Here is a 329527-nt window from a genome sequence, read left to right as displayed (position 1 = left end):
GCACTAACCCCGGGTCGATTCTTCTTACTGATGAATAACTGACAATAACTGTTATTCTATCCTTTTCACCGAGAGTTATCCACAACCTCGCCTGTGCCAGCTATACAGATAAATCAACAAAAAGCCAGAAAAGGTTTGCAAGCAAAAGCCCCTGCAACTATAATTTCGCGTCTGATTTTTACATACATCGTGGATACTTGCCACGCACGCACCACACAACGTAAGCAGGACTGGGCAATGAAAAGAACATTTCAACCAAGCGTACTGAAACGCGCTCGTACGCACGGCTTCCGTGCACGCATGGCAACCAAAAACGGTAGTCAGGTACTGAACCGTCGTCGTGCCAAAGGTCGCAAAAGACTCGCTCTTTAAGCAGTCTTAGCCGCTACTAACTGAATGGCCGAATTCGGATACCCCCGGGCTTCAAGACTTTTGACGCCCGGGGACTTCAAACGTGTATTCGACAGAGCCAGTTTTAAAGTCTCTGACCCCTCTCTGTTGATTCTCGCTCGAACAAACGAACTTGGTCACCCCCGACTCGGTTTTGTTATTTCCAAAAAAAATGTCCGTCGGGCTGTCAAACGTAGCCACATTCGACGTATCATTCGCGAATCTTTTCGTTTACGTCAGCACCAACTGCCGAGCGTTGATATTATTATTCTCGCTCGCAAGGGTCTCGATACCCTTGACAGCAGTCAACTGCGCACTCTGATTGAGCGTAGCTGGACACGGCTGGAACGAAAATCTTCTAACGCCCAAAAAGACAACTGATGGTTTATCCCGATGGATGTACAGCGAGTCATATTACTTTCCGCACTGGCCCTGATTACCTATCTGGGCTTTTTACAGTGGAATCAGGACTATAATCAACCGGCCTCTGCGCCTCAGGAGGTTACAGCACCGGCTGTAATTAATGGCAGCACAACCTCTGCTGACCTTCCTGAAAGCGCCTCAACTGAAAGCTCTTCATCTAGCGGCGATATTCCCGCTGCAACTGATGTCAGTGACAGCGTGCCAGTCACCAGCACTCAGGAAGCGGCTGCCTCTACTAGCAACCAGATTCGCGTACAGACTGATGTACTCGATCTCGTCATAGACAGCCGCGGTGGTGATATTGTCTACGCCGCTTTGTTGGAGCACAAAGACCGAATCACCGCCTATGATCCCTTCGTGCTTCTGGAGCAGAATGCCAACCGCACCTATGTAGCCCAAAGCGGACTCGTAGGGCGTGATGGCCCCGATGCCAGCGCAGATGGGCGACCGGTATTTCAATCGTCTTCCACTAGCTATTCGCTGGATGACAGTGAATCACTAAACGTTGACCTGAAATACACCACGGATACAGGTGTCAGCATTACCAAGCGTTACACCTTTGATCGTGGCAGCTACCGAATTGGGCTGAGTTACCTGATCGATAACCAAAGTGATGCACCGTTCCGTTCAACGCTATTTGGACAGTTAAAGCGTGATCAGAGTGCAGACCCGACCAGTGGCACATCCATGGGTATGAAGTCTTATCTGGGCGCAGTTTTCTCTACCGATGAAAACAACTACCAGAAAGTAACATTCAAGGACATGAGTAAAGCTAACTTCAACCAAACCAGCCAGGGTGGCTGGGTGGCATTCAGTCAGCATTACTTCGTCAGTGCCTGGGTGCCGCAGCCTGATGAAACGCATACTTACCAGACCCGTGAGGTAAATGACCAATTTATTGCCGGGTTCCTGTCTCCAGCAGTTGAAGTTATGCCAGGTAGCAGCAGTGAAGTCAGCGCCAAGCTCTATGTTGGTCCCAAGGATCAGGAACAACTGGAAGCCACAGCACCTAACCTGAAACTCACGGTAGATTATGGCTGGCTCTGGTGGATTGCTTATCCACTTTACTGGCTGTTGACTACGATTCAGAGTTTTGTCGGTAACTGGGGTCTGGCCATCATCGGCATCACCGTTGTCGTCAAAGCGGCCTTGTTCAAGCTGAACGCTAAAGCCTTCCGCTCCATGGCAAAAATGCGCAAGTTTGGCCCGGAAATGATGCGCATGAAAGAGCTCTACGGCGACGACCGCCAGAAGATGTCTCAGGAGATGATGAAGCTCTACAAAAAAGAGAAAATCAATCCTCTGGGTGGCTGTTTGCCTATCGTGGCGCAGATGCCAGTGTTCATTTCACTTTACTGGGTATTGATGGAATCGGTTGAGTTGCGTCATGCACCGTTCTTCCTCTACATTCAGGACTTGTCGGTGATGGACCCTTATTTCATCCTGCCGATTCTGATGGGCATCACCATGTTCCTGCAGCAGAAGCTCAATCCGACACCGCCCGATCCGATGCAGGCGAAAATCATGAAAATGCTACCCATCATTTTCACCTTTTTCTTCTTGTGGTTCCCGGCAGGTCTGGTACTTTACTGGCTGGTCAACAACATTCTGTCTATTGCGCAACAGTGGTACATCACGCGCCAGATTGAAAAAGAAGACGGCTGATAGCTCACTTGTTGTAGATAATAAAGACTCCGGAAGGAGTCTTTTTTCGTTATAGTGACGCACAAACCACCCAGGACCATGAGGAACACAGATGAGCCAACACCAAGACACTATCGCGGCACAAGCCACGGCACCCGGTCGCGGCGGTGTTGGTATTATCCGCGTATCAGGCCCGTTGGCTCTGGCAATTGGCAGAGAGGTGTTGCAGCGAAAACCAACACCACGCCATGCTCACTACGGTAACTTTTATGCCGCTGATGGTCAGAGCATAGATCAAGGCATTGGCCTGTATTTTCCCGGCCCGAACTCCTTCACCGGTGAAGATGTATTGGAATTACAGGCGCATGGTGGACCGGTAGTGATGGACTTCATACTGCAACGTGTCATCAGCCTGGGCGCACGACCAGCACGACCCGGAGAATTTTCCGAACGCGCCTTTTTGAATGACAAGTTAGACCTGGCGCAGGCCGAAGCCATAGCCGACCTGATCAACAGCACCTCTGAACAAGCTGCACGCTGCGCACTGCGTTCACTACAGGGTGCTTTTTCAGCACGTATCCATGCCCTGGTAGAACGACTCATCCAGTTGCGGATCTATGTAGAAGCCGCCATAGACTTCCCGGAAGAAGAGATCGATTTTCTCGCTGATGGCAAAGTACAGCAGGATTTGCTCGCCATCATTGCCGACCTTGAAGCGGTACAGCGCGAAGCGCATCAGGGCAGCTTAATGCGCGAAGGTATGCATGTCGTCATTGCTGGCAAGCCCAATGCCGGTAAATCCAGCCTGTTGAATGCACTGGCAGGGCGTGAAACTGCCATCGTCACCGATATTGCTGGCACCACACGTGACGTGCTCAGAGAACATATTCATATCGATGGTATGCCCTTGCATATTATCGACACGGCCGGCTTACGTGACGCTCCAGACCAGGTTGAAAAAATCGGCATCGACCGTGCCTGGCAGGAAATACACAAGGCGGATCGGATACTCATGGTCGTTGACAGCAGCGAAACCAACGCCGCAACGCCTGAACAGATCTGGCCTGAATTTGTTGCCCAACTGGCCGATGCCAGCAAAATTACCGTTATCCGCAACAAGATAGATCTACGAGCTGAAGAACCCCAACTTATTCAAGGAAGTAATTACTCACTTATCTCCTTGTCCGCCAAACAAGGGCAGGGGATAGAAATACTACGTGACCACCTGAAGGCCTGCATTGGCTTCAGCAACACCACTGAAGGCGGTTTTATGGCACGTCGCCGCCATCTGGATGCGCTGGAACACTGCCATCAACAACTCGATAATGGACTGAAGCAACTTCAGGGTTACAGCGCAGGTGAACTGCTAGCGGAAGATCTGCGCATGGCCCAGCAAAGTCTGGGGGAGATCACCGGTGAATTCACTCCGGATGATCTGCTAGGGCGGATCTTTTCGAGCTTTTGTATCGGGAAGTAAAATAGTAAAACGCATCAAATCAAATCAACATTATGATTTTATTTTATTGGGTGGGAATCAGTTTGGGAAAGATGCCCTAAACTTGCCTAATCGGCCAAGAAAGAACGAATATTGTTCCTCCACGGCCCGAGGGTTGGCAAACCACATGACCGCCGTGAGCTTCAACAACAGCTTTAACGACGGCGAGACCTAGCCCACTGCCACCACTGGTTCGAGAGCGAGACGGATCGACTCGACGAAATGCCTCAAATACGTAGCTTGCAGCTTCAGCAGGGATACCAGGGCCTTCATCTTCCACACTTAGATAACAACTTGTGCCAGAACTATAGAGGCGTACAGTCAAAGCTCCGGGATCGGCATGCTGGCGAGCATTTTCCAGCAGCGCCATCAGCGCTTGACGTATTCGTATAGCATCACAGTAGACTTGAAGTGTTGTATCGAGCTCCTGTTTCAGCATGATTCCTCTCGCATTTAACGCCGTAGCGAAAGTCTCAATCACCGCACGGATTTCCTCGGCTAAACAGACCTCAACCCGCTGTAACTCTAAGTGGCCGCTGTCATTGAGGCTCAGCACACGTAAGTCTTCGATCAGACGATTAAGTCCTTCGACCTGCCGTAGCAGTCCCTCGAAGAGCTCACTGCTGGGACTAAAAACACCTTCAGCCAAGCCCTGCAAACGACCCCGCAGAATGGTTACCGGGGTACGGAGTTCGTGAGCGATTGCGGCGTTCCAAAACTCCCGCTCGCGGGTCATATACTCTAGACGCTCGGCCATAGCATTAAAGTCAGACACCAGTTGTGCCGTCTCCCCCATCGCATGCGGGTCCATTCGCGCGCGAGCATTGAGCTTACCCTGGGCGACTTCGCGCAGGCTATACGCCACAGAGTTCAGAGGTGTAAGAATTCGCCGTGACAGACGAATGGCGACAAATAACGCCATCCCCAGTGCGGCTATGATAGTGCAAAAAATCCAGATCATCTCCACCCGTGAGGGTATCCAGGTTTCGGATATACTGTCTGGCAGGTAGGCCACCGCGACGGCATAGAATACATAGGAGCCGAACACCGACAAGAAAATAATACCTAAAGCCATTACCGCTACGGACTGGACGATTTGTCTGCGTATACCCGGTGCTTGCCTCATATCTTACCACCAAAGCGATAGCCTACCCCCCAGACACTGAGAGGCACTCCTTGAATATCAAGGGATTCAAGTTTTTTACGCAGCTTACTGATATGACTGTCAACGGTACGTTCCTGAGTATCACCCTCAGGCAAGCAATTAATTAACAGCTCCTCACGACTGAAAGCACGTTTAGGCGCACGCATCAGGCAGGCGAGCAGTTTAAACTCAGTCAGAGTCAGATCTAGTATCTGCTGCTGACCGTTACAGATTACGCTGGCCTCGTGGTTGTCTAAGTCGATTTGGAACTGGCTGACGCGCAACATTTGGGTAGTGGTGGGCGTGGTAGTCCGGGCGCGTCGCAGTACCGCCTGTACCCTGGCCACCACTTCGGCCGGGTTGAATGGTTTAACCACGTAGTCGTCTGCACCGAGGCGTAACCCCATTAATTTATCGATATCCTGATCAAGCGCGGTGAGCATTATCACTGGCGTGTCACCACGGGAGCGAATTTCATTCAGTACATTCCAGCCATCTAGATTCGGCATCTGTACATCGAGTAGCAGTAGATCTGGCTTAAATGTTTGATGCATGGCTAACGCTTGGAGACCATCCGTAGCATGTTGGGTTCGCAGCCCGCTGCGCTGCAAATAGGCAATGAGGATCTCGGCAATCTCGGCTTCATCCTCGGCAATCAATACGAGTGCCGCAGTCATAGGGCTTACGGGTGTATTGAAATTGGACATGAATCGCTCCAACGCTAAAATTGTTGAACATTATCACTCCCTCCATACATTCTCCACAAAGCCTCGAATAATTCGCAATAGCGACTGGTTAGAATTCAGTCTTGGTTCTCTGACGCTTGATAAAACGCCATTAGGGACAGCACGGTACATTGAGGAGTATAGGTTATGTTCATCAAACAGCGGCACTTAAGCTTTGTGTTAGTGTTAGGAATTGCCGTGTTAGGGTTGGTAGGTTGTGATTCAGCGGAGCAGGATGAAGATACATCTGCTCCGGTTCATGTGTCGGTGATGACACTAGAAAACGAAGAATTACTGGTTACTGAAGACCTTGTCGGTCGCGTAGCTGCTGTTCGCAGCGCTGAGATCCGCGCGCAAATTAGCGGCATAGTTCAAAATCGTCTATTCGAACAGGGCACCGATATAAAATCTGGCACAGTACTGTTCCAAATAAATCCTGCGCCATTTAAAGCTGATGTTGATATTGCTGCGGCAGCTTTACAGCGTGCCGAAGCGGTATTGTTTCGGGCTCGTCAAGAGGCTGAACGTTTGTCCTCTTTGATACAAACCAAGGCTGTCAGCATACAGATGTATGACGATGCTATTTCCCTGCGTGATCAAGCTGCCGCAGATGTAGCCCAAACCAAAGCGGTGCTGGCGCGGCGTCAGCTGGATCTACAGTTCGCCAGCGTCGATGCACCGATCTCAGGACGTATAGATCAGGCCTTAGTGAGCGAAGGTGCATTGGTTTCACCGACCGATACCACACCCATGGCGAGGATCCAACAAGTCGACCAAGTGTACGTCGATGTACGCCTGCCAGCATCAATGTTGGAGGCGATGCGTCAGCAGGCAAGTTCCGGAGTCCCGGAGTTAGCAGTTGAGATCCTAAGCAGTGATGGCAAGCCTCTTGACATGCAGGGGCATATCTTATTTTCCGGGATTGAGGTAGATGCAGGTACCGGCGATGTGCTGCTGCGCGTACTGGTCGATAACCCGCAGCATCGTCTGTTACCAGGTCTTTTCGTAAAGGCCCGGATCCCTCAAGCTTACTATCCCTCCACGCTGAGTGTGCCTCAGCAGGCCGTCACCCGCAAGGCAGGACAAGCCAACGTCTGGGTGCTGGATGCCCAAGGCCTGGCACAACAAGTGGCAGTTAAGGTCGATGAGCTAGTGGCACGCCGCTACCGCGTAGTGTCCGGGCTAAGCGCCAGCCAGCAGGTAGTCATTGAAGGTATCGAGCGCCTGAGCCCAGGTACACAAGTCATCGCTCAAACCTGGCAACCCGCCGTACCCCCTCAGCAACTTAGTGCCGACGTGCGCTGAATTTGGAGAAGTTGCCATGCCCCAGTTTTTTATCAACCGCCCAGTATTTGCCTGGGTGATCGCCTTGTTCATCGTGCTGATTGGTGTCATCGCCATTCCTCAATTGCCGATCTCTCGCTACCCTTCAGTGGCACCCGTGTCGGTAACTATTTACGCTTCTTATCCGGGAGCCACTCCACAGACACTCAACGATTCTGTGGTAAGCCTAGTCGAGCGCGAACTGTCGGGAGTCAAGAACCTACTGTACTTCGAGTCATCTGTAGACAGCTCGGGCAGTGCACAAATCATAGCTACCTTCAAACCGGGCACAGATGCGGAGATGGCTCAAGTCGACGTGCAAAACCGCATTAAGGCTGTCGAACCACGCTTGCCTCAGGTCGTGCGACAGAGCGGCCTTCAGGTTGAGTCAGCCGCCTCAAGCTTTCTGATGATGGTCAGCATGACCTCGCCTAATGGCCAGTTCGACGAAATCGCGCTAAACGACTATTTGGCGCGCAATATTGTCGAGGAGTTGCGCCGAATCGACGGTGTCGGACGTGTACAATTGTTTGGCGCCGAACAGGCCATGCGCGTCTGGGTCGACCCGCACAAACTCACCGCCTACGGCCTGACAATGAACGACCTTGCTCTGGCTATCGAGCAGCAGAACGCACAGATAGCTCCTGGACGGATAGGCGACGAACCAGCACTACAGGGCCAGCGCCTGACCGTGCCACTGACAGTGCAGGGACAATTGACAACCCCCGAGGAGTTTGCAGCTATCGTCCTGCGCGCTGGTGCCGATGGCGCCAAGTTGGTACTCAGTGACGTAGCGCGGGTCGAGCTGGGTGCTCAGTCCTACGGTTTTTCTAACCGTGAGAATGGTGTAGCGGCTACCAGTGCAGCTATCCAGCTCTCGCCTGGTGCCAATGCTGTACGCACCGCTTCGGCAGTACGTGAGCGTTTGGCCGAACTGGTGCCAAGCATGCCCACGGGCATGAGCTACTCGGTACCATTCGATACCGCGCCCTTCGTCAAGGTGTCTATCGAGAAGGTGATCTATACTCTGTTTGAAGCTATGGCACTGGTTTTTCTGGTGATGTTCCTGTTCCTACAGAACCTGCGCTATACACTGATCCCGGCTATCGTCGCACCCATAGCGCTACTCGGTACCTTCGCGGTAATGTTGCTGGCTGGCTTCTCGATAAACACGCTGACCATGTTCGGCATGGTACTGGCGATTGGCATTATTGTTGACGACGCTATTGTGGTGGTGGAAAACGTCGAACGGCTAATGGCCACCCAGGGGTTATCGCCGAAGGAGGCGACCGCACGGGCAATGAAGGAAATTACCGGCGCGGTGATCGGTATAACCCTGGTGCTGACTGCGGTGTTCATCCCTATGGCCTTCGGTAGCGGCTCGGTGGGGGTAATCTACCAGCAATTTACTTTGTCAATGGCGGTGTCGATCCTTTTCTCGGCCTTCCTGGCCCTGACATTGACTCCAGCCCTATGCGCCACACTGTTGCGTCCGGTCAGTGCGGATCATCACCACAAAGGTGGTTTCTTCGGTGCTTTCAACCGTGGTTTTGAATACCTAACAGCGGGCTACAGCGCACGCGTGGCACGCCTGGCAGGGCGCAGTGGGCAGATGATGGCGGCATTCGCCGTGCTCTGCGCGGTGCTGGTTATTGCTGCCGGACAATTACCGTCGTCTTTCCTGCCCGAAGAAGACCAAGGCTACTTCATGACCTCCATCCAATTACCAACAGGTGCTACTAGCGAGCGCACACTGGATGTGGTCAAAGCCTACGAATCGCACGTCGCCTCGCGCCCGGCGTTGGAAACCAACATGGTAGTACTGGGCTTCAGCTTTGCGGGCTCGGGGTCCAATGCCGCCATGGCCTTCACCATGCTCAAGGACTGGGATCAGCGCAATGGCGCCACGACTGCCGAAGAAGCGGCACTGGCACAACAAGCTATGGCAGATAACGTTGAAGGCACAGTGATGAGCCTGATGCCGCCAGCCATTGACGAACTGGGTACTTCCTCCGGTTTCACTCTGTTCCTGCAGGATCGGGGCATCCGGAGCGAAGCAGCGTTATTGGCAGCACAGACACATTTGCTGGCACTGGCCGCACAGAGCGAGGTGGTCAGCGATGTCTACCAGGATGGTCTGCCGCCCGGTGAGAGCATTAGCCTGGAGATCGATCGGCCAAAAGCCGAGGCTATGGGGCTGTCCTTCGCGGCGATAAGCAGCACACTTTCGGCGGCCATGGGCTCACTGTATGTCAATGACTTCCCTAATGCCGGACGCATGCAGCAAGTCATTCTGCAAGCCGAGGCGGCTGCGCGCATGCAACTAGACGACGTGCTCGGCCTGCGCGTGCGCAATGCCAGCGGTGGCATGGTGCCACTACGCGAAGTGGTGACGCTGAAATGGAGTGAATCGCCGCAACAAATGATGCGCTACCAGGGCTTTCCGGCGGTGCGTATTTCCGGGGGCGCCGCTCCTGGCGTTTCCAGCGGCGCAGCGATGGCCGAGATGGAACGCCTGGTGACGCAGTTGCCGCAAGGCTTTGCGGTAGCCTGGACTGGAGCATCATTGCAGGAACGTCAGTCTGCAGCACAGGCGCCGCTGCTGATGTTGCTGTCCGCGCTAGTAGTATTCTTGGTGCTCGCGGCGCTGTACGAGAGCTGGTCGATTCCGCTGTCGGTGATGCTGGTGGTGCCGCTAGGCCTACTCGGCGCGGTGGCGGCGGTCATGCTGCGTGGTATGCCCAATGACGTGTTCTTCAAGGTGGGGATGATCACCATCATTGGTCTATCGGCAAAAAACGCCATCCTCATTGTCGAGTTCGCCCGTCAGTTGCACGCCGAGGGCCATACGCTGATTGATGCCGCAGTGACCGCTGCACGCTTGCGCCTGCGTCCAATCCTGATGACATCACTTGCCTTCACCCTCGGCGTGGTGCCGCTGATGCTCGCCAGCGGTGCCAGCGCGGAAACTCAACATGCCATAGGTACTGGCGTATTCGGTGGCATGCTCAGCGGCACCTTGCTAGCAATATTCTTCGTCCCAGCCTTTTTCGTTTTTGTCATTGGCACGCAGGAGCGCTTGAATAGAAACGTCCATGACAAAACCTGACGAAGGGCTGCACTCCACATGTGCGCCGACAGCCTTCTAACGCGCTAAGTGGTTTTACATTTTTGTTTCTGTATCCGAAAGTGATCAGGGCTTAAGTAAAACCTTTCCTTTGCGACCCGGCTGGAGCGTGGCACGCACGGCCTCAGCCGCTTCAGCCAGGTCATAGATCGCATCGACAGGCAGCTGTAGTTCTCCACCGCCAATGCGCTGGAAGAGCTCGCCGACCAGCCGCTGCTTGTCTTCCTGGCTCATCTCCTGACTGACCTTACTACCCCAAAACCCCTTAACCGTAGCCTGCTTAAAAATCACGTCGCCGGACCCTATGTTCATCGGCTCGCCCGTCATGGAGCCGAAGGATACCAAGGTGCCTCCTTCGCCCAGAAGTGTCATGAGTTCACCACTGGCCTTGCCACCCACAGAGTCAACCGCCACACTGATCTGTGTATCACCGACAATAGCACGAACCTGGTCCTGCCAATCCGCTTGAGCAGTGGAAACCGCATTGCGAATACCTAACGCAGCCAGTTCGTCCACACCTTCATCACGGCGCACCAGATTGATCGTATGCACGCCACGGGCCGCTGCGAGCATGGCCAGTGTTTTGCCAACCGTGCCATTGGCGGTGTTTTGCAAAACCCATTGCCCAGGCTCTACTTGCAGAAACTCCAGCAGCATCAACGCACTCAGAGGCATGGCAATCAACTGCGCTGCCGTTTCATCGCTAATTGCCTCAGGTACCGGAATGGTCATGCCAGCCGGGGCGGTGAAAAATTCAGCCCAAGTACCGTGCGCACTGGCAACAGCAACGCGCTGACCGATAGAGAAGCCCGTGACGCCTTCGCCAAGCGCATCGATCACACCAACCGCTTCGCTGCCGCCAATGGCAGGCAATTGAGGTTTATAGCCGTATTGGCCACGAATGGTCCAAAGGTCGTGGTGATGAATGGCTGCCAGCAGCGTTTTAACTCGTACCTCGCCGGGGCCAGGCTCAGGGGTAGGGCTGTCGCCCAGAGAAAGCACCTCGGCAGGTTCGCCAAAGCGGGTATGGATAGCACTACGCATAATACATTCCTTAAAGTTTGTAAGTTAACCGTGACTGATTACACCAGCAACTTGAGCAGCGCTTCAGCAGCAACCTCAGAACTGGCTGGATTCTGGCCAGTTACAAGATAACCATCAGTTACAGCCAAAGGATGCCAATCGGCACCTTTTTCATACAATCCACCCAAACGTTTGAACTCATCTTCGATCAGGAAGGGCACCACTGCGGTCAGGCCAACAGCATCCTCTTCACTGTTAGAGAAACCGGTAACTTTGCGACCAGCAATCAACGGCTGACCCGTAGCATCACACGCCTTGATCAGTGCACCAGGGGCATGACAGACCAGTCCAAGCGGTTTATCGGCACGAGCGAAAGCCTCAATCAACGCAATGGAGGTCTCGTCATTGGCAAGATCCCACAAGGGGCCGTGGCCTCCGGGATAGAACACCGCATCAAAATTAGCGGCGTCAATTTGAGTCAGCGGCAGGGTAGTGGCCAGTTGTTCCTTAGCGTCAGCATCCTGGTAGAAGCGTTCAGTAGCGGCGGTCTGGGCTGAAGGTTCGTCACTCTTTGGGTCAAGTGGTGGCTGGCCACCAGCGGGTGAAGCCAGGGTGATTTTTGCGCCAGCATCTTTAAATACATAGTAAGGCGCAGCGAACTCTTCCAGCCAAAAGCCGGTTTTATTACCTGTGTCGCCGAGGCGGTCGTGTGAGGTCAAAATCATCAAAATATTCATTGATCACTCCGTTTATTCGCGTTTCTGAATTGAAATTAAGTCACTGTATTGAAGCGACCTTGAAAATAGTCTAGTAAAGATTAGACCGGTCGTCTAGTAAAGTCGTAAATTTTTAATCAGGCGATCCGCCTGGATTCAGCTTAGGTGCACTGAAGCAAGGGTGCAAATGTTTGTGGCAGGTGATATCAGGTAGTGCAGAAGTATGCTGGCTTGAACTGAACCTCGTTCCAGCCTCAGTCTGTCAAACCCAGCATACGTCTGGTAGCAACCAGAGCTGACTCGAGGGGTTTACGGTCACGAGTGATCTTGGCACGCAAGCTCGCCCCCATCCACAGCTGATACAGAACAGCTGCCGCTTCACGGCTTTCAGTCCAGGGTTGCAAGGAACCATCGGCAATGCCTTCCTCCAGGGTACGAGCGATACGCGCAATGATACGATCCGTGCCCTGTTCCAGCACTTTGCGCATATCATCAGACAAGTCGCTAACCTCGGCAGCCAGCTTTACTGCCAGGCATTTACCCTTAGGGTTACTATCGGCCTCTATATCGATCCAGTATTGCCAATACCGCATCAACCGCTGCGCAGCGGATTGACCTGGCTGCGTCAAAACGGCTTCAAGCTGAACGGAGTATTCAGCAAAATAGTTTTCCAACAAGGCTTCACCAAAGCCTTCTTTCGACTTGAAATAGTGGTAGAAGGAGCCTTTAGGCACACTGGCGGCGAGCAGAATTTCATTGAGGCCAACAGCAACAAAGCCCTTACCACTGATGATAGGCTTAGCTGTGTCCAGGATGTGTTTACGAACGTCGGTAGTCGTAGCTGTTTTCATGTTCTTATCTTATATTTTTATTAGACCAGTTGTCTATAAACCTGGCAGGGTACATAGCTAACTAGAGTCAACTCAGACACCCAGCCTATGTGCTAGACTTTTTGAGCCAGATGATGATCTTCATGAGCGCCACTTCCCAGCCGAAAGGATGAATACAATGACTGATGCGTCCGACAACAATGCACCCAATCTGTCTAATATCACCACACTGTTTTTTGATGTCAACGAAACGCTATTAGACATTCAGCCGTTGAAAGACGTGATCAGCAAAACCCTGGACAATCGAAAGGAACTGGCCGATCTCTGGTTTGTGTCGCTACTGCACAACTCACTGGTGGATACGGCCAGTGGTGGCTGGCACTCCTTTGCCGAAATCGGCAACGCCGTACTCACTATGCTGGCAGCGCAGCATAATATCCAGCTTAGTGATGATGCGCCATCGCTTGCTGAAGCGCTGTCACAGTTACCACCTCATGCTGATGTTATTGCGGCACTTTCGGTACTCCAGCAGAAGGGCTTCAAGCTGGTTGCATTGACTAATTCATCGCAAGCGCTGGCTGACAAGCAGTTGAATCACGCCGGCATTATTCACTTTTTTGATAGGGTACTGAGCGTCGAGAGCATCAAGACCTATAAGCCTGATTTAAAAGTGTATTGCTGGGCCGCTGAGCAAATGCATGTTTCACGTGAAAACAGCCTGATGATTGCAGCCCACAGCTGGGATGTCGGCGGAGCAAAGCGTGCTGGCATGCACACGGCGTTTATCGCCCGCAAAGGTCAGAGCCTGTCGCCATTAATGCCTGATCCTGATCTTGTTTGCCCGGATCTCAAGGCGCTGGCTGAATCCCTGTTTACTATTGAAAAGCTCTGATTATTTATGATTTACCTCGGCGCTGCTCAGCACTAGTCGGGATGTGCATGATCGCCGCTGGAATCTCATCGAGCGGCAGGGATCGATCCACTGCATCAAGCTTAACGGCCTCCTTGGGCATACCATAGACGACGCAAGTATCCTCATCCTGAGCCAGGGTGCAGGCACCAGCATCACGCATCTCCTTCAGCCCTCGAGCGCCATCATCTCCCATCCCGGTCATGATGATCCCTAGCGCATTGCGACCTGCAAACTTTGCCACTGAGCGGAACAAAACATCTACAGAGGGCCGGTGACGGCTTACCGGTGGGCCATCAACGATATCGACGTGGTACTGCGCACCACTGCGCTTAAGCAGCATATGGCGCCCACCGGGTGCAATCAGCACCCGCCCGGGCATCACCCGATCACCGTTGACAGCTTCGCGCACTTCCATCTGACACAGGCCATTCAGACGTCGGGCAAAAGCTTCGGTAAACTTTTCTGGCATATGTTGGACCACGATAATGCCGGGGCAGACACGGGGTAGGGCGGTCAAAACCACCTCCAACGCCTGGGTGCCCCCGGTCGAGGTGCCTAAAGCAACAACCCGGTCGGTAGTTTGGGCCAAAGTGCCAGTAGCAGCAGAAATAATGGCATCAGCCGATAGCTTAGGCTTGATTTTTGGCAAGGCCGTGGGTTGCGCTAGTCGCCGTGGGTTGGCACGTGCAGCGGCCTTCACGGCGCCAACGAGATCGCAGGACGCATCCTGTAAATATTGCTTCAAGCCAATTTTGGGCTTAGTGACAATACCAACCGCTCCGGCCGACATCGCCAACATGGTGGTTTCAGCACCCTTTTCAGTCAGAGTCGAACAGATCACCACAGGCGTTGGATGTTCCGCCATGATTTTGCGCAAAAAAGTGATACCGTCCATGCGCGGCATTTCCACGTCAAGCACGATAACATCCGGCCAGGCTTTCGCCATCCGCTCAATAGCAAAGAGGGGATCAGACGCTACACCGATTACCTCAATATCAGGATCTTCCGCCAGCGTAGCGGAAAGAACCTGACGCACCACAGCAGAATCATCGACGATAAATACTTTAATGGCAGACAAGAAAGGTCCACTCCTATGCAGATTTTTTTAAGTAGCCCTGCGGTCAACGCAGAGTCGGGGTTTCGATTTCAGCGGCGGCAAACGCCATAAATGCCTGCTCTGGCATAGGTCGTGCGTAAAGATACCCTTGTGCCAACCTGCAACCTATAGCGGTCAAGACTTCAGCCTGTGCTGGTTCCTCGACACCCTCGGCAATCACCTGCATGCCCAGTCGAACTGCCATACTGGCAATAGACTCGACGATTGCTCGACTTCCCTCCGTGGACACAATATCCTGTACGAACGAACGGTCAATTTTCAGATAATCTATGTCGAATTTTTTCAGGTATGACAGTGCCGAATAGCCCGTACCAAAATCGTCCAGTGATATGGCTATGCCGGCGCTACGAAAGGCAGTAAGTTGACGCATCACGTCGGGGCGATCATCCAATAGCAGCCCTTCGGTAATCTCAACACCCAGCACTTCCCCTGGAATCCCTTGGTCGTGTAGATGAGCGAGCCAATCATCACAACCCTCACGGGTAAAGAACTGCCGCGGCGAACGGTTGACACTGATACGGCGCAATACACTGTCTTCCGTCAATTCCTGGTGGTTCCATTGCATCGCCACCCGTGCAGCCTCCCGAAAAACCCAATTACCGATTTCATGAATTGCACCGGTTTCCTCAGCAATAGGAATAAAAACCTCGGGTGACACCTGCCCGAGTTCGGGGTGTTCCCAGCGTAACAACGCCTCGGCCTTTATCACCTGACCACTGAACAGGTCGATGATCGGCTGATAGTGCACAGACAATTGTTCGGCTTTCAGCGCAGTACGCAGGTCACTAGCGAGACGAACACGTAACTGAATCTTTTCACGCATCGCCTCGTCAAAGATACGCAGACAATTACGTCCTGCGGCCTTGGCAGCGAACAATGCCTGATCCGCATTACTAAGCAGCTCATCCATATCCCGTGCCTGCTCAGGATAGAGTGCAATACCGATGCTAACTGATGCCCACACGTTGCTATGACCTATCTCATAGTCGCCAGCCAGTGCCATACGCAGGGCTTCTGCAGTGGACTCGGCATGCGTAACATTCGACAGTATGGCGATAAATTCGTCACCGCTCATACGAGCGACCAGGTCATCCTTGGATACCAATAGGCGTAAGCGACGTGCCACCAGCTCCAGCATTTGGTCGCCTTGATGGTGTCCCAGGGTATCGTTTATCTCTTTGAAATTGTCGATATCTATGTACAAGAGTGCCAATTGCTTGCTCTGACACAACATACCGGCCAGACGTACATTCAACAGTGTACGATTTGGTAGACCGGTCAAGGAATCGTAGTTTGCCTGGTAGCGGATGTGCGCCTCAGTACGACGACGTTCCATCACCAGTCGAGCCATCTGGCATGCCTGATCCATTGTAGCTTGATCCTGCGCGTCGGGTTGGCCTGCACGATCCCGAAAAAAGGCAAAGATACCCAGCAGTTCATCACTACTATCAAGAATAGGGATCACCCAACAGGTGACCAATCCAGAGGCCAGCGCTAACACATGACAGGCAGAACCCAGGTCGTGATCAAGAAGATTAGCCACCGTTTCTGGCATCTTCAAATAAGCTGATCTTCCGAACACATCGGCGGATTCAGAAATAGTGCTCCCCTCAACGGCTTGCAAAAACACTTCCGGCAGACTGGGCGCAATACACGACTCTAAACAGGTGCGCTCGGCATCAGGCAGCAGGATGGCGCTCAACAGGTCTGGGCGCGAAATCTCGGCAAACATCACGACTCTAGCCAGTACCTCATGCAAGTCAACACCAGCCGAGAGCAGATCAAATACTTCGGTACGCACGACTTCCTGGGACTCCCGTCTTAGGCGTTGAGTGATGTCGTGAACGATATAGATCACCCGTTGTACGCGGTCCTGTGCATCGAACAGTGGAATCAAGGTGTTTTCGACCTGTCGACGGCCATCAGGTAACGCCAGGGTGTCACGAAAGCACACCGGAATGCATCAGCCACACAAGCACGCTCGGGTGACTCCGACCCCATCAAGGTTACAGATGGAAGAACATCCTGTTTGCGTCGTCCGATACTTTCCGCCTCGCGCAGGCCGATCAGTCCCTCCGCTCGACGATTATAACCGGCCACAATAAGCTCGCCATCCACGTCCACATCGAATAAAAACAGGCTGTCCAGCAGATTGTCATAGATGGATTTATCACTGCGTTCCAGGCACATTTCCAGTGCCCGCCTCTCCAACCAATCAGCACAAGGCTCCCTTAATTGACGTGTTCGTAAGTCTCGGATACTACTGAGTAGGTAATTACACCCAGGCAAATTGAGTCGATTCAAGGTAACTTCGACAGGGACCTTATCACCCAAGGCGACCAGGTGTTCAGTCTCATAGCAACGTGGTTGACCATCAGCTAAGGCCATGGAAATAGCCAAGTCGGGGTTATGATAGGGGTCCCAGTGCGCAGGTGTCCAAGTCAACAGGGTCTCCAAATCTACGCCGAAGTGCTGGCATGCGGCCTCGTTGGCATATATCACACGCGCCTCGTTGGCCATATCGTGGACCATGATCACCACATCAACCACCGAGTCGATCACAGCACGGCACAAATTCGCGTCCATAGGTCGAGAATACCGAGATAGACTCATCGCTTCCTCCTAGTCGACAGGGTCACAGGATCCCGCTTCGGCAATTCGGCAGCAGGTTCAAGCCCCATATAATCCAATGGCGTAAGCAGTGCCGTGTTCAGCTGGACAGGCTCCCAATTCGCTTTCAGCACCCTGTGCCGTAGCGATACAAAACCACTCCAGATATCAAAAATCAGGTAACGGTGACCGCAACCCTCCACGTGCTCAGATACGCAGGTAAAGCCATAACGTGCAATCAGCTCACGGGCTGTTTGCACGTTTTTAAAGCCGATGTGACTGACATCGGTGCGCATGATGCCGGGAAACATATTACCGCCACCGAATATTTTCAGTTGATACTCGCTTGGCCGAGCACCCATCTTGCCGATATCCAGCAGCAGCAACTCCATCGCCTCGTCAGCATAACGGCCATCCAGCCCCGTCTGCGGTGAACGCACTCTGCCAGGCAGCATGAAATGACACATACCGCCTACACGCAGGTGAGGATGCCAAATTACCAGCGATACACAAGAGCCCAGCAGGGTCCGGATACGCGTATGCTGACCGCCAAAATATAGATCGCCAGGTTGCAGGAATATCTCTATAAAGTGTTCGGGTTCGAGCATCAGGGTTTCCTGTAGATCGAAGGTGACACCAACTTGAGCGCATCACTGACGCCATTCAGACTCTCCGAATGACTGACAAAAAAATAACCACCAGACCGCAGCCGCGGTAACAGGCGGTTCACCACCTGACGCTTGGTATCCACATCGAAATAAATCATCACGTTACGCAGGAAAATTGCATCGAAATCACCCAATTGCGGTAAAGGCTCGACCAGGTTCACCTGATGAAAGCTGACCCTATCTCGTAACTCAGAGCTAACCTTGAAAGTCCCTGTCTGCGTGCCAATGCCCTTCAGACAAAATCGCTTCAGATAGGAACGCGGAATACCGTTGGTTCGTTCCAGTGAGTAGTGTCCTCCACGCGCCTTATCCAGCATACGTGTACTGATATCCGAACCTACTATTTCCCAGGGGCCATCGCCGAGCCTATCGGCCAGTACCATCGTCAATGAATAGGCTTCTTCACCTGACGAACTGGCCGCGCTCCAGAGTCGGAAGGGACGGCCGAGTGGACGTGCCTGCAGCAGTTTCTCGGCTAAAAAGTCCATGTGTTTCGGTTCACGAAAAAAATAGGTTTCATTGGTGGTCAACAAATTGACCGCAATCTGCAATTCATCCTTATCCTGCATCAGGGTTTCAAAATAGCCACTGAAGTTGCTATGCCCATGCTGTCTTACGCGTTTAGACAGCCGTCCCGTCACCAGTGGCTTCTTGGCATCGGACAAGTTAATACCGGCGATGTTGTAGATCAGCTCTCTGAACTGCTTAAATTCATGATCAGTAAGTACGGCCTGGTTCATTCTCCTTACTCACTAAACAGAAAGCTGATAATTACTAACGGCTTGGACATCACAAGGCCGGTAACTGTGCGAGTTCGTCAACAGACAGCACCTTGTCAACATCGAGCATAATAATGAAACGGCCATCCACTTTACCCATGCCCGCTATAAAGTCGGCGCGTATCTTGGCACCGAAGCTTGGCGGGGGTTCTATTTCACTGGGTGATATTTCCAGCACCTCGTTCACCGCATCGACCATGACACCGATGACCTGCTGTTCATTGGCGCTGATCACTTCGATGATGACAATGCAAGTACGCCGAGTCAGTGCCGTCGTTCCCTTATTGAAGCGCGCCGCCAGGTCTACTACCGGTACCACCGCTCCGCGCAGATTAATAACCCCGCGAATGAACGACGGCATATTCGGTACTTCGGTTAACTGACCGTACTCAATAATTTCCTTAATGCCGAGAATACCTATGGCATAGGTTTCACCCGTCAACATAAAGGTGAGGTATTGCTGTATTTCACTTGTATCAACTTGAGAGACGGCTTCTTCGGCTTTAGTCAGAGTATTCATATATCGCTCCTAGAAACTGACAAATTCGTCTTCGGACTTGCCAGTGAGCTTGGATGAAGACTTAACAGCCGAATACCCCATGGCATTCTTAGATTTGCGCACAGAAGTATGAGATTTTTCAGAACCACCCTCATCGACTTTGAAAAACGCCATCAACTGCTGCAACTGTTCGGCCTGGCCGCTCATTTCTTCGGCTGTCGCCGCCAGTTCTTCCGATGAGCTGGCATTCTGCTGGGTGATCTGGTTCAACTGGTCCATTGCGGTATTAATCTGATTCGCACCGACGGACTGCTCCTGCGATGCTGCAGTAATTTCCTGCACCAGGTCAGAAGTGCGGTTGATACCCGGTACAATCTCTTCCAGCAGTTTACCTGCCTTTTCAGCTAGGCCCACTGAGCTCTTCGCTACTTCGCCAATTTCCTGCGCGGCCACTTGGCTGCGCTCAGCCAACTTGCGCACTTCCGCCGCAACCACCGCAAAGCCTTTGCCATGCTCTCCGGCACGCGCCGCTTCAATGGCCGCGTTCAAGGCCAACAGGTTGGTTTGGTAAGCGATGTCATCGATGATGCTGATCTTGTCGGCAATAGTATTCATTGCCATCACTGTTTCTTTAACTGCTTCACCACCCTCATTCGCTTCCTGCGCGGCTTTAGATGCAATACCTTCAGTGACCTTGGCGCTATCAGTGTTCTGATTGATCGAAGCCCCCATCTGCTCCACTGAAGCAGAGGTTTCTTCTACCGAAGCGGCCTGTTCGCTGGATGCCTGTGACATACTCTGCGCCGTTGCACTGACTTCTTCTGAGGCTGATGACAAAGCATCACCTGAGCTACGGACTTCGCCGATAATCTGCGACAACTTACCCACCATCCGCTGCATTGCAGCCAGCAACTGGCCGGTCTCATCCTTGGAATCCACATCAATTTCTACCGTCAGGTCACCCTCAGCTAGTTTTTCGGCTACGCTAACAGCAGAACCAATAGGCCTTGTAATGCTGCGAGTGACCCAGAAAGCAATGCCGATAGAGAATAGTGCTGCTGCGATAGCCAACGTCAGCATCAAGGTAAAGGCAATCTTATAATTCTGCCGCGCGGATTGTTCGAGCTCCGCGTTATACCGCTCATTAATTTGGAGCATAGTGTCCAGCGCCGAGAACCACCCACTCTGCGCGTCCCTAACCTTGATTAAGAGAATCTCTCTGGCCTCATCTTCCCGACCTGCCATAGTCAGTTCAATGACCATATCAAACAACGTATTGGTATTTGTACCTGCTGCTTCTATTTCTGTCATGAACGTTCTGGCATTATCAGTAACAAGAAGACTGACGAGCGTGTTGCTGTACTCTTCATAGTTCTTGCGCGCCTCAAGGATGCGTTGGTACTCCGAGTTCTTATCCTCGGTATTATCTAATATAATCATGTTGCGCACTGAGCGCGCGCTGATGTTTAAGCTGTCGCGCATATTACTAATAGCTTTTATCTTGACATTGTTTTCATTAACGACCACATCAAAGTTATCTTGTACCGCCGACAATCGGGTGATACCAACAAAAGCAATAACCGACAGCAACAGCAGCACTAGGCCAAACCCCAGGCCCAGGCGCGTACCGATTTTCATATTTTTGAACATTTTCACTTTCCCCTTGAAAGAATTCACATCAGCTTTGAATTAATGCGGCTAACGCCACTACCAGTTAAAACCTAAACTAAGCAATCAGTTCGTCGGAATGTCGTCATTCGATTGTCGCCAACTGTCCTGCGCTACGCTCTTCACCGCTCGTCACCTGCCGGATCAGCCCGGCAACATCAAGAATCAGCGCCACTTCACCACTGCCCAGAATTGTGAATCCACCAATGCCACGCACCACGGAAAACACCTTGCCGAGAGGTTTGATCACGGTCTGAAACTCACCCATCAAGCGGTCAACCACCAAGCCCGCTTTATGCCCCGCATAGTTGACAACAACGATGTTCTCGCGCCGGCTGGGTTCGCCATTAATGTCGAACTGATCGCGCAGACGGACATAAGGCAATACCTCACCGCGCAGGTTGATATAATGACCAGAGCGGGTGTCCTGCTGCGCGTGATCAAGTTCGATACACTCAACCACCATGTCCAGTGGCACAACATAGGAAGCGTCACCAACCCCGATCAGAAAACCATCGATAATGGCCAGCGTGAGGGGCAGACGGATGCGCACCTTTGAGCCGTTACCCGGTTCACTATCAAGTTCAACAGAGCCACGCAGGGCCTGAATATTGCGACGCACTACATCCATGCCGACACCACGGCCGGACAGATTGCTGACCTGGTCGACGGTGGAGAAACCTGGTTCAAAGATAAGGTTGTAGATTTCCTTGTCGGAAAGCACAGCATCGGCACTAATCAAACCCTTATCAACGGCCTTGGTGAAGATTCGATCACGATCAAGGCCTGCACCATCGTCAGAGACCTCTATCACAATGCTGCCAGCATCATGACAGGCGTTGAGACGTACCTTACCCTGCGTGGGCTTCCCCTTTGCCAGCCGAACCTCGGCCGACTCGATGCCATGATCCATGGAATTGCGTACCAGGTGCATCAGCGGGTCACCAATTTTTTCTATCAAGGTTTTATCCAGCTCAGTCTCGCCACCGCTAATTTCCAGGCGGATATCCTTACCAAGCTCTTTAGATACATCATGCACCACACGCTGGAAGCGATTGAAAGTGCCACCGATCTGCACCATCCGCAGTGTGAGCGCAGAATCACGAACCTCTTCAACCAGGCGCGTCATGGTCTCGTTGGCTTCATTAAGTTCAGCCATACCGGCCTTTTCGGCGATAAGACTGGCACCGGCACCGGCAATAATGAGCTCACCAATCAGGTTGATCAGTTGGTCAAGCTTGGCCGCGTCGACACGGATAAGACCGGCATCACCGCCGCGTTTTTCCTTCACCTGCTTTTGCTTTTCCAGTGCCGCTTCGACCACGGCTGGCCGCACCAGATGCTCCTCAACCAACACCTCACCAATAGGCCGTAGACTTTGGCCCTTGTCCTTCGCCTGTGTTACAAGGACACTATCCAGCTCAATCTGGGTGAGCGTGCCACAGCGAATCAGAATTTCGCCCAGACGCATCTCCTCCTCAGGCAGGTCGCGGATAAGGCTCTGGTATTTAATAATTTTGCTGTGCGGCGGCAGGATACGTATCTCACAATCATCGCGGACAAAATCAAACACACTCTCAATTTCGGCCTTGTCGGTCTCGCTATTAAAGGCGACCTCAAATCCAAGGTAATTGGTCTCTGGATCCATCGCCGTTGCATCTGGAAGGCGGTCAAGCAGCGTAACAATGCGAACAATGCGGCCGAAGGTACCGAGGTAGCGAATGAACGAGGCTGGGTCCATGCCATTACGAAGCACATCAGCGCCAAATCTCAAAGAGATATGCCAGTTATCAGTCTCAGCCGTGTCATCAACAAAACGGACAAAGGAGTTTGTATTCGAGTCCTCAGCAATTGCCAATGGCACGTGATGCTTTTCATCCTCGCCAGTTTTATCCTGTTCTTTTTCAACAAGATAACTTTGCAATTGTTCGACAAGCTGAGCGCCATGTTGCGCGGTGGCATCATCCATAGATTCGCCAGCTGCAATCAGTTCGATCAGCACACCGATATGATCACAGACTGTCAACATCAGTGCTGATAGGTCATCATTAATAGAGAGTTCACCATCACGTACTCGATCAAGTACACTCTCGGCAACGTGGGTGAAAGCAACGACATGATCCAGCCCAAACAGTCCCGCAGAGCCTTTGATCGTATGCGCTGCACGAAAGATCGCGTTGATGATTTCCGGATCGTCGTTACTCTGCTCCAGAGACAGCAACGAATCTTCCATCTGTTGTAGTAGCTCACGGCTTTCTGCGATGAAAGTCTGCAGCACTTCGTCCATATTCATGGCGGTTTCCTTGGGTCAGGATGTCTTGGATTTGATCAGCACCGGATCACCAAAATAGCCAGTAAGATCATATAGCTGCATGATATCTACCACCGCCGCACTATGTTCAGTTAGGTGCAAGCGCTTGTCAGTACGCAGCGCCTCCTGTTCGACCATCACCAGAAGTTGCAGCCCAGCCGTATCGATCTCGCTCACATCAGCAAGATTCAGCTCCATTTCGGTGCAGAGATTGAGCGCCTCGAGTAGTTTTGCTTTCATATCAGCGGCATGGTAAATGCTGAATTCACCACTCAAAAATGCGAGACAGCGGCCCTGTTCATCTAGTTGAATCTGAATATCCATATTATTCCCTCAGGGCATTATCAGCTTGGAAACCGCTGTCAGCATCTGCGTCGGCTGGAAAGGCTTGACCACCCAGGCCTTAGCACCAGCGGATTGGCCTTCAGCCTTCTTGTCAGCGCCAGCTTCTGTGGTAAGCATAATCACCGGCGTGAACTTATAAGCGGGTAGGATTTTCATCTGTTTCACGAAAGTGATGCCATCCATATTCGGCATGTTCACATCGCTGATAATCAGATGGATTTTGCGGCCATCCAATTTGCTCAGTGCATCTTTACCATCGCAAGCCTCAACCACATCATAGCCTGCGCCTTTAAGGGTAATGGCAACGACCTGTCGGATAGAGGCGGAGTCATCAACGATTAATATGGTTTTTGCCATGAGACATTCCTGTATTCAAAAAAAGGTAATTTCAGCGTCGTCGGAGCAACTCTGTTGCGTGTCATCATGCAGTGCATGTTGCTCCGGGGTGGTATAGGTGCGGCCGAGCTCGATCAACCAGTTATCAACATTCATGGGCTCGGGACGCTCACCAGCGTTCATTTTTTCTCTACGTGCACTGAGTTCAAGCTGAAGCTTGCCCATATCCTGACTGACATGGTTCATGATCTGACTGACACGGTCCTGGAATTGCAGGGAGACAAGCACATGGCCTATCTGCGAACCGACCGCTTTACTCTCAGAGTAAAGCGCATCAGTCGAACTAGCCAATTCATCTGTAACCCGATGGAAACGTTCAAGGATGGAGCCAATCAGGTCTTCGGATTCAGCTAACATTGCACTATCACGTTCAGTTGAAAGCTTGGATATTTTCAGCGTGTTGGCAATGGCATTATTGACAGCCGCTACCGTGTTACCAATGCTCTTACCGGTATTTCCCGATAAGACTGATAGGGAACGCACTTCGTCCGCAACCACAGCAAAACCTCGCCCGGCTTCACCCGCGCGAGCGGCCTCAATAGCGGCGTTAAGTGCGAGCAGATTGGTTTGTCCCGCAATAACAGCAACACTGTCAGCCATTTTTTTCAGTTCATCCGTTTTGCTGGCTAGCTCAGCTATCTCTGTCAGGAGCTTTTCTTTTTCATCCAGTGTCGCACGCAGTGAGCGGATTATTGAATTAAGTTCAACCTGGCTCTCATTGAGTAGCGCAACCAGACCAGTCCTATCGGAAGCCTGGGATGCCGCTGTAGTTTCTTCGATCCGTTGCGAAAGTCCGACGAAACGATTGGCAAGATCTGTAACAGATTCTTCGGTATGGACGCGCGCAATTTCGACCTGCCCCGACCAGACGGGTAGTACACCAATGCACAGCTGGCTTAGGCCGTTCTCACAATTTAATTGGGTCTGCTCACACTCCCGATCAAGCATATGATGAATTTCGCGCCGATAATTGTCGAAGGTCCGGGTGCACTGATGAATAGACCAAGCTGTCATCACCCCACCAATCCCCAGTAAAAATGCAGCATATACTAGTTGCAACAGACCTAAGCCACCGGCCATCAACACAGCTACAGCACCCATTGCTGCTACCGTCAGGGTTGCAACGACTACACACCGGATGATCCGCGCTTGGGCCTTTGTACCACCCGTTATTTTCAAAGCCTGCTCATCAATCATCTCAGCCACATGTTCCTTCACACTTCCACTGCATCAGTCATATGAGGTAGCCATCAGGGGACACTGCTCATTTCATTTAACTATGATCAACGATCAGGATAGATGCCGTGAATCAGAAAAACCTGATTCAGATATAAGGAAATATGATGTACATATAGTTTTATGCTTACATAAGTATTAAGGAATAGTGTAAACACCACGCTACCTGTCCAAAGCGTTTGCATCTAATACTATTCGATAGTAAAAGTTCCAAGCGAAGGTCCCCCTTGTGGAATGATATGCAAATGAATTCAGAACTTTATCGCCCAATAATTTTGGTCGTCGACGATACGCCTACCAAAATTACAGAGGTTATTAATGCCCTCGAATCCCATGGCTATCGAGTAGTGACAACAGCAAATGGGAAAAAAGCCTTGTATCTTGCTCACCAGATATGCCCAGACCTGATCCTGGTCAACCTGATCATCCCCGGTGAAGACAGCATCGAGGTTTGTCGATATTTCAAGTCTGACACACAAACCCGTGATATCCCGATCATATTCATGATCCCTGAAGCAACCATCAACGAATACAAAACAAAGTGTTTTACCGCAGGTTGCATTGACTACATCACTACACCCATATGTCTCGATGAAATCACCTTGCGCCTAACCACACACATAGAACTTACCGCTGCTCGGCGTGAATTGAATAATCGCAATGCCCAACTGAAAGCCTGCAGGCCAGAGCTCAGCAACAGCAAACAGCAGTTACATGCTGAGGCCAGACTTCCCAGCCACGCAGCGGCACAGCTTGCATTAAAAAGATTCGTACTAGAACGAATCCATGAAGCCACTTTTTTGGTTGATGAAGCAGGTCAGATTCACTACATCAATCAAGCAGTCTGTAACCGCCTCGGCTATACGCAAGAGGAGTTACTTAAGATGAATCTGAAAGATATCGACCTGAATTGGCCAGTAGGTCTTCAAGGGAAGGAGTGGATTACATACTGGGATAAGATACGAGAAGAGGGGGAGGTGACTTTTGAGACTCAGCACATTACTCGCTCAGGTGAAATATTTCCGGTAGAAGTCACTGCCTACTATTTTGAGAACAACAGTAGTAATAACATTCTGGGTTTAGTGCGTGATATCAGCAAACGAAAGCAGACTCAGGCTGAACTACACCAGTACCGGGAACATCTGGAAGAACTGGTCACCGAGCGCACAGAATCTCTTAACCGGGCGTTGAAATTTACAGAAGGGGTTATCAACGCTATTCCTGACCTGTTAGTTGAACTAGATCAGTATGGCCGGTACCTGAATATCTGGACCTGTTTTCAGGAGGACCTAGCTGCTCAAAGAGAAGGTCTATTAGGAAAAACTGTTGGTGAAGTGCTATCACCTGAAGCTGCAACTACTGTAATGAGTGCACTAGCCGAAGCAAGTACAGTTTCAACATCTTTTGGTAAGCGAATCTTGATTGATCTACCTACAGGACCAAGTTGGTTCGAACTATCCGTATCCCAATGCCCAGGCAGCACAAATGGTGAGCCCCATTTTTTGGTGTTATCGCGTGATATTAGTGAGCGTATCCGGGCGGAGGAAGAAATTTGTCGAATGAATAGCGAACTGGGACAGCGTGTGCGTGTACGTACCGCACAGTTAGAAGTATTGAACAATGAGCTGCGCACCAGTGAGATCCAATACCGCTCGCTTGTCGAAAATCTGCCCGACAATGTTATCCGTTATAACAGTTTTGGTCAGATCATGTACTGCAATCTTAATTTTTTGCGCTTATTTTCCCTAACTATTGAGGATGTATTAGGAAAAACCCCTTGTGAAATATTTCCTGATCTTGTCAGTATTAAAATTTACCAGGCAGCAATGCTACGGGTGATCACAAGCGGCCAATCCGAGCAAATCGAATCTGAAGTACCCGGCTACAACGGCAAAAGAAGAACTTACCAAGTCAGATTTGTTGCCGAACGGGATGTTAATGGCACGATTACTGGGGCGTTATCTATTGGTCATGACATTACTGAACAGGTTATAACAGAGTGTCAGTTGGCGGAATCTCACGCCAAATTGCGCTCATTGCTGGCTCGACGCGAAGCTGACCTGGATGAAGAACGCCGCCGCATAGCCCGCGAAATGCACGACGAGCTGGGCCAATTGCTGAATGCACTCAAACTCGGAATATCAACACTCAAGATGCAGTTTGGACAAGAATTTCCGGCACTTGAGACGAAAGTGAATGACTTGCTCACACTCGCTGATCAAGCTATCCGTTCGGTGCGCACAGTATCCACCCAGCTTCGCCCACCGGCGCTCGACATGGGGATCATCCCAGCCCTGCAATGGCTAGCCGATGAATTTCAGCAACTGAGTGGTGTAACTTGCCAGCTCAGACTGCCATATTTTTTATATAATATTAATGAATTATGTGCCATGACGCTATTTCGCAGTGTTCAAGAAGCTCTAACGAACGCTGCCCGTCATGCTGATGCCAGCCATGTCCAGATAAATCTTAATAGGCAATCTGATGGTACTTATTTCCTGAAGATATGTGATGATGGTATAGGGTTCGACCCTACCAACATTCCCCCCGGACATTTCGGCCTAATTGGTATGCGTGAGCGCATCAATAGCCTTGGCGGCACACTAGAGATAGATAGCGATCTCGGTACTGGTACTTGCATCCACATCTATCTCCCTGATCAGGGAGGCTCAGAGGTGTGTGAGCTATGACCCGCTTACTAATCATCGATGACCACACACTTATGCGCGAGGGCCTCAAGCAGTTATTTTCACTGGTCGAGGGAATCGACGTGGTCGCTGACGTTACAAACGGCGCACAGGCTCTGGAACACCTTCGTAAAGGCGGCATAGACCTGGTCCTGCTCGATCTGAGTATGCCCGGCATAAGTGGTGAATCGCTGATCAAACGCATACGAATCTATTACCCGGAGTTGCGTATTCTCGTCCTTAGCATGCACAATGAACCTCAAGTGGCTAAACGTGCGATTAAAGCGGGGGCGAACGGCTTTGCATGCAAAGACAGTTCATCCGACGCCCTGTTGGAAGCAATCCACAAGGTAGCAGCAGGCGGACGCTACCTTGAGCCATTACTCGCCGAAAAAATAGCATTTGAAACCGTGGGCATTGATGTACCTGCTGATCATGGAGTCCTATCAGATAGGGAATTCCAAGTGTTACACCTGTTAGCAAAAGGAAAAAGTATCAATACTATCGCTGATGAACTCCATATCAGCAACAAAACAGTAAGTACTCACAAAGCACGGATGATGGATAAGATGGGCTTTACTAACACCGCCGAACTGATTCGTTACGCTATAACCAACGGCCTGGCGTAGTATGCCACCACAGCATTCATCGTGTTGAGCGTATCCTTCGGGTGGGAGACAGCCGCCAGATTTGCAGTGCCATTGCCAGGCTCAAGCGGTGATTGGGATCCTCAAGACTGCCACCCAGCATAGACTCTATACGCTGCAGCCGAGCAGTCATGGTATTGCGATGCACCCCTAACCGGGCAGCAGCCAATACCAGGTTGCCGTTAACCTGAAACCAGGCTTCAAGGGTGGGAATCAATACCGGTTCAGGGCCTTTATCAGCATTCAATACGGCGCCCAGGTTTTCGCTGACAAAGCGATCCAGAATGCTGCGATCACGAATACCCGCCAGTAGCGCCAGCGTGCCCATCTCGTCAAAGCTACACAACCCCAGACGATCAGGAAAGGCCTGTGCGGCAACCAATGCCTGACGGGCCTGGTAAAGCCCGAGCGCCCATTCGGATACATCTTTGCCCGGACTCCCCAATCCCAGGCATAAACGTAGCGGGGCCAAGGTCTGATTATGTTCCGCCAACCACTGCGCCAAGTGCTCGCGGCGTAATTCTGGGTTTTCCTTCGCCTCTGGCAGTAACAGGATCCACTGATCACCTTGCTGTAGCACCGGCAGCACTGGGTCAAGACTGGCTTGCCAGGCGGCCAGTGCCCGGGTCACTTGTGCCTGACTGGACTGCAACTGTCGCTCAGCGGCGGCACTGCCATAACGCTCGATCAGAGCATCGCTGCCATCCAGACGAGCGACCAACACTTGGCGTGGAGAGTCTATTGGTATGCCCAGGCGCTGCGCTCTCAGGCACAGAGTATCCATGGCTACTGGATCACCTTCTAGCAACTGTTCCAGCACCTGCAAGCGTGAGCGCCCACGCATCTGTGCTTCCACCAGCGCAACCCCGACAGCCTGGGTCACCACCACCATTTTTAACTGATAGGGTTGTTCAATCAGAGGTAAGCCTAATTGGTCGGCACGGCGAATCACCCTGTCTGGAATAGCGCGAATGTATTCCTGTCCGGTCAGAATCACTAAGCCAGCGATATGACGCTGATGACCTTGCTCCACCAGTTGCAGTAAATTGGCTTCATCACGCACATGATTGATCCCGGTGACAAAGACTAGCTCACCGCCCATCACCCATTCAGCGATAGACTCATTCTCGGCCACATAGGGCCAGCGCACCTGAGAGTGAACCCCGGCAACGCCTGCGCGCAGTACCATGGAATCCAGCCCGGGTAAATCAAATACATCGGCAATGGTCAAAGCCATAACGGCAACCCCTAATGACGGTCCTGGCGTAAATAGGTTACGCCCAGTGCCGCCGGTTCATCGCGATAACGTGAACGTGCCGCCAGCACCAACACCAGTATGGTCAGCAGATAAGGGAGCATGCCCATCAAATACACCGGCACCGGTAACCCTTGCGCCTGCAACCTCGGCAATAACATGTCGACAGCGCCAAACAGCAACGCACCTATCAATGCTCGACCAGGCCGCCAACGGGCAAATACCACCAGCGCCAGGGCTATCCAGCCTCGTCCGGCAACCATATTGTCAACCCAGACATGGGCACTGGCTACCGAGAGATAGGCACCACCCAGTCCACACAAAGCACCACACAGGATGCCTGCCAACACCTGCATGCCGGGAACAGAGACACCGGCATTATCTGCCGCGGCAGGGTCTTCGCCAACAGCGGTGAAGCGCAGGCCAAAGCGTGTTTTATGCAGCACCCAGGCAATCAGTATCACCAGCAAAATAGACACCCAGGCCAGCAACGGCTGCTTAAACAGTAATCCACCCAACAGAGGAAGCTGCTGTAGTCCAGGCAGATCGGGCGCATTCATGCCCTCAAAAGGCTGATGCACCCAATGACGCCCGATAAAACCCGAGAGGCCCAGCCCGATGGCCATCACCGCCAAGCCACTGAGTATCTGATCGGCTTTAAGCACCGCCACTGAAAGCGCGAACAGCAATCCAAGACCGCCACCGGCCAGCAACCCTGCACCTGCGCCCAACCAGGGCGATCCGGATAGCAGGGTCACCACCGCACCGGTCATGGCCCCGACGGCCATATAACCTTCAGCTCCCAGGTTCACCACGCCAGTCCGTTCAGACAAAATCAGCCCCAGGCAAGCGAGCAACAGCGGTAAGGCAGAGACGGGAATACTGGCCAACCAAAATGCGACAAAACTCATACAGTCACCTCTTTGCGTCGGTCGATGCGAAATGCCGCCATAAACTGACACCACAATAGCGAAAGCAGCACGATGCCTTGCATCAGCAACACCGTAGCTTCGGTCAAACCGTAAAATACCTTGAGAGAGGCTCCGGCGTTATAGACACCCGCCAAAACCACCGCCACAGGTAGCACCCAAAACGGCCGGAAGCGGGCAATAAAGGCAATCACGATTCCAGAAAAGGTCATGTTCCAACCCAGATGCTGCGTCAACCGGTATTCGGTTCCCGCCACCAGCAGACCTCCGGCTAGACCAGCCATAGCGCCTGACAGCAAGACCATCACCACCAGGGTCGTTCCCACAGCGATACCACTGGCTTCGGCAACCCGTCTGTTAGCACCCAAAACACGCGACTGGAAGCCAAAACGACTGCGCTCCATGATCCACATAACCAGTAACACCATGCCGATGGAGACAAATAATCCCGTGTGCAAATTGCCAAAGCCTAGCTTAGTTAAGCGTTCTGATGCGGTAATAGCGGGTGAAATTGGAAAGCTTTGCGTAGGATCTCGCCAGACCCCAAACAGCAGATGCTGCAACAGCTGATAGGCCACGTTGGTTAACAGCAAGGTCACAACCAGTTCACTGGCGTGAAAACGCTCTTTCAACCACAAGGGGATAGCGATCCATACCGCACCGCCCGCCATCGCCGCCAGTAGCATGAGTACCCAGCGATAGCTCTCACCGCCAATCCCGTTGATCGATACCGCCATGGCGGCAATCGCACCTAACCAAAGCTGCCCTTCAATACCGATATTCCAGAACTTTACGCGCAGTGCCAAGGCCGCAGACAAACCAGCCAGAATCAGGGGTATCGACAGGGTTAAGGTCTGAGCCAGTCCATCCGTTTGAAAGAACACCTGCCAGACCAAATCTTCAAACAGCATGTCGGCAGGCACACCTGCCTGAACCAGTAGCGCTACACAGAGCACCCCACCCAACAACAGCCCAGCGGCAAAGGTCAGGGAGCTTCTTAAAAAGGATATGTCTAGCCGACGCTGGAGAGCAAACTGCACAGCCATTCAGTGGCCTCCTATCATCAGCGCACCGATTTCGTTGGCACTGGCCGTACCAGGCAACTCTCCGGTGATGCGTCCAGCATTCATCACCAGAATACGGTCAGATAAGGTCATGATTTCCTCCAGGTCTTCACTAATCAGCAAGACAGCACCGCCACGGGAAGTCAGTTCGCGTAAGGCGGCATGTACCGTGCCACAGGACTTCACATCCAGCCCACGGGTGGGTGAGTGGGCAATGGCTACAACACAATCCTGATCCAGCTCCCGGGCCAGCACCAGTTTTTGTGCATTGCCTCCTGAGAGCAGCCGAGTCACGCCCTGAGGGCTTGCACCGGTAATCCGATGCTCTGTAATGGCTTTTTGCGCATCCTGAGACAGGCCTTTAGGTGAAATCCAAAGTCGTCCTTTGCGCCCTGAGGCCACCTGCGTCAGCGCCAGGTTATCGCTGACCGGCAACTCCAGAGCCAGCGCATTAGCGGCACGGTCGGCGGGTATATAACGCAATCCGTAGCCGCGACGCTGCGAAACTGAACTGTTCGAGATGGAAAAGCCATCCAGCTGTAATGATCCGCTATCGACTGGCAGGAGTCCCATTAATGCCTCGCAGAGCTGTGCCTGACCATGTCCGCCAACACCCGCCACACCGACAATCTCTCCACGACGTAACCTGATAGCCACATCAGAAACAGCCGTGGAGCCATCATTGCGTGAAGCATTCAAGCCAACCGCAACCAATAAATCAGCGCCATGGGGTTGCAGATTGGAGGGTTGCCGCTGCGGCGCAGCCACATCCCCCATCATCAGATGGGCAATTTGTGCCTGGGTGAGAGACCCTGTGGATAAGTTGGAAGCTACCGTTTTCCCCTGGCGCAGGATGGTCACCCGGTCACTGTGACCCACCACTTCCCTGAGCTTATGGGTAATCAGAATGACCCCTTTACCGGTATTAGCCATCCGCTGAATAGCCGCCAACAGGCTTGCTGATTCAGCATCGGTGAGTACAGCGGTAGGTTCATCCAGAATCAGAATACGTGCCCCCAAAGCCAGCACCTTGCAGATTTCCGCACGCTGGCGCTCAGCCACAGAAAGATCAGCAACCCGTGCATAAGGATCAAGGGTTAGCCCTAGCTGCTCAGCCGTTGTCTGCAAGGTTTTGGCCGCTACCGATAAGCGCTGCAGTTCAGGGACGCGATCAGCCGCCAGTATCAGGTTCTCGGCAACACTGAAGCGCTCCACCAGCCGATAATGCTGATGCACCATACCGATTCCATGTGCGGTAGCATCGGCAGGCTTGCGGATCGAGCAAGGCTGTCCATCCAGGACTATCTCGCCTTGATCTGGCACATACACACCGGTGAGCAGATTCATCAGTGTCGATTTACCGGCACCGTTTTCGCCCAGCAGTGCATGCACCTCACCGGAATTGAGTTCAAAGCCAGCATTATCCAACACAGTGCGCTCACCAAAGCGTTTGCACAAACCACGAAGATGCAGTGTCTGAAAATCAGCTTGGCTCATCAGCGTGTTGACCCGACAACACCCTTAACCAGATAATCCATCTCCCACACCGCTCCCGCATCAAGTTCAGCGCCTTCGGCCAGCACTTCAGTGCCATCCTGTTTGAACAGCGGCCCGGTGAAGGGTGAGAATTGACCGCTTATCATTTCGGCTTTGGCTGCTTCAATTTGAGCCAGCGCTTCAGCAGGTACATCAGCATGCAGCGGGGTGATATCCACTACACCCTCGGCCAATCCAGGAAAAGCACCATAGGGATTTGGCTCCCAGCTACCGTCAATGATTTTCTGGATAGTCGGTACCAGGTACTTGTCCCAGTTGAATACCACCGATGTCAGGTGGCCATTAGGGGCCGCACCGCTCATATCCAATTGAAAACCAACGCTGTAATGGTCATTGCGTTCAGCGGCCGAAAAGGGTGCTGAAGAGGAAAGGTTGTTGGCAATGACATCGGCACCCATTTCAATCAGTGACTGCGCGGCTTGTCCTTCACGAACCGGGTCCCACCAGGAATTGGTATAGATGGCATTAACGGTTGTTTGCGGATGGCTGGACTGAACCCCCAATGCAAAGCCATTAATATCCCAGTTCACTACCGACACAGGGAAACCACCGAGCATGCCCAGTTTATTGGTTTCGCTAACCGCCGCCGCCGCCATGCCAGCCAGGTACCAGGCCTCGTAGGTTCTGGCGTAGAAGCTCTCCAGATTCTCTGAGTTGTAAATGCCGGATGCTGAAAGAAAGGCGACATGCGGATACTTTTCCGCCGCCTGCTTGACTCCTTCAGAATAACCATAGGTGGTGGCAACGATAATATTGGCACCACGACGAACAAACAGATCAATTGCATTCACCAGTGCGGAAGCTTCTTCAGGAATGCTTTCAGCCACCATCACCTTCACATCCAGTTGATCTGCAACTTTCTGGCGGGCGTTATCAATAGCCTCATTCCAGCCCCCATCCTTGGCAGGCGAGGCATAGATAAAGGCAACAACAGGATCACCTTCCAACGTAAAAGGCTCAGCCTGGCTGAAACACGCCACGGAAAACAACACTAAGCCAGCAGCAAAACGTGATACAGCAGGAACAGATAAGCGGTGCATAAGTCACCTCATTCAATTTAGAGAGTTGTGGGTTGACGAAGCTGATAGGTTTGATCAAACCGGGAGCGGATATAGTCCCCGGATATGATTGGCGGGTATTGCGCCGGCCAATCTGGATTCTGGCAGGTCGGCAGTACCTCAATCAGGCTTTGGGAATTAGGCCCAAAGAAAAACGGAATAGAAAATCTTTCACGTCCTGAGGCATTAATGACGCGATGCAGGGTGGAGGCAAAATAATTATTGGTCCAACGCGCCATCAAATCACCGACATTGACCACAAAAGCCCCCGGAATCGGTGGTGCTTGTATCCAGTCCCCCTGACTATTCAGAACCTGCAGCGCCGGCACTTCATCAGTACGCAAAATGGTGAAACATTCATAATCGGAATGAGGGCCTATGCCAATCTGCTGTTCATCGACCTGTCCCTCTTGAGAGGGGTAAGAAAGTACCCGCATATGCGCCATCGGCTTGGTAATATAAGGCAGGAAATACTGCTCATCTAACTCCAACGCCAGCGCAAAGGCGCGAAAGATCATGCTGCCCAAATCCAGCATCGCCTGATGGTAAGCCTGCAGCGCTTCACGAAAGCTTGGCAGATTCTCCGGCCACTGATTCGGTCCATAGCCAAACACACCGGCACAGACATCCGCATCATCCAGCGGCACATCCAAAGCGATATCAAACCCTTCGTGCAGATCTCCTTTACCTTCAACATTGGTATTTTCATGCAATAACGGGGTATAGCCCCGCATATTCATTGAGCGATTAATGTCCAGTTTGATTTTTTCACTCAGGGGGAGGGCAAAGAAGCTTTTGGCCGCCGAGAAAGTCGCATCAATAACACTTTGAGGTACCTGATGGCCGGTGACATAAAAAAACCCTACCTGCGTACACGCCGTACGAACTTCTTCGCCCACGCGTAAGCGGGCCTGTTGGTCAGAGCCATACAAGGGTGAAATATCAATTTGGGGTATTTCTGAAAAATCGAGACTTCTGGCGTCCAGGCCAGAGGCGGTAACCGCGCGAGGCCCCAACCCTGTAATAACCGTGTTCATGCAAGCATCTCCCGTTGAAAAGACTGTGCACTGGGCACATAGCAACTTTCTGTATTAGTTGTTAAAGCAAGAGGTGTGCCATGGCATGAAGGGAGGCTTTCTACAAAAAACAGGTCTGATTGCGAAGCATAAATTGTGCATCATGCACAGCTAGGAAGAGGCGCTAAGTAAAACTGCCCTCACATAGGGCGCTGCGCGCCCTATGTGAGGGCAGAAAACATAACCGGGAGTTTGCTACTCGCCTTTGCTCAACTGCATCCGCGCCGCGTCCAGGGTATTCTGCATCAGCATGGCAATGGTCATCGGGCCAACACCACCGGGAACCGGCGTAATCGCGGCCACTTGATCGTAGACATCCTCGTAGTCGACATCACCCACCAGCCGGGTGCCACTGTCTGATGCAATGCGATTAATACCGACATCGATCACTACCGCACCGGACTTGAGCCAGTCGCGCTTGATCATCTTCGGACGACCAACCGCCGCAACCAGAATATCGGCGTCACGACACAGGCGTTCTATATCCCGCGAGCGCGAATGCACCAGGGTCACGCTGCAATTGGCTTGCAGCAGCAGGGCGGCCATAGGTTTACCGACGATATTGGAGCGTCCTACCACCACCGCATGCAAACCAGACAGGTCACCGCAGGTGTCATGCAGCAAGCGCATGCAGCCCGCTGGTGTACAGGGAGTCAGTACCTTGCGTCCCTGGCTCAGCCCACCGACATTGCTACTGTGAAAACCATCCACATCTTTCAATGGGTTGATTGATTCCAACACTCGGGTTTCATCCATACCTTCAGGCAGGGGCAGCTGTACCAGAATGCCATGAATTTGCGGGTCGTTATTCAACGAATCGATCAGCGCCAACAAGTCGGCTTGTGTGGTATCGGCGGCTAGCTTGTGTTCCAGGGAATAGATACCCACCTCGGCAGCACGCAGTACTTTATTGCGCACATACACCTGACTGGCCGGATCTTCGCCAATCAGCACCACCGCCAGACCTGGCTGGGCACCCTGCTGTTGCAGTTGCTTTACCTGTTCAGCCACTTCAGATAGCACCCGAGCCGAGGCGCGTTTACCATCAATGCGCTTAAAGGGCGCATCCTGCAATGCTAGCTGTGTATTCATCGGAAAATCACCGTTTTGTCCTGATTGAGAAATACGCGATGCTCAAGATGGTATTTTACCGCTTTCGACAACGCTACTGTTTCGGTATCACGACCTATATTGACTAGATCTTCGGGTTTGTAGCCATGATCCACCCGCTGCACTTCCTGTTCGATGATCGGGCCCTCATCAAGATCTGAAGTCACATAATGCGCTGTGGCACCAATCAGTTTAACCCCTCGGTCAAACGCCTGGTGGTAAGGCTTTGCGCCTTTAAAGCCGGGCAGGAAAGAGTGGTGGATATTAATCGCCCGACCGGCCAACTGTTTACATAAGTCATCAGACAGAATTTGCATATAGCGCGCCAGCACCACCAGCTCCGTACCCGTTTCCTCGACTAGCTGTATCAGTTGCTGCTCTTGCTGCAGCTTATTTTCCCTGGTTACTGGCAAATACACAAATCGGATACCCTCTCGCTCAGCCATCGGGCGCAAATCCAGATGGTTGGAGACGATAGCGGTAATCTGCATATCCATTTCGCCCTTGTGGTAACGATACAACAGATCGGTCAGACAGTGGTCAAACTTGCTCACCATAAGCAGCACCCGCATCGGACCATCACTGCTGTGCAGCTCCCAGGTCATGTCGAAACGGCCAGCCACTTCAACAAACCCAGCCTGGATCGCCTTGATATCACCTACATGGCCAGCATTGAAACGAAACACCGCGCGCATGAAAAACCGACCGCTGAATTCATCATCGAACTGAGACATTTCGCTGATGTAACAGCTGTTATCAGACAGATAAGACGCCACCGCCGCGACGATGCCCGAGGTAGCCGGGCAGCTGACTTTAAGAATAAAGTGGTGAGTATCGTGTTGCATGTTAAGTCCTCTGTAGTTTGTTACTGGAGTTTTACTGTTGGTAGCTATAAGTAGCCATCAGTGCGGCGCAGGTGAAACAAATATAATGCCCTCAACCCCAAGCACATCGCCATTGTCCGAGAAGATACCGCTGGCGCGTTCATGGACAGTGCGAATAGTGCCCTGAGCCGTAATCAGTCGGTAGTCCAGATAGACCGGGCGACTAGCCTGCAAGCTCTGCTGCACCTCGGTCCAGACTCTGTCCCGATCCTCTGGATGGATCAGGCTGTTGAAGGTGACAACCTGGCTATTAATCAACTGATCCGGCCGATAACCCGTCAGATCAACGCAACCTTGGCTGACATACTCCATGGTCCAGTGGCGGTTATTACGACAGCGGTACACCATCGCGGGCAGGCTATCGAGCAAATTACACAGGCTGCGATGGCTGGCTGCCAGCGCCTGTTGCTCCTGCACCTGCAAAGTGGCATCACCGAGGCTGACGATAAAGCCTCGACTGTAATGCCTGATCCTTACTTCAACCCAGCGCCGTTCGCCGCCAGGCGTCAGAAAACGCAACTGCATCTGCTCCCAGGCACCCAGTGGTGCCTTGGCCAATCGCACCAGCGTCTGCTTCCACAGCGGTTGGTCCTCAGGATGCACAAAGCTGACCTGCGCACGATAAAGACACTCCTGGGCCGAGTAGCCGGTCAGTTCCTCCCAACCTTTGTTCAGTTGCTGGATAGCACCCTGATGATCCAGGCGTGCCAGGGCCAATGGCAGGCTTTCAAACTCCTGGCCCTGCTCGCGACGAAGACCTGCCAACAGGCCGTACCACCAGCTACTCAGAGTTTTCTGAGGTGTCAACAATGACTTCATTCCTGTCTCCTGGATGCCTGCTGCATCCTGTGCAAAAAACCACCCCGGTGCGCCCAGGCCGCCAGCTCCAGCCGCGAATGCAGCTGCAACTTTGTCAGCAGGTGCTTCACATGGATCTTGACTGTTCCATCACTGATACCCAACTCACGAGCAATCAGTTTGTTGCTTAGGCCCTCGGCGATCAGCAACAGGGTTTGTTGTTCCCGATCTGTCAGTTCAACCTGGCTCGAATCAGGTGCCTCAGCCACTGGGGCCTGGTGCAGACCTTGTAGCATCAGCGGGTCCAGCGTCAGGCTACCCTTGTGACAGCCACGCAACTGGGTTATCAACTGTTCCGGCTCGGTATACTTGAGCACATACCCATCGGCCCCTGATGCCAGCGCCTGGCGCAGATCGGCCTGATCATCCGAAGCGGTGAGGATGATCACCAAACTCTGCGGCAAAGCGTGCTTGTAACGCTGCAAGGCTTCACTCCCCTGAATACCGGGCAGGTGCCAGTCCAGCAACACGATATCCGGCGGATCGGCCAATGCCAGTTGTAAGCCTTCATCCGCGCTTGCCGCTGTCCCCAGAATATGGAATTCAGGCACCGCACCGAGCAGCTCCGCCAATCCCTGGCGCAGCAACGCATGGTCATCGACGAGCAGCAGCTTCAATAGGCTCTTCACTTGTCTCTCCAAACCAGACTCACCCGAGTCCCTCTGGGACGACGCGCTGCCACTGTCAAACTGGCGGAAATACTCCGGGCCCGCTCCTGCATCATCTGCAAACCGTAGTGGCCGCTCGGGTCCACCTGCTGGGGAAGCCCGATACCATCATCCTCGACACTGACTTCTACCCCCTGGCCTGGAAGCGCCCGCACACACACCAGTACCTGCTGCGCATGCGAGTGACGGACGACATTAGCCAGCGCTTCACGGACAATGTGCAACACCTGCAACTCGGTTTCGGCACCCATACAGGGCTCAGGCACACGGTTATCCAGCTCAAATACACAACTGCTGCGCCGTGAGAACTCATCCACAGATGCCCTGATCGCTTCATTCAGGCTGCGCCCCTCCATGGTCAGACGTGACAAGGAGATCAGCTCACGCACCTGGCGATGAGCACGTTGCACATTAGTTTTCAAATCCTGCAGCATCAGCGCCGCTTCTCCCGGGTGCTCCGGGTTATCCAGGACCATCGCCATACAGCTAACACGTATTTGCAGATAACTCAGCTCCTGGGCGACTGAATCATGCAGTTCGCGCGACAACACCGCGCGCTCCGCCGCCAGGTCCCGTTGCCGACGCTGGCGCTCATCCAGCACCAGTGCCAGGGTTTCGCTTAATACCTTGGCCACTTCAATCAGTTGTTGCTTCTGGTGTGGGCGGGGCGGTCGGGCGAACTCCAGCATCAAGATGCCCACGCTGCCATGTCCATCATCCACACCACATACCACCCGATGCCGACCCACTCTCAAACACTGAATACAGGTGTTCAAACTACCCAGCGCCGGACAACGATCCGCACAGACAACCCAGGGACAGCTTTCATGCCGGGAACACAGCCCTTCACGACCCACCTTGTGCAATCCCTTTGGGGTATGCAGAATCAAGGTCGCACCACTGGAGAAGAGTTGCTCCTCCAGGCGTCTCAGCCAGTCGCTCAAGGCATCCTCCAGATTGGACTGCCTCAGCAGCACCAACGGCAGTTCAACCAGCCATTGCTGTTGCGCTGGTTCTTCAGCAGGGCGGGACCAACCCACCCATCGCCAGAGCTGAAGGCCCCCTTTTGCAAGCATCTGAAATGGCATTCGAACCTCATCCTGTTAGTCGATCAATAGACTCAACTCAGCAATTTCTGTGCCTTTTCCGCTGTTATTCTCTGCAAGGTCATACTAACAACAATAAAACCTTTAAGAATATATATTTCCCTACAGTAAATTACAATCAGGGCAGCGCCAGGCTTTCAACCAACTGCACCATTTGAATGCACCCTGGTGCCTGACTGCTGCTTGATAGTGCCACAGCCCTAATCCATCCAGGTATATCTCCAATGGGGTACCCACAACAGGAGAGTTTCAGCCAGGGATCACTGCGCTAGCATCGGGTCATCACTGAATTGTCCGATGGATACACGAATAGGGGAGAGACACATGAATACACGTGTAGCAATCATTGGGGCGGGGCCCTGTGGCCTGGCGCAACTGCGTGCCTTCCAGTCAGCGGCAGCCAAGGGTGCTGATATTCCGGAGCTGGTCTGCTTTGAAAAACAGGATGACTGGGGCGGCATGTGGAACTACACCTGGCGCACCAGCATGGATGCACATGGTGAACCAGTACACGGCAGCATGTACCGTTACCTCTGGTCCAATGGACCCAAAGAGTGTCTGGAGTTTGCCGACTACACCTTTGATGAGCACTTCGGCCGCCCAATTGGTTCTTACCCACCCCGCGAAGTGCTGTGGGACTACATTAAAGGCCGAGTCGAGAAAGCCGGAGTGCGTGACTATATCCGCTTCAACACCGCGGTACGTCAGGTCAGCTTCGATGACAACACTGGCCTGTTTACTGTGACGGTGCATGACCATAGGGAAGATCGGGTGTATTCCGAAACCTTTGACTATGTCGTCAATGCCTGCGGCCACTTCTCCACGCCCAACATCCCTTACTTTGACGGGTTTGAGCGTTTTGGCGGCCGGGTATTGCATGCCCACGACTTCCGCGATGCTCTGGAATTCAAAGACAAGGATATTCTGGTGGTCGGCAGCAGCTATTCCGCTGAGGATATTGGCTCACAATGCTACAAATACGGCGCCCGCTCCATCACCAGTTGTTACCGCTCCGCGCCGATGGGCTACCAATGGCCGGATAACTGGGAAGAGAAGCCACTGTTGCAACGGGTTGAAGGCGATACCGCCTGGTTTGCTGACGGCAGCCATAAGCGCATCGATGCCATTATTCTCTGCACTGGCTACCAGCATCACTTTCCCTTCTTGCCTGACGAACTACGCCTGATCACGGGCAACCGCCTCTGGCCACTGCAACTCTACAAGGGCATTTTCTGGGAAGACAATCCCAAATTTATTTATCTGGGCATGCAGGATCAGTGGTACTCCTTCAACATGTTCGATGCCCAGGCCTGGTATGCCCGAGATGTGATACTGGGGCGTCTCCCTCTGCCGGACAAGGCCAGCATGCAGGCCGACAATCAGGCCTGGCGCGATCAGGAGGAAACCCTGCAAACCGCGCAGCAGATGTTTGAGTTTCAGGGCAGTTATATCCAGCACCTGATCGATGCCACGGATTATCCCAGCTTCAATATCCAGTCCGTCAACGAAACCTTCCTGGCCTGGAAGCATGACAAGTACGAAGACATCATGGGCTACCGCAATAAATGCTACCGCTCCCTGATGACCGGCACACTGGCCACGCCACACCATACGCCCTGGCTGGAGGCGCTGGATGACTCTCTGGAAGCCTATCTTCAGGAAATGCCGCAGCTCAAGTCGGCTGTGTGACTTAACCGCGAAGCTTCAGGAGTTTGCTCATGACCAGGATGCCGACAGAGATAGCACCCATAATGCCTAGAGCCTCTGCACCCGCGGAACCGGCGCTGTATGCACGTGACCAGACGCGCCAGCGCTACCGGGTCGCTCCGGGTAGGATACTGACACTGCAACTGGCGGCAGGGGATGAGTTGCAGGTGATCGATACCGAAGGCTGTCAGCCTGCCGAACTCATGGCGCTGGACGCTGAGGGCAAGCCTGCGCTGGCGGCCCTGCAGTTGCAAAGTGATCCAGAAGGGGTGTTTATTGGCCATCAATTGCACTATCCGAGCGATTTCCCCAACGCCGCACGGCTTTGGAGTGGCGCCACCCCGGCGGGCCATAGCCGCCGTCTGAGCTGCCAACAGCCGATCACCCTGTTACTCGCGGCACCCGGCGGTCACACCCCAGTAGATCAACAGCAGCGCGCCAGCGAACTCTGTGTCTGGCATACACCTGCCAAGGCAGTGCAAATGCCCCAACTGCCCAAACCGCTGGCCGAGGTGCAGGAGGAATTCACCCTGCACCCGGGGACGGCCAGGGCCTATAGAGTCAACGCGGGTGAATACATTCAGGTGATCGATGTGCAGGGCCGCCAGTGTTCCGACTTTGTCGCTTTCAGCCAACCAGCGCTGGCTCAGGGGCAGTCTATCGAGCTGGACCCGACAGTTACCCGCACACTTAATGGTCTCGCCTATCCAGGCCCCGGGCTGTTCAGCAAATTTTATGATCAGCAGATGCAGCCGATGCTGGAAGTGGTGCAAGACACAGTCGGGCGGCATGACACCTTTGCGCTGGCCTGTACTGCACGTTACTACGAAAGCCAGGGCTATTTCGGCCACGACAATTGCAGCGACAACATCAGCCGGGCACTGCAACCCTATGGGGTCGCCGCACGCCCAGGCTGGCCAGCGATCAATTTCTTCTTCAATACCGTCATCGATGCCCACCAGCACCTGCAGGTTGAAGAGCCCTGGTCACGCCCTGGGGACTATGTGTTGCTACGTGCCCTGCAAGATCTGGTCTGTGTCAGCACCTCCTGTCCGGATGATATCGACCCGGCCAATGGCTGGCAGCCCACCGACATTCATATCCGCCTCTACTCAGCCAAGGAGCATTTCAGTCACGCCATGACCACACGAATCACTGCCGATGCCGAAGCTGTGCTGACCCGCCAGAGCGGCTTTTATCCGATCTTTTCTCAAATGACACAGCAATTCACCGACTATCGCGGCTGGTGGCTGCCGACACACTTTAATCACACGGGTCACACCCAGGAATACCTGGCCTGCCGTGAAAAAGTGGCGGTGATGGACCTGAGCGCACTGCGTAAGTTCGAGGTGATAGGCCCAGATGCCGAAGCGCTGCTGGACTACTGCCTGACGCGCGATATTCGCAAGCTGGCCGTAGGGCAGGTGGTCTACAGTGCGCTCTGCTATCCGCACGGCGGCATGCTCGATGATGGCACGCTGTTACGCATGGGGCCGGACAACTTCCGCTGGATAGGGGGAGAGGACTACGCCGGTATTTGGCTACGCGAACAAGCCGAGCGCCTGGGCATGAAGGTGTGGATCAAATCCGCCTCCGAGCAGATCCACAATCTGGCGGTACAGGGCCCCTTGAGTCGCGAACTGCTCAAGCAACTCATCTGGACACCCGCGGATCAGCCCAGCCTGGAAACACTCGGCTGGTTTCGCTTTACCCAGGGCCGACTGGATGATTACCAGGGCTGCCCGCTGATGGTGTCCCGCACCGGCTATACCGGTGAGCTGGGCTATGAGATCTGGTGCCATCCGGATGATGCCGCGAAGCTCTGGAAACGCCTGTGGGAAATCGGTCAGCCGATGGGAATGACGCCGCTGGGTCTGGATGCGCTGGATACGCTGCGTATTGAAGCCGGGCTGATTTTTGCCGGCTACGAGTTCTGTGACCAGACCGACCCCTTCACCGCCGGTATCGGCTTTTGCGTCCCGTTAAACACCAAACCGGGTGACTTTATCGGCCGCGAAGCCCTGCTTGAACGCAGCGCTCATCCCCAGCAGAAGCTGGTAGGGCTACAGCTGCAGGGTAACGAGTCAGCACAGCATGGCGATCCGGTCTATCAGGGCAGGGCGCAGGTCGGGGTGATCACCAGTGCCACCCGATCACCGCTGCTAGGACTCTGTATTGCCCTGTGCCGCCTGGATGTCCGTTATGCCGACCCAGGTCAGACAGTGCAGGTTGGCAAACTGGATGGCCAGCAAAAACGCATCGATGCCGAAGTCTGTGCACCGATTTTTTACGATCCGCAAAAGACCCGTGTGCGGGCTTGAATTGAATCAGGAGACGTCATGATGAGTGATCCAATACCCAGCGCACCGCGCTACACAACATCCACAGAGATCCCTCAGGCTAGGCACTATTTGCTGGCGCTACAGCCTGGCCATGAAACAGCCAGCACTGCGTTGCTAAAGGCGTTGCCATCCGCAACACAGCTATGGCAGCCAACCGCTGACAGCCCGGATTTCAGTGCCTTGAACAGCCTGTTGCAGGCCTGCCATCCCGGTACCCATCTGTGCATTAGTGGTGATGAAACCTTTATCTGGCATTGCCGTAATCAGGCCAGAGCCGCCGGACTACTGGATGCCGAGATGACCCTGCTGAAAACAGCTGAAGGACGCCAGGTCTACTGCGTGCATTGTAGTCAATTACAACCGGTATCCAACGACGATGAAGTGACCTGCCAGCACTGTGGTGTCCATCTCACCATACGCGAGCACTTCTCAAAACGCCTGGGCGCTTATATGGGCGTCTGTCTGAATGCCGACCAACCCTACGGAGCGCGCTGAGATGAAATCATCTGCCATTCAGGTCACCGTCAGCCGGATAGCGTCGCTGACCCCAGTGATCAAGGAATTTACCCTGACGCCAACAGGATCACCCACTGGAACACCAACCGGCACAACCTTACCCGGCTTCTCGCCCGGTAGTCATATTCAGATCGAACTGCCAACACCAACCCGGACACTGAAAAACGCCTACTCGCTGTTGAGCGATCCGGCCGACCTGTCGTGCTACCGAATTGCGGTGCGCTTGCAGGAAGGCTCACGGGGTGGTTCGCGCTATCTGCATGAGGCAGTCAAGGTGGGTGATACCTTGCATATCGCACCGCCAGCCAACCTGTTTGCACCCAGTTCAATGGCACAGCACCATATTCTTATCGCCGGAGGTATCGGGATTACCCCCTTTATGGCATACCTTGCTGAAATGCAGCGCCAGGGCATATCCCACGAACTGCACTATGCCTACACCGGAGGCCTGACCCACGCCTATGTAGAACCACTGCTACAGGCTAAAAATGGCCAGGTTACCACCTACGACAGCACCCGCGGTGAGCGTCTCGATATTGAACAAATCCTGAGCGGACAACCCCTGGGGGCCCAGGTGTATATCTGTGGTCCCGAACGCCTGCTCCAGGCCGTACAACAAACAGCCCATGCCCTGGGTTGGAGTGAAGGGCGGGTGCACTGGGAGGCCTTCGCGGCACCAGAACCCGGACAGCCATTTCATATCTATCTCGCCAAACAGGATAAAACCCTGGCCGTGAGTGCCGATGAAAGTCTGCTGGAAGCACTGGAAGCGGCCCAAATCGAACACCCCAACCTGTGTCGCGGGGGAGTCTGTGGACAGTGCGCCGCCCCTTATCTATCCGGACAGGTTGAACACCGCGACAGCTACCTGCCGTCATCCGATCAATCCCACCTGCTGATGCCCTGCGTATCGCGCGGTGCCTGTGACAGCACCCTGGTGCTGGACCTCTAGGAGAAACCCATGCCGACAACACTCAAACCCGTGGAAAGCTACCGCAACGACTTCAGTTTTCGCAACAGCCCGGAAGCGATCAAGCGCTTTCCCTTTCCCTTCCCGGAAGACCAGTATATGTACTCGGTCAATATCGAACCGGCCAGCAAAGGGTCGCCAGGGTCTGTCTATGAACACTGGTTCGATATCGATGAGCACTACCGTTCGGAAGTCGCCGAGCGGGCCCAGGTATTGGCACAAGATCCGGATCGCTGCCTGGTGATGCCCCACATGCAGCAAGCCGCCTGGGATACCCTGGAGATGCTGATGACACAGTTGTCACAGGACTATCCAGAGTGGTTTACCCTGCAACGCAACGGTGACCAATGGCTGTGGATAAACCGAGTGCTGGAGCTGCAGCAAGCCTTCACCTTCGGCGATGCCAGTAGTTTGCCCTACGAACCGCTGGAATATATCACCCGCCAGGTGCAGGGAGACTTTGCCCTGCTGGATCAACGCGAAAATAACCTGTGGATGGATGCCGGGATGGTGACCGGGCCAGCAGACTGGTCGCTGAAATTTGATGCCGGTATGAGCTTTACCGAATGGCATGCGCCGGTTCCCATGGCGCACCAGATGGGGGTGTTTGACCGGGCACTCAAATACCTGATGAACATCCAGGTCGACCGTCCTGTACGACGGCTCAACTGGACCCTGACCATTAACCCCAGACTGGATACCTCGTCAGAAACCTTCCACCTCTGGGGTCACGAACGCAGCAGCGTCACCACCGAAAACCTGGCCCGTCAGGTCCATCTGCGCGTCGAGTTGCAGTTTCTGTCTCGTCTGCCCCGCAGCAATGCACTGATGTTCAGCATTCGTACTTATCTGATCAGCCTGGAAGAACTGGTAACCCAACCCGAATGGGCCTGTCGCCTGCACCGAGTACTGCGCGATCTGCCCGATGAACTGGCCGACTACAAGGGCCTGAGCCAATACCGGCCACTGGTAGTGGAATGGCTGCGTCAGTTTGACCCGCAAGTGACCGCCTGTACGGCATAAAACCCTCACTTATCACCCGAACAACCGGCTCCAAATGGAGCCACAGGAGAATAGACTATGGCAAACTCTTGGCGCCAGAGCGCACTGGCAGAACGTCACCGGGCCCTGGGCTCACATCTGGAAGACTGGAACGGCATGGGTACCGCCTGGACCTATGCCACCGATCTGGCCGATGCCCACGAAGCGATTCGTACCCGTGCCGGACTCATGGATGTGTCGGGGCTGAAAAAAGTCCACTATGTCGGCCCGCATGCCGAATCCCTGCTCGACTACGCCACCTCCCGGGACATCTCCAAGGTCTATCCAGGCAAATCGGTGTATGCCACATTCCTGAATGAAGCCGGCAAGTTTGTCGACGATTGCGTCATTTACCGTACCGGACCCAATGCCTTCATGGTGGTACACGGCGCCGGTAACGGCTATGAAATGCTGGTACGTTCGGCCCAGGGTCGCCAGGTCGCCGTCCTCTTCGATGACGACCTGCACGACCTGTCACTGCAAGGCCCGAAAGCGGTGGATTTTCTGGAAAAGCATGTGCCAGGCATCCGCGAACTGGCCTACTTCCATCACCTGCAAACCAAGCTCTTCGGCTGCCCGGTGATGATCTCCCGCACCGGCTACACTGGCGAGCGCGGTTACGAAATCTTCTGCAAAGCCGCCGATGCACCGCTGATCTGGGACAGCATCCTGGAGCAGGGCGCGGAACTGGGCATCGTGCCCTGTGCCTTCACCACCCTCGACTGGCTCCGAGTGGAAAGCTACCTGTTGTTCTTCCCCTATGACAATTCAGAAAAGTATCCCTTCGACAACGAAGCGGCAGGCGACACCCTGTGGGAACTGGGCCTCGACTTCACCGTATCACCCACCAAGGGCGAGTTCCGTGGCGGTCTGGAACATGTCCGCCTGCAAGGTAAAGAGCGCTTCCGCATCTTCGGCGTATTGGTCGACGCCACGGAAGCCGCAGGCGAGGGCGACAGCCTCTGGGCCGATGGCCGCCAGGTTGGTGTCATCACCTGCGCCATGTACTCACGCCTTACCGGCAAATCCATGGCCATCGCCCGCCTGGAACCCGCTTATGCCAAACAAGGCGCCCCACTAGAGGTGAAAGGCCAGCTCAACACCACCGCCATCGCCCACACCCTGCCGTTTGATGATCCGGAAAAGACCAAACGTACAGCTAAGGGTTAAACCTGGACAGGCCAAGCCTCCCGACATTCAGAAATTGAGTAAGGGAGGCCCAGGTCAACCGCAGAGATACCCAATCCTCAAATTTGCCTGCTATAATCCCAAACACAATTTGAGTCAGTTACAGCTGTGATGGAGCACGGGCCGGGCGGTAGCGTGTCTGGCGGTTAGTTAATCATCTATCCAAAGGGCTTGAAACGTTGCGTTCATATATGCCGATGACATGGGTGTAAATCATCGTTGTACTAATCACGAATGATCAAGCACTGCTGAGAAAAATCAACATCCTGTACACGCAAGCGAACCGACTCCATTACTCGAAGCCCAGAGCCATACATCAAACTGGCGACCAGTTTATGATCACCCTCCATAAAGCCTAATACACGCATGGCTTCATCATGTGAAAAAACAGTCGGTAAGCGCCTGCCTTTATTAGTTCGGGTAAATGCCAACTGGCCAAGATCTTTGTGCAGAAAGTGCTTATAAAGAAACACAATCGCATTCAACGCAGTTTTTTGCGTGTTGATAGCAACGTTACGTTGGTTAGCAAGATAGCTTAACCAGGCATCCACCTCGATAGCTCCCATCTCTTGTGGATGACGTTTCTGATGAAAATAAATGAAATCCTTTACCCAACCACAATAGGTTTTCTCTGTGCGGTAGGCCAAGTGCCGAGTGCGAACACACGCGCGGAACTGATCCATAAAGCGGACGGGGTTTGCAGGTAAGGGAGGCGGTATATCATCCATCAACAGATCCTTGTCATGAACCAAGCTTCAATACTGTTTTTATATACAGTATAAAATATATAGTCAAGACAGAGAACTGGAAAAATGATCGTAGAGGCTAAAATCTGGAAACAAAGTATTACAGCCATACTAATATATTTAAAATCATACACTTGTTACTAAGTTGGAAAATCGTGATAGTGGCCTCAATGATCGTTTTTCTCGCCAGACATGAAGACCGCACATGTCGTAGGAGATTGACCAGTCCTAGGTTTTGGATTAGTTTGAGTTAAATCAATGTGCTGAGATAGAAGTCTTGGCAAAGTGGCCTTTAAGGCTACGATATAAATGTTGGACATAACCGCTACGAGGTAGATCAATAAATTCAAAGACTTAAAGGCATATGGACATGCCGAATAGACTCTTGCAAAATGTGTTTCGGGCTTACAGCTCGGAGCTGGCTCAGCAGCCTCAGCCGCTGAAAAACCGAAAAGCCATCGATGCGATCACCTGCTGTCGCACCCCTGAAATGGGTGTAAGTACCTACCGGTGTGCCCAAGGGCATGGCAGCTGGGAGCATTATCACTCGTGCCGTCATCGAAGTTGTTACTTGTGTGCTGAACACCGGCGGGTAGAGTGGATCGAGAAGCAAAAAACACGCTTGTTGGCCGTACCTCATTTTCATTGTATTTTTACCCTGCCACATGAGTATCTGCCCTTATGGCGTTATAACGAAGCACTGTTTGCACGGGTATTGTTTCGTGCAAGCCAAGAGTCTTTGCTTGATCTTTTGTCGGCTCGGAAGCACGGAGGTATTAAACCAGGCCTGCTAATGACGCTTCATACCTGGGGACGTCGCTTGAACCTGCATCCACACATTCACTGTTTAGTCACAGCCGGTGGCATCCGTCACCGCTTCTCGGGAATGGAAGGCCCTCGGCGACTATTTGCTACCCACCAAAGTGCTTATGCAGGTGTATCGGGGCAAGGTCCAAGCCTTTCTTAAGATGGCCCTGGATCAGGGTGAATTAGTGTTGCCACCGGATTCAGGTAAACACGCCTTTTTAAGTCTGCGCCGTAGCCTGTACAAAAAGTCGTGGAGTGTTCGGATTGAAGAACGCTACGCGCATGGAAAAGGTGTGATGTTGTATTTGGCTCGCTATTGCCGAGGCGGCCCTTTGAACCCCAAGCAGCTCAAACGCTGGTCGGGTCATCACGTTGAAATGAGTTACTTCGATCATCGAAAACAGCGCACGGCTATGCAATGGCTAGCGCATCAACAACTGATAAAACGACTCTTAGAGCATGTACCTGCTGAAGGTGTTCATACCATCCGTCATGCAGGCTTGTATGCTTCAGCTTCGAAGGACTATGAGGCGATATTAGCCCAATTCGGTAACCTGGAAGGACAAAACCTGAAAACTTGTGTTGATAAGGAACATCGGTTAGTTTGCTGTAAATGTTGTGGTGAGCCGGGTTTGCTGATTGGGCAACGGTGGCGCCAGTCCAAAAAAGGAATTTCCTATATAACGGCAGGCGTCAGAGATTGTGCCAGCGGTTATCTCCAACAAAACGATGCACCATACACTGCAAACGTACTACTTAGTGATCTCGCAGCATTACCACCGTGATCATTTTTTTTGGTTCATGCAGCGATGGTGATCTAAGCGTTAGGTTTCATTATGCCAACTGTTCACCTTGATGCTGAGTCTATTGCCGAACGGCAACTATTGGCTGCACTTCAATTGGCGGCCGCTAAAAACTGGATTCCTGCCATTACCTTGGCTGGGGCGGCAGAAGAGATTCTGGGAAAAAGGCTCCGTAAACTTGGACGGCCGCCGTCATTTGATAGTATGAAAGCTGCTGTCTTAGAAATCGCAAAGCAAGCTGGCGGAGACGAGCCCGGCTTAGAAAAGGACATCGCATATCTCATCAACCTAACCAAGAACGAATTAAAGCACTATTCTGGAGATGAACTCATTGAGTTCGACCTTGAGCAAGATGGAGTGGAAATTCTAGAACGGGCCATAGCGAACTACGAAATGCTCACTGGTACAGTACTACCGGAAATGCTTCAGTTCTGGGCTAAACAAAGTGAAACCTAACAAATCGCTCAAGTTCGTTCCGCGCTTCGCGCTCCACCGGACGCGGCAAAGCCGCGCCGCTTAGCTCAAACGTTAGCCATATCTAAAGGTAAGAAAATGCAGGATCCAGCAGGGACTATAGTAATTGGAGTCATTACAGGCCTTCTCACAGCCTCTGTGCTGCTGATCCTTAAAAGTCTTTTTATGAATAGTTTTTTACCATGGTATAGGCAGACCATTTTTCGAGGGCTGGATATAAGTGGGAATTGGTACGCTGTTGGGCGTACCCAGAAAATTGTATTGGAACTCAGACAGTCGTGCGAAAGGCTATCTGGAAAAGCCACAGTCCAATTGCGAGCGGATAGCTTTGATCGAGACCGGACTGACCTCCACATTGATGATATTCGAACCTTTGAGGTTACCGGGCAGCTTTCGGAGCGTTTTGTTTCCTTACAACTCAAACACACAGACCCAAAGAGGCTTGGAGTCGTTACATTCCTTCTTCAAGTTCAGGGTGATGGAACTAAGCTAGAGGGCCAAGGGTCTTGGTATACGCCTCTTTCAGAACGCATCGTTTGTGGCAGTAGGATGTTCTATCGAGACGAAGCTAGGGCTCTGCAGACAGAGCGCCCACAAACTCCACCGATCGAAATCGAAGGGGATGAAGCTGCCGAGGACGACACGATTGCTAACGGAAACAAGATTCCTCCTCAAGCCCCTATGGGCTAACAAATGCAGTCAAGGGACGCTCCTTACGTCGCGCCCCTGCCGCCGGCGTTAAATTTTTAATTGAGTTAAGTGATGAACATTGAGATTGTAGAAAAAGCAGATCACCTTCAGCTATTAGCGATCTGGGAAGCATCGGTCAGAGCCACGCATGATTTTTTGGCGGAAGATGATTTACAGGAGTTAAAACCATTAATTCTTGAGCAGTATTTCGACGCAGTTGATTTAACGTGTGCTAAAAATAGCAATGGTGAAATACTAGGGTTTTGTGGCGTACATGATGGCAATATTGAAATGCTGTTTATCTCACCTGATGTGCGTGGAAAAGGGATAGGTGCTTTGTTAGCGGCCCATGCAATCAAAGATCAGGGAGCAACTAAGGTTGACGTGAATGAACAGAATGAGCAGGCGCTAGGTTTTTACCAACGTATTGGTTTTACGGTAACGGGTCGCTCACCAATAGATGGTCAGGGTAAGCCTTATCCGCTGCTGCATATGGCACTATAAAAATTTAACAAGGCCAGTCAAAGCGACGGCTTTTTCGTTGCGGCTTCGCCTTCACTACAAAGCCGCGCTTGCTGGCGGCGTTATGACGTGCAGGGCCTTGATTTATTGAGAAGAAAGTTATGGCATATGTGATAGCTGATACTGGAACGGAAAAGCAAAAGTTATATGCATTTGACTCTACGTCTAGCGATGGGAACGTTACTTGGGAATTGGTTAGAATTGAAAATACGAAATATGATCATGATGGTGCAATTCTCCTAAATGCTCATATGTTAAGTGAGCTTAAAGCTAAAAATGTAGCAGTATTTGAGTCTAAAAAGTCCGCCAAATCTGCATATCATAAGCTTGGAATATCTACTTGTCGGTATGTTGAACTGGTTTTTGAAATATCCCATGAATATAAATTACGAAAATATCTTGGCTATTCTTCATGGACAAAACTTAATAAAACTAAAGAGTCATAACAAATAATTTTAGTCGCCCGCAAGCGGGCTGGGACCTCCACTGCTACGCAGTTACGGCCCCTAAATTAGGCGTTATGTGTAAGGGAGGCGTCAAGCTATGCAAGAAAAGTTTGTTTACGTATTTTCGGGGGAGTTTGAAAATATTGGAGCAGCTTGCCTCTACTCTCAGTCTCAATGGGAGCCAGAACCAGATGAATCAGTTTCTGATGAAGAGTATGCAGCTTGGGAAGATCGGAATCCATCCCATAAACTACTAAAGAATATCGACTCATATTTAGATGAAGACTTCATCGAAACAGTTGATTTAGATTTTCAATACCTCTCTAGTATAGGAGTTGCGGCCTCCGATATAGCTCATATCAAAGAGAATATTGGTGGGGCGAACGTACTTGTGCTGGTTTATGAGCAGGCTTTAGGTGGCTTCCCTTTAAAAGAAACACCAGTTTCCAATTCATCGTTAACTTATTGTGGCCAGTTCAAGTTCCACTTTAAGCTTTAACACATAACAATTAATTGTAGTCGCCTCAATCAGGCTGGGACCTGTACTGCTACGCAGCTACGGCCCCTAAATTAGGCGTTCAGGCTGTAGAAAAACCTCTTCATCTATGGTCTGATGAGATTTTCAGGAGACGGAGGCTCTGGGATGGCTCGATTCAAACATTACGACTACAACCAGATGTCGATGGTGGTCATCAACTACTTGGAACAGATTCAACCGGGTACTTTTGAATTTGCGCTACACTACCTGATCTCTGAAAAACTCGACCTGTCTGCTTTTCATCAGCCCTATAAAAATGATGCTGAAGGCCGCCCAGCCTATGATCCGGCTATACTGCTCAAGATTATTTTATTTGCTTACTCAAAGGGCATTACCTCCAGCCGTGAAATCCAGTGGTGCTGCGAAACCAATATCATCTTCAAAGCGTTATCCTGCGATACCGTGCCGCACTTCACCACGATTGCTCACTTTATCAGTAGCCGAGGCCAGGCGATTGAAGCCTTATTTGAACAGGTGCTGCTGATCTGTGATCAACAAGGGTTGCTGGGTCATGAACTCTTTGCCATCGATGGCTGTAAGATGCGCTCCAATGCGTCGAAGGAATGGTCTGGTACGTTTAAGGAGTTGGAACAAAAGCGCCAGAAGCTCAAACGCCTGATCCAGCATCACCTCAGTGAGCATCAGGAAAAGGATACCCATGAAAGCGAAGAAGCGCTGGAGCATGATATTCGCAAGGCCAAGACCATCCAGACACTGGATGCGGCGGCCAACAAGATCGGTGATTTTTTAAAGCGCAGCCAGCCAAGGATGGGCAAGGGCAAACGCAGCAAGGAAGTGAAGAGTAATATCACTGATCCTGAATCAGCAAAAATGACCACCAGTAAAGGCACCATTCAAGGTTACAACGGTGTGGCCGCCGTCGATAAAAAGCATCAGATTGTCATTGATGCTCAAGCCTTCGGTGAAGGACAAGAGCACCACACCCTGCAACCAGTATTGGAAAGTATCAAGGCTCGTTATCAACGACTGGGCATTAATGACAACGTATATGCAAGTGGCATCATAGCGACGGCCGATACGGGTTTTGCGAATGAAGCCAATATGGAATATCTTCACCAGAACCAGATCAACGGTTACATTCCTGACAATCAGTTTAGAAGCCGTGATCCCAAATTCGCACACCAGAAAGACAAATACGGCAAGCGCCACCAGACACCCGGTAACCCTAAAGCTAAACACCTTATTCCAGCCAGTGAGTTCCAGTTTGATCCCGTGACGATGACGTGCAGATGTCCAGCGGGTGAGCAAATAAGTCATCGAGGTATCAGAACTAATGAACACGGCCAACTTACAGCCTACTTTGAAGGTCGGTTGCTCCAGTGCCGTCATTGTTCTAAAAAAGCGAGTTGCATGAAAAATCCGACATCAGCTGACCATCGCAAAGGAGCCGGAAGGCAAGTGAGCTTTGCGCTTAATGATCAAAGAGCACCCACCTACACCGACTGGATGAAACACCGAGTGGATAGTCCGAAGGGTAAGCAGATTTATAGTCACCGAATGTCTGTGGTGGAACCGGTATTCGGCAACATTGGGACCAACAAAAGGCTAAACCGCTTTAGCTTGCGCGGCAAAAGCAAGGTTCAGGGCCAGTGGCAGTTGTACTGCTTGGTGCATAATGTTGAAAAACTGGCAAAATACGGACAGTTAAGTAGTTGAAGCAACGAAGGCGTAAGCCCGGCTGAAAGCCTTATCAATCAGGCCACTGTTGACTGATGTGGCAGTAAGACAAAGAAATGCCAGTCCCGAGAGCGCCGAAACAGACATTGAAGGGAGTGGCATTATAAATGAACAAATCGAGCACCGAGGAAAGATTGATGCACTATAAATTGGTTTTTCTACAGGCTCGTTATACCCCTATCGGGAAGTCAGTATGCAACGTAGATTTTCAGAGCGAGTAGCCCCCTACGTCGAGTCGGAGCTCGCGAACGTCGCGCAGGCAAGGTTTGCCGGAGATACGCAGCTAGAATTTGTCCATCTGGAGCGTGCTCATGTGATTGGCCAGGAATCAACTTATTGGCATGTAAAAGTACATGTGTTGATGCTGCACTGGGCCGTTCGCAACCATTCTGTGCGAGAAGCACTCGGCCAGCTCTTTCGGATAGTTGGTGCTGCGACTAAAACAGCCTTTGGGTTGGTGCCACAAGGAAATACAGGTGGAGCCAACGTCAGTCCTTTCAAGAAAATGCCGATAGCACCAGACTTGGCAGCTTTGATTCAAAAGGCAAAGTCCGGTGTATAACCATACGCGTCACTCGGATGCCCTTATCGCCGCTTCACTGCGTCAAGGTCACCGGTGCGCTCTGCGTTATGTGCGCCGGGCATCGTTACAAAGCTTGTTGCAATATCTCAATGGATAAAAAGGAATTCTAATGTACAAAATCCGCCAAGCAGTAAAAGAAGACATTAATCGTATGGCAAAAATAGAAGAAATTTGTTTTTCTGAATCTGAAGCCGCGTCGTTAGAATCTTTTCAAAAACGATTCGCTGTTTTTCCAGAATGTTTCTTTGTAATGGAGTTTAATGGTATTGTAGTTGGTCATATTAACGGCTGTATATTCAATGCACCTGAACTTCCTGATGCACTTTACTCTGATGCAAAACTTCACTGTCCTCAAGGTGGGTACCAAACAGTATTTGGATTGGCTGTTGATCCTCAATACCAAAATAAGGGGTATGCATCAGCACTTACTAAATACTTTATTAAGTTTAGTAAAAACTGTAAACATAAAGGGATGGTGCTTACATGCAAAGATCATTTAGTAAAATTTTACGAAGGCTTTGGGTTTATTCATCAAGGGGTGTCAGCTTCAACTCATGGCGAAGCGCAGTGGAATGATATGTTGCTAACTTTCTAAATTAATCACATAACACCTATGAGCCTTCATCCTGTCAATAGGCATTAGTTTTTTATTGGCCGCGTCAGCGGCCAATACCAAGTTCCTGAGCCAGTGATCCTACTTCATCTGTCATCGTTGGCTGTGAATGACTTACAGCAAAAATACCGCAAGGGTACTTCCTTCGGTCGCCTTGAGGCTCACTTAACGTGGTTGTTAACCACTGCCAGACCAGATTGCTCCTTGCAGTTGGTCTGGGGCACTACGCCTACATGGATGTAGGCGATAGAGCGACGCAGGATGCCAAAGCCGAGACATTCATCGGTTAACCGGCCTCTGTCCTATTCAAACAGCGGGTTACCTTTCAGTCCCAGTTAGTTTCAGGTTCAGCGCCGGTGTAAGCCCACTCGCTCAGAGTATTGATGCACGCCAGCAGGACGGATAATCAAAGCGACGGGCTTCGAGTTGGGTGTAGAAATCGGGTTTCAGGTCTGAACGACCAGTCAGCAGAAGCCCGGTTTCAGCACACTCCGTAATGATCCAGTTAGACATCGATCATCATCCTGCTGCGTGACTAACTCGTTAAAAAGCGTTGTTCATCAAATACCTTTTCGTTCTTTAACATGAAATAGACCGCACGCCCAAGCTTGTGAGCCAATGCAGACAGGGCCTTGGCTTTGCTCATGCGTTTCTGAAAGCGTTGTAACAATTTTTGTGCACCCGGATTGCCCCGCAGGTAAAGCACAGCGGCTTCGGAAAAAGCCCATTTCAGATGGGCGTTACCGATTTTGTTGCCCTGGGTGCCATAGGTTTTACCGGCTGATTCGGCTTTGCACTTGATTAAGCGAGAGTAGGACGCAAACTTCTGGACAGATTCAAAGCGTCGAATATCGCCAACCTCATAGAGGATGGTCAGTGCCAGAATTCGTCCTATGCCGGGGACGGTCTTCAACAGATAGTAATAGGTCGGCTGATGCTTTTTGGCCTGTTTTTCCAGCAGCCACTCCACCTGGCTCAGCTCACGGTGATAGCAGTCAAGTACCGCCATATCCAGATCAATGTTGCGCTGAACAAGCGGATCATCAAAGGTCTTTCCCAGTTGCTCTCTAGCACTGACGTTCTTCAGGTTGACCTTGTTGGGTGGTGGGTTGTATTGACTGGTGGTGTTGACGACATGAGCTTTTAGATCCGCACCATGGCGAACCAATCCAGTACGGCGGCGAAGCAGATCACGCGTAGCGCGCATGCTTTTGGGATACACATAAGCCAGAGGAAAGTTACCACCCCTGATCAATGCCGCTATTTTGTGGGAATCTATCCGGTCATTCTTGGTTTTACCGCCGTGAATTGCCTTCATGTATAAGGCGTGACCGAGAATAAAAGTAATGCCTTGCTCTTCACAGAAGTCAGCTACCCAGTACCAGCAATGCATGCATTCAACACCCACGACCAGATCATCAAGATAGGGTTGGATCAGGCGATGCAGAGCATCAGGACTGGCAGGAATTTCCTTGTGCAACAAGGTTTTACCCTGCTGATTGAGGATACAGACATACAAGCTACGAGCATGCAAATCGACTCCACAATAATGACGATGAGTGCTATTGTAAAAGTTCATTGGGTCTTCTCCTTTTTGGTTTGGTCGCCTTCCAGCTTAGTCAATTTGGCTAGGCTGGGGAGAAGGCTCAATGAGTATCAAGCGCATGTTGCCGGACTGGTTTTCCGCTGGGCTCCAAACCAGCCGCAAATGCGGGCGTTACAACGTCATTTTGGTCGTTTGAGATCGCGGTAGAAGTTTTCGTGTGAGCCTAGGGCCATCAGTTCAAGGACAAGAGCGCCATCATCAAAACTGTAGCCGAGTAGAGTCAGTTGCTTGTTCATCTTGAACTTATGGACTCGTAAAAAGGCCAGGTCCCCTTTCTTTTGTTCTCCGATGTTGGGGTTGGCCATAAGCTCCTTCACGGCCAAATCAAGATCCTCTTTCTGATTAGGCTTGAGCTTTTTTACCGCTTTCTTGAATGTAGGGGTCTGTAATACAGTTGTGGCTTTAACCAAAATCGTAGGCCTCCAGTTTTCCGGCGTCCCGTTCTGCCTGCGCGATGATGGCCTGCCTTACAAACTCGTAGGGTAAATCAGGGTTATCTTCCATTATTTCGCCGATTTTTGCCCAATGTTCTATTTGCTTGGGTGGGGTTCGATTAAGCGCTTTGGCCATAATAGTTGCCTTTTCGATTAGGTTTTGATCTAAGCGAATGCTGTTCGTAGCCATTTGTACCTCCAGAGTTGGATTTCCTCAATTGTAGCAATGCGCCACAATTGAGGCAAGTTGTAACAGACACTGTTGTCGGACTGCTTTTCCGCTGGCGCTACAAAGCAGCCGCAAAGCGCGGCGTTAAGCTCTGTTGTTGCATGATGCGCAACATGCTATCATTGCCTCATGATTAAATCATTCCGTCACAAAGGACTGAAATGGTTCTACTCGACTGGCGCATGACGTTCGAATTCCAGGACGGTAACGCCTACATTCTTGATTATGAGGATTATAACTAATGACTATGCATAATCCGCCGCATCCGGGTGAATTCATTCGCGAGGTGTACCTGGAGCCTTTCGGTATCAGCTCCCGTCAGCTTGCTTCCAGTCTGGGCGTTTCACCTTCTACTTTGTCTCGGCTGCTCAAAGGGGATAGTGGCATTAGCCCTGAAATGTCTTTGCGGCTATCCAAGGTTCTCGGGCGTACTCCTGAGAGCTGGTTGGCGATGCAAGATATGTATGACCTATGGGTGGCTCGCGGCACAGTCAATCTGGATGGTATTCATCGCCTGGACTTCGAAGCAGCTTAACCAATGGCTGTTGTCGGACGCGCCTGCGCTGGCGCTCCGGCACGCAGCAAAGCCAAGCGTTAGCAGCTCCCTCCACCTACCTTGCCAAATGAGTAAAAAAGGGATAATTTATACTCATGAACATTTTCGAGTTTGATGACGAGAAAAGCCAGGCGAATCGCCATAAGCATGGAATCGACTTTCATGATGCTCAAGTGCTATGGGAAGACCAAGACCTACTAGAAGTTCGGGCGAAATCATCTGATGAACCTCGTTACCTGGTTATTGGTCTTATAGGGATGAAGCACTGGTCTGCTGTTATCACTTATCGAGGTGAGAAGATTCGTCTTATTTCGGTACGACGCTCGCGCAAGAGAGAGGTAGAGTTGTATGAAAGCTAAAGATTTTGACACGAAATTTGATGAAGGTGCAGATGACATCATTGATGATCTGGACGTCAAGAGCGCACGGCGGGTAAACCAGGAAGCGAAGCGTATTAACGTAGACTTTCCGGTTTGGGTAGTTGAGTCACTTGATCGCGAAGCTGCTCGAGTTGGTGTTACTCGACAATCAATTATTAAAGTTTGGCTGGTGGAGCGTTTGCGAGCTGAAGCTGCTAACAAGCCGCTCAAAAGTGACACCGTAAGCGGCGCACATTAGCGAGGCGTTGGACATAACCGCTAGGCAGACCATCTCCCGCGTCAGTTACACTTACTATGTAACGGATATCCCTTCCTGGGTTAAAGACAGCGAAGCATTGCAGAAGGCATTCAGCCAGATCGCAAAAGATATTTCATCACTCAGCTGGCAGTGTCAGTGAGAACACAGTGGCTGGTGGTTCCGTTTCGCGGTGGTAATTCAGCTTTCCGTTATGCAATTGCATAATTTCATGAACAAAACTCAGCCCCAGCCCACTGCCTTTGCTGCCATCTGTCCGGGGCAGACAGAAAAAGCGCTGGGTCAGTTTTTCTTCGGCAAAAGGCGGCACCCCGGGCCCGGAATCTTTTACGCTGATGTAAACAGAACCATCGTTTTGTATGGCACCGATCAGTACAGCTGACTCAGGCGGTGAGAACTCTATGGCGTTCCGGATCAGGTTGCTCAGTGCATCCTGCAGCAGGGTACTGTCGCCGGTGATGGACAGGGAAGGGTCACAGCTGTATTCAAGGCTGACTCTGTGCCGGCTGGCATAGTCTTCAAGGCTCCGGCAGACTGCTGTGATCAGCTCTTTCAGTGCGACTTTGTCGTGTCGTTCCAGGCTGCTCTGATATTCAATGGCGGCCAGTTTCAGCAAGCGCTCGATCAGCTCCTGCATCCTTGAACCTTGCTCAATAATATTATTGAGAAACTGATTGCGCCGTGCATCGGACATCGGTTCCTGTAACAGCTCTGCGGCACCACGGATACCGGCGATCGGGGCTTTCAGTTCGTGCGTCAGGCTCTGCACATAATCTGCCACATACGATTTGCCATCCAGTGCGTCTTTCATGCTTTCAAGCGCTTTACCCACACGCCCAACTTCATTATGACCAAGCGCAGGCAGAGCGGGGCGTTCGCCTCTGGAAACCCCTCTGGCATACTGTTCAAGGCGGAGCATAGGCCGTGTAATCCAGAGGGTGATCACAAGACCGGTCAACAGCGTTGCCAGTGCAGCGACCAGTGAAATCCAGAGCAGGTTGGTGCTCAGGTGGCTGATAAAGCGGTTAATGTTGCGGGTGGGCTTTCCGGTGGACACCACACCGATAATATCACCGCGATACAGCACCGGGCTTGCGACATAGAGCCGTTCGGTATCACTACGGCCGGTTACATCGTCGCTGCTGCGGGCACCATATTGACCGCGCAGAGTCAGATAGACATCGCGCCACTGGGAATAATCGCGGCCGGTATCGGTGTAATGGGAATCAAAAATCACGGTGCCACTGGCATCGGTGATATACATTCTCAGATCAACTTCGGTTTTAAGCAGATCATAAATCTGTGCGTTTAGCGGCCTGCCGGCCAGCCCTGCAAAGAGCCGTTCAGCCAGATGTGTGTCGATCACGGTGCCACCGCTTTCGCTGAAGCTGACGCCTTCGTTTGCGATCAGAGTGGCCATTATTTCTGATATATCGACCAGAATCTCCTCCTGAGCTTCTTTATAACGGGGCTCCAGCTCATCGAGTACCCAGTAAACCACACTGCCAAGGCCTGTCAGCACTGAAAACAGAAACACCAGAATCAGGCGTAATCTCAGGCTCATGCGCCCGCCTCAAAGCTGTAGCCAAGACCACGGTGGGTTCTGAGCGGGTCGCTGTTTTCGTTGATGTCGCGGATTTTGCGCCTGAGGGTTTTGATGTGTGTATCGACCGTGCGGTCGAAACTGCGTTCAGGCTCTTCCCACACCTGTTGCATCAACTGTTCACGGGAATAGATTCTGCCGGGATGGCTCATCAGTAACAGTAGCAGGCGGTATTCATAGCGGCTCAGATCCAGCAAGACACCATCCAGCGTGATTCTGGCGCCATCTGCATCGTGACTGAAGCCGGCAGAGGTGATATTCGCAGCTTCCGGAGGCTGGCGCAGGCGGGCACGGATACGGGCCGTGAGCACCCGGGGGCTGAAGGGTTTGGTGATGTAATCATCCGCGCCCAGTTCAAGACCCAGCACCTGGTCGATCTCTTCATGGCGGGAGGTCAGAAACACCACCGGCACAGAGGATGTCTGCCTGATGACCCGGCAGACATCAAATCCGCTCATATCGGGAAGGCCGATATCCAGCAGAACCAGCGCTATATTACCCTCGCTGAGTGCATCCAGAGCCTGCTGCCCGGTGGTGACCCAGATGCTATCCATCCGTTCGGTTTCCAGAGCATAGCGTATGGTGTCAGCAATAGATGGCTCGTCCTCAACAATCAGTACCGCCATGGTGTTCCCTCTGTTAAAACGCCGGTCCATAAGTGGTGCAGATGCTCACATTATCTCTGGCAGATCCGCTACTGTAAAGCCGCTTACATTACTACACATTATGTGTGCCACCTGTGCCTGAGTGTAATCTGGCGTTCTTATTTCACAGAAAAACAGGACTTCACACTCACTTCATATTTTCCTCAAGCAGAAAGCAGATACTTGCCACATCTTAATGAGGAGAAGAGAAATGCATACATTTTCACACAAGGGAATTCGCCCACTGATTCTGGCCTGTCTGATGATGGGGTGTGCACAGAATGCGGTTGCTGATGCCGTTACTCACGGTACCCTGGTATCCCGTGATGAGCAGGGGCAAAAGCAGGATATGCCGCTGGTCAGCACCCGTGTGGCCATGGATATTACAGGCTCTGTGCTGCGCGCTCAGGTGACCCAGGTATTCCATAACCCCACCAATAACTGGACAGAGGCACTGTATCTGTTCCCTCTGCCAGGTGAGGCCGCAGTTGATCACCTGAAAATGCAGATAGGAGACCGCATCATCGAGGGTGATATTCAGGAAAAAGAGCAGGCCCGGGCAACCTATGAGCAGGCAAAATCTCAGGGACAGAACGCCGCGCTCACCGAGCAGGACCGCCCCAACCTGTTTCACACATCCGTTGCCAATATTCCGCCGGGTGGCGAGGTCACCATCAGTATTGAGTACCAGCAGACACTGGTCTGGAAAGATGGCCGGTTCAGCGCCGGTTTCCCGCTGGCGATCACCCCACGTTATAACCCGGTACAGCCCGGAGAAGTGCGCCGTGTGGTTGAAGGACAGGCAACCCTGAACAGCGGCTGGCAGGTACTGCCGGGTGAGCGTAAAACAGTGATGGCCACAATCGGTGATGATGAAACCGCCGTCAGCAATACTCCGGGGCCTGTTGAGATCAGCCTTAATCTGCAACCTGGATTTAGACTCAGCGCTCTGGACAGCCCTTCACATCAGATCAGTCAGGAACAGACAGAAGATGGCCGCTACATCATCAGCCTGCTGGCGGATGAACCGGATGAGTACCGTGATTTTGTTTTGAACTGGACACCGGTGGAAAGCGACGAACCTTCGGCTGCGTTTTTCTCTGAGCAGCATGGGGATGAACACTATGGTCTGCTGATGCTGATGCCACCTCAGGATCTGCACACAGCACGCTTCAGCCGGGAAGTGGTCTTTGTGATTGATACATCAGGTTCCATGGCGGGTACCTCAATTGAAGCCGCGCGCAGAGCGCTGCAGGCCGGTATAGATGGGCTGGCATCTGATGACACGTTTAACGTGATTCAGTTTAACTCTTCAACCGATACGCTCTTTAACCAGCCGGTTATAGCCGATATCCAGCGCCGTCAGCAGGCCGCCAGCTATATCAACTCACTGCAGGCAGGCGGTGGTACCGAAATGGCACCTGCGCTGACTGCTGCACTGACAGGCATTCGCAGCAATGATGACACCCCCAGATTGCGCCAGATCGTGTTTATCACCGATGGTAGTGTGTCCAACGAACAGCAACTGTTTGATCTGATCCGCAGCCGTCTCAATAACACCCGCCTGTTCACCGTGGGTATCGGTAGCGCACCAAACAGTTACTTTATGGAAGAGGCCGCAGTAGCCGGGCGGGGCACCTTTACGTATATTGCGTCTCCGTCTGAATCTGAAAGCACCATGCAAACGCTGTTCAACAAGCTGGAAAAACCAGCAATGACCGATATCCGGATCGAAGGCGAGGGGATTAAAGACCTGATGCCATCGGTAATTCCTGACCTTTACTCCGGTGAGCCGCTGGCTGTTTCGATGAAACTGGCAAACGGCACAGGCGAAGTCCGTATCAGTGGCCGTACCGGTGATGCCGCATGGCAGGAAGCACTGATACTGGCACCGGCGGATAATACCCGGGGTATCATGACAGACTGGGCCCAGCGTGCGGTGCAGGACTGGCGCCGTGGGTATCTCAGAGGTGTCAGCGCAGAACAGATCCGTTCTGAAATCATTGCGCTGGGTCTTAAATATCACTTGGTTACGCCATACACCAGCCTGGTTGCCGTTGATAAAACACCTGTCCGTCCTGAACAGGAAGAGAGCGAAACTCTGGTGGTGCCTGTAGCCAAACCCCACGGCCTTGATCTGGGAATGGCCCAGGGCGCTACCGGGTATCAGCTGACCCTCGCCGGAGGACTTGCCGCACTGCTGGCAGCACTTTCCCTCATGATTGTGGAGCGTCGCAGAAAGTCCGGTTCAAGGTGGTGTGCATGACCCTCAGCATCCGTAACCTCACACTGGCAGCCCTTGTGGCTGCTGGTCTGATCCTCACCTCAACTGCACTGTGGATTCCTGCAAAAGCACGGCTGGCGCAATGGTTGCTGGCCGATGCCTGGGCCGAAAGTCTGGACAGCGGCACAGCAGTAAAACCCTGGCCTTGGGCCGACCACTGGCCGGTTGCGCGTCTGAGCGTGCCTGATATGGGTATTGATCAGATTGTACTGGCCGGAGATGGCGGCAGCTCGCTGGCTTTTGGCCCCGGTGAAAATATGCAGGCACATGCGATGACCCATGCCGCACGGATTATCAGCGGACACAGAGATACCCACTTCAGCTTCTTGAGGAATATACAACCAGGCCAGACTCTGATGCTCAGCGACCATAACGGAAATGTGACATACCAGATTGATCAGATTCAGGTGGTGGATTCGGCCGTTACCCGGCTGATGCCCACTGCCTTTCCAGATGGACTGATACTGGTGACCTGTTATCCCTTTGATGCGCTCACCGCAGGGGGAACCCAGCGGCTGGTTGTGATGGCCTCTGCTGTTGAACCTGAGAAGCCCCTGCATCCTGAGTAAAAGCATCTGGACCTCGTTACCGCTCGTCCTGTGTTGGCGGTGTTAGGCATGTGTATCAATTTTTGGAGAGTCTCCCATAATCTCAAATTTTTCTAGAAATGAGAGTGCAGATAGATTATTTTCATTTGAAAATCCTTTGGATTTGTTAAATTCTATATTTCTGCGTATCGCATCAAACATATTAAATTTTTCGTTCATAATAGGGTCTAACTCGGTTTAATAGTTGTCTGATTGAATGCAAGGTTTAAGCCATACCACCGTTGTATGGGGTATAGCTTAACAATCAGCTGCAGCGGAACAATTTACGCTGCGCTTCAATTGCCCGCTAAGCAAGGCGTTGAGACTGTCGGATAAGTCCTCCAGCTCTTGGCTGGTGGCGCAGTGATCCGCTAAAATCGCTGAATCGAATTTGAGATCAGAGGTAGCAAGGGATGGCGCGGTACAAACACTACGATTACAACCAGACCAAGATGATTCCGCTACGTTTCGCGGATCAGATCCAACCTGGCACCTTTGAGTATACGCTGAACCACGTAGTGGATAATGACCTCGATCTCAGCGTGTTTGAATCCCGCTATCGCAATGACGTCAACGGTGCTCCGGCATACGATCCGGCAATTCTGCTTAAGGTGGTGTTATTCGCTTACTCCCGAGGTATCACCAGTAGCCGCAAGATTGCTCAGGCATGTCGAGAGAACGTGATTTTCATGGCGCTGTCGGCTGACAGCCAACCTCATCACAGCACGATTGCAGATTTTATCTCCCGCATGGAGGAAGTGATCGCGCCGCTGTTTACACATGTTCTGATGGTGTGTGATGGGCTCAATCTGATTGGTCGGGAGATGTTTGCCATTGATGGCTGCAAGCTACCCTCTAATGCAGCCAAAGAGTGGAGTGGTACGCGAGCCGAATTAAACCGTAAACAAGCTAAGATAGACCGTGCGGTTTCACGCATGATGACCGCGCATCAGCAAGGTGACCGTCAGGATCAACCGCCTGAAATCCTCGCCCGTGAACAGGCCCAGATTGAAAAACTTGAAAAGGTCTCTGCCAAGATAAAAAAGCACTTGGCGACCGCGCCTGAACGGCTCGGTCAGCGTGGCACACCGGTAAAAGGAAATATCACTGATCCCGATAGTGCCAAGATGAAGACATCGAAAGGTGTCATTCAGGGCTACAATGGCGTAGCGGCTGTCGATAACAAACACCAGATCATCGTCCATGCTCACGCCTATGGCGCTGGTCAAGAACAGCACACCCTGGAACCCATGCTAATGGGGATTCACCGCCAGTTCCGGCAGATACAACCAGACTCATCGATTCTGCGTGAAGCCAAGATTACGGCTGACAGTGGATTCCACAGTGATGCCAATATGAAGCTGATCTATCGTTTGGGTATCGATGGTTACATTGCCGATAACCAGTTCCGTAAACGCGATCCACGCTTTGCTGAGTCCGTAACCTTCAAGACAGCCAAGGCACAACGGCGTAAAGAACGTGGTGGCCAGGTGGCACAACGCTTCACACCCGCTGACTTTGATTATGATCCGCTGACTGAAACCTGCCGCTGCCCGGCAGGTCAACCGATGTGGAAACGCTTCAAGGGAGTGATAGGTGAACAAGAAACCATCAGCTTCCAGGGTTACCGCCAACACTGTCGAGACTGCTCTCTAAAACATCAGTGCCTGCGCCGAGCTAATCAACAAGATGGACGTCAGGTTAGCTTTGCACTGGGTGAGCGCAAACCCCTGTCCAGTTTTATCGAGAAGATGAAGCAGAAGATCGACAGTCCAATGGGCCGCCATATCTACAGTCAGCGCTTGGGAACAGTCGAGCCAGTGTTCGGTAACCTGGAAAGCAACAAAGGTTTGAATCGGTTTACCCTGAGGGGTAAATCCAAGGTGAACGCACAGTGGTTGATGTACTGCATGGTGCATAACCTTGAGAAGATTGCGACACAGGGGCAATAAAGGCATTGAGTTAAGTCATAATCTACTAAATGGTGACTGTGATAGCCTAAACCAAAGAGTATCGGCTGTTTGAATGAGTGGCAATATTTACCTGATTTGAGCAGGTCACAATTAACAGAATGAGGAAGGGGCTGTCGATGCTCGGGATTTTGATTTCAAAATGTCTAATCCGACAGGCTCGTTAGCACCACAATCCTCGGAGGTGGCAATTTGAGAAAGGTATTAATGAGTGCCTGCCTTTTAGGGAGAAAGGTTAGATACGACGGCGGAAGCCTTTCGGTACATGATCAACTTATCGAGCAGTAGGTATCTGAGGGGCGGGTCGTTTCAGTCTGCCCGGAAGTTGAGGCCGGGATGAGTATCCCCAGGAAACCTGCGGAGATTTTCCAAGGTAACGGGAACATGGTGTTAGATGGTGAAACCGACGTTGTTGAAAAAGGCGGAAATGTGGTCACCGACGATTTCATTGCAGGTGCCTCCATTGCATTGGAACTGTGCAAAAAGCTTGGCATTGAGATAGCGGTACTGGCTGAGTCCAGTCCTTCTTGTGGTAGCTCTTTCATCTACGATGGTAGCTTTTCAGGTAACCGGATTTCGGGTATTGGGGTTACGGTCGCGTTGCTGCGCAGGCATGGTGTTCAAGTGTTTAGCCAACATGAGATAACGAATGCTAACAAGGCCATCCACGCGACGAGTGTGTGATGGCGGGCGTTAACAGTATCTGACTCAGCACCTTGAAAATACTTACATTGTAACTACAATATAATGCATGAGCCATCTCACCTTTGACTGGGATCCTCGTAAGGATGCCGCTAATCGAAAGAAGCATGACGTCTCGTTCGATGAGGCCAAAACCGCCTTTACAGACGAGTTCGGTCGTCTAATAGCGGATCCTGAGCATGCTGCTGACGAGGATCCGAGACGGTGAGACCATTCGAATCATCTCTGCGCGAAAGGCTGATAAGCGAGAGCGAAAGACTTATGAAGGGTATAGGCATGCGTGATCATTACGATTTTTCAGACTCCGTAAAAAATCCTTACGCCAAGAAGCTCAAGAAGCAGGTTACGATTAGGCTGGATGAAGATACCATTGCGTATTTCAAGAATCTGGCCGAAGAAAAAGACCTTCCGTATCAGAGCCTCATTAATCTCTATCTGCGCGACTGCGCGCAGTCACATAAAGACCTCAAAATTCAGTGGCAATAAACTGTTAACAAACAGTTGCTGCCGGACAGGCAAAAGCTCCGGCCAAAAAATGGCCTACTCTTTTTCCTGCCGCAGAGCCGGGCGTTCAGGCTGTAGAAAAACCTCTTCATCTATGGTCTGATGAGATTTTCAGGAGACGGAGGCTCTGGGATGGCTCGATTCAAACATTACGACTACAACCAGATGTCGATGGTGGTCATCAACTACTTGGAACAGATTCAACCGGGTACTTTTGAATTTGCGCTACACTACCTGATCTCTGAAAAACTCGACCTGTCTGCTTTTCATCAGCCCTATAAAAATGATGCTGAAGGCCGCCCAGCCTATGATCCGGCTATACTGCTCAAGATTATTTTATTTGCTTACTCAAAGGGCATTACCTCCAGCCGTGAAATCCAGTGGTGCTGCGAAACCAATATCATCTTCAAAGCGTTATCCTGCGATACCGTGCCGCACTTCACCACGATTGCTCACTTTATCAGTAGCCGAGGCCAGGCGATTGAAGCCTTATTTGAACAGGTGCTGCTGATCTGTGATCAACAAGGGTTGCTGGGTCATGAACTCTTTGCCATCGATGGCTGTAAGATGCGCTCCAATGCGTCGAAGGAATGGTCTGGTACGTTTAAGGAGTTGGAACAAAAGCGCCAGAAGCTCAAACGCCTGATCCAGCATCACCTCAGTGAGCATCAGGAAAAGGATACCCATGAAAGCGAAGAAGCGCTGGAGCGTGATATTCGCAAGGCCAAGACCATCCAGACACTGGATGCGGCGGCCAACAAGATCGGTGATTTTTTAAAGCGCAGCCAGCCAAGGATGGGCAAGGGCAAACGCAGCAAGGAAGTGAAGAGTAATATCACTGATCCTGAATCAGCAAAAATGACCACCAGTAAAGGCACCATTCAAGGTTACAACGGTGTGGCCGCCGTCGATAAAAAGCATCAGATTGTCATTGATGCTCAAGCCTTCGGTGAAGGACAAGAGCACCACACCCTGCAACCAGTATTGGAAAGTATCAAGGCTCGTTATCAACGACTGGGCATTAATGACAACGTATATGCAAGTGGCATCATAGCGACGGCCGATACGGGTTTTGCGAATGAAGCCAATATGGAATATCTTCACCAGAACCAGATCAACGGTTACATTCCTGACAATCAGTTTAGAAGCCGTGATCCCAAATTCGCACACCAGAAAGACAAATACGGCAAGCGCCACCAGACACCCGGTAACCCTAAAGCTAAACACCTTATTCCAGCCAGTGAGTTCCAGTTTGATCCCGTGACGATGACGTGCAGATGTCCAGCGGGTGAGCAAATAAGTCATCGAGGTATCAGAACTAATGAACACGGCCAACTTACAGCCTACTTTGAAGGTCGGTTGCTCCAGTGCCGTCATTGTTCTAAAAAAGCGAGTTGCATGAAAAATCCGACATCAGCTGACCATCGCAAAGGAGCCGGAAGGCAAGTGAGCTTTGCGCTTAATGATCAAAGAGCACCCACCTACACCGACTGGATGAAACACCGAGTGGATAGTCCGAAGGGTAAGCAGATTTATAGTCACCGAATGTCTGTGGTGGAACCGGTATTCGGCAACATTGGGACCAACAAAAGGCTAAACCGCTTTAGCTTGCGCGGCAAAAGCAAGGTTCAGGGCCAGTGGCAGTTGTACTGCTTGGTGCATAATGTTGAAAAACTGGCAAAATACGGACAGTTAAGTAGTTGAAGCAACGAAGGCGTAAGCCCGGCTGAAAGCCTTATCAATCAGGCCACTGTTGACTGATGTGGCAGTAAGACAAAGAAATGCCAGTCCCGAGAGCGCCGAAACAGACATTGAAGGGAGTGGCATTATAAATGAACAAATCGAGCACCGAGGAAAGATTGATGCACTATAAATTGGTTTTTCTACAGGCTCGTTAGGTATACAAATGTCAGAACACTATGTCTGCTTCATTCCTGCCGACCCAAAATTCGTCCCAAGTAAGGGATCGCAGGATGCGGCAGTCGCACTGATTCAACGAGCTTGGCTTCATATATCGGAAATAACACCTGAAACGAACGAGCATATCGTTTTCAGGGACTGTGGTGAGAATTTCGAGTCTATTCATTGCCCAAGTTGCAACACCGAGCTTAGGGTTGATCAATGGCATGAACTCATGGAGCAAGACTACTCGGATGAGGGCGGCTTTCAACTCGACCAACTACCCATGCCCTGTTGCGAAGAGAAATTAACTTTGAACGACCTCTCTTACAAGTGGCCCATGGGCTTTAGTCGATTCGTTCTGCGCGCTGGCGATCCTGGATGCGAAGACTCCGAAAAGCTACTTAATGAACTTGAATCGGCTATTGGCTGCCAGCTGCGCATTATCCACCAAATGTACTGAGTGGCATGAGTAAACTGATTAAAGAATACATCCAAATGGTTCATATTGAGGAGGTGTTATGACGTTCGAAGAGTTACGGTCTGACTAAAACAATTCGCAGCAGTACGTGGTTTGCAGCCGCGCGGATGTCCCTGACGGGCCGTTGCTGTGTCGGCCATGCTTGGTCTGTATACCGATGAACCAGATCCAGGCTGGTGGGTTCTGAATGCACGGCATAACTTGGGCATTGTAAAAAATATCCGGTTGCCAAAGCAGCTTCCCCGGCAACCTGAGTTAGATACTGAAGCTACCGATCTAAATGACCGCGTAGAACGAGTGTCAGAGGATTGTAAGATTGCCAAGTTCATCCGAAGAGATAGATAATAAGGCCAGGTACAGCGACAGCTTTTCGCGGCTTCGCCTTCACTGCAAAGCCGTACGGGTGAACAACGTTAGGCATCAAGGAGAAAACTGTGAAAGAGACCGGGAAAATCAACTATATTGAAATGCCCTCACGAGACCTTGAAGCAACAAAAAGGTTCTTCGCTGATGCTTTTGGATGGTCGTTTATAGACTACGGCCCTGAATATGTAGCCATTAAAAACGCTGGACTGGATGGTGGGTTCTTTAAGTCAGACAGTGTAGCCACTACCAGCAATGGAAGTGTATTGGTTGTTCTTTACAGCGCCGACTTAGAGGCCACTCTCGAACAAGTAAAGTTGTCTGGAGGGGAAATTGTTCAAGATATTTTCACTTTTCCTGGCGGTCGCCGTTTCCACTTCACTGATCCAAATGGTAATGAATATGCCGTCTGGTCAGAGTAAAATGTATAACTATGCTAGTCATTAGTTGATACCCCTGAGGGCATCAATGGGGCCCTGTGTACTTATTGATACGTGACCCACTAATTATATTAATCGCATGGGCATACGACATGTGCTTGGACAGTCATAACAAATCAACGCGTTGGCTGCATTAAAGCGTAGAACTCTCAGATGACAAACGAAGGTGACGAGTTGTATGCCTTTACAAGAGGGCTATTGGTGGAAATGGAGGGTTTCTGTGACGTTGCTGAGTGGCGGAAGTCTCATGTTTCGTCGGTTGGAATTGAATAGCGGTGAATTCTAACTAAGCGTTCGAACACACTCGCGGCGCAAGGCGCTCAACGCGACGTTATGAGTATCTACACGCATAAAGGGAGTCATTTGTGTTTGAAGTAAAAGCCACCCAGCATGTTTTGGCGGTCAAGGATATTGAGAAGACCGAAAGCTACTTTCTCGACAAGCTTGGTTTTTCCGTTCGGTTCCGCGTGGACGGCTGGTCGTTTCTGAGCCTCGGTAGTTTTCACATCATGTTGGGGCACTGTCCAGACGAGCTTCCGGCCCGCGATACACATGAACATTCGTACTTCGCTTATGTAAACTGCGAGGGCATCGACGAGATTTATCATGATTATCAGCAGCGCGGTGCCGAAATTTTTCAGGCAATATCTGATAAGCCTTGGGGCATACGTGAGTTTGGCGTAGCAACACCTGAGGGGCATCGAATCATGTTCGGTGAAGATATTGAGAGATCAGGAAACTCATAACCAAGCAAAGCACTGGGTCACATTTTAGGGGAAGCATGAAGTTCACTATTAGCCTAAGCAAAGATGACTTTAGCCATTTCAATAAGTTCACCATGGCCAGAATCAATCAATCTCCAGGAATGAAGTGGAAAGTTACACTGTTCAGTATCTTCTATTGGTTTTTACTGGCGTTCTTCGCTCTAGAAATGTACTCGGTTTATGACAGTGAATGCTGTTATAGCTACGAACATCTTAATAGAGCATTGGTAGCGTTTGGCATTTGGTTTGTTTTAGTTAATTGTTGGCAACAAATATATATGCGTCTCTACGTGGCAGCGGCAACCGATGAGAAAGGGAGTGTGCTAGGGCAGTGGGAATTAGAAATATCAGATTCAGGAATCACTGAATCCAACCATTTATGCACATCCACCTATACTTGGCAGTGCATACAGTCTGTAGAAAAAGATAAGCATAGCCTCTATCTTTTCACGGACAAGTCAAAAGCGCTCATACTTCCACTTTGCCAAATTAATGAAGAAATAGAGTCTTCTATAAACAAATTAATTAAAAAAGCTACTAATGATAATTAAAAAAATAACAGCGCTATAACTGTTTTGGGAGGTAAGTCTGTGAAAGGGAGCTGTTTGTGTGGAGCCATAGAATACGAGGTTTCTACACTGGATATGCCTATTATCTTTTGTCACTGCAAAACCTGTAAAAAAGCGCACGCTGCACCTTTCACACCTACAGCAGGTGTCATGAGGGAAAATTTCCGATGGGCAAAGGGAGCAGAGAAGCTTTCGAGCTTTGAATCGAGTCCTGGAAAAGTGAGGCATTTTTGCTCGGTTTGCGGCTCACATCTCGTAGCAGAAAGACCCAACCAGCAACATATAATTTTGCGAGTCGCAACTTTGGATGATGATCCCGGTGTACGGCCTGAGGCTCATATTTGACAGATCACGATGTTGAGTGGTTGGAGTATGAAGGTATTCCTACGCACAAAGAATGGCAACCAGGTAGGTAACTATTAGTGCTAACAAACGCAGCTTGCCGCCCAAGTGCGATTAAACCAAGAGGGGAAGAAAAATGGATATCGTGAATCTGCTGACTTTTGTTTTTGTGGCTACCTTGCTAGTGATTTCACCAGGCCCAAATGGTGTGTTGGTGGCTAAAACAGTACCCACATCTGGACGTAAGGCGGGATTTGCTAATGTCTGGGGGTTTGTGGCGGCATTTTATGTCCATGGAACCTTGTCCATATTTGGGATATCGATTCTTCTCGTACAGTCCGCTCAAGCTTTCTTCATCTTCAAACTGTTGGGTGCAGGGTACCTTTGCTGGATAGGTATTAAATCGCTTTTGGCTGTTTGGAGTAACAAGCAAAAAACAGCATTGCTATCCTCTAAAAAGAAGCAAAATATCATATCCACCCGGGGTGCCTTCGTTGAAGGCTTTCTCACTAATATGCTGAATCCTAAAGTATCCATGTTTTATCTGGCGGCATTTCCGCAGTTCTTGTCTATAGGTGAGAGCGCTTACCAAGTATATTTCCTGGTTTCAGCACATGCCTTCATTAATTTAGTTTGGTTTTCTGCCATGGTCTTTTTGCTAGCTCGGTTAAAGGATCTTACAAGCAGTGCTAGCTTTACCAAATGGTTAAAGTCGGTTACTGGCGTCGTCTTTATTGGTTTTGGTGCTAAGTTGGCATTCTTAAATGCCGCAGAATAATGGCTAAAGCTTTACTCACCGGAAAATGACTCGCTGCCGCTCGCAATTTTCCGGTGAGTAAAGCGTTATCGGTCAATAGAGTCGGAGATTCGCTTAAGAACAGACAGTGTTGTCTCAAGTTCTGTCTTGGTGATACCTATTGAGCATTTCATTGCCCATCCCGATTGTTTTTCATCCAACTTCAAAAATACCGTATTCCCAAATTCCGAGAGGCTTATAAGCTTTGCGCGCTTATGTCCTGGATTGTCCTGGAAAAACAGAAGTTTATCCTCACGCATGGCATCAACAAGTCGTTGTACAGCTTGTCGCGTCAGCCCCATGCTTCTGGCTATTTGAGGTACAGTTTGTGGTTCACCCGCTAGGTAAAGAGCACCCAAAACCTTCCATCGAGCACTCGTAATGCCATATTCCGAACCCATATGGTCACCTTCACTTACAAGGAGCCCTCCCAGCTTGAATACTTCAAGAACAATTTCGGTGAACACCGGGCCTTTCTGAGTGTCGTTCATATGCAATCCTTCGGTGATTTGACAACATGTTGACAACGATGGTCGCCATTCACATAATGACAACATGTTACCAACTAGCAATCCCGGAGGAAACCATGACGCTCATACTCCATCGACTTGCAGCATCCGTTGCCGTCTTGTGTATTGCCACGTTTTTCTCGGCAACTATTTTCGTTGAGCTTTTCGGTACAAAGGAATCCATCGCAACCCTGAAAAGTCTCATTGTATGGCCAGGCTTGTTTATCCTTGTTCCTTCCATTGCATTAACTGGCGGTAGTGGTTTCGCCTTAGCAAAATCAAGAAGGGGAAAGCTCGTACTACAAAAGAAGAAGAGAATGCCGTTTATTGGTGCCAATGGAATATTGGTGCTAATTCCATGCGCAGTATTTCTTGATCGTTGGGCATCCGTAGACGCTTTTGATACTAATTTCTACGTAGTGCAAGGCGTCGAATTGCTTGCTGGTGCAATCAATCTCATCTTGATGGGGATGAATATGAGAGATGGTCTTAGAATGAGTGGTAGATTTAGACGGTTTGCGTGAACAAATCGTTAACAATACCTTCCAGCGGACGCAGCTGCTAACGCGCCTGCTCCGCTGAAGGTTGGCGTTAAGCTGTAGGCACAGTTCCTCCGTCAATAACAAACTCTGCACCAGTAATAGACGCCGCGCGTGGAGATGCCAGAAAAGCGATCAGGTTTGCTACTTCAGCAGGCTTTGACGGTCGCCCAAGCGGAATGCCACCAAGTGATGCCATAATGATTTGCTTGCCGCCCTCGTAATCGGTGCCTGCTTGCTGGGCAAGCCGTTCGGCTAAGGCCACTGATGCCTCTGTTTCAACCCATCCCGGCGACACACGGACAACCCTAACGCCCTTTGGTGAGACTTCTTTAGACAAACTTTTGCTATATGTTGACAGTGCAGCTTTAGCGGCAGCATAGGCAGTGGTTGACTCTGGTAAAGGAAGTACATGTTGAATGGACGTAACATGAATAATAACACCTTCCCCTTGCGCCAGCATGGCGGGCAACAATAAGCGGTCTAAACGAACTGCGGGAAAAAGATTGAGATTCAACTCATGTTGCCATACGTCTTCGCTTAGCGCCGCAAAACCACCTGCCGGTGCAAAAGAGCCGCCCAAAACATGGACAATTACGTCTATGCAGCCGAGACGTTTTTTGACGGCATCAATTACAGTATTACACCCTTGTGTTGTTGTAAGATCTGCGGCGACAAATAGTTCTTCGGGAAACGAGGCAGGACGGGTTCGTGCCGCCGCAATTACGTTCGCGCCACTATCTCTAAACAGCGTCACAGCTGCTTTACCTATTCCTTTCGTACCGGCAGTCACCAACACTTTTTTGCCTTTTAGAGCTAAATCCATAACCATTAGGAGATCTCCAGTGATTGAATTTTTCCGTCGTTAAGTACAAAGACATAATTCAGTTGTATTGGGCTGCCTGGGAAATTGCCGCTGACTTCTGCCACCACGATTTCTTGGTGCCCTTTTTTGGCAATACTTATAGGCTTTGAGTTGAATTGGTACTTTTTCCGAGTTTCTTGTAGCCACGATTTAATAGCTGCAAGACCCTGATAAGTGCCACCCTCATCATGCACAGTCGCGCTTTGTGTGAAACAATCATATACTCGGGCAGAGTCTATGCCGTTGCTGATGTCAAAGTATTTGTCGAGGGGAGCAGTTAACTGAATTTTCATTTATGTTTCTCCGGCTTTAATATTGCTTACTAGGAAGTTTCTGCTTGCACTTACAAATAATCAAGAACGCACCTAAAAGTAAGTCACATACCTATGAGAAAGATTTATACGCCTGCTAGTGCAGCGGCTGAAGCGCTTGAAGCAATTAAATTACTAGAAGGGCGCTGGAAGCTCATTATTCTATTCCATTTGTTTGATGGACAAGTGCAACGCTATTCTGATTTCGAGAAGCTCATCCCCGGCATCTCGCAAAAAATGCTGGCTCAGCAGCTACGAAAGATGGAGGCGGACGGGATTGTGCAGCGTACGGTATACCCTCAGGTGCCACCCAAGGTTGAATATAGGTTAACTGAATGGGGGCAGGCACTGTGTCCTGCTTTGGACGCGCTTTTAAATTGGGCGGAGCAGAAAGGAAACCCTAGTAAACAAGCTTAACCCATATGAGCCCTCACGGAGTCAATAGGTAAAACCGCTCTCCTGGCCGCGTTAGCGGCCAGTCTGTTGTCCATCAGCAAGATAGACTGCTTCTATCTGTCATTGTGGTTGCCAGACGATAGAGCAACGCAGGATGCCAAAGCCGAGACATTCATCGGTTAACCTGTGGCTGGCACTATTCAAAGCGTTGGGTTCCAAGCCAGTTAGTTTCAGGCTCAGTACAGATGCAAACCACCTTGCTGATGGTAGTGCGCGGCGACAAAGCGTCTAATTAATTCGCACAGGCTACGGTCTTGTGCCAGAAGATGGGTGGTTCAGCTATGGCTAAGGGTAACCCAATCTTCATTTGAGCATCAGCCAGGGTGTTCCAGTTAGACGTTCAGCTCACCTTGCCCCGCGACTTAACCGGCTAAGAAACGTTTTTCATCGAACACCTTTTGATTTTTCAGCATGTAGTACACACAGCGTCCAATTTTATGCGCCGATGACAGGCTTGATTCCATGATCCAAAAGCGTTTTGGATATCTTCATAATCAAGCTAAGGCCGGAGAGCTTTTTTCATGGCGAAAAACAGCGCTTGGCAGCCTTGCCGAGGTTATCGTTCTTGATCAGTTCTCACGCAATATCTACCGTGATACACCTGATTCATTTGCTTGTGATCCTATGGCTCTTGCTTTAGCGCAATTTGCAATCTCAAAAAATTTAGAAAAACAGCTATCTGATATTCAGTGTTCTTTTTTGTATATGCCATTTATGCACAGTGAGTCAAAATTAATCCACGTGGAAGCAGTAAAATTGTATGAAGCGTTAGGTATTCAAAATAGCTTGGATTTTGAGTACAAGCACAAAGCAATCATCGATAGATTTGGCCGTTACCCCCATAGAAATAAAATTCTGGGGCGTAACTCGACAGAAGAAGAAAAGGCGTTCCTTAAACAGCCAAACTCAGGGTTCTAAGAGTGCAACATAACAAGCTACTTAGACTCTGTATCCAGTAGGGTAACTTCGGTAGCCTCCAGCACACGGCCTGTCTCACGGCTTGCTCGGTAGTGTCCGGTTACCCGGACCCGCTTGCCCACTAAATCTGACACGGCCTCGTCCGGTTCTATGGCAACCCGATTCAGGTCATCGTCTTCGATCCAGTAATGTCGGGGCACATCAAAGGTCCGGACAATGCCAATGGTCGTCAGGGTCTGGCCATTATATTCAGCATGCTGCTCGACCAGCGTCGCCAACGGAATGTCCGTCGTGGTCTTGTTGCAGGCACCCAGCAGCGCCAGCGCGACTAAGGCTGACAACACTAGGCTTGGGTGTCTGCGGAAAGTCTGCGGTTGGTAAGGGTAGCTCATGATTCGGTCGCTCCCAAGACACTGGTTTTCTGGAAATGCCTATTGATCAGCATAGACGCAGCCCACCACCTTGTTCAAGGTACTGGCGGCAGGACACCCACAGCTCTTTTACAATAGTTGTGGATTATTTCGTCTCCACAAGCGTCGGCGGGACAGGAATCACAGCCACTATGAATAATGAAGTTTACCCTATGAGCAACATCCTGAAATACCAGAAAGAGCACGAGCTTGAGTTAATATTCCTCCTGGGAAAGGAGCCAGATTGGAGCTCGTTTTTGAGCGACGATGCAATTGATACCTTCAAGAAATCACTGCTCGAAAGTGAAACCTTTCTGTGCGAAAGTAAAGGCAAGATCTGTGGATACCTCCGAGCCTTGGTTGATGGCTTTGGTATCTATATTAGTGAGTTGTATGTCGCTCCAGAGTTCAGAGGGAACGGCTTTGGCTAATCGGTGGTGCGCTTGCTGTTATATGTTCAAGAGGAATGGGAAAGTTCAATGATTGAAACAGAAAGATTAATACTGACGCCAGTGACACTGAAAGACATTGATATTTATACCAAGCTTTTCACTTCAGTAGAGATAACTCGATATTTACCCGGTGGTAAACCTTATAACCTGGAGTACATAGAGAAGTATGTAGCAGAAAAAGTGAGTCACTGGTCAAAGGGTTTTGGTACTTTCATTGTTTCCTTAAAAGATAACCGAGCAGTAAAAATAGGTTACTCAGGTATAGAGAAAATCCCAAACTCAACATACTCAGACATCAGGTATGGTCTACTCGAAGAGTACCAAGGCAAAGGCTATGCTTTTGAGTCTGCGCAAGCTGTTTTAAATTTCACTTTGGAAACTGGTATGGTTTCAGATGTTTATGGTGTAGCCGTGACAGACAATCTAGCATCAGCGAGCCTGCTTCAAAAACTGGGTATGAAAAGGTCAGAAAAACGCCTTTATGAAAGCGATGATTTGCTTACGTTTTCTACTTAAGCACGCGCTCAGATGAATGTCCAGGCCAATACCCTGGTAGTCTTATTTCCCTGTTTCATCTCTATTTCCCGTATATCAACGGCACCGAGCTTCCGAATCAACTTCTTTGCAGGTTTAACCGTGTCAGCTTTTGAAACCAGGCTGGTAAACCAGCGGCATTGAGTTGCATACACCTGGCTTTCTCTTATCAGCTTTTTCAGAAACAACTGTTCACCCCCCTTACACCACAGCTCGGCTCCCATCCCGCCAAAGTTCAGAGTGGGGGATTTGGTTTTTGCTTTTTGTTCACCGCGACTACGAGCAAGATTATTGAGTTTAAGCTGGCTGCCTTTAAGTGCTTCATCAAGCGAGGCATGGAAGGGTGGGTTGCATACGCTGACGTCAAAGAACTCCCCAGCTTGAATAATCCCTTCAAAAATGTGATTTTTATCCTGCTGTGTGCGCAGCGTGAAACGTTCTTTGAGTGTGGGGTTGTTGGCGATAATCCTGGCGACGTTTTCAAGCGACTGAGTGTTAATGTCACTACCGACACACTGCCAGCCGTATATTTGGCAGGCCAGTAGCGGGTAGATTCCATTGGCTCCGGTCCCTATGTCGAGCAGCTTGATGCTGTGCTGTTCAAGCCCAAGCAAGTCAGCCATGTAATGGATATAGTCGGCTCTACCTGGAATTGGAGGGCAAAGCGCGCCCTCTGGAATATCCCAATCGACAATGTCGTAGTATCTGTTTAATAATGCGGTGTTGAGAATTTTTACGGCTAAAGGGTCTGCGAAGTCGATGGAAAGGTCACCATAAGCGTTCGGTTTCACATGGGGGGCGAGTGCGGGGTGGCTTTTTACCAGGGCGGGGAAGTCATAGCCCTGGTTGTGTAGATTCCTCGGGTGCAGACCTTTGCGAACAGGCCGGACTTGGCTTTTGTCACTTCGATGAAGGGTGCTCACAGTAATAGGCCCGAGGCTTGGAATTCAATAGTAAATAGTAGGGTGGGTCTGACTTAGCCAGTGATTATAATCTTAATATCTGTGATGTGCATACTCGGTGGCTCGAGGGTAGCGAGAGACCTTCGGTCTATACGTGTTTTGCATAGCTAAATGATTTGAGGAAAGTTACGGGTAAGGGAGCACCCTTACAGCTAACGGGAGAGTTAGACGATCTGCGCCTTACCCACAAGCTTGCACGATGATATCTAATACCAGGCACATGGAAGTCTAGGATCTACGCTTGGCGATCAACCGCCAAGCGAGCTGATTGAGCCATGACGTCGCAATATTCCAGTACAGGAGTTCAAATGAGAATATACAAGATCGTAATTTTAGTCACGGCAATAATCTTGGGTGATTGCGCTTCTTATATCTACACATTCGACACGTCATTTCACGCTGGAAAGCAAAAGTTTGCCGCTGTTTACCGCGGTTATTCCTAAAGGCGGTTAAAGTGCGATACAGACTTCCAGCAACCCTACTCATTATTCTGGCTCTAGGGGCTGGCGTCTACTTTGCAGATTCCCGCTGGCCAGCGTTGCTTGCCGCAGATCTTCCGCAGGCAGACGCAGTGTTAGTTCTCAAGGGAGAACGGAAACTTTATCTCTTAAGGGATGGCGAGCCCTACCGCGAATACCGGATTGCACTCGGAGGTGATCCGATCGGGCACAAGCAGGAAGAAGGTGATCAAGCACGTTCGAAGGCGCGTGGTGTCTCAGCTGGGGGTATGATCATGGTCCATGGTCAGATGAGCTCTAATGAGTGGAAAAAGAATGCTAATTCAGGCATAAATGAAATCCGCTCAACCGGTAAAACAGCCCAACGGATAAACGTTGATATTGATGAGTTAATTAGTACAGGTTCGCACACATGCGTAGGGTGTTAGCGATCTGCAAGGAAGCAAACTACAGACATGATATACAAACTCGATAAGAAATTTTTACGGCGTAATAAACTGAAAATAGCGGCCATTGGTTTGGTATTTATCGTTGCTGGATCTGCTTTCGCATATGCAATGATCCTGGAAGAGAGCTGGGAGTTTTTACTTGGTGCTTTCTTCATCTATCTGGGCTTTAATAAAATTAAAGAGCTCAAGTACTGGGAAGCCAATAGCAGCAAAATAACCCTTGAAATCAATCAAGACGCTATATCGGTATCAGACTTCAATGAAACTCGTTCTTTGAAGATCAGCAGCATTACAAACGCGGTTCTTCAACCTATCCACGGTAAAATCAAATCTATCGTCATACACAGCTCTGGCGGTGGTGTTACCAAACTGGAGGGCTTTGAAGCTATGGACAAAATAGCCAGTCAACTTAAGGAAGTTCTTGGTGAGTCTAATGTCAAAACCGCAAAAATGTTCCATCGCTAACAAGACGCTGTTGCCGGACAATTTTTGCACCACTTTGCGTTATGACAAAGAGTCCAAGCGTGCCGAATTTACAAACCTTCTTTGAGCGCCATGGAGAAAGGCTAGCAATATTGGCACCGGACGTGTTGAAGCTGTGCCGGTGCTTTAGGCATTAGGTTTTACAAGGAGTACATAGTGTGTAGATCTTTAACTTCGGATTCCCCCAGTTATTCAGGTGATCTTATTTAGGACACAGGAGTGTCGAAATGTTTGATTACACAATAATTTACTGGGTGACGTTTTTGCGGCGGTGGGCCTTTCAGCCATTCTTGCTACATCGGCCTTGGCTTTCTCTATTGTTAAGTGGTAATGACGCAACATGACCAGCCGCTGTTTTGGCAAGTGCATTTGGGATAAATACTGATTGACAATCAGTTTTCCATATACGACGATCCACTAATGAAAACAAATCTTCAGCAGCAGACAGTGCGAATTATCATCATTCCATAGGAATGGTGGGATTGCTGATGCACTTTTAGTTTTAGTTTATCAAACCCACCCCAAAGAGGTGGGTTTTGTGTTTCTGCCTCACCCGCTCTGTTAGCCTAGTTGTCCAGTTGGCGATTTAGCCAAATTTAATCCCTGAGCGGGTGGAATGAGAGCTTGTATGCCCCGTTATTCCAATGAACGTAAGGCGGCTGTGCTGAAAAAGTTATTGCCACCGATCAATCGCTCTGTGCCGTCTGTTTCTACAGAGGAAGGCATTTCTGATGTGACCCTGTATAGTTGGTTAAAACAGTGCCGACAACAAGGAGTACCTGTGCCAGGCAATCGTAATACCGCTGATGATTGGTCGCCCGAATCCAAGCTGGCTGTCGTGATCGAAACAGCGAGTCTTTCCGAAGCTGAACTGAGTCACTATTGCCGCGAAAAAGGCTTATATGTAGAGCAGGTTCAACGCTGGAAAGTCGCCTGCCTTCAAGGTGCATCACAGCAAAAAGGCCAGGATCAGGCAACTCAAAAGCAGCAGCGCCAGGATAAAAAAACCATCAAACGATTACAGGCGGAAGTACGCCGTAAAGATCGTGTACTGGCTGAAACGACGTCATTACTGGTGCTATCAAAAAAGCTCGAAGCCTTGTATGGAACAGATCCGGACAACGAGGACAGCTAACTCCGTTGCATGATCGTACAAGGCTTTTAGAGTGCTTTGATGAAGCTGTTACCACCGGGGCTTCTCGTTACCAGGCTGCTCAGGTGATGGGTATCAATCAACGCACATTGAAACGCTGGCGTACAGGGGATGGGGCGATCACTCAGGATCGACGCCCTGAGGCGACACCCATCGTTCAGCCCCATCAGTTGACAGCGGATGAAGAGGACCAGATCATGACGACCTGCAATCTACCGGAGTACAAGAGCCTGCCACCGTCTCAGATCGTTCCCTTACTGGCCGATCAGGGTGTTTATCTGGCGTCGGAGTCATCCTTTTACCGTGTACTGAAAAAACATGAACAGCTTAATCATCGTGGGCGCACACAGCCACCCAAAAAAGTGGCTCAACCGACCAGTTATACAGCCACACGTCCTAACGAAGTATGGAGTTGGGATATCAGCTACTGCGCGTCAACAGTGAAAGGACAGCACTGGTATTTGTATTTAGTCATGGACATCTACAGCCGTAAAATCGTGACTTGGGAAGTCCATGAAGCGGAGTCCGGCGAGTTGGCAAAACACCTCATCGAACGGGCTCTCATCCGCGAGGGGTGCTGGCATAACCCACCGGTGCTGCACTCAGATAATGGTGCACCGATGACGTCTTATACCCTGCGTACCCGCTTAGCTGAATTAGGGATGTTGATGTCGCATAGCCGCCCACGGGTGAGTAACGACAACCCTTACTCTGAGTCACTCTTTAAAACGGTCAAATACTGTCCGCAATGGCCATCAACTGGCTTCGCTTCGTTGCAAGCTGTACGCGAATGGATGCTCGCCTTCGAGCGGGCCTACAATGACTGCCACCTGCATAGCGGCATTAACTTCGTGACTCCAAGCAGCCGTCATCAAGGTGATGACTCAGCGCAGCTACGCAAACGCAAAGCGGTGTATGAAGAAGCAAAGAGCAAAAACCCGGCTCGTTGGTCAGGTGAAACCAGAAACTGGACGCCCAAAGGAGCAGTATCATTGAATCCGGCAAAACTGGATGAAATGGTGATCAATAAACTAGCTGCCTAAACGCAGCTTTATGGACAACTGGGTTGAAAACTACCGCTCATGGGAATCATCCATTTTAGGGAGGCAGTATGTATAAAATTGCAGTTTTTGGTAAGCCAGGAAGCGGCAAGTCTACTTTAAGTAAAGCACTAGCGACAGCGACCGGCATACCGCTACACCAACTAGATTCAATCGTGTACCAAAAGAATGGCGAACTGGCCGATCGTAAGACATTCGATGAGGCACACGAAAACATCCTGTCGTCTGAAAGTTGGATAATCGATGGGTTTGGTCCAATCGATTCGTTTAGTCAGCGCCCGCTCTGTTAGCCTAGTTGTCCAGTTGGCGATTTAGCCAAATTTAATCCCTGAGCGGGTGGAATGAGAGCTTGTATGCCCCGTTATTCCAATGAACGTAAGGCGGCTGTGCTGAAAAAGTTATTGCCACCGATCAATCGCTCTGTGCCGTCTGTTTCTACAGAGGAAGGCATTTCTGATGTGACCCTGTATAGTTGGTTAAAACAGTGCCGACAACAAGGAGTACCTGTGCCAGGCAATCGTAATACCGCTGATGATTGGTCGCCCGAATCCAAGCTGGCTGTCGTGATCGAAACAGCGAGTCTTTCCGAAGCTGAACTGAGTCACTATTGCCGCGAAAAAGGCTTATATGTAGAGCAGGTTCAACGCTGGAAAGTCGCCTGCCTTCAAGGTGCATCACAGCAAAAAGGCCAGGATCAGGCAACTCAAAAGCAGCAGCGCCAGGATAAAAAAACCATCAAACGATTACAGGCGGAAGTACGCCGTAAAGATCGTGTACTGGCTGAAACGACGTCATTACTGGTGCTATCAAAAAAGCTCGAAGCCTTGTATGGAACAGATCCGGACAACGAGGACAGCTAACTCCGTTGCATGATCGTACAAGGCTTTTAGAGTGCTTTGATGAAGCTGTTACCACCGGGGCTTCTCGTTACCAGGCTGCTCAGGTGATGGGTATCAATCAACGCACATTGAAACGCTGGCGTACAGGGGATGGGGCGATCACTCAGGATCGACGCCCTGAGGCGACACCCATCGTTCAGCCCCATCAGTTGACAGCGGATGAAGAGGACCAGATCATGACGACCTGCAATCTACCGGAGTACAAGAGCCTGCCACCGTCTCAGATCGTTCCCTTACTGGCCGATCAGGGTGTTTATCTGGCGTCGGAGTCATCCTTTTACCGTGTACTGAAAAAACATGAACAGCTTAATCATCGTGGGCGCACACAGCCACCCAAAAAAGTGGCTCAACCGACCAGTTATACAGCCACACGTCCTAACGAAGTATGGAGTTGGGATATCAGCTACTGCGCGTCAACAGTGAAAGGACAGCACTGGTATTTGTATTTAGTCATGGACATCTACAGCCGTAAAATCGTGACTTGGGAAGTCCATGAAGCGGAGTCCGGCGAGTTGGCAAAACACCTCATCGAACGGGCTCTCATCCGCGAGGGGTGCTGGCATAACCCACCGGTGCTGCACTCAGATAATGGTGCACCGATGACGTCTTATACCCTGCGTACCCGCTTAGCTGAATTAGGGATGTTGATGTCGCATAGCCGCCCACGGGTGAGTAACGACAACCCTTACTCTGAGTCACTCTTTAAAACGGTCAAATACTGTCCGCAATGGCCATCAACTGGCTTCGCTTCGTTGCAAGCTGTACGCGAATGGATGCTCGCCTTCGAGCGGGCCTACAATGACTGCCACCTGCATAGCGGCATTAACTTCGTGACTCCAAGCAGCCGTCATCAAGGTGATGACTCAGCGCAGCTACGCAAACGCAAAGCGGTGTATGAAGAAGCAAAGAGCAAAAACCCGGCTCGTTGGTCAGGTGAAACCAGAAACTGGACGCCCAAAGGAGCAGTATCATTGAATCCGGCAAAACTGGATGAAATGGTGATCAATAAACTAGCTGCCTAAACGCAGCTTTATGGACAACTGGGTTGAAAACTACCGAGCGTCTGGAAGCCGCTGATACGTTGATCTACATTGATCTGCCATACTTCACTAGCTACTGGTTTGTGACCAAACGGCTGCTAAAAGGACTTATTACAAAACCTGAAGGTTGGCCTGATGGCAGCTCAGTACTGAAAGGAACGTTGCAAAGCTATAAAGTATTAAGGCTATGTCCAAAGTTCTGGAACGACGACTTCCTGTGCAGACTGGAAATGATGTCTGCTAATAAATCACTCTGCATAATCAGGTCGCCTTCCGAGCTAAATAATTTTATAGGTCAGAATATTAAATAGATGCTTATAACAAGCTGGCCAAATTTGTTCCCTGCGGTCGCGGGACGCCTATTCCGCGCGCCGTTTATTACGAGCGTCAATGGCTAGGAGCGTGAAGTGTTTGAGGTAGTAAGAGCCGTTTTTCCTGATGACTTGAAGGGTGTTCTTGATCTGTACCACGAGTATATTAGCAGCACCTCGGTCGATCTTTCTTTTCAAGGTAACGATCAAGAATTTAACCAGTTACCTGAAAAATATAGCGCTGAAGAGTCAAAAATTTTTTGCTGGAAAAACAGCGAACTTATAAACTCGAGGCCTCTGAGTATCGCACCTAAATAACCACTCCAGGCACGATAACGTTAGGCGGTTTGCGTTGCCGGGATCAAATACCTAAAGAGACCCCAGATGACACATAGAATGACTGTATCCCATTTTGTTTTACTTTTAAGCATAGCAACTTTTTCCTCTTTGTTGATCGCAGATGAGGATGTTCTTCTTTCCGAACTTAAGCGCATTGAGAGCCACCTTGATGCACGTATCGGGTTTGCTGCGCACGACACGGAAACGGGAATGCGATGGGAATACAACGCTGACCAGCGTTTTCCACTATCCAGTACATTCAAAACGCTGGCATGTGCGGCTCTATTGCAGCGTGTCGATACAGGTAGTGAGCAACTTACAACGAGTGTAAGTGTTTCATCATCTGATCTAGTAACTTATTCACCCGTTTTAGAAGAGTATGCTGACACACGTGACATAACTCTTTTTGAACTCTGTGAAGCTACAATGACAACAAGTGATAACACCGCCGCCAACCTGATTTTACAGAGTTTAGGGGGGCCTGAAAATGTGACCGATTTTGCTAGGCAGCTAGGTGATAAGGTTACTCGTTTAGATCGCTGGGAGACCGACCTTAATCAAGCCGTGCCGGGCGATGAGCGGGATACAACGACACCTAATGCAATGGTTAGCAATCTTGAACTGTTGTTGGGTAACGTGTTATCACTAGAGTCTAAGCGTTATTTGCAGACTTGGTTAGTGAATAACAAGGTAGCCGATGGCTTATTTCGGTCAAGCATGCCTAGTGATTGGATTATTGGTGATAGAACCGGTGCGGGTGGATTTGGCTCTAGATCCATTACGGCGGTTATCTGGCCTGCGGAGCGCGAACCAGTATTTGTGGCCTTCTATATAACAGAAACAACAGCATCATTTGAAGAAAGGAATGCCGCAATAGCTCAACTGGGACGTGTGCTCATAGAGTTAATCGGTGTAAGCAAATAATTGCACAACAATACGCAGCGGCTCTCGGCCTGCGGCCGCCGGACGTCACTAACGGGCAACCGCTGTGCTTCGCGTTATACTGCCTAAGGAGATACTATGTCGATAACATCAGGGATAGCATTATTTTTTGCGATGCTTTTATCCGCAGCTATTCCCGGACCCAGTGTTCTCGCTGTTGTATCGAGATCTCTTTCTTATGGCTGGCTGCAAGGGTTATTAGTTGTAGTTGGAGTGCTATTTGCGGACTACATTTTTATTTCTCTTGCTTTGTCAGGTTTGTCGACTGTGGCAAGCATCCTGGGTGAGTTCACTACAGTAATAAAATACGTCGGAATTACATATCTTTTTTGGCTAGCTTACGTTACTTGGACGTCAGATGTTCTGGACACATCAGAGATCGCCGCTGAAAAAGGTGTAAATGCCTCAAGTTTGGCTGTCGGAATTCTAATGACATTATCCAACCCTAAAGCAATATTGTTTTATATGGGATTTTTCCCTGCATTTATCGATTTACAGTCATTCAAAGCATCAGATGTTATTATAGTTTTTATTATTTCTACATGTGCCGTAGGTGGCATTTTAAGCCTCTATGCATGTTTAGCTTCAAAAGCCAGTTTTGTATTTCAAGGACATAAAGCAAGGAAATTACTTAATAAAATTTCGGGCGGCTTTTTAGCGACTTGTGGAGCATTACTGGCAACAAAGACCTAACAGGATATAGGAGGTATCTCATGAAAATTATTGGCAAAATTCCTAATGCCTACAAACATATGGGATTTGGGTTTGTGGATTCATTTATCATGTATAAGCAGTTGAGAGCGTAACAATTGCAGTCACACGGACGACAAAAAGCTACGCGTCTTCGTTACTTCGAGCTTTTCCGCCGGAGCGGCGAACGTTAAGCAGATTTTGTCTTCAGAGACTTATTTTTACAGCTCGGTTAATTGTCGATGTGAATGCTCAGCCCCGTCATCCCCACAGCGATATGTTCGGCAAGAATGTTTCGCTGATACTCTCCATCATTTTGAGGCCGGAATGGAATAGGCGACTCATTGAAGAGATGTTCAAGACGGAGACGCCAAGCGGCTATTTCCTTCTCTACGATAGCTTTGGACGGTTTGCCGGTCCCATAGACGGCATGGGTCGGCAACACATCCATGCCAGGAAAAAAGAGCATGCCGTGGGTGATGGGAAACAATAACTCTTCCAAAGGGCCATTAATACCACGGGGTGAATAGTCGTCCTCAGGTCCACCTACCATTACCGATAGTAGGGCTCGTTTGCCTTTGAGAGCACCGTCCCCATAACGATAACGATTGCCTTCGCCTTTGTATCCGTAGGCGAATCCGTAGGCATACACCCGGTCTATCCAGCCTTTGAGAATAGCCGGCATACCAAACCACCAAAGGGGAAAATGAAAAATGACGGCATCAGCGGCAAGCAACTTGTGTTGTTCCGTGGTGACATCCTGCGTTTGTTGGTTGGTGGTATAAGCATGTTCCGACTCTTGGATAAAGGCTAGCCGGTCGCTGTTGATACGGCTGGGAAAATCGCTCTCGTCAAAAGTGGCTTTCCAGCCCATGCCATACAGGTCTGACTGCAGCACGGTGTGGCCTTGCTGCTCCAGCGTTTTTACCGACTCGGAAACAAACCGGCGGGTCAATGATGTGGGTTCCGGGTGTGCATACACAATCAATATAGTCTTTGGCATTACATTCAACCTATAGTCAGATTCGCGTGTGGGAATGGATACGGTAGACAGTATGTGTAAGAACAAACTATCAGTGAAATTAGTTTTTTTCTGATCTACTATATAAAATATGGATACAAAACGACTTGATCTCAATTTGTTGGCGACTCTGGAGGCTTTGCTTGAAGAGCAAAATGTCACCAGGGCTGCCGAGCGACTGCATCTTAGTCAGCCCGCCGTCAGCACTCAGCTGAGCCGTCTGCGGGATATGTTCAACGATCCGCTGCTGATTCCGGCCCACCGTGGGATGGTACCAACTGCCAAAGCGCTGGAGTTACGCGCCCCGTTGCGTCTCGCACTGGATCAGGTGCGGGATACGCTGACATCGCATCAGCACTTTGATCCTACGCAAGCGAAGCTGACTGTCACAATTGCTTGTACGGACTACCTGCAAGCTGTCATCGGCTTGTCGATCATAAAAGATCTGAGACGACAAGCACCTGGCATTAGGGTGGCAATACGCAACCTGGAGCCGCCCCGGTTGGAGGCCCAGATGGCGTGTGGCGACGTGGATCTTGCTCTCATGACGCCGGAAGAGGCTCCCCCAGCCTTACGGGCCAGACCACTGTACGATGAAGTCTATGTGCTGATCGGACGCTTAGATCACCCGCATATTAGTGACAGAATGACCATTGAAGACTATGTCCAGCTTGAACATGTGGTTGTTTCACTCCGTGGAGGTGATTTTTCCACACCAGTGGATCAGGTTCTGCGAACACTGGGCTATACACGCAACGTTGTGCTATCGGTCGCTTCATTCCTATTCATCCCCGAGATTGTTGCCGAGTCACACCTTGTGGCACTCGTGCCGCGGCGTTTGGTCGCGGGGCGTACTGACCTCAAACTGGTTGATCCTCCCACTATATCAACGAGATTCACTGTCGGAATGGTGTGGCATGATCGTAATCAGGGACATAGTGCACATCGCTGGGTCCGTGAACAAATAGGGCATTCACTTCCCAATTGAATAAACAAATGAGGTTGCAGCATCTATTATTGGCTCGCACCACGTTACGTCCTGAGCTACCCACCCGGAGGCCAAAATCGTGCACTCATATTTAATCATGTTTAAATCTCTATCTTTTGCAGTCATAGTGCTTCTCTCATTGCCCCCAGCCTTTGCCGCACCACCGCGCATGGACTCGCTGACGATCAGCCAGTCAGAAGCCGGGCTAACGCTAGGCTGTGCGCTGGACAAACTCTGTGTCGAAATCATACCATCGCAAGCCGATTGCGAAGGCCAAGCGTGCCCCAGCATCCTGGTCGATGACGCGGACTGGAGCCTCAGGCTGTCGGGTGGCCAGCATGATCCGGCTCACACGCCCTATGGGTTGTCGGAGCTGTCATCGGCAGACGCAGAACCTTCGTTTCAGCTATGGCCGACGCTCATACGTTTCGAGGGGGGTATCTTGGCAGGCGTGGAAACGCAGCTACGCGCCATGTATTCTGGTGGCGGGGCCAGTTCAACAACCCTACACCTCATCGCCTTCTTGCCCGGCCAACCACCGTTTGAGGTTCTCAGTGTCCCGCAAAGCGCCAACGTGATGATCCGGGCGTGTTTTAGCGAACGTGACATGAAGCATCGTGCCCAAGTCTGTCACGACGAATACAACTTCGACGCCAGCCTCGACTTGACCGAAGTATCCGCCGCAGGAATGCCGGTGCTGCGCTATCGCAGCGAAGCGACATCTTTTCCGGGGCCAGTATCGCGGTTCGAAGACTCCCTGGCGGGGCGGCCTCTTAGTAAGAGCGACATAGTTACCGTAACCAATCCTCTGTGCAGTTATCATAGGCTGTATAGCTTCGATCCAGAAGCTCGCGGTTATATCCCTGATACGCCGCCACCCGACTGCTCGGACTACACGGTACCCTGATTACCGTTGCACCAAACATCGGGGGCAACCCGAACATGCCTTCGGTAGGCGGGTTAACTTTAACGTTACATAGGTGAGGGAAGCTATGAGCGTGATCTTAAGATCAATCGGTGTATTTGGAGTCTTACTATTCGGGCTTCTATTCTCTCTGACGTTTACGTTTCCCGAGGCTGTCGAAAAGTCAGCGAAGGGATTTGTAAAGTACCAAATTGAGAAAGAGGTACGGGCACAACAACAAGCGGTGAGTCAGTCCGCAGTTGCGGAAAAGGCCTAAGGTATCGCAGAGCGGTTAGGGTTTGAGAGAGAAACTATCCTGGCAAGTCTTGACAATAGGTTGCCTGAAGAAATTGCTGGCATCATCATGGGGTTTGGGTATCTGGCTTATTTAGCAGCGATCTTTGGAGTTTTGGTAGACATTGCCTTTAATAAGGCCAGAGTTACCACTGAAATAATCAATGGTATCGCTAATGCAATTGGTTCAGCGTTCTCGGTGGTACCGTGCTAATAGCATTTAACAATTCAAGCAACCGGACGGCTTCGGCAAAGCCCACACGCAGGAGGTGTTACGTGACACAATCCGAAGGCTGCATGAAGCCTGAAATAGAAGCTAAATTTGCCACCTGCCCAGTAGAAGCACAAAAGCAGCTTAAAAATATTCGCCGCCTGGTTTTTTCCGTTGCAGAAGAAAATGGCCTAGGAATGGTTGAAGAAACTCTCAAGTGGGGAGAACCCAGCTATCTTGTGACGGGTGGCAGCACGATTCGAATGGACTGGAAAGCAAACGATCCGGGTGTCATTAAAGTATATTTTCACTGCCAGACTAGCTTGATTGAAACCTTCAAGGAAATATACCGGGATGAATTTGTGTATGAGGGGAAAAGAGCAATTGTTATTCCGTTGAGTGCCTCTAACTGGAGCAGGCCGCTAAGACATTGCCTGCAGATGGCATTACAGTATCATAGCTTAAAACACCTACCCTTACTCGGTGCTTGAGGTACGGGGTGGTTTATCAGGAATGTTTGCTGGCTTTACGTCAGATACGCCATAAGCAGTAAATAGATAAGGAAATTGGGTTTAGCGCAGGTGCTTCGGCTGCATGGAAGGCCGTTGGTTATAGGCACCAAAAATCAGTAGTTCATTTTGCGAGTTGAGCTTGAGTTGACCACACCTATTAACGGATGCTAATAATGGCACCTGTTCTGTTGACTAGGTGACAGCCATGCAAGTGAACTTTTCGGCGGACGCCAAGAAAATGCTGGGCAAGAGGCACAGGGTAAAACCGGGCGTTATATGATTACACAAACAGCCATTGTTATGATTTTTACCCAGCATGGATAACGCCTTTACGCTAGTCGAATTTACTCGAATATATCTGGCTATTTTTTATTCAGGTGTTGCTGCGTTTTATACCCTAAGAATAATTGCGAAGAAGCGATCAGGTTTGCACGAGGTGGTTTTCTCGGGGGAACGATTTAGCTCAACCTGGTTAAATCATATGCTATTTCGCGGTTTTAGAGTCATTATATGGTTGGCATGCTTATTTCGCTGGTTTTTCCCGAGCATTGATGGCTATTTGGGCATCCTTGAGGGTCTTAATATATGGCCGATTGTGCTGGTGGGCGATATTTTACTAGCCGCCGGTTTTTTGCTTGCTGTTGTGGTCCATTTAAACCTCGGTCGCCAATGGAGATCTGGTATTGACCCTCACGAGCCCGGCACATTGAAAACTAATGGTTTTTATAAGTATTCTCGCAACCCGATGTATTTAGGTGTTGCGACTGCACAGGTTGGTTTCTTCCTTGCTTTACCCTCTGTATTTTCTGCTGTCTGTCTATTGGTCGGATTATATGCACTGTATAGCCAAACGCTAGCTGAGGAAGCCCATCTTATAAACAGGTTTCCAAAAGACTACAGACAGTACAAAGACCGTGTTCGAAGATGGTTATAGGCATCAAGATTTTGTCAGCCATGAAAAACATGCGTAGTAAAATTATAATATTAAATAAAAACAGAAAATTACAGTGAAAAATCATACAAAAATCCTATAATGACGACGGTTTTTTGCTCTGGTTCCGACTACACCTTCACTATGCTTGCCAGTTATTGCGTGGGTATTGGTTAACAGGTTTAGGCAAGTGCGTTCCCGGCCTGACATCAATCCACCGGATGCCCAAATCAACAGCGCCGACAAAGTTCCTTGATACGTCGTATCATCGCCCGGATTACCTGTCGCCGAGCCTCGCGCTGATCCAGCCTCACTCGCTCAAGATCAATGCCTCCCCGCTCATCGAGGTATCTAGCTGGGATACCGCCCTTAAGCGGGTCATCGGCACTCGCTTCTGCCAGGTCATCGTTATCCTGGCAGGATAACGATTCATTGCGTTGAAAGTGGCGTTCTTCAGTTGAGCTAATCATGTCGCTGACCTCTATTGTGTCGTCTCTGTCGACGGGACACTTTGGTTATCTCATGGGTTCAGATACATGCTAGTATTATTAAATATTGCAAGCTATTCCAAAAAATCGAGGACTGACTTTGCAAAAACGAACAGGCAACCCGCCCAACCAATCGACCATCACCAGTCAAAAAACACGGAGCCATCTGGCCTGGAATGACTTTGAGCTTGTCCTGGCAATTGCAACTTCAGGCTCTTTGTCAGGCGCTTCACGCGCCCTGGGTGTCAGTCATGCCACTGTTTTCAGGAGGATCGGTGATATCGAGCAGCGCCTGGGCGTTACGCTTTTTGAGCGGAGCCGGACCGGTTACCGGCCAACGCTTGCGGGAGAAGAACTTGCCGAGACGGCCAGGGTAATGGATGAAGCGGCCTTGGCTGCCGAACGTAAAGTGGCCGGACGCGACCTGGAACCCAGTGGAGAAATCTGGGCCACCACAACGGACTCGCTACTGATGGGGTTACTGACACCCCTGTTTATGCAATTCCAGCACAAATATCCAGGCATCCTGCTCGACGTCGCCGTATCCAACCAATTATTCAACCTGACACGCAGAGAAGCGGATGTCGCCATCCGCCCGTCCAACCGCCCACCTGAAAACCTGATCGGCCGACCCTTGACCCCCATCGGTCAGGCAGTCTACGGGCACCGAAGCCTCGGCTTGACCCCGGGAGGGATGATCGAAACTCTTGCTAACCAACCCTGGATTGGCGGTGGGCCGCGATTACAGGACGCGGCTCTGAGTCAGTGGATGGACAATAACGGGCTGAACGAGGCCTGTGTTTATCGTGTTGATACCCTGGTTAGCATACTCAGCGCTGTTCGCTCGGGCATGGGGCTGGCTGTCCTGCCGTGTTACCTGGCCGGCGATGATGCGGATATTGTGCAGCTTACCGACCCCATCCCTGAACTGGAGTACGGCCTGTGGTTTCTGATGCACCCGGACCTGAGAGGGGTAGTGAGGATTCATGCCTTAATGGACTTTCTGACCGAAGCGATCCGCGCACAGAAACAACGCCTGGCCGGGCCATTATTACCCTAGCCTGGTTTTATTTGCTGTAGTAGATAAATTTGGTATAACAGAGCGCTGGTCCAAAGGGTTTTGAGTCACAATGTCGACCTTTGTGGTCCAATGTTTAACGGCACAGTGCCCACGCTATACACAAATAGCAGAGGTTATTAAATTGCGAGTAATTATTACTATGGCGTTGCTTCTCTCACTAGGGGGTTGCGCGAATCAAACTGTTCGGGTTTACGAAAATACGGGCAAAAGACAGTGTGAAGGAGGCGGGGTTACGCTTACGGAGAATGCAGCAAGGAAAGCGGTACCGGCTATGAATTCGAGCAATGTCCAGACGCCTAATAAGCACAGCGTAACACTGGCTGTTGCTTTACTTTTCGCTGCCAGCTCGGTATTTTCCGAGTTGCCAACCCTCTTTGAGGACGAAAAATTCAGATTAGTTGGCTATGATTACTCACAGTTCTCTCGCAGCTCAGACAAGGAGGTAAGCAATGCATCAGATCCGGGCAGAGGCTAAAGGCACTGGTCGATGCCATTCAGCCGCTGGTTTCGTAATATTGTGCATAACAATCGCGTGAAAACAAATCTAGGGACAGAAATATGAAATGGCTTTTCATCTATGTAGTTTCGCTATTCGGGTTATGGCATACGATTGACTTGGAAGCGGATACTCTCTTCTCAAGCAAGATTGCTCCTTTCTTATTCAGCTTCGTTTTTATAGCCTTTCTATTTTGGCTTATCCTGAAAATGAGTAGACGCTCATCTTCATCAACTAGTGATGGGGGTGGCGGTGTCGTAACGACGGGAAGTTTTTTTGATGTCAGTGGCGGAGGCGATTGCAGTGGTGGTGACTGCGGAGGCGGTGGTGGTGGTGGTGATTGATAGCCTTGCTAACAAGCCACTTAAATACGTTTCCATGCACACAGGTAGTTGTTTATGTGGAGCGGTAGTGAAAAGTTTCCGGACTGGGTGTCCATTGCGGTTGCGACCTTAGATACCCCGTTTTATCCACAGAGCATTAAGCAAGTTCACCAAGAATCCAGAGCCTGTTGGCTCGAAGTCAGTTAACAAAGCAGGCCTCGCCGTGCTTCGCATTGGGCTACACGAAGCCGTGCAATTATCTTCATGATTGCGGCTAGTACAAAAGGAACACTGTATTGATACACCAACAGATCACAGTACGGAAATCGGCAGGGTGGCGCGTCTACGCTTGGGTTATTGCTATGCAAGCTGTTGGCGCGCCGATGGCTGCTGTTTATTTCGACGATTTCCGCGTCATGGATATTGTGGACTTTGTCTTCATAGTGATCGGAGTCATTGGGTTGATGGGATACGTGTATGCATTGCGCATTGGCTCAGCAGGATTCTGGAGGCTGTTCCTGCCAGTGTTTGTACTCTGGGATCTATTTTTTCGTTTCATCATAATGAGGCCAGACTCAGAGATCGACATCACCTCCTACTACCTTATCCTTTGCATCCTATTTCTGTTTCTCATCCCACAGTACATCGCGGTCTATCGCTATCAGCGTGAGCTACAGCTGAGTCAGACCTAGGGTGTATGTACATCTCTGCGCAGGTTAATGACCTGAAACAGTGCTCCTATTGCAGCAACCACACCAGCACCAACAGGCAGAACCCATATGGGTAGATTAAGCATGAATGCCAGACCACCTGCTGCGGCGCCAATAGCACTACCCAGATACAATGCAGATTCATTGAGCGCTACAGCAAGATTACCATCACCATGCGATTCTCGAGCATGGATTAGCTGATTATTCTGCGGCACTTGCAGAGCCCAACCAACAGCTCCCCAGATTGCTATTGGCAGCATAGCCAGCCAAGCACTCCAAGCCGCAATTAGCGGTAGTACCAGAAGAGACAGTGACAGAACCAACATGATGAAAAGCGTCATTCTAGGACCACTAATGCGGTCGGTCATAGGTCCCACTAAAAAGCTTCCAGCTACACCACCAACTCCCCACACCCAAAGGTAGGGTATAACTGTTTCCACCCTGCCATAATCTGGAGCCAATAACAGAGGAGCAAGAAAGGTATACATCCCAAGGCTAGCTATGGCGGCCAGCAATGACACCAGAAGAATGATTGTCACTTGGCCATCAACCAGCAATGACAACTTGCGATGTAGTGGAATGAATGCCGTACTCGGTAATGCTGGCAATCGCCACAACAGCCCAAAAAGGGCAATTAACCCAAGGGAGGTTACTAACCAAAGCGCCGATGCCCAACCCCATTGTTCTGCCAGAATAAGACCAATCGGGACGCCCAACACTGTCCCAGCGGCCATACCGCCCATGATGATAGAAATGGCCTTTCCTCGGCCTGTCGTTGACAGTGTCGCCACTATAGCGATGCCCATCGCAAGATAAACTCCGGAACCGATCCCGGCTATCGCCCTAAATACAAGCAACCACGAAAAATCTGTAGAAAGTGCACTGGCAGCGTTTGATAACACAAACAAACCAAGTGCAGCTAACAACCCGGCTCTTTGTCGATTACCCGGTAGCAAAGCCACAATGAGTGGCGACCCTATTCCATAAGCTAGTGTAAAGGCTGTTACTAGCTGTGCAGCAACTCCGACAGAAACACTGAAGGCCTGTTCGATCATAGGAATAAGCCCCGCTGTAACATAAGACGCCATACCGAGTGCAAAGGCACCCAGTGCGATCAGGTAAACAGAAGGAGAGGATGAGGATGTGGTTATAACGGGCGTTACTTCTGTTCGACAAGCTTCATTACTCATATTCATGGATCGTTTCTCCAAGTGCGAAAAACGACCATTCTATGAGTGCAAATAAACTGTTACAATTTAACTGATTATACTATTACTTAAAGTAACAGGGATCTCATGAGTAAACTTGAGCGCACGCGTGCAGAGCTTACGACCTTCCTGCGCACGCGACGTGAACGATTATCTCCCGCTGAAGTCGGCCTGCCCAGCGGCGGTCGTCGGCGCACTCCAGGGCTGCGTCGTGAAGAAGTTGCTGCACTTTCGGGCGTAGGGCTCACTTGGTACACCTGGCTGGAGCAAGGTCGAGACATCAGTGTGTCTCCCTCCTTTTTGGACAACCTTTCTCGAGCACTAAAGCTTGATGCCGCCGAGCGCAGGCACTTATTTTTACTTGCTCATGACAGGCTTCCAGCCGAACCAGGCAAAACCTTTTGCGAGGTGCCGCCATTAGTGTTGAGATTAATGAAGGACCTATCGCCTCATGCGACCTACGTGCTTAATCTTCGCTGGGATGTATTAGCTTTCAACGATCCGGCCGACCAGCTATTTGGTTTCAAGCACCATGCGGCAGGACAACGCAATTTGTTGTGGATGCTGTTTACTGACCCGAGCCTGCGCGAACGTTTGGTTGATTGGGAAGATCAAGCCGTACAAATGCTATCCAGTTTTCGACGCGATTATGCCCATGCGACACAGGAAGCAGAGATCCAGGCACTTGTTGCCAATTTACAAAAGGCATCCCCCGAGTTCAAACAGGGGTGGAGCCGCCATGATGTCCACGCACCCTGCCAGGGTAAACGTGACCTACAGCTTGATGGCAGAATAGTTACTTTCGAACACACGTCAATGACCATCGACGCCGATCGGCACCTTCGATTAGTGGTGTATGCAGAAACATCTTAAATCACGGAAAGGCTTGAAATTTACCCCAAGAAAGCCGATGAGTGGCTGAGCTTTCTTCTGGACTGATATAAAAAGCAGGTAACTATGGATAACTAACCATGTGGATACAAAAAAACCTTCAATTAGACGCCAAACACAGAGGCTTTCACCTCATCACCCGTGATGTGTTGCAAGCTATCCCGGAACTCAAACAGTGCAAGGTCGGTCTGCTGCACCTGTTTATCCAGCATACCTCGGCCTCGCTGACCATCAACGAGAATGCCGATCCGGATGTGCGGGGTGATTTTGAGCGCTTTTTTAATCATGCAGTTCCGGAAAATGCCCCCTTTTATGTGCATCTGGACGAAGGCAGTGATGATATGCCGGCGCATCTGAAAAGCAGTTTGCTGGGCTGTTCACTGAGTTTGCCCGTCAGTAACGGACGCTTAAATTTGGGGACCTGGCAGGGTATCTACCTGTGTGAGCACCGCAATCATGGTGGATCGCGGCGGCTGATTTTAACCCTGCAAGGTGAATAGTGGCGCTAACACCCGTTGTGGTGCCTGAGGTACACTTGGATGATGCATCATCCAAACCTGCAAGAGCCTATTCGCTATGAATTATCCAATCAGTGAAATCCATCATGCCCGACTGGGCAGCAGTATTTATGCACTGTTACGCGATGCGCTGATTACCGGGCGCTTCAAGCCTAATGACCGGCTGCGTATCCGCGAACTGGCTGAGCAGTTATCCACCAGTGTCACACCGGTGCGTGATGCCATCCTGCAACTGGCCAAGGAGCAGGCGCTGGAGATGCGCTCACCACGCGACATTCGCGTTCCGCAGTTAAGTCAGAGCCAATATGATGAAATCCGACTGTTGCGTTTGTCATTGGAAGGTATGGCGGCGGAGCAGGCGGCACAGAAGATCAGCGCCGATGCCTTGCAACAATTACGCGCAAATATCGATCAGAATCATACCGCAATCCTCGCAAACGATCTGTCAGTGGCCTTACGGTTGAATAGCGAATTTCACCTATTACTGGCTGATGCGGCAGGCATGCCCTTGCTACGCAATCTGATTGACATGCTGTGGATGCGTACCGGCCCGCTGATTGCTCAGAGCTACCGTGAGTTTTCCCAGCAGATGGCGATAGGTCACCATGAAGAGCTGTGGCAGGCTCTGGCTAACCGTGATCCGGAAGCGGCCCGCACGGCCATCCAGCAGGACATTCTCGATGGCAATGTGAAAATGCGAGATTACCTGCTTGAGGACAATGTATCAGCTCAGCCGAGTTAATACCTGATCCAGGGTATCACTCAAAAGCTCAACATGCTCAGCCGTAAACACCAGCGGTGGCCGGATTTTCAGTACATTGGCATCGGGGCCGGTCGCACTGATCAGCACGCCCGCCTCACGCATGCCATTGACCACACGACTGGCCAGCGCTGTCGCCGGAGCAAGACTATTGCGATCCTTGACCAGTTCCACTCCGTAAAACAGCCCGGCACCGCGGATATCACCAATGACTTCATGACGCTGGGCTAAATCGTTTAGCTGCCGACCCAGACGCTGCCCCTGAATCCTGGCATTGACCTGTAGGTGTTCCGATTCAATAACATCCAGCACAGCGGCAGCGGCGCAACAAGACACGGGGTTGCCGCCAAAGGTGTTGAAATAACGTTGCCGTTCGCCAAACAGATCCAGAAGATCAGAACGTGCGACTAGCCCCGCTACCGGATGACCATTGCCCATGGGCTTACCCAGTGTTACCAGATCAGGTACTAACTGATAGCGACAAAAACCCCAGAAATCATCACCTGTCCGGGCAAAGCCAGACTGCACCTCATCGGCGATATACACACCACCGGCCTGGCGAACCCAGTTCACGGCCTGCTGAATTTCAGCAGCCGGTGGACTGAAGATCCCATCGCTGGAGAACAAGCCATCCATCATCAATGCGGCTGGACGCAAGCCTTCTGCGGCCATCTGATCCAACACTTGACGCAACTGCTGCAACCACTGACCTGGCGCACGGAAGGTGTCCGGTGCATCGATCAGCCGGACCTGATCACTCACACCGACGCCGAGTGACGGCGACAGCTCGGCGATACTACTGGTCGTGCCGTGATAAGCCCAGCGAGTCACCAAGGCAATACGGTTGCCGGTAACTTCACGGGCAATACGTAAAGCCAGATCATTGGCTTCACTGCCACTGCAGGTCAGAGTGAGGTTATTCAACACATCCGGAAACAGCGCCAGCAGACGCTCAGCATAATCCAGAATGCTGTCGTGCAGATAGCGAGTATGGGTATTCAATTGTGCCGCCTGTTGGCAAATAGCCTCGACCACCCTGGGGTGGCAATGGCCCACCGATACCACATTGTTGTAGGCATCCAGGTAACGTTTGCCATCCGCTTCGTAGAGCCATACGCCTTCACCCTTCACCGGATAGAGCGGCTGTTGATAAAACAGGCGATAGCTGCGCCCCAGCAAGCGTTGCCGCCGTTGAATCAATGCACTATGTTCAGTCATCACAGACTCCCGTATTAACAGGTTTCAGCAGGTCATCCACCCAGACCTCCGGCAGACGGCGTAAACGCATCAAACTACGGACCGCATGGGGCAGGTTACGCAGAATATAGTCACGATTTTCCGGATACAGCTGCGCACGCCAGGAGGAGATAGTCAACGTCAGACACAAACGCGTGGCCACCAGATCGGCTAACAGACTTAACTCGGTATCAGTCAAGGGCTGTTGAGCCAGATAGGCGCTCAAAAAGGGGCCCACCCGGCGTAACGGGTCCGATTCATCCACCAATTGGTAGGACAGGGCGGTTGCCAGATTATTCACCCGTGGAGCATAGAGGGCATCGCCAAAATCGATAATCCCGGTAATATTGGTGCCTAAGGTATCCACCAGTACATTGTGTGGGTTCAGATCATTGTGTATCACCTGCCAGGGAATCTCTGCCTGCTGAGAAACGACACGTTCGGTGTGGCGGTCGATCACCCAGGCGACTTCCTTGCGTAATTGCGCATCATCAATGGTGTGTATTCGATCCAGTAATCGCTGTGGATAAGTAATATCCCAAAGTAACTCACGCTGCGCTCCCGGATGAGAAAAATCAGCCAGGGCATGATCCATTTCGCCAAGAATGCCACCCAGTTGTCGGGCCAGATCGGTAAAGGGTGCTTGTTGATAGAAGGGCATGCCTTCCAGATAGCTGACAACACGCAAAGCACCCGTTTGCCCGGAAAATCGAACTCTGGGTTGGCACTCCCCTGAAAGACTTTTCAGTATAGAAGGTAGTGGCAAGTGCGCCGCCCGCTCCTGTAGATAAATCAACATCTGGGTTTGAAAATCTATTTCTGTATCGGCTTCAGCGGCATTGATAAAGCGCACCATGTAACGCTTGCTGGAAGACACACTCAAACAGAAATTGCTGTCACGCTCACCGGGTAAACGCTCTAATGTTCCCATCAGGCCATAGTGCTCTCGTAAAACAGCCTGAGCCTCAACCGGATCAACAGAGGGAGCAGCCTGTGTCATCAACGAAGTTGTTGCGGTGCTAGAGGTCATTCACTCAATCCTGACTTATGATGTATGATGCATCATAAATTGAATATTGGGTAAAGTCACCCCTCAATGCTATGCTCAAAGTTGGAGTTTTCCTGTAGCTGATCGCAACCTGGAGTCCTGATGACAACCACCCCTCTGTTCTGGCGGGACCCTGCACTGCCTCATGTTGAACTGCGCTATATTGAGGATGGACGGCAAGTACGTTATGCCCCTCACAGTCACCGGCAATGGTCCCTCGGGGCGATCCTGGCGGGTCAGAGTCATTTTCAATATGCCGGGCAACAACAGGTTATTGAGGCAGGTCAATTGCTGCTAATCAATCCTCACCAAGTGCATGCCTGCAACCCTTGTGCTAACATGCCCTGGTCCTACTATATGCTGTATATCGATACCGAGTGGCTGACCCGACTGCGCCAATCTTGTGGAGAACTCGATAGCGATCACTGGGAAGATCTGTCCGTGTCCCGCCTGCGGGATCAGGCGTTATTCAACGGTTTTAGCGACATGGCCACTCAACTGTTTGACCCTCTCGTCAGTCATGCTGAAAAAGATGCCGCACTGTGCCACTATCTACAGCAACTGTTTGCTCAGGTCCGCCGCGAGGCCTCGCCACAAAGTCTGCTACCCACCGAACCACTACATAGAGCCCTTGAGCATCTACATAAACATTACGACTCTAATGTTCCTTTGCAGACGCTGTGTCAGTTAAGTGGATTAAATCAAGGACAGTTGATCCGCCAATTCCGTCAGACCAGCGGCATGACGCCCCATGCTTACCTGACCAATCTGAGAATTCAGATGGCTCAGGTTGCGCTACAAAGTGATCTGCCTCTGGTTGATGTCGCCCTGACCCATGGTTTTGCCGATCAACCGCATTTTCAGCGAACCTTTAAGCGTCTGCTGGCGGCCACACCGGTACAGTATCGCGATGGACCCAAGCGGCTATATCAGCAACAAAACACAACTCATCAGTAACAGCAGCGCCAGTATCCGGTTCAACCAGCGTAAACCCTGTCCGGCTGTGCAGCGTTGCTGCAACCAGGCACCCGCCGCGGCCCAAACCCCCAACGACAACCAGCAGATCGGTAAATACAGTAGCGCAAACAGCAGCACCTGATACATATCACCACCTGCCGTATAGGCGGCGATGCCGGATATACCCGCTAGCCAGGCTTTGGGATTCAACCATTGCATCAATGCCCCGGTCATAAATCCGGGAGGTTGGGTTTGCGATTGAGTTTGGACATCACCACTCGCACGCAACAACTGCACACTCATATACAACAGAAACAGAATGCCTCCCCAGCGCAATGCCGACTCCAGTTCACCCCACTGCAGAAAGATGCTTTTCAAACCTAAACCCAATGAGACAAACAACAGCACAAAACCCAAGGTCGCACCGGTCACAAACACCAGCGTAGTTGCCAAGCCATAGCGTATACCACTACTGAGACAGACCAGATTGACCGGACCGGGAGAAATGGATGCCGCCAGCGCAAAGGCTGACATGGAAAAGATGATAGACCCGCTCACAGATAGACTCCTTTAAAAAGAAGTCATTGTCTGTGGTCGACGGATCCTTGTATTGAATAAAATTTCACCGACTCAATCTATCACTGACATCAACCAACGCGTCAGTTCAGCGGCAGGAATGGCCTGGCAGCCGGTGGTATTTTGACCCGCCCAAAGCGGTGAAAAGTCAGCGATACCGCGTGCTTCAGCAGCGGAGCGCAAGGGCGCGATTGCCGCCGTGGCCAAAGGAAAGGCGGGAGCATCGGCACAGATAGGCCCCAACTCACGCATCACACGGTTGACGATCCCGCGCGCCGGGCGCCCGGAAAACACATTGGTCAGGGCGGTGTGCACCGCCTCGGGAGACTGCAGCGCCTGTCGATGCAAGGCTGACGTGCTGGCTTCAGGACACAACAGATAAGCCGTGCCCACCTGGACTCCCGCCGCACCCAGTGCCAGAGCCGCCTTAACCCCAGCTGGACTGGCAATACCCCCAGCGGCAATCACCGGGGTGTTGAGACGATCCACCAGCTGCGGCAGCAGGGCAAACAAACCCGTTTGTGACGTCAGATCATCACTCAGGAACATGCCGCGATGACCACCGGCCTCAAGTCCCTGAGCAATCACCGCATCAACTCCCCGAGCTTCCAGCCACAAGGCTTCTTCCAGTGTGGTGGCGCTGGAAAGGATCTTGCTCCCCCAGCTGCGCACTTGCTCCAGCAAGGCGTCATCCGGCAAACCAAAATGAAAACTGACCACCGGCGGCTTAAAATCACTTAGCAACGCAGCCGTATCAGCACTGAAGGGGGTACGTCCAGCACCGGACTGAATAGCAGATTGCCCAATTTCTAACTCACGATAGTAGGGTAATAGCACCTGCTCCCAGCGAGCTTGCGTGGATGAATTCGGTGCCGGTGGCGTATGACAGAAAAAATTTACATTGTAAGGTCGTGTGGTTGCCGCGCTGATGCGACTTAACTCGGCCACCAGGCTATCCGGGGTCAGCATGGCGCAGGGCAGGGAGCCCAAACCACCCGCCGCAGAAACGGCCAGGGTCAGATCACTGCCCTGAACACCCGCCATAGGCGCCTGAATAATGGGCCATTGAAGCCCGAACCCTTCAGCAAAATTTAACACCTGTAGCCCCCTCATTCATTAACCAGACAAGTCGGTAAATCCAGCCCTACTATAACAAACTAACCTGACGTTGCCTTTAACCTAACGTCTACGCCAGGCATGATAACGCTCCAACCAGGCCAGTACTCGCTGCGGTGCATGGGCTTTTTTCCAGTTACCCGCCGCAAATTTATTCGCCTCGGTCAGGGTTGGATAAATATGGATGGTACCGAGTAATTTATTCAACCCCAGCCCGTGTTTCATTGCCAGCACAAACTCAGCAATCAAATCACCGGCATGCGGTCCAACCAGAGTTACACCGAGAATTTTGTCCTTACCCGGTGGTGTCAGGACTTTAATAAAACCATAGGCCTGACTGTCGGCAATGGCTCTATCCAGATCGTCCAGACCATAGCGAGTTACCTCGTAGGCGATCCCCTGGGCTTTAGCTTCCTGTTCATTCAGCCCGACCCGCACCACTTCCGGATCAGTAAAGGTGGCCCAGGGAAGGTAGGTGTAATCCACAGGGAAACGCTTCAACGCACCGAACAGCGCATTCACCGTGGCATGCCAGGCTTGATGTGAGGCCGCGTGGGTAAACTGATAGGGTCCGATAAGATCACCACACGCATAGATATTTGGATAGAGTGTTTGCAGGTAGCTGTTGGTATCAATGCCCTGCGCCTGATCCGGGAGTAATCCCAGGGTTTCCAGCCCATAGCCATGCAAACGCGGCTTGCGTCCCACCGCCACCAGCAACCGGTCAAATTCAATCGACTCTTGATCACCTGCCGCATTTTCAACCAGCAGTGAGGGCTGACCTGTTTGCGGATGGATTTCAACACTCAGGGCTTGATGATTGAGTCGCAGGTCGACCCCTTCACCGCATAACTTCAGCATCACCGCTTCACTGGCATCGGCATCCTCACGGGGCATGATCCGGTCACCACGCTCTAGCTGAATAACCTGTGATCCCAGGCGCTGAAAAGCCTGACTCAGCTCACAGCCAATGGGGCCCCCCCCCAGTACCAATAGCCGCTGTGGCAGGCTATCCAGCGACCATAAGTTTTCAGATGTCAGAAAATTTATGTCTGTCAGCCCTGGTAACTCAGGCAGCAGCGGTTCGGCTCCTGTCGCCAGAATAATAGCGCGTGAGGACACACGTTCTACCTTGCCATCCGGGTAATGGATATCAACTTCCCAAGGACTCACCAGCGTGGCGGTACCTTGACGAACATCCACGCCCAAGCCCTGAAAACGTTCAACCGAATCATGCGGCTCAATGGTTTCAATAACCCGATGCACCCGTTGCATTACCGCTTTGAAATCTATGTCGGGGGCCTGGGGGGTAATACCAAAGCGATCAGCTTCTCGCATTTCCTGGGCCAGTCGGGCGGTGCGAATCAAGGCTTTAGACGGTACACAGCCGGTATTCAGACAGTCGCCGCCCATCTGATGTTTCTCTACTAACATCACCTTGGCTTTAACAGCCGCGGCTATATAAGCCGCTACCAGCCCACCACTGCCCGCACCGATGACCAGCAGGTTGGTGTCAAACTGGCGAGGTTTTGTCCAGTGCGCCATAGAGTTTCGATGCTTAATGAAAGTGAGTACTCGCTTAGCCAGTATAGGGAAGAGTCCCAGCAGCACGAAGGCGCCGAGTAATCCGGGTGATAACACATCACCGGGAGAGCTGATCTGCGCCAGTTGTGTACCGGCATTCACATACACCAGGGTCCCAGCGACCATACCCAGTTGGCTGACCCACCAGAAAGTCCGTACTTTCATTTGTGTCAGGCCCATGGCCAGATTCAGTACGAAGAAGGGAACGGCGGGTACCAGACGTAAGGCAAACAGGTAAAAGGCACCTTCCCGTTGGATCCCGCTATCAAGCTTATCCATCTGACGATTGAAGCGTTGCCTTACCCAGTCATGCAACAGAAAACGCGCTACCAACATCGCCAGTGTAGCGCCCAGCGTGGAGGCGAAAGACACCAGTAAAAAGCCCCAGCCCAGTCCAAAAATAGCACCACCGGCTAAGGTCATAATCGCCGCACCCGGTAAGGACAAGGCGGTCACACCCACATAGATGAGAAAATACACAGCGCTAAGCAACACAGGTCTGGCATCACGCAAGGCGATCAACTCATCCTGCTGATGCTTGAGATTGTCAAAGCTCAGCAGCTGCAACCAACCCAGTTGCCAGATCATTACACCCGCTACCAGCAACACAAGCAGTAACCCTGATTTTTTACTCATAACCGGAACCTTATCCTCTGTTGATCTACTGCATAGGTCACCATTTAAGCGAATACCTTACAAAAATACCTCACGAAAGGATCAACAATACCTTACGAAATGATCCCAGCCATAGGTCAATACACTCTATTTGCGAAAAGAGTGAACCCTGGTTTATCTTTGTAGTCATAGAATTGAACCAATTAATCAGGGTAAATCATGCAGCCCACACGGCAACTCTCCATAAAGTACATCGCCGCTTTATTGCTGCTAGTGCTTTTTGTTGCCTGGCTTCCAGCCAACCTTGTTATGGCCAGCCCACTATCATCTCAACAATCTGAGCATCACCAGAAGGCTACATCTCCCTGCGGTGATGAAAAACTCACAACCAGCCGTATTTCTGAACCTAGCCACCCACACGCGAGTGTATTGCATACCGATACGTGTCAGGGTGAAAATTGTCAGCAATGCAGCAGTTGCACCGCTTTGAACCCAACCGTTACCCATTCAGATCAACTGCCACTGAGATGGGAACAGCACTACCTGAGCCATCAAAGTATTGTTGCCTCCAAACGCCTGGAGCGTCCACCCAAAAGCTAATTCAGACCCTGTGAGCAGAAAGCTAACACACCTCTGAAAAGGCTGAATACAATGAAACGTAGAGACTTTATGCGCCTGGGTGCGCTGGGGCTTTTAACCCTGACACCCCTTACTACTTTTGCCATGTCCAAACACCATCAGGGTAGTGCTACTAACCTTAGGGTGCGGCAATTACCTGAACACCTACCGCTAAGACAACTACCGGAAATAGAAAACTTTTCTTCCAGCACTGATTTTAAAACCCGGCTCACCTTGGCACCAACGCCAGTGGAACTGACGGGGCCGGAGCACACTGCGCTCTGGCTGTACAACAACCAGATCACCCCGCTGATCCAGGTAACTGAAGGAGATAGCGTAGAGATCCAGGTGGATAACCACCTGCATCAACCAACCACTGTACACTGGCATGGTCTGAACATTCCAAACTCAGAAGATCGCGGCCCGCATGACCTGATAGCCCCTAACCAAAGCCGGACTTACCGCTTTCAGGTGAAACAGGGTAACGCAGGGCTTCACTGGTTTCATCCCCACCCACATGATTACCTGGCCGACCAAATCGCACACAGCATGGCGGGCGCCTTTCTGGTTAAGCCCTACCAGGACCCCTTACCTGCGGATCTGCCTGCCTATTTGCTGATGGTAACTGACCTGCGACTGGACTCTCAGGGACAGGTTGCCCCACATACCCATGTGGACTGGATGAACGGTCGTGAGGGCGATATCTTGCTGGTGAATGGTCAGCGTAACCCTAAACTGGAACTGGCACCCGGCAGTACCCTACGACTGCGGATGATCAATGCCTGCGCCGGACGCTACCTGCGTCTTATACTAGACAAGCACCCGATACAACTGATCGGTACCGACGGCGGTTATCTGGAGCAGTCGGTAGAGCTGGATGAGCTGTTACTGGTGCCCGGTCAACGTTGTGATCTGTTGATCAAGCTTAGTGATGAGCCCAATCAAACCTTTGCGTTGCAAAAGCTCCCCTATGACCGCAATTGGATGGGGCCTGTACCTGCACATTATCTCATACCAGAAACTTTGATGACTCTGGCAACCAACTCCGATTCTCCGGCCCCTGCAAGGGTACTGCCGCAACGCTTAACTGAGATTAAACCCTTAGCAGAAGCCGAGGTTCGTCGTCAGATAGAGCTGTCAGAAGTTATGTCCAACCATGCCATGGTTTCAATGAGTCAGGAGGGTGACGATCAGCAGAGTGTCGCTAGTCACCAACAAGGTCATGGCAACCACGGCAACAAAGCGCAACATAGACCTGCAAGCATGATGACAGGGCGGCCCCCGGTTGAGTTTTTAATCAATGGCGAGTCTTTTACCCCCGGCCAGATCATGTTTACCGGTAAAGTTGGACAGCTTGAAGAATGGGAAATTTTCAACAACTCACATATGGACCATCCTTTCCATGTTCACGGCACCCATTTTCAGGTAGTTGCTGAACAGGATGCCGCCGGGGTATGGCAAACACCGGATTACCTCGCTTGGCGGGACACAGTGAATGTGCAACCAAACCAGCGCCTGAAACTACGACTGGTATTTGATGAACCCGGGGAGTGGATGTTCCACTGCCATATTATTGAACACGAAGAACTAGGTATGATGGCCAGTATACTGGTGCAATAACCCGTTAAGGAGAAAATGATGAAAACTAAGTTTGCAATAATCACTACAGCTCTCCTCAGCACCCTGTTGCTGATCCTGATCAGTAGTAACAGCGCAGCTGAACCCGCCATGCAGGTTTACAAAAGTGAAACCTGTGGCTGCTGTCACGCCTGGATTGAGCATATCGAAGCGGCAGGTATTACTGTTGAAAGCACCAATTTAAGCAACATTAACAGCAAAAAAATGGAGCTGGGAGTGCCGCCACAGCTGGCATCCTGCCATACCGCGGTAATTGATGGCTATGTGATCGAAGGGCATGTTCCAGCCTCGGATATCCTTCGCCTGCTGCGCGAAAAACCGGCCGTTACCGGCCTCACAGTACCCGGCATGCCGCATGGCTCACCGGGTATGGAAACCGGGCGGGAAGATCCTTATCAGGTGCTGGCATTTGATGCCGAGGACACCAACCTGCAGATCTGGTCAGAGTATAATCAACCCTGATCCCAGCACAAATCATGATCCACGCAACACCGGAGGTGCTTTGTTCGAGAGCACCTCCAGCTTCATCCCCGTCGCAATAAGTCCCGGCTGCAACACCAGCAGATTCTGCCCAAAAATTGCACCTCCCTGTTCCAGCCGTCGATGCGCCAGCAGCGTCCGTAAAGGCTCCTGTGTCTGATCAAACTCGCGACTGCCGGGTGGCAGAGTAATCAACTTACAACGCTCACAGGGTGCATGAGCACGAAGGCGCATATCACCGATGGCAATATCCAGCCAACCATCTTCGGCAAACGGAAGACTACCGGACACCACCAGATTAGCTCTGAACTGCTGCTTATCCACAGGCACAGGGCAACGTGTCTGCAACCAGTCAAGCGATGCCTCGGAGGTTAGCAACAGCGGGTAGCCATCCGCAAAACCCACCTGTGCATCGTCACAATCCTTAACTGGCCGTTGGCTTTGCTGACCAAAATACACCAGTTGGCAGTCGATACCCAGAAAATGGCTGATCCAGGCATTAGCACTGGCACCACAGGACTGGGCGGCAACCGTCTGCTTCCAGACCACAACATCCTGATACACCTCAGGAAAGTCAGCCGGTTGCAGCTGCAGTGCGGGAAAGCCTTCAGCCGCCAGCATCAACCCGGCTCCTACAGGGGTAGCCAGCAGATGAGTTAAAGCCGGATAACGTCGTGCGGTAATAAACTGCCCAGCAGGATCAGTCACCATATAACGCCGGTCAGCATCCAGTCCCTGCGGTCCCACCCAGGCACGGCTCACCCGTAGCGGCGCACAGGATTTCACCGGATAGATAAACAGATCTGTTACAACCACATCAGCCATGCTGTGCCTCCCGTTTCAGAAACTTATCCACATACCAGCAACTGGCTTCAATCTGGTAATCCTGCTCACGTGCCCAGGCCAACCCGGCACGCACCAGCTGTTCAGCTATACCCCGGCCCCGCAGAGATTCCGGTACATAGGTATGGGTAAAATCTATCTGGTTTCCACGAAGAGCATAATCCAGAACCGCATCAACACCGGCTTCAGTCATGACAAAGCGGTGTTGTGAAGGTTGATGTTCAATCACAGGAATTCCTTTATTTGCTTAGGATAACTCAATTCATACTGATCAGATCAGTCATCACCAGCCCCAGTATTACTTACCCTGAAAAGCAACACAACACGCTCCCTCGGCAACAAAATAAAAATGGGTTTAATAATCTATATATTCTATGCGACCACATCTATGCTATTCGGCTATCCAACAATTGACAAAGGCTAACCCCCTATGTGAATATTCAATGGACATACAAAATACATGGATTTTATGTTTTGGCTAGGGATGCGCCTTTTGATATGAAACCTTACCTCGGCTTCTGTCACCTATCCCAGGGTGATAATCTTTTTACACTCATCAGTGCAGCACTCTGCAATCATGCCAATGAGTTTGAGACCTTAATTTCTACAGAAATTGCCAAAAATGGCTATTGGTTACATTGGGTTAACGATGTTCATCCAGCCGACCAGTGGCTTTTAAAACACCCTGACGAATGGGGTGATGTACTGTTATGCAGTTTAAGCGAAGCCTGTCCCATCGTGCTGGGTCCTCTCGAGCCGCTGAACAACACGCCACAGCCAGGGGTCAATATTCTTGACATTGAACACCTGGAGCCAATCGAAGCGTTAGATAGTCAGCTAGGTGTCGATCCCAAAAAATATGTTCCTGATATTCTGCGTGATGCGTTGTTTGATCAGCCAACCCCTACCGATGCGGAACAACTTCATTATCAGCAAGCTGTACCCGTCATGAAAACCTATGCCTTGCTGGATGCTGCAAAAATGCCTTACCTGCTGCCCGATATTTTACAGTCCTCAGGCCTTCACTATGAGTCACTGTTTCAAGGCACTCTACAGGATGAGATTAGCCATCATGCCCCTTACCTGGTCGAGCTGGAGCAAGATCATCGATTGACACGGCAATTATTCACCGGTCCCCAAGGCATTCTTGGGCTATGGGAAAAGTCACTCGGTATCTTCATCCGGACACGCGCCGAGTTTTCAGCGCTACGGCATCATCTGCGCAAGTTTACCCGCTTACAAAATGCACAGGGTAAAGGGTACTTTTTTCGCTTTTGGGAAAAAACCAGCCTTCCGGCGTTAACCCATGGTCAACCCGCCGAGCTGGCCGAAGCGCTCCTTCAGGACACCAGTTATTTAGGGCAGTTTTGGCTTATCCCCCTTCCCGAAGACAACAAGGTTATTACCTGTAAACGGCATCCCGATCGTCATGGGCAGCCAACACGGCCAGCTAAAATAACTGAGGAAATCTTAGCGGCTTTCGATACGCATCTTGAACAGTTTCAAGACCAACTGATGATCGATAATGCGCTAAAACATTTTGCTAATAATGAATTAACGCCACCGGCACCGGATCAAGCGCACTTACTCAACTTGCTAGCATTTTTACGTACAGAAGGGTTTTCTGACAAAGAAAAGCGTCAAGAAGCCCTAGATCGCTATACGCATGCCTATTCACTCGGCCTTGCTGATCAAGCGCTGGCTATATTCAAAGAAAGCGCTCAGGGGCCAGCTATACGTCTTTGGCACGTGAATAACTTGATTAAGGATTCGAGCTCATGACCCTTATCCAACTTAAGCCACGCTTCCTGTGGCTACTCATACTCTTGGGAGCATCTACCATGGCTAACGCTGATGAATTCAAAACCTACTGTATCGGTCGTTTATTGATTGATATACCTGTCAGCTTTGAGCTCGTCAATCAGAGTGGCTGGGCCTATGTGAGTGAATTTGAACGCTTGGGGCCGGGTGGGCATGAAGAGGCTGAGAGGATTTGGCGAGAGCGGGTTAATGCACTGAAAGCCGGATCTTTTATACAAAATGGCACGCCTCAGGTTTATCGCGAATCAGAGTTTTTAAACAATAAGTTTTTTGTATCAAGGCATGGTGATTTTTCGGCTATGGGCGTGGACCTTAGTCATATTTGGGAAGAGGATGTTTATTTTTCTAGTCAAGGTTATGTCTTTCGTGCAAATGATGCTATGAACGAAAGCAATTATTTACAGAGACGCCAAGAACTCCTAATGGTCGCTAACGCCACCCGTCCTCGCGAACCCGACGAAATCCCCAGAGGTGAAGGAAGCTGCGTAGCGGGTGCATTTATTGCACTACCCCCTGAGGGGGAAGTTCAGGGTGCAACCTTTCGGCTTCCGAACGAGGATCCTATAGGTGTTCGGATCAGTTTTAGCCTTCGAAAACCCGGTGAAAGAGAACTCGATCTTGAAGCCGCTGAAAGTAATTTAGGTAGCGGTATCACCATTGCTGGACTGCCTGGCCGGTATGGTAAAGATTACGGACGTGAGATCTTCTATATGGCTTCCGTTGGTCAGCAGACGACAGATCAACAATTTGGGCTATCTCTGGATGTTCGTTATTTTGATCGAAGACGATCCTTTGGGGTTGAACCCTTCACACGAGAAAAAGCCGACCAGATTTGGGACAGATTAGTTGACAGCGCAAGGATTAGAAGGTGATTACTATGAAACACTCTTCGGTTCAATATTGCCCAGTACCCGTTGTGCTTCCCATTGTTTTTGTCCCCGGCCTTATGGGGAGCCGATTGCGAACCAAGCACGATGGACAGATCGTTTGGGATCCTCAAGATAATAAAGTGAATGCAGCAACTATCGCTTTCAAAGGTGCGAAAGCTAAAAGAGATCTCCTCGTCAACGAAGGTGGACTTCCTTACTCCCCCGATTATCTCGAAGTGGATTTCGGAGAGACCCAAAGCAGTCACGCCATGCATCAGGAACAAATCGAACGTGGTTGGGGTGGATTGATGCAGGGATCCTATTTCAATTTTATAACCTGGTTGCAGCTTATCGCCCCGCATCCAGCCAGCGGGCAGTTGCCACCTGGATGCTTTAGTTTGCAGTATGAAGTCTGGGCACACCCTTATAACTGGACCGATGACAATTTCAATGCAGGAAAGACACTGGCCGATACCGTACAAAAAGCCATTGACGGCACACATGAAAAATATCAGGGTAGAAATACCCGTGTACTCAAGCCGATCATTATTACCCATTCCATGGGCGGCTTGGTTTCGCGGGCCTATACTCAGTTGCATGGTGGTGAAGGAGAGGTGCATGGCGTTATTCACGGTGCTCAACCCTGCGATGGTGCACCCGATGCGTACAAGCGCATGCTGGCCGGTTCTGAAGGAATGGCGCGTTTTGTGCTCGGAGCGAATCAGGCGCAAGTCACTGCGACGGCAGGTAACATGCCGGGCGTTCTTCAGTTGTTGCCTAATCAGTGGCACAAAACTGTTGCAGGCGATACCCGGTGGCTCAAGGTCACTGGACCACTAGGAGAAACGCTCTTATCCAAGCCCGATAACAATCCTTACTCAGACGTATATCTAAACCAAACCGACTGGTGGCGTTTGATTTATGCAGAATATTTAAATCCTGAATCAAAAGATTTAGATAAGACTTTTAAGGCATATACTGAAGAACTTCTTAAAGCCGCAACATTCCACGCACAACTCGGCCCAGAGGTATTTCATCCCAACACACGCATGCTTTATGCCGATGATACTGGGCACCCATCATGGGATCATGTGGAGTGGAAACAAATCTATGGCGAAGACGATCACACTGATAGGAATAATTGGTCCAGAGGTACATTTTCAGCAACACTTGGTAGAGGACAGATTGAAATCTCAAAAAGTGTTCAGGACCCATTATACGATGTGCAAGGCTTACACGAACTACTTTCAATATATAAAATCCAGCCCGCCAACGCACCTGGTGACGGTACCGTCCATGCAGGCTCTGGTATCCATGTTTCAGGCCCCATGTCCATTGCCACTCAACGTGGTTTTGAACACCAATCCTGTTTTGATTCATCTGAAGCTCGTCGTATAACAGCGGAGTGGTTGCTGGATATGGTTCAAGAGCAATTGTAGCTCACGATGATCCATAAAATGCTTCTACAACGTTTAGCCTGGTTAATTCTGCTCTTAGGAGCAACCATCACGGCTAACGCTGATGAATTCAAAACCTACTGTATCGGCCGTTTATTGATTGATATACCTGTCAGCTTTGAGCTCGTCAATCAGAGTGGCTGGGCCTATGTGAGTGAATTTGAACGACTGGGGCCGGGTGGGCATGAAGAGGCTGAGCGGATTTGGCGGGAGCGGATTGAAGCCTTGCAAGATAGAGCATTCACGGTTAGTGGTACAACTCAGGTTTACCGAGCATCTGAAATAGTAGGTGGTATCTTTATCGTTTCAAGACATGGTGACTTTTCCGTACTAGGCATAGAGTCTGGGGATGTATGGTTTGAGGACGCCTTTTTTTCATCTCAAGGAGTAGTTTTCCGTGCCGCCATCGTGATGGATGAAACTGATGCCGATACGCAGCGCCAAAAATTACTCAGGGTCGCTAACTCCACCCGTCCTCGCGAACCCGACGAAATCCCCAGAGGTGAAGGAAGCTGCGTAGCGGGTGCGTTTATTGCACTGCCGCCTGAGGGGGAGGTTCAGGGTGCAACCTTTCGACTTCCGAACGAGGATCCTATAGGTGTAGAAATGACGTTTGGCCTTCGCAAGCCTGGTGGAAGAAGGCTTGACCTTGAAGCCGCTGAAAGTAATTTAGGTAGCGGTATCACCATTGCTGGACTGCCTGGACGGTATGGTAAAGATTACGGACGTGAAATCTTCTATATGGCTTCCGTTGGTCAGCAGACGACAGATCAACAATTTGGACTATCTCTGGATGTTCGTTATTTTGATCGAAGACGACCCTTTGGAGCTGAACCCTTTACACGAAAAAAAGCCGACCAGATTTGGGACAGATTAGTCGACAGTGCAAGGATTAGAAGGTAATCACTATGAGACACTCTTCAGTTCAATATTGCCCTGTACCTTGTAAACAAAATATTCAAGCAGAGGCTAAAATTGCACCGCTTTGATTAATAAATGCCTGACCTCTGAGTGCTAAGTTGACATAAATAGTCTGGCCCCCTACAGACTGGACAACACCACTCAATTGCTTAAGAATACCAAGCATCACATTGGTGTTCGGCTGTGGCCTGACCAATGGCATGAACCCACCCCCAACGCAAGGATACCGCGCATGGAACTGTCTACGATTATCTTCATTGTGGTTGTCGCCGTTGTTGTCTTCTATGTCATCAGTATTTTTAACCGCCTGGTGGCATTGAAGAACCGCTTTGAAAATGCCTTTTCACAAATTGAAGTCCAGTTGAAACGTCGCTATGACCTGATTCCTAACCTGGTGGAAACCGCCAAGGGTTATATGCAGCATGAGCGGGAAACACTGGAAGCGGTTACTGCCGCTCGTAATACCGCTATGGCCAGTTTACAAGCCGCGGCATCCAACCCTGGGAATGCGGCCGCTATCGGTGAGTTGATGAGTTCAGAAGGTGCCCTGCAAAGTGCACTGAGTGGGCTCAAGGTGACCATGGAAGCCTATCCGGATCTGAAAGCGTCTGAAAATATGCAGCAGTTATCCGAAGAGCTGATCACTACTGAAAATCGGGTCTCTTTTGCGCGCCAGGCTTTTAATGATGCGGTTATGGCTTACAACACCTACAAGCAGAGTTTTCCACAGCGGGTATTTGCTACCACCTTTGGTCATGCGGAAGATGCGTCATTGTTGGAGTTTGAAGACAGTGCCGAAATTCAGGCGGCACCCAAAGTGTCCTTTTAATCCCAATGAACTTTTTTGAACACCAAGACCGCGCCAGACGCAAAACACTGCAATTGGTCCTATTGTTTATTCTGGGTGTCATCAGCCTGATACTCACCCTGACCCTGGCGGTTGGGATGTTTCTATATTTTCAGCAAGGCTCAGCGGGATCTACAGGGCAAGGGCAATTGCCCTCCGTCAGTCAGGTATTTTCTACAGAGCAGCTTCCATTACTTGGAGGTATCGCTCTGGCCGTTTGTGCCGTGGTGTTACTGGGGTCCTTGTTCCGGCGGATGCAACTGGGCAGTGGTGGTCATACCGTAGCAGAAGCCCTTGGCGGCCGCTTGCTCAATACCGCCACACGCGATGCCAACGAGAAGCGCATACTCAATGTGGTAGAGGAGATGGCGCTGGCCTCAGGCATTGCTGTTCCCCCTGTGTACCTGTTGGATGATGATGGAATCAATGCCTTTGCGGCGGGGTTTAACCCGCAGGATGCGGTTATCGGCATTACCCGTGGTGCTATAGAACTGCTTAGTCGTGATGAATTGCAGGGAGTCATTGCCCATGAGTTCAGTCATATACTCCACGGTGATATGCGCCTGAACATCCGCCTTATTTCCTGGTTGTACGGTATATTACTGCTGGGCCTGATCGGGCGCTTTCTGCTCAGCAGCCTGCGCTTCCGTCGGGTCCGCTCTTCACGTAACGACAAGAGTGCAGCGGTGATGATGCTGCTCGGGGTTGGGTTATTGATTGTCGGGTATGCCGGCTCTTTCTTTGGTAACCTGATTAAAGCGGCGGTGAGCCGACAACGCGAATTTCTTGCCGATGCCTCGGCGGTTCAATACACCCGTAACCCACAGGGCATCGCCGGGGCATTGAAAAAAATCGGTGGCCATTACGCTGGCTCCAGTTTGAATGCACCCGGTGCCAATGAATTCAGCCATATGTATTTCGGCAGTTCCGGCAGCTCCGGCCTGACTTCCTTGCTGGCTACCCACCCGCCGCTGGAGGAACGCATCAAGCGAGTTGATCCTGGCTGGAACGGCGAGCTGCCGCAACCTGAACGCCCTACGCAAGCAGAGATTGCCCAAGAAGAGTCACAACAGCCGACCGGGTCCGGCGATATGCAAGCATCGGCCCTGGCCGCGATGGCCATGACAGCCAGTAGCGTAAATGCCCATCAGGCCGCTCAGCACTCTATGGCAGCCATGGGTGATCCCGATGCCGCGCACCTGGCCTATGCCCGCAATCTGCTGCAAGCTTTGGATGAGCAACTTCTGGCAGCCGCCCACGAGCCCTTTTCAGCCAGGGCGTTGATCTACGGCCTGTTGCTCAGTGACGATGCTCAGATACGCGAGCAGCAACTGATCGAACTTGAGCAGCAGGCCCATCCTGATACCTACGCCATGTTAAAGCAGCATCTGAACGCGCTGATCTCACTGGATGCCCGCCTGCGACTACCTCTGACAGACCTGGCCCTACCTGCATTGAAGCAACTCACAGCTGAGCAATATAAGACCTTCAAGTCCTGTATGGATCTATTAATCCGCGCCGATAACAAGATCAGTCTGTTTGAGTGGTCATTGCGTAAAATTGTTATAGGTCACCTGGAAGGTCGCCGCCAAAGCGCTAAACGCTTCAAGCTGAAAAACTGTCACCCTGAAATGCAACGGCTAATCACCTTGTTCGCCCACGCCGGACACAGTGATCAAGCCACTGCTGCCAAGGCTTACCAGGAAACAGCGGCGCAACTGCAGATTCATGAGGATTTCAGCCAATCTGAGCGCCCAAGTCTTAAGCAGCTGGAGCTGGATCTGAATAAGCTGGCACACCTGCGCCCCCTGCAAAAACCCTCACTGTTGCAGGCACTGGTCACCTGTGCCAGCCATGATGGCCGGATCAGCGTGACGGAAGCGGAGCTGCTGCGGGCGATTGCTGACTGCCTCGATTGCCCCTTACCCCCTCTACTTGCTGAAAAGGACCCCTATGGCGCTTAAAGCCCAGGTTATTAAAGCCCAGTTGCAAATTGCTGATATGGATCGACATCACTATCAGGATTATGCCCTACGACTGGCACAACACCCTTCAGAAACCGATGAGCGCCTGATGATCCGGCTGCTGGCGTTTGCCCTGAATGCGTCAGAGCAGCTGGAGTTTGCCCGCGACCTCAGCGGTGAGGGTGGGGCAGAACTCTGGGCACCCAACCTGCATGGGGGTATCGATCTGTGGATTATTTTCGGGCAGGTAGATGAAAAATGGCTGCGTAAGGCCAGTCAGCAAGCCGGACACGTCAAGGTGTATACCTATGGCGGTCGCAGTGTGCCGATCTGGTGGCAGCAAAATCAGCAGGCCTTGCAGCGCTACGAAAATCTGGAAGTCTGGGAAATCAGCGATGACAGCGTCAAGGCGTTGGGCGCTCTGGCAGACCGTAATCTACAACTGCAGATCAGCATCAATGAAGGGCAGGTATGGATTGCCGATGCCAAAACCAGCGTGGCTTTGGAGCCCAGATTACTGAAAGGCTTTAAGGCCTGATCCCTGAAACGGAATCAGGCCCCTGGCTTTTCTGAACAGCTAACAGATCAGTGTTCAGTTCAGGACGGGAAGGAGAATTGCGCCCCTTCACGTACACCGGATGACGGCCAGCGCTGGGTAATGGTTTTACGGCGGGTGTAGAAACGCACCCCATCCGGACCATAGGCAAACAGATCCCCAAACAGTGAGCGTTTCCAGCCACCGAAGCTGTGATAAGACACAGGCACCGGCAGGGGCACGTTGATACCCACCATACCGACCTGGATGTTATCACTGAAATAGCGCGCTGCTTCACCGTCACGGGTGAACAGACAGGTACCGTTGCCATACTCATGCGCATCAATCAGATCCATTGCCGCCTGCATGGAGTCCACACGCACCACCACCAGTACCGGACCAAAGATTTCCTCTTCGTAGCAGCGCATACCCGCCTTGACCTGATCGATCAAGGTACCACCGACAAAGAAACCATCGGCATCATTCACAGCCGGGTTACGGCCATCCACCACGACTACAGCGCCTTCTTCTTCAGCACTGCGAATATAACCTTCCACCTTGGCTTTATGGGCTGCGGTGATCAATGGACCAAAGTCATTGCTGCTGTCGGAGTAAGCACCCACTTTCAGGCTCTGCATCCGCTGACGCAGCTTGGCTACCAGTGTATCCGCCGCTTCATCACCAACCGCCACAGCCACGGAGATCGCCATGCAGCGCTCGCCAGATGAACCAAAAGCCGCACCGGTCAAGGCTTCTACGGCGTTATCCATATCGGCATCTGGCATAACGATGGCGTGGTTTTTAGCACCGCCCAGCGCCTGACAACGTTTGCCATGCGCAGACGCGGTCTGATAGATATATTCAGCAATCGGTGTAGAGCCGACAAAACTGACCGCAGCGATATCAGCATGTGTCAGCAGGGCGTCCACCGCTTCCTTGTCACCATTGACCACATTCAATACACCGGCAGGCAAACCCGCTTCGTGCAGCAGCTGAGCAATAAACAAGGTGGAAGAGGGATCACGCTCTGACGGTTTAAGGATAAAACAGTTACCCGACACAATCGCCAGAGGATACATCCACAGCGGTACCATGGCCGGGAAGTTGAACGGCGTAATACCGGCCACGACACCCAACGGCTGCATTTCACTCCAGGAATCGATTCCCGGTCCAACATTTTTGCTGTGTTCACCCTTGAGCAGCTCCGGGGCATAGCAGGCATACTCGACATTCTCGATACCGCGCTGCAGTTCGCCCAGGGCATCATGTGAAATTTTGCCATGTTCCAGGCCGATCAGGCGAGCAATCTCATCCGCATTGGCTTCCAGCAGTTCCTTGAAACGAAACATCACCCGGGCGCGTTTGGCCGGTGGAGTGTTACGCCATGCAGGGAAGGCCGCTTTGGCACTGGCTATGGCCTGTTCAACCGTGGCTGTCGAGGCCAGCAGTACGTCGGCATGTGCCGACCCGGCCGAGGGGTTATATACAGGCTGGTGACGCCCTTCCGGGGTAACCAGTTCGCCATTAATCAGGTGTCCAATCGGGTTCATCAGTGTCTCACTTCTTTAATCAGGTTATTCGGTTTCGTTGATCGCATCGCCCAAGGCATTGATCAGTAAGTCTATTTCTTCTTTATCCACTGTAAAGGGCAGGCCGAGCTGAATGGTATCGCCGCCGTAACGGACATAAAAGCCTTTATCCCAACACTTCATCGCTATCTGATAAGGCCGCTTCAGCGGTTCACCCGGAGCCGGAGCAATAGTAAGGGCGCCCGCCAGACCATAGTTGCGAATATCAGTGATATGCTGAGTGCCTTTAAGACTGTGCAGTGCCTGCTCAAACACCGGCGCCATACTGGCCGAGCGCTCTATTAGTTGATCACTTTCCAGCAGATCCAGTGCGGCCAAGCCAGCCGCACAAGCCACCGGATGCGCCGAATAGGTATAACCATGTGGCAGTTCCAGCATATAGTCCAGACCACCCTGTTCCATAAAGGTAGTATAGATCTCTGAACGCACCACCACCGCGCCCATAGGCACAGCACCATTCGTCATCTGTTTGGCAATATTGAGTATATCCGGTTTGACGCCAAAAGCTTCTGCGCCGGTTTTACTGCCACAACGGCCAAACGCAGTGATGACTTCATCAAAGATTAACAGGATATTGTGCTGATCACAGATTTCACGCAGGCGCTGCAGGTAACCCACTGGCGGTGGAATCACACCGGCAGAACCGGCCATGGGTTCAACAATCACCGCCGCTACGTTGGAGGCATCATGCAGGGTAATCAGTTCCAGCAGTTCATTGGCCAGTTCGGCACCGGTTTTTGGCATACCCCGGGTAAAGGCGTTTTCTTTGAGAATCGTATGGGCCAGATGATCGGCTTCCACCGCCTGACCAAACAGCGCGCGGTTAGCACCGATACCGCCGACACTGATTCCGCCGAAATTCACCCCATGATAGCCCTTGATCCGCCCAATCAGACGGGTTTTAGACGGCATACCTTTTTTGCGCCAGTAGGCACGGGCAATTTTTAATGAGGTGTCGGCACTTTCTGAACCGGAACCGGTGAAAAACACATGGTCCAGGCCTTCTGGCATAAACTCCACCACCCGGTTTGCCAGTTGGAAGGCTTTCGGGTGACCAAACTGAAACGCCGGAGAGTAATCCAGCTGCTTCAGCTGCTGACTCACTGCTTCGGCAATTTCCGGACGGTTATGCCCGGCACCACAGCACCACAGGCCCGACAGACCATCGAAGATACGTCGACCTTCGGCATCGATGTAGTATTTGTCATCGGCGCCGACAATCATGCGCGGGTTGTCTTTGAACTGACGGTTGCCGGTATAGGGCATCCAATAGGCTTCTAACTGATCACGGCTCAAACCAGCGGCTTTGTTATCCGACATCTTGGCATCTCCAGGTGCCGGTACAGGTGTCCGACACAGCTACAGTATTGATAAGTGATTCCAGTGTGAGCCCGCCATTAGGTTTTTAAAATATTTATTTAGTTATCTTTACTTAACCTTTTAGTTAACTAAATAGTTGGCTAAACTAAAATCCTTTAACTGTTAAAGCATTAGCATGAAGACATTGAAACCCGCCTTATCTGGACAGATCGCCGACGCCGATATCCGCTTGTTACGGATTTTTCGTAACGTCGTTGAGCGCGGTGGTTTTGCGGCTGCAGAAGCCGACCTGAACATCAGTCGGGCCGCCATCAGTACCGCCATGGCCGATCTGGAGCAGCGCCTGTCATTACGCTTGTGCCAGCGTGGTCGCAGTGGCTTTTCGCTGACCGAGGAGGGCCGGGAGGTGTATGCCTACAGTCTGCAACTGTTGTCGGCATTGGAGGATTTTCGCACCCAGGTCAACAGCCTGCATGCACACTTAAAAGGGGAGTTGAATATCGGTATCACCGATAACCTGGTGACCATGCCGAAAATGTACATCACCGATGCTATCGGTGCTATCAAGGCTCGCGGCCCCGAGGTGATGATCAATATTCGTATGACGCCACCCGCCGAAATTGAGGTTGCAGTGCTGGATGGCCGTTTGCATCTGGGCGTAGTGCCCGTTATCAAGGCCTTGCCAGGGCTGAATTATCTACCGCTTTACAGCGAAACATCACAACTCTATTGCAGTCATTCGAATGCGCTATTCGGTAAAGAGGCTGTCACGGACGCTGAGCTCAGTCACATGGATGTGGTTGCCGCTGCCTACGCACAAACAGAAGAAGCGCTGAAGCATTACCAGTCACTCTATGTCAGCGCCACCGCCACAGATAGGGAAGGGATAGCTTTTCTGATTCTCACTGGCCGTTATCTGGGCTTTCTACCCACCCATTATGCCGAGCGTTGGGTCAAGGAAGGACGGATGCAGGCCATCGCACCCAGCCAACGCCAGTTCACCACAGATTTTGCTGCGATTACTCGCAAGGGCAAGCGCCCCAACCTGATTCTGGAAACCTATTTGGAGTTGTTGCAAAACACCATCCAGGCAAAGGATTGAGTCGGGCCAAAAAACACGCCACAATGATTTTTAGTTAATCAGATGAGGTTCATCAGGGTGTACGATTTCATCATTATCGGCGGCGGTATTCTCGGCATGTCCACAGCGATGCAGTTGCAACAGCGTTATCCGGACAAGCGGATTCTGCTGCTGGAAAAGGAATCCGGCCCAGCTCAGCATCAGACAGGCCACAACAGTGGTGTGATCCATGCCGGTGTTTACTACACACCCGGTAGTCTGAAAGCACGTTTTTGCCTCGAAGGTAATCGACGTATGAAAACCTTCTGTGATGAACACCAGGTGAAATATGACGTTTGTGGCAAACTGCTGGTTGCAACCAATGACCTGGAAATGCAGCGCATGCAGGCACTCTGGGAAAGAACCGAAGCCAATGGACTGGAACGTGAATGGCTATCAGCCGATGCGCTGCATGAGCGAGAGCCCAATATCACCGGTATCGGCGCCATTTTTGTACCCTCCAGCGGTATTGTGAATTATGCTCAGGTGACCCAGGCAATGGCACAGGTGTTTCTGCAGTTGGGTGGTGAAATTCGCTATGGTCACGCCGTTAATGCCCTAAAGGAAAGCCAACAGGAAGTGCTGGTTTCCACAGAGCAGGAAATCTTCACAACGCGTTACCTGATCAGCTGTTCCGGCCTGATGGCCGATCGTGTAGTACGCATGCTGGGGCTTAAGCCTCAGTTCACCATCTGTCCTTTCCGGGGAGAGTACTACCTACTCCCGCAACAGCATAACCAGATCGTAAACCATCTGATCTACCCGATTCCAGATCCATCCATGCCTTTTCTTGGCGTACACCTGACTCGCATGATCGACGGCACCACCACAGTCGGCCCCAATGCGGTACTGGCTCTAAAGCGCGAAGGCTATCGTAAAACCGACATATCACCACGCGACCTGCTGCAGATGTTCACTAATCCAGGCATCCTCAGAGTGTTAGCTAACAACCTGCGTCCTGGGCTGGTGGAAATGAAGAACTCGCTGTTCAAATCGGCTTACCTCCAAGAAGTACGCAAATACTGCCCCAGCATTACCCAGACAGATTTGACCCCCTATCCCGCCGGCGTCCGAGCGCAGGCTGTCAGCCGTGGCGGCAAACTGATCGATGATTTTCTGTTTATCAATACCCGTCGCAGCGTGAATGTCTGCAATGCACCATCACCGGCGGCAACCTCTTCCTTGCCAATTGGTGAGCATATTGTGGCACAGGTTGTGAGCTTGCTTGAGAACTAAAAACGCAATACCGGCAAGGCTTCACGTACCCAGCCAGGAAGCTCATTGGCAGGCATAGGGCGGGCAATGCCATATCCTTGCCCGTAAGTGCAACCCAGCGCCAGCAATTGACGACAATGTGCTGGCGTTTCAACTCCTTCGGCAATAGCGCGCAGATTAAATGCTTTGGCCAGGCTCAATATACCCCGGATAATTGACAGATCATCCGCATCTGCCAACATATCCCTGACAAAACCTTGGTCAATTTTCAAGCAATCAATCGGCAGGCGTTTCAGATAGGTCAGTGAAGAGTAGCCGGTACCAAAGTCATCCAGAGACAAACTGACCCCAAGTTCTCGGCAACGAGATAGAATGCCGGTAACCATTTCCATATCCTCCAATGCACTGGTCTCCAGTATTTCCAGTTCCAGTTGCCGAGCATCCACCTGTGGATAAGCTATTAGCGCGGCTTCCAACTGCTCAGCAAAATCGGAACGCTGTATTTGCTGAGCGGCAATATTGATACTCAGTGGACTGAAAAATCCTTGTAACTGCCAGCGCTGTAGCTGTGCCAGTGCCTCATGCAATACCCATTCACCCAGTTGTAACTCTAGTTCATGCCCTTCGGTGGCGGGTAAAAACGCAGCGGGTGACAGTAACCCTTGCTGTGGGTGACGCCAGCGAATCAATGCCTCTGCACCCTCATAAGTCAACGTTTGCATATTGATCTTAGGTTGGTAATAGAGCTCAAACTCACTGCACTGCAGCCCTTTGGATATAGCTTTCAGCGCTTGTTGTTTATGCCGCATTTGAGTTTCTAACTGAATATCGAACAGCTGATAACGGTCCTTGCCAGCTTGTTTGGCCAGATACATCGCCTGATCGGCATGGCGCATCAACTGATCCGGTTCTGCATCATCCAGCGGATAAATCGTCACCCCAATACTGGCAGAAATCCTGAAATTATGTCCTTCCAGTTGTACTAGTGTGGCAGCAGCATCGAGCAGCCGTTTCAATACAGGTTCACAGTCCTGTAGCTGGGTTAAACCACCCAATACCGCGACAAACTCATCACCCCCAATTCGCGCAAGGGTATCTTCCTCACGCAAAGTTTGATGCATCAATTCAGATAACTGTTGTAATAGCCTATCTCCCATAGCATGGCCATGGCTGTCATTTATCTGCTTGAAACCATCTAAATCCAGGTAAGCTACCGCCACCAGCTCTTCAGTACGACGGCTAATAGTGATCATATGATTGAGTCTGTCTGACAAGAGTATTCGATTGGGCAAGCCGGTCAGCGCATCATAATGGGCCAGTTTTTCTAAATCCTGCTGGGCTTTTTTCAGCGGGGTCAGGTCAACATCAACACAGTAGAGTTCTTTGTCACCTGCCAGGCTGGTATGCATGACGTGGCTGGAGAATACCCGCACACGCGTGCCATCCTTGCGCAACAGGGTCAGTTCATCTGAAGGAATTTCAGTATCCTGAAGTAACCAGCGCTCATGCGCTGCGATGACTACTTCACGGTCTTCCGGTGGAATAATCAGATCTTCCAGCCGACGCCCAAGCGCCTCCTCCTGAGAATAGCCATACAGCAACTCGCTGGCGTGGTTCCATAAAAATACCCGACGATTTACATCATAGCCCTGTACTGCAATGGCCGGAATTTTCTCAAATACATAGCGCAAACGGGCTTCACTGGCCTTAAGCAGGTCCTCGGTTCGTTTGTGTTCCAACGCATGGGTAAACATTTCACCGGTGATGCGTAGCAGATAAATATCATCTTCTGACCAGTCACGTTTAACATTCACCGCATCAATGCCGATAAATCCTACCAAGCGGGTATTAGATACCATGGGGACCGCCAGCATTGATTGAATACCCTGGTTAGCGAGTATTTCACGCTCAATACGACTGGCATCAGGAAGGGCCAACACATCCGCATAGTTGACTACCTGGTGCGCACGAATCAGCTGTACCATAGGATATTCATCTTGCAGTTCAATATGCTGTAATTGCTGTTTTTGTGACGAAATACCGGGTGCACACCACTCATGAGTATTGTCCACATAAGCATCATCCCGGATCAGAAACACATAGCTACGATCTGTACCCGTAAATTCAGCAATCCATTGCAAGCAGCGTTCGATTTCTGTATCCAGTGCAGAATAGGCACACACCACCACGGCTGACGATATTCGGCTGATCAGCCGTTCCAGTTCGAAGCGTTGCGCCAGTTGCGTGTCATTACAACCTGAGTACATCTACAACATACCACCCTTTATCAGTTGATTTATGCAGTATAGACGCTTAGCGTAGTCTGCCAGGTTTTGACACACTTATATTGACCATAGGTATTATTTTCACATGAAGGATCAGAAAAAAGCTGTACTGCTGGCATTAGGTGCAGTTGCCTGCTGGTCAACGGTGGCTACAGCCTTCAAGCTATCGCTGGACTATTTCTCTCCAGCTCAGTTGTTATGGGTTGCTACACTGACATCAGTGACTCTGCTACTAGGCATACTGACTGTCCAAGGTCGTTTGTCACAACTGCTACCTACATTGAGGCGGCATCCCGGTTTTTTTATACTGGCCGGGTTGATGAATCCGACACTTTATTATCTGGTATTATTTCAGGCCTATGATCGTCTGCCAGCGCAGCAGGCACAGACACTCAACTATACCTGGGCAATTACCCTGACCCTGCTGGCTGTGCCTTTTCTGGGACAATCCATCCGCCGTCAGGATTGGATTGCCATCGCGTTGGGCTATGCTGGTGCGATGGTCATCGCTACCCGGGGTAATCTGCTCAGCCTGCAATTCGATGACCCTATCGGGGTGGCACTGGCATTATTTTCGACCTTTATCTGGGCAGGTTACTGGATCCTCAACACGCGTAATCAAGCTGATCCACTGCTTTCTCTGACGCTGAGCTTCATGCTGGCGCTGCCGATGATTACACTGGCTACCATTCTACTGTCGGATTTTCATCTGGTTCACTGGCAAGGCTGGTTAGGCGCTATCTATGTCGGCATCTTTGAAATGGGTATTGCCTTTATTCTGTGGCTGATGGCGATGCGTTATGCCGAAAATACCGCGCGAATATCTAACCTGATTTTTATCTCACCCTTTGTCTCATTGATTTTTCTGCGATTTCTGGTTGGCGAGCAAATTTATCCGGCAACACTAGTCGGGTTGGTAATGATAGTGGTCGCTTTACTGATCCAACAGATAAAAAGTCAACATATTGAATTACATAAATAAATAAAACTTATACAAGATTACCCACCAAGTCTACAGATATTTAATACACTTTATATACAGAGTTATCCACAATTTCTGTAAATCTAAACAGAGCTGAAGCGCGTAACTTGGTATTAGTCCTCAAGCATCGAATACATTATGAAAGAACTACGACTGATTCTGGGTGATCAATTAAATGCGGCTCATAGCTGGTATAAACGCCTCGATGACCGAGTCATCTACCTTATCGCTGAGCTAACTCAGGAAACCAGCTATGTTGTTCACCATGTACAAAAGATCACTGGTTTTTTTATGGCTATGCAGCAGTTTGCCCAGGCATTGCAACAAGCGGGTCATCAGGTTGACTACCTGACTCTGAATGAAACAGCCCAGTTCAAAGATCTGCCCGACCTACTTGCCAACCGTATAGCCCTGCATAACATCACCCAGTTTAGTTACCAGGCACCCGATGAATACCGCCTGGATAAACAACTCAGTCAGTTTGCTGCATCATTAAACATTCCAGTAACTATGGTTGATACCGAACATTTTTTAACCTCGCGTGATGCCTGGAATAGCTTACCACACAGTCGGATGGAGTTTTTTTACCGGCATTTACGTAAAACCCATAATGTTTTGATGGATAGTGAAGGTAAACCCTTGGGAGGACGCTGGAACTTTGACAGTGAAAACCGTAATCGTTTGCCTGATAACATCGGCATACCGGAGCCATTGCTGTTCAGTGAAGATGTTTCTGCAATCTATGCACGACTGCAACACCACCAGGTTAAAACACTGGGAAGCCTGGATCCGCATCACTTTATATGGCCGGTTAACCGCCAACAGGCACGACAATTATTACAGCATTTTTTACATCAGTGTTTACCCCACTTCGGTCAGTACCAGGATGCCATGACAGAACGTGGCTGGAGCCTGTTTCACAGTCGACTGTCATTTTGCCTGAATACGAAAATGCTGCAGCCAATCGAAGTGATTCGTGCGGCTGAAAACCACTGGCAAGCACATCAACAAGACATATCACTGGCACAAATAGAGGGTTTTATTCGTCAGATATTGGGGTGGCGGGAATATGTACGAGCGCTTTATTGGGCACATATGCCTGACTATGCAAACCAAAACTATTTATCTGCCAAACGAGCTTTACCCGATTTTTACTGGACAGGACAAACCCGCATGCAGTGCATGGCTCATGCGATTACCCAATCACTTGAGCAGGCCTATGCGCACCATATTCAACGCTTAATGGTCACTGGAAATTTCGCCTTACTTGCCGGGCTCCATCCCGATGCAGTAGATCACTGGTATCTGGGAATCTATATGGATGCTATAGAGTGGGTTGAAATGCCTAATACTCGAGGCATGAGTTTGTTTGCTGATGGCGGTCTGATCGCCAGCAAACCCTATGCTGCTTCAGGTAACTACCTGAATAAGATGAGTCACTATTGTAAAAAGTGCCACTATGATGTCAAACGTCGCTCAGGTTCGAGCAGTTGTCCCTTCAACAGTCTATATTGGCACTTTATTCATAAACATGCGGATAAATTCAGCACTAATCCGCGTATGACGATGGTGTATCGTAACTGGCAAAAATTTAATGAAGTAGAACAGCAATCTATTCTGAATACCGCCGAAAAAAACTTGAAAAACATACAAAAACTCTAATGAATCCAGTCGTGCGGCCTGAAAATTTGACCTATACTTTCGGCTTGCGTTAATTACTATTTTTTGCCAGTTTTCCTTACTAAAGGTTAATGGTACTCACCCTAATTGTTTCAAGGATGTGTCATGAGCCATGTATTGCATCGCAGTTTGCTTCAGAGTTACCCCACCGCGGTAAAAGGTGATGGAGTGTACATTATTGATGCTGACAATAAGCGTTACCTCGATGCCTGTGGCGGTGCCGCTGTCTCCTGTCTGGGCCACAGTGATACCAGCGTAATAGCGGCAATTAAAAATCAGGTTGACTCTATTGCTTACGCACACAGCTCCTTCTTTACCACAGAGCCAATGGAACAACTGGCTGATTTTCTGGCTGAACGCGCTCCAGGCTCACTCAATTCAGTGTACTTTGTTTCTGGTGGCTCAGAAGCGGTGGAATCAGCACTGAAACTAGCCCGCCAGTTTTTTGTAGAAAAAGGCGAGCCACAGCGTAAACATATCATTGCCCGACGTCAGAGCTACCATGGTAATACCCTCGGTGCTTTGGCAACCGGCGGAAACCTCTGGCGGCGTCAGCAGTTTGAACCCCTGTTAATCAATATTCACCATCTGAGCCCTTGTTATGCCTATCGCGAACAACTGAGTGACGAGACTGACACTGATTTTGTCCAGCGTCTGGGCAATGAGCTGGAAGAGAAGATTGCTGAACTCGGTGGCGAAAATATTATGGCCTTTATTGCCGAACCGGTTGTCGGTGCTACCCTGGGTGCGGTACCAGCGGTTGCTGGTTACTTCAAACGTATGCGCGACATCTGTTCACGTCATGGTATTTTACTAATTGCCGATGAAGTAATGTGTGGCATGGGACGCACCGGGGCTTTATTTGCCAGTGCTCAGGAAGGCATAGAACCTGATCTTATCTGTATAGCCAAAGGCCTGGGTGGCGGTTATCAGCCTATCGGTGCCACACTGGTCAGTGAAGATATTATTGCTACATTACGTAATGGCTCCGGATTTTTTCAGCATGGCCATACCTATATAGGTCATGCCACAGCCTGTGCTGCTGCTTTGGCGGTTCAACAGCGTATAGAGTCTGATCATTTACTCGATAATGTAACCCTGATGGGCGAAAAACTTCAGCAGGCCCTTATTCAGGCACTTGGCGATCATCCGCATGTTGGTGATATTCGCGGACGTGGTTTGTTCCGAGGTATAGAACTGGTCAAAGACCGGGAAAGCAAAGCCCCTTTTGATACATCACTGAAACTGCATGCCAAAATCAAAGCGACTGCCATGCAGCAAGGGCTGATGTGTTACCCCATGGGTGGAACACTTAATGGTAAAGATGGCGACCACATACTGTTGGCACCGCCATATATTATTACCGAAGCACATATCGCTGAAATAATCGATAAGCTAAGCCGGTCTATCGATCTGGTCCTGAACAAGGTTTAAGGAAAAACGATGCAATCACGTTTAACAGAATTAACTTCTGAAAATACCACTCCCGAGCAACAATGTGTGCTAAACAGCATTCTACAGGGCCCCAGAGGCAATCTGGATGGCCCTTTTCTAGCCTGGGTACACAGTCCTGAACTGGCTGATCATGCCCAGAAACTCGGAGCTTACTGCCGTTATCATACCCGTATTCCACTTAGACTCAGTGAGTTGGCTATTCTGACAACCGCCGCCTGCTGGCAATCTCAGGCCGAATGGCAGATACATGAACCTATTGCACATCAGGCCGGTATAAATAGCCAAGTCACTGAAGCAATACGCCTGGGAGAAGAACCTGTATTTGCCGATACAGAAGAAGCTTTGGTCTATCAGATCACCCGGACACTCTATAGCACAAAACGGATTCCAGACTCACTTTATCAGCAAGCAGTGTCCAAGTGGGGAGAAGCGGCATTAGTCGACCTGATCGGTATTCTGGGTTATTACAGCCTGGTGGCGATGACACTGAATGTTTTCGAGGTTAAACGTGACACTGGTCAACCACTACCCTTTTCACAACCCTGATTTAAGCTGATAAACAGCTGAAAATGGCACCCTGAACCTGGTTATTCAGGGTGCCAGTAGACAATCCAAATATGCCAGTTAACGGATCAAGGGATCCGTCATAACCCCTTCATCCAAACCCTCTGAACGTCGTGGTGAAAGTCCTTGTTGCATGGGATCAGTACGCAGATTTTCCAACATACGATCACCACTCACAGCTACTGAACGTACCTGAACCCGAACTGTCTGCGACTCACCCTCATCAAACATCAGATTTATGTTGAAGCGACTACCGGCACGTAAAGGTTCATTAATTCCGTCCAGTAGTAGATATAAACCGGAGTTATCCATATTAATCGGTACACCACTGGGTAGAGCCACAGCACTGATATCAGTGACCTGAGCTACATCTGCAACCGTTTCCATACTTTGAATCAATACCTGATCAGCAACGTCGGTTGATACTGATAACAACTGACGTTGCTTAGCGGATAAGTTAGTGATCGTCATATAAACCGGAGCACTATCCAGCTCAGGAACTGCAAAATAGGGGCTCCAGGCACTGTCCACATAAATTTTTTCAGCCATAGCATGAGCAGAAAAGCACAGACTAACCAGTAATATGGCTCCAAAACGAACAATACTCATCATTTACTCTCCTTATTTGTTAAGGGATTACCCCTACTCAACAACCAGTGTAACTTAGTTTTCCACTGACCCAAAGCTATTTTAATCCCTTGTTTTCAGTGTAATTGTGGATAAAAGCACAGCTTAAACACAGGTTATTACTATTTTTACCACCAACAGGGCCTGAAAAAATACTTATCCACTTTTACTTGTGTGTAATATGTATAATTAACCGGTAACAACCTTGGCATAAAACTGTGCATAACTTCACCTGTGGGTAAGTAGCACTTTTATTCACAGCTGCTCAACATCCGCAACACATCTTCAAGTGCCCTGAAGTAACAGAGTTAACCATAAGCTAACACCATGAAAAATAATAAGTTTACCTGCTTCTACACAGAAAAATAGCTCAGTTACTATAAACACAACAATAAGCTTTTCTTCTTAAAAGACTTTATTTAATTAATATCAAACCTGCTTACACACACTGATCATTTTTTGACCATTCCTTATCGGCGTTCAGAAGGCTATACTTAGCCCCCTTGAAATAACTGCCTGCCAATCAGGCTCAATTGTTAACGGTGATAACGAATGCTGGATTACCCGGATCACTTTGATGTCATTGTCATCGGTGGTGGTCATGCCGGTACCGAAGCGGCACTGGCTTCGGCACGTATGGGTGTAAAAACACTATTGCTGACCCATAACATCGAAACACTCGGACAGATGTCCTGTAACCCCGCTATAGGGGGAATTGGAAAAAGTCATTTGGTTAAAGAGATTGATGCTCTCGATGGTGCGATGGCCCGTGCCACAGACCTGGGTGGTATTCAGTTCCGTACCTTGAATGCGCGCAAAGGACCTGCCGTGCGGGCTACCCGTGCTCAGGCAGACCGTATTCTATACAAAGCAGCGGTTCGTAATATTTTGGAAAATCAGCCACATTTGCAGATTTTTCAACAAGCCGCTGATGATCTGATTATCAAGGGCGAAAAAGTGGCTGGCGTAGTTACCCAGAGTGGCATACGTTTTCAGGCAAAAACCGTGGTACTAACCGCTGGGACATTTCTTGGAGGTGTAATTCATATTGGTCTGGAACATTATCAAGGGGGTCGGGCCGGAGATCCTCCAGCCATTGCACTTGCGCGGCGTTTACGCGAAATGCCATTTCGGGTTGAACGCTTAAAAACCGGCACCCCGCCTCGCATTGATGCCCGTAGTGTCGATTTTTCGGTAATGCAGGCACAGCCTGGCGATACGCCCACGCCCGTTATGTCGTATATGGGCAATGTTACTGATCACCCGCAACAAGTGAGCTGTCATATTACTTACACCAATGCACAGACTCATGAAATTATACGTGGCGGATTGGATCGTTCCCCTATGTACAGTGGGGTAATCGAAGGTATTGGCCCGCGATACTGCCCATCTATCGAAGACAAAATTCATCGTTTTGCCGATAAGGATCAGCATCAGATTTTTGTGGAACCGGAAGGACTGACAACGCATGAACTCTACCCTAACGGCATATCTACCAGCTTGCCCTTTGATGTACAGCTGAATCTGGTTCGTTCGATCAAGGGCTTTGAAAATGCGCATATCACCCGACCGGGCTATGCCATTGAATATGATTATTTCAATCCTCAGGATCTCAAACACACTCTGGAAACCCGTTTTATATCCGGGCTGTATTTTGCCGGACAGATCAATGGCACTACCGGTTATGAAGAAGCCGGTGCCCAAGGGTTGCTGGCCGGAATGAATGCGGCGTTACAGGTTCAGGAAAAAGCCCAGTGGTACCCACGTCGGGATGAAGCCTACCTGGGGGTTTTGGTCGATGATCTTATTACTCATGGTACTTCTGAACCCTATCGCATGTTTACCAGTCGGGCTGAATACCGTCTGGTGTTACGTGAAGATAATGCCGATATGCGCCTGACTGAAAAAGGTCGCGAACTGGGACTGGTATCAGATGAGCGCTGGCAGGCCTTTGATCGAAAACGTGAAGCGGTTGAACAGGAAAAACAGCGTCTAGAAACCACCTATATTCAGCCAAATTCACCCGAATCAGCAAAGTTAGCTGAAAAATTAACTAAACCACTGAGTCGTGAATACAGTCTGGCTGATCTGATCCGTCGTCCTGAGCTGGGCTATGTCGATCTGTGTGAACTCCGCGGTGAAGGGGTTACCGATCCGGCTGTGGCTGAACAGGTTGAGGTAGCGTTTAAATATGCCGGTTATATCGAGCGTCAGCGCGGTGAAATAGAGCAGATGCGCAAACAGGAGAATACCCCGCTGCCTGCCGATCTGGATTATGTACAAGTTGGGGGCTTGTCGAACGAACTGCGCAGTAAACTGGAAGCAGTTAAGCCGGTGAGTATTGCCCAGGCAGCCCGCATTCAGGGGATGACACCGGCGGCAATCTCTTTGCTGCTGGTGCATCTGAAAAAACGTCAGTTGGCCGAAAAACAGGCTCGGACTGCGGCACTATGAGTGATTATCGAAAGCAACTGGATGGACTGCTGACACAGATGGGCATCGATATCAGCGATGCTCAGGCCAATCAGTTAATTGCTTATCTTGAACTGCTGATCAAGTGGAACAAGGCCTACAACCTGACCGCTGTCAGATCGCCTGAGGCGATGATCAGCCGGCATTTGGCCGACAGTCTCAGCGTCCTGGCGCATGTCAGTGGTGAGCGCATCATTGATGTAGGCAGCGGTCCAGGTTTACCCGGAATTCCCCTGGCAATCTGTAAACCTGATTGCGCGGTAACCACGATTGATAGCAACGGCAAGAAAACCCGTTTCCAGCAACAGGTTAAAGCCGAACTGGGACTGAATAATCTGACAGTCGTTCAAGGTCGCGTAGAAGCCTATCAACCAGTGCCATTTGATGTGGTAATTTCCAGGGCTTTCGCGTCGCTGAACGATATGCTCGACTGGACAGCGCATCTTTGTGCAGACAAGGGTATTTTTCTTGCCATGAAAGGACTGTATCCTGAACAGGAAATCAGCACACTTCGTGAAGGGTTTAGTTTGCAGTCTACCCATGTTTTAACTGTTCCGGGGTGCGATGCTGAACGACATCTGCTGATACTAGGGAGAGCCTGAAGGTGGCGAAGATTCTCACGATTACCAACCAAAAAGGTGGTGTCGGTAAAACCACAACCTGTGTAAACCTGGCAGCATCGCTGGCGGCTACCAAAAAACGGGTGTTGCTGATTGACCTGGATCCCCAGGGCAATGCGACCATGGGCAGTGGGGTCGACAAGCATGAACTTGAGGGTTCATCTTATGAGTTATTGATCGGTGACATGACCGCTGAGCAGTGCATCCTATCCGGACTACCCTGTGGTTTCGATATTATTGGTGCTAATGGCGATCTTACCGCAGCTGAAGTGGAACTACTGCAACTGCCACGACGTGAATTTCGCCTGAAAATGGCCCTCATGCCCCTGCATGAACGTTACGATTATATTTTGCTGGATAATCCACCGTCGTTGAATCTATTGACCGTCAATGCCCTGTCAGCCTCGGCTGGCGTATTGATTCCGATGCAATGTGAATATTATGCCCTTGAAGGGATCAGTGCGTTGATCGGCACTATCGACAAAATACACAAACGCCTGAACCCGGAACTCAAGATTGAAGGGATACTGCGAACCATGTTTGACCCGCGCATGAGTCTGACCAAGGATGTCTCTGTGCATCTGGTGGAGTACTTTGGTGACAAGGTCTATCGTACCGTGATTCCACGCAATGTACGTTTGGCTGAAGCGCCCAGTCATGGTTTACCGGTACTGCAATATGATAAAAGTTCCCGTGGAGCCCTGGCGTATTTAGCTCTGGCCGGTGAATTGATCCGACGTACTGAAGCCGAATTAAAACAATCGATAGCGCAACAACCTGACACACAGGAAGCCGAATAATGGTGGTAAAAAAACGCGGTTTGGGAAGAGGCCTGGATGCCTTATTATCCGGGATGTCAGAAGAACAGCAATCACCTCTGCACGAGGCAGCGGAGCCCTTGTCCTCCCGGGGTGAACTGCAACATATGGATCTGAACCGGATTGAACGGGGCCGCTATCAGCCACGTCGGGATATGGAACCTCAGGCCCTGGAAGAACTGGCTGAATCTATTCGCGCGCAAGGGGTAATGCAACCGATCGTGGTGCGCCCTGCTGCCAATGGCAACTATGAAATTATTGCCGGTGAACGTCGCTGGCGCGCTACACAAATGGCTGGGCTGAGTACGATTCCGGTTATTATCCGTGATGTGCCCGATGAAGCCGCTATTGCCATGGCGCTAATTGAGAATATCCAGCGCGAAAATCTTAATCCCATTGAAGAAGCCATTGCGCTGAGCCGTTTACAACGTGAGTTTGAGCTAACACAACAACAAGTAGCTGATGCGGTGGGTAAATCCCGATCTGCCATTGCTAATTTATTACGCTTGATGAATTTGACTGATGAGGTCAAGAAACTACTCGAATATGGCGATCTGGAAATGGGGCATGCACGCGCCCTGTTGGGCCTGGAGGCTGATCTACAGATAGACGCCGCGGGTCAGGTAGTGGCAAAAGCACTTTCTGTCAGAGAAACCGAGTTGCTGGTGAAAAAAATTCAATCGGGTGAAGTTCAGAAAAAGCCAGTTCCTCCTGTGCAGAGTGAATCCTTGAAAGATATATCCAATCAACTATCGCGCTTTTTTTCGGCACCAGTGAAGGTTTCTTCTACTGCGCAAGGAAAAGGAAAAATCAGCATTAGTTTCAACTCACAAGAGCAGCTTGATGCAATTTTGACACAATTGGAAAAACCGGTTGATTAAATATCATACAGATGCAAACTAGTAATACCTTAGTACCAGAGAAGCGTTATATCTGTTGAGTCATAAGGCTTAAACCCCTATAATCCCCCGGACTTAACATCAGGCTGCAATTGGATAGAATGAAATCGGATCAGGAGAAGCGTTTAGAATCTGCTGGTTTAGCAAGTGGTTCAGGCCGGGATAAGCAGCGTCAACGCTTTGCCGCCGTCTACTTCAGAATTTTCATGTTGCAGTTGGCACTCACATGTGTGCTAGCCTTAGTCCTGATGTTTAAAGATTTTGTGACAGCCTATTCGGCCTTTATCGGGGGGCTACTGTATTTACTCCCGGCAGGCTGGTTTTCACTCAGAGTATTGATAAAAAACAAAGCGCAAACGCCACGGGAAATACTGGCCAACGTTTATATGAGTGAAGCCGGAAAGGTTATGTTGGCTGTGGCACTGTTCAGTCTGGTGTTTGTATTGGTTGAACCGCTGAATGCCGCTGCGCTGTTTGTAACTTATATCCTGTTGCAGGTAACCAGTTGGTACCTGCAATTGAAACTGAATCATCGATTTCTGAAACTTTGACTGAGAGAAGCTGAGAATGGCAAGCGAAAACCCTACATCCTCAGAATACATATCCCATCACCTGAGTAATCTGACTTTTGGTAATCACCCCGTGGAAGGCTGGGGATTTGCCGGTGGTCAGAAAGCTGCGGAAATGGGATTCTGGGCGATCCACGTCGATACCATGTTTTTTTCGATTGTAACCGGTGTGTTCTTCATCTGGTTGTTCAAAAAAGTGGCTTCATCTGCTGTAAGCGGTGTGCCGGGAAATCTGCAAAACTTCGTTGAAGTGGTTGTGGAGTTTGTGGATGATAATGTTCAAAGCATTTTCCACCATAAAAATCCCGTCATAGCCCCGTTGGCATTAACTGTATTTGTCTGGATATTCCTGATGAATCTGTTAAAGCTGATTCCAGTTGACTTCATACCTTACATCGCCAGTGAAATGGGTATTTCCTACTGGAAAATTGTTCCTACGGCAGACATTAATGCTACGTTGGGAATGAGTTTCAGTGTGTTTGCTCTGATTATCTACTACAGCATCAAGATGAAAGGTGTCAGTGGATTTATGGCTGAGTTATCTTTCCAGCCATTAGGCAAATATCTACTGCCATTCAACCTGTTTCTGGAAATTGTAGGCCTGCTGGCTAAGCCAGTATCACTTGGTTTACGTTTGTTCGGAAACATGTATGCTGGCGAGATCATTTTTATTCTGATTGCTATGCTTCCTTTCTGGATTCAGTGGGTACTGTCAGTACCTTGGGCAATCTTTCATATTCTGGTTATTGTATTGCAAGCGTTCATATTCATGGTACTGACTGTCGTCTACTTGGCGATGGCGCATGAAGATCATTGATGCAAAACCGGATATAGCGATACTTTTTTTAAACTTAACTTAAACCTTTGAAATGTTGGAGAGAGAAAATGGCTGAACTGCTATTTATTGCTGCTGCACTGATGCTTGGCCTGGGTGCGATTGGTGGTGCAATCGGCGTAGGTCTGCTCGGTGGTAAATTCCTGGAAGGTGCTGCTCGTCAGCCTGAACTGGTTCCTTTACTACGTACACAGTTCTTTATCGTAATGGGTCTGGTTGACGCGATCCCAATGATCAGCGTTGGTATGGCTCTATATACCATGTTCGCAGTTTAATTAAGCGTTCATATGAACTGCTTAGGCAAATCCGAATGGATTGCTAACTTAATTAATAACTGCGGGAGGTAATGGCGTGAATATCAATCTCACCATAATTGGTCAGGCCATTGCATTCTTCATCTTTGTTGTATTTTGCATGAACTATGTGTGGCCACCAATTACGGCTGCACTGGCAGAACGAAAGAAGAAGATTGCCGAAGGTTTGGATGCAGCTGACCGTGCTGAACGTGATCTGAGACTTGCTCAAGAGCGAGCCGCTGACGATCTACGTGAAGGCAAGGAAAAAGCCGCTGCCATCATTGAACAGGCCAACAAACGCGCTACCCTGATGATTGAAGAAGCAAAAGAGCAGGCTCGTGAAGAAGCCAACCGTGTTAAAGCGGCTGCTCAGGCTGAACTGGAACAGGAAGTAAACCGTGCAAGAGAAGTTCTTCGCGCACAGGTTTCTGTTCTGGCGATTGCTGGTGCTGAAAAGATTCTGGAAGCCTCTGTTGACCAAAAAGCACATGCTAAGCTGGTTGAAAAACTAGCCGCTGAGCTTTAAGCGAGGTTTATGATGGCTGAACTCAACACAATCGCTCGGCCTTATACCAAAGCAGCGTTCGACTATGCGCTGGATAAGGGCGACCTCGATCAGTGGTCAGACATATTGGCATTTGCGGCTCTGATCGTGAATGACAGTGAAATGAAGCGAGTTCTTGGAACGCCTTCACTGAGCCCGGAGCAAAAAGCAGAACTGATCGTATCGGTCTGCGATAAGACAATGAACGACGGCGCGAAGAATTTCATCTATCTTCTTGCCGAAAATCAGCGTCTGATTTTGCTTCCCAAGATATCAGCACAGTTTGATCAGTTTAAAGCCGATCTTGAAAAGTCAGTAGATGTTGATCTGACTACAGCGTTTGAACTGGACCAGAAACTGGTTGATAAACTGGCTCAGGCACTGCGCTCCAAACTGGGACGTGAAGTGAAAATGACCTCGACGGTGGATCAGTCCATCATCGGCGGCGTAATCCTTCGCGCAAACGACCTTGTGATCGACGGTTCGGTTCGTGCACGACTGACGAAACTGGCCGAAGCGATGAATTCCTGAGTATGGGGAATAACAATGCAGCAACTGAATCCATCTGAGATCAGCGAGATTCTCAAGAAGCGCATCGAAAAACTCGACGTGTCTTCTGAAGCCCGTAATGAGGGCACAATCGTAAGTGTATCTGATGGTATTATCCTGATTCACGGTCTGGCCGACGTAATGTACGGTGAAATGATCGAGTTTCCAGGTGGTATCTACGGTATGGCTCTTAACCTTGAGCGCGACTCTGTCGGCGCCGTGGTTCTGGGCGATTATCAAAATCTGGTAGAGGGCATGATTGCTCGCTGCACAGGCCGAATCCTGGAAGTACCAGTCGGTCCTGAACTGCTCGGTCGCGTTGTTGACGCACTGGGTAATCCGGTCGATGGCAAGGGTCCAATTGACGCCAAATTAAGCCAGCCGGTCGAAAAAGTGGCACCCGGTGTTATCGAGCGTCAATCGGTAGATCAGCCTGTTCAGACAGGTTTGAAAGCGATCGACGCCATGGTACCTATCGGTCGTGGTCAGCGTGAGTTGATCATCGGTGACCGCCAGATTGGTAAGTCAGCGATCGCAATCGATGCGATCATCAACCAGAAAGGTACCGGCATCAAGTGTATCTACGTAGCGATCGGACAGAAACAGTCCACCATTGCTAACGTGGTGCGTAAGCTTGAAGAGCATGGTGCGATGGATCACACCATCGTCGTAGCTGCTGGTGCAGCTGACCCGGCTTCCATGTTGTTCTTGGCACCTTATTCTGGTTGCTCCATGGGTGAATACTTCCGTGACCGCGGTGAAGATGCGCTGATCATTTATGATGATCTGACCAAGCAGGCCTGGGCTTATCGCCAGATCTCCCTGCTGTTGCGTCGCCCACCAGGCCGTGAAGCCTACCCTGGTGACGTGTTCTATCTTCACTCTCGTCTGCTTGAGCGTGCTGCTCGTGTAAACGTAGATTATGTTGAGAAGTACACCAAGGGTGAAGTTAAAGGTAAAACCGGTTCATTGACAGCGCTGCCTGTAATCGAGACCCAGGGTGGAGACGTTTCGGCGTTCGTTCCAACCAACGTTATCTCGATCACTGATGGTCAGATCTTCCTTGAATCCGACCTGTTCAACTCAGGTATCCGTCCAGCGATCAACGCCGGTCTGTCTGTATCCCGTGTAGGTGGTGCAGCCCAGACTAAAATCATCAAGAAATTGGGTGGTGGTGTGCGTCTGGCTCTGGCGCAGTATCGTGAGCTCGCGGCTTTCGCGCAGTTTGCTTCTGACTTGGATGACACGACACGTGCTCAGCTTGAGCATGGTCAGCGCGTTACCGAGCTGATGAAGCAGGCACAATATTCTCCGATGTCTGTCGCTGAGATGGGTCTGAGTCTATACGCTGCCAACGAAGGCTTCCTGAAAGATGTAGAACTGAACAAAATCGGTGCTTTTGAAACTGCGCTGATCGGCTTCTTCAACAGCGAATTTGCTGACCTGATGAAGTCAATCAATGAATCCGGCGATTATAACGACGAGATTGCAGCGAAGTTGAAAGCCGGCATCGAGAAGTTCAAATCTACCCAGACTTGGTAATTACTCGTCAGAGTAGCGGGGCTGCGGGTGAACTTCACTTAGCAGTCCGGACACTGAGTTAGGAATAGAGGCGGAACTATGGCAGTCGGAAAAGAAATTAAGACACAGATTGCGAGCATTGGTAGCACGCGCAAGATTACCAGCGCCATGGAAATGGTGGCTGCGTCAAAAATGCGTAAAGCTCAGGACCGCATGAAGGCTTCCCGCCCGTACGCTAACGGTATCAGAGGCATTATTCATCATTTGGCCAAGGCCAATCCTGAATACAACCACCTCTACATGCAGGAGCGTGAAGTGAAACGCGTCGGTTTTATCGTCGTGTCCACGGATCGCGGACTGTGTGGTGGCTTGAACGTAAACACGTTCAAGACAGCCGTCAGCGCTATGAAAGAATTCCATTCACAAAATGTCGAGATCGATATTTGTGCACTGGGAAACAAGGCGATTACTTTCTTTAAAAACTATGGTGGTAATGTTGTTGCTGCCAAAGGGCATCTGGGTGATACCCCTGAACTAGCTGATCTGATTGGCGCAGTTAAGGTGATGCTCAGTGCTTTTGAAGAAGGCAGACTGGACAAAATATTCATGGTTTCTAACGAATTCGTGAATACTATGACCCAGAAGCCGACGGTAGAGCAAGTGTTGCCGGCTAAGGCAGACGAAAGCGACACACATGAACAGCTCAACCATACCTGGGATTACCTGTATGAGCCGGATGCGAAGGAGTTGCTAGAAGCACTCTTCATTCGGTACATCGAATCGGTGGTATACCAGGGTGTGATTGAGAATATCGCCTGTGAGCAGGCAGCAAGAATGCTGGCGATGAAAAACGCAACAGATAATGCCGGCGACCTTATTGATGAGCTCCAAATGGTATACAACAAGGCTCGTCAGGCGGCTATTACTCAGGAAATTTCTGAGATCGTCAGTGGTGCTGCTGCTGTATAGTGCAGTGAACAGGTTTAAACGTTGAGAGGATCCGAACATGAGTAGCGGACGTATTGTTCAGATTATCGGTGCGGTTGTAGACGTGGAATTCCCACGTGACTCCATACCGAAGGTTTATGACGCATTACACGTCACAAAAACCGGCCTGACACTGGAAGTTCAGCAGCAGCTGGGCGACGGTGTTGTAAGGGCTATTGCCATGGGTCAGACCGAAGGTGTGAGCCGTGGATTAGAAGTAGAAAACACAGGTGCACCTATTTCTGTGCCTGTAGGTACAGCAACACTGGGACGTATTATGGACGTTCTGGGTAATCCGATCGATGAAGCGGGCCCTATTGGTGAAGAAGAGCGTATGCCTATTCACCGTAAAGCACCGTCTTACGCCGATCAGGCAGCGTCTAACGACCTGTTGGAAACCGGTATCAAGGTTATCGACCTGGTTTGCCCGTTTGCCAAGGGTGGTAAAGTCGGTTTGTTCGGTGGTGCCGGTGTAGGTAAAACCGTAAACATGATGGAGCTTATCCGTAACATCGCGATTGAACACTCAGGTTTCTCTGTGTTCGCCGGTGTCGGTGAGCGTACTCGTGAAGGTAACGACTTCTACTTCGAGATGAAAGAGTCCAACGTACTGGACAAAGTATCTCTGGTATACGGTCAGATGAACGAACCCCCAGGTAACCGTCTGCGTGTCGCGCTGACTGGCCTGACCATGGCAGAGAAATTCCGTGACGAAGGTCGTGACGTACTGTTGTTCGTTGACAACATTTATCGTTACACCCTGGCCGGTACTGAAGTATCAGCCCTGTTGGGTCGTATGCCATCAGCGGTAGGTTATCAGCCAACTCTGGCGGAAGAGATGGGCGTTCTGCAGGAACGTATCACCTCAACCAAAGTCGGTTCTATCACCTCTATCCAGGCGGTATACGTACCGGCGGATGACTTGACTGACCCGTCTCCAGCGACCACCTTCTCGCATCTTGATGCGACTGTGGTACTGTCGCGCCAGATCGCTGAGCTAGGTATTTACCCAGCCGTTGATCCACTGGATTCCACGTCACGTCAGCTGGATCCACTGGTTATCGGTCAGGAACACTATGAAGTCGCACGTAATGTACAGGGTGTTTTGCAGCGCTATAAAGAGCTGAAAGACATCATTGCGATTCTGGGTATGGATGAATTGTCTGATGAAGACAAATCTATCGTATCCCGTGCACGTAAGATTCAGCGTTTCCTGTCTCAACCGTTCTTCGTGGCCGAAGTATTCACCGGATCACCGGGTAAATACGTGCCGCTGAAAGATACCATCAGCAGCTTTAAAGGCATCCTGGCCGGTGAATATGATCACATGCCAGAGCAGGCCTTCTATATGGTTGGTGGCATCGACGAAGCGATTGAGAAAGCCAAGGGCATGAAATAAGTTCTGGCGGAACCTTTTTAAGAGGTAATCAACATGGCTGTAACTGTTCAATGCGAGATCGTCAGTGCTGAGGAAGAAATTTTCTCCGGGCTGGTGGAATTTATCTCGGTGACAGGTGGCCTGGGTGACCTGGGTATTATGCCCGGTCACACTCCGCTGTTAACGGAACTGAAACCAGGCCCGGTCGAACTGCGAAAAGAGGGTGGTGAACAGGACGTATTTTACGTTTCTGGTGGTTTTATCGAGATTCAGCCGTTCAAGGTAACGGTTTTGGCTGACACAGCGTTGCATGCCAAAGATCTGGATGAAGCGGCGGCTCTGGAAGCTCAGAAACATGCTCAGCATGCTATTTCTGACAAATCCGGTGAGTTTCAATACTCACGCGCCGCCACCCAGTTGGCAGAAGCCGCAGCACAACTGCGTACTCTGCAGCAGATCAAGAAAAAACTCGGCAAATAATCCGTCCAGGCGGGTATACCGAAACAAAAAAGCCTCCCTTGGGAGGCTTTTTTATTTACAGGATGTAATGAATACCGCGCGCGCATGGATGCGCAGGAGCGGTGACGTTTCAATTGCGGTCATGGATGTTTATCACCTCTCCGGTGTAAAATACCGGCTAGTAGCAATCAAGGACACAGGAAAACACGGCATGCAAACAGACGTAGTGATACTGGCAGCGGGTCAGGGAAGTCGAATGAAATCCGCATTACCCAAGGTGATGCACTCGCTGGCGGGTAAACCCATGCTGCAGCATGTGATAGACAGAGCCGCCACCCTGCCAGATAGTGACATACATGTGGTAATAGGGCATGGTGCCGATCAGGTTAAACAGCAGTTGCACAATCAACCGGTAACGCTGGCGTTGCAGGCAGAGCAACTGGGCACCGGGCATGCTGTGGCCCAGGCTCTGCCTCAGTGCCGCAACGAATCCATCGTGTTGATCCTCTATGGTGATGTGCCACTGATCCAATCCCAGACCCTTACGCAACTTATCCACATAGCCGCGCGGGATCATCTGGCGTTGCTGACGGTTGAGTTAGATGATCCCACCGGTTATGGCCGCATAGTGCGTAACGCGGCAAAGGATGTGGTTGCCATCGTTGAACACAAGGATGCCAGTGACGCACAACGGGCCATTAATGAGGTGAATACTGGCATTATGGCGCTGAAGCACAGCTATTTGCAGGCCTGGCTACCAAAGCTATCGGCTGAAAATGCCCAGGGCGAGTATTATCTGACCGATATTATTGCCATGGCTGCCGCAGAGGGTGTCAGGATCGGCGCCATTCAGCCCGCCTGTGAGCAAGAAGTGCAGGGGGTTAATAATCGCCTGCAACTGGCCGAACTGGAACGCTGGTATCAGCGTCAACAGGCAGAAGCATTAATGACCAACGGTATCACCCTGATGGATCCGGCCCGTATTGATGTGCGTGGTAAACTTTCAGCATCTCAGGATGTCCTTATCGATGTGAACTGTGTTTTTGAAGGTGAGGTTAGCTTGGGCGAAGGGGTGATTATCGGCCCCAACTGTCTAATCCGTAACAGCCGTATCGCCGCTGGCTGTCGTATTGAAGCCAATTCAATCATCGATGGAGCGCAGGTCGGCGAAGCGGCGGTCATCGGTCCTTTTGCCCGCTTACGCCCTGGTACCGAACTGGCCGAGGGCAGTAAGATCGGCAATTTTGTCGAAACTAAAAAATCTCGCATAGGCAAGGGCAGCAAGGTGAATCATCTGAGCTACATAGGTGATGCCACTATCGGTGAAGAGGCCAATATTGGCGCTGGTACGATTACCTGTAATTATGATGGTGTGAATAAATCCGAAACACACATAGGTGATCGTGCCTTTATCGGCTCCAATACTGCCTTGGTTGCCCCAGTCAAAGTCGGTGCGGATGCGACCATCGCCGCCGGCTCCGTAATTACTAAAGATACCCCAGCCGGACAGCTGTCAGTTGGCCGTGCCAGGCAGCAAACCCTGAGCCACTGGAAACGCCCAAGCAAACGCGATGCATAAGGAATCTGAGTCATGTGTGGAATAGTTGGTGCTGTTGCTACCCGTCCGGTAGCTGAAATTCTTCTGGAAGGCCTAAGACGCCTGGAGTACCGCGGCTATGATTCCGCGGGTATGGCGTTACTGGATGAAGCTGGCCAGGTAGTACGTTTGCGCCGTGCCGGTAAGGTACAGGCGCTGGCCGATCTGTTGGCCGAGCAGCCCCAGACAGGGGAGATCGGCATCGCTCACACCCGCTGGGCTACCCACGGTAAACCTACCGAGTCCAATGCGCATCCGCATATGTCTGGCGAGCGCCTGGCGGTGGTACACAACGGCATTATTGAAAACTATGAGCCTCTGCGTGAAGCACTTAAGGCCGATGGCTATGTGTTCAATTCTGATACCGATACCGAGGTGGTTGCCCATCTGCTGGATCAGACGCTGAAAACCGGACTCTCGCCCACGCAAGCCTTGCGTCAGTGTGTTGCACGTATGGAAGGTGCCTTTGCACTGGGTGTGGTGCATGCCGATTATCCTGACCAACTGCTGGCCGCACGTAAGGGTAGTCCGCTGGTGATTGGCGTGGGTATGGGTGAAAACTTTATTGCCTCAGATCAGCTGGCACTTTTGCCGGTAACTGACCGCTTCATGTTTCTGCAAGAGGGGGATATAGCTACTCTGACCACCCATCAGATCCAGGTTATAGATGCTGCTGGTAATGCAGTAGAACGTCCCGTTAGTATTTTTGAACACGGACAGGCCGCCGCTGAAAAAGGCGCCTTCAAACACTTTATGCTGAAAGAGATATTCGAACAGCCTGAAGTGATGAAACGGGCACTGGAAGGGCGTATCAGTCAGGGACACCTGCTGGAGCAGGCCTGGGGCGTGGGTGCCTCAGCCTACTTCGATCAGGTTAAACAGGTGCAGATAGTCGCCTGTGGCACCAGTTACCATGCCGGGATGATTGCCCGTTACTGGATAGAATCAATCGTCGGCATTCCCTGTAATGTCGAAGTAGCCAGTGAGTTCCGCTACCGTGATGTGGTACTGCCGCAAAACACCCTGTTGATAACCCTGTCACAGTCGGGCGAAACCGCCGATACTTTGGCAGCCCTGCGAGAAGTGAAACAGCGAGTGCTGGCCAGTCTGGCAATTTGTAATGTCCCCGGCAGCTCCCTGGTACGTGAATCCGACCTGGCACTGATGACCAATGCCGGACCTGAAATCGGCGTAGCTTCCACCAAGGCGTTCACCTCACAACTAGTAGCGTTGCTGATGACTACGCTGATACTGGCTCGACGCACGGGACTGAAACCTGAGCAGGAGGCCCAGATCGTAGAGGCCCTGATAGGGTTACCAACGCTTATTCAATCCCTGCTGTCACTCAACGACAGTATCGCCAAAATGGCTGAAGCCTTTGCTGAGAAACACCACGCCCTGTTCCTGGGACGCGGTACGCTCTATCCGGTCGCCATGGAAGGTGCGCTGAAACTTAAAGAGATTTCTTACATCCATGCCGAAGCTTATCCTGCTGGCGAGTTGAAACATGGCCCACTGGCACTGGTCGACAAGGATATGCCTGTAGTCGCCGTAGCACCGAACAACGACATGCTGGATAAACTCAAATCCAACCTGCAGGAAGTGCGTGCCCGCGGCGGTGAACTCTTCGTGTTCACTGGATGCGAGCAGAGCATTCGTGACGAAGAAGGCGTCACCACCCTGACACTTCCCGCGGTTCACCCGCTGCTGGAGCCGCTGGCCTATACCCTGCCGCTACAGCTGCTGTCATATCATGTGGCAGTGCTTAAGGGAACGGATGTGGATCAGCCAAGGAATCTGGCGAAGAGTGTCACGGTGGAGTAACACTCCACCGTGACACCCGTTGGAGCCCGCTCCGCGGGCGAACCCCACGCGTATTGTAGGAGCCCGCTCCGCGGGCGAAGAGCTTCGCTCACAGAGTGAGCTCCTACGCAGAGTGAGCTCCTACAGGATAGAGAATCCCCCCCAGACTGTAGGAGCCCGCTCTGCGGGCGATAAGGTGCTTTGATCGAGCATTCGCCCGCGGAGCGGGCTCCAACAAATGAACTTACCTGGGAGATACGAAGTGTTCAGCTAGCATTGCGCTCATCGGTACGTTGAGGGTTATGCCTTTGCCGGGAAGAGGTTGTTGAAACCAGCGTTGATATAGCAGTGGCATGTCCGTGCTGGTATATATTTGTTCCAGCGCGGTATTCACTTGTTCCGCAAAGGCGTCATCGCCTAGTCTCATCATGAAGCCCAGAGGTTCCATCGGGGAAACGGCTTCATCAGATAGGGCGTATCTTTCAGGATTGTCTGATTCCGCAATCATCGTGCTGAGTAATATATCGTCCATAGCGAAAGCGGCTACGCGCTCATCAGCCACCAGATCAAATGCTTGCTGTAATGTATCTACTGGCACAACCGACAGGTTCAGTTGCTGTTGTCGATTCGCCTGGTTAATCTGACCGACATTGACCGTACCTCTTGCTACACTGACGCTTCGTCCAGCCAAATCTTGCAGCGTTTTAAAGTTGTTCTGCTGCAGAGCTACGTAGCGTACGGAAACAAAGAAATGGCTCAGCGCAAACTGTGCGCTACGCCGACGCTCTGGCGTGTTAGTACTGGCATTACACTCTATATCGATATCGCCACTATTCAGCAACATAATCCGGTTACTCGGCGTGCGTGGCACATAGGTAATATCAAGCGAGGGAAGGTTTAATTGCTTTTGCAGCTGTTCAGCTAAGCGTTGGCAAATATCGATAGAATAGCCAACTACCTTATTGCTCTGACCATCCATATAAGAAAAGGGTGCTGTATCACCATAACCCACTCGCAATACACCTGTTGCTTTTATACGTTCAAGCGTATTGATAGCTGTGGTTGCCTGGGCAGTTCCACCGCCAAGCAGCATTATTATCAGTAAGCTATACCCCAGGAACAATATACTCGGGCGCATGTCACACCTCCTCACTCTATGTACTGCTCAGGATTGGCAAATATAGCGGCCAGCTCTGGTGCTAACGGCAAATTCAATACATGGTTATCGGGGGGGACGGGTTGTAAAAACCATTTTTCGTAAAGGTCGAAAATAGCATCACTTTGATAAATACCGTCCAGAACTTTATTTACTTGCTCAACAAACACAGAATCATCAGGAGGCATCATTAAGCCATAGGGTTCTGCCCTGCTCAGGGTTGTTTCGGATATATGGAAAGCGGCAGGATCGCTGGCTGAGGAAATCAGACCCGCTAGCAAAATATCATCCATCACAAACGCAGATGCCTGCCCTGAGGCGACCATGGAAAAAGCTTCCTCATGATTTCGGCTCAGCATCACCGAAATATTCAGATCTTTGGTGCGATTGAGTTCGTTGAGCTGGGTTATATTAAGAGTGCCTGTTGTAGATACCACACTCTGGCCAGCTAAATCCTCCAGGCCCCCCATATGCTTTTCGGTTAGTGACACATAGCGAGTGGTTGTCAGAAAATGAGGGTAAGAGAAGGCGGCTTGGCGGCGGCGCTCTGGTGTATTGGTGGTTACACCACACTCAATATCCACAGTACCATTTCGGACTAAAATAAACCGATTTGCAGGCGTTACAGGTACAAATACCACTTTGATGTTATCTATTTCCAGGGCTTCTTCCAGGCCTTCGATGACATCCAGGCAAAGATCAATGGCATAACCAGTTGGTTGATCATTAACCATGTAGGAAAAGGGAAGTTCACTGGTACGATGGCCGATAGCAATTTCGCCAGTCGACACAATATGGGACAAGGTTGGTGAAGAGGCTATCAAATCACTGGCGACAGCACTCTGCCACAGTATACTACTTACTAATACAGCCACTAGCCATTTCATAGTCTCACCCTCTATCAATAATCCAGGAGTCCATTGACATACCCTCAGTGTAGAGCATATAGCAATTACGCCCTTTTGCTTTGGCTGCATAGAGCGCCAAATCAGCTTTTCGCAGCAGATCATGGCTGTTATTACCATCGACCGGTGCATTTGAAATACCAACGCTGACACCGATTTGAATATTCTGTCCATCAAGCTGAAAAGGCTGACGCAGAGCAGCAACAATCTCTCCAGCCAGCGTTCTGGCTTCATCCTTTGCGTTGAAAACGGCTTGTTGAATGATGGCAAACTCATCACCACCAAGGCGTGCAACCAAATCGTTTTGTTTCAGAAGGCTTTGTACCCGCTGACTGGCTTCAACTAACAGCGCGTCACCAGCACCGTGTCCCAGGCTATCATTGACGGCTTTAAAATGGTCAAGATCAAACAGCAATACATTAAACACTACGCCTTGATGCAAGGCCTGTAGCGCCGTTTTTAACGCATCATTTAATTGCACTCGGTTGGGTAGCTTGGTTAAGGCATCATGATGGGCAAGATGCTGATAACGAAGCGCTTCATCTTTTACTTCAAGCAGGTGCTCACGCTCAATGACCTTCTTACGTAGCGCATTGATAGCCTTGGCCATATCGCCGATTTCATCGTTGCGGTCGGTATAAGGGGTTGCGTGAGTTGTCTGATTTTTGGCTATATCTGTTAGCGCTTTAACGAGGATAGGGACGGGTTTGAAAAACTGACGCATCAATACTGTAACCAGGAGGGCTGTTGCGACCAATACGATTAATAGCGCTACAAAGACTTTGCCAATCAGATCGTTGTGTATCCGATACAGCTTTTCTTTTTGACCAATTGTCGATACCACAACACCCTTCAGTTGGTTATCAGCGCTGACAATGGGCAGTGAACTAATAAAATGTTCTTCATGACCAATGTTGGCGAAGCCAACATAAAAATCGGTGGCATCTGCGTTTGTCTGCCAGGCATCCACCGCTAAGCTGGCAGGTGAATCCGTCGATCCATTAAGCGCATCGGCCACAACTTTGAGGGAACCATCAGAAGACTCAGTAAACAGCCATACGTTGTTGCGAGTTTGTGCACTAGCCAGCGCCAATACGTCAATAGGGCTAAATCCGGTTTCAAGAACCGACTCCTCATCACCAATCGGACGCTGGGAAATAATATGTGTAACCTGGCCGGTATCATTTGTTGTTACTGCCACAGAGGTATAAATGCGCCGAATCGTCGCGCTGACAATTTGCGCATTGACCTGGGCTTCACGCTTCCACTGCTCTCGCGAACCGCGTTCCACCATGAAAAAACCCGACAAGGCACCGGTCAGATAGGCAAACAATACCCCCAGCAGCATAAACCCCACCACCTTGCCCACAAGCGTGTGGTGCCAGGGAAGTCCTGAAGCGCTCGCATGCTGGCGTTCTTGCATAGAGTCCGGTTCCTATATTGCAACAACCTGGTTAACTGGGAGTAATCACCATGAGCAATCCGCTCTTTGGCGAGATGTTTTTGGCCATAACTGGCTTCGACAAGCGTATAAGATTCATTATGCTTTAGGTAGTAAAGTATCACTAAATTAGAGGGAGTGTCTTAAAAAAGCTAGTTAACAGGTGAGATAGTCAAGATCAGGCAAGATGTATTATGCGCAGAAAAACGTTTAAATATCAGGCCTAAAAGTAGTCTGGGTTGAGACAGCCTGAGACCGTGTTCCATCTGGTCTTCATGTGATAGCGCCCACTTAAAAACAAGCGGGCGCTGTGCTGAAATATCCAAGGGCATTCTGGAGGGTTACGACAAGATCTCCTGTAAGGCAGCTAAACACGCATCAATTTCTTCTGCACTGTTGTAATGGGCTAACGAGATACGAGTGACGGCCTTAAGCCCCAGTGGGCGGAGAATATTACCCGAAAAGACATCATCACTACGGGCATGCACGCGTATTCCACGCCTGCCGAGTTCAGCGACGATATACTTAGCCTCGTACTCAGCGATTGCAAATGACACGACTCCTTCACGGTGAGGGGTGTCTGCAGGACCAATCAGCTTTACCCCAGGATAGGTGCTGAGCCCGGCTAAGCCTGTACTGCCGTTAATCAATCGATCGACTAATGCGCGCTCGTGGTTACGTATCGCATTGCCTGCCGCGATCAGTCCAGCCCGACGTGAAGCCGCATCGGTAAAGTGTCCACCCAGCCATACCAGGTAATCGACCATTGCGCTAATTCCGATCAAGGCGGAGGGGTCGCGGCTACCTAATTCCCATGCATCAGCAGGCTTGCCGATCAGTTTGTCGTGTTCGGTTAGGCTCAGGCGCTTGGATACCCAGGCATAGCCATTATTAAAACGACAGAACGCCTTATAGGGTGAAATAACATAGCCATCCACTCCATAGGTTTCTACATTGAGTAAACCATGGGGTGCATGCTGGATACCATCGACGATGATGATGCATTCAGGAGCAATCTGGCGGATGCTTTGGGCTATCTCCGCAATATCCATGCTCATTCCTGTCACTGGACTGGTATGCAGGATGGTGGCGATGCGGGTATCGGCACGTACACACTTGGCATAGTGTGCGGCCGTCACGCGTCCTGCATCGATATCGAAAGGAACCTCAATCCAATCACGGTTGGTGCGTTGGGCCCATTGACGGGTCGCATCATAGGTGGCGGGATGTTCGATTGAGCAGGCAACAAGGCTGCCGCCTGCTTCAGCCGAGAGGGCGGCAGCACGGATTAATCGAAACAGGCATTCTGTCCCTGTTTCGCCACCAAAAATCACGCCATTATCTGGGCTAGTACCGAAGAAGGTCGTCAAGTCGTTGCGACCCGCAGCGACTATCGCGGATATAGCATGAGAGGCGGGGTTATCGCGGTGTTCGTTATCGGGAATGGCCGCAATTTCGGCCCCTTGGGTAACGACCGACTTAAGCGTCAGTGAGCCACCGGCGTTTTCAAAGTAGGTGCGCTTGCCACTATAAGGACAGGTGTCGACATGTAAGAAACGCTCCCGTACCTGAGCCAGTAGCGCCTTGGGTAATAAGGCACCTTGGGTTGCATGGGCTGGGGCTGCTGTATTGAGAAAAGTTGTAGTGCTCATGATAGTTGTCAGCATCTCAAATGATTAGATGTGGGTTTGCTTGTTGGGTACAAGGTCTAGTTATTGCTGGGCGTTGCGTCGACGCCATTGGTTCCATAACGGATACGCCAGAGCCAGCACTACCAGAACGCAAAGCGTTAGCGACAGTGGCCGAGTAAAGAACGTGGTCAGGTCCCAGTGCGAAATTTGCATCGAGCGGCGAAAGTTAACCTCAAGAATTGGTCCCAGGATGAGGGCAATAACTAAGGGGGCCGCAGGATAACGCCAGCGCTCCATGAAATAGCCCACCACACCGAAAGCGACAACCAGCCAGACGTCAAACATCTCGTTACGTAGCGCATAGGTACCGATCACGCTGAATACCAGAATCATCGGCCCTAATACCGCACCAGGGACTTTGGTGACAATGACCAGATAGCGGCACAGCCACAATCCCAAAATCGCAAAAAGTATGTTGGCCAGTAACAGCGAGAGGATTAGGGTATAGGTTGTCTCCGCGTGTTGGGTAAACAGGCTGGGTCCCGGGATTAGCCCGTGGATTGTTAACCCGCCGATAAAGACCGCCGTGACCGCGTTCCCAGGAATACCCAGCGTTAGGGTAGGAATTAATGTGCCACCTGTGACGGCATTGTTTGCTGATTCAGAAGCGGCAACTCCTTCTAGCTCACCCTTGCCAAAGTTTTCCGGTGTGCTCGAATGACGGCGTGCTTCGTTGTACGAAATAAATGACGCAATGCTGGTGCCTGCGCCGGGTAGAATCCCTACAACTGAACCTATAACAGAAGAGCGCAGTAACGTGCGTAAGCAGCGTTTAATATCGGACCATAACGGCAGATTACGCCCTTGGAGTTGGGGTCCTTTGCCGGTTAGTACACCCGCACTTCTGGGTACGCACAGATTAAATGCTTGAGAAACTGAAAAAAGTCCGATGAGTACCGGTAGCAAGGGCACGCCATCAAACAGTTCGCGTTGGCCAAAGGTAAAGCGCTGTGCGCCAGTGAAAGCATCCAGTCCTACACTCGCCAATATCAGGCCTATTGCCGCTGATAGCACGCCTTTTATGGGTTGATCCGAGGCGACACCGACGATGGTTACGAGCCCGAATATAGCTAAAACCGTGTACTCTTGCGGTCCGAACGCGAGGGCAACCGTCGAAAGAGGGGGCGCAACAGTGATCAACACAACCACACTGAAGAGCCCACCGAAAAGTGAGGCCAGTGTAGCCATGCCTATGGCTTCACCCCCTCGTCCAGCCATCGCTAATGGGTAGCCATCCAGCGCTGTGGCGATAGATGCATCTGTGCCAGGGGTGCGCAATAGAATGGCGGTAATAGAGCCACCGTAAACTGAGCTAACGTATACGGCACCCAGTAGAATCAGTGCCAGATCTGGCGGCATGCTGAAGGTGATGGGAATACAAAGCGCAACGCCCATGGTTGAAGAAAGTCCTGGCAAGGAGCCGATGGTCATTCCGGCCAAGGTGCCAAGCAACAGGGTTAACAGCGCCATCGGTGTCAGAATATTACCGAGTGCTACAAACAGTATATCCATAGAAATAGTCTCTTGGGTGTTTGTGAGGAAAGCTGTTAGTTGGCTAGCCAATTCCAGAGCCCGCCACCAGGTAGAGGGACTGCAAGTAAGTGCACAAAAACGGCATAGATAAGGGCAGAAAAGGACACGGCAAGTATTAGGGCCGCGGGCCATCGTAAGTCACTCAGGCAGCATAAACTAACCAGTAGAAATACAATCAACGCAACAAATGTTCCAATACTTATCATCAGCCCTAATAACCCCAGCACGCATAGACCCCAGAGGGTGAAACGTTGCCAGGCAACTGGGGGCTGGGATTCATCAGGGAGTTTGCGGCGAAACGAATTGACTCCGATGCCCAAACAGGCAAGCCCCCCAAGTGAACCGGCGATCACGGGGAAAACCCCCGCATCGCCGCGCATGTCAAGCCCGACCCAGACTACACCAGCGCACAAGGCTCCAATCAAAACGGCCAGGGTGCGGTCAATTTTGTTCAGTGGCATAGAGCGAGTTCTCCTAACGGGTTTTAAATCACTGCTCAATCCAAGGTTCCTGGTCCCAAAGGGCTTTTAGCCGATCATGACTTTCGTGGATGAAGTCAACGTAGTCTTGTCCATAAATAGGGTTAACAGGCATGTTAAGCTGCTCCATTTCGGCAAGAAACTCCGGATTCTCTACCACCTCACGGGTCACAGATAACAGCTTGTCATACACTGGTTGCGGCACATTAGCCGGTACAGCAAAGCCGCGTGATGCTGCCGCTAGAACGTCATAACCTTGTTCTTTACCGGTAGGGACAGCCGAAATCGCATCGATTCGTTCATTTGACCAGACGGCTAAGCCCCGTACTTTGCCCTCATTGATCTGGTTTACCACTTCCGACATGTTGCCTTCAAAAGCCGTAATGTGCCCACCAAGCAGCGCGGCCGTTGCTTCAGCATTGCCGCTGTAAGAGACAAAATTAAGGTCGATATCAGCTTCTTTGGCAAAGTTCAGTGCAGCCAGGTGGTCGTCACCCCCAATGCCTTCGTGGGATACAACTACGGATTTTGGATCTTCCCGTACCGCTGTTACAAAACTTTCCAGCGTTTGATAGGGGCTGTCGGTGGCTACTGCCAAAACACCTGGATCGGTAATGATATTGGCCAGAGGGCGAATATCATCAAGGGAATAACCCACAGTACCTTCACGGGTGAAAGGATAAACTTCGACTACTGGCGAGTTAATTAAGCCAAGGGTATAGCCGTCGGGTGCCGCATTGGCCAAGTGGACCCATCCCAACTCGCCACCAGCCCCCGGTCTGTTAACCACGACTATTCGCTGGCCGAGTTCTTCTTCAGCGTACTTCGCGAAGATGCGTGCCATCGTATCGGTACTACCCCCGGCACCGAAGGCGACAATCAACTGAATTGGCTTGTTGGGGAAGTCCTCAGCTACGGCTGATGTACTTAGTCCGCTAACCAAGATTGCCGTCATCGCACTCAGGATCAATTTTTGCTTGAATTTAAACTGTGCCTTCATCGTCTTATTCCTTGTTACTTTTATAGTTTAAAAGCTATGTAGGGCAGTAGGGTGCTCGTTAGAAGTATTTTTTAAGGCCTGACGCCATTGAGCACCTGTGTTCTAGTTAAAAGCATTCTATACTTTCAAAAAAGCGAATAAAATTCATAAAATATAAGTCGAAATATTCATATATGGGACATCTATGCTGACTCTTAAGCAACTCGAAACGTTTGTGCAGGTGGTTGAGCTAGGTACATTTGAAAAGGCTTCACAGCGGCTCAATGCAACACAATCAACTGTTTCTAAAAGAATTTCAGAGTTGGAGCAGGCAACAGGACTGCATATTTTTGATCGCTCACTGCGTAATGCACGTTTAACCGAAGAGGGTGAGCAACTGCTAGAGCTGGCCTACCTAACTATAGATAGCGCCAATAAAATTCGTGAACTCAATAAGCAACCGGAGAGTAAACTTCACCGGATCCGTATTGGCTTTACCGAACTGACCGCACTGACTTGGCTGCCTGGATTTTTGCGGGAATACACTCTTGAGCGACCGGACATCCGCTTAGACGTCACTATTGATATGAGCCGTACGCTCTACCAGCAGTTTCAGGATGGTGAACTGGATTTAGTGGTCATACCGCTCGTCCCGGAAGTGTTTGCTCAGCCAGGTGTGGAAACGCTGCTGTTAGAGAAGGTGGAAATGGCGTTTATGGCCAGGGCTGGTTTAGTGGATGGGCCGCGGCCTTTGCCCATCAGTAAACTGGAATCCTATACCCTGATAAGTCAGGGCAAGCGCTCCGGGTTTGCTCAAGATGTGAATCGTTGGATTTCACACCAAGGAATGGCCTCGCCCGTGCAGATCACCGATAATTTACTGGCTCTGGTCGGCTTGGTCACTGCTGGGCGTGGTATCAGCGTGCTGCCAAAGCTTTGTGTGCAGCGCTTTGCTCAAACACAGGATTTGGAGATATTAGAGACCCTGCCTCAGCCCCCAACGATCGGCTACTACGCGTTATACCACAGTGGTATTCGGGTCTCATTGCTTGAAGAAGTAGCCCTTCGTCTTGGTAAAGCGGCCGATTTCACGCGTCCTTTTTTTGTGTAGTTGTATTCGCGATAAGCATTTTTATAAAGTTATCCAAGAGTGGGTTGGCTTCGTCTTTGCGTGTGACCGCAACAAGTGTGGTACTGATATCAATGTCATCGACAGGTAGAAAGACCACATCCCTTCGATTGTTTGGCGTGATCGAACCACTGACCAGGGTTCCACCGAGCCCGGCACCTACGAGCGCCAACGCGGTATGAATTTCAATGGCCTCATGGGTTACCGTCGGACGTATGCCTTTTTCCTCAAGATGTGTCAGAATTTTTTGCCCGAATGGGCTACGAGGATCCTTAGGGTACAGAATGAAGGGCAGTTGCTTGAAGGCACTGATAGGGAAGGTATCAAGCTCCGCAAGTGGATGATCAATTGGCAAGGCCGCCATAAACGGGTCGTTAATGATCACTTCATAGTGCATGTCCGCATGGCGTTCGAACAGGCCGATAAAACGTGAAATACCGACATCAATACGGTGTTGCCTTAAGCCTTCTTCCTGATATTCAGACAGTACCTCAACAAGATCCAGGTGAACCTCTGGATTTTGTGCTCGGTAATTCTTGATAACAGCGGGCAACAATGAAAAAAGAGTTGATCGAATAAAGCCAATCCCAAGCCACCCGCCACTGCCACTGGCGACTTGTCTGGACTCTTCCTCTAAGCGTGTGGCCTGAATTAACAATTCTTTTGCCCGAGGGTAAAAGAATTTTCCGAGTGACGTGAGCTGCATGGGCCGAGTTGAGCGATCAAACAGCTCTCCTCCCAGGTTCTGTTCCAGCAACGTAAGCTGTGCACTGATGGCTGTCGGCGCGACAAACAAGCGTTTTGCGGCGGCACTGCCTCCACCGGCATCGACGACCTCACAGAAGTAGCGTATCTGACGTAGATTCATTTTTAGTGAACTTGTATGCGTAATTAGCTGATTGATTAAAGATAATCAATATATGATAGTGAGGCTGAGGTCAACTCAGGAGTATAAAAATGATAAATAAAACCAACTTTACCGATCTCGTTTCACAACTCAGCCAGTTCGGTAGCGCTTCCATCTATGAAGCACAAGGCGCCCGTGGCGCTTTAGATAGTGGCATGAAGCCACTGTGTAGCAGTATGCAGGTGTTTGGGTCGGCATTTACAGTCGATATTCGTCCTGGTGACAATCTTATGTTGCACTATGCCTTACTGCATGTGCAGCCTGGAGATGTGCTGGTGGTGGACGCCAAGCGTTTCGTCGAAGCTGGCCCCTGGGGCGATATCCTAACCGAGCAAGCCATCAAGAAAGGTGTGGCCGGTCTTGTGATTAACGGTGCGGTTAGGGATGTCCAGACTATTAAAGCACTCGGCTTTCCGGTGTTTTGTCAGGGTATTAGCATCAAAGGCACTGCCAAGAAGCAGCTTGGAAAGATCAACGTGCCAATTTGCATTGGTGATACGCTGATTAATCCGGGTGACTTTATTTTTGGAGATGCCGATGGCGTTGTGGTTGTCCCTCGGCAAGATATCGCCACGGTGCTTCAAGAAACGCAATTGCGTGAAAAAACAGAAGAAAACTATCGGGAAATAATAAAGGGTGGTGGTAGCACTGTCGACTTGCTCGGTTTACAAGACACACTAAAGCGATTACAGCTGATGTAACATCGGCCCCTTAAAAAAGTTAACACCTACTCATTTTCGTTATTAAATAATTATAAATAAGCACTGCAGACAACAGTGCAAACGAGGAAACAACAATGAAAACTATAAAAACAGTGGGCATGCTTGCCTGTATTTCCCTTCCAATTGCTCTGTGCGCTAGCATCTCATGGGCTGATTCTTATCCAGAACGGCCGATCTCTACGATTATTTCATTTGGTGCGGGTGGCAATACGGACGTCGGTGCACGTATCCTGTTCCCCGCCGTAGAGCGTGAGCTGGGTGTACCCCTGAATATTATCAATCGCCCTGGTGGCGGAGGCTGGGTAGGTTGGACACAACTGCTCAATTCATCCAATAACGGTTATACCCTGGGATACATTAATACACCCAATCTGATTACTGGCTATATGGATCCTCAGTATCGCCGCGATGTCGACCTTGATGACTTTGAACTCATTGCTAATCATGTGACAGATTATGGTGTTATTTCAATCAATAAAGATGAAACACGTTATAGCAATATTGATGAGCTGGTAACCTATGCTCAGTCGAATACGCTGACGGCTTCAACCACCGGCGCGAATGGTGATGACCATATCGCCATGCTAAAAATGAATCACCATTACGCTACCCAGTTTGTGCCTGTGCATACGACAGGTACAGCCGAGCAGCGCGCCGCGATTCAGGGCGGCCATGTAGATGTAAACTTCTCTAATGTTGGTGATACCAACATGGCGCATCGCAATGGTGATTTAAAGATCATTGCCATCATGGCGCCTGAACGTTCAGATTTTATTCCAGATGTTCCTACGCTGGAGGAGATGGGGTATTCAGGGGTAATTTCCTGGTCGGCGCGCGGTATTGCTGCACCTAAAGGCATTGATCCGGCTCAGTTGGAGCTGCTTCAGGAAGCCTTTATCACTGGCATGCAAGATCCTGAGCACTTAGCCAAAATGGCAGAAATGGGATTGAAGGTAGATATCCGTACCGGTGATGCTTACCGCAAGATGCTAGAAGAGGAAGAAGAAGGCGTTCGCTCGCTAGGCGAATTGCTGGGCTGGTAAGTGCAGCAGGCCGTGATGTCTCATTGCATCACGGCGATCCATTCAATCAGGCAAAACTTTACAACAATAAATAGGTGCCTTATGAAAGCTTTACACTCTGATCTGGTCATCGGGTTGGTTATGCTGCTCTTCTCGATAGCCTTCTACAGCCTGTCGGCTCAGATGCCTGCTGATCCAGCGGTATTTCCTAAACTGATTCTGGTCACCTTCGCGGTTTTTTCGCTGTTCATTGTTTGGACTGGCATAGCTAAAACACTGGCCAGCAAAAAACAGGGGACTCAACACCTTGCTGTGTTTGAGAATATACGCGGTCCCATCGTCACGTTCGTGGCACTATGCATTTATGTGGCTTTGATCAGTATTCTTGGATTTTTTGTTGCCAGTTCGCTCACGGCGGTATTTTTCATGCTCTATTTCGGGGTGAAATCTTACCTTCAAGTACTGTTGGTGCTGGTCATTATGAATAGCTTTATTTATATGCTCTTTGTTTGGCAGTTACGCATCTCCCTTCCCACTGGGTTATTGCTGTAAAGGAGAGAGATCATGCAAGTTGATACTACCCTGTTGTTGTCAGTGCTGGCGCAGTTAGCCTCTCCGGATGTTATCTTGATGCTGTTTGTCGGTGTGCTTGGCGGTATTTTTTTAGGGGCTTTACCTGGGTTGAGCGCCACTATGGGCATCGCGTTACTGATTCCAGTTACTTTTGGTATGCAGCCTGTGGCCGCGATGGTGTTGCTTGCGGCTATTTATGCTTCTGCCGTCTACGGTGGGTCCATCACCGCTATCTTGATCCATACACCTGGCACACCGGCATCTGCCGCGACGGCAATGGATGGCTATCAGATGACGCTGCGTGGCGAGGGCCTTAAAGCCTTGGGAACCTCTACCATCTGTTCGGTGATTGGCGGCATAGTCAGTGTCGTGGCGTTGCTGCTGTTGGCACCACCTTTGGCTCAAATTTCATTACGCTTCAGCGCCCCTGAGTATTTTCTGATTGCCATCTTTGGCTTGACGATTATTGGCAGTCTATCCAGTGGTGCTATGGTGAAAGGGCTCTCTGCGGGTCTGTTAGGCTTGTTGATCAGTCTGGTGGGTGTGGATGTTATGACTGCTTACCCTCGTTTCACCTTTGGTGTTGGGGAGTTGGAAAGTGGCATTTCGCTGATTCCCGCTATGATCGGCCTGTTTTCCATTTCCCAGGTTATGATTCAGGCAGAAAAGCTCCATGGTGCTAAAGACCTTACCCCGGCTCCTGAATTAGTCGGCCACCTTTTTCCCAGTCGCGCCGAGTGGCGAAGGCTTCGGGGCACGATTTCACGCTCATCAATCATTGGGGTATTGGTCGGCTGCTTACCCGGCGCGGGGGGCGATGTGGCCTCATGGGTGGCCTACAATGAAGCCAAGCGTAGTTCTAAAAACCCAGAAAACTATGGCAAAGGCGAGATTGAAGGCTTGGCTGCAGCTGAAACAGCTAATAATGCGGTCACAGGCGGGGCCATGATTCCTTTATTGACACTGGGCATTCCCGGCAGTGCGGCTACAGCCGTGATGCTCGGGGGCCTTTACATTCATGGTTTGCAACCCGGACATGAGTTGTTTACCGTTAATGCCCATATTGTCTATGCCATCATTGTCGGGCTGCTGCTGGCAAATATATTGATGGGTATTGTGGGCTTGGCATTGGCAAAGCAGGTGGTCAAGGTGGCCTCGGTTCCGTTTGCCATTCTTGCACCGATCATCGTGGTGCTATCGGTTGTCGGTTCCTACACCATCAACAACAGTATGTTTGATGTATATGTGATGGTGGCCTTTGGCTTACTGGGATACCTGATGAGAAAAACCGGCTTCGCAACCGCCGCTATAGTGCTTGCGATGATACTGGGCGCTATGGCTGAAATCGGCTTCCGGCAGTCTTTGGTCATGTCCAAGGGTAATCTGCTGGGATACTATTTCGATCGACCGTTTTCGCTGCTTATCATGGGCCTGATTCTGCTGGCGCTGGTGTCACCGTTGCTCATTCGGTGGAAACGCAACAGAGCACAGCACGCCCTATCGCGTTCCTAATCAACAGGATTTAACGCCATGGCCCTGTCAGGATAAAACCAGGGTCATGGTCACTCCGCTAAAAACCACTTTAACCGTAATCGGGTGTCAGTAGCGCAAGATCAACGCTTCTTAACACCTCCCTGACGCGCCTTGAGGCGTGGATTGCTTTTGCAAATCACATAATAGCGGCCACGGCGCTTAACCACCTGACAATCTGGATGGCGGATCTTGGCTGTTTTGAGTGAACTGAGAACTTGCATGACCGTTACTCCTTATTTCAGGCTGCGTGCTTTGAAGCGTTTGTTGAACTTAGCAATTTGCCCTTCGTTGCTGGCTATACGTTTTTCACCTGTATAGATCGGATGTGAAGCACTGGAAATATCCAGATTAATCAAGGGATAAGTTTTTCCGTCTTCCCACACGATGGTGTCGTTTGACTGACAGGTTGAGCGGATGCGGAAAGATCGGTTGCAACTGGTATCTCGAAATACGACATAATCGTATTTTGGATGTATGTCTTTTTTCATGCTGACCTCATGAGTTATAATATAACATTTCATTTAGCGATTGAAACTCATTATCATTTAAATGTAAAGTGCTGACCTTGGTCTTTTGTAACAAACCAATCTGAGGAAAATTTCCATGCATAACCTGAAGCGGCTGGTCTGGTTCGGGATGTTATCCGGCATCCTGTTCCATTCAAGCATTTTTGCACAACCTGCCAATAACCATCTGACGGTCGGTGGACCGTTTGAATTTACCAGCCTGAACCCTTCTCAGAATGGGTATGTTTTTACCCGCATGGGGGTGGTGGAAACCCTGGTGGATGTGTCACCGGAGGGTGAGCTGCTACCGGGTCTGGCAACCCACTGGGAGGTATCAGAGGATCGACTGAGCTGGCGTTTTTATCTTAGAGATGACGTGGTTTTCCATGATGGCCGCTCAATGGATGCCGCGAGCGTTGTGAATAGTCTGGAAGGTGCTCGTCAGCAGCATGGCACCCTGACTCAGGTGCCGGTCGATCAGCTACAGGCTGGGGATGGCGTTATTGAGATTACCCTAAGCTCTCCTTACCATTTGCTACCTGCGGTACTGGCGCATTATGCCAATGTGGTGATTTCACCCGATTCCTTCGATGAAGAAGGGCGAGTCACTCAGTTGCTAGGGAGTGGCCCATTTCGTCTTACCTCTGTTGCGCCACCACATAAGTTAAGAGTGGAACGTTTTGAGGAATACTGGGGGCAGGTAGCATCCATTGCTTCGGCTGAGTACCTGACGGGCCATCGTGGTGAAAGTCGTGTATTGCAAGCACGCAGTGGTCAGACAGACATCAGTTATACCATTGACCCGGCCAGTACCGGCATTTTGAGCCGCGTCAGCCATGTGAATCTGCACTCTGAGCTGATACCGCGATCCATATTAATCAAGGTGAACAGTGGCCACCCCTTCCTCAAAGAGGTGGAAGCTCGTCAGGCGCTGAGTTTGGCACTGGATAGATCGGGTATTGCCGCGGCGGTGTTACGTGCTCCGGGATCTGAGGCTAACCAGCTGATTCCAGCGCCTTTGGGCGATTGGCATGTGGCTGACTTGCCGCCGATGGAACGGGATATGCAACAAGCTACGGCCTTGCTGGATGGCCTGGGCTGGCAGTTGGGCGCGGATGGTGTGCGTGTTCGCGATAATCAGCGTTTTAGCCTGGATTTGATCACCTATGCGGATCGCCCGGAACTGACGGTGGTCGCTACGGCTATTCAGGCTCAGTTGGCCGAGCTGGGTGTTGAGGTAAGGGTATCGGTAACCAACTCCAGCGCCATACCCGCGGGTCATCAGGATGGCAGTCTGGAGATGGCGCTAATCGCCAGAAACTATGGTTTTATTGCTGATCCGCTGGGTGTCATGTTGGCTGATTTTGGTGCAGATCAGGGAGGTGACTGGGGAGCCATGCAGTGGGACAACACGGAGGTACCCGCCTTACTGAAAACTCTGGAAGAGGAAACAGACCCTCAGCGATCCCGTGAAATTTCACAAGGTATTGCCAGGATGCTGGCGGAGGAACTGCCGCTGATTCCAGTCAGCTTTTATACCCAACTGACTGCTGTTAATCAGCGTGTTCAGAATTTTCGTTTTGATCCGTTTGAGCGCAACTATTACCTGAATGAAATGGAGTTGTCGCAGTGATCCAGCGGATTCTGATCAATCGATTGTTACAAGCCTTGATGGTTGCCTGGGGCGTCGGTTCATTGAGTTTTGTGCTGATGCGTAGCCTGCCAGGAGATATGGCTTTCCGGGTTGCAGCGGGGCGTTACGGCCAGGATAACGTCAGTGCAGAGGCGGCGGATTGGGTCAGGCAGGAACTGGGACTGGATATGCCCGCCTGGCAGGCCTATCTGAACTGGTTGCTGGATCTGTTGCAACTGAATTTTGGGGTGTCACTGATCAGTGGGGCACCCGTAATCGATGAAATCAAGCATCAACTGGGTCATTCGCTGCAACTGGCGGTTGTGGCGATTTTGCTGGCGGCACTGCTGGCATTTCCACTGGGTATCGCCTCCGGTCTGCGTGCACGTGGTTGGTTAGATCGTAGTCTGCTGGTGTTGTCATCCTTGTTGCGTGCCCAGCCGGTGTTTGTCATAGGTCTGGTGTTGATTCTGGTGTTTGCCGTTTACTGGCCACTCTTCCCCGTGGCAGGTTTTGGTAATGGCAATGACTGGGTGTTACCAGCCTTTTCGCTGGCGTTGGCGCTGGCCGCTGTGTCCAGTCGGGTGGTGCGTGACAGTACTATTCAGGTGATTGCATCCCCTTACTATAGGTTTGCTCGCGTCAAGGGGCTGACAAAATGGCAGACCTTCCGTCAGCATGGTTTACGAAACCTCTCTGTACCGGTCGTGGCATTTATGGGGATCCAACTGGTGGGATTAATCGAGGGCATCGTGATGATCGAGTCATTGTTTTCCTGGCCTGGTATCGGTCATGGACTGGCACATGCGATTTTTTCCCGTGATGTACCCATGATTCAGGCTACCGCTCTGATGATGGGGCTGATTTTTGTGGCACTGAATACGTTGGTGGATCTGGCCTGTTACAAGATTGATCCCAGAGGGCGACCTGAATGAACCGATTTCCTTTTAAAATTCCGACGTTGAGTCCTTCTCAGTGGCTGGGGGCTGTCATTTTATTATGCATAGGGTTGTTCATTCTGCTTGAGAGTTGGTTGCATCAAGGCGACAGTGCTCAGCAGAACCTGTCAAACTTCCTTTCAGCTCCTAATGCTGAGGAGTGGCTGGGGACCGATCAGTTTGGGCGCAGTATGTTGGCGCGTATGGGTGATGCGATCCGCTTGTCGCTGATGCTTAGCCTGTTTTGTGTCACCACCGCGGCGGTTTTGGGTACGAGTTTGGGCGTTTGTGCCGCCTGGTTTGGTGGAATGACCGAGCGGTTGCTGAACTTTCTGGCCAATACCCTGCTGGCTCTGCCAGGTTTGGTGCTGGTGCTGTTACTGGCTGCCATCGCACCGGGTTCCTTTATTGTCCTTTATCTGGCGATATCGCTGGTGCTGTGGATCGAATACTACCGTGTGGTCAGAGCGCAGTCACAGGTGGTGATTCGCAGTCCTCAACTGGAAGCCTCGCGTCAGTTAGGCTTTGGTCGCTGGTATCTGTTTCGGCGTCATGTCTGGCCGGCTATTTGTCCCTCTGTGCTGACACTGGCGGCTTTTGGTGCCGGTAATGCTATCTTGGCTTTGGCGTCTATTGGTTTTGTGTATGTCGGATTGCAACCGCCTGTTGCTGAGCTGGGACTAATGGTGGTGGAGTTGCTGCCTTATTACAGCGATGCACCCTGGGTATTGGCTCAGCCTATTCTGGCTATTTTCTTGCTGATTCTCGGTTTTAATCTACTGGCGGGGAAAGCAAAATGAAGGATCTGTTATTAGAAGTCGACGCGCTGAGTGTTTATGCCGGTGAGACGCGTTTGCTGGAGCCGCTCAGTTGCACCCTGACAGCGTCGCAGCCTTTGACCATTCTGGGGCAGACAGGCGCAGGCAAAAGTCTGTTGGCTCAGGCAATTATGGGGTTGTTACCCGACGCCTTGAGTGTACGCGGTGATGTGCGTCTTAATGGCGAGTCACTGTTTTCCTTGTCTATGCCTGAGCGCCAGGCCCTTTGGGGTCGGGTGCTCTCGATGCTGCCTCAAGAGCCCTGGCACGCACTGGATCCAGTGATGAAAGTAAAGCGTCAGGTGGCCGAGGTACATCACTATGTGTTGGGGCAGGAGCAGGAAGCGGCTGATGTGCAGGCTGAGCAGGCCTTACAACGTCTTGGGTTGGAGGGATCGCTGGCCAAAATTCCATCACAGCTTTCGGGGGGGATGGCACAACGGGTTGCGTTTGTGGCGGCAACCGCCGCAGGCGGTCAGTTGTTACTGGCTGATGAGCCCACCAAAGGCCTGGATTATGGCCGCCGGGATCAGGTGGTTGCTTTACTGCAAAGTCAGCTGCATCAGGGGGCCTTGCTGACTATTACCCACGATATTGATGTGGCACGTCAATTGGGCGGCGATCTGATAGTAATGCGCCGAGGCCAGGTGATGGAACGAGGTAATGTGGAACGCGTGCTGGCCAACCCACAGTCGGACTATACCCGCGAATTGTTGGCAGCCGACCCGCAAAGCTGGACACAGGTGAAGCAACCGCTACCTGCTGCAGCACCTTTGGTGCGGGTCGAGGGGCTGGGCAAGTCGCGGGGTGGTAAGCCCTTGTTTGACGATGTGTCATTTGAGCTCTATCCACATCAGTTAACCGGTTTGGTGGGTGACAGTGGTTGTGGCAAGAGTACTCTGGGCGATCTGTTGCTGGGCAATCTAAAACCTGATCAAGGGAAGGTATCCTATCAGCGTCCATTTGCTCGCCATCAATTACTCAAGCTGTATCAAGATCCACCAGCGGCTTTTGCACCGGGGATAACCTTGCAGCAACTGCTGCTGGATCTTGTCAGGCTGCATCGGCTGGATGCTAGCAGTATTCCGCCGCTATTAGAACGCCTGCATCTGAGTCCACAACTGCTGCAACGCAGTTGTACTGAGGTGTCAGGGGGTGAGTTACAGCGAATCTCGCTGTTGCGAGCACTACTGATGGATCCGGTGATGCTGTTCGCCGATGAGCCAACATCACGGCTTGATCCGATCACCAGTCAACAGATCATCGAATTGTTGGTTGAAGTGGCGCAGGATTTTGCCTGCTCCGTGGTGCTGGTCAGCCATGATCCGGTGCTGGTGGAAAAAACCTGCCATCAGGTTATATCGCTCTAGCCTGATTTGGTATCGCCGCACTCTTTGTAGGAGCTCACTCCGTGAGCGAAATGATTCGCCCGGAGACCGGGCTCCTACAACAAACTGCGCATTCGCCCGGAGACCGGGCTCCTACAAGTTGTAGGAGCTCACTCTGTGAACGAAATGTGTTCGAGCGCTTATGGCTAACCTCTCCAGAATACGGGTGTTAGTAGTACCATGACCGTCAGCAGTTCAAGCCGTCCTAATATCATGGTGAAGCCGAGAATCCATTTGCCAATGTCGGATACGGCTGCAAAGTTTCCAGCCGGTCCGATCATGTCACCCAGGCCGGGACCCACATTGGTTAGGGCTGTAGCTGCGCCACTGAGTGCGGTTACAAAATCCAGCCCGGTTGCAGCTAGTGCCAGTGTGGCCAGTGCTAATATCAAAAAAAACAGAAACGAAAAGGCTACGGCCGACACCATGATGTCGTCTGCTACCGCTTTGCCGTTGAATCGGATAGAAAATATCCCACGCGGGTGTACGAGCTTATTCATTTGATCACGCAAGAACAGCCAGGACAGCTGGAAACGGAAAATTTTCATTCCACCACTGGTGGACCCCGAGCAGCCGCCAATAAAGGTCACAATAAAGAAAAAGCTGATGCTGAAATAACCCCATAGTGTGTAATCTGTCGAAGCATAACCGGTGGTCGTGATCACTGATACGATATTGAAAGCCGCGTGGGTCAGCACTTCAAAGGGCTGACGTTCCGTGGTCAGCAGTTGTTGCAGTGTGAGCAATCCGACCAGAGCCAGTACCAGCAACAGGAACCCCTGTGCCTGCTGATCCCTGAATACATCCAGGTTAGGCTGGTTCAAAAAGCGGATATACAGCATAAAAGGCATACCCCCAATCAGCATGAACACAACAGAGATCCATAAAATGCCATCGCTGAAACGCCCCATGGAGCGATCATCGGTGGCGTAACCCCCGGTGGATACAGTGGTCATGGCGTGATTGATCGCATCGAACAGTGTCATGCCAGCGGCAAAATAGGAAAGTGCGCAAGCCAAGGTAACACCAAGATAGACTAGTAACAGGCTACGGGCCATCGCATGAAAGCGTGGTAAGGATTTTTCTGACCAATCGGAAGACTCTGTCTGGAACAGACGCATGCCACCGACTTGCAAAAAAGGCAGGATCGAAACCGCCATGCCTATTACACCCAGACCGCCGACCCACTGCAGCATGGAACGCCAGAGTAAGATGGAGTGTGGCAGTGCGTCTAAACTGGACATCACTGTCGATCCGGTTGTAGTAATACCGGACACGGCTTCGAACACGGCATCGGTCAGCGATAGAGGGTGGTGACTGAGCATCAGCGGCAGGGCACCATAGAATGAAAGCGACAGCCAACTAAGACTGGTCAGCAGATAAAGCTGGCGTGCATTCAGTGCGAATCTGTGTCCATAGCTCGGCAGCATAAACAGTAAACCCGCCAAGGCCGCCAGGCCTGATGACAAAAAGAAAGCACTGTACTCCTCATCATCGGTCATCAGGGCAAAAAACGCAGGTACGAGCAATAGCCCCACCATGATGAAAGACAGTATGCCACTGACAAAAAGAACCGGGCGGAATAGCTTCATCCTGTTACTCCTTCAGAAATCGCCAATTCCTGGCTGCAACAGCTGTTTTGCCTGCTTCAGGTTTTGTTTGTGGCCAAGAAGATAAGGGGGTATCTCCGAGAGTTGTTCGGCAAGCATGGAACCGGTCTGGCCGGCACCCAATAGGATAATTTGCATTATATCGCCTGTGGCCTACAGCTCCGTTGTTCATGAGGTCAGATAAACAGTATAAGGTAGTCGTGTGTAACAATTCGAGCCGGTAAAGCGACCTGGTGCGTAAAAAAATCGTAAAAAAATGATGCGCATAGCATGCAGAAGTTTGCTGTATCGCTTTGAGGTTATCAAGGTCGAGGAGGGTGTTGCTGTAGGAGCTCACTCCGTGAGCGAAATAATTCGCTCGGAGACCGAGCTCCTACAAACAAGGTGCGCATTCGCTCGGAGACCGAGCTCCTACAAACGAGGTGCGCATTCGCTCGGAGACCGAGCTCCTACAAATGAGGTGCGCATTCGCCCGGAGACCGGGCTCCTACAAATCAGGTCGAGTCCAACAATAAGGTCAGACTATTCTTCGTCGAACCATTTTTCGCGATCTATGAAAGCAGCTAGGGCGGCTTCTTCTCGGCGCTTTTCTATAGCGCGGCGGGCTTCAAACAGGCGACGGGTGGCAGTTTGCTTGCGGCGGTTTTTTTCCTCGACATCATAGCCAACCAGAAGATCAAACACTTCTGTCTGAATGGGGTCGAGGTCCTGCTCCTGACGTATCAGCATACGATTTAGCTCCGATCTGTGATGCAGATTGAAGAGGAGGCGGCTTGATGTAAGCCGGCTCCCGGCTGTTAACACTGTCCTGATTCTTTTTTAACCGATTTCGGCATCAATTTCAAATAGGATTTAACAGTGTCAAGCTGATTCTAGGCAAAAAAAGTGACAGGAATGTTTCAGTCGTTATCGTCAGCTTGACGACGCGTGGGCATCAGCCGGTCATTCTGACGCAGGCTACGCAGGCTGCGTTTGATGGTCTTAAGGTGATCAAACAAGGCCGGGCCCAGCTTCATGGCAACTCCGACAGCGAGAATATCTATGACTACCAGGTGTACGACACGTGAGGACATCAGCGTGCTAAGGTCTTTATCTTCTTCCACATCGACATGAATAGGGATGGTGGCCAGTTCAGCCAGAGGGGTTGTACCTGGGCAGAGGGTAATGACGGTGGCACCGGTTTCACGCACCAGTTTTACCGTGTGCAGCAGGTCTTTGGTGCGCCCTGTCTGGGAGATGGCTACAACGACATCTCCCAGCCCCAGAGTGACGGCTGAAATAGTCTGCATGTGTGGATCCGAATAGGCGGCGGCAGACACCATCAGGCGATAGAATTTGTGCTGTGCATCGGCGCATACGGGTGCTGATGCACCAAAACCGTAAAATTCGACACGATTGGCTTTTGCTAAAGCATCAATTGCTTCTTCAAGTATTTCCGGGTCAAGCTGCTCGCGGATATTGATCAGATTACCAATCATCGAGTCGAAGATTTTCTGCTTGAACTCGATCACCGTATCCTTGGTGTCCATCGAGAACTTTTCAAAGCTGGCATTGCTGGCTAAGCCCTGAGCGAGAGTCAGTTTGAAGTCTTGAAAGCCATCGTAGTTGAGTGCGCGGCAGAAACGCACCACGGTTGGCTCACTGACATTGGCCTCCGAGGCAAGATCAACAATGCGCATATGAATTACTTCACTGGGCTGGGCCAGGACAAAATCGGCCACCTTCTGTTCGGATTTACGGAGTTTTTCCCGTGAATCAGCGATGGATTTGAGAAGATTGAAGGAGTTCAACACGGATACCTGTCAGCTGCTGGCCGTTAATCAGGCTTTAGTATAGCAATGAAATCTTCCCGCGCCTAACCTCAGTATCCTCTATGGGACTGAAATCAGCCATGTTATTACTACAGATCCTGACATAGACCACGTACAATAGGCTCTGATTGACTAAACCCTGACGGAGTCTTTGAATGAGTGATATCCAGCAACTGGAAGCACAACTCGGCAAAATGAAATCCTGGCAGTTAACAGCGTTTGCGGCCGCGCTGACTGAACGCATGCTACCAAACTTCACTCTGTTTTCGAGGTTGTTGGAGTTTGGTGATGCCGTGCAGGTGCGGCGGATACTGGATGGTGTCTGGGAGCATCTTTCGGGCGGAGCTTCGATGAACTTTGAAGTCCAGCTGGATCATGTCGAAGACAATATGCCATCTCTGGATGAATTTGATATGTACGGCGCCATGCCTGCGCTGGATGCGGTGGTGGCACTTTACTCCACCCTGGTGTGTATCCTTGAGTCTGATCCAGCCGAGGCGGCCAATATTGCTGACTTGTCACGTGAGTGTGTTGCTACCTTTATTGAAGTTAATGAAGCGGATCCACAGCTGTCCGATGCTGAACTGATGCGCTTTATTGCCGCGCACGATTTGATGCAGGATGAAGACGCTTTTCAGGAAGAAGTGCTTGAGCGCTTGCAGCAACAGCAACAGCCCAATAAAGTGTTTATTCGCGAATTGCGTGAACTGGCGGGTAATCAGGGTGTCAGTAATCTGGGAATCAGTGATAACGAATAATGCTGCGAATCGGTCTGCTACTGCTGGTGCTGCCAGCGCTGTTATTGATGGGGATGTTCTTTGTTGAACAAATGCACATTAGTGATTGTGCTCAGGCCGGAGGTTACTGGAACTATCTCCAGGGACAGTGTGATCTGCAACAGCAACATCCTTTTATCCCCTTGATGGTTCGCCGTCCACTGTTGGTTAATGGTGGTATGTTGCTTAGCTGTCTAGGACTTCTGCTAACGATTGCCGGACTTTATCGTCGGCGCCGATAATTAATGGATAGGTATGCGCAAAAAAATAGTCTGGGCCTTACTGGCATTGAGTCTGTTGTTTGTTATCTGGGCGGTGTTTTTTTCGCCGCAATGGCTCGAAGGGTTCAATCAGCAGCGTGCTGATGAAGCCAGTGTGTTTCGTCAGCAGGGGCTGACAGCGGGTGGTCAGACCGACCAGCAGAGCTGTCAGGATCAGGCCTTATCAGGCTATACAGCCTGTTCTGATTCTAACTTTGTCTGCACGGTCAATCAGGGTATTTTCCTGAAAGCCTGCTTTGAGGTTGCCTCACCGACAGAAGGCTTCTGTGATGGTGTGCCAGCCTTCCATGATAAGCCTACGGAAGAAGAAAAGGATTGGGCAAAATATAACTGCTGGGATATGGATATACGCGGTGAGGGCTGCAGACTGCTATTGCGTCAACGTGTAGAGTTCTGCGATGCCCTCAATTCCGCACCGACGTCAGCCAGTCTGCAGAATTAATTTACCGCTGATATGTCCACTGGCACTGAGCTTGTGGGCTTGAGCGGCATCCTGTAATGGCAGTACCTGTGCCACTTTCAGCTTTAGCTGACCGTTGGCACAGAGTCTGGCGAGTTTGCCAAGCTGGGTGGCATTGGGTTCAACCCGGATAGTCATCACCTCAATATCGGAGCCTTCGGCGGCGCTGCTGACCTGCGCGGCTGTTACAGAGGGCAGGGTAACCATTCGACCCCCTGGTTTCAGGGTAATCAAGGCATCAATAGCTGTATCACCCCCGACCCCATCCAGAATCAGATCAAACTGGCTTGCCAGCGTACCCATATCCAGGTCACGGTAATCAATTACCTGATGGCAGCCTAGTGATGTCAGGTAGTCTCGGTTGGTGGCAGAGCAGGTGGCACTGACCTGAGCGCCTTTCAACGCGGCCAGTTGCACGGCCAGATGACCCACGCCTCCCGCTCCGGCCAGTATCAGCACCGACTCGCCAGCTTGCAACTGGCCTTTATCAAACAGTGACTGCCAGGCGGTCAGACCTGCCAGTCCTAATCCGGCAGCGGTGGTGGCATCCAAACCTTCTGGTCGCAAGGTAATCTGGTTGGCGGGAACACAGAGTTGTTCAGCGTAGCAGCCTGCCGGATGGGGAAAACGCACAAACCCGAGTACGGCATCGCCTGGTTTATAACCGCTGACACCCTCGCCGAGAGCTTCCACGACACCACTGAACTCCCAACCCGGAATAAAGGGAAAGGCTTCAATAAAACCGGAAGCTCCTCCACCGGAACAGGTTTTCCAGTCGATGGGATTCACTCCGGCAGCCTGATTACGGATCAGGACTTCGCCAGGGCCAGGTTGTGGCGTATCGATCGCTTCGTAACGCAGGTTGTCGGGTTCATGAGCATGGATCTGGATAGCGTACATGGCTTTACTCCGCTTGCAAAAACGCGGGCCGAACTGGCCTGAGTCGATCAGGCATTATCGGTTGCTGCCGCCAGTTTTTCCAGTGTGGTGAGCATATCGGCGGGAAAGTGGCAGCTGAAGCAACTGCCTTTCCCCAGGGTGCTGTGGATTTTAAGCTGGCCGCCATGGCGAACCATCACGTATTTTACGATAGATAAGCCGAGCCCTGTACCACCACTTTCACTGGCTCTGCTTTCATCAACCCGGTAAAAGCGTTCAGTCAGGCGTGGAATATGGAAGGCTTCAATGCCCGGGCCATTATCATATACACTCAGGTAGCCGCCCTGGGCATCGGTGTGCCAGACGATGCGGATTTCACTGTTTGCCGGGGTATAGCGAATGGCATTGAACACCAGGTTAGAGAAGGCACTGTGTAATTCATTGTCCTGGCCTAACAGATCGTAGTTCGGATCAGCTTCAATACTGATGCGGTGTTGTTTGTCCCCACTGAGAACCAGGGCATCACGTTTGATGTCTTTCAGCATCAACTGGATATCCACCGGCATATCTTCGGTCAGGTGTTCGGTAGACTCCAGGCGTGAGAGCATGAGCATATCCCTGACCAGCCCTTCCATGCGTTGCGTTTGTTGTTCCATCTGCTTCATGCCGCGCAATATAGGGCTGGGCAGGGGTTGGTCGAGAAAAGTTTCCAGATAGCCACGAATAACAGTTAAGGGTGTGCGTAGTTCATGAGAGGCGTTGGATACAAAGCTCTGACGGGTTTGTTCCAGTTTTTTCAGGCGGGAAATATCCCGTGCAACCAGCAGCCGATCACCCTGGCCAAACAGGGTGATATGGTATTGTAGTGTGATCTGATCATTAAGCGGGGAGTTGAGTTCGAGTGGTTCGTGGTAGTTACGTTTCTTGTAGTAACGGATAAAACGTGGATCGCGCAACAGGTTGAGGATGGGTTTTCCCTTGTCGACTCGTGGCTGGAGTCCGAGAAGTCTTTCTGCGGCTGTATTCCACCATTCAAGTCGGTCCCTGGTATCGATAATAACGACGCAATCCTCTAATGCGGCCGATGACTGCTGGTAACGGTGAATGAACGCACTCAGTTTTTGCTCCCGGTCGCGACTGCTTTTTTGTTTACGGTAAATGTTGTAGAGCAAGTCGCCCCAACTGCCGGGTAAGTCAGGGGGTTCGGTTATGTCTTTGTTCATAATCCAACGAAGAGAACGTGTAAACAGCCAGGCCTGGTAAAAACTCCACACCAGCAGTACCAATGTCAGCACTGGAAAAAAATGGCCCAGTAGCAGACCTGTAACGGCTGCAAACAGCAGAATCAGCAGTAGCGTGTAGATGATGCCAAAGGGCGATTTCATTTTTCACCTGTGAATATCCGTGTTCATCCGCCTTGGGTTGAGAAACGATAACCTGTACCGCGCACCGTTTGAATAAGATAATCATGGCGGCCACCCAGAGCCTTACGCAGTCGTCGGATATGCACATCGACAGTGCGCTCTTCAACATATACATTACCGCCCCAGACCATATCGAGCAACTGACTACGTGAATAGGCTCGATCAGGGTGGGTCATAAAAAACTGTAGTAGACGAAACTCGGTGGGACCCAGATCAACCGACTGTGCCATGGAAGTTACTCGATGTGAGACCGGGTCTAATGTTAGTTCGTCAACGGTGACCGGTTCCTCAATGCCTTTGGGCGTGGTCCGGCGCAACACGGTTTTCAGCCGAGCCACCAGCTCTCGTGGCGAAAATGGCTTGGTAATGTAGTCATCGACACCGGCTTCCAGTCCCTGTACTTTGTTGTCTTCTTCAGACTTGGCCGTCAACATAATAATAGGTATATTGGCGGTCGTTTCATCACGACGTAAGCGACGTGCAAAGTCAATACCATTGGTGCCTGGCATCATCCAGTCAAGTAATACCATGTCGGGCATTTGATCCAGAACGGCAGCATGTGCTTGTTGAGCATTTTCCGCTTCAATACAATCATACCCCGCCATTTCCAGTGCAACGGCAATCATTTCGCGGATGGGCGCCTCGTCATCTACGATCAGCACACGCTTGGCAACTGACATGAAATCACTCCATAGCTATTTTTTAGTAGTGAGCGTATTACAAGTCTTTTCTGTTACATTAATATGACAGATTGAAACAAATGTAAAAAACTACCGGATTTCAGGCGGCATAATGCAGCACTATTCCCACTAATACGGCGAGCTCTGCCAGGTGGTTATTTAGAAATGCCTTGAAACAGTCGTTGCGAGAGCGGTGCAGGGTTAACCATTGTTGGTAGATAAAGCAGCCTGCGGCAATGGCAACACCCGTGTAGTACCAACCAGAAAACTGCAGCATTGACCCTATATATAGCAGTAGCGCAAGCACTGTCAGTTGCATACATCCGATAATCAGGCGGTCAGCCTGACCAAAGCGCACGGCGGTCGACTTGACACCAATACGCAGATCATCATCCCGGTCCACCATGGCATATTGAGTGTCGTATGCTACGGTCCAGATAAGTTTAGTCAGGTAAAGCAGCCAGGCAATCCAGGGCAGGCTGTCGGTCACCGCCGTGAAGGCCATCGGGATCGCCCAGCCGAAAGCGGCACCCAATACAATCTGTGGGTAATGGGTATAGCGTTTCATAAAGGGGTAGCAGAACGCCAGCGCCACGCCAATAAACGACATCATCAGCGTCAGGGTATTAGTGAACAGCACCAGTCCGAACGCAAGTAGCATTAACAGGATAAATAATACTACGGCTTCGCGAGCTGTTGCGGCTCCTGTTGCCAGAGGGCGGGTAGCTGTCCGTTTGACATGGCCGTCAATATGCCGGTCAGCGAAATCGTTAATGACGCAGCCGGCTGATCGGGTTAGTAATACACCCAGCAGAAAGATAATCAGCAATTTTGGATTGGGTACACCTTCGCTGGCTATCCACAGTGCCCAGAGTGTCGGCCAAAGCAGTAGTAGGGTACCAATGGGACGGTTCAGACGCATCAGTCGTATATACACGGCTGCTTTGTTAAGTGTGAGGTCAAACATATTTGTCGATTTTTAATGAAGGGTAGGGAATTTCCGCCATAGAAGGCAAAAATACTTCACATACCAGCAAGGGGCCATGGCTAAGTTGGAACACCGAACGACGTGCCCAGCAAGCATTCTGCTGATGCTGTAACCGGCAGACCTCCAGTGGCCCTCGGCGAATCGCTGGATCTTTGAACAACAGGCTACCGAGTGAACGATTGCCGAGTAACAGTAGGCGGCGATCAGGGCCTCTGAGTGTTCTCGCAGGGATAACAGAGCGGGCAAATACCCAGGGAACACCGGCTCCAAGCAGGTGTACTTCACGGATCAATGCCAGTTGTCGCTGAGGGATACCCAGCAATTTGGCTTCTGAACGGGTTGGTTGTGCCCAAGTTAACCTGAGCAGGCCAACCTCCAGTTGATTGTGGCAGGCTAGGCGCAACTTCTGCGTCAGTGAACCCCGTTCACACAGCCAAGGACGCCAGTGCATAGGTATGGCCGGGCGTCGCCGGATTGATTGCCAGTAAATCTGGTTGTACCGCTTGTCCCTTGCCATGGATCGCTTCAAGTCAGGTCAGTCCGCATCATCAGTGAGAACAGATTGTAGCATTTTAATCTGCGCCCCTGAATATGTGTGCTGTCTGATTAAGTAGGTGTTGAGTACTTACTCGCTGTTTGGATTCAAGTCCAGCTCATCATCTGGTGAATTATCACGCAGTGCTTGTTTGATGCTTTTCAGCGTCTGGTGGCGGACATCAGATCCACTGACCTGATAGATAAGGTGCTCAGCAAGATTGTGGGCATGATCTCCGATCCGCTCCAGGCTCCGTAACACCCACATGATATTCAGCACAACAGAAATAGAGTGCGGATCTTCCATCATATAGGTCACCAGAGTGCGCATTGCAGAACGGTATTCTGTGTCGACTCGTATGTCCTGTTTGGCTACACGGTAGGCCATGGATAGGTCCCGACGAGCAAAGGCGGTGAGTACATCACTGACCATCTCTGTGACTAGCGTACTGATATGACGCACTTCATGGTAGCCTTGAGGTTTTTCTCCACTATTATAGATTTCGATAGCATGTTTGCAGATGCGGCTGGCCTCATCACCGATTCTTTCTAGGTCGGAGACAGAGCGACTGATCGAGACAATTAAGCGCAGGTCACTGGCGGTTGGCTGTCGGATCGCAATTGTTTTGGTGCATTGATCATCTATACTCAGTTCCATTTGATTAGTTTGTTGATCCAACTGTAGGGATTCTTCCGCCAGTTGAGGATTGTTCTCAGTCAGAGCTCTGACTGCCTCACGAACTTGACGCTCAACGATACCGCCCATGGCCAGCATTTCAGTACGGATGTTTTCAAGTTCATGGTTGAATTGCTGTGAAATATGGCGGGAAAAGCCTTCCGGTTGTGGTTGCATAGTTTACACCTCGGTATTTCATTATTGTTAGATAGCTTCAGGCATAACGTCCGGTGATGTAATCCTCTGTGGCCTTGTGGTGCGGATTGGTGAACAGGTCTCGGGTTCGACCTGTTTCCAAAATTCGTCCCTGATCCAGAAAGACAGTGAAATCGGAAACCCTGGCAGCCTGATGCATGTTATGTGTCACTAATACAATAGTATAGCTTTGTTTCAGTTCGGTGATTAGCTCTTCAATTTTTAGCGTGGAAATGGGATCCAGTGCTGATGCAGGCTCATCCAGCATCAGCACATCCGGTTCCACAGCGAGAGCTCTGGCAATCACCAGACGCTGCTGTTGGCCACCTGAAAGTTCGTTAGCATTTCGATTCAACTGGTCTTTGACTTCATCCCAGAGCGCGGCCTGACGCAATGAGCGTTCAGCCACCTCGTGTAATTTATGGCGTTTACGAACACCCAGCAGCCGCAGACCAAATACAACATTGTCATATATTGACATAGGGAAGGGGTTGGGTGTCTGGAAGACCATGCCTACCCGGCGTCTTAGCTCAGGCAGATCGTAATACTTCTGATAAATATCTTCACCATCAAGGTAGACGGAACCTAGAGTATGACAAAGCTCATTCAGGTCATTCAGTCGGTTGATGCACTTCAATAGGGTAGATTTACCACAACCTGATGCGCCGATAAAAGCAGTTACCTGATGCGCAGGCAGGTGCAGATTGATCTGTTCCAGCACGGTCCGGTCACCAAAACGCAGGCTTAAGTCTGTGATCTCTATTTTTGCTGGCTGCATGGCTCGGCTTCTCAATGATGACGGGTGAATTGGCGAAAACGCTGGCGTAGGCGCTGACGGATAATAATAGCAGTAAGATTCAGCGTAATAACCAGTGTGACCAGAATCAGGGCGGCGGCAAACACCAGTGGCATAACATCACTTCCCGCCGGGCTTTGCATGCCGACATCGAAAATATGATAGCCCAGATGCATCACATTACGATCCAGATGCAGATAGGGAAAGGTTGTATCAATCGGAAGTTGTGACGCTGTACGGACCACTCCTACCAGCATCAGCGGAGCGACCTCGCCAGCCGCTCTGGCAATTGCCAGGATGATACCGGTCAGAATAGCGGGGGTTGTCATGGGTAACACCACCCGCCATAGCATTTCTGTCTGAGTGGCACCCAACGCCAGGCAACCACTACGATAATCTTTGGGGATACGTGATAGGCCTTCTTCGGTTGCTACTATTACTACGGGTAGCGTCAACAATGCCAGTGTCAGTGATACCCAAATGAGACCCGGTGTGCCATAGGTGGGGGTGGGCAGCTGTTCAGAGTAAAACAGCTTATCTACAGACCCCCCTAAAATGTAAACGAAGAACACCAGGCCGAAAACACCAAAGACAATCGATGGCACACCAGCCAAGTTATAAATGGCAATTCGTAACACGCGGGTCATAAGGTTTTGACGAGCATATTCGCTCAGGTAGATGGCGGCCAGAACACCGATGGGAGTTACAAGCAGAGTCATCAGGAAAACCATGGTTATGGTGCCAAACAGGGCTGGAAAAATACCCCCCGCCTGATTATTTTCACGCGGCGGTTCACTGAGAAACAGCCAGATATTTTGTAGGAAACGCACCAGTCGTTGTGGCTCGCCAGCCTCTGGCCAGAAATGGCTAAGCCCCTGGGTGCCGATCAACAGTAACAGCGCGGCTACCAGCATCAGTGACAGCAGCAGCATCGAGCCGCAGAACCAAAGCCAGAGCAAATCCTGTCTAAACGAGCCTAGTCGCATGCATCACCTCAAAAATGCCTGTAATGACGATAAAGGTTTTCACGAACCACTGCGGCTAGAGTGTTCATTATGAAGGTTGATAAAAACAATAGAGTGGCTGAAAGTATCAAAACCCGGTAATGGGTAGAACTCTGCATGGCTTCAGGTGTTTCTATAGATAGATTTGCCGCCAGACTACGCATGCCTTCAAACAGACTGAAATCACTGACCGGGCTGTTACCACTGGCCATCAATAGAATCATCGTTTCACCCAGTGCCCGTCCAGTACCGATCATGATGGCTGCAAAAATTCCCGCCGCTGCAGTGGGGACTACAACACGGATAACCGCTTGCCACGGACTGGCGCCGAGTGCCATAGCACCTTGGCGCAAACTATCTGGAACACTGATCAGAGCATCTTCTGTCAGAGAGAAAATCACCGGCATGATAGCCAACCCCATCATCAGCCCGACCACCAGGCCGTTGCGCTGTTGATAATCTATCCCTTGAGTCGTCATCCATTCAATCATATTGCCCTTAAACAGCCAGAGTTCTAGCCAGTGCCCTAACTGCCAGGCCAACAGGAGCGCAACCAGCAGCAGGATTAATATTCGAGGAAGGCCTGACCACTGAGTTGTTTGCGACTCTTTGAGTAAACCTGTCGAATAGAGCAAAGCATGGATCAATATTAACAACAAGGGAGTCAGCAGCAACAGACTGAGCGCGGTAGCAAGATGCTGTTCCAGCAGAGGCGCCAGCCAGAGACCGGCGATAAAGCCCAATACCACGGTAGGAAAAGCTTCAGCCAACTCCACCGCCGGCTTTACCCAGGCCCGAGTTCGTTCGCTCAGAAAGCAGGCGGTATATATGGCAGCCAAGATAGCCAGCGGCATAGCAAACATCATGGCGTAAACCGCTGCCTTTAAGGTTCCGATTGACAGCGGGACGAAGCTGTATTTGGCTTCAAAACGGTCTGTATTAGCAGAGGTTTGCCAGATGTAATCGGCCTGTTGATGGCCCTCATAGAGCCAGGGTTTCCACAGCAATGACCAGGAAAAATCTGGATGGGGATTGTGCAGTTGCAGGGTTTGCTGTTGTCCAATTGTATTTTGTAACTGAATATGGCCGCCATTTTCAGAGACATGTATCTGCTCCAAAGGTAATAACTGACTCTGGTACTCGGCCAACATGTTGCCACTAGTAGCATGGTACAGCCGAATCAGCCCGGAGGGATCGTAGCTGATAAACCCCTTGCTACCGGGCAGCGCCAGTAGCCGGGTGTCTGTGCGCTGTATTGGAAACTGTTTTGCCAAAATCATTTCTGAGCTTTCAGGTTGCAAGGGGTTGATCAGCCACTGGCTGATCTGGCCTTGTGAATCGACCAAAATCACCGAGGCCTGACCATAAAGCCAGATGGCATGAGCTGAGAGATTGCTGCCAGAAGGGATGGGTGGCGATGGTTGAAAATCAGATGACGGGACGAACTTGACTGTTTGCTGGGTATCAGATTCCTCACGCATATCAGCAGACCCAAATAAAGGCAGAGTTTCCCAGAACAGGAATAGAAACAGACTGGCTAATGCCAGGATCACACTGGTTGCAGCCAGGCGAATCAACTGGCGTATCAGTCTATCTTTGATGCGTCGGTAACGTTGATAGCCTGGGGACAGATGCCGGCGCGGTTGGGTCATGAAGCATCTGCCTCAAAAATTTGTAACTGTGTTTCATGCCGGTTTACTGTCAGAGGACGTAAGCCTGAGGCCTGTAAAATGGCTTGCCCTTCGGCTGAGAAGATAAACTGCAACCAAGCGAGGTAATGAGCGGGCAAGGGCGCATCAGGTGGCTGATTAATATAAAGGTAGAGGGTACGAGCGAGGGGATAAGGTGCATTACTATCCAGTGGATGACTGAGTGGTGATGCAGCCTGTGTTTGTAAGGATAGCAGTTTAATGTTTGGGTCTTGGTAGGCAACACTGGCGAAGCCGATAGCATTTTCGGTGGCAGCGACACCGCGGACCACGGCGATGGAGCCAGGCAGTTCGATCAGGCGATTAATAAAATCACCACCGGCCAAGGCCAGTTCGCGGAAATCACCATAGGTGCCGGAGGTGACACTACGGCTGAATACGGCAATATGGCGGTTGGACCAAGTGGCGCTAGCCTGTAACTGATTCCAGTGTGTCAGTTGGGTTGAGTGGCCTCGCAGACGGGTTGATGAAAAGATTGCATCGAGCTGTGTCAGTGTCAAATGGTTGAGAGGATTGTTCGGGTGCACAAAGACCGCGATACGATCCTCAGCTAACGACACTTCGGTTACGGCGTAGCCATGGTTGGCCTGAAACTGACGCGATTCCTGTGAACTCATGCGGCGGCTCATCGGAGCGAGTAAAGTCGTACCACTGATCAACGCGGTGGCTGCTGAGGATGAGCCACCGGTATGCAGCTCAAGTAATATCTGCGGATGGCGCTGCTGGAAAGCTTCACTCCACTGGCTGATCAAACGGCTCAGAGTATCTGATCCCACAGTTGAAATAACTCCGTGCAGGGGAGAGGTTTCGGTGACAGCCAGGGTGTATTGGCTAATCAACACCAACATCAACATCAGCGATTTACTAAGGGCGATTCCTCTGTAACAAAAACGTAACATTTCTTTCACTTTTCTGAAATATATCCTTGTCAGAATACCACCTTGTAAGAATTAGCGACCTGGATGATCATTTGAACAGCATTCGGGTCGTATTAACAAAACTAAACGAGGATGCCTCAATGACGTTTCGTAACAAAGCTCTCGCCATCGCGATGACCGCAGCTGCTGCCGTTGCTTTCACTGCACCAGCCATGGCGCGTGATACCATTCAGATCGCTGGTTCTTCAACTGTACTGCCTTTTGCTTCGATTGTTGCTGAAGAGTTTGGTAACTCTTTCCCACAGTTTAACACGCCTGTTGTCGGTTCGGGTGGCTCCAGTGGCGGTTTGCGCCAGTTTTGTCAGGGTGTTGGTGAAAACACCATTGATATTGCCAACGCATCACGTGCAATTCGTTCCAGTGAAGTGGAAAGCTGTGCTGAAAACGGCGTAACCGAGATTATTGAAGTTAAAATTGGCTACGATGGTATCGTATTTGCTTCACGTACAGATAGTGGTGATTTTGCACTTGAGCCGCATCATGTATTCCTGGCTGGCGCTGCGCAGATTCCACAGAATGGCGAAATGGTAGCCAACCCTTATACTCGCTGGTCACAGATCGACAGTTCACTGCCAGATCAGGAAATCGTACTGGTTATCCCTGGCTCTAACCACGGTACTCGTGAAGTCTACGAAGAAAAAGTAGTTCACCCTGGTTGTGAAACTTTTGAAGAAGTTCAGGCGATGGAAAAAGAAGCCAAGTCTAACTTCTGTAATGCCATTCGTACTGACGGTCGTGTTGTAGAAATTGCTGGTAACTACACTGAAACTTTGGCTCGTCTGGATGCTCAGAAAGATGCGCTGGGTGTATTTGGTCTGAGCTTTTATGATCAAAACCGCGATAGTCTGAAAGTGGCGACAGTTGGTGGTGTGACTCCAAGCCTGGAAACTATTGGTACTGGTGAGTATCCAGTGTCTCGCCCTTTATACTTCTACATCAAAAATCAGCACGTTGGTGTGATCCCTGGTTTGTTGGAATATGCTCAGTATTTCCTGAGCGAGCAGATCGGTGGTATGGGGAGCATTCTGGAAGAAGCTGGTTTGATTCCTATGGACATGACAGAGCGTGATGCGATCACTGCAGCTGTAATGTCTCAGACATTACTGGACTAAGCAACCCGCTACTAAAAAAACCGAGAATGTCACTGCATTCTCGGTTTTTTTGTACTGGATGTTTATGCACAACGTTGTAAATGAAACCTTATCGACGCTGGAGCCGATATGAGTAACCTGGCACTGATTGCTGTACTGTTGATGATGATGGCCTTTGTTTATCAAGTAGGACTGGTACGCAGTCGTAAGGTCGCTGTCACAACATCGGGTGATAAAATTAGATTGCATTCACGGCCTGTATATCATGGAACCTTACTGGCGCTTTGGACAGTGGTGCCAGCGGCTATCATTTTTCTAGGCTGGTCTTTTTTACAGCCAGGTATTATCGAATCAATGGTGGTTGCACAGTTGCCACCAGAAGTTGTAGCCGGTAGCAATAATGATATACGCAATGTGCTGCAAAGAATTACAAATTTATCCACAGGCTTTGGCCTGACTGATGAAGCATTACCCTATGAATTAGCGGCTGCAGAACATATGCAAAAGCTAAAAACCACAGGGAATTTGTTAATGTTGGCATTGATGGCCTCGGTTGCCGCTGCCGCACTTGTCTTTAATTTGAAGCGTATTCATCCGGATTTACGCGCTCGGAACGCTGTTGAACGTGTCGTTCGGTTCCTTTTGATAGCCTGCTCAACGGTAGCGATTTTGACCACGATTGGCATAGTCTTTTCTATGTTTGGCGAAGCGATGCGCTTCTTTTCATTCGTCAGTCCCATGGACTTCTTTTTTGGAACCACTTGGAACCCGCGCTTCTCAACCGTAGGGACTGGAGGCCAGGGTGGTTTTGGTATGTTGCCACTGCTTTGGGGCACTCTGATGATTGCTATCATTGCCTTATTAGTGGCTGTACCAGTGGGGTTGATGACGGCGATTTATCTTGCTGAGTATGCGCATCCTAAAGTAAGAGCAATTGCGAAACCTATTATTGAAATCTTAGCGGGTATTCCAACGATTGTTTATGGTTTTTTTGCTTTGGTGACGGTGGGGCCTTTCTTGTCAATGATGGGTGCGACACTGGGGTTAGAGATTCGCGCAACATCTGCGATAACAGCTGGGATTGTCATGGGGATTATGATTATTCCATTTATTTCATCCTTATCTGATGACATTATTACCCAAGTACCTAAAGCCATGCGAGATGGATCCTTGGGACTCGGTGCTACCAAATCCGAAACCGTTCGCAAAGTGGTATTTCCAGCGGCATTGCCGGGGATTGTCGGTGCGATCTTGTTGGCAGCCAGTCGAGCAATCGGTGAAACCATGATTGTAGTATTGGCAGCGGGCAACAGCCCTATACTTACAGCAAACCCTTTTGAGGCTGTCTCTACTATGACGGTGACCATCGTCAATCAGCTGACAGGTGACCAGGACTTTGCTAGTCCGCAGTCTCTGGTAGCTTTTGCTTTGGGTTTGACTCTGTTCGTGATCACCTTATGTCTGAACGTTGTGGCATTGGTTATCGTTCGTAAATACCGTGAACAGTACGAGTAAATTATGAATACTGAAACAGTGAATCTGCCAGATCAAACTGACTTGGCGAAAAAACGGGATCTGATGCAACAGCGTGTTACAAAGTCGCTGAAGCGGCGTCATTCTCAAGAACAACGCTTTAGAATGATGGGTGTTGCAGCCGTTGTCGCGGCACTGGCTTTTGTGGCACTGCTATTCATCACCATCTTGTCGAAAGGTGTGCCTGCGTTTTGGCAAGCGCATATCACCCTTGATGTACACTTTGATGAGCAGCTTATTAAGATAGATGAAAAGCCTGTTCGCATGGAGAGTGAGTCCGAAGCCGAGTTTAATCAGCGCTTCCTGGCATGGCAGACGCAGTTGGGCTTTATTAATTTTAATAGAATTATACTAAATGCGATTGCCAAAGAGATCCCCGAAGCGGCTGATCACCCGCGTGATGCGATGCAATTAGTCACTTCTGGTGAGCGCTTTGCTTTACGTGATATGGTACGAGATGATCCGTCTATTATAGGGACAACGCAGCGGTTGACAATGTTGGCTGATGCTAACATTGATGTTTGGGTTAAAGGAAATGTTGACCGTGATTTACCTACATCACAACAGCAGATTTCAACCTTAACGCAGGAATGGGCTGATGAGCTGGTAGACCGAGGTGTGATTGAGAATAGCTTTAGCACATCGCTATTTATGAATCCTGACTCACGTAGCTCTTTAGCGTCTGCAGGTCTGGCTGGCGCCTTCATGGGTTCATTGATGATGATGTTAATTGTGATGTTCCTTGCCGTGCCCATCGGGGTTGCATCGGCGATTTATCTTGAAGAGTTTGCACCACAGAACAAGTTAACTGACCTCATCGAGGTGAATATCAATAACCTGGCGGCTGTACCTTCCATTGTGTTTGGTTTGCTCGGTGCATCGGTATTTATCCTTTGGTTCAAGTTACCGCTTTCTGCCCCGATAGTCGGTGGTTTGGTACTGACCTTGATGACATTACCGACGGTTATTATCGCTACGCGTTCGACGCTAAAGGCAATTCCACCGTCGATTCGTTCAGCCGCGCTGGGCCTTGGTGCTTCCAAAGTGCAGTCCGTGTTACATCATGTATTGCCTTTGGCGATACCGGGTATTTTGACTGGAGCGATTCTCGGTATTGCTCAGGCGCTGGGAGAAGCGGCACCCTTGCTGCTGATTGGGATGAGCTCTTTCGTTGCCAGTGTGCCAGCAACCCCTTTTGAGCAATCGACAGCTTTACCAGTGCAGATTTTTCTGTGGCAGGGTAATGAGCTACGTAATTTTTTCGAGGCGAGAACCTCGGCAGCCATTGTTGTACTCCTGGCGCTGATGATCTCGTTGAATGCTGTAGCCATCTGGCTGCGCAAACATTTTGAAACACGGTGGTGAGAGAGATGAAAATGGAACAGCCAACGATGGGTGCCATGCAGATGAGTTTTGATGATAAGCAAAAGGTCTCTGCAACCTCAAGCACCATCAAGATGAGTGCCCGTGATGTCAAAGTATTCTACGGTGATACTGAAGCTCTGCATGGCATCAATATGGATCTGTATGAAAATGAAGTAGTGGCTTTTATCGGGCCATCCGGTTGTGGTAAGTCGACGTTTTTGCGTTGCTTCAACCGCATGAATGACACTATTGATTCGGCACGTGTTACGGGCGAAATCCTGTTGGATGGCCGTGATATTCACGACAAAAAATTGGATGTGGTTCAGTTGCGGGCGCAGGTGGGCATGGTATTCCAGAAACCCAATCCCTTTCCTAAGTCCATTTATGAAAACATCGCTTACGGTCCACGTTTGCATGGCCTGGTTGATAACAATAAAAGTGATTTGGATGAGATAGTTGAAACCAGTTTGCAGCGTGCGGGTCTGTGGAAAGAGGTAAAAGATCGTCTGGATGCTCCAGGCACTGGTCTATCGGGTGGGCAACAGCAGCGTTTATGTATTGCACGGGCGATTGCGGTCAGCCCTGAAGTGATCTTAATGGATGAACCTTGTTCCGCTTTGGATCCCATTGCTACGTCGATCATCGAAGAGTTGATTGATGAGCTCAAGGGCAGCTACACCATAGCCATCGTAACACACAATATGCAGCAGGCCGCGCGCGTGTCTGACAAAACCGGCTTTTTCCATCTGGGGGATCTGGTTGAGATCAATGAAACGCGAGAGATCTTCACTAATCCAAAAGATTCACGTACCGAAGATTATATAACCGGCCGTTTCGGTTGATCAGCAGGAGCAAGAATGAATAATCAACGTGTTGATGGGCATACCTCCCAGGCGTATGACGCCGAAATGAATGAAATCGTTAATGATGTTCTGGCCATGGGTGAGCTGGTGATTCAGCAGGTGGAGAGAGCCTTAAATGCTTTCATCAATGCCGATGTTGCTTTAGCTCAAGAAGTAATCAGTGCCGACACCTCAATCAATGATATGGAAGTAGAGATTGATGATAAATGTGTGCAGGTACTAGTCAAGCGCCAGCCTGCCGCGGGTGACCTGCGTGCAGTGATTGCGGTAATCAAGACTATCAAAGATCTAGAGCGTATTGGTGATCAGGCAAAACGTATTGCCCGTATGGCGGCTAAGTCGGATAATAACGTGCTGCCTCCTAAAGAGTTCCATGAATTTGCAACCATGGGTGGTCACGTTACCCAGATGCTGCACGGAGCAATGAGTGCATTTCGTCGAATGGATGCCGATGAAGCCCTGAAGGTGGCCTTGCTAGATAAGCAAGTTGATAGTGATTATGAGGCGATCCTGCGCCAGAATATGACCTATATGTTGGAAGATCCTCGTAATATTACCCGAATGGTCGAAATGACATGGGTAGGGCGCGCAATTGAGCGTATCGGAGATCATGCCCGCAACGTCTGTGAGTATACGATTTATTTCGTAAAAGGACGTAATGTTCGCCATACCAATGATGAAGAGTTGCAAGCGATCGTTCGCGATAATTGAACCTAGTAGTGTTCGATCTATATTAAGCCTGTTTTCTTTTGGAGAACGGGCTTTTTTGTCATCTATTTGTCATATATTCCTGCCAAGCTAGCATATACTTACATGCATATATACTGTGGAGAACGGATCGATGGCGATTAAAGTAGGTATCAATGGTTTTGGTCGTATGGGGCGTCTGGCATTGCGGGCGGCCTGGGATTGGCCAGAATTTGAGTTTGTCCAGATCAATGAACCGGCCGCTGGCGCCGAGAGTCTGGCCCACTTGCTTAACTTCGATTCGGTACATGGTCGCTGGGGTCATGAAGCAGGTGCTGAAGATGGTCAACTGGTGATCGCAGGCAAGCGCATCCGAGTAACGCAGGAAAAAACCCTTGAGGGTAATGACTGGTCAGGCTGTGATCTGGTATTCGAATGCTCAGGCAAGATGAAAACCAAGGCTCAGTTGCAAGTCTACCTGGATCAAGGCGTTAAGCGCGTTGTGGTTTCGGCGCCGGTTAAAGAGCCGGGTGTGCTGAATGTGGTGATGGGCGTCAATGATCACCTCTATGATCCACTGCAACATCCAATCGTCACAGCCGCTTCCTGTACCACCAATTGCCTGGCGCCTGTGGTTAAAGTGATACATGAGTCTTTAGGTATTCGTCATGCCAGCATGACCACCATTCATGACTTAACCAATACCCAAACCATTCTGGATGCACCTCACAAGGATTTACGTCGGGCAAGAGCCTGTGGTAGCAGCCTGATTCCGACAACGACTGGATCGGCAAAAGCCATTATTGAAATCTTCCCTGAACTGGCTGGCCGAATTAATGGTCACGCCGTGCGTGTACCGCTGGCCAATGCGTCGCTAACGGATTGCGTCTTTGAAGTTGAACGTCCTACCAGTGCCACAGAAGTAAATGCGTTGCTCAAAACTGCAGCCGAAGGCCCTTTAGCGGGCATTCTGGGTTACGAAGAGCGTCCACTGGTTTCTGTGGATTACCGCGGTGATTCCCGCTCCAGCATCATTGATGCTTTATCCACCATGGTGGTCAATGAAACGCATGTGAAAATCTATGCCTGGTATGACAATGAATGGGGCTATGCCTTAAGAATGGTCGAGCTGGGTCGTAAAGTCGGCGTCATGGATCAAGAGTAACTATCATGTTGGCAGGGCTTTCAGCAGGGGTTAAGCAGTATCTGGTTGTTACCGGTAACTACTGGGCATTTACGCTTACTGATGGTGCTTTACGCATGTTGGTGGTGCTGTATTTCAACCAGTTGGGATACAGCCCCCTGCAGATCGCTTTTTTATTCATCTTTTACGAGATTTTTGGTGTTGTTACCAATCTTGTGGGTGGATGGCTGGGAGCCCGATTGGGTCTTAACCGCACCATGAATATGGGGCTGGGGTTACAAGTTTTTGCACTGTTGATGTTGACAGTACCGAGCGACTGGCTGACCGTCGTATGGGTGATGGTTGCTCAAGCCTTGTCGGGTATTGCCAAAGACCTGAATAAAATGAGTGCCAAAAGTTCGATTAAGCATCTGGTACCTGAAAATGCCCAGGGCACGCTGTATAAATGGGTTGCGATTTTAACCGGATCGAAAAACGCGCTCAAAGGCGTTGGCTTCTTTATGGGCGCGGTGTTGCTGAGCGTACTTGGTTTTACCGGTGCCGTGTTGGCTATGGCAATCATGCTGACGCTCGTGTGGTTGTTGTCGATGCTGTTGTTGAAACAGGATCTGGGACGCATGAAGCAAAAGCCCAAGTTCACCGACATCTTTTCAAAAAGTCGAGCAATAAACGTCTTGGCGGCCGCTCGCATGTTCTTATTTGCCTCCCGTGATGTCTGGTTTGTGGTGGCATTACCGGTGTTTTTGAAAGAAGTGCTGGATTGGAGTTTCTGGCAAGTGGGTTTTTTTATGGCAAGCTGGGTGATTGGCTATGGTGTCATCCAATCCATTGCGCCTTATTTTACTGGTAAACGCAGCGGTAGAATTCCCGGACGTAGTGACGTGGTTATTTGGGGTGGCTTGTTGGCTTTTTTCCCAATACTGATTGCATATGGACTCACTTTGTCATGGCCACCCAGCACTGTGTTGGTGATAGGTTTACTCTGTTTTGGCGTGGTATTTGCGGTTAACTCGTCCCTGCACAGTTATTTAATTGTCAGTTTTGCACGTGGTGATGGCGTATCACTGGATGTGGGTTTCTATTATATGGCCAACGCCATGGGACGCTTAATAGGCACACTTCTATCAGGCTGGATCTATATGAACTGGGGCTTAGAACCCTGTTTGTGGGTGTCCAGCGCGATGGTGGTGCTAGCCGTATTGATTTCTTTCGCCCTGCCGCCCGGTAGACCTGAGAGCCTAAAACCCGCTGAAAATTAAAATTGACTGCAACATAACGGGGTGTGTTGTGCATTTATTATTTCCCGTCTTCTAAAGTGTTATGCATCCTTTTAGTGTCTTGTGCGTCTTCTATACTGTAGGAGCTAGTTAACCCGTCAAGGATGAACAAGACACCAAGGAGTTCTGCCGTGTATAGCCGTCTTTTGGCCCTGTATCGAAGCAACCCTCGCGAAGGGCTGGTGTTGCTACTGATGATAGCGGCATTCTTATTGATCTACTTTATTCCTGCCGGTACCGAGCGCTTTGATAATGCGGTACTGGAGGCTTTCAGGCTGACCAACTGGTATGCACGTGAGCATGTGATTTTATGCCTGCTGCCCGCCTTTTTAATTGCCGGTGCGATGGCCACCTATCTAAGCCAGGATGCGGTGATGCGTTACCTGGGGCCGGATGCCTCAAAACCGGTCGCTTTCAGTGTAGCCTCCGTATCAGGAACCCTGTTGGCGGTATGCTCCTGTACCGTGTTGCCCCTGTTTGGTGGTATCTATAAACGCGGTGCTGGCCTGGGTGCGGCGATTGCCTTCCTGTATTCCGGCCCTGCCATCAATGTGATGGCTGTGGTGGTCACCGCCAAGGTATTGGGTGCCGAAATTGGTATCGCTCGCGCCGTGGGCGCCATCGTCTTTGCCCTGGTGATCGGTACCATCATGCATTTTATCTATCGCAAGGAGGAGTCCCAGCGTTCAATCACCAATAAACGTGGTTTTGCTGGCGGTAGTAGCGATAAACCCATGGGGATAGTCGCGCTGTTTTTTGCCTTGATGGTGGGTATTCTGGTATTTGCCAACTGGGCAGCGGCTGACAGCCCGGTCTGGATGCAGATCTATGCCTGGAAATGGCCGATTACAGCGCTATTGTCGGCTGGCTTAGCTGCGTTGTTGGTTTGGCACTGGCAGTGGCCGATGTTGCCGATGCTGATCCTGGCTGGCATTGTGGCCGCGTTTGCGGTGATGATGCCATCAATACCTGAATTGCCCTTTGTCATCGGTATTGGTGGGTTAATGTTGATCTCATCTCTGCGCGATCAGGATCGAGAATGGGCAGTACAAAGCTGGGATTTTGCCAAGCAGATTCTGCCGCTACTGCTGGCGGGTGTGTTTGTGGCGGGTTTTGCCCTGGGACGTCCCGGTCATGAAGGCATTATTCCATCGCAGTGGGTGGCGGCTGCCGTGGGCGATAACTCACTGGTTTCAACAATGCTTGCCTCTGTTCTGGGGGCATTAATGTATTTTTCTACCCTGACAGAAGTGCCGATCGTTGAAGCACTGTTGGGCGCCGGTATGGGGAAAGGACCGGCACTGGCCTTGCTCTTGGCAGGCCCTGCTTTATCTTTACCCAATATGCTGGTGATCAGAACCATATTGGGCACCGAAAAAACCCTGGTTTACTGTGCGCTGGTGGTTGTGATGGCGACAATTACCGGGTTTATCTACGGTAATTGGTGGTAGTGTGTTTATAAACAGGTAATTAATGAGGGGAAGATCAAGATGAAATTTACTATCTATGGCAGTGGCTGTGCGAAATGTAAGCAGTTAACCGAAAATACCGAGTTGGCCGCAAATAACAAAGGTATAGTCTATGAGTTAGTCAAAGTAACTGATACCAATGATATTATTGATGCGGGTATTATGCGAACACCGGCTTTGGCCATTGATGATGAAATCGTCATTGAAGGTAAGGTCGCCAGTGCGGATGAGGTGGCCAGCCTGTTGGTCTGATCAGGTATGAATAAGCTTAATTTCGAGTGTGTGTTACGTGCCTGGCAGCTCCATGAAAAAGAGCTGCGGGCATTTTTGTATCATCAGTTACAACATGTCGATGAAACTGATGACTGTCTTCAGGATGTGTTTGTTAAATCCATGCAGCAGGGTAAAGGCTTTTGTGAGCTGGCAAACCCCAAAGCCTGGTTATTTCGAGTGGCTAAAAATAGCTTGATTGATCGCTATCGTCGATCCAGGCCCTGGACCGAGCTGAATCCTGAACACCCGCAACCCGAGACTGACAGGGATGCTATTGATGAACTGGATCTCTGCCTAAGACGCAATATCCGTGAGTTAGAGCCGACTGACCGTGAAATCATAGAAGCCTGTGATCTACAAGGCATGGCGCAACTAGACTATGCACAGCAACAGGGGCTGACACTAACCGCGACCAAGGCGCGCTTGCGTCGGGCACGTCAGCGCTTACGCCGATTGCTGGTCACCAACTGCCAGGTGCGCTTTAATGAAGTCGGCAATGTCTGCTGTCATGTGCCGCGCCCGTTTGATGCTTACCGGCCATCGGTGAATAATAGCATCGACGTTACTCCGAACCCGTGGGTTGATATGAATGATTAAGCATAGATGGTTCCAGCGTGTTGGCTTGGCGGGACTGTTATTTTTGTTCTGCATGGCCACCAGTGTCCAGATACTAGCATCAGTACGCGTGGCTGCTGCTGCCGATCTGCAACAGGCGCTTCGCGAGATAGCCGAACAATTTCATCAACATTACCCGCAGTACTCTATCAGCTTAACCTTCGGCTCATCCGGCGTATTTACCAGCCAGTTGCTGCAAGGTGCGCCCTTTGAATTGTTCTTTTCAGCCGATGCCGCCTATATAGATCGGCTTGCATCAGAAGGGCTAATCATGGGGCAGCCCTATGATTATGCACTCGGTCGAATCGCCTTTTATAGTCGTCAGACGCTAGAGACTGATCAGGCAGACATAGCTTTTCAACACTGGTTAGATACGCGCTCGGATGCCGCCAAACTATCGATTGCCAATCCCCGACACGCGCCCTATGGTGTGGCTGCCATGGGTTGGCTAACGGGATTGGGTAAAGCTGAACAGGTTAGCAGTTTCCGCGTACTGGGCGAAAATGCCTCACAAGCCGTCCAGTTCGTACTTTCGGGTGCCGCCGAAGCGGGTGTGGTGGCCTGGCCGTTGCTCAGTGGACGTGAGGATCTACCGGGCCGAGCTTGGCTTATTCCCGAGTCGGAGCATCCTCCACTGACTCAACGCGCAGCGCTAATCAATAATGCCAGTCAAGCGGCGCAGGCCTTCTTTGACTATATTCAACAGCCAGAAGCAAAACAGATTTTAATGCGCCACGGTTTTGGACTCCCCGACTGATGGATTGGCAGGCTCTGCAGATTTCACTGGAGCTGGCCTTCTGGACCAGCGTATTGTTGTTTCCTGTCGGTATCTTTTTAGGGCGAGCACTGGCTGTGCGCCAACTGCCTTTTCGGCCCTTTATTCAAAGTCTGATTTTTCTGCCGCTGGTATTGCCGCCTACCGTACTGGGGTACTATTTTCTGCTTTCAATCGCGCCGGATGCTCCGCTGGGGGCGGGTTGGCAATGGTTAACAGGACGTCAGTTGGCCTTTACGTTTGAAGGCCTGCTGCTGGTGTCACTGGTCGCCAATTTGCCCTTCGCCATTCAACCGGTGCAGAACAGCTTTGCCGCCATCGACCCGGATGTACGCGATGCGGCACGGGTGTGTGGCTTGAATTTTTGGCAGGCCCTGTGGCGTGTAGAGCTCCCCTTGGCCTGGCCCGGTCTGCTCAGTGCGTTTTTGCTGACCTTCACCCATACCCTGGGAGAATTTGGTGTGGTGTTAATGGTGGGTGGCAATCTCGCAGGCGAAACGCGTACTCTGTCAATCGCCATCTATGATGAAGTCCAGGCACTTAATATGACCGCTGCAGGTCAGATGTCGTTACTCCTGTTAACACTGGCATTTGTCAGTTTGTTGCTGGTGCAGTGGAAGACTCAGCGCCACTCAGACAAGGGGCATTTATGAATCCGGGTCTGGAAATGAGTCTGCGTGCACTGGGCCAGATCCCGCTGGAGATGGATCTGAGCTGTGCGCCGGGTGAAATTGTCGCGCTGATCGGACCCTCCGGCAGTGGTAAAACCACACTGCTGCGTGCCTTGGCGGGTCTCTACACCGATGTTAAGGGGCAAATTCGTTGTCAGGGACGTGTCTGGCTGGATAGTCCGCAACGCATCTGCCTCAAACCGGAGCAGCGACGGGTGGGGATGGTATTTCAGCAGTATGCGCTGTTTCCGCACCTGACTGCACTGCAAAACCTGACCCTGGCCATGTCACACCTGCCGCGACAAGAACGCCAAGCAGCCGCTCTTGGCTGGCTGGAGCGGGTCAAGCTGTCGGGGTTGCATAACCGACTGTCATCGCAGCTATCCGGTGGTCAGCGCCAGCGGGTAGCGTTGGCTCGTGCGCTGGCGTCAAAGCCTGATCTGTTACTGTTGGATGAGCCTTTTTCGGCAGTAGATCAGGTGACCCGGTTTCGATTACGCCGCGAACTGGCGTTGTTGCGTAAACAGATCGATATTCCCATGTTACTGGTCACCCATGATCTGGATGAAGCGCTGCAACTGGCGGACCGCATCTGTGTGTTGCACCACGGGCAGTTGCTGCAGTGTGCTGATCCAACGCGTCTGATGCAGCTCCCCGCCAGCCCGGATGTCGCGCGGCTGTTGGGTATGCAGAATATCTTTTCAGCGAGAGTTGCCGCTGTCGGGCAGGAGGGGCTTAGTCTGGATTGGGCGGGACGTTCAATAAAGGTTAACCAGCCCTCTGAGTATGCAACCGGTGATCAGGTCACCTGGATTGCCCCACCGCAGAGTATTCTGCTTCAACGCCCGGATCGTCCGGTTCCGGGTGACAGTGAAAACCCCATCGCTGGATCTATTACCGAGTTGGTATTAATGGGGCCACATGCCAGCGTCCGCGTCCTGCCCGATCATGCACCTGAGCTGCCCTTAAGCTTTTTTATTCCGGTGCATTATGTCGAACGTCAGCAGTTGCATGAGGGGATGCCCGTCACCCTCAGTCTGAAAGCGCACTCATTGCATGTGTTTTGATACAGGAACCGGTTGATAATCTTCTGCCATCAGGCTGAAGATGCCACCCTCTATATCGATCTACCTCTAAAAACATACTTAGCTGGGCGGATTGTTGACGAACTGACCTCTGGTACGATTGGCGTAACGAACCAGTGCCAACATCAGTGGCACTTCAACCAATACCCCCACCACCGTAGCCAGGGCTGCACCTGATTGTAAGCCAAATAAGGCAATCGCGGCAGCAACGGCCAGTTCAAAAAAATTACTCGCACCGATCATGGCGCCAGGAGCGGCAATATTATGCGGCACTTTCCAGCTTTTTGCCCAATAGTAGGCTAACAGGAAGATGAGTAGAGTTTGAATAATCAGCGGGACGGCAATCAACAGAATATGTAACGGGTTGTTAAGGATCACTTCACCCTGAAAAGCAAACAGCAACACCAGGGTGATGATCAACGCGACGGGCGTTACCGAACCTATGCGTGGCATAAAGACCTGATCAAACCATGTTTGACCACGCTGTCGAATCAGGGTGATGCGGGTTAAATAGCCGGCGCCTAGTGGAATGACAATATACAGAATGACCGACAGGGCGACCGTATCCCAGGGTACTGGAATATTGGATATACCGAGCAGCAGCACCACAATGGGGGCAAAGGCAAACAGCATGATCAGGTCATTCAGAGCGACCTGCACCAGGGTATAAGCGGCATCCCCACGGGTCAGGTAGCTCCATACAAACACCATCGCGGTACAGGGCGCAGCCCCCAGCAGTATGGCTCCGGCCAGGTATTCATAGGCCAGATGTTCCGGAATAAAGGGCTTGAACACCACCAAGAGAAAAAACCAACTGATTGCAAACATACTGAAGGGTTTAATCAGCCAGTTGACGCTCGTGGTGATGACCAGCCCTTTCGGTTGTTTGCGAACGTCCAGCAGTGCAGAAAAATCGATCTGCACCATCATCGGGAAGATCATCGCCCAGATCAGCATCGCCACCGGTATGGAAACCTGGGCATACTCATAGGCTGCCAGGGCTTCGGGTATAGCTGGAGCAAATTGACCCAGCAGAATGCCCACTACAATAGCCAGAGCTACCCAAACCGATAGAAAACGACCAAAAATACCCATGCTTTCGGTGGAGGGGGCTTGTTGTGCTGAATTTTCATGTGACATAGTCAATATCCTGATGGGTTATCCACAAGCGGTTCGTCAGGTTGAAAGCTAGCGCTGTTATTGACGGAAACACTGATAAGAAAACCACTGCTTTTCTAAAATATATGAAAATCCATATATTATTAGTGCTCAGCACAGGATTGTCAAAGCAATGACTCTTAATCTATGACTATTTGTGTTGGGGCAGGGTTTTAGTCAGCCGGACCGTGAGTGGCATAGGTGCCACTGTCAGCGCGGGCGATAGCGCCGTTCTGGTCGTCCGACCGTGCCATAGTGAACTTCGGTACTGAGCTCTTCGGTACTCACCAGGTATTCCAGGTAACGACGGGCCGTTGTTCTTGACGCACCGATACACTGACCAACAGCTTCGGCGCTCCAGTCATCCCCTTGCTGCACTACGGCGCGGATTTTGTCGAGCGACAGTGCATCGATGCCTTTGGGTAGACGCTGGGGTGTTCCGGGTGCCTGGCGTGGTTGTCCTCGTGGCAGCAGGGCATCAACTTCTTTTTGTGCTACTTTTTGCAGTCCATCCAGTGTCAGCAGATGCTGACGGTAATTGTTGATGGCTTCATCCAGGCGTTCAAATACCAGTGGCTTCAATATATAGTCGAATACGCCGCTTCTCAGGGCACTGCGCAAGGTCTCGACTTCGCGGGCAGCGGTAATCAGAATAACGTCGGTGGCACTGTTTCCGGCCCGAAGTTGACGCAACAGATCGAGGCCATTGCCTTCAGGGAAATACACATCCAGCAACATCAGATCCGGTTTCATTACATCGATCAGGTCTTTTGCGTCTTCAAGGCTGTGAGCGATACCACAGAGTTCCACCGCCTCCAGGCGTTCAACGAAACGGCGTTGTATCTCGGCAATCTGTCGGTCGTCTTCCACAATTAATAAACGGATGGGTATCATCAGTGGGTCTCCATAACCGTCATGGACTGTGTCGGTGTTTTGGGGAGGTAGAGGGTGAAGCGTGATCCGCCTTCGGTAAGATTTTCCAGAGTGATGGAGCCACCCCATTGGTCGACAAAGCTACGCACCAGATGCAGGCCAATGCCATGATTATTGCTTGCTTTGCTGGTGAAGCCTTTTTCAAATATACGCTCTTGATCTTCTGGCGCCACTCCAGTGCCCTGGTCTTCTACTTCGAATATCAAATCATGGCCCAGATCACTCATGCTGAGGTGAACTTCACCCCCAAGGGGCAGTTGCATTCGAGTGGCTTCCATGGCGTTGTCGATCAGATTACCTATAACGGTAACCAGTTGATCTCTGGGCAGAGTGTCGGGTAATTCAAGCATCCGGCTGCCAGGGTCAATGATCAATTTCAGACCCATTTCACGGGCCCGGTTGTATTTACCCAGTAGGCAGCCTGACAGCAGTGGGTCGGGAACAGATTCCAGGAGCAGGTGAATGAGCGCCTGATGATCGCTGACTTCACTGCCAATGAGCGCCAGGGCTTCGTCTGTGGCACCCAGTTGAATCAGACCGGCGATGGTATGTAGCTTATTGGAGTACTCGTGGGTTTGGCTGCGCAGGGTGTCGGCGTATTGCTGAATACGAGTCAACTGGCGACTGACCTGATCCAGCTCATCTCTGGGGCGAAAGCTGGAAACGACGCCAATAATCTCATTGCCCTGTTTGACCGGTAGGCGATTGACGATCATCTGACGATTGTTCAGCCAGACTTCCTGGTCAAATTCCGGTTGGCCACTACTCAATACAGCAGGCAAAACACTGGCTGGTAGCACTTTGGTAATGGGTTGGCCAGCCAGGCGGGTGTCGGGGTTCAAGCCCAGTGTTTCAATGGCGGTGCGATTAAAAGTGGTAATAATACCCTCGCGGTTGATGGCAATGATGCCCTCACGAACCGATTGTAAGGTGGCATCGCGCTCTTCGAACAAGCGCGCGATTTGCTCCGGCTCCAGTCCGAAGATGGCACGTTTGAAGCGCCCGGCAATGATAATCGCCGCCACCACGCTGCCGACCAGCATTAACGCCATGACTGAGAACAGCACCAGGTTATATTGGGCAATGGTCGATCGGACCTGGTTGAGTGAATAGCCCACAGAAACGATGCCGATGATGTCTTCACCTGTCAGGTCGAAGATAGGTGCTTTGCCGCGCATGGAGAGGCCTAGGCTGCCTAACGCCTTGTCGATATAGCCGAGTCCTTCGACCAGGGCAATAGTACCTTGATCACCATCATCATCGGCCATGGAGTGACCCAGTCGATCCGGGTTCGGGTGAGCCAGACGTATGCTGTTTTTATCGCCAATGACGATAAACAAGGCTTCGTTGGTCGTAGCGAGTTTGTGGCCAAGTGCATTGAGTGCAGCCTGATCCCGGTTTTGCACACCGGTGATGATCTCGGGCATGGCGGCAATGGTTTTGGCCACCATTAAGGCACGCTGCCCGATCTCATCATCCAGAGAGTCGCTGAGATAATACCAGGCAAAGCCGCCGATCAGTCCGGTTTGAATGGCACTGACCAATCCCAGTACCAGAATCATACGGGTTTTTAATTTGAGTTTTCTTAACACAAGTAGTGGCGCATCAGACATTATTATTTTATGGGTAAGTAAAGTTTGATAGTAGCGTAAAACACCTGTGAACAATATAAACAAAACGCGGTTTTTATCCATTAAAGGCATTACTTACAGAATCTTTCCTCCTGAGTGCCTGCTGCCTAAAGTTGTGCCACCAATAAAAGCATCTGTCCCCGCACCTAGTGGGGAACTCTATAAAAATAACCAAGAGGACAACTCGATGTTCAAAAAAACCCTGTGTCTATTGGCAGCCTCTGCTGTCAGTTTCTCTGCGTTTGCCTGGGAGCCCACCGGTAAAGTCGAATGTATCGCCCCTGCAGATCCAGGTGGTGGCTGGGATTTCACCTGCCGCAGCGTTGGCAATGTGCTGGAAACTCTGGGTTTTGTGCCCGGTAGTGTACAGACAACTAATATGGCTGGTGCCGGTGGTGGTGTTGCATTTGCGCACACCGTGAGCAAACGCAACGATGACACCAACCTTATCGTAGCGGCCTCAACTGCCACCACTACTCGACTGGCGCAACAGCAATTCCCTAATATGAATGCTGGCATGGTCAAGTGGGTCGGCGCACTGGGTGCGGATTATGGCATCATCGCTGTTGCTCAGGACTCCGAGTATGAGAACCTGACCCAGTTGATGGACGCTGTAAAAGACAATCCCCGTAATGTGAAATTCGCGGGTGGCAGTGCCAATGGCGGATGGGATCACCTGAAAGTTCTGATTGCAGCCAAGGCCGCTGGAGCAGATAACCTGCCAAGCATTCCTTACCTTTCCTATAACAATGGTGGTGAGGCTATGACTCAGGTTATCGGTGGGCATGTTGATGCATTCACCGGTGATATCTCTGAAGCGACCGGCTTCATGGAATCGGGTGACTTGCGTGTCATTGCGGTATTGTCTGAGGAGCGTCTGCCGGGTAAATTCGATAATATCCCGACGGCTCGTGAACAAGGCATAGATGCACTGGGCCCTAACTGGCGCGGTTTTTATATGCCGGCTGATGCTGATCCCGAAGCACAAGCCTATTGGGTAGAGGCCATCGACACCCTGTATGCCAGCGAAGAGTGGAAGTCTGTAATGCAGCAGAATGGTTTGATTCCCTTCCACCCGCCTGCAGCTCAGTTCGAAAGCTTTGTCCGCGATCAGGTCGCTGACATTGAACAACTATCTCGTGAAATAGGGCTGTTGCAATGACGTCTTTTGGAGATCGCCTGCTCGGTCTCATGTTGTTCGTCCTGGCCGTAAGTTACGGCTGGGTCGCCCAGCAATGGCCGCCGCCTTTTGGCGGCCATGAGGCGGTGGGGCCAGATACGTTACCAACTATATTGGCGGTGGTGCTGGGACTGTCAAGCTGCTACCTGATGGTTAAACCGGATCCCGATGAACATTGGCCAAAAGGCCGCACGGCGCTTGAACTCGTTATTGCAGTGACTATTCTGGTGCTCTATGCCCTCCTGCTAGAGCCTCTGGGATTCATTCCGGCGACAACCCTGGCTGTTTGCACCCTGTGCTGGCGCATGGGTGCGCGCTGGAAAGGCGCTTTGATGGTCGGGCTGGTCAGTGCCGTGGTGGTTTTCTTCCTGTTCAATAATCTGCTTGAGTTGAGCTTGCCTGCGGGCTTGCTGGCGTTCGAGTAGGTGGCCATCTTGTCGGGAGTTGAATGATGGACACTCTGCAGTTTTTGATGCAAGGTTTTGCTGTGGCAATGACACCGCAAAACCTGATGTTTGCGATGATTGGCGCCTTTATTGGCACATTAATTGGTGCCTTGCCGGGTCTCGGTCCGGCTAATGGCGTCGCCATTCTGATTCCATTGGCTTTTACGCTGGGCTTGTCCCCCGAAACCGCCATGATTCTGTTGACCTCAGTATATGCCGGTGCGATGTATGGTGGTCGTATATCTTCCATTCTGCTGAACATACCCGGTGATGAGCCGGCGATGATGACCTGTCTGGATGGCTATCCAATGGCTCAGAAAGGCCGAGCGGCGGAAGCTCTGGCCATATCCGCCATTGCCTCCTTTATGGGTGGTCTGATCGGTACTATTGGTTTGATACTTTTGGCGCCGATTCTTGCCAAATTTGCGCTGACCTTTGGTCCAGCAGAATACTTTGCTCTGTTTATGCTGGCGTTCGCAACCCTCGGTGGAATCACCGGCAAAAACCCAATGAAAACCGTGGTAGCGGCTGCACTGGGTATCATGATATCCACCGTGGGTATTGACCACTCGACCGGAACACAGCGCTACACTTTTGGTGTGTTGAAGCTCTTTGAAGGCATAGACTTTATTCTGGCTATAGTCGGCCTGTTTGCTATTTCAGAGTTGCTGCTGTTTATCGAAGAACGAGCTGGAGCCGGGCGTAAACTGATCAAGGTTGGCAAGCTTCTGCTAAAACCCATGGATATTATCAGAATACTGCCGACCACTTTCCGTGGGGGTATCCTCGGCTTTATTGCTGGAGTACTGCCAGGTGCCGGTGCTTCTCTGGGCAGCTTCATCAGCTATACTCTGGAGAAACAATATCTGGGTAAAAAGTCCACCTTTGGTGAAGGTGACCCGCGAGGTGTAGCAGCACCAGAGGCGGGTAACAATGGTGCCTCCAGCGGTGCTCTTGTACCCATGTTGACTTTGGGTGTGCCTGGCAGCGGTACCACAGCGGTATTGCTGGCGATGCTGATCTCGTTGAATATCACTCCAGGACCCTTGATGTTCACTCAGAACGCCGAGATTGTCTGGGGGGTCATTGCCGCCTTGTTGATCGGAAACTTTCTGTTACTGATCATGAACATTCCGATGGTAGGCTTTTTTGTCAAGCTGCTGTCGGTTCCACCCATGTATCTGCTACCCATGGTCACCATGATTGCTTTCGTGGGCATCTATTCCATCAGTCACAGCACCTTTGACCTCTATTTCATGGTCGCCTTCGGTGTTGCCGGGTTCCTGTTGCGCAAGCTGGCAATCCCTCTGGTACCTATTATTCTGGGTATGCTGCTGGGACCTGAGATGGAAAAAAATCTGGGCCATGCTCTTGTCATCTCTGATGGCAGTTGGGGTATTCTCTGGGGTACGCCTCTGGCAATAGGCCTATGGTTATTTGCGGCTCTGGGTTTAATCCTGCCGTATATCATTGGACCGATTCTGCGTCGACGTATGCGTTCAGCCATTACTGAAGGCCCTGTCAGCGACTGATCCACCTATCATGGCATCTGCGACTATTGCTCGCAGCCCACCAGACCGGTTAACCGGTCTGGTGGTGTCAGCCAACTGTCTTGTTGATGTGTGAGAAATGTGGTATTGATTGCCACATTAGCTCAAAGAGGAGCATCACTTGTCGCATAATCATGATGACGTTGCATCTTATCAACCACACACCCATCTACCCGCCAATTTTGGAAGAGCTTTCACTATTGGTGTGTTGTTAAACCTGGGATTTGTGCTGGTAGAAGCCTATTACGGTTGGAAAACAGGGTCTCTGGCACTCTTGGCAGATGCGGGCCACAACCTGAGTGACGTAGCGGGTTTGTTATTGGCATGGGCTGCTTTCGGTGCCGCAAGCCTAAAAGCAAACTCAAAACACAGCTACGGATGGCGTAAAGGATCCATCATGGCCAGCTTTGTTAATGCTGTCATTCTGTTGGTGGCGATGGGCGCACTTTCATGGGAGGCGCTAGAACGGATCACAACGCCAACTGGCGTCGATGGAATGACCGTTATTATCGTGGCGGCTATTGGCATGGTCATCAATACACTAACGGCCTGGTTATTTGTGCGTGGCAGTAAGAATGATCTCAACATCAGAGGTGCATTTTTGCACATGGCCGCTGATGCATTGGTATCAGCTGGTGTTGTTGTTGCAGGGATACTTTACTTATGGAAAGGCTGGAGTTGGCTAGACCCTGTTGTCAGCTTATTAATTGCCTTGGTCATTGTGGTTGGAACTTGGTCTCTGTTCCGTCGATCACTTCATTTGTTATTTGATGGCGTTCCAGACAATATTGATTTGACCGTAGTCGAGTCGACGTTAAATGCAATTCCAGGGGTTCATTCCATTCATGATCTGCACATCTGGGCGATTTCAACAAGTGAAAATGCGTTAACTGCTCACCTTGTTATCGCATCAGATCAACATCATGATCATATATTGAACCAAGCTGGTGAACTTCTGAAACATCAATTTGAGTTACATCATTTCACCCTGCAACTGGAATCTCTTGATTACGCACAATGCTGCGAGTCTGAGCACTGTGTATCAGTTAGCGGCTAGTCGAACAACGTCGGGTGGCACCAACACGCTGGACTTTCGTTATCAATCACCTGTTGCTCAAGCCTTCTTGGAATTTGATGAAAACGGCCGGATGAGACCGTCACCCTATTACGACCGGATTGAGGATGTCATGGAAGAGTTGGTCAAATTCACCCTGCTGGTGTGAGATCGCACAGATTACTTTGTAAACGCACAGCGCAGTAGCTGGCAATGATCCCACCCAGACCAAGCATGGCAAAGGCCATGCCCCAGGCGATAGCGGGTTCCGACTGTTGAAACAGATCCAGTACGCCTCCAAATGCCAAGGGTGCCAGTGCTCCGGCAATAAAGCCAAGCAAGGATCGCCATGCCAGAACACGCCCCAGGTAGCCTGGACGCACGGCTTCAGACAGGGCTGAGGTGAGAATAGGTGAGTCCCCCAGGCAGGTAAAGGCATACGCCAGTACCAGCAGCATCAGCAGTATCAGGGGCAAATGAATCAGCCAGCCGATGCTGAAGGAGAGCAGTGTGCTGCTGGCAGCCAACAGAAACAGTAGCTTGTGTCGGCCCAGCCGATCCGATAATCGCCCCATGCTCAGCGCCGCAACAGCGCCGAACAGGTGCATGATACCCGACAGATAAGCACCACTCATACTGGCCTGTGCGCTATCCAGACCTTTGAGTGCGAACCCGGCAGCGAGAAAGCCGGGTATCCAGGCCCACATGCCTAACAACTCCCAGTTATGGGCAATATAGCCGGTATTCAACAGGCGAGAACGTCGGTTGCGTAACAGCTCGTCAGTGATACCCAAGTTGGCCTGTGACGGGTGAATACGGTTGGTGAGTGGAGCGAGTGTCCAGATTAACAGCAGGGCACCAAAGATCGGCAGCATTCCGGTCAGTATGAATGCAGTCTGCCAGCTTCCCAAAGCAATACCCAAGCCACACAATGCCAGAGAGCTGGCATAGCCAACCGACGTGGACGCAATCAACATACCCATGGCATGACCGCGTTTATCCGGATCAATTTCATCGGAAATCAGTACGATCAGTGGGGTATAGATACCGCCCTGACACAGACCGATCAAACCGTAGAGCCAAAAAGCGCTGTTCCAGTCGCGGGCCAGAAACGCAAACAATAGGCTACTGATACCCGCCGCCAGAGCAGAGGTGGCCACAACCCGTTTGGCACCCAGGTAGTCAGATGCCCAGGAAAACAGAAACAACGACAGGGCATAGCCCAGGGTAAAGGCGGTGACTAGTGCTCCGGCCGCTGTCGCACTAAGGGACCAGTCTTGGATCAACAGGGGTAAGGTTGCTGCAACCGTCATGAAACTTGCAAAGAGTAAAACGCGTGCAATGCAGACTAACCGGATACGGGACTCTGTCAAGGTCGAAGCGATTGGCATAGTGATCTCTTGTGGTCTTTTTGGATGGATCACAGCAGACTATAGCCTGCCAATGCGCCTAAGGGTACCAGCAGCCAGACGGGTATACGCCCTGTGGCGAGCAGACCGAGTAATACCAGTGCCAGCAGGATATCTTGCCATTGGTGAATAGCGGCAGTGATCACCGGATCATAGAGTGCCGCCGCCAGCAGTCCGACTACCGCTGCATTAATTCCACCCAGAACCCGCCTTAGCCAGTGGTGCCGCCGAAGTTTTTGCCATACCGGAAGCAGGGCGATTAACAATAAACATCCAGGTAGAAAAATTGCCACTAAAGCCAGTATTGCCATGAGTGCTCCACCACTGAGAGCACCAATAAAAGCGGCAAAACTGAACAGGGGGCCGGGCATTGCCTGAGCGAGACCATAACCCGTAAGAAAATCATCGGCGCTGATCAGACCTGTATTGACGGTTTCAGCGTGGAGCAAGGGTAATACAACATGGCCGCCGCCGAAAACCAGAGCTCCTGCGCGGTACATGGCGTCACCGATCAGCAGTGAGCTGCTCTGAGTGTTAACCGTCAGCAGCGGCAACAGCAGTAGTCCACCGCTGAATAGCACGGCAGCGGTGATTGCTACACGGGTCGAAATCGGCACCTGTAAACCGGACTGGTCGTGGGCAAGTGGGGGTGTTTTAACCAGCCAGGGCGCCAGGAGCGCACCCAGCAGCAACGCTCCCAACTGGCCGAAAATACCGGGAAGGATTAACGCCACTGCTGCAGCGAGTAGCGCAATGCCGCGGCGCCGATAATCCGGAGTCAGGCTACGGGCCATATTCCAGAGTGCCCAGCAGACGACAGCCACGGCCGTAAGCTTCAGACCTTGAATTAAGCCTAGATAGGCAGACAGATCAAGATTAACCAGGGTAACACCCAGTAACAGCATCAGCACGGCTGAGGGCAGGGTGAAACCCACCCAGGCAGCCAGGGCTCCGGCGATTCCTGCGCGCTGCAGGCCTATACCAAAACCCACCTGGCTACTGGCCGGGCCAGGGATAAACTGACACAACGCAACCAGCTCGGCATAAGCTTCAGCACTGATCCAGCGTTTTTGCTGCACAAATACAGTTTGAAAAAATCCCAGATGCGCTACCGGTCCACCAAATGATGTTAAGCCCAGTTGCAGAAAATTGATGAATACTTCAAAGACATTATTACTTGGCTCAGGTAGCTTGGGTTTCATATAAATCAGGCTCTTCGCTGCTATCTGATTGGTTATGCAGGCCGATGTTATGCATTAACTGATCCAGGATCGGCCTTGGGTGGTAATCAGCATAGCGGGCGATGGCCGCATTTTGCATTATTTTTTGCTGTATTGTTGGTAGCTGGAGATAGTGCATTGCTTGATCAGCCATCTGTTCGGCTGTGTTACACAGAAAACCTTCCTGATTATGACGCACAATATCAGCGGGTCCCTTGCTGGCATAAGCCACCACTGGCAGGCCGGTAGCCAGGGCTTCCAGCACCACACAGCCAAAGGTATCAAAACGCGAGGGCAACAGCAGCAGGTCAGCCTGGAGATAGAGTTCGGCCATCTGTTCGGCGGCAATCCAGCCGGTATACTCGGCCTCCGGCATTTTTTTACGTAACTTCTTCAGTGCGGGCCCATCACCGGCAATGATCAGTCGCACATCGGGAAGATGGGCCTGGATTCGGGTCAACACTGAGGGTAGATCCAACACCCCTTTTTCACGGCTGATTCGACCGGCATACAGCAGAGTGGGACGTGAATCAGGCAGGCGTCGCCGGTGGCTGATCTGGTGAAAGGATGCATCGACCCAATGTGCTGTTAATTGTAGCCTGGATGCATCCATCCCCATAGCTGGCGACTCCAGCCAGGTTTTATGCTCGTTATTGAGCACCAGTAAACCATCAAATTGGGTATAAAAAGCGCGCAGTAGACGCCGCAATCTGTCGCTTTGCTGCAGATTGAGACCAGCACTGCGGCTGAAAAACTCATTCCAGTCAGTGTGCATGTAAAACCACACAGGTACAGAAAAAGCGTGCTTCAGATAGAGGGCTACCGGTCCCATGATCAGTTCCGTGGAGCAGATGATACGGTCATAGCCACCTTGTTCAAATACGCGCTGTAACTCCAGCATGTCAGGTAGGTAAAAGGTTTGTTCAAAAGGAGCGGGTAGGCTGCATCGACTGACCGGGCGCAGTACCTGTAGGTGATCCTCTGCCGATAGATCGGGGTGGCAGGTGAGCAGATCTATTGGAAGATTACGCGTTTGCACTTCAGTTAATACGTTTTTGAGAAAGGATGACACGCCATTGCTGTCACAGAAGCTATCGGTCAACCAGAGAATGCGTTCAGAGTGATGCCCCGCATTCAGACTGTCGGCAAGCTGATTCATTAGCTTGCGGTTGGCAAACAGCACCTGACTACCGGTAAAAGAGGCTCCGCCGATCACCAGCGCAGCCAGGGCCGGGAAGGTGAGCTCATCCATCATCTTGAACACCTGTACCTGGCTCATGTGTGACTGTGCGGACATCTTGCTGGCCGCAAGGTGCCTGAAGCTGGTCGGAACTTCAAACTGGCTGATCAGGGTGTTCAGGTTGGCCCGGCTGAAGCGTTGTCCCTTGAAACCATCCAGTTCACGTTCCAGACGACGAAAGAAGATGCCGGTCACTTCGCGGTAGAGTTCTGGAATGCTGTCCCGAAGAGTAAGGGAAAACTGATCGGGTTGCTTACGCCGCGCTTTCGCCAGTTGCTTGATGATCTTTAGTGTGGGTTTGAATTCTTTAGGTACGCCAAGGTTGCTGAGCAGTGCGGGAGCCTTTCCCCCCAGTGCCTGATGAAAGGTCTTTAAAAACGTCAGGGTATATTTATGCCGTTGCAGTTCCTGCATGGCATTACTGATCCCTAAGCACAGCAGTTTGTCCTTCAGACTACCCTTATGCAGCATCAGCCGGAGTAGCCCTGGGTCTTTCATATGGATGGCCACCTGGGAAAAATAATCCAGGAAGGTTGTAGTCAGTCGCTCTTCTTCACCGGGTTCACCATAAGGGGCAATGTAGCCGGCGCGCAGCGCTTCCAGAGCCAAGCTCGATAATGGCTCTGTTTTACGGCGCTCATCCAGGTTATCCACATACAGAAAGCTGCCGCATTCACCGGCAAAAATACCATTGTGATCGTCAGAGCCACCGGTCACACATTTGTGGTAGGGGTGTGCACAAAAATCATGGGGATTGATTTTATGTTTCAGCGCTAATTGATGTATTTTTTCTTCTGTCAGGCTCTCGACCCATAACTGGGTCATGCGATTTTGCCAGAAACCACGCTGACCATTGAGAACTTCATAGCGCTCAAACAGCAGTGCCAGCTTTTCCAGCGCTTCAATACCGCGGCTGTTTTTAGCACTGTAGAAGAACAACGGATGAGGCAGTACGGTAGGTAGGTCCTGCTCCAACGTATAGGCGGCAAAGTGATAGATATTCTGTCGCAGCCGGTTAAGACGACTTTCCTGTTGCGGAGTAAAGCCATAAACCAGTACATGAATACTCAGGCTCTCATCCGGGAAGTGGCAGGTGAATTCAGCTGCCGACAATACATCCATGCCCTGTTCCATCAATTGCCAACAAGAACGGGCATTGTTGTGGTTGGTAATGGTGACCAGGTCGGTGCCTGCTTGCTGTAAGCGCTGCACCAGTTTATCAGTGGGCAACCAGGTTTCCGGCAGTTTCAGCAATCGTCCCCAGAGTTCATCCGGCACATCACTGTTGTGGTCATGGCAATGCAGGTCAACGCGTAGACGGTTGGGTGCCGGAAAGCGCTGGGCCTGTTGGACCAGGAACGCTTGAAATTCAGAGCGGGTACGGGCATGAAAATCACTTCCGGTCATCGGAGTTCTCCCTGTTAAGGCCGGTGAACTCCTATCTTATGAAAACTAGATGACAGAGTTTTGACAAGGTTGGCATTTGTGTTCATCTAACTGACATATATTCATCATCTATATGACACGGCTTGGTCATATTTCACCACTAAAGTAATGGCAACTTAGAATATATAGATGAGGTTCATGATGCGCATGCTTACGAAAATGACACAACCTTTACGTACACCGCTAGCTGTAGGGATTCTGGCCTTCGGTGCCTCGTTTTCTGCGGTTGCCAGTGATATGTCTTCACGCTTTACCGATGCTGATGGTGATCTGGTTGCGGATGCCCCTATGGATGCCAAAGATTGGGTTGATCCGGATACACTGGTATTTGCTTATACACCAGTTGAAGATCCTGCTGTGTATGAACAGGTTTGGGATGGCTTTCTGAAGCACATGGAAAGCGTGACCGGTAAGCGTGTTCAGTTCTTCCCCGTCCAGTCCAATGCGGCTCAGCTTGAAGCTATGCGTGCGGGTCGTCTGCATGTGGCCGGGTTCAACACGGGCTCCAATCCGCTGGCGGTTAACTGTGCTGGTTTTGTGCCTTTCACTATGATGGCGCGTGACGATGGCTCATTCGGTTATGAAATGGAAATTATCACCCGTCCGGATTCAGGGATTGAGTCAGTGGAAGATATTAAGGGTCGTAGCCTGGCATTCACCTCACCAACATCCAATTCCGGTTTTAAAGCGCCGTCCGCTTTGCTGGATGCTGAGTTTGGTATGGTCGCTGATCGTGATTTTGAACCGTCTTTCTCCGGCGGACATGACAACTCCATTCTGGGTGTGATCAATAACGATTACGATGCAGCGGCGGTTGCCAATTCCGTTTTGAATCGGATGGTTGCACGTGATGTGGTTAAACCGGATAGCTATACCACGGTATACAAGTCACAGACTTTCCCGACAACTGGCTATGGTTATGTATATAACCTGAAACCTGAGTTGGCTGAAAAAGTTCAGGAAGCCTTTTTCAGTTATGACTGGGAAGGCAGTGCACTGCAGGAAGAGTTTAAAAACTCCGGCGAAGCGCAGTTTATCCCGATCACTTATCAGCAGCATTGGGCTGTGATTCGTACCATCGATCAGGCTATGGATGTGACATATAACTGCAATTAAGTCGCGTTAAAGCATTTAGAGTTTAGAGTTCAGGGCTCTTTGCCTCTCAGGGATGAGAGGCTTTTTAGTTTAAGACCGGTCAGGTTACTGGATAGGATAAAACTGGGGACGTTATGCTGATACTGAAGCAATTAACTAAACGCTATAATACGGGTGATAAAGCGTTGACCGATGTGACGCTGAATATACCCGCAGGTCAGGTAACGGCTTTGATTGGTCCGTCTGGTGCGGGTAAAAGCACGCTGATCCGTTGTGTTAACCGGCTGGTAGAGCCTACCCAGGGACAGGTTTTTCTTGGTGAAACTGAATTGACCGGTTTGAGTCAGCGTCAGTTACGCAAGGCCCGGCGCCGCATGGGGATGATTTTCCAGGAATATGCGCTGATAGATCGCCTCACGGTCATGGAAAACGTGTTGTCCGGCTATTTGGGTTATACCGGTTTCTGGCGCAGTTATTTGCGCCGTTATCCCCAGCATGTGATCAAGGAAGCCTTCCGCTTGCTGGAACGGGTTGGGTTGAGTGATTTCATTGACAAGCGTGCTGATGAACTCTCCGGCGGCCAGCGTCAGCGCGTCGGTATTGCCCGTGCGTTGTTGCAAAGCCCGGATATTCTGCTGGTTGATGAGCCTACTGCCAGTCTTGATCCAAAAACATCGCGGCAGATCATGCGCTTGATTAAAGAGCTTTGCGCCGAACGACAGCTCGCCGCTATTATCAATATTCATGATGTCCAGCTGGCGCAGTTGTATGCTGACCGGATCATCGGCCTGCGCGCTGGTGAGCTGGTATTTGACGGTTTACCTGATCAACTGGATGCCGAGATTCTAACCCGTATCTATGGTGAAGAAGACTGGAATACCCTGCCTGATACTGACGCATCAGAGGAACAAGATAGCGAAACGGCTGTGCCCATGTCTAATTTGATGCGGACTGCTGCCCTATGAGCCGTTTTACCCATAATGCGGCTGAACGTAAGGCCATGGCGGCTCAAGGTCGCTGGCGTTGCCCGCCATTGATTGCTGATTGGCGCTACCGTTTGGCATTGGTGGCAGCCTGCCTGATTTATCTGGTTCTGGCCAGTGCCAGTGTTGAGGTGAACTGGGCCCGTGTGGCCGAGGGCGCGTCTCGTGGTTTGAATTTTTTTGCCGCGTTTCTTCAACCGGATTTTACCAGCCGCTGGAGTGATATTCAGCAAGGCATTGTTGAATCTCTGACCATGACTTTCACCTCCACCAGTATCGGTATTTTGCTGGCAATCCCTGTCGGTATTGGCGCAGCGCGCAATATGGCACCCTGGCCGATTTATCTGTTTTGCCGTTCCATTATTGCAGTCTCGCGGACCTTTCAGGAGGTCATTATTGCCATTCTGTTTGTGGTGATGTTTGGCTTCGGACCGCTGGCGGGGATGATAACTCTGGCGTTTGCCACAATCGGCTTTATGGCCAAATTGCTGGCTGAAGATATTGAAGATATAGATGAGCGCCAGGTTGAAGCCATTCGTGCCACTGGCGGCAGTTGGTTGCAGCTCATGAACTATGCGGTGCAGCCGCAGGTCATGCCACGCTTAATTGGCTTATCCATGTACCGGCTGGATATCAATTTTCGTGAATCCGCTGTGATCGGTATCGTCGGCGCAGGTGGCATCGGCGCGACGTTGAACACCTCTCTGAGCCGTTATGAATATGATACGGCGGCAGCGGTGCTGTTAATCATTATTGGTATCGTACTGCTGACGGAATATGTGTCGGGTTATGTGCGTAGGTGGGTACAGTAATGCCGGTTAAATATATACAAGTTGATGCAGATTCGAGCCGCGCTCACTGGACCCTGCGTACTACCCGTCAGCAATGGCTGATCTGGCTGGGTTGGTTGGTCGGCGTGTCGCTGTTCCTGCTGTGCTGGAAAGTGATTTCTGATAATACCATGTGGGTGTTTGTCGAAGACGCCCCGCGTCAGGGGGCTGACTTGTTAAGCCGGATGATACCGCCTGAATGGGGTTATTCAAGCCAGCTTTGGCAACCACTTTGGGACACTATCAATATCGCTACGCTAGGAACCTTGCTGGGTATTCTGATGGCGTTCCCTTGTGCCTTCCTGGCGGCACGTAATACCACACCACACCCTCTGATACGCTCTCTCGCACTGATGATCATTGTATCATCCCGATCGATTAACTCACTGATTTGGGCCATGCTGCTGGTGACTATTCTGGGGCCTGGTTTGTTGGCCGGCATTCTTGCCATTGCCCTGCGTTCGATAGGCTTTGTGGGTAAGTTACTCTATGAGGCGATAGAAGAGATACATCCAACACCAGTAGAGGCGATTACCGCAACGGGGGCCAGCCGTATGCAGGTGATGAGTTATGCTGTCTTGCCGCAAGTGATGCCCGCGTTTGCCGGGATCAGTATCTATCGCTGGGATATTAACATCCGAGAGTCGACTGTACTGGGGTTGGTGGGAGCGGGTGGTATCGGTCTGCAATTGAATGCCGCTATTAACACGCTGGCCTGGAACAAAGTCAGTATTATTTTCATTATGATTTTTGCCACGGTACTGGTTTCAGAATATATTTCCGCCAAAGTGCGCAAAGCGTTTATTTAAGGATGTGACCATGCGATCAATGGATGCCGTAGTGACGACGTTTGACTTAATCCGTCACGGAGAACCGGAAGGTGGGCGAAAGTTCCGCGGTGCAACGGATGATCCGCTGAGTCGCGAAGGCTGGTTGCAGATGCGCCAGGCTGTGGGGGATCAGGCGCCCTGGGATACCATCATCACATCACCACTGCGCCGTTGCCGGGAGTTTGCCACTTGGTTAGGTGCTCAACATCATATACCGGTGCAGGAACAAGCGGATCTGGCTGAGCTGTTTCTAGGGCAGTGGGAAGGTCTGACTCATGCCGAGGCGCGTCAGTCATTTCCTGCCCAGGCGGATAAGCCGGATGGTGTGACCGCTTTTTGGGTCGACCCGCTTATGAATCCAACGCCTAAGGGCGAAACACTCCATGACTTTGATCATCGGATTCGTGGTGTGTGGAAAGTCTTGGGCGAGACCTATCCTGGTCAGCACCTGCTTATCGTAGCGCATTTGTTTACCTGTAACTTTTTGTTACGACAGATATTGCAGCAGCCGATTGAGAAAGCACTTTTCTTTGACTTGCCTTATGCTGGGTTGACACGAATACGTCAGGAAGAAACCCCGTATGGCAGCTTCTCACAAGTGGAGTGGGTGGGGCTGACCCGGTTGCCTTAAACCCCATCCACCTATCTCACGTGTTGAGCTCACCCATATAGCGCTGGCGCTTTTTGGCTTTGATGTCCGCAACGTTCACCATCACCAGGCCATCGATGCAGTAACCAAAGTCAGCATCCACACTGAAGTCAAGGAAGTGAACCCCCTTATCTACACAGAGCTCCGTGTATTGTTTGTACAGCGTGGGTACAGTGACACCGTAGAGATCCAGGCGCTCTTTCAATGCAATAAAGTCTTCGCGGGCATCTTTGAAGCAAAACAGGCGTTGTGCTTCACCAAAACCTGCATCAGACGGACTGTAAGGTGCGTTAGCTTTCGCCAGCTTTTCTAATCCATAATAATGGCGGTAGTAGATCACCAACAGGTCCCTGGCAATTTGTGGCAACTTGGCCGATATGGATACCGGGCCGAGCATGCGGTCAATGTGAGGACGGCTTTTCAAGTAGGCCCCTATGCCATACCAGAGATAATCCAGACTGCGTCGTCCCCAGTAGCGCGGCTGCACGAAACTACGACCCAACTCGATTGCATTTTCCAGCATCGGCTCGAGCTCTGGCTGATAACTGAACAAACTGGCCGCATAGAGGCCCTGTAAGCCGTTAGCGCGGATAACAGAGGCACATTCGCCAATACGGTAAGCGCCGACCAGCTCGAGTGCCTCGTCATCCCAAAGAACCAGGTGTTTATAGTTACGGTCATAGCTGTCGAGGTCATAGCGTTGGCCTGTGCCTTCACCTACCCGACGGAAGGTTAGCTCTCTTAGTCGGCCTAGCTCACGCATCACCGGAGAGTCTGAGGCATAATCAAATAGATAAATATGCATACCATCCTGGGTCTGCCCCAGGCATTCGGCTTTGCGCAATTCCCGTCGCAGTAACTGGCGCTCTTCGGGATGCGCAATGGGCTTTTCAGTTACGAACAGGGATTTTTTGTTTTTCGGTAATCGGTAAACGTGTTTTCGTAACAGTTTCAACCGGGTTTTTAACGGCAGTTCATTATTATCAAAGCGCTCCAGCGGGATCAGCTCACCAATTCTGACCGGCATATCTTCGGCATTTTTCTTGAACATCTCGTTGACTAGCATCAGTCCGCCAATCGGGCGATAGATCATTGACAGCGAATAGAAGATAGCTGAGTTTTTACTGTTTAAGTGAATCGGCAGGATCGGCGCATTGGTCTTGCGGGCAAAATGTACAAAGCCACTTTGCCAGGCACCATCCTTGATACCGGTTGCCGTTGCCCGGGAGACTTCCCCGGCTGGAAAAATGATCACCGCCTGTTCTTTTTTCAGGCACTCGGTCACTTCTCTGACCGTCTTGCGATAGCCGCTCTGGGTCAGGTTATCCACAGGCAGCAGCAGTGGTCGCAATGGAGCAAATTGCCATAGCAGGTCATTAGCCAGAATCTTGATGTCACGTCGTACCTCACCAACCAGCTTGAGCAAAACCAGTCCATCTAAGGTGCCGAGCGGGTGATTGGATACTATGACGACACGCCCTTCAGAGGGTATATTTTCTTTTTCCCGCGCCGACACTAAATAGCTGATGCGGAAATGTTCGAGTACTTTGTCGGTAAATTCAAACGCACCCAGGTCCTGATGGGTATGCAGAAACTGATTGACCTCATCCTCGTGGAATAAATGACGCAATAATTGCATCACGGGTGTTTTTAGCACGGCGGGCTTATGCGCCAGCGCCGGGTATTTTTCAGATACCAACGCTTCTATATTCAACATGGTCCACCCCCAGAATAATAATGCTTAGGATCATTGCTGATTCAGGTGACCAAGTGATGACAGTAATGTGGCGTTTTTATGACCCACATCATTCGCGTCATACCCTGTCATGTTGAACTAATAATCCGTTAAAATTACTACATTTATTCAACATGGACCGGTTCATGGCAGAGCAACCGTTATACCTGCAGCTTAGAGACCAATTGATGCAGCGCATTACCTCCGGAAACCTGCCGGTGGGCTCACGTTTGCCTGCTGAGCGTGTGCTGGCTGAGAGCTTCAACACTACGCGCATTACGTTGCGCCAGGCTTTGGCACAGTTGGAAAGTGAAGGGGCTATTTATCGCAGCAATCGGCGTGGCTGGTTTGTCTCCTCACCACGGCTGACCTATGAACCGGTAAACGATGTCAGCTTTACCCATTATGTGGCTGAGCAGGGGCGCATACCACGCACCGAGGTGCTGGGTATCGAGAAAATGCTGGCAAGTATTTCAGTGGCAACAGCCTTGGCGCTGCACCCAGGTGATGACGTTTACTGTTTACGTCGTCGCCGCTTTGTTGATGAGCGTTTGGTGTTTGTGGAAACCATCTGGCTAAATCCGTGTTACTTGCCGGGAATTGAACAACAGCAGTTTGAATCCTTATGGAAGCTTTTGGCGGATAAATACGCCATCAGGTTGACCCGTAAGCAGATTACCATTACCCCGACAGCCTTGACTGGCAGTGTGGCAGCTGCTTTGGGAGTGAATTCAGGCTGTCCCGGATTATATATTACCCGTATTGGTAAAACAGATGAGGGTGCCTGTATTGAATTTGATGAAGAGTTTTGGCTAAACGATGTGCTCACCATCAGTGTAAATACACAGGGAAATCAGTGAGTAATTACCCCTAAAAAATCATTAGTAATTTTTCTGTCACATATTCTCGTTACAGTTCTATTTAAAGAGCATTTCAAACAAGAGATATATTCACTCTGTCTCTGACGCTTGTGTAGTGCGAGGCTCAATTCCCCGCGTCAGTTGGTATTCGCAAAGCAGAAGGCATCTATGAAAGACAGATTGCATGACGAACTTAAACACATTCTGAGCGACGGGCTGATAACCTCATTGTTTCAGCCGATCGTCGATATTGATAAACAGGAAGTGTTTGGTTACGAGTCATTGAGCCGTGGTCCGTCCGACAGTCCATTACACGCTGCGCCGGTGTTGTTTGATGTGGCGGAAAAGTCAGGTGTGTCGGGTGAGCTGGAAGAAATCTGTCTGACTGTGGCAGCGAAGAACTGGTCTGCCCATGCCCTGGACAGCTACCTGTTTGTTAACATGAGTCCGAGTATCTTGCTGCCGCCTCGCTTTCGGGGCTTTAGGTTGATGAAACTGCTCCATCAGTATCATCTGAAACCTGAGCAGATAGTGATAGAGATATCCGAACGTTATCCAGCGTTGCAGCTACAAGAACTTAAAAGCTCAATAAGCTGGCTTAAATCTCAGGGCTTTAAAGTTGCTATCGATGATCTGGGAACAGGGTATTCTGGATTAAAGCTCTGGGCCGACCTCAAGCCTGATTTTGTCAAAATAGATCGGCATTTTATTCGTGACATCCACGATGATCTGGTGAAGCTGGAATTTGTGCGTTCGCTGGTGGACCTGTCCAGTCGTTTAGGTTGTACACTGATAGCTGAAGGTGTCGAAAACCAGGCCGAGCTGAATGTGGTCATGGATCTGGGTATTGTGTTTATTCAGGGATTTCTGGTCGGGCGCCCCAAGCCCTATCCAACAGCCGACCTGAGTAGCCTACCGGACAAACAACAGTTGGTACCGAAGTCTACTGGAAAACTGGCTCGTGATCTGTGTAAATATATAGAGCCTGTAGAGCCGGATGTTTCGTTGCGTGAAGCTTGGGAGCGTTTGCAGAAAGATATCAATATTTTCTCCTTACCCGTTGTGCATGAAGGTCGTCCTCTAGGACTGTTGCATAAGTGGCGAGTAATGGAGCTCTATGGCAGTCAGTATGGCCGGGCACTATTTGAAAAACGCCCTGTTATTCATTTTATTGGCCGTGATTCTCTGGTAGTGGATCAAAACTCCACACTGGATGAGATTAGTCGGAGATTGATTGAAGAAGACTTTCACTATCTTAAACAACATTTTATCGTTGTGAATCAAGGTATTTATGCCGGTCTTGGCACCACACGTACTCTGCTTAAACAGATTACCCAGGAGCGTATTGAGAAAGCACGTTATGCCAATCCGCTGACACAACTACCCGGTAATGTGCCGATCAATAATGAATTGGATCGGCGCTTGAAGCGTCAATTGCCATTTTCATTTATTTATATCGACATCAATGATTTTAAACCACTCAATGACGTGCTGGGATACCAGATCGGCGATTTGGTGATTACACGAATAGCAGATCTGCTATTAAAGCACTTTAACCACAGTAGTGATTTTGTTGGCCACATAGGTGGAGACGACTTTGTGGTGATGACAGAAATGGAAAGTGTGGCGGAGCTGACTCATGAGGTGCAGGTTGCTTTCAAAGCAGCTGCGCACTCACTTTACCCCCAGGACATGATTCAGAAGGGTTATATGACAGCTCTGGATCGTGACGGTCTGCAGCGTAACTTTCCACTCACGTCTATAGCATTTGCCATTATCCGTGTTGAATCGCCTTGTGATTATAAACCGGATCAGATAGCCGATTTTGCCGCCGATGCCAAAAAACAATCCAAAAAAGCGGATAGATTTTGTTATAGCCGAATCCTTATTTAATGAACTGAAAATTTCAATAAACTGTCATTATTCTGAAACACTCTATCCTTAGTATCTGGTCTATACCAAATAATACTCAGGAGACATCATGAAAAACGCACCGTTTCATTCCCTGAAAAAGACAGCTGTTGCGCTGGCCCTTGGCTCTGTCATGGCTGTGCAGGCTGTTTCAGCAACAGAGTTGACTGTTTATACCGCTGTTGAGTCAGATGATTTGCAGAAGTATGCCGAACGCTTTAATCAGGCGCATCCTGATATCAGTATTCGTTGGGTGAGAGACTCTACAGGGGTTATGACCGCTCGCCTGTTGGCCGAAAAAGAAAATCCCCGTGCGGATGTGATTTGGGGCTTGGCGGCAACCAGTCTGCTGATGCTGGATAAAGAAGAAATGCTGGAGCCATACGCGCCAGCCGGTGTTGAAAATCTGGATCCAAAATTCGTTGATGTTAATAATCCACCCGCTTGGGTAGGGATGGATGCCTGGGTGGCGGCTGTTTGCTACAACACGGTTGAAGGCGAAAAGCTCGGTGTACCTATGCCAACTAGTTGGGAAGATCTGACCCGTCCGGAATATCAGGGCCATGTGGTAATGCCAAACCCTAACTCTTCTGGAACCGGTTATCTGGATGTCTCCAGTTGGATCCAGCTCTGGGGTGAAGAGAAAGCCTGGGAATTTATGGATGGTCTGCACAACAATATCAGTCGCTACACCCACTCAGGTTCAGCACCTTGTAACCTGGCAGGTTCCGGTGAAGCGGTTGTCGGTGTGTCCTTTGCGTTCCGTGCGGCACGTCTGAAATCTCAGGGTGCGCCAGTTGAAGTGGTGTTTCCGTCTGAGGGCTTAGGCTGGGATATGGAAGCTGCTGCTATTGTTAAGGGTACTCAGAATCTGGAAGCAGCAAAGACACTGATGGACTGGGCGATCAGCCGTGATGCCAATGAGTTGTATAACGAAGGTTATGCTGTCGTGGCCATGCCGGGTGTTGCTCAGCCAATTGAAAACTATCCCGCTGATATTGTTGATCGCATGATCAATAATGATTTCAGCTTCTCGGCCGTGAACCGTGACCGCATTCTGCAGGAATGGCAGCGTCGTTACGATGGTAAGAGTGAAGCGCGTTAAGTATCAGTAGGACTGAACACGGCAGGTGAGAGCATGGATGCTCCACCTGCTTTTTAATTGGAGTTATCCCTATGCATGCATTGCAGAAATCATCCATAACGGCGTTTGTGCCGCAAACTTCCACCTTGGCTGGCAGCCATCATAGCTCACCACAAGTGTGTCTGAAAATTGAGGCCCTAACCAAACAGTTTGGTGAGTTCACCGCACTTAAGACCATAGACCTGGAGATCTTTGAGGGTGAGTTTGTTTGCTTTCTGGGTCCATCCGGGTGCGGTAAGACCACCTTGTTGCGTGCTATCGCCGGACTGGAGATGCAAAGCAGTGGGCGAATTTTTCAAATGGATAAAGAGATTTCCACACTACCGCCACAAAAGCGTGATTTTGGCATAGTGTTCCAGTCCTACGCCCTGTTCCCCAATCTAACTATTGCTGACAATATTGCCTACGGTCTGAAAAGTCAGGGTTACTGTAAAACACGCATCCGCGAGCGGGTGCAGGAGCTACTGACACTGATTGGTCTGGAGGGCTCGGATGCCAAATATCCGGCGCAGTTATCCGGAGGGCAACAGCAGCGTGTAGCGCTGGCGCGCGCGTTGGCGACTGAGCCTGGGTTATTGCTGCTGGACGAGCCGCTGTCAGCATTGGATGCACGGGTGCGTTTGCACCTGCGTCAACAGATCAAGTCATTGCAGCAGGCGCTGGGTGTAACAACCGTTATGGTCACCCATGATCAGGAAGAAGCGCTGACGATGGCCGATCGTATTGTGGTTATGAACCATGGTGTTATTGAACAAATTGGCACCCCTAAAGAGATTTATCGTCATCCGGTTAATGCCTTTGTCGCCGGGTTTGTCGGCAGCATGAATCTGCTGCCGGTTGAAGTGGCCTCGGCTTCGGGTGTGCTGCTGGGTATTCAGCATCTACCCTGTCTTCCGCATGAAATTAATAATGGCGATTCAGCCTGCCTGGGTATTCGACCCGAGGAAGTTGTACTGACAGAGCAGGACGATGCAAGTGGATCACTGGAAGCGCGGGTAGTGCATGTAGAATATTTAGGCTCATTTATGCGTGTCACCTGTGACCTGTTAATGCAGGAGCAGCAGGTGGTGGTGGATTTACAGCATACCGATGCCGAGCGCATGAATATTGCCGTTGGCCGTGACGTGTTTTTGCAGTTACCTCAGTGCTACTGCCGTATTTTTGAGCAACAGGTACATTGATATGAGCATTGATTTTCCTATGGCTCGCCTTGCTGACTGGCGCTATAAAATCAACTCGGAAACACTGCTTAAACTATTGTTTTTACTGGCAGCTCTAGCGTTGATGCTGATTGGCCTGGCGTTACCGCTTTATACTATGCTGTTGAAAAGTTTACAGAATAGCAGCGGTGAATTTATCGGTCTGATGAATTATCGCTATTATTTTTCTACACCGGCGTTAGTTAACTCGATACTGAATTCATTTTCTATTGCCTTGATGACGACGCTGCTGGTGGTAGTGTTAGCATTTTTGTGTGCTTATGGCATTACCCGAACCTGTATGCCGGGGAAAAAGCTGTTTCGTACACTGACGTTACTACCAATATTGGCACCGTCACTGCTGCCAGCCATTAGTCTGGTGTACATCTTTGGCACCCAGGGGTATATGAAATCGCTGCTGGGCGATACCAGCATCTACGGTCCTGTTGGTATTGTGATCGGTATGTGTTTCTGGATTTTTCCACATGCATTGATGATCCTGATCACGGCCCTGTCCAACAGTGATGCGCGTTTGTATGAAGCGGCCAAGGCGATGAAGACCTCGACGTTTCGAACCTTTATGACGGTGACGCTGCCGGGTGTTCGTTACGGGTTAATGTCCTGTGCGTTTGTGGTGTTCACCCTGGCTATTACCGATTTTGGTGTGCCCAAGGTTATCGGGGGCCAGTTTAGCTTATTGGCAACGGACATTTATAAGCAGGTTGTCGGCCAGCAGAACTTCCAGATGGGGGCGGTTGTCAGCGTCATTCTGCTGTTACCTGCGGTGTTTACCTTTATCGCTGATCGCTGGGTGCAACGCAAACAAACCTCACAGCTGTCATCCAGAGCCGTACCCTATCAACCCGAACCCTCACCAATGCGCGATGGGCTGTTTGCCGTACTTTGCTATACTGTTGCTGCGGTGATTTTGCTGATTATTGGCACCGCTGTGTATGCTTCGCTGATTCAATTTTGGCCCTATAACTTGAGTTTCACCCTCACTCACTACAGTTTTGACGGTCTGGGGGGGAGTGGCTGGGAGTCCTGGTTTAACTCGCTGAAAATGGCTGGAGGAGTGGCTGTAATTGGTACGCTGGTGATTTTTACCAACGCCTGGCTAGTGGAGAAAAGCAAGGAGTTTGCGCTGCTGAGACAGACGGTGCATCTGTTTGCCATATTGCCTATGGCGGTGCCTGGAATGGTGTTGGGGCTGGCGTACATCTTCTTTTTTAACCATCCAGATAATCCGCTGAATCTGCTCTATGGCACCCTGGCGATTCTGATTCTTAACACCCTGATCCATTTTTATACTGTGTGCCATCTGACCTCGATGACGGCGCTAAAACAACTTGATCCGGAGTTCGAATCGGTTGGGGCATCACTCAAGGTGCCTTTCTGGCGTACTTATATCCGTGTGACTCTGCCGGTATCTCTGCCTGCCGTATTGGATATTTCAGTGTATTTGTTTGTGAATGCCATGACCACGGTATCGGCGGTGGTGTTTCTCTATGGCCCCGATACACGCCTGGCGGCCGTTTCGGTATTGCACCTGGATGAGGCCGGTTACTTTGCCAGCGCGGCGGCGATGGCCGTATTGATACTGCTGACCTCTATGGGGGTGAAAGTTCTGCATGCGCTGGTGACCCATCTGTTACTGAAGAAAGCTCAGGTCTGGCGACAGCGCTGAGCACTCTGTGATCACTCTACATAGAACTATGAAGGATTAGACGCCGATCATGCACAACGAACCCTATCTACTGACGCCCGGTCCACTGACGACCAGTTTGAGTGTAAAACAAGCCATGCTGCGTGACTGGGGCTCCTGGGATGGTGATTTCAATCAAATCACCGCAGCTATTTGCCAAGACTTGCTGACACTGGCCAATGCTCAGCAAACCCATGTCTGTGTCCCACTGCAGGGGAGTGGTACCTATCTAGTCGAAGCAGTTTTCGCCACGCTGTTGGCTAAGGACAGCAAGACGCTGGTGCTGATGAATGGTGCTTATGGTCAGCGAGCCGCCGCCATACTGCAACGCATGGGAAAGACCTGTGTGACGCTGGATAAGGGAGATTACCAGCCGCCATTGGCCCAGGAGGTTGACGAACTGCTGCGCCAGGACCCACTGATCACCCATGTGGTGGTGATTCACTGTGAAACCAGTTCGGGTATTCTCAATCCAGTGGACGCTATCGCCAAGGTGGTAGCCGCACAAGGGCGAGAGCTGATTATTGACTCCATGAGTGCGTTTGGCGCCTTGCCGGTGGATGCCAACGAACTACCCTTTACCGCACTGGTTTCGTCAGCCAATAAGTGTTTAGAAGGGGTACCCGGGTTTGGCTTCGCGCTGATCCGCGAAACAGCACTGGTTTCGTGTGAAGGGCAGTCACCCTCCTTGTCACTGGATCTCTATGACCAATGGCGCTATATGCAAAAAACCGGTCAGTGGCGTTTTACCCCACCTACGCATGTGGTGGCTGCCTTTCATCAGGCGCTGCAGGAGTATCAGTTAGAGGGTGGACAGTCAGCACGACTGGCGCGTTATAGCCGCAATCGTGATCGGCTGGTAGCCGGCATGCGTGCACTGGGATTTCAGACTCTGCTTGAAGATGCCTGGCTATCACCCATTATTATTACTTTCCTGTCTCCGGATGATCCGGCCTTTAGCTTTATGCCGTTTTATCAACAGATGAAGAGCCGTGGTTTTCTGATTTATCCGGGTAAATTGACCCAAGTCGAGAGCTTCCGGCTGGGCTGTATCGGCCAGCTTTTTGATTCGCAGATCAATGCTGTTCTGGAGGCTGTGGCGGACAGCTGTACTGCCCTCGGGCTGACTGCGATCCAACCCCCTCAGACTATGTCCCTGTAAGGAGAAAGCATGTTTAGTTATCAGCGTCGTTATTGCGGGCAGGTTCAAGCAGTGATCATGGATCTGGCTGGCACCTGTGTGGATTTTGGATCTCTGGCACCGATCCAGGCTTTTCAGAGCCTGTTTGCCGCGGAAGGGTTGGCGATTACCCAGGCTGAAGCGCGTGCGCCCATGGGCAAAGAAAAGCGTGAACATATTGAGGCTCTATTGGCCATGCCCCGTATCGCTGAAGCCTGGCTGGCTGTTAAGCATCAGCCAGCAGACTCGGCCGAAGTCGACCGCCTTTATACTGCGTTTGTGGGTTACCAACAGGCCAGCATCGCGCAAAACAATCAACTGATAGCGGGTATGGATGAGCTGCTTGGCTATTGTGATGAACAGGGGATAGATATCGGGGTGAATACCGGTTACAGCCGCGAAATGATTGCCGAGTTGCTGCCAGTATTAGCCGAGCAGGGCTTTAAACCGCTATCGGTGGTATGTGCGACTGATGTACCGGCAGGGCGCCCTTACCCCTGGATGGCGCTACAAAACGCTCGGGATCTGTCGGTCAGTTGTGTACAGGCCTGCGTCAAGGTAGATGATACCGCTGTGGGAATCGAAGAGGGCCTCAATGCAGGCATGTGGACGGTTGCCGTTGCGGTTTCGGGTAATCAGACCGGCCTGTCACAAACGGATTGGCTGGCGCTGTCAGACACTCAGCAACAACAGTTGCGTCTGGCTGCCCACGAGGCACTGGCTCGTTCAGGAGCGCACTATATTATTGACTCAATTGCCGAGCTTCCTGAAGTGTTGGAGGAGATAGGCTTTCGTCTGGCGGGCGCTGAACAGCCTTGAGTAACCTGGCACTGGTATTGGTGTTGATCTCTGCGTGTATGCATGCAGGCTGGAATTTGCTGGGTAAAAAACAGGTGCCCTCGTTGGCTTTTTTCTCGCTGGCGATGCTTGGAGGCGCGCTACTGTTTGCCCCGTTACTGCTGGTGGGTCGTGACTGGGTCGGGCTGGGCACTGACTTTTGGTGGTTACTGTTGTTCTCCGGTGGCTTTCAAGGGGTGTATATGGCCGGATTAGCCTGGGCTTATGCACGTGGTGAGATCAGTGTGCTTTATCCACTGGCGCGGGCTCTGCCTGTTCTGTTGGTGCCCTGTGTCAGCTTTATAATCTGGCAACACCTGGCACTGAGTTTGCGAGATATCGGCGGGATGCTACTGATCGCCCTGGCGGGTTTTATGTTGCCTTTGGTACGCCCCAGTGCTTTCAGCTGGTCACTCTACCTGACACCTGCACTAGGATTTATGCTGATGGCGGCAGCCGGTACGGTGGGTTACTCACTGATCGATAAATCCGCCATCGATCTGATGCGTGCAGATGGCTTGAGTGCCACGCTGGCCGGGTTGCAGTACATGGTATTACAGGCTTGGATGGCGGTGTTGTGGATGTTCCCGGTGGTAGCGTTGATGCCGAGTGAACGAGCGGCTGCTCGGCTATTATTGCAAGGACCCGCCAGGATCTGGGTGCTTGCCGGTCTGATGGTACTTAGTACTTATGGACTGGTGCTGATTGCTATGGCCTATACCGAAGATGTCAGTTATCTGGTCGCGCTGCGGCAGGCATCTATTCCGCTGGGAGCCTTGCTCGGCGTGTTCTGGCTGAAAGAAACCCTGTCAGGTTTTCGCTGGTTCTCCCTGGCACTAATGATGACCGGACTGGTTCTGGTTGCACTGAATTGAGAAATACTGATGAAAGTACCCCATCTGGTTGTTTTTGATCTTGATCACACACTGCTGGCCGGTGACAGCTCTGAGCTTTGGGCTGGTGAAATGGCTCGCCTGGGCTGGATTGATGATATCGATACCTTTCAGGCAAAACACCGTGTGTTGATGGACACCTATGCCACCGGCAATCTGGATATGGAGGCCTACCTGACGCTTAATCTGGAACCCTTGAAAGCGCGACCTTATGTCGAGGTTGCCAAAATAGCCGAAACCTTCGTCCGGGAGCAGTTGCTGGGGCGTTTGTATGAGGATGGACTGAGTCTGATTAGTCAGTTGCGTATCGCCGGGCATCATCTGCTGATGATTTCTGCCAGTGAAATATTTCTGGTGGAGCCTGTGGCTCAAGCGCTGGGTTTTGATGGTGTGATAGGCATAGATCCGGAACTGAAGGATAACTGTTTTACCGGTCGAGCCCTGCTACCTATGAGCTATCAGGCTGGAAAAGTACACCATTGTCGCCGCTACGCTGAACAGATGGAGTTGAGTGACTGGCCGGTAGCGTTTTACTCGGATTCACATAATGATATACCGCTGCTGGATGAGGCTGATGCGCCCGTTGTCGTTAACCCGAACGAGCGCCTGGCGGCAGTTGCCAAAGCGCGGGGGTGGCCGGTAATGCAATTGAACTGAGGCTGGTAGCATATATTCAAACTGTCATAAATGCTTCACTGGACGGTTAAGCTCCTGACACACTGGGTCATTAGATTTGTTGTACTGTCAATAAATCACGGAGAATATTCATGACAATCCAGCAACCCCCGCAAGTCGTTATTGATAATCATGAGGGTGATGAGCCGCTGAGCAACCAGTCGGATAACCCTTCGTTTCAGCAAGTGTTTGAAAAGCGCTTATCCCGTCGTGCCATGATGAAAGGTAGTATGGGTACCGCTATGCTGGGTTTCTTCGCCACCAGTAGCTATTCCAGCCTGGCCGCAGCGGGCAGCAGCCGTCACACGCCATTGATCGGCTTTGAAGCGATTTCTGTTTCGGCTACCGATGGGGTCAGCTTACCCAAGGGCTATGCGCATCAGGTTATACTCCCCTGGGGACATCCTATCTCGGGTCATCAGCCTGCCTTCGATCCGATGGCTAATTCCGGTAGGGATCAGGCTCACCAGATGGGCAGTCATCATGATGGTATGCATTTCTTCCCGATAGAGGGACAGGACCCATACCAGGGCAGTTCTGAGGATGGATTGCTGGTGATGAACCATGAATATGTTGAGCCGCGCTTTATGCATGCATCGACTCGTGGGCAGTCCCTGTCCAGCTCAGCTGTTGCGTTGAACGCTGAGGGTCAGCGTGATGCGGATGAAGTACTCAAGGAAATCCATGGCCATGGTGTCAGTATTGTACGTATGAAGAAACAGGCCGATGGACAGTGGGCCATAGAAGCTGATGTGCGTAACCGCCGTATCCACGGCCTGACTGAGATGGAAATCAGCGGTCCGGTACGAGGCACAGATTTTGTTAAAACCCGTTTCAGCCCTGAAGGTACGCGAGTCCGCGGTACGCTGAATAATTGTGCAAACGGTGTTACGCCCTGGAATACCTACCTGGCAGCTGAAGAAAACTGGTCGGGTTATTTTGTTAATCACGCTGAGCAGCCTCGCGAACAAAGTCGCTATGGCGTGACTAAAGAAGGTGCGGGACGCTATGGATGGGAGCTGGCTGACACGGGCGCTGATGAGTTTATCCGCTTCAATGTCACTCCAGCCGGCGCATCGGCCACCGAAGACTACCGTAATGAAGTTAATGGTTTTGGTTGGGTGGTTGAAATTGATCCGTTCAATCCGGACGTGACACCGGTCAAGCGCACTCAGTTGGGCCGTTTTGCCCATGAAGGGGTGGTATTCCAGCCTGCTGTCGAGGGTCAGCCCATCGTGTGCTATGCCGGTGATGATTCTCGTTTTGAGTATATTTACAAATATGTCAGTGCTCAGTCCTATTACAAGGAGACAGCTGGCGGTCATTTGTTGGACAACGGTACCCTGTATGTGGCGCGTTTCAATGAAGATGGCTCAGGTGACTGGTTACCACTGGTGTTCGGTATGGGGCCTTTGACGCCGGAAAACGGCTTCAACTCCCAAGCTGATGTACTGGTGAACACTCGACTCGCAGCGGACACCCTGGGTGCGACCAAAATGGACCGTCCCGAATGGGGCGCGGTTGATCGGAAAACCGGTGAAGTTTATTTTACCCTTACCAACAACAGTCGCCGTAAAGAAACGGATGCGGTCAACCCACGTATTGAAAATAACTGGGGTCAGATCGTGCGCTGGCGCGAGCACAATGATCAGGTCAATGCCATTCAGTTTGAGTGGAACCTGTTTGTACTGGCTGGCCCTGAATCCGATTCGGAACTGGCAGGACAACCACTGGATGGTGGCAGCATGTTCAACAGCCCGGATGGGTTGTGGTTTGATGCCGACTCACGCCTGTGGATTCAAACTGATATGAGCGAAAGTATTGTCAATACCGGTCCGTGGGAACAGTTTGGTAATAACCAGATGCTGGCGGCTGATCCGGTGAATAATGTGATCCGTCGCTTCCTGGTGGGGCCGATCGGTCAGGAGATTACCGGCGTGGTCACTACACCGGATCAGAAAACCATGTTCGTCAACGTACAGCACCCAGGTGCGACTACGTCGGCGGAAGACTTTGCCGCTGGTAAGTTAGCCAGTCACTGGCCACACGATGGTTCGCCCTATCCGCGTTCAGCAACCCTGGTGATCAGCCGTGAAGATGGTGGTGTGATCGGCGCCTGATCGGCATGCGACTTGTGGGCTTCTATTACAGAAACCCACAAGCCTTATCCATCAAACCCACCTGTGCGTGGGTTTTTTCGTTGATGTATTAAACCCTACCGACTGCTAAGCTTATCTTTAATGATTTTTAAGAGGTAGTGTTGGTATGGTCAGCATTTGGGCAGGGATTTTCAGGTCAGCCTGGAGTCTTCCAGAATCCAGTAATAGTCGAAGCTATGAATAGTCGTTCAGTTATATTTGTGGCTTCGGATAGTGAGGTCATTGCTGATACGGTGATTGAGCAACTGGGGACTGAGTTCAAAACAATACAGCGTTGTGTACACTATCAGGCGGTGGCGATAGCACAGCAGTTTCTGCGTAGTGAGGCTGAAGTGATACTGTTGGCCTACCAGTCGCTGGATAGTGCCATTCACCTGCGCAAGACTTTAACAGAGGTTTGCCATAAAAAAAGAGCTAACCCTTTTCATACGGTGACGCTCTGCAACAAAGACAGTGTGGAACAGGCCTATCAACTTAGCAAACAGCGGTTTTTTTATGATTATGTGGTGTTCTGGCCACTTAGTTATGATCCTTACCGCTTGATAATGTCAGTCCACCAAGCTCTGGATGACCTGGGATACAATGCTGATATCCAGAAACAGCGATTTGAGTTGGAAGCAAAAACCCATAGCATTAAATCGGTAACCCAACTGGTTGAACAAATGTTGGCGGAACAAAAAACCAAAAAATCAGAACTCGACAGTCTGATTAAATCCGCATTAAAAAAGCTCAATCAACCTGTCAGCCAGCAGCAAAAAACCTTGGTCGCTATGGTGATTGATGATGATGAGTTTCACTGTCGGTTATTAAAGAAAATGCTTGAAAATGAAGGCTTTGAGGTTCATGTGGCAGAGAGTGGAAGTGATGCTCTGCAACAGTTAAAGCAGGTACATCCGGACATCATTCTGCTGGATGTGTTTATGCCGGACATGAGTGGTATTGAAACACTGCGGCAATTGAAAAATGATTCGGCGCTGGAGTCTATACCAGTAATCATGGTGAGTGGACACCATGAAAAAGAGGTGGTGTTGGACTGTATCATGCTGGGAGCGGTTAACTATATTGTAAAACCGATAGATAAAGAGACCTTGAGAGCACACCTACCCTTTCGGTTATAAAGAATTCAATCAGCTGATTTTGAGTGGGTCTTTGTCTGCTGTTGTTTTCTTTTGAGACTTATCGCGCCAGGTAACCTTTACGTTGAGTTTGTTAACGCCAGCTTCTTTTATTGCCTGTAGATCGAGGTTTAACAGCCCTTCGGGCTGGAGCCTGATCTTGCCGCTACCATCATCCAGTTTGATGTTTCCTTTTTCCAAACCATCGATCAGCGCCTGAAGGATTTTGACCAGTTGCGCCGGTTCCTGCAAAGACTCGTGATGGAATGTTCGTTTTTTGCTCATGCCAAGCCTCGTGTTTTACAACAAGCTAGAGTAATTGGGTAGTGATTGTCTGCAAGCTGTCTGGTTGAAAAAATTTGATCGACGGATAGTCGCTACTGATGCCCATAACATACCCCTGTGGATGAATCAGTGTGACGGCTGCCCCTCCCCCAGATAACCCTTCCAGTTTACGTGATGTGCTGTTTAAAGTTGAATCACATTCGAAATGTATCATATTAGCCCGAAAGGTGATGCGTTGACCATGATGTAGATTCCTGTGTCCATGAACTAATGCATGAATGCCGGATGTGATCAGGTCCTGACTGGAGCGGGTGGATAATTGCGGATCCTGTCTGCGATATTTTGTGCGCAGCATATTGCCTAGAGGACCGAAATACAGGGCGAAGGCTTCACCCTGGCGAGCTTCCTGAAAGGCCGTGTTCAGGCTGTCACAATCCTGTTCAACCAATTGCTGTGCAATAGCATCATCACAACCGGCATGTACAAACAAAAAACTACCACGCTGGCAGAGCAGTTGCTGATGCTGAATAAACCAATGAAACTCGCCATCCGGTTGCAAAAACAGTTGTTTCCAGCGGTGCATGGCGGCATAAATTTGCTGGAAACTTAGTCCTGCCTGGCTGGCGGCAGCAAAAAAACGTTGTTTACGTGAGGTCAGGCGCTCCAGTTCCAACTCGATCTGGGCCGGACTCAGGGTGTCTGCTGCACCTTTACGAAACTGGTCGGGCCAGTCATTCGCTGGCATGAGCCTGGCTTCACAGCTGTGCTCATTGGGCAAGCTGGATCGCTCAGCCGCAGAGAGCGGGTACTGACTTAACAACTCGACGCATAGTGGCATGACCTTACTTCCCAGACGTAACAGAAAGTGACCATTACGGGGACAGTTGGGGTTATCCAGTGATTGGATGGCTAGTTGCAGACGCAAATCATGATTGCCACTAAGTAGGGTCAGTTGTACCTGCCTATCCAGAAGGTGACGAATCAGCCGTAATAGCTGCAGATTTGACGGACCCTTATCCAGGCAGTCGCCTCCCAGAATAATTTCAAACTGGTCTACAGGCCGCTTGAGTGCCAGGTCTGATGGTTGTGGTCCGTTGCGGGCAAATACACCACTGGCGACCAGTGAGGCCGAAAAGGCTTCGGCATCGGCATGCAAATCGGTAAAAAACAGCACCAAGCGTTCCGGCCAGCGCCAGTGCTCGGGATTGGACAAGTGGTGTAAGGCTTGTGACAATTCTGTCGTATACGAGGAGGCGGCCTGATACCAGCTATCTCCAGCCCCCTCAAGCCAAGGGACCAGGCCTGTTGGTAAACGTGCTTTCAACCATTCATGCCCTGTATAGTCTGGCGCTATTGGTGGTGAGGCTGAAGAAGAGACGGCTGGCATAGGATCAGGACCTCAGCGATGCGATGGTGTAATCTGCCAGGCGTGCAGCCAGGTCAATATTGCTGCCGGTATGGGAGCCCTTGAAGCCACCCAGTGCTGAAACCTCAAAAACCACTGGCCCCTCCTGGCTCATGGCCACATCAACAGTGGCATAGTCCAGATCAAAGGCGGCCTGTGCCCGACGTGCGACTTCAATGGTAGCCGAATCAGGTTGGCAGGAAGCATAACGTCCACCATTGTGAATGGTTGTATTCCAGGCTTTTTTATCAGCGATGCGAGCATAAGCCCCTTGATACTCGCCATTAATGAACACCAGCCCCATATCTGTACCCTGTATATCGATGTGTTGTTGTAAATAGAGTAAGGGGTGCTGGGATTTGTAGCGAGTTAATTCAGATTCGAGAGCTTTACTACCCTGATTAGCATTGAGTACCTGCATGCCACGGGCTTTGGTGGAAAACAGCGGTTTCAGAATGGCGCTGCCCCAGTGCTGAATCTGCTGTAGTGCTGTTTCCACCGACTCTGTCACCAGTGTGGGCGGCATGGGTATCTGGTGGTTATGCAGTGTGACTGTACAGGCTAGTCGGTCCAGCAGACGGATCAGGCTGTTGGCGGAACTGAAGATACGCACACCGGCATGTTCTGCTACCCGCAGCATTTCCAGGCGTTCAATACAGACTGGGCTATAGTCAGTGCCTACTTTACGGATGATGATGCCATCCAGGTGGCAAAGATTGTGTTGCTCAAACATTAAGCGTCCGGATGTCAGGTCCAGTGCGATTTGTGACAGATCAGCGATCAGACGAAAACCTGTGCGTTGGTGCAATGCAGTTGCCAGTACTTCAGTTGACCATTTACCGGGATTCCCGATAACGGCAATTCTGGGCTTAGACATTGAGTATTTCCTTAAGGGGCAGGGGATAGTCTTTGCTATCCTGATGTGCAACCAGGTGTTCCAATAGATAGAAACCCCGCTCAAACAGTGAGCGGGCATGGGCTTCATCCAGAATAAAGCGGGTCGAGGTAATCAAGCTGCGGGCCAGCCCCAGCGCCATGCGCCTTTCAAAGCCTGTGTCTTTCTGTGCTTCAGCGAAGCTGGCAGTAGTCTCATACAAGCGTGTGGAAATACGCTCAATACAGGCTCTGGAATGTTTATCAAACAGCGGTAGACGCAAACCGGAAACAATAAACACTGAGACGTCCTGGACATAGTCCATATAACCGGAGCGATGCAGGTCAATAAAGCGTAGCTGATGTTTAACCTGTTCGTAGAGGATATTGTCCAGGTTGAAGTCGCCGTGGATATAGACAGAAAAGGGGGCTGGCAGTTTTTCATCCAGACTCGCCGCCCGGTTCAGTAACTGGTTGAGTGCCGGGCGCTTGACGCCACCTATCTGGGTGTCAGTAGAGTTAAAACCTGGATGTATGCTTAGAACGGCTGGAAGGCGCTTTTTTAGTTGCTGGATATAAGCTGGCGATACTTTTCCTTTTCGCTTGGTTGACTGCCAAATTTTCGGCAGCATATCACACATTAGCTCCATAGCCTCCGACAGGGGTTGTTCGGCTTGCTTGAGTACCAGTTGTTCCAGGGTGTTGCCCGGCAGGTGTTCAATAATCAGGGCACCGGAGCTGCCCTTGTGGTGCTGTGATAAAACCTGAGGGGCAATGCCTGGAATAATTTCATTCCAGCGTTCCAGTCCACGGCGCTCTTCCTGTACTTTGCGCAGCGCCCCTTCCTTGAGCACGCCGATAAACTGATCATCATCTTGGGATATGGCAGAAATAGCGCTACCAGAGCGGGTTTCGGCGATGGTTTCCAGGGTTAAATTATCCCATTCGTCATGGCCCAGGCTGGATACCATGGCCTGCAGCGACAAAAACTGCTTCATGTTCATGGGTTGACCAAGCAAAACTGCTAGCAGGGATTCGCTGATATTGATCAGGGCGGAGCCCATATCCATGATATGACGAGCGAGAAACAGGCTGCTGATCAGTGCTTCGGTTTGTTTGTGCTTCTTCAGTGCTGTCAAATGAGAGGTGCGGGCTTTTTTGTAAAAACGTACCAGTTTCTGCTGTACCTTACTGATTTCAAGAGCGGCCTGGGTATCATTGGACATCAGGATCTGTTCTACCAGATGCAGCGCATTATCAATATGCATCAGGCGTTTGCGATACTTATGCTGTTGCAGCATCTTGCGATGTTTGAGATGTTGCAGCTCTCTGGCTGCCTCCCGGCAGAGGCTGGTAATCCGTTCCAGTTCGTCAGCCAGATCCCCCGCAGCCTTGAGTGACTGAGGATCATGGCGCTCATTGTCACTGAAGGCCTTCAGGCAGCGAATATGGGTGCGCTGTTTCAGGTTATAGCTGTGTCCGCTGCGCTCCGTGATGGCACGCGTTAGCGTTGCCGAAGGAGAATCCAGCAGCAGAATCAGGTTTTGTAACTGGGTTCTGACCTCAGCCAGCAAAAAAACCAGCTGCTGTTTGACCTCTTTTGGCAACGCCAGGTTCATGCTATCGCTCTGTATTGATTAGATGTGCAGGTCTAATCATAGCGATAGCATTGGCAGGATGCTACTTCACAAACAATTGTCTGGGAAAATCACACAGCATTTCTACCCCGGTTTCGGTAATCAGAATACTTTCGGTGATTTCGATACCCCAGTCTTCCTGCCAGATACCAGGCATAAAGTGGAAGGTCATGCCGGGCTGCAGCAGGGTTTCATCCGATGCCCTGAGGCTGGAGGTTCGTTCACCCCAATCCGGTGGGTAGCTGACCCCGATAGGGTAGCCGCAGCGTGCACCCTGGCGGTCTATGCCATATTTTTCCATCACCCGGTCGAGGGCATGGGCGATATCACAGGCTCGGTTACCAGGCTTAGCCTGTTCAAGCCCGGCATCGATGGCTTCCAGCAGGGCTTTTTCGGCATTCAGAAAGCGCTGGCTGGGTTTGCCCATGTAAAGGGTCCGTGACATGGGGGCGTGATAGCGCTTATAGCAACCAGAGATTTCAAAAAATGTACCTTCATTGGCTCTAAAAGGGCGCTCATCCCAGGTGATATGGGAGGCTGAAGCTTCTTTGCCTGAGGGAAGCAGCGGCACGATGGAAGGATAATCACCACTGTGCCCGTCGACCCCCGCTATCGCCGTCTCATAAATCTGTGACACCACAAAACTCTTGGGTACACCGACTCTGGCGACATCCAGAATACGCTGGTGTATTTTCGAGGTGATCTTGCCAGCAATTTTCATGAACTCTATTTCTTTGTCTGATTTAATCGCCCGGCACCAGTTCACCAGGTTATAGCTATCGACAAAGCGTGCTTCTGGCAGGGCCAGTCGCAGCGAACGGTGGGCATCCGCGGTATAGTAGTAGTTGTCCATCTCGGTAGCGATGGTGGCACCACTCCAGCCATTTTCAATGAAGATATTCTCTGCAATCCAGGTCATCGGATGCTTTTCGAGGTTTTGAACATACTCTTCCGGATAGCTGGACAGGTTTTCCTTTTTCATAAAACAGCGCAACAGCGCGGCGCTTTCATCCATGCGTCGTCCAAACCAGATAGGCTCTTCATGATCGACGTGAAGGATTACCCCCTGATGAACATAAAAGGACCAGCCATCATAGCCGGTCAACCAGTTCATATTGCCAGGATCGGTTGCAATCAGGACATCCACTTTGCGGGTGCGCATCTCACGGCGAACTTTTCTAACCCGCTGGAGGTATTCTTTCTTTGTAAATGCCAGTTTCACCCAGTCACCTCTTTTCGCTCGCGCTTATGGATTATTTACTTCAGTTAATTTTAATTTCCTGAGAGTTCAAGCATAAGTTGCATCGTCTGGCAGTTCAAATCATTACTGTTCTGAAAACGACATCCTTAGGTGGATTGTGTCTATCGGCGACAGATTTCTATATCAGGGTAATTCTGCTGGAGGTTTCATATAAGGCAGATTGCCGGTCAGGGATAGCAAAAACGCCTTGAGGTCAGCCAGTTCATCTTGGGACAGCTCTAGCGGTTTGATTCGCGGCGAAAGCTGTGCCAAGGGAATGTCAGGGTCTTTGTCCCGTAGCGCCGCGTTTTGCCACCAGCCGATGTTGTACAGTGATAGTAACAGGTCAAGATCACTGGCAAAACCATTGTGCATGTAGGGAGCGGTTGCACTCAGACCCCTGAGTGGCGGTGTGCGGAAAGCACCGACATCTTCAGGCGCTCCGCTGATCTGATAGCGTCCCTGAAAATTACCGACGCGCTCAAATGAGGTGCCTAGGTGATGGTACTGCTGGTCACTCAGTAAGGCTCCCTGGTGGCAGTTCATGCAGCGCGCCTTGGTGCGAAACAGATGCAGACCACGCACCTGAGCATCACTAAGAGCCTGAGAGTCACCCTTTAGAAAACGATCATAGGGGGCGTCGAGCATATTCACGCTGCGCATAAACGTCGCAATGGCAGATGCGATGCGTTCAACGGTCACTTCTGTATCGCCAAATGCGGCTTCAAACAGGGGAGCGTAACCCGCTATAGCTGACAGCTTTGCTGCTGAAACGTCCACATCGCCCGCCATCTCAATCGGATTGGTCCAACTGGCGATAACCTGTTCTTCCAGGCTGGTTGCTCGACCGTCCCAGAACACCTCATGCAGAAAAATACTGTTGACGATGCTGGGGGCGTTCATGTCACCCTGTTGCCGGTTGTGACCGATGGACACACGTCGACCATCAGTCCAGCCCAGGTCTGGATCATGGCAGGAGGCGCAGGCGATCTGATCAGACGCTGATAAGCGGCGTTCAAAGAACAATTGTTTACCCAGCGTGATGCGCTCGGGCGTCACGCTGGACCAGACGGGTAAACTGTCTGGCGCCGGCAGCGGTGCGAGTGCCACGGTATCAATCCCCGGGTCGGTTTCAGCCGCGGGCCAGAGCGACTGAGGTTGCCGGTACGCCTCTATTAGTGGGTCAGAGGCGGCGTGTGATGGACTCATGAATAGGGCCATCGCCAGACTGTAAATGAATAGCTTCAATGGCATGGCATCACCTAGAACTTGTAGCCCAGTTCTAGCCAATACTGACGACCGACACCAAATAGCTGCACATTGGATTCAGCACTGATGGTGTTCTGGTTGTCGGTGACATTGACCACATCCAGCCGCAGGTAAGGCGAGTTTCTCGATTGCAGCAGGCGCAAATCGATGCTCATGTCCCAGCGCAGCGTGCTGCCCTGCTTATGCACTTCGTATTGTTTTAAGCCAGTGGCGGGGTCGGTGCCGACATTACGCAGTGAGCGATAGCCATTGGTAAAGGCAAACGCATTACGCAATTGAATGCGGTCATCGCCACTGCGGGTAATCAGATCCAGATTAAGACTGACTGGGGTAGCAAAATCATTGGCTGGCAGGTCACGTTTGAGGATGCGTTTACCTTCAAACCAGACCTCGTCATCGGCGCTGTTACTGTTGGACAGATAACCGGATGAGCTGTTGCCATAGGTGGTGTCTGTCTGCTTATCCATCCAGGAGGCGGAGGTGTTGATGGCCCAGTAGGCGCCCAGCCATTCAGCTGGGGTTGAACGCCAGTAGAGGTCGACCTGATGGGTACGGCTGGAGCCCGAATTATCAAACCAATGCATATCGGTTGCAGCATCATAGCGGGTCCGCACTTGGCGTTCGCCTTTCCGTTCCACCAGCATCAGTCCGGCTTCACCCGACATCAGGGGTCCACTGATACCCAGATTCAGTTCATCATCATAAGGGGTGTCAAGATCCTGATAGAACCAATCACGATTCGCGTCAACAGACTGATATTCAGCGGTGGGCGAGGTGCGCGAGCGTATCAGGATCCGATCGCGTTCCAGCTCCCTGAGACGATAGGCCATAAAGGATTTGCCGTAATAACGGTTGGCACCCGCAGTAATACGGTAACGTTTGGCATCATCCAGATAGATACCAGCACTTAGGCGAGGTGCCAGGTTGGTATTGCCCAACCAGTCATCACGTTCCAGACGCAGGCCGGTGTGCCAAAAAAAGCGCTGGTGATCGCCATTCAGTTCAGTAAACGCGGCGGCATTGAGGTTGTTAAACTTGATTTCACCCGCCTGATAGATCACTTCCCGCACATGGTATTGATCCGAGGGCGACCAGGATCCCAGCCCTGTTTGTGGCGGCAGGGGTTGCGTGAAATCGAGCGTATATTCGTTGTAAGTGAAATCATTGAGGCGATTCTGGCGGAAGTTGAGCCAGCGCAGCTCACCACCATAGTCGAAGGTTAGCGCATCCGTCAGCGGAGTACTGAGCTTCAGGGTGGATGTCAGCGTACGCTGCTCACTTTCCAGATCACCATAGCCACCGATGAAACCGCCCTGATAGATGGTGGTGTACCGGTACTTATCCAGCACATCGTTTTTAAAATACCGCTCATCTGAACTGATGCCTGCACTGACATTCAGGTCCAGTCGGGTATTGCCGAAGTGCTGGCCGTAATTGACGCTCAGATTCAGGCCCTGATGCCGACTATCGAAGTCTGAATCCAGGTAATTGATAAAGAAGGTGTCCTCATCATATTCACTGAAAGCTAAGGAGGCATTAAACAGATAATCCTGCTCCAGCCAATCCAGACGGAGCACGCCTGAGCGGGAGTAGGTATCCAGTGAGCGCTCTTCACTGGGTTTGAAGATACGTCCCGTCTGGGCAAAATGGTCAAAATCTATATCTACCACCTGTTTTTGCCAGATTCGCGAGGTCTTTTCATCCAGCCCGGCAAAAATACCGATATCTCCGATACGCGTGGCACCCTGCAGGCTGAGCTGATCCTTGCGGAAGTTGGGCTGAAAGTCACCTGGTACACCCGTAACTGCCTGTGCGGCGCCATCACCAAACTCACCCAGCTGTGCTGGATCGATATGAAAGTTGGTCCAGCTGTCACGGGTACGGCGCTGGCTGATGCTAAAGAAGTCTTCACCGTCATAGGACTTGGTTTCGGCCTTGATCACCCCGCCGCTGAATCCCCCTTCACTGGCCGAGGCGTTGACATCAATGACTTCAACCTGGCTGAGAAAGTCGGTATTGAGAAAAATGCCCTGCGAGTGTCCGGCAACATTGGTGTAGTTGCTGGGGTTTTCACGCTGTGCCGGGTCCATCAGATTATCGATAGACGCACCGTCCAGCATCAGTTTATTCTGATAGGGAGAGGCTCCGCGAATGGAAAGCTCCGCTGGTTTGATATCACCCTGTTGCAGGCTGGAGCTGCTGCTATCAGCCACTCGGACAGATGGAATAATGCTCAGGGTTTCGGCCAGATCGCCGCGCATGGCATTGCGCATCTCGCCGTTTTCAATCGCGGCGTAGCCGTAACCAGTATAGGCCCCTTCAACCTGCATCAGCGGCAGGGCTGCTGCCTGATCATCGGTGGCGTTACTTTGGCTGCGAATCAGAAAGCCGCCATTGGCAAGTTGTTCGGTCTGAAGCCCGGTGCCGGACAGTAGCAGGCCCAAACCCTGTAGCACGGTATATTGACCGGACAGCTCTGGGCTGGTCATGCCATCCACCAGATCTGGTGAATAGGACAGGAGAATGCCGGTCTGATGGCCGAGGGCGTTGAGTGCCTGGCCCAAGTCACCATCAGCAATATTCAAGTGATGAGTTTCGGTGTGAGCACTAGTCGCAGCGGCTACGCTGGGTAGTGTCCAGCCAACGGATAACCCCATTCCGAGTGCTCCAAGCAAGACAAAGCGTGGCAGAGGTTTCGATTTAAAGGGTAGAGCAACCAGGTTGAATGACATGAAAACATCCTCAATAAAACGTCATATACCTACCTTGACGTTTGAGAATGAAAATCAGTCCATGTTTTTTAAACTTCATCCGGAGTATCCTGCAGGGCGCAGCGTAATCCAGTAACGGGAGCGCTGTTCAAGCCGAATCGGCAGGCTATGGCTCAGGCTTTCGAGCACCCTTCGGGTGTCTTGGATGGGGTAGCTACCGGATACTCTCAGTTCTGCCAGTGTCGGGTCCAGCCGGATAATGCCTTGATGATACCTAGATAACTGATCTATGAACTGTTGCAGGCGCATACCTTCTGCAATCAGCATGCCCTGTCTCCAGGCGGTGTCTGCAGGTGTTACCTGGCTTTGTGAGACTAACGCCGTGTTGGAGATAAGCAGTGTTTCGCCAGTGGGAATCAGATGAGGTTGCTGCACCGGCCCCTGGATCAGCCGTACTTGCCCTGCGAGTACCGCCACCTGGGTGGTTTCGTGCAGCTGGCGCACATTAAAAGCGGTTCCCACCGGTGTCAGAACGCCCTGCTGTGTGGTGATTAGCAGAGAGCGAGGGGGTTCTGCAGGGGGGGCGGCGGTCTGAATGAAAATTTCACCCTGCAGCAAGTGTATCTGGGTGCGGTGTTGATTGTAGCTTAGTCGAATGGCCGTGCGGCTGTTCAGCTGTACTTGGCTGCCACCGGGCAATTGTAGTTCAAGCTGCTCTCCGGTACCCGTGAAGTGTTGATCCTGTCCGAGGGTGATTCCTGGCTGACGACTGATCAACCAACCGCTGCTTGCGCCCATGCAAAGCAATGCCATGACCTTCAGGGAACGTCGACGGCTTTGTCGACCAGTGCTTAGGGTGTTACGAGCCAGCCTGGTTGTTGCAGGGGACAGGACAGACAGCTGCTGCTGAGTGGTTTCAATCTGTTGCCAGGCGCGTTCGTGGTCGGGATGTGCCGCACGCCAGCGACGAATACGCTCCCAGCAGTCGGGCTCCGCCTGCATTTGCCAGTCCAGCAGTAGCTCGACTGCATCACGAGCAACACTTTCCGGGATGGTTGGTGGTGGAGAATTCATCTTATGATCAGCCTGTCAAATCAGGGAAATAACAGCGGCTGGTGGCACGAATCAGGTGACGTTTGACGCTGCTGACCGACATGCCCAGGGCCAGGGCAATTTCGCTATAAGTCATGCCATCCAACTGGGCATGCAAAAAAGCCTGGCGTGTCAGAGCGGGTAGACCATCCAGGCGACGGTCGATTTCTACCAGTAATTCCAGCAATTGATGATGAGTCTCGGGTGACGGCGCTTCTGCCTCGGGTAGTTGTTGCAGAGCATCGAGATAGGCCTGTTCAATGCGCTCACGCCGCCAGTGGTCGATCAGTACCCGTTTAGCGACGGTCATCAGGTAAGCTCGTGGCTCTTGAGCTTGTGACCACTCATCGCGTTTAAGCAGACGTACAAATGTGTCCTGTAACAGGTCGGAGGCTCTTTGACTACAGCCCAGGCGCTTGCACAGCCAGCCCAGCAACCATTGGCGGTTCTGGCTGTAGAGCAGGCCCAAGGCATCACGAGCCTGAGGTTCTTTGAATATCATGGCGTCGTCAGACTATCCGCGGTGTGCAATAGCGACTGGAGCCGCTTGCTGGCAGGGCGCCACTGATGACACTGGGCCAGCAGATCTAGACGAGTGGCAAGTGTTTTAATCGGTTCAACAGCTTTGACAGCCGTTGTATGGCCCTGAAAACGCATCCTTCAACTCCTTCATCATCAGAGATCAAGTCAGTCACGGGCTGGCGTAGGGGGCTGGCTGGTGAGTTGTATTAAGGTGTCACAGCTTATCTGCGCTTTTATGTAAATGCAAATGATTTAGTTTTGTGTTTGATTAGGCGAGCGCTTGCCAGACTAGCTGAATCGCCAGTAGCGTGAGTAGCCAGTTAAAGATCAAGGTGAAGTGTTGGTTGCTGATGCGTTTGAGTAGGTGCAGACCCATCCAGGTACCTACAGCACCACTGAGGATCATTAACAGCATTAGCCCAAGCCAATCTTTGAAGACAAATCCGGCCGCGCCGAACACAACGGCCTTGGGTAAGTGTTGCAGGCTCATGCAGGCGGCAAAGTTGGCAACGGTTCGAAAGCGGTCACCGACATGCTGTTGCTTGACGAAGGCTGCGACCAGTGGACCGGAGGCTCCGGCAAACATGCTGATGAAGCTGGTGATACTGGCTGCCACGAAGGTGCCTGTACGTCCCAAAGCCATGGGTGGAATTTTGGGGCCCCAGCAGAGAAACAGAATGAAACCGGCGATGGTTAGTTGCAGCGTGCTGGTAGGGAGTTGTACCAGAAACAGGCTGGCAAGCCAGGCGCCTAGGATTGAGCCAGGGGCGAAGGCCGCCAGCAAGCGCCAGTCAACATGGGTTATCGTCATGATTACCCGGTTGAGGTTAGAACCCAGTTGCACCATGCCATGCACCGGGATAATGGCAGCCGCAGGCATGATGACAGCCATGATCGCCAGGAGTAATATGCCGCCCCCTACACCCATGCTGGCGGTAACGGCCGATGTCACCCCGGCGGAAAGGACCAGTAACAGGGCATGCAATGAGCTAAGCTGCTCTGGCAACAGCCACTCCATTAGAGGGTTTCCAGCTTAGCAAAACCTACGACCAGCCATTTACTGCCTTCGTCGTCAAAATTCACCTGGACACGAGCTTTGGGCCCGGAGCCTTCGAAGTTAACCACCATCCCTTCGCCAAACTTCGGGTGCAGCACGCGCTGACCCAGGCTGAGGGGTGTGCCACTGATTTCACTGACTGACAGACTGTTGTGACTGCCAAACAGGCTGCTTTGCTGGTCGGATCGTCCGCTGGAGTAGGGGCGTCTGACACTGGAATTAAGACGAACCTCTTCAATCAGTTCATCGGGTATCTCGCGGATAAAGCGCGATGGACGATTGATCTTTTCCTGGCCATGCAAACGCCTGGATTCGGCCAGCGTCAGGTAGAGCTTCTGCATGGCACGGGTGATGCCGACATAACAGAGTCGACGTTCTTCCTCCATACGTCCTGGTTCTTCAGCCGACATGCTGTGCGGGAACAGACCTTCCTCCATTCCTGTCAGAAACACCAGTGGAAACTCCAGTCCTTTGGCTGAGTGCAGGGTCATGAGTTGTACGCTGTCCGCATGGCTGTCTGCTTGAGCTTCGCCAGCATCCAGTGCCGCCTGATCGAGAAATGCTGCCAGCAGGGTGATATTTTCATCCTGGTTGTCACGCTCCCATTGGCTGGCAAACTGCCGGGTAGCGGTGACCAGCTCATCCAGGTTTTCTATGCGTGACTGACCTTTTTCACCCTTTTCTTTTTCATGATGCTCGATTAATCCGGCGGCCTTGATCACCATGTCAGTTTGCTCATGCAGGCTGAGGGTGTGGGTGTCAGTAGTGATTTGATTAACGAGATCCAGAAACCCTTGCAGTGCATTCCCTGCCCTGGCGGGTAACTGCTTCATTTCGATAATTTCATTGGCGGCTCGCCACATGGAGATGCCTTCCTGACGCGCACGCTCACGCACCAGCTCTATGGTGCGTGTACCTATGCCACGTGTGGGCACATTGATCACCCGTTCCATGGCGGTGTCGTCATCGCGGTTGGCGATCAGACGCAGATAGGCAAGGGCGTTCTTGATTTCCAACCGGTCATAAAAGCGCTGTCCACCATAGATGCGGTAGGGGACCCCTGAGCGGATCAGGGCTTCCTCCATCACACGGGACTGAGCGTTGGAACGATAGAGAATGGCACATTCATCACGACGGTTGCCATGTTCTATCCACTTGCTGATCTGATCAACAATAAAACGCGCTTCATCCTGTTCGTTGAAGGCGCTGTAGAGGGAGACCGGCTCTCCTTCGCTGCCTTCGGTCCAAAGCTGCTTACCCAGCCGGTCGGCATTGTTTTGAATCACCGCATTGGCGGTTTTCAGTATGGCCTGGGTTGAGCGGTAGTTTTGTTCCAGGCGAATGGTATCAGTACCCGGAAAGTGGTCGCTCAGGGTTTGGATATTTTCAATCCGCGCGCCACGCCAGCCATAAATGGACTGGTCGTCGTCACCCACGGCCATGAGCTTTTGTTCGCCCTGACATAACAGCCTTAGCCAGGCGTACTGGATGGCATTGGTATCTTGAAATTCATCCACCAGGACATAACGGAATCTCTCGCGGTAGTGTTTCAGTAAGGCCGGAGCACGATCACGCAGCAGTTCCAGTGAGCGCAGTAGCAGTTCACCAAAGTCGATCATACCGCCACGATCACAAGCTTCTTCATAGGCCTGGTAGAGATCAATCATGGTGCGTTGGTAAGGGTCGCCGGTACGTTCAATATGTCGACTGCGCAGACCCTCATCCTTTTGTGCATTGATAAACCACTGCATTTGCCGGGGTGGCCAACGGCTGTCATCCAGATTCTGTTCCTTGCACAGCCGCTTAATCAAGCGTAGCTGGTCGTCACTGTCCATGATCTGGAAGTTGTCCTGCAGCCCAGCATCTTTCCAATGCGCACGCAACAGACGATGTGCCAGCCCGTGAAATGTGCCCACCCACATACCTTGGGTGTTGATCCCTAGCAACTGTTCAATACGGCCACGCATTTCACGAGCCGCCTTGTTGGTGAAGGTGACCGCCAGAATCGAATAGGGTGACAGGCCTTCGGTCTCAATCAGCCAGGCAATGCGATGCACCAGCACACGTGTTTTACCGGACCCGGCACCGGCCAGTATCAGCAGGTTTTGCACCGGCGCGGTGACTGCACTACGCTGGGCATCGTTGAGTGAGTCAATAATGTGGGTAACGTCCATCAGTTCTCTTTACGCTAGTATCGGGTTTAACCTAGTTTTGCCGGGGTATTCAGGCGTGATAACAGTATGTTTTTGTACTGCTGCGGATCTTTCAATTTCATATCGCCCCCCTGGCGTGAAGCCTGCGCAATGCCTAACCAGGGAATCAGGCGTGAAAGCCAGAAGCGCATGGCGGCAGTGCGTGTCAGAATGGGCCAGGCACGGGCTTCATCGGCCGTGAAGGCACGAATCTGAGCATAGCCCTCCAACAGGGCACTTTCCCGCTCTGTATCAATGCTGCAATCCGGGCGGCTGCACCAGTCGTTGGCAACGATGGCCAGATCATAGAGTTGGTAGGCCGTAGCCGCATTGTACATATCGAGAATTGCTTCCAGCCTGTCATCCAGAAACAGGGCATTATCATGAAATAAATCTCCATGAATGACACCTGTTGGCAGATCCCAGTTGGCTTCCCGCAGTCTGTCAAAGGCTAAAACTTCCTGTTGCAGCAGATCGGCATCGTCAGAACTTAAGCGATGGGCGATGGCTTGTGTTTCACGGCGCCACCATAAGATCCCACGATGCGCTTGTCGTTTCAGATAGAAATCGCTGCCAGCCAGATGAAAACGCGCCAAGGCTTCCCCTATCTGAAAACAGTGATGCGGGCGCAATTGCGCTGCCGGAACATCCGCACCGTAAAAACGAGGCTGCAGAAAGGCGGGTTTACCTTTGAGTTGCTTAAGCGCAATGCCATTACGGTCTCGTATGGCATAGGGTACTGAAATATTGCGTTCTGCTAACCAGTGACCCAGTTCAACAAAGAACGGCATTTCTTCGAATGAAAGTTCCTCAAAGATAGTAAGTACGTACTCCTTTTTTTGACCCTGGAGCAACAGGGTCACGAAGTAATTAGTGTTCTCTATGCCACCCTCAATGCCTTCGAAGTGGCTGAGGGTGCCAAGATCAAAGTCAGCCAGCAACTGGCTAAGCTCAGCAGATGTAACAGGAGTATAAACGGCCACAACAATGCTTCCTACCAGCTAAACAGAACCCATTTAGGTGTAAGAACTGTGGGCTCTCCTGCGCGTATTAACTCGCCTGATTCGCCTTGAGGCACCAGGTAGTAGGGTTCGCCTACTACAGGTACAACTTTGATTTCTTTAAGTATTCCGCCAACTCGGTATTCATAATAAGTGGCTTCGCCATCATGGGTGATGGTGATTTCCGGCTCAGGGTTGAGCTGGTCTTCCTGTGCATTGACCATGCCTAACGGAAGGCCGCTGAGCAGAGCAATGAGTAAGAGTTTTTTAAGCATGGCGCTTTTCTCATAAGTTAAATGATTTAATTTGCTATGATTGTGAACCCTGACACTAATCACGGCAACCAGCAAAACGGAAAATTTCATGAGTGAACAGCATCTCCCTATTATTCTAGTCGACGGCTCCTCCTATTTATACCGTGCTTTTTTTGCCTCACAGCAGGCAAACCTGAGTACTCGGGATGGCTTTCCGACCGGTGCCGTTCGGGTTGTGACCTCTATGCTGCGTAGTTTGTTGAAGCAGTATCCACAGAGCCCGGTCACTGTCATCTTTGATGCCAAGGGTAAAACCTTTCGTGATGAGCTGTTTGCTGAATACAAAGCGCATCGTCCTTCGATGCCGGATGATCTGCGCGTTCAAGTTGAGCCGATACACAATATTGTCCGGGCGATGGGGATAGAGCTGCTGGTTGAGGAGGGCGTGGAAGCTGATGATGTGATTGGCACGCTGGCACGTGAAGCCACAGAAAAGCAGCGTCCGGTGATTATTTCGACTGGCGATAAGGATATGGCGCAGTTGGTCAATGAGCATGTCACCCTGATCAATACCATGACCGATACCTGCATGGACGTGGCTGGGGTGAAGGAAAAATTTGGTATTCCTCCTGAGTTGGTGATTGATCTGCTAGCCTTACAGGGCGACAAGGTGGATAACATTCCAGGCGTGCCGGGCGTGGGTGAAAAAACCGCGTTGGCACTGTTACAGGGCATCGGCGGTATTCAAGCGCTTTACCAGAATCTGGATCAGATTGCCGACCTGCCATTTCGTGGCGCCAAAAGTATGGCAGCGAAGTTGGAAGCTCATCGCAAGGAAGCTGAGCTATCCTATTTGCTGGCGACCATCAAGACGGATGTGCCGCTGCATATAAAACTGGAAGATATTCCCTGTCCGAAGCCCGATACCGCCGCACTAATAGCGCTTTTTCGTGAGTTTGAGTTTCGCAGCTGGATTGAAGAGCTGGAAGCTGGAGAGAGCGTTGCTGTGGAAGCGTCTCAGCAGCCGGTAATGGAAACCGATTATCAGGTGATTCTGAGCTGGGATGAGTTGGAAAGTTGGTTAGCCCGTTTGCAGACAGCCGAACTGTTTGCCCTGGATACCGAAACCACCAGCCTGAATTATATGCAAGCCGAGCTGGTTGGCTTGTCATTTGCGATTAAACCCGGTGAAGCGGCCTACCTGCCACTGGCGCATGATTATGTGGGAGCCCCGGCTCAACTGGACCGTAATCAGGTGCTGGAGCGCTTCAAACCGCTGTTGGAAGATCCACAGCGACCCAAGGTAGGTCAGCACATCAAATATGATATGAATGTGCTGGCGCGCTATGGCATCAAGCTGCAAGGGGTTGTGGCGGACACCATGCTGGAATCTTATGTGTTGAATTCCACGGCAGGACGGCATGATATGGATAGTCTGGCCGACCGCTATCTGGGCTTTAAAACAACAAGTTTTGAAGAGGTTGCCGGTAAGGGTAAAAACCAGCTTACCTTTAATCAGGTTGATCTCGATATTGCCACGCCCTATGCCGCTGAAGATGCCGATATCACCCTGCGCCTACATCAGAGGATGACGGGGCAACTGGCGCAGGAAGGTCGTCTTGCCGAGTTACTTGACAGCTTGGAAGTGCCGCTGATTCCGGTGCTGGCAAAGATCGAGCGCAATGGTGCTCGTGTGGATGCCACGCTGCTATCCAAGCACAGCCGGGAATTAGAGATCAGGCTCAAGGAGCTGGAGCAGCAAGCCTTTGAACTGGCCGGTGAGCCCTTTAATCTGGGATCACCTAAACAGCTTCAGGTGATCTTGTTTGAGAAGCAGGGGATTCCGGTACGTAAAAAAACTCCTAAAGGAGCGCCTTCCACGGCAGAAGAGGTGTTGCAGGAGCTAGCCCTGGACTACCCTTTGCCCAAAGTGATTATTGAGCATCGTGGTTTGAGTAAGCTGAAATCAACCTATACCGATAAGCTGCCGCTGATGATCAATCCGGATACCGGGCGTATTCATACCTCGTATCATCAGGCCGTCACTGCCACTGGGCGCTTGTCGTCATCGGACCCCAATCTGCAGAATATTCCGATTCGGACCCAGGAAGGCCGGCGGATTCGCCAGGCATTTATTGCGCCTGAGGGCTATCGTATTGTGGCCGCTGACTATTCCCAGATTGAGCTGCGTATCATGGCTCACCTGTCGGGTGACGAGGGTTTGCTGCAGGCGTTTGCCAAAGGAGAGGATATCCATCGGGCAACTGCCGCTGAAGTCTTTGGTGTCGAGCTGGAACAGGTGTCTACCGAGCAGCGTCGCAGTGCCAAAGCCATTAACTTTGGGCTGATTTATGGTATGTCGGCCTTTGGTCTGGCGCGTCAGTTAGGGGTGGGACGTAACGATGCCCAGCGGTATATCGATCACTACTTCGCTACCTATCCAGGTGTGCAGCGTTACATGGATGAAACGCGGGAGCTGGCGCATGAAAAGGGTTATGTGGAAACCTTGCTCGGGCGTCGTCTCTATCTGCCGGAGATTAACTCAAAAAATGGCATGCGTCGTCAAGCGGCTGAGCGTACGGCGATTAATGCGCCGATGCAGGGTACGGCTGCGGACATTATTAAGCAGGCGATGCTTGATGTGGATAACTGGCTGGAGCAGAGCCAGTTTGATGCAAAAATGATCATGCAAGTACACGATGAGTTGGTGTTCGAAGTTGCCGAAGCCGATGTGACCGACTTTATTGTACGAGTTACGCAGACGATGGAGCAGGCGGTCAGCCTTAAAGTGCCCTTGCTAGTGGAGGCGGATGCCGGTCTGAATTGGGATGAGGCGCATTAAGCGCCACTTTCCGTTCCCTGTTCCAGCAGTAACTCGCTCAATCTGGCGCGCAGTTCCGGTACTCCTTCTTTCTTCAGCGCTGAGAAGGTCTGCAATGTGACCTTGTCGCCCAGGCGTTTGCGTAATTGTGCCTGAAGCTTCAGCAGCGTGCTCTGTGCTGGGCCTCGGGTCAGTTTATCGGCCTTGGTCAGCAAGATATGCAGTGGCATGCCGGTTTTTTCACACCAACTGATTAGCATTTCATCAAAATCTTTCATCGGATGACGAATATCCATGACCAGCACCAGGCCCTTTAAGGCTTCACGGTGCTGCAGATAAGCATCCAGGTGTTTTTGCCAATGGACTTTTATCGCGACTGGTACTTTAGCATAACCATAACCGGGCAGGTCGACGATACGAATGCCGGGAATATTGAGATCGAAAAAGTTGATCAATTGCGTACGACCAGGTGTCTTGGAGGTTCGAGCCAATTTGCCATTTTGTGTTAATGTATTGATTGCGCTGGATTTGCCTGCGTTTGAGCGACCAGCAAAGGCGACTTCCGCCAAGCTGTCATCTGGGCATTGGTTCAGTTTGTCAGCACTGACACAAAAGCGTGCCTGGTGAAAATTGATTATGGATTGTGCTTCAGACATCGGGATCTCACTATGATAGGATCGCCACACAGAACAAATGCGTTCCAGTTTGTGAGGATATTAGTTTATAATACAGCCAATTTTACCTGCGAACTGAGAGAACCTCTAGTCAGGGGTAGCAACAATTGAGGTGTCAGCACCGGTCAATGCGGCAGCTGGACTAAAACAAATTTTTAGCAAGAGTCTGGGTCTAGTCAATGAACAAATTACTAATCAGCTTACTGATAAGTGTTGGAATCACCGGAATGGCGCATGCCACTGGTGGCGATGCAACTGCCGGGTCGCAAAAAGTTGCGGTATGTGGCGCCTGTCACGGTGCCGACGGTAACAGTCCTATGGGGACGTTTCCGAGCCTGGCAGGTCAAAATTCCCGTTACCTGTTGAAGCAGATGCAGGATCAGCTCAGCGGCGCACGTGTTATACCGGAAATGACCGGATTGCTGGATGGTTTTACTGAGCGTGATCTGCGTGATATCGCGGCCTACTTCTCCAGCCAGACCATAACTATTGGTCAAACGGCTGCGGATCAACTGGAGCTTGGTCGTAGCATTTATCAAGCGGGTATTGCTGATAAGGGCGTAGCTGCTTGTGCCGCTTGTCATATGCCTAGTGGGCAGGGTAATAACCCGGCGCGCTTCCCGGCTCTGAGTGGACAACATCCAGAGTATACCGCGTTACAGTTGCAGAAGTTTTCTGCTGAAGATCGTGCCAATGATCCCAACCGGATGATGCGTGATATTGCTGTAAAACTGTCTGATACTGAAATGAGTGCCGTTGCCCAGTACATTCGTGGCTTACACTGATTAGTCGAATCATGCGTGCTTAAATTAAAAAGGGTGGCTAAGGCTGCCCTTTTATGTACAGGATGTACGGACAGAAAACTGCTCCTGCTTGAGAACTAAGTGTCTCAAACAGGGTCATAGTCACTGTCCTAAGCTGATTCCGAGTTGAGAGAACTATGCTAAAAAAACTACTTGCTGTTACTGCATTTGCCCTGATCCCATTTACCAGCGCGATTGCGCAAACTGATTCTGGATATGAGGCAGGAGTTCACTATCAGGAATTACCGTCAGCCGTGACTACCAGTGATCCGGAAAAGGTAGAGGTCGTGGCTGTATTTGGTTATCCATGCCCACACTGTGCCAATCTGGAACCTATGCTGTCCAGTTGGGCACAGCAACAGAGCTCAGAGGATCTGGATTTCAAACACCTTCCTGTGGTGTTCTCCCGCAATTGGGAGCCATTTGCCCGAGCCTATTATGTAGCTGAATTGAGCGGTAAGGTGGAAGAGACGCATCAGGCTATGTTCGATGCAGTGCATGTGCAGAATACAAGTTTGCGCAGCGTTGATGATTTTGCAGGCTTTTACAGTGCCTATGGCATAGAGGAAGATGAGTTTAATAAGCTCTACGATTCGTTTGCTGTAGATACTCGTCTGAAGCAGGGTCAGGCAAGGTTGCGTGCCTATCAGATAACAGCCGTGCCCGCGATGGTCGTGAATGGCAAATACCAGATTACTGGTGCGATGGCGGGGAGTAATAGTGAAATGCTCAAGGTGGTTAACTACCTGATCGAAAAAGAGCGAGCAGAACTGAACGAATAATTCGGACTGATCATAAAACCACTAAACCGTTGTGGTGATTCCATAAGTAAAGGGGTCACTGCGGCGGTTTTTTGGTTTATAGTAGTAAAAAATTCGATATGTGGTATTGAGGGAGCTGGCTGCAATGGCAGACTCAGAAGATTGGCGAAAAAAATACAAAATACTGGCCAAGGAGCTTGAGCAAACAGAGCAGTATTCGGAGCGTCTGCTGGAACAGCTGAAAAGCGTGCTATCACAATTGAGTCTCGGACTGCAGGGGCAGGATGCAGAGCTGGATCAGTCGCTACGCCTGCTCTTGGCAAAGCTGGATACAATTGAGGTTCGATCATTACGGAATTTAGCCAGGGAGATCGAAAAGCGTATTCGCGTATTGGATACTGCTCGCTCCAATAGCGTAAGACAATTAGTAGATCTACTCCGGCAATGGTCTGGGCTTATTGAAAAGCAGGATGTAGCCGGTGAATTTAATACATTGCTACCGGAATATAACCACAAGCTGGCATCTAATGCTGAGCATTTGTATGAAATACCTGGCTTGTTACAGACTTTGCTGGAGTATCAACGGCGCCTCTTGCTAACAGCGACTCCGGAGGAGCGGGCAGAGATTTCTAGCGATCTGGCTGATAATCGTGAATTTATTGTAACCTCTATCTCCGGGCGTTTGCTGGATTTGGTGCAGTTGCTGCGCGTTCCCTATGAGTATGCACCCAAAGTCCATGAGCTGATCGGCCAACTGGAATCCAATCCCGCTTCGGAAAAGCTGCCCGATATTCTGGATAATCTGATTAAGCTGATGCGCTTGTCAGGGGTAGATATGGGGGAGGACTTTGAAGACTATCTGCTTAGTCTGAATCAGCAGTTGGCCTATGTGCAAACCTTTCTTAATGAAAGCCACGATGATGAAGTTAAAGCCAGTAAACGTAACAACCTGTTGGATAAAACGGTACGTCATGACGTATATCAGATCAACCGTACAGTAAAACAATCTACGGATATTAATGAACTGAAAACAGCCGTTAGCCGTCAGCTGTCGAGCATTGTCCGTGCTATGGATGAGCATAAAAAATCTGAAGAGGCGCGTGAAGCCAAGTTGACAGCTCGTTATCAGGATCTCTTACAGAAAGTCTCACAAATGGAGAAAGAGGCCGATCAGGTTAAACACCGGATTGAAGAAGAACAGTTGAAGGCGCGCACCGATCCCTTGACCGGGCTGCCTAACCGCTATGCTTATGACCGCCACATACTGAATGAACTGGAGCGCTGGGAGCGCTATCAGACAGTATTTACCCTGTGTGTGGCAGATCTGGACCTGTTCAAACAGGTTAATGATGAGTACGGCCATCTGGCTGGCGATAAAGTACTGCGGCTGATGGCCAGAATACTGCAGCAAAACTTGCGTAATATTGATCTGGTGACCCGTTTCGGGGGGGAAGAATTTGTTATCATCATGCCTTCAACCGATGGGCCTTCAGCTATCACGGCAATTGAAAAAGTTAGAAAAGTAATTGAAGACAGTCCGTTTAATTTCCAGAGTAAGCCAGTTCGCATCACTATGTCTTTCGGTGTCACTGAAGTGCAACCTGGCGATACCCCTGAAAGCATGTTCTCAAGAGCAGATAAAATGCTCTATCAGGCGAAAGACACCGGGCGCAACAAAACCCTGCTGGGCTGAAGATCATTAATAAACCACCATTCGATATAGGATGTCTCTAAGTGCGACCGGTGTTACGTTCCATTAAAATTGGCTGGGTCATAGCTCGCTATCGTCTGGATACGTTTTTTTTGCATCCATCACTGCCTTGGTTGGTGAGGTTGATGTTGTATCTGCTCCCCTGGCGCTATATTTTCCCCGCACGCCAGTCTGAGGCAGTACGTTTACGCCTGGCACTTGAAGCGCTGGGGCCTGTTTTTATTAAATTTGGTCAGATGCTTTCAACGCGGCGGGATCTACTTCCCGATGATATTGCGGTTGAGCTGGCTCGTTTGCAGGATAATGTACCACCCTTTCCCAGTGCTCGAGCTCGAACGATTATTGAAAGTTCATTGGGTTGCTCTGTATCCGAAATATTCCAGACATTTGATGCGGATCCCATGGCCTCTGCATCAGTTGCACAGGTGCACGGGGCAACGCTGAAAGATGGACGGGCTGTTGTAGTGAAAGTGATTCGCCCGGGTATTGATAAAGTGATCCGGCAGGATATTTCACTGCTCTATACGCTGGCCTGGATGGTCTGTCATCTATGGTCGGAAGGGCGCCGGTTGCGTCCTGTCGAGGTCGTGGAAGAGTATGAACAAACTATCTTTGATGAATTGGATTTGCGTAAGGAAGCTGCAAATGGCTCACAGCTCCGGCGCAATTTTGAAGGTTCGAGCGTTCTCTATGTGCCAGAAATTTTCTGGGACTATACTCGCCGTAATGTGCTTGTCATGGAGCGTATTTATGGTATCCCCGTAGCCGATATGCAGCAGTTACAGGCGCAGCATACTGATATGGAAAAGCTGGCTGAACGGGGTGTGGAAATTTTCTTTACCCAGGTGTTCCGGGATAGTTTCTTTCATGCCGATATGCATCCCGGTAATATCTTTGTATCGCGGGATAATCCGGATAACCCACAATATATTGCCGTGGATTTTGGCATTATCGGCTCACTAAGTGAGGAAGATCAAAGTTATCTTGCACGTAACATACTGGCATTTTTTCAGCGTGATTACCGGCAAGTAGCGCAGTTACACATCGACTCTGGTTGGGTGCCAAGAGATACCAATGTACATGCTTTTGAAACTGCTATACGTAGTGTATGTGAACCAATTTTTGAAAAACCGCTGAAAGAAATCTCCTTCGGCATGGTGTTGCTCGGTCTATTTCAGACAGCGCGCCGTTTTAATATGGAAGTACAGCCACAGTTGGTTCTGCTACAGAAAACGTTGCTGAATATAGAAGGTCTGGGTAGGCAGCTATACCCAGATCTGGATTTGTGGAAAACCGCCAAGCCGTTCCTGGAAAACTGGATGAAAGAGCGAATGAGTGTGAAGGCCGCGATGGCCAACATTCGTAAGCAGGGACCTGAATGGCTGGAAAAGCTGCCACAAATGCCGCAGTTGGTGTTCGATGCTCTGCAGCAAAGTGCGTTACGTAACGAGCAGTACAGTGAATCTCAGCAGCGCTTGGCCCAGTTAAAGGTTAAGGCTAAACAACGAACGCGGCGGCATCTGCTCATAGGAGCTACGGCCATACTGACCGTAGCAATGCTGCTTCGACCCGAGTGGCAGTTGGCAGTTTCGCAGTTGCCCTGGTATGGCTGGTTGCTAGCTGGTGCTGGCTGGGTTAGCTTGTGGCGAGCTTGATTGCCACTGGTTCAGTGGCGGTGGTTAAGCTATGCTAACGGGCTTTGAATTAGATGATGGAAGAGTGCTGTGAAGATTAATGAATCATGGCTTGATGAGGTCAAGTGGGATGAGAAGGGGCTAGTGCCTGCCATTGCACAGGACCTGGAAACAGGCCGTGTGATGATGTTTGCCTGGATGAATCGTGAATCTCTGTTGCTCAGCGTGCAGGAGCAGCGGGCGATTTATTGGTCACGTTCACGCCAAAAGCTCTGGCGTAAAGGGGAAGAGTCCGGCCATATTCAGCGCCTGCACGAGTTGCGGCTCGACTGTGATGGTGATGTGGTTTTGCTGGTTATTGAACAGATTGGTGGAATAGCCTGTCATACGGGAAGAGAAAGTTGTTTTTTTAGAAAGCTGGATGATCAGGGAAAGTGGCAGATCACCGATCAGGTAGTAAAGTCTCCTGGATCTATCTATAAGAACAAGGGTTGATGTAATGAGTGATGTCCTGGATAGATTGGCAACAATACTTGAAGCTCGTAAAGGGGCCTCGGAAGATAGCTCCTATGTAGCAAGTCTGCATGCCAAAGGGCTGAATAAAATACTGGAAAAGGTTGGAGAAGAAGCTACCGAGACCATTCTTGCAGCTAAGGATGCGGAAGTGAGTGGTGACTGTGCCGACCTTGTCTATGAGACAGCAGATTTATGGTTTCACTCGTTGGTTATGCTGTCGCATCTTGGTGAAACACATGAGGCTGTGTTGTTAGAGCTTGCGCGACGCTTTGATATGTCGGGTCTTGAAGAAAAAGCTTCACGGCAAAACAATTAACGATTAGATTAGTCGTCTGCAATCAGACTCGGTCAGATGACTCGGTCAGATGACTCGGTCAGATGACTCGGTCAGATGACTCGGTCAGATGACTCGGTCAGATAAATATAATTGGAGAAGAACAATGGGTTTTGGTGGAATCAGTATATGGCAGTTAGTGATTGTGCTTGGCATTGTGGTGCTTATATTTGGCACAAAAAAATTGCGCAATCTGGGTGGTGATGTAGGTGGCGCGGTTAAAGGCTTTAAGAAAGCCATGAGTGAGGATGATTCCAAAGACGCTCAGGAAGATCAGGAAAAGAAAAAACTCACTGAGGATGCTCAGTTTTCGCAAAGCGAAGTGCCTGATGCTGAAAAAGACAAGGAAAAATCCCAGACTGGCTCAGATAAGTAAGCCCTGTTCATATGTTTGATATCGGTTTTGCCGAAATACTTATCGTCAGCGTAGTTGCGTTGCTGGTTCTGGGGCCGGATAAGCTGCCTGTTGCAGTTAAAACCTGTGGTATGTGGCTTGGGCGCATCAAACGTTCAGTCACAGCTATTCAGCATGAAATTAGCGAAGAGTTGCGTGTTGAAGAGTTGCGTCGTACCACAGCGATCAGTAAAGAAGAGCTTGAAAAAGAGCTTAGTGAAATGCGCAAGCCATTCAAGGCAGCGGCCAAGGATGTTGAGGACGCAGTAAGTGAGGCTGAGAAAACGCCAACCACTGAGGCTGCGTCTACAGCAGAATCTCCCAAAACGGATAGTGATAAAAGCAGCACATGACAGACACCACTAAAGAACAAGAACAGCCGTTGATCTCCCACCTGGTGGAGTTGCGCCAGAGGTTGATGAGAGCTGTACTGGCTGTGTTTCTGGTTTTTCTGGGTTTGTTTTATTTTGCTAATGATCTGTACTTGTTCATGTCAGCGCCACTGACGGCTCTCTTGCCAGAGGGGACTAGCATGATTGCAACAGATGTTACCTCTCCGTTCTTCGCTCCGTTTAAGTTAACCCTGGTGGCCGCAGTAGTATTGGCGATGCCATATATCTTGCATCAGATCTGGTCATTTATTGCACCGGGCTTATATGCAAACGAAAAACAATTTGCCATTCCGTTGTTGGTGTCGAGCATTGTGCTGTTTTATGCCGGTATTGCCTTTGCTTATTTTGTTGTTTTTCCGCTTATATTCGGATTTTTTACCAGTGTGGGTCCTGAGAATGTAGCGGTCATGACAGATATCAGTAGTTATCTCAATTTTGTACTGAAGTTATTCTTTGCCTTCGGCATTACTTTTGAAATCCCTGTCGCAACCCTGTTGCTAATTAAGTCAGGCGCTGTAACAGCCAAAAATCTCGCGGCAAAGCGAGCCTATGTTGTAGTTGTATGCTTTGTGTTTGGTATGTTGCTAACACCGCCGGATGTCATTTCCCAGAGCTTACTGGCAGTGCCTATGTGGTTGCTGTTTGAGCTAGGCCTGTTTATGTCGCGGTTTATTACTAGTAAAACGGTTGTTGAAGACGAAGCTGAGTAGCTTGTTAAAGCCGGATTGCCACGCCCTTTCCTAGTTCACATCTGATTAATGCTTGATCATCTTAGGTTTATGTATTTAAAACTAAAAAAACTCATAAATCCTTGTTGACTCCTGTCAGATATTAGGTAGAATACGCACCTCGCTTGAGACAACAGCCCAACACATCGGGTAGCTCAAGCCGCTCTTTAACAAATTAATCAGGTAATGCGTGTGGGCGCTTGTTCAGGTTAGGCATTAAAGCTTAATCAAAGACAAGCAACCTATATGTGAATTCATTTAGATGTACGTTTTTGAGCATGACTTAGATGGCTGATTGCTTTTGTAATTGGTTGTCGAAATTTAAACTGAAGAGTTTGATCATGGCTCAGATTGAACGCTGGCGGCAGGCCTAACACATGCAAGTCGAGCGGTAGAAAGTAGCTTGCTACTTTTGAGAGCGGCGGACGGGTGAGTAACGCGTGGGAATCTACCTGGTAGTGGGGGATAACGTTCGGAAACGGACGCTAATACCGCATACGCCCTACGGGGGAAAGGAGGGGCTCTTAGGACCTTTCGCTATCAGATGAGCCTGCGTAGGATTAGCTAGTTGGTAGGGTAAAGGCCTACCAAGGCGACGATCCTTAGCTGGTCTGAGAGGATGATCAGCCACACTGGGACTGAGACACGGCCCAGACTCCTACGGGAGGCAGCAGTGGGGAATATTGGACAATGGGGGCAACCCTGATCCAGCCATGCCGCGTGTGTGAAGAAGGCCTTCGGGTTGTAAAGCACTTTCAGTGGTGAGGAAGGGTATAAAGTTAATACCTTTATACATTGACGTTAGCCACAGAAGAAGCACCGGCTAACTCCGTGCCAGCAGCCGCGGTAATACGGAGGGTGCAAGCGTTAATCGGAATTACTGGGCGTAAAGCGCGCGTAGGTGGTTCAGTCAGTCAGATGTGAAATCCCCGGGCTCAACCTGGGAATTGCACCTGATACTGCTGAGCTAGAGTACAGTAGAGGGGAGTGGAATTTCCTGTGTAGCGGTGAAATGCGTAGATATAGGAAGGAACACCAGTGGCGAAGGCGACTCTCTGGACTGATACTGACACTGAGGTGCGAAAGCGTGGGGAGCAAACAGGATTAGATACCCTGGTAGTCCACGCTGTAAACGATGTCAACTAGCCGTTGGGACACTTGATGTCTTAGTGGCGCAGCTAACGCGATAAGTTGACCGCCTGGGGAGTACGGTCGCAAGATTAAAACTCAAATGAATTGACGGGGGCCCGCACAAGCGGTGGAGCATGTGGTTTAATTCGACGCAACGCGAAGAACCTTACCTACTCTTGACATCCAGAGAATTTGGCAGAGATGCTGAAGTGCCTTCGGGAGCTCTGAGACAGGTGCTGCATGGCTGTCGTCAGCTCGTGTTGTGAAATGTTGGGTTAAGTCCCGTAACGAGCGCAACCCTTGTCCTTACTTGCCAGCGGGTAATGCCGGGAACTGTAAGGAGACTGCCGGTGACAAACCGGAGGAAGGTGGGGACGACGTCAAGTCATCATGGCCCTTACGAGTAGGGCTACACACGTGCTACAATGGCCGGTACAGAGGGCCGCAAGACCGCGAGGTGGAGCAAATCTCAGAAAACCGGTCGTAGTCCGGATCGCAGTCTGCAACTCGACTGCGTGAAGTCGGAATCGCTAGTAATCGCGAATCAGAATGTCGCGGTGAATACGTTCCCGGGCCTTGTACACACCGCCCGTCACACCATGGGAGTGGGTTGCACCAGAAGTAGCTAGTCTAACCGCAAGGGGGACGGTTACCACGGTGTGATTCATGACTGGGGTGAAGTCGTAACAAGGTAGCCCTAGGGGAACCTGGGGCTGGATCACCTCCTTAAACGATAGCTTGGCCTGTTCAAGTGTCCACACGCATTACCTGATTGAAAGTTAAGCGGCTGAGAATACAGCAGTGAATGAAGATAGCTGGAAAGCACTCTTTATTGACTTTTGTGTTCTTGGATAAATGTTTAAATAAGCCTTGTGCTAATTTTAGACAGTCGCATCGGCATCCATGCCTCCTTGCGACATTCAGTCCATCCATGGACATCGCTCTTTAACAATTCGAACTGAAAGAAATAGATTGTCTTGTAGAAATACAAGCGCCAACCGGCGAAATCGATCGTTACTAGCAAACATCAATTGAACAGACGCCTTCGGGTTATATGGTCAAGTGAATAAGCGTGCACGGTGGATGCCTTGGCAGTCAGAGGCGATGAAGGACGTTGTAGCCTGCGAAAAGGTACGGGGAGCTGGCAAACGAGCTTTGATCCGTACATGTCCGAATGGGGAAACCCACCTAATTTATTAGGTATCTCTTAACTGAATACATAGGTTTTGAGAGGCGAACCCGGGGAACTGAAACATCTAAGTACCCGGAGGAAAAGAAATCAACCGAGATTCCCTAAGTAGCGGCGAGCGAACGGGGAGCAGCCCTTAAGCTGCGTTATGGTTAAAAGAACGCTCTGGAAAGTGCGGCCGTAGAGGGTGAAAGCCCCGTATTTGAAAACCTAAACGTAGTGAAAACGAGTAAGGCGGGACACGTGATATCCTGTCTGAAGATGGGGGGACCATCCTCCAAGGCTAAATACTCCTGACTGACCGATAGTGAACCAGTACCGTGAGGGAAAGGCGAAAAGAACCCCTGTGAGGGGAGTGAAATAGACCCTGAAACCGTGTACGTACAAGCAGTGGGAGCCGTTTTAATACGGTGACTGCGTACCTTTTGTATAATGGGTCAGCGACTTACTTTCAGTGGCAAGCTTAACCGCATAGGGGAGGCGTAGGGAAACCGAGTCTTAATAGGGCGTCAAGTCGCTGGGAGTAGACCCGAAACCGGGCGATCTATCCATGGGCAGGTTGAAGGTTGAGTAACATCAACTGGAGGACCGAACCGACTACCGTTGAAAAGTTAGCGGATGACCTGTGGATCGGAGTGAAAGGCTAATCAAGCCCGGAGATAGCTGGTTCTCCTCGAAAGCTATTTAGGTAGCGCCTCATGTCTCACTCTGGGGGGTAGAGCACTGTTTCGGCTAGGGGGTCATCCCGACTTACCAACCCGATGCAAACTCCGAATACCCAGAAGTGCAATCATGGGAGACACACGGCGGGTGCTAACGTCCGTCGTGAAAAGGGAAACAACCCAGACCGCCAGCTAAGGTCCCAAAATCTAAGTTAAGTGGGAAACGATGTGGGAAGGCTCAGACAGCTAGGAGGTTGGCTTAGAAGCAGCCACCCTTTAAAGAAAGCGTAATAGCTCACTAGTCGAGTCGGCCTGCGCGGAAGATTTAACGGGGCTCAAACTTAGTACCGAAGCTGCGGATGCCAGGACTTGTTTCTGGCATGGTAGAGGAGCGTTGTGTAAGCCGTTGAAGCGAAAGCCGGGAGGCATCGTGGAGGTATCACAAGTGCGAATGCTGACATAAGTAACGATAAGACGAGTGAAAAACTCGTCCGCCGGAAGACCAAGGTTTCCTATCCAATGTTAATCAGGGTAGGGTGAGTCGGCCCCTAAGGCGAGGCAGAAATGCGTAGTCGATGGGAAACGGGCTAATATTCCCGTACCGGCTGTAACTGCGATGGGGAGACGGAGAAGGCTAGGCCAGCATGGTGATGGTTATCCATGTTTAAGGGTGTAGGCTGGTGGAGTAGGTAAATCCGCTCTGCTAAGGCTGAGACTTGATGACGAGACTCGTATGAGTTGAAGTGGTTGATGCCCTGCTTCCAGGAAAATCCTCTAAGCTTCAGGTTACAGACGACCGTACCCCAAACCGACACAGGTGGTCAGGTTGAGAATACCAAGGCGCTTGAGAGAACTCGGGTGAAGGAACTAGGCAAAATGGTGCCGTAACTTCGGGAGAAGGCACGCCGATGAAGGTGAAGGACTGGCTCCGTAAGCTTTTGTCGGTCGAAGATACCAGGTGGCTGCGACTGTTTATTAAAAACACAGCACTCTGCAAACACGAAAGTGGACGTATAGGGTGTGACGCCTGCCCGGTGCCGGAAGGTTAATTGATGGGGTTATCTTCGGAGAAGCTCTTGATCGAAGCCCCGGTAAACGGCGGCCGTAACTATAACGGTCCTAAGGTAGCGAAATTCCTTGTCGGGTAAGTTCCGACCTGCACGAATGGCGTAACGATGGCCACACTGTCTCCACCCGAGACTCAGTGAAATTGAACTCGCTGTGAAGATGCAGCGTCCCCGCGGCTAGACGGAAAGACCCCGTGAACCTTTACTATAGCTTCACAGTGGACTTTGAATTTGTTTGTGTAGGATAGGTGGGAGGCTTAGAAGCGTGGACGCTAGTCTGCGTGGAGCCAACCTTGAAATACCACCCTGACAACTTTGAGGTTCTAACTTAGATCCGTTATCCGGATTGAGGACATTGTGTGGTGGGTAGTTTGACTGGGGCGGTCTCCTCCCAAAGCGTAACGGAGGAGCACGAAGGTACCCTCAGGCTGGTCGGAAATCAGCCAATGAGCGCAAGAGTAGAAGGGTGCTTGACTGCGAGACAGACACGTCGAGCAGGTGCGAAAGCAGGTTCTAGTGATCCGGTGGTTCTGAATGGAAGGGCCATCGCTCAACGGATAAAAGGTACTCCGGGGATAACAGGCTGATACCGCCCAAGAGTTCACATCGACGGCGGTGTTTGGCACCTCGATGTCGGCTCATCACATCCTGGGGCTGAAGCCGGTCCCAAGGGTATGGCTGTTCGCCATTTAAAGTGGTACGCGAGCTGGGTTTAGAACGTCGTGAGACAGTTCGGTCCCTATCTGCCGTGGGCGTTTGAGATTTGAGAAGAGTTGCTCCTAGTACGAGAGGACCGGAGTGAACGAACCTCTGGTGTTCCGGTTGTCACGCCAGTGGCATTGCCGGGTAGCTACGTTCGGACAGGATAACCGCTGAAAGCATCTAAGCGGGAAGCCCCCTTCAAGATGAGATCTCACTGGGCCCTTGAGGCCCCTAAAGAGTCGTCCGAGACCAGGACGTTGATAGGCAGGGTGTGTAAGCGTTGTAAGGCGTTGAGCTAACCTGTACTAATGGCTCGTGAGGCTTGACCATATAACGCCCAAGGCGTTTGGTTGGTGAGCTGGTAACGAAGGATTAAGAATCCAACGATTCAGAAGATACACTGAATTAACAGATCGATACGCGGTTGACGCTTGTAGTGCTATAAGACAGAGTTAAATACATCTATTTCTTTTAAGTCCGAGTTGTTCCAGTTTTGTCTGGCGACCATAGAGACGTGGAACCACCTGATCCCATCCCGAACTCAGTAGTGAAACGCGTCATCGCCGATGGTAGTGTGGGGTCTCCCCATGTGAGAGTAGGTCATCGCCAGGCACTTAATACTTAAAAAACCCCTGTCACCTTGTGGCAGGGGTTTTTTATATTTAGGAGTCGGTTATATATGCTTGTTCCTGAGACAGATCATCCTTTTCCACGCAAACCCTTTAATGCGCGTGGCTCCAAAGTTGTCCGTTGTGACGCCTGTCGTTTACCTGAATCCTTTTGTATCTGCGCTGATATTTGTGTGGCTGAATCTGCAGCCGATTTCTGGCTATTGATGCATCATAATGAGTTTTACAAACCTTCAAACACAGGGCGGCAGATATTACAAACCTTTCCTGGTAGTGGTGTTTCTGAATGGCAGCGGCTGCAGACGCAGCCTGAATTCGAAACATTGCTAAAACAACGTAAAGGCTCTATCTGCCTGGTTTTTCCAGAGGCACCTGACTATAAGCACCGCATGATCAAAAATACATTAGAGCTGGAAGGTCGTCCGCTGTTTGTGATACCGGATGGCACCTGGCGCCAGGCAAGGCGTATTTTCAGGCACAGCGAGTATCTTCAGGATCTGCCAGTGATTGAGCCGCGTGTGCTGGAAGGAAGCTGCTATTTTCTGCGTAATTCCGGCCCTGAGCATCATTTGTGCACGGCTGAAGTCGCGGTGGCGTTGTTAGCACAGATGGGGGATGACATTGGAGCAAGTGCGCTGTTGCATAACTTCAAGCTGTTTAATGAACGCTATTATGCAGCAAAAGGAAGAAATCTGCAGACAGCCGCAACGTGATATCAACCGCTGTTGCTACTGTCTACAGGTAGTGCTGATGATTCAGTGGGTTTCTTCAGCGGCAGGCTTGTCTTCAGTTGCTTTCTGCTGCTCAGCTTTCTGTTGTAACTGCTGGGCATAGAGAGCGTCGAAGTTAACCGGGGCTAGCATTAGCGGAGGAAAGCTAGCACGGGTCATGAAGCTGTCAACGGCTTCACGCGCATAGGGGAAAAGTATGCTGGGGCAGAAGGCGCCGAGTGTGTGTCCAAGTTGCTGATCTTCAAGTCCACTGATCAGGAAGATGCCAGCTTGCTGCAGTTCGATCAACAGCGCTGTTGCACCGTCATTTTTAATGGTTACTGTCAGTGTCAGTACGACTTCATAGTGGTTGTCATCAAGACGACTGGTTTTGCTGTTCAGATCCAGTTTGACATCGGGCTTCCAGCCTTTGGTGAAAACAGAGGAACCCTCAGGTGTTTCCAGCGAAACGTCTTTCAGGAAAACACGCTGTAATGCAAATTGTGGTGCGGCTTGATTCTCGGCCATGGTATAAATCCTTAGTCGGTTTATTTAAGCGGGTTGATCGAGCAGTGGGTCGAGCTTGCTCTCTATGTCCATTTCGTAGAGTTCATCACAACCGCCGATATGCAGACTGTTAATAAATATCTGCGGTACGGTATTGCGTCCACTGCGCTGAACCATTTCCTGACGTAACTCGGGTGAGTTGCCGACATCTATCTCTTCATAGACAGCCTTTTTCTTGTCGAGCAAGTACTTGGCTCTATGACAGAAAGGGCAACTGCGAGTGGTGTAGATTGTAATTTTAACCATAAATTATTTCTTCACTATTGGGAGGTGTTGGGCTTTCCACTCGGTGATCCCACCAGCCAGGCGCATAACCTCGGTAAAGCCATTGGCTTTGAGCGTCTTGCCTGCACTGCCTGCGGTCTGGCCCAGGTTACAGACAATAATGACAGGCTTGTCCTTTAATTTTTCCAATTCAATGATACGCTTGTCCAGTTCTGCAAAAGGAATATGACGGGAATTGGCTATGTAGCCAGTATCCCACTCCTTTTTGGTACGAATATCCAGGAGAGCCGCTGATTCCTTGTTAATCAAACGGGTGGCTTCAGCCGGAGAAACCGAACGTCCGGATTTCCTTTGTTCTGTCCACAGTAAAACTGCAAGTGTTACCAGCCAGCCGCTGGCCAGTACCGGGTGATTACTAATAAATTCAAAAATTTTTTCCATCGGGGGTTCCGTTCTGTGAACTCAAAAAAACTTCGACAAGTATACAATGTACGGCTCCCGGGGATAAGGGTAAAACGTATCTGTGTTAGCCTTAATGCCGGATAGTCAGTAAAATGATTATATTTTTCACTTTCAAAAACAGATGGCCGACTATGAGCGATAATCGATCAACCAAAGCACTGATAATTCTTGATGGTTTTGGTGTTGAGTCAACACCCTCATCTGCTATTGATGCAGCGAACACCCCGAACTGGGATAGATTACTGGCAGCTAACCCGAACTCGCGTATAGCAACCTCGGGTCTGGCGGTTGGGTTACCTGAAGGCCAGATGGGCAATTCAGAAGTAGGCCATATGAATATCGGTGCTGGCCGGGTGGTTTATCAGAACTTCACCCGTATTTCCAAATCCATTCAGGATGGTGACTTCTTTACAAATCCGGCGTTGACCACTGCAATGGACAAAGTGTTAGAAAAGGGGACGGCGTTACACGTGGCGGGACTCTTGTCTCCCGGTGGCGTGCATAGCCACGAAATGCACCTGTTTACACTGATTGAAATGGCGGTGAAGCGGGGTATAAAAAAAGTGTTTCTGCATGCGATTCTGGATGGTCGGGATATGCCCCCACGCTCAGCTGAGCCGTCACTGGAAAAAGCAGATGCCCTGTTCAAACGTCTTGGTTGTGGTGCGGTCGCCACGGTCACCGGGCGTTATTTTGCTATGGATCGCGATAACCGTTGGGATCGTGTTCAGCAGGCCTATGATGTTATGACGTTGGGTCAGGGTGAATTTTATGCCCAATCAGCCCAACAGGCACTGGTGGAGGCCTATACGCGTGACGAAAATGATGAATTTGTAAAACCCACCGTGATTACTGATATGTCAGGTCATCCCAAAGGGGTGATCAGTGACGGAGATGCCATTATCTTTGCCAATTTTCGTCCGGACCGGGCTCGCGAAATTACCCGGGCGTTTACTGAGGGTGACAAATTTAGCGGTTTTCAGCGACAAAAACATCCTGAACTCTCCGCCTATGTGACCTTCACTGAATATGCAGCCGACATCGACGCGGTTTGCGCTTTCCCACCGACAGCGCTGCATAATGACCTGGGTGAGTATTTATCCTCGCTAGGTAAAACGCAGTTGCGTATTTCAGAAACGGAAAAATACGCGCACGTCACTTTTTTCTTTAATGGTGGACAGGAAGCTGTTTACCCGGGTGAAGAGCGTATCCTGGTACCCTCCCCTCAGGTAGCGACCTATGACCTGAAGCCAGAGATGAGTGCCTTTGAAGTCACTGATAAGCTTGTTGAAGCCATTAAGAGTCGTCGGTTTGACCTGATAGTGTGTAATTTTGCTAATGGTGACATGGTTGGGCATTCCGGTAAGTTTGATGCGGCTGTTAAGGCGGTTGAAGTGGTTGATCAATGCATTGGTCGGGTGCTTGAAGCGATGCGTTCAGTGCAGGGTGAAACGCTGATAACGGCTGATCATGGTAATGTTGAGATGATGCAGGATCCAGCAACAGGTCAACCCCATACCTCGCATACCATCTGGCCGGTTGCTCTTATTTATGATGGGCCTCGAGCCGCTTCGGTTCAATTGCGTGACGGTGCTTTATGTGATTTGGCTCCTACTTTGCTGTATCTGATGGATCTCCAGCCCCCTGAAGAAATGACGGGTAAATCTTTGGTTGATTTGAGCTGAATCGCCCGGTGTTCAAACGTGTTTTAATTTTTCTGTTGCCTTGGCTGCTGTTGTCTAGTTCAGCCTGGGCACAGGATCAGCAGGCAACACAGCAACAGCTTGATAGACTGAAGCAGGAAGTTGCACAGGTCCAACAACGTATCGCTAGGCAGGAGCGTGAGCGCCAGGATGAGCAGCAGGCGCTGGCTCAGGCTGAACGTTCGATAGGTCGAGTGGTGGCTGAGCTACGTACACTTGATCAGGAATTGCTGCAACTGGATGATGATATGCAAGGGTTGCAGAGCCAACGACTAGCGCTCGAGACGGGGTTGGCGGAGCGGCGTGAGTTGATTGAGCAACTGATTCAGGAACAATATCGTCAGGGCCGACAACCCCGCTTGCAATTACTGCTGAAGCAGGAAGATCCTGAGCGTCTCGATCGCATGTTGCGCTATTATGATTACATGAATGCTGAGTTGATAGAACAGTTGCAGGCTTATCAGCAGCAACTGAATAGCCTGGGAACAACACGTGCACAGATCGGGTCAACCGAACAACAAATAGCCACTCGGCGAGCTCAACTGGAGCTAGAGCAGCAGCAACTGGAAACAGCACGTGCTGATCGACAAGCAGCGGTGGCGCAGTTGGCCAGAGCGCAGCAGCAAGAGCAGCAGCGTCTTGCCGCATTGCGCCGTGACCAGCAGGCGCTTGAAGCTTTATTGGCAGATATTCAACGCTCTTTGGAAGCGGCGCGTCTTGCACAGGATAGCCAGGAATTTTCCAGGCTGAAGGAGGCTTTGCCTTGGCCATTGCAAGGACGCATACTACGGAGTTATGGCCATCAGCGTAGTGGCGTCGCTTTCGAAGGCTTGTTGATTGCTGCTCAGGCCGGCGCTGAGGTAAAAGCCGTGCATCATGGGCGAGTAGTTTTTTCAGACTGGTTACGTGGCTATGGGCTAGTGATGATACTGGATCATGGCTCAGGTTATATGAGCCTGTATGGTCAAAATCAAACCTTGTTGTTCGAACCCGGTGACTGGGTGACAACAGGGCAAACCATCGCTACGGCAGGTAATAGTGGTGGTAATGAAGAAACCGGACTTTATTTTTCTATCCGTCATCAGGGAACACCGGTAAATCCGTCTCAATGGCTGAAACAGCCTTAAACTGGCACCAAAGGATCGAGTTATGAAAGGTTTGCGCATCTATCAAGTTTTATTGCCGATTACACTGTTTGCGTTACTTTGTTCTCAGTTGGCGGTGGCGGAAGAAACCGAAACCGAAAACGAAACAGCATCTATTCCAGTAGAGGAGCTACGGTTGTTTGCTGAGGTATTTGACCGTATCAAGTCGGCTTATGTAGAGCCAGTATCGGATAAAAAACTGCTTGAGGATGCTATTCGCGGGATGCTCAGTGGCCTGGATCCTCATTCGGCCTATCTGGATGCCAAAGCCTATGAGAATTTACAGGTGCACACCTCCGGGCAGTTTGGTGGCTTGGGTATTGAGGTGGGTTTGCAGGATGGTTTTATCCGGGTCATCGCCCCGATTGATGATACGCCAGCTCAGCGAGCCGGTATCCAGGCTGGTGATCTGATCACCAAAATTGGTGATGAATCGATTCAGGGTGTCAGCCTCAATGAGGCGGTAGATAAAATGCGTGGTCAAATTGGCACCCGTGTCACCTTGACCTTGATGCGTGAGGGCATAGAGAAGCCGTTTGAGTTAACCCTGGAACGGGCGTCAATCAGCGTTACCAGTGTGCGGCATCGATTGCTGGAAACCAGTTACGGCATGATTCGTATTAGCCAGTTCCAGAATAATACCGCCGAGCAACTGACTCGTTCTATTGAAGCGTTGAAGGCCATGGGCGAGCTCAAGGGTATCGTTCTGGATCTGCGTAATAACCCGGGTGGGGTGCTTCAAGCAGCGGTTCAGGTGAGCGATGCGTTCCTGTCAGACGGTTTGATTGTTTATACCGATGGCCGTTTGCCTAATTCTGAGCTGAGTTTTAGTGCTACGCCGGAAACGGCAGCCGGGGATATTCCCGTGGTGGTACTGATTAATGCCGGTTCGGCTTCAGCGTCAGAAATAGTTGCCGGTGCTTTGCAGGATCACCGTCGGGCAATAGTAATGGGGACCGACAGTTTTGGTAAAGGCTCTGTTCAGACTATCTTGCCAGTGAGCGTTGATCGCGGCGTGAAATTAACCACTGCACGTTATTATACCCCCAACGGTCGCTCTATCCAGGCGGATGGTATACGCCCCGATGTGGTGGTGGAAGATGCACGCATTACCCGCATTGAGGAAACCGCAGGTCAACTTCGGGAGCGGGATTTAAGTGGCCATTTACTCGGCGAGGAACATGCTGAAACCAACGATGAGGCCGATGAAATGCTTGGCCAACGCGATTACCAACTTTATGAGGCGCTGAATCTGCTCAAAGCACTCAATATCCTGCGGTCGGATAAAGGCTGAGCCAGATTGAAACCTGGGATTTGTGCGGGTCTGGTGCTATGGGTTGGTATCTGGGCTTTGCCGTTAGGGGCTGAAGAGATTTCTCCCCGTATGGTACTGGTGATTGATGATCTGGGTCCGAACTTGTCTCAGGGGCAGGCGGTGATTGAACTGCCGGGGCCGCTGACCTACGCCGTGCTACCGTTTACGCCTCATGCGGAGCGTCTGGCTGTTTTGGCTGCAGAGCATGGCAAGGAAATTATTTTACATGCGCCCATGGCCAATATGGCTAATCTGCCACTGGGCCCTGGGGGGCTTTATCCACACTTATCGGAGCAGGAGTTTAAGCAGGTGTTGAACCGCAGCCTGGACTCCTTGCCACAGGCGCGAGGCCTGAATAATCACATGGGCAGCTTGCTGACTCGTCAGGAGCAACCGATGCGCTGGGTCATGGAGGTTGCCCGAGAACGCAATCTTTTCTATTTAGACAGCCGCACCACGGCTGAAACCCAAGCGGCGAATATAGCCAAAGAGGAGCATATCCCAGTATTGGAGCGTAAGGTGTTTCTGGATCATGAAGTGACTGCTGACTATGTTGAGCAGCAATTTCTGCATGCCATTGCCGTAGCTCAAGCTGAAGGCTCGGTAGTAGTAATAGGGCACCCATATCCAGTTACTCAAGCCTATCTTGAACAGGGATTACCCTTGCTGGATGAGTTAGGTATCCAGTTGGTGTCGGCTTCTGCTTTTCTGATGCAGGAAGCCGATCTGGAGCAGTTGCATCGTTATCAACAGGATGAAGCGCAAGCGGCTGATTCTCTATCCGTTTTGCGCCTCTCGCCGGAATAAACCCTCAGCCAGACGTGGCCATTGTTCCGGCCAGTGCTCGGTTGGTCGACGACGAAACTCGCTGCGCACAAACTGACGAATCTTACCTTCGGCAGTGGCTATCAGCAGGCTGGCACAAGAGCCTGCCGGAATGCGGGTACGAACCCCTTCTTTTTGCTCCGCTTCACGCATGATCTGCTTGAGCTGGGTCTCCATGCGCTCAAACAGTTGGTTGACCTGGCTACGCAGTCTATCCGTTTCACCTGACAGCGCATCGGCTGTCAGAATTCTGGCCATGCCGGGATTTTTCTCAACGAAAGCCAGTAACAGGGTTAACACCTGTTCACACTGACGAATACCATTGGCTTCTGAGGTAACAATCAGTCTGATCCGGGTAAACAGTGTCTCTTCGATAAAGCCAATCAGGCCCTCGAACATCCGTGCTTTGCTGGGAAAATGTCGGTAGAGCGCCGCTTCAGACACGCCAACCTCCCGGGCTAAAGCGGCGGTAGTGATGCGTTGCCCTGGGTTGACTTCCAGCATCTGTGCCAGCGCTTGAAGGATCTGCTCACGACGGGAGATTTTCAACTGCTGCTTATCAGTCATTCGTTTGATCCCTGAGGAATTATAAGGATTTATTGGTGATCAGGGTGCCGACACCTTCATCAGTGAAGATTTCCAGCATACAGGCATGCTCAACCCGACCATCGATGATGTGCGCTGTGTTTACACCGGATTTAACCGCACTTAGAGCACAATCAATTTTGGGTAGCATGCCACCGTAGATGGTGCCATCTTCTATCAGCGCATCGACCTGCCGAGTTGAGAGTCCGGTTAGGACCTTGCCCTCTTTATCCATCAGGCCAGCGATATTGGTTAACAGAATTAATTTTTCCGCCATCAGCACTTCTGCAACTTTACCCGCTACCAGGTCAGCATTGATATTGTAGGCATGGCCATCGGCACCCACACCAATGGGGGCGATGACTGGAATGAAGTCCGAATTTTCAAGCATATGCAGGACTTTTATATTAACGCTTTCCACTTCACCTACATGGCCTATATCGATAATTTCAGGAGCCTCCATTTCCGGGGTTTTATGCTTTACCCGCAATTTACGAGCACGCAACAGCTCACCATCCTTACCGGTCAAACCGATGGCCTTGCCACCGGCATTGTTAATCAGGCCAACGATTTCCTTGTTGACCATGCCGCCCAGTACCATTTCGACCACATCCATGGTTTTAGAGTCGGTGACCCGCATGCCGTTGACAAAGTGAGACTCAATTTTCAACTGCTCCAACAGATTACCTATCTGTGGGCCGCCACCGTGAACAACGATAGGATTCATACCGATCAGCTTCATCATGACAATATCGCGGGCAAAACTGGCCTTGAGCTTTTCGTCAGTCATGGCATTGCCACCGTATTTGATCACGATGGTTTTACCAGCAAATTTTTGAATGTAAGGCATTGCCTCGCTTAGAATTTTCGAGGTATCAATGGCTTGTTGGCGTGTCAGTGGCATAGTCATTACCTGGTTTAAAGTCAGTATTATTCGAGAGGGATCATCAGACTAGCATCAACCTGATGTAAGCGAGCCTGAAAGGCATCACGGATACGATTAAGGGCGGCATCTGTCTCAGCTTCAAAGCGCAGCACCAATACCGGTGTGGTGTTGGAGGCGCGAACCAGTCCCCAGCCATCGGCATAATCCACCCGTACACCATCAATATGACTGGTCTGACCGCCGTCGAAAGACAGCTTTTGCAGTGCTCCGACAATGGTGAACTTGTTGTCGTCACGCACTTCAATATTGATTTCCGGGGTGCTGATATCTTCCGGGTAGGCCTTGAAGATGTCTTCGGCGCTGTTTTCACGGGCCGACAGGATTTCCAGCAGGCGTGCGGCACTGTACAGGCCATCATCAAAACCGAACCAGCGTTCTTTGAAGAAGATATGGCCGCTCATTTCGCCTGCCAGTTGGGCACCACAGGCTTTCATCTGCTGTTTGATCAGTGAGTGTCCGGTTTTCCACATGGTGGCCTTGCCGCCAGCGGCTTCAATGATTTTAGGCAGCAGGCGTGAACATTTGACATCAAACAGGATTTCCGCACCGGGATTGCGGGCCAGTACATCTTCGGCAAACAACATCATCACCCGATCCGGATAGACGACATGCCCCTGGTCAGTTACAACACCGACACGGTCACCATCGCCATCAAACGCCAATCCAATATCTGCCTGATGGGTGGCAACGGCCTGGATTACATCCTGCAGATTTTTCAGTTTACCTGGGTCTGGATGGTGGTTAGGGAAGGTGCCATCGACATCACAGAATAACGGGATAATCTCACAACCCAGACGCTTAATCAGCTCCGGCGCCAGGTTGCCAGGGATGCCATTGCCGCAATCCACCACCACTTTAAGGGGGCGTTTCAGCACCACATCCGAGGTGATTCTCTGCAAATAGTCTTCAGAGATATCCTGCTGGGTTAGCTGCCCGCTGCCTTCTGTGTAATTCTGCTGCTCTATACGCTGGCGTAAGGCCTGAATGTCGTCACCTGACAGGGTGTGTCCTGCCATCATCATCTTAAAGCCATTGTAATCAGCTGGGTTGTGACTGCCGGTAATCATGATGCCGGTTTTATCGGCTTGCTGATGGGCCGCATAGTAGAGGGTTGGAGTCGGCACATAGCCTATATCCAGTACATCACAACCACCCGCTAACAGACCATCATTGAGCAGTTGCTTAAAGGCTGGGCTGGATAAGCGCCCATCCGCTGCGACAACAACCTGTTTCACACCCTGTTGTTGCGCTTGGGCAGCGAAGGCGCGACCAAGATGCCAGACCAGTGCGTCGGACAGAGCTGAGCCTGCAATACCGCGAATATCGTAAGCGCGGAAAACTTCGGTATCAAAATCAGTGAGTAAATAGTTCACGTCAACTCCATCTGTCAGTTTGAAAGTCATATTTAGTGGCGGCCTGAAGAGCCAAAGCCACCGTCTCCACGATCACTGTCAGTAAATTCACTGACGAGGTCAAAATCAGCTTGTACTACTGGTACTAGAACCAGTTGCGCCATGCGCTCGCCAGGTTCCATAACAAAGGCTGTATCCCCGCGATTCCAGCAGGATACGAATAATTGGCCCTGGTAATCAGAATCAATCAGGCCAACCAGGTTACCCAACACTATACCGTGTTTATGACCCAGTCCGGAGCGTGGCAGAATCATGGCACAGAGCTGCGGGTCTTCAATGTGTATGGCCAGTCCGGTAGGGATCAGTTCGGTTTGACCCGGTTGCAGTGTCAGGGCTTGATCCAGACAGGCACGTAAATCTAATCCAGCTGACCCTGGGGTAGCGTAGCTGGGTAGTGGGAAGCTTGTCCCGATTCTCGGGTCGAGGATTTTAACCTGTAGTTTTTTCATTAGCTGCCATCTGTTGGTTAAAGTGTTGGGCGATATGTTCGATAAGCTGTCGTGCCAACAGCCGTTTTGATGTTTGCGGTAAAGGTACTTCGCCGCTAGCACTGACCAGTGTTACCCGGTTATCGTCGCTGTTAAAGCCTATTCCCGGAACTGACACATCGTTAGCAATAATCAAATCAAGCTTTTTACGCTCCAGCTTGCTGCGTGCGTAACTCAGCAGATCGTGGGTTTCAGCGGCAAAGCCTACAGTAAAAGGTCGCTGAGATAAGGCGGCAACGCTGGCAATAATATCGGGGTTTTTGACCAGCCGTAGCTCCATGATCTCTTCGTTGCCCTTTTTGATTTTATGCTCAGCCACGGCAACGGGTCGGTAATCTGCAACGGCAGCCGCACCGATAAACAGGTCACAGCTGTTTATCCCTTCCAGTGATGCAGTCAGCATCTCTTCAGCCGTTTCAACCTGTATACATTCCACCCGTTCAGGCGCGGTCAGGTTGACCGGTCCACTGATCAGCTTGACGCGTGCCCCAGCATCAATAGCGGCTTGTGCCAGTGCATAACCCATTTTTCCGGAACTGTGATTGGATATAAACCTGACGGGGTCAAGGGGTTCGCGGGTGGGGCCTGCGGTAATGAATACCGTTTTACCACTGAGTGCCAGATACTCAAACTCGGCGGCGATGAGTTCAGCCAGTGCCTGAGGTTCCAACATTCGGCCAGGTCCAGTATCGCCACAGGCCTGCTCGCCTGAATCGGGACCAAATACTTTCATCCCCGTGGCTGTAAGTGAACCAATATTGCTTTGCGTATGTGGGTCCCGCCACATCGCCTGATTCATCGCCGGTGCCAGGCAAACCGGTGCTGTTGTTGCCAGACACAGGGTGGTCAGTAAGTCGTTACCCATACCTGCCGCACAGCGGGCAATAAAGTCAGCGCTTGCGGGTGCTATCAGAATCAGGTCAGCCCATTTTGCCAGCTCTATATGCCCCATGCCGGCTTCTGCCTCTGGATCCAGCAGATGGAGGTGTACCGGGTGGCCGGAAAGTGCCTGGAGTGTCAGCGGGGTAATAAATTCCGTCGCGGCAGGCGTCATCACGATACGCACATCGGCACCTGCTTTTTTCAGCAGGCGGGTTAGCTCGGCACTTTTGTAGGCCGCTATTCCACCGGTGATTCCGAGCAGAATGTGTCTGTTAGTAAGTCTATGCATACCCGGGAGGTCCGAAGATTCCATGCAATTAAATAAGACGCTAAGATACCATCTCATTGTGCATTTGCGTAGAGCAGGGCAGGACAGATCTTGCTCCTGTCTATCATAAGTAAGTGACTCTGGCCATTCGGGACGGGTCTGAAGCGGTTTGGCAATAGCAGCGATGTACTGCAACCTTTAGAGGCTAAGCATATGAAAAAGCAATCGATTGTATTTCTGCTGTTAATCGTCGCGTTTGTATTGTCAGGCTGTAGTATTTTTAATGGCGTAAAGTATTACGCTAAAAGCGATTATTCTTTTTATAATGAAAGTTTCGAACTGAGTGAAGAGTCATTACTAAAAACAAATGGAGTATATGTCTTAGAAAGTATTTGGTCTAGTGTTGATGATAAGATCAATAGAGAGGAGCGAAATAAATCCCTTTATATATTTCATAAAACTGGGCAGTCTAATATGATAATGATGCCCAGTGTTAGCTCTGTGCCTGATTATAGAGAAGTGGTTATGAAGAACTATAATCGAACTGAAAATAACGAAAATATTGGCACATTGTTTCAGGGGTATTATCGACTGCAAGGCAATAAAATTATCATAGAAAATGCCAATTCGGCGCTAAGACGATTTAATTATAGTTATGGTTATATTGAAAATAATAAGTTGATAATTGTAAAGCCCAATTCTTTGCAGGGTGATGGGAAATTTGAAGATAGGTACTTTTTACAAACCTATAAAGAAGTGTACGTATTTGTACCAGTAGAAAACTTAGAGTCAGTTTTACCTAATTGGTAAATTTTTTTTGTGTGGCCAGTAGAAACAATATTATTTTATCCCGAAAAAAGTCCACTTCCGCATTGCTTTAGCTCCATCCTTTAACCCAATCACCTGAAAATCTGTCGATGTCCATGTCTATTAAAGGTTCCATACAATTAAATAGGACGCTAAGATATTACCTCATTGTACATTTGTGTAGAACAGGGTGGGAAGGATCTTGCCCTAGTACACCATAAGGAGGTGAATATGACCATTCGGGACTGGCCAGAAGCTGAACGGCCGAGAGAGAAACTCTTGGCGCAGGGAGCAACTGCGCTTTCTGATGCAGAGCTTCTGGCGATTTTTCTGCGCACGGGCATCAGCGGCAAAACGGCGGTGGATCTGGCACGTGAGCTACTGAACCACTTTGGGGGCTTACGACCGCTGATGGAGTGCAGTGAAACGGCTTTTTGTCATGCGCCGGGGCTGGGTCGGGCCAAGTACGCACAGTTACAGGCCGTGATGGAGATGTCGCATCGTCATCTCCAAGCGTCTTTGGTGAGAGATTCGGCATTGGAAAGCCCTCAAGCGGTTCGACAATACCTGTCGGCGCGACTGCGTCATGAAGCTCGGGAGGTGTTTGCTTGTTTGCTGCTGGATAATCGCCACCGGGTGATACGCTATGAGGCGCTGTTTTACGGCACGATTAATGCCGCCTCGGTCTACCCTCGCGAAGTCGTCAAACTGGCGTTGGAGTGCAATGCGGCCGCTGTGATCCTGTCTCACAATCACCCATCCGGTGTTGCTGAACCGTCGCAGGCTGATCGGCAAATTACCGAAAGGCTCTGTGAAGCTCTGTCTGTGGTGGACATTCGCGTGTTAGATCATATGGTCATAGGCGATACCGACGTGGTGTCTTTTGCCGAGCGCGGTTGGCTGTAGCTGACTGCTTTGGGGTAAACCAACCGCACCTGGTGATGCGGGTCGGTTGGGTGAATTATTCGCTGGGGTATTCAACCAGTATGTCTTCATCGCGCATAATCATCTGACATGCCAGCCGCCAGGGAGATGGCGGAATGTCATCAACAAGCATCTGTTCAATCTGTTCCTGACTGACTTTACCCATCTCTTTCAGCACAGCTGTTTCGCGTGGATTTAAGGGTCCACCCATTGGGCGAGTTTGATCCAGGCTGGTGACTTCAACCAGGCAAGTGCCACATTCGCCATTCTGGCAGCCAAAGTCGATTGGAATGTGATTTTCTTTTGCCATTTGTAAAATGGTTTGTGTGTGGCTGCCAGCGACTGCATAGGTGCGCTTATCCTGATGCAGGCTGCTTTTAAAGGTTACATGTGCCATAAGTCGTGTTCCTCGTTGTGGTGACAGGTGTTGTGGTGCGAATGACGGCCTTGAGTGGGTCATGCCCAGTAAAAGCAATTTTTGTACCAGACAGGTTTTTGCCAGACTTGTTGGCTGATGCCTCCAGAATAGCCTCAGGTTTGTCGCTTTCTTGCTGTGTTAAATCGGCTTTTTGTCAGGTTTAGCCCCAAGTATGCAGCAAACCTGACAAAAAAATATTGTTGTTACACGGCTGTGCGTTGAAGATGGGGTAATGCTGCTATACTGACTATTGCTGGATGGTTGAATGGCATTAGCCATTGACCTACTGCAGACAATAGAGGTTAAAAGTTTATGAAAAAGCAATCGATTGTATTTCTACTGTTAATGGTCGCATTTGTATTGTCAGGCTGTAACACCGTTGAGGGCGTAGGTAAGGACGTGCAGCGTGGTGGTGAAGCCGTGGAAGATGCTGCTAAGTGATCTTGATTTACCTCTGTATCTAGAGGGCGCTACTGCCTGCAGCCTAAGTTTTTTGGTGGTGTTTAGTTTCAGTTAATTATGACTGGTGAAAAAATCATCAGAAAGCTGGCTTATGTGCTTTAATTGAGTATAATATGCGCCCTTCTATCCCTTAATGGTATGGTATTCTGTCTTGTATATGGGACGCTCCGCCTGAGAGAGTGGTGTTTTTACTCTCAATAAACATCGGATAGGGTTATAGTAACTTACAGAATCAGGATTGATGTCATGTCTCGAGTTTGCATGGTAACGGGTAAACGCCCGATCACCGGAAACAATGTTTCCCACTCAAATCGTAAAACGCGTCGTCGTTTTTTGCCAAACCTGCATTGGCACCGTTTTTGGGTTGAAAGCGAAAACCGCTTTGTACGTCTGCGTGTGTCCTCTAAAGGTATGCGTATCATTGATAAAAAGGGTATCGATCCAGTTCTGACTGAACTGCGTGCCCGTGGCGAAAAGGTTTAAGGAGCTAGACGATGGCAGCAAAAGGTGCTCGTGAGAAGATTCGCCTGGTTTCCTCAGCCGGAACAGGTCACTTCTACACAACTGACAAAAACAAGCGTAACACCCCGGATAAATTCGAATTCAAGAAATACGATCCGGTTGTTCGCAAGCATGTGATCTACAAAGAAGCTAAAATCAAATAATTGATTCTGGATCTTCTTAACAAAGCCCGGACCTGGTTCCGGGCTTTGTGCGTTATGGGGTTTGAAAAATGCTGATTCGATTTGTCCCCCTTATTTTCGTATTACTCTGGAGTACGGGCTTTATCGGTGCGCGCTATGCGCTGCCCTGGATAGAGCCCTTTAACCTGCTTTTTATCCGCATGGTGATCACGTTAGCGGTATTCTTGCTGCTGATTCTGGTATTGCGCGCACGTTGGCCAGGGCCTCGTCAGGCCGGGCATCAGATGGTTGTAGGACTGTTGATCCATGGCGTTTATCTTGGGGGGGTGTTTGCTGCAATAAAGTTGGCGCTGCCTGCCGGTGTAACCGCGCTGGTAGTTGGTTTACAGCCACTACTAACCGCTTTACTCGCCTGGGTTGGTATGGGGCAGCAGTTGCGCCGTATTCAGTGGCTGGGGCTGGTCGCTGGCTTACTAGGCGTTTCCCTGGTGCTCAGCAGTGGGCTGATGGCTCAGAGTTTTGTAGTTCATCCTCTGGCCTTGGTTGCGGTCTTGCTGTCACTGCTCAGTATTTCTATCGGCACGTTGTATCAGAAAAAATTTGGTGGGCAGACGGACCTGCTGACAGGTTCTTTTTATCAGTATCTGGCAACGGCGCTGTGTATGGCGGTACTGGCATATAGCTTTGAAACACGCGAAGTTATCTGGCATCCCGACTTGATACTGGCGCTATTGTGGCTAGTGTTTGGATTGTCTGTCAGTGCTATTCTCCTGTTAATGCTGATGATCCGTTTGGGCGAGGTGTCCCGCGTTGCCAGTTATTTCTACCTGGTGCCGCCCTTGACAGCCATCGAGGCCTGGTGGCTGTTTGATGAGCAGTTAAGTGGTGTTGCGCTGCTGGGTATTTTAATTACCGTGACCGGTGTTTATCTGGCGTTGAAAAAACCTGCTGTGAAATCGAATTCTGGAGTGGAGTGATGCATGCCTGAATTGCCAGAGGTTGAAACCACCTGTCGAGGTATTGCTCCTCATACCGAAGGCCAAAGAGTGGTTGCGCTGCATGTGCGTCAGCCGCAGTTACGCTGGCTTGTACCTGAACAGTTGGTACGGCAGCTGCCGGGTCAGGTGGTGTGCCGGGTGCATCGGCGAGCCAAATATATACTATTGGCAATGCCGCAGGGTGATTTACTCATTCATCTGGGGATGTCGGGGAGTCTGCGGGTATTGCCAGCCGGAACCCCGGCACTCAAGCATGATCACGTAGATCTGGAATTCAGTAATGGGCAATTGATTCGCTTAACTGATCCTCGACGCTTTGGTGCGGTGTTATGGCAAGATGCTGGCTCAGTCCATCCGCTACTACAGACACTTGGGCCTGAGCCGCTTAGCGAAGCTTTCGATGTCGATTATCTGGCTAATTGCTGTAAAGATAGAAAGCAGTCAATTAAACAACGTATCATGGATAACCATGTAGTTGTTGGGGTCGGGAATATTTATGCCAGTGAGGCGCTGTTTGCGGCTGGTATAGATCCCCGTCGTGCCGCGGGCCTGGTTTCCCGGAGGCGTCTGGGAAAGCTGGTGGTGGAAGTCAAACGGGTGCTGAGCTATGCCATTGAGCGTGGGGGCACAACCCTGCGAGACTTTGTTGGCGGTGACGGTAAGCCCGGTTACTTTCAGCAAGAGCTATACGTTTATGGTCGTAAAGGGTCGCCTTGTCGATGTTGCGGCAGTATCCTCAAAGAGGTCCGATTGGGTCAGAGAAGCAGCGTGTTTTGTGCAGAGTGCCAGAGCTGATCCCTTAATGAACTAGGTGTATGAATTCATGAATAGTTTTTTCGATCCGGTAGGTTTGATGTCTGATAAGGTAAATGAGTCTCCAGAAAGCCGGGAGTTGCTCCGGGACAAACTCGGGTTGCACCGATTTCTGGCGCATCGGGAAGTGCTGGTGCTGGGTGATCAGCAGGTACATTGTGAGCTCTATAGTCACAGCAAAACAGCGCCGGTGATCATTTTTCTACCGGGAATTGGTACCTATTGTGAGTTGTACGCTGAATTACTGGCCGGTATCAGTGCCCAAGGGTTTAATGTGGTGGGCATTGATTTGCGAGGTCATGGCTACTCAGGTGGCACTCGCGGTGATTACCGTGTTGAGCAGGTTATGGAAGATATGAAACTGGTTGTCGATAACCTGACACAGCGTTTCACCGGCCCCGTGGGTGTGTATGGATACTCTATTGGAGGCTTGCTGGCGGTAGCCTTTGCTGAGAGAGATACGCGGGTTAAATCTGTATTGTGCGGCACCTTACTGGTAACGGAGATCGCACCGGATCTGATTCATCAGTTTGGTTGGAGTATGACCTGGGGTAGTGCGATATTCTTCCCACAGTTAAAAGTCCCAATGAAAAGCTTTATTGATTATGAGCAGCTGTTGGAAGGCCATCCGGCAGCAACTGAAATCAGTCAGGATCCACGTATCGTTTATGACTATCCGCTGGGTACGCTGGCCAGTTTGTTCACCCATAGCAGTGGTACGATGACTAAACGCTATGACTTTAATGCCGCGATTATTCATGGCGAAAGGGATGAGGTCTTGCCGCTGCAATACTCCAAGCAGGTCGTGGCGGCTATGACGCACCCGTTTGAACTGATTGAGCTCAAGGGGGAAGGGCACATGATTCCTTGGGATAATCCTACGAAACTGGTGAGTGAAGTCAGTAAATGGTTTGCACGCTCGCTGACATAAAACCGTAATCTGCCATTCATCTGTATGTCACTTTTACAGCGGCATAATGCCATCATGCAATTCAAAGCAGGATGGCAGCATGCACAATACACTGGAAAAACTCAGTGCCGCTGATACCCGGGTTTTTTTCTGGTTCAGTGGCTATAGGATATTCCGGCCGGTTGAACACGCCAGTCGTTGGGTGTCTCGCTGTGGTGATGGTTACCTTTATGGCCTGGCTGGCATACTGCTATTGTTGTTGGAGCCTCTGCAGGGGCGGCAGTTTTTTGCAGCAGGGGCGTGGGCTTTTACGCTGGAACTACCTCTGTATCTGCTATTGAAAAACACTATTCAGCGCGACCGGCCTTGTCATGTACTTTCACAAATCGAGGCGTTGATCAAGCCCTCAGACAGGTTCAGCTTTCCATCCGGCCATGCGGCAGCGGCTTTTTTGTTCGCGACTGTAGTCTCAGCTTTTTATCCACAAGCCGCTGTAATTGTTTATATACTGGCGGGTATTGTCGGGTTGTCCCGTGTACTGTTAGGCGTACATTATCCAGCTGATATATTGGCCGGTGCGTTGCTTGGCTATGTATCGGCAGAGTTAGTGCTGGTGTTTCTGGGTCATTAATTAATGCGCATACTCTACGCGGTACAGGCAACCGGTAACGGCCATATCACCCGTGCCAGAGCCATGTTGCCTGCTCTACAGCAAGCGGGGATCTCGGTTGATTTTTTGTTCAGCGGCCGAGCTCGTGAGCAGTTGTTTGACATGCAATGCTTCGGCGACTTTCAGCACTATCAGGGTTTCACCTTTAAGACTGAGGCGGGTAGCGTCAAGCGCTGGCAAACACTTAAGGCGGCCCGTATCGCACAATTCTTTTCAGATGTCCGTTGTCTGGATTTAAGTGGCTATGATTTGCTGTTGAATGACTTTGAGCCGGTGACGGCCTGGGCGGCCAGGCGGCAGAAGTTACCGAGTCTCGGGCTAGCCCATCAGTATGCCTTGCGCTACGACTTACCTGGTACACGCAAGGCCTTCTGGCTTAAGCAGGCAATAGATACTTTCACTCCACTGGATCGTTATCTTGGGGTACATTGGCAAGCTTTTGAGCAACCTATTCTGCCACCCTTGCTGGCACTTAACGCTACAGCTCCGACACTATCTGCCGATCAGCAACAGCTATTTGTTCTGGTCTACTTGCCCTTTGAGTTGACGGAGCAGGTGCTGCATTGGCTGCAGTCAATGCCAGGTTACAGGTTTAAGCTGTATGCTGACGTACCTGAAGTGGCTGATCTGGGAAATGTGACGGTCAGACCGCTTAGTCGGGAAACTTTTCCTGCAGATTTGCATCAGAGTGATGGTGTTATTTGTAATACCGGTTTTGGTTTGTGTAGTGAGGCTTTGATGTTGGGAAAAAAAATCCTCACCAAGCCCTTGTCGGGTCAGATTGAGCAATACTCAAATGCCTGTATACTGGAGAAGATGCGACGTGCCACGGTGATGCAGTCCTTTGATAAAAAGCTGGCACTAGGTTGGCTGGAGCAGCCCAATGTGGCACCCGTGGTTTATCCAGATGTTGCTTGGCACCTGGCCAGATGGTTGCAGGCCGACACAGACTTGCAAGGAACACAATTGGTTTCACGAGTATGGCAGGAAGTAAATCAGAGCTTTATGTAGAATTAAGAAAATCCTGCAGTTTTCTGATTTTCAAAGCTAAAAGGTAAAGGGGGCGCATTATCCGTAATGCGCCCCCTTTATTGGCGGTCCTTTTCCGTGCGATCCCGAACATCATGTTCTTGCTATCCCGGCATCCTTGGTCGCTGTGCTTGCCATCCGTTTATTCAGTCCATGAACAGGAGATCCATGGAGCTTATTATGCCAGTCACACAGAAAGTTGATATAGGAGTTTTTCCTAAAAATCAGTTTTTTTGAAAAAATCTCTATTTTGTCACTTGAGGTTTTTGTCATACTCCTGTCATGTTTTATTCGTTCAATAGCTAGCTTCAAAGGAGCCTAACGTGGGATTTAATAACAGTCAGCGCTACTTCCCGGAAACTCGCATGCGTCGTATGCGTGTGGATGATTTTTCCAGACGCCTGATGCGTGAGAACAGGCTGACTCCGGATGACTTGATTTACCCGGCTTTTGTTATCGAAGGTCAGGGCCAGCGTGAAGCGGTTGCTTCCATGCCGGGTGTAGAGCGGTTGAGTATTGATTTGATGGTGAAGCAGGCGCGTGAACTGGTCGATCTGGGCATCCCTGCCATCGCCTTGTTCCCGGTAACACCCTTGTCTGCTAAGTCTGAGCTGGCTGAGGAAGCATTTAATCCTGATGGCCTGGCGCAGCGTGCGGTGCGTGCGATTAAAGATGCCTGCCCATCATTGGGGGTGATTACCGATGTAGCTCTGGATCCTTTTACGACACATGGGCAGGATGGCATTATTGATGAAACCGGTTATGTGTTGAATGATCGCACTGTTGAAACGCTGGTAGCTCAGGCGCTATCTCATGCTGAGGCTGGCGCTGATATCGTTGCACCCAGTGATATGATGGATGGGCGCATAGGCTATATTCGCGCTACACTGGAAGAACAAGGCTATGTTAATACGCGTATCATGTCCTATGCAGCCAAGTATGCCAGTGCTTACTATGGTCCCTTCCGCGATGCTGTAGGTTCAGCCGCTAACCTGGGTAAAGGCAATAAATTCAATTATCAGATGGACCCAGGCAACAGTGATGAAGCCCTTCATGAAGTGGCACTGGATCTGGCTGAAGGTGCTGACATGGTGATGGTGAAGCCGGGCATGCCCTATCTGGACATTGTACGGCGCGTAAAAGACGAGCTGAAAGTGCCGGTATTTGCGTATCAGGTGAGTGGCGAATATGCGATGCACATGGCCGCCTTCCAGAATGGCTGGTTGGATGAACAGAGTGTGATGTTGGAGTCACTGATAGCTTTCAAGCGCGCAGGTGCTGATGGCGTATTGACCTATTTTGCAGTTAACGCAGCGCGTGCGCTGAATTGAGGAGATAAGAATGAGCGAAATGAGCATCGATCAGGCTGAAGTGGAAGCCACAGCGGCAACTGCTTTATTGGAGAGTCGAGAAATTTTACCGACGATTGAGCCGATCGAAGAGGTGCCTGTTGATCTGAAGGCATCGGAGCTGTACATCAACCGTGAGCTGAGCCACCTGCAGTTTAATGTCCGGGTGTTGGAGCAGGCGTTAGATGAAGGCTACCCGTTACTTGAACGTCTGATGTTTCTGCTCATTTTTTCCAGTAATCTGGATGAGTTCTTTGAAATACGTGTCGCTGAACAGTTGCGACAGCTCAAATATGGGCGTGAAGATGTCGGCCCTGATGCCATGTATCCACAGAAAGTACTGGAGAAAATTCGCGAAATCTGTGAAATCAACGTTGATCGGCAGTATAAAATACTCAATGAGATTATGTTTCCAGAGATGGAGGCACAAGGAATACGGTTTCTGCGCCGGGGCAATTGGGATACTGAGCAGCGTCGCTGGGTCAAAGAGTATTTCGAAGAAAAAATCCTGCCGGTCATCAGTCCAATCGGGCTGGATCCTTCTCATCCGTTTCCTCGACTGGTCAACAAAAGCTTAAACTTCATTGTGCAGTTGGAAGGAAAGGATGCCTTTGGGCGTGAAACCGGGTTGGCCATTATTCCCGCACCTCGTTCCCTGCCACGGCTAATACGCATGCCCGATGAGCTGTGTGAACCGGGCGATAATCTGATTTTTCTGTCCTCGGTTATCCATGAATTTGCCGATGACCTGTTCCCCGGGATGAAAGTGCGCGGCTGTTATCAGTTCCGCATTACCCGTAATGCCGACCTGAGTTTTGATGTTGAAGAAATAGAGGATCTGGCCCGTACCTTGCGTGGCGAGCTTCACTCGCGTAAATACGGAGATGCGGTCAGGCTTGAAGTGGATCAGCGTTCACCGGAAGAGCTGATCAGTGTGTTGATGGCTGAGTTCAAACTGGAGGAAAATCAGGTCTATCGGGTCAATGGGCCGGTGAACCTGAGCCGCCTGATGGCCGTGCGCGATCTGGTGGATCATCCCAACCTGCGCTGGAAACCCTTTACTCCGGGTGTGCCGGGTAAGCTGAAAACTGAAAAAGATGTGTTTGCCATTTTACGTCGCAATGATCAGCTGTTGTTGCACCCTTTCCAGTCCTTCACCCCGGTGATCGACTTATTGCGTCAGGCGGCTAAAGATCCGGATGTTATTGCGATCAAACAAACGCTTTACCGCACTGGCGTAAAATCCGATATAGTAAATTCTCTGGTGGAAGCGGCCCGCAACGGTAAAGAAGTTACTGTGGTGATCGAACTTCGGGCCAGATTTGATGAAGAGAGCAACCTGCAGTTAGCAAGCCGTTTGCAAGAAGCCGGTTGTCTGGTGGTATACGGTGTGGTGGGGTATAAAACCCATGCCAAGATGATGCTCATCATCCGCCGGGAAGGCAATAATCTGGTGCGTTACTGTCATCTGGGGACGGGTAATTACCACTCCGGAACGGCACGTTTGTATACCGATTACAGCTATATGACCAGTGACAAGGATGTCGGTGAAGATGTTCACAAGGTGTTCCAGCAATTAACAGGTATGGGCAAGATTCAGAAGCTGAAAAAGCTCTTTAATGCTCCCTTCACTCTGCATGCACGTATGTTGGAATTGATGCAGAATGAGATACGTAACGTGCAGGCTGGCAAAGAAGGTCATATCATTATCAAGGTGAATGGTCTGACTGAGCCGAAGTTGATTCGGGGCTTGTACGAAGCATCGCAGGCGGGAGTGAAAATTGATCTGATTATCCGTGGAATGTGCCGGTTGCGTCCTGGTTTGCCGGAAATTTCGGATAATATTCGGGTACGCTCCATTATCGGACGTTTCTTGGAGCACACACGGGTTTACTACTTTGCTAATGGTGGTGATCCTCTGGTGTACTGCAGCAGTGCAGACTGGATGGAACGCAATATGCTCAACCGGGTTGAAACCGGGTTCCAGTTGACTGGCAAGAATGCTGAGCGTATCGTGCGTGAACTGGAATATTATATGCGTGATAACTGCCAGAGTTGGGAGTTGCACTCAGATGGCAGCTATACGCTACTGCAGCCTCAGGAAGGTGAAGAGCGCTTCAGTGCTCAACAGGTGTTGCTGGAAGAGTTTGCTAAAGTTTAATACTCTGGTATTGACTGCTACTGGTGAAATCAGGCAGGGCCATCTACCTCACGTCTAAGGAAACTGCATGACACTCACAGAGCTACGCTACATCGTTACCCTGGCGCAGGAACAACATTTTGGTCATGCCGCGGAGCGATGTTTTGTGTCTCAGCCTACTCTGTCGATTGCGGTAAAGAAACTGGAAGACGAATTGGGTGTGGCACTGTTCGAGCGTAGTAAAAGTGCTGTACGGGTCACGCCAGTGGGTGAAAAGGTGGTGCGCCAGGCACAAACCGTGCTGGAGCAAGCTGAAGCCATCCGCGAGATGGCCAAAGCTGGCAAGGATCAACTGGCCAGCCCACTGCGTGTAGGGGCTATTTTTACCATCGGTCCCTACCTGTTTCCATCGTTGATTCCGCAGGTGCAGCAGCTGGCTCCGCAGATGCCGCTCTACATTGAAGAAAATATGACCGAAACCCTGCGCGGAAAAATCCGTAACGGTGAGTTGGACGCGATTATCATTGCCTTGCCTTTCAATGAACCCGATGTGCTGACCCGGCCCGTCTATGACGAGCCCTTCCAGATGGTGCTTCCAAAAGGGCATGCGCTAAGCAAGCAAAAAACTATCAGTCCTTCGTCAATGGGGGATCTGCGAATGTTGTTATTGGGTGAAGGGCACTGCTTCCGGGATCAGGTACTGGAAGCCTGTCCTACCCTCAATCAGTCTTTCCACAATCAGCACACCGTCACTGAGGGCAGTTCGCTGGAAACGATTCGTATGATGGTTGCTTCGGGTTTGGGTTGCAGTGTTTTGCCACAGTCGGCGATAGAGGGGCACCCCTCCAGTAAGTTGGTTGAGGTGCGTCCTTTTACCGATCCGAAACCTATGCGTACTGTCGCAATCGCCTGGCGTGCCAGCTTTCCCCGGCCTCAGGCCATAGAAATACTGGTGCAGGCTGTAAATCGTTGTCAGATTCGGTCGCCCCTCTTGGAAGTCTGATGTCAGGGAAGCCAATCAGGGAGCTCAAAGGGGTCGGAACAGCTCTGGAACTTAAGCTGACCCGGTTGGGTATTCTGACGCTGCAGGATTTACTTTTTCATCTGCCGTTACGCTATCAGGATCGTACGCATATCCGTCCCATGGCATCACTGCAACCAGGCGATGAGGGGGTTGTTGAAGGTGAGGTGCGTCTGGTGGATGTGGTTACCGGGCGTCGCCGCAGTCTGTTGTGCCGTTTGCAGGATGGTACTGGGCAACTCACACTGCGCTTTTTTCACTTCAGTGCCGGGCAGAAAAATGCCTTAAAACCCGGTGTGCGGATGCGTGCCTTTGGTGAAGTGCGTCCCGGTAGTGCCGGACTGGAAATGATTCATCCGGAATATCAGCTGCTAGCCTCTAGCCAAACACCACCACTTCCTGAGCAGGCGTTGACACCGGTTTACCCATTAACCGAAGGGCTTACTCAGCCGCGCTTGCGCAATCTGATAGGGCAGGCGCTAGAGCAGCTCAGTCAGGCGGAGTTGCCAGATTTTTTGCCCACTGAATTACGTCGATCAAGTGCGTTGCCTGAGCTGAACCAGGCATTGCGTTATCTGCACCACCCGCCGCCAGAGGCTGATCAGCAGGCTTTGTTGGAGGGGCGACATCCGGCTCAGCGTCGCCTGGCACTGGAAGAGTTACTGGCGCATCATTTGTCACTTATCCGCGTACGACAGCGTATTCAGCATCAGGGCAGTTGGTCTTTACCGCCTGCTATGGATTTACAACAAGCCTTTTTACAGCGTTTGCCGTTTGCATTAACCGCCGCTCAGCAGCGCGTTATCGCTGAAATTGCTCAAGACCTGTCTACGGATGTACCGATGCTACGTCTGGTGCAGGGCGATGTTGGCTCAGGTAAGACGCTGGTAGCCGCACTGGCCGCAGTGCAAGCCATCGCCGCTGGATATCAGGCCGCTATTATGGCACCCACCGAAATCCTCGCAGAGCAGCATTTTCTTGCCTTCAGTCAGTGGTTTGAACCCTTAGGTATTCAAGTTGCCTGGTTGGCGGGCAAGGTTAAAGGCAAGCAGCGCAGTCAGCAGTTGGAGTCGATTTCGCTGGGTACGGCCGCACTGGTGGTGGGCACCCATGCACTGTTTCAGGATGAAGTGAAATTTGCGCGGCTGGCGCTAGTGGTAATCGATGAACAGCATCGCTTTGGTGTGCATCAGCGTTTGAGTCTGCGTGAAAAGGGCCGCGATGGCATCCGGGTACCACACCAACTGATTATGACCGCTACACCGATTCCGCGAACGTTAACTATGAGTGCCTATGCCGACCTGGATTGCTCAGTAATTGATGAATTACCGCCAGGCCGTACTCCGGTGAATACCCGTGTTATTTCTGACACACGACGTGATGAGGTGGTGGCACGGGTGCGTGAGGCCTGTGCCCAAGGGCGGCAAGCCTACTGGGTCTGTACCCTTATTGATGAATCTGAGGCACTGGAGTGTCAGGCAGCGGAGGTTACTGCTGAACAGTTATCACTACAGTTACCGGAATTACGCATCGGCTTGGTGCATGGTCGTATGAAAGCGGCTGAGAAAGCCGCTGTCATGGTGGCTTTCAAAGCGGCTGAATTGGATCTTCTGGTCGCCACGACTGTGATTGAAGTGGGAGTGGATGTCCCCAATGCCAGTTTAATGATTATTGAAAATCCAGAGCGCCTCGGGCTGGCACAGTTACACCAATTGCGTGGTCGGGTGGGTCGGGGCTCCATCGAGAGCTTCTGTGTGCTCATGTACCATGCGCCCTTATCCCGGCAGGGGCGCGAGCGCCTGCAGGTGATGCGGGAAACCACCGATGGATTTCGTATCGCTGAAAAAGATCTGGAGTTGCGTGGACCCGGTGAAGTGCTTGGCACTCGGCAGACAGGGATGATGCAGTTTCGTATCGCAGATCTTGAGAGGGATGCAGACCTGCTACCTCAGGTTAAAATCCTGGCCGCTAATCTTAGTGATCGTCCGCAGGTGACGGATGCACTGATTCTACGCTGGATGGGCAGCAGTGAAACCTATGCTCAGGTATAATTGCCATTTTTGACCAGCGACAAGGTACGGACTCAGCATGCAACCGACACCCGAACAACTGCAGATTATTACCCGCCAACTGGGGCGCAAGCCCAGAGGGATTGCTGCTATTGCGCATGCCACGTCCGAGGGAGTTCCTGTTGTGCTGCAAATGCGCTCTCTGGTCGCTGACAAGCCCTTTCCAACCCTCTACTGGCTGTGCAGCCAGGATCTGGACAAAGCTATAGCGCGCATCGAAAGTACTGGCTGGATCAAAGCTCTGGAAGACGAGTTGCAGCAGGATGATGCACTTCGAGAAGTCTATAGACAGCAGCAGATTGCCTACGTAGAACAGCGCTGGCAATTAATGCAAGCGGATGATCGTGCACGGATTGACGCGCTTGGTTTTCTGGAGTTGTTCAATAAGCTGGGAATAGGGGGGATCGCCCAGTGGGATAAAGTACGTTGTTTGCACATGCAGTACGCACATCATCTGGTGGCTGAAAATCTGGTAGGCCAGCGTATGGATGCAGAGTTTGGTCTGGATCAGCTATCGATCAGCTTTTGATAAGCTCTGCCGTCGGGATAAAGGGCGTGGACAGCGGAAACTGCCCACGAGACCCTTATGACTTACCAGTCAACTGCTTATATTTGTCCATCAGCATCTCTTCGGTCTCGACATGGTCGGGATCTTTAGGGATGCAATCGACCGGGCAGACTTCAACACACTGAGGTGTATCGTAGTGTCCGACACATTCGGTACATTTGTTCGGATCGATTTCATAAATTTCTTCGCCCGGATAAATTGCCTCGTTAGGGCATTCCGGTTCGCATACATCACAGTTGATGCATTCATCGGTGATGATCAAGGCCATGCGGCTACCTCATTGACTCGTTATACGGTTTTTGAACTCAGGTATGCTATCAGCGCATCTGACACTTTCGGGTGTACAAACTGGCTGACATCTCCACCTAATGAAGCTATCTCTCTAATGAGTGTAGAAGAGATATAGGTAAGGTGTTCAGCCGGTGTTAGAAACAGACTTTCGACATCTGGACTCAGCTTCCGGTTCATATTTGCCAGCTGAAATTCATATTCAAAGTCAGAAACAGCTCTCAGTCCTCGCAGAATGATATTAGCACCTTCGCGTTGAATCAGTTCAGCCAGAAGGCAGTTAAAGCCTACAACACGTATATTGGATAGATGGCTGAGCGAGGTCTTTGCCAGCGAAACCCTGAGATCCAATGGCAGCAGTGGGCTCTTTTTCGGGCTTTCTGCTACGGCAACAACAACCAGATCAAACAGCTTGCTGGCACGTTCAACCAGATCTGTGTGTCCATTAGTGATCGGATCAAAGGTACCGGGGTAGACTGCCGTATTCATAGTATCCTCAGGGATTCTGCTGAGTATTTGCGCGGATGTTAACGGAAACGCCCGCAAGGCACAAATACAAAAATAGCATGTCCTGAGCTAAATCAGTAATAAATGCAATAGACCTATAAATTCTGGTTATATAATAGGGCGGTGTTTTCTTAGATCGCTATCGGCTTGGTGTATGACACTTTTGTTAAATAAATACTTCTTGCTTGCAAAACAGTAGATTAAGCACCTACATTTATACATGGTTATGATAATTTAAATAAATGGCACTTGATCGAGGGAAAGTCATGCCCAGGCGTACAAAAGAAGAAGCGGAACAAACACGTCGCATGTTGTTATCCACGGCGATGACACTTTATGCTGAGCGAGGCGTTAACCGGGTATCTTTGAAAGAAATTTCAGCCGCTTGCGGTGTTACCCATGGCGCACTCTATTGGCATTTTCGTAACCGCGATGATCTGTTGCAACAGTTGTATCTTATGTCAGGCCACCCATTTGAACTCCAGTATATAGAACAGCGTCAGTCGGCTAAGCAAGATCCGTTACAAGCGCTGCATGACTATCTCTTGGGTGTAGTGCGTGCTTATGTTGAGCAGGTTTCATATCGCCGCGCTTACCGTATTTTTCTCACCAACCCAGAGCTACCAGAGCTGTCCAATTTAAAAGTACAGATTGAGGCTGATCAGGCTCTAGTGTGTGAGCATATTCATTACTTTCTTAAACAGGCTAAAAAGAAAAAAATGTTGCGCAAAAAATTGCCTCTGACCACCGCTTCGCAAGCTTTGTCAGGAATGCTCGATAGCCTGATAGCCAGTGCCATGGCTCAGACTGGTGAAGACGTCATGAATCAGGCCCGGCTGTTATCTCAGATATTTACTGACGGGGTGCGAGGCTGAGATCTGGCTCTTGGGTCGCTGGCTCATCGCGCAGGTAAAGGCGATAGCTGACCTGGCCTGAGGTTTTCTCACGGTAGAGTGTCCAGTTTTCTGGTAGGCCATCCGCTTGCCAGTGACTTTCGGTTTCGATATAGATCAGCGCATTACTGTTCAGTAGATTGCGTGTTTCCAGCAGGGTCGCGGCAGATCTGATAAGATCCTGTCGAAAAGGGGGATCGAGAAATACCAGATCGTATCTGGGTTCCTGATCGGCTTTTTTCATCTCCAGCCAGTCAATCACCACAGCACAGATAACATCAGCATTTTGTGCCTTGAGCAGGTTCAGGTTCTGGCGTACCTGGTGTACCACCTCGGGTGCCCGATCCACAAATGTGACTGAGGATGCTCCCCGCGACAGAGCTTCAAATCCCAGTGCACCACTGCCACAGAACAGATCCAGACAGGCTGCTCCGGGTGTGCTGGTTTGCAGCCAGTTGAACAGCGTTTCCCTGACTCGGTCAGGGGTTGGGCGTAAGCCGTCGATGGTGGGAAAAGTGAGCTTACGACTGCGCCAGTCGCCACCGATAATACGCAGCGTGGAAATGTCATCTTTTGGGAGGCTCTGGCGGCGAGCGGCACTGTTGCGTCGACTCATAGGTTTATATTTCCTGTTTTCAGAAAGGTTTAAGCGTCACGCTTAGCTGGTGATCAGCATTGAGTAAGAGCTGCAACTGCTGTCGAATGGCATCGGCGGTGAGTTGCTGCAATGCCGTAGCATAAGTAAGTTCACTGCCAATGGGTAACCCCAGCATAGCTGTCAGTTCCAGCCATTGGTGTTGAAAGTCAGGATGGCTATAGCGCTCTGAAAGTTGCTCAAGCAGTTGCGCTTGCGCTTGCAGCAGCAGACTATCAGAAATTTCATCAGTAAGCAGCTGAGGTAGAGCTGTCGCCGTGGTGCCTTTAACTTGTGGCTCATTCAGTATTAATACCAAGCGGTTTTGAGGTGACACGGGCTGCCAGATCAGACGATAACTGCGCCACGTGTTTTGCTGATTCAGCGCAAGTTGGAGTGCTGAAACCGCGACCCGATTTAGTGCAAGTGAGGTGGCATCTGCAATTGAAGGTGCTGGCCAGGCTAGCAGTTGATAAGGGGCAGGCGCAAAGCTATCCATCTGATAAGCAGTAGCCTTTTCGGGTGTGTCTAGTGCTGATGACTTTGGAGGGGAAGGTTCATCCTGGCCAGCATCTAGAGCAGGTCCGGAGAGTAATAATTGCCAGTGGTGGTCCTCTGGCATGACAGGTGCTTGCCAGTGTTCTAACTCGGCCATCAGTCGAGCTTCTGGTTGTTGTATGTCCAGCCGCCATTCGGCCAGGATTCGCTGTTGCTCAGCATCGCTTAATGGGGTGGGGGGCTCGTGTAGTTGTTCCAGTAGCCAGTTGAGCTGAGTTTCTGTGGGCTCAGCCGCCATTTTCAGGCTCAGCCGGATCTGCGACGTGTCATGAGTCAGGATGGACTGCCAGCCAAACTGGCTAAGCTGCGCTTCAGACTCTGGCATAGATAGGCGTTGTTGTATGGCATGGTAATAGGTGGCTTGCAGTTGTCTCCCCGCCAGCCCGAATGTTGCTGGTGTGCTCAGTAGAGCATCGAGTTGATAGAGATCCTGGGTCTCGATTTGCATACGCCAGTGAGCTGGCTGAGCCTGCCAACTGATTCCGAAGGTCTTCCTTGGTTTTTCTCTCCCTGTCGCACTGAGTAACACGATGGCGATGGCAACAGCCCATGCCAGCCAATAAAGATAGCGTCGATTAAACAGGGGTTTGTATTTTGTTGGTGGCATATTCGTTCCGATCAGGTTTGTCAGCAGCGGCTCTGTGTTAAGATAACGCAATTTTTAAACCTTTATCCACTATTTAGCAGGCAGACTGAACAACGCTATGGAATCTATCAATACCTGGATGCTCAATAATGGCCTGGACCCGGCCCTGCTGCCCTATATGGCGGCGGCGCTGGTGCTGCTGGTCATCATCATCATTATCCTGGCTCGCAAAAAGCCAAAAGAGGCTAGTAAGCCAGAAAATATCGAAAAAACAGCTAAAGCTGATGTGTCAGATAGCACTCAGGAGCTTCCTGTCGCTGAACAAGAGACTCAACCGGAGGTCGTAGCGAAGGAAGCAGAATCAATGGCTGAGCTGGAACCTTCAGAGCAAACGCCAGTTGAAGAGCCAGTTGACACTGAACCGCCTGTCGCTGAATCTTCAGAACCAGAACCAGAACCAGAACCAGAACCAGAACCAGAACCCGTTCCGGCTGTTCCGGCAGAAGCACCTGAGCAGCGTAAACAGCGCTTATTTGAACGGATTAAGTCCGGCCTGACCCGAACCAAGGCGACCTTGACTGCCCAGTTGGGTGATCTGTTCAGTGGCAGCAGTGAAATTGATGATGACATGCTCGAAGAGCTGGAAACGCTGTTGCTGATGTCAGATGTAGGGGTAGAAGCTACCACCGCCATTATTGAAAGCCTGACTGATAAGGTGGCTCGCAAGCAGCTCAAAGATCCGGCCGCTCTTAAGGCTGAGTTAAAGGCTGAATTGATAGCCTTGTTGTCGGGTGCTGAGCAGCCGCTGATTTTACCGGCCGAGGGCAAACCGCGGGTGATTCTGGTGGTTGGGGTGAACGGTGTGGGTAAGACCACGACTATTGGTAAAATGGCCAAACGTTTCCAGTCAGAAGGTCAGTCAGTCATGCTGGCGGCCGGTGATACCTTCCGTGCCGCTGCCGTGGAGCAGTTACAGGTATGGGGAGAGCGTAATCAGGTGCCGGTCATTGCGCAGCATACCGGTGCTGACTCAGCCTCGGTTATTTTTGATGCCTTGCAGTCAGCCACAGCACGTAAAACAGATTTATTGATTGCCGATACCGCTGGACGCTTGCAGAACAAAGACAACCTGATGAATGAGCTGAGCAAGGTGGTTCGGGTAATGAAAAAGATCGATCCGGATGCGCCGCACGAAGTATTACTGGTATTGGATGCCGGCACCGGACAGAACGCCATCAGTCAGGCCAAGCAGTTCCAGGAAGTCGTAGGTGTGACTGGTATTGCTCTGACCAAGCTGGATGGAACGGCCAAGGGCGGTATCATCTTTGCTGTCGCCAAGCATTTTAATCTGCCAATTCGCTTTATTGGCGTGGGTGAGCAGATTGATGATTTGCGTCCATTCCGGGCCGAAGAGTTTGTTGATGCGCTGTTTGACTGAGGTCTGATTATGGCAGCTATACGCTTTACCAATGTAGGCAAACGTTATAGCGGTGGTTTTGATGCGCTAACGGGTGTGGATTTTGCGCTGGAATCAGGTGAAATGGCATTTTTGACCGGCCACTCGGGCGCGGGCAAAAGTACTCTGCTAAAGCTGATCATGCTAATGGAACGTCCCAGCCGTGGACAGGTTCAGGTAGGTGAGCACGACCTGGCCAGTCTGACTCGTCGTAATATTCCGCAGCACCGCCGACGTATCGGCGTGGTGTTTCAGAATCATCACCTGCTGTTTGACCGTAGCGTGTTTGACAATGTGGCACTGCCTTTACAGATAGCCGGGTATGATCCAGCCGATGCCGCACGACGAGTGCGGGCCGCACTGGATAAGGTGGGTCTGCTGATGCGTGAAAAGCAAAATCCGATTGCCCTCTCCAGTGGCGAGCAGCAACGGGTAGGTATTGCCCGGGCGATCGTGCACAAGCCCGCATTGTTGTTAGCAGATGAACCAACCGGTAACCTCGACCCTGAGTTGTCTGAAGGGGTGATGCGCTTGTTTGAGCAGTTTAATCGTATCGGCACCACCGTACTCATCGCCAGCCATGACCTGTCGCTGATTCAGCGGATGCGTCGGCGCACGCTGGTATTGCGCGGTGGGAGGTTAGTTGCTGATGGCTGCTAAACCGCAGGACAAAGCTCCCCGTCGAGGTGCCGAAGCGCACAGGGTGAGTTGGACTGATCATCTGCGCGGTTGGTTGCGTCACCATCTGGAGGTGGCGCTGCAGGCATTATTACGTCTCACGGTTACGCCGATAGCCTCGTTGATGACCCTAGCTGTGTTGGCCATCGCACTGGCACTACCTGGCTTTATGTTTACCGTAGTCAATAATATTCAGCAGTTCAGTAGTGGTTGGGACACCAGCCCTCGCATCATGCTGTATCTGAATCAGGATGTGAGTGATGCGAGGGCTGAGCAGCTCAGTCTGGAATTGATGCTACACGATGGATTATCAGGTATTGAGCTAATTGATCGCGAACAGGGGCTGCGCGAATTCTCGAGCTACTCCGAGTTTTCAGCAATGCTCAGCTTGCTGGACAGCAATCCTTTGCCTGCTGTCATTCTGGTGCTGCCAGCCGATCATTCAGCGGAAGGCTTGCAACAGTTACAGCATGAGTTGGCCGGTTTGCCTGAAGTAGACGAAGCCACACTGGATATGGAATGGATTCAGCGCTTGAATGCCTATCTGCTTATGGCTGAGCGATTTAGCTGGGTGTTGAGCGGGTTGTTGGCCTTGGCGGTGTTGTTGGTCGTGGGTAATACTCTGCGTATGACACTGGAAAGTCGTCGGGATGAAATTCTGGTTGCCAAGCTGGTAGGCGCAACGGATGCCTGGGTCCGGCGGCCATTCCTGTACTCTGGTTTTTGGTATGGCTTGATCGGCTCGCTGCTGGCATACGTACTGGTTCAGGTGTCCTTGTATCTGATTACCGGACCGGCTAATCAACTGGCTGAACTCTATATGAGCAGCTTTGTTCTGACCGGGCTGACAGCAAAAGCAACCCTGATATTGATAGCGACAGGAACGGCGCTGGGGCTTGCGGGCGGGTTTATGTCGACCGGGCGGCATTTGCGTGCAATCGAGCCAAGTTGACGGGCTTGCTTTTTTGCCGCCAGACCGTTATTTTTCACGGTCCGAGCTCGTTTGAGCCAGTACATAACTGAACTTTTCAGGTAAAATTGAGTCACAGTGGTAGTGAGAATTTCAGCAAAACATAGAGGTTATAATTAACATGGGCACAAGCTTGCGGGTTATTGAACATCTGTCACCGGGCGGTAATGTTAACGCCTATGTACAGACCGTAGGTGCTATTCCTATTCTCAATGCTGATGAGGAACGGGAATTGGCTGAACGTCTGTTTTATCAACAGGACCTTGAAGCTGCACGTCAACTGGTTATATCTCATCTGCGCTTCGTAGTGCATATTGCCAAGTCTTACTCCGGTTATGGCCTGCCGTTGAGTGACCTGATTCAGGAAGGCAATGTAGGGCTAATGAAAGCGGTAAAGCGCTTCGATCCCTCTGTCGGTGTGCGTCTGGTGTCATTCGCCGTGCACTGGATCAAGGCTGAAATGCATGAATTTATTTTACGTAACTGGCGTATTGTTAAAATAGCCACCACTAAAGCTCAGCGTAAGCTGTTTTTCAATCTGCGTTCACAGAAAAAATCCATTAACTGGATGAATAACAGTGAAGTAGAAGCGGTTGCAAATGATCTGGGTGTGGATGCGCAGGTGGTTCGTCAGATGGAAGGGCGTATGGCGTCGGCTGATACCTCTTTCGATGCGCCAGTGAATGACGATGATGAGATCGCCTGGTCACCTTCTCAGTATCTGGAAGACGAAGAGGCTGATCCGGCCATGCGTCTGGAAGCCGAAAACTGGGAAGTGACGTCACAGCAACAACTTGTTTCAGCGATGGATAACTTAGACGAACGTAGTCGCGAAATACTCAATCGTCGCTGGTTGGCGGATGAAAAAGCCACCTTGCATGAATTGGCGGCTGAGTATCAGGTGTCTGCTGAGCGTATTCGTCAGTTGGAAAAGAACGCGATGAAAAAAATCCGAGAAGCCATTACCCTGGTCGCCTGATCGAGTGTAACTGCTTTTCTCTTGAAAGCCGCAGCAGTGGCGCATGTACGGGTAGAAAATTGCTCCTGCATTTTCTGTATATGCGCCCTCCATGGCGCTATATGCCGCGTGTGCACGGATGCGTAGAAGCGGCGCATATACAGGTCTGATCATGACTCACTCAGCTAGACTTACTCTCCTGATTGCAGCTTTTACTGGCATGCTTGCCGTAATCCTGGGCGCTTTCGGCGCGCATGCATTGCGTGATCTGCTGGAGCCACGCATGTTGGCGGCCTGGCAGACGGCTGTGGAATACCAGTTCTGGCATGTCGCTGCGCTGCTGGCGGTGGGAACTATGCAACAAAGCTCCAGTTGCCGCTGGTTACGTGGCAGTGCCATAGCGTTTATGCTGGGCATGTTGTTGTTTTCCGGTAGCCTCTATGCCATGGCACTGAGTGGCCTAGGGCAACTAGGCATCATAACGCCATTTGGGGGCGTGACCTTGATCCTTGCTTGGCTGTTCTTGTTTATTTCTTTATACGCCGGGCGCTCTAATAATGCGCATAAGTCCGGTTAAGCCCCACAGGTACACGATATGACAACAAATACGGATCTTATTGAAGAGCGGCCTAACCGGCGTGTGCGCAGTTATGTTGTACGCGCTGGACGCATGACCGAAGGGCAGGAGCGCCACTTCCGCGAGCTTTGGCCAGCATATGGTCTGGAGCTGACAAACGGGCTGTTGAACTATGCCGAGTGCTTTGGCCGGGAGGCTCCTGTAGTGCTGGAAATCGGCTTTGGCATGGGTGATTCCCTGATTGAAATGGCACGGCTGATGCCGGAGAAAAACTTTATTGGTATTGAAGTGCATCCGCCTGGCGTCGGGCGCTTGCTGGGGCGTATCGAGGAAGAAAAACTGACCAATATCCGGGTGTTCTGCGATGATGCTATTGAAGTTTTGTCTCACTGTATAGCCGATGCCAGCCTGGACACACTGCAGTTGTTTTTCCCTGATCCCTGGCCGAAAAAACGCCATCATAAGCGCCGTATCGTGCAGGCTGAGTTTGCTCAAAATCTGCGTGAAAAGTTGAAGGTGGGCGGGCAGTTTCATATGGCAACGGACTGGGAGCCCTACGCCGAACACATGATGGAAGTCATGTCAGCGGCCGATGGCTATGAGAATGCGGCTGGTACAGGAGCTTATGCTCCCCAGCCGGCTTGGCGTCCAGTCACGAAATTTCAGAAACGCGGTGAGAATCTCGGTCATGGTGTCTGGGATTTGATCTTTACTCGAATAGCTTGATCTAAGGCCGCAACTGATAACTTCAGCTGCGGCCTTATTTGTTCAGGGATTACGGTTCTGGCGTTGTTCCTGTCGTAATTCCTGGCGCATCTCACGACGGGTTTCCCGGTCAAAACTGTCCATATTGCATCCCCCGCGACGATCTTGGCGGTATCCATACTGACTATTGCCGCGCATTTCATCCCACTGCTCCAATTGCTCGGGAGTTAAAATCTCGCCCAGGCGCTCACGCATTTGAGCTTGTTTGGCCTGCATGAATTCACGTTGAGCCTCGCGTCGCGCATCGCGCTCTTCGCGGTTTTCTTCCCAGAGTGCTTCCATTTGGTTGCGTTGCTCTTCACTGAGGTTCAGTGTTTCAGCAAAGCGCTGTAACGGCACTCCCCTATCCATATTTGGACCCTTCTGGGCCATTACCATAGTGCTGATGGCAAGTGTCAGCGTTAAAATACCTAGTTGAGCCAGTGTGGAAGTTTTCATGATGTTATCCTCTTGGTTTAAGCGTTTTCCGATGACTTAAGTATGCGCCAGGCAAGTGCAAAGCAGGGTTGCGTAAAGGTAAAGTTGCGTAAAGCTACGTGCACTGGTATCAAAACGTTTTATGATAGAGGCCTACAGGAGTGCCCTATGAATAAAGCCGTACATTTGTTAATCATTGATGATGATGTGTCCCTTTGTGAACTGCTACGTCACTATTTGAGTAATGAGGGCTTTGACGTGAGTCTGGCGCACTCGGCTGAAGCGGCGCAGCAATGGTTATCAGCCAACCCGGCCCCTGATCTGATGATTCTGGATATTATGATGCCGGGCAAAAGTGGCCTGGAACTATTACAGATACTACGTCCGGCAATCCAGGTGCCAGTGGTTATGCTTACCGGGCGTGGTGATGATATCGATCGCATTCTGGGCCTGGAGATGGGTGCTGATGATTATCTGCCGAAACCCTGTAATCCGCGCGAGCTGCTGGCCAGGATTCGTGCCGTATTGCGTCGCAGTCAGGCGCCGCTTCTAGCCTCACGTGCCTTGGAGTTATCCGGTATTTATCTGGATCCGGCCACGCGTCAGGTGAGCCTGCTGGATCAGCCTTTAGAGCTGACCAGTACCGAGTTCAATGTACTCCACTCCCTCATGAGCCATGCTGGTGAAGTGGTGAGTAAAGAATCACTGACTGAAACGGTATTGCATCGAAAACTCACTCTTTATGATCGTGCGCTGGATGTTCATGTCAGCCGGGTGCGCCAGAAGCTGGCGGAGGTATCAGATTCGGCGGCAGAGTTGATCAAAACCGTGCGTGGACAGGGTTATCAGTTTATCAGGACCAGCGCATGAGATGGTATCAGCACCTTTACTGGAAAATTTTTCTGGCCACCTGGCTGATCAGCGCCGTGCTAATGGGGGGGTTAGTGTATGGCTTGCTTCGCGTGAGTGAAACTCGCCATTGGCAGGACTTGCTCGAAGCCAGAGCCACCGGTCATGCACAACTGCTTATCGAGCGCCATGAAATCGGCATGGATGAACCATCGCGACGGGGTGACGACAGGAGGCGTGGTCGTATACCGCTACGTATTACCCACTTGGCCGATGGCGAAGTCATTGCTGACTTCCGGCACCCAATCCCTGCTAATGAAATAATTAGCCTGCAAATTGAATCTGAAACTGGCCAACAGTACCGGGTAGACATGCCCTTGCCTGAGCAACCGGTCCATCTGGAGCGCATGCTGCGCTTTTTGCTGTCGGTACAGATGGTGCTGATTCTGGTGATGTCAGCCCTGGTGGCGTTGCTGGTCAGTTACCTGGTGGTCCGACCGGTCAACCGACTGCGCGACTTTGCCCGTACGCTCTACGATGAGCAGAATCTGAGTAGCCGTACGGAAGGTTATCTGAGTCACAGAACAGATGAAATCGGTGAGCTGGCCCGGGAGTTTGACTCTATGGCGGGCTACGTGGAAAAAACATTGAATGCGCGTCAAAATCTGCTTAGGGATGTGTCGCATGAATTACGGGCTCCCCTGGCAAGATTGCAGGTCGCTGCCGCTATTCTGGAACAACAGTCCGGTGAGCAAATCAACGCACTGCATGGCCAGATCAGCCGTGAGTGTGACCAACTGGCGCACCTTATTGACGAGTTGATGTCGCTATCCCGGTTGGATGATATGACCCTGGAACTGCAGTCGCCGGTACCACTGAAACCTCTGTTGGAGCAAATACGTCAGGATTATTCACTGCTCTATCCTGATCATCAAATCAGCCTGCGAATAGAACCTGACTCACTGACTTTTTCACAGAGTAGTGTCTTGCTGAACCGCATACTGGGTAATGCACTGCAAAATGCACTGAAGTACACACCAGTAGGTGGGCAGGTATTATTGACCGCTTATCGTCAGGGCAGGCAGTTATGTCTGGCTATCAGTGATGATGGTCCGGGTGTAGATGCCAGTCTGTTGAAGGATATTTTTGAACCCTTTGTCCGCGGTGGTTCAACCCAACAGGGTTACGGACTGGGCTTGAGTATTCTACGCGGTGCTGTCAGACGCCTGGGTGGCGAAGTGCACGCCGAGAATCTAAATGAAGGGGGCTTCAGGTTGACGGTTTGTTTGCCGGCTGAGCCTGCCTGAAAACCTCTCAGACAGGCTCATGAACTCCTCGGCGTTACAGTGCGTCAGGCCCGGTTTCACCGGTACGGATACGGATAACCTGCTCCAGTGGGGTGACGAAAATTTTACCATCACCTATCTTGCCGGTATTGGCTGTTTTGCTTATCGCTTCAATGACCTGATCGGTCATACCATCATCCACAGCGACTTCAATTTTTACTTTCGGCAGGAAGTCGACTACATATTCAGCACCTCGGTAGAGCTCGGTGTGGCCTTTCTGACGCCCAAAGCCTTTAACCTCGGTGACAGTAACGCCCTGGATTCCTATCTCAGACAGTGCCTCACGTACATCATCGAGTTTAAAGGGCTTGATGACCGCAGTAATCAGCTTCATGGTTACACTCCTCAAAGATCTGCAGCAGCAGACGTGGTTTTCCTGAATAATTGCTAGGCGGAAGTATACCTGCATTTTGAAATCTAAGCATATCCGACATTTCTATACTGACTCTGTATTTTGACACACAAATGCGCCGCTACTGCGCATCCTTGCGCCCGCGGCATCATATAGCGCCAGGGACGGTGCGTATGCAGAAAATGCAGGAGCAATTTTCTGTCCGTACATAAAAAAGGGGCCAAAAGGCCCCTTGCTTAGAATGGATTCAGGTTTATTTTTTGGATGCAGCAAACTCAGGGTAAGCTTCCATACCACATTCAACCAGATCGACACCTTCGTATTCTTCTTCTTCAGTCACACGGATACCCATGATGGCTTTCAGAACAGTCCAGACAATCAAGCTGGCAATAAATACCCAGGCGAAGATGGCTACGATTCCCAGAATCTGAGAGCCGAAGTTGGCATCACCGTTGGTCAGTGGAACAGCCAGCAGCCCCCAGATGCCGACGACACCATGTACAGAGATAGCACCTACTGGATCATCAATTTTGATTTTGTCGAACATGATGATTGAGACCACAACAATCAGGCCACCGACAGCACCGATAAGCGCGGCAGCAGGAGCTGAGGGTGTCAGAGGTCCAGCTGTGATCGCTACCAGGCCTGCCAATGCACCGTTAAGCGCCATGGTCAGATCAGCCTTTTTGAACCACAAGCGGGCCAAGATCAGTGCGGCAATAACACCACCGGCTGCGGCCGCATTAGTGTTCACGAACACCTGCGCTACGTTGTTGGCGGAATCTATATTAGACATTTTCAGCTCTGAACCACCATTGAAGCCGAACCAGCCCAGCCACAGGATAAAGGTACCCAGGGTTGCCAGTGGCATGTTAGCGCCAGGAATAGCATTGATCTGACCGTCTTTACCATACTTACCCTTACGGGCACCCAGTACGATGACACCCGCCAGAGCTGCAGCAGCACCTGCCATGTGCACGATGCCGGAGCCAGCATAGTCAGAGAAGCCTGCTTCGCTGAGGAAACCACCACCCCAGGTCCAGAAACCACTGACCGGATAGATAAAGCCTGTCATAACAACAGCGAAGGCCAGGAATGCCCAGAGCTTCATGCGTTCAGCAACAGCACCGGACACAATGGACATACAGGTTGCCACGAACACCACTTGGAAGAAATAGTCAGAACGAGATGAGTAGTAAGGTGCATCGTCTCCACCACCTAGCACATCGTCAACGGTGTTCTCACCACCAATCAAACCACCAAAGTTGGGGAAGATGGCACCGCCATCCGAGCTGTACATGATGTAATAACCACACAGCAAGTACATGGTACAGGCGATGGCGTAGAGTGCGACGTTCTTGGTTAGTATTTCCGTGGTGTTTTTGGCGCGAACCAGACCGGCCTCGAGCATGGCAAAGCCAGCGGCCATCCACATGACCAGTGCACCACAGATCAGAAAGTAAAAGGTATCGATAGCATAGGCGAGGTGCTTGACCTCACCTGCTGTTGTTAGAAGAAGTTCTTCCATTGTTCAGCCCTCCATCAGGCGTGTAATCAAGTGTTCGGATCAGAGCGCGTCGTGGCCGGATTCACCGGTACGTATGCGGATGACCTGCTCAAGTGGCACTACAAAAATCTTACCGTCACCAATCTTGCCGGTTTGAGCGGCTTTGCTGATGGCTTCCACTACCTGGTCAACCACATCGTCAGATACGGCGGCGTCGATCCTGACTTTTGGCAGAAAATCCACCACATATTCAGCACCGCGATAGAGTTCGGTATGGCCTTTTTGACGGCCGAAACCTTTGACTTCAGTGACGGTGATGCCCTGAATGCCAATTTCGGACAAGGATTCGCGTACATCGTCCAGCTTGAACGGTTTTATGATTGCTGAAACCAGTTTCATTGGTCTGTCTCCCCATGGATACAAAATCATCGAACAATTGAGTCGGCGGAAAGCTGCATCAACTGCTCGCCTTGATCCGTTCTTTGCGAAAGACGTGCCATAAAATTAAATTCATTTAATAAACAAATGCTTATCTTGTTTTTGTAAACATAATCATATGGATTTTGCGCTGCACCATTGTGTAATTAATCCAATATGGTGCGCCAAAATAGTGCATGCACTTAATTGGTGCATTTGTGATCAACTGTTCGAAGATGCTAAAAAAAACCAGATCCGTTAAGCTTGGCGTATACTCAAAAAATCATCTAAAAATAGTCAGAGGCGGCAGGGTCATGATTCATCAAAAAATAGCTGAAGGACTTTCAGAACAGTTTACTCAGTTTATTAACGCTACCCGCGAGTTGCCTGGTCAGCAGGCCGTGCAGCAGCAGCTACAAGCTATGTTGCAGCAGACACTGAGCAAGCTGGACCTGGTGACTCGGGAAGAGTTTGATGCCCAGCAGGCGGTGTTGCTAAGAACACGTGAAAAGCTCGAAGTGCTGGAAAAACAAGTTGCCGCACTGGAAGTCACAGCTCCAGAGCAGGCAAGTAACACCTAAAACGGATAGGCTTTGTTTCCATTAAGGCGTATTTGATCCGCTTAACTTCATATAACCAGGGAAGGTTTTATGTCATTAGCCGTTATACACAGCCGGGCTCAGCTTGGTATTCAGTCCCCCGCCGTAACTGTTGAAGTGCATTTATCCGGTGGTTTGCCGGGCCTTGCGATTGTTGGTTTACCTGAAACGGCCGTCAAAGAGAGCAAGGAAAGGGTGCGCAGTGCCTTGATCAATGCAGGCTTTGATTATCCGCAACGCCGTATCACTATCAATCTGGCGCCAGCCGATCTGCCAAAAGAAGGCGGCCGTTACGATCTGGCCATCGCGCTGGGTATTTTGCAAGCGTCCGGTCAGTTAAAAAGCAAAACCCTGGATCAACATGAAGTGGTTGCTGAGCTGGCTTTGTCAGGGAGTATCCGCTCCATCCGAGGTGCTTTACCGGTTGCCATTGCCTGTGGACAGGCTGGGCGTATATTGATTCTGCCTCAAAGCAACGCCGATGAAGCCACGCTACTGGGCGATACCCCCGTGATTGCTGTGGATCACCTGCTGGAAGTGTGCGCCTATTTAAGAGGGCGGGAGCAACGTGCTTTTCATCAACCACAACCAGTTGCTTTAGTGGCAGAGCCGGGGCCGGATCTGGCCGATGTTAAGGGTCAGTTACAGGCCAGACGGGCGCTTGAGGTGGCTGCGGCAGGGCAGCTTAATCTACTGTTTGCCGGGCCGCCAGGCAGTGGTAAAAGCTTGCTGGCAGCTTGTTTACCCGGCATTTTGCCTGAACTATCCTTGCCTGAGCGACTGGATGTGGCGGCCATCCACTCGTTGGTAGGCTTGCCGGTTCAGCCATGCAGTGAAGGTGTGCGGCCTTTTCGTGCCGTTCATCATAATGCATCACCCGTGGCGTTGGTGGGCGGAGGATCTAATCACCCGAAACCGGGTGAAATATCGCTGGCAACGCATGGCGTGCTGTTCCTCGACGAAATGCCTGAGTTCCCCCGGCGGGTGCTGGATCTGTTGCGAGAGCCGCTGGAAACCGGACGCATACTGATTTCCCGTGCATTAAGTAAAATTGAATACCCGGCGGCGTTTCAATTGGTGGGTGCTATGAACCCTTGTCCCTGTGGCTACTATCAGGATGGTACTGATCGCTGTATCTGTAGCCCGGAGCAGATACGCCGCTATCAGGGGCGTATCTCCGGCCCTTTATTGGATCGTATCGATTTGCAACTCTGGGTGTCAGCGTTGCCTGCGGATGCCTTATTGCAGGCGTCTTGCGTCGCTGAGTCCAGCGCGGTTGTCAGAGCGCGTGTAGAGCAGGCCCGTGAACGCCAGCAGCAGCGTCAGGGTTGCAGTAACCGTTACCTGAGCGGGCGGGCACTGGATCAGTATTGTGCGCTGGATGCGACGACCACCCAGTTGCTGACTCTGGCGATGCGACAGCTGCATCTGTCGGCTCGTGGATGCCATCGAATTTTACGTATAGCCAGAACACTGGCTGATCTGGAAGCCAGTACATCCATAAGGGAGGCGCATCTACTGGAAGCTCTGGCTTTCAGGGGGATGCAGGCTCAGTCGAGCTATCAAGCAGTTGCAGAAATTGCGCCAGAGGTACCGGGCGGCTGAAATAGTAGCCCTGTGCCATTTGGCAGTGATGTGCTTTGAGAAAATCAAGTTGCTCCAGGGTTTCGACACCTTCGGCAATAATCTTTTTCTTCAGGTTACGTGCCAGGCTGATAATGGTGCGGACAATCTCTTCATCACTACTACTTTGACCTATGCCTTTCACAAAACTCTTGTCAATTTTCAGCGTGGAGATAGGTAATTTTTGCAGCATGGAAAAAGAGGAGTAGCCGGTACCGAAATCATCCAGCGAGAATTCCACGCCCAGCTTACCCAGTGAGCGCATGCAGCTGACAACATGGGATTCATCCCGGAACAGCGCGGTTTCTGTCAGCTCAAATTCCAGCATGCTGGTGTCGATCTGGTGTTGCAGAATCAGTCGTTCGATTGTGCTGGCAAGGTAGCCATCCTGAAACTGACGGAAGGATAAATTTACACCGATATGTTCTGGTAACCCTGCTTGTTTAAGTATTTTCATGTCCTGGCCTACCTGCTCGATTACCCAGTAACCTATGGGCACAATCAGGCCGGACTTTTCACTAATTGGAATAAATTCATCCGGAGAGATCATGCCGCGTACCGGATGCTCCCAACGGATTAGCGCTTCGGCGCCGATAATACGGTGAGTGTTCAAGCAGATACGAGGTTGATAGAAAAGACGAAACTGTTGGCGCTGGAGTGCATACCAGAGCTCAGGCTCCAGGCTTATCCCTCTGCTGTTATCGTTCAGATCGCGAAGTGGGTCATAAAAGGCGTAACTGTGCCCCCTGAGTTGTTTGGCTCGCAGGCGGGCTGTATTGGCGCAGTGAATCAGAGATTCAAACTCCAGTCCTTGCTCCGGAGAGACAGCAATGCCAATACTGCAGTGCAGATGCACTTCGTAATCATCAATTCGGTAGGCAGGCAAGAGGAGTTCAACAATTCTTTCGATGGCCTGGCGGGTTGCGTTGCGTATCTGATCAACTGAGGCTTTGATGATCAGGGTGAATTCGTCATTGCCGATGCGTGATAAGTGACTCATGTTGTCACAGCGTTCCAGCCGTTTACAAAGCAGCTTGACCAGGCGGTCTCCGGTATCATGACCGTACTGACTGTTGAAGGCTGAAAAGTTATCAATGTCCAGCATCATCAACGCCAGAGCGTCGTCTGCTTGCAGATCACCAAGTTCCTCCTGCAGGGTCCTGTAGAAGTGTTGGCGATTTCCGGCACCGGTTAACAAATCGCGGGTTTGCAAGCGAGTGAAGGTGTTGTAAACCGTATTATCTACCGGGATCAGCAGGATGTTCTGTGCGTTATTCTGCAATGACATTTCAGCTTCTGTCAGGTTGCGACAGCAGGTGATGGAAGCGGATGTTGTCATTAAGGCAGACAACAGATCACCAGAACCGGTATGATTGCGAGAATCAACCAGTATTAGCTGGACTTCAGGGGCAGCATCATCCCTCTCAACAGCTGGCGGCATGCGTCGGATTCCTTTATAGAGCCGGTGCAGTTAGAAAGTTTATATCCTGTGCACTCTGAATAGAGTCCGTGTCATACTTATGACTGATTGTGCTGCTACAGAGATTAGCATGTTACCGATATTTTTCAAACAATCGTTCTTTTTTAAGTTCCCCTCTCTGTCATGAATAAACTCAATCCCAGACAAGCTGAAGCAGTGAATTATATTGGTGGGCCCCTGCTAGTGCTGGCGGGGGCTGGTTCCGGTAAGACCAGTGTGATTACGCGTAAGATCGCTTATCTGGTGCAGCAATGCGGTATCGAGGCGCGTCATATTGCGGCAGTTACCTTTACCAATAAAGCGGCCCGTGAAATGAAAGAGCGCGTGCTGCAGTTGCTGGAAAAGGGCGAAGGGCGTGGTTTGACCGTCTCCACCTTCCATAACCTGGGCTTGAACATTATCCGGCGGGAATACAAGCAGCTTGGATACAAGCCGGGCTTTTCCATTTTTGATGATCAGGACAGCAAAGGTCTGTTAAAAGATTTGCTGCTGCATCAAGATGAAGATACCGATCAGGTGGCCGCGGTACAGCATCAGATTTCCAATTGGAAAAACGACATGCTGGAGCCCCAGGATGCGCTGGCACAGGCGCGAGTGCCCCACGAAATTCTGGCCGCCCGAGCCTATGAGGCCTACCAACGTCATTTACGCGCTTACAATGCGGTGGACTTTGATGACCTGATCTTGATTCCCGTTCGCTTGTTCAGTCAGCACCCGGACGTATTAGAGCGTTGGCAGCGCCGCATTCACTACTTGCTGGTGGATGAGTATCAGGATACCAACCTGTCGCAGTACCGCCTGGTTAAGCAACTGGTGGGGGTGCGCAGTGCCCTGACGGTAGTGGGTGACGATGATCAGTCCATCTACTCCTGGCGCGGTGCCCGTCCTGAGAACCTGGCTAAACTCCAGGAAGACTTTCCGGGTTTGCGTCTGGTCAAATTGGAGCAGAACTACCGCTCCACCGGTCGGATTCTGAAAGTTGCCAATATATTGATTAACCATAACCCGCATGTGTTTGAGAAAACCCTGTGGAGCGATAAGGGCTATGGTGACCCGATCAGGGTGGTGCATAACCGCAATGAAGAGGCTGAATCGGAGCGGATCGCTACCGAGATACTTGATCGCCACCTCAGGGAGCGCATCCCGTTCAAAGACTTTGCCGTACTCTATCGGGGCAACTACCAATCCAGATTGCTGGAAATGAAGCTGCAAAGCTTCCAGGTGCCCTACAAACTCAGTGGCGGCACATCCTTCTTTGCCCGTGCCGAAATCAAAGACCTGATGGCCTACTTGCGCCTGCTGGTCAACACCAGTGATGACAATGCATTTCTGCGCATCATTAATTTGCCTCGACGTGAGATAGGCCCTGCAACCCTGGAAAAACTGGGAGAGTACGCCTCCAGTCGTCATATCAGTCTGTTTGATGCCTGCTTTGAGATGGGGCTTGAGCAGCACCTGCCAGCCAATGCCTGTGCACGCTTGCAGCGCTTTTGCACCTGGATGCAGCAACTATTGCAACGTTGTGAAACCGGCGACCCCATACAGGCCGTCCGCGATATGATCATGGATATGGACTACGAGGGCTGGATACGTGAAAACAGTTCCAGCGATACTGTTGCCGAAAAACGCATGCAGAATGTCTGGTTTTTAGTGGAATCACTCAAGGCAACCCTGGAGCGCCTGCAAGAAGAAGACCCAGATGCAGGCATCAAGGAAACTATTGCCCGTTTACTGTTGCTGGATATGCTGGATCGCCAGGAAGAGGAAGACGATTCTGACCGGGTACAACTGATGACACTGCATGCCTCTAAAGGTCTGGAGTTTCCGCATGTCTACCTGATGGGGATGGAGGAAGAAATACTGCCTCATCGTAACAGTATAGAGTCCGATACCATTGAAGAAGAGCGCCGACTGGCTTATGTCGGCATTACACGTGCGCAGGTTACACTGACGATGACCCTGGCTAAGAAACGCCGCCAGTTTGGCGAAATAATGGACTGCCTGCCAAGCCGATTCCTGGATGAGTTGCCAGAAGACGATCTGACTGTTCAGGGATTAGGGGAGCGTGATCCTCAGGTAAATGCGGCCGCCGGGCGTGCCACCATCAGCAGCCTGAAAAACCTGCTGGATGATTTCTAGCTGACGCAGGGCAAAAACAAAACAGGCTGCCGAAGCAGCCTGTTGACGATAGTGTTTAACGCTTAGTCATTATCGATCATGTACTGAATAGCGGCTTCCAGCTCTTCATCAGCACAGTCGTTACAAGTGCCCTTAGGTGGCATGGCGTTGATACCACTGATTGCAGACGCTAACAAACCATCCAGGCCTTTCTCATCTGCGCGTGCAGACATGGCACCACTACCAAACTTGGGTGACTCTAGAAGGCCGGTTGCGTGACACGCTGTACAGAAGCGGTTGTAAACTTCCTCGCCTGAACGAACAGTTCCCGCAGAAGCGGCAACCGCTGGAGCGCCAGTACCACAGGTTTCATCACCTTCAACACAGATATTGCCGTGAGGCTTGATGCGTTCAATGATGGCATCACGGTCAACAGCCGCATAGACAGAAGTGGCCAGAGCCATGCTCAGACCCAGGGTGCAGAGTGCAGAAGCAGCTTTTGCAGCAAGTTTATTCACGTTAAAGACCTCATCATTTTTAGAAACGGGTGGCATCTATGTCCGTCGAAGTCACCCCAACCACAAGTCATAGCAGGGCAGAGTGCAGACAATACCGCTATCATTAGGCGGGGATTATACCTTCAAAAGTTACATACGGAAATGCACTTGAACTAGTTCTTAAGGAGAATGCCTTGGCAAGAGCGATTTGAGTGCGTATTATTAGCGCCCTGCAACATGCGCCCGTAGCTCAGCTGGATAGAGTAGCAGGTTCCGATCCTGTTGGTCGGGGGTTCGAATCCCTCCGGGCGCGCCATAAGCTTTTTCTTCCGGTAAACCAAAGAACACTCAAACATCACTACTTTAGTTTTTGCTAATCTCTGCTTTTGTTGGTAGTTTCACTATAACTAAAATGCCAAGGAAGGAGATCAATATGAATACTCAACAAATCCAAATTTTTACTAGTGATGACGGCAGAGCAGAGATACGAGTTACCCTAGATCATGAGACTCTTTGGTTAAGTCAGGCTCAGATGGGCGAGTTATTTGGTACTACTCCTGAAAACATTCTCATGCACCTTCAAAACATTTATAAAGACGCAGAGTTACCCGAACTAGCAACTACTAAGGAATTCTTAGTAGTTCGGCAGGAGGGACGTCGTCAAGTGCGTCGGCGTATCAAGCACTTTAATTTGGATGCCATTATATCAGTAGGCTACAGGGTAAGCTCCAAGCGAGCGACTCAGTTTCGCCAGTGGGCTAACCGAGTACTCAAGGAGTATTTGGTTCAAGGTTATAGTGTGAATCAGTATCGATTGAAAGAGCGAGGTGTTGAGTTCGAGCAGGCGATTGATCTACTCAGTCGGACTCTAACCAATCAAGGGTTAGTTTCTGTTGAAGGTGAAGCCGTAACGAAAGTGATCAGTGATTATGCACGTTCTTGGAGTTTGTTGCAGGGCTATGATGAGCAGCAATTGTCTGAAATAAGCGTCAGTCAATCAGGCATGAAAGCTTTAGATTTGAATTTGGCACTCGCAGCCATACAGGAATTAAAACGTACCTTGATTCAAAAAGGTGAGGCGGCTGAAATATTTGGCCAGTTGCGCGGTGAGGGGTTAGCCTCCGCACTTGCCACTATTGAGCAGGGTTTTGGTGGTGAATTGTTCTATCCCAACATCGCTAGCCGTGCTGCTCATCTTTTATATTTTGTTATCAAAAACCACCCGTTAGCAGACGGCAATAAGCGTAGTGGCTCGTTTCTGTTTCTGTGGTATTTGCGCATGAATCAACACTTATTAGCAAAGCCAGTAGAGCAGTTAATTAATGATAACACTTTGGTTGCTTTAGCTTTATTGGTGGCTGAAAGTTTACCGGATCAAAAAGAGTTGATGATTCGTTTGGTAGAGCACTTTATATTATTAAAGGCTGATTGAAGCGTCACATCCAAGGTCGTCGCACACTTTCAACTATCTCTTCTTTTTACTGATTAATTTCGGAAGCTGCTACGCTATCCAGCTGAGCCACGGGCGCATGTGCAGGGTAGCCAAATGACGCAAAACCGGAGTTGGTCTCAATCTGGTCACAGTGGAGGGTGGTGGATAGAAGCCGGAGAAGTGTTTCAGCTGGTTATAGAACTAAGCTTCAGGCTTGTGTCTGAAGCTTAGTGCAGGGCGTGATCAGTTGTCAGTTAGTGGCAATGAACGACACCAGTGCTGTTATTCATATGGCAGCATTGTCCAGGTGGAGAACTTTTGCGGCAACCCCCCCCACCCGCTCTGTTAGCCTAGTTGTCCAGTTGATTTACTCGACGGCGAAGACCTGAATTGACTCAAGTTTTGCAGATCAAAAAACATCTGAATCAATCAGCTTTAGACTCATCAAATAGCTCAGAGTAGGCCTCTTCCAATGCATCAAATATATCTTCTGGTACGCTATAGTGGTACTGATCACGACGTTTGTTTGAGATCCTTCCGTTCTGTTCCAGGCAGAATAGTACGAGTTTAGATAGTGTGCTGTCGGAGACGTCGAATGCACGATCTATCCGCCGTTTTAATGCGTCATACCGGCTCAGATGTGCTACTTCGCGTTTTATGTACTGCTCCATGGCTTCTTCGCTGGCTTCCGCCATCAATTCTGCGCAGAGGGTTCCATCCCAGAAGCGGTAAATAGCGTCGTGTCCTTGAAATGAAAGAGTGATATTGTCGATGTCGATGTAAGTGACGTCCCAGAACATGCGCGTTTTCGCAGAATATGTGCTCAGGGCGTCCAGGTAATCGCGCTCTTTGTCGTGCAGGACCGCTGAAACAGGGAGAATGAGTCCGTTGGAAAGACGGCCTTGCTGGCATAAAACATGGTGAAACATGAAGCGTGAGAGTCTTCCATTACCATCCATGAAGGGGTGTATGAAGACGAAACCAAAGGAAAGAATAGCGCCAAGAACCAGGGGGTTAACGTCGTTCGGCATATCGTTAACCAGTGCTAGCCATTCCTTCATCAACTTTCTGCATAGATCGGGTTCCGGTGGGACATAGGTTACACCAATAGCCCCCACACCATTACTGAGATAGTTCTGCTCTGTGCGGAATGATGCGGCCCAATCGAACTGGTTGTTGATGGTTTCATTTTGCAGATAAACAAGGTAGCCCTCATCAATAATGCGGGTCTCGTGGGCTCGGCGAAGCAGGTTGATGAAACGATTCATTTTGCTGGAGTCGGGCACCTCGTTCTCGATCGCAAAGGAGTCTCGGGTTTCGCTCAGATAGATCCATGACAGGGCACGGTTCAGTAAGTTGGGGTCTAGCGAGTCTGTGAACGCTCGTACTTTTTGTAGCACATCACGGCTCAGTGCTTGTTCCAGACGCTCAGTACGACGGACAGTAATACAATAATCGAGAGAGCCTAGGCCATTGAAAATTATGCGCCAACGCTTGTCCTTGTAGCCTTGAGTAGTGATGTATCTGCCTGGATCGAACAGCGGGATGTAATTGCCTTGGGTTAGCGGCTGAGTTCGTTTAACAGTTTGTCCTGTAAAGTGTTCCCATAAAAAGCAGGCGCTACGGATGTATTTACCCGTGGGGGACGAATCGAACTCTTTTCGGAGATCCAACTCTTCTACCAACGGCAGGGCCTGGGCCAGGATCTGCATGTTTACACCTTCGTGTTTCAGTGCAAACAGAATATGTGATAGCACCCTTTCAGCTGGCTTCAATCCAGCAGGTATCGCGATGACCTTGTCGATCACCTCTTTTCGTTGCACTGACACAACCTGGCAGGTTATATCAAGTTCCAGGCTTTTTATCGTATTCAGACTGGCCAGATAGGCATAGCCAGCATATTCAGCCCTCATCGACACCCCTTCGGCCAGAAAATTGTTACAAAGCAGATTTTTTTTTTAGATTTATGCTAACATCCAAAAAAATTGTTCAGAGCTACATTTCTATTACCACTCGGTGATGTCAATTGCAACAATTTTAAACGATCAAGTTGTTTTGTTGCTGTAATCCACCCAAAAAAATCTGAGTAAATGAAGGTGGCGTCGGCTATCTGCTGAAATTTAGCCCGACTTGCTCAGTGGCTTGAGTACTTGAGTTGCCATTGACAACCCTCAAGCAACAGGCCGATCACTATGCCCTAAATCCCGATCTGGCCAGACTTTATCTCTGACGCGTTGTTTGAGTACCTTGGCTTCGGGAAACCCGCCATCGGTTTTACGCTCCCAGATCTGTTCGCCGTCACAGGTGATAATAAAGGTGCCACCTGTCGCGGGTTGAAGGGTGACACCGCCGAGGTCATCGCTGAACGTCGATAGCAGCTCCTGGGCCAGCCAGGCAGAGCGTAACAGCCACTGACACTGCGTGCAGTACTGGATGACAATGATCGGCTTAGAGGTTGAACTAGTCATCACTATGCTCGGCGCGCAGGCGCTCCAGGCGCTCACTTTCTTCTTCGCTGGCGGCATCAATCACAGCCATCAGCTCGCCCACGTCAGCATTGGTGTCACTATAGGCATAGGTTCCGGTGAGCTGGGTGTCGGCTTGAAGTTCACCGGCTTCATAGAGTGACCACATTTCCCGGGCAAACTCGGTTTTCAGCAGTTCGGGTGCAAAACGTCCGAAGTAGGCACGCATGGTATTCACATCCCGCTCAAGCATCATGCCAGCACTGTTATTGCCTGCCGCATTTACCGCTTGAGGCAAATCGATAATGACTGGCCCTTGTGCGTCCAGCAGGACGTTAAACTCAGAGAGATCGCCGTGTACTAGCCCGGCGCAGAGCATGCGAACCACTTCTTCAATGACCTGTCGGTGCCAGGTGATCGCTTCTTCAGCGCTCAGAGTGACATCATCTAGGCGTGGAGCCACGTAGCCTTCGACATCCGTGATCAGCTCCATCAACAGAACACCATCAATAAACCCATGGGGTTGAGGTACCCGCACACCGGCTGCTGCCAGTTGGTAAAGCGCATCCACTTCGGCATTTAACCAGGCATTTTCCTGTTCTTTCTGCCCATACTGGGTTTTTTTGGACATGGCGCGTGCGCGACGGGTATTTCGAACCTTGCGGCCTTCCTGGTATTGCACCGCTTGCTTGAAACTGCGCTGACTGGCTTCCTTAAACACTTTGGCACAGCGTACGTCGTCACCACAGCGTACGACATAGACGTCGGCCTCTTTACCGCTCATTAGCTGACTGATCACTTCGTCGATCATGCCATCTTCAACTAACGGCTGTAATCTTTTCGGTACTCTCATAAATAGTATAGATCCGGTGTAATGTGCTGGCAGGCCTGATTTCTGTGTAGCAGGCGCTGATAGTTTGCACAACTAAAGTAACTCAGAACTAGCACCTCTGGGAAGTGCATAGGCACGATATAGCTGCTCCCAGTATACAGATCAAGAAGAGGTTCTGCCTGCCACTGAGCGGGTCTAATGAATCCAGACACTGTAATTGGCGCCATTTGTTTAAGTGTATGTCTTTTGCAGCTATCAAATCTGAAATCGCGTTAAACTAGTCAGACCTATAGATAACAACAATACATAAACAAAGTGTTCTCCTCATGATACAAGACTGTTTAGATGATCTCGTGTTGGCTCTGTCAGCAGAAAAAAATCGTGGCAAGGTTGCTGATTATATTCCGCAATTAGCACATGTTGATCCGAACCAATTCGGCATCGCGGTGTGCACACCAGAAGGTCAAATGTATTCGGCAGGACAGGCGGATACCTTATTTTCTATTCAGAGTATTTCTAAGGTGTTTACGCTCACTATGGCCCTTGGAAAACTGGGCGATGGAATCTGGACCCATGTGGGACGTGAGCCGTCTGGCGATCCGTTTAACTCGATTGTTCAACTCGAACATGAATCGGGCAAGCCGCGTAATCCCTTTATTAATGCAGGTGCCATTGCGGTGGTCGATGCGATTATGATGGGCCATGAACCGAAAGAAACACTCGCCGAAATTCTGAATTTTGTGCGCTTTATCGCCAATGACACTAGCATTTGCTTTGATCATGCCGTGGCGGCGTCTGAGATGGCTCATCGTGACCGCAATGCCTCACTGGCACATTTTATGAAGGCCTTTGGGCGCTTGCGCCATGATGTGGATAAGGTGCTTGGTACCTATTTTCATCAATGCTCGATTGCTATGAGTTGTGAGCAATTGGCAAGAGCCGGGCTGTTTTTGGTGTCGGATGGCGTGAATGAGACAACGGGCATTCGGGTGGTGTCCGCCCAGCGTGCGCGTCGTATCAATTCACTCATGATGATGTGTGGCCACTATGATGGTTCGGGCGAGTTTGCCTATCGCGTGGGCTTGCCCGGCAAAAGTGGTGTGGGTGGTGGCATTCTCGCGATTGCGCCAGGTAAGGGTTCTATTGCTGTGTGGTCACCCGGGCTGGATGTACTGGGGAATAGTTATTTAGGTACCCGAGCACTGGAGCGCTTTGTGCAACACACGGGGTGGTCTGTGTTTGGGCATTGAGTTCAGATTTGATTATTTGCAATGATCCGAGTTTTGGGCGATATTTATTACCACATGACGTTTTTAGTTATTATCACTTTTACGTACATATCTGTCGAAGCTATGGGTATTTCCTCAGACTCAATAATGGAATGGAGTTAGCAGAGGTGTGTTATGAAAAAACTCTCGGATGAAATTAAACACTTGGCGTCTGTACCAAGTGTTCTATTTAATTTAGCCAACGATTTTTTCTTTGTGAGTGCAAAGGATCACCAATCTGTGGCCCAGGATCATGATGACCGAAGAATCATTCTGGACAATGACGGCAACATTACGCTTAACCTGAATAGCTCTTCTGTACAGGAAGAGATGAGGCAACACTTTGCTGACTTGAAGAAAATCAAGTTGCCGGAAGACAGCAAACGGCAGAGTTAAAGGGTAGTTGCTTCGATAGCCACGGAAGGTGAGTCATGAGTTTCAGCATAATCGTAGTAATCCTGGTTATCGGTTTTCTTTATACCCGCCATCATCCACCATCCCGCTTTCGTCAAAAGCGTGAAACCGGCTGGAATTCGTATTTACACCTAGCCTATTGGGGCTTCGTCTTCGCTATACTTGGTGCCGTAGTTACTGCTGTTTTGATGGTGAGTCTGGATATCTTGTCATGGATCTTTGATTTTTTTCCATACCTGCTTGGTTCGGACTACCGGACACCCTTGTGGGGTCGAGAGCTGGCTTTCCACCCTTGCTGGGAAAGCTGGCTTGGGGGACACTGTTTGCCTTGCTTACAGGGGCGGCACTTGCATACGGGGTGGCGATGAGTAAGGCGGAAGAACTTTCCAACAACATTGATGCCCAGATGCTTGAGTATGCCAAGCTTGCTCAGTCAGATGGAATGGAGCAATTGCTGTTTGAGTCTATGAAAGAGAAGTTTTTAGTCCTGATTACCCTGAAATCTCGCAAGGTCTACGTAGGTAAAGTTGAGCAGCCAAGGCTCCTACATGGCGATTTGGAAAATATTGTCATTATCCCTATGCTCAGTGGATACAGAGACAAAGACACATTGAAATTTGTTGTTCAGCATAAGTACTCTGATTTTTATGAAAAAAACTCAATCACCGAAGAATCTGAGGGTTTGCAGTTACGTCATTTCAAAACAGTGATACTAGCTCGTGAAATTGACTCTGCATCATTGTTTGACCTGAAAACCTATGTACAGTTTTCCCTTTTATCTGATACCAAAGCAGACGATGCATCCTCCATTACCACATAGGCTGCTCAGTATTTACAACCAATAATACACGCTGCAATGCGCTCATCTATGGGATTGGTTGTTGGTATATCACAAAACCGTTGATGTACCTGTTCAAAGGGCAACGGATTTTTTATCAATTCATTTCTTAGGTCAGAAAGCAGAATCGCTTTACGTCTGCCCAATGTATTCAGGTGTTCGTACCAGACAGGCCTTATCAGTTCCAGCCAGTAGTCCGCGAGTAAGGACCAGTTTACTGCACGTTGAGTCTGCGTCTGAGGATTGAGTAGATTGATCAGCTTTTCCAGAAAGCTCGCTTCTTGCGGTGCAGCGCTTTTCACCCAACTAAGTAAAATATGATTCATCTCTTGTAAGGCTACCTGCTTGCGTCTTGGTAAGAGTGAGCGTTCAATTTGTTTCAGGCGTGCAAGATAGTTTTTTATCTGGGCGTAACCAGCTTCATTGTTAAGGTCTGCTGATACAGACTGACGAGTCAGTTTAGTGTTTAGGACGCTGGCAATAGCTGCCAGATCGACAAGCGGCTCGACTGAGTCTTCGGTAAACAGTATCCATCTAGGTGCGCCGAACTCCGTGCCGGATATGCAGAAGAACCCCCAGGATGTATCCGACTCTACTGCGCTGATGCGTGTGCCCGTTTCCTCAGTCGAGGCGATGGCACGGTAGTACTCTGGCTGTAACAGCGCATCTTCTCCAATGAGTGCTCTAATGGGTGTAAAGGCATCTTCAATACCATCCCAGGCGACTTCTTCACGCTGGGCTTGCTGGAGAATTTCATGGTAATCCACGCGAGTGTTGGTCATGTTTTCGGGCAGGTCAAAATTTGAGCCTAATAGCATGGCATTGGACTCAAAGCGCTCTATCAGCAGATCGTCTGCATGTAAGGCAAAAGCATCATGATCGGCTGGCCAGTAAACTCGGATGGCTGCATAAATACTATCCATTCGATCTACACGCCCGATACGTTGTTCGACCAGGCGCACGACCGAGGGCATATCCAGATGGACAACGACTGAGGCATTTTGCAGGTTATATCCTTCTGACATGGCATCAGAGCAGAATACCAGCAATTTGTTATTAAGGTGCTGTCGGTTGTCTAGGCGCTGATTGACGTGTTTGCGTTCTGCTTTGCTGGAGTCCCCTGTGGCGACCAATTGCTCGATCCCTTGAAGCAGCCCATGTTGTGCGGCTAGTTTATGCAGCCAATGTAATGTCAGAGGGTGTCTGTCAAATGCCAGAATACCAAGTTGGTCTTCATCACTCAGCAGTGTATTCAAAAGTTTGAGCTTGGCCAGTTCCCGGCTGTCATCCATCTGTTCGAGTAATTGCAAGATGGACCGATAGGTTTCAATCTCTTGGTCACGAGCCTGGTAGAAGGCGGTTGCATCAAGCAACCATGCTGGAATGTCGACGGTATCCGTGCTTTCAGGCAGTGAAACCTTGGGTGGCTCATCTCGCTGTTTCAGATTAAGGATCATACCTTTATGCGAACCAGCTTCTTTAGCAGTGAAACCAAAGTGCTCTTTAACTGACTCTGAACCCGCAATATGAGCCCAGGCGGATACCCGGGATGAGCGCAGGTGCGACATGACATGGTAGATGGCACTGCGTTTGGCCATGTGAATGCGCTGATTTAACACCTTTTGCGGAGACAGGGGTTCGCCCTCAGGGGATCGGAAAGCTTCTTCCTCAATCGCTTTGCTAATAAATGCTACACCTGTCAGCTGCTCGGCCAATTGTCTGATTTGAATGGCAAGGTTGATAGCGGCTTCTGTTTCACCTGTCTGATAGGACAGGGCGTTATGTTGTGGGTAGCGACAAGGCTCACCACGTTTGTTGCGGTAAGCGTCAGGTTGCTGGTCTATCAGGTGATTAAATTCGCGCTTGGTTCTACGTACGGTAAAACGTGCTATTGCCTGCTTCAGTGCTTGTAAATGTTCCTCACGCGCCTGGCGCATACGCTTGGCATCCATACGCAGCCAGTGGTTAAATCCTTGTATTATCTGGGGATCAAAATTGTCAGCGCCGAGAATATTAACTAAGCAGAGTAAGTCTGACGCACTTTTGTTGATCGGGGTTGCGGTAAACAGCAGTACGTGATCAGCGAGATTACGCAACAGTGCCTGGGAACGTTTACTGGTAACGTTCAAATAGTTATGCGCTTCATCGACAGATAAAATTTGTGCCTGTTGGATTGTCATGGCAGTCAGGTCTGTAAGGTCTCCTCGGTTTACAAAGCTGAGCGCCGCCTGAGATATGGGTCGATGACTCAAGCCATAGAGTAAAAGCTCGCGTTGCCAGTTTTCAGAAACACCCGGTGGCGTAATCAGCGCTATGCCACCCCCACGCGTATTGCCCGTGCGCCAGAGTTTGTCATGAACGGCTCGCTGTAGAGCTGCTCCCATGCGTGTTTTACCCGAGCCGGTAGCATCGGCAACCAGCACACTCCCCAGGTTCTCGATAATCCAGAGTGCTTGAGCGATACCCTGCGTTTGTGTTGGCCAGAGACTGGTTTGTTTGTGGTGAATGCCGGTATAGGACAGGTACTGTTTTGCCCAGTGGCCTTCAAGTAATTCAGCGCAGGCTCGCGCTAGACTGTCCTGCCAATCCGATGGGCGCAGCAGCGCTTCCAGTAATTGACGCAGTTCCTGTCGATAGTCACCCGCCAGACTGAACAGGGCTTCGGCATAGTCTTTTATTTCTTTATAGCGCGCCTCTTCGTCTTCGGGCTTGAATCTGATATTGGCTTCGATATTGCGCCTTAATCCAGCTTCTGAATAGTTGGATGATCCCAGAGTTACGGCGTTTTCAGTGACAAATACTTTGGCGTGCATCATCCGGCCTGGAATCTGCAGACAGGCAGCGTCCACCTGACGCATGTGCAATTTATGTAGCGCAGCAAAAACATCTGGATATTGGAGTAAAGAGAGGCGCTGAGTAGTCCAGTAAGCATGGATTTCATCCGGTAAGCTCATAGGCTCCAGTGTCATGCCTGCAGTGGCGAGAGGAAAAGGCTCATTACCGATGAGCAAACGCAGGCTCTGCTCCTCAGTTAGACCAGCGATAAGCTTGATGACTCGCAGTAATGAAGTGTATCCAGTAATGATTAGTGGATCTTTATCATTTCGCAGATCAATTTGCAGTACTTGATCCACTGTATAGCCAGCATAGTTGTGTGGCAGGCGGGTATTTTCTGGAAAATGCCCTTCAGATGGCTGGCGCCGTTTTTCCTGATCAGGTGCAAAAGGATCGATATAATTTAGCTGGAAAAGGCGGGACATGGGCGGGTTCTCCTTGAAATAGCTGCCAGTTATCTGAGTCCGTGAATATCCACAATAGATGGGTAGAGTTTTCTAAACTCTAGTACAGATGGATGGGTGATGACCAGGTTTTGTGTGTTCAGTTTCGTCCCTGTAATTCTGTCTGAATAATTAATTTACAAAACTAGAAATATAGTTATAATTATCACATGACTATGAATATAGAATCGACAGCCAACGCGCTGGCGGCCTTAGGGCATCCAGCCCGACTGAGTGTGTTTCGCTTGCTGGTGCGGGCTGGACACGACGGTATGTTGGTGGGCGAAATAGCCGAGCATCTTGATATGCCCTTGTCTACGCTCGCCTACCATTTGCGTAGCTTGAAACAGGCGGGGCTGATTTTGCAACACCGTCAGGGGCGAGAAATACAAACCGTGGCTGATTATAGTGCTATGGAGGCGGCAATCGAGTACCTGATGCAGGAGTGCTGTCGAGGTATTTAAACCTCTGCTGCAGTCGAGAGTGGTTTAACTTACACAAATATAACTATATTACTGGAGATATGGTGATGATAGAGCGAAGTCTTTCTGGGCCAAGTCGCACTTCATTATGGGTGACTGGAATCTGGCGTAAAGAAAAGCCCTGGTTGGCGGTGATTTTGATCCTGCTGGGTTTGTGGATGTTTGATGCCGGACAGGCGGGTCAGTCACTTGATCTTATGTTACGTCAGCTTGCTTCTGTGGCGCCTTTTTTAGCGGCGTCAGTCTTGATCGCGGCATGGGCGAATGCAACCGGGGCCGATGGGTTGATTGCTCGTGCATTTGTGGGGGCGCCTGCGGCTATGATCATCATGGGGGCTTTGGCTGGTGCACTTTCGCCCTTTTGCTCATGCGGGGTTATTCCGCTGATAGCGGCCCTGTTAGTTATGGGCGTTCCCTTGGCGCCCGTGATGGCCTTCTGGCTGGCGTCTCCGTTGATGGACCCTGCCATGTTTGCGTTGACCACAGGTATTATCGGCTTTGAGTTTGCCGTGGCGAAAACCTTGGTTGCCATAGGACTGGGGTTGTTTGGAGGGAGCGTGGTGCATTTGTTGGTGAAGGTAAATGGGTTGAGTGCACCGTTACGCGAAGGCGTTGGTAATGGCGGTTGTGGTGGAGCTAGAGTGCGTTCGCCACAAGCACCCGTATGGCGTTTCTGGCATGAGCCTGAACGACTGGCTCGGTTGCGCCGCGAGGGTGTCCGTACGGCATTATTCTTGCTGAAATGGCTGGCGCTTGCCTTCTTGCTGGAAAGCCTGATGCTGGCTTATATTCCAGCTGAACGTATTGTCCAAACGCTTGGCGGTGAGGGCCTCAGCCCTATAGTACTGGCAACGCTATTCGGTGTGCCGGCCTATTTTAATGGTTATGCCGCTTTGCCATTGATTGCTACTCTGATGGAGCAGGGTATGCAGGCTGGGGCGGGTATGGCCTTTCTGATTGCTGGCGGCGTGACGTCACTGCCAGCCGCCATTGCTGTTTGGGTGCTAGTTAAACCACGTATTTTTGCCTTGTATATCGCGTTATCCTTGATCGGGGCTTTTACAGCGGGGCTGCTGTTTCAGTTATGGAAACTGTTTTGATGTTCCCTGAATTGTGTCTCTCCTGTTGTGCTGGGTATACATTAGGACCACGAGCGGCTTATTGAACTTAGTGCCAGATCCTGCAGCTGGGTTGACAGGCCGCGGTGTAATGCTGGGGAAAGATCGGTCATCAGTAGGGCCGGATCTTTCCCGGCGCGGATCAGATCTTCACCGTCGGGGCCAATAATGGCACTGAGACCGGTGTATTCGGTGTTACCCTCATGCCCACACAGGTTGGCATACACCACTACCATGTTGTTCTCCAATGCTCTGGCGCGTGCCAGGGTTCGGGGTACCGCCAGGTAAGGCATCATGTTGGCGGTGGGGTTGAACAGAATCTTTACCTGCTGATGTGCAAAGCAACGCGCAGTTTCCGGGAACTCAATGTCATAACAAATCGATAGCCCACAGGTGATGCCATTGAGCTCAAAGGCTGTAAACGCCGTTCCAGGCTGAAATAGCTGTTTTTCGGTATCACCGAACAGAAATACTTTGCGGTGATGTGCAATCGTTTTCCCATCGGCATTGATGGCCACGGCCGCATTAAAAAGGTTTCCCTCACTGACTTCAATCAGGCCACAGATTAAAGCAACCTTGTGGTTGTGTGCTATTCGGCGCAGTTGCTCTACTGATGGACCGTTGATCGGCTCTGCCAGGAGTGGTGCCTGGTTACCCACCTGGTATCCAGTGAGAAACAGCTCCGGGAATACAACAGTCTGAACGCCGAGTATGGCGGCCGCTGCGCAGGTCGATTCTATAGTACACAGGTTTTTTTCCTTGTCACAGAAAGCCGGTGTATCCTGATAGGTTAGAACTTTCACTTAGGTTTCCTTAGCGTAGTCAGCCCTGGTGATAGCACCAGGGCTGGTCAATTACTTCAGTAGATTGGTCCAGATGCGATCATAAAGAGCGACAACGTCGGGTGAGCAGGGGGGAACGAACTCAGCTGTCGGTGCATCGGCTGGTGGGTTGAGTTCCGGTGCATTCTTCAGTTCATCCATCAGGAAGGGCGCGGTGTTATTTACCCCAGCGGTATAGCCCGCAAAATTGGTCAGCGCGGCGGCGTTTTCCGGTTCCAGCAGGAAATTCATGAACAGCAGTGCGTTATCACGGTTCTCAGCGCCTTTCAGGACAACCAGGTTGTCAGCCCAGGCAGTCATGCCTTCTTTAGGATAAGCGTACTGCAGTGATGGCTTCTCAAGACGGCCGCGCAACCCCATACCATTCCAGATCATACTGACGGCGGCATCGCCGGAAACCACCATTTCACGAGCGCCATCTGAGGTGATGCTCAGCCAGTCACTTTTTGCTTCCAGTAACAGGTCATTGACCTCGGCCAGTTCAGCTCTGTTGCTGTTGCAGGTTTCAAAGCCTTTATAGCGAAGCGCGGCATTGATAACGTCATTGACGTCACGGAACATGTTGACCTTACCCTTTAGCTCATCAGGGGTGTCAAACAGTATCGCCAGAGTATCTATATCCCCCGAATAGGCGTTGGTGTCGACCATAAAAGAGGTGGTGCCGAATTGATACGGGATAGAGTACTCACGGCCTGGATCAAAGTAGACGTCAACCAGTTCTTCTTTGATGTGTTTGAAGTTTTCTAAGGTATGGGGTTGGACTTTATCCAGCAGACCCTCTTCAATCATGATGGCGACCATATAGTCACCGGGTACGGCGACATCATAGCCGGTAACGCCGGATTTCAGGCGTGCCAGCAGTGTTTCATTGCTGTCGTAGGAGTCCTGAATAACGGTCACATCATAGCTGCTGCTGAACTTATCAATCAGCTCCTGCGGCATATAGTCTGACCAGTTATATAACTTCAGTTCACCTGCGGCATAGAGGGAGGATGACAGTAGTAGTGTTGCCGCTGATACGGCTGCTTTTTGGGTAAAGGCTTTCATGGTTATTCTCCAGGTTTAACAAGATTTTGGGTTCATGTTTTGGGTGTGGAGCGTCGGTTGATCAGGTACACAAGGCTGACGAGGATAATCGACACCAGCAGTAACAGGGTTGATAGTGCGTTGATTTCAGGCGTGAAACCGACCCTGACCATGCTGTATATCGTCAGCGGCAGGGTGGTTGAGCCAGGTCCTGCGACCATATTGGTGATGATGAAATCATCCAGTGAAACGATAAATGCGAGTAAAAATCCTGACACTATTCCGGGTAAGATCATCGGAAAAATAACCAGTCGAAAGCAGGCCAGTTGGCTGGCATACAGGTCCTGGGCGGCTTCACTGTAATAGCGCTCAATGCTTTTCACCCTTGAATAGATGGGTAAAAAGGCAAAAGGGATGCAGAAAACAGTATGGGCAATCAGAATGCTCTGCATGCCGAGTTCAAAGTTGATCGCAATAAAGAACAGCAGGCTGGCAATGCCGACAATGATTTCGGGCACCATGATCGGGAAATTGATAAACGTCAGTGTCGCGGTCCGACCTCTAAAGGGCTTTCCCATGACCAAAGCCAGTGCGGCGAGCAGCGCAACCAGTGTTGCAGTAAAGGCCGCGGTGCTGGCAATGGTCAGCGAATTAAGCGTGGCTTTCTGAATGGAAGGGTTTTGAAAAACCTTAAGGTACCAATCAAAAGTGAAGCCACTCCAGTGTGTAATCGATCTGACTGAGTTGAATGAGTAGACCGCTAAGACAAGCATCGGTGCATAGAGTACGGTCAAGCAGACCCAGGTAATCAGCCGAAAACCAGGATAGCGTTTGAGGTCTGTGTGCTTCATGATCTCGCCTCCTGGCTATTACGTTTTGAAAACACAATTAACACGATAAAGATCATTGCCATCAGCACCATGCCCAGCGCGGCCCCAAAGGGCCAATTACGCGAACCCTGAAATTGCAGTGCAATCAAGTTGCCGATCATCAATTGTTTTCCGCCACCGAGCAGGTCTGGAGCAATGAAGGCCCCCAGTGAAGGGATGAAAACGAGTAGGCAGCCAGCGATGATGCCGGGCTTGAGGTTGGGTAGCAGCACATACTGCCAGGACGCCCATTTGCTGGCGTATAAATCATTGGCCGCTGTCAGCAGTGAGAAGTTGAAGCGCTCAACGGCAACATAGATCGGCAAAATCATAAAGGGTAGATAGGAGTAGAACAGCCCCAGTGTTACCGCAAAATTGGTATAGGCAATCTGAAGGGGGGCATCAATCAAGCCGGTCCAGATCAGGAAACTGTTTATCGGTCCCTGGTCACGGATGATGAACAGCATTGAGATGGTACGGATTAGCAGATTTACGCAGTAGGGAACGATTACTGCCATTAGCCAAAGCATCCGCGTGCTGGGCGGGCGGGTTGCAATAAAGTAGGCGGTAGGTAGTCCCAGTATCAGGCAGCAGAGTGTGGCGATGAGTGCGAGCATAATCGAAGTGAGAATGATCACCAGGTAATCGGAGTTGAATACCCATTCTTCGGTGAGAAAATCTTCTTCAAAAAACAGCTGAACATACGCATCCAGGCTAAAGATCCACTCGATCCCACCGTAGGTTGCTGGCTGCAGAAATGAGTAGGTCATCAGCGTCAAAATCGGGATAGCCAGAAAAACCAATATAATGGTAATCGCTGGTGCTAACAGGGCTGACGTTTTAGGGAGACTTTTATCCATATCAGTTCACCAGTACTCTGGCAAAAGCCGCGTCGATATTAATGCCAACCTGATGCCCCTGATGGAGTTCATCTGTGCTGACGAGGTTGTTCTGCGCCCTGACTTTAACCAATAGACCCTGCCCGACATCCACTACAAATTGGGTGTCTGTACCCATGTAGGTTTTCTGGCAGATATGGCCGGTCATTAAGGCCTTATCTGGCGCGGAAAAACTGAGGCGCTCTGGCCGAATACTGAGTTTGATCTGCTGGGACTGATCACTAGCGACTGAGTTTGGGCACTGGATGCGTACCTGATTGTCCAGACAGCAGGTCATGGCCTCTTGGTTGACCTGTTCCACAGTTGCATCCAGTAGGTTGGTTTCACCAATGAAATCAGCGACAAAACTGTTTGCCGGTTGGTCATAAATAGCCTTGGGCGTACCGACTTGCTGTACCTCACCAGCCGACATCACGGCTATGCGATCGGACATAGCCAGGGCTTCTTCCTGATCATGGGTGACAAACACAAAGGTAATGCCGGTTTCCTGCTGAATTTGTTTAAGCTCTGCTCGCATGGACTGACGCAGTTTCAAATCCAGTGCTGAAAGGGGTTCGTCCAGCAGTAGCACTTTTGGGCGAGGTGCCAGTGCTCGTGCCAGTGCCACACGCTGTTGCTGGCCACCCGATAGTTCATGGGGTTTGCGTTGACTGAAGTGGCTTAACTGCACCAGTTCCAGCATTTCGTCGGCACGATGATCCATGTCTTGCTTGGAAAACTTCAGCATGCGCATACCAAATTTGATGTTGTCGCGAATGTCCATGTGCGGAAACAGAGCGTAGTGTTGAAAAACAGTATTGATGGGACGTTTGTTGGCTGGCAGGTTTTCGATTTCATCGCCAAACAAAAATATTTTCCCTTGCGAGGTACTTTCAAAACCGGCAATCAACCTGAGCAACGTGGTCTTACCGCAGCCGGACGGACCGAGCAGGGTGAAGAACTCACCATTCTGGATTTGCAGTGAAACCTGTTTCAGTGCGGTAAACGCGCCAAAATTTTTGACGACCTTCTCAATTGAAATTGCAGTATTTTCGGCTTGCATGGGACGCATCCTCTCAAATCGTGCGGGTGTCTTGCGGTGTTCAGTCAAGCGGCTGTTTGGTATGCTGACTGACTTGGCAAGTACCACTTACTTGTAAGCTAAAATATAATTTATCAGTTTTAGGGGGTATATAACCCTAGAGGGGTATCAGTTGTCACAGCCAAAAAACAATCTTCGACTGCGTGATAAAGCCTTGGCGCATGTCATCAAAACCCTGCATCGTCCTGGTTTTTGTGAAGCGTTTGCGCACTTCGTACGTCATTTGGCCGCTTTTGATAACCTGATTATCATTGCCTATTATCGGGATACCAATCCGGTGGTTCTGTATCGCCAATACACTGATCCAGTGGTGTACACCTATATGGATTCTGATTACCTGAATGCCGCGTATTTGCTGGATCCGTTTTATCATGCCCATCGGAATGGCTTGAAAACAGGCTTGCACCGCTTGTTTGATATCGCGCCAGATCAGTTCAAACGCACCAGCTATTTCAATGTGTATTATCAGAAAACCACGCTGATTGATGAGGTGGCTGCATTTGCCGATTTGAATCGTGACCTGACAGTGACCGCCTGTTTTGGTAAGGATCGATCCAGTGGTCAATTGTTTTCAAAGCAGGAGAGGCAGCGATTGCAGCAGTACGAGTCTGTTATCTGCACTCTACTGGAGGAACACTGGCGTGACTATCAGCCTGTCCAACCTCAGCCAATGAATGCAAAACCGCTGGTCAGTCGGTTGATCGATACACTACGGGTTGAGCAATCCATCAGTTTGACAGCAAGGCAGGCTGAAGTGGCCATGTTTATATTACAAGGCCATTCTTCCATTTCCATCAGCCTGAATCTGGGTATTAGTCCAGAGACGGTGAAAGTGTTTAGAAAGCAACTGTATGCCAAGTGCCAGATCTCTTCGCAAGCCGAGCTGTTTGCGCTACTTATGCCGGTTTTTTCGCGAATATCTGCACCCACGATATCATCGAGTGAGTCGGAGACATGATATTATCTTGAAGCTTAAAGTAGCCAAAGTGTCCGCATGTACCCAACCAAACCCAGAGAGGCTCCTTTGACTCGCATAGCCATTTTCGCCGATGTTCAAAATATCTACTACACCACCCGTCAGGTGTTTGGACGGCAGTTTAATTACCGTGCCTTTTGGCAGCAGGCCAGTGAGCTGGGGGATATTGTCGCTGCAACGGCCTACGCGATAGATCGCGAAGATCCGCAGCAGCAAAAGTTTCAGGAGGCTTTGCGGCATATCGGCTTTGAGGTAAAGCTGAAGCCCTATATCCAGCGTGGTGACGGCTCGGCCAAGGGGGATTGGGATGTCGGGATTGCTATCGATGCCTTACTCTGCGCCGAGGAGGTGGATCAGGTGATTTTGCTGTCTGGGGATGGTGATTTTGATCTGTTGTTGCAGACACTGCGGGATCGTTATCAGATTTACAGCCATCTGTTTAGTGTCCCCGGATTAACCGCGCAGTCGTTGATCAAGAGTGCCGATGAGTGGATAGCTATCGACACCGACTTGCTGCAATAAGACCTGCCAACTTCATTTCTCAGGACAGCCGCACTAGCTTTCCCCATCTTTATTTGACCTTGGGCTAATGGGCCGGATCTGTCTGACACGCCGTGAAATCATCCTTGATGGCTCCGGTGCGCCATCCTTGGCGCACCGGGTCAGACAGATCCGATCCCATCAGCCCTTATCCACTTGGGTGCCAACATGAAGTTTTTTAAGAAGCAGGTGTCTGTTATTTAATCTGGCAAAGGATATCACCACCCCAGCGTGGCACCTACCAAACACAAGCAGATAGAGCGACTGTCACGCTTCACGCCTTTACATCTCACCCTTAAGCTTCTAGTATCAGTGTTAATCCGTTGGGGTGCCCGTAAAGGCTGAGAGGTGTTTTTAACACTAACCCATCGAACCTGATACGGGTAATACCGGCGAAGGGAACGGGTAGTCTGCTGTTGTATTCCCCCTTTCTGTTCGCTCGTACGCCCGTTTTTCCTGGAGCGTTTGAGTGATGTGTTCAAAATCTGATCTGCAGTTGTTTTCGCTACCCACTGTTATTCGGGGGTGGTCATGTCGGTAATTTCTATCCTCGGTGCGGGTGTCGCAGGCCTTTGTGTTGCCAATGAACTCCTGTCGCGCGGTGCCGCTATTCGCGTGTTTGATAAACAGCCACAACCTGGCCCACACGCCTGTTCCTGGTGGGCGGGTGGCATGTTGGCTCCCTTTTGCGAACGTGAAAGCGCGGAAGAGCCGGTGATCAGGTTTGGCGCTGAGGCGATTGACTGGTGGAGTGAGCATACCGGTGTCGTCACCCGTAAGGGATCGCTGGTATTGAGCACAACGCGAGATCGTAACGAGTTAGTCCGCTTCGGTAATCGCACCCGTGATTTTGCTTTGCTGAATGAAGCCGAGGTGGCCGAGCTGGAGCCGGACCTGGGTGGTCATATACGCCAGGCCCTGCATTTCAGTGGCGAGGCCCATCTGGACCCGCGTGAAGCGCTGCTGAAACTGGCGCAAAATCTCACCGATGCTGGTGTGCCGATTGAAGCGGGTGAGCCGGAAGCCGGTAGTGTGATCATTGACTGCCGCGGCATGGCTGCACAGGATCAGTTGCCGGATATGCGTGGCGTTAAAGGTGAAATGCTGGTGCTGCACTGTCCCGGTTTGAATATTCAACGTCCGGTGCGCTTTATTCACCCGCGCATGCCGCTGTATATCGTCCCGCGTGGTGATGGCATTTATATGCTCGGCGCTACCATGCTGGAAACGGCTGAAGGTCATCGACTGACGGTGCGCTCAGTACTGGAGTTGCTGTCGGCAGCCTATGCCCTGCATCCGGCCTTTGCAGAGGCGGAAATTATTGAAACTGGCGTGGATGTGCGCCCGGCCTTTGCCGATAACCTGCCGCGTATTCGCCGTGTCGATAATGTTATTTATATCAATGGGCTGTATCGCCATGGCTATCTGTTGTCGCCGGCTTTGGCGCGCTTGACCGCCGACCTGTTGTTGCTGAATAAACAGCCGGAGGCGTTTTATGCATCTTCTCTATAACGGCGAAGCCCGTGAAACCCAAACCCGTTACCTGTCTGAATTGTTGCTTGAGTGCCAGGTGGATGAAAATGCCGTAGCTACCGCACTGAATGGTGACTTTGTACCACGCTCTTTGCGTGTCAGCACCCCGTTGCGGGATGGTGATCGTGTTGAAGTCGTTGCACCGATGCAGGGAGGCTAGTATGAAGTCATTTTATGGCACTGAACTGGCCAGTGGATTGATGCTTGGCACCGCGCTTTATCCCTCTCCGGCTATTATGGCTGAGGCCTTTGCGGTATCCGGCGCCGGTGTGGCAACTGTGTCTTTACGCCGTGAAAGCGCTGAAGGTCAGGCGTTTCGCGCGCTGATTAAAGATCTTAAGGTGAAGCTGTTACCCAATACCGCTGGCTGCTACTCGGTTAAAGAAGCGGTCACCACGGCGCATATGGCGCGGGAGCTGTTCGATACCCCCTGGATAAAACTGGAAGTCATCGGGCATGCCGATACCCTTCAGCCTGATCCCTTCGGGCTGGTAGAAGCGGCACGTATTCTGGCCGAGGATGGCTTTGAGGTATTTCCCTACACCACCGATGATCTGGTACTGGCAGATCGCCTGGTCGAAGCCGGCTGCCGGGTGTTGATGCCCTGGGGCTCACCCATAGGTTCCGGCCTGGGACTGAATAATGAATATGGCCTGCGTACCCTGCGTAACTATTTTCCGGATATTCCCTTGGTGGTCGACGCGGGGTTGGGTCTGCCCTCACATGCGGCTCGGGCAATGGAACTCGGCTATGACGCCGTGCTGTTGAACACTGCAGTGGCTAAAGCGGGTGACCCTATTGCCATGGCGAAAGCCTTCGCTCAGGCCGTTGAGGCGGGTGCGGCGGGTTTCCGTGCAGGTCCTATGGAGCCTCGGGATATGGCATCGCCATCCACACCGGTGATAGGGAAGGCCTGGTTATGAAGTCAGCGCAGCGTTTTTATCCGATTTTCAATTCCTCCGATTGGCTGGAGCGCTTGCTGCCACAGGGCATCAAGCTGGCACAGTTGCGTATCAAGCATACGGATCAGCCGTTGTTGCGTGCCGAGATCCGGCGCAGTTTGCAACTGGCACGGCAGTATGGCACCGCACTGGTGATCAATGATCACTGGCAGCTTGCGCTGGAAGAGGGCGCCGAGTGGTTGCACCTGGGTCAGGAAGATATAGAAGAGGCCGATGTCACTGCTATTCGCAAGTCCGGTATACGTCTGGGTATCAGTACCCACAGCCATGCTGAGCTGGATACAGCGCTGAGCTATCAGCCGGACTATCTGGCGTTGGGACCTGTATATCCTACCCAGACCAAACAGATGCCCTGGGACCCACAGGGACTGGAGCGCGTTTCAGAGTGGAAACAGCGCATAGGTAACACACCGCTTTGCGCTATCGGTGGCATCAGTCTGGAACGCGCACCGGGTGTGTTTGCAGCGGGCGCTGATCTGATTGCTGTGGTCAGTGATATAACGGCAGCCGTCAATCCGGCAGAGCGTGTGCAGGATTGGCTGACGTTGGTGAATGCAGCCCCACCATCAGAGGGTCTGACTCATGAGCACTAACATTGCCAATGTACTGACCATTGCCGGCTCAGACAGCGGTGGCGGGGCCGGGATTCAGGCTGATCTGAAGACCTTCAGTGCCCTGGGGGTGTATGGCGCCTCCGTGATCTGTGCGCTGACCGCTCAGAACACCTGTGAGGTGCGTGACGTCTACCCGGTACCACCTGCTTTTATTACCGCGCAGATGCAGACGGTGTTCGATGATATCCAGATTGATGCCGTCAAAATCGGCATGTTAGGGGATGCGGCTACGGTGCACTGTGTGGCTGACCAGCTCCGCCAGCTTAAACCGCAATGGCTGGTGTTGGACCCGGTCATGATTGCCAAAAGTGGTGATCGTCTACTGGCCAATGCAGCGGTTGAGGTGCTGCGTACCGAGCTGATTCCGCAGGCGTCCCTGATCACACCCAACCTGCCGGAAGCCGCCGTTTTGACCGGCTTGCCGGAACCTGACTCTGTTGAGTCCATGTACGCCATCATGGATGCACTGATGGCGCTGGGTGCTGGTGCGGTGCTGTTAAAAGGGGGGCATCTGGAAAACAGTCAGATCTGCCATGACCTGCTGGCTGTGGCCGGTGAGGTGCATCACTTTCAGGCGCCGCGTATCGCGACGTTAAATACCCACGGCACAGGTTGTTCTATGGCGTCTGCTATTACCGCGCTGTTAGCCCGTGGCAAGACACTGCCGGAGGCTGTCGCAGAGGCTAAACACTGGCTCAGTGGCGCCATTGCGGCATCCAGCCAGTTAAGTGTCGGTCAGGGACAGGGGCCGGTGCAGCATTTTTACCAGTTGTGGCGTTAATCCGGATTAACTCGGCTCACTTATGATCCGTTCACTGAACGGGCACACTATAATAAAGGACCAAAGCAATGAATCAACATAACGCTCATTTAAGTCAGACCGCGCAGGTTGATGCGCTATCCGTGCAACCTTTTCCCAATTCACGCAAAGTCTACATAGAGGGCAGCCGCCCGGATATTCGCGTGCCAATGCGTGAAATCAGCCTGGCCGATACACCGACAGCCGCCGGGCCGGAAACCAACGCGCCTTTGTATGTCTATGATACATCTGGCTTGTATACCGATCCCGATGCCAGCATTGATGTGCGCAAAGGCTTGCCCGCTCTGCGTGAGACATGGATAGTCGAGCGTGACGATACTGAACTGCTGGATGACCTGTCCTCTGAATATGGCCGGACCCGGGCGGCTGATCTGCGTCTGGATACGCTGCGCTTTGATCTTCCGCGCAAACCACGTCGCGCCAAGGCCGGGCGTAATGTTACCCAGCTGCATTATGCCCGTCAGGGCATTATTACTCCTGAAATGGAGTTTATCGCCATCCGCGAGAACATGAAGCTGGCGAAACAGCATGCCGATAATCCACTGCTGGCGCAGCAACATCCGGGGCAGGCCTTTGGTGCCAAGCTGCCGGATGAAATCACACCTGAATTTGTCCGCGCTGAAGTGGCCGCCGGTCGTGCCATTATTCCCTGCAATATTAACCACCCTGAACTGGAACCGATGATTATTGGTCGGAATTTCCTGGTCAAAATCAACGGCAATATCGGTAACTCAGCACTGACCTCGTCGATTGAAGATGAAGTGGCGAAAATGACCTGGGGAACCCGCTGGGGTGCCGATACCATTATGGATCTGTCCACCGGCAAGAACATTCATGAAACCCGTGAATGGATCCTGCGCAACTCACCGGTGCCGATCGGTACGGTACCCATCTATCAGGCGCTGGAGAAAGTGAACGGGGTGGCTGAAGACCTCAACTGGGAGGTGTTCCGTGACACGCTGATTGAGCAGGCCGAGCAGGGTGTGGATTACTTCACCATTCATGCCGGTGTGCTGCTGCGCTATGTGCCGATGACGGCCAAGCGTATGACTGGCATCGTTTCCCGCGGTGGCTCTATCCTGGCAAAGTGGTGTCTGGCGCATCATCAGGAAAATTTCCTCTACACCCATTTTGAAGAGATCTGTGAAATCTGCAAAGCCTATGATGTCGGCTTCTCACTGGGCGATGGCTTACGTCCCGGCTCGGTGTATGATGCCAACGATGAAGCTCAGTTTGCCGAACTGGAAACCCTGGGTGAACTGACCAAGATTGCCTGGAAACATGATGTGCAGGTGATGATTGAAGGCCCTGGGCATGTGCCGATGCACATGATCAAAGAGAATATGGACAAGCAGATTGAAGTCTGTGATGAAGCGCCTTTCTACACCCTCGGCCCGCTGACAACCGACATTGCGCCAGGTTACGACCATATCACCTCCGGTATCGGTGCGGCGATGATCGGCTGGTATGGCTGTGCCATGCTCTGTTATGTCACCCCCAAAGAACATTTGGGTCTGCCCAACAAGGATGATGTAAAAACCGGTATTATCACTTACAAAATTGCCGCGCATGCTGCGGATTTAGCCAAGGGCCATCTCGGTGCACAGATTCGTGACAACGCCATGTCCAAGGCGCGTTTCGAATTCCGCTGGGAAGATCAGTTCAATATCGGCCTGGATCCGGATACCGCTCGTGCTTTCCACGATGAAACCCTGCCGAAGGATTCTGCCAAGGTGGCGCATTTCTGCTCCATGTGCGGTCCGAAGTTCTGTTCGATGAAAATCTCTCAGGAAGTCAGGGACCTGGATGCGGAGCAGGTAGCGGCGATGCAGAATCATGCACAGGAAGGTATGCAGGAAAAATCAGCCGAGTTTAAAGCCACTGGCGCGGAAATCTATCATAAGGCCTAATCAAAAATAACCCATAGATATATAAGCTTAATTATTGACAATGGTAATCATTATTATTAATAATGCGCTTTTATTTATTTGTCTATGGAGTTGATGATGTGTCATAAGATAGTACGTAGTTTCAAGCGTAGTATTTATCTTGCGTGTGTGAGCTTAAGTCTGGTGCTGGTTTCTCTGTCATCCCATGCCGAAACGACGGTGATTAGGGACATATTAGGGCGCGAAGTCGCCGTGCAGATGCCGTTGGAGCGAGTTTTTCTCGGGTTTTACTACACCGACTATATGGCGATTGGTGGTGTGGATGCTTTTGACAAGGTGGTTGGATTTTCCAAAGATGTCTGGACCGTTTGGACACCCGCCAGTTGGGAGCTCTACAGTAGCCAACTCCCGCAGTTGAATGATATCCCGGATGTCGGCGAAGTCGAAGCCGGGACTTTCTCGCTGGAAAAGCTGCTGTCGCTGAATCCAGACCTGGCTGTTCTGGCTGATTGGCAATTCAAGGCATTGGGGCCTGATGTAGATCGTATCGAGGCCGCCGGAATTCCTGTTGTTGTGGTCGATTATAACGCCCAGACCTTGGAACGCCATTTGCAAAGTACGTTGATTTTGGGGCAGATTACTGGACAGGAAGCGCGTGCCCAGCAAATTGCGGATGAATATCAGGCCAATGTCGAAGAGATTACTCAGCGCATTACTGAATCGGATCAGGCCAAGCCAAGAGTCTATGTTGAATTTGGCAACAAGGGCCCTGCTGAGTACAGCTTTACCTATGGTAAAAATATGTGGGGTTCCGTGATCAACCTGGCTGGAGGTGACAATATTGCCACCCCCTTTGTTGAGTGGTGGGGGCCTATGAATCCGGAGCAGGTGCTGGTGTCTAATCCTGAGGTGATTATTATCTCCGGACGTGAAACTGAGTTAACTAAAAACCAGGAAGCCATGGTGCTGGGTGTTGGCATAGAACAGTCAGAGGCTGAGCGCCGTCTGCAGGGCTTCAGTCAGCGGGCTGGCTGGAGTGAGCTGGATGCGATCCAAAAAGGCCAGCTTTTTGGTGTCTATCAGGGTGCGTCCAGAACGATAGCCGACAGTGCGATGGTGCAGTACTTTGCCAAGGTCTTTTATCCTGATCTGTTTGCTGATCTTGATCCGCTACAGACCTATCTGGACTTCCACGCTGAATACCTTCCCGTCGTTCCACAAGGAACCTTCATGGTACATGCTGACCAAGCGGTACAGTAATTCCATGAAGCTAGAGACCTCTCTGCATAATGTTGTTGTTGCCCAACGTCATCTGGAAAGACGACGTTGGCGCATCATCGCCATGTTCTGTGTGATCGCCAGTTTCAGTCTGATTCTGGATATTGCTACTGGCCCGTCAATGCT

Annotated in this window: 326 protein-coding genes, 1 tRNA gene, 3 rRNA genes, 2 pseudogenes and 1 riboswitch (1 of these 333 only partly in view); of the genes and pseudogenes, 204 read left to right on the top strand and 128 right to left on the bottom strand. The window is 50.7% G+C overall.

The features are described 5' to 3' along the window. Positions 1–237: 237 nt before the first annotated feature. The 4 genes from rpmH (at position 238) to mnmE (ending at position 3934) form a co-directional block, all read left to right on the top strand. Complete coding sequence (gene rpmH, locus F5I99_RS19140) at positions 238–372, top strand: 50S ribosomal protein L34 (protein ID WP_151058838.1); 135 nt, start codon at positions 238–240, stop codon at positions 370–372. A gap of 24 nt (positions 373–396) precedes the next feature. Further along, entirely contained in the window at positions 397–771 is a 375-nt protein-coding gene (rnpA, locus tag F5I99_RS19135; RefSeq protein WP_081960718.1) for a ribonuclease P protein component, read from the top strand. A gap of 12 nt (positions 772–783) precedes the next feature. Then, a complete protein-coding gene (yidC, locus tag F5I99_RS19130) occupies positions 784–2478 on the top strand; it encodes a membrane protein insertase YidC (protein ID WP_151058836.1) in 1695 nt (564 codons plus the stop codon). Between the two features lie 91 nt (positions 2479–2569). Then, a complete protein-coding gene (gene mnmE / locus F5I99_RS19125; RefSeq protein WP_151058834.1) occupies positions 2570–3934 on the top strand; it encodes a tRNA uridine-5-carboxymethylaminomethyl(34) synthesis GTPase MnmE in 1365 nt (454 codons plus the stop codon). A gap of 76 nt (positions 3935–4010) precedes the next feature. On the opposite strand, the gene F5I99_RS19120 is transcribed toward mnmE, so the two are convergent. Beyond that, positions 4011–5078, bottom strand: coding sequence for an ATP-binding protein (locus F5I99_RS19120; protein WP_151058832.1), 1068 nt, complete (start codon positions 5076–5078; stop codon positions 4011–4013). Further along, positions 5075–5803 (bottom strand): response regulator, encoded by a 729-nt coding sequence (locus tag F5I99_RS19115; protein WP_151058830.1) that lies wholly within the window; start codon positions 5801–5803, stop codon positions 5075–5077. Before F5I99_RS19115 ends, F5I99_RS19120 begins: the two co-directional genes overlap by 4 nt. 165 nt (positions 5804–5968) lie before the next feature. Here F5I99_RS19115 and F5I99_RS19110 point away from each other — a divergent pair, with 165 nt between their 5' ends. After that, the gene (locus F5I99_RS19110) at positions 5969–7126 is read left to right on the top strand and encodes an efflux RND transporter periplasmic adaptor subunit (RefSeq protein WP_151058828.1); all 1158 of its coding nucleotides are present in this window, start codon (positions 5969–5971) and stop codon (positions 7124–7126) included. Between the two features lie 16 nt (positions 7127–7142). Beyond that, positions 7143–10253: a multidrug efflux RND transporter permease subunit gene (locus F5I99_RS19105; RefSeq protein WP_151058826.1), complete on the top strand. Its 3111-nt coding sequence runs from the start codon at positions 7143–7145 to the stop codon at positions 10251–10253. A gap of 84 nt (positions 10254–10337) precedes the next feature. Here F5I99_RS19105 and F5I99_RS19100 read toward each other — a convergent pair whose 3' ends face one another. The 3 genes from F5I99_RS19100 to F5I99_RS19090 form a co-directional block, all read right to left on the bottom strand. Continuing rightward, positions 10338–11315, bottom strand: a complete 978-nt coding sequence (locus F5I99_RS19100) for a zinc-binding dehydrogenase (protein WP_151058824.1) — start codon at positions 11313–11315, stop codon at positions 10338–10340. A 38-nt stretch (positions 11316–11353) separates the two neighbouring features. Next, complete coding sequence (locus F5I99_RS19095) at positions 11354–12031, bottom strand: type 1 glutamine amidotransferase domain-containing protein (RefSeq protein ID WP_151058822.1); 678 nt, start codon at positions 12029–12031, stop codon at positions 11354–11356. A 233-nt stretch (positions 12032–12264) separates the two neighbouring features. Beyond that, positions 12265–12861 carry a TetR/AcrR family transcriptional regulator gene (locus tag F5I99_RS19090; protein WP_151058820.1) on the bottom strand — a complete coding sequence of 199 codons (597 nt, stop codon included), beginning with the start codon at positions 12859–12861 and terminating at the stop codon, positions 12265–12267. A 157-nt stretch (positions 12862–13018) separates the two neighbouring features. Here F5I99_RS19090 and F5I99_RS19085 point away from each other — a divergent pair, with 157 nt between their 5' ends. Beyond that, entirely contained in the window at positions 13019–13732 is a 714-nt protein-coding gene (locus F5I99_RS19085) for a haloacid dehalogenase type II (RefSeq protein ID WP_151058818.1), read from the top strand. Positions 13733–13736: 4 nt separating this feature from the next. Here F5I99_RS19085 and F5I99_RS19080 read toward each other — a convergent pair whose 3' ends face one another. From F5I99_RS19080 to F5I99_RS19030, 11 genes are all read right to left on the bottom strand, one after another. Continuing rightward, positions 13737–14831: a protein-glutamate methylesterase/protein-glutamine glutaminase gene (locus F5I99_RS19080; protein ID WP_151058816.1), complete on the bottom strand. Its 1095-nt coding sequence runs from the start codon at positions 14829–14831 to the stop codon at positions 13737–13739. A 43-nt stretch (positions 14832–14874) separates the two neighbouring features. Continuing rightward, positions 14875–16824: a putative bifunctional diguanylate cyclase/phosphodiesterase gene (locus F5I99_RS19075; protein ID WP_151058814.1), complete on the bottom strand. Its 1950-nt coding sequence runs from the start codon at positions 16822–16824 to the stop codon at positions 14875–14877. Beyond that, a complete protein-coding gene (locus F5I99_RS19070) occupies positions 16764–17483 on the bottom strand; it encodes a PAS domain-containing protein (protein ID WP_151058812.1) in 720 nt (239 codons plus the stop codon). Before F5I99_RS19070 ends, F5I99_RS19075 begins: the two co-directional genes overlap by 61 nt. Next, positions 17480–18088: a chemotaxis protein CheD gene (locus F5I99_RS19065; protein ID WP_151058810.1), complete on the bottom strand. Its 609-nt coding sequence runs from the start codon at positions 18086–18088 to the stop codon at positions 17480–17482. Before F5I99_RS19065 ends, F5I99_RS19070 begins: the two co-directional genes overlap by 4 nt. Then, positions 18088–18888: a CheR family methyltransferase gene (locus F5I99_RS19060; RefSeq protein ID WP_151058808.1), complete on the bottom strand. Its 801-nt coding sequence runs from the start codon at positions 18886–18888 to the stop codon at positions 18088–18090. The genes F5I99_RS19065 and F5I99_RS19060 overlap by 1 nt, the downstream gene beginning before the upstream one ends. Positions 18889–18937: 49 nt before the next feature. Further along, positions 18938–19447: a chemotaxis protein CheW gene (locus F5I99_RS19055; RefSeq protein ID WP_151058806.1), complete on the bottom strand. Its 510-nt coding sequence runs from the start codon at positions 19445–19447 to the stop codon at positions 18938–18940. A 9-nt stretch (positions 19448–19456) separates the two neighbouring features. Beyond that, positions 19457–21076: a methyl-accepting chemotaxis protein gene (locus F5I99_RS19050; RefSeq protein ID WP_151058804.1), complete on the bottom strand. Its 1620-nt coding sequence runs from the start codon at positions 21074–21076 to the stop codon at positions 19457–19459. 103 nt (positions 21077–21179) lie between these two features. Next, the gene (locus F5I99_RS19045) at positions 21180–23387 is read right to left on the bottom strand and encodes a chemotaxis protein CheA (RefSeq protein ID WP_151058802.1); all 2208 of its coding nucleotides are present in this window, start codon (positions 23385–23387) and stop codon (positions 21180–21182) included. A gap of 15 nt (positions 23388–23402) precedes the next feature. After that, a complete protein-coding gene (locus tag F5I99_RS19040; protein WP_151058800.1) occupies positions 23403–23729 on the bottom strand; it encodes an STAS domain-containing protein in 327 nt (108 codons plus the stop codon). A gap of 9 nt (positions 23730–23738) precedes the next feature. Continuing rightward, positions 23739–24107: a response regulator gene (locus F5I99_RS19035; RefSeq protein WP_151058798.1), complete on the bottom strand. Its 369-nt coding sequence runs from the start codon at positions 24105–24107 to the stop codon at positions 23739–23741. Positions 24108–24122: 15 nt separating this feature from the next. Next, on the bottom strand, positions 24123–25364 hold the full coding sequence (locus F5I99_RS19030) for a methyl-accepting chemotaxis protein (protein WP_225307489.1): 1242 nt from the start codon (positions 25362–25364) through the stop codon (positions 24123–24125). Positions 25365–25627: 263 nt separating this feature from the next. On the opposite strand from F5I99_RS19030, the gene F5I99_RS19025 reads away from it, so the two are divergent. Both F5I99_RS19025 and F5I99_RS19020 read left to right on the top strand, forming a co-directional pair. Then, complete coding sequence (locus tag F5I99_RS19025) at positions 25628–28072, top strand: PAS domain S-box protein (protein ID WP_191905905.1); 2445 nt, start codon at positions 25628–25630, stop codon at positions 28070–28072. Next, the gene (locus F5I99_RS19020; RefSeq protein WP_151058792.1) at positions 28069–28698 is read left to right on the top strand and encodes a response regulator; all 630 of its coding nucleotides are present in this window, start codon (positions 28069–28071) and stop codon (positions 28696–28698) included. Before F5I99_RS19025 ends, F5I99_RS19020 begins: the two co-directional genes overlap by 4 nt. Before the next feature lie 16 nt (positions 28699–28714). Here F5I99_RS19020 and F5I99_RS19015 read toward each other — a convergent pair whose 3' ends face one another. The 11 genes from F5I99_RS19015 to F5I99_RS18965 all read right to left on the bottom strand — a co-directional run bounded on the left by F5I99_RS19015 (position 28715) and on the right by F5I99_RS18965 (position 40263). Next, the gene (locus tag F5I99_RS19015) at positions 28715–29953 is read right to left on the bottom strand and encodes a PucR family transcriptional regulator (RefSeq protein WP_151058789.1); all 1239 of its coding nucleotides are present in this window, start codon (positions 29951–29953) and stop codon (positions 28715–28717) included. Positions 29954–29964: 11 nt separating this feature from the next. Next, positions 29965–30882, bottom strand: coding sequence for an ABC transporter permease (locus F5I99_RS19010; RefSeq protein WP_151058787.1), 918 nt, complete (start codon positions 30880–30882; stop codon positions 29965–29967). Next, positions 30879–31946 (bottom strand): ABC transporter permease, encoded by a 1068-nt coding sequence (locus F5I99_RS19005; protein ID WP_151058785.1) that lies wholly within the window; start codon positions 31944–31946, stop codon positions 30879–30881. Before F5I99_RS19005 ends, F5I99_RS19010 begins: the two co-directional genes overlap by 4 nt. Then, positions 31947–33461: an ABC transporter ATP-binding protein gene (locus tag F5I99_RS19000; protein WP_151058783.1), complete on the bottom strand. Its 1515-nt coding sequence runs from the start codon at positions 33459–33461 to the stop codon at positions 31947–31949. Further along, positions 33461–34561 carry a BMP family ABC transporter substrate-binding protein gene (locus tag F5I99_RS18995; RefSeq protein ID WP_151058781.1) on the bottom strand — a complete coding sequence of 367 codons (1101 nt, stop codon included), beginning with the start codon at positions 34559–34561 and terminating at the stop codon, positions 33461–33463. The genes F5I99_RS19000 and F5I99_RS18995 overlap by 1 nt, the downstream gene beginning before the upstream one ends. A 17-nt stretch (positions 34562–34578) precedes the next feature. Further along, positions 34579–35616 (bottom strand): isopenicillin N synthase family dioxygenase, encoded by a 1038-nt coding sequence (locus F5I99_RS18990; protein ID WP_151058779.1) that lies wholly within the window; start codon positions 35614–35616, stop codon positions 34579–34581. A gap of 234 nt (positions 35617–35850) precedes the next feature. After that, positions 35851–36747, bottom strand: coding sequence for a bifunctional methylenetetrahydrofolate dehydrogenase/methenyltetrahydrofolate cyclohydrolase FolD (folD, locus tag F5I99_RS18985; RefSeq protein ID WP_151058777.1), 897 nt, complete (start codon positions 36745–36747; stop codon positions 35851–35853). After that, positions 36744–37610, bottom strand: a complete 867-nt coding sequence (gene purU / locus F5I99_RS18980; RefSeq protein ID WP_151058775.1) for a formyltetrahydrofolate deformylase — start codon at positions 37608–37610, stop codon at positions 36744–36746. Before purU ends, folD begins: the two co-directional genes overlap by 4 nt. Before the next feature lie 57 nt (positions 37611–37667). Then, complete coding sequence (locus F5I99_RS18975; protein ID WP_151058773.1) at positions 37668–38468, bottom strand: PAS domain-containing protein; 801 nt, start codon at positions 38466–38468, stop codon at positions 37668–37670. After that, entirely contained in the window at positions 38465–39136 is a 672-nt protein-coding gene (locus F5I99_RS18970) for a response regulator (RefSeq protein ID WP_225307488.1), read from the bottom strand. The genes F5I99_RS18975 and F5I99_RS18970 overlap by 4 nt, the downstream gene beginning before the upstream one ends. Continuing rightward, positions 39133–40263, bottom strand: a complete 1131-nt coding sequence (locus tag F5I99_RS18965) for a histidine kinase (RefSeq protein ID WP_151058771.1) — start codon at positions 40261–40263, stop codon at positions 39133–39135. Before F5I99_RS18965 ends, F5I99_RS18970 begins: the two co-directional genes overlap by 4 nt. 342 nt (positions 40264–40605) lie before the next feature. On the opposite strand from F5I99_RS18965, the gene F5I99_RS18960 reads away from it, so the two are divergent. The 6 genes from F5I99_RS18960 to F5I99_RS18935 are packed head-to-tail and all read left to right on the top strand — an operon-like array spanning position 40606 to position 48027. Continuing rightward, a complete protein-coding gene (locus F5I99_RS18960) occupies positions 40606–41970 on the top strand; it encodes a flavin-containing monooxygenase (protein WP_151058769.1) in 1365 nt (454 codons plus the stop codon). A 29-nt stretch (positions 41971–41999) separates the two neighbouring features. After that, positions 42000–44309 carry a DUF1989 domain-containing protein gene (locus F5I99_RS18955; protein ID WP_225307487.1) on the top strand — a complete coding sequence of 770 codons (2310 nt, stop codon included), beginning with the start codon at positions 42000–42002 and terminating at the stop codon, positions 44307–44309. Between the two features lie 18 nt (positions 44310–44327). After that, positions 44328–44825, top strand: a complete 498-nt coding sequence (locus tag F5I99_RS18950; RefSeq protein WP_151058767.1) for a dimethylamine monooxygenase subunit DmmA family protein — start codon at positions 44328–44330, stop codon at positions 44823–44825. A 1-nt stretch (position 44826) separates the two neighbouring features. Continuing rightward, complete coding sequence (locus tag F5I99_RS18945; RefSeq protein ID WP_151058765.1) at positions 44827–45798, top strand: PDR/VanB family oxidoreductase; 972 nt, start codon at positions 44827–44829, stop codon at positions 45796–45798. A 9-nt stretch (positions 45799–45807) separates the two neighbouring features. Next, positions 45808–46839 (top strand): heme-dependent oxidative N-demethylase family protein, encoded by a 1032-nt coding sequence (locus F5I99_RS18940; protein WP_151058763.1) that lies wholly within the window; start codon positions 45808–45810, stop codon positions 46837–46839. A gap of 57 nt (positions 46840–46896) precedes the next feature. After that, positions 46897–48027 (top strand): aminomethyltransferase family protein, encoded by a 1131-nt coding sequence (locus F5I99_RS18935; protein ID WP_151058761.1) that lies wholly within the window; start codon positions 46897–46899, stop codon positions 48025–48027. Positions 48028–48269: 242 nt separating this feature from the next. Here F5I99_RS18935 and F5I99_RS18930 read toward each other — a convergent pair whose 3' ends face one another. Then, positions 48270–48773 carry a phage integrase N-terminal SAM-like domain-containing protein gene (locus tag F5I99_RS18930; RefSeq protein WP_151058759.1) on the bottom strand — a complete coding sequence of 168 codons (504 nt, stop codon included), beginning with the start codon at positions 48771–48773 and terminating at the stop codon, positions 48270–48272. Positions 48774–49161: 388 nt separating this feature from the next. Here F5I99_RS18930 and F5I99_RS19795 point away from each other — a divergent pair, with 388 nt between their 5' ends. The 9 genes from F5I99_RS19795 (at position 49162) to F5I99_RS18885 (ending at position 55947) form a co-directional block, all read left to right on the top strand. Continuing rightward, entirely contained in the window at positions 49162–49758 is a 597-nt protein-coding gene (locus F5I99_RS19795) for an IS91 family transposase (RefSeq protein ID WP_191905903.1), read from the top strand. Beyond that, on the top strand, positions 49700–50383 hold the full coding sequence (locus F5I99_RS19790; protein ID WP_191905902.1) for a transposase: 684 nt from the start codon (positions 49700–49702) through the stop codon (positions 50381–50383). The genes F5I99_RS19795 and F5I99_RS19790 overlap by 59 nt, the downstream gene beginning before the upstream one ends. A 51-nt stretch (positions 50384–50434) precedes the next feature. After that, on the top strand, positions 50435–50857 hold the full coding sequence (locus tag F5I99_RS18915) for a hypothetical protein (RefSeq protein ID WP_151058753.1): 423 nt from the start codon (positions 50435–50437) through the stop codon (positions 50855–50857). A 780-nt stretch (positions 50858–51637) separates the two neighbouring features. Beyond that, a complete protein-coding gene (locus F5I99_RS18910; RefSeq protein WP_151058751.1) occupies positions 51638–52069 on the top strand; it encodes an acetyltransferase in 432 nt (143 codons plus the stop codon). Between the two features lie 119 nt (positions 52070–52188). Continuing rightward, entirely contained in the window at positions 52189–52533 is a 345-nt protein-coding gene (locus F5I99_RS18905; protein ID WP_151058749.1) for a hypothetical protein, read from the top strand. A 97-nt stretch (positions 52534–52630) separates the two neighbouring features. Continuing rightward, positions 52631–53032 (top strand): hypothetical protein, encoded by a 402-nt coding sequence (locus F5I99_RS18900; protein WP_151058747.1) that lies wholly within the window; start codon positions 52631–52633, stop codon positions 53030–53032. Between the two features lie 144 nt (positions 53033–53176). After that, entirely contained in the window at positions 53177–54748 is a 1572-nt protein-coding gene (locus tag F5I99_RS18895) for an IS1182 family transposase (protein WP_151054447.1), read from the top strand. Positions 54749–54962: 214 nt separating this feature from the next. After that, positions 54963–55331: a DUF3703 domain-containing protein gene (locus tag F5I99_RS18890; protein ID WP_151058745.1), complete on the top strand. Its 369-nt coding sequence runs from the start codon at positions 54963–54965 to the stop codon at positions 55329–55331. A gap of 130 nt (positions 55332–55461) precedes the next feature. After that, on the top strand, positions 55462–55947 hold the full coding sequence (locus F5I99_RS18885) for a GNAT family N-acetyltransferase (RefSeq protein ID WP_151058743.1): 486 nt from the start codon (positions 55462–55464) through the stop codon (positions 55945–55947). Between the two features lie 390 nt (positions 55948–56337). Here F5I99_RS18885 and F5I99_RS19490 read toward each other — a convergent pair whose 3' ends face one another. The 4 genes from F5I99_RS19490 to F5I99_RS18870 form a co-directional block, all read right to left on the bottom strand. Then, positions 56338–56478, bottom strand: coding sequence for a hypothetical protein (locus tag F5I99_RS19490; protein ID WP_191905901.1), 141 nt, complete (start codon positions 56476–56478; stop codon positions 56338–56340). Between the two features lie 22 nt (positions 56479–56500). After that, complete coding sequence (locus F5I99_RS18880; protein WP_151058741.1) at positions 56501–57544, bottom strand: IS110 family RNA-guided transposase; 1044 nt, start codon at positions 57542–57544, stop codon at positions 56501–56503. Positions 57545–57690: 146 nt separating this feature from the next. Next, complete coding sequence (locus tag F5I99_RS18875) at positions 57691–57981, bottom strand: type II toxin-antitoxin system RelE/ParE family toxin (protein ID WP_151058739.1); 291 nt, start codon at positions 57979–57981, stop codon at positions 57691–57693. After that, positions 57974–58195: a TA system antitoxin ParD family protein gene (locus F5I99_RS18870; protein ID WP_151058737.1), complete on the bottom strand. Its 222-nt coding sequence runs from the start codon at positions 58193–58195 to the stop codon at positions 57974–57976. The genes F5I99_RS18875 and F5I99_RS18870 overlap by 8 nt, the downstream gene beginning before the upstream one ends. 280 nt (positions 58196–58475) lie before the next feature. Here F5I99_RS18870 and F5I99_RS18865 point away from each other — a divergent pair, with 280 nt between their 5' ends. The 3 genes from F5I99_RS18865 (at position 58476) to brnA (ending at position 59408) form a co-directional block, all read left to right on the top strand. Continuing rightward, positions 58476–58769 (top strand): HigA family addiction module antitoxin, encoded by a 294-nt coding sequence (locus F5I99_RS18865; RefSeq protein WP_023012140.1) that lies wholly within the window; start codon positions 58476–58478, stop codon positions 58767–58769. A gap of 116 nt (positions 58770–58885) precedes the next feature. Next, positions 58886–59149 carry a BrnT family toxin gene (locus tag F5I99_RS18860; RefSeq protein WP_151058735.1) on the top strand — a complete coding sequence of 88 codons (264 nt, stop codon included), beginning with the start codon at positions 58886–58888 and terminating at the stop codon, positions 59147–59149. Then, a complete protein-coding gene (gene brnA / locus F5I99_RS18855) occupies positions 59139–59408 on the top strand; it encodes a type II toxin-antitoxin system BrnA family antitoxin (protein ID WP_151058733.1) in 270 nt (89 codons plus the stop codon). Before F5I99_RS18860 ends, brnA begins: the two co-directional genes overlap by 11 nt. A gap of 136 nt (positions 59409–59544) precedes the next feature. On the opposite strand, the gene creC is transcribed toward brnA, so the two are convergent. Together creC and creB are read right to left on the bottom strand one after the other, a co-directional pair. Continuing rightward, entirely contained in the window at positions 59545–60990 is a 1446-nt protein-coding gene (gene creC, locus F5I99_RS18850; RefSeq protein WP_151058731.1) for a two-component system sensor histidine kinase CreC, read from the bottom strand. Beyond that, positions 60987–61655 (bottom strand): two-component system response regulator CreB, encoded by a 669-nt coding sequence (gene creB, locus F5I99_RS18845; protein WP_151058729.1) that lies wholly within the window; start codon positions 61653–61655, stop codon positions 60987–60989. Before creB ends, creC begins: the two co-directional genes overlap by 4 nt. Before the next feature lie 229 nt (positions 61656–61884). On the opposite strand from creB, the gene F5I99_RS18840 reads away from it, so the two are divergent. Then, positions 61885–63939: a marine proteobacterial sortase target protein gene (locus tag F5I99_RS18840; RefSeq protein WP_191905900.1), complete on the top strand. Its 2055-nt coding sequence runs from the start codon at positions 61885–61887 to the stop codon at positions 63937–63939. Next, the gene (locus tag F5I99_RS18835; protein ID WP_151058725.1) at positions 63936–64526 is read left to right on the top strand and encodes a class GN sortase; all 591 of its coding nucleotides are present in this window, start codon (positions 63936–63938) and stop codon (positions 64524–64526) included. Before F5I99_RS18840 ends, F5I99_RS18835 begins: the two co-directional genes overlap by 4 nt. A gap of 42 nt (positions 64527–64568) precedes the next feature. On the opposite strand, the gene F5I99_RS19750 is transcribed toward F5I99_RS18835, so the two are convergent. Further along, positions 64569–64724 (bottom strand): hypothetical protein, encoded by a 156-nt coding sequence (locus F5I99_RS19750; protein WP_225307486.1) that lies wholly within the window; start codon positions 64722–64724, stop codon positions 64569–64571. A 233-nt stretch (positions 64725–64957) separates the two neighbouring features. Between F5I99_RS19750 and F5I99_RS18830 the strand changes: the two genes are divergently transcribed. The 11 genes and pseudogenes from F5I99_RS18830 (at position 64958) to F5I99_RS18775 (ending at position 73356) form a co-directional block, all read left to right on the top strand. Continuing rightward, positions 64958–66496 carry an IS1182 family transposase gene (locus tag F5I99_RS18830; RefSeq protein ID WP_151056215.1) on the top strand — a complete coding sequence of 513 codons (1539 nt, stop codon included), beginning with the start codon at positions 64958–64960 and terminating at the stop codon, positions 66494–66496. A gap of 210 nt (positions 66497–66706) precedes the next feature. After that, positions 66707–67198 (top strand): annotated as a pseudogene (locus F5I99_RS18825) (DUF523 domain-containing protein). Between the two features lie 67 nt (positions 67199–67265). Beyond that, complete coding sequence (locus F5I99_RS18820; RefSeq protein WP_225307485.1) at positions 67266–67424, top strand: BrnT family toxin; 159 nt, start codon at positions 67266–67268, stop codon at positions 67422–67424. 68 nt (positions 67425–67492) lie between these two features. After that, a complete protein-coding gene (locus F5I99_RS18815; protein ID WP_151058723.1) occupies positions 67493–67702 on the top strand; it encodes a BrnA antitoxin family protein in 210 nt (69 codons plus the stop codon). Between the two features lie 150 nt (positions 67703–67852). Continuing rightward, positions 67853–69424 (top strand): IS1182 family transposase, encoded by a 1572-nt coding sequence (locus tag F5I99_RS18810; RefSeq protein ID WP_151057091.1) that lies wholly within the window; start codon positions 67853–67855, stop codon positions 69422–69424. A 202-nt stretch (positions 69425–69626) separates the two neighbouring features. Next, positions 69627–70082 carry a hypothetical protein gene (locus F5I99_RS18805; protein ID WP_151058721.1) on the top strand — a complete coding sequence of 152 codons (456 nt, stop codon included), beginning with the start codon at positions 69627–69629 and terminating at the stop codon, positions 70080–70082. Positions 70083–70534: 452 nt separating this feature from the next. After that, the gene (locus F5I99_RS18795) at positions 70535–70885 is read left to right on the top strand and encodes a VOC family protein (protein WP_151058719.1); all 351 of its coding nucleotides are present in this window, start codon (positions 70535–70537) and stop codon (positions 70883–70885) included. Positions 70886–71268: 383 nt separating this feature from the next. Beyond that, positions 71269–71649: a VOC family protein gene (locus F5I99_RS18790; RefSeq protein ID WP_151058717.1), complete on the top strand. Its 381-nt coding sequence runs from the start codon at positions 71269–71271 to the stop codon at positions 71647–71649. Between the two features lie 35 nt (positions 71650–71684). After that, entirely contained in the window at positions 71685–72218 is a 534-nt protein-coding gene (locus F5I99_RS18785) for a YcxB family protein (RefSeq protein WP_151058715.1), read from the top strand. Between the two features lie 93 nt (positions 72219–72311). Continuing rightward, on the top strand, positions 72312–72581 hold the full coding sequence (locus F5I99_RS18780; protein ID WP_225307680.1) for a GFA family protein: 270 nt from the start codon (positions 72312–72314) through the stop codon (positions 72579–72581). A 133-nt stretch (positions 72582–72714) separates the two neighbouring features. Next, positions 72715–73356 carry a LysE family translocator gene (locus F5I99_RS18775; RefSeq protein ID WP_151058713.1) on the top strand — a complete coding sequence of 214 codons (642 nt, stop codon included), beginning with the start codon at positions 72715–72717 and terminating at the stop codon, positions 73354–73356. A gap of 65 nt (positions 73357–73421) precedes the next feature. Here the strand turns inward: F5I99_RS18775 and F5I99_RS18770 are convergent, their stop codons facing one another. Next, on the bottom strand, positions 73422–73865 hold the full coding sequence (locus tag F5I99_RS18770) for a MarR family winged helix-turn-helix transcriptional regulator (RefSeq protein WP_151058711.1): 444 nt from the start codon (positions 73863–73865) through the stop codon (positions 73422–73424). A gap of 95 nt (positions 73866–73960) precedes the next feature. Between F5I99_RS18770 and F5I99_RS18765 the strand changes: the two genes are divergently transcribed. Further along, positions 73961–74407: a hypothetical protein gene (locus F5I99_RS18765; protein ID WP_151058709.1), complete on the top strand. Its 447-nt coding sequence runs from the start codon at positions 73961–73963 to the stop codon at positions 74405–74407. 67 nt (positions 74408–74474) lie between these two features. On the opposite strand, the gene F5I99_RS18760 is transcribed toward F5I99_RS18765, so the two are convergent. Both F5I99_RS18760 and F5I99_RS18755 read right to left on the bottom strand, forming a co-directional pair. Continuing rightward, complete coding sequence (locus F5I99_RS18760) at positions 74475–75254, bottom strand: SDR family oxidoreductase (protein ID WP_151058707.1); 780 nt, start codon at positions 75252–75254, stop codon at positions 74475–74477. Then, positions 75254–75580, bottom strand: a complete 327-nt coding sequence (locus F5I99_RS18755) for a nuclear transport factor 2 family protein (RefSeq protein ID WP_151058705.1) — start codon at positions 75578–75580, stop codon at positions 75254–75256. The genes F5I99_RS18760 and F5I99_RS18755 overlap by 1 nt, the downstream gene beginning before the upstream one ends. A gap of 93 nt (positions 75581–75673) precedes the next feature. Here F5I99_RS18755 and F5I99_RS18750 point away from each other — a divergent pair, with 93 nt between their 5' ends. Next, positions 75674–76015 (top strand): winged helix-turn-helix transcriptional regulator, encoded by a 342-nt coding sequence (locus F5I99_RS18750; protein WP_151058703.1) that lies wholly within the window; start codon positions 75674–75676, stop codon positions 76013–76015. A 501-nt stretch (positions 76016–76516) separates the two neighbouring features. Continuing rightward, positions 76517–76972 (top strand): DUF924 family protein, encoded by a 456-nt coding sequence (locus F5I99_RS18745; protein ID WP_151058701.1) that lies wholly within the window; start codon positions 76517–76519, stop codon positions 76970–76972. A 17-nt stretch (positions 76973–76989) separates the two neighbouring features. Here F5I99_RS18745 and F5I99_RS18740 read toward each other — a convergent pair whose 3' ends face one another. After that, complete coding sequence (locus F5I99_RS18740; protein WP_151058699.1) at positions 76990–77364, bottom strand: hypothetical protein; 375 nt, start codon at positions 77362–77364, stop codon at positions 76990–76992. Positions 77365–77534: 170 nt separating this feature from the next. Here F5I99_RS18740 and F5I99_RS18735 point away from each other — a divergent pair, with 170 nt between their 5' ends. Both F5I99_RS18735 and F5I99_RS18730 read left to right on the top strand, forming a co-directional pair. Beyond that, positions 77535–77813, top strand: a complete 279-nt coding sequence (locus F5I99_RS18735; protein ID WP_191905899.1) for a GNAT family N-acetyltransferase — start codon at positions 77535–77537, stop codon at positions 77811–77813. Between the two features lie 48 nt (positions 77814–77861). Continuing rightward, entirely contained in the window at positions 77862–78350 is a 489-nt protein-coding gene (locus tag F5I99_RS18730) for a GNAT family N-acetyltransferase (RefSeq protein WP_151058695.1), read from the top strand. A gap of 8 nt (positions 78351–78358) precedes the next feature. Here the strand turns inward: F5I99_RS18730 and rlmF are convergent, their stop codons facing one another. After that, entirely contained in the window at positions 78359–79291 is a 933-nt protein-coding gene (gene rlmF / locus F5I99_RS18725; RefSeq protein WP_151058693.1) for a 23S rRNA (adenine(1618)-N(6))-methyltransferase RlmF, read from the bottom strand. A gap of 493 nt (positions 79292–79784) precedes the next feature. Here rlmF and F5I99_RS18720 point away from each other — a divergent pair, with 493 nt between their 5' ends. The 8 genes from F5I99_RS18720 to F5I99_RS18675 all read left to right on the top strand — a co-directional run bounded on the left by F5I99_RS18720 (position 79785) and on the right by F5I99_RS18675 (position 87158). After that, positions 79785–80216, top strand: a complete 432-nt coding sequence (locus F5I99_RS18720; protein ID WP_151058690.1) for a hypothetical protein — start codon at positions 79785–79787, stop codon at positions 80214–80216. A gap of 27 nt (positions 80217–80243) precedes the next feature. Next, positions 80244–80702 carry a hypothetical protein gene (locus tag F5I99_RS18715; RefSeq protein WP_151058688.1) on the top strand — a complete coding sequence of 153 codons (459 nt, stop codon included), beginning with the start codon at positions 80244–80246 and terminating at the stop codon, positions 80700–80702. 646 nt (positions 80703–81348) lie between these two features. Beyond that, positions 81349–82916 (top strand): IS3 family transposase gene (locus F5I99_RS18705; RefSeq protein ID WP_225307484.1). Its coding sequence is split into 2 segments (ribosomal slippage): positions 81349–81834 and positions 81837–82916, totalling 1566 coding nucleotides; the frame shifts between segments, so codons are not numbered across the junction. A 68-nt stretch (positions 82917–82984) separates the two neighbouring features. Beyond that, entirely contained in the window at positions 82985–83224 is a 240-nt protein-coding gene (locus F5I99_RS18700) for an AAA family ATPase (RefSeq protein WP_151058686.1), read from the top strand. Between the two features lie 63 nt (positions 83225–83287). Next, positions 83288–84855 (top strand): IS3 family transposase gene (locus F5I99_RS18695; protein ID WP_225307484.1). Its coding sequence is split into 2 segments (ribosomal slippage): positions 83288–83773 and positions 83776–84855, totalling 1566 coding nucleotides; the frame shifts between segments, so codons are not numbered across the junction. Positions 84856–85280: 425 nt separating this feature from the next. Beyond that, positions 85281–85502: a hypothetical protein gene (locus tag F5I99_RS18685; protein ID WP_225307483.1), complete on the top strand. Its 222-nt coding sequence runs from the start codon at positions 85281–85283 to the stop codon at positions 85500–85502. 66 nt (positions 85503–85568) lie between these two features. Continuing rightward, positions 85569–86447, top strand: coding sequence for a class A beta-lactamase (gene bla, locus F5I99_RS18680; RefSeq protein WP_151058684.1), 879 nt, complete (start codon positions 85569–85571; stop codon positions 86445–86447). A 96-nt stretch (positions 86448–86543) separates the two neighbouring features. Beyond that, on the top strand, positions 86544–87158 hold the full coding sequence (locus F5I99_RS18675) for a LysE family translocator (protein ID WP_151058682.1): 615 nt from the start codon (positions 86544–86546) through the stop codon (positions 87156–87158). A 229-nt stretch (positions 87159–87387) separates the two neighbouring features. Here the strand turns inward: F5I99_RS18675 and F5I99_RS18670 are convergent, their stop codons facing one another. Continuing rightward, positions 87388–88158 (bottom strand): NAD(P)H-dependent oxidoreductase, encoded by a 771-nt coding sequence (locus F5I99_RS18670; protein ID WP_151058680.1) that lies wholly within the window; start codon positions 88156–88158, stop codon positions 87388–87390. 109 nt (positions 88159–88267) lie between these two features. Between F5I99_RS18670 and F5I99_RS18665 the strand changes: the two genes are divergently transcribed. The 4 genes from F5I99_RS18665 to F5I99_RS18645 all read left to right on the top strand — a co-directional run bounded on the left by F5I99_RS18665 (position 88268) and on the right by F5I99_RS18645 (position 92019). Further along, the gene (locus tag F5I99_RS18665) at positions 88268–89164 is read left to right on the top strand and encodes a LysR family transcriptional regulator (protein WP_151058678.1); all 897 of its coding nucleotides are present in this window, start codon (positions 88268–88270) and stop codon (positions 89162–89164) included. Between the two features lie 442 nt (positions 89165–89606). After that, positions 89607–90071, top strand: a complete 465-nt coding sequence (locus F5I99_RS18660; RefSeq protein WP_151058676.1) for a hypothetical protein — start codon at positions 89607–89609, stop codon at positions 90069–90071. A gap of 567 nt (positions 90072–90638) precedes the next feature. Then, a complete protein-coding gene (locus F5I99_RS18650) occupies positions 90639–91064 on the top strand; it encodes a DUF1801 domain-containing protein (RefSeq protein ID WP_225307482.1) in 426 nt (141 codons plus the stop codon). 337 nt (positions 91065–91401) lie between these two features. Next, positions 91402–92019 (top strand): methyltransferase family protein, encoded by a 618-nt coding sequence (locus F5I99_RS18645; protein ID WP_151058674.1) that lies wholly within the window; start codon positions 91402–91404, stop codon positions 92017–92019. Positions 92020–92246: 227 nt separating this feature from the next. Here the strand turns inward: F5I99_RS18645 and F5I99_RS18640 are convergent, their stop codons facing one another. Next, the gene (locus F5I99_RS18640) at positions 92247–92486 is read right to left on the bottom strand and encodes a hypothetical protein (protein ID WP_151058672.1); all 240 of its coding nucleotides are present in this window, start codon (positions 92484–92486) and stop codon (positions 92247–92249) included. A gap of 118 nt (positions 92487–92604) precedes the next feature. Between F5I99_RS18640 and F5I99_RS18635 the strand changes: the two genes are divergently transcribed. The 3 genes from F5I99_RS18635 (at position 92605) to F5I99_RS18625 (ending at position 95096) form a co-directional block, all read left to right on the top strand. Beyond that, positions 92605–93564: a LysR family transcriptional regulator gene (locus F5I99_RS18635; RefSeq protein ID WP_225307481.1), complete on the top strand. Its 960-nt coding sequence runs from the start codon at positions 92605–92607 to the stop codon at positions 93562–93564. Positions 93565–94143: 579 nt separating this feature from the next. Continuing rightward, positions 94144–94425 carry a hypothetical protein gene (locus F5I99_RS18630; RefSeq protein ID WP_151058670.1) on the top strand — a complete coding sequence of 94 codons (282 nt, stop codon included), beginning with the start codon at positions 94144–94146 and terminating at the stop codon, positions 94423–94425. A 341-nt stretch (positions 94426–94766) separates the two neighbouring features. Next, entirely contained in the window at positions 94767–95096 is a 330-nt protein-coding gene (locus F5I99_RS18625; protein WP_151058668.1) for a hypothetical protein, read from the top strand. Here F5I99_RS18625 and F5I99_RS18620 read toward each other — a convergent pair. Then, on the bottom strand, positions 95093–96310 hold the full coding sequence (locus tag F5I99_RS18620) for an MFS transporter (RefSeq protein ID WP_225307480.1): 1218 nt from the start codon (positions 96308–96310) through the stop codon (positions 95093–95095). The two genes, F5I99_RS18625 and F5I99_RS18620, sit on opposite strands and share 4 nt — an antisense overlap. A gap of 99 nt (positions 96311–96409) precedes the next feature. Here F5I99_RS18620 and F5I99_RS18615 point away from each other — a divergent pair, with 99 nt between their 5' ends. From F5I99_RS18615 to F5I99_RS18605, 3 genes are all read left to right on the top strand, one after another. Continuing rightward, a complete protein-coding gene (locus tag F5I99_RS18615; protein ID WP_151058666.1) occupies positions 96410–97195 on the top strand; it encodes a helix-turn-helix transcriptional regulator in 786 nt (261 codons plus the stop codon). 98 nt (positions 97196–97293) lie between these two features. Continuing rightward, positions 97294–97713 (top strand): secondary thiamine-phosphate synthase enzyme YjbQ, encoded by a 420-nt coding sequence (locus tag F5I99_RS18610; RefSeq protein WP_151058664.1) that lies wholly within the window; start codon positions 97294–97296, stop codon positions 97711–97713. Between the two features lie 76 nt (positions 97714–97789). Further along, positions 97790–98473, top strand: a complete 684-nt coding sequence (locus tag F5I99_RS18605; RefSeq protein WP_151058662.1) for a GntR family transcriptional regulator — start codon at positions 97790–97792, stop codon at positions 98471–98473. On the opposite strand, the gene F5I99_RS18600 is transcribed toward F5I99_RS18605, so the two are convergent. Next, the gene (locus tag F5I99_RS18600; RefSeq protein WP_151058660.1) at positions 98456–99709 is read right to left on the bottom strand and encodes an aspartate aminotransferase family protein; all 1254 of its coding nucleotides are present in this window, start codon (positions 99707–99709) and stop codon (positions 98456–98458) included. The two genes, F5I99_RS18605 and F5I99_RS18600, sit on opposite strands and share 18 nt — an antisense overlap. Next, on the bottom strand, positions 99702–100757 hold the full coding sequence (locus tag F5I99_RS18595; protein ID WP_151058658.1) for a phosphotransferase: 1056 nt from the start codon (positions 100755–100757) through the stop codon (positions 99702–99704). Before F5I99_RS18595 ends, F5I99_RS18600 begins: the two co-directional genes overlap by 8 nt. Before the next feature lie 120 nt (positions 100758–100877). Between F5I99_RS18595 and F5I99_RS18590 the strand changes: the two genes are divergently transcribed. Next, complete coding sequence (locus tag F5I99_RS18590; RefSeq protein WP_151058656.1) at positions 100878–101732, top strand: AraC family transcriptional regulator; 855 nt, start codon at positions 100878–100880, stop codon at positions 101730–101732. On the opposite strand, the gene F5I99_RS18585 is transcribed toward F5I99_RS18590, so the two are convergent. From F5I99_RS18585 to F5I99_RS18575, 3 genes are all read right to left on the bottom strand, one after another. Then, positions 101700–102290, bottom strand: coding sequence for a LysE family translocator (locus F5I99_RS18585; RefSeq protein ID WP_225307479.1), 591 nt, complete (start codon positions 102288–102290; stop codon positions 101700–101702). The two genes, F5I99_RS18590 and F5I99_RS18585, sit on opposite strands and share 33 nt — an antisense overlap. 72 nt (positions 102291–102362) lie before the next feature. After that, complete coding sequence (locus F5I99_RS18580) at positions 102363–103406, bottom strand: NAD(P)H-dependent flavin oxidoreductase (protein ID WP_225307478.1); 1044 nt, start codon at positions 103404–103406, stop codon at positions 102363–102365. Between the two features lie 81 nt (positions 103407–103487). Further along, entirely contained in the window at positions 103488–105644 is a 2157-nt protein-coding gene (locus F5I99_RS18575; protein WP_151058652.1) for an FAD-dependent oxidoreductase, read from the bottom strand. Between the two features lie 198 nt (positions 105645–105842). Between F5I99_RS18575 and F5I99_RS18570 the strand changes: the two genes are divergently transcribed. Genes F5I99_RS18570 through F5I99_RS18560 form a run of 3 tightly spaced genes read left to right on the top strand, consistent with a single transcriptional unit; the run spans position 105843 to position 108341 of the window. Then, entirely contained in the window at positions 105843–106223 is a 381-nt protein-coding gene (locus F5I99_RS18570) for a hypothetical protein (protein WP_151058650.1), read from the top strand. Positions 106224–106274: 51 nt separating this feature from the next. Continuing rightward, positions 106275–107861, top strand: coding sequence for a multicopper oxidase family protein (locus tag F5I99_RS18565; protein ID WP_151058648.1), 1587 nt, complete (start codon positions 106275–106277; stop codon positions 107859–107861). Between the two features lie 18 nt (positions 107862–107879). Next, positions 107880–108341, top strand: coding sequence for a DUF411 domain-containing protein (locus F5I99_RS18560; RefSeq protein WP_225307477.1), 462 nt, complete (start codon positions 107880–107882; stop codon positions 108339–108341). Between the two features lie 12 nt (positions 108342–108353). On the opposite strand, the gene F5I99_RS18555 is transcribed toward F5I99_RS18560, so the two are convergent. Both F5I99_RS18555 and F5I99_RS18550 read right to left on the bottom strand, forming a co-directional pair. Then, complete coding sequence (locus F5I99_RS18555) at positions 108354–109184, bottom strand: MOSC domain-containing protein (RefSeq protein ID WP_151058644.1); 831 nt, start codon at positions 109182–109184, stop codon at positions 108354–108356. Further along, complete coding sequence (locus tag F5I99_RS18550; RefSeq protein WP_225307476.1) at positions 109177–109431, bottom strand: GNAT family N-acetyltransferase; 255 nt, start codon at positions 109429–109431, stop codon at positions 109177–109179. Before F5I99_RS18550 ends, F5I99_RS18555 begins: the two co-directional genes overlap by 8 nt. A gap of 269 nt (positions 109432–109700) precedes the next feature. Here F5I99_RS18550 and F5I99_RS18545 point away from each other — a divergent pair, with 269 nt between their 5' ends. The 7 genes from F5I99_RS18545 (at position 109701) to F5I99_RS18515 (ending at position 117619) form a co-directional block, all read left to right on the top strand. Next, entirely contained in the window at positions 109701–110984 is a 1284-nt protein-coding gene (locus F5I99_RS18545) for a DUF4123 domain-containing protein (RefSeq protein WP_151058642.1), read from the top strand. A 59-nt stretch (positions 110985–111043) separates the two neighbouring features. Next, positions 111044–111895 carry a hypothetical protein gene (locus F5I99_RS18540; protein WP_151058640.1) on the top strand — a complete coding sequence of 284 codons (852 nt, stop codon included), beginning with the start codon at positions 111044–111046 and terminating at the stop codon, positions 111893–111895. Positions 111896–111900: 5 nt separating this feature from the next. Next, positions 111901–113331 (top strand): PGAP1-like alpha/beta domain-containing protein, encoded by a 1431-nt coding sequence (locus F5I99_RS18535; RefSeq protein WP_151058637.1) that lies wholly within the window; start codon positions 111901–111903, stop codon positions 113329–113331. 18 nt (positions 113332–113349) lie between these two features. After that, positions 113350–114252 (top strand): hypothetical protein, encoded by a 903-nt coding sequence (locus F5I99_RS18530; protein ID WP_151058635.1) that lies wholly within the window; start codon positions 113350–113352, stop codon positions 114250–114252. A 250-nt stretch (positions 114253–114502) separates the two neighbouring features. Next, positions 114503–115099 (top strand): LemA family protein, encoded by a 597-nt coding sequence (locus F5I99_RS18525; protein WP_191905898.1) that lies wholly within the window; start codon positions 114503–114505, stop codon positions 115097–115099. A gap of 5 nt (positions 115100–115104) precedes the next feature. Then, complete coding sequence (locus tag F5I99_RS18520; protein WP_151058633.1) at positions 115105–117081, top strand: M48 family metallopeptidase; 1977 nt, start codon at positions 115105–115107, stop codon at positions 117079–117081. Further along, entirely contained in the window at positions 117071–117619 is a 549-nt protein-coding gene (locus F5I99_RS18515; protein ID WP_151058631.1) for a YaeQ family protein, read from the top strand. Before F5I99_RS18520 ends, F5I99_RS18515 begins: the two co-directional genes overlap by 11 nt. Before the next feature lie 59 nt (positions 117620–117678). On the opposite strand, the gene F5I99_RS18510 is transcribed toward F5I99_RS18515, so the two are convergent. Then, complete coding sequence (locus tag F5I99_RS18510) at positions 117679–119166, bottom strand: CoA-acylating methylmalonate-semialdehyde dehydrogenase (RefSeq protein ID WP_151058629.1); 1488 nt, start codon at positions 119164–119166, stop codon at positions 117679–117681. A gap of 24 nt (positions 119167–119190) precedes the next feature. Further along, complete coding sequence (locus F5I99_RS18505; protein ID WP_151058626.1) at positions 119191–120525, bottom strand: aspartate aminotransferase family protein; 1335 nt, start codon at positions 120523–120525, stop codon at positions 119191–119193. A gap of 175 nt (positions 120526–120700) precedes the next feature. On the opposite strand from F5I99_RS18505, the gene F5I99_RS18500 reads away from it, so the two are divergent. Together F5I99_RS18500 and lhgO are read left to right on the top strand one after the other, a co-directional pair. Next, on the top strand, positions 120701–121627 hold the full coding sequence (locus F5I99_RS18500) for a LysR family transcriptional regulator (protein ID WP_151058624.1): 927 nt from the start codon (positions 120701–120703) through the stop codon (positions 121625–121627). A gap of 57 nt (positions 121628–121684) precedes the next feature. Next, the gene (gene lhgO / locus F5I99_RS18495) at positions 121685–122881 is read left to right on the top strand and encodes an L-2-hydroxyglutarate oxidase (RefSeq protein ID WP_151058622.1); all 1197 of its coding nucleotides are present in this window, start codon (positions 121685–121687) and stop codon (positions 122879–122881) included. Here the strand turns inward: lhgO and F5I99_RS18490 are convergent. Continuing rightward, entirely contained in the window at positions 122878–125127 is a 2250-nt protein-coding gene (locus F5I99_RS18490; RefSeq protein WP_151058620.1) for a putative bifunctional diguanylate cyclase/phosphodiesterase, read from the bottom strand. The genes lhgO and F5I99_RS18490 overlap by 4 nt on opposite strands. Positions 125128–125230: 103 nt before the next feature. Between F5I99_RS18490 and F5I99_RS18485 the strand changes: the two genes are divergently transcribed. From F5I99_RS18485 to F5I99_RS18470, 4 genes are all read left to right on the top strand, one after another. Next, on the top strand, positions 125231–126127 hold the full coding sequence (locus F5I99_RS18485; protein WP_151058618.1) for a DMT family transporter: 897 nt from the start codon (positions 125231–125233) through the stop codon (positions 126125–126127). A gap of 138 nt (positions 126128–126265) precedes the next feature. Beyond that, on the top strand, positions 126266–127789 hold the full coding sequence (locus F5I99_RS18480; RefSeq protein ID WP_151058616.1) for a cryptochrome/photolyase family protein: 1524 nt from the start codon (positions 126266–126268) through the stop codon (positions 127787–127789). A 123-nt stretch (positions 127790–127912) separates the two neighbouring features. Further along, positions 127913–129241: an aspartate aminotransferase family protein gene (locus tag F5I99_RS18475; protein ID WP_151058614.1), complete on the top strand. Its 1329-nt coding sequence runs from the start codon at positions 127913–127915 to the stop codon at positions 129239–129241. 9 nt (positions 129242–129250) lie between these two features. Beyond that, positions 129251–129808 (top strand): carboxymuconolactone decarboxylase family protein, encoded by a 558-nt coding sequence (locus F5I99_RS18470; protein WP_151058612.1) that lies wholly within the window; start codon positions 129251–129253, stop codon positions 129806–129808. 78 nt (positions 129809–129886) lie between these two features. Here F5I99_RS18470 and F5I99_RS18465 read toward each other — a convergent pair whose 3' ends face one another. Next, positions 129887–130438 (bottom strand): copper chaperone PCu(A)C, encoded by a 552-nt coding sequence (locus F5I99_RS18465; protein ID WP_151058610.1) that lies wholly within the window; start codon positions 130436–130438, stop codon positions 129887–129889. A 570-nt stretch (positions 130439–131008) separates the two neighbouring features. Here F5I99_RS18465 and mnmG point away from each other — a divergent pair. The 15 genes from mnmG to glmS all read left to right on the top strand — a co-directional run bounded on the left by mnmG (position 131009) and on the right by glmS (position 145821). Then, positions 131009–132907: a tRNA uridine-5-carboxymethylaminomethyl(34) synthesis enzyme MnmG gene (mnmG, locus tag F5I99_RS18460; protein WP_151059358.1), complete on the top strand. Its 1899-nt coding sequence runs from the start codon at positions 131009–131011 to the stop codon at positions 132905–132907. Next, the gene (gene rsmG / locus F5I99_RS18455) at positions 132904–133527 is read left to right on the top strand and encodes a 16S rRNA (guanine(527)-N(7))-methyltransferase RsmG (protein WP_151058608.1); all 624 of its coding nucleotides are present in this window, start codon (positions 132904–132906) and stop codon (positions 133525–133527) included. Before mnmG ends, rsmG begins: the two co-directional genes overlap by 4 nt. A 2-nt stretch (positions 133528–133529) precedes the next feature. Then, positions 133530–134345, top strand: coding sequence for a ParA family protein (locus tag F5I99_RS18450; protein WP_151058606.1), 816 nt, complete (start codon positions 133530–133532; stop codon positions 134343–134345). Next, positions 134345–135244, top strand: a complete 900-nt coding sequence (locus F5I99_RS18445; RefSeq protein WP_151058604.1) for a ParB/RepB/Spo0J family partition protein — start codon at positions 134345–134347, stop codon at positions 135242–135244. The genes F5I99_RS18450 and F5I99_RS18445 overlap by 1 nt, the downstream gene beginning before the upstream one ends. Positions 135245–135363: 119 nt before the next feature. Next, on the top strand, positions 135364–135813 hold the full coding sequence (locus F5I99_RS18440) for an ATP synthase subunit I (RefSeq protein ID WP_151058602.1): 450 nt from the start codon (positions 135364–135366) through the stop codon (positions 135811–135813). A 16-nt stretch (positions 135814–135829) separates the two neighbouring features. Next, positions 135830–136648: a F0F1 ATP synthase subunit A gene (atpB, locus tag F5I99_RS18435; RefSeq protein ID WP_151058600.1), complete on the top strand. Its 819-nt coding sequence runs from the start codon at positions 135830–135832 to the stop codon at positions 136646–136648. A gap of 68 nt (positions 136649–136716) precedes the next feature. Continuing rightward, positions 136717–136941, top strand: a complete 225-nt coding sequence (atpE, locus tag F5I99_RS18430; protein WP_151058599.1) for a F0F1 ATP synthase subunit C — start codon at positions 136717–136719, stop codon at positions 136939–136941. Positions 136942–137017: 76 nt separating this feature from the next. Further along, a complete protein-coding gene (locus tag F5I99_RS18425) occupies positions 137018–137488 on the top strand; it encodes a F0F1 ATP synthase subunit B (protein ID WP_151058597.1) in 471 nt (156 codons plus the stop codon). Positions 137489–137497: 9 nt separating this feature from the next. Further along, positions 137498–138037, top strand: coding sequence for a F0F1 ATP synthase subunit delta (locus tag F5I99_RS18420; RefSeq protein WP_456093915.1), 540 nt, complete (start codon positions 137498–137500; stop codon positions 138035–138037). A 15-nt stretch (positions 138038–138052) separates the two neighbouring features. Beyond that, entirely contained in the window at positions 138053–139597 is a 1545-nt protein-coding gene (atpA, locus tag F5I99_RS18415) for a F0F1 ATP synthase subunit alpha (protein WP_151058595.1), read from the top strand. A 78-nt stretch (positions 139598–139675) separates the two neighbouring features. Next, complete coding sequence (gene atpG, locus F5I99_RS18410; RefSeq protein WP_151058593.1) at positions 139676–140545, top strand: F0F1 ATP synthase subunit gamma; 870 nt, start codon at positions 139676–139678, stop codon at positions 140543–140545. Between the two features lie 37 nt (positions 140546–140582). Beyond that, the gene (gene atpD, locus F5I99_RS18405) at positions 140583–141962 is read left to right on the top strand and encodes a F0F1 ATP synthase subunit beta (RefSeq protein WP_151058591.1); all 1380 of its coding nucleotides are present in this window, start codon (positions 140583–140585) and stop codon (positions 141960–141962) included. Positions 141963–141995: 33 nt separating this feature from the next. Further along, a complete protein-coding gene (locus tag F5I99_RS18400; protein WP_151058589.1) occupies positions 141996–142421 on the top strand; it encodes a F0F1 ATP synthase subunit epsilon in 426 nt (141 codons plus the stop codon). A gap of 190 nt (positions 142422–142611) precedes the next feature. Continuing rightward, positions 142612–143979 (top strand): bifunctional UDP-N-acetylglucosamine diphosphorylase/glucosamine-1-phosphate N-acetyltransferase GlmU, encoded by a 1368-nt coding sequence (glmU, locus tag F5I99_RS18395; protein ID WP_151058587.1) that lies wholly within the window; start codon positions 142612–142614, stop codon positions 143977–143979. A 12-nt stretch (positions 143980–143991) separates the two neighbouring features. After that, a complete protein-coding gene (glmS, locus tag F5I99_RS18390; protein WP_151058585.1) occupies positions 143992–145821 on the top strand; it encodes a glutamine--fructose-6-phosphate transaminase (isomerizing) in 1830 nt (609 codons plus the stop codon). A 223-nt stretch (positions 145822–146044) separates the two neighbouring features. Here glmS and F5I99_RS18385 read toward each other — a convergent pair whose 3' ends face one another. From F5I99_RS18385 to F5I99_RS18355, 7 genes are all read right to left on the bottom strand, one after another. Then, positions 146045–146938, bottom strand: coding sequence for an amino acid ABC transporter substrate-binding protein (locus F5I99_RS18385; RefSeq protein ID WP_225307475.1), 894 nt, complete (start codon positions 146936–146938; stop codon positions 146045–146047). Positions 146939–146949: 11 nt separating this feature from the next. Further along, positions 146950–147843: an amino acid ABC transporter substrate-binding protein gene (locus F5I99_RS18380; protein WP_225307474.1), complete on the bottom strand. Its 894-nt coding sequence runs from the start codon at positions 147841–147843 to the stop codon at positions 146950–146952. Between the two features lie 4 nt (positions 147844–147847). Continuing rightward, positions 147848–149284, bottom strand: coding sequence for a sensor domain-containing diguanylate cyclase (locus F5I99_RS18375; RefSeq protein WP_151058581.1), 1437 nt, complete (start codon positions 149282–149284; stop codon positions 147848–147850). 359 nt (positions 149285–149643) lie between these two features. Then, on the bottom strand, positions 149644–150954 hold the full coding sequence (locus F5I99_RS18370) for an aminotransferase class V-fold PLP-dependent enzyme (RefSeq protein WP_225307473.1): 1311 nt from the start codon (positions 150952–150954) through the stop codon (positions 149644–149646). Positions 150955–151014: 60 nt separating this feature from the next. Then, positions 151015–152505, bottom strand: coding sequence for a tripartite tricarboxylate transporter permease (locus F5I99_RS18365; protein WP_151058577.1), 1491 nt, complete (start codon positions 152503–152505; stop codon positions 151015–151017). A gap of 35 nt (positions 152506–152540) precedes the next feature. Continuing rightward, positions 152541–152987 carry a tripartite tricarboxylate transporter TctB family protein gene (locus tag F5I99_RS18360; RefSeq protein ID WP_151058575.1) on the bottom strand — a complete coding sequence of 149 codons (447 nt, stop codon included), beginning with the start codon at positions 152985–152987 and terminating at the stop codon, positions 152541–152543. A gap of 28 nt (positions 152988–153015) precedes the next feature. Continuing rightward, complete coding sequence (locus tag F5I99_RS18355) at positions 153016–154005, bottom strand: Bug family tripartite tricarboxylate transporter substrate binding protein (RefSeq protein ID WP_151058573.1); 990 nt, start codon at positions 154003–154005, stop codon at positions 153016–153018. 184 nt (positions 154006–154189) lie between these two features. On the opposite strand from F5I99_RS18355, the gene F5I99_RS18350 reads away from it, so the two are divergent. Next, the gene (locus F5I99_RS18350) at positions 154190–155095 is read left to right on the top strand and encodes a LysR family transcriptional regulator (RefSeq protein WP_151058571.1); all 906 of its coding nucleotides are present in this window, start codon (positions 154190–154192) and stop codon (positions 155093–155095) included. Here F5I99_RS18350 and F5I99_RS18345 read toward each other — a convergent pair. After that, positions 155073–155981, bottom strand: a complete 909-nt coding sequence (locus tag F5I99_RS18345; RefSeq protein ID WP_151058569.1) for a LysR family transcriptional regulator — start codon at positions 155979–155981, stop codon at positions 155073–155075. The genes F5I99_RS18350 and F5I99_RS18345 overlap by 23 nt on opposite strands. Positions 155982–156070: 89 nt before the next feature. On the opposite strand from F5I99_RS18345, the gene F5I99_RS18340 reads away from it, so the two are divergent. From F5I99_RS18340 to F5I99_RS18325, 4 genes are all read left to right on the top strand, one after another. Continuing rightward, positions 156071–156721, top strand: coding sequence for a 4-carboxy-4-hydroxy-2-oxoadipate aldolase/oxaloacetate decarboxylase (locus tag F5I99_RS18340; protein WP_151058567.1), 651 nt, complete (start codon positions 156071–156073; stop codon positions 156719–156721). 95 nt (positions 156722–156816) lie between these two features. After that, positions 156817–157785, top strand: a complete 969-nt coding sequence (locus F5I99_RS18335) for a tripartite tricarboxylate transporter substrate binding protein (protein WP_151058565.1) — start codon at positions 156817–156819, stop codon at positions 157783–157785. A gap of 81 nt (positions 157786–157866) precedes the next feature. Continuing rightward, the gene (locus F5I99_RS18330) at positions 157867–158316 is read left to right on the top strand and encodes a tripartite tricarboxylate transporter TctB family protein (RefSeq protein ID WP_191905897.1); all 450 of its coding nucleotides are present in this window, start codon (positions 157867–157869) and stop codon (positions 158314–158316) included. Positions 158317–158328: 12 nt separating this feature from the next. Next, the gene (locus F5I99_RS18325; protein ID WP_151058561.1) at positions 158329–159849 is read left to right on the top strand and encodes a tripartite tricarboxylate transporter permease; all 1521 of its coding nucleotides are present in this window, start codon (positions 158329–158331) and stop codon (positions 159847–159849) included. A 101-nt stretch (positions 159850–159950) separates the two neighbouring features. Here F5I99_RS18325 and ykgO read toward each other — a convergent pair whose 3' ends face one another. Then, positions 159951–160091 carry a type B 50S ribosomal protein L36 gene (ykgO, locus tag F5I99_RS18320; RefSeq protein ID WP_151058559.1) on the bottom strand — a complete coding sequence of 47 codons (141 nt, stop codon included), beginning with the start codon at positions 160089–160091 and terminating at the stop codon, positions 159951–159953. Positions 160092–160103: 12 nt separating this feature from the next. Then, positions 160104–160358, bottom strand: coding sequence for a type B 50S ribosomal protein L31 (locus F5I99_RS18315; protein WP_151058557.1), 255 nt, complete (start codon positions 160356–160358; stop codon positions 160104–160106). Positions 160359–160473: 115 nt separating this feature from the next. On the opposite strand from F5I99_RS18315, the gene F5I99_RS18310 reads away from it, so the two are divergent. The 4 genes from F5I99_RS18310 to F5I99_RS18295 are packed head-to-tail and all read left to right on the top strand — an operon-like array spanning position 160474 to position 165135. Further along, positions 160474–162009, top strand: coding sequence for an ABC transporter substrate-binding protein (locus F5I99_RS18310; protein ID WP_151058555.1), 1536 nt, complete (start codon positions 160474–160476; stop codon positions 162007–162009). After that, a complete protein-coding gene (locus F5I99_RS18305; RefSeq protein ID WP_325063001.1) occupies positions 162006–162944 on the top strand; it encodes an ABC transporter permease in 939 nt (312 codons plus the stop codon). Before F5I99_RS18310 ends, F5I99_RS18305 begins: the two co-directional genes overlap by 4 nt. After that, positions 162941–163747 (top strand): ABC transporter permease, encoded by an 807-nt coding sequence (locus tag F5I99_RS18300; protein WP_151058553.1) that lies wholly within the window; start codon positions 162941–162943, stop codon positions 163745–163747. The genes F5I99_RS18305 and F5I99_RS18300 overlap by 4 nt, the downstream gene beginning before the upstream one ends. After that, a complete protein-coding gene (locus tag F5I99_RS18295) occupies positions 163744–165135 on the top strand; it encodes an ABC transporter ATP-binding protein (RefSeq protein WP_151058551.1) in 1392 nt (463 codons plus the stop codon). The genes F5I99_RS18300 and F5I99_RS18295 overlap by 4 nt, the downstream gene beginning before the upstream one ends. Before the next feature lie 164 nt (positions 165136–165299). On the opposite strand, the gene F5I99_RS18290 is transcribed toward F5I99_RS18295, so the two are convergent. The 4 genes from F5I99_RS18290 to hexR all read right to left on the bottom strand — a co-directional run bounded on the left by F5I99_RS18290 (position 165300) and on the right by hexR (position 168553). After that, a complete protein-coding gene (locus F5I99_RS18290) occupies positions 165300–166745 on the bottom strand; it encodes a TrkH family potassium uptake protein (protein WP_151058549.1) in 1446 nt (481 codons plus the stop codon). A 12-nt stretch (positions 166746–166757) separates the two neighbouring features. Beyond that, positions 166758–166901: a hypothetical protein gene (locus F5I99_RS19485; protein ID WP_191905896.1), complete on the bottom strand. Its 144-nt coding sequence runs from the start codon at positions 166899–166901 to the stop codon at positions 166758–166760. 384 nt (positions 166902–167285) lie between these two features. Next, positions 167286–167492, bottom strand: coding sequence for a PA3496 family putative envelope integrity protein (locus F5I99_RS18285; RefSeq protein WP_151058547.1), 207 nt, complete (start codon positions 167490–167492; stop codon positions 167286–167288). 170 nt (positions 167493–167662) lie between these two features. After that, positions 167663–168553, bottom strand: a complete 891-nt coding sequence (hexR, locus tag F5I99_RS18280) for a transcriptional regulator HexR (RefSeq protein ID WP_151058545.1) — start codon at positions 168551–168553, stop codon at positions 167663–167665. A gap of 176 nt (positions 168554–168729) precedes the next feature. Between hexR and F5I99_RS18275 the strand changes: the two genes are divergently transcribed. The 3 genes from F5I99_RS18275 to F5I99_RS18265 are packed head-to-tail and all read left to right on the top strand — an operon-like array spanning position 168730 to position 170073. After that, complete coding sequence (locus F5I99_RS18275) at positions 168730–169332, top strand: YjaG family protein (protein WP_151058543.1); 603 nt, start codon at positions 168730–168732, stop codon at positions 169330–169332. Continuing rightward, positions 169332–169592: a hypothetical protein gene (locus F5I99_RS18270; protein ID WP_151058541.1), complete on the top strand. Its 261-nt coding sequence runs from the start codon at positions 169332–169334 to the stop codon at positions 169590–169592. Before F5I99_RS18275 ends, F5I99_RS18270 begins: the two co-directional genes overlap by 1 nt. A gap of 13 nt (positions 169593–169605) precedes the next feature. After that, positions 169606–170073: a hypothetical protein gene (locus F5I99_RS18265; RefSeq protein ID WP_151058539.1), complete on the top strand. Its 468-nt coding sequence runs from the start codon at positions 169606–169608 to the stop codon at positions 170071–170073. Here F5I99_RS18265 and F5I99_RS18260 read toward each other — a convergent pair. From F5I99_RS18260 to F5I99_RS18215, 10 genes are all read right to left on the bottom strand, one after another. After that, positions 170053–170991: an NADP-dependent oxidoreductase gene (locus F5I99_RS18260; protein WP_151058537.1), complete on the bottom strand. Its 939-nt coding sequence runs from the start codon at positions 170989–170991 to the stop codon at positions 170053–170055. The two genes, F5I99_RS18265 and F5I99_RS18260, sit on opposite strands and share 21 nt — an antisense overlap. 47 nt (positions 170992–171038) lie before the next feature. Next, a complete protein-coding gene (gene phoR, locus F5I99_RS18255; RefSeq protein ID WP_151058535.1) occupies positions 171039–172355 on the bottom strand; it encodes a phosphate regulon sensor histidine kinase PhoR in 1317 nt (438 codons plus the stop codon). A 23-nt stretch (positions 172356–172378) separates the two neighbouring features. Further along, entirely contained in the window at positions 172379–173074 is a 696-nt protein-coding gene (phoB, locus tag F5I99_RS18250) for a phosphate regulon transcriptional regulator PhoB (protein WP_151058533.1), read from the bottom strand. Between the two features lie 100 nt (positions 173075–173174). Beyond that, complete coding sequence (ubiA, locus tag F5I99_RS18245; RefSeq protein ID WP_151058531.1) at positions 173175–174041, bottom strand: 4-hydroxybenzoate octaprenyltransferase; 867 nt, start codon at positions 174039–174041, stop codon at positions 173175–173177. Continuing rightward, positions 174034–174579, bottom strand: coding sequence for a chorismate--pyruvate lyase family protein (locus F5I99_RS18240; RefSeq protein WP_151058529.1), 546 nt, complete (start codon positions 174577–174579; stop codon positions 174034–174036). The genes ubiA and F5I99_RS18240 overlap by 8 nt, the downstream gene beginning before the upstream one ends. A gap of 108 nt (positions 174580–174687) precedes the next feature. Continuing rightward, complete coding sequence (gene phoU, locus F5I99_RS18235) at positions 174688–175449, bottom strand: phosphate signaling complex protein PhoU (protein ID WP_151058527.1); 762 nt, start codon at positions 175447–175449, stop codon at positions 174688–174690. A gap of 37 nt (positions 175450–175486) precedes the next feature. Then, positions 175487–176245, bottom strand: coding sequence for a phosphate ABC transporter ATP-binding protein PstB (gene pstB, locus F5I99_RS18230; RefSeq protein WP_151058525.1), 759 nt, complete (start codon positions 176243–176245; stop codon positions 175487–175489). Positions 176246–176256: 11 nt separating this feature from the next. Further along, on the bottom strand, positions 176257–177195 hold the full coding sequence (gene pstA / locus F5I99_RS18225) for a phosphate ABC transporter permease PstA (protein ID WP_225307678.1): 939 nt from the start codon (positions 177193–177195) through the stop codon (positions 176257–176259). Positions 177196–177257: 62 nt separating this feature from the next. Further along, on the bottom strand, positions 177258–178919 hold the full coding sequence (locus F5I99_RS18220; protein ID WP_151058521.1) for an ABC transporter permease subunit: 1662 nt from the start codon (positions 178917–178919) through the stop codon (positions 177258–177260). After that, positions 178916–179875, bottom strand: a complete 960-nt coding sequence (locus F5I99_RS18215) for a phosphate ABC transporter substrate-binding protein (protein ID WP_151058519.1) — start codon at positions 179873–179875, stop codon at positions 178916–178918. The genes F5I99_RS18220 and F5I99_RS18215 overlap by 4 nt, the downstream gene beginning before the upstream one ends. Before the next feature lie 119 nt (positions 179876–179994). On the opposite strand from F5I99_RS18215, the gene F5I99_RS18210 reads away from it, so the two are divergent. The 13 genes from F5I99_RS18210 to F5I99_RS18150 all read left to right on the top strand — a co-directional run bounded on the left by F5I99_RS18210 (position 179995) and on the right by F5I99_RS18150 (position 192744). Then, the gene (locus tag F5I99_RS18210; RefSeq protein ID WP_151058517.1) at positions 179995–181026 is read left to right on the top strand and encodes a substrate-binding domain-containing protein; all 1032 of its coding nucleotides are present in this window, start codon (positions 179995–179997) and stop codon (positions 181024–181026) included. Positions 181027–181134: 108 nt separating this feature from the next. After that, complete coding sequence (pstC, locus tag F5I99_RS18205; RefSeq protein ID WP_151058516.1) at positions 181135–182520, top strand: phosphate ABC transporter permease subunit PstC; 1386 nt, start codon at positions 181135–181137, stop codon at positions 182518–182520. Between the two features lie 3 nt (positions 182521–182523). Continuing rightward, entirely contained in the window at positions 182524–183903 is a 1380-nt protein-coding gene (gene pstA / locus F5I99_RS18200) for a phosphate ABC transporter permease PstA (RefSeq protein ID WP_151058514.1), read from the top strand. A gap of 35 nt (positions 183904–183938) precedes the next feature. Then, complete coding sequence (gene pstB, locus F5I99_RS18195; RefSeq protein ID WP_407670362.1) at positions 183939–184745, top strand: phosphate ABC transporter ATP-binding protein PstB; 807 nt, start codon at positions 183939–183941, stop codon at positions 184743–184745. A gap of 15 nt (positions 184746–184760) precedes the next feature. Continuing rightward, positions 184761–185477, top strand: a complete 717-nt coding sequence (gene phoU / locus F5I99_RS18190) for a phosphate signaling complex protein PhoU (protein WP_151058510.1) — start codon at positions 184761–184763, stop codon at positions 185475–185477. A gap of 130 nt (positions 185478–185607) precedes the next feature. Then, the gene (locus tag F5I99_RS18185) at positions 185608–186618 is read left to right on the top strand and encodes an ArsJ-associated glyceraldehyde-3-phosphate dehydrogenase (protein WP_151058508.1); all 1011 of its coding nucleotides are present in this window, start codon (positions 185608–185610) and stop codon (positions 186616–186618) included. A gap of 5 nt (positions 186619–186623) precedes the next feature. Further along, a complete protein-coding gene (gene arsJ / locus F5I99_RS18180) occupies positions 186624–187856 on the top strand; it encodes an organoarsenical effux MFS transporter ArsJ (protein ID WP_151058506.1) in 1233 nt (410 codons plus the stop codon). A 149-nt stretch (positions 187857–188005) separates the two neighbouring features. Beyond that, the gene (locus F5I99_RS18175) at positions 188006–189325 is read left to right on the top strand and encodes a permease (protein ID WP_225307472.1); all 1320 of its coding nucleotides are present in this window, start codon (positions 188006–188008) and stop codon (positions 189323–189325) included. Positions 189326–189364: 39 nt separating this feature from the next. Continuing rightward, positions 189365–189595 carry a thioredoxin family protein gene (locus tag F5I99_RS18170; protein WP_151058502.1) on the top strand — a complete coding sequence of 77 codons (231 nt, stop codon included), beginning with the start codon at positions 189365–189367 and terminating at the stop codon, positions 189593–189595. 6 nt (positions 189596–189601) lie between these two features. Beyond that, positions 189602–190213, top strand: coding sequence for a sigma-70 family RNA polymerase sigma factor (locus F5I99_RS18165; protein WP_151058500.1), 612 nt, complete (start codon positions 189602–189604; stop codon positions 190211–190213). After that, complete coding sequence (gene modA, locus F5I99_RS18160; protein WP_151058498.1) at positions 190206–190988, top strand: molybdate ABC transporter substrate-binding protein; 783 nt, start codon at positions 190206–190208, stop codon at positions 190986–190988. Before F5I99_RS18165 ends, modA begins: the two co-directional genes overlap by 8 nt. Continuing rightward, complete coding sequence (gene modB / locus F5I99_RS18155; RefSeq protein WP_151058496.1) at positions 190988–191659, top strand: molybdate ABC transporter permease subunit; 672 nt, start codon at positions 190988–190990, stop codon at positions 191657–191659. Before modA ends, modB begins: the two co-directional genes overlap by 1 nt. Beyond that, complete coding sequence (locus tag F5I99_RS18150; protein WP_151058494.1) at positions 191656–192744, top strand: ABC transporter ATP-binding protein; 1089 nt, start codon at positions 191656–191658, stop codon at positions 192742–192744. The genes modB and F5I99_RS18150 overlap by 4 nt, the downstream gene beginning before the upstream one ends. A gap of 78 nt (positions 192745–192822) precedes the next feature. Here F5I99_RS18150 and arsB read toward each other — a convergent pair whose 3' ends face one another. From arsB to F5I99_RS18135, 3 genes are all read right to left on the bottom strand, one after another. Beyond that, the gene (arsB, locus tag F5I99_RS18145) at positions 192823–193902 is read right to left on the bottom strand and encodes an ACR3 family arsenite efflux transporter (RefSeq protein ID WP_225307471.1); all 1080 of its coding nucleotides are present in this window, start codon (positions 193900–193902) and stop codon (positions 192823–192825) included. A gap of 228 nt (positions 193903–194130) precedes the next feature. Further along, on the bottom strand, positions 194131–194814 hold the full coding sequence (locus F5I99_RS18140) for a response regulator (protein ID WP_151058492.1): 684 nt from the start codon (positions 194812–194814) through the stop codon (positions 194131–194133). Next, the gene (locus tag F5I99_RS18135; protein WP_325063000.1) at positions 194814–196445 is read right to left on the bottom strand and encodes a sensor histidine kinase; all 1632 of its coding nucleotides are present in this window, start codon (positions 196443–196445) and stop codon (positions 194814–194816) included. The genes F5I99_RS18140 and F5I99_RS18135 overlap by 1 nt, the downstream gene beginning before the upstream one ends. Positions 196446–196671: 226 nt before the next feature. Here F5I99_RS18135 and F5I99_RS18130 point away from each other — a divergent pair, with 226 nt between their 5' ends. The 5 genes and pseudogenes from F5I99_RS18130 to F5I99_RS18110 form a co-directional block, all read left to right on the top strand. After that, entirely contained in the window at positions 196672–197646 is a 975-nt protein-coding gene (locus tag F5I99_RS18130) for a Bug family tripartite tricarboxylate transporter substrate binding protein (protein ID WP_151058488.1), read from the top strand. Then, positions 197643–198089 carry a tripartite tricarboxylate transporter TctB family protein gene (locus tag F5I99_RS18125; RefSeq protein ID WP_151058486.1) on the top strand — a complete coding sequence of 149 codons (447 nt, stop codon included), beginning with the start codon at positions 197643–197645 and terminating at the stop codon, positions 198087–198089. The genes F5I99_RS18130 and F5I99_RS18125 overlap by 4 nt, the downstream gene beginning before the upstream one ends. Positions 198090–198115: 26 nt before the next feature. Beyond that, positions 198116–199642 carry a tripartite tricarboxylate transporter permease gene (locus F5I99_RS18120; protein ID WP_151059348.1) on the top strand — a complete coding sequence of 509 codons (1527 nt, stop codon included), beginning with the start codon at positions 198116–198118 and terminating at the stop codon, positions 199640–199642. A 139-nt stretch (positions 199643–199781) separates the two neighbouring features. Then, a complete protein-coding gene (locus F5I99_RS18115; protein ID WP_151058484.1) occupies positions 199782–200717 on the top strand; it encodes a cation diffusion facilitator family transporter in 936 nt (311 codons plus the stop codon). Between the two features lie 43 nt (positions 200718–200760). Further along, positions 200761–200880: pseudogene (locus tag F5I99_RS18110) on the top strand (arsenical resistance protein ArsH); the annotation flags it as partial. Here F5I99_RS18110 and F5I99_RS18105 read toward each other — a convergent pair. The 3 genes from F5I99_RS18105 to F5I99_RS18095 are packed head-to-tail and all read right to left on the bottom strand — an operon-like array spanning position 200867 to position 205990. Next, the gene (locus F5I99_RS18105; RefSeq protein ID WP_151058482.1) at positions 200867–202105 is read right to left on the bottom strand and encodes an MFS transporter; all 1239 of its coding nucleotides are present in this window, start codon (positions 202103–202105) and stop codon (positions 200867–200869) included. The pseudogene F5I99_RS18110 and the gene F5I99_RS18105 overlap by 14 nt on opposite strands. A gap of 29 nt (positions 202106–202134) precedes the next feature. After that, positions 202135–203325 carry a chromate efflux transporter gene (gene chrA / locus F5I99_RS18100; protein WP_151058480.1) on the bottom strand — a complete coding sequence of 397 codons (1191 nt, stop codon included), beginning with the start codon at positions 203323–203325 and terminating at the stop codon, positions 202135–202137. Continuing rightward, positions 203306–205990 carry a glycosyltransferase gene (locus tag F5I99_RS18095; protein ID WP_151058478.1) on the bottom strand — a complete coding sequence of 895 codons (2685 nt, stop codon included), beginning with the start codon at positions 205988–205990 and terminating at the stop codon, positions 203306–203308. Before F5I99_RS18095 ends, chrA begins: the two co-directional genes overlap by 20 nt. Positions 205991–206176: 186 nt before the next feature. Between F5I99_RS18095 and phnD the strand changes: the two genes are divergently transcribed. From phnD to F5I99_RS18070, 5 genes are all read left to right on the top strand, one after another. Continuing rightward, entirely contained in the window at positions 206177–207145 is a 969-nt protein-coding gene (gene phnD / locus F5I99_RS18090; RefSeq protein WP_407670311.1) for a phosphate/phosphite/phosphonate ABC transporter substrate-binding protein, read from the top strand. A 113-nt stretch (positions 207146–207258) separates the two neighbouring features. Further along, the gene (phnC, locus tag F5I99_RS18085; RefSeq protein ID WP_151058476.1) at positions 207259–208089 is read left to right on the top strand and encodes a phosphonate ABC transporter ATP-binding protein; all 831 of its coding nucleotides are present in this window, start codon (positions 207259–207261) and stop codon (positions 208087–208089) included. Continuing rightward, positions 208086–208919 (top strand): phosphonate ABC transporter, permease protein PhnE, encoded by an 834-nt coding sequence (gene phnE / locus F5I99_RS18080; RefSeq protein ID WP_151058474.1) that lies wholly within the window; start codon positions 208086–208088, stop codon positions 208917–208919. The genes phnC and phnE (F5I99_RS18080) overlap by 4 nt, the downstream gene beginning before the upstream one ends. After that, complete coding sequence (gene phnE / locus F5I99_RS18075) at positions 208919–209746, top strand: phosphonate ABC transporter, permease protein PhnE (protein ID WP_151058472.1); 828 nt, start codon at positions 208919–208921, stop codon at positions 209744–209746. The genes phnE (F5I99_RS18080) and phnE (F5I99_RS18075) overlap by 1 nt, the downstream gene beginning before the upstream one ends. A gap of 10 nt (positions 209747–209756) precedes the next feature. Continuing rightward, positions 209757–210398, top strand: coding sequence for a histidine phosphatase family protein (locus F5I99_RS18070; protein WP_151058470.1), 642 nt, complete (start codon positions 209757–209759; stop codon positions 210396–210398). A 16-nt stretch (positions 210399–210414) separates the two neighbouring features. Here F5I99_RS18070 and F5I99_RS18065 read toward each other — a convergent pair whose 3' ends face one another. Further along, entirely contained in the window at positions 210415–212133 is a 1719-nt protein-coding gene (locus F5I99_RS18065; protein ID WP_151058468.1) for a lysophospholipid acyltransferase family protein, read from the bottom strand. Positions 212134–212297: 164 nt separating this feature from the next. On the opposite strand from F5I99_RS18065, the gene F5I99_RS18060 reads away from it, so the two are divergent. From F5I99_RS18060 to F5I99_RS18010, 11 genes are all read left to right on the top strand, one after another. Next, on the top strand, positions 212298–213011 hold the full coding sequence (locus F5I99_RS18060; protein ID WP_151058466.1) for a UTRA domain-containing protein: 714 nt from the start codon (positions 212298–212300) through the stop codon (positions 213009–213011). A gap of 168 nt (positions 213012–213179) precedes the next feature. Further along, on the top strand, positions 213180–214904 hold the full coding sequence (locus tag F5I99_RS18055; protein ID WP_151058464.1) for a GGDEF domain-containing protein: 1725 nt from the start codon (positions 213180–213182) through the stop codon (positions 214902–214904). 88 nt (positions 214905–214992) lie between these two features. After that, on the top strand, positions 214993–216027 hold the full coding sequence (locus F5I99_RS18050) for a putative 2-aminoethylphosphonate ABC transporter substrate-binding protein (protein WP_151058462.1): 1035 nt from the start codon (positions 214993–214995) through the stop codon (positions 216025–216027). 71 nt (positions 216028–216098) lie between these two features. Continuing rightward, a complete protein-coding gene (locus F5I99_RS18045) occupies positions 216099–217247 on the top strand; it encodes a putative 2-aminoethylphosphonate ABC transporter ATP-binding protein (RefSeq protein ID WP_151058459.1) in 1149 nt (382 codons plus the stop codon). A 1-nt stretch (position 217248) separates the two neighbouring features. Next, positions 217249–218952 (top strand): putative 2-aminoethylphosphonate ABC transporter permease subunit, encoded by a 1704-nt coding sequence (locus tag F5I99_RS18040; RefSeq protein WP_225307469.1) that lies wholly within the window; start codon positions 217249–217251, stop codon positions 218950–218952. Between the two features lie 49 nt (positions 218953–219001). Further along, the gene (locus tag F5I99_RS18035; RefSeq protein WP_151058457.1) at positions 219002–220132 is read left to right on the top strand and encodes a 2-aminoethylphosphonate--pyruvate transaminase; all 1131 of its coding nucleotides are present in this window, start codon (positions 219002–219004) and stop codon (positions 220130–220132) included. Positions 220133–220141: 9 nt separating this feature from the next. Then, positions 220142–220969 carry a phosphonoacetaldehyde hydrolase gene (gene phnX / locus F5I99_RS18030; protein WP_151058455.1) on the top strand — a complete coding sequence of 276 codons (828 nt, stop codon included), beginning with the start codon at positions 220142–220144 and terminating at the stop codon, positions 220967–220969. Continuing rightward, positions 220966–221862 carry an EamA family transporter gene (locus tag F5I99_RS18025; protein ID WP_191905895.1) on the top strand — a complete coding sequence of 299 codons (897 nt, stop codon included), beginning with the start codon at positions 220966–220968 and terminating at the stop codon, positions 221860–221862. Before phnX ends, F5I99_RS18025 begins: the two co-directional genes overlap by 4 nt. 9 nt (positions 221863–221871) lie before the next feature. Beyond that, on the top strand, positions 221872–222537 hold the full coding sequence (locus F5I99_RS18020) for an HAD family hydrolase (protein ID WP_151058453.1): 666 nt from the start codon (positions 221872–221874) through the stop codon (positions 222535–222537). A 110-nt stretch (positions 222538–222647) separates the two neighbouring features. After that, positions 222648–224675, top strand: coding sequence for a PhoX family protein (locus F5I99_RS18015; RefSeq protein ID WP_151058451.1), 2028 nt, complete (start codon positions 222648–222650; stop codon positions 224673–224675). Between the two features lie 215 nt (positions 224676–224890). Then, a complete protein-coding gene (locus F5I99_RS18010) occupies positions 224891–225832 on the top strand; it encodes a response regulator (RefSeq protein ID WP_151058449.1) in 942 nt (313 codons plus the stop codon). A gap of 9 nt (positions 225833–225841) precedes the next feature. Here the strand turns inward: F5I99_RS18010 and F5I99_RS18005 are convergent, their stop codons facing one another. From F5I99_RS18005 to F5I99_RS17945, 14 genes are all read right to left on the bottom strand, one after another. Next, positions 225842–226114: an amphi-Trp domain-containing protein gene (locus F5I99_RS18005; protein ID WP_151058447.1), complete on the bottom strand. Its 273-nt coding sequence runs from the start codon at positions 226112–226114 to the stop codon at positions 225842–225844. 25 nt (positions 226115–226139) lie between these two features. Next, positions 226140–227501 (bottom strand): metallophosphoesterase family protein, encoded by a 1362-nt coding sequence (locus F5I99_RS18000; protein WP_151058445.1) that lies wholly within the window; start codon positions 227499–227501, stop codon positions 226140–226142. 4 nt (positions 227502–227505) lie between these two features. Then, positions 227506–228396 carry a GAK system ATP-grasp enzyme gene (locus F5I99_RS17995; RefSeq protein WP_151058443.1) on the bottom strand — a complete coding sequence of 297 codons (891 nt, stop codon included), beginning with the start codon at positions 228394–228396 and terminating at the stop codon, positions 227506–227508. Further along, positions 228389–230011, bottom strand: a complete 1623-nt coding sequence (locus F5I99_RS17990) for a phosphotransferase (RefSeq protein ID WP_151058441.1) — start codon at positions 230009–230011, stop codon at positions 228389–228391. Before F5I99_RS17990 ends, F5I99_RS17995 begins: the two co-directional genes overlap by 8 nt. A 61-nt stretch (positions 230012–230072) precedes the next feature. Further along, a complete protein-coding gene (locus tag F5I99_RS17985) occupies positions 230073–231251 on the bottom strand; it encodes a M24 family metallopeptidase (RefSeq protein ID WP_151058439.1) in 1179 nt (392 codons plus the stop codon). A 162-nt stretch (positions 231252–231413) separates the two neighbouring features. After that, positions 231414–232523: a cytochrome-c peroxidase gene (locus tag F5I99_RS17980; RefSeq protein ID WP_151058437.1), complete on the bottom strand. Its 1110-nt coding sequence runs from the start codon at positions 232521–232523 to the stop codon at positions 231414–231416. Between the two features lie 8 nt (positions 232524–232531). Further along, a complete protein-coding gene (locus tag F5I99_RS17975; RefSeq protein ID WP_151058435.1) occupies positions 232532–235270 on the bottom strand; it encodes a secretin and TonB N-terminal domain-containing protein in 2739 nt (912 codons plus the stop codon). A gap of 75 nt (positions 235271–235345) precedes the next feature. Then, on the bottom strand, positions 235346–236323 hold the full coding sequence (locus F5I99_RS17970) for a FecR domain-containing protein (protein WP_151058433.1): 978 nt from the start codon (positions 236321–236323) through the stop codon (positions 235346–235348). A 7-nt stretch (positions 236324–236330) separates the two neighbouring features. Continuing rightward, positions 236331–236843 carry a sigma-70 family RNA polymerase sigma factor gene (locus tag F5I99_RS17965; RefSeq protein ID WP_151058431.1) on the bottom strand — a complete coding sequence of 171 codons (513 nt, stop codon included), beginning with the start codon at positions 236841–236843 and terminating at the stop codon, positions 236331–236333. Beyond that, complete coding sequence (locus tag F5I99_RS19480) at positions 236840–236998, bottom strand: hypothetical protein (protein ID WP_191905894.1); 159 nt, start codon at positions 236996–236998, stop codon at positions 236840–236842. Before F5I99_RS19480 ends, F5I99_RS17965 begins: the two co-directional genes overlap by 4 nt. Before the next feature lie 133 nt (positions 236999–237131). Beyond that, positions 237132–237881 (bottom strand): sulfite exporter TauE/SafE family protein, encoded by a 750-nt coding sequence (locus tag F5I99_RS17960; protein ID WP_151058429.1) that lies wholly within the window; start codon positions 237879–237881, stop codon positions 237132–237134. Continuing rightward, a complete protein-coding gene (gene uvrD / locus F5I99_RS17955) occupies positions 237881–240094 on the bottom strand; it encodes a DNA helicase II (RefSeq protein WP_151058427.1) in 2214 nt (737 codons plus the stop codon). Before uvrD ends, F5I99_RS17960 begins: the two co-directional genes overlap by 1 nt. 26 nt (positions 240095–240120) lie before the next feature. After that, a complete protein-coding gene (locus F5I99_RS17950) occupies positions 240121–241095 on the bottom strand; it encodes a homoserine kinase (protein ID WP_151058425.1) in 975 nt (324 codons plus the stop codon). 11 nt (positions 241096–241106) lie between these two features. Beyond that, positions 241107–241388, bottom strand: coding sequence for a DUF2782 domain-containing protein (locus tag F5I99_RS17945; protein WP_151058423.1), 282 nt, complete (start codon positions 241386–241388; stop codon positions 241107–241109). A gap of 88 nt (positions 241389–241476) precedes the next feature. Here F5I99_RS17945 and polA point away from each other — a divergent pair, with 88 nt between their 5' ends. Continuing rightward, the gene (polA, locus tag F5I99_RS17940) at positions 241477–244209 is read left to right on the top strand and encodes a DNA polymerase I (RefSeq protein WP_151058421.1); all 2733 of its coding nucleotides are present in this window, start codon (positions 241477–241479) and stop codon (positions 244207–244209) included. Here polA and yihA read toward each other — a convergent pair. Beyond that, positions 244206–244844, bottom strand: a complete 639-nt coding sequence (gene yihA, locus F5I99_RS17935) for a ribosome biogenesis GTP-binding protein YihA/YsxC (protein ID WP_151058419.1) — start codon at positions 244842–244844, stop codon at positions 244206–244208. The two genes, polA and yihA, sit on opposite strands and share 4 nt — an antisense overlap. Positions 244845–245041: 197 nt before the next feature. Between yihA and F5I99_RS17930 the strand changes: the two genes are divergently transcribed. The 13 genes from F5I99_RS17930 (at position 245042) to F5I99_RS17870 (ending at position 258228) form a co-directional block, all read left to right on the top strand. Continuing rightward, positions 245042–245647 (top strand): c-type cytochrome, encoded by a 606-nt coding sequence (locus tag F5I99_RS17930; RefSeq protein ID WP_151058417.1) that lies wholly within the window; start codon positions 245042–245044, stop codon positions 245645–245647. A 155-nt stretch (positions 245648–245802) separates the two neighbouring features. Continuing rightward, on the top strand, positions 245803–246447 hold the full coding sequence (locus tag F5I99_RS17925) for a thiol:disulfide interchange protein DsbA/DsbL (RefSeq protein ID WP_151058415.1): 645 nt from the start codon (positions 245803–245805) through the stop codon (positions 246445–246447). Between the two features lie 124 nt (positions 246448–246571). Next, positions 246572–248119 (top strand): GGDEF domain-containing protein, encoded by a 1548-nt coding sequence (locus tag F5I99_RS17920; protein ID WP_151058413.1) that lies wholly within the window; start codon positions 246572–246574, stop codon positions 248117–248119. 41 nt (positions 248120–248160) lie between these two features. Beyond that, positions 248161–249792 carry a ubiquinone biosynthesis regulatory protein kinase UbiB gene (gene ubiB, locus F5I99_RS17915; RefSeq protein WP_151058411.1) on the top strand — a complete coding sequence of 544 codons (1632 nt, stop codon included), beginning with the start codon at positions 248161–248163 and terminating at the stop codon, positions 249790–249792. Between the two features lie 75 nt (positions 249793–249867). Beyond that, complete coding sequence (hisI, locus tag F5I99_RS17910; RefSeq protein ID WP_151059341.1) at positions 249868–250266, top strand: phosphoribosyl-AMP cyclohydrolase; 399 nt, start codon at positions 249868–249870, stop codon at positions 250264–250266. A gap of 4 nt (positions 250267–250270) precedes the next feature. Then, positions 250271–250603, top strand: coding sequence for a phosphoribosyl-ATP diphosphatase (locus F5I99_RS17905; RefSeq protein WP_151058409.1), 333 nt, complete (start codon positions 250271–250273; stop codon positions 250601–250603). A gap of 88 nt (positions 250604–250691) precedes the next feature. After that, positions 250692–250997 (top strand): Sec-independent protein translocase subunit TatA, encoded by a 306-nt coding sequence (tatA, locus tag F5I99_RS17900; RefSeq protein WP_407670310.1) that lies wholly within the window; start codon positions 250692–250694, stop codon positions 250995–250997. 11 nt (positions 250998–251008) lie between these two features. Then, positions 251009–251368 carry a Sec-independent protein translocase protein TatB gene (gene tatB / locus F5I99_RS17895; protein ID WP_151058407.1) on the top strand — a complete coding sequence of 120 codons (360 nt, stop codon included), beginning with the start codon at positions 251009–251011 and terminating at the stop codon, positions 251366–251368. After that, the gene (gene tatC, locus F5I99_RS17890) at positions 251365–252117 is read left to right on the top strand and encodes a twin-arginine translocase subunit TatC (protein WP_151058405.1); all 753 of its coding nucleotides are present in this window, start codon (positions 251365–251367) and stop codon (positions 252115–252117) included. The genes tatB and tatC overlap by 4 nt, the downstream gene beginning before the upstream one ends. Before the next feature lie 341 nt (positions 252118–252458). Then, positions 252459–253995 (top strand): 16S ribosomal RNA (locus F5I99_RS17885). Positions 253996–254322: 327 nt separating this feature from the next. Beyond that, a 23S ribosomal RNA gene (locus F5I99_RS17880) occupies positions 254323–257216 on the top strand. Positions 257217–257382: 166 nt separating this feature from the next. Next, positions 257383–257498 (top strand): 5S ribosomal RNA (gene rrf, locus F5I99_RS17875). Together the 16S, 23S and 5S rRNA genes form the textbook arrangement of a ribosomal RNA operon. Before the next feature lie 67 nt (positions 257499–257565). Then, positions 257566–258228: a tRNA-uridine aminocarboxypropyltransferase gene (locus F5I99_RS17870; protein ID WP_151058403.1), complete on the top strand. Its 663-nt coding sequence runs from the start codon at positions 257566–257568 to the stop codon at positions 258226–258228. A 42-nt stretch (positions 258229–258270) separates the two neighbouring features. Here F5I99_RS17870 and secB read toward each other — a convergent pair whose 3' ends face one another. From secB to F5I99_RS17855, 3 genes are read right to left on the bottom strand one after another with little or no spacing between them, the layout of a single operon-like run. Next, positions 258271–258753: a protein-export chaperone SecB gene (gene secB / locus F5I99_RS17865; RefSeq protein WP_151058401.1), complete on the bottom strand. Its 483-nt coding sequence runs from the start codon at positions 258751–258753 to the stop codon at positions 258271–258273. 24 nt (positions 258754–258777) lie between these two features. Continuing rightward, on the bottom strand, positions 258778–259038 hold the full coding sequence (gene grxC / locus F5I99_RS17860) for a glutaredoxin 3 (RefSeq protein WP_151058399.1): 261 nt from the start codon (positions 259036–259038) through the stop codon (positions 258778–258780). Positions 259039–259041: 3 nt separating this feature from the next. Further along, positions 259042–259458, bottom strand: coding sequence for a rhodanese-like domain-containing protein (locus F5I99_RS17855; RefSeq protein ID WP_151058397.1), 417 nt, complete (start codon positions 259456–259458; stop codon positions 259042–259044). A 152-nt stretch (positions 259459–259610) separates the two neighbouring features. Between F5I99_RS17855 and gpmI the strand changes: the two genes are divergently transcribed. From gpmI to F5I99_RS17835, 4 genes are read left to right on the top strand one after another with little or no spacing between them, the layout of a single operon-like run. Then, positions 259611–261164, top strand: coding sequence for a 2,3-bisphosphoglycerate-independent phosphoglycerate mutase (gene gpmI / locus F5I99_RS17850; RefSeq protein ID WP_151058395.1), 1554 nt, complete (start codon positions 259611–259613; stop codon positions 261162–261164). An 8-nt stretch (positions 261165–261172) separates the two neighbouring features. Then, a complete protein-coding gene (locus F5I99_RS17845; protein ID WP_151058393.1) occupies positions 261173–262309 on the top strand; it encodes a murein hydrolase activator EnvC family protein in 1137 nt (378 codons plus the stop codon). A 22-nt stretch (positions 262310–262331) separates the two neighbouring features. Further along, on the top strand, positions 262332–263621 hold the full coding sequence (locus F5I99_RS17840; RefSeq protein ID WP_151058391.1) for a S41 family peptidase: 1290 nt from the start codon (positions 262332–262334) through the stop codon (positions 263619–263621). A 6-nt stretch (positions 263622–263627) separates the two neighbouring features. After that, on the top strand, positions 263628–264449 hold the full coding sequence (locus tag F5I99_RS17835; RefSeq protein WP_151058389.1) for a divergent polysaccharide deacetylase family protein: 822 nt from the start codon (positions 263628–263630) through the stop codon (positions 264447–264449). Here F5I99_RS17835 and slmA read toward each other — a convergent pair. From slmA to coaBC, 5 genes are read right to left on the bottom strand one after another with little or no spacing between them, the layout of a single operon-like run. Next, positions 264420–265034, bottom strand: coding sequence for a nucleoid occlusion factor SlmA (slmA, locus tag F5I99_RS17830; RefSeq protein WP_151058386.1), 615 nt, complete (start codon positions 265032–265034; stop codon positions 264420–264422). The genes F5I99_RS17835 and slmA overlap by 30 nt on opposite strands. A gap of 19 nt (positions 265035–265053) precedes the next feature. Further along, entirely contained in the window at positions 265054–265956 is a 903-nt protein-coding gene (gene argB, locus F5I99_RS17825; protein ID WP_151058384.1) for an acetylglutamate kinase, read from the bottom strand. 26 nt (positions 265957–265982) lie between these two features. After that, positions 265983–267371 (bottom strand): phosphomannomutase/phosphoglucomutase, encoded by a 1389-nt coding sequence (locus tag F5I99_RS17820; RefSeq protein ID WP_225307468.1) that lies wholly within the window; start codon positions 267369–267371, stop codon positions 265983–265985. Positions 267372–267403: 32 nt separating this feature from the next. Beyond that, positions 267404–267859 (bottom strand): dUTP diphosphatase, encoded by a 456-nt coding sequence (gene dut, locus F5I99_RS17815; protein WP_151058380.1) that lies wholly within the window; start codon positions 267857–267859, stop codon positions 267404–267406. Further along, positions 267840–269069, bottom strand: coding sequence for a bifunctional phosphopantothenoylcysteine decarboxylase/phosphopantothenate--cysteine ligase CoaBC (gene coaBC / locus F5I99_RS17810; RefSeq protein ID WP_151058377.1), 1230 nt, complete (start codon positions 269067–269069; stop codon positions 267840–267842). Before coaBC ends, dut begins: the two co-directional genes overlap by 20 nt. A 192-nt stretch (positions 269070–269261) precedes the next feature. On the opposite strand from coaBC, the gene F5I99_RS17805 reads away from it, so the two are divergent. Together F5I99_RS17805 and radC are read left to right on the top strand one after the other, a co-directional pair. Continuing rightward, positions 269262–269858, top strand: a complete 597-nt coding sequence (locus F5I99_RS17805) for a hypothetical protein (RefSeq protein ID WP_151058375.1) — start codon at positions 269262–269264, stop codon at positions 269856–269858. Between the two features lie 228 nt (positions 269859–270086). Further along, positions 270087–270761, top strand: a complete 675-nt coding sequence (radC, locus tag F5I99_RS17800) for a RadC family protein (protein WP_151058373.1) — start codon at positions 270087–270089, stop codon at positions 270759–270761. Positions 270762–270816: 55 nt separating this feature from the next. Here radC and F5I99_RS17795 read toward each other — a convergent pair whose 3' ends face one another. Continuing rightward, positions 270817–271176: a 2Fe-2S iron-sulfur cluster-binding protein gene (locus F5I99_RS17795; protein WP_151058371.1), complete on the bottom strand. Its 360-nt coding sequence runs from the start codon at positions 271174–271176 to the stop codon at positions 270817–270819. Between the two features lie 333 nt (positions 271177–271509). Between F5I99_RS17795 and F5I99_RS17790 the strand changes: the two genes are divergently transcribed. The 13 genes from F5I99_RS17790 (at position 271510) to F5I99_RS17730 (ending at position 283831) form a co-directional block, all read left to right on the top strand. Next, positions 271510–271638: an entericidin A/B family lipoprotein gene (locus F5I99_RS17790; RefSeq protein ID WP_151058369.1), complete on the top strand. Its 129-nt coding sequence runs from the start codon at positions 271510–271512 to the stop codon at positions 271636–271638. 267 nt (positions 271639–271905) lie between these two features. Continuing rightward, entirely contained in the window at positions 271906–272142 is a 237-nt protein-coding gene (rpmB, locus tag F5I99_RS17785) for a 50S ribosomal protein L28 (RefSeq protein WP_036520164.1), read from the top strand. Positions 272143–272153: 11 nt separating this feature from the next. Further along, positions 272154–272324, top strand: coding sequence for a 50S ribosomal protein L33 (gene rpmG, locus F5I99_RS17780; protein WP_036511775.1), 171 nt, complete (start codon positions 272154–272156; stop codon positions 272322–272324). A 68-nt stretch (positions 272325–272392) separates the two neighbouring features. Then, positions 272393–273280, top strand: coding sequence for a DMT family transporter (locus tag F5I99_RS17775; RefSeq protein WP_151058367.1), 888 nt, complete (start codon positions 272393–272395; stop codon positions 273278–273280). A 3-nt stretch (positions 273281–273283) separates the two neighbouring features. Further along, on the top strand, positions 273284–274096 hold the full coding sequence (mutM, locus tag F5I99_RS17770) for a bifunctional DNA-formamidopyrimidine glycosylase/DNA-(apurinic or apyrimidinic site) lyase (RefSeq protein ID WP_151058365.1): 813 nt from the start codon (positions 273284–273286) through the stop codon (positions 274094–274096). Between the two features lie 28 nt (positions 274097–274124). Further along, the gene (locus F5I99_RS17765) at positions 274125–275045 is read left to right on the top strand and encodes an alpha/beta hydrolase (RefSeq protein ID WP_225307467.1); all 921 of its coding nucleotides are present in this window, start codon (positions 274125–274127) and stop codon (positions 275043–275045) included. Between the two features lie 79 nt (positions 275046–275124). Continuing rightward, entirely contained in the window at positions 275125–275655 is a 531-nt protein-coding gene (locus F5I99_RS17760; RefSeq protein ID WP_191905893.1) for a phosphatase PAP2 family protein, read from the top strand. 3 nt (positions 275656–275658) lie between these two features. Then, entirely contained in the window at positions 275659–276705 is a 1047-nt protein-coding gene (locus F5I99_RS17755) for an MJ1255/VC2487 family glycosyltransferase (protein ID WP_151058363.1), read from the top strand. Between the two features lie 341 nt (positions 276706–277046). After that, positions 277047–278054 carry a porphobilinogen synthase gene (gene hemB, locus F5I99_RS17750; RefSeq protein WP_151058361.1) on the top strand — a complete coding sequence of 336 codons (1008 nt, stop codon included), beginning with the start codon at positions 277047–277049 and terminating at the stop codon, positions 278052–278054. 10 nt (positions 278055–278064) lie between these two features. Then, positions 278065–280233: a polyphosphate kinase 1 gene (ppk1, locus tag F5I99_RS17745; protein WP_151058359.1), complete on the top strand. Its 2169-nt coding sequence runs from the start codon at positions 278065–278067 to the stop codon at positions 280231–280233. Between the two features lie 67 nt (positions 280234–280300). Next, positions 280301–281215, top strand: coding sequence for a hydrogen peroxide-inducible genes activator (locus F5I99_RS17740; protein ID WP_151058357.1), 915 nt, complete (start codon positions 280301–280303; stop codon positions 281213–281215). Further along, on the top strand, positions 281215–283284 hold the full coding sequence (gene recG / locus F5I99_RS17735) for an ATP-dependent DNA helicase RecG (protein WP_151058355.1): 2070 nt from the start codon (positions 281215–281217) through the stop codon (positions 283282–283284). The genes F5I99_RS17740 and recG overlap by 1 nt, the downstream gene beginning before the upstream one ends. 37 nt (positions 283285–283321) lie before the next feature. After that, on the top strand, positions 283322–283831 hold the full coding sequence (locus F5I99_RS17730) for a DUF501 domain-containing protein (protein WP_151058353.1): 510 nt from the start codon (positions 283322–283324) through the stop codon (positions 283829–283831). A gap of 55 nt (positions 283832–283886) precedes the next feature. Here F5I99_RS17730 and F5I99_RS17725 read toward each other — a convergent pair whose 3' ends face one another. Then, positions 283887–284138, bottom strand: a complete 252-nt coding sequence (locus tag F5I99_RS17725) for a YfhL family 4Fe-4S dicluster ferredoxin (protein ID WP_151058348.1) — start codon at positions 284136–284138, stop codon at positions 283887–283889. A 20-nt stretch (positions 284139–284158) separates the two neighbouring features. Then, a complete protein-coding gene (gene coaD, locus F5I99_RS17720) occupies positions 284159–284647 on the bottom strand; it encodes a pantetheine-phosphate adenylyltransferase (protein ID WP_151058346.1) in 489 nt (162 codons plus the stop codon). A 284-nt stretch (positions 284648–284931) separates the two neighbouring features. Here coaD and F5I99_RS17715 point away from each other — a divergent pair, with 284 nt between their 5' ends. Next, positions 284932–285540, top strand: a complete 609-nt coding sequence (locus F5I99_RS17715; protein ID WP_191905892.1) for a TetR family transcriptional regulator — start codon at positions 284932–284934, stop codon at positions 285538–285540. On the opposite strand, the gene rsmD is transcribed toward F5I99_RS17715, so the two are convergent. Next, positions 285518–286174, bottom strand: coding sequence for a 16S rRNA (guanine(966)-N(2))-methyltransferase RsmD (gene rsmD / locus F5I99_RS17710; protein ID WP_151058342.1), 657 nt, complete (start codon positions 286172–286174; stop codon positions 285518–285520). The genes F5I99_RS17715 and rsmD overlap by 23 nt on opposite strands. 19 nt (positions 286175–286193) lie before the next feature. Continuing rightward, a complete protein-coding gene (locus tag F5I99_RS17705) occupies positions 286194–287357 on the bottom strand; it encodes a hypothetical protein (RefSeq protein WP_151058340.1) in 1164 nt (387 codons plus the stop codon). Positions 287358–287514: 157 nt separating this feature from the next. Between F5I99_RS17705 and ftsY the strand changes: the two genes are divergently transcribed. The 6 genes from ftsY to trmB all read left to right on the top strand — a co-directional run bounded on the left by ftsY (position 287515) and on the right by trmB (position 292701). After that, positions 287515–288774, top strand: coding sequence for a signal recognition particle-docking protein FtsY (ftsY, locus tag F5I99_RS17700; protein ID WP_407670361.1), 1260 nt, complete (start codon positions 287515–287517; stop codon positions 288772–288774). Between the two features lie 9 nt (positions 288775–288783). Then, positions 288784–289452: a cell division ATP-binding protein FtsE gene (gene ftsE, locus F5I99_RS17695; protein ID WP_151058338.1), complete on the top strand. Its 669-nt coding sequence runs from the start codon at positions 288784–288786 to the stop codon at positions 289450–289452. Beyond that, complete coding sequence (gene ftsX, locus F5I99_RS17690; protein ID WP_151058336.1) at positions 289442–290422, top strand: permease-like cell division protein FtsX; 981 nt, start codon at positions 289442–289444, stop codon at positions 290420–290422. Before ftsE ends, ftsX begins: the two co-directional genes overlap by 11 nt. 139 nt (positions 290423–290561) lie before the next feature. Continuing rightward, positions 290562–291419: an RNA polymerase sigma factor RpoH gene (gene rpoH, locus F5I99_RS17685; RefSeq protein ID WP_151058334.1), complete on the top strand. Its 858-nt coding sequence runs from the start codon at positions 290562–290564 to the stop codon at positions 291417–291419. A 151-nt stretch (positions 291420–291570) separates the two neighbouring features. Continuing rightward, a complete protein-coding gene (locus tag F5I99_RS17680) occupies positions 291571–291975 on the top strand; it encodes a DUF423 domain-containing protein (RefSeq protein ID WP_151058332.1) in 405 nt (134 codons plus the stop codon). A gap of 18 nt (positions 291976–291993) precedes the next feature. After that, positions 291994–292701: a tRNA (guanosine(46)-N7)-methyltransferase TrmB gene (gene trmB, locus F5I99_RS17675; protein ID WP_151058330.1), complete on the top strand. Its 708-nt coding sequence runs from the start codon at positions 291994–291996 to the stop codon at positions 292699–292701. Between the two features lie 42 nt (positions 292702–292743). On the opposite strand, the gene F5I99_RS17670 is transcribed toward trmB, so the two are convergent. After that, on the bottom strand, positions 292744–293178 hold the full coding sequence (locus F5I99_RS17670) for a hypothetical protein (protein ID WP_151058328.1): 435 nt from the start codon (positions 293176–293178) through the stop codon (positions 292744–292746). A 147-nt stretch (positions 293179–293325) separates the two neighbouring features. Here F5I99_RS17670 and F5I99_RS17665 point away from each other — a divergent pair, with 147 nt between their 5' ends. Together F5I99_RS17665 and F5I99_RS17660 are read left to right on the top strand one after the other, a co-directional pair. Further along, entirely contained in the window at positions 293326–294027 is a 702-nt protein-coding gene (locus F5I99_RS17665; protein WP_151058325.1) for a response regulator transcription factor, read from the top strand. Beyond that, on the top strand, positions 294024–295313 hold the full coding sequence (locus F5I99_RS17660; RefSeq protein WP_151058323.1) for a HAMP domain-containing sensor histidine kinase: 1290 nt from the start codon (positions 294024–294026) through the stop codon (positions 295311–295313). The genes F5I99_RS17665 and F5I99_RS17660 overlap by 4 nt, the downstream gene beginning before the upstream one ends. Positions 295314–295347: 34 nt before the next feature. Here the strand turns inward: F5I99_RS17660 and glnK (F5I99_RS17655) are convergent, their stop codons facing one another. From glnK (F5I99_RS17655) to glnK (F5I99_RS17645), 3 genes are all read right to left on the bottom strand, one after another. Next, on the bottom strand, positions 295348–295686 hold the full coding sequence (gene glnK / locus F5I99_RS17655) for a P-II family nitrogen regulator (protein ID WP_151058321.1): 339 nt from the start codon (positions 295684–295686) through the stop codon (positions 295348–295350). Between the two features lie 271 nt (positions 295687–295957). After that, positions 295958–297232 carry an ammonium transporter gene (locus F5I99_RS17650; RefSeq protein WP_151058319.1) on the bottom strand — a complete coding sequence of 425 codons (1275 nt, stop codon included), beginning with the start codon at positions 297230–297232 and terminating at the stop codon, positions 295958–295960. Positions 297233–297271: 39 nt separating this feature from the next. Then, the gene (gene glnK, locus F5I99_RS17645; RefSeq protein ID WP_036520119.1) at positions 297272–297610 is read right to left on the bottom strand and encodes a P-II family nitrogen regulator; all 339 of its coding nucleotides are present in this window, start codon (positions 297608–297610) and stop codon (positions 297272–297274) included. Positions 297611–297942: 332 nt separating this feature from the next. On the opposite strand from glnK (F5I99_RS17645), the gene F5I99_RS17640 reads away from it, so the two are divergent. Both F5I99_RS17640 and F5I99_RS17635 read left to right on the top strand, forming a co-directional pair. Beyond that, positions 297943–298209, top strand: a complete 267-nt coding sequence (locus F5I99_RS17640) for an accessory factor UbiK family protein (RefSeq protein WP_151058317.1) — start codon at positions 297943–297945, stop codon at positions 298207–298209. Positions 298210–298278: 69 nt separating this feature from the next. After that, positions 298279–299832, top strand: a complete 1554-nt coding sequence (locus tag F5I99_RS17635; RefSeq protein WP_151058315.1) for a YifB family Mg chelatase-like AAA ATPase — start codon at positions 298279–298281, stop codon at positions 299830–299832. On the opposite strand, the gene F5I99_RS17630 is transcribed toward F5I99_RS17635, so the two are convergent. Then, positions 299762–301291, bottom strand: a complete 1530-nt coding sequence (locus F5I99_RS17630) for a putative bifunctional diguanylate cyclase/phosphodiesterase (protein ID WP_151058312.1) — start codon at positions 301289–301291, stop codon at positions 299762–299764. The two genes, F5I99_RS17635 and F5I99_RS17630, sit on opposite strands and share 71 nt — an antisense overlap. Positions 301292–301453: 162 nt before the next feature. On the opposite strand from F5I99_RS17630, the gene rep reads away from it, so the two are divergent. Next, entirely contained in the window at positions 301454–303469 is a 2016-nt protein-coding gene (gene rep / locus F5I99_RS17625) for a DNA helicase Rep (RefSeq protein WP_151058310.1), read from the top strand. A gap of 62 nt (positions 303470–303531) precedes the next feature. Here the strand turns inward: rep and F5I99_RS17620 are convergent, their stop codons facing one another. Then, positions 303532–303966, bottom strand: coding sequence for a c-type cytochrome (locus F5I99_RS17620; RefSeq protein WP_225307465.1), 435 nt, complete (start codon positions 303964–303966; stop codon positions 303532–303534). A 218-nt stretch (positions 303967–304184) separates the two neighbouring features. Between F5I99_RS17620 and F5I99_RS17615 the strand changes: the two genes are divergently transcribed. Both F5I99_RS17615 and rhuM read left to right on the top strand, forming a co-directional pair. Further along, positions 304185–304261: transfer RNA gene (locus tag F5I99_RS17615), tRNA-Arg, on the top strand. Between the two features lie 117 nt (positions 304262–304378). Continuing rightward, positions 304379–305377: a RhuM family protein gene (gene rhuM / locus F5I99_RS17610; protein ID WP_151058308.1), complete on the top strand. Its 999-nt coding sequence runs from the start codon at positions 304379–304381 to the stop codon at positions 305375–305377. Between the two features lie 425 nt (positions 305378–305802). On the opposite strand, the gene F5I99_RS17605 is transcribed toward rhuM, so the two are convergent. The 3 genes from F5I99_RS17605 to F5I99_RS17595 all read right to left on the bottom strand — a co-directional run bounded on the left by F5I99_RS17605 (position 305803) and on the right by F5I99_RS17595 (position 308695). Beyond that, the gene (locus F5I99_RS17605) at positions 305803–307290 is read right to left on the bottom strand and encodes a Fic family protein (RefSeq protein ID WP_151058306.1); all 1488 of its coding nucleotides are present in this window, start codon (positions 307288–307290) and stop codon (positions 305803–305805) included. 258 nt (positions 307291–307548) lie between these two features. Next, positions 307549–307845 (bottom strand): SelT/SelW/SelH family protein, encoded by a 297-nt coding sequence (locus F5I99_RS17600; protein WP_151058304.1) that lies wholly within the window; start codon positions 307843–307845, stop codon positions 307549–307551. Continuing rightward, on the bottom strand, positions 307838–308695 hold the full coding sequence (locus F5I99_RS17595; protein WP_151058302.1) for a PA4780 family RIO1-like protein kinase: 858 nt from the start codon (positions 308693–308695) through the stop codon (positions 307838–307840). The genes F5I99_RS17600 and F5I99_RS17595 overlap by 8 nt, the downstream gene beginning before the upstream one ends. A 308-nt stretch (positions 308696–309003) precedes the next feature. On the opposite strand from F5I99_RS17595, the gene F5I99_RS17590 reads away from it, so the two are divergent. From F5I99_RS17590 to F5I99_RS17575, 4 genes are all read left to right on the top strand, one after another. Beyond that, positions 309004–309924 carry a glutaminase gene (locus F5I99_RS17590; protein WP_151059329.1) on the top strand — a complete coding sequence of 307 codons (921 nt, stop codon included), beginning with the start codon at positions 309004–309006 and terminating at the stop codon, positions 309922–309924. Positions 309925–310077: 153 nt separating this feature from the next. Continuing rightward, positions 310078–310338, top strand: a complete 261-nt coding sequence (locus tag F5I99_RS17585; protein WP_151058300.1) for a hypothetical protein — start codon at positions 310078–310080, stop codon at positions 310336–310338. A gap of 35 nt (positions 310339–310373) precedes the next feature. Further along, positions 310374–310724: a hypothetical protein gene (locus tag F5I99_RS17580; protein WP_151058298.1), complete on the top strand. Its 351-nt coding sequence runs from the start codon at positions 310374–310376 to the stop codon at positions 310722–310724. Continuing rightward, on the top strand, positions 310721–311176 hold the full coding sequence (locus tag F5I99_RS17575; RefSeq protein ID WP_151058296.1) for a hypothetical protein: 456 nt from the start codon (positions 310721–310723) through the stop codon (positions 311174–311176). The genes F5I99_RS17580 and F5I99_RS17575 overlap by 4 nt, the downstream gene beginning before the upstream one ends. Positions 311177–311181: 5 nt before the next feature. Here the strand turns inward: F5I99_RS17575 and F5I99_RS17570 are convergent, their stop codons facing one another. Next, on the bottom strand, positions 311182–314454 hold the full coding sequence (locus F5I99_RS17570; protein ID WP_151058294.1) for an SNF2-related protein: 3273 nt from the start codon (positions 314452–314454) through the stop codon (positions 311182–311184). Positions 314455–314642: 188 nt separating this feature from the next. Between F5I99_RS17570 and F5I99_RS17565 the strand changes: the two genes are divergently transcribed. Together F5I99_RS17565 and F5I99_RS17560 are read left to right on the top strand one after the other, a co-directional pair. Next, entirely contained in the window at positions 314643–314936 is a 294-nt protein-coding gene (locus tag F5I99_RS17565; RefSeq protein WP_151058292.1) for an ArsR/SmtB family transcription factor, read from the top strand. A 65-nt stretch (positions 314937–315001) separates the two neighbouring features. Then, the gene (locus F5I99_RS17560; protein WP_225307464.1) at positions 315002–316054 is read left to right on the top strand and encodes a permease; all 1053 of its coding nucleotides are present in this window, start codon (positions 315002–315004) and stop codon (positions 316052–316054) included. A gap of 41 nt (positions 316055–316095) precedes the next feature. Here F5I99_RS17560 and F5I99_RS17555 read toward each other — a convergent pair whose 3' ends face one another. From F5I99_RS17555 to F5I99_RS17535, 5 genes are read right to left on the bottom strand one after another with little or no spacing between them, the layout of a single operon-like run. Further along, positions 316096–316875, bottom strand: a complete 780-nt coding sequence (locus tag F5I99_RS17555; RefSeq protein ID WP_151058288.1) for a carbon-nitrogen hydrolase family protein — start codon at positions 316873–316875, stop codon at positions 316096–316098. Positions 316876–316926: 51 nt separating this feature from the next. Next, on the bottom strand, positions 316927–317961 hold the full coding sequence (locus F5I99_RS17550; RefSeq protein WP_151058286.1) for an extracellular solute-binding protein: 1035 nt from the start codon (positions 317959–317961) through the stop codon (positions 316927–316929). Positions 317962–317993: 32 nt separating this feature from the next. Beyond that, entirely contained in the window at positions 317994–318791 is a 798-nt protein-coding gene (locus tag F5I99_RS17545; protein WP_151058284.1) for an ABC transporter permease, read from the bottom strand. Further along, a complete protein-coding gene (locus F5I99_RS17540; protein WP_151058282.1) occupies positions 318788–319669 on the bottom strand; it encodes an ABC transporter permease in 882 nt (293 codons plus the stop codon). The genes F5I99_RS17545 and F5I99_RS17540 overlap by 4 nt, the downstream gene beginning before the upstream one ends. A 1-nt stretch (position 319670) precedes the next feature. After that, positions 319671–320750: an ABC transporter ATP-binding protein gene (locus tag F5I99_RS17535; RefSeq protein ID WP_151058280.1), complete on the bottom strand. Its 1080-nt coding sequence runs from the start codon at positions 320748–320750 to the stop codon at positions 319671–319673. Between the two features lie 151 nt (positions 320751–320901). On the opposite strand from F5I99_RS17535, the gene F5I99_RS17530 reads away from it, so the two are divergent. The 10 genes from F5I99_RS17530 to F5I99_RS17485 form a co-directional block, all read left to right on the top strand. Next, positions 320902–321747, top strand: coding sequence for a helix-turn-helix transcriptional regulator (locus F5I99_RS17530; protein WP_225307463.1), 846 nt, complete (start codon positions 320902–320904; stop codon positions 321745–321747). A gap of 36 nt (positions 321748–321783) precedes the next feature. After that, positions 321784–322287, top strand: coding sequence for an NYN domain-containing protein (locus tag F5I99_RS17525; protein WP_191905891.1), 504 nt, complete (start codon positions 321784–321786; stop codon positions 322285–322287). Positions 322288–322619: 332 nt separating this feature from the next. After that, a riboswitch (TPP riboswitch) is annotated at positions 322620–322723 on the top strand. 113 nt (positions 322724–322836) lie between these two features. Beyond that, entirely contained in the window at positions 322837–323817 is a 981-nt protein-coding gene (locus F5I99_RS17520; protein WP_151058278.1) for an FAD-dependent oxidoreductase, read from the top strand. Next, the gene (thiS, locus tag F5I99_RS17515; protein ID WP_151058276.1) at positions 323801–323998 is read left to right on the top strand and encodes a sulfur carrier protein ThiS; all 198 of its coding nucleotides are present in this window, start codon (positions 323801–323803) and stop codon (positions 323996–323998) included. The genes F5I99_RS17520 and thiS overlap by 17 nt, the downstream gene beginning before the upstream one ends. A 1-nt stretch (position 323999) precedes the next feature. Then, positions 324000–324761: a thiazole synthase gene (locus tag F5I99_RS17510; RefSeq protein WP_151058274.1), complete on the top strand. Its 762-nt coding sequence runs from the start codon at positions 324000–324002 to the stop codon at positions 324759–324761. Then, complete coding sequence (locus tag F5I99_RS17505) at positions 324758–325393, top strand: thiamine phosphate synthase (protein ID WP_151058272.1); 636 nt, start codon at positions 324758–324760, stop codon at positions 325391–325393. The genes F5I99_RS17510 and F5I99_RS17505 overlap by 4 nt, the downstream gene beginning before the upstream one ends. Continuing rightward, positions 325383–326195 carry a bifunctional hydroxymethylpyrimidine kinase/phosphomethylpyrimidine kinase gene (gene thiD / locus F5I99_RS17500; protein ID WP_151058270.1) on the top strand — a complete coding sequence of 271 codons (813 nt, stop codon included), beginning with the start codon at positions 325383–325385 and terminating at the stop codon, positions 326193–326195. The genes F5I99_RS17505 and thiD overlap by 11 nt, the downstream gene beginning before the upstream one ends. A gap of 68 nt (positions 326196–326263) precedes the next feature. Beyond that, the gene (gene thiC, locus F5I99_RS17495; RefSeq protein ID WP_151058268.1) at positions 326264–328144 is read left to right on the top strand and encodes a phosphomethylpyrimidine synthase ThiC; all 1881 of its coding nucleotides are present in this window, start codon (positions 326264–326266) and stop codon (positions 328142–328144) included. A gap of 96 nt (positions 328145–328240) precedes the next feature. After that, a complete protein-coding gene (locus F5I99_RS17490; protein WP_151058266.1) occupies positions 328241–329383 on the top strand; it encodes an ABC transporter substrate-binding protein in 1143 nt (380 codons plus the stop codon). A 4-nt stretch (positions 329384–329387) separates the two neighbouring features. Beyond that, positions 329388–329527, top strand: partial view of a FecCD family ABC transporter permease gene (locus F5I99_RS17485; protein WP_151058264.1) — the start only. The gene runs 901 nt beyond the window's last position; only the first 140 of its 1041 coding nucleotides appear in the window; the start codon lies at positions 329388–329390; its stop codon lies off the right edge, out of view.

Source organism: Nitrincola iocasae (assembly GCF_008727795.1).
GTDB classification, from domain to species: Bacteria; Pseudomonadota; Gammaproteobacteria; order Pseudomonadales; family Balneatricaceae; genus Nitrincola; species Nitrincola iocasae.
This window is presented reverse-complemented; position numbering and strand designations above follow the sequence as displayed.

Bases quoted from the DNA above. Each gene is read 5' to 3' on its own strand.
- mutM (WP_151058365.1), top strand. From the start codon at position 273,284: ATGCCTGAATTGCCAGAGGTTGAAACCACCTGTCGAGGTATTGCTCCT.
- F5I99_RS18835 (WP_151058725.1), top strand. From the start codon at position 63,936: ATGACCCTCAGCATCCGTAACCTCACACTGGCAGCCCTTGTGGCTGCT.
- F5I99_RS18610 (WP_151058664.1), top strand. From the start codon at position 97,294: ATGTGGATACAAAAAAACCTTCAATTAGACGCCAAACACAGAGGCTTT.
- F5I99_RS17565 (WP_151058292.1), top strand. From the start codon at position 314,643: ATGACTATGAATATAGAATCGACAGCCAACGCGCTGGCGGCCTTAGGG.
- F5I99_RS17600 (WP_151058304.1), bottom strand. From the start codon at position 307,845: ATGACTAGTTCAACCTCTAAGCCGATCATTGTCATCCAGTACTGCACG.
- F5I99_RS19480 (WP_191905894.1), bottom strand. From the start codon at position 236,998: ATGCGTTTTCAGGGCCATACAACGGCTGTCAAAGCTGTTGAACCGATT.
- F5I99_RS18470 (WP_151058612.1), top strand. From the start codon at position 129,251: ATGCAATCACGTTTAACAGAATTAACTTCTGAAAATACCACTCCCGAG.
- F5I99_RS17725 (WP_151058348.1), bottom strand. From the start codon at position 284,138: ATGGCCTTGATCATCACCGATGAATGCATCAACTGTGATGTATGCGAA.
- F5I99_RS18830 (WP_151056215.1), top strand. From the start codon at position 64,958: ATGGCGCGGTACAAACACTACGATTACAACCAGACCAAGATGATTCCG.
- F5I99_RS18520 (WP_151058633.1), top strand. From the start codon at position 115,105: ATGAACTTTTTTGAACACCAAGACCGCGCCAGACGCAAAACACTGCAA.
- ftsE (WP_151058338.1), top strand. From the start codon at position 288,784: ATGGCAGCTATACGCTTTACCAATGTAGGCAAACGTTATAGCGGTGGT.
- F5I99_RS18465 (WP_151058610.1), bottom strand. From the start codon at position 130,438: ATGATGAGTATTGTTCGTTTTGGAGCCATATTACTGGTTAGTCTGTGC.
- F5I99_RS18480 (WP_151058616.1), top strand. From the start codon at position 126,266: ATGAAAGAACTACGACTGATTCTGGGTGATCAATTAAATGCGGCTCAT.
- F5I99_RS19750 (WP_225307486.1), bottom strand. From the start codon at position 64,724: ATGAACGAAAAATTTAATATGTTTGATGCGATACGCAGAAATATAGAA.
- polA (WP_151058421.1), top strand. From the start codon at position 241,477: ATGAGTGAACAGCATCTCCCTATTATTCTAGTCGACGGCTCCTCCTAT.
- atpB (WP_151058600.1), top strand. From the start codon at position 135,830: ATGGCAAGCGAAAACCCTACATCCTCAGAATACATATCCCATCACCTG.
- F5I99_RS18865 (WP_023012140.1), top strand. From the start codon at position 58,476: ATGACTATGCATAATCCGCCGCATCCGGGTGAATTCATTCGCGAGGTG.
- rsmD (WP_151058342.1), bottom strand. From the start codon at position 286,174: ATGAGTCGACGCAACAGTGCCGCTCGCCGCCAGAGCCTCCCAAAAGAT.
- F5I99_RS18525 (WP_191905898.1), top strand. From the start codon at position 114,503: ATGGAACTGTCTACGATTATCTTCATTGTGGTTGTCGCCGTTGTTGTC.
- F5I99_RS19795 (WP_191905903.1), top strand. From the start codon at position 49,162: ATGCCGAATAGACTCTTGCAAAATGTGTTTCGGGCTTACAGCTCGGAG.
- F5I99_RS19000 (WP_151058783.1), bottom strand. From the start codon at position 33,461: ATGAGCCAAGCTGATTTTCAGACACTGCATCTTCGTGGTTTGTGCAAA.
- F5I99_RS18770 (WP_151058711.1), bottom strand. From the start codon at position 73,865: ATGAACGACACTCAGAAAGGCCCGGTGTTCACCGAAATTGTTCTTGAA.
- F5I99_RS18645 (WP_151058674.1), top strand. From the start codon at position 91,402: ATGGATAACGCCTTTACGCTAGTCGAATTTACTCGAATATATCTGGCT.
- F5I99_RS18955 (WP_225307487.1), top strand. From the start codon at position 42,000: ATGACCAGGATGCCGACAGAGATAGCACCCATAATGCCTAGAGCCTCT.
- F5I99_RS17775 (WP_151058367.1), top strand. From the start codon at position 272,393: ATGCTGATTCGATTTGTCCCCCTTATTTTCGTATTACTCTGGAGTACG.
- phoU (WP_151058510.1), top strand. From the start codon at position 184,761: ATGAATAATCAACGTGTTGATGGGCATACCTCCCAGGCGTATGACGCC.
- F5I99_RS18765 (WP_151058709.1), top strand. From the start codon at position 73,961: ATGACGCTCATACTCCATCGACTTGCAGCATCCGTTGCCGTCTTGTGT.
- F5I99_RS17995 (WP_151058443.1), bottom strand. From the start codon at position 228,396: ATGTCTAAGCCCAGAATTGCCGTTATCGGGAATCCCGGTAAATGGTCA.
- F5I99_RS17760 (WP_191905893.1), top strand. From the start codon at position 275,125: ATGCACAATACACTGGAAAAACTCAGTGCCGCTGATACCCGGGTTTTT.
- F5I99_RS19025 (WP_191905905.1), top strand. From the start codon at position 25,628: ATGAATTCAGAACTTTATCGCCCAATAATTTTGGTCGTCGACGATACG.
- ykgO (WP_151058559.1), bottom strand. From the start codon at position 160,091: ATGCAAGTTCTCAGTTCACTCAAAACAGCCAAGATCCGCCATCCAGAT.
- F5I99_RS18975 (WP_151058773.1), bottom strand. From the start codon at position 38,468: ATGAAGTCATTGTTGACACCTCAGAAAACTCTGAGTAGCTGGTGGTAC.
- F5I99_RS18345 (WP_151058569.1), bottom strand. From the start codon at position 155,981: ATGAATCTACGTCAGATACGCTACTTCTGTGAGGTCGTCGATGCCGGT.
- F5I99_RS18045 (WP_151058459.1), top strand. From the start codon at position 216,099: ATGCATGCATTGCAGAAATCATCCATAACGGCGTTTGTGCCGCAAACT.
- F5I99_RS17990 (WP_151058441.1), bottom strand. From the start codon at position 230,011: ATGAACCTGGCGTTGCCAAAAGAGGTCAAACAGCAGCTGGTTTTTTTG.
- folD (WP_151058777.1), bottom strand. From the start codon at position 36,747: ATGAATACACAGCTAGCATTGCAGGATGCGCCCTTTAAGCGCATTGAT.
- F5I99_RS17520 (WP_151058278.1), top strand. From the start codon at position 322,837: ATGTCGGTAATTTCTATCCTCGGTGCGGGTGTCGCAGGCCTTTGTGTT.
- phoU (WP_151058527.1), bottom strand. From the start codon at position 175,449: ATGCAACCACAACCGGAAGGCTTTTCCCGCCATATTTCACAGCAATTC.
- F5I99_RS17540 (WP_151058282.1), bottom strand. From the start codon at position 319,669: ATGGATAAAAGTCTCCCTAAAACGTCAGCCCTGTTAGCACCAGCGATT.
- F5I99_RS18355 (WP_151058573.1), bottom strand. From the start codon at position 154,005: ATGAAGGCACAGTTTAAATTCAAGCAAAAATTGATCCTGAGTGCGATG.
- ftsY (WP_407670361.1), top strand. From the start codon at position 287,515: ATGGCGGCGGCGCTGGTGCTGCTGGTCATCATCATCATTATCCTGGCT.
- rsmG (WP_151058608.1), top strand. From the start codon at position 132,904: ATGAGTGATTATCGAAAGCAACTGGATGGACTGCTGACACAGATGGGC.
- rnpA (WP_081960718.1), top strand. From the start codon at position 397: ATGGCCGAATTCGGATACCCCCGGGCTTCAAGACTTTTGACGCCCGGG.
- modA (WP_151058498.1), top strand. From the start codon at position 190,206: ATGATTAAGCATAGATGGTTCCAGCGTGTTGGCTTGGCGGGACTGTTA.
- F5I99_RS18890 (WP_151058745.1), top strand. From the start codon at position 54,963: ATGCAACGTAGATTTTCAGAGCGAGTAGCCCCCTACGTCGAGTCGGAG.
- F5I99_RS18220 (WP_151058521.1), bottom strand. From the start codon at position 178,919: ATGACCCAACCGCGCCGGCATCTGTCCCCAGGCTATCAACGTTACCGA.
- F5I99_RS18540 (WP_151058640.1), top strand. From the start codon at position 111,044: ATGGCTAACGCTGATGAATTCAAAACCTACTGTATCGGTCGTTTATTG.
- pstB (WP_151058525.1), bottom strand. From the start codon at position 176,245: ATGCAGCCAGCAAAAATAGAGATCACAGACTTAAGCCTGCGTTTTGGT.
- F5I99_RS18910 (WP_151058751.1), top strand. From the start codon at position 51,638: ATGAACATTGAGATTGTAGAAAAAGCAGATCACCTTCAGCTATTAGCG.
- F5I99_RS17650 (WP_151058319.1), bottom strand. From the start codon at position 297,232: ATGGAAGAACTTCTTCTAACAACAGCAGGTGAGGTCAAGCACCTCGCC.
- F5I99_RS18775 (WP_151058713.1), top strand. From the start codon at position 72,715: ATGGATATCGTGAATCTGCTGACTTTTGTTTTTGTGGCTACCTTGCTA.
- F5I99_RS18510 (WP_151058629.1), bottom strand. From the start codon at position 119,166: ATGAACCCGATTGGACACCTGATTAATGGCGAACTGGTTACCCCGGAA.
- gpmI (WP_151058395.1), top strand. From the start codon at position 259,611: ATGAGCGATAATCGATCAACCAAAGCACTGATAATTCTTGATGGTTTT.
- slmA (WP_151058386.1), bottom strand. From the start codon at position 265,034: ATGACTGATAAGCAGCAGTTGAAAATCTCCCGTCGTGAGCAGATCCTT.
- F5I99_RS18005 (WP_151058447.1), bottom strand. From the start codon at position 226,114: ATGAGCAAAAAACGAACATTCCATCACGAGTCTTTGCAGGAACCGGCG.
- F5I99_RS17670 (WP_151058328.1), bottom strand. From the start codon at position 293,178: ATGAAAACTTCCACACTGGCTCAACTAGGTATTTTAACGCTGACACTT.
- F5I99_RS19095 (WP_151058822.1), bottom strand. From the start codon at position 12,031: ATGAATATTTTGATGATTTTGACCTCACACGACCGCCTCGGCGACACA.
- F5I99_RS18270 (WP_151058541.1), top strand. From the start codon at position 169,332: ATGCTGCGAATCGGTCTGCTACTGCTGGTGCTGCCAGCGCTGTTATTG.
- F5I99_RS18150 (WP_151058494.1), top strand. From the start codon at position 191,656: ATGAATCCGGGTCTGGAAATGAGTCTGCGTGCACTGGGCCAGATCCCG.
- F5I99_RS18950 (WP_151058767.1), top strand. From the start codon at position 44,328: ATGATGAGTGATCCAATACCCAGCGCACCGCGCTACACAACATCCACA.
- F5I99_RS18785 (WP_151058715.1), top strand. From the start codon at position 71,685: ATGAAGTTCACTATTAGCCTAAGCAAAGATGACTTTAGCCATTTCAAT.
- F5I99_RS18715 (WP_151058688.1), top strand. From the start codon at position 80,244: ATGATATACAAACTCGATAAGAAATTTTTACGGCGTAATAAACTGAAA.
- F5I99_RS18665 (WP_151058678.1), top strand. From the start codon at position 88,268: ATGGATACAAAACGACTTGATCTCAATTTGTTGGCGACTCTGGAGGCT.
- F5I99_RS19065 (WP_151058810.1), bottom strand. From the start codon at position 18,088: ATGCTCGAACCCGAACACTTTATAGAGATATTCCTGCAACCTGGCGAT.
- creC (WP_151058731.1), bottom strand. From the start codon at position 60,990: ATGAGCCTGAGATTACGCCTGATTCTGGTGTTTCTGTTTTCAGTGCTG.
- yihA (WP_151058419.1), bottom strand. From the start codon at position 244,844: ATGTCTGAAGCACAATCCATAATCAATTTTCACCAGGCACGCTTTTGT.
- F5I99_RS18600 (WP_151058660.1), bottom strand. From the start codon at position 99,709: ATGACTGAACATAGTGCATTGATTCAACGGCGGCAACGCTTGCTGGGG.
- F5I99_RS17840 (WP_151058391.1), top strand. From the start codon at position 262,332: ATGAAAGGTTTGCGCATCTATCAAGTTTTATTGCCGATTACACTGTTT.
- F5I99_RS18565 (WP_151058648.1), top strand. From the start codon at position 106,275: ATGAAACGTAGAGACTTTATGCGCCTGGGTGCGCTGGGGCTTTTAACC.
- F5I99_RS18040 (WP_225307469.1), top strand. From the start codon at position 217,249: ATGAGCATTGATTTTCCTATGGCTCGCCTTGCTGACTGGCGCTATAAA.
- F5I99_RS19490 (WP_191905901.1), bottom strand. From the start codon at position 56,478: ATGTCTAACTGGATCATTACGGAGTGTGCTGAAACCGGGCTTCTGCTG.
- F5I99_RS18260 (WP_151058537.1), bottom strand. From the start codon at position 170,991: ATGTACGCTATCCAGATCCATGCTCATGAACCCGACAACCTGCGTTAC.
- F5I99_RS17525 (WP_191905891.1), top strand. From the start codon at position 321,784: ATGTACCCAACCAAACCCAGAGAGGCTCCTTTGACTCGCATAGCCATT.
- F5I99_RS18760 (WP_151058707.1), bottom strand. From the start codon at position 75,254: ATGGTTATGGATTTAGCTCTAAAAGGCAAAAAAGTGTTGGTGACTGCC.
- dut (WP_151058380.1), bottom strand. From the start codon at position 267,859: ATGAAAAAACTACAGGTTAAAATCCTCGACCCGAGAATCGGGACAAGC.
- F5I99_RS18625 (WP_151058668.1), top strand. From the start codon at position 94,767: ATGCAAGCTGTTGGCGCGCCGATGGCTGCTGTTTATTTCGACGATTTC.
- F5I99_RS17855 (WP_151058397.1), bottom strand. From the start codon at position 259,458: ATGGAAAAAATTTTTGAATTTATTAGTAATCACCCGGTACTGGCCAGC.
- radC (WP_151058373.1), top strand. From the start codon at position 270,087: ATGACCATTCGGGACTGGCCAGAAGCTGAACGGCCGAGAGAGAAACTC.
- F5I99_RS18370 (WP_225307473.1), bottom strand. From the start codon at position 150,954: ATGAGCACTACAACTTTTCTCAATACAGCAGCCCCAGCCCATGCAACC.
- pstB (WP_407670362.1), top strand. From the start codon at position 183,939: ATGCAGATGAGTTTTGATGATAAGCAAAAGGTCTCTGCAACCTCAAGC.
- F5I99_RS19060 (WP_151058808.1), bottom strand. From the start codon at position 18,888: ATGAACCAGGCCGTACTTACTGATCATGAATTTAAGCAGTTCAGAGAG.
- F5I99_RS18060 (WP_151058466.1), top strand. From the start codon at position 212,298: ATGGCAGAGCAACCGTTATACCTGCAGCTTAGAGACCAATTGATGCAG.
- F5I99_RS18860 (WP_151058735.1), top strand. From the start codon at position 58,886: ATGAACATTTTCGAGTTTGATGACGAGAAAAGCCAGGCGAATCGCCAT.
- phnX (WP_151058455.1), top strand. From the start codon at position 220,142: ATGTTTAGTTATCAGCGTCGTTATTGCGGGCAGGTTCAAGCAGTGATC.
- trmB (WP_151058330.1), top strand. From the start codon at position 291,994: ATGACAACAAATACGGATCTTATTGAAGAGCGGCCTAACCGGCGTGTG.
- F5I99_RS18000 (WP_151058445.1), bottom strand. From the start codon at position 227,501: ATGCCAGCCGTCTCTTCTTCAGCCTCACCACCAATAGCGCCAGACTAT.
- F5I99_RS18050 (WP_151058462.1), top strand. From the start codon at position 214,993: ATGAAAAACGCACCGTTTCATTCCCTGAAAAAGACAGCTGTTGCGCTG.
- F5I99_RS18010 (WP_151058449.1), top strand. From the start codon at position 224,891: ATGAATAGTCGTTCAGTTATATTTGTGGCTTCGGATAGTGAGGTCATT.
- F5I99_RS17765 (WP_225307467.1), top strand. From the start codon at position 274,125: ATGAATAGTTTTTTCGATCCGGTAGGTTTGATGTCTGATAAGGTAAAT.
- tatC (WP_151058405.1), top strand. From the start codon at position 251,365: ATGACAGACACCACTAAAGAACAAGAACAGCCGTTGATCTCCCACCTG.
- bla (WP_151058684.1), top strand. From the start codon at position 85,569: ATGACACATAGAATGACTGTATCCCATTTTGTTTTACTTTTAAGCATA.
- F5I99_RS18300 (WP_151058553.1), top strand. From the start codon at position 162,941: ATGAACCGATTTCCTTTTAAAATTCCGACGTTGAGTCCTTCTCAGTGG.
- F5I99_RS19105 (WP_151058826.1), top strand. From the start codon at position 7,143: ATGCCCCAGTTTTTTATCAACCGCCCAGTATTTGCCTGGGTGATCGCC.
- F5I99_RS18780 (WP_225307680.1), top strand. From the start codon at position 72,312: ATGCCTATTATCTTTTGTCACTGCAAAACCTGTAAAAAAGCGCACGCT.
- F5I99_RS19035 (WP_151058798.1), bottom strand. From the start codon at position 24,107: ATGGCAAAAACCATATTAATCGTTGATGACTCCGCCTCTATCCGACAG.
- purU (WP_151058775.1), bottom strand. From the start codon at position 37,610: ATGCAACACGATACTCACCACTTTATTCTTAAAGTCAGCTGCCCGGCT.
- F5I99_RS18325 (WP_151058561.1), top strand. From the start codon at position 158,329: ATGCAAGTTGATACTACCCTGTTGTTGTCAGTGCTGGCGCAGTTAGCC.
- F5I99_RS18440 (WP_151058602.1), top strand. From the start codon at position 135,364: ATGAAATCGGATCAGGAGAAGCGTTTAGAATCTGCTGGTTTAGCAAGT.
- phnE (WP_151058472.1), top strand. From the start codon at position 208,919: ATGCCGGTTAAATATATACAAGTTGATGCAGATTCGAGCCGCGCTCAC.
- F5I99_RS17665 (WP_151058325.1), top strand. From the start codon at position 293,326: ATGAATAAAGCCGTACATTTGTTAATCATTGATGATGATGTGTCCCTT.
- F5I99_RS17715 (WP_191905892.1), top strand. From the start codon at position 284,932: ATGCCCAGGCGTACAAAAGAAGAAGCGGAACAAACACGTCGCATGTTG.
- F5I99_RS18805 (WP_151058721.1), top strand. From the start codon at position 69,627: ATGTCAGAACACTATGTCTGCTTCATTCCTGCCGACCCAAAATTCGTC.
- F5I99_RS18960 (WP_151058769.1), top strand. From the start codon at position 40,606: ATGAATACACGTGTAGCAATCATTGGGGCGGGGCCCTGTGGCCTGGCG.
- F5I99_RS18810 (WP_151057091.1), top strand. From the start codon at position 67,853: ATGGCTCGATTCAAACATTACGACTACAACCAGATGTCGATGGTGGTC.
- F5I99_RS18485 (WP_151058618.1), top strand. From the start codon at position 125,231: ATGAAGGATCAGAAAAAAGCTGTACTGCTGGCATTAGGTGCAGTTGCC.
- phnD (WP_407670311.1), top strand. From the start codon at position 206,177: ATGCTTACGAAAATGACACAACCTTTACGTACACCGCTAGCTGTAGGG.
- F5I99_RS18605 (WP_151058662.1), top strand. From the start codon at position 97,790: ATGAATTATCCAATCAGTGAAATCCATCATGCCCGACTGGGCAGCAGT.
- F5I99_RS17570 (WP_151058294.1), bottom strand. From the start codon at position 314,454: ATGTCCCGCCTTTTCCAGCTAAATTATATCGATCCTTTTGCACCTGAT.
- F5I99_RS18350 (WP_151058571.1), top strand. From the start codon at position 154,190: ATGCTGACTCTTAAGCAACTCGAAACGTTTGTGCAGGTGGTTGAGCTA.
- F5I99_RS19040 (WP_151058800.1), bottom strand. From the start codon at position 23,729: ATGGATATTCAGATTCAACTAGATGAACAGGGCCGCTGTCTCGCATTT.
- F5I99_RS19115 (WP_151058830.1), bottom strand. From the start codon at position 5,803: ATGTCCAATTTCAATACACCCGTAAGCCCTATGACTGCGGCACTCGTA.
- F5I99_RS19110 (WP_151058828.1), top strand. From the start codon at position 5,969: ATGTTCATCAAACAGCGGCACTTAAGCTTTGTGTTAGTGTTAGGAATT.
- F5I99_RS18065 (WP_151058468.1), bottom strand. From the start codon at position 212,133: ATGTTGAATATAGAAGCGTTGGTATCTGAAAAATACCCGGCGCTGGCG.
- F5I99_RS17980 (WP_151058437.1), bottom strand. From the start codon at position 232,523: ATGCCATTGAAGCTATTCATTTACAGTCTGGCGATGGCCCTATTCATG.
- pstA (WP_151058514.1), top strand. From the start codon at position 182,524: ATGAATACTGAAACAGTGAATCTGCCAGATCAAACTGACTTGGCGAAA.
- F5I99_RS19010 (WP_151058787.1), bottom strand. From the start codon at position 30,882: ATGAGTTTTGTCGCATTTTGGTTGGCCAGTATTCCCGTCTCTGCCTTA.
- F5I99_RS18445 (WP_151058604.1), top strand. From the start codon at position 134,345: ATGGTGGTAAAAAAACGCGGTTTGGGAAGAGGCCTGGATGCCTTATTA.
- F5I99_RS19020 (WP_151058792.1), top strand. From the start codon at position 28,069: ATGACCCGCTTACTAATCATCGATGACCACACACTTATGCGCGAGGGC.
- F5I99_RS17790 (WP_151058369.1), top strand. From the start codon at position 271,510: ATGAAAAAGCAATCGATTGTATTTCTACTGTTAATGGTCGCATTTGTA.
- F5I99_RS17545 (WP_151058284.1), bottom strand. From the start codon at position 318,791: ATGAAGCACACAGACCTCAAACGCTATCCTGGTTTTCGGCTGATTACC.
- F5I99_RS18630 (WP_151058670.1), top strand. From the start codon at position 94,144: ATGAAATGGCTTTTCATCTATGTAGTTTCGCTATTCGGGTTATGGCAT.
- secB (WP_151058401.1), bottom strand. From the start codon at position 258,753: ATGGCCGAGAATCAAGCCGCACCACAATTTGCATTACAGCGTGTTTTC.
- F5I99_RS18120 (WP_151059348.1), top strand. From the start codon at position 198,116: ATGGACACTCTGCAGTTTTTGATGCAAGGTTTTGCTGTGGCAATGACA.
- F5I99_RS18840 (WP_191905900.1), top strand. From the start codon at position 61,885: ATGCATACATTTTCACACAAGGGAATTCGCCCACTGATTCTGGCCTGT.
- rhuM (WP_151058308.1), top strand. From the start codon at position 304,379: ATGAATACTCAACAAATCCAAATTTTTACTAGTGATGACGGCAGAGCA.
- ftsX (WP_151058336.1), top strand. From the start codon at position 289,442: ATGGCTGCTAAACCGCAGGACAAAGCTCCCCGTCGAGGTGCCGAAGCG.
- F5I99_RS18015 (WP_151058451.1), top strand. From the start codon at position 222,648: ATGACAATCCAGCAACCCCCGCAAGTCGTTATTGATAATCATGAGGGT.
- F5I99_RS17635 (WP_151058315.1), top strand. From the start codon at position 298,279: ATGTCATTAGCCGTTATACACAGCCGGGCTCAGCTTGGTATTCAGTCC.
- thiS (WP_151058276.1), top strand. From the start codon at position 323,801: ATGCATCTTCTCTATAACGGCGAAGCCCGTGAAACCCAAACCCGTTAC.
- F5I99_RS18385 (WP_225307475.1), bottom strand. From the start codon at position 146,938: ATGCGCCCGAGTATATTGTTCCTGGGGTATAGCTTACTGATAATAATG.
- mnmE (WP_151058834.1), top strand. From the start codon at position 2,570: ATGAGCCAACACCAAGACACTATCGCGGCACAAGCCACGGCACCCGGT.
- F5I99_RS19085 (WP_151058818.1), top strand. From the start codon at position 13,019: ATGACTGATGCGTCCGACAACAATGCACCCAATCTGTCTAATATCACC.
- F5I99_RS18505 (WP_151058626.1), bottom strand. From the start codon at position 120,525: ATGTCGGATAACAAAGCCGCTGGTTTGAGCCGTGATCAGTTAGAAGCC.
- F5I99_RS19050 (WP_151058804.1), bottom strand. From the start codon at position 21,076: ATGTTCAAAAATATGAAAATCGGTACGCGCCTGGGCCTGGGGTTTGGC.
- F5I99_RS18185 (WP_151058508.1), top strand. From the start codon at position 185,608: ATGGCGATTAAAGTAGGTATCAATGGTTTTGGTCGTATGGGGCGTCTG.
- F5I99_RS18170 (WP_151058502.1), top strand. From the start codon at position 189,365: ATGAAATTTACTATCTATGGCAGTGGCTGTGCGAAATGTAAGCAGTTA.
- pstA (WP_225307678.1), bottom strand. From the start codon at position 177,195: ATGCTGCTGCTGTCACTGATGCTGGTAGCCGCGCTGTTACTGTTGATC.
- F5I99_RS18555 (WP_151058644.1), bottom strand. From the start codon at position 109,184: ATGGCTGATGTGGTTGTAACAGATCTGTTTATCTATCCGGTGAAATCC.
- F5I99_RS19070 (WP_151058812.1), bottom strand. From the start codon at position 17,483: ATGAGTCTATCTCGGTATTCTCGACCTATGGACGCGAATTTGTGCCGT.
- F5I99_RS17925 (WP_151058415.1), top strand. From the start codon at position 245,803: ATGCTAAAAAAACTACTTGCTGTTACTGCATTTGCCCTGATCCCATTT.
- F5I99_RS17605 (WP_151058306.1), bottom strand. From the start codon at position 307,290: ATGAGGGCTGAATATGCTGGCTATGCCTATCTGGCCAGTCTGAATACG.
- F5I99_RS18035 (WP_151058457.1), top strand. From the start codon at position 219,002: ATGCACAACGAACCCTATCTACTGACGCCCGGTCCACTGACGACCAGT.
- F5I99_RS17805 (WP_151058375.1), top strand. From the start codon at position 269,262: ATGAAAAAGCAATCGATTGTATTTCTGCTGTTAATCGTCGCGTTTGTA.
- F5I99_RS17740 (WP_151058357.1), top strand. From the start codon at position 280,301: ATGACACTCACAGAGCTACGCTACATCGTTACCCTGGCGCAGGAACAA.
- F5I99_RS18240 (WP_151058529.1), bottom strand. From the start codon at position 174,579: ATGGCAAGGGACAAGCGGTACAACCAGATTTACTGGCAATCAATCCGG.
- F5I99_RS17535 (WP_151058280.1), bottom strand. From the start codon at position 320,750: ATGCAAGCCGAAAATACTGCAATTTCAATTGAGAAGGTCGTCAAAAAT.
- rpmB (WP_036520164.1), top strand. From the start codon at position 271,906: ATGTCTCGAGTTTGCATGGTAACGGGTAAACGCCCGATCACCGGAAAC.
- F5I99_RS18935 (WP_151058761.1), top strand. From the start codon at position 46,897: ATGGCAAACTCTTGGCGCCAGAGCGCACTGGCAGAACGTCACCGGGCC.
- F5I99_RS18340 (WP_151058567.1), top strand. From the start codon at position 156,071: ATGATAAATAAAACCAACTTTACCGATCTCGTTTCACAACTCAGCCAG.
- F5I99_RS17505 (WP_151058272.1), top strand. From the start codon at position 324,758: ATGAAGTCAGCGCAGCGTTTTTATCCGATTTTCAATTCCTCCGATTGG.
- F5I99_RS18895 (WP_151054447.1), top strand. From the start codon at position 53,177: ATGGCTCGATTCAAACATTACGACTACAACCAGATGTCGATGGTGGTC.
- rep (WP_151058310.1), top strand. From the start codon at position 301,454: ATGAATAAACTCAATCCCAGACAAGCTGAAGCAGTGAATTATATTGGT.
- F5I99_RS18995 (WP_151058781.1), bottom strand. From the start codon at position 34,561: ATGCACCGCTTATCTGTTCCTGCTGTATCACGTTTTGCTGCTGGCTTA.
- F5I99_RS18365 (WP_151058577.1), bottom strand. From the start codon at position 152,505: ATGGATATACTGTTTGTAGCACTCGGTAATATTCTGACACCGATGGCG.
- F5I99_RS18815 (WP_151058723.1), top strand. From the start codon at position 67,493: ATGCGTGATCATTACGATTTTTCAGACTCCGTAAAAAATCCTTACGCC.
- F5I99_RS17580 (WP_151058298.1), top strand. From the start codon at position 310,374: ATGAGTTTCAGCATAATCGTAGTAATCCTGGTTATCGGTTTTCTTTAT.
- F5I99_RS18575 (WP_151058652.1), bottom strand. From the start codon at position 105,644: ATGAGTAAAAAATCAGGGTTACTGCTTGTGTTGCTGGTAGCGGGTGTA.
- phoB (WP_151058533.1), bottom strand. From the start codon at position 173,074: ATGTCAGTTGCCAAGCGTGTGCTGATCGTAGATGACGAGGCGCCCATC.
- F5I99_RS17660 (WP_151058323.1), top strand. From the start codon at position 294,024: ATGAGATGGTATCAGCACCTTTACTGGAAAATTTTTCTGGCCACCTGG.
- chrA (WP_151058480.1), bottom strand. From the start codon at position 203,325: ATGAAACCCAAGCTACCTGAGCCAAGTAATAATGTCTTTGAAGTATTC.
- glmS (WP_151058585.1), top strand. From the start codon at position 143,992: ATGTGTGGAATAGTTGGTGCTGTTGCTACCCGTCCGGTAGCTGAAATT.
- F5I99_RS18275 (WP_151058543.1), top strand. From the start codon at position 168,730: ATGAGTGATATCCAGCAACTGGAAGCACAACTCGGCAAAATGAAATCC.
- F5I99_RS18670 (WP_151058680.1), bottom strand. From the start codon at position 88,158: ATGCCAAAGACTATATTGATTGTGTATGCACACCCGGAACCCACATCA.
- F5I99_RS18125 (WP_151058486.1), top strand. From the start codon at position 197,643: ATGACGTCTTTTGGAGATCGCCTGCTCGGTCTCATGTTGTTCGTCCTG.
- F5I99_RS17730 (WP_151058353.1), top strand. From the start codon at position 283,322: ATGCAACCGACACCCGAACAACTGCAGATTATTACCCGCCAACTGGGG.
- F5I99_RS18730 (WP_151058695.1), top strand. From the start codon at position 77,862: ATGATTGAAACAGAAAGATTAATACTGACGCCAGTGACACTGAAAGAC.
- brnA (WP_151058733.1), top strand. From the start codon at position 59,139: ATGAAAGCTAAAGATTTTGACACGAAATTTGATGAAGGTGCAGATGAC.
- atpE (WP_151058599.1), top strand. From the start codon at position 136,717: ATGGCTGAACTGCTATTTATTGCTGCTGCACTGATGCTTGGCCTGGGT.
- F5I99_RS17550 (WP_151058286.1), bottom strand. From the start codon at position 317,961: ATGAAAGCCTTTACCCAAAAAGCAGCCGTATCAGCGGCAACACTACTA.
- F5I99_RS18940 (WP_151058763.1), top strand. From the start codon at position 45,808: ATGCCGACAACACTCAAACCCGTGGAAAGCTACCGCAACGACTTCAGT.
- F5I99_RS17585 (WP_151058300.1), top strand. From the start codon at position 310,078: ATGAAAAAACTCTCGGATGAAATTAAACACTTGGCGTCTGTACCAAGT.
- F5I99_RS19100 (WP_151058824.1), bottom strand. From the start codon at position 11,315: ATGCGTAGTGCTATCCATACCCGCTTTGGCGAACCTGCCGAGGTGCTT.
- glmU (WP_151058587.1), top strand. From the start codon at position 142,612: ATGCAAACAGACGTAGTGATACTGGCAGCGGGTCAGGGAAGTCGAATG.
- atpD (WP_151058591.1), top strand. From the start codon at position 140,583: ATGAGTAGCGGACGTATTGTTCAGATTATCGGTGCGGTTGTAGACGTG.
- F5I99_RS19005 (WP_151058785.1), bottom strand. From the start codon at position 31,946: ATGGCTGTGCAGTTTGCTCTCCAGCGTCGGCTAGACATATCCTTTTTA.
- arsJ (WP_151058506.1), top strand. From the start codon at position 186,624: ATGTTGGCAGGGCTTTCAGCAGGGGTTAAGCAGTATCTGGTTGTTACC.
- F5I99_RS18360 (WP_151058575.1), bottom strand. From the start codon at position 152,987: ATGCCACTGAACAAAATTGACCGCACCCTGGCCGTTTTGATTGGAGCC.
- yidC (WP_151058836.1), top strand. From the start codon at position 784: ATGGATGTACAGCGAGTCATATTACTTTCCGCACTGGCCCTGATTACC.
- F5I99_RS18675 (WP_151058682.1), top strand. From the start codon at position 86,544: ATGTCGATAACATCAGGGATAGCATTATTTTTTGCGATGCTTTTATCC.
- F5I99_RS17970 (WP_151058433.1), bottom strand. From the start codon at position 236,323: ATGAATTCTCCACCACCAACCATCCCGGAAAGTGTTGCTCGTGATGCA.
- phnC (WP_151058476.1), top strand. From the start codon at position 207,259: ATGCTGATACTGAAGCAATTAACTAAACGCTATAATACGGGTGATAAA.
- F5I99_RS18700 (WP_151058686.1), top strand. From the start codon at position 82,985: ATGTATAAAATTGCAGTTTTTGGTAAGCCAGGAAGCGGCAAGTCTACT.
- F5I99_RS18420 (WP_456093915.1), top strand. From the start codon at position 137,498: ATGATGGCTGAACTCAACACAATCGCTCGGCCTTATACCAAAGCAGCG.
- F5I99_RS18905 (WP_151058749.1), top strand. From the start codon at position 52,189: ATGGCATATGTGATAGCTGATACTGGAACGGAAAAGCAAAAGTTATAT.
- F5I99_RS18400 (WP_151058589.1), top strand. From the start codon at position 141,996: ATGGCTGTAACTGTTCAATGCGAGATCGTCAGTGCTGAGGAAGAAATT.
- F5I99_RS17560 (WP_225307464.1), top strand. From the start codon at position 315,002: ATGATAGAGCGAAGTCTTTCTGGGCCAAGTCGCACTTCATTATGGGTG.
- F5I99_RS18615 (WP_151058666.1), top strand. From the start codon at position 96,410: ATGAGTAAACTTGAGCGCACGCGTGCAGAGCTTACGACCTTCCTGCGC.
- thiC (WP_151058268.1), top strand. From the start codon at position 326,264: ATGAATCAACATAACGCTCATTTAAGTCAGACCGCGCAGGTTGATGCG.
- tatA (WP_407670310.1), top strand. From the start codon at position 250,692: ATGACTCGGTCAGATAAATATAATTGGAGAAGAACAATGGGTTTTGGT.
- coaBC (WP_151058377.1), bottom strand. From the start codon at position 269,069: ATGCATAGACTTACTAACAGACACATTCTGCTCGGAATCACCGGTGGA.
- F5I99_RS18105 (WP_151058482.1), bottom strand. From the start codon at position 202,105: ATGCCAATCGCTTCGACCTTGACAGAGTCCCGTATCCGGTTAGTCTGC.
- F5I99_RS18530 (WP_151058635.1), top strand. From the start codon at position 113,350: ATGCTTCTACAACGTTTAGCCTGGTTAATTCTGCTCTTAGGAGCAACC.
- argB (WP_151058384.1), bottom strand. From the start codon at position 265,956: ATGCCACTGACACGCCAACAAGCCATTGATACCTCGAAAATTCTAAGC.
- F5I99_RS18900 (WP_151058747.1), top strand. From the start codon at position 52,631: ATGCAAGAAAAGTTTGTTTACGTATTTTCGGGGGAGTTTGAAAATATT.
- F5I99_RS18070 (WP_151058470.1), top strand. From the start codon at position 209,757: ATGCGATCAATGGATGCCGTAGTGACGACGTTTGACTTAATCCGTCAC.
- F5I99_RS18210 (WP_151058517.1), top strand. From the start codon at position 179,995: ATGACGTTTCGTAACAAAGCTCTCGCCATCGCGATGACCGCAGCTGCT.
- F5I99_RS18310 (WP_151058555.1), top strand. From the start codon at position 160,474: ATGCATAACCTGAAGCGGCTGGTCTGGTTCGGGATGTTATCCGGCATC.
- F5I99_RS17930 (WP_151058417.1), top strand. From the start codon at position 245,042: ATGAACAAATTACTAATCAGCTTACTGATAAGTGTTGGAATCACCGGA.
- F5I99_RS18885 (WP_151058743.1), top strand. From the start codon at position 55,462: ATGTACAAAATCCGCCAAGCAGTAAAAGAAGACATTAATCGTATGGCA.
- coaD (WP_151058346.1), bottom strand. From the start codon at position 284,647: ATGAATACGGCAGTCTACCCCGGTACCTTTGATCCGATCACTAATGGA.
- F5I99_RS18545 (WP_151058642.1), top strand. From the start codon at position 109,701: ATGAAACCTTACCTCGGCTTCTGTCACCTATCCCAGGGTGATAATCTT.
- creB (WP_151058729.1), bottom strand. From the start codon at position 61,655: ATGGCGGTACTGATTGTTGAGGACGAGCCATCTATTGCTGACACCATA.
- ubiA (WP_151058531.1), bottom strand. From the start codon at position 174,041: ATGTTTGACCTCACACTTAACAAAGCAGCCGTGTATATACGACTGATG.
- F5I99_RS18380 (WP_225307474.1), bottom strand. From the start codon at position 147,843: ATGAAATGGCTAGTGGCTGTATTAGTAAGTAGTATACTGTGGCAGAGT.
- F5I99_RS18375 (WP_151058581.1), bottom strand. From the start codon at position 149,284: ATGCAAGAACGCCAGCATGCGAGCGCTTCAGGACTTCCCTGGCACCAC.
- arsB (WP_225307471.1), bottom strand. From the start codon at position 193,902: ATGTCACATGAAAATTCAGCACAACAAGCCCCCTCCACCGAAAGCATG.
- F5I99_RS18165 (WP_151058500.1), top strand. From the start codon at position 189,602: ATGAATAAGCTTAATTTCGAGTGTGTGTTACGTGCCTGGCAGCTCCAT.
- F5I99_RS18965 (WP_151058771.1), bottom strand. From the start codon at position 40,263: ATGCCATTTCAGATGCTTGCAAAAGGGGGCCTTCAGCTCTGGCGATGG.
- F5I99_RS18640 (WP_151058672.1), bottom strand. From the start codon at position 92,486: ATGATTAGCTCAACTGAAGAACGCCACTTTCAACGCAATGAATCGTTA.
- F5I99_RS17510 (WP_151058274.1), top strand. From the start codon at position 324,000: ATGAAGTCATTTTATGGCACTGAACTGGCCAGTGGATTGATGCTTGGC.
- F5I99_RS18755 (WP_151058705.1), bottom strand. From the start codon at position 75,580: ATGAAAATTCAGTTAACTGCTCCCCTCGACAAATACTTTGACATCAGC.
- F5I99_RS17490 (WP_151058266.1), top strand. From the start codon at position 328,241: ATGTGTCATAAGATAGTACGTAGTTTCAAGCGTAGTATTTATCTTGCG.
- rpmH (WP_151058838.1), top strand. From the start codon at position 238: ATGAAAAGAACATTTCAACCAAGCGTACTGAAACGCGCTCGTACGCAC.
- thiD (WP_151058270.1), top strand. From the start codon at position 325,383: ATGAGCACTAACATTGCCAATGTACTGACCATTGCCGGCTCAGACAGC.
- atpA (WP_151058595.1), top strand. From the start codon at position 138,053: ATGCAGCAACTGAATCCATCTGAGATCAGCGAGATTCTCAAGAAGCGC.
- F5I99_RS19120 (WP_151058832.1), bottom strand. From the start codon at position 5,078: ATGAGGCAAGCACCGGGTATACGCAGACAAATCGTCCAGTCCGTAGCG.
- F5I99_RS18140 (WP_151058492.1), bottom strand. From the start codon at position 194,814: ATGATACCCATCCGTTTATTAATTGTGGAAGACGACCGACAGATTGCC.
- F5I99_RS18535 (WP_151058637.1), top strand. From the start codon at position 111,901: ATGAAACACTCTTCGGTTCAATATTGCCCAGTACCCGTTGTGCTTCCC.
- F5I99_RS18750 (WP_151058703.1), top strand. From the start codon at position 75,674: ATGAGAAAGATTTATACGCCTGCTAGTGCAGCGGCTGAAGCGCTTGAA.
- F5I99_RS18475 (WP_151058614.1), top strand. From the start codon at position 127,913: ATGAGCCATGTATTGCATCGCAGTTTGCTTCAGAGTTACCCCACCGCG.
- pstC (WP_151058516.1), top strand. From the start codon at position 181,135: ATGAGTAACCTGGCACTGATTGCTGTACTGTTGATGATGATGGCCTTT.
- F5I99_RS18095 (WP_151058478.1), bottom strand. From the start codon at position 205,990: ATGACCGGAAGTGATTTTCATGCCCGTACCCGCTCTGAATTTCAAGCG.
- grxC (WP_151058399.1), bottom strand. From the start codon at position 259,038: ATGGTTAAAATTACAATCTACACCACTCGCAGTTGCCCTTTCTGTCAT.
- F5I99_RS18930 (WP_151058759.1), bottom strand. From the start codon at position 48,773: ATGGATGATATACCGCCTCCCTTACCTGCAAACCCCGTCCGCTTTATG.
- F5I99_RS18290 (WP_151058549.1), bottom strand. From the start codon at position 166,745: ATGAAGCTATTCCGCCCGGTTCTTTTTGTCAGTGGCATACTGTCTTTC.
- F5I99_RS18490 (WP_151058620.1), bottom strand. From the start codon at position 125,127: ATGTACTCAGGTTGTAATGACACGCAACTGGCGCAACGCTTCGAACTG.
- F5I99_RS18560 (WP_225307477.1), top strand. From the start codon at position 107,880: ATGAAAACTAAGTTTGCAATAATCACTACAGCTCTCCTCAGCACCCTG.
- F5I99_RS18295 (WP_151058551.1), top strand. From the start codon at position 163,744: ATGAAGGATCTGTTATTAGAAGTCGACGCGCTGAGTGTTTATGCCGGT.
- glnK (WP_036520119.1), bottom strand. From the start codon at position 297,610: ATGAAACTGGTTTCAGCAATCATAAAACCGTTCAAGCTGGACGATGTA.
- F5I99_RS17920 (WP_151058413.1), top strand. From the start codon at position 246,572: ATGGCAGACTCAGAAGATTGGCGAAAAAAATACAAAATACTGGCCAAG.
- F5I99_RS17945 (WP_151058423.1), bottom strand. From the start codon at position 241,388: ATGCTTAAAAAACTCTTACTCATTGCTCTGCTCAGCGGCCTTCCGTTA.
- F5I99_RS18820 (WP_225307485.1), top strand. From the start codon at position 67,266: ATGAGCCATCTCACCTTTGACTGGGATCCTCGTAAGGATGCCGCTAAT.
- F5I99_RS18570 (WP_151058650.1), top strand. From the start codon at position 105,843: ATGCAGCCCACACGGCAACTCTCCATAAAGTACATCGCCGCTTTATTG.
- F5I99_RS18020 (WP_151058453.1), top strand. From the start codon at position 221,872: ATGAAAGTACCCCATCTGGTTGTTTTTGATCTTGATCACACACTGCTG.
- F5I99_RS17755 (WP_151058363.1), top strand. From the start codon at position 275,659: ATGCGCATACTCTACGCGGTACAGGCAACCGGTAACGGCCATATCACC.
- F5I99_RS19485 (WP_191905896.1), bottom strand. From the start codon at position 166,901: ATGCAAATTATCCTATTGGGTGCCGGCCAGACCGGTTCCATGCTTGCC.
- glnK (WP_151058321.1), bottom strand. From the start codon at position 295,686: ATGAAGCTGATTACTGCGGTCATCAAGCCCTTTAAACTCGATGATGTA.
- F5I99_RS18500 (WP_151058624.1), top strand. From the start codon at position 120,701: ATGAAGACATTGAAACCCGCCTTATCTGGACAGATCGCCGACGCCGAT.
- F5I99_RS18285 (WP_151058547.1), bottom strand. From the start codon at position 167,492: ATGCTGATACGTCAGGAGCAGGACCTCGACCCCATTCAGACAGAAGTG.
- F5I99_RS18945 (WP_151058765.1), top strand. From the start codon at position 44,827: ATGAAATCATCTGCCATTCAGGTCACCGTCAGCCGGATAGCGTCGCTG.
- F5I99_RS18330 (WP_191905897.1), top strand. From the start codon at position 157,867: ATGAAAGCTTTACACTCTGATCTGGTCATCGGGTTGGTTATGCTGCTC.
- F5I99_RS18880 (WP_151058741.1), bottom strand. From the start codon at position 57,544: ATGAACTTTTACAATAGCACTCATCGTCATTATTGTGGAGTCGATTTG.
- modB (WP_151058496.1), top strand. From the start codon at position 190,988: ATGGATTGGCAGGCTCTGCAGATTTCACTGGAGCTGGCCTTCTGGACC.
- atpG (WP_151058593.1), top strand. From the start codon at position 139,676: ATGGCAGTCGGAAAAGAAATTAAGACACAGATTGCGAGCATTGGTAGC.
- F5I99_RS18515 (WP_151058631.1), top strand. From the start codon at position 117,071: ATGGCGCTTAAAGCCCAGGTTATTAAAGCCCAGTTGCAAATTGCTGAT.
- F5I99_RS17870 (WP_151058403.1), top strand. From the start codon at position 257,566: ATGCTTGTTCCTGAGACAGATCATCCTTTTCCACGCAAACCCTTTAAT.
- F5I99_RS18745 (WP_151058701.1), top strand. From the start codon at position 76,517: ATGATCCAAAAGCGTTTTGGATATCTTCATAATCAAGCTAAGGCCGGA.
- F5I99_RS18335 (WP_151058565.1), top strand. From the start codon at position 156,817: ATGAAAACTATAAAAACAGTGGGCATGCTTGCCTGTATTTCCCTTCCA.
- phnE (WP_151058474.1), top strand. From the start codon at position 208,086: ATGAGCCGTTTTACCCATAATGCGGCTGAACGTAAGGCCATGGCGGCT.
- F5I99_RS17640 (WP_151058317.1), top strand. From the start codon at position 297,943: ATGATTCATCAAAAAATAGCTGAAGGACTTTCAGAACAGTTTACTCAG.
- F5I99_RS17630 (WP_151058312.1), bottom strand. From the start codon at position 301,291: ATGCCGCCAGCTGTTGAGAGGGATGATGCTGCCCCTGAAGTCCAGCTA.
- tatB (WP_151058407.1), top strand. From the start codon at position 251,009: ATGTTTGATATCGGTTTTGCCGAAATACTTATCGTCAGCGTAGTTGCG.
- rpmG (WP_036511775.1), top strand. From the start codon at position 272,154: ATGGCAGCAAAAGGTGCTCGTGAGAAGATTCGCCTGGTTTCCTCAGCC.
- phoR (WP_151058535.1), bottom strand. From the start codon at position 172,355: ATGAAATCGCCCTTTGGCATCATCTACACGCTACTGCTGATTCTGCTG.
- F5I99_RS18055 (WP_151058464.1), top strand. From the start codon at position 213,180: ATGAAAGACAGATTGCATGACGAACTTAAACACATTCTGAGCGACGGG.
- F5I99_RS18735 (WP_191905899.1), top strand. From the start codon at position 77,535: ATGAATAATGAAGTTTACCCTATGAGCAACATCCTGAAATACCAGAAA.
- F5I99_RS17595 (WP_151058302.1), bottom strand. From the start codon at position 308,695: ATGAGAGTACCGAAAAGATTACAGCCGTTAGTTGAAGATGGCATGATC.
- F5I99_RS18990 (WP_151058779.1), bottom strand. From the start codon at position 35,616: ATGAACACGGTTATTACAGGGTTGGGGCCTCGCGCGGTTACCGCCTCT.
- F5I99_RS17575 (WP_151058296.1), top strand. From the start codon at position 310,721: ATGAGTAAGGCGGAAGAACTTTCCAACAACATTGATGCCCAGATGCTT.
- F5I99_RS19045 (WP_151058802.1), bottom strand. From the start codon at position 23,387: ATGAATATGGACGAAGTGCTGCAGACTTTCATCGCAGAAAGCCGTGAG.
- F5I99_RS18315 (WP_151058557.1), bottom strand. From the start codon at position 160,358: ATGAAAAAAGACATACATCCAAAATACGATTATGTCGTATTTCGAGAT.
- rpoH (WP_151058334.1), top strand. From the start codon at position 290,562: ATGGGCACAAGCTTGCGGGTTATTGAACATCTGTCACCGGGCGGTAAT.
- F5I99_RS17905 (WP_151058409.1), top strand. From the start codon at position 250,271: ATGAGTGATGTCCTGGATAGATTGGCAACAATACTTGAAGCTCGTAAA.
- F5I99_RS18130 (WP_151058488.1), top strand. From the start codon at position 196,672: ATGTTCAAAAAAACCCTGTGTCTATTGGCAGCCTCTGCTGTCAGTTTC.
- F5I99_RS18595 (WP_151058658.1), bottom strand. From the start codon at position 100,757: ATGACCTCTAGCACCGCAACAACTTCGTTGATGACACAGGCTGCTCCC.
- recG (WP_151058355.1), top strand. From the start codon at position 281,215: ATGTCAGGGAAGCCAATCAGGGAGCTCAAAGGGGTCGGAACAGCTCTG.
- F5I99_RS17965 (WP_151058431.1), bottom strand. From the start codon at position 236,843: ATGATATTCAAAGAACCTCAGGCTCGTGATGCCTTGGGCCTGCTCTAC.
- F5I99_RS18870 (WP_151058737.1), bottom strand. From the start codon at position 58,195: ATGGCTACGAACAGCATTCGCTTAGATCAAAACCTAATCGAAAAGGCA.
- F5I99_RS17960 (WP_151058429.1), bottom strand. From the start codon at position 237,881: ATGGAGTGGCTGTTGCCAGAGCAGCTTAGCTCATTGCATGCCCTGTTA.
- F5I99_RS18265 (WP_151058539.1), top strand. From the start codon at position 169,606: ATGCGCAAAAAAATAGTCTGGGCCTTACTGGCATTGAGTCTGTTGTTT.
- F5I99_RS17795 (WP_151058371.1), bottom strand. From the start codon at position 271,176: ATGGCACATGTAACCTTTAAAAGCAGCCTGCATCAGGATAAGCGCACC.
- F5I99_RS18915 (WP_151058753.1), top strand. From the start codon at position 50,435: ATGCCAACTGTTCACCTTGATGCTGAGTCTATTGCCGAACGGCAACTA.
- F5I99_RS19015 (WP_151058789.1), bottom strand. From the start codon at position 29,953: ATGGCTTTGACCATTGCCGATGTATTTGATTTACCCGGGCTGGATTCC.
- F5I99_RS18620 (WP_225307480.1), bottom strand. From the start codon at position 96,310: ATGAATATGAGTAATGAAGCTTGTCGAACAGAAGTAACGCCCGTTATA.
- F5I99_RS17975 (WP_151058435.1), bottom strand. From the start codon at position 235,270: ATGTCATTCAACCTGGTTGCTCTACCCTTTAAATCGAAACCTCTGCCA.
- F5I99_RS18215 (WP_151058519.1), bottom strand. From the start codon at position 179,875: ATGTTACGTTTTTGTTACAGAGGAATCGCCCTTAGTAAATCGCTGATG.
- F5I99_RS18590 (WP_151058656.1), top strand. From the start codon at position 100,878: ATGACAACCACCCCTCTGTTCTGGCGGGACCCTGCACTGCCTCATGTT.
- F5I99_RS17680 (WP_151058332.1), top strand. From the start codon at position 291,571: ATGACTCACTCAGCTAGACTTACTCTCCTGATTGCAGCTTTTACTGGC.
- F5I99_RS19055 (WP_151058806.1), bottom strand. From the start codon at position 19,447: ATGAATACTCTGACTAAAGCCGAAGAAGCCGTCTCTCAAGTTGATACA.
- F5I99_RS17705 (WP_151058340.1), bottom strand. From the start codon at position 287,357: ATGCCACCAACAAAATACAAACCCCTGTTTAATCGACGCTATCTTTAT.
- uvrD (WP_151058427.1), bottom strand. From the start codon at position 240,094: ATGGACGTTACCCACATTATTGACTCACTCAACGATGCCCAGCGTAGT.
- ppk1 (WP_151058359.1), top strand. From the start codon at position 278,065: ATGAGCGAAATGAGCATCGATCAGGCTGAAGTGGAAGCCACAGCGGCA.
- F5I99_RS19090 (WP_151058820.1), bottom strand. From the start codon at position 12,861: ATGAAAACAGCTACGACTACCGACGTTCGTAAACACATCCTGGACACA.
- F5I99_RS18740 (WP_151058699.1), bottom strand. From the start codon at position 77,364: ATGAGCTACCCTTACCAACCGCAGACTTTCCGCAGACACCCAAGCCTA.